General features: G+C 58.1%; 440 protein-coding genes, 4 tRNA genes, 1 other RNA gene and 3 pseudogenes (2 of these 448 running past the window's edge). 144 read left to right on the top strand and 304 right to left on the bottom strand.

Annotated elements, in window-relative coordinates:
• Positions 1-63: the 3' end of a sialidase gene (locus BCF11_RS14180; protein ID WP_098495299.1), read on the top strand. Its footprint begins 1,026 nt before the window's first position; only the last 63 of its 1,089 coding nucleotides appear in the window; the start codon falls outside the window, past its left edge; its stop codon occupies positions 61-63.
• A gap of 190 nt (positions 64-253) precedes the next feature.
• Positions 254-1,531, top strand: coding sequence for a dicarboxylate/amino acid:cation symporter (locus BCF11_RS14175; protein WP_098495298.1), 1,278 nt, complete (start codon positions 254-256; stop codon positions 1,529-1,531).
• A 92-nt stretch (positions 1,532-1,623) separates the two neighbouring features.
• Here BCF11_RS14175 and BCF11_RS14170 read toward each other — a convergent pair whose 3' ends face one another.
• On the bottom strand, positions 1,624-2,127 hold the full coding sequence (locus BCF11_RS14170) for a cupin domain-containing protein (protein ID WP_098495297.1): 504 nt from the start codon (positions 2,125-2,127) through the stop codon (positions 1,624-1,626).
• Positions 2,128-2,473: 346 nt separating this feature from the next.
• Here BCF11_RS14170 and BCF11_RS14165 point away from each other — a divergent pair, with 346 nt between their 5' ends.
• The 8 genes from BCF11_RS14165 (at position 2,474) to BCF11_RS14130 (ending at position 11,899) form a co-directional block, all read left to right on the top strand.
• Complete coding sequence (locus BCF11_RS14165) at positions 2,474-3,427, top strand: MurR/RpiR family transcriptional regulator (RefSeq protein WP_233212484.1); 954 nt, start codon at positions 2,474-2,476, stop codon at positions 3,425-3,427.
• A gap of 1 nt (position 3,428) precedes the next feature.
• Positions 3,429-4,412 (top strand): isoaspartyl peptidase/L-asparaginase family protein, encoded by a 984-nt coding sequence (locus BCF11_RS14160; protein WP_098495296.1) that lies wholly within the window; start codon positions 3,429-3,431, stop codon positions 4,410-4,412.
• Between the two features lie 29 nt (positions 4,413-4,441).
• Complete coding sequence (locus BCF11_RS14155; RefSeq protein ID WP_098497505.1) at positions 4,442-6,298, top strand: dipeptide ABC transporter ATP-binding protein; 1,857 nt, start codon at positions 4,442-4,444, stop codon at positions 6,296-6,298.
• Between the two features lie 71 nt (positions 6,299-6,369).
• Positions 6,370-7,935, top strand: coding sequence for a glutathione ABC transporter substrate-binding protein GsiB (gene gsiB, locus BCF11_RS14150; protein ID WP_098495295.1), 1,566 nt, complete (start codon positions 6,370-6,372; stop codon positions 7,933-7,935).
• A gap of 262 nt (positions 7,936-8,197) precedes the next feature.
• A complete protein-coding gene (gsiC, locus tag BCF11_RS14145; protein ID WP_098495294.1) occupies positions 8,198-9,118 on the top strand; it encodes a glutathione ABC transporter permease GsiC in 921 nt (306 codons plus the stop codon).
• 8 nt (positions 9,119-9,126) lie between these two features.
• A complete protein-coding gene (gsiD, locus tag BCF11_RS14140) occupies positions 9,127-10,032 on the top strand; it encodes a glutathione ABC transporter permease GsiD (RefSeq protein WP_098495293.1) in 906 nt (301 codons plus the stop codon).
• Positions 10,032-11,066, top strand: coding sequence for a P1 family peptidase (locus BCF11_RS14135; RefSeq protein WP_098495292.1), 1,035 nt, complete (start codon positions 10,032-10,034; stop codon positions 11,064-11,066). Before gsiD ends, BCF11_RS14135 begins: the two co-directional genes overlap by 1 nt.
• A 14-nt stretch (positions 11,067-11,080) precedes the next feature.
• Positions 11,081-11,899 carry a M55 family metallopeptidase gene (locus tag BCF11_RS14130; protein ID WP_098495291.1) on the top strand — a complete coding sequence of 273 codons (819 nt, stop codon included), beginning with the start codon at positions 11,081-11,083 and terminating at the stop codon, positions 11,897-11,899.
• Between the two features lie 451 nt (positions 11,900-12,350).
• On the opposite strand, the gene BCF11_RS14125 is transcribed toward BCF11_RS14130, so the two are convergent.
• Positions 12,351-13,580, bottom strand: a complete 1,230-nt coding sequence (locus BCF11_RS14125) for a nitrate/nitrite transporter (protein ID WP_098495290.1) — start codon at positions 13,578-13,580, stop codon at positions 12,351-12,353.
• Between the two features lie 134 nt (positions 13,581-13,714).
• Here BCF11_RS14125 and gcvA point away from each other — a divergent pair, with 134 nt between their 5' ends.
• Both gcvA and BCF11_RS14115 read left to right on the top strand, forming a co-directional pair.
• Positions 13,715-14,617, top strand: a complete 903-nt coding sequence (gcvA, locus tag BCF11_RS14120; RefSeq protein WP_098495289.1) for a transcriptional regulator GcvA — start codon at positions 13,715-13,717, stop codon at positions 14,615-14,617.
• A gap of 6 nt (positions 14,618-14,623) precedes the next feature.
• Positions 14,624-15,475 carry an MOSC domain-containing protein gene (locus BCF11_RS14115; protein WP_098495288.1) on the top strand — a complete coding sequence of 284 codons (852 nt, stop codon included), beginning with the start codon at positions 14,624-14,626 and terminating at the stop codon, positions 15,473-15,475.
• A 3-nt stretch (positions 15,476-15,478) separates the two neighbouring features.
• Here BCF11_RS14115 and BCF11_RS14110 read toward each other — a convergent pair whose 3' ends face one another.
• The 3 genes from BCF11_RS14110 to BCF11_RS14100 form a co-directional block, all read right to left on the bottom strand.
• Positions 15,479-17,053, bottom strand: a complete 1,575-nt coding sequence (locus BCF11_RS14110) for an aldehyde dehydrogenase (NADP(+)) (RefSeq protein WP_098495287.1) — start codon at positions 17,051-17,053, stop codon at positions 15,479-15,481.
• A gap of 22 nt (positions 17,054-17,075) precedes the next feature.
• On the bottom strand, positions 17,076-17,750 hold the full coding sequence (locus BCF11_RS14105) for a GntR family transcriptional regulator (protein ID WP_098495286.1): 675 nt from the start codon (positions 17,748-17,750) through the stop codon (positions 17,076-17,078).
• Between the two features lie 101 nt (positions 17,751-17,851).
• Positions 17,852-18,772, bottom strand: a complete 921-nt coding sequence (locus tag BCF11_RS14100; RefSeq protein WP_098495285.1) for a dihydrodipicolinate synthase family protein — start codon at positions 18,770-18,772, stop codon at positions 17,852-17,854.
• 261 nt (positions 18,773-19,033) lie between these two features.
• On the opposite strand from BCF11_RS14100, the gene BCF11_RS14095 reads away from it, so the two are divergent.
• Together BCF11_RS14095 and BCF11_RS14090 are read left to right on the top strand one after the other, a co-directional pair.
• A complete protein-coding gene (locus BCF11_RS14095) occupies positions 19,034-20,158 on the top strand; it encodes a branched-chain amino acid ABC transporter substrate-binding protein (RefSeq protein ID WP_098495284.1) in 1,125 nt (374 codons plus the stop codon).
• A 91-nt stretch (positions 20,159-20,249) separates the two neighbouring features.
• Positions 20,250-21,014, top strand: a complete 765-nt coding sequence (locus BCF11_RS14090; protein WP_098495283.1) for an AraC family transcriptional regulator — start codon at positions 20,250-20,252, stop codon at positions 21,012-21,014.
• A gap of 1 nt (position 21,015) precedes the next feature.
• Here BCF11_RS14090 and BCF11_RS14085 read toward each other — a convergent pair whose 3' ends face one another.
• The 7 genes from BCF11_RS14085 to rsmD all read right to left on the bottom strand — a co-directional run bounded on the left by BCF11_RS14085 (position 21,016) and on the right by rsmD (position 26,301).
• Positions 21,016-22,305 carry an FAD/NAD(P)-binding oxidoreductase gene (locus tag BCF11_RS14085; RefSeq protein WP_098495282.1) on the bottom strand — a complete coding sequence of 430 codons (1,290 nt, stop codon included), beginning with the start codon at positions 22,303-22,305 and terminating at the stop codon, positions 21,016-21,018.
• Positions 22,302-22,577: a 2Fe-2S iron-sulfur cluster-binding protein gene (locus BCF11_RS14080; RefSeq protein WP_233212483.1), complete on the bottom strand. Its 276-nt coding sequence runs from the start codon at positions 22,575-22,577 to the stop codon at positions 22,302-22,304. Before BCF11_RS14080 ends, BCF11_RS14085 begins: the two co-directional genes overlap by 4 nt.
• On the bottom strand, positions 22,570-23,691 hold the full coding sequence (locus tag BCF11_RS14075) for an FAD-binding oxidoreductase (protein WP_143751334.1): 1,122 nt from the start codon (positions 23,689-23,691) through the stop codon (positions 22,570-22,572). The genes BCF11_RS14080 and BCF11_RS14075 overlap by 8 nt, the downstream gene beginning before the upstream one ends.
• The gene (locus BCF11_RS14070) at positions 23,688-24,623 is read right to left on the bottom strand and encodes a 4-hydroxyproline epimerase (RefSeq protein WP_098497502.1); all 936 of its coding nucleotides are present in this window, start codon (positions 24,621-24,623) and stop codon (positions 23,688-23,690) included. Before BCF11_RS14070 ends, BCF11_RS14075 begins: the two co-directional genes overlap by 4 nt.
• 119 nt (positions 24,624-24,742) lie before the next feature.
• Positions 24,743-25,021, bottom strand: coding sequence for a YfhL family 4Fe-4S dicluster ferredoxin (locus tag BCF11_RS14065; protein ID WP_098495281.1), 279 nt, complete (start codon positions 25,019-25,021; stop codon positions 24,743-24,745).
• A gap of 97 nt (positions 25,022-25,118) precedes the next feature.
• Entirely contained in the window at positions 25,119-25,607 is a 489-nt protein-coding gene (gene coaD / locus BCF11_RS14060) for a pantetheine-phosphate adenylyltransferase (protein WP_038485166.1), read from the bottom strand.
• Between the two features lie 46 nt (positions 25,608-25,653).
• Entirely contained in the window at positions 25,654-26,301 is a 648-nt protein-coding gene (gene rsmD / locus BCF11_RS14055) for a 16S rRNA (guanine(966)-N(2))-methyltransferase RsmD (protein ID WP_098495280.1), read from the bottom strand.
• Between the two features lie 215 nt (positions 26,302-26,516).
• On the opposite strand from rsmD, the gene ftsY reads away from it, so the two are divergent.
• From ftsY to BCF11_RS13965, 18 genes are all read left to right on the top strand, one after another.
• Positions 26,517-27,683 carry a signal recognition particle-docking protein FtsY gene (gene ftsY, locus BCF11_RS14050; protein WP_098495279.1) on the top strand — a complete coding sequence of 389 codons (1,167 nt, stop codon included), beginning with the start codon at positions 26,517-26,519 and terminating at the stop codon, positions 27,681-27,683.
• 60 nt (positions 27,684-27,743) lie between these two features.
• Positions 27,744-28,436: a cell division ATP-binding protein FtsE gene (locus BCF11_RS14045; RefSeq protein ID WP_098495278.1), complete on the top strand. Its 693-nt coding sequence runs from the start codon at positions 27,744-27,746 to the stop codon at positions 28,434-28,436.
• Positions 28,433-29,359, top strand: a complete 927-nt coding sequence (ftsX, locus tag BCF11_RS14040; RefSeq protein ID WP_098495277.1) for a permease-like cell division protein FtsX — start codon at positions 28,433-28,435, stop codon at positions 29,357-29,359. The genes BCF11_RS14045 and ftsX overlap by 4 nt, the downstream gene beginning before the upstream one ends.
• 9 nt (positions 29,360-29,368) lie before the next feature.
• A complete protein-coding gene (locus BCF11_RS14035) occupies positions 29,369-30,205 on the top strand; it encodes an AraC family transcriptional regulator (RefSeq protein ID WP_098495276.1) in 837 nt (278 codons plus the stop codon).
• 92 nt (positions 30,206-30,297) lie between these two features.
• Positions 30,298-31,257 (top strand): DMT family transporter, encoded by a 960-nt coding sequence (locus tag BCF11_RS14030; protein ID WP_098495275.1) that lies wholly within the window; start codon positions 30,298-30,300, stop codon positions 31,255-31,257.
• A 66-nt stretch (positions 31,258-31,323) separates the two neighbouring features.
• A complete protein-coding gene (locus BCF11_RS14025; protein WP_233212482.1) occupies positions 31,324-31,872 on the top strand; it encodes a hypothetical protein in 549 nt (182 codons plus the stop codon).
• 112 nt (positions 31,873-31,984) lie between these two features.
• On the top strand, positions 31,985-32,329 hold the full coding sequence (locus BCF11_RS14020; RefSeq protein ID WP_098495274.1) for a DUF1840 domain-containing protein: 345 nt from the start codon (positions 31,985-31,987) through the stop codon (positions 32,327-32,329).
• Entirely contained in the window at positions 32,329-33,222 is an 894-nt protein-coding gene (locus BCF11_RS14015) for an alpha/beta hydrolase (RefSeq protein ID WP_098495273.1), read from the top strand. Before BCF11_RS14020 ends, BCF11_RS14015 begins: the two co-directional genes overlap by 1 nt.
• A 190-nt stretch (positions 33,223-33,412) precedes the next feature.
• Positions 33,413-34,051 carry a LysE family translocator gene (locus BCF11_RS14010; RefSeq protein ID WP_098495272.1) on the top strand — a complete coding sequence of 213 codons (639 nt, stop codon included), beginning with the start codon at positions 33,413-33,415 and terminating at the stop codon, positions 34,049-34,051.
• 90 nt (positions 34,052-34,141) lie between these two features.
• On the top strand, positions 34,142-35,449 hold the full coding sequence (gene rsmB, locus BCF11_RS14005; protein ID WP_098495271.1) for a 16S rRNA (cytosine(967)-C(5))-methyltransferase RsmB: 1,308 nt from the start codon (positions 34,142-34,144) through the stop codon (positions 35,447-35,449).
• 146 nt (positions 35,450-35,595) lie between these two features.
• The gene (locus BCF11_RS14000) at positions 35,596-36,126 is read left to right on the top strand and encodes a DUF4390 domain-containing protein (protein ID WP_230411534.1); all 531 of its coding nucleotides are present in this window, start codon (positions 35,596-35,598) and stop codon (positions 36,124-36,126) included.
• A 2-nt stretch (positions 36,127-36,128) separates the two neighbouring features.
• Positions 36,129-38,414: an ATP-binding protein gene (locus BCF11_RS13995; protein ID WP_098495269.1), complete on the top strand. Its 2,286-nt coding sequence runs from the start codon at positions 36,129-36,131 to the stop codon at positions 38,412-38,414.
• Between the two features lie 147 nt (positions 38,415-38,561).
• On the top strand, positions 38,562-39,284 hold the full coding sequence (locus BCF11_RS13990; protein WP_098495268.1) for a response regulator: 723 nt from the start codon (positions 38,562-38,564) through the stop codon (positions 39,282-39,284).
• Positions 39,281-39,655, top strand: coding sequence for a GTPase (locus tag BCF11_RS13985; RefSeq protein ID WP_098495267.1), 375 nt, complete (start codon positions 39,281-39,283; stop codon positions 39,653-39,655). Before BCF11_RS13990 ends, BCF11_RS13985 begins: the two co-directional genes overlap by 4 nt.
• Positions 39,656-39,914: 259 nt before the next feature.
• Positions 39,915-40,814: an RNA polymerase sigma factor RpoH gene (gene rpoH / locus BCF11_RS13980; RefSeq protein ID WP_098495266.1), complete on the top strand. Its 900-nt coding sequence runs from the start codon at positions 39,915-39,917 to the stop codon at positions 40,812-40,814.
• A 118-nt stretch (positions 40,815-40,932) separates the two neighbouring features.
• Entirely contained in the window at positions 40,933-42,081 is a 1,149-nt protein-coding gene (locus BCF11_RS13975) for a saccharopine dehydrogenase family protein (RefSeq protein ID WP_098495265.1), read from the top strand.
• Positions 42,078-42,629 (top strand): DUF4166 domain-containing protein, encoded by a 552-nt coding sequence (locus BCF11_RS13970; protein ID WP_098495264.1) that lies wholly within the window; start codon positions 42,078-42,080, stop codon positions 42,627-42,629. The genes BCF11_RS13975 and BCF11_RS13970 overlap by 4 nt, the downstream gene beginning before the upstream one ends.
• Complete coding sequence (locus BCF11_RS13965) at positions 42,626-43,042, top strand: thiol-disulfide oxidoreductase DCC family protein (protein ID WP_098495263.1); 417 nt, start codon at positions 42,626-42,628, stop codon at positions 43,040-43,042. Before BCF11_RS13970 ends, BCF11_RS13965 begins: the two co-directional genes overlap by 4 nt.
• 234 nt (positions 43,043-43,276) lie before the next feature.
• Here BCF11_RS13965 and BCF11_RS13960 read toward each other — a convergent pair whose 3' ends face one another.
• Genes BCF11_RS13960 through BCF11_RS13940 form a run of 5 tightly spaced genes read right to left on the bottom strand, consistent with a single transcriptional unit; the run spans position 43,277 to position 47,371 of the window.
• On the bottom strand, positions 43,277-43,909 hold the full coding sequence (locus BCF11_RS13960) for an SCO family protein (protein ID WP_098495262.1): 633 nt from the start codon (positions 43,907-43,909) through the stop codon (positions 43,277-43,279).
• A gap of 8 nt (positions 43,910-43,917) precedes the next feature.
• On the bottom strand, positions 43,918-44,802 hold the full coding sequence (cyoE, locus tag BCF11_RS13955; protein WP_098495261.1) for a heme o synthase: 885 nt from the start codon (positions 44,800-44,802) through the stop codon (positions 43,918-43,920).
• Positions 44,803-44,820: 18 nt separating this feature from the next.
• Positions 44,821-45,948: a heme A synthase gene (locus tag BCF11_RS13950; RefSeq protein ID WP_369827761.1), complete on the bottom strand. Its 1,128-nt coding sequence runs from the start codon at positions 45,946-45,948 to the stop codon at positions 44,821-44,823.
• A gap of 33 nt (positions 45,949-45,981) precedes the next feature.
• Positions 45,982-46,623: a cytochrome C oxidase subunit I gene (locus tag BCF11_RS13945; protein ID WP_233212481.1), complete on the bottom strand. Its 642-nt coding sequence runs from the start codon at positions 46,621-46,623 to the stop codon at positions 45,982-45,984.
• A complete protein-coding gene (locus BCF11_RS13940) occupies positions 46,577-47,371 on the bottom strand; it encodes an SURF1 family protein (protein ID WP_098495259.1) in 795 nt (264 codons plus the stop codon). The genes BCF11_RS13945 and BCF11_RS13940 overlap by 47 nt, the downstream gene beginning before the upstream one ends.
• 38 nt (positions 47,372-47,409) lie before the next feature.
• Between BCF11_RS13940 and BCF11_RS13935 the strand changes: the two genes are divergently transcribed.
• Positions 47,410-47,610: a twin transmembrane helix small protein gene (locus tag BCF11_RS13935; protein WP_061936749.1), complete on the top strand. Its 201-nt coding sequence runs from the start codon at positions 47,410-47,412 to the stop codon at positions 47,608-47,610.
• Between the two features lie 101 nt (positions 47,611-47,711).
• Here the strand turns inward: BCF11_RS13935 and BCF11_RS13930 are convergent, their stop codons facing one another.
• The 12 genes from BCF11_RS13930 to rnpB form a co-directional block, all read right to left on the bottom strand.
• On the bottom strand, positions 47,712-48,578 hold the full coding sequence (locus BCF11_RS13930) for a cytochrome c oxidase subunit 3 (protein ID WP_098495258.1): 867 nt from the start codon (positions 48,576-48,578) through the stop codon (positions 47,712-47,714).
• A 130-nt stretch (positions 48,579-48,708) separates the two neighbouring features.
• On the bottom strand, positions 48,709-48,924 hold the full coding sequence (locus BCF11_RS13925) for a DUF2970 domain-containing protein (RefSeq protein WP_098495257.1): 216 nt from the start codon (positions 48,922-48,924) through the stop codon (positions 48,709-48,711).
• A gap of 27 nt (positions 48,925-48,951) precedes the next feature.
• Entirely contained in the window at positions 48,952-49,527 is a 576-nt protein-coding gene (locus tag BCF11_RS13920) for a cytochrome c oxidase assembly protein (protein WP_098495256.1), read from the bottom strand.
• A 159-nt stretch (positions 49,528-49,686) separates the two neighbouring features.
• On the bottom strand, positions 49,687-51,288 hold the full coding sequence (gene ctaD, locus BCF11_RS13915; protein WP_098495255.1) for a cytochrome c oxidase subunit I: 1,602 nt from the start codon (positions 51,286-51,288) through the stop codon (positions 49,687-49,689).
• Positions 51,289-51,373: 85 nt separating this feature from the next.
• A complete protein-coding gene (gene coxB / locus BCF11_RS13910) occupies positions 51,374-52,546 on the bottom strand; it encodes a cytochrome c oxidase subunit II (protein WP_098495254.1) in 1,173 nt (390 codons plus the stop codon).
• 32 nt (positions 52,547-52,578) lie between these two features.
• Positions 52,579-53,037: a DUF2244 domain-containing protein gene (locus BCF11_RS13905; protein WP_098495253.1), complete on the bottom strand. Its 459-nt coding sequence runs from the start codon at positions 53,035-53,037 to the stop codon at positions 52,579-52,581.
• Positions 53,038-53,416: 379 nt separating this feature from the next.
• A complete protein-coding gene (locus BCF11_RS13900) occupies positions 53,417-53,866 on the bottom strand; it encodes a DsrE family protein (RefSeq protein WP_098495252.1) in 450 nt (149 codons plus the stop codon).
• A gap of 72 nt (positions 53,867-53,938) precedes the next feature.
• Complete coding sequence (locus BCF11_RS13895; protein WP_098495251.1) at positions 53,939-55,099, bottom strand: enoyl-CoA hydratase/isomerase family protein; 1,161 nt, start codon at positions 55,097-55,099, stop codon at positions 53,939-53,941.
• Positions 55,099-55,899 carry an enoyl-CoA hydratase gene (locus BCF11_RS13890; protein ID WP_098495250.1) on the bottom strand — a complete coding sequence of 267 codons (801 nt, stop codon included), beginning with the start codon at positions 55,897-55,899 and terminating at the stop codon, positions 55,099-55,101. The genes BCF11_RS13895 and BCF11_RS13890 overlap by 1 nt, the downstream gene beginning before the upstream one ends.
• Entirely contained in the window at positions 55,896-57,056 is a 1,161-nt protein-coding gene (locus BCF11_RS13885) for an acyl-CoA dehydrogenase family protein (protein WP_098495249.1), read from the bottom strand. The genes BCF11_RS13890 and BCF11_RS13885 overlap by 4 nt, the downstream gene beginning before the upstream one ends.
• 192 nt (positions 57,057-57,248) lie before the next feature.
• Complete coding sequence (locus tag BCF11_RS13880; RefSeq protein ID WP_098495248.1) at positions 57,249-57,803, bottom strand: fasciclin domain-containing protein; 555 nt, start codon at positions 57,801-57,803, stop codon at positions 57,249-57,251.
• Positions 57,804-57,951: 148 nt separating this feature from the next.
• Positions 57,952-58,277, bottom strand: an RNA gene (gene rnpB, locus BCF11_RS13875) — RNase P RNA component class A.
• 252 nt (positions 58,278-58,529) lie between these two features.
• On the opposite strand from rnpB, the gene BCF11_RS13870 reads away from it, so the two are divergent.
• The 6 genes from BCF11_RS13870 (at position 58,530) to BCF11_RS13845 (ending at position 63,082) form a co-directional block, all read left to right on the top strand.
• Entirely contained in the window at positions 58,530-59,798 is a 1,269-nt protein-coding gene (locus BCF11_RS13870; protein ID WP_098497499.1) for a D-amino acid dehydrogenase, read from the top strand.
• Positions 59,799-59,817: 19 nt separating this feature from the next.
• Positions 59,818-60,747, top strand: coding sequence for an ornithine cyclodeaminase family protein (locus BCF11_RS13865; RefSeq protein WP_098495247.1), 930 nt, complete (start codon positions 59,818-59,820; stop codon positions 60,745-60,747).
• Positions 60,748-60,881: 134 nt separating this feature from the next.
• On the top strand, positions 60,882-61,553 hold the full coding sequence (locus tag BCF11_RS13860) for a MarC family protein (RefSeq protein WP_098495246.1): 672 nt from the start codon (positions 60,882-60,884) through the stop codon (positions 61,551-61,553).
• 97 nt (positions 61,554-61,650) lie between these two features.
• On the top strand, positions 61,651-61,770 hold the full coding sequence (locus tag BCF11_RS13855) for an entericidin A/B family lipoprotein (protein WP_335340133.1): 120 nt from the start codon (positions 61,651-61,653) through the stop codon (positions 61,768-61,770).
• A gap of 190 nt (positions 61,771-61,960) precedes the next feature.
• Positions 61,961-62,677, top strand: a complete 717-nt coding sequence (locus BCF11_RS13850; protein ID WP_098495244.1) for a hypothetical protein — start codon at positions 61,961-61,963, stop codon at positions 62,675-62,677.
• 30 nt (positions 62,678-62,707) lie between these two features.
• Entirely contained in the window at positions 62,708-63,082 is a 375-nt protein-coding gene (locus tag BCF11_RS13845) for a VOC family protein (protein ID WP_098495243.1), read from the top strand.
• Positions 63,083-63,347: 265 nt separating this feature from the next.
• Here the strand turns inward: BCF11_RS13845 and BCF11_RS13840 are convergent, their stop codons facing one another.
• The 7 genes from BCF11_RS13840 to BCF11_RS13810 form a co-directional block, all read right to left on the bottom strand.
• Positions 63,348-64,112 (bottom strand): enoyl-CoA hydratase, encoded by a 765-nt coding sequence (locus BCF11_RS13840; protein WP_098495242.1) that lies wholly within the window; start codon positions 64,110-64,112, stop codon positions 63,348-63,350.
• A gap of 244 nt (positions 64,113-64,356) precedes the next feature.
• Positions 64,357-65,553, bottom strand: coding sequence for an acetyl-CoA C-acyltransferase (locus BCF11_RS13835; protein ID WP_098495241.1), 1,197 nt, complete (start codon positions 65,551-65,553; stop codon positions 64,357-64,359).
• An 80-nt stretch (positions 65,554-65,633) separates the two neighbouring features.
• Positions 65,634-68,021: a 3-hydroxyacyl-CoA dehydrogenase/enoyl-CoA hydratase family protein gene (locus tag BCF11_RS13830; protein WP_098495240.1), complete on the bottom strand. Its 2,388-nt coding sequence runs from the start codon at positions 68,019-68,021 to the stop codon at positions 65,634-65,636.
• A gap of 86 nt (positions 68,022-68,107) precedes the next feature.
• The gene (locus BCF11_RS13825) at positions 68,108-69,898 is read right to left on the bottom strand and encodes an acyl-CoA dehydrogenase C-terminal domain-containing protein (protein WP_098495239.1); all 1,791 of its coding nucleotides are present in this window, start codon (positions 69,896-69,898) and stop codon (positions 68,108-68,110) included.
• A gap of 22 nt (positions 69,899-69,920) precedes the next feature.
• Complete coding sequence (locus BCF11_RS13820; RefSeq protein ID WP_098497498.1) at positions 69,921-70,601, bottom strand: TetR/AcrR family transcriptional regulator; 681 nt, start codon at positions 70,599-70,601, stop codon at positions 69,921-69,923.
• Between the two features lie 561 nt (positions 70,602-71,162).
• Positions 71,163-71,549, bottom strand: a complete 387-nt coding sequence (locus BCF11_RS13815) for an RNA-binding S4 domain-containing protein (protein WP_098495238.1) — start codon at positions 71,547-71,549, stop codon at positions 71,163-71,165.
• Positions 71,550-71,576: 27 nt separating this feature from the next.
• Complete coding sequence (locus BCF11_RS13810; RefSeq protein WP_098495237.1) at positions 71,577-72,314, bottom strand: Nif3-like dinuclear metal center hexameric protein; 738 nt, start codon at positions 72,312-72,314, stop codon at positions 71,577-71,579.
• A gap of 59 nt (positions 72,315-72,373) precedes the next feature.
• On the opposite strand from BCF11_RS13810, the gene BCF11_RS13805 reads away from it, so the two are divergent.
• Positions 72,374-73,540 carry a Do family serine endopeptidase gene (locus tag BCF11_RS13805; protein ID WP_098495236.1) on the top strand — a complete coding sequence of 389 codons (1,167 nt, stop codon included), beginning with the start codon at positions 72,374-72,376 and terminating at the stop codon, positions 73,538-73,540.
• Positions 73,541-73,589: 49 nt separating this feature from the next.
• On the opposite strand, the gene BCF11_RS13800 is transcribed toward BCF11_RS13805, so the two are convergent.
• Complete coding sequence (locus BCF11_RS13800; protein WP_098495235.1) at positions 73,590-75,044, bottom strand: DHA2 family efflux MFS transporter permease subunit; 1,455 nt, start codon at positions 75,042-75,044, stop codon at positions 73,590-73,592.
• Between the two features lie 188 nt (positions 75,045-75,232).
• Here BCF11_RS13800 and BCF11_RS13795 point away from each other — a divergent pair, with 188 nt between their 5' ends.
• On the top strand, positions 75,233-75,919 hold the full coding sequence (locus BCF11_RS13795; protein ID WP_098495234.1) for a DUF2461 domain-containing protein: 687 nt from the start codon (positions 75,233-75,235) through the stop codon (positions 75,917-75,919).
• A gap of 46 nt (positions 75,920-75,965) precedes the next feature.
• Here BCF11_RS13795 and tatC read toward each other — a convergent pair whose 3' ends face one another.
• From tatC to BCF11_RS13660, 27 genes are all read right to left on the bottom strand, one after another.
• Positions 75,966-76,751 (bottom strand): twin-arginine translocase subunit TatC, encoded by a 786-nt coding sequence (gene tatC / locus BCF11_RS13790; RefSeq protein ID WP_098495233.1) that lies wholly within the window; start codon positions 76,749-76,751, stop codon positions 75,966-75,968.
• A gap of 72 nt (positions 76,752-76,823) precedes the next feature.
• The gene (gene tatB, locus BCF11_RS13785; RefSeq protein ID WP_098495232.1) at positions 76,824-77,318 is read right to left on the bottom strand and encodes a Sec-independent protein translocase protein TatB; all 495 of its coding nucleotides are present in this window, start codon (positions 77,316-77,318) and stop codon (positions 76,824-76,826) included.
• 64 nt (positions 77,319-77,382) lie between these two features.
• A complete protein-coding gene (tatA, locus tag BCF11_RS13780; RefSeq protein WP_098497497.1) occupies positions 77,383-77,592 on the bottom strand; it encodes a Sec-independent protein translocase subunit TatA in 210 nt (69 codons plus the stop codon).
• A gap of 102 nt (positions 77,593-77,694) precedes the next feature.
• Positions 77,695-78,066, bottom strand: coding sequence for a histidine triad nucleotide-binding protein (locus BCF11_RS13775; RefSeq protein WP_098495231.1), 372 nt, complete (start codon positions 78,064-78,066; stop codon positions 77,695-77,697).
• 67 nt (positions 78,067-78,133) lie between these two features.
• On the bottom strand, positions 78,134-78,511 hold the full coding sequence (locus BCF11_RS13770; RefSeq protein WP_098495230.1) for a phosphoribosyl-ATP diphosphatase: 378 nt from the start codon (positions 78,509-78,511) through the stop codon (positions 78,134-78,136).
• Between the two features lie 144 nt (positions 78,512-78,655).
• Positions 78,656-79,051, bottom strand: a complete 396-nt coding sequence (gene hisI / locus BCF11_RS13765; protein ID WP_038485021.1) for a phosphoribosyl-AMP cyclohydrolase — start codon at positions 79,049-79,051, stop codon at positions 78,656-78,658.
• Complete coding sequence (hisF, locus tag BCF11_RS13760) at positions 79,048-79,812, bottom strand: imidazole glycerol phosphate synthase subunit HisF (RefSeq protein ID WP_062111780.1); 765 nt, start codon at positions 79,810-79,812, stop codon at positions 79,048-79,050. Before hisF ends, hisI begins: the two co-directional genes overlap by 4 nt.
• Positions 79,809-80,633: a 1-(5-phosphoribosyl)-5-[(5-phosphoribosylamino)methylideneamino]imidazole-4-carboxamide isomerase gene (hisA, locus tag BCF11_RS13755; RefSeq protein WP_098495229.1), complete on the bottom strand. Its 825-nt coding sequence runs from the start codon at positions 80,631-80,633 to the stop codon at positions 79,809-79,811. The genes hisF and hisA overlap by 4 nt, the downstream gene beginning before the upstream one ends.
• A gap of 160 nt (positions 80,634-80,793) precedes the next feature.
• A complete protein-coding gene (hisH, locus tag BCF11_RS13750; protein ID WP_098495228.1) occupies positions 80,794-81,432 on the bottom strand; it encodes an imidazole glycerol phosphate synthase subunit HisH in 639 nt (212 codons plus the stop codon).
• 171 nt (positions 81,433-81,603) lie between these two features.
• Positions 81,604-82,200: an imidazoleglycerol-phosphate dehydratase HisB gene (hisB, locus tag BCF11_RS13745; protein WP_098495227.1), complete on the bottom strand. Its 597-nt coding sequence runs from the start codon at positions 82,198-82,200 to the stop codon at positions 81,604-81,606.
• A 293-nt stretch (positions 82,201-82,493) separates the two neighbouring features.
• Entirely contained in the window at positions 82,494-83,339 is an 846-nt protein-coding gene (locus tag BCF11_RS13740) for a site-specific DNA-methyltransferase (protein ID WP_098495226.1), read from the bottom strand.
• Positions 83,326-84,651: a histidinol dehydrogenase gene (gene hisD / locus BCF11_RS13735; RefSeq protein WP_098495225.1), complete on the bottom strand. Its 1,326-nt coding sequence runs from the start codon at positions 84,649-84,651 to the stop codon at positions 83,326-83,328. Before hisD ends, BCF11_RS13740 begins: the two co-directional genes overlap by 14 nt.
• A 42-nt stretch (positions 84,652-84,693) precedes the next feature.
• Positions 84,694-85,341, bottom strand: coding sequence for an ATP phosphoribosyltransferase (hisG, locus tag BCF11_RS13730; RefSeq protein WP_098495224.1), 648 nt, complete (start codon positions 85,339-85,341; stop codon positions 84,694-84,696).
• Complete coding sequence (gene murA / locus BCF11_RS13725) at positions 85,338-86,588, bottom strand: UDP-N-acetylglucosamine 1-carboxyvinyltransferase (protein WP_098495223.1); 1,251 nt, start codon at positions 86,586-86,588, stop codon at positions 85,338-85,340. Before murA ends, hisG begins: the two co-directional genes overlap by 4 nt.
• Positions 86,589-86,703: 115 nt before the next feature.
• Positions 86,704-86,940 (bottom strand): BolA family protein, encoded by a 237-nt coding sequence (locus tag BCF11_RS13720; RefSeq protein WP_098495222.1) that lies wholly within the window; start codon positions 86,938-86,940, stop codon positions 86,704-86,706.
• A 54-nt stretch (positions 86,941-86,994) separates the two neighbouring features.
• Positions 86,995-87,750, bottom strand: a complete 756-nt coding sequence (locus tag BCF11_RS13715; RefSeq protein WP_098497496.1) for an ABC transporter permease — start codon at positions 87,748-87,750, stop codon at positions 86,995-86,997.
• Positions 87,750-88,703, bottom strand: coding sequence for an ABC transporter ATP-binding protein (locus BCF11_RS13710; RefSeq protein WP_098495221.1), 954 nt, complete (start codon positions 88,701-88,703; stop codon positions 87,750-87,752). Before BCF11_RS13710 ends, BCF11_RS13715 begins: the two co-directional genes overlap by 1 nt.
• A 192-nt stretch (positions 88,704-88,895) precedes the next feature.
• Entirely contained in the window at positions 88,896-89,189 is a 294-nt protein-coding gene (locus tag BCF11_RS13705) for a lipid asymmetry maintenance protein MlaB (RefSeq protein WP_098495220.1), read from the bottom strand.
• A 32-nt stretch (positions 89,190-89,221) separates the two neighbouring features.
• Positions 89,222-89,848 carry a phospholipid-binding protein MlaC gene (locus tag BCF11_RS13700; RefSeq protein ID WP_098495219.1) on the bottom strand — a complete coding sequence of 209 codons (627 nt, stop codon included), beginning with the start codon at positions 89,846-89,848 and terminating at the stop codon, positions 89,222-89,224.
• 95 nt (positions 89,849-89,943) lie between these two features.
• Positions 89,944-90,684, bottom strand: a complete 741-nt coding sequence (locus BCF11_RS13695; protein ID WP_098495218.1) for a VacJ family lipoprotein — start codon at positions 90,682-90,684, stop codon at positions 89,944-89,946.
• Positions 90,681-91,154 carry an outer membrane lipid asymmetry maintenance protein MlaD gene (gene mlaD, locus BCF11_RS13690; protein ID WP_098497495.1) on the bottom strand — a complete coding sequence of 158 codons (474 nt, stop codon included), beginning with the start codon at positions 91,152-91,154 and terminating at the stop codon, positions 90,681-90,683. Before mlaD ends, BCF11_RS13695 begins: the two co-directional genes overlap by 4 nt.
• Positions 91,155-91,285: 131 nt before the next feature.
• Positions 91,286-92,083, bottom strand: a complete 798-nt coding sequence (gene mlaE, locus BCF11_RS13685; protein ID WP_098495217.1) for a lipid asymmetry maintenance ABC transporter permease subunit MlaE — start codon at positions 92,081-92,083, stop codon at positions 91,286-91,288.
• Positions 92,083-92,886 carry an ABC transporter ATP-binding protein gene (locus tag BCF11_RS13680; RefSeq protein WP_098497494.1) on the bottom strand — a complete coding sequence of 268 codons (804 nt, stop codon included), beginning with the start codon at positions 92,884-92,886 and terminating at the stop codon, positions 92,083-92,085. The genes mlaE and BCF11_RS13680 overlap by 1 nt, the downstream gene beginning before the upstream one ends.
• A 227-nt stretch (positions 92,887-93,113) precedes the next feature.
• Positions 93,114-94,577: a glutamate synthase subunit beta gene (locus BCF11_RS13675; RefSeq protein ID WP_098495216.1), complete on the bottom strand. Its 1,464-nt coding sequence runs from the start codon at positions 94,575-94,577 to the stop codon at positions 93,114-93,116.
• A 132-nt stretch (positions 94,578-94,709) separates the two neighbouring features.
• Positions 94,710-99,398 (bottom strand): glutamate synthase-related protein, encoded by a 4,689-nt coding sequence (locus tag BCF11_RS13670; protein ID WP_098495215.1) that lies wholly within the window; start codon positions 99,396-99,398, stop codon positions 94,710-94,712.
• A gap of 171 nt (positions 99,399-99,569) precedes the next feature.
• Positions 99,570-100,301: a transposase gene (locus BCF11_RS13665; RefSeq protein ID WP_098495214.1), complete on the bottom strand. Its 732-nt coding sequence runs from the start codon at positions 100,299-100,301 to the stop codon at positions 99,570-99,572.
• A 101-nt stretch (positions 100,302-100,402) separates the two neighbouring features.
• Positions 100,403-101,293 carry a LysR substrate-binding domain-containing protein gene (locus BCF11_RS13660; RefSeq protein ID WP_098495213.1) on the bottom strand — a complete coding sequence of 297 codons (891 nt, stop codon included), beginning with the start codon at positions 101,291-101,293 and terminating at the stop codon, positions 100,403-100,405.
• A 146-nt stretch (positions 101,294-101,439) separates the two neighbouring features.
• Between BCF11_RS13660 and BCF11_RS13655 the strand changes: the two genes are divergently transcribed.
• Together BCF11_RS13655 and BCF11_RS13650 are read left to right on the top strand one after the other, a co-directional pair.
• The gene (locus tag BCF11_RS13655; protein ID WP_098495212.1) at positions 101,440-102,531 is read left to right on the top strand and encodes a nitronate monooxygenase family protein; all 1,092 of its coding nucleotides are present in this window, start codon (positions 101,440-101,442) and stop codon (positions 102,529-102,531) included.
• A 51-nt stretch (positions 102,532-102,582) separates the two neighbouring features.
• Entirely contained in the window at positions 102,583-103,761 is a 1,179-nt protein-coding gene (locus tag BCF11_RS13650) for a YbfB/YjiJ family MFS transporter (protein WP_098497493.1), read from the top strand.
• A gap of 1 nt (position 103,762) precedes the next feature.
• On the opposite strand, the gene BCF11_RS13645 is transcribed toward BCF11_RS13650, so the two are convergent.
• The 6 genes from BCF11_RS13645 to BCF11_RS13620 all read right to left on the bottom strand — a co-directional run bounded on the left by BCF11_RS13645 (position 103,763) and on the right by BCF11_RS13620 (position 111,913).
• The gene (locus BCF11_RS13645) at positions 103,763-103,993 is read right to left on the bottom strand and encodes a hypothetical protein (protein ID WP_098495211.1); all 231 of its coding nucleotides are present in this window, start codon (positions 103,991-103,993) and stop codon (positions 103,763-103,765) included.
• Between the two features lie 6 nt (positions 103,994-103,999).
• Entirely contained in the window at positions 104,000-105,493 is a 1,494-nt protein-coding gene (locus tag BCF11_RS13640; RefSeq protein ID WP_098495210.1) for an AMP nucleosidase, read from the bottom strand.
• 130 nt (positions 105,494-105,623) lie between these two features.
• Positions 105,624-106,295 carry a glutathione S-transferase gene (locus BCF11_RS13635; RefSeq protein WP_098495209.1) on the bottom strand — a complete coding sequence of 224 codons (672 nt, stop codon included), beginning with the start codon at positions 106,293-106,295 and terminating at the stop codon, positions 105,624-105,626.
• 130 nt (positions 106,296-106,425) lie between these two features.
• On the bottom strand, positions 106,426-108,003 hold the full coding sequence (locus BCF11_RS13630) for a thioredoxin family protein (RefSeq protein ID WP_098495208.1): 1,578 nt from the start codon (positions 108,001-108,003) through the stop codon (positions 106,426-106,428).
• A gap of 85 nt (positions 108,004-108,088) precedes the next feature.
• Positions 108,089-110,839, bottom strand: coding sequence for a TonB-dependent receptor domain-containing protein (locus BCF11_RS13625; RefSeq protein WP_098495207.1), 2,751 nt, complete (start codon positions 110,837-110,839; stop codon positions 108,089-108,091).
• 186 nt (positions 110,840-111,025) lie between these two features.
• Complete coding sequence (locus BCF11_RS13620; protein ID WP_098495206.1) at positions 111,026-111,913, bottom strand: HTH-type transcriptional regulator ArgP; 888 nt, start codon at positions 111,911-111,913, stop codon at positions 111,026-111,028.
• A gap of 151 nt (positions 111,914-112,064) precedes the next feature.
• On the opposite strand from BCF11_RS13620, the gene BCF11_RS13615 reads away from it, so the two are divergent.
• Both BCF11_RS13615 and BCF11_RS13610 read left to right on the top strand, forming a co-directional pair.
• Complete coding sequence (locus tag BCF11_RS13615; RefSeq protein ID WP_098495205.1) at positions 112,065-114,437, top strand: penicillin-binding protein 1A; 2,373 nt, start codon at positions 112,065-112,067, stop codon at positions 114,435-114,437.
• A 9-nt stretch (positions 114,438-114,446) separates the two neighbouring features.
• The gene (locus BCF11_RS13610; RefSeq protein ID WP_199111133.1) at positions 114,447-115,064 is read left to right on the top strand and encodes a trimeric intracellular cation channel family protein; all 618 of its coding nucleotides are present in this window, start codon (positions 114,447-114,449) and stop codon (positions 115,062-115,064) included.
• 152 nt (positions 115,065-115,216) lie between these two features.
• Here BCF11_RS13610 and BCF11_RS13605 read toward each other — a convergent pair whose 3' ends face one another.
• The gene (locus BCF11_RS13605; RefSeq protein WP_098495203.1) at positions 115,217-115,492 is read right to left on the bottom strand and encodes a hypothetical protein; all 276 of its coding nucleotides are present in this window, start codon (positions 115,490-115,492) and stop codon (positions 115,217-115,219) included.
• 313 nt (positions 115,493-115,805) lie between these two features.
• Entirely contained in the window at positions 115,806-116,981 is a 1,176-nt protein-coding gene (chrA, locus tag BCF11_RS13600) for a chromate efflux transporter (protein ID WP_098495202.1), read from the bottom strand.
• A gap of 167 nt (positions 116,982-117,148) precedes the next feature.
• On the opposite strand from chrA, the gene BCF11_RS13595 reads away from it, so the two are divergent.
• Positions 117,149-117,853: a glutathione S-transferase N-terminal domain-containing protein gene (locus BCF11_RS13595; RefSeq protein WP_098495201.1), complete on the top strand. Its 705-nt coding sequence runs from the start codon at positions 117,149-117,151 to the stop codon at positions 117,851-117,853.
• 59 nt (positions 117,854-117,912) lie between these two features.
• On the opposite strand, the gene BCF11_RS13590 is transcribed toward BCF11_RS13595, so the two are convergent.
• The 17 genes from BCF11_RS13590 to BCF11_RS13505 form a co-directional block, all read right to left on the bottom strand.
• Positions 117,913-119,097, bottom strand: a complete 1,185-nt coding sequence (locus BCF11_RS13590) for an acetyl-CoA C-acyltransferase family protein (RefSeq protein WP_098495200.1) — start codon at positions 119,095-119,097, stop codon at positions 117,913-117,915.
• Between the two features lie 302 nt (positions 119,098-119,399).
• Entirely contained in the window at positions 119,400-119,792 is a 393-nt protein-coding gene (locus tag BCF11_RS13585; protein ID WP_098495199.1) for a hypothetical protein, read from the bottom strand.
• A gap of 2 nt (positions 119,793-119,794) precedes the next feature.
• Positions 119,795-120,892 carry a type III secretion system export apparatus subunit SctU gene (gene sctU, locus BCF11_RS13580; RefSeq protein WP_098495198.1) on the bottom strand — a complete coding sequence of 366 codons (1,098 nt, stop codon included), beginning with the start codon at positions 120,890-120,892 and terminating at the stop codon, positions 119,795-119,797.
• A gap of 9 nt (positions 120,893-120,901) precedes the next feature.
• On the bottom strand, positions 120,902-121,699 hold the full coding sequence (gene sctT / locus BCF11_RS13575; protein WP_098495197.1) for a type III secretion system export apparatus subunit SctT: 798 nt from the start codon (positions 121,697-121,699) through the stop codon (positions 120,902-120,904).
• A 25-nt stretch (positions 121,700-121,724) separates the two neighbouring features.
• Positions 121,725-121,988: a type III secretion system export apparatus subunit SctS gene (sctS, locus tag BCF11_RS13570; RefSeq protein ID WP_098495196.1), complete on the bottom strand. Its 264-nt coding sequence runs from the start codon at positions 121,986-121,988 to the stop codon at positions 121,725-121,727.
• A 95-nt stretch (positions 121,989-122,083) separates the two neighbouring features.
• Positions 122,084-122,740 (bottom strand): type III secretion system export apparatus subunit SctR, encoded by a 657-nt coding sequence (gene sctR, locus BCF11_RS13565; RefSeq protein ID WP_098495195.1) that lies wholly within the window; start codon positions 122,738-122,740, stop codon positions 122,084-122,086.
• Positions 122,737-123,888 carry a type III secretion system cytoplasmic ring protein SctQ gene (gene sctQ / locus BCF11_RS13560; protein ID WP_098495194.1) on the bottom strand — a complete coding sequence of 384 codons (1,152 nt, stop codon included), beginning with the start codon at positions 123,886-123,888 and terminating at the stop codon, positions 122,737-122,739. The genes sctR and sctQ overlap by 4 nt, the downstream gene beginning before the upstream one ends.
• A 47-nt stretch (positions 123,889-123,935) precedes the next feature.
• Complete coding sequence (locus BCF11_RS13555) at positions 123,936-124,283, bottom strand: hypothetical protein (RefSeq protein WP_098495193.1); 348 nt, start codon at positions 124,281-124,283, stop codon at positions 123,936-123,938.
• Positions 124,284-124,524: 241 nt separating this feature from the next.
• A complete protein-coding gene (locus tag BCF11_RS13545) occupies positions 124,525-125,028 on the bottom strand; it encodes a hypothetical protein (RefSeq protein ID WP_233212480.1) in 504 nt (167 codons plus the stop codon).
• Positions 125,025-126,374: a FliI/YscN family ATPase gene (locus BCF11_RS13540; RefSeq protein WP_098495190.1), complete on the bottom strand. Its 1,350-nt coding sequence runs from the start codon at positions 126,372-126,374 to the stop codon at positions 125,025-125,027. Before BCF11_RS13540 ends, BCF11_RS13545 begins: the two co-directional genes overlap by 4 nt.
• An 11-nt stretch (positions 126,375-126,385) precedes the next feature.
• The gene (locus BCF11_RS13535) at positions 126,386-127,429 is read right to left on the bottom strand and encodes an FHA domain-containing protein (RefSeq protein WP_098495189.1); all 1,044 of its coding nucleotides are present in this window, start codon (positions 127,427-127,429) and stop codon (positions 126,386-126,388) included.
• A gap of 171 nt (positions 127,430-127,600) precedes the next feature.
• Positions 127,601-128,068, bottom strand: coding sequence for a hypothetical protein (locus BCF11_RS13530; protein ID WP_098495188.1), 468 nt, complete (start codon positions 128,066-128,068; stop codon positions 127,601-127,603).
• Between the two features lie 30 nt (positions 128,069-128,098).
• Positions 128,099-130,189 (bottom strand): type III secretion system export apparatus subunit SctV, encoded by a 2,091-nt coding sequence (gene sctV / locus BCF11_RS13525; protein WP_098495187.1) that lies wholly within the window; start codon positions 130,187-130,189, stop codon positions 128,099-128,101.
• Positions 130,182-130,487 carry a hypothetical protein gene (locus BCF11_RS13520; protein WP_098495186.1) on the bottom strand — a complete coding sequence of 102 codons (306 nt, stop codon included), beginning with the start codon at positions 130,485-130,487 and terminating at the stop codon, positions 130,182-130,184. Before BCF11_RS13520 ends, sctV begins: the two co-directional genes overlap by 8 nt.
• Positions 130,484-130,927, bottom strand: coding sequence for a hypothetical protein (locus tag BCF11_RS13515; protein ID WP_098495185.1), 444 nt, complete (start codon positions 130,925-130,927; stop codon positions 130,484-130,486). Before BCF11_RS13515 ends, BCF11_RS13520 begins: the two co-directional genes overlap by 4 nt.
• Complete coding sequence (locus BCF11_RS13510; protein WP_143751333.1) at positions 130,921-131,241, bottom strand: hypothetical protein; 321 nt, start codon at positions 131,239-131,241, stop codon at positions 130,921-130,923. Before BCF11_RS13510 ends, BCF11_RS13515 begins: the two co-directional genes overlap by 7 nt.
• A gap of 11 nt (positions 131,242-131,252) precedes the next feature.
• Positions 131,253-132,488 carry a hypothetical protein gene (locus tag BCF11_RS13505; protein WP_143751332.1) on the bottom strand — a complete coding sequence of 412 codons (1,236 nt, stop codon included), beginning with the start codon at positions 132,486-132,488 and terminating at the stop codon, positions 131,253-131,255.
• A 191-nt stretch (positions 132,489-132,679) separates the two neighbouring features.
• Here BCF11_RS13505 and BCF11_RS13500 point away from each other — a divergent pair, with 191 nt between their 5' ends.
• The gene (locus tag BCF11_RS13500) at positions 132,680-133,183 is read left to right on the top strand and encodes an RNA polymerase sigma factor (protein ID WP_098495182.1); all 504 of its coding nucleotides are present in this window, start codon (positions 132,680-132,682) and stop codon (positions 133,181-133,183) included.
• A 73-nt stretch (positions 133,184-133,256) separates the two neighbouring features.
• Here BCF11_RS13500 and BCF11_RS13495 read toward each other — a convergent pair whose 3' ends face one another.
• Entirely contained in the window at positions 133,257-133,682 is a 426-nt protein-coding gene (locus BCF11_RS13495; protein ID WP_143751331.1) for a hypothetical protein, read from the bottom strand.
• A gap of 93 nt (positions 133,683-133,775) precedes the next feature.
• Entirely contained in the window at positions 133,776-133,985 is a 210-nt protein-coding gene (locus BCF11_RS13490) for a hypothetical protein (protein ID WP_098495180.1), read from the bottom strand.
• Positions 133,986-134,135: 150 nt separating this feature from the next.
• Between BCF11_RS13490 and BCF11_RS13485 the strand changes: the two genes are divergently transcribed.
• Both BCF11_RS13485 and BCF11_RS28000 read left to right on the top strand, forming a co-directional pair.
• A complete protein-coding gene (locus BCF11_RS13485) occupies positions 134,136-134,459 on the top strand; it encodes a hypothetical protein (RefSeq protein WP_143751330.1) in 324 nt (107 codons plus the stop codon).
• Positions 134,460-134,705: 246 nt separating this feature from the next.
• Positions 134,706-134,876, top strand: a complete 171-nt coding sequence (locus tag BCF11_RS28000; protein ID WP_158229198.1) for a hypothetical protein — start codon at positions 134,706-134,708, stop codon at positions 134,874-134,876.
• A 293-nt stretch (positions 134,877-135,169) separates the two neighbouring features.
• Here BCF11_RS28000 and sctC read toward each other — a convergent pair whose 3' ends face one another.
• The 9 genes from sctC to BCF11_RS13440 all read right to left on the bottom strand — a co-directional run bounded on the left by sctC (position 135,170) and on the right by BCF11_RS13440 (position 142,941).
• Positions 135,170-137,023 carry a type III secretion system outer membrane ring subunit SctC gene (sctC, locus tag BCF11_RS13480; protein ID WP_098495178.1) on the bottom strand — a complete coding sequence of 618 codons (1,854 nt, stop codon included), beginning with the start codon at positions 137,021-137,023 and terminating at the stop codon, positions 135,170-135,172.
• Entirely contained in the window at positions 137,020-137,436 is a 417-nt protein-coding gene (locus tag BCF11_RS13475) for a hypothetical protein (RefSeq protein ID WP_098495177.1), read from the bottom strand. Before BCF11_RS13475 ends, sctC begins: the two co-directional genes overlap by 4 nt.
• Before the next feature lie 4 nt (positions 137,437-137,440).
• Positions 137,441-137,668 carry a hypothetical protein gene (locus BCF11_RS13470; protein WP_098495176.1) on the bottom strand — a complete coding sequence of 76 codons (228 nt, stop codon included), beginning with the start codon at positions 137,666-137,668 and terminating at the stop codon, positions 137,441-137,443.
• A 138-nt stretch (positions 137,669-137,806) separates the two neighbouring features.
• The gene (locus BCF11_RS13465; RefSeq protein WP_098495175.1) at positions 137,807-138,400 is read right to left on the bottom strand and encodes a FliH/SctL family protein; all 594 of its coding nucleotides are present in this window, start codon (positions 138,398-138,400) and stop codon (positions 137,807-137,809) included.
• A gap of 7 nt (positions 138,401-138,407) precedes the next feature.
• On the bottom strand, positions 138,408-139,034 hold the full coding sequence (locus BCF11_RS13460) for a hypothetical protein (protein WP_098495174.1): 627 nt from the start codon (positions 139,032-139,034) through the stop codon (positions 138,408-138,410).
• A gap of 45 nt (positions 139,035-139,079) precedes the next feature.
• The gene (gene sctJ / locus BCF11_RS13455; protein ID WP_098495173.1) at positions 139,080-139,931 is read right to left on the bottom strand and encodes a type III secretion system inner membrane ring lipoprotein SctJ; all 852 of its coding nucleotides are present in this window, start codon (positions 139,929-139,931) and stop codon (positions 139,080-139,082) included.
• The gene (locus BCF11_RS13450; protein ID WP_098495172.1) at positions 139,931-140,338 is read right to left on the bottom strand and encodes an EscI/YscI/HrpB family type III secretion system inner rod protein; all 408 of its coding nucleotides are present in this window, start codon (positions 140,336-140,338) and stop codon (positions 139,931-139,933) included. The genes sctJ and BCF11_RS13450 overlap by 1 nt, the downstream gene beginning before the upstream one ends.
• A gap of 212 nt (positions 140,339-140,550) precedes the next feature.
• The gene (locus tag BCF11_RS13445) at positions 140,551-142,104 is read right to left on the bottom strand and encodes a sigma 54-interacting transcriptional regulator (protein ID WP_158229197.1); all 1,554 of its coding nucleotides are present in this window, start codon (positions 142,102-142,104) and stop codon (positions 140,551-140,553) included.
• A gap of 153 nt (positions 142,105-142,257) precedes the next feature.
• Entirely contained in the window at positions 142,258-142,941 is a 684-nt protein-coding gene (locus BCF11_RS13440) for a response regulator transcription factor (RefSeq protein ID WP_098495170.1), read from the bottom strand.
• 486 nt (positions 142,942-143,427) lie between these two features.
• Between BCF11_RS13440 and BCF11_RS13435 the strand changes: the two genes are divergently transcribed.
• From BCF11_RS13435 to BCF11_RS13425, 3 genes are all read left to right on the top strand, one after another.
• Positions 143,428-144,522, top strand: a complete 1,095-nt coding sequence (locus BCF11_RS13435) for a type IV pilus twitching motility protein PilT (protein ID WP_098495169.1) — start codon at positions 143,428-143,430, stop codon at positions 144,520-144,522.
• 38 nt (positions 144,523-144,560) lie between these two features.
• Positions 144,561-145,226 (top strand): tetratricopeptide repeat protein, encoded by a 666-nt coding sequence (locus BCF11_RS13430; RefSeq protein WP_098495168.1) that lies wholly within the window; start codon positions 144,561-144,563, stop codon positions 145,224-145,226.
• Positions 145,227-145,547: 321 nt separating this feature from the next.
• Complete coding sequence (locus tag BCF11_RS13425; protein ID WP_143751329.1) at positions 145,548-147,215, top strand: hypothetical protein; 1,668 nt, start codon at positions 145,548-145,550, stop codon at positions 147,213-147,215.
• A 303-nt stretch (positions 147,216-147,518) separates the two neighbouring features.
• On the opposite strand, the gene BCF11_RS13420 is transcribed toward BCF11_RS13425, so the two are convergent.
• The 10 genes from BCF11_RS13420 to BCF11_RS13375 are packed head-to-tail and all read right to left on the bottom strand — an operon-like array spanning position 147,519 to position 157,268.
• Positions 147,519-147,989, bottom strand: coding sequence for a lytic transglycosylase domain-containing protein (locus BCF11_RS13420; RefSeq protein ID WP_098495166.1), 471 nt, complete (start codon positions 147,987-147,989; stop codon positions 147,519-147,521).
• Positions 147,970-149,562 carry a shufflon system plasmid conjugative transfer pilus tip adhesin PilV gene (pilV, locus tag BCF11_RS13415; protein WP_158229196.1) on the bottom strand — a complete coding sequence of 531 codons (1,593 nt, stop codon included), beginning with the start codon at positions 149,560-149,562 and terminating at the stop codon, positions 147,970-147,972. The genes BCF11_RS13420 and pilV (BCF11_RS13415) overlap by 20 nt, the downstream gene beginning before the upstream one ends.
• A 19-nt stretch (positions 149,563-149,581) precedes the next feature.
• Positions 149,582-150,058 (bottom strand): type IV pilus biogenesis protein PilM, encoded by a 477-nt coding sequence (gene pilM / locus BCF11_RS13410; protein WP_098495164.1) that lies wholly within the window; start codon positions 150,056-150,058, stop codon positions 149,582-149,584.
• Between the two features lie 30 nt (positions 150,059-150,088).
• On the bottom strand, positions 150,089-150,631 hold the full coding sequence (locus BCF11_RS13405) for a type 4 pilus major pilin (RefSeq protein ID WP_098495163.1): 543 nt from the start codon (positions 150,629-150,631) through the stop codon (positions 150,089-150,091).
• Positions 150,632-150,653: 22 nt separating this feature from the next.
• The gene (locus BCF11_RS13400; RefSeq protein WP_098495162.1) at positions 150,654-151,730 is read right to left on the bottom strand and encodes a type II secretion system F family protein; all 1,077 of its coding nucleotides are present in this window, start codon (positions 151,728-151,730) and stop codon (positions 150,654-150,656) included.
• Positions 151,720-153,330 carry a GspE/PulE family protein gene (locus BCF11_RS13395; protein ID WP_098495161.1) on the bottom strand — a complete coding sequence of 537 codons (1,611 nt, stop codon included), beginning with the start codon at positions 153,328-153,330 and terminating at the stop codon, positions 151,720-151,722. The genes BCF11_RS13400 and BCF11_RS13395 overlap by 11 nt, the downstream gene beginning before the upstream one ends.
• Complete coding sequence (gene pilP, locus BCF11_RS13390; RefSeq protein WP_158229195.1) at positions 153,327-153,839, bottom strand: type IV pilus biogenesis protein PilP; 513 nt, start codon at positions 153,837-153,839, stop codon at positions 153,327-153,329. The genes BCF11_RS13395 and pilP overlap by 4 nt, the downstream gene beginning before the upstream one ends.
• A 1-nt stretch (position 153,840) precedes the next feature.
• Positions 153,841-155,121: a type 4b pilus protein PilO2 gene (gene pilO2, locus BCF11_RS13385; RefSeq protein WP_098495159.1), complete on the bottom strand. Its 1,281-nt coding sequence runs from the start codon at positions 155,119-155,121 to the stop codon at positions 153,841-153,843.
• 18 nt (positions 155,122-155,139) lie between these two features.
• Entirely contained in the window at positions 155,140-156,801 is a 1,662-nt protein-coding gene (locus BCF11_RS13380) for a PilN family type IVB pilus formation outer membrane protein (RefSeq protein WP_098497492.1), read from the bottom strand.
• Complete coding sequence (locus BCF11_RS13375) at positions 156,801-157,268, bottom strand: toxin co-regulated pilus biosynthesis Q family protein (RefSeq protein WP_233212478.1); 468 nt, start codon at positions 157,266-157,268, stop codon at positions 156,801-156,803. The genes BCF11_RS13380 and BCF11_RS13375 overlap by 1 nt, the downstream gene beginning before the upstream one ends.
• A 4-nt stretch (positions 157,269-157,272) precedes the next feature.
• Between BCF11_RS13375 and BCF11_RS28320 the strand changes: the two genes are divergently transcribed.
• On the top strand, positions 157,273-157,647 hold the full coding sequence (locus BCF11_RS28320; protein WP_233212477.1) for a hypothetical protein: 375 nt from the start codon (positions 157,273-157,275) through the stop codon (positions 157,645-157,647).
• Between the two features lie 539 nt (positions 157,648-158,186).
• Here BCF11_RS28320 and BCF11_RS13370 read toward each other — a convergent pair.
• From BCF11_RS13370 to BCF11_RS28645, 7 genes are all read right to left on the bottom strand, one after another.
• On the bottom strand, positions 158,187-159,671 hold the full coding sequence (locus BCF11_RS13370) for an NAD(P)/FAD-dependent oxidoreductase (protein ID WP_098497491.1): 1,485 nt from the start codon (positions 159,669-159,671) through the stop codon (positions 158,187-158,189).
• Position 159,672: 1 nt separating this feature from the next.
• The gene (locus BCF11_RS13365; RefSeq protein WP_233212476.1) at positions 159,673-161,112 is read right to left on the bottom strand and encodes a radical SAM protein; all 1,440 of its coding nucleotides are present in this window, start codon (positions 161,110-161,112) and stop codon (positions 159,673-159,675) included.
• Entirely contained in the window at positions 161,102-161,926 is an 825-nt protein-coding gene (locus tag BCF11_RS13360; RefSeq protein ID WP_098495157.1) for a hypothetical protein, read from the bottom strand. Before BCF11_RS13360 ends, BCF11_RS13365 begins: the two co-directional genes overlap by 11 nt.
• Positions 161,916-163,331 carry a hypothetical protein gene (locus BCF11_RS13355; protein WP_098495156.1) on the bottom strand — a complete coding sequence of 472 codons (1,416 nt, stop codon included), beginning with the start codon at positions 163,329-163,331 and terminating at the stop codon, positions 161,916-161,918. The genes BCF11_RS13360 and BCF11_RS13355 overlap by 11 nt, the downstream gene beginning before the upstream one ends.
• A 9-nt stretch (positions 163,332-163,340) precedes the next feature.
• The gene (locus BCF11_RS13350) at positions 163,341-164,873 is read right to left on the bottom strand and encodes a ferritin-like domain-containing protein (RefSeq protein WP_098495155.1); all 1,533 of its coding nucleotides are present in this window, start codon (positions 164,871-164,873) and stop codon (positions 163,341-163,343) included.
• Positions 164,874-165,396: 523 nt separating this feature from the next.
• Positions 165,397-166,371 (bottom strand): cytochrome P450, encoded by a 975-nt coding sequence (locus tag BCF11_RS13345; protein WP_199110859.1) that lies wholly within the window; start codon positions 166,369-166,371, stop codon positions 165,397-165,399.
• 171 nt (positions 166,372-166,542) lie between these two features.
• Positions 166,543-166,623 carry a tryptorubin family RiPP precursor gene (locus BCF11_RS28645; protein WP_369827853.1) on the bottom strand — a complete coding sequence of 27 codons (81 nt, stop codon included), beginning with the start codon at positions 166,621-166,623 and terminating at the stop codon, positions 166,543-166,545.
• Between the two features lie 434 nt (positions 166,624-167,057).
• On the opposite strand from BCF11_RS28645, the gene BCF11_RS13340 reads away from it, so the two are divergent.
• On the top strand, positions 167,058-167,966 hold the full coding sequence (locus BCF11_RS13340; protein ID WP_098495153.1) for a LysR substrate-binding domain-containing protein: 909 nt from the start codon (positions 167,058-167,060) through the stop codon (positions 167,964-167,966).
• A 103-nt stretch (positions 167,967-168,069) separates the two neighbouring features.
• Here the strand turns inward: BCF11_RS13340 and BCF11_RS13335 are convergent, their stop codons facing one another.
• From BCF11_RS13335 to BCF11_RS13285, 10 genes are all read right to left on the bottom strand, one after another.
• Positions 168,070-168,852, bottom strand: coding sequence for a DUF6671 family protein (locus tag BCF11_RS13335; RefSeq protein ID WP_143751328.1), 783 nt, complete (start codon positions 168,850-168,852; stop codon positions 168,070-168,072).
• Between the two features lie 41 nt (positions 168,853-168,893).
• Positions 168,894-169,436: a cysteine hydrolase gene (locus BCF11_RS13330; RefSeq protein ID WP_098495151.1), complete on the bottom strand. Its 543-nt coding sequence runs from the start codon at positions 169,434-169,436 to the stop codon at positions 168,894-168,896.
• The gene (locus BCF11_RS13325) at positions 169,433-170,635 is read right to left on the bottom strand and encodes a M20/M25/M40 family metallo-hydrolase (RefSeq protein ID WP_098495150.1); all 1,203 of its coding nucleotides are present in this window, start codon (positions 170,633-170,635) and stop codon (positions 169,433-169,435) included. Before BCF11_RS13325 ends, BCF11_RS13330 begins: the two co-directional genes overlap by 4 nt.
• Positions 170,632-171,267, bottom strand: coding sequence for a GNAT family N-acetyltransferase (locus BCF11_RS13320; RefSeq protein ID WP_098495149.1), 636 nt, complete (start codon positions 171,265-171,267; stop codon positions 170,632-170,634). The genes BCF11_RS13325 and BCF11_RS13320 overlap by 4 nt, the downstream gene beginning before the upstream one ends.
• Before the next feature lie 54 nt (positions 171,268-171,321).
• Positions 171,322-172,494 carry a hypothetical protein gene (locus tag BCF11_RS13315; RefSeq protein WP_233212475.1) on the bottom strand — a complete coding sequence of 391 codons (1,173 nt, stop codon included), beginning with the start codon at positions 172,492-172,494 and terminating at the stop codon, positions 171,322-171,324.
• 3 nt (positions 172,495-172,497) lie between these two features.
• On the bottom strand, positions 172,498-172,794 hold the full coding sequence (locus BCF11_RS13310) for a DUF2917 domain-containing protein (protein WP_158229194.1): 297 nt from the start codon (positions 172,792-172,794) through the stop codon (positions 172,498-172,500).
• A gap of 455 nt (positions 172,795-173,249) precedes the next feature.
• Positions 173,250-174,326: a low specificity L-threonine aldolase gene (locus BCF11_RS13300; RefSeq protein WP_098495146.1), complete on the bottom strand. Its 1,077-nt coding sequence runs from the start codon at positions 174,324-174,326 to the stop codon at positions 173,250-173,252.
• A gap of 266 nt (positions 174,327-174,592) precedes the next feature.
• Positions 174,593-175,402: an AraC family transcriptional regulator gene (locus BCF11_RS13295; RefSeq protein ID WP_098495145.1), complete on the bottom strand. Its 810-nt coding sequence runs from the start codon at positions 175,400-175,402 to the stop codon at positions 174,593-174,595.
• Between the two features lie 135 nt (positions 175,403-175,537).
• Positions 175,538-175,978 carry a DoxX family protein gene (locus BCF11_RS13290; protein ID WP_098495144.1) on the bottom strand — a complete coding sequence of 147 codons (441 nt, stop codon included), beginning with the start codon at positions 175,976-175,978 and terminating at the stop codon, positions 175,538-175,540.
• Between the two features lie 57 nt (positions 175,979-176,035).
• Positions 176,036-176,734 (bottom strand): pirin family protein, encoded by a 699-nt coding sequence (locus BCF11_RS13285; protein WP_098495143.1) that lies wholly within the window; start codon positions 176,732-176,734, stop codon positions 176,036-176,038.
• Positions 176,735-176,912: 178 nt separating this feature from the next.
• On the opposite strand from BCF11_RS13285, the gene BCF11_RS13280 reads away from it, so the two are divergent.
• The 6 genes from BCF11_RS13280 (at position 176,913) to BCF11_RS13255 (ending at position 182,274) form a co-directional block, all read left to right on the top strand.
• A complete protein-coding gene (locus BCF11_RS13280; RefSeq protein WP_098497488.1) occupies positions 176,913-177,854 on the top strand; it encodes a LysR substrate-binding domain-containing protein in 942 nt (313 codons plus the stop codon).
• Between the two features lie 80 nt (positions 177,855-177,934).
• A complete protein-coding gene (locus BCF11_RS13275) occupies positions 177,935-178,891 on the top strand; it encodes a LysR family transcriptional regulator (RefSeq protein ID WP_098495142.1) in 957 nt (318 codons plus the stop codon).
• Between the two features lie 124 nt (positions 178,892-179,015).
• Entirely contained in the window at positions 179,016-179,873 is an 858-nt protein-coding gene (locus tag BCF11_RS13270; protein ID WP_098497487.1) for an aldo/keto reductase, read from the top strand.
• A complete protein-coding gene (locus BCF11_RS13265; protein ID WP_369827758.1) occupies positions 179,836-180,945 on the top strand; it encodes a pirin family protein in 1,110 nt (369 codons plus the stop codon). The genes BCF11_RS13270 and BCF11_RS13265 overlap by 38 nt, the downstream gene beginning before the upstream one ends.
• Positions 180,946-181,032: 87 nt before the next feature.
• Positions 181,033-181,476 carry an Rrf2 family transcriptional regulator gene (locus BCF11_RS13260; protein ID WP_098495140.1) on the top strand — a complete coding sequence of 148 codons (444 nt, stop codon included), beginning with the start codon at positions 181,033-181,035 and terminating at the stop codon, positions 181,474-181,476.
• 153 nt (positions 181,477-181,629) lie between these two features.
• The gene (locus BCF11_RS13255; protein ID WP_098495139.1) at positions 181,630-182,274 is read left to right on the top strand and encodes an NADPH-dependent F420 reductase; all 645 of its coding nucleotides are present in this window, start codon (positions 181,630-181,632) and stop codon (positions 182,272-182,274) included.
• 136 nt (positions 182,275-182,410) lie between these two features.
• Here the strand turns inward: BCF11_RS13255 and BCF11_RS13250 are convergent, their stop codons facing one another.
• From BCF11_RS13250 to BCF11_RS13240, 3 genes are all read right to left on the bottom strand, one after another.
• Positions 182,411-183,781 (bottom strand): efflux transporter outer membrane subunit, encoded by a 1,371-nt coding sequence (locus BCF11_RS13250; protein ID WP_098495138.1) that lies wholly within the window; start codon positions 183,779-183,781, stop codon positions 182,411-182,413.
• Complete coding sequence (locus tag BCF11_RS13245) at positions 183,778-184,722, bottom strand: HlyD family secretion protein (RefSeq protein ID WP_233212474.1); 945 nt, start codon at positions 184,720-184,722, stop codon at positions 183,778-183,780. The genes BCF11_RS13250 and BCF11_RS13245 overlap by 4 nt, the downstream gene beginning before the upstream one ends.
• Before the next feature lie 143 nt (positions 184,723-184,865).
• Positions 184,866-186,509 carry an MFS transporter gene (locus tag BCF11_RS13240; protein ID WP_098495136.1) on the bottom strand — a complete coding sequence of 548 codons (1,644 nt, stop codon included), beginning with the start codon at positions 186,507-186,509 and terminating at the stop codon, positions 184,866-184,868.
• A 572-nt stretch (positions 186,510-187,081) separates the two neighbouring features.
• Between BCF11_RS13240 and BCF11_RS13235 the strand changes: the two genes are divergently transcribed.
• From BCF11_RS13235 to BCF11_RS13200, 8 genes are all read left to right on the top strand, one after another.
• A complete protein-coding gene (locus BCF11_RS13235; RefSeq protein WP_098495135.1) occupies positions 187,082-188,014 on the top strand; it encodes a 3-hydroxyacyl-CoA dehydrogenase NAD-binding domain-containing protein in 933 nt (310 codons plus the stop codon).
• Between the two features lie 66 nt (positions 188,015-188,080).
• Positions 188,081-188,863: an enoyl-CoA hydratase-related protein gene (locus BCF11_RS13230; RefSeq protein ID WP_098495134.1), complete on the top strand. Its 783-nt coding sequence runs from the start codon at positions 188,081-188,083 to the stop codon at positions 188,861-188,863.
• Positions 188,864-188,923: 60 nt separating this feature from the next.
• Positions 188,924-189,829 (top strand): 3-hydroxyacyl-CoA dehydrogenase, encoded by a 906-nt coding sequence (locus BCF11_RS13225; RefSeq protein WP_098495133.1) that lies wholly within the window; start codon positions 188,924-188,926, stop codon positions 189,827-189,829.
• A 537-nt stretch (positions 189,830-190,366) separates the two neighbouring features.
• Entirely contained in the window at positions 190,367-191,221 is an 855-nt protein-coding gene (locus BCF11_RS13220; RefSeq protein WP_098495132.1) for an AraC family transcriptional regulator, read from the top strand.
• A 75-nt stretch (positions 191,222-191,296) separates the two neighbouring features.
• Positions 191,297-191,809, top strand: coding sequence for a hypothetical protein (locus BCF11_RS13215; RefSeq protein ID WP_098495131.1), 513 nt, complete (start codon positions 191,297-191,299; stop codon positions 191,807-191,809).
• A gap of 163 nt (positions 191,810-191,972) precedes the next feature.
• Positions 191,973-193,202: a CaiB/BaiF CoA-transferase family protein gene (locus BCF11_RS13210; RefSeq protein WP_098495130.1), complete on the top strand. Its 1,230-nt coding sequence runs from the start codon at positions 191,973-191,975 to the stop codon at positions 193,200-193,202.
• A 50-nt stretch (positions 193,203-193,252) separates the two neighbouring features.
• Positions 193,253-194,464, top strand: a complete 1,212-nt coding sequence (locus BCF11_RS13205; protein WP_098495129.1) for an acyl-CoA dehydrogenase family protein — start codon at positions 193,253-193,255, stop codon at positions 194,462-194,464.
• 158 nt (positions 194,465-194,622) lie between these two features.
• Complete coding sequence (locus BCF11_RS13200; protein WP_098495128.1) at positions 194,623-195,657, top strand: AraC family transcriptional regulator; 1,035 nt, start codon at positions 194,623-194,625, stop codon at positions 195,655-195,657.
• A gap of 491 nt (positions 195,658-196,148) precedes the next feature.
• On the opposite strand, the gene BCF11_RS13195 is transcribed toward BCF11_RS13200, so the two are convergent.
• The gene (locus BCF11_RS13195; protein WP_098495127.1) at positions 196,149-197,072 is read right to left on the bottom strand and encodes a LysR family transcriptional regulator; all 924 of its coding nucleotides are present in this window, start codon (positions 197,070-197,072) and stop codon (positions 196,149-196,151) included.
• Between the two features lie 105 nt (positions 197,073-197,177).
• Here BCF11_RS13195 and BCF11_RS13190 point away from each other — a divergent pair, with 105 nt between their 5' ends.
• The 4 genes from BCF11_RS13190 (at position 197,178) to BCF11_RS13175 (ending at position 199,639) form a co-directional block, all read left to right on the top strand.
• Positions 197,178-197,933, top strand: a complete 756-nt coding sequence (locus BCF11_RS13190) for an SDR family oxidoreductase (protein ID WP_098495126.1) — start codon at positions 197,178-197,180, stop codon at positions 197,931-197,933.
• Between the two features lie 95 nt (positions 197,934-198,028).
• Entirely contained in the window at positions 198,029-198,466 is a 438-nt protein-coding gene (locus BCF11_RS13185) for a DoxX family protein (RefSeq protein ID WP_199110857.1), read from the top strand.
• Between the two features lie 58 nt (positions 198,467-198,524).
• Complete coding sequence (locus tag BCF11_RS13180; protein ID WP_098497485.1) at positions 198,525-199,157, top strand: glutathione S-transferase family protein; 633 nt, start codon at positions 198,525-198,527, stop codon at positions 199,155-199,157.
• Positions 199,158-199,273: 116 nt separating this feature from the next.
• Complete coding sequence (locus BCF11_RS13175; RefSeq protein WP_098495125.1) at positions 199,274-199,639, top strand: nuclear transport factor 2 family protein; 366 nt, start codon at positions 199,274-199,276, stop codon at positions 199,637-199,639.
• Positions 199,640-199,845: 206 nt separating this feature from the next.
• Here the strand turns inward: BCF11_RS13175 and ssb are convergent, their stop codons facing one another.
• Together ssb and BCF11_RS13165 are read right to left on the bottom strand one after the other, a co-directional pair.
• The gene (gene ssb, locus BCF11_RS13170; RefSeq protein ID WP_098495124.1) at positions 199,846-200,343 is read right to left on the bottom strand and encodes a single-stranded DNA-binding protein; all 498 of its coding nucleotides are present in this window, start codon (positions 200,341-200,343) and stop codon (positions 199,846-199,848) included.
• A gap of 55 nt (positions 200,344-200,398) precedes the next feature.
• Positions 200,399-201,595 (bottom strand): MFS transporter, encoded by a 1,197-nt coding sequence (locus BCF11_RS13165; protein WP_098497484.1) that lies wholly within the window; start codon positions 201,593-201,595, stop codon positions 200,399-200,401.
• Positions 201,596-202,231: 636 nt separating this feature from the next.
• On the opposite strand from BCF11_RS13165, the gene BCF11_RS13160 reads away from it, so the two are divergent.
• Positions 202,232-204,157 carry a protease pro-enzyme activation domain-containing protein gene (locus BCF11_RS13160; RefSeq protein WP_098495123.1) on the top strand — a complete coding sequence of 642 codons (1,926 nt, stop codon included), beginning with the start codon at positions 202,232-202,234 and terminating at the stop codon, positions 204,155-204,157.
• A 232-nt stretch (positions 204,158-204,389) separates the two neighbouring features.
• Here BCF11_RS13160 and BCF11_RS13155 read toward each other — a convergent pair whose 3' ends face one another.
• On the bottom strand, positions 204,390-205,034 hold the full coding sequence (locus tag BCF11_RS13155) for a CPBP family intramembrane glutamic endopeptidase (protein ID WP_098495122.1): 645 nt from the start codon (positions 205,032-205,034) through the stop codon (positions 204,390-204,392).
• 53 nt (positions 205,035-205,087) lie between these two features.
• Entirely contained in the window at positions 205,088-205,735 is a 648-nt protein-coding gene (locus BCF11_RS13150; RefSeq protein ID WP_098495121.1) for a TetR/AcrR family transcriptional regulator, read from the bottom strand.
• Between the two features lie 381 nt (positions 205,736-206,116).
• Here BCF11_RS13150 and uvrA point away from each other — a divergent pair, with 381 nt between their 5' ends.
• Genes uvrA through BCF11_RS13135 form a run of 3 tightly spaced genes read left to right on the top strand, consistent with a single transcriptional unit; the run spans position 206,117 to position 211,062 of the window.
• Positions 206,117-208,990, top strand: a complete 2,874-nt coding sequence (gene uvrA / locus BCF11_RS13145) for an excinuclease ABC subunit UvrA (RefSeq protein WP_098495120.1) — start codon at positions 206,117-206,119, stop codon at positions 208,988-208,990.
• 51 nt (positions 208,991-209,041) lie between these two features.
• Positions 209,042-209,821: a phytanoyl-CoA dioxygenase family protein gene (locus tag BCF11_RS13140; protein WP_098495119.1), complete on the top strand. Its 780-nt coding sequence runs from the start codon at positions 209,042-209,044 to the stop codon at positions 209,819-209,821.
• A gap of 23 nt (positions 209,822-209,844) precedes the next feature.
• Positions 209,845-211,062: an NAD(P)/FAD-dependent oxidoreductase gene (locus tag BCF11_RS13135; protein WP_098495118.1), complete on the top strand. Its 1,218-nt coding sequence runs from the start codon at positions 209,845-209,847 to the stop codon at positions 211,060-211,062.
• Between the two features lie 11 nt (positions 211,063-211,073).
• On the opposite strand, the gene BCF11_RS13130 is transcribed toward BCF11_RS13135, so the two are convergent.
• Both BCF11_RS13130 and BCF11_RS13125 read right to left on the bottom strand, forming a co-directional pair.
• Positions 211,074-212,216, bottom strand: a complete 1,143-nt coding sequence (locus tag BCF11_RS13130) for a PepSY domain-containing protein (protein ID WP_143751327.1) — start codon at positions 212,214-212,216, stop codon at positions 211,074-211,076.
• A 176-nt stretch (positions 212,217-212,392) separates the two neighbouring features.
• The gene (locus tag BCF11_RS13125; RefSeq protein WP_098495116.1) at positions 212,393-214,417 is read right to left on the bottom strand and encodes a cation:proton antiporter; all 2,025 of its coding nucleotides are present in this window, start codon (positions 214,415-214,417) and stop codon (positions 212,393-212,395) included.
• Positions 214,418-214,556: 139 nt separating this feature from the next.
• On the opposite strand from BCF11_RS13125, the gene BCF11_RS13120 reads away from it, so the two are divergent.
• The 7 genes from BCF11_RS13120 to hpf all read left to right on the top strand — a co-directional run bounded on the left by BCF11_RS13120 (position 214,557) and on the right by hpf (position 220,241).
• A complete protein-coding gene (locus BCF11_RS13120) occupies positions 214,557-215,588 on the top strand; it encodes an SIS domain-containing protein (protein WP_098497483.1) in 1,032 nt (343 codons plus the stop codon).
• The gene (locus BCF11_RS13115) at positions 215,588-216,190 is read left to right on the top strand and encodes an HAD family hydrolase (protein ID WP_098495115.1); all 603 of its coding nucleotides are present in this window, start codon (positions 215,588-215,590) and stop codon (positions 216,188-216,190) included. The genes BCF11_RS13120 and BCF11_RS13115 overlap by 1 nt, the downstream gene beginning before the upstream one ends.
• Complete coding sequence (gene lptC, locus BCF11_RS13110) at positions 216,187-216,792, top strand: LPS export ABC transporter periplasmic protein LptC (protein ID WP_098495114.1); 606 nt, start codon at positions 216,187-216,189, stop codon at positions 216,790-216,792. Before BCF11_RS13115 ends, lptC begins: the two co-directional genes overlap by 4 nt.
• A 55-nt stretch (positions 216,793-216,847) precedes the next feature.
• On the top strand, positions 216,848-217,390 hold the full coding sequence (gene lptA, locus BCF11_RS13105) for a lipopolysaccharide transport periplasmic protein LptA (protein WP_098495113.1): 543 nt from the start codon (positions 216,848-216,850) through the stop codon (positions 217,388-217,390).
• A complete protein-coding gene (lptB, locus tag BCF11_RS13100; protein ID WP_098495112.1) occupies positions 217,387-218,133 on the top strand; it encodes an LPS export ABC transporter ATP-binding protein in 747 nt (248 codons plus the stop codon). Before lptA ends, lptB begins: the two co-directional genes overlap by 4 nt.
• A 109-nt stretch (positions 218,134-218,242) precedes the next feature.
• On the top strand, positions 218,243-219,721 hold the full coding sequence (locus BCF11_RS13095) for an RNA polymerase factor sigma-54 (protein ID WP_098495111.1): 1,479 nt from the start codon (positions 218,243-218,245) through the stop codon (positions 219,719-219,721).
• Between the two features lie 169 nt (positions 219,722-219,890).
• Positions 219,891-220,241 carry a ribosome hibernation-promoting factor, HPF/YfiA family gene (gene hpf / locus BCF11_RS13090; protein WP_061936480.1) on the top strand — a complete coding sequence of 117 codons (351 nt, stop codon included), beginning with the start codon at positions 219,891-219,893 and terminating at the stop codon, positions 220,239-220,241.
• A 153-nt stretch (positions 220,242-220,394) separates the two neighbouring features.
• Here hpf and BCF11_RS13085 read toward each other — a convergent pair whose 3' ends face one another.
• The 8 genes from BCF11_RS13085 to BCF11_RS13050 form a co-directional block, all read right to left on the bottom strand.
• Positions 220,395-221,084: a DUF4197 domain-containing protein gene (locus BCF11_RS13085; protein ID WP_098495110.1), complete on the bottom strand. Its 690-nt coding sequence runs from the start codon at positions 221,082-221,084 to the stop codon at positions 220,395-220,397.
• Between the two features lie 92 nt (positions 221,085-221,176).
• The gene (locus BCF11_RS13080) at positions 221,177-222,322 is read right to left on the bottom strand and encodes a deoxyguanosinetriphosphate triphosphohydrolase (RefSeq protein ID WP_098495109.1); all 1,146 of its coding nucleotides are present in this window, start codon (positions 222,320-222,322) and stop codon (positions 221,177-221,179) included.
• Positions 222,319-224,067: a bifunctional shikimate kinase/3-dehydroquinate synthase AroKB gene (aroKB, locus tag BCF11_RS13075; protein WP_098495108.1), complete on the bottom strand. Its 1,749-nt coding sequence runs from the start codon at positions 224,065-224,067 to the stop codon at positions 222,319-222,321. The genes BCF11_RS13080 and aroKB overlap by 4 nt, the downstream gene beginning before the upstream one ends.
• 61 nt (positions 224,068-224,128) lie before the next feature.
• Positions 224,129-226,309, bottom strand: coding sequence for a type IV pilus secretin PilQ (locus tag BCF11_RS13070; RefSeq protein ID WP_233212472.1), 2,181 nt, complete (start codon positions 226,307-226,309; stop codon positions 224,129-224,131).
• A complete protein-coding gene (locus BCF11_RS13065) occupies positions 226,306-226,854 on the bottom strand; it encodes a pilus assembly protein PilP (RefSeq protein WP_098495106.1) in 549 nt (182 codons plus the stop codon). The genes BCF11_RS13070 and BCF11_RS13065 overlap by 4 nt, the downstream gene beginning before the upstream one ends.
• Positions 226,851-227,510, bottom strand: a complete 660-nt coding sequence (locus tag BCF11_RS13060) for a type 4a pilus biogenesis protein PilO (protein WP_098495105.1) — start codon at positions 227,508-227,510, stop codon at positions 226,851-226,853. Before BCF11_RS13060 ends, BCF11_RS13065 begins: the two co-directional genes overlap by 4 nt.
• A 10-nt stretch (positions 227,511-227,520) precedes the next feature.
• A complete protein-coding gene (locus BCF11_RS13055; RefSeq protein WP_098495104.1) occupies positions 227,521-228,171 on the bottom strand; it encodes a PilN domain-containing protein in 651 nt (216 codons plus the stop codon).
• On the bottom strand, positions 228,171-229,250 hold the full coding sequence (locus BCF11_RS13050) for a pilus assembly protein PilM (RefSeq protein WP_230411577.1): 1,080 nt from the start codon (positions 229,248-229,250) through the stop codon (positions 228,171-228,173). Before BCF11_RS13050 ends, BCF11_RS13055 begins: the two co-directional genes overlap by 1 nt.
• A gap of 443 nt (positions 229,251-229,693) precedes the next feature.
• Here BCF11_RS13050 and BCF11_RS13045 point away from each other — a divergent pair, with 443 nt between their 5' ends.
• Positions 229,694-232,063, top strand: a complete 2,370-nt coding sequence (locus BCF11_RS13045) for a penicillin-binding protein 1A (RefSeq protein ID WP_369827757.1) — start codon at positions 229,694-229,696, stop codon at positions 232,061-232,063.
• A gap of 41 nt (positions 232,064-232,104) precedes the next feature.
• Here the strand turns inward: BCF11_RS13045 and BCF11_RS13040 are convergent, their stop codons facing one another.
• The 6 genes from BCF11_RS13040 to cyaY form a co-directional block, all read right to left on the bottom strand.
• Entirely contained in the window at positions 232,105-233,241 is a 1,137-nt protein-coding gene (locus BCF11_RS13040; RefSeq protein ID WP_098495102.1) for a DUF2827 domain-containing protein, read from the bottom strand.
• Entirely contained in the window at positions 233,238-234,383 is a 1,146-nt protein-coding gene (locus tag BCF11_RS13035; protein ID WP_098495101.1) for a DUF2827 domain-containing protein, read from the bottom strand. Before BCF11_RS13035 ends, BCF11_RS13040 begins: the two co-directional genes overlap by 4 nt.
• Positions 234,384-234,604: 221 nt before the next feature.
• Positions 234,605-235,747, bottom strand: coding sequence for a DUF2827 domain-containing protein (locus tag BCF11_RS13030; protein ID WP_098495100.1), 1,143 nt, complete (start codon positions 235,745-235,747; stop codon positions 234,605-234,607).
• A gap of 57 nt (positions 235,748-235,804) precedes the next feature.
• Complete coding sequence (locus tag BCF11_RS13025; protein WP_233212471.1) at positions 235,805-236,344, bottom strand: hypothetical protein; 540 nt, start codon at positions 236,342-236,344, stop codon at positions 235,805-235,807.
• 107 nt (positions 236,345-236,451) lie between these two features.
• Positions 236,452-237,729: a hypothetical protein gene (locus BCF11_RS13020; RefSeq protein ID WP_098495098.1), complete on the bottom strand. Its 1,278-nt coding sequence runs from the start codon at positions 237,727-237,729 to the stop codon at positions 236,452-236,454.
• A 268-nt stretch (positions 237,730-237,997) separates the two neighbouring features.
• The gene (gene cyaY / locus BCF11_RS13015; RefSeq protein ID WP_098495097.1) at positions 237,998-238,324 is read right to left on the bottom strand and encodes an iron donor protein CyaY; all 327 of its coding nucleotides are present in this window, start codon (positions 238,322-238,324) and stop codon (positions 237,998-238,000) included.
• A gap of 74 nt (positions 238,325-238,398) precedes the next feature.
• Here cyaY and BCF11_RS28640 point away from each other — a divergent pair, with 74 nt between their 5' ends.
• The 3 genes from BCF11_RS28640 to BCF11_RS13000 are packed head-to-tail and all read left to right on the top strand — an operon-like array spanning position 238,399 to position 240,689.
• Complete coding sequence (locus BCF11_RS28640) at positions 238,399-238,599, top strand: lipoprotein (protein ID WP_098495096.1); 201 nt, start codon at positions 238,399-238,401, stop codon at positions 238,597-238,599.
• 9 nt (positions 238,600-238,608) lie between these two features.
• Positions 238,609-239,892: a diaminopimelate decarboxylase gene (lysA, locus tag BCF11_RS13005; RefSeq protein ID WP_098495095.1), complete on the top strand. Its 1,284-nt coding sequence runs from the start codon at positions 238,609-238,611 to the stop codon at positions 239,890-239,892.
• A gap of 2 nt (positions 239,893-239,894) precedes the next feature.
• Positions 239,895-240,689, top strand: coding sequence for a transporter (locus BCF11_RS13000; protein WP_233212677.1), 795 nt, complete (start codon positions 239,895-239,897; stop codon positions 240,687-240,689).
• On the opposite strand, the gene BCF11_RS12995 is transcribed toward BCF11_RS13000, so the two are convergent.
• The 6 genes from BCF11_RS12995 to BCF11_RS12970 form a co-directional block, all read right to left on the bottom strand.
• Positions 240,656-241,324 carry a sulfite oxidase heme-binding subunit YedZ gene (locus BCF11_RS12995; RefSeq protein WP_098495094.1) on the bottom strand — a complete coding sequence of 223 codons (669 nt, stop codon included), beginning with the start codon at positions 241,322-241,324 and terminating at the stop codon, positions 240,656-240,658. The genes BCF11_RS13000 and BCF11_RS12995 overlap by 34 nt on opposite strands.
• A 16-nt stretch (positions 241,325-241,340) precedes the next feature.
• Positions 241,341-242,321, bottom strand: coding sequence for a protein-methionine-sulfoxide reductase catalytic subunit MsrP (msrP, locus tag BCF11_RS12990; protein ID WP_098495093.1), 981 nt, complete (start codon positions 242,319-242,321; stop codon positions 241,341-241,343).
• Positions 242,322-242,397: 76 nt separating this feature from the next.
• Positions 242,398-243,069: an HAD family phosphatase gene (locus BCF11_RS12985; RefSeq protein WP_098495092.1), complete on the bottom strand. Its 672-nt coding sequence runs from the start codon at positions 243,067-243,069 to the stop codon at positions 242,398-242,400.
• Positions 243,070-243,073: 4 nt separating this feature from the next.
• Complete coding sequence (gene ccsB / locus BCF11_RS12980) at positions 243,074-244,219, bottom strand: c-type cytochrome biogenesis protein CcsB (protein WP_098497480.1); 1,146 nt, start codon at positions 244,217-244,219, stop codon at positions 243,074-243,076.
• A 101-nt stretch (positions 244,220-244,320) separates the two neighbouring features.
• Complete coding sequence (locus BCF11_RS12975; RefSeq protein WP_098495091.1) at positions 244,321-246,495, bottom strand: cytochrome c biogenesis protein ResB; 2,175 nt, start codon at positions 246,493-246,495, stop codon at positions 244,321-244,323.
• Positions 246,496-246,569: 74 nt separating this feature from the next.
• Positions 246,570-247,235: a cytochrome c gene (locus BCF11_RS12970; protein ID WP_098495090.1), complete on the bottom strand. Its 666-nt coding sequence runs from the start codon at positions 247,233-247,235 to the stop codon at positions 246,570-246,572.
• 201 nt (positions 247,236-247,436) lie between these two features.
• Between BCF11_RS12970 and yihA the strand changes: the two genes are divergently transcribed.
• The 4 genes from yihA to BCF11_RS12950 all read left to right on the top strand — a co-directional run bounded on the left by yihA (position 247,437) and on the right by BCF11_RS12950 (position 251,929).
• Complete coding sequence (gene yihA, locus BCF11_RS12965; RefSeq protein ID WP_098495089.1) at positions 247,437-248,159, top strand: ribosome biogenesis GTP-binding protein YihA/YsxC; 723 nt, start codon at positions 247,437-247,439, stop codon at positions 248,157-248,159.
• A gap of 238 nt (positions 248,160-248,397) precedes the next feature.
• A complete protein-coding gene (gene hemB / locus BCF11_RS12960; protein ID WP_098495088.1) occupies positions 248,398-249,411 on the top strand; it encodes a porphobilinogen synthase in 1,014 nt (337 codons plus the stop codon).
• Positions 249,412-249,492: 81 nt separating this feature from the next.
• Entirely contained in the window at positions 249,493-250,797 is a 1,305-nt protein-coding gene (locus tag BCF11_RS12955; RefSeq protein ID WP_233212469.1) for a sterol desaturase family protein, read from the top strand.
• Positions 250,775-251,929, top strand: coding sequence for a magnesium transporter CorA family protein (locus BCF11_RS12950; protein ID WP_098495086.1), 1,155 nt, complete (start codon positions 250,775-250,777; stop codon positions 251,927-251,929). Before BCF11_RS12955 ends, BCF11_RS12950 begins: the two co-directional genes overlap by 23 nt.
• Before the next feature lie 92 nt (positions 251,930-252,021).
• Here the strand turns inward: BCF11_RS12950 and BCF11_RS12945 are convergent, their stop codons facing one another.
• The 36 genes from BCF11_RS12945 to rpsL form a co-directional block, all read right to left on the bottom strand.
• Positions 252,022-252,663, bottom strand: coding sequence for a peroxiredoxin (locus BCF11_RS12945; RefSeq protein ID WP_098495085.1), 642 nt, complete (start codon positions 252,661-252,663; stop codon positions 252,022-252,024).
• 222 nt (positions 252,664-252,885) lie between these two features.
• A complete protein-coding gene (gene dsbD / locus BCF11_RS12940; RefSeq protein ID WP_098495084.1) occupies positions 252,886-254,739 on the bottom strand; it encodes a protein-disulfide reductase DsbD in 1,854 nt (617 codons plus the stop codon).
• Complete coding sequence (gene cutA / locus BCF11_RS12935; protein ID WP_098495083.1) at positions 254,732-255,064, bottom strand: divalent-cation tolerance protein CutA; 333 nt, start codon at positions 255,062-255,064, stop codon at positions 254,732-254,734. The genes dsbD and cutA overlap by 8 nt, the downstream gene beginning before the upstream one ends.
• Positions 255,065-255,194: 130 nt before the next feature.
• Positions 255,195-255,590, bottom strand: coding sequence for a 50S ribosomal protein L17 (gene rplQ / locus BCF11_RS12930; protein WP_038484690.1), 396 nt, complete (start codon positions 255,588-255,590; stop codon positions 255,195-255,197).
• Between the two features lie 159 nt (positions 255,591-255,749).
• Complete coding sequence (rpoA, locus tag BCF11_RS12925; RefSeq protein ID WP_061532025.1) at positions 255,750-256,727, bottom strand: DNA-directed RNA polymerase subunit alpha; 978 nt, start codon at positions 256,725-256,727, stop codon at positions 255,750-255,752.
• Between the two features lie 142 nt (positions 256,728-256,869).
• Positions 256,870-257,493: a 30S ribosomal protein S4 gene (gene rpsD, locus BCF11_RS12920; protein WP_061936397.1), complete on the bottom strand. Its 624-nt coding sequence runs from the start codon at positions 257,491-257,493 to the stop codon at positions 256,870-256,872.
• A 180-nt stretch (positions 257,494-257,673) separates the two neighbouring features.
• A complete protein-coding gene (rpsK, locus tag BCF11_RS12915) occupies positions 257,674-258,078 on the bottom strand; it encodes a 30S ribosomal protein S11 (RefSeq protein ID WP_014004417.1) in 405 nt (134 codons plus the stop codon).
• A gap of 63 nt (positions 258,079-258,141) precedes the next feature.
• Positions 258,142-258,507, bottom strand: a complete 366-nt coding sequence (gene rpsM, locus BCF11_RS12910; RefSeq protein WP_098495082.1) for a 30S ribosomal protein S13 — start codon at positions 258,505-258,507, stop codon at positions 258,142-258,144.
• Between the two features lie 27 nt (positions 258,508-258,534).
• A complete protein-coding gene (gene rpmJ / locus BCF11_RS12905) occupies positions 258,535-258,648 on the bottom strand; it encodes a 50S ribosomal protein L36 (protein WP_014004415.1) in 114 nt (37 codons plus the stop codon).
• Between the two features lie 25 nt (positions 258,649-258,673).
• A complete protein-coding gene (infA, locus tag BCF11_RS12900; protein WP_014004414.1) occupies positions 258,674-258,892 on the bottom strand; it encodes a translation initiation factor IF-1 in 219 nt (72 codons plus the stop codon).
• Positions 258,893-258,929: 37 nt separating this feature from the next.
• A complete protein-coding gene (secY, locus tag BCF11_RS12895; RefSeq protein WP_098495081.1) occupies positions 258,930-260,261 on the bottom strand; it encodes a preprotein translocase subunit SecY in 1,332 nt (443 codons plus the stop codon).
• 34 nt (positions 260,262-260,295) lie between these two features.
• Positions 260,296-260,727, bottom strand: a complete 432-nt coding sequence (gene rplO, locus BCF11_RS12890; protein WP_098495080.1) for a 50S ribosomal protein L15 — start codon at positions 260,725-260,727, stop codon at positions 260,296-260,298.
• 26 nt (positions 260,728-260,753) lie between these two features.
• A complete protein-coding gene (gene rpmD / locus BCF11_RS12885; RefSeq protein WP_062120265.1) occupies positions 260,754-260,933 on the bottom strand; it encodes a 50S ribosomal protein L30 in 180 nt (59 codons plus the stop codon).
• Between the two features lie 10 nt (positions 260,934-260,943).
• Positions 260,944-261,462 (bottom strand): 30S ribosomal protein S5, encoded by a 519-nt coding sequence (rpsE, locus tag BCF11_RS12880; protein WP_014004410.1) that lies wholly within the window; start codon positions 261,460-261,462, stop codon positions 260,944-260,946.
• 12 nt (positions 261,463-261,474) lie between these two features.
• The gene (rplR, locus tag BCF11_RS12875) at positions 261,475-261,837 is read right to left on the bottom strand and encodes a 50S ribosomal protein L18 (protein WP_041741098.1); all 363 of its coding nucleotides are present in this window, start codon (positions 261,835-261,837) and stop codon (positions 261,475-261,477) included.
• Between the two features lie 12 nt (positions 261,838-261,849).
• Positions 261,850-262,383 (bottom strand): 50S ribosomal protein L6, encoded by a 534-nt coding sequence (gene rplF, locus BCF11_RS12870; protein WP_061936388.1) that lies wholly within the window; start codon positions 262,381-262,383, stop codon positions 261,850-261,852.
• 10 nt (positions 262,384-262,393) lie between these two features.
• Positions 262,394-262,789, bottom strand: coding sequence for a 30S ribosomal protein S8 (gene rpsH / locus BCF11_RS12865; protein WP_061936385.1), 396 nt, complete (start codon positions 262,787-262,789; stop codon positions 262,394-262,396).
• A gap of 14 nt (positions 262,790-262,803) precedes the next feature.
• Positions 262,804-263,109 carry a 30S ribosomal protein S14 gene (gene rpsN / locus BCF11_RS12860; RefSeq protein WP_014004406.1) on the bottom strand — a complete coding sequence of 102 codons (306 nt, stop codon included), beginning with the start codon at positions 263,107-263,109 and terminating at the stop codon, positions 262,804-262,806.
• A 7-nt stretch (positions 263,110-263,116) separates the two neighbouring features.
• Positions 263,117-263,656 (bottom strand): 50S ribosomal protein L5, encoded by a 540-nt coding sequence (rplE, locus tag BCF11_RS12855; RefSeq protein ID WP_038484668.1) that lies wholly within the window; start codon positions 263,654-263,656, stop codon positions 263,117-263,119.
• A gap of 6 nt (positions 263,657-263,662) precedes the next feature.
• Positions 263,663-263,977, bottom strand: coding sequence for a 50S ribosomal protein L24 (gene rplX, locus BCF11_RS12850; RefSeq protein ID WP_014004404.1), 315 nt, complete (start codon positions 263,975-263,977; stop codon positions 263,663-263,665).
• 9 nt (positions 263,978-263,986) lie between these two features.
• Positions 263,987-264,355, bottom strand: coding sequence for a 50S ribosomal protein L14 (gene rplN / locus BCF11_RS12845; protein ID WP_014004403.1), 369 nt, complete (start codon positions 264,353-264,355; stop codon positions 263,987-263,989).
• Positions 264,356-264,591: 236 nt separating this feature from the next.
• On the bottom strand, positions 264,592-264,864 hold the full coding sequence (gene rpsQ / locus BCF11_RS12840) for a 30S ribosomal protein S17 (protein ID WP_014004402.1): 273 nt from the start codon (positions 264,862-264,864) through the stop codon (positions 264,592-264,594).
• Positions 264,864-265,055 (bottom strand): 50S ribosomal protein L29, encoded by a 192-nt coding sequence (gene rpmC, locus BCF11_RS12835; RefSeq protein WP_014004401.1) that lies wholly within the window; start codon positions 265,053-265,055, stop codon positions 264,864-264,866. The genes rpsQ and rpmC overlap by 1 nt, the downstream gene beginning before the upstream one ends.
• A 12-nt stretch (positions 265,056-265,067) precedes the next feature.
• The gene (rplP, locus tag BCF11_RS12830; protein ID WP_061936379.1) at positions 265,068-265,487 is read right to left on the bottom strand and encodes a 50S ribosomal protein L16; all 420 of its coding nucleotides are present in this window, start codon (positions 265,485-265,487) and stop codon (positions 265,068-265,070) included.
• Positions 265,488-265,489: 2 nt separating this feature from the next.
• Positions 265,490-266,347: a 30S ribosomal protein S3 gene (gene rpsC, locus BCF11_RS12825; RefSeq protein ID WP_098495079.1), complete on the bottom strand. Its 858-nt coding sequence runs from the start codon at positions 266,345-266,347 to the stop codon at positions 265,490-265,492.
• Positions 266,348-266,356: 9 nt separating this feature from the next.
• The gene (rplV, locus tag BCF11_RS12820; protein ID WP_172656933.1) at positions 266,357-266,689 is read right to left on the bottom strand and encodes a 50S ribosomal protein L22; all 333 of its coding nucleotides are present in this window, start codon (positions 266,687-266,689) and stop codon (positions 266,357-266,359) included.
• A gap of 6 nt (positions 266,690-266,695) precedes the next feature.
• Entirely contained in the window at positions 266,696-266,971 is a 276-nt protein-coding gene (gene rpsS, locus BCF11_RS12815) for a 30S ribosomal protein S19 (protein WP_014004397.1), read from the bottom strand.
• 10 nt (positions 266,972-266,981) lie between these two features.
• Complete coding sequence (gene rplB / locus BCF11_RS12810) at positions 266,982-267,809, bottom strand: 50S ribosomal protein L2 (protein ID WP_038484661.1); 828 nt, start codon at positions 267,807-267,809, stop codon at positions 266,982-266,984.
• Positions 267,809-268,123, bottom strand: a complete 315-nt coding sequence (gene rplW, locus BCF11_RS12805) for a 50S ribosomal protein L23 (RefSeq protein ID WP_061936375.1) — start codon at positions 268,121-268,123, stop codon at positions 267,809-267,811. Before rplW ends, rplB begins: the two co-directional genes overlap by 1 nt.
• Positions 268,120-268,740 carry a 50S ribosomal protein L4 gene (rplD, locus tag BCF11_RS12800; protein WP_062111678.1) on the bottom strand — a complete coding sequence of 207 codons (621 nt, stop codon included), beginning with the start codon at positions 268,738-268,740 and terminating at the stop codon, positions 268,120-268,122. Before rplD ends, rplW begins: the two co-directional genes overlap by 4 nt.
• A gap of 3 nt (positions 268,741-268,743) precedes the next feature.
• Positions 268,744-269,400 (bottom strand): 50S ribosomal protein L3, encoded by a 657-nt coding sequence (gene rplC / locus BCF11_RS12795; protein WP_061538668.1) that lies wholly within the window; start codon positions 269,398-269,400, stop codon positions 268,744-268,746.
• 307 nt (positions 269,401-269,707) lie between these two features.
• On the bottom strand, positions 269,708-270,025 hold the full coding sequence (rpsJ, locus tag BCF11_RS12790; RefSeq protein WP_038484649.1) for a 30S ribosomal protein S10: 318 nt from the start codon (positions 270,023-270,025) through the stop codon (positions 269,708-269,710).
• Between the two features lie 103 nt (positions 270,026-270,128).
• Positions 270,129-271,325: an elongation factor Tu gene (gene tuf, locus BCF11_RS12785; protein WP_098495078.1), complete on the bottom strand. Its 1,197-nt coding sequence runs from the start codon at positions 271,323-271,325 to the stop codon at positions 270,129-270,131.
• 94 nt (positions 271,326-271,419) lie between these two features.
• The gene (fusA, locus tag BCF11_RS12780) at positions 271,420-273,525 is read right to left on the bottom strand and encodes an elongation factor G (RefSeq protein WP_098495077.1); all 2,106 of its coding nucleotides are present in this window, start codon (positions 273,523-273,525) and stop codon (positions 271,420-271,422) included.
• Between the two features lie 124 nt (positions 273,526-273,649).
• Complete coding sequence (rpsG, locus tag BCF11_RS12775) at positions 273,650-274,120, bottom strand: 30S ribosomal protein S7 (protein WP_014004390.1); 471 nt, start codon at positions 274,118-274,120, stop codon at positions 273,650-273,652.
• A gap of 137 nt (positions 274,121-274,257) precedes the next feature.
• Entirely contained in the window at positions 274,258-274,641 is a 384-nt protein-coding gene (gene rpsL / locus BCF11_RS12770; RefSeq protein WP_014004389.1) for a 30S ribosomal protein S12, read from the bottom strand.
• 401 nt (positions 274,642-275,042) lie between these two features.
• Here rpsL and BCF11_RS12765 point away from each other — a divergent pair, with 401 nt between their 5' ends.
• Complete coding sequence (locus BCF11_RS12765) at positions 275,043-276,830, top strand: phosphoethanolamine transferase (protein ID WP_098497479.1); 1,788 nt, start codon at positions 275,043-275,045, stop codon at positions 276,828-276,830.
• Between the two features lie 105 nt (positions 276,831-276,935).
• Here the strand turns inward: BCF11_RS12765 and rpoC are convergent, their stop codons facing one another.
• The 14 genes from rpoC to BCF11_RS12695 form a co-directional block, all read right to left on the bottom strand.
• Entirely contained in the window at positions 276,936-281,174 is a 4,239-nt protein-coding gene (gene rpoC, locus BCF11_RS12760; RefSeq protein WP_098495076.1) for a DNA-directed RNA polymerase subunit beta', read from the bottom strand.
• A 104-nt stretch (positions 281,175-281,278) separates the two neighbouring features.
• Positions 281,279-285,385 (bottom strand): DNA-directed RNA polymerase subunit beta, encoded by a 4,107-nt coding sequence (rpoB, locus tag BCF11_RS12755; RefSeq protein WP_098495075.1) that lies wholly within the window; start codon positions 285,383-285,385, stop codon positions 281,279-281,281.
• A gap of 269 nt (positions 285,386-285,654) precedes the next feature.
• A complete protein-coding gene (gene rplL / locus BCF11_RS12750) occupies positions 285,655-286,029 on the bottom strand; it encodes a 50S ribosomal protein L7/L12 (protein ID WP_098495074.1) in 375 nt (124 codons plus the stop codon).
• A 73-nt stretch (positions 286,030-286,102) separates the two neighbouring features.
• A complete protein-coding gene (gene rplJ / locus BCF11_RS12745; protein WP_098495073.1) occupies positions 286,103-286,600 on the bottom strand; it encodes a 50S ribosomal protein L10 in 498 nt (165 codons plus the stop codon).
• A 385-nt stretch (positions 286,601-286,985) separates the two neighbouring features.
• Positions 286,986-287,681 (bottom strand): 50S ribosomal protein L1, encoded by a 696-nt coding sequence (gene rplA, locus BCF11_RS12740; RefSeq protein ID WP_098495072.1) that lies wholly within the window; start codon positions 287,679-287,681, stop codon positions 286,986-286,988.
• Complete coding sequence (gene rplK, locus BCF11_RS12735; protein ID WP_014004382.1) at positions 287,681-288,112, bottom strand: 50S ribosomal protein L11; 432 nt, start codon at positions 288,110-288,112, stop codon at positions 287,681-287,683. Before rplK ends, rplA begins: the two co-directional genes overlap by 1 nt.
• Positions 288,113-288,255: 143 nt before the next feature.
• Entirely contained in the window at positions 288,256-288,855 is a 600-nt protein-coding gene (nusG, locus tag BCF11_RS12730; RefSeq protein ID WP_061936347.1) for a transcription termination/antitermination protein NusG, read from the bottom strand.
• Positions 288,855-289,238, bottom strand: a complete 384-nt coding sequence (gene secE, locus BCF11_RS12725) for a preprotein translocase subunit SecE (RefSeq protein ID WP_098495071.1) — start codon at positions 289,236-289,238, stop codon at positions 288,855-288,857. The genes nusG and secE overlap by 1 nt, the downstream gene beginning before the upstream one ends.
• Before the next feature lie 36 nt (positions 289,239-289,274).
• Positions 289,275-289,350 (bottom strand) — tRNA-Trp (locus tag BCF11_RS12720).
• Between the two features lie 110 nt (positions 289,351-289,460).
• Positions 289,461-290,657, bottom strand: coding sequence for an elongation factor Tu (gene tuf / locus BCF11_RS12715; RefSeq protein WP_098495070.1), 1,197 nt, complete (start codon positions 290,655-290,657; stop codon positions 289,461-289,463).
• 151 nt (positions 290,658-290,808) lie between these two features.
• Positions 290,809-290,883 (bottom strand) — tRNA-Thr (locus BCF11_RS12710).
• 92 nt (positions 290,884-290,975) lie between these two features.
• A tRNA-Gly gene (locus BCF11_RS12705) sits at positions 290,976-291,049 on the bottom strand.
• Positions 291,050-291,128: 79 nt separating this feature from the next.
• Positions 291,129-291,214, bottom strand: a tRNA-Tyr gene (locus BCF11_RS12700).
• A 169-nt stretch (positions 291,215-291,383) separates the two neighbouring features.
• A complete protein-coding gene (locus BCF11_RS12695; RefSeq protein ID WP_098495069.1) occupies positions 291,384-292,484 on the bottom strand; it encodes a gamma-glutamyl-gamma-aminobutyrate hydrolase family protein in 1,101 nt (366 codons plus the stop codon).
• 223 nt (positions 292,485-292,707) lie between these two features.
• Between BCF11_RS12695 and BCF11_RS12690 the strand changes: the two genes are divergently transcribed.
• From BCF11_RS12690 to BCF11_RS12680, 3 genes are read left to right on the top strand one after another with little or no spacing between them, the layout of a single operon-like run.
• Positions 292,708-293,295 (top strand): NAD(P)H-dependent oxidoreductase, encoded by a 588-nt coding sequence (locus BCF11_RS12690; protein ID WP_098495068.1) that lies wholly within the window; start codon positions 292,708-292,710, stop codon positions 293,293-293,295.
• 16 nt (positions 293,296-293,311) lie between these two features.
• Positions 293,312-295,156 carry a glutathione-regulated potassium-efflux system protein KefC gene (kefC, locus tag BCF11_RS12685; RefSeq protein WP_098495067.1) on the top strand — a complete coding sequence of 615 codons (1,845 nt, stop codon included), beginning with the start codon at positions 293,312-293,314 and terminating at the stop codon, positions 295,154-295,156.
• Positions 295,157-295,513, top strand: coding sequence for an ArsC/Spx/MgsR family protein (locus BCF11_RS12680; RefSeq protein WP_098495066.1), 357 nt, complete (start codon positions 295,157-295,159; stop codon positions 295,511-295,513).
• Between the two features lie 114 nt (positions 295,514-295,627).
• On the opposite strand, the gene BCF11_RS12675 is transcribed toward BCF11_RS12680, so the two are convergent.
• Entirely contained in the window at positions 295,628-295,822 is a 195-nt protein-coding gene (locus tag BCF11_RS12675) for a DUF2905 domain-containing protein (protein ID WP_098495065.1), read from the bottom strand.
• 32 nt (positions 295,823-295,854) lie between these two features.
• Positions 295,855-297,051 carry a class I SAM-dependent methyltransferase gene (locus BCF11_RS12670; protein ID WP_098497478.1) on the bottom strand — a complete coding sequence of 399 codons (1,197 nt, stop codon included), beginning with the start codon at positions 297,049-297,051 and terminating at the stop codon, positions 295,855-295,857.
• 97 nt (positions 297,052-297,148) lie between these two features.
• Between BCF11_RS12670 and BCF11_RS12665 the strand changes: the two genes are divergently transcribed.
• The 5 genes from BCF11_RS12665 to BCF11_RS12645 all read left to right on the top strand — a co-directional run bounded on the left by BCF11_RS12665 (position 297,149) and on the right by BCF11_RS12645 (position 300,574).
• Positions 297,149-297,910, top strand: coding sequence for an SDR family NAD(P)-dependent oxidoreductase (locus BCF11_RS12665; RefSeq protein ID WP_098495064.1), 762 nt, complete (start codon positions 297,149-297,151; stop codon positions 297,908-297,910).
• A gap of 7 nt (positions 297,911-297,917) precedes the next feature.
• Positions 297,918-298,316, top strand: coding sequence for a dihydroneopterin aldolase (locus tag BCF11_RS12660; RefSeq protein ID WP_098495063.1), 399 nt, complete (start codon positions 297,918-297,920; stop codon positions 298,314-298,316).
• Positions 298,317-298,375: 59 nt separating this feature from the next.
• Positions 298,376-299,389, top strand: a complete 1,014-nt coding sequence (gene ttcA, locus BCF11_RS12655) for a tRNA 2-thiocytidine(32) synthetase TtcA (RefSeq protein WP_233212468.1) — start codon at positions 298,376-298,378, stop codon at positions 299,387-299,389.
• Between the two features lie 105 nt (positions 299,390-299,494).
• Positions 299,495-299,827, top strand: coding sequence for a YegP family protein (locus tag BCF11_RS12650; protein ID WP_098495061.1), 333 nt, complete (start codon positions 299,495-299,497; stop codon positions 299,825-299,827).
• Positions 299,828-299,983: 156 nt separating this feature from the next.
• A complete protein-coding gene (locus BCF11_RS12645; RefSeq protein WP_098495060.1) occupies positions 299,984-300,574 on the top strand; it encodes a YXWGXW repeat-containing protein in 591 nt (196 codons plus the stop codon).
• A gap of 59 nt (positions 300,575-300,633) precedes the next feature.
• Here the strand turns inward: BCF11_RS12645 and BCF11_RS12640 are convergent, their stop codons facing one another.
• On the bottom strand, positions 300,634-301,662 hold the full coding sequence (locus BCF11_RS12640; protein ID WP_098495059.1) for a porin: 1,029 nt from the start codon (positions 301,660-301,662) through the stop codon (positions 300,634-300,636).
• Positions 301,659-303,440, bottom strand: a complete 1,782-nt coding sequence (locus BCF11_RS12635; protein WP_098495058.1) for a M14 family metallopeptidase — start codon at positions 303,438-303,440, stop codon at positions 301,659-301,661. Before BCF11_RS12635 ends, BCF11_RS12640 begins: the two co-directional genes overlap by 4 nt.
• A gap of 206 nt (positions 303,441-303,646) precedes the next feature.
• Between BCF11_RS12635 and glmU the strand changes: the two genes are divergently transcribed.
• Positions 303,647-305,005, top strand: coding sequence for a bifunctional UDP-N-acetylglucosamine diphosphorylase/glucosamine-1-phosphate N-acetyltransferase GlmU (gene glmU, locus BCF11_RS12630; RefSeq protein ID WP_098495057.1), 1,359 nt, complete (start codon positions 303,647-303,649; stop codon positions 305,003-305,005).
• 98 nt (positions 305,006-305,103) lie between these two features.
• On the opposite strand, the gene BCF11_RS12625 is transcribed toward glmU, so the two are convergent.
• Complete coding sequence (locus BCF11_RS12625; protein WP_098495056.1) at positions 305,104-305,568, bottom strand: Lrp/AsnC family transcriptional regulator; 465 nt, start codon at positions 305,566-305,568, stop codon at positions 305,104-305,106.
• A gap of 171 nt (positions 305,569-305,739) precedes the next feature.
• Here BCF11_RS12625 and glmS point away from each other — a divergent pair, with 171 nt between their 5' ends.
• Complete coding sequence (gene glmS, locus BCF11_RS12620; RefSeq protein WP_098495055.1) at positions 305,740-307,557, top strand: glutamine--fructose-6-phosphate transaminase (isomerizing); 1,818 nt, start codon at positions 305,740-305,742, stop codon at positions 307,555-307,557.
• Positions 307,558-309,192: 1,635 nt separating this feature from the next.
• On the opposite strand, the gene BCF11_RS12615 is transcribed toward glmS, so the two are convergent.
• The 4 genes from BCF11_RS12615 to BCF11_RS12595 form a co-directional block, all read right to left on the bottom strand.
• A complete protein-coding gene (locus BCF11_RS12615; RefSeq protein ID WP_098495054.1) occupies positions 309,193-309,912 on the bottom strand; it encodes a DUF6088 family protein in 720 nt (239 codons plus the stop codon).
• A 173-nt stretch (positions 309,913-310,085) separates the two neighbouring features.
• On the bottom strand, positions 310,086-310,328 hold the full coding sequence (locus BCF11_RS12610) for a hypothetical protein (RefSeq protein WP_098495053.1): 243 nt from the start codon (positions 310,326-310,328) through the stop codon (positions 310,086-310,088).
• 768 nt (positions 310,329-311,096) lie between these two features.
• Positions 311,097-311,324: a hypothetical protein gene (locus tag BCF11_RS27585; protein ID WP_143751325.1), complete on the bottom strand. Its 228-nt coding sequence runs from the start codon at positions 311,322-311,324 to the stop codon at positions 311,097-311,099.
• Between the two features lie 104 nt (positions 311,325-311,428).
• Positions 311,429-313,057 carry an anti-phage dCTP deaminase gene (locus BCF11_RS12595; protein ID WP_098495050.1) on the bottom strand — a complete coding sequence of 543 codons (1,629 nt, stop codon included), beginning with the start codon at positions 313,055-313,057 and terminating at the stop codon, positions 311,429-311,431.
• A gap of 352 nt (positions 313,058-313,409) precedes the next feature.
• On the opposite strand from BCF11_RS12595, the gene BCF11_RS12590 reads away from it, so the two are divergent.
• From BCF11_RS12590 to BCF11_RS12560, 7 genes are all read left to right on the top strand, one after another.
• Positions 313,410-314,195 carry a sigma-70 family RNA polymerase sigma factor gene (locus BCF11_RS12590; RefSeq protein WP_199110854.1) on the top strand — a complete coding sequence of 262 codons (786 nt, stop codon included), beginning with the start codon at positions 313,410-313,412 and terminating at the stop codon, positions 314,193-314,195.
• Positions 314,192-314,773, top strand: coding sequence for a hypothetical protein (locus BCF11_RS12585; protein ID WP_098495048.1), 582 nt, complete (start codon positions 314,192-314,194; stop codon positions 314,771-314,773). The genes BCF11_RS12590 and BCF11_RS12585 overlap by 4 nt, the downstream gene beginning before the upstream one ends.
• 1 nt (position 314,774) lies before the next feature.
• The gene (locus tag BCF11_RS12580; RefSeq protein WP_098495047.1) at positions 314,775-318,179 is read left to right on the top strand and encodes an ATP-dependent helicase; all 3,405 of its coding nucleotides are present in this window, start codon (positions 314,775-314,777) and stop codon (positions 318,177-318,179) included.
• Between the two features lie 86 nt (positions 318,180-318,265).
• Positions 318,266-319,021, top strand: coding sequence for a multiubiquitin domain-containing protein (locus BCF11_RS12575; RefSeq protein WP_098495046.1), 756 nt, complete (start codon positions 318,266-318,268; stop codon positions 319,019-319,021).
• The gene (locus BCF11_RS12570; protein ID WP_098495045.1) at positions 318,996-320,171 is read left to right on the top strand and encodes a ThiF family adenylyltransferase; all 1,176 of its coding nucleotides are present in this window, start codon (positions 318,996-318,998) and stop codon (positions 320,169-320,171) included. The genes BCF11_RS12575 and BCF11_RS12570 overlap by 26 nt, the downstream gene beginning before the upstream one ends.
• Positions 320,168-320,629, top strand: coding sequence for a DUF6527 family protein (locus BCF11_RS12565; protein WP_199110853.1), 462 nt, complete (start codon positions 320,168-320,170; stop codon positions 320,627-320,629). The genes BCF11_RS12570 and BCF11_RS12565 overlap by 4 nt, the downstream gene beginning before the upstream one ends.
• 98 nt (positions 320,630-320,727) lie before the next feature.
• A complete protein-coding gene (locus tag BCF11_RS12560; RefSeq protein ID WP_098495044.1) occupies positions 320,728-321,585 on the top strand; it encodes a DUF6216 family protein in 858 nt (285 codons plus the stop codon).
• A 513-nt stretch (positions 321,586-322,098) separates the two neighbouring features.
• Here BCF11_RS12560 and BCF11_RS12555 read toward each other — a convergent pair.
• From BCF11_RS12555 to BCF11_RS12490, 14 genes and pseudogenes are all read right to left on the bottom strand, one after another.
• Positions 322,099-322,392: a hypothetical protein gene (locus BCF11_RS12555; protein WP_199111230.1), complete on the bottom strand. Its 294-nt coding sequence runs from the start codon at positions 322,390-322,392 to the stop codon at positions 322,099-322,101.
• Positions 322,392-323,741, bottom strand: a complete 1,350-nt coding sequence (locus tag BCF11_RS12550; protein WP_098495043.1) for a DUF637 domain-containing protein — start codon at positions 323,739-323,741, stop codon at positions 322,392-322,394. The genes BCF11_RS12555 and BCF11_RS12550 overlap by 1 nt, the downstream gene beginning before the upstream one ends.
• A gap of 149 nt (positions 323,742-323,890) precedes the next feature.
• A pseudogene (locus BCF11_RS12545) lies at positions 323,891-324,103 on the bottom strand (transposase domain-containing protein); the annotation flags it as partial.
• Positions 324,104-324,191: 88 nt separating this feature from the next.
• Complete coding sequence (locus tag BCF11_RS12540; RefSeq protein WP_098495042.1) at positions 324,192-324,926, bottom strand: tetratricopeptide repeat protein; 735 nt, start codon at positions 324,924-324,926, stop codon at positions 324,192-324,194.
• A complete protein-coding gene (locus BCF11_RS12535) occupies positions 324,926-325,585 on the bottom strand; it encodes a hypothetical protein (RefSeq protein ID WP_098495041.1) in 660 nt (219 codons plus the stop codon). The genes BCF11_RS12540 and BCF11_RS12535 overlap by 1 nt, the downstream gene beginning before the upstream one ends.
• Before the next feature lie 437 nt (positions 325,586-326,022).
• The gene (locus BCF11_RS12525; RefSeq protein WP_098493072.1) at positions 326,023-327,006 is read right to left on the bottom strand and encodes an IS5 family transposase; all 984 of its coding nucleotides are present in this window, start codon (positions 327,004-327,006) and stop codon (positions 326,023-326,025) included.
• Positions 327,007-327,200: 194 nt separating this feature from the next.
• Positions 327,201-327,377 (bottom strand): hypothetical protein, encoded by a 177-nt coding sequence (locus tag BCF11_RS27995; RefSeq protein WP_158229193.1) that lies wholly within the window; start codon positions 327,375-327,377, stop codon positions 327,201-327,203.
• Positions 327,378-327,445: 68 nt separating this feature from the next.
• Positions 327,446-328,255 carry an Imm49 family immunity protein gene (locus tag BCF11_RS12520; protein ID WP_098495040.1) on the bottom strand — a complete coding sequence of 270 codons (810 nt, stop codon included), beginning with the start codon at positions 328,253-328,255 and terminating at the stop codon, positions 327,446-327,448.
• A gap of 10 nt (positions 328,256-328,265) precedes the next feature.
• Positions 328,266-337,541 carry a hypothetical protein gene (locus BCF11_RS12515; RefSeq protein ID WP_158229192.1) on the bottom strand — a complete coding sequence of 3,092 codons (9,276 nt, stop codon included), beginning with the start codon at positions 337,539-337,541 and terminating at the stop codon, positions 328,266-328,268.
• A 217-nt stretch (positions 337,542-337,758) separates the two neighbouring features.
• Positions 337,759-338,454 (bottom strand): hypothetical protein, encoded by a 696-nt coding sequence (locus tag BCF11_RS12510; RefSeq protein ID WP_143751323.1) that lies wholly within the window; start codon positions 338,452-338,454, stop codon positions 337,759-337,761.
• Between the two features lie 536 nt (positions 338,455-338,990).
• Positions 338,991-339,209 (bottom strand): hypothetical protein, encoded by a 219-nt coding sequence (locus BCF11_RS12505; protein WP_098495037.1) that lies wholly within the window; start codon positions 339,207-339,209, stop codon positions 338,991-338,993.
• Between the two features lie 15 nt (positions 339,210-339,224).
• Positions 339,225-340,115: a peptidyl-prolyl cis-trans isomerase gene (locus BCF11_RS12500; protein WP_098495036.1), complete on the bottom strand. Its 891-nt coding sequence runs from the start codon at positions 340,113-340,115 to the stop codon at positions 339,225-339,227.
• Positions 340,116-340,147: 32 nt separating this feature from the next.
• Positions 340,148-341,935: a ShlB/FhaC/HecB family hemolysin secretion/activation protein gene (locus tag BCF11_RS12495; protein ID WP_233212467.1), complete on the bottom strand. Its 1,788-nt coding sequence runs from the start codon at positions 341,933-341,935 to the stop codon at positions 340,148-340,150.
• A 6-nt stretch (positions 341,936-341,941) separates the two neighbouring features.
• Entirely contained in the window at positions 341,942-344,884 is a 2,943-nt protein-coding gene (locus tag BCF11_RS12490; RefSeq protein ID WP_098495035.1) for a filamentous hemagglutinin N-terminal domain-containing protein, read from the bottom strand.
• A 212-nt stretch (positions 344,885-345,096) separates the two neighbouring features.
• Between BCF11_RS12490 and BCF11_RS12485 the strand changes: the two genes are divergently transcribed.
• From BCF11_RS12485 to BCF11_RS12475, 3 genes and pseudogenes are all read left to right on the top strand, one after another.
• A complete protein-coding gene (locus BCF11_RS12485) occupies positions 345,097-345,792 on the top strand; it encodes a DUF746 domain-containing protein (RefSeq protein ID WP_098495034.1) in 696 nt (231 codons plus the stop codon).
• Between the two features lie 90 nt (positions 345,793-345,882).
• Positions 345,883-346,200, top strand: a complete 318-nt coding sequence (locus BCF11_RS12480) for a hypothetical protein (protein WP_098495033.1) — start codon at positions 345,883-345,885, stop codon at positions 346,198-346,200.
• A 34-nt stretch (positions 346,201-346,234) separates the two neighbouring features.
• Positions 346,235-346,417 (top strand): annotated as a pseudogene (locus BCF11_RS12475) (IS110 family transposase); the annotation flags it as partial.
• A gap of 51 nt (positions 346,418-346,468) precedes the next feature.
• On the opposite strand, the gene BCF11_RS28635 reads toward BCF11_RS12475, so the two are convergent.
• From BCF11_RS28635 to BCF11_RS27580, 8 genes are all read right to left on the bottom strand, one after another.
• Positions 346,469-346,774, bottom strand: coding sequence for a helix-turn-helix transcriptional regulator (locus BCF11_RS28635; protein ID WP_098495032.1), 306 nt, complete (start codon positions 346,772-346,774; stop codon positions 346,469-346,471).
• 240 nt (positions 346,775-347,014) lie between these two features.
• A complete protein-coding gene (locus BCF11_RS12465; RefSeq protein WP_092416784.1) occupies positions 347,015-347,269 on the bottom strand; it encodes an AbrB/MazE/SpoVT family DNA-binding domain-containing protein in 255 nt (84 codons plus the stop codon).
• A 315-nt stretch (positions 347,270-347,584) separates the two neighbouring features.
• Positions 347,585-349,282 (bottom strand): TniQ family protein, encoded by a 1,698-nt coding sequence (locus tag BCF11_RS12460; protein ID WP_098495031.1) that lies wholly within the window; start codon positions 349,280-349,282, stop codon positions 347,585-347,587.
• A 14-nt stretch (positions 349,283-349,296) separates the two neighbouring features.
• Positions 349,297-351,120 (bottom strand): TnsD family Tn7-like transposition protein, encoded by a 1,824-nt coding sequence (locus BCF11_RS12455; RefSeq protein WP_098495030.1) that lies wholly within the window; start codon positions 351,118-351,120, stop codon positions 349,297-349,299.
• A gap of 11 nt (positions 351,121-351,131) precedes the next feature.
• A complete protein-coding gene (locus BCF11_RS12450; protein WP_098495029.1) occupies positions 351,132-352,553 on the bottom strand; it encodes an ATP-binding protein in 1,422 nt (473 codons plus the stop codon).
• On the bottom strand, positions 352,553-354,718 hold the full coding sequence (locus BCF11_RS12445) for a DDE-type integrase/transposase/recombinase (RefSeq protein ID WP_158229191.1): 2,166 nt from the start codon (positions 354,716-354,718) through the stop codon (positions 352,553-352,555). Before BCF11_RS12445 ends, BCF11_RS12450 begins: the two co-directional genes overlap by 1 nt.
• Positions 354,719-354,725: 7 nt before the next feature.
• A complete protein-coding gene (locus BCF11_RS12440) occupies positions 354,726-355,523 on the bottom strand; it encodes a TnsA endonuclease N-terminal domain-containing protein (protein ID WP_098495027.1) in 798 nt (265 codons plus the stop codon).
• A gap of 646 nt (positions 355,524-356,169) precedes the next feature.
• Positions 356,170-356,946, bottom strand: a complete 777-nt coding sequence (locus BCF11_RS27580) for a hypothetical protein (RefSeq protein ID WP_143751322.1) — start codon at positions 356,944-356,946, stop codon at positions 356,170-356,172.
• A gap of 262 nt (positions 356,947-357,208) precedes the next feature.
• On the opposite strand from BCF11_RS27580, the gene BCF11_RS12435 reads away from it, so the two are divergent.
• A protein-coding gene (locus BCF11_RS12435) for an IS3 family transposase (RefSeq protein ID WP_098495026.1) occupies positions 357,209-358,296 on the top strand; the annotation gives its coding sequence in 2 pieces (ribosomal slippage) (positions 357,209-357,461 and positions 357,461-358,296; 1,089 coding nt in all).
• 245 nt (positions 358,297-358,541) lie between these two features.
• On the opposite strand, the gene BCF11_RS12430 is transcribed toward BCF11_RS12435, so the two are convergent.
• From BCF11_RS12430 to BCF11_RS12390, 8 genes are all read right to left on the bottom strand, one after another.
• A complete protein-coding gene (locus BCF11_RS12430) occupies positions 358,542-358,928 on the bottom strand; it encodes a hypothetical protein (protein ID WP_199110851.1) in 387 nt (128 codons plus the stop codon).
• Between the two features lie 32 nt (positions 358,929-358,960).
• Positions 358,961-359,311 (bottom strand): hypothetical protein, encoded by a 351-nt coding sequence (locus tag BCF11_RS12425; protein ID WP_098495025.1) that lies wholly within the window; start codon positions 359,309-359,311, stop codon positions 358,961-358,963.
• Positions 359,312-359,382: 71 nt separating this feature from the next.
• Positions 359,383-359,898 (bottom strand): DUF2199 domain-containing protein, encoded by a 516-nt coding sequence (locus tag BCF11_RS12420; RefSeq protein ID WP_098495024.1) that lies wholly within the window; start codon positions 359,896-359,898, stop codon positions 359,383-359,385.
• 671 nt (positions 359,899-360,569) lie between these two features.
• Positions 360,570-361,124, bottom strand: a complete 555-nt coding sequence (locus BCF11_RS12410; protein WP_233212466.1) for a DUF2199 domain-containing protein — start codon at positions 361,122-361,124, stop codon at positions 360,570-360,572.
• A 259-nt stretch (positions 361,125-361,383) separates the two neighbouring features.
• The gene (locus tag BCF11_RS12405) at positions 361,384-362,103 is read right to left on the bottom strand and encodes a DUF2711 family protein (RefSeq protein ID WP_098495022.1); all 720 of its coding nucleotides are present in this window, start codon (positions 362,101-362,103) and stop codon (positions 361,384-361,386) included.
• Between the two features lie 130 nt (positions 362,104-362,233).
• Positions 362,234-362,536, bottom strand: coding sequence for a DUF6678 family protein (locus tag BCF11_RS28630; RefSeq protein WP_369827852.1), 303 nt, complete (start codon positions 362,534-362,536; stop codon positions 362,234-362,236).
• Between the two features lie 106 nt (positions 362,537-362,642).
• Positions 362,643-362,906 carry a hypothetical protein gene (locus BCF11_RS27575; protein ID WP_143751321.1) on the bottom strand — a complete coding sequence of 88 codons (264 nt, stop codon included), beginning with the start codon at positions 362,904-362,906 and terminating at the stop codon, positions 362,643-362,645.
• Positions 362,907-363,964: 1,058 nt separating this feature from the next.
• Positions 363,965-364,393, bottom strand: coding sequence for a hypothetical protein (locus tag BCF11_RS12390; protein ID WP_098495019.1), 429 nt, complete (start codon positions 364,391-364,393; stop codon positions 363,965-363,967).
• 885 nt (positions 364,394-365,278) lie between these two features.
• On the opposite strand from BCF11_RS12390, the gene BCF11_RS12380 reads away from it, so the two are divergent.
• Complete coding sequence (locus tag BCF11_RS12380; RefSeq protein WP_098495017.1) at positions 365,279-365,608, top strand: low molecular weight protein tyrosine phosphatase family protein; 330 nt, start codon at positions 365,279-365,281, stop codon at positions 365,606-365,608.
• Between the two features lie 245 nt (positions 365,609-365,853).
• Here BCF11_RS12380 and BCF11_RS12375 read toward each other — a convergent pair whose 3' ends face one another.
• The 5 genes from BCF11_RS12375 to BCF11_RS12360 all read right to left on the bottom strand — a co-directional run bounded on the left by BCF11_RS12375 (position 365,854) and on the right by BCF11_RS12360 (position 368,750).
• The gene (locus BCF11_RS12375; protein WP_098495016.1) at positions 365,854-366,288 is read right to left on the bottom strand and encodes a hypothetical protein; all 435 of its coding nucleotides are present in this window, start codon (positions 366,286-366,288) and stop codon (positions 365,854-365,856) included.
• A gap of 193 nt (positions 366,289-366,481) precedes the next feature.
• Positions 366,482-367,165 (bottom strand): hypothetical protein, encoded by a 684-nt coding sequence (locus BCF11_RS12370; protein WP_098495015.1) that lies wholly within the window; start codon positions 367,163-367,165, stop codon positions 366,482-366,484.
• An 80-nt stretch (positions 367,166-367,245) separates the two neighbouring features.
• Entirely contained in the window at positions 367,246-367,473 is a 228-nt protein-coding gene (locus tag BCF11_RS27570) for a hypothetical protein (protein WP_143751320.1), read from the bottom strand.
• A 112-nt stretch (positions 367,474-367,585) separates the two neighbouring features.
• Positions 367,586-368,074, bottom strand: coding sequence for a YcxB family protein (locus tag BCF11_RS12365; protein ID WP_098495014.1), 489 nt, complete (start codon positions 368,072-368,074; stop codon positions 367,586-367,588).
• Positions 368,075-368,501: 427 nt separating this feature from the next.
• Complete coding sequence (locus BCF11_RS12360) at positions 368,502-368,750, bottom strand: hypothetical protein (protein ID WP_098495013.1); 249 nt, start codon at positions 368,748-368,750, stop codon at positions 368,502-368,504.
• Positions 368,751-368,819: 69 nt separating this feature from the next.
• Here BCF11_RS12360 and BCF11_RS27565 point away from each other — a divergent pair, with 69 nt between their 5' ends.
• The 4 genes from BCF11_RS27565 to BCF11_RS12340 all read left to right on the top strand — a co-directional run bounded on the left by BCF11_RS27565 (position 368,820) and on the right by BCF11_RS12340 (position 371,221).
• Positions 368,820-369,020: a hypothetical protein gene (locus BCF11_RS27565; protein ID WP_143751319.1), complete on the top strand. Its 201-nt coding sequence runs from the start codon at positions 368,820-368,822 to the stop codon at positions 369,018-369,020.
• 236 nt (positions 369,021-369,256) lie between these two features.
• Positions 369,257-369,631: a helix-turn-helix domain-containing protein gene (locus BCF11_RS12350; protein WP_098495011.1), complete on the top strand. Its 375-nt coding sequence runs from the start codon at positions 369,257-369,259 to the stop codon at positions 369,629-369,631.
• On the top strand, positions 369,618-370,898 hold the full coding sequence (locus BCF11_RS12345) for a type II toxin-antitoxin system HipA family toxin (RefSeq protein ID WP_098495010.1): 1,281 nt from the start codon (positions 369,618-369,620) through the stop codon (positions 370,896-370,898). Before BCF11_RS12350 ends, BCF11_RS12345 begins: the two co-directional genes overlap by 14 nt.
• A gap of 38 nt (positions 370,899-370,936) precedes the next feature.
• Complete coding sequence (locus BCF11_RS12340) at positions 370,937-371,221, top strand: hypothetical protein (RefSeq protein WP_098495009.1); 285 nt, start codon at positions 370,937-370,939, stop codon at positions 371,219-371,221.
• A gap of 172 nt (positions 371,222-371,393) precedes the next feature.
• Here the strand turns inward: BCF11_RS12340 and BCF11_RS12335 are convergent, their stop codons facing one another.
• The 4 genes from BCF11_RS12335 to BCF11_RS12320 form a co-directional block, all read right to left on the bottom strand.
• On the bottom strand, positions 371,394-372,020 hold the full coding sequence (locus BCF11_RS12335; protein WP_199110849.1) for a flavin reductase family protein: 627 nt from the start codon (positions 372,018-372,020) through the stop codon (positions 371,394-371,396).
• A gap of 329 nt (positions 372,021-372,349) precedes the next feature.
• On the bottom strand, positions 372,350-373,141 hold the full coding sequence (locus BCF11_RS12330; RefSeq protein ID WP_158229190.1) for an SDR family oxidoreductase: 792 nt from the start codon (positions 373,139-373,141) through the stop codon (positions 372,350-372,352).
• Positions 373,142-373,181: 40 nt separating this feature from the next.
• Positions 373,182-373,400 (bottom strand): hypothetical protein, encoded by a 219-nt coding sequence (locus tag BCF11_RS12325; RefSeq protein WP_143751318.1) that lies wholly within the window; start codon positions 373,398-373,400, stop codon positions 373,182-373,184.
• Positions 373,401-373,415: 15 nt separating this feature from the next.
• Positions 373,416-373,802 (bottom strand): VOC family protein, encoded by a 387-nt coding sequence (locus BCF11_RS12320; RefSeq protein WP_098495005.1) that lies wholly within the window; start codon positions 373,800-373,802, stop codon positions 373,416-373,418.
• 110 nt (positions 373,803-373,912) lie between these two features.
• On the opposite strand from BCF11_RS12320, the gene BCF11_RS12315 reads away from it, so the two are divergent.
• From BCF11_RS12315 to BCF11_RS12300, 4 genes are all read left to right on the top strand, one after another.
• Positions 373,913-374,842, top strand: a complete 930-nt coding sequence (locus BCF11_RS12315; RefSeq protein WP_098495004.1) for a LysR family transcriptional regulator — start codon at positions 373,913-373,915, stop codon at positions 374,840-374,842.
• 293 nt (positions 374,843-375,135) lie between these two features.
• A complete protein-coding gene (locus BCF11_RS12310; protein ID WP_098495003.1) occupies positions 375,136-375,711 on the top strand; it encodes a TetR/AcrR family transcriptional regulator in 576 nt (191 codons plus the stop codon).
• A 342-nt stretch (positions 375,712-376,053) separates the two neighbouring features.
• The gene (locus BCF11_RS12305) at positions 376,054-376,806 is read left to right on the top strand and encodes an SDR family oxidoreductase (protein WP_098495002.1); all 753 of its coding nucleotides are present in this window, start codon (positions 376,054-376,056) and stop codon (positions 376,804-376,806) included.
• Positions 376,807-376,996: 190 nt separating this feature from the next.
• Complete coding sequence (locus BCF11_RS12300; RefSeq protein WP_098495001.1) at positions 376,997-377,404, top strand: nuclear transport factor 2 family protein; 408 nt, start codon at positions 376,997-376,999, stop codon at positions 377,402-377,404.
• Between the two features lie 191 nt (positions 377,405-377,595).
• Here BCF11_RS12300 and BCF11_RS12295 read toward each other — a convergent pair whose 3' ends face one another.
• Positions 377,596-378,954 (bottom strand): amidase, encoded by a 1,359-nt coding sequence (locus BCF11_RS12295; protein ID WP_233212676.1) that lies wholly within the window; start codon positions 378,952-378,954, stop codon positions 377,596-377,598.
• A 439-nt stretch (positions 378,955-379,393) separates the two neighbouring features.
• Positions 379,394-380,293 carry a LysR family transcriptional regulator gene (locus tag BCF11_RS12290; RefSeq protein ID WP_098494999.1) on the bottom strand — a complete coding sequence of 300 codons (900 nt, stop codon included), beginning with the start codon at positions 380,291-380,293 and terminating at the stop codon, positions 379,394-379,396.
• 121 nt (positions 380,294-380,414) lie between these two features.
• Between BCF11_RS12290 and BCF11_RS12285 the strand changes: the two genes are divergently transcribed.
• The 6 genes from BCF11_RS12285 to BCF11_RS12260 all read left to right on the top strand — a co-directional run bounded on the left by BCF11_RS12285 (position 380,415) and on the right by BCF11_RS12260 (position 384,343).
• Entirely contained in the window at positions 380,415-381,197 is a 783-nt protein-coding gene (locus BCF11_RS12285; RefSeq protein WP_098494998.1) for an SDR family NAD(P)-dependent oxidoreductase, read from the top strand.
• A gap of 54 nt (positions 381,198-381,251) precedes the next feature.
• Positions 381,252-381,659: a nuclear transport factor 2 family protein gene (locus tag BCF11_RS12280; RefSeq protein WP_098494997.1), complete on the top strand. Its 408-nt coding sequence runs from the start codon at positions 381,252-381,254 to the stop codon at positions 381,657-381,659.
• 86 nt (positions 381,660-381,745) lie between these two features.
• Entirely contained in the window at positions 381,746-382,099 is a 354-nt protein-coding gene (locus BCF11_RS12275; RefSeq protein ID WP_098494996.1) for a nuclear transport factor 2 family protein, read from the top strand.
• 479 nt (positions 382,100-382,578) lie between these two features.
• Positions 382,579-383,121, top strand: coding sequence for a cytochrome b (locus BCF11_RS12270; protein ID WP_098494995.1), 543 nt, complete (start codon positions 382,579-382,581; stop codon positions 383,119-383,121).
• 28 nt (positions 383,122-383,149) lie between these two features.
• Positions 383,150-383,722 carry a YceI family protein gene (locus tag BCF11_RS12265; RefSeq protein ID WP_199110847.1) on the top strand — a complete coding sequence of 191 codons (573 nt, stop codon included), beginning with the start codon at positions 383,150-383,152 and terminating at the stop codon, positions 383,720-383,722.
• A gap of 42 nt (positions 383,723-383,764) precedes the next feature.
• Positions 383,765-384,343 (top strand): YceI family protein, encoded by a 579-nt coding sequence (locus tag BCF11_RS12260; RefSeq protein ID WP_098494993.1) that lies wholly within the window; start codon positions 383,765-383,767, stop codon positions 384,341-384,343.
• Positions 384,344-384,546: 203 nt separating this feature from the next.
• Here the strand turns inward: BCF11_RS12260 and BCF11_RS12255 are convergent, their stop codons facing one another.
• Positions 384,547-385,032 carry a helix-turn-helix domain-containing protein gene (locus BCF11_RS12255; RefSeq protein WP_098497473.1) on the bottom strand — a complete coding sequence of 162 codons (486 nt, stop codon included), beginning with the start codon at positions 385,030-385,032 and terminating at the stop codon, positions 384,547-384,549.
• A 132-nt stretch (positions 385,033-385,164) separates the two neighbouring features.
• On the opposite strand from BCF11_RS12255, the gene BCF11_RS27990 reads away from it, so the two are divergent.
• On the top strand, positions 385,165-385,473 hold the full coding sequence (locus BCF11_RS27990) for an AraC family transcriptional regulator ligand-binding domain-containing protein (RefSeq protein ID WP_158229189.1): 309 nt from the start codon (positions 385,165-385,167) through the stop codon (positions 385,471-385,473).
• Positions 385,383-385,718 (top strand): helix-turn-helix domain-containing protein, encoded by a 336-nt coding sequence (locus tag BCF11_RS28625; protein ID WP_369827851.1) that lies wholly within the window; start codon positions 385,383-385,385, stop codon positions 385,716-385,718. The genes BCF11_RS27990 and BCF11_RS28625 overlap by 91 nt, the downstream gene beginning before the upstream one ends.
• A 58-nt stretch (positions 385,719-385,776) precedes the next feature.
• On the opposite strand, the gene BCF11_RS12245 is transcribed toward BCF11_RS28625, so the two are convergent.
• The 17 genes and pseudogenes from BCF11_RS12245 to BCF11_RS12170 form a co-directional block, all read right to left on the bottom strand.
• Positions 385,777-386,559 (bottom strand): alpha/beta fold hydrolase, encoded by a 783-nt coding sequence (locus tag BCF11_RS12245; protein ID WP_158229187.1) that lies wholly within the window; start codon positions 386,557-386,559, stop codon positions 385,777-385,779.
• On the bottom strand, positions 386,483-386,947 hold the full coding sequence (locus BCF11_RS27980; RefSeq protein ID WP_158229186.1) for a hypothetical protein: 465 nt from the start codon (positions 386,945-386,947) through the stop codon (positions 386,483-386,485). The genes BCF11_RS12245 and BCF11_RS27980 overlap by 77 nt, the downstream gene beginning before the upstream one ends.
• 149 nt (positions 386,948-387,096) lie before the next feature.
• The gene (locus BCF11_RS12240) at positions 387,097-387,282 is read right to left on the bottom strand and encodes a rubredoxin (RefSeq protein WP_098494990.1); all 186 of its coding nucleotides are present in this window, start codon (positions 387,280-387,282) and stop codon (positions 387,097-387,099) included.
• Positions 387,275-388,219, bottom strand: a complete 945-nt coding sequence (locus BCF11_RS12235) for an alpha/beta fold hydrolase (RefSeq protein ID WP_098494989.1) — start codon at positions 388,217-388,219, stop codon at positions 387,275-387,277. Before BCF11_RS12235 ends, BCF11_RS12240 begins: the two co-directional genes overlap by 8 nt.
• A 43-nt stretch (positions 388,220-388,262) precedes the next feature.
• Positions 388,263-389,363, bottom strand: a complete 1,101-nt coding sequence (locus BCF11_RS12230; RefSeq protein WP_098494988.1) for a fatty acid desaturase — start codon at positions 389,361-389,363, stop codon at positions 388,263-388,265.
• Positions 389,364-389,377: 14 nt separating this feature from the next.
• Positions 389,378-389,710, bottom strand: a complete 333-nt coding sequence (locus BCF11_RS12225) for an acyl carrier protein (protein WP_098494987.1) — start codon at positions 389,708-389,710, stop codon at positions 389,378-389,380.
• A gap of 54 nt (positions 389,711-389,764) precedes the next feature.
• A complete protein-coding gene (locus tag BCF11_RS12220; RefSeq protein ID WP_098494986.1) occupies positions 389,765-390,739 on the bottom strand; it encodes an acyl-CoA desaturase in 975 nt (324 codons plus the stop codon).
• A gap of 15 nt (positions 390,740-390,754) precedes the next feature.
• The gene (locus tag BCF11_RS12215) at positions 390,755-391,702 is read right to left on the bottom strand and encodes an acyl-CoA desaturase (RefSeq protein WP_098494985.1); all 948 of its coding nucleotides are present in this window, start codon (positions 391,700-391,702) and stop codon (positions 390,755-390,757) included.
• 3 nt (positions 391,703-391,705) lie between these two features.
• Positions 391,706-393,565: a fatty acyl-AMP ligase gene (locus tag BCF11_RS12210; protein WP_098494984.1), complete on the bottom strand. Its 1,860-nt coding sequence runs from the start codon at positions 393,563-393,565 to the stop codon at positions 391,706-391,708.
• Positions 393,566-393,717: 152 nt separating this feature from the next.
• Positions 393,718-395,142 (bottom strand): MFS transporter, encoded by a 1,425-nt coding sequence (locus BCF11_RS12205; RefSeq protein WP_233212465.1) that lies wholly within the window; start codon positions 395,140-395,142, stop codon positions 393,718-393,720.
• Between the two features lie 4 nt (positions 395,143-395,146).
• Complete coding sequence (locus BCF11_RS12200; RefSeq protein ID WP_098497472.1) at positions 395,147-395,971, bottom strand: hypothetical protein; 825 nt, start codon at positions 395,969-395,971, stop codon at positions 395,147-395,149.
• Between the two features lie 47 nt (positions 395,972-396,018).
• Positions 396,019-397,023 (bottom strand): aromatic ring-hydroxylating dioxygenase subunit alpha, encoded by a 1,005-nt coding sequence (locus BCF11_RS12195; protein WP_098494982.1) that lies wholly within the window; start codon positions 397,021-397,023, stop codon positions 396,019-396,021.
• A gap of 90 nt (positions 397,024-397,113) precedes the next feature.
• The gene (locus BCF11_RS12190) at positions 397,114-398,196 is read right to left on the bottom strand and encodes a fatty acid desaturase (protein WP_098494981.1); all 1,083 of its coding nucleotides are present in this window, start codon (positions 398,194-398,196) and stop codon (positions 397,114-397,116) included.
• Between the two features lie 151 nt (positions 398,197-398,347).
• Positions 398,348-399,733, bottom strand: a complete 1,386-nt coding sequence (locus BCF11_RS12185; RefSeq protein ID WP_098494980.1) for an NAD(P)/FAD-dependent oxidoreductase — start codon at positions 399,731-399,733, stop codon at positions 398,348-398,350.
• A gap of 86 nt (positions 399,734-399,819) precedes the next feature.
• On the bottom strand, positions 399,820-399,942 hold the full coding sequence (locus BCF11_RS12180) for a transposase (protein ID WP_199110844.1): 123 nt from the start codon (positions 399,940-399,942) through the stop codon (positions 399,820-399,822).
• Between the two features lie 11 nt (positions 399,943-399,953).
• Positions 399,954-401,231 (bottom strand): beta-ketoacyl-ACP synthase II, encoded by a 1,278-nt coding sequence (fabF, locus tag BCF11_RS12175; protein WP_199110842.1) that lies wholly within the window; start codon positions 401,229-401,231, stop codon positions 399,954-399,956.
• A gap of 724 nt (positions 401,232-401,955) precedes the next feature.
• Positions 401,956-402,405, bottom strand: a pseudogene (locus tag BCF11_RS12170) (transposase); the annotation flags it as partial.
• Between the two features lie 507 nt (positions 402,406-402,912).
• On the opposite strand from BCF11_RS12170, the gene BCF11_RS12165 reads away from it, so the two are divergent.
• Positions 402,913-403,392: a hypothetical protein gene (locus tag BCF11_RS12165; protein WP_233212464.1), complete on the top strand. Its 480-nt coding sequence runs from the start codon at positions 402,913-402,915 to the stop codon at positions 403,390-403,392.
• A 328-nt stretch (positions 403,393-403,720) separates the two neighbouring features.
• Positions 403,721-404,401, top strand: a complete 681-nt coding sequence (locus tag BCF11_RS12160) for a hypothetical protein (protein WP_098494978.1) — start codon at positions 403,721-403,723, stop codon at positions 404,399-404,401.
• A gap of 171 nt (positions 404,402-404,572) precedes the next feature.
• Here the strand turns inward: BCF11_RS12160 and BCF11_RS12155 are convergent, their stop codons facing one another.
• From BCF11_RS12155 to BCF11_RS12115, 9 genes are all read right to left on the bottom strand, one after another.
• On the bottom strand, positions 404,573-405,394 hold the full coding sequence (locus tag BCF11_RS12155; protein ID WP_098494977.1) for an OmpA family protein: 822 nt from the start codon (positions 405,392-405,394) through the stop codon (positions 404,573-404,575).
• Between the two features lie 96 nt (positions 405,395-405,490).
• On the bottom strand, positions 405,491-412,663 hold the full coding sequence (locus BCF11_RS12150) for an ESPR-type extended signal peptide-containing protein (protein WP_098494976.1): 7,173 nt from the start codon (positions 412,661-412,663) through the stop codon (positions 405,491-405,493).
• 729 nt (positions 412,664-413,392) lie between these two features.
• The gene (locus tag BCF11_RS12145) at positions 413,393-415,849 is read right to left on the bottom strand and encodes an AAA family ATPase (protein WP_098494975.1); all 2,457 of its coding nucleotides are present in this window, start codon (positions 415,847-415,849) and stop codon (positions 413,393-413,395) included.
• 488 nt (positions 415,850-416,337) lie between these two features.
• Positions 416,338-416,874 (bottom strand): DUF2058 domain-containing protein, encoded by a 537-nt coding sequence (locus tag BCF11_RS12140; RefSeq protein WP_098494974.1) that lies wholly within the window; start codon positions 416,872-416,874, stop codon positions 416,338-416,340.
• Between the two features lie 210 nt (positions 416,875-417,084).
• Positions 417,085-420,363, bottom strand: coding sequence for an autotransporter outer membrane beta-barrel domain-containing protein (locus BCF11_RS12135; protein ID WP_233212463.1), 3,279 nt, complete (start codon positions 420,361-420,363; stop codon positions 417,085-417,087).
• Positions 420,364-420,527: 164 nt separating this feature from the next.
• Positions 420,528-422,687: an autotransporter-associated beta strand repeat-containing protein gene (locus BCF11_RS12130; protein WP_098494973.1), complete on the bottom strand. Its 2,160-nt coding sequence runs from the start codon at positions 422,685-422,687 to the stop codon at positions 420,528-420,530.
• A gap of 255 nt (positions 422,688-422,942) precedes the next feature.
• Complete coding sequence (locus tag BCF11_RS12125) at positions 422,943-423,209, bottom strand: hypothetical protein (protein WP_098494972.1); 267 nt, start codon at positions 423,207-423,209, stop codon at positions 422,943-422,945.
• Positions 423,210-423,343: 134 nt separating this feature from the next.
• Complete coding sequence (locus BCF11_RS12120) at positions 423,344-425,218, bottom strand: glycoside hydrolase family 28 protein (RefSeq protein ID WP_143751317.1); 1,875 nt, start codon at positions 425,216-425,218, stop codon at positions 423,344-423,346.
• A gap of 58 nt (positions 425,219-425,276) precedes the next feature.
• Positions 425,277-425,723, bottom strand: a complete 447-nt coding sequence (locus tag BCF11_RS12115; protein WP_098494970.1) for a hypothetical protein — start codon at positions 425,721-425,723, stop codon at positions 425,277-425,279.
• An 8-nt stretch (positions 425,724-425,731) separates the two neighbouring features.
• Here BCF11_RS12115 and BCF11_RS27975 point away from each other — a divergent pair, with 8 nt between their 5' ends.
• The 5 genes from BCF11_RS27975 (at position 425,732) to BCF11_RS12090 (ending at position 428,389) form a co-directional block, all read left to right on the top strand.
• The gene (locus tag BCF11_RS27975) at positions 425,732-425,938 is read left to right on the top strand and encodes a hypothetical protein (RefSeq protein WP_098494969.1); all 207 of its coding nucleotides are present in this window, start codon (positions 425,732-425,734) and stop codon (positions 425,936-425,938) included.
• A gap of 369 nt (positions 425,939-426,307) precedes the next feature.
• Positions 426,308-427,003: a hypothetical protein gene (locus BCF11_RS12105; protein WP_098494968.1), complete on the top strand. Its 696-nt coding sequence runs from the start codon at positions 426,308-426,310 to the stop codon at positions 427,001-427,003.
• On the top strand, positions 426,958-427,527 hold the full coding sequence (locus BCF11_RS12100; RefSeq protein ID WP_098494967.1) for an ATP/GTP-binding protein: 570 nt from the start codon (positions 426,958-426,960) through the stop codon (positions 427,525-427,527). The genes BCF11_RS12105 and BCF11_RS12100 overlap by 46 nt, the downstream gene beginning before the upstream one ends.
• Positions 427,528-427,539: 12 nt before the next feature.
• Positions 427,540-427,941: a roadblock/LC7 domain-containing protein gene (locus BCF11_RS12095; RefSeq protein WP_143751315.1), complete on the top strand. Its 402-nt coding sequence runs from the start codon at positions 427,540-427,542 to the stop codon at positions 427,939-427,941.
• A gap of 88 nt (positions 427,942-428,029) precedes the next feature.
• A complete protein-coding gene (locus BCF11_RS12090; protein ID WP_098494965.1) occupies positions 428,030-428,389 on the top strand; it encodes a hypothetical protein in 360 nt (119 codons plus the stop codon).
• Between the two features lie 91 nt (positions 428,390-428,480).
• Here the strand turns inward: BCF11_RS12090 and BCF11_RS12085 are convergent, their stop codons facing one another.
• The 8 genes from BCF11_RS12085 to BCF11_RS12050 all read right to left on the bottom strand — a co-directional run bounded on the left by BCF11_RS12085 (position 428,481) and on the right by BCF11_RS12050 (position 437,461).
• Positions 428,481-429,392 (bottom strand): amino acid ABC transporter substrate-binding protein, encoded by a 912-nt coding sequence (locus BCF11_RS12085; RefSeq protein WP_098494964.1) that lies wholly within the window; start codon positions 429,390-429,392, stop codon positions 428,481-428,483.
• Between the two features lie 280 nt (positions 429,393-429,672).
• The gene (locus BCF11_RS12080; protein WP_143751314.1) at positions 429,673-430,257 is read right to left on the bottom strand and encodes a hypothetical protein; all 585 of its coding nucleotides are present in this window, start codon (positions 430,255-430,257) and stop codon (positions 429,673-429,675) included.
• 69 nt (positions 430,258-430,326) lie between these two features.
• Complete coding sequence (locus BCF11_RS12075) at positions 430,327-434,139, bottom strand: pilus assembly protein (protein ID WP_158229185.1); 3,813 nt, start codon at positions 434,137-434,139, stop codon at positions 430,327-430,329.
• A 69-nt stretch (positions 434,140-434,208) separates the two neighbouring features.
• Positions 434,209-434,838 (bottom strand): hypothetical protein, encoded by a 630-nt coding sequence (locus tag BCF11_RS12070; RefSeq protein ID WP_098494961.1) that lies wholly within the window; start codon positions 434,836-434,838, stop codon positions 434,209-434,211.
• Positions 434,839-434,850: 12 nt separating this feature from the next.
• Positions 434,851-436,035 (bottom strand): PilW family protein, encoded by a 1,185-nt coding sequence (locus BCF11_RS12065; protein ID WP_098494960.1) that lies wholly within the window; start codon positions 436,033-436,035, stop codon positions 434,851-434,853.
• Complete coding sequence (gene pilV, locus BCF11_RS12060; protein ID WP_098494959.1) at positions 436,032-436,463, bottom strand: type IV pilus modification protein PilV; 432 nt, start codon at positions 436,461-436,463, stop codon at positions 436,032-436,034. Before pilV (BCF11_RS12060) ends, BCF11_RS12065 begins: the two co-directional genes overlap by 4 nt.
• The gene (locus BCF11_RS12055; protein ID WP_233212675.1) at positions 436,464-437,036 is read right to left on the bottom strand and encodes a GspH/FimT family pseudopilin; all 573 of its coding nucleotides are present in this window, start codon (positions 437,034-437,036) and stop codon (positions 436,464-436,466) included.
• Entirely contained in the window at positions 437,036-437,461 is a 426-nt protein-coding gene (locus BCF11_RS12050; protein ID WP_098494957.1) for a type IV pilin protein, read from the bottom strand. Before BCF11_RS12050 ends, BCF11_RS12055 begins: the two co-directional genes overlap by 1 nt.
• A 346-nt stretch (positions 437,462-437,807) precedes the next feature.
• Here BCF11_RS12050 and BCF11_RS12045 point away from each other — a divergent pair, with 346 nt between their 5' ends.
• Complete coding sequence (locus tag BCF11_RS12045) at positions 437,808-438,440, top strand: response regulator transcription factor (protein ID WP_098494956.1); 633 nt, start codon at positions 437,808-437,810, stop codon at positions 438,438-438,440.
• Positions 438,441-438,455: 15 nt separating this feature from the next.
• Here the strand turns inward: BCF11_RS12045 and BCF11_RS12040 are convergent, their stop codons facing one another.
• The 3 genes from BCF11_RS12040 to BCF11_RS12030 all read right to left on the bottom strand — a co-directional run bounded on the left by BCF11_RS12040 (position 438,456) and on the right by BCF11_RS12030 (position 445,518).
• Positions 438,456-441,458 carry a two-component regulator propeller domain-containing protein gene (locus BCF11_RS12040; RefSeq protein ID WP_233212462.1) on the bottom strand — a complete coding sequence of 1,001 codons (3,003 nt, stop codon included), beginning with the start codon at positions 441,456-441,458 and terminating at the stop codon, positions 438,456-438,458.
• 391 nt (positions 441,459-441,849) lie between these two features.
• A complete protein-coding gene (locus BCF11_RS12035) occupies positions 441,850-442,128 on the bottom strand; it encodes a hypothetical protein (protein WP_098494954.1) in 279 nt (92 codons plus the stop codon).
• Between the two features lie 12 nt (positions 442,129-442,140).
• A complete protein-coding gene (locus BCF11_RS12030) occupies positions 442,141-445,518 on the bottom strand; it encodes a helix-turn-helix domain-containing protein (RefSeq protein WP_098494953.1) in 3,378 nt (1,125 codons plus the stop codon).
• A gap of 429 nt (positions 445,519-445,947) precedes the next feature.
• Between BCF11_RS12030 and BCF11_RS12025 the strand changes: the two genes are divergently transcribed.
• On the top strand, positions 445,948-446,346 hold the full coding sequence (locus BCF11_RS12025) for an aegerolysin family protein (protein WP_098494952.1): 399 nt from the start codon (positions 445,948-445,950) through the stop codon (positions 446,344-446,346).
• A gap of 146 nt (positions 446,347-446,492) precedes the next feature.
• Complete coding sequence (locus BCF11_RS12020; RefSeq protein ID WP_233212461.1) at positions 446,493-447,338, top strand: hypothetical protein; 846 nt, start codon at positions 446,493-446,495, stop codon at positions 447,336-447,338.
• A 33-nt stretch (positions 447,339-447,371) separates the two neighbouring features.
• Here BCF11_RS12020 and BCF11_RS12015 read toward each other — a convergent pair whose 3' ends face one another.
• Both BCF11_RS12015 and BCF11_RS12010 read right to left on the bottom strand, forming a co-directional pair.
• Positions 447,372-447,761 carry a DoxX family protein gene (locus BCF11_RS12015; RefSeq protein ID WP_098497469.1) on the bottom strand — a complete coding sequence of 130 codons (390 nt, stop codon included), beginning with the start codon at positions 447,759-447,761 and terminating at the stop codon, positions 447,372-447,374.
• Between the two features lie 156 nt (positions 447,762-447,917).
• Positions 447,918-448,217 carry a DUF4148 domain-containing protein gene (locus BCF11_RS12010; RefSeq protein ID WP_098494951.1) on the bottom strand — a complete coding sequence of 100 codons (300 nt, stop codon included), beginning with the start codon at positions 448,215-448,217 and terminating at the stop codon, positions 447,918-447,920.
• A gap of 175 nt (positions 448,218-448,392) precedes the next feature.
• Between BCF11_RS12010 and BCF11_RS12005 the strand changes: the two genes are divergently transcribed.
• The gene (locus tag BCF11_RS12005; RefSeq protein ID WP_098494950.1) at positions 448,393-449,325 is read left to right on the top strand and encodes a LysR substrate-binding domain-containing protein; all 933 of its coding nucleotides are present in this window, start codon (positions 448,393-448,395) and stop codon (positions 449,323-449,325) included.
• 96 nt (positions 449,326-449,421) lie between these two features.
• On the opposite strand, the gene map is transcribed toward BCF11_RS12005, so the two are convergent.
• Both map and BCF11_RS11995 read right to left on the bottom strand, forming a co-directional pair.
• Positions 449,422-450,216, bottom strand: a complete 795-nt coding sequence (gene map, locus BCF11_RS12000) for a type I methionyl aminopeptidase (RefSeq protein ID WP_098494949.1) — start codon at positions 450,214-450,216, stop codon at positions 449,422-449,424.
• Positions 450,213-450,476, bottom strand: coding sequence for a ParD-like family protein (locus tag BCF11_RS11995; protein WP_098494948.1), 264 nt, complete (start codon positions 450,474-450,476; stop codon positions 450,213-450,215). Before BCF11_RS11995 ends, map begins: the two co-directional genes overlap by 4 nt.
• Before the next feature lie 249 nt (positions 450,477-450,725).
• On the opposite strand from BCF11_RS11995, the gene BCF11_RS11990 reads away from it, so the two are divergent.
• A complete protein-coding gene (locus BCF11_RS11990; protein ID WP_098494947.1) occupies positions 450,726-453,266 on the top strand; it encodes a prolyl oligopeptidase family serine peptidase in 2,541 nt (846 codons plus the stop codon).
• 151 nt (positions 453,267-453,417) lie between these two features.
• Here the strand turns inward: BCF11_RS11990 and BCF11_RS11985 are convergent, their stop codons facing one another.
• The 3 genes from BCF11_RS11985 to BCF11_RS11975 form a co-directional block, all read right to left on the bottom strand.
• Complete coding sequence (locus BCF11_RS11985) at positions 453,418-454,674, bottom strand: MFS transporter (RefSeq protein WP_098494946.1); 1,257 nt, start codon at positions 454,672-454,674, stop codon at positions 453,418-453,420.
• 256 nt (positions 454,675-454,930) lie between these two features.
• Positions 454,931-455,629, bottom strand: coding sequence for a dienelactone hydrolase family protein (locus BCF11_RS11980; RefSeq protein WP_098494945.1), 699 nt, complete (start codon positions 455,627-455,629; stop codon positions 454,931-454,933).
• 163 nt (positions 455,630-455,792) lie between these two features.
• Positions 455,793-456,746: an alpha/beta hydrolase gene (locus BCF11_RS11975; RefSeq protein WP_098494944.1), complete on the bottom strand. Its 954-nt coding sequence runs from the start codon at positions 456,744-456,746 to the stop codon at positions 455,793-455,795.
• Positions 456,747-457,124: 378 nt separating this feature from the next.
• Between BCF11_RS11975 and BCF11_RS11970 the strand changes: the two genes are divergently transcribed.
• Positions 457,125-458,102 carry a zinc-binding dehydrogenase gene (locus BCF11_RS11970; protein ID WP_098494943.1) on the top strand — a complete coding sequence of 326 codons (978 nt, stop codon included), beginning with the start codon at positions 457,125-457,127 and terminating at the stop codon, positions 458,100-458,102.
• A gap of 165 nt (positions 458,103-458,267) precedes the next feature.
• Here BCF11_RS11970 and BCF11_RS11965 read toward each other — a convergent pair whose 3' ends face one another.
• Together BCF11_RS11965 and BCF11_RS27560 are read right to left on the bottom strand one after the other, a co-directional pair.
• Positions 458,268-459,200: a LysR family transcriptional regulator gene (locus BCF11_RS11965; protein WP_098494942.1), complete on the bottom strand. Its 933-nt coding sequence runs from the start codon at positions 459,198-459,200 to the stop codon at positions 458,268-458,270.
• A gap of 544 nt (positions 459,201-459,744) precedes the next feature.
• On the bottom strand, positions 459,745-459,972 hold the full coding sequence (locus BCF11_RS27560) for a hypothetical protein (RefSeq protein WP_143751313.1): 228 nt from the start codon (positions 459,970-459,972) through the stop codon (positions 459,745-459,747).
• A gap of 68 nt (positions 459,973-460,040) precedes the next feature.
• On the opposite strand from BCF11_RS27560, the gene BCF11_RS11960 reads away from it, so the two are divergent.
• Positions 460,041-461,373, top strand: the 5' portion of a protein-coding gene (locus tag BCF11_RS11960) for a TonB-dependent receptor (RefSeq protein ID WP_233212460.1). The gene runs 1,283 nt beyond the window's last position; the window shows 1,333 of its 2,616 coding nt (coding positions 1-1,333); its start codon is at positions 460,041-460,043; its stop codon lies off the right edge, out of view.

The raw sequence follows: 461,373 nt of genomic DNA, 5'->3' as shown, positions 1-461,373 counted from the left end.
GGCGACAGCTGGCGCACCATTGCCAGCAGCATGCCGCCGGTGTACGCCGTGTGCTTCGGATGACTAGATCGCCCATCATGCAATTTAGATGTCAATAGAACAATTCTGCATATAGATAGTGCGAAAAAATATTGGACGCAGCCTAGGCAAGCCCGGATACTCCGGCTCACCCGGTTTACGCGCCTATCCAAGGCCTGCCATACTCTCGCCATTCGCGTTGCGGCAAGACGCTCCCTTATATCCCGATTACTCTATGAATATTTTCTCTCTCTGGTTCCGCATTCCCTTTTGGCAGCGCGTGCTGGGCGGCTTCGTGCTTGGCGCGCTGGCCGGCTGGCTGGTAGGGGCGCCGGCCGAAACCTGGTTCGGCCCGCTCGGCAAACTGTACGTCACGCTGATCAAGATGATCGCCGTGCCGCTGGTGTTCTTTGCTGTCACCAACAGCATCTCCAGCCTGCATGGCATGAAGAGCGTGGCGGCACTGGGCGGCAAGACCTTCCTCTGGTTCGCCGTCACCGCCGTGCTGGCGGTCGGCGTCGGCCTGGCTGTCGCCAGCTTCACCAATCCCGGCCAGAACCTGGGCCAGCTGGCCATCGCCGCCGATTACACGGTGCGCGAGGTGCCGACGCCGATCCAGGTGCTGCTGGACGTGGTGCCGTCGAATCCATTCAAGGCGCTGTCCGAAGGCAAGATCCTGCAGGTGATCTTCTTCGCCGCCTTGCTCGGCATGACGCTGGTCAAGCTGGGTGACAAGGTCAAACAGGTACGCGAACTGATGGGCGAAGCCAGCAGCGCCATGATTCAGATCACCCGCTTCGTGCTGGAAATGACGCCGCTCGGCACCTTCGGCCTGATCGCCGCGTTGGTCGGCTCCTACGGCTTCGAACGCCTGCTGCCGCTGGGGAATTTCGTGTTCACCCTGTACCTGGCTTGCGCGCTGCATATCGTGGTGGTGTACGGCGGCCTGCTGCTGACGCACCGCCTGAATCCGATCCGCTTTTTCCGCGGCGCTTTCCCGGCCATGCAAGTGGCGTTCACCAGCTCCTCCAGCTTTGCTTCCATGCCGATCGCCTTGCGCAGCGTGGTGCATAACCTCGGCGTCAAGCAGGAATATGCGGCGTTCGCGGTGCCGCTGGGCGCCAGCATCAAGATGGACGGCTGCGGCGCCATCTATCCGGCGATCGCTTCGATTTTCGTGGCCCAGTATTTCGGCCTGCATCTCGACATGTCGCAGTATTTCATCATCATGCTGGCTTCCGTACTCGGCTCCTTCGGCACCGCCGGCGTGCCCGGCACGGCGATCGTGATGGTGACGCTGGTGCTGAGTTCGGCCGGCCTGCCACTGGAAGGCATCGGCTACCTGGTGGCGATCGACCGCATCCTCGACATGATGCGCACCATGACCAATGTCACCGGACAGATGCTGGTGCCGGTGCTGGTGGCCAAGGAAGAAGGCTTGCTGGACCTGGAAATCTACAATGCGGCCAACAGCGATGTCGGCCTGGACCAGAACAGCAACGCGGCTGCCTGATCCGGTAGGGTGGGCACCCCGTGCCCACGCGGATGCGCACTCCACGTATTGCGGTTACGCGTGGGCACGGTGTGCCCTCCCTACGAGTTTCTTTAAGGCTCGCCATCCCAATAGTCCAGGTCGTTTTTAGCGCGCTGGATCACATCGAAGACCCGTTCGCCGCCGGCGGACGCGGTCGCCAGGAACTTGCCGGAATCGGGATATTCGCATACCTCGGGCTGTTCCCTGGTGCTCACCGAGAGATACTTCAAAGGCTGGTCCGAGGTATTCACTATCTGGTGCGGATACTCCGGGCCGGGTGGAATGAAGATGATGTCGCCGCTGACCAGCGGCAGCATTTCTCCCGCTACCCTGAGCGAACCGCTACCTTCAAGGATGATGAACATTTCCTCTTGCGCGTAATGGAAGTGATACGGGCAGGAGATTTTTCCAGGGGCGACAGTATCTATGCTGGCGCCCAGCTTCTGCGCCGCCGTGCCGGTCGCCAGGCGCGCGCAGAGCGAATCGTATAAAGGCTCGCGCAGGTCGTGCACGGTAGGGACGGTATTGAAGTTGCGGATCAGGCGCTGACGCAAGCTCTCTACGTTTTCACTCATTCTCTTCTCCGAAATAATGTGCGCTTAATGTGTGCTACAAGGCGCGTGGCAAGAAGAATACACGCAAGCAAGCATCTCTGCGCTGTCATCGCCATGCCGCCTGCCAGCTGTCAACATTGCCTCTTTTCTTCTACCATTTCAAGGCGCACCATTGCAGACAGGCGCGAGGCAAAAATGGTGCAAAGCCGCATTCCTGCAACACCCGCGAGCTGTCTCTGCACCACATGCGCACAGATTCGATGCCACAAAATACACATCTTGAAAAAGAAAATAAATTTCCTTTACTTGCACTGAAAATGAAAATATATTTACACAAATTATAAAAATCATTTACCGGGGATGGCCCATGCAACACGCCGCAGTCACAGCATGGCAACGCGAAAGCGCGGTTGCCGCACGTATAGGCAAGGCCTATCCGGAGCTCTCGAAAGCGCATCGCAAGGCGGCTGACTACGTCCTTGCAAACGTGTTTCGCGCCGCCACCATGACCATCGACGAACTGGCCGACGTGGTCGGCATCTCGCTGGCGACCGCCAACCGTTTCGCCCATGCGCTCTCGTTCGACGGCTACCCCGCGTTCCGCGCTGCGCTGGTGCTGGACTTTGCTTCTTCGCTGGCGCCGGTGGAAAAACTGCGCGACCAGGTGCAGCGTGCCGCCAGCAGCGCCGAAATCATCGCCGCCGCGCTCAGCGGCGACATGCAAAACCTGGAAGCCACCCGCCGCGCCCTCGCGCCTCAGCAATGCGACCAGGCGGTCAGCATGATCCTGAATGCCGAACGGATTTTCATACTGGGCTTCGGCGCCAGCGCTTTCCTGGCCGGCATCATGGCGCACGCGCTGGAACCGTATTGCCGCACGGTGCAGTCGGTGGCCGGCCCCGGCGGCCCTTCGCAAGCCAGCCGCCAGTTCTTCAAGCTGGACCAGCGCGACCTGGTGATCGCCCTGGCTTATCCGCGCTATGTCACCGATACCGTGACGCTGACCGCGCGCGCCAAGGAGCGCGCCGCGCAAGTGCTGGCATTTACCGACAGCCCGACCTCGCCGCTGGTGCCGCTGGCGGACGTCACCTTGTATGCACAAACCGAAAGGCAGCTGTCGCCGACCTCGGACGCCGCCGCGCTGTCCTTGATCCAGGCAGTGTGCGACGCCGTCGCGCATCGCGCCAACCGTTCGGTGCATGCCGCTTCGAAAATGACCGAGGCCGTGCTGCCCTGGCTCTATCACGCCGACGGCATCAGCGCGCCCAAGAGCAAAAATAGCAAAACCGCCATCATCAAATCTGCAGCGAAAGCGAAATAACGTGTCTACTTCTTCAAACAGCAAAGCCGTCATCGCCATCCACGGCGGCGCCGGCACCATCTTGCGCAGCGCCATGAACAGCGGACAGGAACAGGCTTATAACGACGCGCTGACAGAAATCCTGAGCGCCGGCCAGAGCATCCTGGCGGCCGGCGGCAGTGCTCTGGACGCCGTCGCCAAGGCCGTCAGCATGCTGGAAGACTGCCCGCTGTTCAACGCCGGCAAGGGTGCGGTCTATACCCATGCCGGCACGCACGAACTGGACGCCGCGATCATGGACGGCGCCACGCTCGGCGCCGGTGCGGTCGCCAATGTCGCCCACGTGCGCAACCCGATACTGGCGGCACGCGCCGTGATGGAAAACAGCGAACACATCCTGCTGGTAGGCGCCGGCGCGGAAGAATTCGTTACCCAGCATGGCGCCGAACTGGTCGAACCCGCATACTTTCATACCGAGGCGCGCCACGCCCAATGGCTGCGCGCGCGCAAGCAGGAAGGCATGCTGCTGCTGGATCACGATGCCGCCAGCCAGGCCGCAGCGGCAGAAATCGCCCCGATCGACCCGGACAACAAGTTCGGCACGGTCGGCGCGGTAGCCCTCGACCTGCATGGCAACCTGGCTGCCGCGACTTCCACCGGCGGCATCACCAACAAGCGCGTCGGTCGCGTCGGCGACTCACCGCTGATCGGCGCCGGCTGCTACGCCAACAACCGCACCGCCGCGATTTCGGCGACCGGCACCGGCGAAGCGTTCATGCGCACGGTAGCGGCCTACGATATTTCGGCTCGCATGGAGTATGCCGGACAGTCGCTGCAGGACGCTGCCCAGCACGTCGTGATGGAGCTGTTGCCGCGTTACCACGGCCGCGGCGGCCTGATCGCCATCGACGCCGAGGGCAATGTGGCGCTGCCCTTCAATACCGAAGGCATGTACCGCGGCTACGCCAAGGTCGGTGCGCCTGTGGTCACCGCCATTTACAAATGAAGCCAGCCACGGAAAGCGATCATATGAACATGCAAACAGGCCGCCGGGTGCTGACGGTAGAGCAGATGAGCGTCGGCTTCACCACCTCCGAACGCAAGGTGGAAGCGGTGCGCAATCTGTCCTTCCATATCGATGCCGGCGAGACGCTGGCTATCGTCGGCGAATCGGGTTCCGGTAAATCGGTGTCGTCGCAAGCCATCATGCGCCTGATCGACTACGGCGGCGGCCGCATTAGCGGCGCGCGCATGGATTTCCAGCGCCGCGACGGCAGCATCATCGACCTCGCCACGGCCGGCCAGAACACCATGCGCCATATCCGCGGTTCGGAAATCGCCATGATCTTCCAGGAGCCGATGACTTCGCTCAACCCGGTCTTCACGGTCGGCGAGCAGATCGCCGAATCGATCCGCCTGCACCAGGGCAAGAGCATGGCCGAGGCGCGCGCCGAAGCCTTGCGCATGCTGGAAATCGTCCGCATTCCGGAAGCGCGCCGCCTGCTGGACCGCCATCCGCACCAGCTGTCCGGTGGCATGCGCCAGCGCGTGATGATCGCCATGGCGCTGTCCTGCAAGCCGTCGCTGCTGATCGCCGACGAACCGACCACCGCCCTGGATGTGACAATACAGGCGCAGATCCTGCAACTGATACGCGCGCTGCAGGATGAAATGCAGATGGCGGTGATCTTCATCACCCACGACATGGGCGTGGTGGCGGAAATCGCCGACCGCGTGGTGGTCATGTGCCGCGGCGAGAAGGTCGAAGAAAACAATGTGCACGCGATCTTCGAAGCCCCGCAGCATCCCTACACCCAGGCGCTGCTGGCGGCAGTGCCGCGGCTGGGCGCCATGCACGGCACCGACCAGCCGGAACGGATCGCCATTGCCGGCGCCGTGATCACGCCGGAAATGGCGGCCGAAGCAAGCATCATCCGCAGCATTCCGGGTTCAGATCCGCTACAACAACCCCTGCTGAAAGTGCGCAAGCTGACCACCCGCTTCGACGTCAAGAGCGGCGTCTTCAGCCGCGTCAAGCAACGCGTGCATGCGGTCGAGCAAATCAGTTTCGATCTCTATCCGGGCGAAACGCTGGCGCTGGTGGGCGAATCCGGCTGTGGCAAATCGACCACCGGCCGTTCGCTGCTGCGGCTGGTCGACATCACCAGCGGCAGCGTCGAGTTCGGCGGGCGCGACCTGGCCAAACTGCCGCGCTCGGAACTGCGCTCGCTGCGGCGCGAGATCCAGTTCATTTTCCAGGACCCGTTCGCCTCGCTCGATCCGCGCCTGACGGTCGGCTATTCCATCATGGAACCGCTGCTGGTACATGGAATGGCTGAAGGCGCACAGGAAAAAGTCGCCGCCCTGCTGGAACGGGTCGGCCTGCTGCCGGAACATGCGCAACGCTACCCACACGAATTCTCCGGCGGCCAGCGCCAGCGCATCTGCATCGCGCGCGCACTGGCATTGAATCCGAAAATCGTGATCGCCGACGAATCGGTATCGGCGCTGGACGTGTCGATCCAGGCGCAGATCGTCAACCTGATGCTGGACCTGCAGCGCGAGCTGGGCATTTCCTTCATCTTCATTTCGCACGACATGGCGGTGGTGGAACGCATCAGCCACCGGGTAGCGGTGATGTACCTGGGGCAGATTGTCGAGATCGGTCCGCGCCGCGCCATCTTTGAAAACCCGCAGCATCCGTATACCAAGAAGCTGATGGCGGCGGTGCCGGTAGCCGATCCCAAGCAGCGCCACCGGCTGCGCGAGATGCTGCCGGAAGAGATCCCCAGCCCGATCCGCAATGTCGGCGACCTGCCGATCGTGGAGCCGCTGAAACAGGTCGGGCCAGGGCATTTTGTAGCGACGCACCGGATTTCCAGCGCTTTCTGAACGGTTTTTTTGTTTTTCCGCTTTATCTGTTTGTTTGTCTTCAATGACTTTTTGAACCAGGGGAGTAATACATGCGCACTACTCGACACTTCGGCAATCACTTCGGCAAGATCGTCGCCAGCACCGCAATTGCACTGACCGCCCAATTCGCCGCCGGCCACGCTTTCGCCGCCAAGGACGTCACGCTGGCGGTCGCTTCGACCTTCACCACGCTCGATCCTTACGACAGCAACGACACCTTGTCGCAGGCCGCGATCAAGTCCTTCTACCAGGGCTTGTTCGGCTTCGACAAGGACTTGAAACTGGTCAATGTGCTGGCGGATGGCTATGAAGTCAGCAAGGATGGCCTGGTGTACACCATCCGCCTGCGCAAGGGCGTCAAGTTCCAGGATGGCACCGACTTCAAGGCAGATGCTGTCAAGGTCAACCTGGAACGCGTCATCAATCCGGACAACAAGCTCAAGCGTTTCAACCTGTTCAACCGCATTTCCAAGATCGACGTGGTCAACGACTACGAAGTCAAGATCACCCTGAAAGAGCCGTTCTCGCCATTCATCAATACGCTGGCGCACTCTTCCGCTGCGATGATTTCGCCGGCCGCGCTGAAACAGTACGGCAACAAGGACATCGGCTTTCATCCGGTCGGCACCGGCCCGTTCAAGTTTGTCGAATGGAAGCAGACCGACTACATGAAGGTCGTCAAGTTCGATGGCTACTGGAAAAAGGGCTATCCTAAGGTCGACAGCATCACCTGGAAGCCGGTAGTCGACAACAATACCCGCAGCGCAGTGATGCAAACCGGCGAAGCCCAGTTCGCCTTCCCGCTGCCTTACGAGCAAGCCGAACTGCTGAAAAGCAAGCCGAACCTGGACCTGATCTCATCGCCATCCATCATCCAGCGCTACCTCTCCATGAATATGTTGCAGAAGCCTTTCGATAATCCAAAGGTGCGGCAAGCGATCAACTACGCGATCAACAAGGAAGCGCTGGTCAAAGTCGCCTTCAGCGGCTACGCCATGCCACAGGATGGCGTGCTGCCGCAGGGCGTCGACTATGCCCTGAAAACCGGACCATGGCCTTACGATCCGAAGAAGGCCAAGCAGTTGCTGACGGAAGCCGGCTATCCGAACGGCTTTGAAACCGAATTGTGGTCGGCCTATAACAATACCACCGCACAGAAAGTCATCCAGTTCGTGCAGCAGCAGTTGGCGCAGGTCGGCATCAAGGCCAAGGTGACGGCGCTGGAAGCCGGACAACGCGTTGAGAAGGTGGAAAGCGCGCCGGTTCCTGCCAATGCACCTGTACGCATCTACTACACCGGCTGGTCGTCCTCGACCGGTGAAGCCGACTGGGGCCTGCGTCCCCTGCTGGCGTCGGAATCGTTCCCGCCCAAGCTGTTCAATACCGCTTACTACAAGAGCGACAAGGTTGACGCCGATATCGCCAAGGCCCTGACCACTACCGATCGCACGGAAAAGACCACGCTCTACAAGGATGCGCAGACGGAAATCTGGAAAGATGCACCTTGGGCTTTCCTTGTCACAGAAAAGCTGCTGTATGCACGCAACAAGAACTTGAAGGGCGTGTATGTGATGCCGGACGGTTCGTTTAATTTCGATGAAATCGAATTGAAATAATCATCCGTCAGTACGTCATCCCCGCGAACGCGGGGATCCACTTTACTGCATAGCAGTGCAACTATTGATACTTTCTTAAAACACGACAAATCCCCCGTAAGGTGGACACTCCGTGCCCACGTGGACGTGACGGGGCGCGCAGCCCGGAACACGCATATCCGGAACATGAATGCCTGCGGCACTGCGTGGGCACGGAGTGCCCACCCTACAAGTCCACAAATAGAGTTTATCGTCGCAGTTTGACTACTTACCCGAGTACCCCATGTTTCCTTACGTACTAAAACGCCTGATGGGCCTGATACCAACCCTGCTGATTGTCGCGGTGATGGTGTTCTTATTCGTCCATTTGCTGCCGGGCGATCCGGCCCGGCTGGTGGCTGGTCCCGAGGCCGATTCGCAAACGGTGGAACTGATCCGCAAGGACCTGGGCCTGGACCGGTCGCTGCCCGAGCAGTTCATCAATTATTTCAGCAAGGCCCTGCGCGGTGATTTCGGCATCTCCCTGCGCAGCAAGCGCCCAGTCAGCACCGAAATTGCCGAACGCTTCTGGCCCACTTTCTGGCTCACCGTCACCAGCATGGTGTGGGCGGTGCTGTTTGGCCTGATCATCGGCATCGTTTCCGCCGTCTGGCGCAACAAATGGCCGGACCGGCTCGGCATGACGCTGGCGGTGTCGGGCATTTCCTTTCCTTCGTTTGCGCTGGGCATGCTGCTGATGGAACTGTTCTCCGTCAAGCTGGGCTGGCTGCCGACCATCGGCGCCGACAGCTGGCGCCACTACATCCTGCCGTCGCTGGCGCTGGGCGCCGCTGTGGCCGCCGTCATGGCGCGCTTTACCCGTTCCTCCTTCGTTGAAATCCTGCATGAGGATTTTGTCCGCACCGCGCGTGCCAAGGGTCTGTCGGAAACCGTCGTGGTACTCAAGCACTGCCTGCGCAACTCGCTGATTCCGGTGGTGACCATGATGGGCTTGCAGTTCGGCTTCCTGCTGGGCGGCTCCATCCTGGTGGAAAAGGTGTTCAACTGGCCAGGCATGGGCCGCTTGCTGATCGACGCCGTCGAAATGCGCGACTACCCGGTCATCCAGGCCGAAATCCTGCTGTTCTCGCTGGAATTCATCTTCATCAACCTGGTGGTTGACGTGCTGTACGCCGTCATCAACCCTAGCATCCGTTACAAGTGAGGCCGCCCGTGTCGACGCCATCCAATCCCGTTGCAGCAATTGCTGCCGCACCACTGCCGAGCAGCATCCGCACTCCCTGGAGCGAGTTCTGGCGCAAGTTCAAGAAGCAGCACCTGGCGGTCGCCGCCGGCTGCTTCGTGCTGTTCCTGATCGTGGTGGCGATCGCCGCGCCCTGGATAGTCCCTTACGACGCCGAGAATTATTTCGACTATGACGCCTTGAACGCCGGGCCGTCGCTGGCGCACTGGTTCGGCGTCGACTCGCTGGGCCGCGACATTTTCAGCCGCATCCTGATGGGCACGCGGATTTCGCTGACCGCTGGCTTCCTCTCGGTGGCGGTGGGCGCCGTGGTCGGCACCCTGGCCGGCCTGGTCGCCGGTTATTATGAAGGCTGGGCCGACCGCATCATCATGCGCATCTGCGATGTGCTGTTCGCCTTCCCCGGCATCTTGCTGGCGATCGGCATCGTGGCGATCCTCGGCAGCGGCATGAGCAACGTGATCTTCGCCGTGGCGATTTTCAGCATCCCGACTTTCGCCCGCCTGGTGCGCGGTAACACGCTGGCGCTGAAGCACCTGACCTTCATCGAAGCGGTGCGCAGCATAGGCGCCAACGACTTCACCATCATCCTGCGCCATATTTTCCCAGGCACGATATCCGGCGTGGTGGTGTATTTCACCATGCGTATCGGCACTTCCATCATCACCGCCGCCGGCCTGTCCTTCCTCGGCATGGGGGCACAACCGCCTATGCCTGAATGGGGCGCCATGCTGAATGAAGCAAGGTCCGACATGATGACGGCGCCGCATATCGCGATATTCCCCAGCCTGGCGATTTTCCTGACGGTGCTGGCTTTCAACCTCCTTGGCGACGGCTTGCGCGATGCCCTGGATCCCAAGATCGACCGCCGCTGATGCTAGCCCTTCCTCACATCGGCAGATTGCCGTCTGGCCCGTTCAACGCCATCAGCGATGTCGCCGGCGTCACGGTCGGTCACGCTACCCTGGCGCAGGGCGCCATCCAGACCGGCGTGACGGTAATCAAGCCGCATGGCGGCGATGTCTTCCGCGACAAGCTACCGGCCGCCGCCACAGTATTCAACGGCTTCGGTAAAAGCATCGGCCTGCTGCAGGTGCAGGAACTGGGCGTGCTTGAGACGCCGATCGCGCTCACCAACACGCTCTCGGTCGGTACCGTGGCAACGGCCCAGATCCGCTGCGCCATCGGCAGCAATCCCGAGATCGGCCGCAGCGATCCCACCATCAACCCGCTGGTGTTCGAATGCAACGACGGTTATCTGAACGACATCCAGGCGATGGTAGTCACACAAGAACATTACCAGCAGGCGCTGGCCGCCGCCGCTGCCGAATTTGCGCAAGGGGCGGTCGGCGCCGGCCGCGGCATGTCCAGCTTCGATCTCAAAGGCGGCATCGGTTCTGCCTCGCGCTACGCCAAGATCGGCGGCAGCCAATATTGCGTCGGCGCGCTGGTACTGTCCAACTTCGGCAAGCTGCCGGCCTTGACCCTGGCCGGCCGGCACCTTGGCGCGCAACTGCTGGCGCTGCGCACGGCCAGCGGGGAAACGCCGGAAATGGGTTCCATCATCATGATCATCGCCACCGATGCGCCGCTGGACGCGCGCCAGCTGGGGCGGCTGGCGACCCGCTGCGGCATCGGCCTGGGCCGTACCGGCTCAATCTACGGCCATGGCAGCGGCGACCTGGCGCTGGCGTTTTCCACCGCCCAGACCGTGCCTTGCCGCCCGCACGACGCCATCCGCCAGAGTGCATGCCTGCACGACAGCTTGCTCGATCCGCTGTTTGAAGCGGTAGCCGACAGCACCGAGCAAGCCATCGTCAACGCCCTGTTTGCCGCGCAAACCGTCAACGGCCGCGACGGCCATCAGCGGCTCTCCCTATCCGACCTGGCAGCCAGGCTACCAACCTAGACTCTGAAAAGACAATGAAGATACTGATTTCCGTTGATATCGAAGGCGTTGCAGGCGTTTTCAACATAGAACAAACCCGCGCCGGCAATCCCGAATACGAACGCGCGCGGCGCCTGATGACAGCCGAAGCCAACGCCGTGATCGAAGGCGCGCTGGCCGGCGGCGCCAGCGAGATCGTGGTAAACGATTCGCACGGCGGCTTCCGTAATCTGCTGCCCGACCTGCTGCATCCGGCAGCCAGCCAGATCCTCGGCAAACCGCGCCTGCTGAGCATGATGAGCGGCGTCGATAGCGGCGTTGATGGCGTGATGATGGTCGGCTACCACGGCCGCGCCCAAAGCCGCGGTATCCTGGCGCACACCATCAACGGCTTTTCCTTTGCCCGCATCTGGCTCAACGACCAGGAACTGGGTGAAGCCGGCATCTACGGCGCACTGGCAGGCGAGTTCGGCGTACCGGTGATTTTCGGCAGCGGCGACAATGTCTTCGTGGCCGAGAACCAGCCACTGTTCCCGCAAGCCACCCTGGTCAGCGTCAAGACCGCGGACGGCGCCAGCAGCGGCACTTCGCTCTCACCGCAGAGCGCCCTGGCGCTGCTGGGTGAAGGCGCCAAGGCCGCCGTCAGCAAGCTCGCCGACTGCCGCCCCTTTGTCCTGCAGCCGGCCATCACCTGCAGGTTGCAAACCACCAATCCGGCGCTAGCCGACCTGTTCTGCCTGCTGCCGATCGTGGAGAGAGTCGACGGCGTCACCCTTACGTTTTCGGCGCCGTCCGTCCAGTATGCGGTGCGGGTACTGAACAGCATGTCGGCCATGTCCTTCATGCTGCGCTGACTTTTGAAGTTGCGGTTGCTTTTGACGTTGCCGTTGCCGTTGCTTTTGACGTGCCCCGCATTGAGACGTTGCCAAATCCGGCGCGTGTCGGCCGGGAATTGTGGGGGACATGTTTGAGCCGAAGGCGAGTTTTGTCCCCCACCCGGCTGACACGCGCCGGATTTGGGGACCCGACCGAAGGGAGGGCAACGGCTTTGCGGTCGCCTTTTCTTTGCTTACTTTCTTTTGGCCGGGCCGCGCAGGCAAGCAAAAGAAAGTAAGTAGCTGCCGGGCTACCCCCGGCAAGCATCCACGGAGTAGCTACCGTGTTATCAACCCACAGACCGTTCTTAGCATGCCACCGCACTCACTCCGTAGAACGTCAAATGGGGTCAGAGTAATTTTCGCAAAGAACCGCGAAAAAAAACTCTGACCCCATTTGGCTGCGACGGTGGATTAACGACCAGCGGTGCTAGGCCGGTTGGTTGGCAGCGCGTACAGCTACAGTTCGCAACGGGCGGCAAAACCAGATGCCTGCGGCCAACTGCACCGCTAAGGCAATCATCCATGACGCCCGATGCGCCGCCACCGCATAACCCCCGTCATCATGCGGCCAGGCATTCAGCAACAAGCCGAATCCATACTGCACCACAAACGCCCCCGCAAAAATCGCCAAGGTCAAACCAGTACTGACCCGGCCTGCAAGATGCGCAGGAAACTCCCGCACCAAAGCCGCATAAGACAACACCCCGGACGTCCCGAACACCCCATACATCCCCCACAACAGCCAGCCAGACACCCGCACATCAAGCAAAATCAGCAACTGCGCCAGCATGAACAAAAACATCCCCGCCCCCGCAGTGACATGCAAAGAAATCCGCCGCCGCTGCAAACGCCGCGCCAGCCAGCCCGAGCCCACCGCCCCCAACACCATCGCCAACCCCACCAGCGCCACGATATTCGCCCCCGCAGCAGCAGCCAAGCCGCCCACATCCCGCAGATAAGGCCCCGCCCACAAACCCTGCACCCCAAGAAACACCCCCTGGCTAGCCATCACAAACGGCGCGGTACGCCAGAACACAGCACTACGAAAAATCCCGCCGATATCACGCAACTGCGCCCCCAGCGTACTTTTAGGATGCTGCTCATCCTTCTCCGGCACCAGCGTGAACAAGCCCAGCACGATCAGCAAGATCAATCCAGCCACCACCACAAACAGCACGCGCCAGGTAGTCATCCCAAGCGCCCAGGCAATCGGAGTGCCGGTAGCCACCGCTCCCAAGCCGCCAATCGCATAAATGGCGCCGTTCATCAAGGGCAGGTGATCATGCGGAAACCAGGCCACGATCGCCTTCAGGCCGGCCATCAGGCAAGCAGATGTACCAATCCCCAGCAACAGCCGACCAAGCAGCAGGCTGCCGAAGCCATGCGCGTTGGCCGACACCAGAGCGCCGGTGACAGCCACCAGCAGCAGGCAGGCCAGCACCCGGCGCGGGCCGAAGCGGTCCAGCAACAGCCCTAAAGGCAGCTGGCAGGCGGCGAAAGCAAAGAAATACAGGCTGGTCAGCAAACCCAGCTGCGCCGGCGACAAGCCGAGCTCGCTGCTGAGCAGCGGCGCCAGCGGCAAATTGATGCCGCGCGCCAGGTAAGAGATGAAATAGCCTGAAGAAAATATCAGGAACACGCGGGTTGCAAGTTTCATGGCAGCTCACTAATCAGATCGGAATATGCCGATACTAGTGAGCAAGCCGTGCGAATGCCAACGAAGTGTTTTATCCTTATATGTGAATAGAATTAACCGATCAACCGAAAACCGCCGACCAGCTCCCCGCCGCCATGTTTGAACGCCTGCCGCCCACCCAGACCCTGCGCGCCTTTGAAGCCGCCGCCCGGCTCGGCAACTACACCCGCGCTGGCGAGGAGCTGAATCTGACCCATAGCGCCATCAGCCACCAGATCCGCGCGCTGGAGCAGCGCACCGGGCGCAAGCTGTTCCAGCGCGACGGCCGCCAGATGGCGCTGACCGACAGCGGCCGCCTGCTGGCGGGGGAAATACGGCAGGCGCTGCTGATGCTGGATCGCGCCCTGCACATAGGCCGGGTCGCGCCCCAGCGCGCGGCGCAATCCTTGCGCGTCAGCGTACCGCCGTCGTTTGCTAGCGCCTGGCTGGTGCCGCGCCTGACGGGATTCCACCAGCAGCACCCGCATATCAACATCAGCCTGCGCAGCAGCCACGAGCTGAGCGAACTGGATTTCAGCGATGCCGACGTCGCCATCTGGTACGGCCGCGCCGGCCACAAGAATCATCGCTACGAGCGCCTGCTCAAGGAGGTGATTTTCCCGGTCTGCAGCCCAGCCTTCGCCGCTAGCTATCCAGACCTCAGGCCGCAGGACCTGCCGCGCCATCCCTTGCTGCGCTTTGCCCACCACGGCGGCTGGGAACCGTGGTTTGCGGCGGCAGGTATCGAGCAGGGCGAACCGCAAAGCGGGCCAGTCTACGACGATCCCATGCATCTGCTGGACGCCGCCGCGGCCGACCAGGGCATCGCCCTGGCGCGCGGCTGCCTGGTGCACAACCATCTCGCCAGCGGCCGCCTGGTGCGCCTGTTCGACATCACGGCGCCGGCGCGCGGCTGTTATTTCTCGGTCTCGCCCTTCGATACCACAAAGACAACTACAATTACGGATTTCCAGGACTGGCTGAGCGCCATCCTGGCGGAATCAAGCATAAAGGAATAACAAGCGATGCCGACCATTACCACGCTGACGCTATACCCGATCAAATCCTGCGCCGGCATCGCCCTGCAGGCGGCGACGATTACCGCCGCCGGCCTTTGCCATCAACAAGTGCACGACCGCGAATGGATGGTGGTCGACAGCACCGGACAATTCCTGTCGCAACGCAGCCATCCACGCATGGCGCTGATCGCGCCAGCCTTGCAGGCAGGCGTCATGATCCTGCAAGCGCCAGGCATGGCGCCGCTGAAAATCCCGACCACGCCGCTGGCAGCCGGACTGGCGCCAGTTGTCACAGTCACCATCTGGGACGATCAGCTTAACGCCCACGATTGCGGCGACGAGGCCAGCCGCTGGTTCTCCGAAGTGCTCGGCCAGCCTTGCCGGCTGGCGCGCTTCGATCCCGCCGTCAAACGACTGGCCAGCAAGAAATGGACTGACGACGCGGATATTCCGACCCGCTTCCCCGACGGCTTTCCGATGCTCGTGATTTCACAAGGTTCGCTGGATGACTTGAACCAGAAGCTGCAGGCCCAGGGCCGCACCGCGGTGCCGATGAACCGCTATCGTCCGAACATCGTGATCGACGGCGTGGAGGCGTTTGAAGAAGATTTTGCCGCGACTATCGAGGCCGGCCCGGTGCGCTTGCAGCCCGTCAAGCCTTGCACACGCTGTCCGATGCCCTCGGTCGACCAGGCCACCGGTGAATTCGGCCCTGATCCCATGGATATCCTGCTGACCTATCGCGGCAATCCGCGCGTCGACGGCGCACCTACCTTTGGCGTCAATGCCATCGTGCAGGCCGGCGCCGGTGAAACACTGCACGTCGGCCAGGAAATCACGCTTGAGCTGGATTTCTGAGCCTTATTTTTCCAGCTGACCGTCACGCCGCTGCCAGATACCCAGCGGATTGGCATCCTGCAGCGCGGCTGGCAACAAGTCTTGCGCCAGGTTCTGGTAGGACACCGGACGCAGGAAGCGGTAGATCGCGGCGCTGCCGACCGAGGTGCTGCGGCTGTCCGAGGTCGCCGGGAACGGGCCGCCATGCACCATCGCGTGCGACACCTCAACTCCGGTGGGAAAACCATTGGCCAGGATGCGGCCAACTTTGCGCTCCAGCACGGGCAACAGACGGCGCGCCAGAGCCTTGTCGTCTTCATCCATCTGCAGGGTAGCGGTCAACTGTCCTTCCAGATGCTCGCTCACTTGCAGCAATTCGTTTTCATCTGCACAAGCCACCAGCAAGGAGACCGGCCCGAATACTTCCGCACTCAACACCGGATTGGAGAGGAAGGCCGTCGCGCTGGTCGCGAACAAGGCCGGAGCTGCCTGGCAGCCTTCCGCAGCTGCACCCTGCCCCAATTGCCGGACATCGGCTTGCGCCGCCAGTGTCGCTACGCCGCGCTCGTAGGTTTCGTGAATTCCAGTGGTCAACATGGCCGCCGCACTACGCCACGCCAGTTCCTCGCCAGCCAGTTGCGCAAAGCGCTCAAAGTCGGCGCCGGCCAGGCCCAACACCAGTCCAGGATTGGTGCAGAACTGCCCCGCCCCCAGCGTCACCGAATCGGCGAAACCTTTGGCGATGGCTTCGCCGCGTGCCGCCAGCGCTGCCGGCAGCAGATAAACCGGATTGATACTGCTCATTTCGGCATACACCGGGATCGGCTGCGGCCGCGCCGCCGCCACTTGCATCAGGGCCAAGCCGCCTTGGCGCGAGCCGGTAAAACCGACTGCCTGTATGTGCCGATTCTGTACCAGTGCGGTTCCCAAAGCATTGCCGCTGCCAGTCAACAGCGAAAACACGCCCTCCGGCAAACCGCAAGCGGCAACCGCCTGCTGCACGGCGCGCCCGACCAGTTCCGAGGTACCCGGATGCGCCGGATGCGCCTTGACCACCACCGGACAGCCAGCCGCCAGCGCGGCGGCGGCATCGCCGCCCGCCACTGAAAACGCCAAGGGGAAATTGCTGGCGCCGAACACCGCCACCGGACCGATGGCAATATTGCGCAAACGCAGATCGACGCGCGGCAGCGGCGAGCGTTCCAGCAAGGCCGGATCGATGCGGGCATCGTTCCACGAGCCTTCGCGCTGCACTGCGGCAAACAACCGCAACTGTCCCACCGTACGGCCGCGTTCGCCTTCCAGGCGGGCGCGCGGCAAGCCGCTTTCCGCCATGGCGCGCAGGATCAGTTCATCGCCGATGTCGAGGATCTGCTGGGCGATCGTTTCCAGAAATCCGGCGCGCGCTTCCTGGCCGGTTTCGCGATAGGCATCGAAAGCGGCTTGCGCCAGCGCGCAAGCGCGCTCGATATCCTGCGGCTCGGCGCTATGGAAATCGGGCCCTATCTGTTTGCCCTGCACTGTATCGAAGGCTCGGAATACAGCACCCTGGCTATTGCTCCGGCTGCTGCCGATGATGGATTGTCCGCTGATGGGCATATTTCCTCTTGCGTGATATTTCTTAGTTGTCTATGACTTTGCGCGCAAACAGTTCCAGGTAGTCGATCAGGGCGCTGGCGCCTTTGACCGCTTCCTGCGGATCGCCGTCAGCCACCGAAGCGGCCATCTGCATATGGCATTTGGCGCCTTCCACGATATCGCCCTCGTGCTGGAAGGCATACCAGAAGCGCCGGCACTTGATGATCAGCGGCGTCACCGCCGCCACTGCCGATGGATTGCGGCAAGCCGCGTGCACCACGTGATCGAGCTCCTGGTCGGCTTGCATGTATGCGCCCAGATCGTCCTTCTTGGCCGCCGCCACCATGCGCTTGGCGCAAGCCAGCAAATCCTTGCGCTGCTGCGGCGTCGCCTTGCGCGCGGCGCTTTGCGCGATCAACTGGTCCAGCACGCGCCTGGTTTCGATCAGGGTCAGATGCTCGGCCGCTTCGATGTCGCTGACGATCAGGCCGCGCCGCGGCATCTGCTCGATCAGGCCGTTCGAAGTCATGCGCAGCAAGGCTTCGCGCAAGGGCGTGCGGCCATGTCCCGTCATTTCCACCAGGTCGGCTTCGACGATGGGGGCGCCGGGAGCGATCTGCAAGGTGACGATCAGGTTTTCCAGCGTGTCGTAGGCGATGTCCGCCGCCCGTAATTTGGGCGGCGGCAGGCTGCGTTCGTTTTTTTTACTGCTGACCATGGTGTTTTAGCTATCCCTATTCTGCTTACCCCGTACTGCTTCCCTGCACGGGCAAGATCAAATGATAGCAGTCCGGCCGCCGCCTGCAGCAGATTGCAGGCTCATCGGTCAAGCTTGAACTGGCTCAGATCGGGACGGGTATCGATGGCATGCTGGATGACAGCGGCGACGCGCGCGCGCTCTTCTCCCGCCAGCGGCTGACGCGGGCGGCGCACGTTTTCATTGCCGACGCCAGCCATGGCTTCGATCAGCTTGAGGTTTTGCACCAGCTTGGTCGACACGTCCAGATGCAGCAGCGGCGTCATCCATTGATACAGCTTGAGCGCTTCTTCATAGCGCTTGGCTTTCATCAGCGTGTACAGCGCCACGGTTTCTTTCGGGAAGGCCACCACCACGCCGGCCAGCAAGCCATCGGCGCCGATGGCCAGCGCTTCGAACGCCAGGTCGTCCACGCCCATGAACAATTGATAGCGGTCGCCCAGCGCATTGCGCAAGTCAGTGATGCGGCGGATGTTGTCAGTCGATTCCTTGATCGCCACCAGCCATTTGCAATCCGCCAGTTCGACGAAATCCTGCGGCGTCAGGTCGACCCGGTAGGCCACCGGATTGTTGTACACCATCACCGGCAGCTGCGCGGCGTTGGCGATGGTGCGCAGGTTGTCCTTGGCTTCGCGGGCGTCGGCCACGTACAGCACCGACGGCATCACCATCAGGCCTTGCACGCCCAGCTTGGCGGCTTGCTCGGCGAAATGCACCGCATCCCGGGTGCGCAGCTCGGAGACATTGGCCAGCACCGGCACGCGGCCGGCGGCCACCGACAAGGCGATTTTCGTGACTTCCAGCTTCTCATCCAGCGACAGCGTGCTGGCTTCTCCCAGCGATCCGCAGGTGACCAGGCCATGTACGCCGCTGTCGATCTGGAAAGCGTAATGCTTTTCCATCTCGGCGTGATCGAGGTCTTCATTTTCCTTGAATTTGGTGGTGACGGCGGGGAATACGCCTTCCCATTTTGCTGACGACATGTGCGGCTCCTTGATGAAAAAGAAACTGGCTGGTGCGGCGGCCAGTGTTGGAAAAGATCGATGAAAGCGATACTAATATCTTGCAAATATATTTGCAATATATTTAAATGAAGCACCCGCACACGAAAAAGGGAGTAAAAACACGACTCGCAAAAGCCGGCGCCGGCAGCATCCGCCAGGGCCGCCAATACTGTGCAGAACTCTGCATGGATCTTGCACAGATCAGTACAAATCCAAGAAAACTATTCAGGAGCGAAGAAAATGAGCTTTACCGTCAAAGCAATTTGCCTGGCCTGCAGTGTTGTATTGAGCGCCGCGTCTACGGCGCAGGAAGTCGTAAAAATCGGTCTGACGAGTCCGCTGACCGGACCGCAGGCGCCGGCAGGCAAAGATAATGAAAGCGGCGCCAAAATGGCGATCGAACAACTCAACAAGAACAAGTTCACGGTCGCCGGCAAAGTGCTGAGTTTCCAGCTGCTGACAGAGGACGACCAGGGTGATCCGAAAGCCGGCGTTGCGGTGGCGCAGAAACTGGTGGACAGCAAGGTCAAGGCGGTGCTCGGTCCCTACAACTCGGGCGTGGCGATCCCGGCCTCCAAGGTGTATAACGACGCCGGCGTGGTGATGGCGACCGTCGGCACCAATCCGCGCATCACGCAACAAGGCTACGAGCATGTGTTCCGGCTCGATCCCAACGACAGCCAGCTGGGTGGCAACATGGCGGTCTATGCGGCCAGGCAGCTGAAATTGAAAAAAGTGGCGGTCATCGATGACCGCACCGCTTACGGCCAGGGTGTCGCCGATGCCTTCCTGAAGGCGGCCAAGGCCAGTCAGATCGAGATCGTCAGCCGTGAATTCACCAACGACAAGGCGAGCGAATTCAGCGCCATCCTGACCTCAATCAAAGGCAAGCAGGTCGACGCCATCTTCTACGGCGGCTACTTCGCCCAGGCTGCCGCCATGAAGCGCCAGATGAAGCAGCTCGGCCTCGATGTGGTGCTGATGGGCGGCGACGCCATCTGCAATGCGGAAACCGGCAAGCTCGGCGGCGATGCCGTCAACGACAAGGTCTATTGCGTGCAAGGCGGCACCGTACTGGGCGACAAGGCAGGCGAGAAGGTCTTCCTGAGCGACTTCCAGAAAACCTACGGCAAGGCGCCGCTGACTTATGCGCCCTATTTCTACGACGGCATGCTGATGATTGCCGAAGCCATGAAAAAAGCCGGCTCCACCGAGCCTGCCAGATTCGGCCCGGTGCTGGCGGCCATGAAGTATTCAGGGGTGGTCGGCGAGTATGAGTTCGACGCCAGCCACGACTTGAAGAATGCGCCGGTCACCATCTATCAGTTCAAGGGCGGCGAACCGGTCGCGGTTCCCGCGCATTGATAGTTTTACACAGCGGCCGGCGCTGGAACACCGGCGCCGGCCCCAAGAGCAAGAGTATGATGCCAACAACTTCCACTGCCGCGCCGCTAGCATGAGCCACTCCGCCGCCCTGTCCGAAACAAGCGCCGACCGCAGCCTGCTGGCGGCAGCGCTGGGCAATGTATTTTTCGCCGAAGCGCTGTTCGACACCTTGCCGGATGTCGTGTTTTTCGTGAAGGGGATGCAAGCCGAATACCTGGTGGTCAATCACACACTGGTGGCGCGCTGCGGCCTGGCCGACAAAGCGGCTTTGCTGGGGCGCACGGCGAGCGATATCTTTCCGTCGGAATTTGCGGCCAGCTACAAAGCACAAGACCAGCGCGTGCTCAGCACCGGCATCGACATCCACGACCAGCTGGAACTGCATCTCTATCCGAACCGCGCGCCGGGCTGGTGCGTCACGCATAAGATCGTGCTGCGCGACCGCGCTGGCGGCATCGCCGGCATGGCCGGCATTTCACGCGACCTGGCGATGCCGGACAAGAATCATCCGGTGTATAAGCGCGTCGCCGCGGCTGCGCATTTCATCCATGACCACTACGACCAGCCCCTGCAGATCGCCGAACTGGCCAGGCTCGCCGCGCTGTCGGTGGCGCAGCTGGAGCGCTATTTCCAAAGGATTTTTTCCCTGAATCCACGGCAGATGATTATCAAGACCCGCCTGGATGCGGCGTCGGCGATGCTGGCCGGACAGCACAGCATCACCGAGATCGCCGCCGCCTGCGGCTATCACGACCACAGCGCATTCACGCGCCAGTTCAAGGCCACGGTCGGAGTTACGCCGCGCGCCTACCGGCAGTTGCTGCACGCGGGATAAGCTATTCCGAGCAGGGATTTTCTGCAGCGGCAGCGTTCGCTAAAGCGATCAGGCTGGAAACGCGCGCCGGTGATATCGGCAAGCGCACCGAATCCGGCTGCCAGCCAAACAGGAAGTCGGTGGCGCCGCCGCAGACCCGGCCCTGGCATGGCCCCATGCCGCAGCGCGTATGCAGTTTCGCACTGCGCCAGCTGGCGTGCTCTTGCAAAGCGCCATAAGCCACATCTTCGCAACGGCACACCAGGGTTTCCGGCGCGCACAGACGGCGCAATTCAGGGCGCAAGGAAAATGCGCTCTCCAGGCGCCTGGAGAAAGCTTGTTGAATGCGCCGCTGCGCCAGCCAGCCGCGTTCGGCGGCGCCTGAACCGGCGGCATGGAGGCCGGCGATATGCCCCTCGGCCAGCGCCAGATCGACGCCGCCGACGCCACTGCCCTCGCCGGCGCAGTACACGTCTTGCATGCTGGTGCGTTGCTGCGCATCTACCCGTACCGCGCCGTCCGCGATGCTGCAGCCGAGCGCCTGCGCCAGCTCGGTATTGGGCAACAGGCCGTAGCCGCAAGCCAGATAGTCGCACTCCACGCTCAGGATCTTCCCGGCCACCATCATCTGCACCGCGCGCAACTGTCCCTCGCCCTGCGCTTGCAACACATAGCTGTCAGCGTGATACGGCACGCCGGTCAGCTGGCTGCGCAATTGCCAGGCCTGGCGTAATTTGGCGGGCGTGCGCGTGAGTTGCAACGCAAACCCGGCCAGCTTGCGCCAGCTGCTTTGTTCCAGTATGTGCAGCACCTGTGCACCGTGCTGCTGCAGAGTCGCCGCCACCGCCAGCAGCAAGGGTCCGGATCCGGCCACCACGATGCGTTTGCCAAGCACCGGATAAGCGCCTTTGACCAATGCCTGCAAGCCGCCGGCGCCGGTCACGCCAGGCAACGTCCAGCCGGTAAACGGCAGCAACCGTTCACGCGCACCGGTTGCCAGTATCAGCTTGCGGTAACCTAGCTTGAAAGTCTGCTGCGGGCTTTCCAGCAGCAATTGCATCGCTCCTGCCTGAGCAAGCACGCGGCTCTGCATGTACCACTGCACATTCGCCATCTGCTGCAATTGATCCCATAATTCTTTAGCTTGCGGCTGCGCGCTGTGCTGCGGGCCGCCGCGCCAGATCTGACCGCCGGCACGCGGGTTGTCGTCGACCAGCGCCACGGCGGCGCCGCTTTGCGCTGCACTCCTGGCGGCAGCCAGTCCGGCCGGCCCGGCGCCGACGATCACGATGTCCAACTTCGCGTGCGTCATGCGGCAGCCTGCGCAGTTTCTATCCGCATGCCGGCGACGCACTCAGTCTGGCAAGCCAAACGATGCGCGCGCCCGTCTATGCTGACCCGGCATTCCTGGCAGATGCCCATGCCGCACAGCGGCGCCCGCGGCATGCCGCTGACCGAACGCCGCGTGATGCCTGGCGCAGCGGCCACAGCCAGCGCCGCCGCTACGCTGCAACCGGCCGCCACCGTCACGCTGCTGCCGTTGATGTTTACTTCGATGCGATTTTCAGCCATTAATTCAGCCATTTGACATTCCAAGTTGCCCAAAACGCGCCGGCAGATAAGGCGCCAGCGGAATCTGCGCCTGTTTGCCGACAATCTGCGCAGCCAGCAGTTGGGCGCTGGCCAGCGAGGTGGTAATCCCCAGTCCTTCATGGCCGGTGGCTAGCCAGACATCCGGCCGCGACGGATGCGGTCCGATCAGCGGCAAGCCGTCGCTGCTGGCGGCGCGCAATCCGGTCCAGCAACGCAAGGCATGCAAGTCGGCTAGCGCTGGAACAAAGCTGGTTGCGTGGGCCAGCATGCGCGCCAGGATCTTCGGCTCGATCGCCTTATCGGCGCCATCGAATTGACGAGAGGAGCCGATCAGCAATTGTCCGGTCGGACGCGGCTGCAGATTGAAGGCGACCGAATCGCCACTGGCTGCGTGCGCGCTTTTGATATAGCCGAGTTCGACCAGCTGATGGCGGATCAGGCCCGGATAGCGGTCGGTGATGACGATATGGCCTTTCTTCGGCCGGATCGGCAGTTCCGGCAACAGCTGCACCGATGCACTGCCGTTCGCCACCAGCACTCTGTCAGCATGCAGCTCGCTGCCGTCGGCCAGCAGCACGCCGTGGCTGGTAATCGCCTGCACCTGTCCTGCGCGTACTTGCGCGCCGCGGCCCTGCGCTCGCGCCAACAGCAATGCGGCGCTTTTCGGCGGATAGACGATCGCATCGCCGCCGACGCGCAAGCCGCCGCTCAATCCAGGCCGCAGCTGCGGCTCATGCGCATACAGGGCGGCCGCATCCAGCATCTCGCAGGCAATGCCGTGCGCCTGCAAGGTGGCTTGCTTGTCGCCCGCCGCCGCCATTTCTTCATCGTCGGCGGCGATCCATATCGTGCCGCAGCCGCTGTATTCATGCGCCGCGGGATCGGCGCCGGCGAGCTGCCGCCACAAAGCGAGCGAGTACGAAGTCAGCGCCAGTTCTGCCGGATTGTCGTCCATGACTACCAGGTGCCCCATGCCGGCTGCGGTGGCGCCGCTGCCGGTCGCTTCACGTTCCACCACCATCACCGCCAAGCCCTCAGCCGCCAGCGCGTCGGCGCAGGCGGCGCCGATGATGCCGGCGCCGACGATCAAGATATCGATGCTCAAATGATGCCCCAGGCGAAGGGATCGTCCGGCTGCAAGATAAAGCTGCTCTCGGCATTGACATAGGCGGTGCCGCGGATAGCGGGCAGGATCTGTTCGCCGTGGCGCCGGTAGGAAGCTTCGAAGACGCTGCCTATGATGCTTTCCTGGCGCCAGACAACGCCCTCGGCCAGCTTGCCGTCGGCCGCCAGGCAAGCCAGCTTGGCGCTGGTGCCGGTGCCGCAGGGCGAACGGTCGTAGGCGTTGCCGGGACACAGCACGAAATTGCGGCTGTGGTTGCCGGTCTGCCGCGCCGGGCCGAACAACTCGATGTGATCGATCTGGGCGCCGGCGGCGCCGGTGATGCCGGCCAGTTCGAGAGCTGCACGCACTGCCTGGGCAAAAGTGCTGAGGGCGGCGATGTTCTCTTGCTGCACATCCAGCCCGTGCTCACCGACCAGGAAAAACCAGTTGCCGCCCCAGGCGATATCGCCTACCACGCGGCCATAACCGGGAACCTGCAAAGCGACGTCCTTGCGCAAGCGATAGGCGGGGATATTGTGTACGGTCACGCTGGCGTCGGCATGCAGCTCGGTCTCGACCACGCCGACCGGCGTTTCGATCCGATAACGGCCTGGGCCTATACGGCCCAGGTAGGCCAGCGATGCCACCAGCCCGATGGTGCCGTGCCCGCACATGCCGAGATAGCCGACATTATTGAAAAAGATGACGCCGGCGGCGCAGGCCGGGTCTTGCGGCTGGCACAGCAGCGCGCCGACCAGCACATCGGAACCGCGCGGCTCGCACACGGTGGCGATACGCAGGCGGTCGTGCTGCGCGCCCAGCAGCTGCAGCCGTTCGGACAAAGGCCCGTTGCCAAGATCGGGGCCGCCAGCCAGCACCAGGCGGGTGGGTTCACCGCCGGTGTGGGAATCGAGAATCGAGATTTTTTCCATACCGACAGCGTAGTCGGCGCGGGCGGCGCTGTCTTGCTGCTACGCCTTGGAATAGATGACGAAATCGGCATAGTGCCGATTTGGTGCTTGCTGCGCGCGGCAGCAGGTTTAATGACGGATTAAGGTTGTTTGGCGGCGACCGGAGTGGCCAGCTCAGCCTGCAAACGCTCGTACTTGGCTTGCAGCTGTTCTTTGGATTCGTGCCAGGCCGGGTCCAGCGGGATGCAGCTGACCGGACAAACCTGCTGGCATTGCGGCTCATTGAAATGGCCGACGCACTCGGTGCACTTGTGCGGGTCGATTTCGTAAATCAGCGGCCCCATATAGATCGCACCGTTCGGGCACTCGGGCTCACAAACGTCGCAATTGATACAGTCATCGGTGATCAATAAAGCCATTGCACTACTCTTTTAAATCAAAATACGGCGGGACCGGAAGCAAAACGGGCAATCCCGTCCTGCTTTGGCCATTTTATTCTCTTTAAGCCTGGGTCGCTCAGGGTTGCTGGGCGTCGAGCTTTTCCTTTAGCCATTTTTCAACGGAAGGAAAGACAAACTTGGAGACATCGCCGCCAAGAGTGGCGATTTCGCGCACGATGGTGCCGGAAATGAACTGGTACTGATCGGACGGCGTCAGGAACAGGGTTTCGACGTCCGGCAGCAGGTAGCGGTTCATGCCGGCCATCTGGAACTCGAACTCGAAGTCGGAAACCGCGCGCAAGCCGCGCACGATCACATTGGCGTCGTGCTGACGGACGAAATCCTTGAGCAGGCCGGAAAAGCTTTCCACCTGCACATTGGGATAGTGGCCAAGCACTTCGTTGGCAATCGACAAACGCTCTTCCAGAGAGAAAAACGGCTTTTTGTTCTTGCTGTCGGCGACGCCGACCACCAGCTTGTCGAACAGCCCGGACGCGCGCCGTACCAAATCTTCATGACCACGCGTGAGCGGATCGAACGTTCCCGGATAAACTGCTGTGACCATCTTGTTCCCCCTCCCAATCAGATCGCGCATTATGCCTGAATTTGCCTCAGGCCGAAGTGACTTGCCTTTTTAGCAAGTGATAGAACACTATACCAGCCTTATCGGCCCGCAGCAGCTGCCAGCCGCTTAGCCAGTCCGGCAAGGCATCCTCCGCCAGCGCAAACTCCGCTTCCAGGTATAGCAAACCATGTTCGGCCAGCAAACTCTGGCACAGCGGCAGCACCTTTTCCAGCCAGCCCTGCTGGTAGGGCGGATCCAGGAAAATCAGGTCGTAGCGCCCGGCCTCGGTGCTAGCCTTACCTAGCCAGGTGGCCGCATCGCTGCGCAGGATTCGCACCTGGCCGGCGTCCAGCTTGGCCTTGGTCGCCTCCAGCTGGCGCGCTGCCGGGGTGTTGTGCTCGATCATGGTCACTTCCAGCACGCCGCGGCTGGCGGCCTCGAAACCGAGGGCGCCGGTGCCGGCGAACAGGTCCAGGCAGCGCACCGTAGTCCAGTTGCCGTCCAACAAATGATTCAGCCAGTTGAACAGGGTCTCGCGCACCCGGTCCGGCGTCGGCCGCAAGCCTTCGCATTCCAGCACCGCCAGCGGCGTACGCTTCCAGGCGCCGCCTATGATCCTGACCTGGCGCGCCAAAGGCGGCTTGATGGCGTGTACCGGCGTTTTCGGTGGTTTTTTGCTGCTTGGTTTTTTCATTAAGTTTAATAAAGATGGGGAAAATTGCCCGGATTTCGTCGCTTCGGCCTCGATTTTGGCGCCTACGGCAGTCAAATTAGAGGCCGGCGGGCAAGACTATCCGTAAATCGATAGCCGGTGCTCTGATAGAATGCCGGTGATTGTACCTCTTGTGCGGCAGGCTCCGACAGCCCGCCGCCGCACCCTTTTTCACCGCCCGACAGACCAGGCCTCAGATGTTTAGTTTCTTCAAGAAAAAACCAAAACCCGAAGTTGCGCCTTTGCCGGCAGCAGAATTACCGCAGCTAGAAGCAGTAGAAATCGCTCCAGCCGGCGTGACGCCAGCTGCGGTGGACGATGTTGCGCCGGTGACAACGCCGACAGTTGTTACACCGGCCGTTGCTCCGGTTATTGTTCCATCTGTTGCGCCAAACGCGCCGCCGCCAGTCGTCGCAATCGCCGAAGCAGAAAGCGAAATTGTCTCAGCGCCGGTGGCAGCGGAGCAAAAACGCTCCTGGCTGTCGCGCCTGAAAAGCGGGCTGTCCAAGACCTCCTCCAACCTGAGCACCCTGTTCGTCGGCGCCAAGATCGACGACGACTTGTACGAGGAACTGGAATCGGCCCTGCTGGTGTCGGATGCTGGCGTCGACGCCACCCATTTCCTGCTCAACGCCCTGAAAAAGAAGGTCAAGGAAGAAAAACTGACGGAAGCGGCCCAGGTCAAGGAGGCGTTGCGCAGCTTGCTGATCGATTTGCTGTCGCCCTTGCAAAAACCGCTGGTGCTGGACCAGCATCAGCCGCTGGTGATGATGATCGCCGGCGTCAACGGCGCCGGCAAGACCACCACCATCGGCAAGCTCGCCAAGCACCTGCAAGCCCACAAGCAATCGGTGTTGCTGGCGGCTGGCGATACTTTCCGCGCCGCCGCGCGCGAACAATTGACGATCTGGGGCGAGCGCAATAACGTCACCGTGATCGCCCAGGAATCCGGCGATCCGGCGGCGGTGGCTTTCGACGCCGTGCATTCGGCGCAGGCGCGCGGCACCAATGTCGTCATGGTGGATACTGCCGGCCGCCTGCCGACCCAGTTGCACCTGATGGACGAACTGAAAAAAATCAAACGCGTCATCGGCAAAGGCATGGCCACCGCGCCGCATGAAATCCTGCTGGTCATCGACGGCAACACCGGCCAGAACGCACTGGCGCAAGTCAAGGCCTTCGACGATGCGCTGGGTCTGACCGGGCTGGTGATCACCAAGCTGGACGGCACCGCCAAGGGCGGCGTGCTGGCGGCCATCGCCACCACCCGCGCCATCCCGGTGTACTTCATCGGCGTCGGCGAACAGATAGAAGACTTGCAACCGTTTAACGCCGCTGATTTTGTGGATGCATTGCTTAGTTAAAAACGTTGTTCCGGGTTTCCATTCAAGCTGTATTGCCATCGCTACTAGCCAACATTTGCAATGATTGAATTCAACCAGGTATCCAAGAAATATGCGCGCGACGTGTTCGCGCTGCGCGATATCACGCTGACGGTCAACAAGGGCGATCTGATTTTCCTGGCCGGCCCGTCCGGCGCCGGCAAAACCACCTTGCTCAACCTGATTGCGGCAATCGAACGTCCCAGCAGCGGCGCCCTGACGGTCAGCGGCGCCAATGTCGGCAAGCTGAAGTCGTCCGGCCTGCCCTACCTGCGGCGCAACCTCGGGCTGATCCTGCAACAGCAGAAGCTGCTGCAGGACCGCAGCGTGCTGGCCAATGTCATGCTGCCCTTGCTGGTCACCGGCGCCACCCGGACCGAAGCCGAGAAGCGCGCGCAAGCCGCGCTGGACCGGGTCGGCCTGCTGGACAAAGCGGCCACCGATCCGCTCGCCCTCTCGGGCGGCGAACAGCAGCGGGTATCGATCGCACGCGCCATCGTCAACCGGCCGCAGATCATCCTGGCCGACGAACCGACCGCCAATCTCGACCGCGACAACGCCAACAAGGTGCTGGATGCGCTCAAATCCTTCCATGCGGTCGGCGTCACCTGCCTGATTTCCACCCATGACGAGCAGTTCCTCAACAGCGCCAACCGCGTGGTGTTCCTGGACCAGGGCCAGATTGTCGATCACTGGCAGAATTCCGCCGTGCGCAACACCGGAGGTGCGGCATGAAGAGCTGGCTGCGACAACATCTGTTCGCCATCAGCGACGCCTTCATCCATATGTTCAAGGCGCCCGGCGGCTTTGCCCTCAATGTGCTGGTGGTGGCGATTGCGCTGGCCTTGCCGTTCGGCGGCTTGACCCTGATCGAAAACATCCGGCCAGTATCGGAACAGCTGGCGGTGGAGCCGGAAATCAGCATCTTCATGACGCTGGATGCGGCGCGCGACAAGACCACGGCGCTGGCCAAACCCATAGCCGCTGTCCTGCAGCAACACCACAGCGCGGCCAAGGTGCTGTTCATTCCGCGCGAAGACGCCTTGATCAGCCTGAAAAACAAGACCGGCATGGACGATGCCCTGACCACTCTCGGCCAGAATCCTCTGCCGGACGCGTATGTGCTGAAGCTGGCCGGTTTCCACGATGCCCCCGACGCTGCCCGCATCGATGTCATCGCGGCCGACCTCAAGGCGCTGCCCGGCGTCGATACCGTGCAGGTCGATTCGGAATGGGTCAAGCGGCTGGCCGCCTTGCTCGGTATCCTGCGCCTGGTGCTGCTGTTCCTGGCGGCGACGCTGGCGGTAGTGGTGGTGGCGGTGGTGTTCAATACCGTGCGCCTGCAGGTGCTGACGCAGCGCGAGGAAATCGCCGTGGCCAAGCTGGTCGGCGCTACCGACAGCTTCATCCACCGGCCCTTCTATTACACCGGCGCCCTGCTCGGCCTGTGCGCCGGCGGCCTGGCGCTGGCCGCGGTGGCGCTCGGTCTGCAGCCCTTGAACCAGGCGATCTCTGAATTTGCCCGGCTGTATGCTTCCGAATTCCGCCTGCTGCCGCTGAACTGGCTGGCCAGCGCAGTGCTGCTGGCGATCAGCGCCAGCCTCGGCCTGGTTGGCGCGCTACTGTCGGTACGGCGCCATCTGGCGCGGCTGGCCTGAGAAACCACCGTGTTCCATCATCCGTCCGAATTCGTCACCTTCAAGACCAGCCCGCATCTGCCGGGCGTGGAATTGTATTCGGCGCGGCTGGTGGATCACGAATTCGCTCCGCATGTGCACGACGCCTATTCGCTGGGCGCGATCGAAAGCGGGGTCGAGCGCTTCAGCTACAAGGGTGGGCAGCACCTGGCCCCGGCCGGCACACTGGTGCTGCTCAACCCGGACGAATTGCATGACGGCCACGCTGAAGTCGCGGCCGGCTGGACTTACCAGATGCTGTATATCGAGCCGCGTGTCTTGCACGAAATGACCGGCAGCGAAGCCTACTTCAGCGGCGCCACGGAACACGATCCGGCACTGGCCGACAGCTTCCGCCAGCTCTTCAGGCGCATGTGGCAGGCGCCTGACGACATCGCCTTCGTTTCCCATTTCACCCAGCTGATCGATGCCGTAACCCAGCGCTACGGCAAGAATCTGCGCCCCGCCGCCACCATCACGGCCCACCATCCGCGGCGCATGCTGGCCATGCGGCGCGTGCTTGACTGCATCGAAGCCAATCTGGACCAGACCCTGCACATCGATACCCTGGCGGCGGAAGCCGGCATGTCGGTATTTCACTTCGTGCGCACCTTCGCCGCCGAATTCCACGCCACCCCGCACCAATACCTGCAGGCGCGCCGCGCCGCCCGCGCCAAGAGCCTGCTGGCCCAGCGCAGCACGCCCAGCCATGCCGCCGCCGCGGTCGGCCTGACCGACCAGAGTCACCTGACGCGCTGGTTCAAGCGTGCCTACGGCGTCACGCCGGCGCAGTATCAACAGCAAATTGGTACAAGACCGCTGGCTTGAATCTAGGCATGATGAGTGCAGTCGCTACTCACCCTTGATCTCCCTATGGCCTCAGCTCGTTTTACCGTTACCACCCGCTTGCGCCGTTCGCCATGCTGACCGGGCTCTTATGCGCGCTCGGCGCCGGCCTGATGTGGGGACTGGTCTTCATTGCACCGCTGCTGCTGCCGGACTACCCGGGGCTGATGCTGTCGTTCGGCCGCTATGTGGCATTCGGCCTGATTGCGCTGGTGCCGGCCATGCTGCATCGCAAGCGCATCGCCGCCTTGAGCAAGGCTGACTGGCGCGCCGCCCTGAAACTTTCACTGGTCGGCAACCTGCTGTATTACGCCGCCCTGGCGACGGCGATCCAGCTGGCCGACGCGCCGCTGCCGACCATGCTGATCGGCACCCTGCCAGTGGTGATTTCGGTATTTTCCAACTGGGCGCCGGGCCATGCGGCCGAAAGCGTGGCCTGGCGCCGGCTGGCGCCTTCGCTGGTGATCATCTTCATCGGCATCCTGTGCGTGAACGCCGCCGAACTGACGCATATGCAGCAGGCCGGCAGCAGCAACACGCGCTCGATGAGCGACTATCTGCTGGGCTGCCTGATTGCGCTCGGCGCCGTCGCCGCCTGGACCTGGTACCCGATCGTCAATGCCCGCTACCTGCGCGCCAATCCACACATCAGCCCGTCCACCTGGGCCACCGCCCAAGGCCTGGCGGTGTTGCCGCTGGCCTTGACCGGGCTGTTCGCCTACGGCGCTTACCAGAAGCTGAGCGGCGGCGCATACGCTTTCCCGTTCGGCCCGCGGCCGCTGCAGTTTGTCGGCCTGATGCTGATTATCGGCCTGTCCGCTTCCTGGATCGGCACCTTGCTCTGGAACAAGGCCAGCCAGCACCTGCCGACGGCGCTGCTGGCGCAGCTGATCGTCTTCGAAACCTTGTCGGCCCTGCTGTACGCCTTCATTTTCCGTGGCGCGGTGCCTGGCGCGCAGGTAATGGCGGGGATCGTCTTGTTGTGCATAGGCATCGTTTTTGGTGTGCGCACTTTCCAGCATCAGATACCATAGAGGCCGTTTCCCTCTTTGCAGCTTGCTGCATGATCTCGTGAAAAATTCGCTCGTGAAAACTCGCCCGTGAAAACTGCCTCTCATCCAGTCGTCCGCGCATTGCTGCTGTCCGCCGGCGCAATGATCTTGCTTTCAGCCTGTTCGCCCAAGTTCAACTGGCGCGAAGTGCGCAGCAAGGATGCGCCTTACAGCGTATTGCTGCCGACCAAACCCTCGACCTTTGCGCGCCCGGTCGACCTCGACGGCACCGTACTCACCATGACCATGACTGCCTCCAAGGTCGACGACACGGTGTTCGCGGTGGGTAGCGCCAGCGTACCCGATGCCGCCAAGGCGCAGGCCGCCCTGATTGCAATGAAAACCGCGCTGGTGAAAAATATCAATGGCACGGTCCGTTCGGAGAAATCGACCGCGGCCGCCAGCAGCGCGCAAGGGCTGTCGTCCAGCATCGACATCGAAGCAGTCGGCAAGACCCCCGCCGGCAAGGAAGAAATACTGTTCGGGCACTTTGTCAGCAAGGACAAGGAAATCTACCAGGTCATCGTGATGGGTCCGGAAAAACAGGTTTCCCGGGAAAATGTTGATACTTTCATCAGTTCTTTCAAACATGATTAGTATTGCAGCCACTTGCCGGCTCTGTAACCGGCAGTGACAAACCTGGCGTCCACCGGGACAAACAACTATTCTGTACAATGTCTTTTTTATCAAAAACATTTTTTGAGGTTTTATGTTAGTTACGTTCAAATCCAAGGCATCGTCCGACGTCATCATGTTCGAACACGACGCCAAGCGCATCCTCGATCTGCTGCATAAAGATGTAAAGATCGGCGTGATCACGGCTGCGGAAGGCGCGGCAGCGATTGCCAAGCTGGAAGCGGAAACCTCGGAAAGCCGTGCCCATCCTGCATCCGACAGCGTGCAGCATGACATCGCAGCCCATCATAACGACCAGGGCGACGACAGCGGCCATGAGCCGGTGCAGACGGTGAACTTCGCCAACAAGATCTACCCGCTGCTGGAAATGCTGCGCGAAGCCCACAAGCACAACAACGACATCATCTGGGGCGTCTGATGCCGCTGGAGCAGCAGCTTACGACCGACGACGGCACTTCGCTGTTCGTTACCGACTGGCCGCTGGCTCCCGGCGAGCCGGTCGCCGGCAGTATCCTGCTGATGCACGGGCTGGGCGAGCATTCCGGACGCTACGCCCATGTCATACGTTTTTTCAATCGCTGCGGCTTGCTGGTGCGCAGCTACGATCATCGCGGCCATGGCCGTTCCGGCGGCCGCAAAGGCGATGTCGCGGACGACAGCACCCTGTTGCGCGACGCCAAGCTGGTGCTGAACGAATTCAGCCGGCAGCAAGGGCTGATCCATCCCGAGTTGGAAAACACCACCCCTATATTATTCGGCCACAGCATGGGCGGCCTGTTCGCGGCACGCTTTGCGGTGGCGCAGATGGCTTCCCTGCGCGGCCTGATCCTGTCTTCGCCAGCGCTGGCGCTGCGCATGAGCGGCTTCCAGCATGGCCTGCTCAAGCTGATGTCGGCGATTGCCCCCGGCCTGGCGGCGCCCAACGGCCTGGACGTCAACCATCTGTCGCACGACCTCACGGTGGCCAGAGCCTATCGCCTCGATCCGCTGGTGCACAACAAGATCAGCCCGCGCCTGCTGAACAGCATGCTGCATGCCGGCGCCTTCGCTATTAGCCAGGCGTCGACGCTGGCGCTGCCGACCCTGATGGTGATCGGCGGCGACGACCGCATCATCGATCCGGCAGGCAGCCGCCGTTTTTTCGCCGCCCTGCGCCCCGAGATCGGCACCATGCGCGACTACGAAGGCATGTATCACGAGATTTTCAACGAAATCGGCGCCGAGCGCGTATTTGCCGATGTGCGCCGCTGGCTGGACGCGCAGCACATGCTGCAGCCGCTGCCTGTCGCCAGCGCAGCATTGGCAAGTTAATATTTTCCAGCAAGAAAATTATTACAATAGCATTGAGCTGCCGGCGGCTCCCTCCGGTAAGGCAAGCCACGGCTGCTGTCAAGCCATCCGGTAATTTCAGCATTTTTCCTGCCACAATCGCGACCTAACCGTAGGTTCACGAGCATATCCCCGCTACAATCGCATTGTTACCATCCTGTCTAGCGCCGCCATGATTTCGTTCGGCATTACCGATTTTGGCCTGTTCCTGATGGCCGTCCTGTTACTGAACGCCACTCCCGGCCCGGATACCGCCTATATAGTCGGCCGCAGCGTGGCGCAAGGACGCCGCGCTGGCTTGCTTTCGGCGCTGGGCATCACGGCTGGCTGCTGCATCCACGCCACCTTGTCGGCTTTCGGCCTGACCGCGCTGCTGGCGGCTTCGGCCACTGCTTTCATGGCGGTCAAGCTGGCAGGCGGCGCTTATCTGGTGTATCTCGGCCTGAAGATGCTGTTCAGCAAAAAGCAAGCTGCCAGCGCCAGCCAGTTGCAGCCGGACCTGCGCTCGCACAAGACGATTTTCGTGCAAGCCTTGATCACCAATGTGCTCAATCCCAAGGTGATCTTGTTTTTCCTGTCATTTTTCCCGCAATTCGTGCAGCACGATTCGCCGCACAAGATCGCCGCCTTTTTATTGCTGGGCGCGGTGTTTTCCGTGGTGACACTATGCTGGAACAGCGGCACCGCCATGCTGGCCGGGACACTCAGCCGGCATGCCAGCAGCAATCCCCACGTCAAGCATTGGCTGGAGCGCAGCGTCGGCGCCGCCTTTGTCGCGCTGGGAATGAAACTGGCGCTGACCCGAAACTAAGCCAACCAAGCCCTTTGATCTTGCCAGACCGATCTTTTGAAAACCATAACCGTAGCCCAGCCTAGCCCTTAATTACTTCATTACCCACTTGTGACCTATTCAACTCTCAAAAAAGATTCTCTCGCGTTTAGCCTGCTGGGCGCGGCCCAGGCCATTGCACTGGTGCGTGACGGTGCTGCACTGCCGCAGGCGCTGACCCAGGTATTTGCGCAATCGGCGGCGCCGGCGCCGACCCGCGGCGCCATCCAGGACATCGCCTACCGCACCATGCGCGGCATCGGCCGCGCGGAAACCTTGCTGGGCAACCTGGCCAGCCGGCCGCCGGAACCGACCCTGCTGCACTGCCTGCTGTGCGCCGCCCTGTGCCTGCTGGCCGATGTCGACGATCCTGCCTACGAAAATTTCACCGTGGTTAACCAGGCCGTCACCGCAGTTGCCTCCGACCCGCAGATGGCGCATGCCAAGGGCATGGCGAATGCCGTGCTGCGCCGCTTCCTGCGCGAGCGCGAAGCCTTGGTGGCGATCGCCGTCAAGACCCCGTTCGGCTTGTGGAATTACCCGGTATGGTGGATAGACCGCATGAAAGCCGCCTATCCCGATCAATGGCAAGCCATCCTGACAGCCGGCAACACGGCGCCGCCGCTGACCTTGCGCGTCAACCGCCGCAAGACCACGGTAGCGGCCTATCTGGAAACCCTGGCCAGCCACGATATCGGCGCGCGCCAGATCGGCGCCGACGCCATCCGCCTGGACGTCGCCATGCCGGTGACGCAGATTCCCGGCTTTGAAGACGGCCTGGCCTCAGTGCAGGACGCGGCGGCGCAACTGGCGGCGCCGTTGCTGGATGTGCAAGACGGCATGCGGGTGCTGGACGCTTGCGCCGCTCCCGGCGGAAAAACCTGTCACATCCTGGAAACCGCCGAGGTCGACCTGACTGCGCTGGACAACAACCCCAAGCGCTTGCAACGCATCACCCAAAACCTGCAGCGCTTGCAATTGCAAGCCACGCTGCAACTGGGCGACGCCAGCCTCGGCAGCGACGGCAAGGACTGGTGGGACGGCAAGCTGTTCGACCGCATCCTGGCCGACGTGCCCTGCACCGCTTCTGGCATCGTGCGGCGCCATCCGGATATCCGCTGGCTGCGGCGCAAGACCGATACCGAGCAGCTGGCAACACTTTCGGCAAAGATTCTGGACAATCTGTGGCAGATGCTACGGCCGGATGGTAAATTGCTGCTGGTAACATGTTCCGTCTGGCCGCAGGAATCCGAGGCCCAGGCCGCGGCGTTCGCCCAGCGTAACAATGCCCGCAGGCTGCCGGCGCCAGGCCAGCTGTTGCCGCGCGCCGACCATGAACAGGACCATGACGGGTTGTTTTATGCCTTGTTCCAAAAATGATGAAATAGAAATGCTGCCTGACAGCCGCAACCAGCGCGGCTCAGCGGCCCCTTGTTAATGCACTATTTTTTAGCGGATTTGCTCCGTAACAGATACCAGTGACACGACCATTGCCTCAATTCATAAAATACTGGCTGCTGGCCCTGATGCTAGCTCTGTCTTTTAGCCACGCCTCCAGCTTTGCATCTGAAGGCGTTGAATTGAGCCAGGCCCATATCGAAGCGGACGACAACGGCTACCGGCTGTCGGCGACTTTTTCCTTCGACCTCAACCGCGGCCTGGAAGATGTGATCAATCGCGGCGTCGCCCTGTATTTCACGACCGATGTCGAACTGACCCGGCCGCGCTGGTACTGGTTCGACGAAAAGGCGATCACGGCCACCCAGACCATCCGCCTGCAGTACAACGTCATCACGCGCCGCTATAACGTCGCCACCAACGGCAGCCTGCAGCAAAGCTTCAATACCCTCGATGACGCCCTGTCCCTGATCCGCCGCCCCAGCCGCTGGCTGATCGCCGACAAAACCGCGCTCAAGAGCGGCGAGGTGTACCGGGTCGCGGTGCGCATGGGGCTGGACCTGGGACTCTTGTCCAAGCCGTTCCAGGTCAATGCGCTGAACAATAGCGACTGGCGTTTTTCTTCCGACTGGAAGAGTTTCAACTACAAGGCAGAATAGCCGTGTCGCGCGCGCTACGTTATTTGCTGGTGGTTGGCGGCGCCATCGTCAGCATCCTGCTGTTCCTGCTGTCCTCCGCTTCTTCCAATTCCGATTTCTTCGACAAGCACTACTCCTGGCTGCTGGGCTTGAACGCCCTGATGGCAGTGGCGCTGTTCGTGCTGGTTTGCCTGCTGCTGGGCCGCCTCTACAGCCGCTACAAGCGCGGCAAGTTCGGCTCCCGCCTGACCGCCAAGCTGGTCTTCATGTTCGCCCTGATCGGTATCTTGCCAGGCGTGGTGATCTATCTGGTGTCGGTGCAGTTTGTCTCGCGCTCGATCGAATCCTGGTTTGACGTGCACGTGGAGTCGGCATTGCAGTCGGGCCTGAACCTTAGCCATGCCGCGCTGGAGTCGTCGCTCAGCGATCTCAGTTCCAGGGCCCGCATCCTGGCGGCGGACTGGTCGGAGCTGTCGAATTCGGCGCAAGCTACCCAGCTGGGCCGCCTCAACGAGAAAAACCTGGAAGCCTCGATCGTCACCGCCAATGGCCAGGTGATTGCTTCGGTCGGCGGCCATCTGGGAACCCTGAGGCCGACTCAACCGACGCCCTCCATGCTGCAGCAGGCCCGCCTGCCGCACGGCTATGCCGCTACCGAGAGCGCTCAGGACAATCCCGACGGCGCCGCCGCGGATGGCGGCGACAACGACCTGCGCCAGCACGTGGTAGTGGCAATCCCGCCGCCGCTGCGCAGCTCATCCTTGCAGGACGACACCCATTTCCTGCAGATGATCCAGCCGGTGCCGGCCTATCTGGCGACCAACGCCGAGGCGCTCGGCTCGGCCTACAGCGAATACCAGGAGCGTTCGCTTGGCCGTTCCGGCCTGCGCAAGATCTATCTGGTGACCCTGACCCTGACCCTGCTGCTGGCGGTGTTCGGCGCCATCGCCAGCGCCTTCCTGATCGCCACCGACCTGGCCAAGCCCTTGCTGCTGCTGGCGGAAGGCACCAAGGCGGTGGCCGAGGGCAATCTGTCGCCGCGGCCGATCGTCGCCACCTCGGACGAGCTGGGCACCCTGACCCAATCGTTCAACCTGATGACGCGCCAGCTGTTCGATGCCCGCGCCGCGGTCGAGAAAAACCGCAGCGAGCTGGAAAACGCCAAGGCCTACCTGGAATCGGTGCTGGCCAACATGTCGGCCGGCGTGATGGTGCTGGACGGCGATTTCCGCCTGGTCACCAGCAACCAGTCGGTGGCGCGCATCCTGCAATACGATTTTTCCCCGCACATCGGCCAGCCGCTCAACATCATCGACGGCCTGGCGCACTTTGCGGAAGTCATCACCAATGCTTTTTCCGAACAGAACGCGCAATTCGCCACCGGCAAGATCGGCCCCGAGCTGCTGCACTGGCAACAGCAGATCGAGATTCCGCGGCGGGTCGACAGCGGCGAGAACAACGACAGCGACGACATCACCCTGCTGGCGCGCGGCTCGCGCCTACCGGTCGAAAACCGCACCGGCTATGTGGTGGTGTTCGACGATATCTCCGACGTCATCTCCGGCCAGCGCTCGATCGCCTGGGGCGAAGTAGCGCGCCGCCTGGCGCATGAAATCAAGAATCCGCTGACGCCGATCCAGCTGTCGGCGGAACGGCTGCAGATGAAGCTGGAAGACAAGCTGATGACCCACGACGCCGCGATCCTGAAGAAAAGCACCGATACGATTGTCAACCAGGTGGCGGCAATGAAGCGCATGGTGGACGATTTCCGCGACTACGCCAAGACCCCGCCGGCAGTCTTGGACGAGCTCGACCTGAACGTGCTGGTGGCGGAAATCCTGCACCTGTATCTGGCGGGCGACGAACGCGACATGATCCACGCCTCGCTGGCGCCGGACCTGCCGCTGATCATGGGCGACGCCACCCAGCTGCGGCAAGTGATACACAACCTGCTGCAGAACGCCCAGGACGCCGTCATGGACCGCAGCGGCGACCCGCTGCCGCCGCGCATCGACCTGGTCACCGAGCGCGTCAGCTATCAAAGTTCGGACGGCCTGTCACGCACCGCGGTGCGGCTCTCGATCACCGATAACGGCGCCGGATTCTCGCCTAAAATACTGGCCAGAGCGTTTGAACCCTACGTCACATCAAAGCCGCGCGGCACCGGCCTGGGCCTGCCGATGGTGAAAAAAATCATCGATGAACACGGCGGCCGCATCGATCTGCAGAATCGAAGCGACACAAAGGGCGCAAAAATCCTGATTTTGCTGTTAAAGTTAGCCTCAAGTCATGATTCAGCCATAATTTGATATGGAACACCTGCAAATTGGCAGTTGAGTGATATAGCATGTATCCGGACGCGGAAATAAAACAACGAGACATCAACAATTTAACTGGGCTATCTGAACGGTCCATACAGTGGGATTTGATGCAACAGGAAATGGGAAGGCAACCGCATGGCTAACATCCTAGTCGTTGACGACGAAATGGGAATTCGGGAATTGCTCTCGGAAATTTTAGGTGACGAGGGGCATGTAGTAACCGCCGCGGAAAATGCACAACAGGCTCGCGAGTTTCGTCAGGGCGGCGTGCCCGATCTGGTGCTGCTCGACATCTGGATGCCGGACACCGACGGCGTGACGCTGCTCAAGGAATGGCAGCGCGACGGCTTGCTGACCATGCCGGTCATCATGATGTCCGGCCACGCCACCATCGACACCGCGGTAGAAGCGACGCGCATCGGCGCCCTGAATTTCCTGGAAAAGCCGATTGCCTTGCAAAAACTGTTGAAAGCGGTCCAGCAGGGGTTGTCGCAGGGACCGAAGACCGCCCGCGCGCCAACCCTCTATCCGCAACCGGTCGCCGCCACCAACGAATTGGGCGACGTGGTCGCCGCTGCGGGCGCCTTTAACAATCCGATCGCGTCCGACAGCGGACACGCCGCAGCCATGCCATCGGTGGCGGCAGCCTCGGAAAGCCTGTTCTCGACATCGTTCGGCCTGCCTTTGCGTGAAGCACGCGATGCTTTCGAGCGCGCCTATTTCGAATACCATCTGATCCGCGAAAGCGGCAGCATGACCAGAGTGGCCGAAAAAACCGGACTGGAGCGCACCCATCTGTACCGGAAACTGAAGCAACTCGGCGTCGATCCGGGAAAGCTGTCGAAAAAGGGCGGATGACACTCACGACGCTAGTCAGCGGCAGAGCGGCGAGCGCGCGCGAAGCCGCAATCTGGTCTGCACTGCAGCAAGAATTGGCGCAGCAGGGCGTTTATCAGAGTACCGCACTGATTCTGGAAGGCCTGGCCGACGGCAAGCTGGCCACGGCCGACCTGCCGCCAGAACTGGAAGTCAAACGCATCGCCCCGGGCTGTTTTTGCTGCATTGGCAACCTGACGCTGCGGGTCACTTTGAACCGCCTGCTGCGCAAAGCGCCAGCGCGATTGTTCATCAGCATTGCCGACGACACCCACCTGGAGCAAATCCGCGCTTTCCTCAGCCAGCCGCCGTACGACGCTTATCTCTCCCTGACCCAGGACCTGACGGTCTGAGCCACTGTCGTCCGGCAGCGGGAATTGCCCTGCGGCTATGCAGCATTTTCCTGCCGCCGGCACGCAACTTTCCTCGGCTTTTCCCCTCTAAGTTGTTGCGTATGACAATCATAAGAATAATTCCAATAGCAGCACGCTATGTACATTCACTAACAAATCCTATTAGCACTCTGAATTAGAGAGTGCTAATATATTCCCGTCATACGTCTGATCGTTGATCAACCGGCAGCCTGAGCTGGCCGGACAGCAAGGAGAAAGAATGAAGAATCCATCAGTCAGCACCGCATTAATGCCTACCGAGAGCAACGCCCTGGCGCTCGGCTTTTCCGGCACGCTGGGGAATATCGACGCTTATATCTCGGCCGTGAACCGCCTGCCGATGTTGACACACGATGAAGAAATTTCTCTTGCGCAACAATTGCGCGACAAAAACGACCTTGGCGCCGCTCAAAAGCTGGTGCTGTCGCATTTGCGCCTGGTGGTCTCGATCGCCCGCGGCTACCTCGGTTATGGCTTGCCGCACGCTGACCTGATCCAGGAAGGCAACATTGGCCTGATGAAAGCCGTCAAGCGCTTCGACCCGGACCAGGGTGTACGGCTGGTGTCGTACGCCATGCACTGGATCAAGGCGGAAATGCATGAATACATCCTGAAAAACTGGCGCCTGGTGAAAGTAGCCACCACCAAGGCGCAGCGCAAGCTGTTTTTCAATCTGCGCAGCCACAAGGAGGGCCTGGACGCGATGACGCCGTCGCAGGTCGACGCCCTGGCCAAGACCCTCAACGTCAAGCGCGAAGAAGTGATCGAGATGGAAACGCGCCTGACCGGCCGCGACATCGCACTGGATGCGCCAACCGATGACGACGATGACAAATTTGCACCGATTGCCTATCTGTCGTCGGAATCGCAGGAACCGACCAAGGTGCTGGAAGCGCAGCGCTATGACCGCCTGCAATCGGAAGGCCTCGAATCTGCCCTGGGCAAGCTGGATGAACGCTCGCGTCGCATCGTCGAAGCCCGCTGGCTGGCCAACGACGACGGTTCCGGCGCCACCTTGCATGAGCTGGCCGACGAATTCGGCGTCTCGGCGGAGCGCATACGGCAAATCGAAGCGGTTGCCTTGAAGAAAATGAAGGGCTCGCTGGCGGCATTTGCCTGATCATCGACTTTTTCCTATGAAGCCCCCTGCAGCCTTACGGTCCAGGGGGCTTTGTTTTTCCTCTCGGTGTTACACTATTGCCTATACGTAAACATGGCCGAAAGCAGTAGAACGCCCAATGAACAGCAACAATACAGACACGGCGATTTATAAAGTGCTGTTGATAGGCGGCTACGGCTTCTTCGGAAAGAAACTTGCGGAACGGCTGGCCCTGGACCCTCTCCTGCACGTCATGCTCGCCGGGCGCGACCTTAGCGCCGCCCAGGCCCTGGCGGACTCGCTCAATCAACTTACGCCACCCGCGCGCTTTTCCGCACTCCGTATCGACGTACAGGATGCGCAGCTTGCTGCGTGCATCGAAGCCAGCGGCGCCAATGCCGTAATACATACCAGCGGCCCGTTTCAAGGCCAGGGCTACGATGTTGCGCGCGCCTGCATCGCTGCCGGAGCGCATTATGTGGACCTGGCCGACGGCCGCGATTTCGTCTCCGGCATCACGGCGCTGGACGCCTCAGCCAGGCAGGCGGATGTGCTGGTGACCAGCGGCGCCAGTTCGGTGCCGGCTTTGTCGAGCGCGGTTGTCGACCAGTTGGCAGCGGATTTCCGTGAGCTGCACGACATCGCCATCGGCATCAGTCCCGGCAACCGCACCGAGCGCGGCCTGGCGACAGTACGCGCCATTCTCGGCTATTGCGGCGCATCGTTCCTGCAATGGAGCGATGGACGATGGCAGCCTGTAGTCGGCTGGCAGGGATTACGCCGCCAGCGCTACCAGCAACCTGTCGGCAACCGCTGGCTGGCTAACTGCGACGTTCCCGACCTACAGCTCTTCCCGGCTCGCTATCCCGGCGTCCGCAACATTTCCTTTGGCGCCGGCCTGGAGCTTCCTGTGCTGCATTTCGGGGTCTGGCTGATGGCTGGCATGCGTCGCCTCGGATTGGTGCATAACTGGTCGCGCTACGCGGCTATGCTGAAACGGCTTAGCGACCTTTTCATCCGCTTCGGTTCCGATGCCGGCGCCATGCATGTCGAGGTGACAGGGGTTGGCGCCGACGGCACACAGCAGCATCGGCGCTGGACACTGATTGCGGCCGAGGGCGACGGCCCCTACGTGCCTACTTTGGCGAGCGCCGCGCTAGTGGGCAAGCTGGCGCGCCGGCTCATTGACCGGCGCGGCGCCTGCCCCTGCATTGGCATGCTCACACTCCAGGACTTCAGCGCAGCAATGCAAGGACTGGCAATTACCACCGAGACAACTGCAACATGAACTCAAGCGACTCTCTCTACCGCCAGGTCATGGCGGACAATTTCAACGCGCTGGCGCCGGAACTGCAGCAATTCCATAGCCTGGCCGGCAGGGTCGCGCTGCCAGGAAGATGTACCATCAAAGGACCGCATACCCTGCTCGGCCGCTGCTTCGGCCTGCTGTTCTCGCTGCCCAAAGCGACCAGCGAAACCGCCTTCCTGTTTGAACTGGAGGCCGACAGCCGGCAGGAAACCTGGCGCCGCCATTTTCCCGGCCGGACCATGGCCTCGCGCATGCAGGTCAGTGCCGGCACGCTGGTGGAACGCCTGGGCCCGGTGGACTTGCACTTTACGATCAGCGTCGCCGAGGGACGCTTGAGCATGACGCTGCAGCGCATCACCTGCTGCGGCATTGCCTGCCCAAAATTCCTGATTCCCGCCGTGCTGGCGGAGGAAACCGGCGCCGGCGGCAGGCTGCATTTCAACGTCGCCGCGAGACTGCCGCTGGTAGGCGTGCTGGCGCAATATCACGGCTACCTGGATCTGGCGCAGGCGAGGATCGCGGCATGATTATCGTATTCGACGCCAACTGCCTGCTGTGTTCAGCCTGGGTGCAATTCCTGCTGAAACACGACCGCCGCCGGGTGTTTCGTTTTGCTTCGATGCAATCCGAAGCCGGCGCCGCCTTGCTGGCCCAAGCCGGCTTGAACATCACCAGACTCGAGACATTATTGCTGGTCGACGGCGCGCGCAGCTATCAGCATACGGCGGCGATTTTCAGGGTGCTGGATCAGTTGGGATTCCCTTGGAAGCTGGCCTGGATCATGTGGCCGCTGCCATCATTCATACGGGACGCCGTCTATCGCTGGTTCGCCCGCAACCGCTATCGCCTGTTTGGCCGCAGCGACGCTTGTTTCCTGCCGGCCGCCGCAGACCGCCTGCGCTTCATCGAAGACAAGGCAGATACGCTTAGGGCCCGTTAGGAAATAAGTTGGGCATTTGGACGGTTGTAGCTGGATGCGATGCACGGCGCCCGAGAGTGCGAGCACTGCAAGCGGCGGGCAACGCAGCAGCGCGCCAGCTACAGCCAGCACAAATGTTCAACTTATTTCCTAACGGGGCCTTAGCCCTTGAACGCAGCCGGAATGCAAAAAGGCAGGACCGCCGCAAAGTGGTCCTGCCTTTTTAATACCCGCCAGCGGCCAGGCCGCCGCGGATCATTTCAGCAATAATTTCAAATCATGCGCAATCGGCTCCGGCCCCTGGCCATGGCGTATGAACAGACGGATGTGGCCTTCCGGATCGAACACATAGCTGCCGGCGGTGTGGTCCATGCTATAGCTGCCCGGGGTCTTGCCAGGTACTTTCTGATAGAACACGCGGAATTCCTTGCCCACCTTTTCGGTCGCGGCCGCATCGCCATAGAGGCCGACAAAGCTCGGATCGAAGGCCGGCACATACTTCGACAGCAACTCTTGCGTATCGCGCTCCGGGTCGACCGTGACAAACAATACCTGCACTTTGTTCGCCAGCGGGCCCATTTGCTTCAGCACATTGGCCATTTCCACCATGGTGGTCGGACAGACGTCGGGACATTGGGTGTAGCCGAAGAACACCACCACGGCCTTGCCCTTGTAGTCGGCCAGCGTGCGCGGCTTGCCGGTATGGTCGGTGAGGGCGAAATCGCGGGCGTAACCGAGACCAGTGACATCGGTATTGTTGAACGCGGTCTTGGCCGGCGACAAGGTCATTTCCTGGCTGCTGCCGGCCGATTTATCGCCGCAGGCCGCCAGCGACAAGACCATCAGCAAGCCGGCCAGCAGCGAGACGGCGGAGGTAACACGTTTCATATTTGCCTTCAGAATTTGAGGTAGTGATCGACCAGCAGAGCGGCGAACAATAGCGACAGGTAGATGATCGAATAGGCGAAAGTCTTGCGTGCGATCAGATCGGTGTAGTGCCGGTAGATCTGCCATGCGTACCACAAGAAAACCAGCCCGAGCAGCGCTGCGCTGGCCAGATAGATCAAGCCGCTCATGCCGACCGCGAACGGCAACATGGTGGTGGCGACCAGTGCGATCGTATACAGCCAGATCTGCAGCTGGGTGAATTTCATGCCATGCGTGATGGGCAGCATCGGCAGGCCGGATTTGGCGTAGTCGTCGCGGCGGTACATCGCCAGCGCCCAGAAATGCGGCGGGGTCCAGACAAAGATGATCAGCACCAGGATCCAGGCCTGCATCGGCACGTCGTTGGCGATCGCGGCCCAGCCCAAGGCCGGCGGCATGGCGCCGGCGAGGCCGCCGATGACGATATTCTGCGGCGTCGCCGGTTTCAGGATGATGGTGTAGATGATGGCGTAACCGACAAACGTGGCGAAAGTCAGCCACATGGTCAGCGGATTGACGAAGTTGTACAGCACCCACATGCCGCTGCCGCCGATGACGCCGGAAAACACCAGGGTCTGGTTGACTGTGATCTCGCCGCGGGCCATCGGGCGCCGCGCGGTGCGCGCCATGCGTGAATCGATCTCGCGCTCGACCAGGCAGTTGACGGCAAAGGCAGCGCCGGCCAGCAGCCAGATGCCGATGGTGGCCGCCACCAGGCGTTGCCAGTCAGGCAAGCCGGGAGTCGCCAGGAACATGCCGATCACTGCGCAAAACACCGCCAGCTGCGTCACCCGCGGCTTGGTCAGCGCCCAATACTGGGCAATTCGATTAGGATGTATGGTCAATGCGGTCATGGATGCTGGTTAAGACTGTCAAACAATTGCTGAATGGTTAGCTGCCGCCGAAACGGCATGCCGGCCGGGGGCGAGTCTAGCCTTATAGTTTAACATGACCAACAGCACCAGCAGCGCCGCCGCCCCACCGTTGTGCACGACGGCTATCGCCAGCGGCCAGTTAAAGTAAATGGTAGACAAGCCGGTCAACAATTGCAATCCAATAACAATCAGCAGCCAGCGCCCGGTATTTCGCAAGCCGGCGGTGCGCAGCGCTTTCCAGGCCAGCCAGACGATACTGGCGATCACCACGAAGGCAAAGCTGCGATGGGTCCAGTGGATCGCCGTCAGCGCCTGGAAGCTCAGAAAATCGCCGTCGGCGGTCATGCCAAGATGGCGCCATAGCGTAAACCCGTTCTCGAAATCCATCTGCGGTACCAGCGCTCCATGGCACAGCGGGAAGTCGGTACACGCCAGGGCAGCGTAGTTAGTACTCACCCAGCCGCCGAGAGCAATCTGGATCACCAGCAGGATAAGCGCAATCGCGGCCGGCCGGGCCAGGCCGGCGCCGCTGGCCGCCACCGGCGCATGGTCGTTCTGGCGCGCGCCCATCCAGGCCATCATCGCCAGCAAGGTCAGGCCGAGCAAGAGATGGGTAGTGACAATCACCGGCTGCAGTTTCTGGGTCACGGTCCAGGCGCCGAAAGCCCCTTGCAGGCAGACGCAGAAAAACAGCAGGGTTGGAAACCAGGGCGAAAACTTGGCCAGCCTTTGCGCCGGCTGCAGGCGCGACTTCAGCCAGCGCAGCCAGCTGATCGCCATCAGGGCGATGATCAGCACGCCGACGCCCATGGCGAAATAGCGGTGGATCATTTCGATCCAGGCTTTCTTCACCGTCACCGGACCGAACGGCATGGCTTCCTGCGCGGCGCTGATATGCGCATGCGCCAGCAGCGGGTTGGAATGGCCGTAGCAGCCGGGCCAGTCAGGGCAGCCGAGGCCGGAATCGGTGAGCCGGGTAAAGGCGCCGAACATGATCAGGTCGAAGGTCAGGAACAGCGTGACCCACACCAGCTTGCGGTATTTATTGGCGTCGCTGGAAACCCAGACAACGCAGAACGCCAGCACGGCGACCAGCACTCCCATGCTGCCGAGCTGAACTAACATTGGTGCTGTCATTGAAAACCCGTCATGGCAAACTCATCCTATCGCCGAAGCGCGCAGCAGCTTGGACAGATCTTTCTTCACCTTGTTCGGATCGGCATCCTTGGGGAAGCGCATCATCAGGTGGCCGAGCGGATCGATCAGGTAGATATGGTCGGCGGCGCTGGTGCCCTCCTCGGCCGGCAGCCAGGCTTTCAACAGCTCCGGCTTGACCCGCAGCAATTTGGTACCGTCATATTCGCGCATCACCATGGTTTCCAGGGGCTGCGCGTCGGTAATCAGCCAGACCCGTTCGATGCGTTCCATTTCCTTACCCTGCATCAGGCGCAGCTGGCGCATTTCAAACAGCTTGTCCTGGCAGGCTTTGAGGCAAGCGCTGCCAGCGACCTGCACCATCAGCCATTTGCCTTTGTAGGATGCCAGCGATTCCGCTGTGCCGTCGAGCGCGGTGCTGCCCAGTTCGGGAATCGGATATGCACTCGGATCGATCAGCGTGCCGTAATTGGTGCGGCTTTGCGGCTTGATCACGTAGTAGGTGAAATAGGAGGCGAGCATAGGCGCCGCGCATACCGCTATCACCGCAAACAGTTTCCAGCGGCCGCTCTGGCGCTGCTTGTCCGGCGCCGGCGGATTAGCCGGACTGCTGAGCGGCTGGCTTGTTGGTATTTTCTGATCCACGTCTAAATCCTGTCACAACAAAAAAAATGAATGCCATCACCGCCAGCGCATACCACTGGAAGGCGTAGCCGCGGTGCTTTTCTATTCCTAGCGACGGCCTTGGCCAGGTCCGCTGCAAATGATCGCCAACGTCGCTGGTCTGCTCCAGCACGAATGGCTGCAGCTTGAATTTGCTGGCCGCGGCGAATTCGCCGATAGCCAGGTTCTGCACAATCGCCTTGGGTTGCAGCGAGCCGGCCTCGCCCAGTTGCATCACATGGCCGAAATCGCGCCTGACCAGCCCTTCTATCTCGATCGTACCGGCCGGCGTCGGGTAGGACGGCAGCTTGCTGCGGTCGGACGGGTCGCGCGGCAGCCAGCCGCGCGCCACTAACACGTAATTATCCAACCCCGTGTCCACCCCCGTGCCCGCGTCAGCCAGCTTGAACGGCATCAGCACATAGAAGCCGGCCACGCCGTTCAGCGGACGGTTGTCGAGATAGACAGGCCAGGCGCTAATAAATTCACCGCGCAGCGCCAGACGGCGGTATTCGAGCTGATCGAGGTCGGCCGGGCTGGCGCCGAACTGGAGTACCGGATCAGCCTGCCGTTGCAACAGCTTGCTTTCAATCAGCTGCTTCTGGTCGCCACGCCGCGTTTGCCATTGCGCCAGGGCGATGCCGAGCACTACCAGGATGACAGTCGCGATAAAGGGTATCAGGCGGAAACGGAACCTGGGCCTGGAGTCGGGTTTAGAGCCGAATAGCATTACAATATTGCCTTAGTCAACATTTCCCCTGGCACAAAATGAAAATCGTCGTCGCCATTGCCTTCATCCTGATCATCGGCAGCCTCGCCTCCGCATTGATATTCCTGATGCGCGACAAGGGCAAAAGCAATCGCACGGTACAAGCCCTGACCTGGCGCGTCGGCCTGTCGGTCTGCCTGTTCCTCATGATACTGCTCTTGTACAAGCTGGGTTATATCCAGCCGACCGGCCTGCACTAGGCAACATGCCAAGCCCGTCGTAAAAAAGGCCGCACCGAGGTGTGGCCTTTTTTTATGCGTTGCGGGCCGGCGCTGTACTACGCGCTGGCCTGGCGCCGGCTTTACAGCCAGTACACCACTACATACAAGCCGAGCCAGACGACGTCGACAAAGTGCCAGTACCAGGCCGCGCCTTCAAACGCGAAGTGGTGATCCGGAGTGAAATGGCCCTTCAGCACACGGTACAGCACGACCGACAGCATGATCGCGCCAATGGTGACGTGGAAGCCGTGGAAGCCGGTCAGCAGGAAGAAGGTCGAACCGTAGACGCCGGAAGTCAGCTTCAGGTTGAAATCGGTATATGCCTCGATATATTCGGCAGCCTGGAAACCCATGAAGGTAGCGCCCAGCACGATGGTAGCGAACAGCCAGGCCGCGGTCTTGGCGCGATGGCCGGCGCGCAGCGCATGGTGGGAAATCGTCAGCGTCACGCCGGAAGTCAGCAGCAGGAAGGTGTTGATGGTCGGGATCGGAAACGGACCCATGGTGGTGAACGGCTCGATCGTGCCGGCCGGGCCGGCATTGCCCCAGTGCGCGGCGAAATCAGGCCACAGCACCTTGTTGTCCAGGTCGCCCAGCCATGGCATCGAAATGCTGCGGGCATAGAACAGGGCGCCGAAGAACGCGGCGAAAAACATGACTTCCGAGAAAATGAACCAGCTCATGCTCCAGCGGTACGAGGTATCGATGCGCGCACTGTACATGCCGCCTTCGGATTCGCGGATGGAATCACCGAACCATTTGTAGAGCACGACCAGGAACGACAGCAGGCCGAGGCCGCACAGCTCTGGCCCCCAGACAACGCCGTTGACCCATGCCGCGGCGCCGGCCATGGTCGCCAGCAACGCTGTGCCGCCCAGCACCGGCCATTTGGACGGACCAGGGACGAAATAGTAAGGTGCACTGCCTTGTCGAGAACTCATTGCCATCTCCAGATACAAATTTAATTAGTTATTTCAATATTTGCGGGACAAGGTGCAAAAAGGGCCGGCCCGCGCCCGCATTGCACTGTCCTCAACCGATTAAAGATCTTGTGCTGCACTTACCTGTTCTTACTTGTTACTTGGCGACCACCAACTTGACGATCGTGATCAGTATTCCAATAAAAATCAACACCCCGAGGATGGCGGCGATGACGACATGCACCGGATTCAGCTGCGCCGCATCGCTTTCATAGTCTTTCCTCTTGCGCACGCCAAAGAACGACCAGAATATCGCTTTCATGGCAGCGCCAAACGAGGCCTTACGGCGACTTGCTTCTTTCAGATCCGACATTCGACACCCTTGCCTGGCCCCACTGGTTTAACCCGCCGGCTTGTCCGGCTGGCCCGCAATTTCAAAAAACGTGTACGACAGCGTAATCAGCTTCACATCCTTAGGTATAGCAGGATCTATGTAAAACACCACCGGCATTTCCTTGGCCTCATTCGGACCCAAGGTCTGCTGGGTGAAACAGAAACATTCGACTTTCTTGAAGAAAGCCGCCGCCTGCATCGGCGCATAGCTCGGAATCGCCTGGGCGTCCATCTTGCGCGGCTGCTTGTTCACCACTTCGTACACCACCGTGGTCATCTCGCCCGGATGCACCTGCACGCTGTTGACGGTCGGCCGGAAGCGCCATGGGCCTTGCGTATTAGCATCGAATTCAACAGTAATGGTGCGGCTCTTGTCGACCTGGGTGTTGGTCGGCGCTGCCACCGTGCCATCCTTGGGCGTCAGGTAATTGACGCCGGTGATTTCACAAATTTTTTTGTACACCGGCACCAGGCCGTAGCCGAAGCCGAACATCATGACGGCAATCACCAGCAGCTTGCCCAGCATCTGCCAGTTCAGTTTCCGCGACTCTTCCTTGACGCCGTTGTCTTCCGGATCGCTCATCTACTTGAACCACAACATCTTGACGAAGATCGCAACGAAGAAACTCAGGGCAAGCAAGCCCACCAGCAAGCCGGTGCGCAGGTTATTCGGTTTTTTCTGCTGATTCATGTTGGATACCCATGCAGAGCCGGCGGGTGGCATGCGCCCCCGCCGTTTCCATTATTTAAAGACTGGCGGCGTTTCGAAGGTGTGGAAAGGTGCAGGGCTAGGAACAGTCCATTCCAGGCCCTCGGCGCCTTCCCATGGCTTGTCGGCAGCCTTCTTGCCGCCCTTGATCGATGGAATGATCACGAAGAACAGGAAGTAGACCTGGCTCAGGCCGAAGCCCAGCGCGCCGATCGAGGCCAGCATGTTGAAGTCGGTGAACTGCGCCGGGTAGTCAGCATAACGGCGCGGCATGCCGGCCAGGCCCAGGAAGTGCATCGGGAAGAAAGTGACGTTGAACCAGACCAGCGAATTCCAGAAATGGATCTTGCCGCGGGTTTCGTTGTACATGAAACCGGTCCACTTCGGACCCCAGTAGTAGTAGCCTGCGAACAGCGCGAACAGCGAGCCGGCCACCAGCACGTAGTGGAAGTGCGCCACCACATAGTAGGTATCCTGCATCTGGATGTCGATCGGCGTCACCGCCAAGATCAGGCCGGTAAAGCCGCCCATGGTGAACACGAAGATGAAGCCGATGGCGAACAGCATCGGCGTTTCGAAGGTCATCGAACCGCGCCACATGGTAGCGATCCAGTTGAAGATCTTGACGCCGGTAGGCACCGCGATCAGCATCGTCGCATACATGAAGAACAGCTGCGCAGTGACCGGCATGCCGGTGGTGAACATGTGGTGCGCCCAGACGATGAACGAGAGGATCGCGATCGATGCGGTTGCGTACACCATCGAGGCATAGCCGAACAGCTGCTTGCGGGCGAAGGCCGGGATGATCTGCGAAACGATGCCGAAGGCCGGCAGAATCATGATGTACACCTCGGGGTGGCCGAAGAACCAGAAAATGTGCTGGTACATCACCGGATCGCCGCCGCCGGCTGCATTAAAGAACGAAGTACCGAAATGACGGTCGGTCAGGGTCATGGTGATGGCGCCGGCCAGCACAGGCATCACGGCGATCAGCAGGTAGGCGGTGATCAGCCAGGTCCAGCAGAACATCGGCATCTTCATCAGCGTCATGCCAGGCGCGCGCATGTTGAGGATGGTAGTGATGATGTTGATCGAACCCATGATCGACGAAGCGCCCATGATGTGGATCGCGAAAATTGCCATGTCCATGCCGGGGCCCATCTGGGTCGACAGCGGAGCGTACAGGGTCCAGCCGGCCGCGGTGGCGCCGCCAGGCACCAGGAACGAGGTCGCCAGCAGCAGCGCTGCAGGCGGCATCAGCCAGAACGAGAAGTTGTTCATCCGCGCAAACGCCATGTCGGAAGCGCCGATCTGCAGCGGGATCATCCAGTTGGCGAAGCCGACGAAGGCCGGCATGATGGCGCCGAACACCATGATCAGGCCGTGCATGGTGGTCAGCTGGTTGAAGAACTCCGGCTTGAAGAATTGCAGGCCAGGCTGGAACAGCTCGGCGCGGATCAGCAGCGCCAGCACGCCGCCCGACAGCAGCATGGTGAACGAGAACCACAGGTACAGGGTGCCGATGTCCTTGTGGTTGGTGGCGAACAGCCAGCGGCGCCAGCCATGCGGATGGTCGTGCGCGTGGTCATGATCGTGAGAATGATCGTGTGGGTGATCGACTGCGGTAGTGCTCATCTCAATCTCCTGGATTTCAGTGGAGGACAGAGTAATTCGTCGCAAGCTTCGCTTGCCGACTCATAAACTCTGTCCCCCAAAAGTTTTATTTACGCGCAGCCAGCACTTCTGCCGGTTGGACAATATTTTCTTGTGCCTTGTTGGACCAGTTGTTGCGGGTATAGGTGATCACCGCGGCAATTTCTGTATCCGACAACACGGCTTTCCAGGCCGGCATCTGCATGGCGCCGTCGACCTTGCCGTTCAACACGACATTGATCTGGCCCGCGCGCGGGCCGTTCACGACCGGGTCGCCGTCGAGCGGCGGGAAGGCGCCAGGGACACCCTTGCCGCTAGCCTGGTGGCAGGCAGCGCAATTCGCGGTGTAAACCTTTTCGCCGCGCTGTTTCAACTCGTCGATAGTCCAGGTCTTGCTCGGATCGTCTGCCTGCGCAGCCATTTCCTTTTTCTTGCCGTCGACCCAGGCCTTGTAGTCAGCGTCGCTCAGGACGTTGACGACGATAGGCATGAAGGCGTGATCCTTGCCGCACAGTTCAACGCACTGGCCGCGGTAGACGCCGACCTTCTCGGCCTTGAACCAGGTGTCGCGCACGAAGCCGGGAATCGCATCCTGCTTGACGCCGAAAGCCTGCACGGTCCAGGAATGGATGACGTCGTTGGCGGTGGTGATGATGCGGACCTTCTTGTTGACCGGCACCACCATCGGATTGTCGACTTCGATCAGGTAGTTATCGTTCTTGACCTTGGTCGAGTCGACCACTTGTTCGTGGGGAGTGGAGAGGTTGGAGAGGAAGGAAATGCCGGCGCCTTCGCCGTTGAGGTAGTCATAGCCCCATTTCCATTGCATGCCGGTGACCTTGATGGTGATGTCGGCGTTGGAAGTGTCCTTCATCGCCACCACCGTCTTGGTGGCCGGCAGCGCCATGCCGATGACGATCAGGAAAGGAATCACGGTCCAGGCGATTTCGACGCCAGTGCTTTCATGGAAACTGGCCGACTTGGCGCCCAGCGATTTGCGGTGTTTCAGGATGGAATAGAACATCACCCCGAAAACGGCAAGGAAAATCACCAGGCAGATGATCAGCATCAAATTGTGCAGATCGTAGATTTGCTGTGCAATTTCGGTTACTGGCGGTTGAAAGTTCATCCCAAGTACTTTGGGACCACCCGGGCTATCGACCACCGCCCATGAAGGCATTGCTGCCGCCAGGAGCGACGCACCGAGCGTCAACGATGTAAGGCGCTTCGCATATTCCATGATTTCCTCAAAAGCCCAAAATTATAATTTTATCAAGCACCAGGCAATGATCTGCGCTGTATCTCCTGCTTCAGCTCTCGCACAAACTCACGCCGCTTCCATTCCGTCAAAAACTGACCTACTTCTACTCGGGTGCCTAGTGCTTCCAGGCCGATGAGGCCCTTCTTTGTCTCCTGCACTGCAATCCGGATGGAACGCAAATCCAGTTTAAATTGTCGAATTTCCTGCGCCTGTATCAGTTCTACAAGCAGATAGTCGTCGTCCAGCATCGCGATATGCTCGCGGTCCGTAGCGTGCCGCGCGTAAATCAGAAATGCGACAGCCACCGCCGACATTTCCAGCACCGCGAACAGCAATACGAACCAGGCGCCGCGCAAAGTAAAAGCTATCGCCACGGCCATCGAGGTCGCACAGAGGATCATGTAGAAAAAACCAAGCTGGCGCGGCGCAATAGCGCAGTTACGCCTCAAGTCCCATTCTCGCTTAATCATGATGCACCATCGACATCAAGCATGTTGCCTGTACGCACAAGCTAAAACCTTTGAAGTATAAGGGCTAATCGAACTTGTTATCAAGGAGAATCAAATCCTCGGAACCAGCCCCGCAAATGCCCCCAAAACCCCGCTTTCAAGCCGCCCGGCCAGCCCCAGGCTCACTCCCGTCCAGCCCCGCAATAACCGGTTTCAGATAGTCGCTATATGCGAAAACCAGTATATCTGCCAGCACCGGAGCAGGATTCATGAGGCAAATTGACAACATTATTCCTTATACCTCAGCTCCTCGCCGGATTCGAAAAAACAATTAGGGTCAGAGTCGATTTACTGCCGGCCAGCGGCGTACAAATCGATTCCATCAAGAAAGGGAGCGGCCTCAAGGCCGCAAGTAGGCGTAACCCTGCGATTGCAGGTCTGCCAGCATCACCACAGCGCCCTTGTCGGCCACGCCGAAACCTGGCAGCAGGTCTTTCAGCTCGACTTTCTGCGCTTTCATGGTGTTGATGCAGGCGTTCATTTCCAGGCCGGTTTTTGCCAGCTCGGCAACTTGCGCAATGAAATCCGGGCTGGCTTGGGCGGCATGGAAGCTCCTGAGCGCGGCGCCGTGTATCACCAGCACGATTTTTACCTTGTCCGGGCCACCCATGCCCTCAAAATGGCTCTGGATATTGCCGAGCACGAAGGCGACCCTGCCCTGCTCGCTCAAGTGATAGACGACCTTGGCTTTATCCACCGCGGTGGCATGCGCCGGCCTGGCGCTCGCCGCCAGCACGGAAGCCGCGCCTATTGATGAAAACATGGTCCACAGGATGCTGCGTCTTTGCATCTTCACTCCCGGTCGGAAAAATGAAACAAGATAGGGCGGCCTGGTCCAAGGCCGCCGCTCAGGCAATCAACCTTAACCCAAATCCGCCAGCGGGTGATCGTTCTCTGGCCACGGATCGTCGAAAAAGCCGTTGCCCCATTCCTTGCTGACGTCCGCCAGGATGGCCGGCTGCCATTTCGGCTGGCGGTCCTTGTCGATGATCAGGGCCCGTATGCCTTCGGCAAAATCAGCGCGGGCGGCGCAATGCAGCGACACCACATATTCCAGCCTGAACACTTCGGCCAGCGACATGTGCAGCGCGCGCCGTTGCAGCGCATGCGACAGCCAGGCCGAAGCCGGACTGCCGGCAACCAGGGTGGCGATGCCTTTTTGCAGCCAGGCGTCGTCGGTTTGCAAGCCGACGATGTTTTGCACGACTTCGTCCAGCGTCGGCGCACTGCACAGCTGGTGTATCAATTCAAAATGCTGGCGCAACGGCGCCGGCGCGGCGGCAAATGCCGGTTGCGCCTGCTGCTCCGCGGCCAGCAATACCCGCGTCAGCAGCACATCGTCCCGCTTGCCGTCCCACGGCTGGCTCAACAGGCTTGCCAGCAGTGCCTGCTTCTGGCTGTGTTCGATCTGATAGTCCGCCAGGCGGGCGAAGATGGCGTCGGCCGCGCCGAAGGAGGCGCCGGTCAAAGCCAGGAACAAGCCGAGCTGGCCCGGCATGCGGTTCAGGAACCAGGTGCCGCCGACATCCGGGTACAGGCCGATGGTGATCTCCGGCATGGCCAAGCGCGATTTCTCGGTCACCACGCGGTGGCTGGCGCCGGCCATCAGGCCTATACCGCCGCCCATCACGATGCCATGGGCCCATGCCAGCATCGGCTTGGGATAAGTATGGATCAGGTAGTCGAGGCGGTATTCGCGCTCGAAGAAATCACAAGCGTAGCTGTTGCTCTTGATATCAACACTCTGGCCGGACGCGTGCTGGTCCAGCATGGTGCGGTACAAACCCTGCAGATCGCCGCCGGCGCAGAAAGCCTTTTCACCAGCCGCCTGCAGCAGCACCATGGCGATCTGCGGATCGCCGGCCCAGGCGCGCAATTGCGCATCCAGCAGATCGACCATTTCCAGCGAGATCGAATTCAGGGTCTTTTCAACATTCAGGGTAGCGACGCCGATGCGCTTGCCGTTGGCAGCGACCAGTTCTTCAAACAAAGCCGGCGCTGCGCTTTTCACTGCATCTTCCATTATTCATTACTCCAGACTGGCGGACGTTTTTGCAGGAAGGCGTTGACGCCTTCCTTCTGATCCTTGGTATCGAACAGATCGAGGAACAGCTCGCGCTCCACCGGCAGCAAAGTGGCCAGCGGATCGGCGCGCGCGCCCTGGATCAATTTCTTGCAAGCGCTGACGCTCGACGGACTTTGCCGGGCGACCTGCTCTGCCAGCGCCAGTGCGCGCTGCCGGGCTTCGCCTTTTTTAACCAGCTCTTCCACCAGGCCGATGCGCAATGCGGTTTCGGCATTGACGCGCTCGCCGCACAAGATCATACGCTTGGCCCAGCCTTCGCCCACCAGCCATGGCAGGTTCTGGGTGCCGCCGGCGCAGGGCAGCAAGCCGACCGCTGCTTCCGGCAAAGCCATTTGCGCATGCTCCTCGGCGATGCGCAGATCGCAGGCCAGCGCACATTCCAGGCCGCCGCCCATGGCGTAGCCGTTGATAGCGGCAATCGAAACGCCGCGGAACGCCGACAAGGTTTCGAATGCCTCACCGAAGCGGCGCGCCATTTCGCGCGCCATGACCTTGTCGCCATCGGCAAACAGTTTCAGGTCGGCGCCGGCGCAAAAGAATTTCTCGCCTTCGCCGGTAAGCACCAGACTGTAGATATTGTTGTCGCCATTCAGCGCCTGCACCAACCGCGTCAGGTCGCGCAAGGCATCGCCGGTCCAGGTGTTGGCCGGCGGGTTGGCCATCGTCACCACGGCCGTGTGGCCGATGATTTCCAGGCGCAGGTTGGTGTAGTTATCTTCAGTGTAGGAGCTGCTCATCGGATGTCCTCGTTGGATGCATTGCCCAGCAACTGGCGGGCGATAATCACGCGCATGATTTCGTTGGTGCCTTCCAGGATCTGGTGCACGCGGACGTCGCGGAAATGGCGCTCCAGCGGGTACTCGCGGATATAGCCGTAGCCGCCATGAATCTGCAGCGCTTCATTGCAGATCTGGAAACCGATGTCGGTGGCAAAGCGTTTCGCCATCGCGCAATAGGTGGTGGCGTTGGGATCCTTGGCGTCCAGCTTGCAGGCGGCCAGGCGCACCATCTGGCGCGCCGCGACCAGCTCGGTCTGCATGTCGGCCAGCTTGAATTGCAGCGCCTGGAAATCCGACAGCGGCCGGTTGAACTGGCGGCGCTCGCTCATGTAAGCATGCGCCGCGTCGAGCGCGGCCTGGGCGGTGCCGACCGAACAGGTGGCGATATTGATGCGGCCGCCATCCAGGCCGCGCATCGCCAGCCGGAAACCTTCGCCTTCCTGTCCCAGCAGGTGGTCGGCGGGAATCCGCACATTGTCGAAACTGATGGTACGGGTCGGCTGGCTGTTCCAGCCCATTTTTTCTTCCTTGCGGCCGTAGCTGATGCCTGGCACATCGGCCGGCACCACGAAGGCTGACACGCCATGCGCACCGCCGGCGCCGGTGCGCGCCATCAGCACCAGCACATCGGTGGAACCCGCGCCGGAGATAAAGGCCTTGGAACCGTTGATCATGTAATGGCCATCGGTCAGCACCGCGCTGGTTTTCAGGGAGGCGGCATCGGAGCCCGAGCCTGGCTCAGTCAGGCAGTAGGACCCGAGTTTCTGGCCAACCGCCAGCTTGCCGCACCAGGTCTCCTTTACCGCCGGGGTCGCCCAGTTGGCGATCATCCAGCTCACCATATTATGAATCGTCAGGTAGGCCGTAGTCGAGGTGCAGCCGCGCGCCAGTTCCTCGAACACGATGGTGGCGTCGAGCCGCGACAAGCCCAGGCCGCCAACTTCTTCCGGCGTGTACAAACCGCAAAAGCCCAGCTCGCCGGCCTTGGCGATGACGTCGACCGGGAAAATCGCCTCGGCGTCCCATTTGGCTGCGTGCGGCGCCAGTTCTCCTGCGGCGAAATCACGCGCGGTTTGCTGGAATGCGCGTTGATCTTCTGATAATTCAAAGTCCATGGTGGTCTCTCTCCAAAGCGAATAAGGGGCGGTGATTGCTGCTGACGGCAATTTATATCCCAGCAGAATAACAATAATTGACGTTAACGTAAACGTCACCCAACCCGTTCAGATAAAAAAAGGGCGACGGGGAGGATGCCGTCGCCCAACTCGCTGCCACTGAAACGCTTGAAACCGGCAGATCTGCCCTGCTTATTTAGGCAGCAACACGGTATCGATGACGTTGATGACGCCGTTCGACTGGTTCACGTCATAGGTGGTGATATTGGCAACGTGGCCACCGTCGTCCATGACGTAGATGTTGTGCGGACCGTTCTGTTCGAAAGTCAGCTTGCCGCCGCTGGCGGTCGCCAGTTCAGCCTTGCCGCCGCCCTTCTTGATTTCGCTTTCCAGCTTGGCGTAACCGTAGCGGCCCGGCACCACGTGGTAAGTCAGGATCTTGGTCAGGGTGGCCTTGTTTTCAGGCTTGACCAGGGTGTCAACCGTGCCGGCCGGAAGCTTGGCGAAGGCGGCATTGGTTGGTGCGAAGACGGTGAACGGGCCTTTTCCCTTGAGCGTATCGACCAGGCCGGCGGCTTTTACCGCGGCCACCAAAGTGGTGTGATCAGCCGAATTGACGGCGTTATCGACGATGTCCTTGCTGGGGTACATGCTTTGCCCGCCCACCATTACGGTGTCTTCTGCATGAGCCGCGCTGGCAGCAATCAAAGCGGCGGACAAAGTCAAAGCATAAGTAAGTTTGCGCATGATGATTCCTTCGAATGAGAGTCAGATTTCGGAGCCTGCACAGTCATATACGCAACTGTCCCGAAACTGGATTCGCCGGATTCAAAAAATCATGCAAGATGTGGGATAACCACAAGATGATGCTGCACTTGCTGCAGCTATCGAAAGAAAATGAAGTAAGCCGATAGGCCGGATTCTGTTACGACGCTCAAGCTTGCGCCCTCGCGTTATGACAGCCATTCCTCTAGGCGCTGAATTGCTCCAGCGCTCCAGCTCTCTACCCGCACGCTCCGCGAGCAACATCAACGCGTGCCTATTTGAGATTGCTCCGAGTGGAGGTTACCGCGTTTCACCGTAACTTAATACGCTCGTCTCTGTGGCCCTATTCCTCGCCTCGCGGCGGACGGCCGTTAACCGTCACCCTGCTCTATGGAGTCCGGACCTTCCTCCCGCCGGCGCCTTGCAGCGCCAGCCAGCGGCTGTCTGGCTTACTTCAGGCGGCATTCTACCGCAATGCGCAGCCAGGCTCGCCGATACTATGCTGATATTTCGCTATTATTTGATTATGGGCAGCGATTTACCGCGCCCGGCTCGGTCCGGCGATGCCAAATTGGCATGAGACAGACGCCCTGCGCCTACGTATAGTATCCAGGAATTATTGCAGTGCAAAACCGCAAGCGCAAACGGATCGACGGCGCAGCGGCTTGCCGCGACGTCATTCAATACTTGCGCAACAGGATAGAACAAATGCATATCTGCGTACTTGGCGCCGGCATCATCGGCGTGACCTCCGCCTACCGTTTGCTGGAAGCCGGCCATCAGGTGACCCTGGTCGATGCGGCGGCGCAGCCCGGCAGCCAGACCAGCCTGGGCAACGGCGCGCAGCTGAGCTACTCGTACGTGGCGCCGCTGGCCGATCCCTCGGTGTGGACGCACTGGCCGGAATATCTGTTCAGCGCCGATTCGCCGCTGACCCTGCGGCCGAAAATGGATACGGCGCAGTGGCGCTGGCTGCTCAAATTCCTCCGCGCCTGCAACAGCAAGCGCGTGCGCCAGACCACCATAGCCCTGCTGCACCTGTCTTCCTTCAGCCGCGATCAATTGCGGCAACTGACCACGGTCGTCCCGCTCGACTTCCAGCATCGCACCGCCGGCAAGCTGGTGCTCTACAGCGACGCCAAGGGCCTGGAAGGCGCGCGCCGGCAAATCGACTTCCAGGCGCAGCATGGTTGCGAACAAGAGATCATCGACGCCGTCCGTTGCCTGCAGATCGAGCCGGCGCTGGCCGACGCCAAACGCGACTGGGCCGGCGGCGTGTATACCCCGAGCGAAGAAGCCGGCGATTGCGCCAGGTTCTGCCAACAGCTGGTGGCGGCGATGGCGCAGCAGCCAGGCTTCCGCTTTGCCCACTCGCAACGCATCGGCAAACTGGAAATGCGTGCTGGCGCACTGACCGCGGTGCATGCCGGCGCTGAAAAAATCGAGGCCGAAGCCTTCGTGCTGGCGCTCGGCGCCGACAGCGCCGGCTTTGCGCGCCAGGCAGGATTTTCACTGCCGCTGTATCCGCTCAAGGGTTACAGCATCACCATTCCCTTGAACGACGCCAGCCACCAGGCTGCGGCGCCGCAAGTGTCGATCACCGACCTTTCCAAGAAAATCGTCTACGCGCGGCTCGGCAACCGCCTGCGCGTCGCCGGACGGGTGGAACTGGTCGGCATGGATCGCAGCATACCGGCCGCCGCCATCGACGAACTGAAGCGCGGCGTCGGCGAACTGTTTCCCGGCTGCGCCGATCTGTCGGATAGCGCGAACCTGTCGCCATGGGCCGGATTCCGGCCGGCGACGCCGAGCGGCGTGCCTATCGTCGGCGCCTCGCCGCTGAAAAACCTGTACCTGAACGTCGGCCACGGCAGCCTAGGCTGGACCCTGGCGCACGGCAGCGCGAGCCTGCTAGCGCAGCTGATCGCCGGCGAGGCTACCGCCATCGACGCCAACCCCTTTGCATTCAAACCCTAACCCGCGGCCGAGGACAAACATGAAACTCATCACCAACCAGCAAGTCGCCGAACTGATCAACACCGGCGATGCAATAGACGCCATGCGCCAGGCTTTCAAGGGCATAGGCCAAGGCGCCCAGCAAGCACGCATGCGCACCAGCGCCGCCGGCAGCAACGGCCCTATCATGATGTCCAGCATGGGCGCCCTGCTGCCCGCCGCCGGCATCGCTGGCTACAAGGTCTACACCACCATCAATGGCAAATTCCATTTCGTCACCGTGCTGTTCTCCACCGAAGACGGCCGGCCATTGGCTGCGATTGAATCCGACACCATGACCGGCTTGCGCACCGCAGCCGCCACCGCCGTCGCCGCCGACTACCTAGCCAACAAGGATACCGCCACGCTATCCGTGATCGGCACCGGCGTCCAGGGCCACTCGCATGTGCCGGCCTTGCTGGCGGTGCGCAAGTTCAAGGAAATCCTGATCGCCGGCCGCAGTGGCCAGCAGCAGTTTGCCGAGCAGATCACGCAACAGACCGGCGTGCCGGCGCGCGCCGTCAGCATCGACGAGGCAGCGCAAGCGGGCGACGTGGTGGTGACCGTCACGCGTTCCGCCGAACCGCTGTTTGCCGGAGATTTGCTGAAGCCCGGCGCTTTCGTCGCCGCCGTCGGCGCCAGCAAAGGCAACCTGCGCGAACTCGACGACCGCGCGATTGTCCGCGCCAATGCGCTGGTGGTGGAATGGAAGCCGCAAGCACAGCAGGAAGCCGGCGACCTGCTGCTATGCCAGCCCGGCACTTTCGCTTGGGAGAATGTGTGGGAACTGGGACAGATTGTCGACGGCAGCAGCGGCTACCAGCGCCAACCCGACGACCTGGTGATCTACAAGGCGATCGGCGTCGGCGTCGAAGACATTGCCCTGTCCGGCCTGGTCTACCGGCGCGCATGCGAGCGCTTCGGCTGGTAACAGGGCTTATCCTTGCCCGCTTGGCGGCATCACTTGCCGCCGCCAGGCCGGCGGTCTAGAATCGGGCTCTCACTGTCGGCGGCGCTGCAAATCGCCGCCGGCAGTCAATGCACGATTACCGACGACCAGCACACATGGAATTCCACTTACTCAGCTTCATGAAGACGGTGCTCTTTGTGCTGGCGGCGCTGCTGCCGATCATGAACCCGCCCGGCGGCGCCCCGATTTTCCACTCGCTGACCATCACCGCCTCCGACGCCACCCGCAATTCACTGGCGCGCCGGGTCGCCATCAATTCCTTCCTGCTGCTGGTAGGCGGCATGTTCATCGGCACCCACGTGCTAGCCTTCTTCGGCTTGTCGCTGCCGGTAGTCAAGGTTGCCGGCGGCCTGCTGGTGGTGGCCACCTCCTGGAAAATGCTGAACTCCGACGAAATGCCGAAAGGCGAAGCGGTGCCGGAGTCGCTCTGGACCGAGGAGCTGGCGTCAAAGAAAGCGTTCTATCCGCTGGCTTTTCCGCTAACTGTGGGACCGGGTTCGATCTCAGTCGCCATCACCCTGGGCGCCGGCGTTCGCGTGCCCAACGTGCCGCTGCCGCTATCGCTGGTGGCCGCCGTAGTCGGCCTGGCGCTGGCGGCGCTGACGGTCTATCTGAGCAACCGCTTTGCCGGAGTATTGATCCGCCTGCTGGGCGATACCGGCACCACCGTGATGCAGCGTATGACCTCGTTCATCCTGCTGTGCATCGGCGTGCAAATCCTGTGGGATGGCGTCAGCGGTCTCTTGATGTTATGGCAAGCGCATTGATTTAAGCGTGGACAAAGCGAGTGCTGATGATAAGATTATTGCCTCACCAACCCACACGGAGAACACAATGCTCAAGAAAATCATGGTCATTGCAGCAATGTTTGGCATGTTTGGCGCAATATCCGCTTGCAACACGGTAGCAGGCGTGGGTAAGGATGTGCAAACCGGCGGTGAAAAGGTGCAGGATGCTGCGCAGGATGTGCAGAAGAAAATGTAATTCCGGGAGAATAGGCATGGGGCGGGCAGTGTTATCGGTCGCTCCTTGCCGGCCCCCATTTCCGTAATATCTGGTTATTAAGAATCGCTTCGCAAATCGGACTCGGACAAAAATTTCACCTCGCATTTGGCTACGCCAATCAGCGTCAGACATACACATCCAATTTTAGAGTCGTTCCAATCCCCCAGAAATGACGATCATCGAACTGCCTTTTCGAGCAACAACTGAGCAGGCTTGCCACTGGCTTGCACAGCAGACTGGCGAGCCATGGACATTGGCGCGCATGATAGAAAACGGCTTGACGCCCTACGTTTGGCTGGACTATGACGCCGACTATCCGGCGCTCTTCGGCGACGCCAACGGCGGTTATGCGGCGCCGATCTTTTTCGAAGGCGACACCAGACGGCTCGCGGCCGGGAGCGAAGATGTGCTCATCACGATCACCAAAGACGTCTATAAGATCGTGGCACAACTCAAGCCGCCAGGATTTCGCAGGGCCTTGCATGAGTTGCGTTTCCTGAAGAAGGATCTGGAGCGCATGCCAGGCAAGCTAAAGCGCGAGGCCGAAGCCAAGTCCAAACCAGTCAAGATCGAAGCGGCAATGGAGTCACAGACTGGCATCAACAAAGAGCAAGTGCTGATGGCATTTTCCAGCCTGGTGAAAATTGATTTGGCGCAGGCCCTTAGCGATGGCGGCGGCATATTCGGCGATGAAGGTGCAAGGGTTAAAGGCAACGCTAAAAGAGCAAAAAACAAGGTCGTGTGGAACCCGGTCACTTTGGCGCTGGGATTAAACGATGTGTATCGGGTGCCAATACCGCACCTGAAAAGAGCATTTAATGCGCATGATTTTTTGTACACATGGGCTACGGAATGGAATCATTCTCTGGCGCTGCTGGGGAAATAAGGCGCCGATCCACACACTTCAGGAGAACTTATGTTTGACCACGTCAAATTCGGAGTCAGCGACTATGCAGCGAGCAAAGCGTTCTTCCTCAAGGCACTCGAACCGCTCGGCGTAGCTGTTGTTTCGGAGGGGCCGCCGACGTACGGTGTCGAGCTTAGCCCAAAGGGTAAGGCTTCATTGTGCCTGCACCAAACCGAGGAAAGGCCGGCGCATCTTCACCTGGCGTTCACGGCCGAGAATCGCCAGCAAGTCGAAGCTTTCTATCGCGCGGCTCTGGAGGCAGGTGGCAAAGACAATGGTGCGCCTGGTCTGCGCCCGCACTACCACGCGAACTACTATGCAGCATTTGTCATTGGTCCGGACGGGCACAACATCGAAGTGGTTTGCCAAGAACCCGAGGCCTAACCCTTCCATCGAGGGGCGTTCAGGATTTGAATTGACACTTGATGTCGGGGCAAGTTTGAGATGCTACACTTTAAGCCTCAGTCCAACGGGCGCCACAGAAATCGGCGCCACGCCGCGTTCCGACATGCGGACACTGCGTACCTCGCTCCACGTAATACAAGCCACTTCAGGTGCAAAATCGGCCTGTATAAATGCACGCATTCCGAGCGCCCATAAAAAACCCGACTTGTCGTCGGGCTCTTTATGCTTACGATGAAGCTGCTACTCAGCAAAATTTGCTGAAATCAGGCTTGCGCCGCTCAAAAAATGCCGTAAATGCTTCCGCCGCTTCAGGTGCCTTCAGCATGGCGCCAAAATGTTCGACCTCCTGCGCCATCCGTGCTTCCACCTCAGCAGTCTGACCACCCTTCATCAACCGCTTGGTGATGCGGATAGACGCTGCCGGCAAGGCTACCAGCTTGGCCGCCTGCGCCTGCGCAAACGCCAGCAGTTCTTCCGCCGGCAAGACCTTGTTGACCAGGCCCATGGATGCAGCTTCTTCTGCCGTGAAGGCTTCGCCCAGCAGCAGCTTTTCCGCCGCGCGCTGATAGCCGGCGATCTGCGGCAGGATCAGGCTGGAGGCCGCTTCAGGGCACAAACCCAGTTGCGTGAACGGCATCGAGAAACGGGCGTTGTCGGCTGCGTACACCAGGTCGCAATGCATCAGCAGGGTGGTGCCGATGCCGACCGCGGCGCCGGCCACTGCCGCTACCATCGGCTTGCTGGCGTGGCTGATCTGCCACAGGAACTGGAACACCGGGCTGTCGGTGCCGGTCGGCCGGTTCTTCATGAAATCTTCGAGGTCGTTGCCGGCGCTGAAGATCTGCGGCTTGCCGACGAACAGGATGGCGCGTACTACGTTATCGGTCTCGGCGTCTTTCAAGGCGTCGACCATGGTCTGGTACATGGCGGCGGTGATCGCATTCTTCTTTTCGAGACGGTTGAATTCAATCGTCAGAATGCCGTTTTCCTTGCTGGTCAAAATATCCATCTGGTACTCCATTTATCACTACAACACGTTCGATAGAATAGGTCGTAAAACCACGGTCTTCCAGTTCGCCACAGGCGCGAGAACAAGGCGCATGGCGCGCAGACAGTACGCTAGTACGGCAAGCGCCATGCAACGCGGTTATCGCGCCTGTGGCGGACTGGAAGACAAAAAAGCCGTGCGAAGGATGGCTGCACGGCTTTTTTGTTTTTTACGATTGCTTATGACAATCTGCTAATTCAAACGATTACATGCGTTCGAAGATACCAGCAGCGCCCATGCCGGCACCAACGCACATGGTGACCATGCCGTACTTCTGGTTGCGGCGGCGGATGCCGTGGATCGCAGTGGCGGCGCGGATGGCGCCGGTTGCGCCCAGCGGGTGGCCCAACGCAATTGCGCCGCCCAGCGGGTTGACCTTGGATGGATCCAGGCCGAGGTCCTGGATCACTGCCAGCGCTTGCGCTGCGAATGCTTCATTCAATTCGATCCAATCCAGCTGATCCTGAGTGAGACCGGCGGCGCGCAGTGCTGCCGGGATCGCTTCCTTAGGACCGATGCCCATGATTTCCGGCGGTACGCCGCGTACTGCGAACGAGACGAAGCGGGCCAGCGGGGTCAGGTTGAATTCCTTTAGGATTTTTTCGCTGACCAGGATCAGGGCGCCGGCGCCATCCGACATTTGCGAGCTGTTGCCTGCTGTGACAGTGCCTTTGGCAGCAAACACTGCCTTCAGCTTGCCCAGCGTTTCCATGCTCGACTCGGCGCGTGCGCCTTCGTCGCGGTCGACGGTGCGGTTCTTCAGATCGATCTCGCCGGTCGCCAGGTTCGGAAAGCGCTCGATGATGTCGAAGGAAGTGGTTTCATCCTTGAACTCGCCAGCCTGCTGGCCGGCGATGGCGCGGCGGTGCGATTCCACCGAAAACGCGTCTTGCGCTTCGCGCGAAACTTTCCATTGCTGGGCGACTTTTTCCGCAGTCAGACCCATGCCGTAGGCCATGCCGACGTTTTCATCCGAGAACGCGTTCATATTGACCGATGGATGGAAACCCATCATCGGCACCATCGACATCGATTCGGCGCCGCCGGCGATCATGACATCAGCCTCGCCGACGCGGATGCGGTCGGCAGCCATGGCGATCGCGGTGATGCCGGATGCGCAGTAGCGGTTGACGGTGACGCCGCCGATGGTGTTCGGCAGGCCGGCCAGCAGCACGGCGTTACGCGCCATGTTCAAGCCTTGTGCGCCTTCCGGGAAAGAACAGCCGATGATGGCGTCCTGCACCAGCTTAGGATCCAGCCCTGGCACTTGCGCCATGGCGGATTGCATGACGCGCACCAGCAGGTCGTCCGGGCGGGTGTTCTTGAACATGCCGCGCGGCGCCTTGCCGATTGGCGTACGGGTAGCGGAAACGATATACGCTTCTTGAAGTTGTTTGCTCATTTTGATCTCCTGATCAGTTGGGGACAGAGTAATTCGCCACGCTGCGGTGGCTCTTAAACTCTGTCCCGCAAATAGTTAACTTAGTTGCGCACTGGCTTACCGGTCTGCATCATGCCCATGATCCGCTCTTGCGTCTTAGGGTTGTTCAGCAGTTCGACGAACGCTTTGCGCTCCAGGTCCAGCAACCATTGTTCATTCACGATGCTGCCTTCGTTGACTTCGCCGCCGCAAACGATGTTGGCAATCATGTGGCCCAGTTTGTAGTCATGTGCCGAGATGAAGCCGCCGTCACGCATGTTGACCAGCTGCGCCAGGATGGTGGCGATGCCGTCGCGGCCTACGACTGCGATCTGCGCCTTCAGCGGTGGACGGTAGCCAGCGTCGAACATGGCGCGTGCTTCAACCTTGGCCACATGCAGCAGCTCGTAAGCGTTGAACACGATCACATCGGTGGCTTTCAGATAACCCATGCTTTGCGCTTGCAAGGCCGACTTCGAGACATTGGCTGTCGCTGCATTCATGAAGGACGTCTTCAGGAATTGCAGGATGTCGTTGCCCTTGGCGTCGTTGGCTGCGCGTACTGCCGCTTCCTTCAGGCCGCCGCCGGCAGGGATCAGGCCAACGCCGACTTCGACCAGGCCGATGTACGATTCGATCGATGCGACGCGCTTGGCTGTGTGCAGCGCCAATTCGCAACCACCGCCCAGCGCCAGGCCGGCCACTGCAGCAACCACCGGTACGCTGGCGTACTTGAGACCCATGAAGGCTTGCTGCAATTCGGCGACCATCGGCTCGATCGCCTTGGCGCCGCCCGACATGAACAAAGGCAGCATCGATTGCAGGTCGGCGCCGGCAGAGAATGCGCCGCCTTCGGCTGCATCCGCGTGCCACAGCACCAGGCCCTTGTAGTTCTTTTCTGCTTCAGCGACGGCTTTGTTCAGGCCAGCGATAACGCCAGGTCCGATCACGTGCATCTTGGTCTTGAAGGACAGGACCAGGACGTCGTCGTTCTGGTGCCATGCGCGTACCGAGTCGTCTTCGAAGACGGTAGTGCCGGCAGTCTTGCCGTCGGCCACGCCTTCACCCAGCAACGGTGCGCGGAATACCTGGCGCTCGTAGACTGGCAAAGTGGAACGGGCAACATTGGCTTTCTTCGCTGGCGAGTAGGAACCGTCGGCAGCGTGCACGCCGGTGCGGCCGTCGAATACCCAGGCTGGCAGCGGTGCATTGCACAGCGCCTTGCCGGCGTCGATGTCTTCCTTGACCCAGCCGGCGATCTGCTTCCAGTCGGCCGATTGCCAGATTTCGAAAGGACCTACGCTCCAGCCGAAGCCCCAGCGCATGGCGAAATCGATGTCGCGCGCGTTGTCGGCGATCGACTCCATGTGGACCGCGATGTAGTGGAAGCCGTCACGGAAGATGGACCACAGGAATTGCGCTTGCGGGTTGGTCGATTCGCGCAGGGTTTTCATGCGCTTGACCGGATCCTTGTCTTTCAGGATGCGCGCCACCAGCTCGTCGGCCTTGCCGCCGCCGGTAACATACTCGCCCTTGGCGGCGTCGATGCGCAGGATGTCCTTGCCGACCTTCTTGTAGAAGCCGGCGCCGGTCTTCTGGCCCAGCGCGCCCTGCTCGACCAGTTTGGCCAGCAGCGGCGGCGTCGCGTATACGCCGTAGAAAGGATCGTCCTTCAGGGTGTCCTGCATGGTCTTGATTACATGGCCCATGGTGTCCAGGCCAACCACGTCGGCGGTACGGAAGGTACCCGACTTGGCGCGGCCCAGCTTGGCGCCGGTCAGATCATCGACGACATCGACCGACAGGCCGAATTTTTCAGCCTGGTGAGCTGTCGACAAGATGCCGAACACGCCCACGCGGTTGGCGATGAAGTTAGGGGTATCTTTAGCGCGGACCACGCCCTTGCCCAGCGTAGTCGCCAGGAAGCCTTCCAGCTGATCGAGGATCTCTGGCTTGGTGGTGGCGGTCGGGATCAGTTCCACCAGGTGCATATAGCGTGGCGGGTTGAAGAAGTGGACGCCGCAGAAGCGTGCCTTCAGTTCGGCGTCGAAACCTTCCGACAATGCGGTGATCGACAGGCCGGAGGTGTTGGAGGCAAAAATCGCGTTCGGCGCAATGTGCGGCGCGACCTTCTTGTACAGGTCATGCTTCCAGTCCATGCGTTCAGCGATGGCTTCGATGATCAGGTCGCAGCCGGCCAGCACGTCCAGGTTGTCTTCGTAGTTGGCGACTTCGATCAGCGATGCGTCATCCTTGTTGCCGAGCGGCGCAGGGCTGAGTTTCTTCAGGTTTTCGATGGCGCGCAGGACGATGCCGTTTTTCGGGCCTTCCTTGGCGGGCAGATCGAACAGCACCACCGGCACCTTGGCGTTCAGGCAGTGGGCGGCGATTTGCGCGCCCATCACGCCGGCGCCGAGGACGGCGACTTTTTTAACGATGAAATTCGACACTTGTTTCTCCTTGGTCAGTCTGTTGGGAGTGCAGGCCCGCGCTGTTCGCGCCAGGCCCGCCCTACTGCTTATTTAGAACAAATCCATTAGAACAAATCCGCGTCCAGCGCCATCAGGCTGCCCGAACCGGAACGTGCCTGACGAATCAGCATTGCGGTTTCCGGCAGCAGGCGGGCGAAGTAGAAACGTGCGGTCGCCAGCTTGGAAACGTAGAACTTGTCGCCTGAATCTTGCTTGGCCAAAGCGATCTTTGCCATTTGCGCAAAGAAGTAGGCGTACACCAGGTGGCCAACTACGCGCAGGTAAGGTACTGCTGCTGCGCCGGCTTCGTCCGGATTCTGGAAAGCCTTCATGCCGATTTCCATGGTCAGCTTGCTGACCTTGTCGCCGAGGTCGGCCAACGGCGTGATGAATTCCGACAGCGCTTCGTCGGCGCCGTTCTCTTCGATGAAAGCCTGCACCTTGGCGCCGAATTTCTTCAGCTTGGCGCCGTTGTCCATCAACACCTTGCGGCCCAGCAGATCGAGCGACTGGATGGTGTTGGTGCCTTCATAGATCATGTTGATGCGGGCATCGCGCACATACTGCTCCATGCCCCACTCGGCGATGAAACCGTGGCCGCCGTACACCTGCATGCATTCCGATGTCGCAACCCAGGCATTGTCGGTGATGAAGGCCTTGATCACTGGCGTCAGCAGGGCGACCTCATCGGCGCAGTCCTTGCGCACTTGCTCGTCCGGGTGGTTCAGTTCCTTGTCCAGCTGCAGCGCGACGTAAGAACAGAAAGCGCGTGCGCCTTCAGCATACGCTTTTGCGGTCAACAGCATGCGGCGCACGTCTGGATGGACGATGATAGGATCGGCTGGCCGGTCTGGCGCCTTGATGCCGGACAGGCTACGCATCTGGATGCGGTCCTTGGCGTACACCAGTGCGTTCTGGTAAGCCACTTCAGTCAGACCCAGGCCTTGCATGCCGACGCCGAGGCGGGCTGCGTTCATGAACACGAACATCGCGTTCAAGCCCTTGTGCGGGCCGCCGATGATCCAGCCGGTAGCGCCGTCCAGATTCATCTGGCAGGTCGAGTTGCCATGGATGCCCATTTTTTCTTCGATCGCGCCGCAGGTGATCGGATTGCGCGCACCCAGCGAGCCGTCTGCGTTCGGCAGGAACTTCGGCACCAGGAACAGGGAAATGCCCTTGGACCCTTCCGGTGCGCCTGGCAGGCGCGCCAGCACCAGATGCAGGATGTTGGCCGACATGTCGTGCTCGCCGGCGGAGATGAAAATCTTGCTGCCGGTGATGCTGTAGGAACCGTCGGCTTGCGGCTCGGCTTTCGAGCGCAGCATGCCGAGGTCGGTACCGCAATGCGATTCGGTCAGGCACATGGTGCCGGTCCATTCGCCGGACACCAGCTTAGGCAGGTACAGCGCTTGCTGCTCCGGCGTGCCGTGTGCGTGCAGGCACTCGTAGGCGCCGTGCGACAAGCCCGGGTACATGGTCCAGGCCTGGTTGGCCGAGTTCATCATTTCGTAGAACGAATTGTTGATCACCAGTGGCAGGCCTTGGCCGCCGAATTCAGGATCGCAGGCCAGCGATGGCCAGCCGGCTTCCACATACTGCTTGTAGGCTTCCTTGAAACCCTTTGGCGCAGTGACGGTGTGGGTAGCCTTGTCGTGGTGGCAGCCTTCACGGTCGCCGGAATGGTTCAGCGGGAACAATACCTGGGAGGTAAATTTACCGCCCTCTTCCAGCACTTGATTGATGATGTCGGCATCAATCTCGGCATGCTTCGGCAATTGTTTCAGTTCATCTTCTACATGCAGCAACTCGTGCATGACGAATTGCATATCCCGCAGTGGCGCGACGTATTGACCCATGGTGCTCTCCTGATGATTGACTTTATTGGATTGGTCTGGCTGCCGATTTGGCAGCGATTTTTTGATTCGTTTTTTGATTCTGCGATACCGCCTTGCCGACAGTTGCCGACGGCTGCGCGTTGCGGTAGCTGTCGATCAGGCGGTCAAAGCCTTTTTGCGCGCGCTCCACGCTGCCGGCCTTCTTGAGAAAACGGGCGTCATGGTGCAGGCCCAGGATCAGCCCGTACATTTCATACACTAGCTGGTCGGCGTCGGTATCGGCCCGCAGATGGCCGGCCTCGACCGCCTGCAAGGCGCAACGGTGCAAAGCCAGCTGCCAGGTGCGCACCATGGTCACCAGCTGTTCGCGGATTTCACCAGGCCGGTCGTCATACTCGACCGCGCCGCTGATATAGATGCAGCCCGAGGCGATTTCAATCGTCACCTGGCGGATCCAGCGCGCAAACATGCACTCCAGGCGCGGCAAGCCACGTGCTTCCTTGATGCTGGGATAGAACACTTCTTGTTCGAACTGGCGGTGGTACAGCTTGACCACTTCGATCTGCAGGTCTTCACGCGAGCCGAAATGGGCGAACACGCCAGACTTGCTCATGTTCATTTTTTCAGCCAGCAAACCGATGGTCAGGCCTTCGAGACCGTCGCGGCTGGCCAGCGTGATGGCGACATCCAGGATCGCTGCGCGCGTCATTTCGCCTTTACGCATGAATTTTGGCGGCGTGTCGGTATGTGCCACGATAGTCCTGTCTCTGCCTGGTTGGCTCTGGTTAGCTTTGGTTATGAGCGGCGCCTGCTCACTTTGGCATGATGGTTTTACTCATGCCGGCAAGAATGCGAACGCTCGTACTATTATGCACCAGAATCGAAATGTCAAACAGCGACTTAGAGGGGCAGTTCTACCGAGAGCTCCTTCGAATTTGATCGGGAGTTCATTTGCGCTGCTTGAGTCCGACGCCTGGCGTGTGCCGCAACGCCGCCAGCGCGGGGGAAACGCTCCGGGCGGTTCCACGCTACCGGGAAAACTGCACGAAAGCGATGTCAGATCGCCATTGGAAAATGGCCTCAGGATTGTAATGCCGTTCAGTTAGGGCAGAACGACATGGCGTAGGGTGGGCACTCCGTGCCCACGCAGTGCCGTGGAGATTTACGTCCCTGGGCATTCGTACCCGAGCTGCGCGCCCCGGCCCGTCCGCGTGGGCACGGAGTGCCCACCCTACGAGTTCCGCAAATAAAAATGCCGTTCAGTCTTAACTGAACGGCATTAGCCTCAGGATTGTGCTTTATCCAACAAGCGGCGGTCGCGCTTGGTGGGCCGGCCCTTGATCGCCAGGGTAGGTTCCTTGAAGAATTTCCGGTCCTCAGCGACAACGCTGCGCTTGGCGATACTTTGGGCGGTTTCCCGGTACAAGGTTTGCGCGATTGCGGCGGAACCGCGGACGTCGGCCAGCAGCAACACCTCGACTTCCCAGATGCTGGCGCCATTGTCGATCGCCAGTATCTCGCCGATCTTGAGGTTGCGCGCCGGCTTGACGCGCTCATCGTCCAGCTTCACCTTGCCGTTATCGACCGCATCGCTGGCCAGGGTACGGGTCTTGAAAAACCGCGCCGCCCACAGCCATTTGTCGATCCTGACGATTTCTACTGTTTTGCTCATGCTGTCTTGCCTATGTCCTGCTTGCGTTCAAACCGGATTGTCGATATCGATGAACTGATGCTGCAGGCCGAAGCGTTCCGCCAGGTGCCGCCCCAGCGCCTGGACGCCGTAGCGCTCGGTGGCGTGGTGCCCGGCCGCCAGGTAGGCCACGCCGCTTTCGCGCGCCAGGTGCACAGTCGGCTCGGAAATCTCGCCGCTGATGTAGACGCTGGCGCCGGCCGCGATGGCGTCGCCCAGCATGCCTTGCGCGCCGCCGGTGCACCAGGCCACGCTGGCCAGCGGTTGCGCCGGGTCGCCGATCAGCAGCGGCGCACGCTGCAGGCGGCGCTCGATGACGGCGGCGAGGTCGCCCACGGTCTGCATCTGCGGAGCGGCGGCATGGCCCAGCCAGCCCAGCTGATCGTCGCCGAAGCGGCCGTCCGGCACAAGCTCCAGCTGCTGCGCCAGCTGCACGTTGTTGCCGAATTGCGGATGGGAATCCAGCGGCAGGTGATAGGCGAACAGGTTGATATCATGCGTTAACAACAACTTCAGCCGTTTATGCTTGCTGCCGATGACGCGCGCATCTTCGCCGCGCCAGAAATAACCATGGTGCACCAGGATTGCATCGGCGCCGGCCTCCACTGCCGCTTCCAGCAAAGCCTGGCTGGCGGTGACGCCGCTCACCAGGCGCCTAATTTCCGCGCGTCCTTCCACCTGCAAGCCATTTGGGCAATAATCACGGAACTGTATAATGTTTAATGCTTCGGCAAGATACTTCGCCATTTCGGTGCGGCTTAACGATTTCTGATTCACGATTTTTGACCCTCTTCTAAGACTCCACTATGCGACGTTTCTGGCTGTTATTTGCACAAACCGTGACCGTCGGTTTAGCGATCCTGTTCATTGTAACGACCTTGAAGCCGGATTGGCTAACCGGGTCGCTGACCAGCTCGCGCCTGCATATCGCCGCCTCCAAGGTGCCGCTGCAGGAAGCGGCGCCGGGCACGCTGGCGCCGAGCTCGTACCGCCAGGCTTCGCAGCGGGCGATGCCGTCGGTGGTGAATATCTTCACCAGCAAGGAAGCCAAGGCAACCAGTCCGGAAGTGCTGGAAGACCCGCTGCTGCGCAAATTCTTCGGCGACCGCGGCGACGATTCGGAGGACAAGCAATCCAGCCTGGGTTCCGGCGTCATCGTCAGTGCGCAAGGCTATATCCTGACCAATAACCACGTGGTCGAATCGGCCGATGAAATCGAAGTGGCGCTGGCCGACGGCCGCACCACTACCGCCAAGGTAGTCGGCACCGATCCGGAAACCGACCTGGCGGTGATCAAGATTGAGCTGCCGAACCTGCCGGCAATCACGCTGGGCCGGGCAGACGAAGCCAGTGTCGGCGACGTCGTGCTGGCGATCGGCAATCCGTTCGGCGTCGGCCAGACCGTCACCATGGGGATTATTTCAGCACTCGGCCGCAGTCATCTCGGCATCAACCAGTTTGAAAATTTCATCCAGACCGACGCCGCCATCAATCCCGGCAATTCGGGCGGCGCCTTGATCGACACCAACGGCAACCTGCTGGGCATTAACACTGCTATCTATTCGCGCACCGGCGGCTCGCTCGGGATCGGTTTTGCGGTGCCGATGACGACCGCCAAGACCGTGATGGAATCGATCATCAACACCGGCCACATGGTGCGCGGCTATATCGGCGTCGAACCGCAGGACATCACACCGGAACTGGCGGAAAGCTTCGGCCTGACGCGCAAGACCGGCGCCATCATTGCCGGCGTCATCAAGAGCGGCCCGGCCGACAAGGCCGGCCTGAAGCCGGGCGACATCCTGGTGGCGATCGAAGGCAAGCCGATCACCGACAGCACCGACATGACCAACCTGATCGCCCAGCTGCAACCCGGCAGCAAGGCCAAGCTGACCGTGCTGCGCAAGACCCAGGAAAGCACGGTGGAAGCCATCATCGGCAAGCGGCCGCCGATGAAGCGCGAAGCCGAGTAATCGAATCAATCGAATCACACTGGCCCGGGCCAAACGCCCAGGCCAGCTTTCATTCCATGGTCTCAAGCTCGTCCTGAGCGACTTTCTCCGCCACCGGCTGCGGCGCTGCCCGCAGCAATACGGCGCCCAGCACCGCCGCCGCTCCGGCAAATATCGCCCCGCCCAGAAACGCCAGCTGATAGCCGCCATTGAGCGCCGCCTGCGCTGCCACGCCGGCCTTCAGCAAGCCGTCGCTGCGCGCGTCCGCCAAACTGGCCAGCAGCGCCAGGCCAAGCGCCCCACCCATCATGAAAGATGTATTGACGACGCCGGAAGCCAGCCCGGATTCGCTGGTCGCCACTTCGCTCATCGCCGCCAGCAGCATCGGATTAAACGCTACCCCAGCGCCCAGTCCAAGCAGCAGCATGCCCGGCAGCACATCCAGCAGGAAACTGCCATCCACCGGCGCCCGCGCAAAGAGGGCCAGGCCGACAGCCGCCACCAGCAGGCCGGTGGCCAACGGCAGGCGAATGCCGAAATGCATGACCAGCTTGGCGGACAGGCCGAGCGAAAAAACCGCCATGATCAGGTTGGCCGGCAAGAACGCCAGGCCGACCTGCAGCGGCCGGTAACCCAGCACCCGCTGCAGGTACAGTGCGGAAATAAAAAACCAGGCGAACATCGCTGCCGCCCACATCACGCCGACGATATTCGCGACCACCACGCTGCGCAGGCGGAACAGGGCCAGCGGCACCAGCGGCGCCTTGACCCGCGCTTCGATGGCGAGGAACAGGATCAGCAGCGCGACCGCCGCCAGCAGCATGACGATGGTCTGGGTCGAATCCCAGCCGGCCTGGTTGCCGTTGACGATCGCATACACGGCGAGCATCAACGCAACGGTGATGCTGGCAGCGCCGGCCACATCCAGCTTGTGATGGCTGGCGGCGCCGCTGCCGCGCGGCAGCAGGCCGGCGCACAGTGCATAGACGGCGATCCCGATAGGAAGGTTGACCAGGAAAATCCAGTGCCAGCTGAGGGCGCTGGTCAACAGCCCGCCCAGCAGCACGCCGATGCTGCCGCCGCCGGCGCAGACAAAGCCGTACACGCCCATGGCCCTGGCGCGCTCGCCCGGCTCGGTGAACAGGTTCATGATCAGCGACAGCGAGACCGCCGACACCACGGCGCCGCCCAGGCCCTGCACCGCCCGCGCGCACACCAGCAGCACTTGCGAGTTGGCCAGTCCGCAGGCCAGCGAGGCCAGCGTGAACAAGGTGATCCCGAGCAGGAACATGCGTCGCTGGCCGTACAGGTCGCCCAGCCGTCCGCCCAGCAGCAGAAAGCCGCCGAAGGTCAGCATGTAGGCGTTCACTACCCACACCAGCGAGGTTTCGGAAAATTTGAGATCGGCGGCGATCGAGGGCAAGGCGACGTTGACGATCGTGGTGTCAAGCACGATCATCAGCACGCCAAGACAGAGCACTATCAGGGCCGACCAGCGCTTGCGCTCGTCAATACCATGCGTCATGAGAGAGTCTCCTGTGAAGCGCGCCAAGCTAGGGCCTGTTGACCTAATGGCGCGCGATTTTTTGAAAATACTAGCACGGCCATCGAATATCGGATCTGGTGCGATAATTACCGATTCGCCATGTCCGTACCCGCGACCACGCCACCCAATAGGCTTTCATAAAAATAATCGCATAAAGGAAAACTGCAATGCATGTCCGCGACCTGACCCAATATCTTGCCGAACTTTCTGAAAACAACAACCGGGCCTGGTTCGTCATGAACAAGCCGCGCTACGATATCCTGCGCGCGGAATTCCTGGAGCTGGTGACGCGCCTGATCGCCGAGGTCAGCAAATTCGACCCCTCGATTGCCGGCTGCAATCCGAAGAAGGCGCTGTTCCGCATCAACCGCGACATGCGTTTTTCGCATGACAAGAGTCCGTACAAGACCTACTTCTCGGCGTCCATCATCGCCAGCGGCTTGAAGAAACCGAGCCAGGGCGGCGGTCCGTCCTACTATTTTCACATAGATGCCAGCGGCACGCTGCTGGTGGCCGGCGGCGAGTACATGCCGCCCGCCGATCGCTTGCGGGCGATCCGCAACCAGGTGGTGGCGGATGCCGGCGGTTTTGGCAAGCTGCTGAAGAACAAGAAGCTGATGGCGACTTACGGCACCCTGCAATCCGAGGGTAAACTGATCCGCCCACCCAAGGGCTTCGATGCCGATGCGCCGCACATTGAATATCTCAAGCTGAAGAATTTCATCGTCTGGAAGGAACAGCCGATCAAGAAGATGCTGTCAGACGCGTTGGAGAAGGAGCTGCTGAACGGCTTCAAGGATGCCTATCCGCTGGTCAGCTGGCTGCGGCAAATCAAGACGCCGATTGCCGATTAAGCTGGTGCACGAGAGCGGCGATGAGCCGCTCCGCTTATTTGTTATGTCAGACGGTCTCTTCCGAATCGACCGGCGCCTGCGTCGCCTTGACGAACAAAGGCGCCACCAGCAAGCCAATCTCGTACAACAGACACAGCGGCACGGCCAGCAGCATCTGGCTCATGATATCCGGCGGCGTCACGATGGCAGCCACCACGAAAGCACCCACGATCACGTAGGGCCGGATAGCTTTCAGCTTTTCCAGCGACACCAGGCCCATGCGCACCAGCACGATCACCACGATCGGCACCTCAAAGGTCACGCCGAAGGCGATGAACATGGTCATCACGAAATCGAAGTAGTTGTCGATGTCCGGCGTCACCGAAATCGAGGCCGGGGCCACCTTGTTGATGAAATGGAAAATCACCCCGAACACCAGGTAATAACAGAAGGCCACGCCGGTGATGAACAGGATCGAAGACGACACCACCAGCGGCGCGATCAGTTTCTTTTCGTGGGCGTACAAACCCGGCGCGATGAAGGCCCACAGCTGGTACAGCACCCAAGGCAGGGCAATGACGAAGGCGACCAGCAAGGTCACCTTGACCGGAATCAGGAATGGCGTGATGACGCCGGTGGCAATCATCTTGCTGCCGTGCGGTAGCGCGTTCAGCATAGGCGCCGCCAGGAAGTCGTAGATGTTCGCCGACCACGGCATCAGGCACAGGAAGATCACGATGATCGCGATCGATGCCTTCATGATGCGATTGCGCAATTCCACCAGGTGTGAAATGAACGTCTCTTCGACGCCGCTGGTTTTGTCGAAACCGCTGGGTTTCTGTTCTTCAGTCATGGGGACGGGTAATGTGCGAACAAGCTATTGTGCTGGGCGTCGACCGTAAGTGCATAAGGTAGACGCTTGCAATCATGAAAAAAATGAGCCGGAAGACTTGCCCTGGCTGGCCGGACGATATTTCGCCACGCGGGCGGCGCCGGACAGCACGCGCGATTTCTGGCCGCTTTGCTGCTTGTACCAGGCCGGGACGGCGCTGCTGCGCGCCAGCTTTTTCTTGCGAAAACTCTTGGCCTTGATCGCCAGCTGTTCCACCTTGTAGGTTTCCGGCGTCATGCTGGCGCTATCGTCCCAGGCGGCATGGACGTATTTGTTGGCGTCGGACATGCTGCTGGCAATGCTCTGTTCGATATCGCTGGCGGCTTCCTGCACGTCCTGCTGCATCTTGCGCAGCTCTTCCAGCTCGATTTCGCGGCTGACTTCCGATTTCACTTCGTTGATATAGCGCTGCGCGCGGCCGAACAGCGAGCCGGCCATGCGGGCGACGGTCGGCAGCTTTTCAGGGCCGACCACGACCAGAGCGACAACGCCGATCAGAGCAAGTTTAGTGAGGCCAATATCAATCATGGGGAGGAGCGGCAAGCATCAGGCCGGGCCGGCAGCATGGATTTGCGCTGGCGGCGGCCATGACTCAGTTGCCGGACTTGTCCTTTTCTTTGGCTGCCACATCAATCGTTTGTTTGTCAGCGGCGGCTTTTTCTTCCTCGCCCTTGACGCCATCCTTGAAGCCCTTGACGGCCTTGCCGAGGTCGGAGCCCATGTTGCCGATTTTTTTGGTGCCAAATACCAACATCACGATAACCAGCACGATCAACCAGTGCCAAATACTGAACGAACCCATTTTTTTCTCCTTGCCGGACATCCTGTGCCCGGACTTGCTAAGTCAAAGTAACCGTCTATTCCTTACAAACCCGGTAGCATTTTTCGCCAACGCCAACCTGGCTTAGCGCTGCCCGCGCCACGGCTTAGGTCCGCCGATGACGTGCATATGCAAATGGTACACCTCTTGGCCGCCCTCCGGTCCGGTGTTGAACAGGGTCTTGAAACCGCCGCTGGCATGGCCTTGCTCATCGAGCTGGTAGCCACAACCTTGCTCTTTTGCGAGACGCGGCGCCAGGAGCGCCATTTTACCCAGCAAAGCGGCGTGCTGCTCACCGCAATCGGCAAGCGTCGCGATATGTTGCTTCGGCACAATAAGAAAATGGATGGGCGCCGCCGGATTGATGTCGTTGAAGGCGACCAGGTCATCGTCTTCATAGATCAGCTTGGACGGGATCTGCTTGGCCGCGATTTTGCAAAAAATACAATTTTCCAAATTATCTCCAGATATCAAACAGCCGAAAGGAATCAGGATGCTATAACAAAGCGGCCTTGCGCGGGCCTCAATTCTTACCTGTATCGGATTCCTGCTGTTCGTGCTCGCTCAGCTTGCGGCTGGCTTTTTCGTCGATCCCGGATAAACCCTCGCGCCGCGCCAGTTCCTGCAGCACATCTTGCGGCGTCAGGTTGAATTGCGCCAGCATGATCATCGAATGGAACCACAGGTCGGCGCATTCATACAGGACATGCGAAACGTCGCCGTCGACGCGCGCATCCTTGGCGGCCATCACGGTTTCCGTGGCTTCCTCGCCGATCTTCTTCAGGATCGCATCGTCGCCCTTGGCGAACAAGCGCGCCACATAGGACGTGGCCGGATCGCCGCCGTTGGCTGGCTTGCGCGACTCGATGACGGCGGCCAGGCGCTGTAAGGTATCACTCATGGTTGCTTCAAATCCGCTCTGTTGACGATATGCCTTCATTCCCGCGCATGCCGGAATCCAACTTGATGACCGTAAAATGGGTCCCCGTGTTCGCGGGGACGACGCTAGCCATCGCCAGGTTAAATGCTTGCACGGGATCCGCCATTATTTATAAATCTCGTCCGGTTCTTTCAACACCGGCTCGACCGCTTCCCAGCTCTTGCTGTCGCTTTCATACTTCTGGAAGAAGCAGGAATGGCGGCCGGTATGGCAAGCGATGTCGCCGGCCTGGGTCACTTTCAGCAACACCACGTCTTCGTCGCAATCGAGACGGATTTCATGCACTTTCTGCACGTGGCCGGACTCTTCGCCCTTGTGCCAGAGTTTCTTGCGCGAGCGGCTCCAGTAGACTGCCTCGCCCAACGCCACCGTCTTCGCCAGGGCGTCACGGTTCATCCAGGCGAACATCAGGACATCGTTCGAACCCAGCTCCTGGGCAATCACCGGCACCAGGCCGTGTTCATCCCATCTGACCTTGTTTAACCAACTCACGCTGCTCATGCTAGCCTCATAGGGATCTGCTGTGCCGCCATGAACTGCTTGGCTTCCTGCACAGTGTGTTGACCATAGTGGAAAATGCTCGCCGCCAGCACCGCATCGGCGCGGCCGATCTTGATGCCGTCAGCCAGGTCCTGCAAGCCGCCGACGCCGCCGGAGGCAATCACCGGTATCGTCACGGCATTCGACACGCTGCTGGTCAAGGCCAGGTCGAAACCAACCTTGGTGCCGTCGCGGTCCATGCTGGTCAGCAGGATTTCGCCGGCTCCCAGCTGTTCCATCTTTTGCGCCCATTCGATCGCATCCAGGCCGGTCGCCTTGCGGCCGCCGTGGGTGAATACTTCCCACTTGCCCGGCGCGACCTGCTTGGCGTCGATGGCGACCACGATGCATTGCGAACCGTACTTGGCGGCGGCGTCCGCCACCAGCTGCGGATTGGTCACCGCGGAAGTATTGATGCCGACCTTGTCGGCGCCGGCGTTCAGCAGACGGCGCACATCTTCCACCACGCGCACGCCGCCGCCTACCGTCAGCGGAATGAATACCTGCGACGCCACCGCTTCGATGATCGGCAGGATCAGGTCGCGGTTGTCTGACGACGCGGTGATGTCGAGGAAGGTCAGTTCATCAGCGCCCTGCTCGTCGTAGCGGCGGGCGATCTCGACCGGATCGCCGGCGTCGCGCAGCTCCAGGAAATTGACGCCCTTGACGACGCGGCCATTGGTCACGTCGAGGCAGGGGATGATGCGTTTGGCAAGAGTCATGACTTGTCAGCTGCGGGCTGCTCCGATAAATCTTCGTCTTCGAGGCCGTCGCTCAAGACATCGCTCAGCTCGTCGGCGCGCTCCTGCGCCGAACGCAGGTCGAGCGTGCCTTCGTAGATCGAACGGCCGCAGATCACCGCCTCGATGCCTTCGTCCTGCACCGCGCACAATGCTTCCACATCGTGGACGTTGTGGACGCCGCCGGAGGCGATCACCGGAATCGTCATGCTTTGCGCCAGCTTGACGGTGGCTTCGATGTTGACGCCGCCCATCATGCCGTCGCGGCCGATGTCGGTGTAGACGATGGAAGCGCAGCCGTAGTCTTCGAACTTCTTGGCGAGATCGATCACTTCGTGGCCGGACAGCTTGCTCCAGCCGTCGGTGGCGACCTTGCCGTCCTTGGCGTCCAGGCCGACGATGATCTGGCCCGGAAACGCGCTGCAGGCATCATGCAGGAAACCGGGATTCTTGACCGCGGCGGTGCCGATGATGATGTAGCTGAGGCCGTCGTCGAGGTAGCGTTCGATGGTGTCGAGGTCGCGGATGCCGCCGCCCAGCTGCACCGGGATTTCTTCGACGCCGTTGAGCAGGGCGAATTCACGCACCGCCTTGATGATGGCCTTGACCGCCGGTTCGTTCTTCGGCTTGCCGGCAAAAGCGCCATTCAAGTCCACCAGGTGCAGGCGGCGGGCGCCTTGCATCAGCCAATGGCGGGCCATCTCGCCCGGATCTTCGGAAAATACAGTGGCTTGGTCCATATCGCCTTGTTTCAGGCGTACGCAGTGACCGTCTTTGAGGTCGATGGCAGGTATCAGCAGCATGGCTACGTTAATTGGTTAAGTTCAGTTAAAAATCTGGTTTGAGTCATTGTGGACGGAGCCGCACTATCTAGTCAGTTGGGGACAGAGTCGCACGGATAGTGTAATTCGCCACGCTTCGGTGGCTCTTAAACCCTACCCGGGCAGCTCTGTCCCACAATCATTAAATTTGCCATTCCACAAAGTTCTTGTACAACTGCAAACCGGCGGCGGCGCTCTTCTCCGGATGGAACTGTGTAGCGAAAATATTATCACGGCCGACGGCGCAGCTGAATGCGGCGCCATAAACGGTCTCGCCGAAGGTATGTTCGGCCAGCGCCGGCGCAGCGTAGTAACTATGCACGAAATAAAAATAGTCGTCGTCGGCAATGCCGTTCCAGAGCGGATGAGACTGCGACTGGCGCACCCGGTTCCAGCCCATCTGCGGCACTTTGAAACGCGAGCCGTCATCTTGCAGCTGGCCGTCGAGCTGGAAGCGCACCACCTTCCCCGGCAACAGGCCGAGGCCGTTGGTAGGGCCTTCCTCGCTGCTGTCGAACAGCATCTGTTCGCCCACGCAGACGCCCAGCAAAGGCTTGTTGCGTGAAGCTTCCAGCACGGCCTCCTGCACGCCCGACTCGCGCAGACAGCGCATGCAGTCCGGCATCGCGCCCTGGCCCGGCAACACTAGCCGGTCGGCAGCCTGGATATCGGCGATGACGCCGGAGATACGGACATCGGCTTCCGGCGCCACTTGGCGCAGGGCCTGCGCCACCGAGCGCAGGTTGCCCATGCCATAGTCAACCACAACGATTTTGTTCATGATAAAAATTCAAGTCTTGAGAAACAAACCTGGTGCGCATCCGCGTTGCGAGATCTGCCGGTATAAGGTCAAAGTCAGAGCCAAGACCGGCGCAACGATTTGCCAGAACGACCGCACAGGACGAAAGCGCTGCTTTAGTGATTACATTAGTCGTCGAACAACTACTGATCGCTACAGACTACCCTTGGTCGAAGGAATCGTCCCGGCGGAACGCGCGTCCAGTTCGGTGGCCATACGCAGTGCGCGGCCAAACGCCTTGAAGACGGTTTCGCATTGATGGTGGGCATTCTCGCCGCGCAGGTTGTCGATATGCAAAGACACCAGGGCGTGGTTGACGAAGCCCTGGAAAAATTCGTGGGTCAGGTCGACGTCGAAGCCGCCTATCATGGCGCGCTTGAACGGTACGTGGAATTCGAGTCCGGGACGGCCGGAAAAATCGATGACAACGCGCGACAAGGCTTCATCCAGCGGCACGTAGGCATGGCCGTAGCGGCGGATGCCCTTCTTGTCGCCGATCGCCTTGGCGAATGCTTGCCCCAAGGTAATGCCGACGTCTTCCACCGTGTGGTGGGCGTCGATATGCAAGTCGCCGTTGGCTTCGATATCCAGGTCGATCAGGCCATGCCGTGCAATCTGGTCCAGCATATGGTCCAGGAAGGGCACGCCGGTATTCAGTTTTTGCTGGCCGCTGCCATCCAGATTGATGGAGACGCGGATTTGCGTCTCGTTGGTGTTGCGGGTGATCGATGCTGTTCGAGGCGTAGACATGTTGAGCTTGAGACCAATTTACGATGTGGTGACGCACACGGCGCCATGGAGGTAATGCTAAATAGTACAGCTTCTCCGTTATTGAAGCTTGCTTGGCGCGCCTTTTGAGTCGCGCCATCATTTTACCGGCTTTTTCCGGCTTTCCTGCTAAGAGACGTCTTGATAGTCTTTATCAGCGTTGCTTTTCGCCGAATCTCAGGCCAGCGCCCGCTCATCAGGTTTCTTGCCGGTAGGGTGGGCCAGTCTTTCTGCCCACGCGTTACCTGGAATCAACGTGGGCACTCGTACCCACCCTACGCCAGCGCTTTCTTATCTGGCTTCTTGCTATCCAATTGCGCCAGGCGCCGTTCGATCAAGGCGCAGTACTCGGGATTAAGCTCGAAACCAACGAAATTGCGGCCGCAGCGGCGCGCCGCCACCGCCGTGGTGCCGCTGCCCATGAAGGGATCCAGCACCACCCCGCCCGGCGGGCAGGATGCCTTGACCATGCGCTCGACGATTTCCAGCGGCTTCTGGGTCGGATGATCGGCACGTTCGCGATGTTCGCGATGCAGGCGCGAAACGCTCCAGACATCTTTCGGGTTGTAGCCCAGTTCCAGCCATTTGGCGCCGACAAAGATCGAGCGCGAACGGGCTTTCTTGGTTTCGGCGTCGTAGGGAATACGGATGGCGTCGAGGTCGAAGTGATAGTCCTTGGCGCGGGCAAAGAAACCTATCGTGTCGTGCACCGAAGAAAAACGCCGCGTGCCGCCGCCCATCGACGGCACCCGCCGGTCCCAGACGATTTCATTGATCATGGTCATGCGCTGCTTCAGCATGACAAATATTTCCGGCGAAAAACGCCAGGTCAGGAAGATGTACAGGCTGCCGTTCGGCTTTAGCTTCGGCAATGCGGCGTCTATCCATTCTTCGGTCCAGCGCAGGTAGGCGGCGGTATCGAGCTTGTCGGAATCGTTGCCGTAATCCTTGCCCAGGCCATACGGCGGATCGGCCAGCAGCAAGTCGACCGAACCGTCGGGAATGCGCTGCAGGCCTTGCATCGCATCTTCGCCGAAGACGCGGTTGAGCCAGTCGCCGCCGGCAGCCGTCACGCTGGACACACTGAGCGCGCCGCAGCGAGCCTCATCATTGCTTGCCATCTTCCAGGCGATATTCCGCCGAGCGCGCATGCGCCTGCAAACCTTCGCCGTAAGCCAGTTCCGCAGCCACCTTGCCCAGGGTCTGGGCGCCGGCTTCGCTGATGTTGATCATGCTGGAACGCTTCTGGAAATCGTAGACCCCCAGCGGCGACGAAAAGCGCGCGGTGCGCGAGGTCGGCAGCACGTGGTTCGGACCGGCGCAATAGTCGCCCAGGGCTTCCGAAGAAAAGCGGCCCAGGAACATGGCGCCGGCATGGCGGATGCGGTCGGCCCAGTGCTGCGGATTCTCGGTCGAGATTTCCAGATGTTCGGCGGCGATATGGTTGGCGATTTCGCAGGCTTGCTCAAGGTCGCGCACCTTGATCAGGGCGCCGCGGTCAGTCAGCGAAGTGCGGATCACCTCATGCCGCGGCATCAGCGCCAGCTGGCGATTGATGCTGGCTTCCACCGCGGCGATATAGTCAGCGTCGGGGCACAGCAGGATCGACTGCGCCAGCTCGTCATGCTCAGCCTGCGAAAACAGGTCCATCGCTACCCAGTCGGGATCGGTAGTACCGTCGCAGATCACCAGGATTTCCGACGGCCCGGCGATCATGTCGATGCCGACCGTACCGAACACGCGGCGCTTGGCGGCCGCCACATAGGCGTTGCCGGGACCGACGATCTTGTCGACTTGCGGGATGGAGCCTGTGCCGTAGGCCAGCGCCGCCACCGCTTGCGCGCCGCCGATGGTGAATACGCGGTCGACGCCAGCGATGGCCGCGGCGGCCAGCACCAGCGGATTCTTGACGCCGTCCGGGGTCGGCACCACCATGATGATTTCCTGCACGCCGGCGACCTTGGCCGGGATCGCGTTCATCAGCACAGAAGAAGGATAAGCGGCCTTGCCGCCGGGGACGTAGATGCCGACGCGGTCCAGCGGCGTCACTTTCTGCCCGAGCACGGTGCCGTCGGCTTCGGTATAGCTGAAGCCGTCCGAACCGCATTCCACCTTTTGCCGCTGGTGATAGGCGCGCACGCGGTCGGCGGCGGTCTGCAAGGCGCTGCGGCGCTGCGGCGACAACTGCGCCAAGGCATCCTGCAATTCCTGCTGGCCGATTTCCAGCACGCCGACGCTGCTGGCGCTGAGGCGGTCGAAACGGTTGGTGTATTCCAGCACGGCGGCGTCGCCGCGCGCCTTGACGTCGGCCAGAATGCGCGCCGCAGCCTGGTCGATGGCTTCATCTTCGCCGGCTTCGAAGGCCAGCACGGCGTTCAGTTGCGCCTGGAAATCCGGCTGTGCCGCATCGAGTTTTCTGATTGCTATGCTCATGTTGCTGCTTCCAGTTTGCCGCTTATGGGCTTTAATTGGGCATTATTTGATTGACGCCCGTTCGAATGCATCCAGGATAGGCTGCAGCCGCTCGCGCTTCAGTTTCAGAGCGGCCTGGTTGACCACCAGGCGCGATGAAATGTCCATGATGTGTTCGACTTCCACCAGGTTGTTGGCACGCAGGGTGCCGCCGGTGCTGACCAGGTCGACGATGGCATCGGCCAGCCCGACCAGCGGCGCCAGCTCCATCGAGCCATACAGCTTGATCAGATCGACGTGCATGCCCTTGGCGGCAAAATGCTCGCGCGCGGTCAGCAGGTATTTGGTGGCCACGCGCAAACGGGCGCCCTGGCGGATCGCGCTGGCGTAGTCGAAACCGGCCGAGACCGCGACCGACATGCGGCACTTGGCGATTTCCAGGTCGATCGGCTGGTACAAGCCTTCGCCGCCATGTTCCAGCAGCACATCCTTGCCGGCCACGCCGAAATCGGCGGCGCCGTATTGCACATAGGTCGGCACGTCGGAAGCGCGCACGATGATCACATTGACCAGCGGATCGGTGGTCGGCAGGATCAGCTTGCGCGAGGCTTCCGGATCTTCAGTGACCTCGATGCCGGCCGCCTTCAGCAATGGCAGAGTCTCTTCAAAGATGCGGCCCTTGGACAGGGCCAGGGTCAGCTTCTGGCTCATTTGATTCTTTCGATATTGGCGCCGACGGCAGACAGCTTGCGCTCCATCTGGTCGTAGCCGCGATCGAGGTGATACACGCGCTCGATCATGGTTTCGCCCTGCGCCACCAGGCCGGAGATCACCAGCGAAGCCGAAGCACGCAGGTCGGTCGCCATCACCGGCGCGCCGACCAGATGATCGACGCCCTTGATGATGGCGGTATTGCCCTGCACATCGATGGCGGCGCCGAGGCGGTTCATTTCCTGCACGTGCATGAAACGGTTTTCAAAAATGGTTTCAGTGACATGGCTGGTGCCGTCGGCGATGCTGTTCAGGGACATGAACTGGGCTTGCATATCGGTCGGAAAACCAGGGTATTCGGTGGTGCGGAAGCTGACTGCCTTCGGCCGTGCCGCCATCTGCACGCGGATCCAGTCTTCGCCGGAAGTCAGGATCACGCCGGCTTCGCGCAGCTTGTCGAGCACCGCGTCGAGGATGTGGCTGCGGGTGTTTTTCAGCATGACGTCGCCGCCGGTGGCCGCCACTGCGCACAGGAAGGTGCCGGTTTCGATACGGTCGGCGATCACCGAATGCTCGGCGCCGTGCAGCTTGTCGACGCCCTGGATCACCAGGCGGTCGGTGCCGATGCCGTCGATCTTCGCGCCCATCGCCACCAGCAGGTTGGCCAGGTCGCTGACTTCCGGTTCGCGCGCAGCGTTTTCCAGCACGGTTTCGCCATCCGCCAAAGTCGCGGCCATCAGCAGGTTTTCGGTGCCGGTGACGGTAATCATGTCGGTCACCACGCGGGTGCCCTTCAGTTTTTTGGCTTTGGCGTGGATGTAGCCGGCTTCGATCGAAATCTCGGCGCCCATTGCCTGCAAGCCCTTGATGTGCTGGTCGACCGGACGCGAACCGATGCCGCAGCCGCCCGGCAACGACACCCGTGCTTCGCCGAAGCGCGCCAGCAGCGGGCCCAGCACCAGGATCGATGCGCGCATGGTTTTCACCATTTCGTAGGGTGCTTCCAGCTTGCTGATGGCGTCGCCCTGCAAGGTCACGAAATGACCGTCCTGCGTTGCTTTCAGGCCCATCTGGCGCAGCAGTTTGAGGATGGTCGAGACATCGTGCAGGTTCGGCACGTTGCTGAGCTGCAGCTGGTCGGAAGTCAGCAGACCGGCGCACAAGATAGGCAGCGCCGCATTTTTTGCGCCGGAAATAGTGATTTCACCGGAAAGGCGGTTGCCGCCTTGTATCAATAATTTATCCATTATTACTTCTCTCTCTGCTACACGTTATGCCTGGCCATCCGGACCAGAAATGTTCATCGGGCTGCGCCGGCGATGACAAGCCGGCGCACAATTAGTCGGTCAATTAAGCGGTAAATTATGTGGCAAACTCTTCGGGCGTCAGGGTCTTCATCGACAGCGCATGGATCTCTTCGCGCATGCGGTCGCCCAGCGTCGCGTAGACGATCTGGTGGCGCTGTATCGGACGCTTGCCGGCAAACGCTGCCGACACGATCACCGCCTTGAAATGCTGGCCGTCGCCCTCGACTTCGAGGTGCGAGCACTCAAGGCCGGCGGCGATGTAACTTTTAACGAGATCGGGTGTAGGGAACATGATATTTTCTTACCGGTTAACTGTACGAACTGAATGTAATTGTAATGATCTGGTTTAGTGGCGCAGCTTGTAGCCGCGTCTCAGCATCTGCACCGCCAGGGTCGACAGCAGCGCCAGAGCGATGCAGATGATCGCCAGGCTGATCAGCGGATTGACGTCGGACTGGCCGAAGAAGCCGTAGCGGAAGCCGTCGATCATGTAGAAGAACGGATTCAGGTGCGACACGGCTTGCCAGAACGGCGGCAACGACTTGATCGAATAAAACACGCCGGCCAGGAAGGTCAGCGGCATGATCAGGAAGTTCTGAAACACCGCCAGCTGATCGAACTTGTCGGCCCAGATGCCGGCGATCAAACCCATGGTGCCGAGCAACGCCGCGCCAAGGAAGGCGAAAATCACGATCCACCACGGCGCCACGAAGGACAGATTGCCGAACCATGCAGTGATCACGAACACGCCGAAACCAACCGCCAGGCCACGCACCACGGCCGCCAGCACATAGCCGCCATACAGCTCCCAATGCGACAGTGGCGGCAACAGGACAAACACCAGATTGCCGGTCATTTTCGACTGTGTCAACGATGACGAGGTATTGGCGAAGGCATTTTGCAACACGCTCATCATCACCAGGCCGGGGATCAGGAAAGCAGTGTACTGCACGCCCGGATAGACTTCGACATGGTCTTTCAGCGTGTGGCCGAAAATCAGCAGGTACAGCATGGCGGTCAGGATAGGCGCGCCTATGGTCTGCGTCGCGACTTTCCAGAAGCGCAGCACTTCCTTGTAAAACAGCGTTTGAAAACCGACCATCATTTGCCACCGCCTGCACTGTATTCGTCAGCGTAGACATTGAAGCCGTTGGCGCTGACCTTGCTATCCATGATCTGCAGGAACACGTCTTCCAGATCGGCTTGTTGCAGCTGCATGTCTTCAATCACCGCGCCGGACTGCCGCAAAGAGGCCAGGATCGGTTCGACGTCGGCATAGTGGTTGACGCGCAGGGCGAACTTGCCGCCGTCCGCATGCAGCACCAGATGCTGCAAGGGCGCCGGCAGGCTGCCGCCAGACAGTTGCACGATCAGTTGCGAACCGGCGATGCGCTTGATCAGCGCCGAGGTGGTGTCGAGCGCGACCACCTGCCCCAGCTTGAGCATGGCGATGCGGTTGCACTGTTCCTGCGCTTCTTCCAGGTAATGCGTGGTCAGGACCACGGTATGGCCTTCGCGGTTCAGGCGCGAAATGAAGCGCCACAAGGTCTGGCGCAGTTCGACGTCGACGCCGGCGGTCGGCTCATCCAGTACGATCACGGGCGGCTTGTGCACCAGCGCCTGCGCCACCAGCACGCGCCGCTTCATGCCGCCGGAGAGGGCGCGCATATTGGTGTCGGCCTTGTTGGTGAGATCAAGGTTTTCCATCACCTCGTCGATCCATTTGTCATTGTTCTTCAAGCCATAGTAGCCGGATTGCATGCGCAGGGTTTCCCGCACCGTGAAGAACGGATCGAACACCAGCTCCTGCGGCACCACGCCGAGATTGCGGCGCGCGGCGCGGTAGTCGCTGACGACATCGTGGCCGTGGATGGTGACATTGCCGGAATCGGGACGATTCAAGCCGGCAATGATGGAAATCAAGGTAGTCTTGCCGGCGCCGTTGGGGCCTAGCAAGCCAAAGAACTCGCCTTCTTCGATGGTCAGTGAAACGCCGCCCAGAGCCTGCAAGGACTGGTAACGCTTCTTGACGTTGGTAATCTGAATCGCCGCCATGGATGCCTGGATACTCTTTGTGGGTGCCGCCGCGTCGCTGCCGCTCGCGTGCCTGGAAACAATGCATCCAGCCGCTCTGGCGCTCTGCCTAATGGCGTAACCCTTGATTATATTGGATTTTTGCTGCTGAGGCCGGGCAACGACTACAAACCCGGCGGACTAAGGCCCCGTTAGGGAAGAGAAAGGATGAGGTCAGTGATGTCGTGTACTGGCAGCAACAACTACTGCCCCCGGCGCCAGCAATTCGGTGACGCCGTACAGGTCGATCAGGCTTTCCAGGTTGGCTGGCAAGCTGGAAAAATGCAGGGTAAGGCCTTGATTCAATGCCGCGACTTGCCAGGCCAGCAAGGTTGCGACGGCGGCCGAGTCGACCGCCACCACTTCGCTCAGGTCGATCTCGGTCTCGCCACCGGCGATCGCGCGCAAGCCCTCTTCCAGAGTGACTTTGGCGTTACCGACAGTAAGCGAGTGAGATGGCCTGAACATGGTAATCAATCAATAAAATCTATAACTTAGAATTACTTGCCCTGAGCAGCACGGGATTTGTTCTTGTCCGACAACACCTTGATCAAGCCGTCGATGCCGGATTTGCCGATTTCCGAGGCAAATGTACCCTTATATGACTCAACGAGCCAGGCGCCCAATACGTTGACATCATAAATCTTCCAGCTGGTGCCGGATTTTTCCATGCGGTAATTCAGCTGGATAGGCTCGCCGCGTGGCTGGATCACCTGCGAACGGACTTCGACGTCGCTATCGGCCGGATCGTTGCGCATAGGCTTGAAATCGATCTTCTGGTCGCGCACCTGGCGCAGGGCGCCAGAATAGGTATAGATCAGCAGGCTGCGGAACTGCGTGATCAGCTGCTTCTTCTGGTCGTCGGTAGCATCGCGCCAGTAACGGCCGGCTGCCAGCGAAGTCATGCGCTCGAAGTCGACGTAAGGAATGATCTTTTCTTCGACCAGCGCCAGGATGTGTTTTTGATCACCGCCCTGGATGCTTTTGTCCGCCTTGGCGGAATCGATCACGTCCTGGCTGATGCGTTTGACCAGGGCGTCAGGGGCTTCTTGTGCTTGCGCCGCTGCGGTGAACAACAGGCTGCCGACAGTCAGCGACAGCGCCAGGTATTTTTTCAGAATTTTCATATTTTCAACAATCTTGGTGGTTGTAGACGCCTCAAACAGCTGTCAGGTGGGGACTAAGACGCTGAATTCAAGCGCCGGTTCCAGCTGTCGGCAAATCACTCGTCCGATGACTTGGTTTTGGCTGGCTTATCGCCCTTGTCACCGCCCTTGTCGCCATTATCGTCGTCGTTGCCGCGAATCTGGCTTTGGCGACGTTGCGTGTAGGCATCACGCACAAATTCATATTTATCCAATGCAGCATCTTCCAGCAGATCGCCGGCATCCAGCAGATTGGCGCGCTTGTCGATCAGGCGCACCACTGAGCCGGTGTTACGCCAGCGCACCGGGTACTTGTAGGACCAGATGTCGCCATACATATCCACCGGCAAGGCGGCGGTATCGCGAATGTTCGATGGACCGAACAAAGGCAGCACCAGGTAAGGACCGGAGCCTACGCCCCATTTGCCCAGGGTCTGGCCGAAATCCTTGTTGTGTTTCTGCAAACCAGCCTCCGAGCCGATATCCAGCAAACCGCCGAGGCCAAGGGTGGAGTTGACCGCCACCCGCATCACATCCGACGTACCATCAGCAACGTTTCCCTGCAGGAAACCGTTGACCGAGCTCCAGACATCGCCCAGGTTGCCGAAGAAATTGTTGACGCCGGTCTGGACGAAACTTGGCAGCCAGTTGCGGTAAGCGGTGGCGACCGGCTTCAGGGCGACTTTATCGAGTGTGTCGTTGAAGCTGAACATGGCGCGGTTAAAGCCTTCCAGCGGGTCTTGCGGATTGCTGGTGGTGGCGCAGCCGCTCAATGCGGCGATCAGGGCCAGCGAGCCGAAGCGAGTCATTGTTTTCATTGTTCAGAGTCCTTTACATCCGCTGCTTTGCTATACAAGAACTGACTGATCAGGTTCTCCAGCACAATCGCGGATTGCGTTAATTTAATACGATCGCCGGCAGCCAGGTTCTTGGTGTCGCCACCCGCCTCGATGCCGATATATTGTTCGCCCAGCAAACCCGCGGTCAGGATCTTGGCCGAACTGTCTTGGGGAAACAGATAGCGCTGATCCATGTTCAGGGTCACTACGGCCTGGAAATTCTTGTCGTCGAAATTGATAGCCGCCACCCGCCCGACCACCACGCCGGCGCTTCTTACGGAAGCACGCACTTTCAAACCGCCGATGTTGTCGAACCTGGTAACTACCGGGTAAGTCTTGTTGAAAGTCGAGGTGCTGAGGTTACCGGCTTTCAGCGCCAGAAACGCCAAAGCCAAGACGCCGACCAGGACAAATATACCAACCCATACGTCTACTGTTTTTTGTTGCATGATCATCACCTTAAAAATACCACTTGAGGCGAATAATCCCTCAAGAAAATAGTAACGAGAAGTAAAGCGCCCTGCTGCCCGCCGCAGCAAATGTGACTGCGGCCGAAACCGGCAATCCGGCCGCAAAAAAACTAATTAAACATCAATGCCGTCAGCAGGAAATCCAGTCCCAGCACTGCCAGCGAGGCAATCACGACGGTGCGCGTGGTTGCCCGGGAAACACCTTCCGGCGTCGGCTTGGCTTCGTATCCCTGCCAGACCGCAACGAAAGTTACGGCAATGCCGAACACTACGCTTTTCACCACACCATTCGCCACATCCAGCCAGACGTCGACGCCGCCCTGCATCTGCGACCAGAACGCGCCTTCGTCGACGCCGATCAGCTTGACGCCAACCAGGTAGCCGCCATAGATGCCGAGGGCGCTGAACAGCGCCGCCAGCATCGGCATCGCCACCACGCCAGCCCAGAAACGCGGCGCCACTACCCGTTGCATCGGGTCGACAGCCATCATTTCCATGGCTGACAACTGCTCGCCGGCTTTCATCAGGCCGATTTCAGCGGTCAGCGAAGTGCCGGCGCGGCCGGCAAACAGCAGCGCGGTCACCACCGGTCCCAGCTCACGCACCAGCGATAAGGCCACCAGCAAGCCCAGCGCCTGCTCGGAGCCATATTTATTCAGAGTGTAATACCCTTGCAGGCCCAGCACGAAACCGACGAACAAACCGGAAACGCCGATGATCACCAGCGAATAATTGCCGATGAAATGAATCTGGTCGGTAATCAGCCGCGGCCTGCGCCACAAGCCGAGCGAAGCGCGCAGGATCGCCAGGAACATGCGGGTGGCGACACCCAGTCCGGTAATCGATTCGCGCACCGTGCGACCGATTGCCGCAAAGGAATTGCTTACAAATTTAACGATAGAGCTCATCAACCACGCCCCTTCATGCCCAGATCCTCGGCCAGCGACTTGCCTGGATAGTGGAACGGCACCGGCCCGTCGGGTTCGGCATTGACGAATTGCTTCACATACGGATGTTCCGATGCCTGCATCTCTGCCGGTGTGCCCTGTGCCACTATCTGTCCTTGCGAAAGGAAATACACGTAGTCGGCGATGCCGAACGATTCGTGGACGTCGTGCGACACCAGGATGCTGGTGGAACCGAGCGCATCGTTGAGCTTGCGGATCAGGTTGGCGGTGACGCCCATCGAAATCGGGTCTAGGCCGGCGAAAGGTTCATCGTACATGATCAGCGACGGATCCAGCGCAATCGCGCGCGCCAGCGCCACCCGGCGCGCCATGCCGCCGGAAATCTCGGACGGCTTGAGCTGGGCGGCATTGCGCAAACCGACCGCGTTCAGCTTCAGCAGCACCAGCTTGCTCAGCAGGTCCTCCGGCAGATCGGTGTGTTCGCGCAGCGGGAAGGCGACATTTTCAAATGCGGTCAGGTCGGTAAACAAGGCGCCGCTCTGGAACAGCATGCCCATCTTGCGCCGCAGCGCATACAGCCCCGCGGTCGACAAGGTGTGCACGGTTTCGCCGTCGACCTTGACGCTGCCCGCCTGCGGGCTCAACTGCCCGCCGATCAGGCGCAGGATCGTGGTTTTGCCGGAGCCAGAACCGCCCATGACGGCAATCACCTTGCCGCGTGCGAAGTCCATGTTGAGACCCGATAAAATCGACCTCTCACCATAGCCAAACTGCAGATCACGAATTTCGACGATATTTGCCACACTGCTCACCGAATAAATCAAAGGGGGTATTGTAGTGCAAATGCGACAATCGTTCAGGGCCTGGCAATAGTAGTCAGAGCGACATGTGCCTCTATTACAACAGTTTGACTATTGCCTGAATGCATGAACAAAATGCTGCACATAGAAAAAAGAGTATGTCGGTGTTGCCCCGGACATACTCTTCTTTTGCTTCCAACCGCAGAGATTAAGCTGCAGCGCATCAAAAATCAGCGCGGCAAGACCGACGCGCCCATCAGGAACTCATCCACTGCGCGCGCGCATTGGCGGCCTTCGCGGATCGCCCACACCACCAGCGACTGGCCGCGGCGCATGTCGCCGGCAGCGAACACCTTGTCGACCGAGGTCTTGTAGCAGGCGTCGCCTTCGGTAGTCGCCTTGGCGTTGCCACGCGCATCCTTGTCGACGCCGAACGCTTCCAGCACCTGTGCCACCGGCGAGACAAAGCCCATCGCCAGGAACACCAGGTCGGCCTTCATCTCGAATTCCGAGTTCGGCACTTCCTGCATCTTGCCGTCTTTCCACTCGACACGGGCGGCGATCAGTTTCTCAACCTTGCCGTTCTTGCCTTCCAGGCGCTTGGTCGCCACTGCCCAGTCGCGCTCGCAGCCTTCATCGTGCGAGGACGAGGTGCGCAGCTTGGTCGGCCAGTAGGGCCAGACTAGCGGTTTGTTTTCCTGTTCCGGCGGTTGCGGCATCAATTCGAACTGCTGGATCGATACGGCGCCCTGGCGGTTGGAGGTGCCGACGCAATCGGAACCGGTATCGCCGCCGCCGATCACCACCACGTGCTTGCCGCCGGCCAGGATCTGGTCCTTGACCTTGTCGCCGGCATTGATCTTGTTTTGCTGCGGCAAGAAATCCATAGCAAAATGCACGCCCTTCAGTTCGCGGCCGGGCACCGGCAGATCGCGCGGCTGCTCGGCGCCGCCGGCAATCACCACCGCATCGAATTCGGCATTGATCTCTTCCGGCGAGACGGTCTTCTTGGCCCAGTTGTTAACATTGGCGGGGAAATCCTTGCCCACCAGAACGCTGGTGCGGAACGTCACGCCTTCCGCTTCCATCTGTTCAACCCGGCGATCGATGTGCGATTTCTCCATCTTGAAATCGGGAATGCCGTAACGCAGCAGGCCGCCGATCCGGTCGCTCTTTTCAAATACCGTGACGTCGTGGCCGATGCGCGCCAGCTGCTGCGCCGCCGCCAGACCGGCAGGACCGGAACCGACCACCGCTACCTTCTTGCCGGTCTTCACCAGCGCCGGCTGCGGCACGATCCAGCCGTTTTCCCAGCCCTTGTCGACGATGAAATGCTCGATCGACTTGATGCCGACCGGGTCGCTGTTGATGCCCAGGGTGCAGGCGCTTTCGCATGGCGCCGGGCAGATGCGGCCGGTGAATTCCGGGAAGTTGTTGGTCGAATGCAGCGTTTCCAGCGCTTCGCTGTAGGCGCCGCGATACACCAGGTCATTCCAATCCGGGATGATATTGTTGACCGGGCAGCCGTTGTTGCAGAATGGAATACCGCAATCCATGCAACGTGCACCCTGCGTCTTGGCCTCGCTGTCGCTCAGGCTGAGGATGAATTCCTTGTAGTGTTTCTTGCGTGCCTGCGGCGCTTCATAGGTTTCGCCGACCCGCTGAAATTCCATAAATCCTGTTACTTTTCCCATTTTCTTCCGCTTTCTGGCTGCAGGATGCGTCGCGGCAAAATCGGCCGCGGCGTTCCTTATCTTTACTTGGCTATATTCAGCTTTAACTGCGTAGCTTTAGCTGCGTGCGCATAATCGTGTGATTACCAGCGATTACGCGGCTACTTTCTCTTTGGCTGGCGCTGCGCTCACGACTGCATTCAACTCGCCCAGCGCCCGCTTGTACTCAGTCGGGAACACCTTGACGAATTTGCTGCGCGAAGCTACCCAGTTATCCAGCAAGTTGCGCGCGCGCGTACTGCCGGTGTACTTGAAGTGGCGTTCGATCAGGCCCTTCAGGATCGCTTCGTCGGCCTGTACTTCACCGCCGCGCGTGGTGCTGTGCCAGATTGCCTTGGCTATCGTCGCTTCCTGTTCGCCCTGGCTCAATACCGGCTCCAGCGTCACCATCGACATATTGCATTGCGCCGCGAAAGTGCCGTCCGGATCGTAGACATAGGCCAGGCCGCCCGACATGCCAGCGCCGAAGTTACGGCCGGTTTCGCCCAGCACCACTACCGTGCCGCCAGTCATGTATTCGCAACCGTGATCGCCCGTGCCTTCGACCACCGCGATGGCGCCCGAGTTACGCACCGCGAAGCGCTCGCCGGCGACGCCGTTGAGGAAAGCCTCGCCGGCGATCGCACCGTACAACACCGTGTTGCCGGCGATGATGTTGTCGACCGCACGGCCGCGGAACTCGGTGTTCGGACGGACGATGATGCGGCCGCCCGACAAGCCCTTGCCGACATAGTCATTGCCCTCGCCAACCAGATCCAGCGTCACGCCATGCGCCAGGAACGCGCCTGCCGACTGGCCTGCGGTGCCTTGCAGCTGGATGTGGATGGTGTCGTCGGGCAAGCCCTCGTGACCGTATTTCTTTGCCACCTCGCCAGACAGCATGGCGCCGACGGTACGGTTCAGATTCTTGATCGGCGAGATGAACGATACCCGCTCACCCTTGTCCAGCGCGGCTTTCGCTTGCGCGATCAGCTTGTGGTCAAGCGCCTTGGCGAGGCCGTGGTCTTGCTCTTCGGTGTGGTAATACACGCCGCCTTCGGGCAACGCCGGCTGGTAGAAAATGCGGCTGAAATCCAGGCCTTGCGCTTTCCAGTGGGTCAGTGCGCGCGATTTGTCGAGCAGGTCGGCGCGGCCGATCAGTTCGTTGAAATCGCGCAGGCCGAGTTGCGCCATGATCTGGCGTACTTCTTCGGCGATGAAGAAGAAGAAGTTGACCACGTGTTCCGGCTTGCCGGAGAACTTGGCGCGCAGCACCGGGTCTTGCGTAGCAACGCCGACCGGGCAGGTGTTCAGATGGCACTTGCGCATCATGATGCAGCCTTCCACCACCAACGGCGCGGTGGCGAAACCGAACTCATCCGCACCCAGCAAGGCGCCGATGACGACGTCGCGGCCGGTCTTCATCTGGCCGTCGGCCTGCACCCGGATACGGTTGCGCAAGCCGTTCAGCACCAGCGTCTGCTGGGTTTCGGCCAGGCCCAGTTCCCAAGGCGTGCCGGCATGCTTGATCGAGGACAGCGGCGAAGCGCCGGTGCCGCCGTCATGGCCGGCGATCACCACGTGGTCGGACTTGGCCTTGGCCACGCCTGCAGCCACGGTGCCGACGCCCACTTCCGACACCAGCTTGACCGAGATCGAAGCGCGCGGATTGACGTTCTTCAGGTCATGGATCAGCTGCGCCAGGTCTTCGATCGAATAGATGTCATGATGCGGCGGCGGCGAAATCAAGCCGACACCCGGCACCGAGAAACGCAGCTTGGCGATGTACTCGGATACCTTATGACCCGGCAGCTGGCCGCCCTCGCCCGGCTTCGCGCCTTGCGCCATCTTGATCTGGATCTGGTCGGCCGAAATCAGGTACTCGGCAGTAACGCCGAAACGTCCGGACGCCACTTGCTTGATCTTGGAACGCAGCGAGTCGCCGGCCTGCAGCGGAATATCGACTTCGATGCGGTCCTTGCCGATCACCGACGCCAGCGTCTCGCCTTGCTTGATCGGGATGCCCTTGAGTTCCTGGCGATAGCGGTTCTCGTCCTCGCCGCCTTCGCCGGTATTCGACTTGCCGCCGATGCGGTTCATCGCTACTGCCAGCGTGGCATGCGCTTCGGTCGAGATGGAACCGAGCGACATCGCGCCGGTGGCGAAACGCTTGACTATTTCCTTGGCTGATTCGACTTCATCCAATGGGATCGCCTTGCTCGGATCGATCTTGAATTCAAACAAGCCGCGCAGGGTCATGTGACGCTTGGACTGATCGTTGATCAGCTGAGCGTATTCTTTATAGCTGTTGAAGTTGTTGGCGCGGGTCGAATGCTGCAGCTTGGCGATCGCATCCGGCGTCCACATGTGTTCTTCGCCGCGGATACGGAAGGCATATTCGCCGCCGGCGTCGAGCGCGTTGGCCAGCACCGGATCGTCGCTGAAGGCAGCGCGATGCAGGCGCAAGGCTTCTTCCGCCACTTCAAACACACCGATGCCTTCGACGTTCGAGGCGGTGCCCTTGAAGTATTTCTGGGTCATCGCCTTGTTGAGGCCGATCGCTTCGAAAATCTGGGCGCCGCAGTACGACATGTAAGTCGAAATACCCATCTTCGACATGACTTTCAGCAAGCCCTTGCCGACTGCCTTCTGGAAGTTGTAGATCGCCTTTTCCGGCGACAGCGCGCCCGGCAAGCCGTGCGCCAGCTCAGTCAGGGTATCCATCGCCAGGTAGGGATGGATAGCTTCCGCGCCATAGCCGGCCAACAGTGCAAAGTGATGCGTCTCGCGCGCCGAACCGGTTTCGACCACCAGGCCGGTCGAGGTGCGCAGGCCCTTGCTCACCAGATGCTGGTGAATCGCGGATGTCGCCAGCAATGCTGGGATCGCCACCTGCTCGGCGTCGACCTTACGGTCCGAGACGATCAGGATGTTGTGGCCGGACTTGACCGCATCGACCGCTTTGGCGCACAGGGACGCCAGGCGCGCTTCGATGCCTTCCTTGCCCCAGGCTACCGGATAGCAGATGTTGAGCTCGTGCGATTTAAATTTACCCCCAGTGTGGGCGCTGATGTTGCGCAGCTTGGCGATATCGTCGTAGTTGAGGATAGGCTGCGACACTTCCAGCCGCATCGGCGGGTTGATGTTGTTAGTATCAAGCATGTTCGGCTTCGGTCCGATGAAGGACACCAACGACATCACCATCGCTTCGCGGATCGGATCGATAGGCGGGTTGGTGACTTGCGCGAACAATTGCTTGAAGTAGTGGTACAGGGTCTTGTTCTTGTTGGACATGACCGCCAGCGGCGAGTCGTTGCCCATCGAACCGATCGCTTCTTCTGCACCGGCGGCCATCGGCGACATCAGGAACTTGATGTCTTCCTGAGTGTAGCCGAACAGCTGCTGGCGATCCAGCAGCGGGATGGTGGAACCGGACTCGGAAGGCTCCGACTTCAGTTCGTCCAGCTTGACCCGCACCGATTCGATCCATTGCTTGTACGGCTTGGCGTTGGCGAAGGTGTCCTTCAATTCCTTGTCGTCGATGATGCGGCCGGCGTCGAGGTCGATCAGGAACATCTTGCCCGGCTGCAAACGCCATTTCTGGATGATTTTGGATTCCGGGATCGGCAGCACGCCGGATTCGGATGCCATCACCACGAAATCGTCGTCGGTGACGATGTAGCGCGCCGGACGTAAGCCGTTACGGTCCAGGGTGCCGCCGATATGGCGGCCGTCGGTGAAAGCCATCGCCGCCGGACCATCCCATGGTTCCATCATGGCAGCGTGGTATTCATAGAAGGCGCGGCGGTTGTCGTCCATGGTGGTGTGGTTTTCCCACGCTTCCGGGATCATCATCATCATCGCCTGGGCAATCGGATAGCCGGACATCAGCAACAGTTCGAGCGCGTTGTCGAAGCAGGCGGTGTCGGACTGGCCTTCATAGATCAGCGGGAACAGCTTCTTCAGGTCGTCGCCCAGCACGTGCGACTTCATCACGCCTTCGCGCGCGCGCATCCAGTTGAAATTACCCTTGACGGTGTTGATTTCGCCGTTGTGCGCCAGCAGGCGGTAGGGGTGGGCCAGCGGCCATTCCGGGAAAGTATTGGTGGAGAAGCGTTGGTGCACCAGCGCCAGCGCCGACAGGCAGCGCGTATCCTGCAGGTCCTTGTAATAGACGCCGACCTGGTCGGCCAGCAGCAAGCCCTTGTAGACCACGGTGCGGGCCGACATCGACGGCACGAAGAATTCCTTGCCGTGCAACAGGTTCAAGGCCTGGATCGCGTGGCCGGAGGATTTACGGATCACATATAACTTACGTTCAAGTGCATCGGTCACCATGATGTCCGGGCCGCGGCCGATAAAGATCTGGCGGATCACCGGTTCCTTGTCGCGCACGGTCGGCGACATCGGCATCTCGATATCCACCGGCACATCGCGCCAACCCAGCACGACCTGGCCCTCAGCCAGCACCGCACGTTCGATTTCCTGTTCGCAGGCGATGCGCGAAGCATTCTCTTTCGGCAGGAACACCATGCCGACGCCGAATTCGCCTGGCGGCGGCAAGGTCACGCCCAGCTTCGCCATCTCTTCGCGATAGAACTGGTCTGGCACCTGGATCAGGATCCCGGCGCCGTCGCCCATCAGCTTATCCGCCCCGACCGCACCCCGGTGATCGAGATTCTTCAGGATCAGCAAACCCTGCTCAATGACCGAGTGGCTCTTGTTACCTTTGATGTGTGCAATAAAACCGACGCCACAGGCATCGTGCTCATTAGCCGGATCGTATAAACCTTGCGCTTGCATAACGTTGCTCCACCACTTTGAGAGTAAGGACATTAAGAATAGTGCAGACGGTTGCAGACTTCAATCACAATAAATGGGGTCAGAGTCAAATTAATGTCATCAATTTTTGCACCAAAATTAAATAGGGACAGAGTCAATTTAGTGCATTTGATAGTTTCTTGCTCATTTCTGTTATTTTTTTGTTTCCGGAACCGCCGACTCCTCGGCTAACTCAGGCCGTGCCTTGAACGGCCTCCCGCGCCGGGCCGGACGCACCCTTACGGCCCCCTGCTTTTCCAGCTTGGCCTTGAAGATTTCCGATCCCAGCGGCCAACCCTTGTTGGTGGCATCCATCAATTGCTTGGCCTGCTCGGATGTGAGCGCTTGCTCAGCCATTTCTTTATACGCAGCCTCGCGGTCGAAGGGCGTATTACCCAAGGCCCAATACAGCGCATGGTCCGTCACCAACGGATCCGGCTTGATCCCAACATGGTGCAAATAACTCGACCAGGGATACTCGCCGGGCGTCGAAGTAATGCCGGCGCGCACCGGATTCTGGTCGATGTAGCAGCTGCACAACATGAAATACCGCTCCGAGTCGATCACGGTAGCCCTGTAGCGCCCTTGCCACAGCGTGCCCACCCGCGCATATTTCTGGTTGAAATAAGGCACGTAATACCGCCCTACCCACTGCATCATCCGTGCCAAGCCCTCCACATCGCTAGGCGTCGCCAGCAGGTGGATATGGTTAGTCATCAGCACGTAACCGTGGATGGCCACCTTGAACTGCCTGGCCGCATCGCGCAAACGACCAAGAAAATTCACATAATCTTCGGTTTCGCGAAAAATTGCCTGCCGATCAACACCCCGTTGTATCAGGTGATGCGGCTGGTTGGGAATGACGAGACGAGGTAAGCGAGCCATGGCAAAAGAGAGCAGATTGAGATGCCCTCATTTTATCCATTAATTCGACTCTGACCCCATTGGTGATTTCTTAATTTGACTCTGACCCTAATTGTTTTCATTTAATTGGGGTCAGAGTTGAATTTTTTGACTTCAGATTGGAGGATCTGGCTGAGGGCGTCGAAGGCGGGGGAGCTGTAGTCGTGGCGGCGGATCAGGTAGGTTGGGACCTGGCCGATGGGGCCTATGGGGTAGATGGCTAGGCTTTCGCTGCAGTTGTGAAGCTCGAGCACGGAGCGCGGGGCCAGGGCGATGCCGGCGCCGGCGGCGACGCAGGCTAGCATGGCGTGGTAGGAGCCGAGTTCGAGGATGCGGTCGGGGCGGCGGCCGGGGATGCTGCCTGAGGCTAGCCAGTTTTCGGCGTGGCGGCGGTAGGCGCAGCCGTTTTCGAAGGCGACCAGGGTGCGGGTCTGCAGGTCGTCCGGGCCGCTGATTGGCGGGTGGTTGCGCGGGGCTAGCAGTACCAGTTCTTCAGCGTACAGGGGCAAGATGGTCAGCAGCGGGTCATCCAATGGGCCTGCTACCAGCGCCGCATCAAGGGTGAATGCACGCACGCGGTCGATCAGCACCTGGGTCGGGCCGGTGCTCAGTTCCAGCTGGACGGCCGGCCATTGCTGGTGGAAGCGCGCTAGCGGTATTGGTAAACGGCTGGCGGCGGTGCTTTCCATGGAGCCTATGCGCAAGCGCCCTTGCGGCACGGCCGGCTGCACCGCTTCGCGTGCTTCAACGGCCAGGTTCAACAGACGCTCGGCATAGCCCAGCAGGGTTTCGCCGGCTGGCGTCAGCACCAGACGCTTGTTGTTGCGGGAAAACAGGCTGACGCCCAACGATTGCTCCAGCTGGCGGATGCGGGTGGTGACATTCGATTGCACCCGGTGCAACTGTTCGGCTGCCCTTGTAATGCCGCCCTCGCGCACTACTGTGCGGAAAATTTCCAGAGACAGGAGATCCATAGATCATCTCATTTAAAGATGGATAATATTTTAATTATTCATTTTTCAGGATGACTATGTCAAGGTAGGATGAATCCACCAGCTGCGACGCAACATTTCCCTTGAATACATCCGCGCCATGGCAGCCTTTCCTGAGGAGCTTCAACATGTCCAGCATCAACCTGCATTCCGACGCGCAGCGTGCATCGTTTGCCACCCAACTCGACATCCGCTATCCGATCGTGCAAGGCCCCATGAACGGCGGCTCGCCGATTGAACTGGTCACGCAAGTCTGCAACGCCGGCGGCCTGGGTTCTTTCGCGGCCGCCCTGCTGTCGCCAGCGGCGATCATCGAAGCCGTCCAGAAAATCCGCACGCAGACGGCACGGCCATTCAATGTCAACCTATTCATCCTGGAAACCAGCCAGCCGGCCGAGGCAGAAATCGCGCTGGCGGAAGAACTGCTGCTGCCGTTCCGGGATGCGCTTGGCCTCGGCCCGGCAACCAGGCCGCAGAAATTCAGCGAGAATTTCAATGAGCAGCTGGCAGCCCTGCTGGAAGCCGCGCCGCCGGTGGTCAGCTTCACCTTCGGCATTCTTCCCGCAGATACGGTGGCGCAGTTCAAGGCCAAAGACTGCAAAGTGATCGGCACCGCCACCACGGTGGCCGAAGCCGTCGCCTGGGAACAGGCCGGCGCCGATTTCGTCTGCCTGCAGGGCGCGGAAGCCGGCGGCCACCGCGCGACTTTCCTCGGCGATATCGAACAATCCAGCGTCGGCTTGATGACTCTGATCCCGCAAGCAGCGGCGGCGGTAAAACTGCCGCTCATCGCCGCCGGCGGCATCATGGACGGCCGCGGCATCGCCGCCGCCTTGCTGCTCGGCGCCCAGGCGGCCCAGCTCGGCACCGCCTTCCTGGCTTGCCCGGAATCCGGCATCGCGCCGGCCTGGCGTGCCCAACTGGCGCTCGCGCGCGACGACAGCACGCGCCTGATCCGCAGCTTTTCCGGACGCCATGCGCGCGGCATCGTCAATTCGTATGTGGAACAGATGGCGCTCCATGAAAGCGCTCTGCCGGCGTATCCTGTACAAAATGCGCTGACCGCTGAAATCCGCCAGGCGGCCGCCAAGCTCAACCGTCCTGAATTCATGTCTCTCTGGGCCGGCCAAGGCGTGGCCATGGCGCGGCCGATGCCGGCGGCGCAGCTGGTCGCCACGCTAGCGGCCGAACTGCAGGCGCCGCACGCCATCAATTACTAGCGCGGGTTGAACTTGAAGCAAGCGCAAATCACTGCAACGGCAGATATCGCGATGAACATTGAACACAATCAGGAAGCCTGGCGCGTGGCCCTGGCCGGCGCATTGGCGCTGGCGGTGGCAATGGGCATAGGTCGCTTCGCCTTCACACCGCTGCTGCCGATGATGCTGCACGACGGCGTCATCGATCTGACCGCAGGCGGCTGGCTGGCGACTGCGAATTACCTGGGTTATTTTATCGGCGCCCTGCTGTGCATGGCATTGCGCGGCAGCGCCACCCGCTTCATACGGATCGGCCTGGTCGCCACGGTATTGCTCACCGTGGGTATGGGGCTGTTGCAATCGCCTGGTCTGTGGCTAGTACTGCGTACTCTGGCAGGCATCGCCAGCGCCTGCACCTTTGTGTTCGCCTCCGGCTGGTGTCTGCAACGGTTGGCGCAACTGCACGCACCCGCGCTAGGCGGCATCATCTATTGCGGACCGGGCCTTGGCATCCTGCTGACAGGACTGGCAACCAGCGCGATGGTGTCGCATCATTGGAAGGCATCCTACGGCTGGCTCAGCTACGCGCTGCTGGCCTTGTTGCTGACGGCAATAGTCTGGCGCACCTTCGCTGGATCCGCGTCCACCTTGAACGCGGATCCAGCGGCCTCCCATGCACTCCCTCCGGCGCAAATCGTGCGGCAGACACGCGGCCTGACTGTTGCCTACGCGCTGGCGGGATTCGGCTACATCATCACGGCGACTTTCCTGCCCGTGATCGCGCGCCAGGCATTGCCGGGCTCCAGCTGGCCGGATCTGTTCTGGCCCTTGTTCGGCATCTGCGTTTCGCTGGGCGCCTGGCTGGCGACGCGCTTGCCGGTTCATTGGGATAATCGACTATTGCTGGCCGCCTGCTATCTGCTGCAGGCATGCGGCATCCTGGTCGGCGTGGCGTCGCCCAGCGTGTTCGGCTTTGCGCTGGGCAGCATCTTGCTGGGCTTGCCGTTTACCGCGATTACCTTGTTTGCAATGCGCGATGCGCGCCGCCTGCGCGGCGACCAGGCGCGCAGTCTGATGGGCTTGCTGACCGCCACCTACGGCATCGGCCAGATCGTCGGACCACCGCTGGCGACGCGCCTGGTCCGGGGCAGCGGCAGTTTCACTTCGTCGCTGTGCGTGGCCGCCTTCGCGCTAGTGGCAGGCGCCTGCCTGCTGGGCCAGATGTACCGGGAAAGCCAGCAGCGCGCCTGAGCTATTCGGCGGCGAATTCGGCCGCGGCCTTGGCGGTCCACAACGCTTTGTTATAGGAAGGGAATGGCGCATCGTAGCTGTCGATGACGCCATCCTCGCCGACAAAATGCGTCCACCAGCCGGCGGCATCCTGCACCAGTGCGATATCGCCGCTGCGACAGTGTTCCAGTATCGCTTCACCCTCCGCCAGGGTAATGATGTTGACGCGGCGGTGCTTGATGACGGCAACCATGGACGCCTAGCGGAACGCCGGTTCGCTGAAGCTGCGCAGCTTGCGGCTGTGCAGTTGCTCGACACCCTGGTTGCGCAGCAATTCCAGCGCCTTGATGCCGATCTTCAAATGCTGGTTGACGCGCTGCTCGTAAAAGCGGTTGGCCATGCCAGGCAATTTGATTTCACCGTGCAGCGGCTTGTCCGAGACGCATAGCAAGGTGCCGTAAGGAACCCGGAAACGGAAACCGTTGGCGGCCACCGTTGCGCTTTCCATATCCAGCGCAATCGCGCGGCTCTGGTTAAAGCGCAGCAGGGGCTTGCGATGGTCGCGCAGCTCCCAGTTGCGGTCGTCGATCGATGCCACCGTGCCGGTGCGCATGATGCGCTTCAGTTCATAGCCTTCCAGCTGAGTGATGGTGGCCACCGCATCCTGCAAGGCCAGCTGCACCTCGGCCAACGCCGGCACCGGCACCCACAGCGGCAGGTCGTCGTCCAGCACATGGTCGTCGCGCACGTAGGCATGCGCCAGCACGTAATCGCCCATGCGCTGCGAAGTCGACAAACCGGCGCAGTGGCCGAGCATGATCCAGCCGTGCGGACGCAGGACCGCCACATGGTCGGTGATGGTCTTGGCGTTCGACGGCCCTACCCCGATATTGATCAGCGTAATGCCGGAGCCATCCGCGCGCTGCAGGTGGTAGGCCGGCATCTGCGGCTGGCGCGCCGGCGCCACGCCGGTCAGCGAGCGGTCGGACGGCAGATCGTCCAGGTTAGCATTCCAGGTGGTGAGGTCGCCCGGCTCGACAAAGGCCGTGTACTGCTGGCGGTAGGCACGCTGCTCGGGATCGCTGGTGGCTTGCATCAGCTCGCGTCCCATGCGGATGAATTCGTCGATATAGAAGGCGTAGTTGGTGAACAGCACATAGCGCTGGAAACGGTCGGGCGAAGTGGCGGTGTAGTGCTTCAGCCGGTGCAGCGAATAGTCGACGCGCGGCGCCGTGAACAGCGCCAGCGGATGCGGATCGCCAGGCAGTTCTTCAAAAGTGCCGTTGACGATGCGGTCATCCATGGTCGCCAGGTTGGGCAGGTCGAACACATCCGGCAGCGTGCGCAGATGATCAGGATCGAGCGTGCCCTCGACGTGGATGCCTTCGGGGAAGGCGAAGTGCACCGGGATCGGCATCTCGCTGACGCCGATTTCCAGCGGTACATCGTGATTGTCGCGCAGCAGCTTGAACTGGCTGACCAGGTAATTGGTGTAAAGCGCAGGCCGGGTCAGCGTGGTTTCATAGACGCCGGGGCCGGAGACGAAACCGAAGGAATGGCGGGTATCGGCGCGGGTGTTGAATTCGGTGGTGACGCGCACAAAGGGATAGCAGGCGCGCACCCGTTCCGGCATCACCTCGCCATTGGCAAAGCGTTTGAAAGCCTGGCGCAGCAGGGCGGTATTATGTTCGTAGATTTCGCGCACGCGCTCGACGGCGGCGTGGGGATCGGTGAATTGCTCAGTGGGGAACATTGACTCTCCGTTGCAGTAGCTTGGCGTTCAGGCCCAGATATTCTTATCCGGGCCGTACAACCCAATTCTACTGTGATTGGAGAGGAAATGCGCAGAGAGAATGCGCGCACAAGGTGCGCAGCAGCCTGCCCTATTTCAGCAGATCGTACTTGCCGCCTCTGGCGATCGCGCGCTGATACGCCGGCCGCGCATGAATCCGCTGCAGGAAATCCAGCAGGCGCGGCCGGCTGGCGTCCAGGCCGCCGCGCGACTGCGATGCTTCCAGCGGGAAGCTCATCTGGATATCGGCGGCGCTGAATTCTTCGCCGGCAAACCAGGTCGACTTGCCCAGCTCGCCTTCCAGGAAATCCAGATGCGATTTCAGTTGCGGATCGATGTAGCTGCGTTGCACGCCGTTGGCAATCATGCGCGCCAGCGGCCGCAGCAAGGCTGGCATCGGCGGCTTGCCGAGGCGGCCGAAAATCAGTTTCATCAGCAAAGGCGGCATGGCCGAGCCTTCGGCGTAATGCAGCCAGTAGGTGTAGCGCAGACGGTCCTTGCTGTCGGCGGCAGGAATCAGACGGCCGTAGCTGTATTTCTGCATCAGGTATTCGATGATCGCGCCCGACTCGGCAATCGTATTGTCGCCATCGGTAATCACCGGCGACTTGCCGAGCGGATGGACCGCCCGCAGTTCGGCCGGCGCCAGCATGGTTTTCGGATCGCGCTGGTAGGGCTTGATTTCATAGGCCAGCCCCAGCTCTTCGAGCAGCCACAGCACGCGCTGCGAACGGGAGTTGTTGAGATGGTGAACAAGAATCATGGTCGGCAAGTCCGGTCAGGTGAATGGGATCGCTGCGGCGTATATCGGTAAATAATTGCCGCTAGCGTACCCCATTTGCCGGGAAATATCCCGTCTTTGCAGATTTCCCGGCAACCGCGTTCGCCAGCCGCTAGACCCGCGTCGGACTCAGCAAACCCTGGCAGGTGGCGCGCTGGGCATCCGCCGTCGGCAGCTTGGCGCAGACGCCATCGAGCTGGCCGCGCAAGCGCCCCACAGCTGCCTGATGGCGGCCGCCGTTATTCCAGGCCGTGAGCTTTTGCCCGAGACGTTCCAGCACCGAACGATTGCGTTCATAAAACGCATTCTGGGTGCCGCCGAGTTCCTGGAACACACCATGCGCCACCTTCTCGATGCGCGCTTCGTCTTGCGGCGCCAGTTCCAGCAGACCGGACAGATAAGCTACGCCCCATTGCAGGCGGGTGGCCGGACCCTGGGCCGTCTGATAGGCTTGCTCATACCAATTGATGGCGCCAGCTTTGTCGCCGCGTTTCTTGGCGTTCGAGGCCAGGCTGAGCATGAAATAGTAAGGCGCATGCGAGCGCTTCAGCTCGGCCTTCAGCAAGCTGTCCGAATCGTCCAGCAAGCCGGCATCGCTCAAGGCATGCGCCGCGGTATTGATCACGGATTGGCGCTCGAAGACGTCGGTAGTGGCGCGGTCGGCTTGCGCTACTTTTTGCTTCACCTCTTTCAGCAGCGACGGCGGCAAGGCGCCGTCAGGATTGTCTATGCGCGCCAGCGATACCTGCGCGGCCAGCGCCGACAGCCGGTCGGTTTTGGACAAACTTGCATCGACCGACAGGCGCTGCATGGCCAGGTTAGCCGCCGCCAGGAGCTTGCTGCGCGCCGCCGATTTCGGGTCGCTCGACAGTTGCACCAGCTCGGCCGGATAGTTGGTCAGGATATCCATGTTCTCGCGGGAGCTGCGCGCATCCGCCAGCGTCTTGTTCAACTGCGCCGCCGCTACCGACTTGTCGACTGCCCCCGCCGCGTCCGGTTTCGCCGCTGCCACCAGCGCACTCAGCGCCAGGCGATTGGCGATATCGCCGGCCGGGCTGGCCGCCGCCAGCCGCCTCAGGGTCGCCGGCAAGTCCTTGCCGTTGACCAGCTGCTGTTCATCGGTGTCCCATGAATAATAAGCCAGCAAACGCCACTCGTCTGCGCTCAGCTTGCCGCCGGCTAGCGCCGCCTGCAAGATTTGACGCACAGGGCGGTTGGCGCTGATGCCTAGCGTCAGCGTCTGCAGATAACGGTCAGCATCGACCTCGCCCGGCAGGCGCGTGATTTCGCTGCCGTCCGGCTTGAACAGGATCATGGTCGGATAGCCGCGCACCTTGAAGCGTTCGCCCAGTTTTTGCGCGCCGGCGCTGTCGCCGTCGATATGCACCGGCACAAAGAAGCGCGAGCGCTCGATAAAGCCCTGGCGGTTAAATATGGTTGCCTTGACCTGATTGCAAGGCGGACACCAGGTCGCGCCCCAGTACAGGAATAAAGGCTTGTTATTGGCCTTGGCGAAGGCGAAAGCGGCGTCGACATCGCCTTCATACCAGTTGATGCCTGCGGCTGCGGCAGTAGTAGCAGAGGCCGCTGGCTTTTGGCCGGCGGCGGGCAGCGCGGACGCTGGCCCGGCTGCGCATATCAGGATAGCCAAGGTGGCGATAGTGGCAGCAGTAGCAGATTGGATTTTCATCGTGTACTTGTCTCAATGATTAAAACCGCAAAAAGGGGCCAGCTTGCGCCTCCCCCTTCTGCCCTCGGATATACAGCGGCCGCTTCTATGAACCAAAATGGTAGTTAAATTCCAGCCATCCCATACGGCCGTAGGGATTGTAGTTACCGGTAGGATAATACGGCCAGCCGGCAGTATTGTCTTGCTTCACCGAATTGAAGACATTGTTGACGATCAGCGCAAGCGAGGCCCGCGGGTTGATCTGGTAGCTGGCGCTCAGGTTGACCAGCGCGAACGGCGAGATGCGGCGGGTCTGGTCGGCGCTCGGCAGGCTGCCGTAGCGCGTGACTTGCACTGTGCTGGTCCATGGACCGCGCAGCCAGGTGACGCTGGCGTTGACCTTGGAACCCCAGTCCGGATTGGTCAGCGAGTTCAGCAGATCCTGGTCGGGATCGCTGGCAAACTGACGGTAGTGATGGCTCAGCACCTTGGTGTAGTTCGCCTTCAGCAGGAAATCGCCGGCGCCGCCGCCCTTGATGCGCCACTTGCCGCTGAAATCCAGGCCGCTGGTGCGTTCCTGCGCCGCATTGATCGGATTGACCAGGATGTTCTGGATCGCATTCGGCTGGTAGATCGCCGTCGGCGGATTACGCACCACCCGCGTCAGCGCATCGACGCAGGTAGGCGAAGTGATATCCAGCTGGCCGGCGCGGCAATTGGCTTCGTTGCGCAGGATGATGTCGGAATCGAGATTGGTCACCAGGTTATCGATCTGGATGCGCCAGAAATCGGCCGAGACATCGAAGTTGGAACTTGGCGACCACACCACGCCATAGCTCCAGGATTTGCCGTTTTCCGGCTTCAGGTCCTTGCTGCCGCTCTGGATGTAGTTGGCGCCGGGCGAATAATTATTGTAATCGCAACCTGCCAGCGGCTGCCCCGCCAGTGCGCAGCGGTAGTAATCGGTGGTGGACGAGTAGTAGCCGCGCGTAGTCGACGAATAGATGTAGTTCATATCCGGCGCGCGGAAGCTGGTAGCGTAGTTGCCGCGGAATAGCAGGGTTTTGGCGGGACGGAACTCCAGTCCGGTGTTATAGGTGAACTTGCCGTCGCTGCGGCCGGCAAAATCGTATTCGTCGTAACGTCCGGCGACCGTGGCCACCAGTTGCTTGAGCAGCGGGATATTCAGTTCCGTACCCAACGCATAGCGCTTGCGCGAGCCGCTGGCGCCGGCGGCGTTCGACTGGTTATAGAAGGCGCCCTGGTTGATTTGCGGATCCGGCGTATTGCTGAAGCCCTGGCTGCCGAATTCCGTGACGGCGGCCAGGCGCACTGGTCCGGCCGGCAGATTGAACAGCTCGCCGTTGGCGCTCAGGCTCAAGGTCTGGGTCCAGGATTTATTGCGGCTGATGGATTCGCCGGCAATCGAGTTGAACTCGTCGGGCGTCAGCGGCTGGCTAAGCCGTTTGGGATCGGGCGCGTAGATGGCGACACCGTCGCTATCGTAGCCCAGGCGCGGACCTAGGAAAAAACTGTCCACTTTACTCAGCAGCACCGGCGCGGTCTGGCGGCTGGTGTAAGCGGAAATATTATAGGCCGCCTCGTAGTTCCAGCTGCTGGTGGCAGGAATATCGCCGCGCACCCCGACAGTCCAGTTGCCGGCGACGTCGTTCCACTTGCGGTTGTAACGCGTCGCGCTGCCGATCTCTTCCGGCGAAATGCGGCGCGACCAGCTCTCGTTGGCGCCGCTGTTCTGGTTATAGAAATAGCCGTTGCCGCCGCCTTCCGAAGTCCAGTTAGGGCCGCGCGTATTGTTCTGGGTGGCGTTAAATCCCAGCATCAGGTCGCTGAAAACCTCGGTCTTGGGCGTCAACTGATAAGTCAGGCTGCCGAACAGGTTCTCGCTTTCATTCTGCGTCATGGTGGTCCAGAACGCCGGCTGCGCCTTGCCGCTGCCGCAATACGGGCCTTTTTTCGACTGCACTAGCACCACGCTGTCATAGAACAGATTGCCTAGCTGGGCGCAGTGATTGGCGCCCGGATCGACATACTTTCCGGTATCGACATTCTGGCGCGACAGTATGCGTGTCGGCGCCGTGCCGTCGGAAGAAGTCGACGACATGAAATCGCGCTGCCGGCTCCAGATCGGCTGGGTGCGGCTTAGTTCTACGCCAAAGACGCCGCTCAGGTTGCCGTTGCTGCCGCCGCCGGTGAACTGGATGCGCTGGTTGGAACCGCCACCGTGCTGGGTGCCGCCGGCCTTGACGTTGAGATCGAAGCCGCTGGCCTGCTTTTTCAGGATGACGTTGACCACGCCGGCAATCGCATCGGAACCATATACCGCTGAGGCGCCGCCGTTCAGGATTTCGATGCGGTCGACCAGCGCCGAGGGAATATTCGCCAGGTTGACGAAGTTGACCGCGCCGTCATACGCCACCGGATAATCGGCGATGCGCCGGCCGTTGACCAGGATCAGGGTGTGGTTCGGACCAAGGCCGCGCAGGCTGATGGTGTTCGCCGCCGGAGTGAAGGTATTGCCGAAATCGGCGCCCTGCGTCATGCCGGTATTTTGCGTCTGCGCACTGAGGGCATCGAACACATTGCGATAACCCTGCTTCTCGATATCTTCACCGGTGATTACGGTGACGCTGGTCGGACCCTCTTTGCTGGCGCGCGGGATGCGCGAGCCGGTCACCAATACTTGCTTGCCGTCGTTGCCGGCGGAAGCGGCGGCGTCATCCGCCGCCGGACTTGGCTGCGCTGTTTGTGCGTGAGCGGACTGATAGACGTACGGAACTCCATAAGCGATCAATAGCGACAGTGCGGAGCGCACCGGCCAGGTTTTGAATCTGTGCATGCGTATCTATTCCTTCCCATGTTTTCTTTTGTAAAGAACTGTTGCGTTCTTTAATGGGAAGAGAGAATATAGTATCCACAAGGAAAGAAAAACTGATGTATTTACATATCCTTATGCGTTATGGAAACGGCGGAAGCTGCAGTCATCCCGCTGGGCCGAAGGCATTTTTCAGTACAATCAAAACGCTCATTTCAGGATTTTCCGCGCCGCAGAAATAATCTGCCGCGACAGGTTTTCCATGCGCGGCGACTGTACCTTCCAGGTGTGCCAGTACAGCGCCAGTTCCAGCGGCCGGGTCGGCGCCAGATGGATCATTTCATCCTTCTTGCCGGCAGCCTTGAGCAGCAGTTCCGGCACCATGCCGTAACCCAGGCCGTAGCGGATGGCGTTGAAATGCGAGGCGGCGCCCGGCACGTAATGGCAAGGATAGGCGCCAGCCGGCAGCCCCAGTTTGCTGAGCAAGAACGACGACTGCAGGGTGTCCTTGTGGGTGTAGGCCACCACCGGCGCCTTGCGTGCAGCCTTGCGCGTCAGGCCGTCGGCGAACCAGTGGTCGCGAAAGCCTTCTGACGCCACCAGCCAGTAACGCATCACACCCAATAGCTCGGCCGAACAGCCGCGCATAGGTTTCGGCTCGGTACTGATGCAGCCGATCGCCAGCCCGGTCTCCAGCAGCGAATACGTGTGGTCCTGGTCTTCCACTGTCAGGTCCAGCAGCACGCGCTCGCGTATCAGCACCTCCGACAATGCCGGGAAAAACCAGGTGCCGATGGAATCGGCGTTAAGCGCCAGCACCAGGGTCAGCGGCGCATCCTGCTGCACCGCCAGCTCCGCCGCCAGGTCGGTTTCCAGCAGTTCCGCCCGCTTCAGATATTGCATCAGGCGCTGTCCCATGCGGGTTGCGCGCGCCGGCCGGCTGCGCACGATCAGCGCATTGCCGAGCTGGCTTTCGAGCGCCCGCACGCGCTGGGAAATGGCCGGCGAGGTCAGGTGCAGGCGCACGGCAGCCTGCTCGAAACTGCCGCTCTCGATCACTGCACGAAACGCCTCGGTGTGTTTGGGATTGATCTTCATGCGCGCCATCCTTGGATAAGAAATATTTATGACTACTTAATAATACTTAATTTTTCTAAGTATATAGCTTGCCGCCATCACAATAGCCGCTCTCAAAGTCATTCACACCGCGTCCGCCTTCGATTCGTGCGCCATTTCAACAGGAGCGACCATGCGGCCAGCAGCCGAGCAAGCAACATCGCGATTTCCCCGTCGTCTCAAATTCATTCTCGGTTTCAGCATCGGCCTGATACTGGCCATCGGCGTCGCCAGTGGCTACTGGCTGCGCCAGGCCTGGCAGCAGCTGCCTTCGGTCGACCACCTGGCCCAATACAATCCGGCGCTGCCGTTGCGGATCTATTCCAGCGAAGGCATTCTGCTGGCGGAATACGGCGAAGAGCGCCGCGAATTTCTCCCTATTGAAAAAATTCCGCTGGTAATGCGCCAGGCCCTGCTGGCCATCGAGGATGCGCGCTTCTATGAGCACGGCGCAGTCGATTTCACCGGCCTGCTGCGCGCAACACTGGCCAACCTGACCAGCGGCCAGCACGGACAGGGCGCCAGCACCATTACCATGCAGGTGGCGCGCGGCTTCTTCCTGACGCGCGAAAAGACGCTGCAGCGCAAGCTGATGGAAATCCTGCTGTCCTATAAGCTGGAGCAACAGTACAGCAAGGACAAGCTGCTGGAGCTATACATGAACCAGATCTATCTCGGCGAGCGTTCGTATGGTTTCGCCGCTGCGTCCAATATCTATTTCGACAAGCCGCTGGAGCAGGTCAGCGTGGCCGAAGCGGCGATGCTGGCGGGTTTACCGAAAGCGCCGTCGGCCTATAACCCGGTCGCCAATCCGCAGCGCGCGGAGACGCGCCAGCACTATATCCTGCAGCGCATGCTGGAACTCGGCTATCTCAAGCCGGACGCATTCCAGCAGGCCATGGAAGAAAAACTGGCGCTCAACCCCAGCCGCAATCCCTCGGTGCGGGAAGCCGCCTACGCGGTGGAAGAGGCAAGGCAGATGGTGATCCAGCTGTATCAGGAGCGCGCCTACACCATGGGACTGGATGTCACCACCACCATCCAGATGGAGCCGCAGTTGGCAGCCGACAAACAACTGCGTTCGGGCCTGCTGGATGCGCAGGGACGCAGAGGCTATCGCGGTCCCGAAGCGCAGCTGGCCGCAATCGCCAGCGCTGACGTGGTTCGCACAATACATAAACTGCTGCTGCCATATCCGGACAGCAGCGAAATCCGCGCGGCGCTGGTCACCGCGGTCTCGCCGAAGCAGATCAAGGCCGTCTTGCGCAATGGCGAGGCGCTGCAGATCGGCGCCATCGATCCGCGCATAGCCGGCGGCTGGGCCAAATTGCCGGTCAGCGGCAAGCGCAGCATCGTGCCGGGCTCGGTCATCCGCACCTATCGCGACAGTTCCGAGCGCTGGCTGCTGAGCCAGACCCCGGAAATGGAAGGCGCGCTGATTTCGGTCGACGCCAGGAACGGCGATATCCTGGCGCTGGCCGGCGGCTTCGACTTTTTCCGCAATCCTTTCGATCACGCCTTGCAGGCGTTCCGCCAACCCGGCTCCAGCTTCAAGCCCTTTGTCTATTCCGCCGCCCTGGAAAAGGGATATTTCCCGGGCACCATGGTCGATGATACGCAGCGCGTCCTGCTGCCGCAGGAAACCGGCGCCCGTGCCTGGCGGCCGCGCAACTTCGGTAACAACTACGAAGGCTTCATCACCGTCAGGCGCGGCCTGATGCGTTCCAAAAACCTAGTGGCAGTAAGCCTGATGCAAGCTTCCGGCGCCGGCTACGTGCAAGAGTTTGCGACGCAGTTCGGCTTCCTGGCCGAACGCAATCCGGTCTCGCTGCCGCTGGCGCTCGGCGCCGGCGCCGTGACGCCGCTACAGCTGGCGCAATCCTATGCGGTATTCGCCAACGGCGGCTATTCGCAGGCGCCGCGGCTGATCAAGGAAATCCGCAACCGCAACGGCCAGGTGCTGTTTGCCGACAGCGCACGCAGGAATCCGGGCAAGAAAGTCGTCTCAGCGCGCAACGCCTACATCATGGACAGCATGCTGCAAGACGTCGTGAAAGCAGGCACCGGCCACGGCGCCAAGGTGCTGGCGCGCAGCGATACCGCCGGCAAGACCGGCACCTCGAACAATGCCTATGACGCCTGGTTCGCCGGTTATTCGTCGGGCGTGGTGTCGGTGGTGTGGCTGGGCTATGATCAGCCTAAATCGCTGGGCAACACCACCGGCGGCGTAGCGGCCTTGCCGATCTGGAGCCGCTACATGCAGGTAGCGCTGAAGGACCGCAACGAACAGGTGCGGGAAGAGCCGGCAGGGCTCAGCGTCTACGACGGCGACTATGTCTATTCGGAGTACCTGAAGGGCAGGTGCGTGGCAGACAGCAATCCCTTCATCCACAGCAAGTTCAAATGCCAGGCCGACGGCAGCACCGGCCCGGCGCTTGAAAAAGAAGCCTTGAACGCGGCACAGGAACGCGAGCAGATCCTGAAACTATTTTCTTCCGGAGACTAAGCCATGCTTCTGCATACCATCTATCTGATTGCGATCGTGGCCGAAGCCATGTCCGGCGCCATCATGGGCATGCGGCGCGACATGGACCTGTTCGGCATCTGCGTGGTCGGCACCATCACCGCGCTTGGCGGCGGCACCATCCGCGACGTCTTGCTGGGCAACTATCCGCTGGGCTGGATCGCCCATCCGCAATACCTGCTGTTCACCGTCGGCGCCGCCCTCGTCACCGCCCTGGTGGCGCGCTTCCTGCACCATCTGCGCAGCGTGTTCCTGGTGGTCGACGGCCTCGGCCTGGTGGCGTTCAGCGTGATCGGCTGCGACATCGCCCGCGCCAACGGCATGGCGCCGGGCATCGTGATCCTGGCCGGCATGATCACCGGTGTCTTCGGCGGCCTGCTGCGCGACGTCTTGTGCAACGAGATTCCGCTGGTGCTGCAGCGCGAGCTGTACGCCACCATTGCGCTCTTCACCGGCGCCTTGTATGTCGGCCTGCTGTGGCTCAAGGTCGATCCGGCGGTTGCGCCGCTGGCCGCCATCGGCAGCGGCTTCCTGTGCCGCCTGCTGGCCATGCGCTTCCACTGGAAGCTGCCGAGTTTCAACGGTAGCGGCATCCGCGGATTTGAATAAGCCGCCTATGCCGGCAGCGTCGGATCCAGGTGCATTCCCCCCATTGCTGAATGCTCACGCCGGTTGGCCGCGGACAAGCAAAACCCCCGGGAGCCATGGCTAGCCGGGGGTGATGCCGATGTCTTGATTGAATCCTTACAGACTGGAGTCCATCAAGGCTTGATTCTGATGATTTCGCTGATGTGGGCTTTGCCGTTCAGTGGCTTGAACACGTGAACCAGTGCTGGAAAGCGCGGAGCGTTCGGCACGACAACTTCCCCGGTGCACAGGAAGCAGTAATTCGTGCCGGCGACGATTTGCGTGGCGAAAGCCGAGGGCACGTAGTTCACCCCGACAAAGCCATCCAGCGCTTCTTTCAGCACAGCTCTTGCAACGCCCGTGATTTCATAGTCAAAGGAGCTCCAGCCACCCAGAATTTCTATTGTCATGATGTTCACCCTTATGATGACCGCATGTTCGGATACCCGTCACAGTCGCGGCCTTCCAGCGACGGGCTACAAAAAATCCAGAAACCATGCTGCGCCGCAGCGGCGCCCATCCTGAGAATCCAGCAGCCCGAAAATATTTCCACGGGGAAATTAGAAGGCCATCCTAGTCGCATGCCTGGAGAAAAAATACTGTTGAAAGTGACAGGTGCAACCGGCGGACCGGGCTGGCAATGCGGAAGGCAGAAAAGCCCTCCGGATTAGCGTGCGCTCACACCCGTTGAGGCAGGCCGCAAGCTTGTCGCTGCGGCAAACCTCAAATAACGGCTGCAGCAAGCGCCGTCAGCACAACCACCAGCCAAGACGGCCATTTCCAGACCAGCAGCAGGAAAAACGCTAGCGCCGCAAGGCAGAAATCGGCCGGCTTCAGGATAGCGCCGGTCCAAACCGGGTTGTAGAACGCCGCCAGCAGCAGCCCGACCACCGCCGCATTGATGCCGGTCAAAGCCCTTCTGGCGCCCGCATGCTGTCGCAGCGCTTCCAGGAACGGCAGCGCGCCGCAGACCAGCAGGAACGAGGGAAGAAAAATCGCCGCGACAGCAAGCAGCCCGCCCAGCCAGCCGTTCGGCGTCCGCGACGATACGCTGCCGAGATAGGCGGCAAAAGTAAACAAAGGCCCGGGCACTGCCTGCGCCGCGCCGTATCCCGCCATGAACAGCTGGTTCGAGACCCAGCCTCTGGGCACCACTTCCGCCTGCAGCAGCGGCAGCACAACGTGGCCGCCGCCGAACACCAGCGCACCTACCCGGAAGAACACATCGAAAAGTTCAGCGACGTAGCGTCCGGAAGTCTCTGCCAGCAAAGGCAGCGCAACGAGCAGCGCCAGGCAGAGCATGATGGCCGCGACGCCGGCGCGGCGGCTGATGTTCGAGGCAGGCAGTTTTTCCAAAGAGAGCGGAGCCGCCTTCAGAAACAGCAGGCCGGCCACGCCTCCCGCGAGGATGACGCCGATCTGGCCGAAGGCATTAGGCAAGGCCACAGCGATGCACGCCGCAAGCAGTGCGACAGCAGCCCGTTTCGCATCCGGCGTCAGGCTCCGCGCCATGCCCCACAGCGCCTGCGCCACTACCGCCACGGCGACCACCTTCAAGCCATGCAGCCAGCCGCCGGCCAAGGCGGCGTCCCTATGCGCGACAAAGAGACCGAACAGGATGAGCGCCAGCGCCGACGGCGCAGTGAATCCCAGCCACGCGGCGAATCCTCCCGCATAGCCGGCCCGGGTCAAGCCCAGAGCAATGCCGACCTGGCTGCTGGCGGGCCCGGGCAGCAGCTGGCACAGCGCCACCAGGTCGGCATAGGCCGACTCGGCTAGCCACTGGCGCCGCTCCACGAACTCGGTCCGGAAATAGCCGAGATGCGCGACCGGTCCGCCAAACGATGTCAGGCCCAGCCGCAGAAAGATGAGGAATACCGTTAAGGGAGAATCGCGCATTTTCGGGGGATTGAGATTTTTCTGTTCGCCTGCATCTTAGCGCAAGACGCCGGCAAAACGCTGCCGCCCAAAGCCTGTAGTCGAGAAGCCTGCTAATCTTCCAGTCTGACATTTCGGCGCCGCCGTATTTTCAAACAGTTCACACCAGTTAATAACAAGGAATTTTCATGAGCGATCTTTCAACTTTCCCTATTACCAGGAAATGGCCTGCTCGCCATCCCGAACGCATCCAGCTGTATTCCCTGCCGACACCCAACGGCGTCAAGATCTCGATCATGCTGGAAGAAACCGGCCTGCCTTACGAGCCGCATCTGGTCAGCTTCGACAGCAACGACCAGACCTCGCCGGAATTCCTGTCGCTCAATCCAAACAACAAGATCCCGGCCATCCTCGATCCCGACGGTCCCGGCGGCAAGCCGCTGCCGCTGTTTGAATCGGGCGCGATCCTGCTGTACCTGGCGGACAAGAGCGGCAAGTTCATACCGGCGGATCTCGCCGGCCGCTACGAAACGATACAGTGGCTGATGTTCCAGATGGGCGGCATCGGACCGATGTTCGGCCAGCTTGGATTTTTCAACAAGTTCGCCGGCAAGGATTATGAAGACAAGCGTCCGCGCGACCGCTACGTGGCGGAATCGAAGCGTCTGCTGGCAGTGCTCAACCAGCGCCTGGCAGAACGCAGCTGGATCATGGGCGATGCTTACACCATCGCCGACATCGCCACCTTTCCGTGGGTACGCAACCTGATCGGCTTTTACGAAGCCGGCGACCTGGTTGGCATTGCGGATTTTCCGCACGTCACGCGGGCACTCAACGCCTTCATCGCCCGCCCGGCGGTCATAGCCGGCCTGACGATTCCGAAACGCTCCTGAACCACCGATGACGGACTACCGCCGGAACTGTCGGGCGACAGTGCCGGCGGCAGCTAGCGTCAGAGACGCTCGATGATCAAGGCTATGCCCTGGCCGCCGCCGATGCACATGGTGATCAGGCCATAGCGCTTGCCGGTGCGGATCAGCTCATACAGGCATTTGACGGCAATGATGGTGCCGCTCGCGCCCAGCGGATGGCCGAGGGCGATGGCGCCGCCGTTGACGTTGGTCAGCGCCGGATCCAGCCCCAATCCTTTGCACACGCCCAGCGACTGCGCCGCGAACGCCTCATTCGATTCAATCACCGCCATGTCAGCCAGGCTGAGACCGGCGCGTTTCAGCGCCAGCTGAACTGCCGGAATCGGACCGGTGCCCATGATCGTAGGATCGACCCCCGCCACACCGTAGGAAACCACGCGCGCCAGCGGCTTCAGGCCGGCTTGCGCGGCAGCGTCGGCCGCCATCAAGACGCAGGCAGCCGCGCCGTCGTTGATGCCGGAAGCATTGCCGGCGGTGACTGTGCCGCCCTCTTTCTTGAACGCCGGCTTGAGCTTGGCCAGCGATTCCATGGTGGCGTCGGCCTTCGGATATTCGTCGGTGTCGAACAGCGCGACGCCCTTGCGCGTCTTGATTTCCACCGGCACGATCTGCGACTTGAAATGGCCGGCGGCAATCGCCGCGGTAGCACGCTTCTGGCTTTCCAGCGCGAACGCATCCTGCTCTTCGCGCGAGATGCTGTATTTCTCCGCCACGTTTTCAGCGGTGATGCCCATATGGCCGCCGCCGAAAGGATCGGACAAGGCGCCCACCATCATGTCGATCATCTTGATGTCGCCCATGCGCGCGCCGAAGCGTGCAGCCTGGGTCGCATACAGCGAGCGGCTCATGCTTTCCACGCCGCCGCCGACCGCGACCTCGGTCTCGCCCAGCTGGATGGCGTTAGCAGCGCTGATGATGGCTTGCAAACCCGAGCCGCACAGGCGGTTCAGCGTCAGCGCAGTGGATTCCTTGCCCATGCCGGCATTCAGGCCGACTACGCGCGATACATACATGTCGCGCGCCTCGGTATGGATTACGTTGCCGAAAATGATCTGGCCGGCCTGCTTAGGATCGACGCCGGCGCGCGCAAACGCTTCCTTGACCGCCACCGCACCCAGTTCGCCCGGTGCAATATCCTTCAATGCGCCGCCGAATGCCCCGATCGCCGTACGGGCTGCGCCGACGATAACGACTTCTTTTGTCATGCTTATCTCCTTGCTTTAGTAATCTGATGACAAGACCTGCTTGCCGCCTTGCCGGAACGCATCTTACGCTTAGCGACAAATGCATTCCAGGTACCTTCAGCACTACTTTAGCAGGCATCTGCTTCCCAGTCCCGTTCGCTGCCGAAAATCCTGGCGCCGGATGGGCGAGGATGTGTAATCGCACTCAAACCGTCGGTCTGGAAAATTGCCACAGCTTCAGATAACGTCAGTCCGATATCCGACAGGATTCCTGAATGATTTTCACATGAAGCTGACCGCGCACCGGCACGCCGCACATATGCTTACAGCTGATCGCGGCCGTCCAAACAATACGGAGCACGGCAATGCGACGGGCGGCAAAGACCGCACATGCCGCCAGCGCCGCTGTTTTCGCTGCGAGCCGCAGCTTCCGGAGCCGCGAATTCACGGGTTTTCGCCCGCTCCCTGCGCAGCATCGGCCCGCGCAGCTGAATCAAGCCCACTGCCGGGCTCATTGCCAGGTACAGCGCGCGGTCGGTAATGCCAGCCAGCGTCTCGGACTCGCCGACAAAGTCATCATCTTGCAGGCCGGAACCGGTGCTGTCGCCAGGCTGCTCTGAGAACGGAGCCTGCACGTTATCCGCGCCTGGCTCGAGCGTGCGGCTGGTCTCTTCAATCCGCGATGCTGCCTTCAGCTGTTGCGTCAGATCGCCCATGGTCAGCCGTTTTCCGGCATTTCGCCATGACGCTCCAGCTCTGGCTCGCGTCCGGGCTGGTCTGAATGACGTAATTCTTCCACCACCGCGTAGACATGCGCCACCGCCTGGTAGCTTGCCTTCGGAATCGCCATATCCTGGCGGCCGGTTGCATACAGGCTGCGCGCCAGCCAGACGTGCCGGATCACCGGTATGCCACGCTCCCGGGCATAAGCAATCATCGCCTGCGCCGTTTCATCACGCCCCTTGGCCAGCACTAGCGGCACCGGCGCCAGATTGACGTCATATAGCAAGGCGACCGCAAAATGAGTGGGATTGACAACAACGGCATTGGCCTCGCCGGTCTTCGCAACCGGTCCGGAACTGGCCAGTTCGCGCGCCAGGTGCTGGCGCATGCCCTTGACCATCGGATCGCCCTCCGACTCCCGGTATTCGCGCTTAATGTCGTCCAGGCTCATGTTTAGCGACTTGGTGTGAAAATGCTTTTGCAGTCCGAAATCGACCAGGGCAAAGCATAGGCAGACACCGGTAATCGTCCGGAATATCGAATGCAGGATGGCGATGAAGCCGAAGTAGATGTCCTTCGGCAGGCCGCCTGACAGACGCACAATGGTTGGCAACGCATCATGGATCGCGCTATAAATCACCAATCCGATAATGGCAGTCTTGAGCAGCATCATGCCGATCTCTCCCAGCTTTTTCTTGGAGAAAAGCTGTTTGACGCCGTTCGCCGGATTGAGCCGGTCAAAATTCAGCTTCATCGATTCGGTCGCGATCAAGACCCCGAATTGCCCCCAGTAAGACGCGACGCCGACGATCGAGCAAGTGAGCAAGAGCGTCAGAAACACGGTAATCAGCAAGGTTTCGCCGGCGCCGCTCATTTCCAGCAAGGCGGAAGAAAAAGGCTGGTCGAAGCGGGAAAAGGCGAGGTTCATCATCGCTTGCACAGATTCTCGCCAAAATCCCTCGGCGCCGAACGCCAGTTCGCCTATCGCCGTCAGCGTGGCAAGCTTGGCCAGATCCTTGCTGACCGGCACCTGGCCTGATTTGCGCGCATCCTCAAGTTTCTTGTCGGTAGGTTCTTCGTTCTTTTCACTCATGGCCGCCGCTCACGGTTTGGATGTGGCCTGGAACAGCTGCGCCGGCACGTCCAGCATGTGCGCGAAATCATCGCTGATGTAGTGCGACAACGTCGCCCAGTACACCAGCAGGATGAACAGGCCGGTCAGGCTCTTGATGGGGGCGGAGGCAAACGATACTTGCAGGCCCGAAGCAAATACGCCGACGATGGCAAAGCCGAAATCGATCAGCAGCAATGGAATGATCACCGGGCCGCCGTACACGGCGATATGCCAGAAAAAATCGCCGAAGCGTTGCATCATCACTTCCATATGTCCGCTCTCGAAGGGCGGCATCAGGCTGAACGCCGGCCACAGGCCGTAACTCTCGATCAGCATGCGCACCATCATGACCAGCAGCCCCGACTGTATCAGCACCAGCACAGTCGCCTGCAGCAGCAGGGCGCCGACGGCGCTGGCGTCCTGGTCGATGGAGGCGTTGGAAGCCTGGATCTGGATAGGTGAGCGCTGCGTATCCAGGATCGAGCCTATCGATTGCGCGACCCAGATCGGTATCGACAGCAGCACGCCCAGCAGCACGCCGATCGCAGCTTCCTTGAAAGCCAGCGCAGCGGCCAGCATGTAGCCGGGCTGCATCTCCTGGACGAAATGATAGGTCGGCAGCAGAGCCGGCAGGGCGATGGCGATAGCCACCGCATTGCGGACGATCCCGACCAGGGTGCGCGAACCCAAGGCCGGCAGGATCGACAGGCAAAGATAGGCGCGCGGCGTGATCAATGCCAGCGAAACCAGCAGGGTCTGGGCGTCGACCAGAAGTGTGTTGCTCATGCTGTTCCATTCATCAGTGGCAGGGCTAGCGGCCGACCGTCGACACCAGCGACAGGGCCAGATCTGTCAGCTGCATCAGTTCGCTGCCGAACCAGCGCCCCATCATTGCCAGCGTCACGGCGACCGATACTAGTTTCACGATGTATGGCAAGGTCTGGTCCTGGATCTGGGTGATCGCCTGGATCACCGAGACGAGACAGCCGCAGACGGTCGCCACGATCAGCGGCGGAGCCGACATGACGATGACCAGCCACAGACCCTGCTGGAAAAAATTGAGCGTATCGACCATTTATTTTGCCTTGTTAGCAATTGCTTGTCTCTTCCCTCAACAGCAGCTGCAATGAGCTTGCGGCCACCATCAGCGAAGGAATCAGGAAATACGCGTCATAAATATGACATCGCAAGCGCATTCAGCAATTTCGCCCAGCCGTTGATCAGCACGAACAGCAAAAGCTTGAGCGGAATGGAAATCGTTTGTGGACTGACTTGCTGCATGCCCAGCGCCATCAGCAAGTTTCCTATCAGCAGATCGATCACGACGAAAGGAATATAGATCAGGAAACCTATCTCGTAACCCGTCTGCAATTCGGAAACGACGAAGGCCGGAATCAGCACCAGGGCATCGTCGGATTTTGCCTCCTTGGCGACATCCTTCGGCCATAATTTCCTGGCAGAGTCGAGGAAGACCTCGCGCTGTTCAGGCTTGCTGAAACGCAGCATGAAATCCCGCAGAGGCTCGAATGCATTCCTGGCTTGATCCAGCATCGGCACGGCGCGCACATCGGCGCTGCGGCTATCGACAGTCAGCACGCGCTTGCCGATTTCCTGCACCGTAGGCGCCATGATGAACACGCTCATGGCCAGCGAAATGCCATAGATCGCCAGCGTCGGCGGCACTTGCTGGACGCCGATGGCATTGCGCAGCACCAGCAGCACCAGGGAAATCTTCAGGAACGAAGTGGTGGTCACCACGATCAGCGGCACCAGCGACAGCAAGCCAAGCAGAATCGCAAATGAAACTACATCATACTGGCTGCTCATTGCGGAGCCGTCCATTGCGTGATGCGGATCCCCAGCTGGCCGCCGGCATCGACCAGCTCGCCCTTGCCGAGCGCCCTGCCGCAAGCCACGATGGCCACGGTTGACGGGCTGCCGCCTTCAAGCTGCAAGACACAGCCGGCTGCCAGATTGCGCAGTTCGCCCAAGCTGAGGCATAGCTGCCCCAAACGGAATTCGAGCATCAGCGGCAGCTGTTCCAAGGTTTCCAGGATTGCTCCTGTTGCATTGCTGGCGGCCCCGATTGCGCTGCCGTCCTGCGCCACGGCGTCGTCATCGCTCGCTGCGGAAAAGCTGCTTTCTGCCAGCTCGCACGCGGCGTCCGGCAACACGCCATGCGCTGCGCCGGCCGCATATTCAATCTCGCTTTGATCCAATTTTTTCTCCAGTTTGATAATTTCCAGGGAGCCTGGCGGCCGATACTGAACCTGGATCGAAAGTCCGCCCAGGTCGACCGTTCCCACCCCTTGGCAATCGAAGCGGGGGCTGTCGGGAATGATCACGTCGCCTGCCTGCAAGCGCTGCAATGCCGCCAGGTCGAGGCCATGCCTGGCCAGCAAGACCTGGAACGGAAAATTCAGGCCGGCCCAAGGCGCGCTGCGGCCGGGGTTTGCATGCCAGTCGTGGCGCGACAGCAGCGCCAGCATGACGGAAGCATCTGCTTGTATTTCGGTGACGACGGCATGCTGCTGATCGCTTACCGTCAGGCACAGAGAAACCGGATCAGGCCAATGCGGCGCGGCGCCGAACTGCAGGTCGGTGGCGCCTGTGAAAGGGGTCTGCTGCAGACGGCCAAGCACGGCAGCTCTGAGCCAGTCGCCGGTTTCAGTGGCGGCAAAGGTTGCGCCAACGTCGATCCCGCACAATGCCCGCAACAGGCGCTGTCCTTGCGTTACGGCGATCACGCCGTAAGACGCAGTGATCAGCAAAGCATCTTCCGCGGACGTTGCAGCGATTGTGTTCATGGACAGGGCCAGCGTCAGTTCGCCTTCTGGCGACGCCAGCCTGGTCTGGCAACCGCCTCCGATCTTGCGCAACAACGTTACACGCTGTCGCGACATGAACGGCAAATCGCCGACGGCAAGCACGGCGGCTTCTTGAAATGAAGAGAATTGAGCACTGCAATCTGGCATGACGAACTCTCGGCAACGAAATTGATCCGTACTGCCAGCGAGACTAGCTACAGTACGGCGAGACTGACGTCTCTTCCTATATGTCGCGCCAAACGCCGTTCCAGTTCCGTCCGTTTGCCTTTTAATCGTTCGCCAAGCTGCCGGCTCGATGGCGTCAGCAAGATCGCAGTTGCCTTATCCGACTGATTGACCGCCACGCCCAACGTTTCACCGTCTGGCAATATCACTTCGAAAATGCCGTCGAGGCCAGCCAGCGGCGCCAGCTCGCCGGTCAAGTGATCGAGCTCCATGCCGGCCTGGCCGGCTGCCGCCAGTTCGTCCAGCTGCGCCAGGCTGTCGCCGGATTTCTCTTGCGACTGCCGGCGCACAGCGAGAAAACCCGGATAAGCGTTCATTCCGCCTTCAGCCGCGGCGTCGCCGCTCTCTGTTGCCGTCCTGCCTTCTGCCGGCCTCCTGGTTCGTCGCGCAGCACCACCATCTGCAACGCCCTGCCGCTCTCCGCGTGCGGCAGGGCCTGGAGCGCTGCCGCCTTTCCGCACCGGACGAGGCACATAGGGCGGGGCTGCCGAGGCTGGCTTCGGGCTTTCGGGACGGCGTACAAAAGTACTTCCTGTTATGCGATTTGCACCTGACATGTTATTCCTCCACCGGCTTTCCGGACGCGCGCAGTTCATCGCGCAAGATAGTTAATTTCTCCTGCTGCCTGCGGGCATCTGCCAGCACCTGATGGGCCGCGAAGAATGCGCGGCCATCATCCTTGCAGGACGTTGCCAGCTGGCAGGCGGCTAATCTTTGCAAGCTCGCGCTCTGCTTCATACGGTCATACGCCGCCTTGCTCTGACGGAATTTGCCGCTGGTGATGGCCATTTGAAAGAAACTGCTGCGTGCCTGCCGCCAGTATTGCTGCGCCTCCTGCAAAGCTGCGCGCCAGCCGCGCTTGGCTTGATGCAGCCTGGCGCGGGAATCGCGCCAGGTTTGCCGCGCATCCAGGCGCTCGCGTTCCAGCCGGTCCAGCCGCTGGCGGCGCACGCCCATCAATTTGTCGAGGCGCTTGTCTTCCGGTCTTTTCTCTGCAACGTCGATCGGCTCGCGCCTGGCGCGCAACCTGCCAAGGCTATCGCGGCTCGCTCCCATGCTCATTGGGCAAGTGCCGCAAGCCGGCTTTGCGTCTCACCGATGGCCGACATGTCGCGTGTATCCTGGCGTAAAAACGCCAACTGTTCGGGATGCATCTTGACGGCCATGTCGGCCAACGGATCGCGTCCCTGTTTATATTCGCCAAGGCGGATCAGCAACTCCATTTCCTGGTACTGGGCCAGCAGCTGGCGAAAATGCGAGGCAGCTTTGCGCTGTTCGCCAGGAGCGACGTTGCTCATCACGCGGCTGATGCTGGCCAGTACATCTATCGCAGGATAGTGCCCTTGTTCCGCCAGTTTGCGTGACAAGACCACATGTCCGTCCAGCAGCGAGCGCGCCTCGTCGCCGATCGGATCCGAATTGGATTCGCCGTCCACCAGCACGGTATACATCGCAGTGATCGAGCCTGAAGCGACGTTGCCGGCGCGTTCGATCAGGCGCGGCAGCATGGTATAAACCGACGGCGTGAAGCCGCCGCGCGCCGGCGGCTCGCCCGCCGCCAGGCCTATTTCGCGCTGGGCGCGGGCGAAGCGTGTGAGCGAATCCACCAGCAGCAGTACGTTCTGTCCCCTGGCGCGAAAACCTTCCGCAATCGCCGTCGCGGTAAACGCGGCGCGCGAGCGCTCCATCGAGGTGCGGTCAGAGGTAGCGCAAACGATGATGGTTTTCTTTACCAGCTCGGCGTCGAGCTCATGTTCCAGGAATTCGTTCAGCTCACGGCCGCGTTCGCCGATCAGGCCGAACACAATGGCATCGGCCTGGCAGCCGCGGGCAATCGCCGCCATCAGCGTGGTCTTGCCGCAGCCGGGGCCGGCAAATACGCCGATCCGCTGGCCGCGTCCCATTGTCAGCAAACCGTCGATGGCGCGCACGCCGGTAGGCAGCAGCGTCGCAATCCGCGGCCGTTCGCTGGCCTGCGGCGCATCGCGAATCACCGGCACGGTGGCGCGCCAGGTGGACACCAGGTCGACTGCGGCTGGAGCGCGGAACTGCATGCGGCCGAAGCCGTCCAGCACTGCGCCGAACAGATGGTCGCCGACCTCGATCGTATGACTGCGCCGCAGCGGCTCAATCACGGTCCGATTGGAAATCCCTTCCAGCGGGCTCAGCGAAGACAATATCGCGGCGCGGTCGGTAAAGCCGACCACTTCGGCAAAAGTCAGCTTGTCAGGCGTCAGGGGATTGATCAGCTGGCACAGTTCGCCGATCTCTACCGGTGGCATGTGGGCTTCAATCAAGGTGCCTAGTACTTGTGACACCTTGCCACGGCTGCTGAAGCCAGGGCTGGCCGGCAACCGCTGCAACCAGCGTCCGGCGTCGGCGCTGACCTGGCTCAAGGCCTCGACCATCGCTGCAGCGCTCACCAGTTCACCTCTATCTTGCGCTTGCCGGCGAACACCAGATGAGTGTCCTGCACCGATACCAACCGGATGCCGCGCACCTGGTCGCCGATATACAAACGTTCGCCATCCTGCGTAACGACGCTGGCGTTGTTGCCGGATATGACCTGGCGTATCTTGAATGGCAGCATGTTTTCAGCGCCCACTACCTTAGCGTTGACCGGGAAGCCGATCTTGTACTCTTTGATAAAACCCATCAGGACGCGCTCGAAACGCGCCGTTTCGTCATCGTCCAGATTGGCGCGCAGCTCCCATGACTGGTCGTTCAAGACCAGATCGAAGCGACTCAGCAGATCGGCCTTTTGCAGGCGTCGCCGCAGCGCTTGTTGCAGTTCCGCCTGGGACATGGTTTTGGCGAGGTCGGCGGCAATCGCGGAGGGATCCTCTGCAACCGGATTCCTTGCCGCACCGGTGCTGGTTTTTCCCAGCATGACCGCAACGTCAGTCTTACGCGGAATGGCGCTTGCAGGCGGTTTGGCATTGATGGCGTAGGCGGCCGCTGCGCCTATCACTGTAATCACTGCAACGGATGTATACAGCATGCCTTTGATGCCGCCGCGCCTGCCCTGGGCGCCGTCGGACGCAACGGCTTCCGACGTCGCCGGAACGAGGTTTTCAGCTTCAGGAAATTTCTCTGCGGTCGGCAACGGATCGCCGGTTGCAACCTCAAGTGCAGCAGCTTCGCTGGCAGCCGGCGCGCGCGCCCATGGCGCGCCTTCGGCTTCGATACCGATCCAGACATGGCCGATGCAAGCGCATCCGCCGACGCCCAAGTCAATCGCCCTTTGCACCTGACCGCTGTCAACATCGCTTAGCTGGCCGGATTCCGCAGTCAGAAGCCAACCGCTTTCGGTACGCGTGAGGGTGGCGTGCCGTTCTTCGATGCCGGGATCCACCAGCACGACGTCGGCCATATCACTCGCACCTATGAGCAACGGAGTGTCATCCAAAGGCAGGGTAGCGCCCCGGTGCAGGCCGTTCAGGATTCGCAGTTCATACATCATGCAATGGTTCTCTCGGGTTGGATTGGTTGGACCATGCTCATGAGTGGCAAGCAATTGCGCCCGGGTTCCAAATGCGTTCAATGAAGCTCAGAGATCCGCTGCAAGCGGGTCGCGACGCGCGCTTGCATGACGCTGCGTCATTCCTTTATCCGGCTGCGCAAAGAGATTTTTTCAGAGTCCGTGAGCAGACATTTTCTGTGTCTGGCTTATTCTGCTGTACCGCCGGGTTGCCAGCCTCGTCAAGGCCTGCAGGTCCATTTCATAAATCTGGAACTCGCCCACGGTGTCAATTATTTCCCAGTTGTTTCTTTGCATGAAGCGGCGGCATTTCACATTATCGACATGCACGGGAGCATAGGCGGGACAGCGTTGTGCAAAAATCCACTCGAGTGTCTGCCGCCACAGGAATGTCCAGGTTCCATGGTATTCCGGCAGCACGGAAAAATGGGCGTACTTTGGGCACAGCATGGCTCCGCCTATGCAACGTCCGTCCAGTTCAAAGCCGATCGCCTGATATCCGGACGTCTCGGCGAGGTATATCTGTTTGGTCACCAGCTCTCGGAACATCTGGTTGTACGATGAGCGCTCGGCTTCATACATCACCTCCAGGTCCAGTTTATCGACGATGCGCAAAGCCATGTTTTTCCAATCCCTAAAATGCATATCCAGTCATAGCTCGATCATGCCGACCGGCTGTATCCGCGAATGCTGCGTCAGCTCCGAGAACGCAAACACCGATACCGAGAAAAATTCCTCCTCAATCAGCTTGCGCACCGATCGGCGGATGTCCGCCGCGGTCACCAGCACCGGCAACGCCGCGGCGGTGCCGCCGGTACCCACCAGTTCGCCCAGGCGATCGAGCAGGGCTTGCTGGATTTCGGGAGAAATATCCAGGTAGCTGCCCTGGCTGGTCTGGCGGATCCCGTTACGCAACTGGTCTTCCAGCTCGGGCGCCAGCAGCAGTACCTCGATCAGGCCGTCGCGCGCCGCTTCGTGGCATAGTTGGCGCTTGAGCGCCAGGCGTACATAGTCGGCCAGCACATCGGGATCGCGCTCCTTGGCGGCCCATTCGAGAATGGTTTCGAGGATCAGGCGGGCATTGCGAATCGATACCCGTTCGCGCGCCAGGCGCTGTATCACTTCGGCCAGCCGCGGCAGCGGCACCGAACGGCCCAGTTCCTTGCCCAGTTCGGGATAGCGCCGTTCGGCCCAACGCGTAAAGCGCTGCACTTCGTGCACGCCGACGAACATCTGGCAGTTGCGCATCATTTCGACTTCGACGTCGGCGGCAAAGACTGCTTCCCACATTTCATAGATGACGCCGGCTTCGCGCAATTTACCTGGATCCGCGGCCTGGACCCAGGTGCGGCGCCGCCGGGTGCCGGTCAATGTATCTTCCAGCGCAGTGAAGCCCAGCTCTTCGAGCCGCGCCACGGATTCGACCGCCGATGCCCAACCGCTGCGGATTTCGACATCGATCAACGGCACCTCCGACATCAGGAAGTGAATCCTGCCGTCAGGTATCGTGCTATTGAATTCAAAGTCAATCACCTGGAGATCGGGAATGCCGCGCTTTTCCAGTATGCAGTTGCGCATGACGCGCACCGCGATGGTGATCGCTTCGGCGGCCGGCGTTTCCTTCAGCACCAGGGGCATGCGAACGATGAATGGCTTGGTGGCGGCAAACGTAGTCAGGTCGACGATGCGCGCATTTTCGCTTTCACTGGCATTGACACGCCGCTGCTGCTCCAGCAAAGCCTTTGGCTTGAGCAGACCGACCGCGCCGGCAGTCGCCAATGTCGCCGCCAGTATCAAAAATACCAGGGTAGGCATGCCAGGAATAAAGCCAAACAGCAGCATGATCACGCTAGCCGTGGCGAGCGCTTTCGGCTCGCTGAACAGTTCCGCGACGATATCCTGGCCGATGTTGCTCGGCTGTTCTCCGTTTTTTCGGTTGTCGTCGGCCACTCGGGTGGTGATCATGCCGGCGGTAAGGGAAATCAGCAATGCCGGAATCTGTGCTATCAGGGCATCGCCGATCGTCAGCACCGAATACAGATGCATGGCGTCGACTGCGGCCAGGTTATTTTGCAGCACGCCGATGGAAATGCCGCCGATCAGATTGACTGCAACAATGAAAATACCTGCAATCGCGTCGCCCTTGACGAATTTCATCGCACCGTCCATCGCACCGTGGAGCTGGCTTTCCTTGGACAATTCCGAACGTTTGTGCTTGGCTTCCTCCGCGGTCAGCAGGCCGGCCCGCAGATCGCTGTCGATCGACATCTGTTTGCCGGGCATGGCGTCCAGCGTAAAGCGTGCCGCCACTTCGGATACCCGTTCGGAGCCTTTGGTGATGACGATGAACTGCACCACCGTCAAAATCAGGAACACCACCAGGCCGACCACAAGGTTGCCGCCGACGACAAAATTGCCGAAGGTCTCGACGATATGGCCGGCGTTGGCCTCCAGCAGGATCTGGCGCGTGGTGGACACTTCCAGCGCCAGCCGGAACAAGGTAGTCAGCAGCAGCACCGCCGGGAAGGTGGAAAACGCAGTTGGTCCTGGCATGTACATCGACACCACCACCATCAGGCCGGCGACGCAAAGATTGAGCGCGATCAGGATATCCAGCAGCCAGACCGGCATCGGCAGCACCAGCATCAGGACGATGGCGATCACCAGCGCGGCGGCAAACAATTCAGCGCGTTTCGCCACTTTCTCGGCGAACGCATTCAGCTGGAGAACGATTTCATGCATTGCCGGCTCCCTTCAGACAAATTTCATCCCCGGCGCGCCGATATACCAGGTCGCTCCATTCCTTGCAGTCGCCGCGGTTCAACACCTGCAGGACCCGGGGTTCCAGCGGCTGCTGCATTTCCACCGAGGCGTAGGCTGCCATCAAACTCAAACGCAGCTCGTCAGGCCATACGGCCAGGCAGCCATGCGCCAGCCTGCAGGCAGCCTCGAACTGCCTGGTATTGAGGCAACCCCAGACCAGACCGATCGCCAGTTTCAATTCATCCGACAGTACTTCACTGTTTTTCATTGCTTTCATGCGGTTTCTCCAGGGATCGCATTAGCTTCCATCTCAGCATCTGTCATGCGCATTTGCTGGAACCTCAGGCGTAGCTGGACAGCATGTTCGACTACCGAGACTGCCGCCAGGCAGCCATGCCGCTGCTGTTCTTCCAATCCAAGAGAGTGCTCGATCAGGCAACGCTGCAAGCCGCGCATTTTTGGTACAGGATCTCCCATCCAGGCAGGACTGGCGACTGTCAGCAGGGTTCCCAGGAAATCGGTGAGTGCACTGATAGCGCTGTCCATCGCACTGGACGGCTGTTGCAGCGAGGCTGCCGCCTCGCCCGGATACAGCTCGCCGCTGGAAATCGCCTCCAGCGGCAACGGCTGTTCGAGGCTGCGGATTTCCCCTACATCGTTGTGTGAGCCGAGCGCTCCGGGGCGCAGCGGGCGGACAGTCTGTAAATTGTTCAGCATAGGAGCTCCAGGGCAATACGAAGATCGTCCGCGCTCAGAGCGCAATGGTCGTCAGACGGACCGGTAATCCGTCGCAGCAAATACCAGCTGCCGTCCTTCAACATCGCCGGCAGCCAGGCGCCATAGCGTGAAAAATTGTGTGCACGCCGCTCCAACACGGTTTCGGTCTTGACCTCATGCGCGCGACCGCCGCCATAGCCAATCCCGACCAGCACACCGTCTGCCAGCGGATAGGCCAGCAACGTGATGTCATCCTCGATACACTGACTGGCAACCGCGCGTTCGCGTTGCGCAGCGTTGACAAGATTCAGCAAGATGTTTTCCATCATTTATCCCGGTCGCTGTTCTTAAACGTGACCTGGCTTTGCAGCTGCCGCTGCAGGCTGTCCGCGGCATCATGCGATGCCACCAGACCGGACGTTGCGTCAGCGGCGCGCCGCGTCAACCCATCCAGCAGTACCGCACGATGCGTCGGCTTTTCTTGCGGCCATAGGCTGGCGGGCAGCAAGGCGACCGCGTCGCCCAGATGCTTGTAGGTAAAAACCTGCTGCAGCGCCGTTTGCATGCCGGCGCCGGCGACAATGTTGCCGACGAAGGCATCGATGTCGGCATTTTCCTTGTCGGCGACGCCCAGCAGAGCCACGCCAGTCGCCGCATCGCTGCCATGCGGCATGACGCCGGCCTGATGGAGCTTGACGCGCAAGCCGCGGCCAATCGCAAAGCCGGACTGCACTGCATTGAAACTTGCAGCATCCGACATCGACAACCACATGCGCGGCCCGAGATCGCCACCCTGGGCGCGCAAATTGGCGGCCATGGTCGAACGCAAGCCGGCCAGGGCTTGCATGAAATTGCCATGCCCAAACTTCTCCAGCAGGACTTTGGCCAGGCTCGCCGCAGTCAGCGTTGCTTCCTGCTTGCCTTTGACGCCATACATCGCGCGCAGCTGCTGCAAGGCGCCAGGATCGTGCGCTCTGCCATTTTCCGCTGCGCGGCTGTCCATCAGGTGCAATGCCGTCTGGAATTCTGCGGCATGACCCAGCCCTACCTCGATGGCGTCGCCATGCTGCTCCAGCAGTCTATCCATGGCCCGTTCCAGCACCTCTTGATCCTTGCCGTCGCTGATGCCGATCGCGTGGCGCAGCAAACTATGCCGCTCCAGCACGTCGAACTGCGACAACAGATAGGTATCCATGGCGGCTTCTCCGCCGCGCTGCAACTGCTCCAGCGCCTCCAGGGAGGCGGCATGCAAATGCGGATCGTGCTCGCCGTCTTTTTTCCCGCTTTGCTGCAAGCCGTTGCTGCGTCCGCGCCTGGCAGCATTGGCTAGCCGCATGCGGGGGGGAACATGCTGGCGCGGATGCGGATGCGGAGGGACGCCCTCGAGCGCCTCGAACCCCAGCGTATCCATCAGCTTCATGGTGGATTGGATAGAAGACTGCGCCCGGTTGTCGGCGGCTGTGGCGGCGAGTTTCGCTGCTTTGGTATTTATCGAGAAATCGGTCATGTCTACTATGTGGCGGCGGATGGCGTCGCAGTTCCATTCGAGCCAGTCTGGCATGCAAAACCGCGTTTGGAAATTGTTTGAATTTTTCTCAAACGGAATCGTCGACTTTTCGAATTTCTATAAAAACCTGCGATCTCGATAAAAATAAATCGTTTGAATTCAATGACTTGAATATTCCAGATAAATGGCACGACGGTTGCAAATATCCAGGAACGCTGTTTTGGCGTTTTTCCAGGAGAACCTTCATGAGTCATACCGCAATCGACCTCGACCTGCTGTTCCGCGAACACCATCATCACCTGTTCAAGTTTGTCCAGCGTTACGTCCGCAACAGCGAGGACGCCGAGGATGTCGTGCAAAACACTTTTGTGGAAGCCAGCCGCTGCGCCGACCGCTTCAACGGCATGTCCAAGCCGTCCACCTGGCTGTTCGGCATTGCCCTCAACCTGGCGCGCAATCAGGTGCGGCGCAACTGCGCCAGCCTGTGCGACGCCATGGACGACGAGGCCATTGAGGAAATCGCCGATCTGCGCGCCGATCCGCTCAGCCTGCTTGAAAATCGCCAGATCGTCGGCAAGGTGCAAGCAATGCTGGAACAGCTGCCGGCGAAAATCCGCAGCACTTTTGAAGCAGTCCTGGAAGGAAATTGCACTTATGAGGAAGCGGCGCAGGAACTGCAGATCCCGATAGGCACCGTGCGCTCGCGGGTTTCGCGGGTAAGATCCAGCATCCGCACGGTGCTGGGCTGAAGCAACGGCGCATGCAGCCAAGTTGGTTGCATGCGCGCTTGGTGTACTGTGCCAGGCACAGGGCGACAGGCAGTCAGCTCTCGATGATCAGAGCAGCCACGGCTTGCCCGCTGACCCGGCTCAGCCAGCTTGCGGCCTCGGCCGAGGTATCCATGATCGCATCCATCACGCTGCGCTCGTCCGGCAAGTCAAGAACCGGAATCTGGCGGATCACGACATAGTGGCCGCTATCGGCATGCCATAGCAATTCACTGTATGCGGTCAGCGCCGTATCCGAGAAAAAATTCCAGCAATGCGACATGTCGAAAAAAGAAAACTCTTCCTGGCGCGGCAGATGCGCTGTGATCGACAGGCTGGGTCCAGGCGCTTCCAGCAGCAACGAGGTGACAGTCGCAACATCGCCGAACTGGAGCTCGATGAGCGGCGCGCCGGCCTGTCCGCCGAACTCCGCCATCTCCGCCAGGAAACGCTGCATTCTTACTACGCATTCGTCTGTCAAGCTGCCGTCCTCTTGCAATGATGATGGCGATGCGCAGGCATCCTTCTTGCCGCGACACCGCCATGGTGGTCTGGGATTGCTTGCCGTGTTCGCTCAGGAACCCAGCTGATTGGCCGTTTCCGCCAGTTTCGACATGCCCTTGATCTTCGCCATCTCGTTGTTTTGCGCCATGCGCCACAAGGCGTCGTCGGTAGCCTGGTTGGAGATTTTTTGCGACTGCTGCTGCGCGTTCTGGGCATTGCGCAACTGCTCCAAATCATTCGCCTGGCTGGCATTGCTGTACTGCTGCAGATTGACTGTCATGGTTTTCCTTGGTTGAAGTGATGCACTGGTCAAGATAGACGGATATTTCATACCGGCCGCGGCATATCGCGGTTGTTCATATGTCACCTGGACGACCATACAGTTCCAGCTTTTATGCGGCAGCATTCAACGGAAAAAAATGTAAGAAAAATGGAACATCTTCCGCTGCCAATCCACTTATGGAAGACTGCGCTATCGACACAACATGCGATGGTCAATTTACTTAATCATTTTTTTAACTTCGAGGAGAAATATATGGGTAACAAAATTGGACGTGGCATCGCAGCTGGTTCGAGCGAAATTACTACCGGTATCGCTGCAGATCAAACCGGAGATGCAGATGCAACTGAGGCGCAATCCGGTGCAATGGCAAAACAAGGTCGTACTCAAGCCTTGCTGTCGATCGCAACCAAACAGGCGGATGCCCAGACTGCACGTAATGCCAAGCAGTCCGAAGCAATGGGGCAGATCTAAAGCGATGTAATGCGGTGGGAAGACGGCAGCACTGCTGCCGCCTTTTCACCTCTGTGAAAAAGGAGTTTGACGATCAGCGTCAAACTCCTTTTTTATTGCCCTTGCATTGCCACCGCATCAAGCTGGAAATGCGCAAAAAATGGAACAATTGGCCTCAGTTATCCACTTATATAAAGCCAAGCCATTGATGCAAAGGGCGACGCTCAATCATCTAAACGATTCATTTTTCATTATCAGGAGAAATACATGGGTGCATTAATGAAATTCGGCGCGAGTTTGCTTTCGAGTGTGGTTCCCGGCGTCGCAGCGCTTAAAACAGAGCCGCAGCCGCAGTCGCAATCATACGAGGAATCGAAATCACAGTTGTTAGCGGACAAAAAGCCCGGGAATGACGCCAGCGACATCATCGGCCGCTGACAGTCACAACCGCAAGAGAGGAGTGAAGGCGCTCTGTTCATCAGCTTTCTGAAGAAGCAAGGGGAAGGACGACGATCGTTCTTCCCCTTTTCCCGTTAACTGAAAAAAGCCTGCATCAATGCTTGCGTTTCGTAGGGTTGGCAGGAAATCTTACCCACCAGATGTTGCGGATTTTCGTGCTCAGAACCATCCGCGTGGGCACAGCCCCGCCTACAAAGGAAGCTAATCTTGCGCGTAAAAAAACGGAACATGCTCGCACATGCTCCGCTTCCCCTTCCGAAATAAAACCTATCTCAACGTCCGCACGATTGCCCGCAGTTCAAACCGGAAGACAGCTGCAGCCGCATACCGCCATCCTTGCCATACACCGGCGCCAGCTTCGCCTTAGCTGCCTCTCCCCCTTCGCTGCTGGCGCTCACCAGCCGCCTGGCCTGTTCAGCGGCTGCCGACCTGGCCGCCGCCGGCAGTCCGGCCGACCCGATCAGGCGCGGCGTGATCAGGAACAGGCGCTCGCGATTGCTGGACGAATTCGAATTGTTACTAAACAAGGCGCCCAGCACCGGTATGTCGCCAAGAAAGGGGATTTTCTTGTTGTCCAGGCTCTTCGAATCTGAATGGTAGCCGCCTATCATCAAGGTCTGCTGCTGGTCGATGATGGCCTGGGTGGTCACGGTGGTACGTGTCGCGTTGGGCCTGGCCGACGACTGCGACAGCGATCCGTCTTCGATATCCACGTCCAGCCGCACTCGCACCCGGTCGCCTTCGCGCACGATGCGCGGCAAGACCTTGAGCATGGTGCCGGCGGTGATATCGGCCAGGTCGGCGACCCGCTCGCCGGTCAGCGGGATATAGACGGTCTGGCTGAGGTCCAGCACTGCCGCGACGTTTTCCAGCGTCATCACGGTCGGCTTGGCCAGTACATGCGCCTCGCCGGCGCCTTCCATGGCGTTCAGGCGGGCATAGAAATTCGCCGCGTTCCGTATCAACAGCGTCGAACCGGCAATCGGCGTCTCAACGCCCTTGGAGTCGCCGGCGCTGCCGTTGATGGTGGCGCTTACCGCGCCCAGAGAGAAGCCCCATTCCGCCCCCATCGCCGCCAGCTTGCTACGGTCGATGTCGACGATCACGGCTTCGATCTCTACCTGCTGCGGCTCGATGTCCAGCTCTGCGATCAGGTTTTTGTACATCTCGCGCTTGCTGCCCGTATCGTAGATGATGATGGCGTTGAGCGAGGGATCGGCGTCGATGCGCGGCGCGGAATTCCTCGGTCGGTTACGAGCTTTGCCGTCCTCGTCCTGCTCATCGTCTTCATCCCGTGCCGGCCGCCTGCCGGCCTTGTTCATGCCACTGCCGTTGCGCTGGACCTCGCCTTGTTCACCGCCGTTGCTGGAAGCCACTTCGGTAGCAGCGCCGGCGCCCATCTTGGCCTGATAAGAGCGATTCTTTCCGTGCAGGTCGAATTTCTCGCTTTCGCGGCCGACGCGCTGGTTGTCGTTGGTCAGCAGGCCGGACAGGATGGTCTTAATCCCCGGCACGGTCTGCTGCTGGCCGCGGGTGCTGATCACGCGATCGGTGGCGCTGGCATATTTCAAGCGGAACACCATGACCTGCTTTCCTTGCACCGGCGCTTTTTTTCCCTCAGGCAGCAGGACGCCGCGCACCAGGTTGACGTATTCGCGCGGACCGCTGACCACCACCACGCCTTCATCGGGGATTTCACCCCAGCCGAAGCGGCTGTCCAGCAGACCGAGCCCGAGCAGCGCTGCCTTGGCGTCCGGCACAGCGTCTTCACCCACTTCCAGCCGCAGCGAGGTATTGTCGTCGCCCGGCACGATGCTGAGCTTGTCGTTGTAGACAAACCAGCGGAACCGGTTGGCGAGCGCCAGGCGCTCCAGGAACTCAGAACCGTTAGCTCCCTGCAAGCGTCCTTTCAGCACGACGTCGCCAGGCGCGCTCAGCGCGACATGCACGCCGTAGGCCAGGCCGAATTCATTGAGCACCTGGCGCAAAGTCATGCCGCTGGCGTTGATGGCGAAACCCGACTCCTTCCAGCTCGCCGGCACCGCAGCACTGGCGCCGTCGCTCCAGCACAGCAGCAAGGCCAGCAGCGGCCACATCAGCAGTCGCTTGGTATTTAGTAAAATCATGATCGGCTTCCAGTTAGTTGCATGCGGACACGACGCTCATCCGGATTAATGCCGACTGCTGCCGGCGCAGCGTTTTGCGAAACGCCGGCGGCGCGCCAGCCTGCCAGCTGATCCAGCAGCTGCTCCAGCGGATCGGCTGCGTCCTGCCAGGCAGATACGCCAGGCAGCCATTGCATCAGCATCAGCTTGTTTTCATTGCGTTGATAGGCCAGCCCGGCGCCGTACAGGCGGGCATTTGAAAAACCCGCCTGCAGGGCGTTGCGCACCTGGAGAGGGGTCGGCGCCGGCAGCAGCAGCGCGCCCAGCTCGGCGCCATCGCCATGCAGTTTTAGGTAGATAGATTCGCCATCGATATCCAGCACCTGGCCCAGAGGAAGCTGCGCTAGCCACGCTTGCAATTGTTCGTCGCTCATGGCGTCAATGGTTATCGCTGAGAACAGTACGCAGAGGCTTTTCCTTGAGCTTGAGCTGCGCCTCCATCGCCTGCTGGGTCACGGTGCGCTGCTCAATCATCTTCAGGAATTCCGCGCCGTCAACCTGCGCGCCGTTGGCCTGGTCTTGCATATAGCCATCTAGCTGCTGGTTGCAGCTATCCAGCTTGCTGCTCAGGTGACGCAGTACCGGTACCGTTTCAATACTCGACATGATGCTCCTCTCAGGATAGTAGATAAAGCGAACGCTGACGCGGTCGACCTATGGATGAGTGGCGCTGCATGCGAGACGGTTCGCTTTGGCAGGAAGGATTCCGTAGAATTTCTATGCCCGGCGCTTCGATCAACCCTATCAGCCAGGCGGCATGGCGGCGGCGTGGCTCAGCGCCGTCGACAGTGCGCTGACAGCAGCATCGAAGCTGCAGCACCATTCCCCGCTATCTGCTTCCAGCCGGCAGCAGCCGCGGGACAGACGGGGATCCGGTTTGACATCCCAGGCGGTCGCGGGCAGTAGCGCAAGATCTTCCGGATGCACACGCAGAACGGGCGCAACCAGCTTGGGCGGCGCTTCGGCCAGGACGCGCTGCAGGGCGGCGGCGATGCGTTCGGCCGGCGGCATCTCCGCCACCAGGCGTCCGAACAGGCCGGCGGCAAGCTCGAGCACGGTATCCTGGACGCCATCCAGCATTGCAGCGTGTCTTTGTTCCAACGCTTGCAATAGGTCCTGTACTTCCCGCAAGGATTGCTGCTCGCGCTGCTGCACCGCAGCCTGTGCGTCCAGCACTGCTTGTTCACGCAGGAGCTGCGCCTGTGCACGTGCCTCATTCAGCAACACCGCGGCGGCCACGCTGGCATCTTTCGTCAGTGCCAACGAGGCGGCGCTCAGCACGCCGCCGTCCGCGCGCAGCGTGCTAGCGATATCAATCACTTCAACACAAAATTGCATGGGAATCTCACTGAATGGGAAGTGGGTGGCCGAGCATTGCCGCCGTCAAGCTCGCTTCGGCGCGCAACCGGCAGATGCGCCAGCATTTTTGCGCGCGCGCCGACAGCGCCGGCTGCGCCAGTTCTTGCCCAGGCCTATCTTGCAGGATGCGGTCGACTGTTTCAGCCGCAACCGGCTCCAGCAAGCTACGCAAACGCGGCCACATGCCCGGAAAGCCTTGCGTCAGGTGTGCCGCCAGTTGATAAAGGCCGCGCGTCGGCAGCGGCACGCCGGCCAACGCCACACCCGGATATTGTTGCAAAGGCTGGATTGCAGCCGTCGAAATACACCATTTTCGATCGGGAAATGGCAATGCAGACAACTCGTCCTGATCGTGGTTGCGTGCTGCAATCAATCCGGAAAAAAGTTGCGCGGTCAATGCCAGCTGGCCGCCGTCTGTGCTGGCCGCAATGCTCCAACCGGGTTCGCACAGCGCCGGAAAGTCTGGAGCAACGCCAGCCTGGCAGCACCATAGCCGATAGCCATCGCGCTGTCCCAGCGCGCCGGTCGCTGCGGGCAACAGCGCGATTCCCTTGCCGTACGCGCCATAAGACCATGGCGAAAACCACCAATCAAGGAATGCTGGCGTGAACATTGGCACCCCTTCCGTTCATTTTTTGACAAGCCGCCAAGGCGGGGCTCATGGATGCACCAAGAAGGCCAGCTTGGGCATGCGCGCCACGATCCAGTTCGCGATCTTGCGCTTGCGCAGCAGCAGCAAAGCCAGCACTAGCAAGAGACTAAGCAACGCCAGGCTCGCCAGACCGGCAATCAGATTTCGCAAGGCTGGTGCAGAATCAGCGACAACCTGGAACGGGCCAACCATCTGCCATTCGACGCCGGCAGCGGCGGGTTCGGCAGGAATCAGCACGACCGACACCTTGGCGCGCCCGTCCTCGCCGGACAGTCCTGGAATGCTGGAAGCCACCAGATTGCGTATGCGCGGCAACAGCATGTCTTCATCGAATGGCTCGCGGTGCTTGATGAAAACCGCGGCCGAGGACGGCTGTATCGGTTCGCCCGGGGCTACCCGTTCCGGCAGGACCACATGCACCCGCGCCGTGACCACATTGTCGAACTGCTGCAAGGTATATTCCAGCTCCTGCGACAAGCCGTGGATATAGCGAATCCGCTCTTCCAACGGGGTTGAGATCATGCCTTCCTTCTTGAATACATCGCCTAGCTGGGCGAGGCTTCGCTTCGGCAAGCCGGCAGCCTGCATCGCCGCGGTAGCGCGCGAGATGTCGCCATCCTTGATCATCACCGTGACGCCAGCCTTGCCGCTCAGTTTCTGGGCATCCATGCCCTGGCGATTCAGCAGCATGACGATTTCGTTGGCGTCGGCGTCATTCAGGCCGCTCTGCAAGCTCACTTTCTCGCTGCAGGCGCACATGCCGAGCATCAGCAGCAAGGCCAGAAATCGCGCACCGCTACGCCGCACCGTGCCAGCGCTGATCTTTATGCGCTGCAGAAGATAAGTGGTGATGGCCATCACTGCAGGCGCGTCAGCTGGTCGAGCGATGAAGTCGCCTTGGATACCGTTTTCGATACGAACTGGACCCGCATCTGGTAATCGCTCAATGCCAGCATCGCCTTCATCAGCGAAGCGGAATCGCCGACCCGGGTGGCTTGATCCAGCATTTGCGACACGTGTGCCTGGTCGGCCTTCAAATCGCCTGCCAGTTCACCGGCGCGCCCCATGATCTTGTCGCCCAGCGATACCCGGCTGTTGCTGTGTATCGCCGAGTTGAGCACGGCATTCGGTTTGGCATGCTGCGCCAGCGCCGCAGCGAACTGGGCCGCATCGGCACTGTCGGACGGCGGCAACTCCAGCTGCACATTGCTTTGCTTGTTGGTGCTGCTCAATACATTCGCTGAACTATTGACTGGCAAGTTCATACCCTCTCCTTGGAAGTGTTATACGACGTTCTATTGGAGCCCGTCGTGCTCACGACCTGGCTTGGATCGCCATGACGAAGGCTCCGGGTGGCCGCTTCACGTGGCATATCGATGAGTGGGGATTGGCTGTCAGCAGTTCCATCGGCGGCAATCTATGCCTGTCGCCCTGCCGCGTTGCGTCGGCGCAGGACGGGGTGGGATTTCAGGCGCAACTATCCTGCGGCAAGCTGCTTGCAGCTGTCGCTATCGGCCGGCCGCACAGGAGCCATGATTTTCTTCTTCCTGGGGCCGCCATCAGACTCTTTCACTACAAGCGAGGCACCGTCCTTCTCCGTAGCTGTACCCGACTGAATACCCAGGATTTTCAATTTGTAGTACAGCACATGCGGTTCGATATGCAATTCTTTCGAGGCACGCGCGACATTGCTATCGCAACGCAACATGGTCGATTCCAGCAAGCTCCGTTCATACTGCAGCAATACTTCCTTCAAAGAGCGCCTGTCAAGCGCATCTCCGGTATCGGGCAGAGGCTGGAACCCCAATGCGAAGCGTTGCGCCGCCGCGCGCAATTCACGGATATTGCCGTCCCAGCGGTGAGCCAGTATCTGCGCCTCCAAAGCTGTGCGCGAGCTGGCGGCAAGGCGCGTGTTGAAACGCCTGGCGGCTTCAGCAGCGCAACGCCAGAACAAAGACAGCAGGCGCGCCGGCTGCGAACGCAGCACCGGCAGCTGCAGTTCCACCACGCTCAAGCGGTAGTGTAAATCCGCCCTGAACTTCCCTTGTTCCACCAGCTTCGCCAGCGACACTTTAGTCGAGACGATGACCCTGAAATTGCACGCCCTGAACACCGTCGATCCGACCCGCTCCACTCCGCGGTCCTGCAGCGCCCTCAATAGCTTGGCCTGCAGTGTCAGCGGCATGCTGTCGATTTCATCCAGGTACAAGACGCCGTCGCGCGCCGCTTCAATCCGCCCGGCGCGGGATTTTGTAGCGCCGGTGAAGGCGCCTACTTCGACACCGAACAATTCGGCTTCCGCCAGGGCCTCCGGAATCGCCGCACAGTTGATCGCCATGAACGGCCCCTGGCTGCCGGATTGCTGGTGGATATAGCGCGCCAGCCAGTCTTTGCCGGTGCCGGTTTCACCAAGCAGTACGATGTCGACGTCGGTGGCGGCTATTTTTCGCGCCAACGCATAGACCTCATGATCGATATCGGCAATATGCTGCTCCCCTTTTGCGTCGGCAGCAGGCAACTCGCTTTGCGGAATAAATACATGGTCGGCAAAGCCAGGTTCACAGAATTTCGCCAACAGTTCGCGGAAACGCAAGTCACTCTTCGGCGTGTTGACAGCCAGGCAGATCGACGCAGTCTCAACGCAAGCGCCATAATCGGCGCCATCCACCAGCCGGATCAGGCTGTCCTGGGTATCAAGCGCACGTTCATGGCATTGCCGCGCCACATCCAGGAAGCAGCTGTTCTCCAGGCCAAGCAGCACTGTCAGGCTCGGTTCCTGAATGATGGCGGCGGCGACGTTTTCCGGATCCAGCTCGCGCAGGCTGACAAACAGCGTGGTAGCGATACGCCTGATGCGCGCCAGCAGAACCGGCGTATCGATGCAGATCGCAAACGTGCGGCGGCGCGGTTTTCCCGGTTCTAAAAATCGACGCGGATGGCTCAGCGCGCCGTCGCTCAAATCGCCCGCCGGACGGACCCGTTCAGCATGCTGCGGCTGCGGCGCACCGGAAATTAAATTCACATTGCTCATTCTCGTGTCCTTGATCAATCGCCTGGTATGCATGGTAAGCTAGCAAGGCGCCGATTTTGCGTTTCAAGAGCAATTTTGAGAATGTCGCGATTTGCCGATGCGGCTATCGTCGAACGATGAGGCCAGAGTCGCGGACGTTGAACCCAGCGGAGTTCATTCCCGCAGTTCCAGTCGATAGCCCTGGGTGTACGCGGTACGGATCATGACGCCGCGTTCACTGCCAAGATTGAGTTTCTTACGTAGTTTATAGATGTGCTGTTCAATGGTGCGGCCGGCAATTTCACTGTCCACGCCCCAGATTGCGGTGCTGATTGCTTCGCGTGAAATATATTTTCCAGGCGTCGAGAAAAACAGCCAGGCCATGGTGAACTCGCGCGGCGTCAGCTCCACTGCCACGCCCTTGTCATGCAGGCTGCTGGCGCCGCGGTCCAGCGCAAAATCGAGTAACTCAATGGTGCTGCGAACATTTTTCCGGTTACTGCGCCTGAGCAGCGCATGGATGCGCGCCACCAGCACAATCGCCTCGAACGGCTTTTCGACGAAGTCGTCCGCTCCTGCATCCAGCGAAAATGCCAGCTGTTCGGCGCTGACGGCGGGGGACAGAAAAATCACCGGCGTCTGTTCATCCGCGCGGCAATTGAGCCATGACAGCAGACTCTCGCGATCCGGCTGCCCGCCGCTGAGGTCGACCAGGATCAAATCGAAAGCATTGCGGCGCAACGCGCGCAGCAGCAGGATTTCCGATAAAAATCGTTCGCAATCGAAACCGGCTTTCGCCAGGATTGCCTGCAGGTGGATGAAGCCCTGTTCATCGCGTACACAACATGCAATCCTCACAAGACGCTCCTCTTTACGGCGCAGAAAACTATGCTTGGCGAGATGCCTTTCTGCGGCCAGCCGGCGGCGCTCGCGATCCGCTTTCGAGAGTCAACTGCGGCCATCGCTCCAGGTTGATATTGAATTTTCCAGGTAGAGAATATTGACGTGCGCGGCATACATTTACTCAGAAGAGAAAGACGGCATGACTCACTCCGGCGCGACCGCTTTCCGGATGAGGACAGAGACAAAACAGCAATACTTTACAGCAACAAATTGTAAAACTTCAAGCTAAATTCGCAATCATTCATCGACAATTGTGATTTGCGCGAGCGCGTAATATTTGTTGAGACACGGTGCGGCAATCTATCTTTACAATCCGGTTCATGGACATCATATTTTTGCCGGCCGACAGGTAAAAAACAGGTATTTCTTATGGCGCTTGCTACATGCAGGTAGCTGTTGACAGTGCTATTCTTGACGCTATTTTTTTACTTGAGAGTATTCATGAACAACGATTCTTTCCTATCCCGCGATTTGATTTATGAAATTCTCGATCTGGTAAACAGTGGGAAGACTTTCACCGATATTCATATCGAACAAGACGCACCCATGATGATCAAGACGCCGCGCGGCTGGCAAGAGATCAACAGCGAACCGGTGGTGATCGAAGACATGCGCCCGGTGCTCAAGGCGATCGATGAAGATTGGGAAGACAAGGTGCTGGAAGGTGCGCTGGACCGCCCTTTTGTGCTGACCCAGTGCCGGTTGCGCTGCAATGTCTATCGCATGAACGCAGCCGAAAAAATCGCGATTTCGATCCGCCGCCTGCCGCTGCATCCGATCCCGCTGGATCAGACCGGTTTGCCGCAGTACGTCAGGACCATGCTGGAAGCCAGCAAGGGCATCATCCTGGTCACCGGCCCCACCGGCTCCGGCAAGACGACAACGATCGCTTCCATGCTGGACTACGTCAACACCCATCGCAGCTGCCACATCATCACCATCGAGCAGCCGATCGAATATGAGCTGGAACGCAAGCTGTCTATCGTGTCGCAAAAGGAAGTGCCGACTGATACTCCCAGTTTTTCATCCGGCCTGCGCGAAGCGCTGCGGCAAAAGCCAGACGTCCTGATGGTCGGCGAGATCCGCGATTTTGAAACCGCCGACACGGTGCTGCACGCCGGCGAATCCGGCCATCTGGTGCTGGCCACCATGCATACCAACAGCGCTCTCAGCGCAATCACCAAGCTGCTGGCCTTCTTCGCGCCGGAACAGCGCGAACAGCGCGCCGCGGCGCTAGCCAATTCGCTGATCGGCGTGATTTGCCAGAGCCTGATTCCGGCCGAAGGCGGCGAAACCTTCGTGCTGGCCAGCGAAATGATCTTCAACAACAACCAGCAGATTGCAGCGCTGATTGTCGATCCAGGCAAGCTTCATTTGATCACCGACTTCATCAAGCGGCGCGAAGACAATATGTCGCGCAGCCTGAACGACGATCTGTTGCAGCTAGTCAGCAAGAAAGCGATTTCGGCCAAGGATGCGATGCGCGCCGCGCATAACCGCATGGAGCTGCACGAAATGATCAACAGCAAGCGCTAGTCCGTCGCCATGCTTATCCGTTTCCGAAAGGTGCAACCATGAGATCCTACACCGCATCAGCACGCAGTGCATTCGCGTCGATCTGCCTGACTGTTTTATGCGCCGCGCCTGCCTGCGCGGATGACATGACTGCGGTCGATGCACTGTTCCGTGGCCAGCGCTATGCGGAAGCCTTGAGCGGAGCGGACAACTACCTCGCCCAGCACCCGCGCGCGGCCCGGATGATGTTCATGAAGGGGCTGATCCTGGCGGCGCAGGAACGGACGGCGGACGCCATTGCCGCATTTGCGGAGATGACCCGTGATTTTCCCTCTTTGCCGGAACCCTACAACAACCTGGCCGCGCTGTATGCCGGCCGCGGCGACTACCAGGATGCCCGCGACGCGCTTGAGAATGCACTACGCAACAATCCGGCCTACGAAGTCGCCCATGAAAACCTGGGCGACGTTTACCTAAAACTGGCAGGCCAGGCCTATGACCGCGCCCTGCAGTTGAATGCGGGAAGTGCCAATGCGCGGGCCAGGACGACAATGCTGCATGCCGCAATGACGATCCAGGAAAATCACGGCGTCAACCTTGACAAGCCACCGGCTGCCGCAATTGCCCGATCCCCGCAGCAAGCAATCTCGGCGCCGCTGGATAGCGCCGCCCGCAGCGAAATCGTGCTGCGCCAGCAAGCACGCCTGATCACCGCCACGCAATGACGGCAGGCTCCAGGCAACGACCGTAACCTATCGATACGCCAGATAGTTTCGTCAGCCATTCTCGCATTTCCGCAACGTTCGCTTGCGCCCACGGCCGCGCAAGGCGCATGCCGGCGCCGTTTTTTCCGCATGACAACAGGCGATGCAACTAATTACCCGCAACTCCCACTCATGATATGTATCGCCCGTAGCTGCGGCCACCCGGCGCACCAGGAATACATCGATGCATGTAGCGAATGATGCTTTGCACACATGCAGAAAGGTAATGGCAATATCATGATATCGAGCGCCAACGGATCTCAGATCCGTCAACAGAGCCCCATGGCAGGCAACACCCCCACTGCTTCCAGCAACACTACAAGCGATGTCGATGCTCATAAAGAAAAACAGGACTGCATCATCGAATCTGTAAACAGAGACATCACGCGTGTCATGGTGTCGGAGGCACACGTGCGTGGAAAATTGCTGGCAACGCAGATAGGGGGAAATTCCACATCGGCAGTCCAGGCTCGCCAGCAGCGCAATATAGAAAGCGGGGTAGGTGCGCTATACCCGCATCCACGGGATAAAGCCGCATGGGATAAGCTGCCGGAGGACGCTCCAATCCATACTTTCCTGCCTGGTTATGCAACAGGAGATCGTTATACCGCAACCTTGAGCATGCTGATTGAACCGCGCTTGAAGCTGACCATAGCTTTCCAGGAAGGTGACGAAACTCAGGAAAAGCATGCCAGGGAAGCTTTGGAATCGGTGAAAAAATCTCTGGCCGCAAACGGGGTCAGCGCCCCCGGTAGCAGGGTCTCTCTGGTCAGTTTCAAAGGCGAATCGAAAACGGATAATTTGAAAAGTGCGCGCGAAAGCCTGAATGATCCGGCCGCGCGGCAGAAATTTCAGAAAGTCGAAGGCGACGCTTCGCCTTTGACTTCAGGCGCCCAAAACGAGCATATGTTCCATATCTCGATTTCAACGGCAGTAATGGCAAAACACTGGGGCGACGACTTCTCGAAAGGCAATGTTCTGACAGAAAAAAGCGCAGAAATGCGCGCAAAAGTCGCTAACATGATCGCGCCGGAAACCAGAAGCGCCATCGATAAGATCGTCGATAGCTACATCAAAGACAACAATATAAAAGATAATTCGGTGGCGCTATGGGTGGCCAACAGGCCCAATGCAAATGCACGCGAAGCCGAAGCCATTTCAAATCCCATCATGTTTGAGCAGATTCGCGACGCCTTGAAAAGCGCGGGTAAAAGCAGCGGAAAGAGCGACGAAAAGGGCAAAAAAGGCATAGATTGCTTTTATATTGCCGATGGTTTCAAGAATGAAGTGGCCGGAAAAAAAACGGAAAATCGGCATCCATATCAGACCAAGGAGACACCGGATATCGGAAAATTCTGGGCCGATCATGGGCAATTGAAGGAAAGAGAACATCAATGGTATTTTGTTGATACCCTGCTGCAAAAGGTAAAAAGTCCGGCATTGATCGGCATTCGCAGCGGCGCCCTGGAGCCACTGGCCTTGTTTGGGCATAACGTGATTTACCTGGAACACGAGGATATGTTTACCCCGGAACGTCATGGATCGTGGCAGGGCCGCATTCCCTATAATCGCCTGGTCACCCAGCAAAGAACCGGATATCACGATGCCGAACATGAAATCGTTCGGAACCAGAAGGTGCAAGAGCTAATTTTAGACAATGGGCACAAAAAATTGGATGCATTGGCAACCGCAAAAGCAGAAGCATTGACAACCGGAAAAACAGTAGAGGAATTCATTAAGGAAATATTTACAGAAGATAGATCATCGCTCGACGGCGACAGCATGCAGAACAAGATCGCGGCTATCAACGACAAGATCAGCGATGGCGTGATGCTGCCGGACGAACTGGCCTTGCTGTCGGCGATGGTGGAAAAAAAGGCTCCGGCTTTTAAGATCGCCGCGACTGCGAGCAGTACAAAAAACATTGCGGCGAAAACACTCCCCGATTGATCACAGATCGCAATGCCGCAACAGTGGGCCGGAAGAGAATATCCGGCCCAATCTATGCACTGGATAGGAAAATCTTCATGTTCGACTAAATTGCGTGCAGATACCTTTCTTGCCACAACCGGAACCATGGGCAGCACACTGCCAGCCAGCGCCGCTGTAAGCTTGCGCCTGGATGCTGCATCGACCAACGGTTACGCGTCCCTTGAAACATGCGGATCGGTAAAGGAATTCATCAGTCAACAAGAAAGAATATCAAACCGAGTTAAATGATTTCCTCAAAAAAACCTGAGAAATTTTGTGCCATTATTTTTCCGTGCTCAACTGATGCGCCCGATCCGCCAGAATCTCCGGCGCGATATTGCGATAGACCCGCAGTGCGTATCGCAAGCCCAAGGCCGGATTACCCGAGTTGTAAGCCCCCACCGCATCCCAGGAATTGCCCAGCCGGCGCATGTTTTGCGCCAATATCCAGGCCCCGACCTGGATACTGACGCAGGGATCGTACAGCCGTTTCTCATCGACCCCGTATTGGCGCAAGGTTGGCAGCCAGCGGCTGTTGATCTGCATCAGCCCGACATCGTAAGACCCATCCCGGTTGCGATTGAGCGCCTGCGGATTAAGACTGGATTCGGTCTTTGCTATCGCGTACAGTAAATCGGCGTTGACGCCGTATCTGGCAGCGGCTTCGCGCCAGCAAGCCGCCGCCGGCAATGCCGGCAACAGCAAGCTCAGCAAGGCCACTGCCGCCATCGGCCTAAATGCTGTTGAAAACATAGGCTGTCAATTGCGTGTAGTTGCCGCTGCTGCCTCTGGATTTCATGCTGATATGCAGATACTTCGCGTTTTCCGGGATTTTCTGCAAGGCCATGTAATTGCCGGCCATGACACGGATATTCTGCCTTTTCGGCACACAGTCGTCGGTGGGGTAGGTGTCGCTCTTACAATAATGCTGGCCGTAGTCCGGCGCCGGCGCAAAGCCGGTCACATTATTGCTGAGGCTGACACAGCCGCCGGCGTAACCCAGGGACACGCCATCGGCATCCAGGTACTCGATGAAGGTGGACGCCTCGTTGACGTCGTAGGACTTGCAGCGGTTGGCGCCGCTGATGAACAGGGGACGGCTGCCGCCCAGCGTGGTGAGGTCGAAAGCCTGCTCATAATTGCCGTCGGACGGCGCTTGCTTGAAGCTGAAGCTCCAGATTGCCGGCGTAACGATCTTGCTTTCCGCAAATTTGCGCCAGATGCCTGACTGGCAGGAGATTCCCATGCCGCTGGCATCGATCGCCATGACGCCGTTCTGTTCGCAGCGCGTACCGGCATTGACCACCTGCGTCATTTGCACGGTTTGCGCTTTCATGTTGCCCGGCACGTTGAGGTTGCCGTCTTGGTCCACCGCCAGCGGACACCAGGCGCCGTTGTCCCACATGAACGCGAGGTGCAATGCGGTCACCATGCGCACGTCGCCGAGCTGGTTGCCGGCGGTGGCGGGCGGCAGGTCGGCAAAGGTGGCTACCGGCTCCTTCCATGAGCCGGCGCCGTGCCGCCGCCAGATACCGCTCTGGCAGCTCAGCACCACACCGCCGGCGTCGACCGCGATGCGGCCGTTGCTGCTGGCGTCGGCGCTGGAACAGAGTGCATCGGAACTGTCTTCCCTTACCACTTTTCGCATGCCGAGCGCAGTGGTCATCTGGTTCAGTTCAGGATGATTGACCACCGTATTGCGATACACGAAGTCGGTCGAGAGCTGGCCGGGGCCGTCGTAGAAAATCGCGGTCGCCAAGTGTCCCCTGGCAGCTATAGCGCCGGAGCAATTTTTACTCAGATATGTGCTGAGCGCCGGCGCCCTGGAGGCACCCAGGCTCCAGGACCCGAATGCGCCGCGGGCCTGGGCCGGCGTGTCGCTGGTGATATAGCCGCCCCCCTGGCCTGTGTTACTGGCTATATAGGCGATCTCCTTATCGGGGATGGCCGTACCGCCTTCTGTCACCAGCAAGGCATCCAGGCGATTCGGCTGCGACTGTAAAACCAGCAGGCAAGGCGTCTGGCCGTAGGCGTTGCTGGCATTGAAACTGGCCGGCAAGAGTCCGAGCGTGACCAGCGCCGATACCGGGACCGCCTGCGGGCTGTTTGCGGTGGCGCCGCCGGCGCCGGCCAAGGCAGCATAGTTCTGGCTGATATATTTCAGCGCGGCGGCACTCACCTGGGCCTGATGCAAGGCTGCCTGCTGGCCCTTGCTGTCATCCAGAGAGCGATCAATCATCGCGCTCAGGCCGATCACCATCAGGACGCCGATGGCTAGCGCGCCCATCAGTTCGATTAAGGTAAATCCTTGCTGCGGCTTTGGCATGCTGGTTCTCATTACGTTGTCATTGGTTGCGCCTGGCGAGCCAGACCGGACCGCCATCCGGCAGCGCCACTCCGGCCGGCAACGGAATCCCGGTATCGCCTGCCGCCGGCGTATGCAGCGTGCCGCTCTTGAGATCGGCAACGCCGGCCAGCAGAGAATTTTGCGACAGGCGTGCAATATCGGGAACGATGTCAAGCGGCGGCAGGTTCGGGGCATAGATCACGATCGTGCCGTCGGCGCTCAGATAATTTTTCCATGACGGATAGCTGACATACCAAGACGGCAAATAGCTGGATAAGGCGGCTTCCGGCACTGCATCGCCGGCAAACGCGGGATTGCGGGACAAATAGGCAATCACGGTCTGTCGGTAGGTGGCCATGCTGGCGGCCAGATCCAGCGTTTTCTGGATCGGTGGCTGCGGGCTCTTCAGCTGGTCTTCCAGGAAAAAATAGCCGGTCAGGCTCATCATCGCCACCAGTATCCATGTCATCCACATCACGTCTCCCTTGAGCTGCGCCGTCCGCTGTTAAAGCGCGGTCCAGACAATCTCATTGGCTGCCGTGGTGCAGGCAGCGGTCGCCGCGGTCGGCGTTACCGGGAATTGAGCAATTGCATCGCCGCCGTTGACCGCCACATTCACCCAGCCGGTATTGCCGCTCACCAGATTGATGCAAACATCCTGCGGCACGCCAGCGTACGAAATGGTGAAATTGGCGCCGGCGCCGGTGACCGCCACCGCACCGTTCCAGGTATTGGTAACGTTGGCGCCGCTCACCGCCAGCGTGCTCGGGAAAACCTTGGCAGTCGCCAGCTGTTCATTCAGCGAGCCGTCGCCATAGGCTGCCGACTGCCCCATGTACAATTTTTTCACGCCGGTGCGTATCGAAATGACTTCTTCCGACGAGCGATTGGTCTGGGCGCTGCTGAACGCGCTCATCAGCAGCGATACCGCGCCCAGGATCACAATCGCCGCGATCCCCAGATAGGCAATACCTTCCAGTAGGGAGGCGCCGCGTTGGCGGCGAATGGTGTAAGGTTTTTTCGATTTCATGAAGCGTGTATTTTGCATATTGTTCCCCTTGGTTAAAAACTCAATGAACCGCCCGGGCCATGGCGGCAATTTCCTGCTGAATGCCAAAGAATCCGGTCACCAGCCACCCGATGACGATTGCCAGCAGCACAATCGCCACACCGTTCAACACTTTCATTTGCCTGGTGATGATTTCAACGCCCTCTTCCATCCATTCGTCGGCCATGATCTTGAGCGCTTCGCCGAAACCTTTGTAGCCGGCATAGACGCACAGATCGTCGACCACCTCGTCTGAAGGAAAGCCGTAACCTGCGCGCCTGAGTGCTTCGCCGCAGTTCAGTCCCGACTTGACGCCGAGCAAAGCGCCGTCCAGCCGTTCGCGCAACCATGGCTGGGCAGCATTGGCCAGCCGGCTCAGAGAGCGCTCAACAGTAACGCCGGCAAATTGCAGGGCAGAGAACGCCATCAGGAAGCTGCTGCCGACCATCAGCCGGTATACCGAATAGGGAGCGAAGCGATCCAGGAGCACCCGCAGATTGCCGCACCAGCGCGGCATCGACGCCACTATGGCGGACATAAGCAGCACCAGCGCAATCACCAGGTATGGCATCCATTGCTGCACCAGCTGCGACATCAGGTAAAGCGAGCGCGCTGCGCCATGCCAGGTGGCGGGGTCAACCATGCGGGCGAACTGCGGAATCACACGGGTGCCGAAAATATAGATATAAGCCACGATCAAGACGAAGATGGCAATCGGATAGGCCACGCCGCCGATAATCACCGCCTTGATTTTCTTACCTGATTGCACCACATCGATCACTGCCACCAACGTACCTTCCAGGCGGCCGGCCTGCTCGCCAGCCATGATGATCATCTGCTCAGTGCCAGGGATCCACCACAGCAGAGCTTCGGACAACATACGGCCGTTCTGCACCATCCGCCGGCAGTCGTCCAGCACAATCGCGAGCGGCTCGTTAGGCTTCTTGCCGCCATGCGAGGCGCGCGCCTGCAACTCTTCCAGTATCTTCAGCAGCGGTAGCCCATTGGCCAGCATCTTGGCGATCTTGCGATACAGGCGCAGCCTGGCGTTGCCGCCAAACTGCAACCTGGCCCAGCGCCGGTTGATGTCAAGCTGCATCGGCAGTCCCGTTCAGGTGGTGCTGGGTGCGCAAATGGCCAACCGTCTTTTCCGCCATGCGCGGATCGACCATGCCTGCCGCCACTTTCTCTATCGCGTGCTGGAGTATGGTCTTGCCGCCTAGTTCGCGCAGCCAGTATTCATATGCACGGATTTTTTCGCCGGCACGGATGTATTCATAGAAGCGTGGATCCGGCAGAATCACCTCCGCGACCACGGTACGGCCGGTGGTGCCCTGCGAGCGGCAATGTTCACAACCCGGACCGGCAATGCAGACCGCAGGCAGCGCCGCACCGACGGTGCGGCGGACGCGCGCCAGGATGGCGCCGCTCACTTCATGTTCGTGCTCGACCAGCTTCTTCTTGCAGTGCTGGCACAGCAGCTTGACCAGGCGCTGGCTGACCAGGCCGGTGACCACGCTATGGTCGGCCACCAGGCTCAGCGGCAAGCCGAGATCAACCAGGCGGTCGACGATCGCCAGCGCACTGTTGGCATGGACCGTGGTCCATACCTGGTGCCCGGTCATGGCGGCGCGCAAGCCATTCTGCGCCGAAGCGCGGTCGCGAATCTCGCCGATCATCATGGTGTCGGGATCGAGCCGCATGGCGTTGGCGATTGCTGCCGAAAACAGACGCGAACGCTCTTCTTCTGTGCTGGCGTTAGTCACCGAAGTCTGGACTGCGCCGGCTATCGGGTACTCGATCGGGTCTTCGATAGTAAGCACATGGATCCGGCCGTCCGATTCGGCGATTTCACCAGCCAGCACATGCTGCAGAGTGGTCGACTTGCCCGATCCGGTAGGGCCGCTGATGATGTTCAAGCCGATCGGCTGTTCCTTCAGTACCTGCACCTGCCCGGCCTGCACCGCGTCAAAGCCGAGATGGCGCACGTCGCTATTCTCGCCGGCGTCGTTATATAGCAGACGCAAGATCATCACGCTGCCCTCATTGGTCGGCGCGGTAGCGATGCGTACCCCGTACAGCATGTCCGGCAGCTTGTCGCGGTCGCCGATGCTGGCATCCTGGCGCTCGGTCGGCTTGTACGAGTTGTCTGAAACCGCCGTCATGGCGCCGTACATGGTTGCCAGCAGCCGCTCGCCGTATTCGCGGGTCTGGGCGCCGACCTTGACCAGGTCGTTATGGATGCGGAAATAGAACTCGGTGCTGTGCTTGCGCACCCGGATATGGATGTCCGAGGCGCGGTCCAGACAGGCCTTGGTCAACAAGCCCTTGGCTGTCACCTGCATCATGGAGTGCTCCTGCCTCCGGCCGCCGTCATCCGGCGCATCGACCTGATATGCCTCATGTATGGTCGCGATAGGCGTGAAGACGGCACTGTATGCGTGCTTCATGCGCTCCAGTCGGGCGCGATACGACAGCACATGTGGATTGAGGCCATGGCCTTCAGCAATCAGCAGGCGGTCGTCGGACAACAGGCAGAGAAATTTTCTTTCTTCCTGGCCGCAGGCGTAAATACCCTTCTTGCTGAGGATATTGATAGCAGAGAAATCGATGTACGCAGCCTGCGACGACAAGCTGTGGCCGCCAGCTGCCATGCTGGCGCCGGCCTGGCGTTGTTTCTGCACGCTAGACAAGTTCATCGCGCCGCTCCCTTGGCCGGGGTCATGGGAGCCAGCGGCGGCAGCGCTACCATGGCGGTCGGATAGGCTGGATAGGCGGTGGCGCCGGCCGGCGCCTGAGGCGCCGCCGGGGCCAGCCTGACACGCCGCCGGCCCTGGGTTTCGGCAATGACTTCGTTAGACCGGATCGATACGATCCTCATGCCGTTGGCAAGCGTCTCGCCGGCTTTGACGTCAATGCTGCTGCCATTTTCCAGGAGCAGCGAAGCAACCAGATTACGCCCTATCCCTTCCACGCCTTTGACAGTCGGATCGGTCAAGGTAGCGGAGCGGCTGGCGCGGCCGCTGGCCAGCTGCTTACTGGCGATCTCCGCCTCGCGATCGGCAATCTGCGCCTTCACCTGGATCTGTTTTTCCTGCGCCTTCAAAATCAGCGTTTCGGCTTCAATCCGCGACAGGCTGTCGGCAATGGAGTCGGCCTGCACCGCGCCAGGGAGTACAAGACAGGAAATGACAAGAAACCGTTTCATCTTATTTGACATACATGACCCCTTCAAACGTCCATGTGCTCGCGCGATATGAAATTTTTTGAATCCGGATTCCCGGTTTTTCGAGAATCGCGGCCACCTCCAGTGGCGGCATGCCGCTTGTACTTGCTTTCAATGAATACGTCTGCCAGTCCGGCAGCGGCACGTCTTTTTCCGCGATGCCTGGCATAGGCTTGGGTGGCGGCACCAGCGCTATTTTCAACGGCATGCCAAGCAGCTGAAAGCGGCTCTGCAATGGCCGCAGCGCCTGCTCGGCATCCAGCAATTTCTCGTCGCCGCCGGCCGGCAGCGCCAACGATTCCGCATAGCCGGCCTTGTCGCCATTGATCTCTAGCGCTGCCTGCGGCAGCTTGGCCAGCAAGTAACCGGCGGTCGAGCTGCCGCGCGACCATTTGTAGCTGACCTTTTGCGCGCTGCAAACGAATTCGTCGAGGGTCCAGCCGCCCGGCGCAATCCAGGTCAGCTTGTCGACGCATGCCTTGGCCATGGCCTGCGGCAGCGGCGCCGCCGGCCATGGATGCGGCATCTGCCCCGGAACCGCTTTGCCCAGCATTTTTCGGCGCGCGGCCTCAAGCGCGCGGTCACGTTCTTCCTGTTCCTTCTTTTGCTTGTAGGTGTTCCAGGAAAGCGCACCGGCAGCCGTAAGCAAAATCAGGATCCCGGCAATCACGATCAGATGCAACGGCGACAAACGGGGCCGGACTTGACGCAGCGCCCACCATCTCCTGGTACGGATCCGACCTTTCTTTTCATCTTCCAGCAGCGTCTCGATCGAGCATTTGGAAAAATGATGAAAGCCAAGCGCCTCCAATTCTGCATCGCCGATGACGATATTCCAGCCGCCCAGCGCATAATCGCCCAGCAGCCTGTCGATGACTTCTTCACGGCTGCCGGCAAAATCCCCATTCGGCAAAAAATTGGAATCGCGCACCGCGAAGTAGGCCCACATATCGTCGGGCAGCCTGAACGCGGCGAGCCAGTTATTTGCCGGTTGCCTGCCTTCGTCGTAATAGCCGCCATCGGCCGCGATCCTGTTCGAGATCGCCGCGGCCAGCGAATACATGCCGCGCCGCGCGCCGTCACGGGTATGCGCATAGCCGGCCTGCGCATTGCCATGCTCGTTGCGCAGCACCAGCAGGTCGGAGTCGATCTTGCCGCCCAGTTCGGCAGCTTCGCGCAGCAGATCGCGGGGCCGCGACAGCGATTGCCAGAAAAGGCCGCAAATGAATTTGCGCGTGCTGATCTGTGTAATATGGATGGGCATGATGCGGGCCGTATCCTGTCAGGCGCCGTCGGTGGCGACCGGCGTCACTAGAATGACGATCACCTCCTTGTTGCCCTGCGCCCGGAAGCCGCCGCCGAACAGATAGTTATTCGCCTTGCCGACGCCCTGGCGGTTAAGATCGTCTTCGTTCTGTTCAAAGCCGCTGATGACCAGTGTTTCATTCGACTTCATCGATACGCGCTGCAGGAAGTTACGGGTATCGACCTCCGGCGTTTCGATCGTGTTATTGCCGCTGGCGACTTTGCGCAGCTGGCGCAAGGTCGAAATATCGACAGAAAACTGCAACATCACCGTGCCGTTGCTCAAGACGTGCGGCAGGATCGTCATGTTGAAACCGGCAGTCACGGTTCCCGGCGTCAGCGAAGCGGTGGATCCGACGTTCGGCGTGAGCGTGATTTCCGACTGTTTCAGGTACGAGGTTTGAGTCGCGACCTGTACTGGCACTGGCTGGTTGTTCAAGGTCACTACCGAAGCTGTGGTCTGGCGCCGTACCTTGCCTTGACTCGACAAGGCGTTGATCATGAGCGAGCTGCCTGCGAACTTGCTGGTAGCCGTGCTTAGTATGCCCGCGGAGAAAGAAGTGCTGCCAATATCGCTGCCTGCCGAAAAGGTATTGGTGATGCCGTATTTCTTGAACAGGTCGCCGTACACCAGTTTCCAGTCGATGCCGTAGTTGTCAATCTCGCTGGAGGTCACCGACAACACAGTAACGTTGAGCATCACCTGCTGCGACAAGGATTTGTTTTCGCTTTCAATGAAATCAGCGATGCGCGCCATGGCGTCCGGCGTGTCGACCACGGTGATGATGCCGGTCGCCGGCGACGACACCACTTTTCCATGCGTCGACAGCATCGCTGCCACCGATTTCTCTATGCTCGGATAAACCGACAGCAGCGATTTCACCGCGGTATTCTGGGTATTGCTGGAGCTGGCGCTGCCGCCGTTCGATGCGGCACTGCCGCCACCGGCGCTGCCACCGCCGTCGCCCGTCACCGAACCGCTGTTGACCGACGCGGTCAATGCCGATTCGCCTGGAATCGCACGGATCTGGAAGCTGCGGGTTTCGGTATAGAAAAACTGAATCGTGCCGTCCACGTATTTCCAGTACACGCCATATCGCGCGGCAATTGCATCGAGCAGGCTCTTGAAGCTGCCGCCACTAAAGGAAATATGTACAGCAGCCTGGGCGTCGGTATTGGCGGTTCCGCCAATCACAGGCATCGCGCTTGACGGAAACGCCGGCGCACCGGCGTCTCCATTGGCGCCACCCATTGCCTGCGGCCGGTTCGCATGGGCTTTGCCGGACGCCACCTGCAAGGCTTCCGGCAGGACTTTGGTCGGCAAGCCAGAACGCAGCGTGATGCGCTCGGCCACTTCGCTCAAGGAAGAAACCGTCCGATCGAACACTGCCGGTTCATAGAACAGCGGCGGCAGCGTGGAGCGCTCCAGCTTGACGGTTTTGCTGCCCAGCCAGATACCCGCCTCATGGACGACATTGCTGCGTTCACTGGCAAGCGCTTCGCTATGACCGACTTCCTTTGCCAGGCGACCTGCCCGTTCCCCGCTTTCGATGCCGCGGTCAACGATGTGCTCCTGCAATCCGGTACAGCCGGCCAGCAGCAGGATTGCTGCGGTCGTCACGCATAGTTTTATCCGCATCATCCCCGCCCTTTGGCAATTACTCGAAGAACCTTGTTTCCTGCGTAGAAGATCATCTTGACCGGCGCATTAGCCGCGCCAAGGCTGAGGCCTACCGCGCTGACCGCATCTTCAAAAGTGCCATTGATGACAGCATGGGTTTCCACCGCATAATCGGCAGGCAGTTCCCAGCTCAGCTGCCAGCCGGCGCTGTGGGACCAGCGCGCGAAGGTGGCATTCAATGTGCGATCGGAGATTTTGACTTCCCATTGCTGGGCCGTGGGCGCCGCCGCAACCGGCGTTGCCGGCGGTATGATGTTTTTTTCCGCAACCACGGTAATTGTCGCCGCGATGTCAGCGCTGCGCTGCTCGCTGGCAGAAAGCCGCGGCGCCGCGGGAGTGCTTGCAAAGGGTTCCGCGTCCGTCAACCGCTGATGCATGATTGCAGGCTGTTCCGCAGGGGCGACCGTCGACGGAAAGGCGGACACCGTATTGTCTGCTGGCGTTGCGGCAAGGGGATCCGCCATTGCCGGCGACATCGCCAGCGAGGGCGCGGCATGGCCATCGATACAGCCCGCCCAGAAGCCTAGCAGCAGTACGGAAAAAACGATTCGCAAGCGCGATCCCGCCATTCTCAAATTCATGGTTTATCCCCTCTTTTCAAGCATGTGTTCCGCACAGGCCAGACAGCATGAATGGCTCCGCCGCGACAAGACAGCAGCCACCATTGCAGCAAGCGGCAAGAAAATGCATTTCTTTATATTTACGGACCAGATGAATTCACCGGCTTTTATTTCTGCAAGGCAATGCGTCTTCCAGCAAGCAAGCGAACGCACGAAAAAATCACATTGCAATCAGCGGCGTTAAATTTCCCTGTCTGTATCCATATATGTTTTCAACGCCCACAAAGTTAACCGATATCGCAATTTTTATTTATCAACTTTTGTCAAAACAGACAGTTCCGTCTAGCTTATTGAAACGCATCGTAGATGCAAGACCTCATCTGCTCTCTTCGAACTCCTCGTGTTCCGAACGGCTGCACGCGAACTTGCGGAAACCGAATCCCATGCACGGAAGCGGTTCATGAGGATCGGATCCACGTTAAGGGAGATCCCCCGTGATGTGTTTAGCTTCAGGAGGTAAACAATGTCGCAGCCCTTGCCGCAATTTTCTCGTTCTATGGATTGTGGTAGCCGCATCGTCAAACCACATCAGGATTGGAACTTGGCGCCGACTTTGCGAAACATCGTAAGTACGACACGACGGAGCAAAGCGATGACTAGGCTGAGCATGAAGCCATTCCATCCGGCTTCATGATTCCATTTCTAAAAATCGTGCTAATTAGTGGCATTGATACCGCCGGGCTTTGAGACGGCCGGAGAGCGGATACACCCTCTCCGCCACAATCAATCGCTCACAATTTCCACTAGTCCACGCTGCCACAGCCAGGTCAGCAAACGCCGGGCTTTTTGAAGGGGCATGGATTGACCCAGTATGTCGAGCATTGAAGATAGCGTGGTTTTTTGCGATAAAATCCCTAGGCGCGGCAGTATCGCTTCGTTTTCCCAAAACGCCAGCGGGCGTTCCAGGTGCGGATGCCGCATGGCAGGCAGCAATTCGACTTTGTCGCCCGTTACGCAGGGAAGCGAAACTATCTGCACCAGGTGATGGAAGCGAATCATCTGACTGGTTTGCATATCCAGGCCGGCTTGAATTACCGGTTCGCGGTAATTGGCTAGCTGTTCAATTTCCCGTTGCAGCGCCTCGATCATGAGCGAGGCTTCGTGATTGCCGGGCACCGCTGCTATCTTTGGCGTTGAGCGCTCCTGCCAGAATGGCTGCTGGCTGCACCAGGCCTGCTTATAATATGCCGCCGTCCAGAAATGATGGCGGGCATGGGTTTCAATCAAGCGCTGCCGGTAAAAATCATGCGCCAGGGTTCGTTGCGCCGCATTACCAGCCTGCAGCAAGGTGTGAATCGCTATCGCTGCCTGCAATGAAAACCGCATCGCCTTTTCTACTCCGGACGATGATATCGGGTCTAAGGCAAATGCCGCGTCGCCAAGTTTTAGACGGCCGTCCTGCCAGCTGTCGATCGCCACATACGGCGTCGCCACACACATTTGCAAGGGACTGCAAAGTGGCTGCTGGGCCACGCTGGCGAACAAGCTGCTTGCGCTGCAATTATGGCGCAGCCACGATTCGGGCCGGCTGGAACTGAGCTGGCGGGAAGTAACTGGATCGGATAGCAGCATGATGCGATAACGCCGGTCCGGCAGGCGGGTGCCCCACAGCCAGCCTTGCTCCAGCGCTTCCACCTGAGTGACATGCGCTAATTCGGACGGGATGTCGCTTTCCGCAATTTCTGCCCACATGGCGGATAAACGCGGCGCACACAGCAATTGCCGGGGTTGGCTGCTTTGACGTCCATGGGCATCCAGAATCATCCGGGCATGCACTTGATGCACGGCGCCTGGCGTTGAAAAAACCAGTCGCCAGTCTCCTGCGCTGCCGGCAACGCTATCGAGACTGGCTGGCTGGTGCACTTCTACACCACGTGCAATCGCCAGTTGCAGCAAGGCCGCATCGAGGGCCGAACGATCGACTACCGCGGCGTCGGCGTGGACTACCGTTTCGGCAGTCCTGCTGCGCCAGCTCAGGCGGGTTGGCAAACGGGTCAGGTGGGGCACTTTCTCCAGGGCCTGGTTGGCGTCCAGAAAGTCGATAATGTTTTTTACGCCGGGGGTCAGGGCTTCGCCAATCTGGGGCCGTGGCCAGGCAGCGCTGCGTTCGATCAGCACAACGCGATAGCCGAGTTGCTGCAAACGCAGCGCCGCACACAAGCCGGCCGGGCCCGCGCCGATGATGAACATATCAGCCTGATGCTGCATGTCACCCCGTGTGTGCGCTGTCGGAGCCGGCAAACCAGGCTGGCGCGAGCTGGCCGAGGCGGCCGTGTGCACCGATGGTGTAATGCAGCCAGCCGCGGATGTAGTCGCAGGCGCTGCGGCCGCGCGCCAGTACTTCATGATGGCAGCCGCCGCCGCACATATAGCGCGCCCAGCAGGAATTGCAGGGCTGTTGCTGGTGTACGTGGCGTTGTTCCAGCCATACGGTCTGGCGGCCGGCGTCGACGCCTGTGGCAAGATCGCCCATCTTGCCAGCCTCATCGCCGACAAAGCGATGGCAGGCCGAAAGTTCGCCTTCAGCAGAAACGCCGAAATAACCGGCGCCGGCGCCGCAGGGGTAAGGACGATGCGTGCCGCGCTGAATTTCACGCAGGGCATTTTGCATATTCATGAAGGGGTAGCGCCGCCCCAGCATGACATTCTGTTCAAACGCCAGGCCGCAGGCGATCATCCCCTGCAACATGTCTTCCATATCCTCCGGTGCCATTTCCGCCTGTCCGTTGGAGGCTCGCAACAGTGGCGAAAAGCCGACGCTATGGAAGCCCATATCGATGAATAAATCCAGCGTGCGCGGCAGGTTCAGATTGAATGGCGTGACGGTCACCCTCGCCGATACTTGCATCCGGCGTTGCTGCTCCAGCAGCGGCGCCACACGTTCGATGATCTGATCAAAAGAGCCTTTGCCGCCTTTAAAGGGCCGCAAGCGGTTGTGCTGCTCGGCCGGGCCATCCAGGCTGACGGTAACGGCAAAACCGTGTTCCTCGAAAAAATCGGCATCGTCCGTTTGCAATAGACTGCCATTGGTCGTGATCGAAAACCGGCAATCGACTGAGCGTTGCCCGGCCTGTTCTTGTGCATAGCGGGTGACTGCACGCAGCGCCGGACGATTGGCCAGCGGCTCGCCGCCCATGAAAGCCAGGCTAACCTTGGATCCGGGCGCGGCCTTGGCCAGCAACAGGTCGACGGCTTGCTTGGCCGTCTCCAATTCCATGTTTTTGGCTTTGCCGCCAAACTCGCCCTGCTGTGCGTAACAATAGGTACATCCAAGATTGCACTTCTGTGCAATCGCCAGCGACAAGGCATGCACCGGCGGCGCAGCCAGCGGCGTATCGTCGATCAGCGGCGCCGATTGCAAGCCGCTGCTGGCGATCAAGCCTTGCACGACGGAGTCGTCCATGCCATCCAGCGCTGCCCGAAATTCGGCTGCCAGTGCGGGCGGCAAATGGAATAAACGACTGCCGTTCACCACCAGCAGCTGTGCGCCTTGCGCATCTTCGATCAGATGGGCGTCGCGTTGCCGTGGCCGTGAAGCCTCGGCGATACGTGCTGCCAGCGCGGGGGCCATGCCGGCTGCCGACGCGGCAGCGGCCGATGCTGCGGGAGTCCGGCTGCAAGCGTGCGGCGCCGCCTGATCAAGCTTCATCAGCATCTTTCCCGCGGATGACGAACTGCAGATCCTCTTGCCAGGATTTGAATAAGTCATCGTAAGACCACAGACGGGTATCGACCCGATTATCTGGAATGTAAGTGCCGGTGCGTTTCTTTGCAAACCACATATCGCCTTTGGAAAGACCGTCCTGGCCCGGCTCCACGTTCACATAGTCCGGACGTGACGCGGCCCAGTAATAGCAGGCGCATTCGCGATAGTCGTTTTGCCAGGGCGCACACAAACCTTGGGTCAACTCCCCCGGTTGCAGCATGTCGCTGTTGATGGTGGCGGTTTCGTCTTCAAAGAAACGGCGCATGGTCAGACTAACCTTCAGCGTTTCGGTTTCCGACGTTAGCAGCACTTCATCGGTGGCGCCGGCATAGGCGGTAAATTCACACTCAACCACCTGCCCCTGCAAGTGCATGATGCGGGCGAAGGAATTCGACCATTCCATGAACGAGACCGCATTCGGATTGGCGGAACTGGCCAAGGTGCCGGAGGAACCATTCGGCATTACCGGTCCGCTGGTAGCGACCATGGTGCCGACATCCAGGCCGGCAAAGCGCAGCAAGCGGCGTGTCGCCAGATGCTGGAATTGCGGATCGGCTTCGACGACGTAGTTGTTGTTTTCAACCAGAACGATGCCTTCGAAAGCACGCCGCCATAAATTCCGGAAATCGAATTCGAGCCCTGGGAAGCAGTTGGAGATGGCGCTGCGTGGCAGCACCGAGGCCGGATTCCCTGCGCCGCGATGATGGATTTGCGCCGTCAGGTTGCTGGCGCGGATCGTCAAGTTTTTACCGGACATTTTTGTCTCCGTCTGGATTGGTTTGGCCAAACATCGCATTGCGCGCGGCCTTGATCACCATGTTGATGTGACGCCGGGTCAGGGTCAGGCTGCGGCCATCGGCGCCGCGCATCAGGGCCGGCATCTTGCGCAATCCTTCCGACGACAGGTCGCCGATTTCCTCAGGCTGGCGCAATACCTTGGCGAACCATGGCGCGCCACCGGCGCTCAAGGTGCTGAATACCCGCTCATGCAAGGCGCGCAAGGCGAGGTTGTCGACGATGGATGGAGCTGCAATCGGTTCGTAATAGCGTTCGAAATCGGCGCTGTTTTGCCGCACCATGGTGCTCGCCACGTTCAGTTGCCCATTGAATGGGTTGCCGTTCATCACGGCCGAATTCATCAGTCGCACCGTTTCCAGGGCCCGTAATACGATTTCCGTTGCGGCGTCGAGCGACACGCTTTCTTCCGCCACTTCCGGGCCGTACAGGATTTGCTCCATTTCGTCCGACACGACCCGGATCGGCAGCGTGTCCGGCGCGAACGCCGGCGGCCCGGCGCCGATATAGCCGTGCGCCCATAACTGGCTGCCATCCTTGCGCGTCAAGCCGATGCGCGCGACGCCGTCGCATTCATCGTCAAGGTAGCCCCAGCTGACCTGGTTGCCGTCTTTATCGGCGTAGCCGGCGTAGATGCCGGCCGGGTTGGTAAGCGTCGGGCCGGTGCTTTCGGTGTAGTTCAGCCAGTCGCCGTTTTTTTCGTCGTACAGCACCAGGTCTTCGTGATCGATCACCGGATCATCGTGCAACTCCAGGTCCTGGTACGATTCGCGCCGTTTCATCCGGGTGCCATACACAATGCCGGCAGCCGGCGTATAGCGCAGCCGGATTTCCGGGAATAGCGCGCTCGGTTTGATGAACTGGATGTAGCCAAGCGGCAGTTTTTTGCGTGGGTGAAAATTGGGACAATGGCCTTCCATCGCATGGCGCTGATGGTCTTTCAGGGTATGCAGGCTGGCGTGGATCTTGTCGTTTTTATTATTGGTGCGGCGGTAGATCTTGATGTTGCCCAGATCGATATCCCAATGCAGCGCGCTCAGGTCCAGGTTTTCCGCTTGCAGCAAGGCCAGCGTCAATGGCTGCAGTTCTTCCGGCAGCTCGCTGGTGCGCGCATAGACTTCCAGGAAAGGTGCGACCGGCCGGATTTTCTTGTTTTCATCCTTGAAGCGGATGGTGTCCGGTACATAACTGCGCAGGATTTCGCCGCTCGCCGGATCGACGTCAAAGCTCGGGCGCGGCACGATCCGGCGGTAGTCAAACGGCTGATCGGGATTGACTTCCAGGTCAAACGCTTCCAGCGGTGTTGCTGCAGCTCCCAAGCGTCCGATGGCGATGGGCGGCAGGATGCGGAGTTCTAAGATCGGCATGGCGGGCTCCTAAAGTAAGGCGGGATCGATGCTGCCGGACAAAATGCGCTTCGCAATCGCGATCATGCTTTTATCCGCTTCGCGCAAACTGTGCAGGTAGGCATGCCGGGCCGGGCTGCTGGTCGCCAGCAGGGCCGCAATCAAGCCCTCGGAAGCGGTGAGCAGGTCGAGATGACCGATCCAGCGGTCGGCTTCACCGAACGGGCTGTTCAGTGTGTAGGGCATCTGGAATGGCGGACCGGCGAATCCTGCATTGGGATCCGTCGCAGAAACCGGGGATTGCATCAGGACTTCCGAGATGGCGCGCAGGTTATACATTTCCCCGAACGTAGCATTCACAATTGTGCCGCGTGGCGTGATCAATCCCGCTGCATTCAAGCCGCCGTACAGCGTGAAGCTGTGGATCAGATAGGTCAGCAGCATGCGATAGCGCACATTGTGCAGCGTCGCCCACAGTGCCGATTCCGGATCGGTGATTGCCGTAGCCGGCGTGCCCCCTTGCTCCGGCTCTTCGTCGGTATCGAGCGACACATAGGGATTGATCGCAACCGGGCGCGATGCACTCCATGTCCCGTGGCTGGCCTGGAGCGCCGCGCCGATGTCAGGGTAGGAGTGCGCCCATGCATCCGCCAGGAAATCATCCGGGCGCGCATTGTTCCACTGCTCAAGGCTGCAGGGTTGATTGTTCTGCGCCGCGCGCATTTCAACGTACACGCGCAAAAACCGCACAAAATGCGACGGTTCCGATCCATGCGGGGCTTCCCCTTGCTTGGCGATTGCCTTCAAGGCGTTCACCGCATCGTCGCGGCAAGTCACAGGGACCACCAGCACGTCCGGCGTCTTGCCTACGCTCCTGCCTTCGCTGTTGCCGCGGTTGCCGCCCTGGTAGCCCCGCCCCCATTCGGCGAAATTAGCCTGGCATGAAAAAGTGTCGGGCTGGAATACATAGTCGGGCAGATACAGCGGGTCTTCCACCAGCGGAATCAGCGTGTCGAATAATTCCGCGACCTGGTGCGGATTCGAAGTCTGGGTGGCGACCCGCGCCCTGATTTCATCGCCCAGGGCGCCGCCATTCCAGCCCACTGCCGCTTCCGTGTACACATACTTGGCAAGCGAATCCAGGGTCAGCGGCTGCAGCATGAACGGGAACGGGTAAAACGGCACATCCCACGGGTAATCTTCGCGCTCGAAGTGCAGCGGCGCGCCAATCAGCCGCAGCACATTTTGCACAGAGATCAAATGCCCCATCTCTTCCTTGGCAATGCCAAGAATCACCTCTTGCCAGTTGCGTACCGTATCGCGAAACACCGGCGGCACCTGAGGTCCGCCCAGGGAATAGGCCGCGTACAGGTACTGCACCATCAGGCAGTGTTCGATTTCCGCATCGATTGAAAGCAGGTAGGCGACATAGTCGCGCGGCGAGAATTCAAGATTGAGCAAGAATTCGCTGGCACCGTCTTGCGCGGTTAACGCACGTGACGCGGTACGGGGCAACGCTGTCGCTGCGCTGCCAAGATGACGCCGTATTTGTGAAGCTCGCATTGTTTCTCCTCGCATCAACTTCGTTAAGAAAGGTAAGGCTTGTGAAGACAAAGGAATACACGTTACTGCCTGGAGTTCCGGCAATCTTGAGACGGCGGCACGATCCGCTAATGTAATGGCGGTGGCGGTAGCGTGCCAAGATGTTTATCCGACATCCAGGCTGGTACTGAGACATCAAGGTAAGGCAGAGTTCAGGTGGGAAGACGGGGCGAGATATTTATCTTTTTTCCAACGTTCAATATGCATATCTGCTGCTCCGCAAACATGAAGTCCGCAGCAAGATTGTTCCTCAATTCATATTTGAACAACTGTCAAAATTGATAGGATTTACGCAAAGTGACAGGAACAGTCCCTCGGCAGCACAGATGGCTCGAGGTAAGCGGCGCCGCAGCGCGAAACAGATCGCTGTCGATCTATGCGCGCCCGGCTTTGCGGGATCGTACCAGCCGGGTGCTGCCTGGGAGCGGCAGCGGCGGCTGGATCAAGCGGATATGGTCAACTTCGCAAGCAAAGGAACTTCACCTTATTGCCGGACGACTTTGACCTGGAAGACGCCAAGCAGGCCGGCAAGCGGTACTTCAGCCGTAATTTGCCGCGGGCTGACGGCAAGGCCGTCGTTGCGCAGGATATCGAGAAGCCTCTCGGCCAGGGGCATCACCATATGCTGTCCCCAGCAGCGTTCGGAGGTGTGGCCGAAAGGAAGGTAGCCGGGCTGCTCGCTGGGGTTGATGCTCTCCCAGCGCTCGGGACGGAACTCATCGGCGTCGTCCCAGATTGCCGGGTCGCGGTGACTGAGAAGCGGCAAGATCAGGACATCGTCGTCGGGACCGATCCGGGAATCGAGGGCGGCGTACTCGGGGGACGCGTTCCTCAAGATGTTCCAGGACGGCGGCAGCAGCCGCAGGGCCTCATACAGGATGTTGCGGTTCGAGGTGTCTTTGTCGAATGGCAATCCGAGCCAGAGTGCGTTGGCGACCAGCGTGGAGATGGTGAAACAGACCGGGGCGGCTGTGCGGCGATACATTCCCATGGCATAGCGGCGGTCGTTATAAGTCGAGGCGCTGGCGGTCAGTTTCGCGATGGCGGATGCTTCCGGTTGGAGCCGGACGGATGGCGCCGCTCCAGCGGCGATGAGCGCCCAGGTCAGCTTGGGCGTCAGTTCCAGTATGCGGTCCATGAGGATGCGCAACCGGTACGGGTCGCCACCGAGAACAAGATCGCGCAAGTAAACGTGCCCGACGTGCGGCCAGTCGCCCGCAAGATCGACCGTTTCGGATACAGGCTTCTTCAATGCTGCCCTCACATCGCTGCCGATCGCTTGCATCAATTTCAGAGCGTCGGCGCGGGGAATGGAGCGTCCGTGGAGGGGCTTGAATGTCGGCCGCTCGAATTCGGTGGCCGGCCTGGCGCTGAGGATCTGGTGGGTCAATGCGGTCCCGGCGACACCGACGGTGTTCGCATCCAGCCGGAACACTTCCTCGCCGCGATGATCGTGCAAAAGAGCCTGGAGCCTAGGTGTAAAAACAGTAGTTCGAATGTGCTTGCCAGTACTTGGCATCGATGCTCTCCATGAAGTGGAGGCCCGCGTCCGGCGGGCCGATCAGGGCTTCACCGAACGCGGTTGGAAGCTCCAACCGCATCCCTGTAAATCAGGTGATGGCTTGCAGGTTCAATACCAGATGTACCAGGCGTATGCCTTCAGGCTTTTTTGGCGAGTAAGCATATTTTTAAGAGTGAAAAGAATTTTCATAAGTAGCACCTTCCTTTAGTTGTGGACTGCCTTTCGGGCAGCATGGAATGCTCAAGTAGTGCGGGTTTTACCATCGACGGCATGAGGGACATGTTGCAATCCGGATCACTTCCGCCGATTGGATGCTATCCCACAATCACGCCAAATGGATAGTGCAGGCGCTTCAATTATCCATGATTTGTAACAAAAAACAGACAGGTCTGTTCTTTTTAAAAATGTTGCCACATATCATATGTTAAATTGTCGCACCTACAAGTAGGAGTAATCGTCTTTTTAGTGAAAATTACTACGTAATATGCGATCAAGAATCGTTGCTAAACGATGTATTAGGGATCAACGCAATTTAAAATTCCGCTCAAATGGCAGCTGCTCGATTTGCCAATCATTTTTCTTACTAACCGCAGCAATTTGCACCAAAAGGACGATTACCCCATATGACGCGACGGCTTCCCCCCCTGGATTTGTTGGTCGGTTTTGAAGCTGCGGCAAGGCAGCTGAGTTTTTCCAAGGCAGGCGATGAGATTTTTCTCACCCAATCGGCCATTAGCCGACAGGTCAAGAAGCTGGAAGAATCTTTGGGCCTGGTGCTGTTTGAGCGACGCCATCGGGCATTAGAGTTGACCGAGCAGGGACGAGTGCTGTTTGAAGCAGTGAATGAGTCGCTGAATCATCTGTCGGGAACGGTAGCCAGCCTGCGCAAAGAGTTCACCCAGCGCGGCGTCAAGGTATCCACCACGACTTCATTTGCAGCGCTTTGGCTGGTGCCGAGGCTGGCTCGTTTCCGTGCCCAATGCCCCGAAGTCGCACTGCATATCGACGCGGACAATCGCCTGGTCGACCTCAAGCAAGGCGTGGTGGATATCGCGATTCGCTACTGTTCCCCGGACATGATTTCAGCTGACAGCGATATTTGTCTTGCCAAGGAAGAGGTGTTTCCAGTATGCAGCCCGGCGCTGTTGCAGCGCAGCGGGCGTAAGTTGACTTGCGTGGACGATTTGCAGCATCACACTTTATTGCATCTAGGCGATCCGCAAAACGCCTGGCCATGGCTGCAATGGCCTTACTGGTTCGAGCAGCTGGGCGCCGACCTGCAGTTGAACGATATCGGTTTTCGCTTCAGCCACCTGGATCAGCTGATCCAGGCGGCCACCATGGGCCATGGCGTCGCTCTGGGGAACTCGCCGCTGGTCGACTCGCTGTTAGCGGAAGGACTGTTGGTCGCACCATTAAAAGAACGGCTGGTGAGTCCGCGCTCCTTCTATCTGTGCCATGGGCCGCGGCGCGATCCCTCGGTGCAGGCATTTGTCAATTGGCTTCAGCTCGCCATGTCGCGGCCAGAGTAAATGAAGCAAGATGACCATGTCCCTGGGACGCGCTCATCTTGCTGTCATTGACAGCCTGCAATCGCAACCATTTGCAGGCGGCTTGAAAGCGGGATCCGTCTCTTCAGGCAGCCCATTGCAGCGGCTGGCCATAACCTTGGCGGCGCAGGCGTTGCACTAAACGCTCACCCACGCGAGCGACTGCAGCCATGCGTGTAGGATTCATATGCGCGCGCAGGTCGCTTTCCAGATGCACCCAGCCGTCGCTGGAGTGGGCAGCGCACACTCGCATCGCTTCAATCAGAGAAGGGGCGTCAGCCAATCCCTTGAATACCCACTCGGGCTGTACCACGCCTTGCCCCGGGTCTTCCGGAACAACCATCGCGCGCACGTCGGGCCACCCCATTGCCGACAACAGGGCTTGCACTTGGGGAGAAGAAAAATCTGCCGGAACCCGGTCTTTGACAAAGCGCGTGGGCAGATCGGTCATGTACTCCACGAACTCTTGCCCGCTCTCCAAGTCGACAAAGGCGAGTATCTCGGCGTTGCGGGCGGCGGGAAACAGGGTCTGGCATGGCCGGTACGAGCCCTCGCTGGAGATCGCGCGTGGCACGCCAGTAGCTATACAAGCGCGGCGCGCTTTCTCCAAAGCCGCCTCAAACGCCGTGCCTGGGCGCCGCACGTCGCCGGAGAAAGTCCCCAGCAGGTCGGTGTCATACTCAAGCGGCAGCAACACCTGGAATCCCAAGTCTGCCAATGGCGGAGCCAGCACCGCTTCTTTGCCGTGCATGGTGGCAATCAGGATAGGCGGGCCATCAGCCGGACCCGCAACACGTTGCGTGAGCTGCAAAGTACCGGTTGCGCTTGCTTGGCAAGGCATCAAAGCTGGAGAGTGAACGGTTTGCATGAAAACCTCTTTCTGGTAATAGGGTAACGTTGTAAAGACGGTCAGATCTTTGCAGTAAATGAATTCAGCGTGGTTTCTTCCTCGGTGTTCGTGCGGCGGGAAAACGGTCCCAGAATGGCGACGGCATGATCATGCATCGAGGCCTCTGAGTGCTCGCCAACTGCCAGGGCGGCGCAAGCATCTTCCACCAACGCGAAACGGTAGCCCCGATGGTAGCCGTCCACAATAGTGGACAGGCAGCACATCGTGGTGCCGTAACCAATGACGACAAACTCATGATCCGGGTGATCCGCCGCGAACTTGACAAAGGCAGGAGAGGAAAACGATGAGTAGTTGTTCTTGACCGCCAGCACCTCGTTGGCCTCTGGTACAAAACTGTCGATGAAGTCGGAGACGTCAGACTCTCGGTTGAATATTTCGCCGTCTTGCAGATGCTGCACATGCACGATGGGCCAGTCCTGCGTACGGGCGAAGCGCAGCATCGCATAAGCGTTCTTCAGTGATGGACCGATGCCATGGATCTGGAACTTACGGCCTGGCGAGATGTATTCGCGTTGGATATCGATAACGACTAATGCTTTCATGATGTGCCTTTTTGTGAGTAAGAAAGTTGGGTGATCAACAAGGTGAGGAGCGACAGGCGCTCCTGATAAGAACTCAGTAGCATGAACTCTTGGTCTGAATGCATGCCGCCGCCATAAGGGCCCACGCCAACCAGTAATTGCATGCCTGTTTCAGCCAGATTATTACCGTCGCTGCCATAGCCGACGGCACGAGCACGCACGGTTTGTCCGAGTGAGCGGGCACTGATCTGGATACGCTCAAGCAGTTCGGCGGTGCTGGCGGTCGGCAGCAGAGGCATTTCCGCCAGCTGCGTCATCTCTGTATGCGCGCCTTGCTGCAAAAGCGGGTTGTAGACATCGCTAACCGCACTGATGTGATGGATAGCATGGGAAACGTCCTGCCAGTCGGCCAGCGAACGAAAGCGGATGTCAAATGTGACGCTAGCGTCCTCGCACACCACGTTAGGTTTGCTGCCGCCCGCAATCAGACCGGGATTGATCGTCAGGCCTTTGCCGGACTGCGCTAACGCGCTCACCTTCTTGACTTTGATTGCCAGATCCAGGCAGGCATCTATCCCTTTTTCCGGTTCCAGGCCGGCATGCGCGGCCTTGCCGGTGGTCGTCAGTTTGATCCAGCGAACACCAGATTGGCTGCTTACGACAGAGCCATCTTCCAGGCCAGGTTCGAACACCAAGCCGAATGGCAGTCCTTGAGCCAGATTGCGTATCACGGCTTTGGAGTTGGGCGAGCCGATCTCTTCATCGTCATTGAGCACCACCCGTACCTGGTCCAGCCCGCCTTGTTTCTTGAGCTGCTCCAATACGTTGAGCAAAAGCACTACACCACCCTTCATGTCTATGACGCCAGGGCCGACCAGACGATTGCCTTGGTCTTCCAGCTTCTGGAAGCCCCCCGTGACAGGGAATACCGTATCGAGATGTCCCACCAGCATTACCTTAGGCTTCGCCCCTGGCATTTCAAAGCTCAGTACTTCACGTCCATCTTGCGCCAGGCGGTGCCTGGTGAGCACCAGGCCAAGCGATTCGAATTGCGGAATCAGCAATTGGCGGACCTGCGCCAACCCTGCAAGGTTGCGGGTTTCGGTGTTGATGTTCACCAGGCGTTCAAGCAGCTCGCGGTAGTGCGGCTCCATGCCTTCGGCAGCCGCGGCGGCGCCCAGAGCCAGGCTCAGCGCAGCAGCTGCAAGGCAGCGCTTCATGCTCGCACTCCCTCGCTCAAGCCATGCTGCAAGCGGTCGCAGGAAATGCCGTACTCCAATGGCCCGGCTTGGTCCAGGTTGTTCTCGGGCCGGTTGAGAAACATCGGCCAATGGCCAATCTGTTCCGAAGGCTGAGGTTGCTTTTCACTTTCTTCCAGAACCATCTCGATATAATCGTGATCGGAAAAGGCGAAATCACCACCCACCGGACGAAAACCATAGCCTTCGTAGAAAAATTGCAAGCGAGCCTGCGCATGCAAGTAAAAGCAGGAGAAGCCCTTTTGCCGGCATATGCTCAAGATAAAATGCAGCAAGCGATGGGCATAACCACGGCCACGGTACTCACTGCGTATCGCCAAGCGTTCGATTTTTGCAAGCTTATTGAAATATCGGATGCGGGCCGTCAATACCGGCTCGCCATCCTGGTCCAGTCCAACGATCTGGGTGGATGTGTGATCATTCAGGTCAAATTCTTCACTGAACGGACACTGCTGCTCATGCATATAAACGATGGCCCTTACCAGCATGGCCTTGAGGCGCTCATCTTCATTTTCCACAATCTTGATCGTCAACTCTTCTGAATTCGGATATACCGTTATGGCGCGGGGTGCTGGAAGATGATGAATGCTCATGATTCAATTTCCTTAATGTGAGAGTTGTGTTTGCCTGCAGCTGCTTGCATCGATTTATCGTAATGCTTCCATCATTTGTTCGACTTTTCGGGTGGTCAAACCGGTTGCGCCATTCCTGATAGCAGTGGCCGACACCTTGTCTCGGCGGACCACTGGATAGGGGTAGATCCAGCCGGATTCGTCATATATGCCTCGCACCCACATGCCGCCAAGGTCGCTGCCATGAATGCCGTGCACAGCTTGTCCCTTGTTCAATCGCTTGACGTGCGCCAGCACAGCGTAAAAACCACCTTTGTCATACGCCTCCGGCAAGGACAGTACTTCGACCACATCGGACAGGCCGGCATCAGCCACCGCCGCCTGCATCATGGCCAGACGGGTTTCATACTCATAAAACTTGCGTCCTGTCGGAAAATAGTTGACATGGACATCAGCACGTTCGGTGGTTTCATACACACGCATGCCGCGTTCGTATTGGGAGATGCGAATCTCGCCGCGTTGCAGTGCCTGGGCATGAAGCTTGGGTACGGTTGTGCAGTGCAGATACACCTTCTTCAAACCGCGGGCCTTGATGGCATCGCGAATCAATGCCAGATGCGTGCTATGGGTAGGGTTGAAGGTACCGAAGAACACGCCGACGCCGCCGCGTCGAAACACCATCGAGCGCCAATCCGACAGCAATCCCACTGCAAAAAAGAGCAGGCCAAAGCCAATGCCGAACGTAATGAAAGCTGTCTTGGCCCATGGCCAACCGACTGTAGCCACGGCAGTCACGACAATATTGGTTGACAGGGCGATGAGCACATTGCGGTTCTTGTCCCCTATCTCTCGATTGGCCATGGCCAAAGCCAGGTACTGCATGCCTTGCGAGGCGCAAGTTGTTACTAAAGCGATGCCAAGCACGCCACCCAATGCATCCAGGCTGCTGTCAGGGAATACGCCGGCCAAGACCAGGGCCAGGAAAATCCCGATATTGAACAACAACTGCGGCAGAAACCTTACCAGACGTCCCAGGCTTAACCGTGCGCTGCGAAGATTGACAAGCTCCTCCAGCTTGTTGCTCAACTTGGAGTAATACGGAATGAATACGCCGACAAAGGCACAAAGAGCGATCAATCCTGTTTTTCCGAAAGCATGATGTGCCAATCCATAGCTGCCATACATCAGAATCCCGACCGCCAAGCCGAGCTGCGCCGATGGACTAGTCAAATATGCGGAAACCTTCATCTCTCAGGCTCCTTCAAGCGAAATGCCCGACTGGGCTTTATCATCATTTTCAGCATGCGCCGGCACGGGCTTTACGTATCTCATCGACATCACCGTATGGCTCATTGCCTCAGCCACCAGGAAACCGTTTTCCTTGGGCGTGCATGCACTACCAGCTTCAATGAAAATGTCATCGCTTTGGTTGGTCTGGGTTATCCACAAACGGCCGCTATCAACTTGAATGACGCAATCTTTTGGTTTTGTCATTGTGATCACTTCGCCTTTCTTCATAGGAAATCGGGTAACTTGACTTGTTTTCATGTCGCACTCCAATCTGGTTGGCCAGTTGTTGTCTGGTATGAAGCGATTCTGGGTGATGGGAATGTTGGTGACAAACGATCGTTTGGCACGCTTTGCATGCATGGAAGGCATGCGAGTTGCCGAGATCGGGTGGGGGAACGGCCGGAATCATGGTTTTCTCGCCAGCTCGGGAAGGGGCTCAGGGTCGTGCTACTGACCGGCGGAAGGTATCTGCAGCTGGCGCCGGATCTCCGGCCGCAGTCGTTGCAGAGAGAAAGAAAAACCATGCATGAGCGACAAGCCAGCCGTTGCCTCAGGCCGAAGAGAGTTGCGGCGCAGTTTGTCAGAATGGAGGAGGAGGCGCTCGCCAGAAACATGCATCAATGTGCGCATTAAAGTGTAAACAATAAAAAAACGCAGCCTTTTCAGGGGCTGCGTTGGTTTTGTTTGCGATTATGTTGGATCGCAGAGTGGCATTAGCTCAACGGCGTTGTCGGCTGGACGTTTGCAGCACTTACAGTCCAGCTATTGATGGCTTCGACCAAGCGGTCAACCTGCGCCTCTTCTGTCGCCCAAGAAGTCACCAGCCTAATGACTGAGCTTAGTTCATCCCGCTTTTCCCACACATAGAATGCGAAGAATTTGTTGAGCGACTCGATCAACGCGTTCGGCAAGATGGGGAAAATCTGGTTGGTCTCGGTATTAGCCGCCAGCTGGTATCCCGCTTTTACTATTCCGGCCGCCAATTTTTCAGCCATTGCAGTGGAGTGCCGGGCCAAATTGAAAAACAAATTTTCCGGTCCGAATAGCTCATGAAATTGAAGAGCAAGAATCCTTCCTTTGGCCAACAAGCCGCCACGCTGCTTGATATGGAAAGCAAAGTCTTTAGCCAGCGATGGATTGCTTATCACGATTGCCTCCCCGAGGAGCGCGCCGACCTTGGTGCCGCCAATCCAGAATGCATCTGTCAACAGTCCGATGTCAGCCAAGGTCAAGTCGTTTTGGCGCCCGGCAAGGGCGGCGCCAAGGCGCGCACCATCCAGAAATAGAATCAGATCTCGTTCCCTGCACAAGATTGAGATCGCTTGAAGTTCCGCCTTGGAGTAAATGGTGCCGATCTCCGTCGCATTCGACACGTATACCAAGCGGGGCTTGGCCATATGAGGAAAATGCGCATTCGCTTCCAATGCAGCGCGTATGCTATCGGGTGTGAGCTTGCCGTTAACCGGTGGGACGGTGATTATCTTATGCCCAATTGCCTCGATAGCGCCGGTTTCACGCACCACTATGTGCCCGGACGCCGCCGCGATAACTGCCTCATGCGGACGAAGAAAACTTCCGATCATGACGATGTTGGCCAAGGTCCCGCTTGCAACAAAAAATATCGAGCAGTCCGGGTTGACAAGGTGACTTCGAATTCTTGCCTTCGCCTTGTGCGAATATGCATCCTCCCCATAGGGAGCCTGCTGGACCGCGTTGGTTGCCGTGAGCGCTTGCAAAATCTGTGGATGTGCGCCCTCGCTGTAGTCGTCAAGAAAACTGTAGTTGCTCATAAGTCGGTTACCGGTAGGTTATTCGTATTGCGAAGCGCGCTGGCGCCGCTCCCTCTTCAACGCCGGTGAATCGCTAGTCAGGCAGTCCTCGGCCGAGGACGGAAACACCGCGCAGTTGTATAGCTTATTCATCGAGGCAGCGTGGCGCTTGTAAAAAATTGAATTTTCTGTGGCGCTACTCCCCTTTGGCTTGCACGGAGCAATGCACTCCTCCACGGGGAGTAGGACGGATGGGTGTCCAGGATGGCGAGTGGACGATTCCAAAGTCAGTATTGGGAAGGCGCCACCCCAAAGGCCTGCCGAAAGGCCCGGTTAAAATGGCTCTGATCGTAGAATCCGACCTCTTGGGCCACTTGTGTGAGGCATCTATCTGGTTGACTTAGCAGGGCACACGCGCGTTCGAGCCGCATGCGAAGAAGCCAGGCGTGCGGTGTCATGCCCACGGTCCGCTTGAAAAATTTCAGGAACTGAAAGCGGTCGAGAGCAATGACCTTTGCCAGCTCGTCCAGTGTTACTTTCTGGGCCAATTGCGCCTCGCAATAATCTCGGATACGGCGCAACTGAAAAACCGACAAGGTGCCGCTGGTTGAAGAGGGAGATAGAATGCGTGCGCGTCCGAACAAATTTTCGAAGAGGGTCAGCAAGCAGGACTCATGTTGCAGCGGCGAATCGTCTTGCTCGGAACCGAACCACTCATGCATATGCGCCAAATGCCTGGCTAAGGCTGGATCTTCGAGCAGCAGCGCTGCAAGCGCGGGAAACCTGTCATTTCCCGCAAAATCAGCAGCCAGCCTGCTTAGCAGCGCGGGCGAAAGGCGGAAAGTCTTGAGTGTGTACGACTGGTTCGTTGCGACTGCGCCATCATGTACCTCCCCAGGTGGCATCAACTGGATAGTGCCAGGAGTCAAAATCAACGATGCGCCGCGAAACTCTTGACGTTGCACACCTTCTGTCACGAGGCCAACGTGATAGTCGAGATGGTAGTGAGGCGCGAAACTGAACTCTGAGAAGTGCGCTTCGCTTAGTACGAGGCCGGGGATTTCAGCGCTCCTGTTGTACTTGACTTGGTCTTTCATCTCATGGTCTGAATAGGGTGTCGCGCAGGCCGGTTTCCATCGGAGTCATGTTTCGCTATGCCAGCCTAGTTTAGGCCGCATTAGCCCCGCGAACAAGTGTTCCCCCGCATGACCATGCGAATGTCAGTTTCTGCCTCAGGAAGATGCGCGGTTGTCAGGCTTGGCGCCCACCGGCGCCAAGGCTTGCCTGCTCGCCGCGCTGTCGAGACTGACCGGGCCGGCGCCGAAGTAGGCGATGTTGAGCAAGCCACCCACCAGCATGATGTTCTTGAGGAAGTGGATCATCTGGTTCTGATCCGCAAAGTTGTGGTGGAAGAAAATCGCTGTCGCCAGCGTGAACAAGGCCATCAAGGGAGCAACCAGGCGCGTGCGGTAGCCCAGCAGGAGCAAGGCGCCGCCGCCGGCTTCCATCAGCACCGCGATGGCAAAGCCTAATCCGGCCAGCGGCAAGCCAACGCTGGCGATGTAGCCGACGGTAGCCTCGTAGGAAGTCAGTTTTCCGAGGCCGCTCATGATGAAGGGCGCGCTGATGAGAATACGGCCGATCAAAGGCAAGTATTTGTTAGGTGTGGACATGATGTGCTCCTTAAAGAGAATGAAAAATAAGAAATAAAAAATGGAAAGATGGAAAAATCAAGCTGCGTCAACAAGAACAACTTCGGCATCGTCGATTGCTGCGACGACAATCTTTGAAACATCCTTGGCCGCGATGCCGTCGCGTGCATCGAGACGCAATCCGTTGACCGAAACCGCGCCGCGCGCGACCACCAGGTAGCCGTAGCGGGAAGCGCCGATTTCATAGCCGATGGACTGGCCGCGTGTGAGCGTCGCGCCAAGCACGCGTGCATCCGCTTCGATAGCAATAGCTTCCTGGTCGCCGGGCAGGCCGCTCGCCAGCACTACCCAGCGATTGGCCCGTTCGGCCTTGGGAAAAGGCTTGGTCGACCAGCGCGGCGCAATGCCGAGGCGACGTGGACGTAGCCAGATCTGGAAAAGCTTCAGCGGCCCGCTGCCAGGATTGGTTTCCGAGTGGCGGATGCCGCTGCCTGCGGAAAATGCCTGGACATTGCCCGCGGCAATCTGGCCGCGTCCGCCGGTCGTGTCTGTGTGTTCGAGCAGACCCTCCCTGACATAGGTCACGATTTCCATGTCGCGGTGGCCATGCATGGGAAATCCTGCGCCGGGCGCCACTTCGTCGTCGTTCAAGACGACCAGGCTTCCCAACGGCTCGTGAGCCGCATTGTCGTGCCCGTGTAGCGCGAAATGGTGTTTGGCCTTCAGCCAGGTCAAGTCGCTGCCCGCGAGGGAATCTAAATTTCGAATCTGCAACATGTTGCTCTCCAAGAGTCGTCAAGTACGTGAGCTCTTATTGCTCAGTGCCATTGCACCTTGCCTTGCGAGTTGATGAGGCCATCATAGTCCAGCAACAAACCCAGATTAATGGGTTGAAATAGAATGGATCTTTGTCGAAAATAGAAAAATAAATGAAAACCAAGCAATGGAGGCGGGCGTGACACCGATCAATGACCTGAATAATCTTGTCTTTTTCGCCAAGGTCGTCGATGCCGGCAGCTATTCCGCTGCAGCCGAGGCGCTCGGCATGCAGACCTCCAAGCTGAGCCGGCGCGTCAGCACGCTGGAAGCGGAGCTGGGGGTGCGCTTGCTCAACCGCACCACGCGTAGGCTCTCCCTGACCGAGATCGGCAAGACCTTTTATGGCCATTGCGTGGCCTTGATTGCGGAAGCGCAGTCGGCAAAAGACGCCGTGCATCAAACGCTATCCTCGCCGCAGGGATTGATACGCATGAGCTGCCCGGTCGGCCTTCTCCAGGGCGGCCTGGCCGACATCCTGGCCAGGTTCCTGGCGGCCGAGCCGCAGGTACGCATCGCGCTCGACGCCACCAATCGCCGCGTCGATGTCGTCGACGAAGGAATCGACATCGCCATTCGTGTCAGGGTGCCGCCGCTGGAAGATTCGGAGCTCGCCATGCGCGCCTTCGGCCCGTCGAAAATGATTCTGGTCGCCAGCCCCAAACTCGTGCTCCGGCATGGCGCGCCTGCGCAACTGGCGGACTTGGCAAAAATGCCCATCGTCGCCATGGGCTATGCCGGCGACAAGGTCACCTGGCGTGCTCAAGACAAGGATGGCAATTCCGAAGAACTCGTGCATACGCCTCGCCTGCACACGGACGACCTGCTCACGCTACGCACCGCCGCATTGCAAGGCATAGGCGTCGCCTATATGCCCGCGCTAGCCGTGGTGAAAGAAATGGAAGCCGGCACGCTGACCAGGCTACTGCCGCGGTTAAGCGCACGCTCGGGCATCATCCACGCCGTATTTCCGTCACGGCGCGGGATGATTCCAGCTGTCAGGGCCTTGCTCGATTTCCTTGCCGCCGAGCTGGCAGACGATTCCTGGCATCCCTTGGCGCAGGAGAGCAAGGAAAAGTAGGCAGGCGGAGCGCGATTGTCCATCTGGCGGAAACCGGATATGATCGATTTCTCCATCGACTGCGACGATATTCATTCCCCATGCTTGACGGTGTATCGCTTGATCAATTGCGGACCTTTATTACTGCCGTCGATGAGGGCAGCTTCTCCGCTGCCTCGCGCAAACTGTATAGAGCGCAGTCGGTCGTCAGCCAAACCATAAGCAATTTTGAAGAACAGATTGGCGTCGAGCTGTTTGACAGGTCCGGCCGCTATCCAAAACTTACGCCCGCCGGCGTTGTCCTGCTCGCCGATGCGCGCAGTATCGTTACCGGCGTCGATCTCCTGAAGGCCCGCGCGAAAGGCATAGCGACCGGATTAGAACCGGAGCTGTCCGTCGTCGTGGATGTCATGTATCCGATTGACGCGGTGACGCAAGTCGCAAAGGAGTTCAGGCAGCATTATCCAGGCGTTGCGCTGCGCGTCTATGTTGAAGCTTTGGGAGGGGCAATGCAGCCCGTTCTGGATCAGCGCTGTAGCGTTGGGATCGTCGGCTCGCTGCCTCATATTCCGCCGAAGATGGCCTATGAGCGGCTGGCCGGCATTACATTTCTCATGGTCTGCGCCAGCGATCATCCCTTGGCCTCCCACAAGGGGAAGATTCCTAAAGATGTCTTGGCAAGACACACACAAATTGTTTTGACGGACCGCTCGGATTTGTCGAAGGGTCGTGAGTTTGGCGTGATGTCGCCTTTGACCTGGCGGCTCGGCGATCTCTTCGCCAAGCATCATTTCCTCTTGAACGGCCTGGGATGGGGCGGCATGCCGCTGCATATCGTACGCGGCGATATCGAAAACGGCCGCTTGTCCGTATTGCGGATCGAAGATGTGCCTCCGGAGGGATTGATTTTGCCAATGTCGGCCATCTGGCAAACATCATCGCCGCCTGGCCCTGCCGGGCGCTGGTTCATCGAGCGCTTGAAGCAAATGCCTTCCCCGGCAAGCACAATTCCCGCAGGCAAAGCACCGGGCAAAAGCCCTTCCAGGTCGAAGCGCTAGCCATCCGCTTCGCATCCATCGCGGCTGCCGATGGACAGTATCGAAAAATTCTGTCTGGCGCCTGCCCCCTTCACGAGAGATCATTCCATGATGAATTGGAATGAAAAAAATCGAGGAGGGATCAATGTCCACCACTTCACTATATTCGCCTATCGCGTCCGCAGCCCTTGCCATTGGCGGGGCGCATCTTCCGCGTCTCGGGTTCGGCACCTATGGCATGTCAGGCCCGCGCCTTGAGGAGATCCTGGTAGCCGCGCTGCGCCATGGTTTCCGGCATATCGATACGGCCCAGATGTACCAAAATGAAGCCGACGTCGGCGCCGCGATCCGCGCATCCGGCATTCCTCGTCACGACATCTTCGTGACGACCAAGGTGTGGGTCGATAACTATCCCGCAGAACGATTTTCCGCATCGGTTGATCAGAGCCTACTCAATCTCCAATCCGATCATATCGATCTCCTTCTGGTGCATTGGCCGCGCGGAAGCGTTTCAATTGCTGAGCAGATCGAAGGCCTGAACCGGTCTGTCGATGCGGGAAAGGTTCGGCATATCGGCGTCAGCAACTTCAACGCCGACATGATGCAATCCGCGATCAAACTTTCGCGGCACCCGATCGTAACGAACCAGGTGGAGTACCACCCTTTCCTGGACCAGAGCGTGCTGCTCAAGGCGGTCGATGTCAACAAGACTAGCCTGATGGCCTATTGCGGCATGGCGCTCGGACGCGTCTTCGAAAGTCCCGTCCTGAAGGAAATAGCCGCTCGCAATGAGCGAACAATTGCGCAAATCGTCTTAAGATGGTTGATCCAGCAGCCGCACATCGTCGCTCTTTCGCGCACCGAGAAAATCGAGCGCATCGTCGACAACGTCCGCGTCTTCGATTTCGAACTTTCCCAAGAGGATATGCAGACGATAGCGACGCTTCGCAGTCCAGGAAGCAGGATTGTCAGTCCTCCCCACCTCGCTCCGGCTTGGGACTAACGAGGATCGTAATCGCTCACGATCCATCTATTCAGAAGATGGATTACATCTAAATATTTCGTCTGTTCAGATGGATTGCCCGGATATATTCTTTCATCAACGCTTCACCTTCAATTCGACACGCGGGTGCATCAAGATGATGCTTGCCGATCTGGTGAGAGGCGCGGCAAATCCGATCATGAAACTTATGGCATGGAGAGAAAAAATGACCATTTACACACAGCCCACGCGATCCGAGCGTGAGGGGCAACAACAGCGCAAGGTGGCATTGCGCACGCGCGGACATGCGCACGGGGCCATTACCCGCTTGGCCAGTCCGGGCGATATCGGCGAACTGATCAAGCCGTTCATATTTCTTGACCATTTCGAAGCCGATGCTGCAAACGCGCCCAAGTTTGGATTCCACCCCCATTCCGGCATCGCGACACTGACGCTGATCCTGTCCGGCCAGGCCTTCTACAAGGAAACCACCGGGCGCGAAGGCATTATCGATACGGGAGGCGTCGAATGGATGCGCGCAAGCAGCGGCGTCTGGCATACCGGAGGGCTACACGGCAAGGAGCGCGGCAAAGGATTTCAGCTTTGGGTGGCGATGCCGCCAGAACTCGAATTGGCCGAACCTCACAGCCAGTATCTCGACGCTTCCGCCTTTGAGACAGTTGGGCCCGCCCGAATCATCATGGGCGAATACGAAGGGCATAAAAGCATTGTTGCTGCGCCAGCGGGTATGACCTACCTCGATGTGCGACTGAAGGCCGGTGAGCGCTGGAGCTTTATTCCTCCCAAAGGCCACGATGTGGCATGGGTCGCCGTTCATGAAGGCGGCGTGTCGGCAGCTGAACACATATCCTCGGGCGAGCTCGTTGTTTTTGAAGAATCCGAAGGCGAAATCCATTTTGAAGCAACGTCCGACACGGGCTTCGTTCTCGGCTCTGCCATTAAGCACCCTTACGATCTGGTCACCGGTTACTACTCCGTTCACACCAATGCTGCAGCACTTGCGCAAGGCGAACGCAATATCGCAAAGATTGGCAGCCGCTTGCACAGCCAGGGCGTCCTCAAACAGGCATGATAAGAGCGCGTTGAACGAACCCCTGACATCGGGAAGTGAACGAATAAGCAAAAGTGTATATTACGTTTTTATTTACGGATTCCCTATATGCCAACCAGCACCCGATTCGCCGTTGCCGTCCACACGCTCGCTGCACTTGCGGTGAGCGGCGGCAAGCCGTTGCGTTCAGAAGACTTGGCCACTTCGGTGAATACCGGGCCTGTGGTCATCCGAGGCTTGCTGTCGCGGCTCGCCGACGCCGGTTTGACGAAGTCGCAGTTGGGCGCCGGCGGCGGCGCTTTGCTCGCGAAGCCTGCCGACAGGATTCGTCTTCTCGATGTTTACCGGGCGGTCGAGGATACGGAACTCTTTGCCATGCATCGAACACCGCCCAGTGCCGTTTGTCCGGTTGGCAGCAATATCCAGGAGGCCATGCGCCCGGTGCTGGAACGGGCGCGAAAGGCGCTCGAAACTGAGCTCTCCAAGGTCACGATCGCTGATATCGCCGTCGAAGTGTCGCGACTTGGGAAGTTTGCACTACCAGATAGATGATAGGTTTTTTTTTGCTTTAAATGTAATAGTGTCATTGACACATATTCTTTTATAGAAAATTGGACGTTGTATCACAAGCAATTCGCCGCCTCAATCCTGGGGTGGCAATGGCCACGGCGGCCTAAGCCGGATCAAATCACATTGGAGTAAATCATGAACATTGGCATTATTGGCGCAGGCGCGCTCGGATCCAACATTGCACGGGCGTTCGCCAACGCGGGCATACCCGCCGTCATTTCAAACAGCCGGGGCCCAGAATCCCTCGCTGGATTGATCAAAGAGCTCGGCCCTACGATCAAGGCCGGCACGACGGAGGAAGCGGCCAAGGCGGACATCGTCATCGTCGCCGTTCGCTGGGTGGATGTAAAGCGTGTCCTTGGCGAACTGCCTGCCTGGAACGGACGCATCGTCGTCGACGGCACCAATGCCGTCGAATGGATAGCCCCCGATTCCCCGGACGCCAAGGATCCGACCAATCCTCTGGCGGCATATGGCATCAAAGCGGTCGATCTCGGAGGACGTCACTCGAGCAGCCTGGTCCGTGAGATCGTTCGCGGCGCGCGTTTCGTCAAGGCATTCAATCACGTCGATGCGAGTGTTCTCGCCGAGTCGGAAACGGCAGGCGGACAGCGCGTGCTTTTCTATTCGGGCGACGACGCGGATGCCAAAACTACCGTCCGCTCGCTGTTGGAGAAGGCCGGCTTCTTTGGCGTTGATCTCGGCGCGCTGGATATCGGCGGCCCGCTGGCATCGTTGCCGTTCGGTCCTCTGGGTGGGGCCAGTTTCATCAAAATTTGAGGCGAAGAATCGTCACGACGTACTTCAATGGCGTAGCCGTGTCCATAGCACAGGCTTGCCATTGGGAACGTGCGGTCTCCAATCGAGCGGCCGGAGCGGCAATTGCTTTGTGCATCAAGCTATCCAGGCGATTCATTCATCCTTGATTCTGCCACCCGCCGCCCAGCGCCTGGAACAGATTTACCGCGGCAATCAAGCGGTCGGCACGCACCTGGATCAGGGTCAGTTCTGTTGATAGCAAACTCCTTTGCGCATCGAGCTGCTCAAGATAGGGCGAATAACCGGCGCGATAGCGGCTGGTTGCCAGCGTCAGCGCACGCGCCAAGGCTTGACGCTGGTCTGCGATCGCCTGCTCCTGGTCTGCGTTGCGCCGGATTGCATTAAGCGATTCGTCAACTTCCTTGAAAGCAGTCAGCGCAGTCTTTCGATAAAGGTAGGCGGCTTCATCGCGCCTGGCTGCCGCCGTATCTGCTTGCGCGCGCAAACGGCCGCTGTCAAAAATAGGGGCCAGGACACTGCCGCCGAGCGCAAAGATAGCGATCGGACTAGTAAGAAGAGTGGAGGCGACATAGCCCCCTGACGCCGTAAGCTGTATGTTCGGCATGAAGGCAGCACGCGCCGCGTCAAGCGAATGGTCGGCGGCGACCAGCTGCTGCTCGGCTGTTGCGATGTCCGGGCGACGCCGCAACAGCGCCGACGGCAGGCCGGATGCGGCGGACGGCGCTGTCAGCGCAGCCAAATCCGAGCCACGCTCGATCCCGTGCGGATTGTCCCCCAGCAGCAAGCTGAGGCCATCCTCCTGCCGCCTGATCGCCAGTTCGGCTGCCGGGATAAGTTGCTCGGTCGCGCTATATTCAGCTTCTGCCTGGCGCAGATCCAACATGGATGAATAACCCGCCTCGGCGCGCCGCCGCGCCAACTTCAACGAAGCCGAGCGCGCCGCCAAGGTATCGTGCAATACAGCGAGCCGGGCATCGAGCGCACGCAATGTGATGTAGCCGCTCGCGGCCGAAGCCGCTACCGCGAGTCGGACATTATCGTGCGCCGCCGTACTGGCCAGCAATGAAGCACGCGCCGCCGAACTCGCACTGGCAAGGCGGCCGAACAGATCAAGATCGTAAGACACAGAGAGCTCGGCCTGTCCGGCGGTTTGGGTCTGCGGCTTGCCGAAGGGGCTGACATCACGCTGTCTGCCGCCGCCTGCGCTGCCGGCAAGATTGGGCAAGCGCTGCGCCTCGCTCAAGCGAAACTGCGCGCGCGCGGCTTCCACTCGCGCAGCAGACATGGCCACATCAAGATTGTTGGCAAGCGCTGTTTCGACAATCTTTGTCAACACAGGGTCGCCGAAGCCCTGCCACCAACCGGACGCGAGTTCGCTGCCGGGAGCGGAGTCGTCCCGCCACGCTGCCGGCGGCGCGACAGCTGCCGCGAGCGGCGGCGCTGGCTTCGGCCCGGCACACGCGGCGAGCGCCACGACCAGCAAAAGGGTAATCGTCCGTGTCGTCATTTGTGCCCGCGCGTCTCGACCCGCGCCTCCACAGACATGCCCGGCCGCAATCTCTGCGCCAGCGGCTGGCCGGGATCGATCACGATGCGCACGCCTATTCGTTGCGGAACCTTGACAAAATTGCCAGTAGCGTTGTCCGGCTTGAGCACCGCGAACTCCGATCCCGCCGCCGGCGAGATCGTTTGCACCCTTCCCTCAAGTTCCGCTCCGCCGAGCGCGTCGACGCTGATGCTTGCCTTCTGGCCAGGCGCCATGTGTGCAGTCTGGGCTTCCTTGTAGTTGGCGATAACCCAGTGCTCTGCCGGCACCAGCGACAGCAGTTGCGTACCGTTAGTCACATACTGGCCGAGGCGCACGCCGACCTCGCCGATCTGCCCGGACTCAGGCGCGCGGATCACGGCATTGTCCAGATCGATCTCGGCGAGTTTGAGCTGTGCTTGCGCCGCTTCCGCCTGCGCCTCCAGCCCGCCTTTACCGACATCCACCGTGCGGATATCCTGCCGGGCGATCTCGCCGGCCGCGTCGGCCTGGCGAACCTGCGCTTCTGCCTGGGCGAGCGCTGCAAGCGTCTGGTCGCGCTCGCGAATGGAAACGGAACCGTCGCGCACCAAATCGTCAATGCGCGCCATATCCGCCTTCGCTCGCAAAAGCTGCGCGCGAGCATTGGCGAGACCGGCGGTCTGCGCCAGCAGTCCGGCGCTGCGCGAGGCACGAGCCTGCTCGCTATTGGCAAGAGCAGCCCGCTGGGCAGCCAGATTGGCGCGCGCCTGCTCCACCCGTGCACGATATATACGCTCGTCGATGCGCACTAGCACCTGGCCTGCACGCACCTGTTCATAATCCTTGACCGCCACCTCGACAACATAGCCGCTCACCTGCGGCGCAATCGCAGCGGTGCGCCCACGGACATATGCGTTCTGCGTGCTCTCAAGTGAGCTCACAAATGGCGGCAAATTCCAGACGTAAAGAATCACCATGACAACAGCGACCGCCAACACGATAATCAAGATCGTGGCAAACGCCCGCTTGGGGGCGGGGCGCCAGCCTGGCTTGTGCGCGGGAGGGGACTCTGGAGTTGTGGCACTCATGTTGGAATTTCCGGCGTGGTTTTCCGTCGACTGCGGACGGCATGAAAAATGACCAGATAAGCGATGTAGAGCGCAGTCAGCAGCGCCAACAGCGCGACCAGCCGGAACACGTCGTTATAGGCCAGGATGTTGGCCTCCCCGGTCATCGCTTGAACCAGAAAAGCGCCGCCCTGCGCGGTTCGCAGCGTCGGATCGGCGACAACCTTGGCGATGGCCGCGCCACCGCTGAAAATGCGTGCGGCGACTTGCGGGTCAGCTGCCAGCAGGTGTTCCGACAGAGCTTGCACATGCGCCCGCGCCGCAATCACCTGATAGCTCCCGAGCAGCGCAGATCCGCCCAGGCCGCCGATATTCTGGGTAATGCTGAACAGCACGACGAAGCTCACCAGATGGTCCGCGCCACGGCGGAACATGCGGATGAACCCGTACAGCAAGGCCGGGCCGATGAAGAGCGTGGTGCCGAAGGCAATCAGCGCCTGGCTCAAATACAGCTGCGGCGGGCGAGTCAAGTTGGTGGCGTTGCTGTCCATCCAGGCGCCAAGCGCAATCACCAGTGCCGCTGCAATCACCTGGTAAGGCAGGCGCTTTTCCGACAAGGTGGCCGCCGCCGCAATCGTCCCTAGCACCATGGCTGCCGCGACGATTGCAAACAGCGTGCGCAGTTGATCGTTGGTAAGCCCACCCGAAGTCAACAGGCCGACTGCGCCGTAAGTCTGCTCGGCGAGCGCCAGCCGCACCAACAGCGCGACGATGGCGAAGCGCACTATATCGATACTGCCCAGCCAGCCGAGCTGCAGCAAGGGTTGTTTGCGATGCCGCTCGATCAGGAGGGCAATGGCGAACAGCGGCACCGCTGCCGCCAGCGCCCAGCCGAGCCAGGGCGTATCCGTCCACCACAGCAAGCGGCCCTGCCCCAGCACGCCGCAGACAAGCATGATCGCTGGCACCAGCAGCGCGATGGTAACCAGATCGAGCGGCTGAAAGGCCTTGCTGCGCTCGCTCGGAGGCAGAGGTAGCGCGGAAATTGCAGCCAGCACACCCAAAGCAAGCGCCATTTCGATCAAATGCAAGACGCGCCAGTTATCGAGCGCCAGCATCTCGACCGGGATCAAGCGCGCAAGCGGCGTGCCCAGTTGCGGAATGCTAATCCCGATGACCAGGCCAAGAGGCCGCAGCTTCGCCGGAAAAGCCTGGAGCAGATTGTAGATGGTGAGTGTGGTGAGCGCCGCAGCCGTCATGCCGCAAACCGCACGGATGAGCACTGCGGAAGCGAACCCGGGAAAGAGGAATTGCCACAAGCCGGCCAGCGCATAGGCGATCAGGAGCCCCTTGGTTACCGCCGGAATGCCGAACTGGGTGCGCGCCTTGACCAAGGTCAGGTTGGCGCTTGCGTTCATCGCCACATAGATCGCAGGCAACCAGCTGGCCTGCGCGACATACACCCCCATCGCACCAGACAGGTTGGCGACGTTGACGTTAACCAGGGCATTGCCAAGTGTTGAAGAAACACCCACCAGCAAGGCTATGGCAACGTAGCCGAGCCGGCGCCAGCCTGGATGCGTCGGCGCGTAAGGAGAGCCGGGGAAAGTCGGCTGCTCTTCCGGCGCGAAGCGATAAGCGGGCTCGGGCGCGTCGCTCATGCCCGCTCCATCGCAACGAACATGGGACAGATCGCCACATTGCCAGCGACGAATGTCTCTCCACTGTATGAAAACTTGCGCATCATTTAACTGTCTCCCCCGACCAGCCACCGCAAATCGCCCAGCCCCGAGTTGGCGTTGATGAAGGCTATTACGATTCCGCGATCCTGTCTATCGCCACCGACGGCGTTTTTCAGCAGTAATTTATATTTAGGCATGGGCGAAACACGGCTTTCAGCGGTAAAGAGATGACAAGGAAACCGGAACTTGCCGGGGTGCACGGCAGCCTGCGTATGGTCGCCGGGCCGGGCGTGCCTGTCTTTTGATCTTGTGCGGCCATAGCGCAATCATGCGGCCGCTCCGCATGGCGCTGCCGGAGGCTTACCAAAAAAACACCGGCGCCGTCGTCGCACTAGCGGCACCATTTCCGCACCAGCTGTTTCAGCACTTTCGCGATAAGTGCGCACGTATCCGAAAGACGTGTGCGGATGTCCCTCCTACCATCTTCCTCAAGCCGTCGCCGGAGCTTCGTCAGGCGCCTCCACTCCGCCCACCACATTGAGGAATGCACAATGGTTAAGACTATCCAACGGGTTGCCATCATCGGCAGCGGCACCATCGGCGCCAGCTGGGCCGCGCTGTTTCTGGCCCGCGGCCTGCACGTGACGGCCACCGACATCGCGCCAGATGCCGAAGCCAAACTGCGCCAGTACATCGACCAGGCCTGGCCGGCGCTGAAACGGATTGGCATGGTCGACGGCGCCGACCAGAACAAACTGCGCTTCACGGCCGACCTCGCCGACGCCGTCTCCGGCGCCGATCTGGTGCAAGAAAACGGTCCCGAGCGGCTCGACTTCAAGATCGCACTGTACGAGCAGCTTGATAGCCTGCTGCCGGCCGACACGCTGATCGTCTCCAGTTCGTCCGGCCTGACCATGTCGGCGATCCAGACCGGCTGCAAGCTGCATCCCGAGCGCTGCGTGATCGGCCACCCGTTCAATCCGCCGCACCTGATTCCGCTGGTCGAGATCGTCGGCGGCAAGCTGACGTCGGAAGCCACCATTGAGCGCGTGACGGCCTTCTACGACGGCCTTGGCAAGCGCACCGTCCGGCTGCACAAGGAAATGCCGGGCCACGTCGCCAACCGTCTGGCGGCGGCGCTATTTCGCGAAATCGTTTACCTCGTTTCCGAGGGCGTGCTCAGCGTGGCGGACGCCGACACCGCCGTCTGCTGGGGTCCAGGCCTGCGTTGGGGCGTGATGGGCCCGTCGCTGCTCTATCACCTCGGCGGCGGTGAAGGAGGCATTGAGCATTTCTTCGATCAATTCTCGGGCCCCATGCAAGCCTGGTGGAAAGTTCTGGGCAACCCGGTGATTACGCCGGAAATCAGAAAGCAAATGATCGACGGCGTAAAGGCGGAAGCGGACGGACGCTCACTCGACGAGCTGGCCGGGCAGCGCGACGAAGCACTGCTGAGCCTGTTGGCCGCGCGCGCCAACGAATAAAACCAGACCGCCTCCGTCCAGGCCGGCCCGCCGGCCCGGCACACCAATTATCAGGAGCCTTGTTCCATGCCGCACTATGACAACCTGCTCTACCGCACGGCCGGCAGCATCGCCTATATCTCGCTGAACCGCCCCACCGTGCTCAACGCACTCAACCAAGCCACCTTGGCCGAGATGCTAGCCGCCTTCGACGAGGCCGCCGCCGACGCCTCCGTGCAAGGCGTGATCCTGAGCGGCGAAGGCAAGGCCTTCGCGGCCGGCGCCGACATCGGTGAGCTGGCCGCGATCGGCGCCGTCGATGCCCAGCGCTTCACGCGCCAGGGGCAGCACGTGTTCGATCGCATCGAACGCCTCGGCAAGCCGGTAATTGCCGCCGTCAACGGCTACGCCTTCGGTGGCGGCTGCGAGCTGGCGATGGCTTGCACGCTGCGCATAGCGTCGGAGCGGGCCGCGTTCGGTCAGCCCGAAGTCAGGCTAGGCGTGCTACCCGGTTTCGGCGGCACACAGCGTCTGCCGCGCCTGGTCGGCGTCGGCCGCGCTCTGCAGATAATCCTGAGCGCCGCCACCATCGATGCCCAGGAAGCCTGCCGCATCGGCCTGGTCAACGAAGTCGTCGGGGCCGACGACCTGATTGCGCGCGCCGAAGTCATCCTGCAGCAAATCGGCGCCAATGCCCCACTGGCCGTGCGCCTGGCCACCGAGGCGGTGCTGCGCGGCATGGACACGGCGCTGAGCGACGGCCTGGCGTTCGAAAGCGCGCTATTCGCAGTCTGCGCCGCCTCCGACGACAAGCGCGAAGGCACGGCGGCCTTCCTCGCCAAGCGCGCGCCGCAGTTCAGCGGCCGCTGACAGCGCACCGCATCCTGAAGCGGCGGCACACCCACTCTCCCACTGAAAACGAGGATAACCATGAGTCATCTCCCTCCCGCCGGCGACGGCCTGCTGTATGTGCTCGACCTGAGCGGTGGCCGCATCCTGTCAGTCAGGCCCGACGGCAGCGACTGCAAGACCTTGCTGCGGAACTGCCGCCTTCCGGACGGCATCGCCATCGACACGGCCGCCGGCCACATCTACTGGACCGACATGGGCGTGCCCAACATGAACGACGGCGCCATCGAACGCATCGACCTCGACGGCGGCAACCGCTGCACCGTCATCCCACCCGGCATTACGTTCACGCCCAAGCAACTGCACCTGGACCAGCGCAACCGCAAGCTCTACTGGTGCGACCGAGAAGGGATGCGCGTCATGCGCGCCAATCTCGACGGCAGCGCCATCGAGACGCTGGTCCAGACCGGCGAGGGCGCGGCCGACCGTACCGACCAGGAGCGCTGGTGCGTCGGCATCACAGTGGACGCCGAGCGCGGCCACATCTACTGGTCGCAGAAAGGCCCGGACGACGGCGACCGCGGCCGCATCTTCCGCGCCAGCATCGACCTGCCGTCTGGCGAGCGGCCGACTGCCCGTAGCGACATCGAACTGCTATACGACGGCCTGCCGGAGCCGATCGACCTCGAGCTGGACCTGCGCCGCCAGCTGCTGTACTGGACCGACCGCGGCAGCCCGCCGCGCGGCAACACCGTCAACTGCGCGCCGATGGACGCCCCGGCGCACGGGTCGCGACCGGCACCGAAAATCCTGTTCACCCATCTGATGGAAGGGATAGGGATCGCGCTCGACCTCGACGGCGACCGCATGTTCATGACCGACCTCGGCGGCTCGGTCTACTCGGCCCGGCTCGACGGCTCGGATCGCAAGACGCTGCTGTACGCGCAGGGTAACCTGAGCGGGATCGCCTACGCGGAGGCGCGCTGAAGGTGCAGGGCACGCGCCGACGCAAGAGAATGCAAAGTTCGGAAAAAATCAACCTACCCCACTGCCAACGTCGCACATGACGGCGAAGTTGGCAGCGCTCGTCTTGACTGGCCCGGACTGAAGCCCGTTCCACGTCGCGTTTTATTCATCCAACACGCCGAGGCCTCGGCCCGGCATCGTCCGGCACGCGTTCAAGCGCTGGGCCAAGCAATCGCCACAGGCCTTCCGCCACGGCCTCAAATAAGTATAGCGCTGTGTGTTTGCGAGGTACTCCAGCGTCGCCCTCGTCACTGTCCTCTTTTGTCGCGCTAATTGTCCGAAACGGCACTCCCGGTCCGATGCGGCCAGTGCGAGAATCAGAACAACATCGATTGAATTACCCCCGGCAGGTCATCTCACCTCATAGGGATACACCATGCGTCAGTGTCTACCAACTCTACTGCTCACCGCCTGGCCGTGCCGTGTGGTTAGCGCTATCAGGCGGCCGGCGGCGGTGGCCCTGGCGGCCATTGCGGCCAACGGCGCCGGGGGCCTGCCATGATGCCGTGCGTGGCCGAACGCGCTTGCGCACAGCAAGAGATCCTCGAAGCACGCTGCAACGACATGCGCATCCGCAGCGGCAAGGGCTTGCGCGCCAGCGCGCGCGAGCGAATCCAGGACGACCACGAGATCACCGCACCCGGCATGCACGCGTCGGCCATTCTTACCTACCGCGATGCTCACGACGAGCTGCAGCAGATCAAGGTGTCGGACCGCCACGTCTGCATCGTCCCGGCCGGCCATGCCCTCAGCGCCGCATGGACTTCCGACGCCCAGATAACCAGCATAGCCGTCAAGCCGACCTTCTTGGCCGCGCTGGCTCAGGCCAACGGCTATCACGGCTACCAGATGGCGCCACAGTACGCCTCGGTCGACCCCTTCATGTGGCACATGGTGCGCTCGATCGAGCAGCAGATGCAGAGCCGGCGCGAGCTGGAGAAATCCTACATCGAGTCGGTTGCCATCGTCATTGGCCAGCACCTGCTGTGCACCTACACCGACACGCCGGCGCCGTCCGTGATCCTGGGTGGACTGCCGCGCTACAAAATCCGCCGCGCCGTCGACTATATCCGGGCCCACTATCAGGAAGACATCGGCTTCAAGGACATCGCCGACCAGCTCGATATGAGCCCTTATCACTTCGCTCGCATGTTCAAGCACTCGATGCAGGAATCGCCGCACCAATGCATCATGCGCTGCCGCATCGAATCGGCCAAAAGGATGCTGATCGAAAGCGACAAGAGCATTGCCGACATCGCCTTCGAAGTCGGCTACAAGAGCCAGAGCTATTTCACAACCCGCTTCGCGCTGCTGGCGGGCATGACGCCGGCTGCCTTCCGCGGCGCCCGCTAAGCGCCCGCTGCAGCTCCTGCTCCTGCTCAATCCATTCGTCCGCGCCCACCCCAATCAACATAATGAGATCGCAACATGGATATACCTTGGCCGCAACTCATAGGCGCGATGGCCGGTGGCCTGATAGGCGGTTTCGCCGGTTTCCTGACCAACAGCATCCAGCAACGCCTGCAATCGCGCCTGATCCGCAGTAACGTCGCCTGCGCGCTGCGCAGCGAAATCATTGCGCTCAGCACGCGCATCAGCGATGAATACCTGAACACTCTGCAGAACGAACTGCAGGTGCTGACCGAGCAGCGGCGCTACCCTAGCCACCGCTTCTCAGGACAGAGAGATTACGCCCAGGTGTATCGCTCGCTGGGCCAGCAGATCGGTTTCTTGCCCAATGAATTGGTGTGCGATCTGGTGTCCTGGTATATAAGCCTGACGGTGTATCAAGACAGTGCCCACGAATTACACGACCTGGCCACGCGCAAGGATCCGGAGCTGCTCAACTATGCGATCGAAGTGGCGAAACTGCAGCATGCTGACTTTTCCGGTCTGGTTCGCCAGTCCGGTCCGCTGATCAAGGGCCTGAACGCCTTTTAGCGCGCCCGCGCGCTCTGGCGCCGCATGATTGCGACATGCGCGCAGGAGAGCAAAAGACAGGCTGCTCGGCATGGGGGAGCATATGCCATCACGGTTGCTGCCGCGGCAGCCTCGTCGGGCAACTCCGCCCCCTACTTGATCGCCGAACCAGAAGAGGAAATCCATGACCGCCACGCCGCCAGCCAGTTTGTTTACCGGCCTCAAGGTCCTCGACCTGGCCAGCTTTATTGCCGGGCCAGCCGCCACCACCATCCTGTCCGACTTCGGCGCGGACGTGATCAAGGTCGAGCCGCCCGGTCTGGGCGATCCCTACCGCTATTTCTACATGACGCCGCCCAACCCCGCCTGCGAGAGCAACTACGCGTGGCAGCTCACCAACCGCAACAAACGCAGCATCGCGCTCGATCTGAAGTCGCCGGCCGCGCGTCGCGTGCTGCGCCGGCTGGTGAAGTGGGCCGATGTGCTGGTGACGAACTTTCCGCCCAAGGTGCGCAAGTCGCTCGGCCTGACATACGAGGAGCTGGCTCCGCTCAACGATCGCCTGATCTATGCCGACATCACCGGTTACGGCCTGGACGGTCCGGAAGCGGACAAGCCGGGCTTTGACGTCACCGCTTACTGGGCGCGCACCGGGCTGATGGACGTGACCCACGACGCTGACAGTCCGCCGACACTGCCCATCCCCGGCATCGGTGACCACGCGACGGCCGTGACGCTGTACTCGGCCATCGTCACCGGGCTATACCGGCGCACGCTGACCGGCAAGGGCGGTCATGTAACGACGTCGCTGATCGCCGAAGGCGCATGGGCGGCGGCGACCTGGATCGAGGGCGCGCTGCACGGCGCCAAGTTCGTCGAGCAACACGACCGCAAGCGCCCGGCTAACGCCTTGCTCAACCCCTACCGCAGCTCTGACAACCGCTGGCTGTTGCTGGTGGCAGCGCAGGAAAAGGACTGGCCGGGTTTCGTGCAGGCGCTGAGCCTGCCGCAGCTGTCGGACGATCCGCGCTTTGCCACCAAGCAGCTGCGGGTGCAGCACGCCGCCGACCTGGTGGCGCTGCTCGATCCGGTCTTCGCCAGTCAGCCGCTGGCGCACTGGCGCACTGTGCTCGATCAGGGTCGCGTCATTTTCGGGGTGGTTCAAACCTTCGACGAAATCGTGCGCGATCCGCAGATGATCGCCAACGACATCCTGGTGCCGCTGGAAGGACCATACGGCGAGGCCTCGCACACCGTCAACAGTCCGATGCGGCTGGCGGACGTGCCGAAGGTGACGCCACGCCTGGCGCCGGAACTGGGTCAGCACAGCATCGAAGTCTTGCAGGAGCTAGCCTTCAGCGCGGCCGAAATCGCCGAGCTGAAATCGTCCGGCGCCGTCGCGGCCAAGTCTTGACGACCTCGCCGCAACCCGCCCTTTACCATTCTTTTGATACGGATCCCGCCATGTCATCGAACGACCAAGCCCAGCGCTCACCCAAATCCCTGCCGCCGGCCAACGGCGACTTTTACTCCGTCAGCCAGACCCTGAACGACGACGACAACGCCATCCGCCTGAAGGTCCGCGCCTTCATGGAACGAGAGGTAGAGCCGATCATCAACGACTACTGGGCCAGGGATGCATTCCCGTTCGAGCTGCTGCCGAAAATGCAAAAGCTGGGCATCGGCGGCCTGCCTTACCAGGGTTACGGCTGTCCCGGCAAAAGCATGATGCTTATGGGCTTCGTCATGATGGAGATGGCGCGCGTCGACGCCTCCATCTCGACCTTCTTCGGCGTGCACACGGGACTGGCGATGGGATCGATCTTCCTGTGCGGATCGGAAGAACAAAAAACCAAATGGCTGCCGCCGATGGCCGCGCTCGAAAAGATCGGCTCGTTTGGACTGACCGAACCGGAAACCGGCTCGGGCACCGCCGGTGGGCTGCAAACGACGGCCAAGCGCGATGGCGACAGCTGGATCCTGAACGGCCAGAAAAAATGGATAGGCAACGCGACCTGGGGCCAGTTGACCATTATCTGGGCCCGCGATGTCGATGACGGTCAGGTCAAGGGTTTCATCGTAGAAAACGACACGGCCGGATTTACGGTGGAAAAGATCGTCACCAAGATGGCGCTGCGCGTGGTGCAGAACGGATTGATCACGCTGCGCGATTGCCGCGTCCCGGACGCCCAGCACCTGCAAGGTGCAAACTCGTTCAAGGATACCGCCAGCGTGCTGCGCATGAGTCGCGCGGCCGTGGCCTGGGAGTCGGTGGGCTGCGCCACCGGGGCCTACGAGCACGCACTGCGCTACGCCCAGAAGCGCGAGCAGTTCGGCAAGCCTATCGCGTCGTTCCAGCTGATCCAGGATTTATTGTTCCGCATGCTGGGCAACATCACGTCGACGCAGGCGCTGTGCCTGCGCCTGTCGCAGCTGCAGGAGCAAGGCATCATGAAGGACGAGCACGCGTCGCTGGCCAAAGGCATCTGCACGGTGCGCATGCGCGAGACGGTCGGCTGGGCGCGCGAATTGCTGGGCGCCAATGGCATCTTGCTCGAACATCATATCGGCCGTTTCGTCGCCGACGCCGAGGCGTTGTATTCCTACGAGGGTACGCGCGAGATGAACAGCCTGATCGTAGGCAAGGCCGTCACCGGCTTCAGCGCCTTCGTCTGACCCGGCGCGGAACCGTTGCCGGCGGATCTCTTTGCCCCATCTGCCTGCAAGCGCCGGGAGCGTATATGATAGCCGTCAACAGTCATGATTGAGCTATCCAGGAAGCGCGGACAGCGGTTCCGCATTCTACGGCCGGCACCGAAGACAGGAGAACAGGCGTGGCGGAAGTCAAATACATCGGCTCGACAGAGCGCATCTATCCGGTCTATAAGCTGATTCCGCTGACGGCGCATCTGGCCGCCAACGACATCACGGTCGAGCAGGCACTGGCCGGCTCCGGCATTACGACAGCCGACTTGAACAATCCTTATTCCTTCATTTCGCGGCAACAGGTCACCACTGTGTTCGATAATTTCCTGCGCCTGACGCCAAGCCGGACCAGCCCGCTGGAACTGGGCGCATCCTTCCACCTCACCGACTACGGCTTTTACGGCTACGCCCTGCTCAGCAGCGCCACCGTGCGCGACGCTGTCAATTTCGGGCTCACCTACCGGGAGCTGGCCACGCCCATCGTTGACCTCGAACTCGACGAAGCGGGCGACGATGCCGTCTGGATCATCCGCGCCCTGCCTGACTTTACGCTGCACGAAGCGATGGAACGCTTCGTGCAGGAATACCAGAGCGGCATCCTGCTGTCGCTGCACAAAAGCGTATCGGGCAACGCCTTCCGGCTGAGCTCGGCCAGTTTCGCGTTCAGCGCGCCGGCCGGGGCCGCCCATTATCACAGCGTGTTGAACTGTCCTATCGAGTTCGATGCTGCAAGCACCGAGCTACGCTTCGACAAGGCCTGGTTGGAGCAGCGTCCGCTGGGCTCCCACGCCGTCACATTTCAGCTGGTGCAGGACACCTGCCACGACATGCTGGATCGCATCGACGGCGGGCGCGGCGTCGTCGGCAAGATTTACCGGCATTTGCTGAGCCAGTCGGGTCAATTCGCTTCGCTGGAAGAAATGGCGGTCCGGCTCGGCCTGCATTCGCGCACGCTGCGGCGCAAGATCATCAGCGAAGGATCGACGTATCAGAAAATCGTCGATGAGGTGAAGTTCAAGCTGGCATCGACCTATCTGACGCGCACCGAGATGACCCATGAATCGATTTCGGAGCGGCTTGGCTTCAGCGACGCCTCAAGCTTCCGCCGCGCCTTCAAGCGCTGGGCGCAGGTGTCGCCCAATGAATTCAGGAAGCGGCCGTAGCGCGACATCTGATCAAGCCAGCAAGCATTCATGCACGCAATCCAGTATCTACGCATCATGGCTCCGGTATTGGATTCCGCTGTGCTCTTTACCGTGTCGCCCTAGCCATGTTCGAAAGGACGGATCGCAAAGAGGACGTACAGCTGTTTCATGGGGAGTCGACACAGTCGCACCAACTCATCTATCTCCCCCGAAGCCAAGTACGTTCCCCCTCGCGCAGCCCCTGGTTAAGGCCGATATGCCGCAGTTCCAAAAAGATATACAAGACCATCACGGCTCTTAAGGCCGCTTCGATGGAATTGCTGGCTTGATTCTCGAAGCGAAGTTTGCTTACCGCGTAAACGGTGGGATCGAACAGCGGTTCGCCAACAGCGCGGTCTACCAACACAGGAAGACGCTCAACGCAATATCGAAAACAATGGCGCTGGCTCGTCGGGGCGGCACTTCCTCACTGGCCGTCCAGGTTTGACCTACGGGGGGCTCGCCTGTCTTCACTTCGAATCAGCACGCCATTCCGCATCGGTAAGTTTCGAGATGAAAAAATCCGCAAGCGCCCTGACTTTTGCCGTTCGAGCCTTGTTGGAGGGAGTAACAAAATACAAGCCACCTTCCGGCAATCGCCAATCGGTCATGATGGCCTCGAGCTGATTCTCTCTCAGGAACGGTGCAGCTGCAAACTCAGGCAGTTCGGTGACGGCAATCCCGGCAAGAACCACAGGCACTAGGGCTTCCAAGCTTGTTCCTCGCAACATCCCGGTCGGGGTGATCGCACATTCCTCGCCAGTTTTTATGTTGGTGAAGCGCCAGACATCTTGCTTGCCCCTGGTCGTGTACGAAAGGCATTGGTGCGCACCGAGGTCGCGGGGATGCTGGGGATAACCGTAACGAGACAGATAAGCTGGAGCAGCGACGACAAATCGGCGAACGGGCGCAATCAATCGTGCTACCAGCGACGAATCCTCCATGATCGCGATGCGCAGAGCCGCGTCAAATCCTTCGCCAATCAAATCGGCACGGGAGTCTCCGAGATGCAGCTCGACAGAAATATCTGGATAGAGCTTGAAAAACTCGGGTAGCAGCGGTGCGACCCAGCGCGATCCGAACGATAGGGGAGCCGCCAGCTTGACAAGGCCTCTGGGCCGACTCGATGCCTCCCGTGCAAATTCTTCCGCCTCCGCCGCGACAGCGAACATTTTTTCCGCTCGTTCTGCCAGCGAATGGCCGTAGTCGGTCAGCGAAAGACGCCGCGAAGTGCGATTGAAAAGTCGGCCCCCCAAGCGTTCCTCAAGGCGTGTAACAGCCCGGGACACCGTGGCAACCGAAACTCCCATTGCAGCCGCAGCCGCGGCGAAGGAGCCTTCCTCGGCGACTTTGGCAAACATAGCAAGACCTTCAAAATCCGGTAGTTTTGACATCTACAAATTTGCAACGATAGTTTTCAATTGTTGCTATTTTAAAAAACTCCATGATGCCATAAATTGGTCATGTAGCACCACACCACCCCAATCAAGGAGAAATTCATGTCACGCAAGCTGGAAGGAAAAATTGCCGTTGTCACCGGCGGCACCTCAGGAATCGGTTTGGCCACGGCCAAGCGTTTCGCAACGGAAGGCGCACAGGTTTTCATTACCGGCCGCCGCAAAACAGAACTCGACAAGGCAGTTGCAGCGATCGGGTTGAAGGCCACTGGCATCCAAGCGGATTCCGGCAATTTGAACGATCTCAATCACCTCTACGAGAGCATCAAGGGTCAAGCCGGTCACATCGACGTGCTATTCGTCAACGCCGGCGGCGGCTCCATGCTGCCCCTGGGTTCGATTACCGAAGAACAATACGACGACACGTTCAACCGCAACGTGAAGGGTGTGCTGTTCACTGTTCAGAAGGCACTGCCGCTGCTGGTCGATGGCGCATCGGTGATTCTCACCAGCTCCAACGTCAGCATCAAGGGCACGCCGGCATTCAGCGTCTACAGCGCCTCGAAGGCGGCGGTGCGCAATTTGGCCCGCAGCTGGACCCTCGACCTCAAGTCGCGCGGCATTCGCGTCAACGTCATCAGCCCCGGCCCGATCAAGACGCCCGGCCTGGTCGACCTTGCCGGTCCTGACGCAGCACAACAACAAGGTTTGCTCGACTACATGGCGACGACAGTTCCGCTCGGACGCGTAGGCGACCCCGAAGAAGTGGCAAGCGTCGCAGCCTTTCTTGCCTCGTCCGAATCGAGCTACATCGCCGGTACGGAGATCTTCGTCGACGGCGGGCAAGCACAGGTTTAACAAGGCCCCGGGTGGCCGGCCTCTAGTTGGAGCAGGCCACCTGACACATCATTTTTTGAACATCACCGCAAAAATTTAACCTCAAAGGAAAAATCATGAACACTCAAGTTAACGCAAAGGCAGAAGGCTTTGCTCTGTCCAATCCCAGTGCCCTCAACGGTATCGTTCCGGCTATCGGACGCCTGATGATCAGCACCATCTTCATTCTGTCAGGGCTGTCGAAGATTGCAGCCCCGGCGATGACCATCGGCTACATACAATCGGTCGGCTTGCCTCTCCCGGCGATCGCGTTAGGCGTTGCCGCGTTCATCGAAATCGTCGGTGGCATCACGTTACTGCTCGGCTACAAAACTCGCATCGTCGCCGGCGTCATGTTCTTGTTCACGCTTGCGACCGCCGTGTTCTTCCACAACCATCTCGCCGACCAGAACCAATTCATCCACTTCTTCAAGAATATCGCGATGGCCGGTGGCTTGTTGCACGTGATTGCCCTTGGCGGTGGCCGCATCAGCCTGGATGGCCGTCGGTCGTGAAGCATTTGCAATCGGCGCGCCATACCTGCCATTGCCCACCCAACTTAAGGAGATTGCCATGATTGAAGTTTTTGCATTCGCGACGCCAAATAGCGTCAAAGTCCCCATCGCGCTGGAAGAAATGGGACTCGACTATCGACTGGTTCCGGTCAACCTGCGCCAAGGCGAGCAGAAAACCGATGCGTTCAAGGAGATGAATCTCAACGCAAAGGTCCCCGTACTGGTGGACCGCATCCCCATGTCCGGGGACGACAAGGTGGTACTCAGCGAGTCCGCCGCGATCCTCGTCTACCTCGCGGAGAAGAGCGGGCAACTTTTGCCAACCGAAGGAGCCCGCCGCGGAAAGGTGTTCGAACAGCTTTTCTTTCACGCTTCCGGCTTGAGCCCGGCTTTCCTGCAGGCCTTCCTGGTCTCCATCCAGTCGGCACCCAAAGCTGAAGCCAAGGAACGAGCCCTTGCGGAAGTCGACCGGGTGCTCGGTGTGCTTGATCGCGTACTGGAACATCACAAGTACGTTGCCGGCAACGAATACACCATCGCGGACATCGCCCATTTCGGTTGGATTTGGCGCCATCAGGCAATCGGCGCCTCGCTCGAAAAATTTCCGAGCGTGAAGCGTTGGTATGGCCACGTGTCGACTCGCTCAGCCGTGGTCGCCGCAATTGCCAAGACCCTGGCGCTTGCCCAGTAACACGGTGGCGTGATTCACATCGTCCAGACATACCTGTGTCAGGACATGAGCAGAAACGAAATTTTCACACTTTGCGACCAGAAGTGGTCCACAACTTAATTTGAAGGAGAAGTATCATGACAGACCGTATCAGCGAACTGCTGTTTCGCAACCTCCAAGAAGTCTTCGGCGAAGGCGATGCAACGCGCCGTCGCGCAGCGATCGAAGAGCTTTACACCGAAGACTGCATGGTCTACACCCCGATGGGCGCCATTGCCGGGCAGGACGCGCTCGACAAGTTCTCTGGCGACCTGCGCGCGACGCATCCGCATTTCGTCTACACACCGCACAGCAAACCGCAAATTCTCGGCAACGCCGCGCGCATCGCCTGGGGTTCCGGCCCGCGCGGCGAAGCCCCGGACTACACGGGCTGGGATGTCGTCATCGTTCGCGATGAAAAAATCGCTGCGCTCTACGTCTTTCTCGATACCGCTCCCACGTAATTTTCTGCGGACGGTACACGCATTGATCATTAATGAGCAGGGTAGCCATTACACAACAATAACTACCAAGGCATTACTTTACAAAACCAGTGTGGTTCCTGCCAGGTAAAATTTCGGGCAATAAAAAAACCGGAAAATCCGCATGTAAGGTATTGATTACATGCAAACTTTCCGGCTTTTGTTTACAACTGAATTAATGGTTCCGGTTAGAACGGAATATCGTCATCCATATCCGAGAAATTCGGCGCCGGACGCGAAGCAGGCGCCGGACGGGAAGCTGCCGCTGCCGGTGCGCTGCCGGTGTTCTGGCGTGCCGGCGGCGCGCTGCTGTAGCCGCCGTCATCCATAGGCGCACTGCCGCCCTGGCCTTGGCGGCTGCCGAGCATCTGCATGGTGTCGGCGATGATTTCAGTGGTGTAGCGCTCGGCGCCGTCCTTGTCTTGCCATTTGCGGGTCTGCAGGCGGCCTTCGACATAGATCTGCGAACCCTTCTTCAGGTACTGGCCGGCGATTTCCGCCAGCTTGCGGTAGAAGGTGATGCGGTGCCACTCGGTTAATTCTTTTTTCTCGCCGCTGTTCTTGTCTTTCCAGCTTTCCGTGGTGGCAACGGCAATGTTGGTGACTGCTTCGCCGTTTGGCATGTAGCGCGTTTCCGGGTCGCGGCCGAGATTGCCGACGATGATGACTTTATTGACCGATGCCATGATTCTCTCCTGATTACGAATATCTTGATAAATGCGTTGAACAATGCCTTGAAATCTATGCTGCCGCTGAAACGGCCGCCTGGCTGCGGCGTGGCAAATTTTTCATGCTGGATGCGATTATAAGCCAGCACAGGGTCGCTACCCCTCCTAAAATGAACACCGAAGGCGCTCCTGCATGCTGTTTAAGCAATCCGCCTATGGCGCCGCCGGCGAACAGGCCCAGCGCCTGCATGGTGTTATAGACGCCGAGGGCGGCGCCTTTGGCGGCCGGCGGCGCGATGCGCGACACCAGCGACGGCTGGCTGGCCTCCAGCACGTTGAAGGCGATGAAAAAGCCCAACAGCAGCACAACCAGCCACTGCCAGCGAATAGTTTCCATCGAGAATGTCGCCAGCAAGCCGAGTTGCACTATGAACAACAAGGCCACCGCCGCCACCATCACTTGTTTCATCTTGCCCTGCTTCTCGCCGGCAAACACCGGCGGCAGCATCAGGACAAAAGACGCCAGCACCACCGGCAGATAGATTTTCCAGTGCGAAGCGACCGGCAGGTCGGCGTATTTGACCAGCGCCGCCGGCATCACCACGAACATCGCCATCTGCGTCATGTGCAGCGCGAATACGCCATAGTTGAGGCGCATCAGTTCGCCGTTGCGCAGGATTTCCGACCAGGCCACACGCTTAGCCTTGACCAGCGGCACGCTCGGCACCAGCCACAGCACCACGACTATGGCCGCCAATGACAGCACGCCGGTCATGGCGAAGATGCCGCCCATGCCTATCCATTCATACAGCAGCGGCGAAATGATCAGCGACAAGGCGAAAGTCAGGCCGATCGAACCGCCCACCATGGCCATGGCCTTAGTGCGGTGCTCTTCACGGGTGGAATCGGCGATGAAGGCGGTCACCGCAGCCGAGATCGCACCGGCGCCCTGTATCGCGCGGCCGATGATGACCCAGTAGATATCGCCGGCGGCGGCGGCAATGAAAGATCCCAGCGCAAACAAGATCAGGCCGATGACGATGATTTTCTTACGGCCGTATTTATCCGAGGCGACGCCGAACGGGATTTGTCCGAACGACTGCGCCAGGCCGTAGATCCCCATCGCCAGGCCGACCAGCGCAGCGCTGTCGCCGCCGGGCAGAGTCTTGGCGTGCACCGAAAAGACCGGCAGGATCAGGAACAGGCCGAGCATGCGCAAGGCAAAGATCGAGGCCAGCGAGGCGCTCGCCTTGACTTCGGCGCGGCTCATGCCGCTGCTGACGTCGCTGTCGGGAAGGGAGGACGGATTATTCATGTTGAGCAATTACCAGAGGACGGCGCTGAGGCGGCGCCAGGACGAAGATCCAAACCCAATATAGTAGCAGGGAATGGAATGGCCACGATCCGCCGGGATTGCCGGATCGCTGATTGCGCCATGCAGCTTGATGTTTTGCTACGGACCTTGGGGCGGCAAAACACGGCCTCCGCCGGCAATAAAACCGGCGCTAACATTTGCTTACAAATATTAGACAGATCGGTTCAAATATTTCCCAAAAGCATGACCCCTTTTTCCATCTCGATTGGCATAACAAGTAAGACTCCATAAGAGCCGCGACGGTGTTGTTCATCCTCAAGAGGGAAATCCCATGATTTTCACGCAACGATGCATCTCCATATTCTTGCCATCGCCATCAGCGCGCGGCCAGCGTCGCCCTGCGGCAGCACCTCCCCCTTTCCGGCACAGGCAGCGTTGACGCTGCCGCCGACCCCTTAACGGACTGACGTCCGTTATCTCCTGCATCGCCGCCGGCGATGCAGACTCCAGCGCCGGATCAACCTGTGCAAGGCGGATTGCCTTGCAGGGCTGCGGCATCACTTATCGGTTCTACTCAAGAGGAATAAGCGTATGAAATCGGAAACAGCAGCGGAAACAGCAGCGAAAAAAACAGCAGCAAGCTTTGCGATTCCCCGTGCTTCGGCATTGTCATTAGCGCTGTCACTGGCGTTTGCATCCTTGTCCGGCCTTGCCCACGCCGCCGCCGACGATACCTGGGTCGCCACCAAGACCAAGGCGTTCCTGCCGCAAGTACAGGCGAAACAGAAAAGCACGGCAGTCGACGCCGGCATGCAGACACCGGCAGAAGCCGCGGTACAAATGGCGCAAGGCGAACCGGTGCGTGTCACCCTGAGCCTAAACCTGCGCAACGAAGCCAAGCTCGATCAATTCCTGAAGGACCTGCATACGCCAGGCAGCGCGGCTCACCGCAAGTTCCTGACGCCGGCCCAGTTCAAAGCTGAATATGCGCCTACGGAAAAAGATGCGGCGACAGTAGTGGCGCACTTGCGCAAGGCCGGCTTTGTGAATATCAAAGTCTCGCCGAATCGCCAGCTGGTGTCAGCCTCAGGCACCGCAGCTACCGTGCAAGCCGGTTTCCATACTTCGCTGAAACGCTTCCAGCAAGAGGGCCGCCCGGTGTTCGCCAATACCGACGCCGCCCAAGTGCCGGCAGCCCTGGGCCATATCGTCGGCTCGGTGCTCGGCCTGCAGAACGTCGAGCTGGCCCATACCAACTTTGTCAGGCAGTCGCAGACACAAGCCGGCGCTGCAATGCAAGCCAAGGCCCGCACCAACGCCACGCCAGTGGCGACTTCGCACAGCCCGGCGGAATTCCCTGGCATCTATAACGCAGGCAGCACGCCGACCGCCTCGAACACCACCGTCGCCATCATTTCCGAAGGCGACCTGACGCAGACTATCTCTGACCTGAACACCTTCACCGACAGCAATAATTTTGCCGCCATCAACACCAACGTGGTGCAAACCGGCGCCGACGGCAGCGACTACAGCGACACCTCCGGCATGGTCGAGTGGAACCTGGACAGCCAGACCATTGCCGGCACTACCGGCGGCGCGGTGCAACAGCTGATTTTCTACGCGTCGCCAGACATGCAGTTCAGCAGCATCACCGCTTCCTACAACCAGGCTGTGTCCGACAACCTGGCCAAGGTCATCAACGTCTCGCTGGGTGCTTGCGAAGCAGCAGCCAACAGCGACGGCACCCAAGCAGCCGACGACAACATTTTCAAGCAGGCAGTTGCGCAAGGCCAGACCTTCTCCGTATCGACCGGCGATGCCGGCGCCTATAACTGCCAGGTCAGTTCGATTTCCGGTTCGCCTGGCGTGCCGAAAAACAAATCGACCTATGACGTCAGCGAACCGGCCAGCTCGCCTTACGTGATTGCCGTCGGCGGCACCACCCTGTACACCAACGCCGGCTCCTACAGCAGCGAAACCGTGTGGAATGAAGGCTTGCGGACGATCGGCCAGTACGACGCTGCCGGCGATGTCGACAACACCAAGCGCATCTGGGCCACCGGCGGCGGCTACAGCAAATTCGAAGCGGCACCGAGCTACCAGTCCGGCGTGATTGCAGCAGGCAAGACTACCCGCGGCTTGCCGGACATCGCCTTCGACGCCGCCAGCGCCAGCGGCGCCAACCTGGTCATCAACGGCAGCACCACCGACCAGAACGGCTACCTCAACACGGTTGGCGGCACCAGCCTGGCGGCGCCGATCTTCACCGGCGTGTGGGCGCGCCTGCAATCGGCCAATTCCAACGGCCTGGGCTTCCCTGCCGCCAGCTTCTACAAGTACTTCCCGCTGGCAGCCAACGCCTCGCTGTTGCATGACGTGACTTCCGGCACCAACGGCTACAGCAGCTCCTACGGCTACAAGGCTGGCAAGGGCTGGGATGCAGTGACCGGCTTCGGCAGCCTGAACATCGGCAACCTGAATGCCTTCGTTGCCAACACCGCGGATTTCGCGCGTTGATCGTCCGTCGTTTTAGCTAGTGTGTTGTACAGCGCCGCCGCAGCTCCGTATGAGCCGTGGCGGCTCTGGCATCCGCAGCCATGTCCTACGCGTCGGGTTTTTGCAAAGATTGAAATCAGGATGGTCTCGACGGCTGGATGCAAGCGCCAGGGTAGCGAGAAGGTCTTGATATTAGGGCGTGCGCGTGCGCAATCTGGCAGAAACAGGCAACACGGGGCAGCACGATTTGACTTCAAAGAAACGCAGCAGCGTCGACCATAAAATGTGCAATGACATTCAAGCAAAGGTTTCTTTTCCACAGATACAAGAGGGTGAATGCAATACCGCCGAACCCCGCAACAAGAATATGCGACCAACCCCATGGGCCAACGTGGGCCAAAGTAAAAACGATGCAAGTAATAATTGCTGCCGCCATCTTGCTTTTCGTAAGCTCCTGAATGCGTTCAATTGCGTATCCGCGAAATAGCATTTCCTCGGAAGCCGCCGCCCTGACAACAGAAATTACCCTCCACCAGAATGGAGTATTGCTTATTTGCGACACGTTCTCCCCATTAAGCTGCAGCCCGAGCGCAGGCAAGCCAATATTAATGATAGCTATCAGCCCAGCCAGCGTAACAATCCCAAAAACAACGGCGGTCGGTAAATCTGTCCATTTTGGCGCGCGCAATCCAATCGAAGCGAGCGGCCTCTTCTCGACAAAGTGTACATATGCCAAAACCAGAAAAACAATTCCCCACCAGATCAACTCGTGAAAAATCAAATGGGTCACGCTTTGAAATTCGTCCACCCATTTTGCATAAGGCAGGCTTGCGGCAATCAGCACCAGCAATACTCCTGCCATGGATACGGCTGCGCGCCGTGATTCTAAAATGCTCATCGCCAGTTCCCCTGTATTTGGCAACTATGTTGGTCTATTTCATGGAATCTTGATTAGCTCACCTTGCGCTTTGTCGATGACTTCGCAGCCGACTTGGCGGACTTCCTTGCAGACTGGGCAGTCTTCTTTTCCACGGGGTTTTCTTTGATATGCCCCCATTCATGGCGAAGCATTTCAATGAAGTGGTCCAGGGCTTTTGTGGTGCGATCGACGTCTTCCGTGCTCAACAACTCGATGACAAGACCTTCAAATACGGCTCCACATAATGTGGCGACTGCCTTCGATCGCATCTCGACTGGCAAATAGCCCTGAATAATTTCCAGCCAGCTAAAGCTTGTGTGATCAAGGAATCGCTGATAGACCTCGCGATTCTGGATCGCGATGAAATGCATCTCGTATAGCAATCTTAAATACGGAAAATTCGATTTTTTTATCGCCCAGTTCCAAAACAGCTTCATTGGAGAAATTTGCTTGGCAGCAGCGTCTTCGAGCGAAATGCTGGTGAGCGAATTGCGTAACCTTGCCTGGACCGCAATCATCACTTCCATGAGCAAATCTTCCTTGGACTTGAAATGAAAAATAATGAGCCTTGCGCTGGTCCCAATGGCCGCCGACAACGGGCGTAGCGTGAGATCGGCTACGCCATGTTGAGCGAGATAGTCGATTGTGGCATTGAGTAATTCGTCTTTTCGGGAATTCATGAAACGAACGTTACATGAAACAATCGTTTCAGTCAAACTTCGGTTGGACTGAGGTCAGTCCAAAACGTTACGGATACGCGGTAAAGAACATTCGAGCAAAGGCTCTCGCGGACGCGAATAAAAAGGGATATGGCTAGCAAGAGCTGAGCGTAGCAGCCGCGCAAGCATTAGCCGGACAGCACAGGCCGAACAAACTTAAAAATCCCGACCCTGATATAGTGTCAGGTTGATCCGTTTGATATGGTATCGCCGCACAGGGCTGACGCCGGGCTATTCGCCCCGCCAGCGAGACGAGCAAGCCTTTCAGGCGTGGGAATTGCAATTCCAACAAGCCAACACGGCCTTAATTTAAACTTACGCTGCTTACGCTGAAAGCTGTAGATGGATAAAAATCGGGACGAGATCCGCATTCGGGGCGCACGTACGCACAACCTCAAGAACATCAATCTGGATTTACCACGCAACAAACTGATCGTGATCACCGGCTTGTCAGGCTCCGGCAAATCGTCGCTGGCGTTCGACACGCTGTACGCTGAAGGCCAGCGGCGCTATGTCGAATCGCTGTCGTCCTATGCGCGTCAGTTCCTGCAGCTGATGGAAAAGCCGGATGTCGACCTGATCGAAGGCTTGTCGCCGGCGATTTCCATCGAGCAGAAAGCCACCTCGCATAATCCGCGCTCCACCGTCGGCACCGTGACCGAGATCCACGATTACCTGCGCTTGCTGTATGCGCGCGTCGGCACGCCGTATTGCCCGGACCATCCGGAAAAGCCGCTGGCGGCGCAATCGGTGTCGCAGATGGTGGATGCGGTGCTGGCCATGCCGGAAGATACCAAGCTGATGATCCTGGCGCCGGTGGTGGCTAATCGCAAGGGCGAGCATGTCGATCTGTTTGAACAGATGCAGGCGCAGGGCTTTGTGCGTTTCCGCATCCAGAGCGGCACCGGCACCGCCAAGATTTATGAAGTCGATGACCTGCCCAAGCTGAAGAAGACCGAAAAGCACACCATCGACGTCGTGATCGACCGCCTGAAAGTCAAGGCTGACGTCAAGCAGCGCCTGGCGGAAAGTTTCGAGACCGCGCTGCGGCTGGCGGAAGGCCGCGCGATCGCGCTGGAAATGGATAGCGGCCTCGAGCATGTGTACTCCAACAAGTTCGCCTGCCCGATCTGCGGCTATTCGCTGCAGGAACTGGAACCGCGCCTGTTCTCCTTCAACAATCCAATGGGCGCTTGCCCGGAATGCGACGGCCTCGGCCATATCGAATTTTTCGACCCCAAGCGCATCGTCGCCTTCCCTAACCTGTCGCTGGCCAGCGGTGCGGTCAAGGGCTGGGACCGCCGCAACCAGTTCTATTTCCAGATGCTGACCAGCATCGCCGCGCACTACGATTTCGATATCGACCTGCCGTTTGAAAAGCTGCCGGAAAAAGCCCAGCAGGCGGTACTGTACGGCTCAGGCAAGGAAACCATTCCGTTCAGCTATGTCAACGAACGCGGCCGCACGGTGATCAAGGAACACACCTTTGAAGGCGTGGTCAACAACCTGCAGCGCCGTTATCGCGAGACCGATTCGATGGCGGTCAAGGAAGAGCTGGCCAAGTTCATCAATGAAAAAGAATGCCCTTCCTGCCATGGCGCGCGGCTGCGCGTCGAAGCGCGCTTCGTCAAGGTCGGCAACGGCAAGCAGGAACGCGCCATTTATGAAATCGCGGCGACGCCGCTGCGCGAAACCTTGTCCTTCTTTGAAAAGCTGAAGCTGACCGGGGCCAAGAAGGAAATCGCCGATCGCATCATCAAGGAAATCGTCTCGCGCCTGACCTTCCTCAACAATGTCGGCCTTGACTACCTGTCGCTGGAACGCAGCGCCGATACCTTGTCCGGCGGCGAAGCCCAACGGATCAGGCTGGCGTCGCAAATCGGTTCCGGCCTGACCGGCGTCATGTATGTGCTGGACGAACCGTCGATCGGCTTGCACCAGCGCGACAATGACCGCCTGATTGAAACCTTGCGCCATCTGCGCGACATCGGCAACAGCGTGCTGGTGGTCGAGCATGACGAAGATGCGATCCGCACCGCCGACTATGTGGTCGACATGGGCCTGGGCGCCGGTGTGCATGGCGGCGAAGTGATTGCCGAAGGCACGCTGGAACAGATCCTTAAAAGCAAGAAATCGCTGACCGCCAAGTACCTGAACGGCACCTTGAAAATCGCCGTGCCGGAAAAACGCACACCGGCCGATCCGGATCGTCAGTTCATCATCACCGGCGCCACCGGCAACAACCTGAAGAACGTCACGATGAATCTGCCGGTCGGCCTGCTGACCTGCGTCACCGGCGTTTCCGGTTCGGGCAAGTCAACCTTGGTCAACGACACCCTGTACCACGCTGCCGCGCGCCATCTGTATGGCTCGCAGGCGGAACCGGCGGCGCATGAATCTATCGGCGGGCTGGAACATTTTGACAAGGTGATCTCGGTCGACCAGGCCCCTATCGGCCGTACGCCGCGCTCCAATCCAGCCACCTATACCGGTTTGTTCACGCCGATCCGCGACCTGTTCTCGACCGTGCCGATGGCCAAGGAACGCGGCTACAACGCCGGCCGTTTCTCGTTCAACGTCAAGGGCGGCCGCTGCGAAGCCTGCCAGGGCGACGGCGTGATCAAGGTCGAAATGCACTTCCTGCCGGATGTCTATGTGCCGTGCGATGTCTGCCATGGCAAGCGCTACAACCGCGAGACGCTCGAAGTGCATTACAAAGGCAAGAGCATCACCGAAGTGCTAGGCATGACGGTGGAAGAAGCCTATGAATTCTTCAAGCCGGTGCCGGTGATTGCGCGCAAGCTGCATACACTGCTGGATGTCGGCCTCGGTTACATCCGCCTCGGCCAGAGCGCCACCACGCTGTCCGGCGGCGAGGCGCAGCGCGTCAAGCTGTCGCTGGAATTGTCTAAGCGCGATACCGGCCGCACCCTGTATATCCTGGACGAGCCGACTACCGGCTTGCACTTCCACGACATCGATCTACTATTAAAGGTGATCCACCGCCTGCGCAACCAAGGCAATACCGTGGTCATCATCGAGCACAACCTGGATGTCATCAAGACCGCGGACTGGCTGATCGACCTCGGCCCTGAAGGCGGCGCCGGCGGCGGCCGCATTATCGCTACCGGCACGCCGGAGCAGGTGGCGGCGAATCCGGCCAGCGTCACCGGCAAGTATCTGGGACCATTGCTGGAAAAACCAAAGAAAAAATAAACAGGCACGTCCCCGGCCAGCGCGGCCGGGGCCTGCGATAACGAGATAACGATGTCCACCAACACCACCCCGGCGCTGACTGCAGCGCAGATAGCCGCTTTCGAAAAAGATGGTTTCTTGATTTTGCCGCGCCTGGTCCCGATCGCCGATTGCGAACTGATGGCGGCCACCACCAACGCCCACCTGGCGCAAGCCGTGACGCCGCTGGAATACGAATCTGAGGTCGGCTATGCCGGCGCGCCGAAGACGCTCGACAGCGTCGGCGGCCGCACCGCGCGCCGTCTGCGCAACGCCTACCAGCGCGACGGCAGCTATCGTGCCTGGGCCAGCAATCCGCAGCTGGTGGCGATGCTGGAGCTGCTGCTGGGCGAAGCGGTCTGCCTGACCTTGTCGCACCACAATTGCGTGATGACCAAGCATCCCCACTTCGGCACCGCGACCGGCTGGCATCGCGATATCCGCTACTGGTCGTTCCCGCGCAACGAGTTGATTTCGGTGTGGCTGGCGCTGGATAGCGAGAACGCGAACAATGGCGGCCTGCGTTTCATTCCGGGCTCCCACCGACTCGACATCAAACCCGAGCAGATGGATGAGCTGGATTTCCTGCGCCCGGAAATGGTCGCGAACCAGGCCCTGTTCACACAGGGAAAATCGGTCGAACTGCAGCAGGGCGACGTGGTGTTTTTCCATAGCGGCCTGTTCCATGCCGCCGGCCGCAACAATACCGAAACCGTCAAGGAATCGGTTGTGTTTGCCTACCATGGAAAAAGCAATCCCCCGGTCCCCGGCAGCCGCTCCGCCGCCTCGGAAGACATTCTGCTTAGCAGCTAATCACCACCTCGGGATATCCCAGCATGCAGCGTATAGCCATCATAGGCGGCGGCACCGCGGGCGCCGCCAGCGCGCTGTTCCTGGCGCGCGCCGGCCACCATGTCACGCTGTTCGAGCGCGTGGCGCAACCGAGCGCGGTCGGCGCCGGCATCTTGCTTCAGCCTACCGGCATGCACGTATTGGATGCACTTGGATTACTCGATCCGATTCTGGCGCACGGCGCCCGCAACGACCGCCTGTTCGGCACCACGGCCGGCGGCCGCACCGTGCTGGATGTGCGCTATCGCCACCATGACACACAGTCGTTCGGCCTCGGCCTGCATCGCGGCGCCTTGTTTTCGGTATTGTGGGAAGCGCTGACGACGGTTGCCATCAAGGTTTGCAGCGGCATCAACATCTCCCGCATAGAGCAGCGCGGCGGCCAGGCCCTGCTGTTTTCACGCGATGCGGCGCCCGGCAGCGTCGAAGCCGCGGCGGGCGAGTTCGACTGCGCCGTGATTGCCGACGGCACCCGCTCGGACTTGCGGGCGGCGCTGGCGATTCCGCAAAAAGTGACGCCCTATCCCTGGGGCGCATTGTGGGCGCTGGTGCCGGACGACGGCCTGACCCAGGGTGGCTTGCGCCAGTGGTTCCGCCATGCGCAGCAGATGCTGGGATTGATGCCGACCGGATTCGCCTACCAGGAAATGACGCAGCCTATCCTCAGCATGTTCTGGAGCTTGCGCGCGGATCGCTTGCCGCACTGGCAGGAGCAAGGCCTGGCGGCATGGAAGAAAACCGTGCTGGCGCTGGCGCCGGTAGCCTCGGTCCTGGAACATATACAAAGGCCGGAACAGCTCACCTTCGCGCGCTACGCCGATGTGCAGATGCGTCACTGGCACGACGGCCGGGTGGTCTGCATCGGCGATTGCGCCCATGCCACCAGTCCGCAACTGGGGCAAGGCGCCAACCTGGCGCTGGTCGATGCCATGACGCTGGCGCATTGTTTTGCCGAGAGCTCAGCGGTGGAGCCGGCGCTGGCGCTGTATTCGCAACGGCGACGCCCCCATCTGCGCTACTACCAGGGCGCCAGCAAGCTGCTGACGCCGTTCTTCCAGTCCGACTCGCGCATCGCCAGCACCTTGCGCGATATCGCTCTCGGTCCGGTCTGCCGCCTGCCGATTGCGCGCCAGCAGATGGCGCTGACGCTCAGCGGCAGCAAGACCGGCTGGCTATATGGCAGGTTGCGCCAGAGCAGATAGCTCGCAGGCGATCAGGCCTGGTGCAGATGACGGGCCCGCACAATCGTTTCCGACTTGCGTTTTTTCAGCCAGATGGCGATGCCGGTAATCGTAAACAACAGCGGCAGCAAGCCCAGGAAAGCGACCAACATCTTGCCCGGCAAACCCAGCAGCTGGCCAGTGTGCAAACCGTACTGGACGCCGATGAAAGCGTCGCCGGCCGAGCCTTTGAGGGGGTCGAGCGAACGCAGCACCTGGCCGTCGACAGCGTCGACAAAGACCCGCACGCTGCCGCTGTCCTGGATATCGTCGTGCCTGAGCATGCGGATCTGATACAGGCTGTGCTTATCGTCGCGCGCAATTCGCACCGGAACCGCCAGCGGCATGCTGGCCTGGGCCGAGGCCAGCGCCTGCTGCCAGCTGATCTTCGGTTTGCCTTCATGCGCCGAGGACTGCGGCGGTTTGGTCAGGGGCGAGAGGCTGGCGACTAGCGGCCGCGCCACATCCGGCAGATTCATCACGGCGCCGGTAAACGCGGTTACCACCAGCAGTACGCCGACCACCAGGCCGACCGAGCGGTGCAAGTCATACATCAGGCGGAAAGCTCCGGCGCCGCGTTTGACCGTGAGCGCCTTGCGCCAGCCGCTGCGATGCTTGGGCCAGGCCAGCGCGAAGCCGATCAGCAGCGTCGCCAGCCACAGCAGGCCGAGGCTGCCGGAAATGATGGCGCCGGGCTTGTCCAGCAGCAGGTAGCGATGCAGACGGAACAAGAAGGGCATCAGGTTTTGCGGCGCCAGGCTGACTGCCTTGGTATTGCGCTCGCCAACCACTGCGCCGGTGACCGGATCGATGAACACGGTGTCGACTGCCAGCGCCTCATCCTCATGGCGCGCGCGCAGCCTTGCCTGCAGCGGCGCGTCGGCATCCGCCTCCATTGAGAAGAAAGCTAAGCGGGCCTGCGGATAATCGTGCGCGACCTTGGCCGCCAGCGCATCGATAGGCTGGTGCGGGCCGCTTGAGGCAAGGTGGTAGAACTGCGGATTGAGCCAGGCGTCGATTTCATCGTTGAACGCCAGCGCGGCGCCGGTCAAGCCCGCCATGACGATGAACAGGGACAGCAGCAAGCCGCTGTAGCGGTGCAATTTGACCAACCAGTGACGTAGCGCCTTTTTCACAATCCCACACCTGCTCTTAAAAGATGGGTATTGTAAAGGTCGATTGAATGAGAATGGGTATTATTTAAGTTTTTTTACAAAGGCGATCCGCAGGCCGCCATCTTCGTTGTCTCGCAGGAAATATCCGCTCCTAATCTCAACGCTTAATCTCAGCCCTCACAGCCGCACGGATTATTTCAAAGATCTTCATCGCTGTGCTGGCTGGCGCTGCTCCACGCTTGCAGCAAACGCCCCTCGGCGCGCGAGATCGCCTCGGCGGCGCCGCGCAAGACCACAATGTCTCCTACCTGCAACACAGCCTCCGGCGTGATGGCGATGCCGCTGCGGCCGCGCCGCAAAGCGGTGATTTCAGCCCCCATTTCCGGCAGCCCCAGCCAGGCCAGGCTGCGGCCGATGGCCCTGGCGCCCTCCGGCAGCGCCACCGTATGCAGGCGCACCTGCAAATGATCCGCCGCGTCAGGGGCGTCATCGACGCCATGGAAGAATCCGCGCAGGGCGGCGTAGCGCTCATCACGCGAGGCCTGCACCCGGTGCACCACGCGCCGCAGCGGCACGCCCAGCATGACCAGCGCGTGCGAAGCCAGCATCAGGCTGCCTTCCATGGCTTCCGGCACCACTTCGGTGGCGCCGGCGGCGCGCAGCTTGTCGAGATCGGTGTCGTCATAGCTACGGACGATCACCGGCAGGCTCGGCGCCAGTTCGCTGACGTGATGCAATACTTTCAAGGCTGACGGCGTGCTAGCGTAAGTGATGACCAGGGCGGCGGCGCGGTGCACCCCGGCCGCCACCAGGCTTTCGCGGCGCGAAGCATCGCCGTAGGAAACGTGGGCGCCGGCGGCGCGCGCATCGCGCACCCGGTCCGGGTCGAGATCGAGGGCGTGATAGCCGATGCCTTCTTCTTCCAGCAGCTTGGCCAAGCTTTGGCCGCTGCGGCCGAAACCGGCGATGATCACGTGTTTCTTGGTTGACATGGTGCGGGTGGCGATCTGCGTCAGCGCCAGCGACTGCATCATCCATTCATTGGCCGACAGCTTCATCACGATGGCGTCGGACTTGGCCAGGATGAAAGGCGCGGCCAGCATCGACAGCACCATCGACGCCAGGATCAGTTGCACCAGCAAGGGATCGACCAGTTGCAGGCCGCCGGCCTGGTTCAGCAGCACGAAGCCGAACTCGCCGGCCTGCGCCAGCGCCAGCCCGGTGCGCAGGGCCACCCCGGTAGAGGAGCGGAAAATCTTGGCGAGGCCGGCGATCAGGGCGAACTTGAGGAATACCGGACCGATCAGCAGCAGCAACACCAGCCACCAGTGCTCGAACACCAGGCGCAGGTTGAGCAGCATGCCGATGGTGATGAAGAACAGGCCCAGCAGCACATCGCGGAACGACTTGATGTCCTCTTCCACCTGGTGCTTGTATTCGGTTTCCGAGATCAGCATGCCGGCGATGAAGGCGCCCAGCGCCAGCGACAGCCCGGCGCGTTCGGTAATCCAGGCGGCGGCCAGGGTGATCAGCAGCAGGTTCAGCATGAACAGTTCCTGCGAACGGCGCCGCACCACGATCTGGAACCAGCGCCGCATCAGCTTCTGGCCGAAAAACAGCAGCAGGGCCAGCACCAGCAGCGCCTTGGCGCTGGCCCAGGCCAGCGTGGCCAGCAGGTTGCCGCTGTGCTCGGCCAGCGCCGGCACCACGATCAGCAAGGGCACCAGCGCCAGGTCCTGGAACAGCAGGATGCCGATGATGCGGCGCCCATGCTCGCTCTCCAGCTCCATTCTTTCCGTCAGCAGCTTGGAGACGATGGCGGTGGACGACATGGTCAGCGCTCCGCCCAGGGCGAACGCCGCCTGCCAGCTGATATTGGTGTATTGCGGCAGGATCAGCGCCATCATCCAGCTGAACAGCATGGTGGCGCCGATGGTCAGCAGCACCTGCGCCATGCCGAGGCCGAACACGATATGGCGCATCGCCGTCAGTTTCGGCAAGGAAAATTCGAGGCCGATCGAAAACATCAGGAACACCACGCCGAATTCCGCCAGTGCATGGGTGGTGGCGTTGTCTTCGGCAAAACCGAGCGCGTGCGGGCCGATCAGGATCCCCACCACCAGATAGCCCAGCATGGGCGGCAGGTGGAAACTACGGAACGCCACCACGCCTAATACCGCCGAGCCCAGCAGCAAAATTGTCAGTTCAAGTCCTGAAAGCATGCGCGCCTAAAAATTAGATTAACTCAATACCAACATTATGTTGCAGCAACGCCAAATGCGGATAGGCTGAACACAGATTAATTGAAGCGGATCTAGACTGGCAAGTTTTTTGCTTTGGGATTTCGTTTATACTTTCGGGATGACTCTACCCGATGCCCCAAATTCGCCCAAAACCTTGTCCGCAGCCTTCGATGCCGGACGTGCGCTGGAACTTGCCCGCAGCACCCTGCAAATCGAAGCCGATGCCATCAATGCATTGAAAAACCGGATTTCCGATTCCCCTGATGATCCTTTCGCCAAGGCGATCGCCTTGCTGCTCGGCTGCAGCGGCCGGGTGGTGGTCTCCGGCATAGGAAAATCCGGCCATATCGCGCGCAAGATCGCCGCCACGCTGTCTTCCACCGGCACGCCTGCCCTGTTCATCCATCCGGCCGAAGCGGCCCATGGCGACCTTGGCATGGTGACTGAGCACGATGCCTTCATCGCCATTTCCAATTCCGGCGAAACCGCCGAGCTGATGGCGATCGTACCTATCATCAAACGCATGGGCGCCACCCTGATCGCCATGACCGGCAAACCGGAGTCGGCGCTGGCGCAACTCGCCAATGTGCACCTGGACGTCGCCGTGGCCCAGGAAGCCTGTCCCTTGAACCTGGCGCCGACCGCCAGCACCACCGCCACCCTGGCCATGGGCGACGCCCTGGCGGTGGCGCTGCTGGACGCACGCGGCTTCCGCGAAGAAGATTTTGCCCGCTCGCATCCGGGCGGCGCGCTGGGACGGCGCCTGCTGACCCACGTGCGCGACGTCATGCGCAGCGGCGAGGCGATTCCGGCGGTGACGGCGGATATCTCGCTGTCGGTGGCGCTGCTGGAAATCACGCGCAAGGGCATCGCCATGACGGCGGTGGTGGATGACAACTTCCATGTCGTCGGTGTGTTTACCGACGGCGACCTGCGGCGCCTGATCGAACAGGTGCAGGATTTCACCAAGCTGAAGATCGCCGACGTGATGCATGCCAATCCGCACACCATAGGCCCTGAGCAGCTGGCAGTCGATGCTGTGCAGATGATGGAAGAATTCCGCATCAACCAGCTGCTGGTGACCGACGCCAGCGGTGAACTGGTCGGCGCACTGCATATCCATGACCTGACCCGCGCCAAGGTGATCTGATGACGGCCACCACGACGCGCAGCGGCGCCGACGTCACTGCCGATACCCTGAGTGCCGATGCGAGAGCGCGCGCCGCGCGGGTGCGCCTGATGATTTTCGATGTCGACGGCATCCTGACCGACGGCGGCCTGCTGTACGGCGCCGACGGCGAACAGCTGAAGCGCTTCAATGCGCTGGACGGCCACGGCATCAAGCAGTTGCAGCAAAGCGGCGTCGCCACCGCTATCATCAGCGCACGGCAGTCGGCCATCGTCAGCCGCCGCGCCGGCGACCTCGGCATCGCCCATGTGCAGCAAGGCGTGCACGACAAATACGCGGCATTCATCAAGCTGCTGGAACAGCTGCAGCTGAGCGCCGCCGATTGCGGCTTCATCGGCGACGATGTGATCGACCTGCCTATCCTGTCGCAGACCGGTTTTGCGGTCAGCGTGCCGAACGGCCATCGCGACGTCCGTTCACGTGTGCATTACGTGACGCAAGCCAGCGGCGGCCATGGCGCGGCGCGCGAAATCTGCGACCTGATCATGCAAGTGCAGAATACTTACGACGCTACGCTGGCGACCTATCTGCGCAGCAACCAGACGGGCGAAACCCAGGCATGAAAAATCTCCGCACCACTTACCGCTTTCGCTTCATGCTGCTGCTGGTATTGTTCATCGTGCTGGCCTTGGGCAGCTTCTGGCTGCTGCAGGTCATGCACAAGAATACCGAAGACCTGCTGCCGAAGCCGGCGCGCACCCAGCCGGATTACTATGTCGAGCATTTCAACTATGTGCAGATGGCGCCCAACGGCCAGCCGCGCTACAACATCTCGGGCGACCTGCTGACCCACAATCCGGTCAACGATTCCTTCGATGTGCAAAAGCCGGTGATCCACAGCCTGGACAAGGAAAAGCCGCCGATGAACCTGGTCGCCAACCGCGCCATGATTGAAGACAACAACAGCAAGGTGCATCTGTACGAGAATGTCAACGCCGACCGGCCAAAGACGCCGCTGGCCGACAACTTCCACCTGAAATCCGAATATCTGCTGCTGCTGCCCGACGACGACATCATGGAATCCGACAAGCCGGTGGAAATCACCCTGGGGCTGTCGACCTTGAACGGCACCGGCATGCATTTCAATAACTCCACACGCGAACTGAAGCTGTTCAGCAAGGTGAGCGGCGTCTTGCGCAGCGCGCCGCGTGCGGCGGCAAAATAAGCGGATCAGCAAGACAATTTATGCGCAGGCCTCTATCCATTACCCAGGATTTTTCATGAAACGAATATTTTTTCTCTCTCTGCTGCTGCTTGGCGCCATCGGCGTCGCTCACGCAGAAAAAGCCGATTCCGAGAAGCCGACCCTGATCGACTCCGACACCCTCACCTATGACGACGTCAAGCAGGTCAACGTCGCTACCGGCAATGTGGTCCTGACCCGCGGCACGCTGATCATGAAGGCCGACCGCGTGGTGGTGACCACCGATCCGTCCGGCTACCAGTTCGCCACCTTGTATGCGGCGCCGGGCAAGCTGGCCACTTTCAAGCAAAAGCGCGACGGCGGCCCGGACCTGTGGATCGACGGCCACGCCGAACGCATCGAATACGACGGCAAGACCGAAATCACCAAGCTGTTTTCCAAGGCCCAGATGCGCCGCCTGCAAGGCGACAAACCGACCGACGAAGTCAACGGCGAGTTCATTTCCTACGACAGCCGCACTGAATTCTATTCCGTCAACAACACCGTCAACGGCGTCAGCCAGCCTGGCGCCGGCCGCATCCGCGCCGTCATCCAGCCACGGCCAAAGGCGGCGCCATGAGCGCCCCTAGCACGCTGATCGCCAAGGGCCTGCAAAAAAGCTACGGCGCGCGCCAGGTGGTGCATGACGTCTCGCTCGAAGTGCGCTGCGGCGAAGTGGTCGGCTTGCTGGGTCCGAACGGCGCCGGCAAGACCACCTCGTTCTACATGATCGTCGGCCTGGTGCCTTCGGACGGCGGCGAAATCGACCTAGACGGCGTCGACATTTCGCGCCTGCCTATCCATCGCCGCGCGGTGCTGGGCCTGTCCTACCTGCCGCAGGAAGCATCGGTATTCCGCAAGCTGACGGTGGAAGACAATATCCGCGCCGTGCTGGAACTGCAACGTCCCAACGGCAAGGCGCTCGGCAAGGCCGAGATCGATGAGCAGCTGCACAAGCTGCTGCACGAGCTGCAGATTGAAAAGCTGCGCGAGAGCCAGGCCCTGTCGCTCTCGGGCGGCGAACGGCGGCGCGTCGAGATCGCCCGCGCGCTCGCCACCAATCCGCGCTTCGTGCTGCTGGATGAGCCGTTCGCCGGGATCGATCCGATTGCCGTGATCGAGATCCAGCGCATCGTCCGCTTCCTCAAGGAACGCGGCATCGGCGTCCTGATCACCGATCACAATGTGCGCGAAACGCTGGGCATCTGCGACCGCGCCTACATCATCAACCAGGGCAGCGTGCTGGCCAGCGGCAGTCCGGACGACATCATCGCCGACGAGTCGGTGCGGCGGGTCTATCTGGGTGAGCATTTCCGCATGTAGTTTCACGGTGTGAGAACGATGTAAATGCAGGCAGATTAATTCGCCTTGCCAGCGCGGTACTTAAACTCCGTACAACAAATAACAGAAGTGAATTGTCCGCACGGAAGCCATGAAACAATCACTCCAGCTACGCACCTCTCAACATCTTGCGCTGACTCCTCAGCTGCAGCAGTCGATCCGTCTGCTGCAGCTTTCCACGCTTGAGTTGCATCAGGAACTGGAACAGATCCTGTCGGACAACCCGATGCTGGAGCGGGTCGACGATCCGCTTGATAATTCGGTGCGGCTGCTGGCGGACGGCGCCATCAGCGGCACTGCGTCGACCATGGAAGCGCCGGCCGGCGACAGCGAAGTGAGCAGCTCGCCGACCGAGAGCGAAGCCAGCGCCGAAGCGCCGGCGGCTGAAAGCAGCACTGACAATGCCGACAGCGAATGGAGTTTCGACGACATCTCGCGCAGCGCGAAAACCTCGGACGATGAAGATGCGCGGCCGCAGCTGGAGGCGCATGAAACGACGCTGCGCGAACATCTGTTGCAGCAGATGCGCGAAGCCATGCACGACTTGCGCGACCGCGCGCTGGTCGAGCTGATGATCGATGCGCTGGACGATAACGGCTATCTGGAAGAGTCGCTGGAAGAAATCCTGGAGCGTCTGCCGGCCGAGCTGGAGATCGCCGTCGAAGAATTGTCGATGGCGCTGAAGATGGTGCAGAGCTTCGATCCGGCAGGAGTCGGCGCGCGCAACGCGCCGGAATGCCTGGCCTTGCAGATCAAGCGTTTTGTCAAAGTGCCATTCGTCACGCGCCGCCTGGCCTTGGCGATTGTGCAAGATCACCTGGCGCTGTTTGCGCAGCGCGATTTCAATAAAATCAAGAAAGCCCTGGATTGCGACGACGAGGACCTGCGCGAAGCGCAAGCCGTCATCAAGCAGTGCAATCCCCACCCCGGCGCACCGTTCGCCGCCAACGCCTCCGACTATGTGGTGCCGGACGTGATCGTCAGGCGCAGCAAACAAGGCTGGCAGGTGATGCTGAACAATGACGTCATGCCAAGACTCAGGGTAAATGTCTTATATGCCAACATCCTGAAGCAGAGCAAGGGCGATGGCGCACTCACTTCGCAGCTGCAGGAAGCCAAGTGGCTGATCAAGAATATGCGGCAGCGCTTCGACACCATTTTGCGCGTCGCACAAGCGATCGTCGAACGCCAGCGGAACTTTTTTTCCCATGGCGCGGTCGCCATGCGGCCGCTTGTGTTGCGCGAAATAGCTGATACACTGGGTCTACACGAGAGTACTATTTCACGTGTAACCACTCAGAAATACATGCTCACTCCCCACGGGATGTTTGAACTGAAGTATTTCTTCGGCAGCCATGTTGCTACTGAGGCAGGTGGAGAGGCTTCCTCAACAGCAATCAGGGCACTCATTAAGCAACTCATAGGAGCGGAAGATTCAAGAAACCCTTTCTCTGACAGCAAGATTGCCGACATGCTTGCGGAACAAGGTATGGTGGTAGCCCGCCGCACCGTCGCAAAATATCGCGAAGCACTAAAAATTCCGTCTGTTAATCTGCGCAAGGCCTTGTAGTTTTTTCTGGTTTGATTGTTAAGCTTACCCTTGCTATGTTCGGACATTACGGCTGTTTGTTATTTAGCGACTCTTGCCAGAACAGTCCCAGTCTCTTGTAGATTGTTCGCCTAAAGATTCAACGCAGTCTGTTCAGAACCGCCAGCAATATTCTTGATAGGAGCGCTGTATGAACTTCACCATCAGTGGGCATCACCTCGAGGTAACCCCTGCCATTCGCGAATATGTACAAAGCAAACTAGAGCGTATCAAACGCCACTTCGACCAGGTCATCGATATCAGCGTGATCCTGAGCGTCGACAAAATCACTGAAAAAGAAAAGCGCCAGAAAGCGGACATCACGCTGCGCGTAAAGGGAAAAGATCTGCATGCCGAAAGCATTGCCCACGATCTTTATGCCGCCATTGATACCCTGGTCGACAAGCTCGATCGGCAGGTCATCAAGTACAAGGACAAGATGCAGGATCACCAGCACGATGCGATCAAGCACCTGCCGGAAGAACTCCCCGCCACGACCTGAACGGCCGCCAATCCGGGCGCTGCAGCTGACTAGCTGGCGCCGATAGAATGAACAAGGGCGCAGTTAATGCGCCCTTTGTTATTTCCAGCCCGCTTATTTGCAAACTCATTTGCAAATTTATCTGTAAATCATATTATCGTTTTTGCACGACGTTCATTTGAGGGCGCCGAACACCTTGCCGATGATGGCGCTGCCGGCGCCAACCGGATCCTGGCGTATCGCCTTCTCTTCTTCACCGATGATGGTGTACAAGCCGTCCAGTGCACGTTGCGTGACATAACCTTCCACCGTCGACTGCTGCGCCGGCACCATGCCGGTCTTGCCGACCTGCCCCATGACCGCGTTATATTGCGCCGACAAGCCGTTGCGGTCGGTCACGCCTTTGACGATAGGCAGGAATTTCTGGCCCAGCTGCGCCGATGTCTTTTGCTTGAAGAAATCGGTCACCGAGGTGTCGCCGCCGGTCAGGATATTCTTGGCATCGGTCACCGACATCGATTTGACCGCATTCAGCAGCAAAGGCTTGGCCAGCGGCACCGCCTGTTCCGCGGCGTGGTTCATCGACACCACCAGGTCATCCAGCTTCTGGCCCTGGCCAGTCATGCGCAAGATCGGCATGGCTTTATCCAGCACGCTGGGCAAGCCGATCTTGACCTTGTCGTTATTCAGGAAACCATTCTCGACGCCCAGCTTGGACACCGCCACATCCGCGCCTTTTTGCAGGGCGGCTTTGAGGCCGCTGCTGGCATCCTGGTTGCTGAGGTCGCCCAACGACAGGGCCAGCGCCGCCGACGCTGTCAGCGCCAGGCTCAATGTGATTGCTGTTTGATATAGAGGCCGCATGATGGTCCTTGAAAAAATTAAATGGATAAGCCAAAGTCTAACCCAATTTGTTGCAAACAAATCAAGAAAGAAAAATACCTGCCGGGCAGAGTCTACAGATGTCCTTCATCCACCAGGAACAGGCGCCGGTGCTCGCGGATCGCATAACGGTCGGTCATGCCGGCGATATAGTCGGCAATCGCGCGCGCCTGCTGCTGTTCCGATTCCCGCTGAGCAAGCTGATAGTCGGGCGGCAACAAGGATGGCTCGGCGCTGAAGCAGGCATACAGTTCAGCGACGATGCGGCGTGCCTTGGCCGTCATGCGGTTGACCAGGTAGTGGCGATACAGGTTTTCGCGCAGGAAGCGTTTCAGCAAGGCGGCTTGCTGAGCCATGCCGTCGGAGAAGGCAATCAGCGGCGGCGCATTGCGGACATCGTCGACCGTCTGCAGCCCGGCATCCAGGATGCGCTGCTGCGAAGTCTGGATCAGGTCGGTAATCAAGGCATTGATCATGCGCCGGATGGTCTCATTGATCGCCCTGCGCCCGCCCAGGCCCGGGAACAACTGCTCGACCTGGCGGCTGTGCTGCGCATAGAAATCGATCTGGTTCATCTGCTCCAGGGTCAGCAGGCCGGAACGCAAGCCGTCGTCGATATCGTGATTGTTGTAGGCGATCTCGTCGGCCAGGTTGGCGACCTGCGCTTCCAGCGTCGGCTGCTTGCGCTGGATGAAGCGCTGGCCGATATCGCCCAGTTTCCTGGCATTGGCCAGCGAACAATGCTTGAGGATCCCCTCGCGCGTCTCGAACATCAGGTTCAAGCCGTCAAACGCGCCGTAGCGCTGCTCCAGCTTGTCGACCACCCGCAGGCTCTGCAGATTGTGTTCGAAGCCGCCATGGACCTCCATGCAGTCATTCAAGGCATCCTGGCCGGCGTGGCCGAACGGCGTATGGCCGAGATCGTGGGCCAGCGAGATGGCTTCCACCAGATCTTCGTTCAATTGCAGGTTGCGCGCGATCGAGCGGGCGATTTGCGCGACTTCGATGCTGTGCGTCAGGCGCGTGCGGAACAGGTCGCCCTCGTGGTTGACGAACACCTGGGTCTTGTATTCCAGCCGGCGGAAGGCAGTGCAATGGATGATGCGGTCGCGGTCGCGCTGGAATTCAGTACGCGAGCCGGGCGACTCCTCTTCAAACAAACGTCCTCGCGATTGCGCAGAATGTGCGGCATAGGGAGCGAGAGACGTTTCGTGGTTCATTGCGGCAGGTCTCCGGAGGCAAGTTGCTGAAGCGTCGCCAGCAGCGCCTCTTGCGGTGCGGTGGCGATCAGGTGGCCGCCCAGCGGTTTCATCAGGATGAACTTGATCTGGCCATCTTCGTTTTTCTTATCGATCTGCATCAGCTCCAGCCAGCGCTGGGCGCCGAGGTTGGGCGCCTCGGTCGGCAGGCCGGCGGCGCGCACCAGCGCGCACACGCGTTCCTTGTCGATGGCCGTGATGTGGCCGAGCCGATGCGACAAGTCAGCCGCCATCACCATGCCGCAACCGACCGCTTCGCCGTGCAGCCACTTGCCGTAGCCGAGGCCGGACTCGATCGCGTGGCCGAAGGTATGGCCGAAATTCAAGATGGCGCGCAAACCGCCTTCGCGCTCATCCTGGCGCACGACGTCGGCTTTCAGCTCGCAGGAACGGCGGATCGCGTAGGCCAGCGCAGCGTTATCGCGCGCCATCAGCTTATCGATATTGTTTTCGATCCATTTGAAAAATTCAGCGTCGATCACGGCGCCGTATTTAATGACCTCAGCGAGACCGGCGGACAGCTCGCGCTCTGGCAAAGTATACAGGGTCATGGTGTCGGCGATCACCGCCTGCGGCTGGTAAAAGGCGCCGATCATGTTCTTGCCGAGCGGATGGTTGATGCCGGTCTTGCCGCCAACGGAGGAATCGACCTGCGCCAGCAAGGTGGTCGGAATCTGCACGAAGGGTACGCCGCGCATGTAGGCGGAGGCCGCAAAACCGGTCAGGTCGCCGATCACGCCGCCGCCGAGGGCTATCAGGGTGGTCTTGCGGTCGCATTTGGCGGCCAGCAGGCGATCGAAGATCTGCATCAGGCTGGCCCAGTTCTTTTCTTCCTCGCCGTCCGGCAGCACGATTTCCAGCACGCTCTTGCCGGCGTCGCGCAGAGTCTGGCTGACGCGTTCGAGATACAGCGGCGCGACGACTGTGTTGGTCACGACCACCACCTGCTTGCCGGCAATCAGGCGGGCGATACGCTCGCGGTCAGCCAGCAGGGATGGTCCGATTTCAATCGGATAGCTGCGCTCGCCCAGTTCTACCTGGAGCGTGATGGCCGGCGCGGGGGCCGAAGGTGTGGACTGCTGGTTCATAAAAAGACTTGGTGATTGAAAAGACAGATTGCTATTTTGGCCGGGCTTGCCGTCGCCTGCTTGCGGCGCCTGCCCGGACTCTTGCACAAGGTCGCCGGCCTGCACATCGAGCTGGCTCAAAATGCTGTGTACCAGGAATTGTACGTTAGGTCGGCCGGTATCGATGACTATGTCGGCAACTTCACGATAATACGGTTCGCGCTGACGCGACAGCTCTTCCAGCCGGCGGCGCGGATCGGCGGTTTGCAACAGGGGACGGTTCTTGTCGCGGCTGGTGCGCTGAAGGATGTTGTGGATGCTGGCACGCAGGTAGATCACGGTGCCGCGGGTTTTCAGGTATTCGCGATTTTCGGCACGCATGATGGCGCCGCCGCCGGTCGCCAGCACGATGCCGCTGCGGGCGCTCAGGTCACGGATTACCTCAGTCTCGCGCTGACGGAAGCTCTCTTCCCCTTCGATTTCGAAAATCAAGGGAATCGAGACGCCGGTGCGCGCCTCGATTTCGTGGTCGGAATCAATGAAAAGCTTGTTGAGTTTTCTTGCCAGGGCGCGGCCAACCGTAGTCTTACCCGCGCCCATCAGGCCTACCAGAAAGATATTGCCTGTGTACCTTACCATTTCACTGCTCGACCTTTTGCTCATGTACGGACACCGGCATCAAGCCGGTGTCCCTGTGCAATCAGTGCGCAGCGATGCGGTCGATGACAACTTTCGGTGTCAGGAAAATCAATAGTTCAGTTCGTTTGTTAACAACTGCGGATTGTTTGAAAAGATAACCCAGAACCGGAATATCTCCAAGTAGTGGTATTTTGGTAACATTGTTTGATATCTGCTGCGTATAGATACCACCAATGACCACAGTGCCGCCATTTTCAACCTGAACCTGAGTCTGGACATGTTTGGTATTGATGGAAACGCCGCCTGGCACCACATCGCCCACGCTATCATTGGTAACGTCAACGGTCAGGATGACATTGCCGTCCGGCGTGATTTGCGGAGTTACTTCCAGTTTCAGGTTGGCCTTCTTGAACTCAACCGAAGTGGCGCCGCTGCTGGTAGCATTTTGGTAAGGAATTTCGGTCCCTTGCTCAATCAAGGCTTTTTGCTGGTCGGCAGTAACTACACGCGGGCTGGAAATGATCTTGCCCTGGCCATCGGCTTCCAGTGCCGACAATTCAAGACTGATAAATTTCGATGCGGCCGAGTTGAACAAGGTCAGTGCGATAGAACCGGCCGTACCTGTCTGAGGGCTCGCTGGCAAATTCACTGAATTTCCGCCGGTGCCTGGAATGGCGCCATTAGTGGCAGTAGTAGGAGTGAGCTGCTGGCCACCCGAACTGACATTACGGCTGTTGAAACCAAAACCAAGCTTGGCGCCCAGGTTGCGGCTAAAGCCATCATTAGCTTCAACCATGCGTGCTTCGATCAAAACCTGCCTCGATGCGATATCCACTTTCTGCACCAGATTACGGATGTTCTGCAATATGGTCGGCGTATCAGTCACGAACAACTGGTTGGTGCGCGGATCGATCACGGCGCTGCCGCGCGACGACAAAATGCTGTTTTTCTTACCACCGCCGGCACCTCCGCCGGCATCATCGATGCCAAAGATCTTCTTGAAGGCATCGGCTTTTTGATAGTTCAACTGGAACGATTCGGTGCGCAACGGCTCCAGCTCGGCAATCTGCGAACGCTGTTCGAGTTCCAGCTTCTCTTTCGTCAACAGCTCATCCTTAGGCGCGATCCAGATAACCGAACCGTTCTTGCGCATATCCAGACCCTTGGCCTGCATCACGATATCCAAAGCCTGGTCCCAAGGAACATCCTTCAAGCGCAAAGTCAGATTACCGCCGACCGTATCGCTGGTAATGATATTCAAACCGGTAAAATCGGCAATCACTTGCAGTACCGAACGTACTTCAACGTTCTGGAAATTCAGGGACAGCTTGTCGCCGCGATAGCCTTGCGTTCCCTGCGCCAGCTTGTTCGGGTCTTCCTTGAGCGGCTTGATTTCGATTACCAGCTGGCTATCGCTTTGATAGGCGCTTTGCTCCCACAGCCCTTTCGGTTCGATGATCATGCGCACATTTTCACCCTGGGTCACGGTGCTGATGGTCTTCACCGGTGTGCCGAAATCGCCCACATCCAGCTTGCGGCGCAGGACATCGGGCAAGCTGGTCTTGAGGAAATCAACCACAATCGTCTGACCCTGCTGACGGACATCGACGCCGACCTGCGCGTTCGGCAAGTCGATCACAACCCGGCCTTCACCGGCAGTGCCGCGGCGGAAATCGATATCGCGCAGCGCAGGTTTGCCATTCAACAAAGGCGCGGCAGCGGCAGGCGCCGCAGCGTTTACCGTCCTGGCCGCTGGCTGCACCGGCATGCCGGCGGCATTCACCGGAGACGCCAGGCTGCCGGAGCCGTCGATCGTGACGACCAGCGCATTGCCGTCCATCGCCGTCGCATAGGACAAGGATCGCTTCAGATTGAATACCAGGCGCGAGCGGTCGTCAGCCTGCGCCAGCAGTACGTTGCGGACATCGCCCAGGCTGATGTCTTGCGATGTTTTTCCGGTGGCGTTGCCGACACCGATAAAGTCGAACGCAATCCGCGCCGGGCTGAGGATGGAAAACGCCGTCGGCTGGCTGCTCAGCGGCCGCTTGAAGCTGATCTTGACGATCACGTTGGCGCCTTGCTGATTGGCGCTGATCGAGGTGATGGCGTTGTCTTCGGCCGCCGTCGCTGCAGCGCTGAATCCGACCATGCAGATCAATGCCCCCAGCAGCAGTGCTTTCTGTCGAATCCTGCTCAGCCGACTCACGCCCAGGCTAACTAATTTTTTTCCTGCTGCAATCATTTTGTGCTCTCCTGCAACGCTAACTTGGCTTCGCGCTCGACCCATTCGCCGGACGCATCTTGTACGATTTCTTTCAGATTTACTTCAGATTCGGTGATGCTGGTGACCATGCCGAAATTCTGCCCGATGTAGTTACCCACCTTGGCTTGAAACACGGTTTTGTCGACCTGCAGCAAGACATAGCTCAACCCTACCTTCTGCAAGGTCCCAACCATCTTGATGGTATCCAGAGGATAGTTTTCCAGCGTTTCACGGCGGCGGTCCATATTCGGCTTCAGGCCGTTTGACTTGCCCTGCAGCTTGGCCAGCGCCACCAGCAGCTTGTTAGGATTGTAGGGATCGATACTGCTTGCGCCGCCATACACGAAGGGAATGAATTTCTTAGGTTCAGTCAGCTTCGGAATCCCCACCTTGGTGTGACTCTTGACGTCGGCCATCCAGTCCTTCAATTCCTGCACGCCGCTGTCGCCGCAACCTGACAAAGTTGAGATGAATACGACAAAAAATGTCACCCGGGTCAGACGCCCAATGCGAAAAAACGTCATTTTTGACCTTTCTGTTTAGCTGAATCGGTGGCCTTGCGCTGCTCCGCCACCTCGTCCTTATCCAGATAACGGAAGGTCTTGGCAATCGCATCCAGGCTCAACGTACCGTCCTTGCCGGTCACCAGATTCATGTTATTCAAGGTCACGATGCGCGGCAGATTGGCGATATCGCTGGCGAATGAACCGACGTCGTGATAGCTGCCGGTTACCTTGATGTTGATCGGCAGTTCAGCGTAATAATCTTTCACCACCACCTGGCCAGGCTTGAACAGCTCGAACTGCAAACCGCGTCCCAGGCCAGCCTGGTTGATATCGGACAGCAGCGCATCCATCTCCGCCTTGCTAGGCAGTTGCTTCTCCAAGGTCGCAACATAGTCGGCGACTTGCAGCTTTTGTTTCTGCAAGGCTTCCAGGTTGATGGCTTGCTGGATCTTCGACTTGTATTGCTCTTTCAGCTGGACTTCCTGTTGCTCGCCGGCGTTGAGTGCATCCTGCTGATCGCTCCAGTAAAAAAACCAGCCGGCCACCAGCACAAGCAGAAATATGCCCACACCCGACAAAATACGCGGCACGATCGGCCATTGGCCAGGATGGCGGCCATTCAGTCCGCGAAACTGCGCACTTAGCGAGGCGCTCAAATTATTCATATCCGTCATTGCGCGTCTCTCATTTCAAGGCTGCGGCTGGGGCACCGGTGCCGGCCACAGCTGCAACAGCATTTTTCGGGGTCGCTGCGCCATCTTTCGCATCCTTGTCAGACGGCCGTTTGATCCCGACGTTGACGGTAAAAGCGAAGACATGCTTGCTGTCGCGTCCAGTCCCGCCTATATTCGTCGCGCGAATCTCGACCAGATCAGGACGCTCCAGCCAGGCCGAGTTATTGCTCAAATTACGCAACAGCTCTGACACCCGTTCGTTCGACTGCGCATAGCCGTTCAGTGCCACCCGCTGGCCTTCCTGCTTGAGGGAGTTCAGATAGACCCCTTCCGGCACCTGCTTGACCAGCTCGTCCATCAGATAAACCGGCTGATTGCGGTCACTCTGCAAGTCTTCAACGGCTTGCTGGCGTGCCTTCAAGGCATCGATTTCCTGCTTGAGCGTGGCGACTTCCTTGATTTCGCCGTCAAGCCGGGTGTTTTCGGCAGTGATGAAGCGGTTGCGTTCGGTCTGGTTAGCGATCTCGTTGGCGAAAAAAGCGCCGACCAGCAGCACCGTAATCAAGCCGATCATGGCGGACAGCGCCAGCAAGGCGAAATAAGCGTTCTTGCGCTGCTTACGCTTGGCTTCGCGGTGCGGTAATAGATTAATTTTGATCATCAGCCAAATCTCCGCATGGCTAGGCCGCAAGCAACCAGATAGGACGGCGCATCCATGCGCAATTGTTTTTCACGTACGTTAGGCCCCAGCTGCATGCCGGTAAACGGGCTCACCACCGAGGTGGAAATCTTGGCGCGCCCAGCCACCACCTCAACCAGTCCGGGGATAGTGGCGCAACCGCCAGCCAGGAACAGCTGGTCGAGCCTGGTATACGGCGTCGAGGTAAAGAAGAACTGGATCGCACGCGTGACTTCCAGCGCCGCGCTTTCCAGGAAGGGATTGAGGACTTCCTGCTCGTAACCCTCAGGCAGGTCGCCATTGCGTTTCTTGGTATCGGCTTCCTCGTACGACAGGCCGTAAGCGCGCACGATGTCCTGGGTCAGCTGATTGCCGCCAAACGGCTGTTCACGCTCGTAGATCAACTGGCCATCCAGCAGCGCCGAGACATGCGTGGTCTGGGTGCCGATCTGGAACAGGCCGACGATCTGGCCCTGTCCGGCTTTCGGCAGCTGACCGATGATGCGGTTGATGGCCGCGCGCGCCGCATACGATTCGATATCCATCACGGTCGGCTTGAGGCCCGCGGCTTCCGCCACCGCTACCCGATCCTCGACTTTTTCCTTGCGGGTCGCCGCCAGCAGGACTTCAACATCGTCCGGCGAATGCTGGGCCGGACCGATCACGTCGAAATCGAGACTGACTTCGTCCAGTGCAAACGGAATATATTGGCTGGCCTCGGATTCGACCTGCATCTCCAGCTCTTCTTCCAGCATGCCGCTGGCTAGAATGATTTTCTTGGTGATGACAGATGCCGGCGGCATGCCCAGGGCGACCAGCTTGGTGCTGGAGCCGCTTTTTTTCCACAGCCGGCGGATGACTTCCGTGACTTGCTCGATATTTTCAATATTGCCATCCACCACCGCTCCCCGCGGCAATGGTTCAGAGGCGTAGCGGTCAAGACGCAGCTGATCCTTGCCGGTTTCCGACAATTCGACCAGCCTGACGCCTGACGTGCTGATATCGATCCCCACCAGCGGCGGGTTCTTTTTACCGATCAGCGATCCTAGATCTAATGCCAAGAGCATTTCTCCCGAGTATGTATTATTTGGGGAACATTCTGCCTGCAAGGCGGTCGCATTAGCGGAATACCGTCTCGAAGTTAGGAAAAACCTGTAAAACAGGGCTTACAGCAATGTTAAATTTTATAAGGTGAAATCGTAGCAACAAGAGGGCACTGCTGTAAAGAAATTTTCCTGACGGCAATTGTTTAACTGTTACGGAATATTGCTTCACAGCGACTCCATTCATACTATTTTGGTTTTATCCGACAATTTTTGTCTGAATTTCGCAACGTAATTTGCGCTCAAGCAAGAACGCATGATGCAGAGCAAGTTTTGAGCCATGGGCCTGTTGTCACTCTCGCCAGCAGGTAAATGAACTCGGCACGACTTGACATTCCCTTATCAAACGCATGCGCTGTGCCGCTATAATGCGTGGCATCATCTTTCATAAAACGCATCGCATGACGCCTCCAGATACAGCCAGCGACACCCCTCAAAATCCTCCTGCGCGCCGCCGCATGCCGCTCGTGCTGCGCCTGGTGCTTGGCGTTTTCGGGCTGATTGCCGGCCTGGTCGCGATCGGCTGCCTGACTCTTTTCCTGATGCTGGCGATGGCCTATCCGAATCTGCCGGAACTGGATTCGCTGACTGACTACAAACCCAAGATTCCATTGCGTATTTTTTCAGCGGACGGCGTGCTGATCGGCGAATTCGGAGAAGAACGGCGCAGCCTGGTGCGCATCAACGAAATTCCGGACGTCATGAAGAAAGCCGTGCTGGCGATCGAAGACGACCGCTTCTACCAGCATGGCGGCGTCGATTACCAAGGTATCCTGCGCGCCAGCTTCTCCAACCTGACCGGCGGCGGCGGCGGCGCCAGCACCATCACCCAACAGGTCGCCCGCAACTTTTTCCTGACCAGCAACGAGCCGACCTTCTTCCAGAAGGCCTCGCGCAAATTCCTGTATGAAATCCCGCTGGCCTGGAAAATCGAACGCAACCTGAGCAAGGACCAGATCCTCGAGGTGTACATGAACCAGATTTATCTGGGGCAGCGTGCCTACGGCTTCGCCTCGGCTGCGCAAATCTATTTCGGCAAGCGGCTGCAGGACATCACCACCGCCGAAGCGGCGATGCTGGCCGGCTTGCCCAAGGCGCCATCGGCCAACAATCCGGTGGTCAATCCGAAACGGGCCACGGTGCGCCAGCAATACATCCTGCTGCGCATGTTGCAGCTCGGCTACATCACGGAAGCGCAATACGAACAGGCCAAGAACGAAACGCTGCATATCAAGACCGGCGCCAGCGAATTCGGCATCCATGCCGAATTCGTGTCGGAAATGGCGCGCCAGCTGGTATATGAGCAGTTCAAGGAAAATACGTACACGCGCGGCCTCAACGTCTTCACCACCATCACCAAGGCCGACCAGGATGCCGCCTATATCGCCCTGCGGCGCGGCGTCATGGATTACGAGAAGCGCCGCGGCTATCGCGGCCCCGAGGGTTTCATGGAGATCCCCGACACCACCAAGGAAGCCGCCGAAGATGCCATCGAAGTGGAACTGGCCGACCATCCGGACAGCGATGAAATCGTCGCCGCAGTGGTGCTGGAAGCCACGCCCAAGCTGGTGCGCGCGGTGCTCTCATCCGGCCAGGAAATCAGCATCAGCGGCGCCGGCCTCAGCATCGCCACCAACCTGCTGAGCGACAAAGGGCCGCCGCAGCGCAGGGTCAAGCGCGGCGCCATCATCCGCGTCATGCTGGAAGGGAAAAACTGGAGCATCACCCAGATGCCAGCGGTGGAATCTGCCTTCATCGCCGCCGACACCAAGGATGGCGCCATCCGCGCCCTGATCGGCGGCTTCGATTTCAACCGCAACAAATTCAATCACGTGACCCAGGCCTGGCGTCAGCCGGGATCCTCGTTCAAGCCCTTCATCTATTCAGCCTCGCTGGAAAAAGGCCTGTCGCCGGCCACAGTCATCAACGACGCGCCGCTGACCTATGGCGGCGGCCAGACCGGCGGCCAGATCTGGCAACCCAAGAACTACGGCAACAAGTATGAAGGGCCGATGAGCATGCGCAAGGCCCTGACCAAGTCGAAAAACGTGGTCTCGGTACGTATTCTTGACAAGATCGGTGCCAAGTATGGGCAGGAGTATGTGACGCGTTTTGGCTTTGATGCTGACAAAAATCCGCCATACCTGACCCTTGCCCTGGGCGCCGGCGCGGTCACGCCGCTGCAAATGGTGGGCGGCTACGCCGTTTTTGCCAACGGCGGCTATAAGATCAGCCCTTACATCATCAGCAAGATTACCGACGCCAACGGCAATGTGTTGTCACAAGTGCATCCCGACACCGCCGGCAACGAGGCCAATCGCATCATCGATCCGCGCAATGCCTACCTGATGGACAGCATGATGCGCGACGTCGTCCGTTACGGCACCGCAGCCAAGGCGATGTCGCTCAACCGCACCGACCTGGCTGGCAAGACCGGCACCACCAACGACTCGCTGGATGCCTGGTTTGCCGGCTACCAGCCGTCGCTGGTAGCGGTCGGCTGGATGGGTTACGACCAGCCGCGCAGCCTGGGCGACAAGGAAACCGGCGGCGGCCTGGCGCTGCCGATCTGGATCAGTTTCATGCAGCAAGCCCTGAAAGGCGTACCGATGGAAGACCGCGTGGTGCCGGATGGCCTGATCCATTCCGGCGGCGAATATTATTACGCGGAATACCCGCCGGGGGTCGCCACCCAAAACCTGGGCGGCGGCACCACTGCGCCGACGGAAGAAGAAAAAGCCAGGGACGAGGTCAAGAACGAATTGTTCTGACAGAAAATGTCAGGCGGGCGCGATTGCCCGCCCTGGCAGCTTTAATTTGAATACAGGTCCAGCAAGCGCCGGGTATAAATCTCTATATTCTCCGGCAGGCTGACATCCAGCGCACGCAGCAAGGTCTGCGCATTGCGCCGGTAGTCCTCCAGCTGCGCATCATGCGTGGCAAACGCCCGCAATACCGCCTGCCCGCCCTCGTAGGAATCGAATTCCGGATAGTAGTAGCCGTAATCCTTGATGAATTCCGAGTTGTGGATCAATGGATAGCCGCCGTACAAGGCTTCGTAGTACAGATAATTCTGGCCGTTTTCCCAATGGTGGGAAATGATGCAGTCGCCATAGTTAGCCATGAACTCATACACTGCAAAGCGACCCTCGAACGAAGCCAAGCCATGGTTGACCACATCCAGCGAACGGGCGAAATGCGAAAACTTGAGGTGCTCTTTCAAGTGCAAGGTATTGCAGACCCGCAGATATTCAAGGAAAGCCGGCTGCGCACGGTACGCTTCTTCGCAGGCCAGCATCGGCAGCAGCGAAGTTTTCACCATACAGACATTCGGCTCGAAACTGCAGACCCGCCAGCGCGGCTTGCCCGGCTGGTAGCCATAGCTGAGATGCGCCGGCAAGGTGGCGATGCCTTTGGCAAAAAACAGCGGTGTCCACAAATGCGGCACGATATGCACCGGCGCACGCGCCGTCAGGCCGAAGTAATCCTTGCAGCTGCGTTCGTACTCCGGCAGGGTCCACACGGCGTCGTAGGGCTTGTCGCTGCACAGGCCGCCGTGCGGCTTGTTGAACATGGCGCGCTCGATATCGATCACGTAGTCGTTGCCGACCCGCATCCAGGCATAGCGGCCACCGCGCTCGCGGAACTGGCGCACCCACTCTTCGCTCAGCTGGGCGCTCATCTCAACCACCACATCCAGCGTATTCATGGCCTCTTCCAGGCCGATCATCCTTATCCCCAGGTCGCCCAGCATCATGGCGTCGCTGACTTGTTCGGTGGAACCATCCAGCACCAGCACCGCCTGCTCGACCGCCGGCGACTGATTGAACAGCTGCACCAGGAAGGCGCAGTTCTGGAAAATGCCGTTTTCCCATATCGATTGCTGCCCCGAACGCACATACAGGGTGACGCCTACGCGTAGTTTACGTTGCGGAAGAGGATCGCTCATAGCTTGCCCTCCACGCTGAATTGAAGTCTTTTCACAAATGCATCCACGTTATCAGGGTGTGCAGGATCGAGCTTGCGCAGGTAGGCTGCACCGGCCTTCTTATAGTCGTCCCAGAATTCCGGCTCCTGGCGCCAGGCGTCGAGCAAGGCCTGGCCGCCGATGCTGGCTTCGAAATGCGGATAGTAGATGCCGATGCCGTCGGCTGCCAGATACTCCGAATTGTGGATCAGCGGATAGCCGCCGTACAAGGCGTCGTAGTAGAGATAATTCAAGCCGCATTCCCATTGGTGCGACACCACCGCATTCATCTTGTGCTGCGCCATGCATTCGACAAAGGCCACGCGCGGTTCGTAAGAAGCCTTGTGGTCGCGGGTCAGGTCGAGATTGACGGCGAAGCGGTTGAAAGTAGGATGCTCTTTCATCTGCACCGTATTCATCACCATCATCATGCTCACCGAACGCTGGTCCAGGCGGTAGGCCTGTTCGCACACCAGCATCGGGATAAAGCCGCTTTTGACGACGGAAATATTCGGCTCGAAAATCGCGGTGCGCCAGCCCGGCCGGTCGGCGCCGCTAGCGGGCTGATAGCCGAACTGATGGCCATCCTTTTCAAGCGCGTCGATCTGCTTCTGGATGAACAGCGGCGACCAGATGTGCGGCACCGCAATCACCGGCACCCGCGACACCGTGCGCAGCAGCGGTCCGCTGGCTTTCATGTGGTGCGGCAGGGTCCAGATTTCATGCCACGGCGTACCATTGAAAATCTGACCGCTGGGACCGTCGAACATCGGTGCCTCGGCATTGTCGGCATAAGTATGGCCGACGAAAAACGTGATGATCTTGACGCCCAAGGCACGCACATGGTGCAGCCATGGCAGCGGCAGCTGGGCGCCCATTTCGATGACCACGTCCAGCTCGTGGGTGACATCAGCTGGCTTCACCAGCGGAGCGTTAAGACCTTCCAGCCCCATATCCGCCGGCATCTGGTCAAGGTCGCCGCCGTTCAGCAGGAACACCTTGCCGACCTGCGGACTCTGCTGCAGCAGCATCACCAGGAACGCCAGGTTCTGGTTGAGGCCATTCGACCAGATCTGCGCTCCCTGGACGACGAAGACGGAAACGCCTACATTGATTTTTTTCATGGGTTATCGATACTTTCTTCAATCACGACACATCCCCCCGTAGGGTGGGCACTCCGTGCCCACGCGGACCGAGTGAACGGCACCCGCCACGCGAATGTCCGGGACACAAATGTCTGCGGCACCGCGTGGGCACGGAGTACCCACCCTACCACATCGACTTTAAGAAGACGGCTTGTCCTGTTTCATGCAATTCTGAATAGGAAAAATGAGAAACCATCCGGTCATGCCATCGGTTGTTGCAGCAAAGCCACCAGCAAACGCTCATACTCGGCCGTCACCTGCGGGCAGCCCGGCAGATAGCGGCTCAGCACTTGCCGCTGGCGCGCCAGATACTCCTGCCAGCCTTGATCGTGTGTCGTCAGAACCTCCAGCAGCTGGCGGCAGCCGCTTTGCACGCTGTTGCCTTCATAGTAGTAGCCGAGATCGCTGCACATGTAAGCGTTATGCACCAGCGGATAACCTTGCCAGCAGACGTCGAAGTAAAAATAATTCAGGGCATTCTCGATCTGGTGGGAAATCACCACATCGGTCATCTCGCTAAGGAATTGCGGGGTATCGTACCGCCCGAGGAACACCGCCTTGTGCTGGCGCACGATATCCAGCTGGTTCATCACCGCGATGAATTCCTTGCTTTCCCGCGCCAGCCGCTCGGCATTGGTCACCTGCAGGACCTCGATGTCTTGCGGCCGCTGCCGATAGGCTTCCTCCGCGATGAAGGCCGGATACATGCAGAATTTCACGATATCGTTATTCGGCTCCATCACGGTTAAGCGCTTGGCGCCGGCGGCGCGCGGGCGGTATTCACCATGGTTTTCAAATCCCTGGCTGCGCTGATCGACGAAGATCGGATCCCATACGAACGGCACCACCTGCGCCGGCCGGCGGCGCAAAGTTTCGAAGTAGGACTGGCTGTTGGTGGCGACCTGCGGCACCATCCAGATGGCGTCGTAGCGCTGGTTGACGAACAAGTCGTATCCCCATAGCGGCCGGTTGAACAGGATCGATTGCATCACGTGCACGTATTCGAAACCGCAACAGTAAGATATCAGGCGGCATCCTTGCGTCTTCAGGTAAACGGTCTGGTCGGCGCTGACCTGGCCGCCGAGTTCAATCAGCACATCCAGATTATCCTTGGCCTGCTCGAAGGCCACCGTCGGCCAGCGCGCCTGATCCCAAGGCAAGGCCGCAGTGATGGCGACCGCCGTGGTGTTCACCAGGTGCACCGAGGCCACGCTGGGACAATGCTTCAATGCTTCGGCCAGGTACACGGCATTCTGCTTGATGCCATTGTTCCACAGGGATTCGTTTTCCTGGTGCAAGCCGATGGTGATGCCGATCCGCACAGTGCGAGGTGAAGAGTTCATAGCGCTGATTCAAATAAAAAATTCATATTGGGTAAGCAAGGGCGTCACGCAGGGGCATCACTTATGTGCCGGCACCGACATTTTTGTCTGCTCGGTCCAGTTGTACTGTACATAGCGCCGAATGATCAGGCAGCCCGGCGGCGAATCCACCAGCGATACCGAGCCGCCCGGTTCGGTAGGCGACACATACACCGTAAAGGTCGGCAGCAATGGTGTAGCGCTGTATCCTTTCAGCTCGGTCTCGGCAATGCTCTTGCATGAGTAGGGAGCAATCGAAATGCGTTCGGCGGAGACCGAACAGGCGCCCCCATCCTGCGGTACCGCCGTGATCGACACTGCTGCCGAAGCACCAGCATATTCGATGCCGGTAAGCGAAAAGAACGGCCCCTTGTCAGGATGGGCGCGGTCCCAGTCGACCAGCACATCATGGGCGCCGGTGCCGCTGATGGCTAATGCCGACAGGCGGTTGATCGCCGGCTGGCACTGTTTGACGCCGACGCTGCGGGCGGCTTCCGCCAGCAGGTTTTTCGGTCCGGCGGCAGCGGCCTTGTTGCCCGGCAGGTCGGCGCGCATTTGTCCATGCGCGGCTGGCGTCATCCACAGAACTGTGCAAAGCAATGCCAGCCAGGGCTGCCAGCATGCGCTGCTTAAACTCGTTGAATTACTTAATCTGCTTGTTGCAAGAATATCTGGTGCATGCGTCATCAGCTAAATCCGTTTGTAATGAGTCGGGCGCCGAGTCCGGCATCCGAAGTGGCAGGCGTGGCGGTTTCCGGCTCGACAGCGGGCTTGGCCTCAGGAACGGCCGGAACCGCAGGGTCGCTGGCGGGATCGGCAACCGGGGTTGGCGGTGCGGCGGCAGGTTCCATGGCCGGCGGCTCTGACGCCGGTGCAGTTGCAGCAGGCATTGCTGCAGGCCCAACGTCAGCGGCGCCGGGGGCAGACACCGGTTCAGCGACAACGGGCGCGGTGGCTGCCGGCTCAGGCAACACCTGCGGCATGGCCGGCTGTTCTGGCGCGGGCGCAGTTGCCGCCGGCACTGCCGCAGGCTCGACGTCAGGGGCGCCTGGCGGAGGCACCGGTTCCGTGACCGGGGCCGCAGGAGTTGCCGGCGCCGGCGATACCGGCGGCATGAGCGGCTCCATCGCAGGCGACACCGGCACCGGTGTCACAGCAGCTGGCTCGACCGTTGGAGTTGGGGTTGCCGGCATCGGCTGCGCGGGCGCCGCGGCCGGTTCTACGGCCGGGGCGGCCGTCGCAGCTGGCGTCGTCGGCGGCGGCGGTGTTGCAGGAGTACCGGCCTTGGCAGCCGCGGCGGCTTGCTCGCGCGTCGTCATGGCTACCACGGCCTTCTCGCACTCCTCTTCGCTGTCGCACGGAATGATGAAGGTTTTCCCTTCCCACCAGCCTCGCAGCACGTAGGCGCCGTTTTCTGCTCTCCTGCCTTTGCCGTCGCGCAGCATCTCCTGGTATTGCGGGTGCGCCGGCGGAAACGTCATGATCCCGTAGCCAAACTGACGGCCGCGATGCCATTCGCCGTTATAGATCGAGCCGTCGGCGAAGCTGGCCTTGCCTTCGCCCTCCGGCAGGGACTCAATGAACATGCCGTCAAAACGGTTGCCCGGTTCTTCAACGCCGGTAGTGTGGCCGCGCAGCTTTCCCCGCACCATGGTGCCGGTCAGTTCCGCCACCTGCTTAGTGTTGTTCAGCCAGCGCACGGTTCCCGGACCTTGCGCCAGATCGTTTTCGCAGGGCCCGCTCCAGCGCACCGTGATCTCGCCGCCAATCGGCTCCGGGCTCCATACCTTGCATCCATTGCTGGTGTCCGCCGCCCAGTGCCTGGGCGCTTCAGGCTGGGCGGCATTTACCCGCTCGCCCTGGCTGGCAGCCCCAACTACGGCGGGCGGAGTGGCTGCCTGTGCCGGTCCGATCACGGCCAGCAATACGCCCGTCAAAAAGACGGAGGCGGCCCCTTGCTTCATGAAAGATGGAGATCGATGCGCGCCCGTTCCGCCGCAGGCAGAGCTACCATCGCTTTGTTGTTGCGAACCCAGGGTTATTCTCGTGTTCATTGGTGGCTATCGATAGTTGAGCAGCGTTAAACAACTCTCCTTGACCCAGTTCTTCCAGACTCTAGGCAAGCCATGGCACAGCCGGCAAACGAGCGTAACAAAACAACATGGTATTGTCCGTATCTTACGACAAATGCACCCTGAGAAATCCCTTGCCCGGCCCGGGGCAAGAAAAAATTTACAGCACTATCGGTACGCCTCCCTGGGAGCTGATCATGGTCGACAATGCGGCAAAAAACTCCGAACCGTCGCGCGTATTGAGCCAGACGCCGCCTTTTTGCCTGTAATGGAAACCGCCGGATTTGGCGGCTATCCACAATTCCTGCATCGGCGCCTGGCTGTTGACGATAATCTTGCTGCCATTATCGATAAATTCGATCTCCAGCACATTGCCGCTGCGCTTACACTCTACATCCAGGTCAGTATCGTCAGCGGCCCGCTCCAGCGCCATTTCGATCTTGCCTAAAGCCGACTCCGCCGCCGCCAGGAATTCTGATTCTGTCATGCTACACTCCAATCCGTTTCGTTAAACTGTGATTCTAATCCGTGAAGCCCATTTTTGATTTGTCGCGTACTACCATGATGGCGCTGATCGCCATCCCGCTCACCCTGACGGCATGCGGCCAAAAAGGCCCGCTATTCATGCCGGCGGCGCTGCCGCCGCCGATCGTCAGAACGGCGCCGGCGCAGCCGAGTGTTGCTCCAAAGACAACTCCTGCGCCCGTCAATCCGGTTCCGCAGGAAACGCCTGATACGCCAGCCACGCCTGTTACCAAATAAGCAGCCTCCATGTCGTATTTTTCATACAAAAATGACATCCTGCACGCTGAAAACGTCGCCCTGAACGCTATTGCCCAGCAATTTGGCAGCCCGACCTATGTCTACTCCAAGGCTGCGCTGACGGCGAATTTCTCCGCCTACGCGGATGCATGCAAGCAGCATAGCCCGGCGCCGGACAGCAGCCTGATCTGCTATTCAGTGAAATCCAACTCCAACCTGGCGGTGCTGCAGCTGCTAAACCGCCTCGGTTCCGGTTTCGATATCGTCTCGGGTGGCGAATTATTGCGCGTAATCGCGGCTGGCGGAGATCCTCGCAAAGTAATTTTCTCCGGCGTCGGCAAGTCGCGCGAGGAAATGCGCCTGGCGCTATCGCATGACATCCTGTGTTTCAACGTCGAGTCGATCCCGGAACTGCACCGCCTGAATGAAGTGGCGGCGGCCATGGGCAAGCGCGCCGCCATTTCGCTGCGCGTCAATCCCAACGTCGACGCCAAGACCCATCCCTACATTTCCACCGGCCTCAAGGAAAACAAGTTCGGCGTGGCTTACGAGGACGCGCTGGCCTGCTACCGTACTGCCGCCGCCCTGCCGCATATCGAGGTGGCCGGCATCGACTGCCATATCGGCTCGCAGCTGCTGGACGATGCGCCATTGCTGGAAGCGCTCGACAAGCTGATCGAACTGGTCGACCAACTGGCCAGCGAAGGCATCCACCTGCATCACCTGGATATCGGCGGCGGCATCGGCATCACTTACGACGATGAACAACCGGTCGCCGTCGGCGATTACCTGGGCCGCCTGTTTGCCCGCATCGCTGCCTGGCGCCAGGACAAATACCAGGGCGCGACTATCAAGGTGCTGTTTGAACCAGGCCGCTCGATTGTCGGCAACGCCGGCATCCTGCTGACCGAGATCCAGTACCTGAAGCATTCCGAGGCCAAGAATTTCGCCATCGTCGACGCCGCCATGAACGACCTGATGCGGCCAGCCATGTACGAAGCCTGGCACGGCGTGCAGACCGTGGCCCGGCGCAGCAGCGCGGAGCAGGTGTATGACGTGGTCGGGCCGGTATGCGAATCCGGCGACTGGCTGGCGCGCTCGCGGCCGCTGGCGATTGAAGCCGGCGACCTGCTGGCGCTGATGTCGGCCGGCGCTTACGGCATGACCATGTCCTCCAACTACAACACGCGCGGCCGTGCGGCGGAAGTGATGGTCGACGGCGAGCAAGTGCATCTGATACGGCAGCGCGAAAATCCGGCCGATCTGTTTGCGCTGGAATCATTGCTGGCTTGAACGTGCGCCCTGCCAACGACAGGACGGCGATGCGCAGGCTGGCGCTTGCCGCCATCTCGTCCTGCTTCCTGCTGCCGCCGGCCCACGCCAACCATCCGCTGCTGACCGATGACACCAACACCCAGGACAAGGGCCACCAGCAGCTTGAACTGAACACCGACTGGCTGCGCCAGAACGACGTGCATACGCATGTCGCCAACTTTACCTACAGCTATGGCTTGCTGAAAAACCTCGACATCTATGTCAATCCGCCGGCAACGCTGTCGCAGCCGTCGGGCATCAATGACGTGGCAGTGGGGATGAAGTGGCGGCTGCTGGAGCGCGATGACTTCAGCTTCGGGGTAAAGCCTGAGATAACGTTTCCCAGCGGCGATCCCAACCGTGGCCTGGGGCGCGGCGCCACCAGCATGTCGCTGATACTGATCAGCAGCTATCAAAGCGGCGACTGGGCTTTCAGCGGCAACCTGGCCGCGTATTACAACCGCTTTCGCCTGGCCAGCGATCAGCAAGCCAACCGCACCGTGCAGTGGCGTTTGTCAGGCTATGCCTTATATGAACTGAATCCCAAGTGGAGCCTAGTGCTGGATGGCGGCATCCTCAGCAATACCGAGCGCGCCAGCGACACCAACGGCGACCAGCATGCCAGCAGCAACCCCGGTTATCTATTGACCGGCGCCGTGTATTCGCCGACGCCGAATCTCGACCTCGATCTGGGACTGAAATTCGGCATCGGCTGCGGCCCTTGCGCGGCCCAGACCCATCGTCAGGTTGGCGTCGGCGTTACCTGGCGCTTCTGAACCGCCACAGGCGATTTGGCGGCGCCGGCGCTGCGGCTGCGCCAGGCAAAATACACACGCACCAGCAGCAGCGCGGCGACGATAGTGCCGAACAGGATCGGCTTTTCAAAATTGTGCTTGCCTGCACGCATCCACCAGAAATGCAAGATCCCCAGCATCGCAATCGCATACAGGCTGCGATGCAGCCACTGCCAGCGCTTGCCGCCGAGGCGGCGGATCATGCCGTTGGTGCTAGTCAGCGCCAGCGGCAGCAGCAGCACGAAGGCGATGAAGCCGACCGTGATGAACGGCCGCTTGACGACATCCTTGAGCATCTCGCCAAGGTCGAAGAAATGATCGAACCAGAGGAAGGTCGTGAAGTGCAGGCTAGCGTAGAAAAAGGCAAACAAACCCAGCATGCGGCGCAGTTTGATCAACCAGTTCCAGCCGGTGAAGCGCCGCAGCGGCGTCACCGCCAGCGTGATGCAAAGAAAATAGAGCGTCCAGTCGCCGCTGCTGCGGGTGATGAATTCGATCGGATTGGCGCCCAGCCCGCCGGTGAAACCAGACACCAGCAAGCGCAGCGCGGGCAGCAAAGCCAGCGCGAACAGCAAGGCCTTGATGAATTTGAATTGCTTGGGAGCGGGATTGAACATAAGCAGCGGCCCGTCCTTAAAAGTACTTCTTCAGGTCCATGCCCGAATATAGCGAAGCGACCTCGTTATAGCCGTTGAACATCAGCGTCTTGCGCTTCTTCGCGAAGAAACCGTCTTCGCCGATGCGGCGCTCGGAGGCTTGCGACCAGCGCGGATGATCGACGTCCGGATTCACGTTTGAATAAAAGCCATACTCGCGCGCCGCGGCGATATTCCATGCGGTCCTCGGCTGGTCTTTGAGGAAGCGGATCTTGACGATAGACTTGGCCGATTTGAAACCGTATTTCCACGGCAGCACCATGCGCACTGGCGCCCCGCTCTGGTTCGGCAAGACCTGGCCGTACATGCCGAAGGTCAGCAGGGCCAGCGGATGCATGGCTTCATCCATGCGCAAGCCTTCCACATAGGGCCACTCCAGCACCGGCGCACGCAGACCCGGCATCTGGCGGTTATCGGCCAGCGTCGTGAATTCGACATATCTGGCGTTGGCGGTCGGCTCGACTTTCTTGATCAGCGCCGCCAGGGAATAACCGATCCAGGGGATCACCATCGACCAGCCTTCGACACAGCGCAGCCGGTAGATGCGCTCTTCCAGCGGCGCCAGCTTCAGCAGGCTGTCGATATCCAGCGTCAACGGCTTCTTGACCTCACCCTCGATCGCGATCGTCCAGGGCCGTGTTTTCAGGCTGCCGGCGTTTTCGGCCGGATCGGATTTATCGGTGCCGAATTCGTAAAAATTATTATAGGTGGTGGCGTCTTTATAGGACGTTGCCTTGTCCATGACGACATACGCCTGGTTAGGCTTGGCCGCCAGCCTCTGGCCGTCGCCGCTTTGCGCCCAGGCTTCGCCGCCGCTCAATTGCAACAGCGAGCCGGCACCGGCGGCGCCTACGGCCATCTGCTTGATAAAGCTGCGGCGCGATTCGAATATTTCCCGCGGCGTGATTTCGGAAGCAAACGGCAGGTCGATTCCATTGGGGCGGCGATATAGCGGCATGTGATGCTCCTGCAAGGTAAAGATTAAGCTTAGTCAGATAAGCTGACGATTCCTTACAGACGCGCAGGAAAACCGCTTATCCCGAAATTTGGATATGGTCGTGCAGTTCCGCCAGCCGGGAAATGATGGTTGCCTGGCGTGGAAGCTGTGCTTCCACCTGCTCCGGCTGCAAGGCAAATACCTGCATGCCGGCAGCAACCCCGGCTTGCACGCCCGGCAGGCTATCTTCGACTACGGCACAGCGGGAAGGTTCGACGCCCATGGTCCTGGCGGCATGCAGGAACAGGTCCGGCGCCGGTTTCCAGGAACCGACTTCGTAGGCGCTGAAGATGCGGCCTTCGAAGTAAGGCCAGAGACCGGTGACGCTGAGCGACACCTTGATCTGGTGCAAAGGACCGTTGGAGGCCATGCAGAACGGGACTTTCAGCGATTGCACCAATTCCAGCGCGCCATCGATAGGCAGCAGGCGCCGGTGCAGCACCGGAGCGATGCGATCGCGCAAGACCTTGGTGAAATCGGCCGGCAGGGAGCGACCGAACATCTGTTCCAGTTCGGCCACGCAATCGGCCATGCGGCCACCCTTGAAGCGCGCCAGCGCGACCTCGGCCGACAGCTGCATGCCAAGCTCGGCCAGATAGTCCACCATCACATCGGTTGCCACCGTTTCACTATCGACCAGGGTGCCGTCGCAATCGAAAATCACCAGCTCTACCGGCGCATTGCTTGAATCTGCTGCTGGCTTCGTCATCCGTTCACAGTTCTCCGTAAGAATGCAGGCCGGACAGGAACATGTTCACGCCGAGGAAAGCAAAAGTGGTCACCAGCAAACCGATCAGCGCCCACCAGGCCGCAATGTGGCCGCGCAAACCCTTCATCAGGCGCATGTGCAGCCAGGCCGCGTAATTCAGCCAGACAATCAGCGCCCAGGTTTCTTTCGGATCCCAGGACCAGTAGCCGCCCCATGCTTCCGCCGCCCACAGGGCGCCGAGGATGGTGGCGATGGTGAAGAAGGTGAAGCCGACCGCGATCGCCTTGTACATGACATCGTCCAGCACTTCCAGCGCCGGCAGGCGGTCGACCAGGTAGCCATGCGATTTCAGCAAGTAGGCCACCGCCACCATCGCCGACAGCGCGAAAGTGCCGTAGCCGATGAAGTTGGCCGGCACATGGATTTTCATCCACCAGCTTTGCAGCGCCGGCACCAGCGGCTGGATCTCCGCGGCGTCGCGCGACACCATGTACCACAGCAGGAAACCGACCGCGGCCGAGATCACCAGCAGGACAAAGGCGCCCAGCTGGCGGGTGCGGTAATGCTGTTCGTAGTAGAGGTAGAACAGAGCGGTGATCAGGCTGAACAGGACGAACACTTCGTACAGGTTGGAAATCGGGATGTGGCCGATATCGGCGCCGATCAGGTAGGACTCGTACCAGCGCACCAGCATGCCGGTAAAGCCCATCACCACCGCCGCCCAGCACAGCTTGGAGCCGATCGAGGCGCCAAAATCCGAACGCGTGATCAAACCGCCCCAGAAGAACAGGGTCGACAGGAAAAACAAGGTGCTCATCCACAGGATCGCCGACTGGCTGGAAAGCATGTATTTGAGGAAGAATTTCTGGTTGGCCATGTCGAGCACGCCGCCGTACATGGCGATGGCCGACAGCGACAGCACCGCCAGCAGGGCCATCAGCCAGCGCACCGATTTCCAGTGCCAGCCGAGCCAGGCGAAAGTCGGGCCGGCCAGCACCAGCACGCCTTTCTCGTAGTAATCCATATGGCTGCCGTAGCGGTTCAGGGCGAACAGCGAGGCGGCCACCAGTGCGATGGCGAACAGCCAGTCAATCACGGATAGCCGCTTGAAAAAGCTGCCAGGCGGGGAATACGTTTGCGTCAGTTCCATCATCTTCTCCATATCGTTCAGCTCTTGCGCGGAAAATCCCAAAATCGCAGCGGAACGTCCATCTTTTTATTTGCGGTGCAGCGCCAGCATCGGTAAGACTCCTAGGCCTTCGGCTGCGCTTCTGCCTGCATCAATTGTGTTTTCAACACTTCAAATTCTTTTTCAAAATCCAGCGTCTTGCGCTGTGAACTCATTGCCATCAGCGCGTGCGAGCCGTCGGCCGCATCCCTGTCGGGACGGACCCATACCCACAGCCTGCGCTCACGCACGTACAGCATCGAGAACACGCCCAGCACCAGCAGCAGGCAGCCCAGGTAGACTACCTTCTTGCCTGGCGAGCGGGTGACCTGGAATACCGATGCCTTGATTTCGTCAAAGCCGGTCATCTGCAGATACACAGGTGCATTATAGAAGCTTGCATCCGACAGTGCATTGGTGCTCAGCTGCAGGAAGCGCGCATGCTTGTCATTGGCTGACAATTCCTTCAATCCATCTTTCTCGCGTGCAACCTGCCACAGATCCCACATGCTGCCGTTGAGGATCTTCATGAAGATATCCGCGGCCTTTTCCTGCTCCTGCTGCGGCACCTGCTCCAGGAACCTGGAAATCGCCATGTAGCCAGCTTCTTTGCCGTCGCCGGCGAACAAGGACAAGCCGCGCAATGCCGATTGCTCCAGCTGCACGCGCAGGGTGGCGATGCCTTCCCGGCTCTCCGGAATCGCGCGCTGCGCATAGCGATGGGCGGCAGCCGCGCGCAGCTCCGGACTCATCAGGGCGGCGCGCAAGCGCATCCACTCCTGCAAGCTGTCTTCGTCATCGGCCGGCATCCGCAGGTAGCGGAACGGTTCGTCCGGCGCGTCGCGCACGCCGGCCAGGAAGACATAGGCATCGTCGACCTTGATCGACTGCATGTAGTTGCTGAATTCACGCGCCTGGCCAGTCTTGTCGCGCAGCTTGTATTGCACGCTCGGGCCGACATTCCGCAAATCCTTCTTGAGGGCGCTTTTTGCCGCATTGCCAAGATGGCTGCTCAGATCGTCGCTCAAGCGCTGGTTGAGGCTCTTGGACTTGGTCACGGCACGCAGATCGTCTCCCGACTGAGCCATATTCTCCACGTTAAACGGGCGGAAACCAGACCATTCAATCGTATAGTCGTTATTACCGTGGCTGGCTAACGCAGGATTGGCCAGGGCCGTGCTGCCGTTGACCTCGCCGCTGACCGGGAAAGTGGTCGCGGCAGCACCCGTCATCGGATAAGCAGTCAACCTGAGCTTGCTGCCGCCGTCTTCGAAGCTGGACTGGTACACCGCGATGCCCTTGTAGATCAGGGGCTGGTTGACCCTGATGGTGGCCGGGAAAGTATGGCCGTCGGCATTATCCTTGATCACCACTTCGCTGGCGAACAGCTTGGGCATGCCGGTACTGTAGAAATCGATGATGAACTTCTTCAGCTGGATGGTGAACGGCAGGTCCTGGATCATCACGCCATCCTTTTGCGGGATGATGGCGGTGCTGCTGGCAGAACCTTCCGGTATCAGGGTATTGCCGCGGAAAGTCGGGTTGCCCAGTCCGAGCCGGTGTTCCGCCGGGATTTCCGCGATGACGCCGTTACCGTTGAACGGTGTCTTGCCGTAGATCCATTGCTGCGCGCGGATCGGCAGGTCCGAATCCAGTAAACCGCCTATGCAGATGATCACGATGGCGCTGTGAGCAAAGATATAACCCCATTTGTTGGCCGCGCCTTGCTTGGCGGTGATCAACGTGGCGTTGTCCTTGGCCACCAGCTTGGTCTTGTAGCCCTTGGCGGCGATGCGCGCCACCAGTTGCTGGGCCAGCACCGCTGGCGCGGTCGTCGAAGTCCATTCCGCCTTGTGATGAAAATTGCGCAGTGATTGCTCACGCACGTTTTCACGCCAGCTACGCATGTCTTTCAGCATCTTCGGCGCATTGCGGGCGATACACAGCGAGGTCGAGATCACCAGGAAGGTCATGATCAGCAGGAACCACCAGGACGAATACACCGCGTACAAACCTAGCTTGCCGAACACTTCGAACCAGAAGGGGCCAAACTGGTTGACGTAGTTCGGCATCGGCTCGTTTTGCTTGAGCACTGTGCCGATCACCGAAGCCACCGCAATAATTGTCAGCAAGCTGATGGCAAAGCGCATCGATGACAATAATTCAACTGCGTCCGCCAGCCAGCGGCGGCTGGTCTTCAGCTGTATCCCGGCGGTGCTGATGTCGTTACTTGCGTTTTCGTTGTTGCTTGTGCTCATAGCCTGTTTGTCTTTTTGAAAAGAAAAAGGGGTGGCCTAGGCCACCCCTGAATGCATTTTTTATTATTATTTTGTTACTTCAGGCCGGCGATATAATCGGCTACCGCTTTGATTTCATCGTCAGACATGCGCTTGGCGATGGTCGTCATCATCGGCCCGTTCTTGCGCGCGCCGGTGCGGAAATTGGTCAGCTCGGTCACGGTATAATCCTGGTGCTGGCCGCCGATGCGCGGGAACTGGGCCGGAATGCCGGCGCCGTTCGGGCTGTGGCAGCCTGCGCAGGCCGGCACGCTCTTTTCAGCGATGCCGCCGCGATAGATTTTTTTGCCCAGAGCCAGCGTATCCTTGTCCTTGGCAGCGCCCGGCTTGGCCGGTTGCGCATTCAGGTAAGCGGCGATGTTTTTCATTTCATCGTCGGTCAGCAGCTTGGCCAGCGGCGACATGATCGGATTATTGCGGTCGGCGCCCTGGAAATTGGTCAGTTGCTTATGAATGTATGCATCGTGCTGGCCACCCAGTTTCGGGTTGGCGCTGATGGTCGATGCGCCGGCGGCGCCGTGGCAAGAGATACAGGCGGTGATGTTACGGGCCGGGTCGCCATTCGTATAGAGTGCTTCGCCCTTGGCTGGATCGGCTTTGGCAGGCGCCGCTTTTGGTTCGTCCGCTGCATGGGCGGCGGTAGAAAGCGCGACAACTGCAATGAAGAAAGCTTTCACTACTGGAAAAAACGCACGGTTCATTCAAACACCCTGACTTGATTTTAGAATTCTGCCCTGATGGGTACCATACTGGGGCGACCCCAGCCATATCAATCGATTGCCCGACTCCCAAAAGCCATTAATTGCACACACACGCCAAGCGAAACAGCAGTACATAACCCCTTATTGTACAATAGCTTTCCGGCATTTTTGCCTCCCCTTACCGCATTTTCTGCTCATTCCATGTCCCTACTTTGGCAAGCCCGCTTCTTTACCACGGTCAATCATCTTCGTGACTTGCCAACCTTGCAAGTACCCGAGATCGCTTTCGCCGGCCGTTCCAACGCCGGCAAGTCGACCGCCATCAACCTTTTGTGCAACCAGAAGAAGCTGGCTTTTGCGTCCAAGACTCCCGGCCGCACCCAGCACATCAATTATTTTTCCATAGGCGGCGCCCACGTCGGCCAGCACCGCAAGGATGAAACCAAGATCGACGAGATCCGCGCCCTGCTGGTCGACTTGCCCGGTTACGGCTATGCCGAGGTGTCCGGTTCCGCCAAGCTGCACTGGCAACAATTGCTGGGCGACTACGTGCGCCGCCGCGAGCAGCTGGCCGCGCTGGTGCTGATCGTCGACTCGCGCCGCCCCTTCACCGAACTCGACGTCCAGATGGTTGAATGGTTTGCACCTACCGGCAAGCCCATCCATTGCATCTTGAGCAAGTCGGATAAACTTAACCGCAACGACGCCACCAACGCCTTGCGACAGGCGCGCACCTTCCTGGCAAGCTATGTTAACGAGAACAATGAGCAGCTGCCGTTCACCGTGCAATTGTTTTCGGCGCTGAACCGCAATGGCCTGGAAGAAGCGAACGACAAGATCGTGGAACTGGCCGGCCTGAATAATCTGACCGCAGGCGGAAATGATTCTGATGATGCGGCGGGGGAAGAAGACAGCTCTGTTTAGTCTGTGTGCTAAACATAAAAAAGCCCTGGAGAAAGGGGAATATCTCCAGGGCACAATGCCTTATCACCAAAAGCGATACGGCCCCGCTCAGGGAGGGAAGCGGGAGGCGAATGATGCACCTATTGCTAGGAGCCGGTAGAGACTGAAAAAGTTCACGAATTTTTTTATTTTCGACGAAAATATTAGCGATGCCTGTATGCAAGGTCGCTCCCATCCACCCGATATCTCAAAAACCGCTATGCCACATTCACATAAAACCGCCCAGTTCCCCGCCATCCGCATGCGCCGCATGCGTAAAGATGCGTTTTCGCGCGCCATGATGCGGGAAAACGTCATCACCACCGCGGACCTGATTTATCCGGTCTTCATTCTGGACGGCAAAAATCAGCGCGAGAAAATCAATTCAATGCCGGGTGTTGAACGGCTGTCAATTGACTTGCTGTTAAATGTGGCGGAAGAGTGCGTAGCACTGGGCATACCGGTCATGGCTTTGTTCCCGGTGATCAATCCGTCCCTGAAAACACCGGACGGCATCGAAGCCACCAATCCGCAAGGGCTGATCCCGCGCGCGGTGCGCGAGCTGAAACAGCGCTTTCCTGAACTCGGCATCCTCACCGACGTCGCGCTCGATCCCTACACCAGCCACGGCCAGGACGGCGTGCTGAATGCGGACGGCTATGTCTTGAACGACGAAACCTGCGCGATCCTGGTCAAGCAGGCGCTGACCCAGGCCGAGGCCGGCGTCGACATCGTGGCGCCGTCCGACATGATGGATGGCCGCATCGGCGCGGTGCGCAATGCGCTGGAAGCACATCATCATATCTACACCCGCATCATGGCTTATTCGGCCAAGTATGCATCGGCCTTCTACGGCCCGTTCCGGGATGCCGTCGGTTCTTCCGCCACGCTGGGCAAGAGCAACAAGAATACTTACCAGATGGATCCGGCCAACAGCAACGAAGCCTTGCATGAAGTCGCGCTGGACCTGGCGGAAGGCGCCGACATGGTGATGGTCAAGCCTGGCATGCCTTACCTGGATATCGTGCGCCGCGTGAAAGATGAATTCAAGGTGCCGACCTTTGCCTACCAGGTCAGCGGCGAGTACGCGATGATCAAGGCCGCCGCGCAGAACGGCTGGCTGGATCACGACAAAACCATGATGGAAGCCATGCTGGCGTTCAAGCGCGCCGGCGCGGATGGCGTGCTGACTTACTTCGCACTGGATATTGCGCGCCACCTGAAAAAAGGCTGAGCGCAAGCGCATGTAATCGTCAGGCTGTTCGGTTGACGATTACATGCGCATTATTAGCGGCGCACACCGGCAGCGCTCGCCATGCCTTCAAATAATAAGCAGCGCCGACAGGGCGACGAGGAGAGCGGCATGCAAGAGAAGGTGATCACGCTGGCGACGCCAGTGTTCTTTCTATTGATCTTCATCGAGCTGCTTGTGGGCCTGTGGCGGGGACGTAACACCTATCGCCTCAACGACGCCATCAACAGCATCAGCCTCGGCGTCCTCAGCCAGGTTTCCGGCGTCTTCATGCAGGTGCTGCGGGTTGGCATCTACGCCTGGCTGGCGAGCCATATCGCATTGTTCAAGCTGCCAACCGGCAGCATCTGGGTCTGGCTCTCCGGCTTGCTGCTGTACGACCTCTGCTACTACTGGCTGCACCGCTGCGGCCATGAAGTCAACGTCTTGTGGGCCGCGCACGTGGTGCATCATCAGAGCGAGGACTACAATCTTTCCACCGCATTGCGCCAGACCAGCAGCGGACCGATCCTGGGCTGGATTTTCTATGTGCCGATGGCGCTACTGGGCTATCCAGTGGAAGTATTTGCGGCGCTGGCGCTGATCGATCTGCTGTACCAGTTCTGGGTCCATACGCAGCAGATCGGCAAGCTGGGCTGGCTGGACCGGGTGTTTGTGACACCTTCGAATCACCGCGTGCATCATGGCGTCAACGACATCTATCTGGACAAGAATTACGGCGGCATCCTGATCCTGTGGGACCGCCTGTTCGGCAGCTTCATTGAAGAACGCGCGCAGGAGCCGGTGGTGTATGGGACACGCAGTCCGCTGCGCAGCTGGAATCCGTTGTGGGCCAACGTTGAAGTGTATAAGACGTTGTGGCTGGATGCCTGGCGCACGCAGCACTGGCGCGACAAGCTGCGCGTCTGGCTCGCCGCGCCGGGCTGGCGTCCCGCCGATGTCGCTGCAAACTGGCCGAGTGTGTCCTTCGATATCGCCCGGCCGCTGTATCATCCGCAACTAAGTCGCGCCGCGCAGGTCTATTGTCTGCTGCAGTTCGCCATCCTGCTGCTGGTCACCACCCATTTCCTGGCGGCGCAGGTAGCCATGCCATGGCTTGCCGGACTGGGTTATGCCGCCTGGCTGACCGCGGGACTGTGGGTAGTCGGCGGCCTGATGGAGATGCGGCCGCGCTACATCGCGCTGGAAGCGATACGCCTGGGCGCTACCAGCCTCGGCGTGTGGCTTGCCAGGGCATGGTTCGGCGCGGTATCCCTGACACCGCTTATGCTGGGCGCCATTATCCTGCTATCGCTAGCTTCGATGATTGCGCTCTGGCCCATATTTAAACGCTCATCGATAATGCATGGACATCTTTCTCATCAGTGACAACCAGGTCAGCCAAAGCCAGGAAATCCCGGACGCCGTGCCGCTCAAGGGTTTTCTCTGGATCGACGCCACCCACGAAGAAGTAGCCGCCGACCCCGAAGCCTGGCGCGGCGCCATCGAGCGCGCCACCGGTGTGCAGATCTACGATCCGCACATGACCGACACCCTCAATCCGAATCATCCTTCGTATTTCGATTCGACCCAGGATTACGGCATGGTGGTGTTCCGCAAGCTGATGCTGAACGGCGCGGCAGGCAACGGCAATTCCCAGGCGCCGGCAGGCAGCGAGGACAAGTCCGCCGCAGCACCGGCAGCAGCAGCCGACGAAGGCGGCAAACGCAAGATTCCGGCGGCCCTGAGCAAGCTGGCTACCCAGCCGGTCACCTTCCTGATCATGGATCACGCCCTGGTCACCGTCCACGAACGCTACAGCCGCACCATCGACGCCACGCGCACGCGCCTGCTGGATCTGTGCAACAAGACGGAAAAGACGCCGCATGCGATACGCCTGCCCGCCTCGCCGGAAGACTTGCTGCTGCGCCTGATCAACGCCATGGTGGACCAGTACCTAGACCTGCGCCAGCCCCTGACCACGCAGCTGGACCGCTGGCAGCGCGCCCTGCTGGATCCGCGCCGGCCGTTCAAGGACTGGATGGCGCTGCTGGATGCGCGGATTGAGTTGCGCAAGCTGGAAAACCTGTGCGAAGAACAGCACGACGCCATGCAGGAGCTGCGCGATTACTTCGTCGACATCGACGACGGCATCGAAATCAGCCGCGCCAAGGACTTGCTGCTGGTACGCATCAACGACGTCATGGAACACATTACGCGGGTCTTGAACCACGCGCGCCGGCTGGAATCGTCGATCGAATCGGCGGTGCAAATCCACTTTTCCGCGGTCGCCCACCGCACCAATGAAATCATGCGCACGCTGACCGTCATCACTGCATTGTTCATGCCGCTGACCTTGATCACCGGAATCTTCGGCATGAACTTCGAAGTGATGCCCTTGCTGAAAAACGCGGTCGGATTCTGGCTGACGATGGGCAGCATGGCCTTGATCGTGGTGGCCATGCTGGTGTTCTTCCAGCGCCGGCGCTACCTGGAAAGCCAGGCGCTGGACCGCCGCTGAACACTCATCAGCCGAGCGCTGAATGAAAAACCCCGCCTGAACATGGGCGGGGCTTTTTTTCCATCTCGCCGTTCATACCGGCGACCACAAAATCAATCGCGATTAGGTTGCGGCGTCAGGCGTAGATAAGGACGGATCGCCTTGAAGCCCTTGGGGAATTTCTGTTTGAGAACCTCGGGATCCTGCAACGATGGAATGATCACCACATCCTCGCCATCTTTCCAGTTGCCCGGCGTGGCCACCGAATAATTGTCGGTCAGCTGCAAGGAATCGATGACACGCAGGATTTCATCGAAGTTGCGGCCGGTGCTGGCGGGATAGGTGATGGTCAGGCGCACTTTCTTGGCCGGATCGATCACGAACAATGAACGCACGGTAGCGGTTGCGCTGGCATTCGGATGGATCAGGTCGTACAGTTCCGAGACCTTGCGGTCGGCGTCCGCAATGATCGGAAAACCCACCACGGTGTTTTGCGTTTCGTTGATATCCTTGATCCATTCCTGATGCTTGTCGGCAGGGTCGACAGACAGCGCGATCACTTTGACGCCACGCTCTTCAAACTGGGATTTCAGTTTGGAAGTCAGGCCGAGTTCGGTGGTGCAGACCGGCGTGAAGTCGGCCGGATGTGAAAACAGCACCACCCACGAAGCGCCGGCCCAATCATAGAAATTGATCTTGCCGAGCGAAGAATCTTGTTCAAAATCCGGGGCGACGTCGCCAAGGTGTAAAGTCATTTCAGTCTCCTTTTGATTGCGCAGGGTTAGCAGCTTGCGTAGAACTAAAACTATAGCGTTGCAGCCGCCATAGCCTAAAGAATTTTATCGACTATCTACATAACCAGCGGTTTGAAGCATTCGGGATCGCGCATGCCGATAGGTATCGGCTCACCCATTCTACTCCTTCAACGCGCCGGTATTTTTACGTGCGGCTATAAGCACTGCACGCCGGCATGGCGATCATTTTTTTGTATCCAGAACCGCCAGGGATTGCAGGAACTTATCGGCATTCTGATAGCCGATCACGCGGCCATGCGGTGCTTCCTGCCCCTGGCCGTCAAAGAAGATGATGCCGGGCGGCCCGAACAGATTGAAGCGCTTCAGCATTGCCTTGTCATTCTCGTTATTGGCGGTGACATCGATTTGCAGCAGAACCATCTCGCCGAAGCGCGCTTGCACGCGCGGATCGGTAAACGTGAGTTTTTCCATTTCCTTGCAGGATACGCACCAGTCGGCGTAGAAATCCAGCAGCGCAGCCTTGCCGTTGGTCTGGGTCAACGCCGCATCCAGCTCCGCCACCGACTTGACCTTGATGAACTGGGTATGGGCGCTTTCCTGTTTGCCGCTCAGGTGCGCCAGCGGCGCCAATACGTCGCGCCCACCGGTCATGCCGCCGACCAACTGGACCACGCCTGCCACCATGAATACCACACCGGAGGCCTTGGCGAACCAAGCAGTAGACGATTTATCCCACAGCAGATAGGCGCCGTAGCCGATACCCAAAGCCGCCCAGCACAGAATCTGCGCCAGCGCGGGAATCACCGGCGACACCATCCACACCGCCACTGCCAACATCAGCACGCCAAAGAAACGTTTGACCGATTCCATCCAGGCGCCGGCGCGCGGCAACAGCGAACCGGCCGAGAGGCCCACCAGCATCAGCGGCAAGCTCATGCCGACCGCCATCGCAAACAATGCGCTGCCACCGACCGTGACATCGCGCGTCTGGCTGATATACACCAGCGCTCCGGCCAGCGGCGCCGCCACGCAAGGTCCAACGATCAATGCCGAAATCGCGCCCATCACAAACACACCGAGCGTCTTGCCGGCGGACTGCTGATCGGAGGCCTTGCTCAGCTTGGTCTGGAACGCTGCCGGCAGCTGCAGCTGATAGAAACCGAACATCGAGAATGACATCAGCACCATCAGCAGGGCAAATGCCGACAATACCCAAGGATTCTGCAAGGTGGCGGCCAAGCCTTCGCCGGCCAGCCCGGCAGCCACGCCCAGTGCCGTATAGACCACCGCCATGCCGAGCGAATAATCGAGGGAGAGCAGGAAACCGCGTTTGCGGCTGACTTGCGTGCCTTCGCCGACGATGATCGAAGACAGGATAGGCACCATCGGCAGCACGCACGGGGTAAACGCCAGGCCCAGGCCTAGCAGCAGGAACAAGGGCATGATCACCAGCAGCTTGCCGCCTTTCAGCGAGGATTCGATGCGGCCACTTTCCGAGTCAGGCGCAGCCGATTGCGGAGCACCGGCCGCCGCCTGAGTAGCGTTGACAGCCGGGCTGGCATTGCTGGCCGCCGGCGCTTGCGGCGTATCCATCGCCGCGTTGGCGCCTTTGGCGATGCCGATGGCGCTCAGCAAGCCACCGCCACTGTTGCCGCCGGTGGTCGACAGGCTGACGCGGGAATCCATGGGAGGATAGCAAAGGCCCTTGTCAGCGCAGCCCTGGCCGGTGGAAATCAGCGTGAAGCTGCCGCTGGCCTCGACCGGCAGCCGGATGGTGACGGTGTGGTGATAGGTTTCAACATTCTTGTTGAAAGTCTGGTCGAACTTGACGGTGCCGGCCGGGATCTGCGGCTCGCCCAAGGTGGCGCCTTCGGCCTTGAAGTGGAAGCGCTCGCGGTACATATAGTAACCGTCCGCGATGGCATAGGTCACCTCGGCGGTCTTGGCATCGGCCATGCGGGCGGAAAACTTGAACGCCACTTCCGGCGCCAGGTAATCGTCTTCCTCGGCATGCGCCAGGGTAAAGGCGAACAGCATGGCAAACAGCACTGACAATTGCTTGAGAGACTTAAACATTCACGTCCTTTTCGGTTTCTGCGGTAATCCAGTCCAGATAGGCCGGCAAACCGGCCACAATCGGTAAGGCAATAATTTCCGGCACGGCATACGGATGCACAGCCTTGATCGCGCTTTCCAGCTCCGCGTAGCGATGCACCGCGGTCTTGATCAGCAGGGTCGTTTCGACCGCTTGTTCGACCTGGCCTTGCCAGCGATACACGGATTGCACCGCCGGCAGGATATTGACACAGGCCGCCAGCTTGCGTTCCACCAACTGCTGCGCCAAGGATTGCGCGCTGGCAAGATCGGGCAAGCTGGTGAGTATAAGCAAGGCTTCTGACATAGTCGAACTCTTTGATCTATCCTTACAGCGCGCACCATGCACGCCACTTGATTGCGCAACAAGCGCGCAGAATGCAAAAAAGCCAGGCTAGGCCTGGCTTTTGATTTTAACGCAGCTTGGATACTTAAGCTTAGTCAGCTGTCGGTACTTCAGCGTCGTCGCTGATTTCCGGACGGTCCATCAGTTCGATGTAAGCCATAGGAGCGTTATCGCCAACGCGGAAACCCATTTTCAGGATGCGCAGGTAGCCGCCGTTACGGTTAGCGTAGCGTGGGCCCAGTTCAGCGAACAGCTTCAGGACCATTTCACGGTCGCGCAGGCGAGCGAATGCCAGGCGCTTGTTTGCCAGGGTGTCGGTCTTGCCCAGTGTCAGGATCGGTTCGATCACGCGACGCAGTTCTTTTGCCTTAGGCAATGTGGTCTTGATTGCTTCGTGACGCAGCAGCGAAACAGTCATGTTGCGCAACATGGCCAGACGGTGGGAAGAAGTACGATTTAATTTACGAAGGCCGTGACGGTGACGCATGGTAATTCCTTTCAGTTTTTGAGTTTACATCCAGCTCTTCGATCGACTTCGGCATTGCCTGGTCGCGGGCCGGTTGAAATTAATACAACAATGGATACAACGGGCTTAAAACTAACCCAAGGGCGAGATTCTATCTCACCCCCGGGCTAACAACAAATATTACTTTTCCAGGCCTGCAGGCGGCCAGTTTTCCAGCTTCATGCCCAGTGTCAAACCACGGGATGCCAGAACTTCCTTGATTTCGTTCAAGGACTTGCGGCCCAGGTTTGGCGTCTTCAGCAGTTCATTTTCGCTACGCTGGATCAGATCGCCAATGTAGTAAATGTTTTCTGCTTTCAGGCAGTTGGCCGAACGTACTGTCAGTTCCAGGTCGTCGACCGGGCGCAACAGGATAGGATCGACTTGCGGTGCGCGGGATGGTGCTTCAGCAGCAGCTTCAGTGCCTTCCAGTGCAGCGAACACGTTCAGCTGGTCAACCAGCACGCGCGCCGATTGGCGAATCGCTTCTTCCGGAGTGATCACGCCGTTGGTTTCAATGTTGATGACCAGCTTGTCCAGGTCGGTACGCTGTTCCACACGCGCCGATTCAACAGCGTAGGAAACACGGCGTACCGGCGAGAACGATGCGTCCAGGATGATGCGACCGATGGTCTTGTTGGCATCTTCAGTCAGGCGACGGACGTTGCCTGGCACATAGCCACGGCCTTTTTCAACCTTGATCTGCATGTCGAGTGCGCCACCAGCAGTCAGGTGGGCAATCACGTGCTCTGGATTGACCAGTTCAACGTCATGCGGCAGATCGATGTCGGAAGCCAAAACAGCGCCTTCGCCATCTTTTTTCAATGTCAGTGTTACTTCGTCGCGGTTATGCAGCTTGAACACGACGCCTTTCAGGTTCAACAGGATATCGACTACGTCTTCCTGCACGCCGTCGAGTGACGAGTATTCATGAACCACACCGGCGATGGTCACTTCAGTCGGCGCATAGCCAACCATCGATGACAGCAGGACGCGGCGCAGTGCGTTGCCCAGCGTGTGGCCGTAGCCACGTTCAAACGGTTCCATCACGACTTTAGCGTGGCCGGCACCCAGTGCTTCTACTTCGATAATACGTGGCTTCAACAAGCTGTTTTGCATGAAATGTCCTCTTCAATACCCTCGGCTCGTTACACCGATAAGGCTGATGGCATTAAGGGCGCCGCCGACAATCACTAGGATAGTCAGAGGCACCCTGATGAAACGGCCGCGCCTGGGACCAGGCGCGGCCGAAAAACTAAAATTAACGCGAATACAGTTCGACGATCAGCGATTCGTTGACGTCGTTAGCGATTTCGTTACGGTCTGGCAGGGACTTGAAAGTACCTTCCATCTTCTTCGCATCAACCGAAACCCACGATGGCATGCCGCCTTGTTCGGCCAGTTGCAGCGCTTCAACGATACGCACTTGCTTCTTGGCTTTTTCACGAACAGCGATCACGTCGCCGGTCTTGACTTGGTACGAAGCGATGTTAACAACGTTGCCGTTGACGGTGAACGCTTTGTGCGAAACCAATTGACGGCTCTCAGCGCGGGTCGAACCGAAACCCATGCGATAAACGACGTTGTCCAGACGTGCTTCCAGCAAACGCAGCAGTGTTTCGCCGGTGTTGCCCTTGCGACGGTCCGCTTCTGCGAAATACCGACGGAACTGACGTTCCAGAATGCCGTACATACGCTTAACTTTTTGCTTTTCGCGCAATTGGTTACCGTAGTCGGAGGTACGTGCACCAGATGTGCGGCCATGTTGACCTGGCTTGGAATCCAGTTTGCACTTGGAATCCAGCGAGCGGCGTGCGCTCTTCAGGAACAGGTCCGTACCTTCACGGCGGGAAAGTTTTGCTTTAGGTCCGATATAACGTGCCACGATGCTTCCTTTTAAAAATATGACGCCGGGGCATTACTGCCTTTTGCGGCCGATAACCGGCCTGGCGCTAGTCTGATTTACCTTCAACCAGACAGTGGGCTTAAGAACAAAACCCGCCAAGGTCATTGGCGGGTCACTTGCATACGCTATTGCCAGGCAATAACGAAAATCTGTAAAGATTTAGATACGACGACGCTTTGGAGGGCGGCAACCGTTATGCGGTACTGGAGTAACGTCTTGAATCTGGGTGATCTTGATACCCAGGTTGTTCAAGGCGCGAACAGCGGATTCGCGACCAGGACCTGGGCCCTTGATACGTACTTCCAGGTTCTTTACGCCACATTCCACAGCCACTTTACCAGCGGCTTCGGCTGCAACCTGCGCTGCAAATGGAGTCGACTTGCGGGAGCCTTTAAAGCCAGCGCCACCAGATGTCGCCCACGACAACGCATTACCTTGACGATCGGTAATCGTGATGATGGTGTTGTTGAAAGACGCGTGGATATGCGCGATACCTTCAGCAACGTTCTTTTTAACTTTTTTACGCACACGTGCTGCTGCGGCGTTATTTGGGGACTTTGCCATAATAATTTCCTTGAATCCGACTACCTAAGAACAATCAGTTGCCACGGAAGCGTGGCATCTTAATTATTTCTTCAGCGATTGAGCGGCTTTGCGCGGGCCCTTGCGGGTACGAGCATTGGTACGAGTACGTTGGCCACGGCAAGGCAAGCCTTTGCGATGACGCATACCACGATAGCAACCCAGATCCATCAAACGCTTGATGTTCATCGACAGTTCACGACGCAGGTCACCTTCGACGACGAATTTTGCAATTTCGTCGCGCAGCTTTTCCAGCTCGTTATCGTCGAGATCTTTGATCTTCTTCGTAGTCAAAATACCCGTGCTTTCGCAAATTACTTTTGCGCGTGGGCGGCCAACACCGTAGATGGCTGTCAAGCCGATAACGGTGTGCTGATGATTGGGGATGTTTACCCCTGCAATACGTGCCATTCGTTATTCCTCGATCAATAACGTTAATTAACCTTGGCGCTGTTTATGGCGCGGCTCTGTACAAATGACGCGAACCACGCCTTTGCGCTTAATGATCTTACAGTTGCGGCAGATGCGCTTGACTGATGCGAGCACTTTCATTTTCGTCTTCTTTCTATACTAAAAGTTACTTGGTACGGAACACAATCCGTGCCCGGCTTAAATCATAAGGTGTCAATTCTACCGTCACCTTATCTCCTGGGAGGATGCGAATATAGTTCATGCGCATCTTGCCAGAAATATGACCGAGGACGATATGTCCGTTTTCCAACTTGACTCTAAATGTTGCATTGGGGAGATTCTCAAGAATCTCGCCTTGCATCTGGATAACGTCGTCTTTTGCCATTCGGTCTACTGGTTCCTTTGGTCGTTCGTTGCAACACTTAGCGTGTCGAAACGCCGCCCTTGAAATTTGCCTTACGAAGCAGCGAATCATATTGCTGCGACATCACGTAATTCTGTACTTGCGCCATGAAATCCATGGTGACCACTACGATAATCAACAGCGATGTACCACCAAAATAAAACGGTACTTTCCAGCGGGCGATCAGAAATTCCGGAACCAAACAAACAACCGTAATATAAACCGCGCCAACCAGTGTCAAACGCATCAGGATCTTGTCGATATAACGTGCTGTCTGCTCGCCTGGACGAATCCCTGGTACAAACGCTCCGCTCTTCTTCAGGTTGTCAGCTGTTTCTTTGCTGTTAAACACCAACGCTGTATAGAAAAAGCAGAAGAACACAATCGCTATCGCATACAGCAGAGCATGAATCGGCTCGCCTGGCGCCAAGGAACCCGCCATATCCTTGAGGAAGTTGACTACCGGATTGGTGGAATCACCGGAAGTAAACCAACTCGTGATTGTCGCAGGAAACAAGATGATCGAGGAAGCGAAGATTGGAGGAATTACACCAGCCATGTTCAACTTCAGCGGCAAATGACTGCTTTGACCGCCATAAATCTTGTTGCCTACCTGGCGTTTCGCATAATTCACCAGAATCTTGCGTTGACCACGTTCAATAAATACCACCAGATATGTCACGCCGGCTGCGATCAAACAAATCAGAATCGCCGACAGGGCACTCATGGAACCGGTACTTACCTGACCGAACAAACCACCGATCGCATTTGGCAAGCCAGCTGCAATACCTGCAAAGATGATGATCGAGATGCCGTTACCGAGACCACGCTCAGTAATCTGCTCACCCAACCACATCAAAAACATCGTTCCTGTTACCAGCGTCACAACTGTGGTGAAGCGGAAAGCCAGGCCGGCGTCAAGCACCAGGCCAGGTTGGGATTCCAGCGCTACCGCAATCCCCAATGCCTGAAACGTCGCCAGCAACAGCGTACCGTAACGGGTGTACTGGGTAATCTTGCGACGACCGGACTCGCCCTCCTTCTTCAACGCTTCCAGCTGAGGCGACACAATCGACATCAATTGCATCACGATCGATGCCGAGATATACGGCATGATACCCAGCGCGAACACGGTGAACCGCGACAACGCACCACCAGAGAACATGTTGAACATGCCCAGAATGCCGCCCTGGTGCTGCTTGAACAATTGCGCCAACTGCGATGGATCAATTCCCGGTACAGGAATGTGAGCACCAATACGATATACAACCAGTGCAGCAAGCAAGAACCACAGACGGCCCCATGGGAAGCCGCTCGCAGCACTCTTTGCAAGTTGGGGTGAAGTCGCCACTTATTGCTCCATTGCTACGAGTTAGAACGACAAATTAAGCAACCGATCCGCCGGCCGCTTCAATCGCAGCTTTTGCACCCTTGGTAGCGATCAAGCCCTTGAGCGTAAATTTCTTGGTAACTTCGCCCGACAGGATGACGCGTACCACGCGTGCCAGCTCGCCGATCACGCCAGCTTGCTTCAACACCAGGATATCTACTTCTGTTACCGGCAGGTTTTCCAGGTCCGACAAGCGAACTTCTGCTTTGTACGGCGTTGCCATCGACTTGAAGCCGCGTTTTGGCAAACGACGTTGCAAAGGCATCTGACCACCTTCGAAACCTACTTTGTGGAAACCGCCCGAACGCGATTTTTGACCCTTGTGACCGCGGCCGGCTGTTTTACCGATACCCGAGCCGATACCACGACCAACGCGACGCTTGTAATGCTTGGCGCCATCTGCAGGTTGAATAGTATTCAATTCCATAATTTGCTCCGTTCGCAAGCCTAAGCTTACGACACCACTTTCACAAGATAGGACACTTTATTGATCATGCCGCGAACCGATGGGGTGTCTTGCAATTCGGAAACCGAATTTACGCGACGCAGTCCCAAACCGCGCACTGTTGCGCGATGTGTTTCACGTGTGCCGATCAAACCCTTGACCAATTGTACTTTTACAGTCTTTGTCATGTTGATCACCTTAGCCGAGAATTTCTTCAACGGACTTGCCACGCTTGGCGGCGATTTCCGATGGAGTGTTCATTTTTGACAAGCCGTTCAAAGTAGCACGAACCATGTTGTACGGATTGGTGGAACCTGTGGACTTGGCCACAACGTTCGTCACGCCCAGTACTTCAAAAATCGCGCGCATTGGACCGCCGGCAATAACACCAGTACCGTCTTTAGCTGGCAGCATCAGAACCGATGACGCGCCGTGCTTGCCGGAAATAGCGTGTTGCAGAGTACCGTTCTTGAGCGTTACCTTGATCATCTTGCGACGGGCTTCTTCCATAGCCTTCTGCACAGCAACCGGCACTTCTTTCGATTTGCCCTTGCCCATGCCGATACGGCCATCGCCATCACCAACAACAGCCAATGCTGCGAAACCCATGATACGACCACCCTTGACCACTTTGGTCACACGGTTGACCGCGATCATTTTTTCGCGCATGCCATCATCCGGCTTATCGCTTTGCATTTTTGATTGCATTTTTGCCATGACGATTCTTCCTTAGAACTTCAGACCGGCTTCACGGGCGGCATCTGCCAGCACCTTGACGCGGCCGTGGTAACGGAAACCGGAGCGATCAAACGCAACTTCGGTAACTCCAGCTTTCAGTGCCTTCTCGGCAACGCGCTTGCCAACCAGAGATGCAGCTGCTGTATTGCCGCCTGCACCGGACTTGCCGGCCAGTTCTGCACGTACTTCAGCTTCCAGTGTGGAGGCCGAAGCCAGCACTTTAGCGTCAGGGCCGATGATGCTGGCGTAAATGTGCAAGTTGGTACGATGCACTGCCAGGCGGTTCACCTTTAACTCTGCGATCTTGGCACGCGTTTGGCGTGAACGGCGCAGACGTGATTGTTTCTTATCCATCGTCAACCCCTATTACTTCTTCTTGGTTTCTTTAAGGATTACCACTTCGTCCGAGTAACGAACGCCCTTGCCCTTATAAGGCTCAGGTTCGCGGTAAGCACGAACTTCAGCAGCAACCTGGCCAACACGTTGCTTGTCGATACCCTTGATCAGGATTTCGGTTTGCGTCGGTGTTGCCACTGTGACGCCTTCTGGCATCTGGTGAACAACAGGATGCGAAAAACCGAGCGACAGGTTCAACTTGTCACCTTGAGCTTGCGCACGAAAACCCACGCCAACCAGATTCAGCTTCTTTTCGAAGCCCTTGGTTACGCCGTTGACCATGTTGTTGACCAGAGCACGCAAGGTGCCGGACATCGCATTGGCTTCGCGGCTGTCGTCAGCGGCCGCGAAATTCAGCGTGCCGTTGTTGTTTTCGATTTTTACCAGGCCATTCAAAGCCTGGGAAAGCGAGCCCAATGGGCCCTTGACTGTGATCTGCGCTGCTGTAATGGTCGCTTCCGCGCCAGTCGGCAGTGCAATCGGCATTTTACCTACACGTGACATATTGCACTCCTTAGGCGACGTAGCAAATAACTTCGCCACCGACACCGGTTGCGCGCGCTTTGCGGTCCGTCATGACACCAGAAGGTGTCGAAATAATTGCCACACCTAAGCCGTTCATCACGTTAGGGATGTCATCTTTGCCTTTATAGACCCGCAGCCCTGGACGGGATACACGGTCAAGACGTTCGATAACAGGACGGCCGGCGTAATACTTCAAACCGATTTTGAGTTCCGCTTTGCCGCCTTCTTCTGCGACAGCGAAATCTTCAATGTAACCCTCGTCCTTGAGGACGTTGGCAATCGCAATCTTGACCTTCGACGATGGCATTGCCACGGTTGTCTTGTGAACTACTTGCGCATTGCGGATACGGGTCAGCATATCGGCGATAGGATCGCTCATACTCATTGCATATTCTCCTATTACCAGCTTGCTTTAGTCATACCCGGAATTTCGCCACGCATGGCGATTTCACGGAGCTTAATACGGCCCAGACCGAACTTGCGGAAAGTGCCACGTGGACGACCAGTCAGGGAGCAACGATTACGTTGACGGGTCGGAGCCGAGTTACGTGGCAGCGCTTGCAATTTCAAGCGAGCTTCGTAGCGCTCTTCTTCCGACTTCGATTGGTCATCAATGATTGCCTTTAACTCGGCACGCTTACCGGCGTATTTCTTTACCAGGTCAGCGCGCTTTTGTTCACGGTTAATCAGTGCCAGTTTTGCCATGGCAACCTCAGTTTCTGAACGGAAATTTAAATGCGGCGAGAAGCGATTTTGCTTCGTCGTCGGTCTTTGCAGTCGTCGTGATACTGATATTCATACCACGCAACACATCAATCTTGTCGTACTCAATTTCGGGGAAAATGATCTGCTCTTTCACACCGATATTGTAGTTACCACGACCGTCAAATGCACGACCGGAGACGCCACGGAAGTCACGAACGCGCGGCAGCGCGACAGTGATCAGGCGGTCCAGAAACTCGTACATATGAGCGCCACGCAGTGTAACCATGCAACCGATTGGGTAGCCTTCACGGATCTTGAAACCCGCGATAGCCTTCCGTGCCTTGGTCACGACTGGCTTCTGACCTGCAATCTTGGTCAAATCGCCAACAGCGTGTTCAATGATTTTCTTGTCCGCAATCGCTTCCGACAGACCCATGTTCAGGGTGATCTTCAGGATGCGCGGCACTTCCATTACGGACTTGTAAGCGTATTTCGCTGTCAGGTCGGTAACGACTTTATCTTTATAGAATTCTTGGAGACGGGCCATGATCTCTTAAACCTTAACAACTTCGCCGCTGGACTTGAAAACGCGGACTTTCTTGCCGTCCACATCTTTAAAACCAACGCGATCTGCCTTGCCAGTTGCAGCGTTGAACAACGCAACATTTGACACGTGAATTGGCATCAGCTTGTCAATGATGCCACCAGTTACACCAGTCATCGGGTTTGGCTTGGTCGCTTTTTTAGCAACGTTGACACCCTCTACGACGACGTGATTAGCATCAACGCGTTGCTTTACAACACCGCGCTTGCCCTTGTCTTTACCAGTCAGGACGATTACTTCGTCGCTTTTCCGAATCTTATCCATCTCGACTCCTTACAGCACTTCAGGCGCGAGTGACACAATCTTCATGAAGCGCTCAGTGCGCAGTTCACGAGTGACTGGTCCAAAAATACGCGTACCAATTGGCTCAAGCTTCGCGTTCAGCAGCACTGCTGCATTGCCATCGAACTTGACCAACGAACCATCTTGACGGCGAACGCCTTTAGCGGTCCGCACGACAACGGCGTTATAGATCTCGCCTTTCTTGACGCGACCACGTGGCGCTGCCACTTTGACGGTAACCTTGATCACATCACCAATGCTGGCATAGCGACGCTTGGAACCACCCAGAACTTTGATACACATGACTTCGCGTGCACCAGTGTTGTCGGCTACTTCGAGCCGGCTTTCCGTTTGAATCATAATATTTTCTTTCCCAACTTAACTCGCTGCCGCACGATGCGGATTTACGGTCAGTCTTGGTCCTGTCAGGGCAACTCTGCTGAGCGCACTGCTTAGGTGGACGACTTCCAAAACTTCTTGCTAGAACAAAAATTTACTGCGGGGTGGTGCTATTTTTTCAGTATCGCTCTTGTTGGAAGCCAACAGGAGCGAAGCCAAGCATTATCACATCAAAATGCTTGGCTCGCAACCATTACTTACAGGACCTGTGCCACTTGTACCACACGTGTCACGCTCCAAGCTTTAGTCTTGGAGATTGGACGTCCTTCTTGGATCTCGACAACGTCGCCTTCCTTGGCCTGGTTGGTTTCGTCATGTGCATGGTACTTGTTAGTACGCACGATGATTTTGCCATACAGAGGATGTTTGACGTGGCGTTCGATCAGGACGGTAACAGTCTTGTCCATTTTATCGGACACTACTTTACCAACCAGCGTGCGCTTGAGCGCTTGTTTCACTTGATCGTTCATTACAGGGCGCCCTTCGAATTGATCACGGTCTTGACCCGTGCTATATCGCGACGAACTTTCTTCAATTGCGACGTATTGCTCAATTGCTGAGTTGCGATTTGCATGCGGAGGCTAAACTGTGCCTTCAGCAATTCGTTCAGCTCTTTCGTCAAGGCCGCTTGATCTTTGTCGCGGAGTTCAGATGCTTTCATGTTTAACTCCAATTATTGGCCAATTTGACGCACGACGAACGTGGTCAACAATGGCAATTTAGCTGCAGCCAAACGGAATGCCTCACGCGCCAGAGTTTCATCGACGCCATCCATCTCGTACAGCATTTTACCTGGCTGAATTTCAGCCACGTAGTACTCGGGATTACCTTTACCGTTACCCATACGGACTTCGGCAGGCTTTTGCGAAATTGGCTTATCCGGGAAAATGCGGATCCAGATACGACCACCCCGTTTGATATGACGGGTCATTGCGCGACGAGCTGCTTCAATCTGACGCGCGGTGATACGACCGCGGCCAACCGCTTTCAAGCCAAATTCGCCGAACGACACGGCAGTGCCGCGCGAATGCGAAATGCCTTTGTTGCGGCCTTTTTGCTCTTTACGATATTTTCTGCGTGCTGGTTGCAGCATGATTATTCTCCTGCTTTCTCGGCCGGCACAGCAACTGCAGCAACCGCAGTTACAACACCATCAGCAGCGCCATCCGGCTTCTTGGCACGGGCCGGACGCGCAGCTGGCGCACCTGGACCTGCCGTTGTAGTTTTAGCACGTGGGCGACCGGCTGGCTTGCCATCATCGCGACGTGGACCACGGCGTTTCTTGTCATCGTCGTTAGGTACGTCGATTACCGGCGCATCGCCGTTAGCCAGACGATCACCCTTGTAAACCCAGACTTTGATGCCGATAATGCCGTATGTGGTTTCAGCTTCGCCGAAACCGTAGTCGATGTCAGCACGCAGTGTGTGAAGTGGCACGCGACCTTCGCGGTACCATTCGGTACGTGCGATTTCGATACCATTCAGACGACCGGACGACATGATCTTGATCCCTTGCGCGCCCAGACGCATTGCGTTCTGCATCGCACGTTTCATCGCGCGGCGGAACATGATGCGTTTTTCGAGCTGTTGCGCGATCGAGTCAGCGATCAGTTGTGCGTCGATTTCAGGCTTACGAATTTCTTCGATATTAACGTGAACCGGCACACCCATCAGCTTAGTCAGCGCGGACTTCAGTACTTCGATGTCCTCGCCTTTTTTACCAATAACAACACCAGGACGCGAGCTGTAAATCGTGATGCGTGCGTTCTTTGCAGGACGCTCGATAACAACGCGGCCGACCGATGCGTTCTTCAGTTTTTTCTTGAGGAAAGCGCGAACTTTCAGATCTTCGCCGAGCATTTGGGCAAAATTGCTATTGCCTGCATACCAGCGGGATCCCCAGTTACGTGTAACCGCAAGGCGAAAACCGGTTGGATGAATCTTCTGTCCCATCGTGACTCCTTAGTTTCCGACAGTCACGTAAATGTGACAGGATTGCTTCGAGATACGATCGCCACGGCCTTTTGCACGCGCTGTGAAGCGCTTCAGGACCGAACCTTTTTCCACGTAAATCGTCGTAACTTTCAGCTCGTCGATGTCAGCACCGTCATTGTGTTCTGCGTTCGCAATTGCGGACTCCAGAACACGCTTGATGATGGCTGCACCTTTCTTAGGGCTGAAAGTCAGGATGTTTAGCGCGTGATCAATTTTTTTGCCGCGAATCAGGTCGGCGACCAGACGGCCCTTTTGGGCCGACAGGCGCACGCCGCGGAGGGTAGCTTTAGTTTCCATCATCGGACCTTATTTCTTAGCCTTCTTATCAGCAGCATGACCCTTGAACGTACGGGTCAGCGCGAATTCGCCGAGCTTGTGACCAACCATGTTCTCGGACACATATACCGGGACGTGTTGTTTGCCGTTATGCACAGCAATCGTCAGACCGATAAAATCCGGCATGATGGTCGAGCGACGGGACCAAGTCTTGATTGGCTTTTTGTCTTTGACTGCTTGCGCAGTTTCAACTTTTTTCACCAGGTGGGCGTCGCAGAACGGCCCTTTTTTCAATGAACGTGTCATGTGTTACCCCTTATTTCTTGCCACGGCGCGAGACGATCATGGAAGTAGTACGCTTGTTGCTGCGTGTCTTCTTACCCTTAGTCTGTTGACCCCATGGCGAAACTGGATGACGACCAGCTGCGGTCTTACCTTCACCACCACCGTGAGGATGGTCGACCGGGTTCATGACCACACCGCGAACGGTAGGACGAACACCACGCCAACGCATCGCACCCGCTTTACCGATCTTGCGCAGGCTGTGTTCGGCATTGCCGACTTCACCTACGGTAGCGCGGCATTCGATGTGCACGCGGCGAACTTCACCGGAGCGCAAACGAATCTGAGCGTAAGTACCTTCACGAGCCATCAGCACAACGCCGGCGCCGGCGGTACGGGCCATCTGGGCACCCTTACCTGGCAGCATTTCGACGCAATGCAGAATCGTACCAACCGGAATGTTGCGGATTGGCAGGCAGTTGCCGGATTTGATCGGCGCTTCCGAGCCGCTCATTACCTGGTCGCCTACAGCCATGCCTTTAGTGGCGATGATGTAGTGACGTTCGCCGTCGGCGTAGCACAACAGAGCGATATTCGCAGTGCGGTTTGGATCGTATTCGATACGTTCCACTTTCGCAGGAATGCCATCCTTGGTGCGCTTGAAGTCGATCAGGCGGTAATGTTGCTTATGACCACCGCCGATGTGGCGAGTAGTGATATGACCGTTGTTGTTACGACCAGCTGTTTTTGACTTCTTCTCAACCAGGGCAGCAAATGGACGGCCTTTGTACAGGTCGGGATTAACGACCTTGACCATGCCACGGCGGCCCGGCGAGGTTGGTTTAACTTTAACGAGTGCCATTATTTAGCCTCCTCGGTGAAGTTGATCTCTTGACCCGGCTTCAAGCATACGAATGCGCGGCGGGTGTGGTTGCGGCGACCCATGGTCTTGCCGCTACGCTTTTGCTTACCCTGGCGATTGGCAACTTGCACCGACTCAACCTGAACTTTGAAGAGCAGCTCGACAGCAGCCTTGACTTCCAGCTTGGTAGCGTCTGGTGCGATACGGAAAACGACTTGCTCGTTCTTCTCCGCAACCATCGTTGCCTTCTCGGAAATCACCGGCGCCAGCAACACTTTCATCAAGCGTTCTTCGCTATGTTTAATTGCGTTCATGCCAGCATCTCCTCAATCTTCGCCAAAGCCAGCTTGGTGATCAGGATCTTCTTGTAGAACACAAGCGATACTGGATCAGCGTGACGTGGCTCACATGCCAGGAAACCAGGCAGGTTACGCGACGCCAACAACAGGTTTTCTTCCAGATTGTCGGTAATCACCAACACGGAATCCAGACCCATGGTCTTCAGCTTTTGTGACAGCAACTTGGTCTTTGGCGCTTCGACCGAGAAATTCTCGACGACCGACAGACGACCTTCGCGTGCCAACTGCGACAGAATCGAGCAGAGACCTGCGCGATACATCTTCTTGTTTACTTTGTGCGAGAAGTTCTCGTCCGGCGAGTTCGGGAAAATCCGACCACCGCCGCGCCACAGTGGCGAGGACGACATACCAGCACGAGCGCGGCCAGTACCCTTTTGGCGCCATGGCTTCTTAGTCGTGTGATGAACTTCTTCACGGTCTTTTTGCTTACGGTTACCGCTACGAGCGTTAGCCTGGTAAGCAACTACGACCTGGTGAATCAGAGCTTCGTTGTAGTCGCGGCCGAAAATAGTATCCGGAGCAGCAACGTTCGAAGCAGCTTGACCTTGGTCATTCAGGAGCTTGAGTTCCATGAATTAGGCTCCCTTCTTAGCTTTGATTTTGATCGCAGGGCTGACCACAACTTGGCCGTTCTTTGCACCTGGAACCGCGCCCTTGACCAGCAGCAGTTGGCGCTCAGCGTCAACACGTGCGATTTCGAGGTTTTGCGTGGTTACAGTAACGTCACCCATGTGACCGGTCATGCGCTTACCAGGGAAAACGCGACCTGGATCCTGCGCCATACCGATGGAGCCTGGAACATTATGCGAACGGGAGTTACCGTGGCTGGCACGACCGGATGCAAAGTTGTGACGCTTGATAGTACCGGCGTAACCTTTACCGATCGAGACACCTTGAACGTCAACCTTTTGACCGACTTCGAACAAGCTGGCGGCGATAACTTCGCCGGCCTTCAGTTCGGAAGCCTTGGCTGAATCAATGCGGAATTCTCTGAGGATGGTACCAGCCTCGACGCCAGCTTTGGCGTAGTGACCAGCGGCGGCTTTAGTCACGCGTGAAGCGCGACGCGAACCGAATGCAACTTGAACAGCGGTATAACCGTCTGTTTCAGGCGTTTTGATTTGGGTCACGCGGTTGTTCGACACGTCCAACACGGTTACTGGGATTGAATCCCCATCTTCCGTGAAGATGCGCATCATACCAACCTTGCGACCAACAAGGCCTAAGCTCATTGTTTTTCTCCATTCCCGCCTACGATTGGGCGGGGCTGATGTTTGTACAACTAAAATAAGCACGACTGCATAGGCGAAATCCGCCGGCAATCGCACCGAAGCCGATCAGTATAACCGCGTAAATTTTTATTTGCAAGACCATCTTTGTCGTGGTATGTCAAACATTCAGCGGTTAAGGCTGATTTACAACACCTACAAATAGTTGGGGACAGAGCTGCGCGGGGAGTGTCATTCGCCGCCCTTTGGTGGCTCTTAAACCCTACCCGGGCAGCTCTGTCCCGCAATTATGCAGCTTGTTGCGAATTTATTACTGCAGCTTGATTTCCACGTCCACGCCAGCTGGCAGGTCCAGCTTCATCAACGCATCGACAGTCTTGTCGGTTGGGTCAACGATGTCCATCAGGCGCTGATGGGTACGGATTTCAAACTGGTCGCGCGAAGTCTTGTTGACGTGCGGCGAACGCAATACGTCAAAACGCTGGATACGTGTCGGCAGTGGTACTGGGCCCTTGACAACGGCGCCGGTGCGCTTGGCTGTATCAACGATTTCCTGAGCCGACTGGTCGATCAGTTTGTAGTCGAACGCCTTCAGGCGGATGCGGATTTTTTGGTTAGGAGCTGACATGATTTTCCTTAAAAGAACGAACCGTGGATGACAGCCACCCACGGTATATGAGTACATAGACAAGCCGCCAGAGCGGCCTGCCTATTGCCTTGCAACTTTGCTATTACGCGTCAGGCAGGATCTTGGCAACAACGCCTGCACCAACAGTACGGCCACCTTCGCGGATCGCGAAACGCAGACCTTCTTCCATCGCGATCGGGTTGATCAGCATGACTGTGATCGACACGTTATCGCCTGGCATGACCATTTCTTTGTCTTTCGGCAACTCGATCGAACCAGTCACGTCCGTAGTACGGAAGTAGAACTGTGGACGATAGTTGTTGAAGAAAGGTGTATGACGGCCGCCTTCGTCTTTCGACAGAACATAGATCTCGCCAGTGAAATGCTTGTGTGGCTTGATCGAGTTCGGCTTGGCCAATACTTGGCCCCGCTCTACGTCTTCACGCTTGGTGCCGCGCAGCAGCACGCCAACGTTGTCGCCTGCTTGACCTTGGTCCAGCAGCTTGCGGAACATTTCAACACCAGTACATGTAGTGTCTTGTGTGTCACGGATACCGATGATTTGCAGGGCTTCGCCAACCTTGACGATACCGCGCTCAACACGACCGGTCACAACAGTACCGCGGCCGGAGATCGAGAACACGTCTTCCACTGGCAGCAGGAAAGCGCCGTCAACAGCACGTTCCGGTGTCGGGATGTAAGTGTCCAGCGCTTCAGCCAGAGCCATGATTGCTTGCTCACCCAATGGGCCAGTGTCGCCTTCCAGAGCCAGCTTCGCCGAACCCTTGATGATTGGCAGGTCGTCGCCTGGGAATTCGTACTTGGTCAACAGCTCGCGCACTTCCATTTCGACCAGCTCGAGCAACTCTTCGTCGTCGACCATGTCGGCTTTGTTCAGGAACACGATGATGTATGGCACGCCAACTTGACGCGACAGCAGGATGTGTTCGCGAGTCTGTGGCATTGGGCCGTCAGCTGCCGAGCAAACCAGGATCGCGCCGTCCATCTGGGCAGCACCGGTGATCATGTTTTTAACATAGTCAGCATGGCCTGGGCAGTCAACGTGAGCGTAGTGACGGTTGGCAGTTTCGTATTCAACGTGAGCAGTGTTGATCGTGATGCCGCGCGCTTTTTCTTCTGGCGCTGCGTCAATCTGATCGTACGCTTTGGCTTCGCCGCCAAACTTCTTCGACAATACTGTCGCGATCGCTGCTGTCAGCGTGGTCTTGCCGTGGTCGACGTGGCCGATAGTGCCGACGTTGACGTGCGGCTTGGTCCGCTCGAATTTACCTTTTGCCATTTTATTCTTCCTTCAAAAAGAACGATGTCGTTAAACAATGAGTGAAACATTTCAGCCCTTGCCCGCTCGTGGCGGACAAGGGCTACTTGCCTGATTACTTGGCTTTGGACGTTACGATTGCATCGATAACGTTCTTCGGCGCTTCGGAGTAGTGCTTGAATTCCATCGAGTAGGTTGCACGGCCTTGTGTAGCCGAACGCAACGAAGTCGAGTAACCGAACATTTCCGACAGAGGCACTTCGGCCTTGATGATCTTGCCGCCACCGCCGGCGATTTCATCCATGCCTTGCACCATGCCGCGACGCGACGACAGATCGCCCATCACGGTACCAGCGTAGTCTTCCGGAGTTTCGACTTCAACAGCCATCATTGGCTCCAGAATAACCGGGCTGGCTTTACGGCAGCCGTCCTTGAACGCCATCGAAGCGGCCATGCGGAACGCATTTTCGTTCGAGTCAACGTCATGGTAGGAACCGAAGAACAGGGTTACCTTGACATCAACCACTGGGTAGCCGGCCAACACGCCGGTATTCAGTGTTTCGCGCACACCCTTTTCAACTGCAGGGATGTATTCGCGTGGAACGGTACCGCCCTTGATCGCGTCAACGAATTCAAAGCCCTTGCCTGGTTCTTGCGGTTCAATCTTCAGAACCACGTGACCGTATTGACCACGACCACCGGATTGCTTGACGAACTTGCCTTCGATTTCTTCGCAAGTCTTGCGGATCGTTTCACGATACGCAACCTGTGGCTTACCAACGGTCGCTTCGACGTTGAATTCACGCTTCATACGATCTACGATAATGTCCAGATGCAACTCGCCCATACCGGCGATGATGGTCTGACCCGATTCTTCATCTGTGCGGACACGGAAAGAAGGATCTTCTGCAGCCAGGCGGTTCAGCGCCAGGCCCATTTTTTCCTGGTCAGCCTTGGTCTTAGGCTCGACAGCCTGCGAAATCACCGGCTCAGGGAATATCATGCGCTCCAGGATCACGAATGCTGCCGGATCGCACAAAGTGTCGCCGGTTGTCGTGTCTTTCAGACCAACCACAGCGGCGATGTCGCCTGCCAGCACTTCCTTGATTTCTTCGCGCTGGTTAGCATGCATCTGCACGATACGGCCGATACGCTCTTTCTTCGCCTTGACCGAGTTCAGGACTGTATCGCCCGAATTCAAAGTACCCGAGTAGCAACGCACGAAGCACAGCTGACCAACGAACGGGTCAGTTGCGATCTTGAACGCCAACGCCGAGAACTTCTCGCTGTCTTCAGCTTTACGCACGATAGGCTCGTCGTCTTCATCCAGACCTGGGACTGGAGGAATGTCGGATGGCGATGGCAGGTACTCAACCACGCCGTCCAGCATCGCTTGCACGCCCTTGTTCTTGAACGCAGTGCCGCACATCATCGGCACGATTTCGCTGGCCAGGGTGCGCTGACGGATCGCAGCCTTGATTTCGGCTTCTGTCAGGTCGCCTTCTTCCAGGTACTTGTTCATCAGCTCTTCCGATGCTTCAGCAGCGGCTTCGACCATGTTTTCGCGCCACTTGGCGGCTTCGGCAGCCAGCTCAGCAGGGATTTCACGGTAGTCGAAAGTCATGCCTTGGGTATCGTCGTGCCAGTAGATCGCCTTCATCTTGACCAGGTCGATCACGCCTTCGAACTTGTCTTCAGCGCCGATAGGTACTTGCATAGGAACCGGGTTAGCCTTCAGGCGAGCGCGCATCTGCTCGAAAACCTTGAAGAAGTTCGCGCCGGTACGGTCCATCTTGTTGACGAACGCCAGACGTGGAACCTTGTACTTGTTAGCTTGACGCCACACTGTTTCCGACTGTGGCTGCACGCCGCCGACTGCACAGTAAACCATGCAGGCGCCGTCCAGAACACGCATCGAGCGCTCAACTTCAATCGTGAAGTCAACGTGGCCCGGTGTGTCGATGATGTTGATGTGGTGAGGCTGGAAGTTACCCGCCATGCCCTTCCAGAAACAGGTGGTCGCAGCGGAAGTGATCGTGATGCCACGCTCTTGTTCCTGCTCCATCCAGTCCATGGTGGCCGCGCCATCATGCACTTCACCGATTTTGTGATTCACACCGGTATAAAACAGAACGCGTTCTGTAGTCGTGGTTTTACCTGCATCGATGTGAGCGGAGATACCGATATTGCGATAGCGCTCAATGGGGGTCTTGCGAGCCATGATTTAATCCTAAGTCTTTTAATGCACGAAACCGAGCGCCATTTTTGATAAAAATATGCGCTCGGCTCGAACAAATTTCAGATGCGGACAGCGGCTCGAATCAGGGAGCCGGCTGCCCAGTCTATTAGAAGCGGAAGTGCGAGAACGCCTTGTTCGCTTCTGCCATACGGTGAACTTCGTCACGCTTTTTCATTGCGCCGCCGCGGCCTTCTGCGGCTTCCAGCAATTCGCCGCCCAGGCGTTGCGGCATCGATTTTTCGCTGCGCTTGTTAGCTGCTTCACGCAACCAACGCATCGACAAAGCCATACGACGGACAGGACGAACTTCAACTGGCACCTGGTAATTTGCACCACCAACGCGACGCGACTTAACTTCAACCAATGGTTTGGCGTTGCTGATAGCAAGGGCAAACACTTCCAGCGGATCTTTGCCGGATTTGGCTTGAATGTGCTCGAAGGCACCGTAAATGATGTTTTCTGCGACCGATTTCTTACCGGACAACATCAAGACGTTGACGAACTTCGCAACATCAACATTACCGAATTTCGGATCCGGCAGAATCTCCCGCTTGGGAACTTCACGACGACGTGGCATTTCGATTCCTTTCAATCTTCAGTTGAGCGACAGATCTTTTGTATCTGCACACTCGCGGACAGCCATCATAGCCACCCACTTACTCGGCCCATTGGGGACCGACACTTATTCGTTCGGCTTGCGCCTGGCGAAAACTATTATTTCTTTGCAGCCTTAGCACGCTTTGCACCGTACTTCGAACGTGCTTGCTTACGATCCTTGACGCCCTGGGTATCCAGTGCACCGCGAACCATGTGGTAACGCACACCCGGCAAGTCTTTTACACGGCCGCCGCGCAACAGCACGACACTATGTTCTTGCAGGTTATGGCCTTCACCGCCGATGTACGAAATGACTTCGAAACCGTTGGTCAGGCGAACTTTGGCAACTTTACGCAAAGCCGAGTTAGGCTTCTTTGGAGTTGTCGTATAAACGCGGGTGCAAACGCCGCGTTTTTGCGGGCTGTTTTCCAGCGCTGGTGATTTGCTCTTTACGACCGCAGAAACGCGCGGCTGGCGAATCAATTGATTGATGGTTGGCATCGTTATATATCCAACAAAATTACGACGTTAATAACAACAATCCCGAAATCGGTTGTCCGGGATTGGACAGATACTTGCACAAGGAATCATGCGAATCGCACAACACCTGCGCACAATTCGATTCAGCAGTAGAGGAGGAACGCGCTATAAGAAAGCGGAAGCAGACCAAAGAACGTTCGGCCCATAGAGCCTACAATCGAGAACCCGCGAGTATATCCCTATGATGCCTGGCAGTCAACCGCTGTCTGTGATGACCACCCCGTAAACGCAACAGTCCGGCAAGCGGGATTGTTGCCATATCGGCCATTCCGCCAACGCGACGCCTGCCTATATCTCATATGGCGCGATTCCCGGCGCCAGCTTTACGGGATAATGGGATTCAACTATCCTCCCCCACCATGATGCCTGCCTTGTTTCGCCGCAAAAACCTGTTCGTGCTGGTTACCTACCTGGCCTTGTCCCTAGTTCCCTTCGTACCCTTGCTGTTCGGGCAGGCGGTAGATCATCCAGCCCGCATCATTGCCACCGAAATGGCGCTGTGGCTGGTGATCTGGTCGATTTTCAAGCGCCCCGCCTGGTTTCACTGGCTGTTGATCCCCGCCTTTCTTGCGCTGCCGACCGAGCTCTACCTACGCAAATTCTACGGCCAGGGCATCTCTACCCATCATCTCGGCATCATTGCCGAAACCAGTCCAGGCGAAGCGCTGGAGTTCCTGGGCGACAAGATCTGGTGGCTGGCGCTGATTCTTGCGCTGGTCGTGCTGTGGTGGGCGCTCAGCTGGCTGGCGGCCGCCCGCACCCGCGACCTGGATCTGGAAGGACCCTCGCGCTGGTTCGGTTGGTTAGTACTTGCTGTCGGCCTATGCGTCTGGTTATATGGACAGGAGATCGGGGTTCAGCCAGCGCCCGGCAGTGCCACAGGTAGCAGCCTGGCGGCCAGCCCGGGCCTGCACTTCGGCAAGCTGCCGACCTGGGCGGCGACGCCGCTGGAAGCGGAACCGGTCAGCCGCACCTGGCCCTTCGGTCTGGCAGTGCGCGGCTACGATTTCTGGAAAGAACGGGAATACCTGGACGACCTCGAACACAAGAACAGCCAGTTCCATTTCGGCGCGCATCAGGCCAGCCATCAGGACACGCCGCAAATCGTGGTCATGGTGATCGGCGAATCGTCGCGCTACGACCGCTGGAGCCTGAACGGCTATCAGCGCGACACCAATCCCCTGCTCGGCAAGGAAAGCAACCTGGTCAGTTTCTCGGATGTGATTACCTCGGTCTCGGCTACCCGGCTGTCGGTGCCGGTTATGGTCTCGCGCAAGCCGGCCACCGAGAGCCTGAAGGCCGGCTTTGCCGAAAAATCGTTCATCACCGGCTATAAGGAAGCCGGCTTCAAGACCTACTGGATCTCGAACCAGATGTCCTACGGCAAGTTCGATACCCCGGTCTCGGTCTTCGCCAACGAGGCGGATGTGGTGCAATTCCTGAATCTAGGCGGCTTTACCGATGCCTCGAATCTGGATGCGATCCTGTTGCCGCAACTGCAAAAAGCCATGGCCGATCCGGCGCCGAAAAAGCTGATCGTGCTGCACACGCTCGGCAACCACTGGAATTACAGCCATCGCTATCCCCAGGAATTCGACAAATGGCAGCCCTCCCTGTTCGGCGTCGAGCATCCGGCCTATACCAACCTGGCGAACAAGCCGGCGCTAAGCAATAGCTACGACAACTCGATCCGCTATGTCGACTGGTTCCTGGCCCAGGTCATCGGCCAGCTGCGGGATTCCAGGCAATTGAGCGCGATGATGTATTTTTCAGACCACGGCCAGACCTTGTACGACGGCAGCTGCAAGATTGCCTTCCACGGCCACAACACCCAGTTCGAATTCCATATCCCGGCGCTGATGTGGTATTCCGACATCTATAAGCAATCCTATCCCGACAAGGTCGATCAGCTGCAGCGCCACAAGCGTGCGCGCATGACGACTGAAAACGTCTTCCATTCGCTGCTCGACCTGGCCGACATCCGCTATCCGGACGAGCATCTGGATTGGAGCTTCCTGAGCAGCAAGCTGCGCCCACACAAGCGCTACGTCGACAGCTACGGCTGGACCGATTACGACAATTCCACTTTCAAGGGCGATTGCCGGGAAGTGATCGACAACGGCAAGCCCATGCGCCAGCAAAAGGATTGATGGCGTCGCCGGCCAGCGTTACGGCGGACTGATCTTGCAGACATAAAAAAACGGCAGTGGATTTTCATCCACTGCCGTTTTGTCTTGCAGCTACGCTGCAGCGTATTACGCTTCGCCGCTCTCTTGCGCACCCAGCTCTTCAGCTGCGCGTGCTTCCGCAGCCGCCAGGCGTGCTGCCTGCTCGGATTGCAACAGCGCTGTGCGCTCTTCCGCTTCCCAGCTGTCTTTTTCCTTGCGTGCACGGTGGAACGCGAGACCGGTGCCGGCTGGAATCAGACGGCCGACGATGACGTTTTCCTTCAAACCGCGCAGCGTGTCTTTCTTGCCCATGATCGCGGCTTCGGTCAACACGCGGGTGGTTTCCTGGAACGATGCGGCCGAGATGAACGAATCGGTCGACAGCGATGCCTTGGTAATACCCAGCAATACGTTTTCGTAAGTTGCAGGAATCTTGCCCGCTGCAATCACGCGATCGTTTTCGTCTAGCAGTTCCGAACGCTCGACCTGCTCGCCAGTGATGTAAGACGCATCGCCGGCATCAACGATCTGAACGCGACGCAACATCTGGCGCACGATCACTTCGATGTGCTTGTCGTTGATCTTCACGCCTTGCAAGCGGTACACGTCCTGAACTTCGTCAACGATGTAGCGCGCCAGTGCTTCGATACCCAACAGCCGCAGGATGTCTTGCGGATCGGCTGGGCCGTCGACAATCATTTCACCCTTGTTCACGACTTGGCCGTCATGCACCAGCACTTGCTTGTCCTTGGTAATCAGGAACTCGTGCTTGTTGCCGTCCATGTCTGTGATTTCCAGACGCTGCTTACCCTTGGTTTCCTTACCGAAGGCCACAGTACCTGTGACTTCAGCCAGCATACCTGCATCCTTAGGCGAACGTGCTTCGAACAGCTCGGCAACGCGTGGCAGACCACCGGTAATATCGCGAGTCTTTTGCGATTCAGTCGGGATACGCGCCAGCACTTCACCAACGTGCACTTGCTGACCGTCTTTCACGGTAATCAGCGCGCCAACCTGGAAGCCGATCGTCACAGCGTGTTCAGTACCGGCGATCTTGACTTCTTCGCCTTGTTCGTTCAACAGCTTGACCTGTGGACGAACAGTCTTGGTGACCGAACCACGACGCTTCGCATCGATAACCACCAGAGTCGAGAGACCGGTAACTTCATCGATCTGACGGGCCACGGTCGAACCTTCTTCGACGTTCTCGAAGCGGACAGTACCGGTGTACTCGGTAATGATCGGACGGGTCAGCGGATCCCATGTCGCCAGTGCCGTACCGGCCTTGATGGTCAAGCCATCCTTGACGATCAGGGTAGCACCGTAAGGTACTTTATGACGCTCACGCTCACGGCCGTGGTCGTCAGTGATCAGGACTTCGCCGGAACGGGAAATCACGATCAGCTCGCCCTTGCCGTTAGTCACGTAACGCATGGTCGCCGTGAAGCGGACCGTACCGTTGGACTTGGCTTCGACACTGGACGCCACTGCCGAACGCGATGCCGCACCACCGATGTGGAAGGTACGCATGGTCAGCTGGGTACCAGGTTCACCGATCGACTGCGCAGCAACCACACCGACTGCTTCACCGTTGTTGACCAGCGAGCCGCGGCCCAGGTCGCGACCGTAACATTGCGCGCACAGGCCGTAGCGTGTGTCGCAAGTCAGCGGCGTGCGGACCTTGACTTCATCGATGCCGAGGCGTTCGATTTCTTCAACTGCATCTTCGTCCAGCAAAGTACCGGATTCGTACAAGGTGCCCTGGGTTTCCGGATTGACGATATCGTTGGCAGCAACACGGCCGAGGATACGGTCGCGCAGCGCTTCGATCACTTCACCGCCTTCAACCATCGCCTTCATCGAGGCGCCGTTGGAAGTGCCGCAATCATCTTCGATCACGACCAGATCCTGGGTCACGTCAACCAGACGACGTGTCAGGTAACCCGAGTTCGCTGTCTTCAGCGCGGTATCGGCCAGACCTTTACGTGCACCGTGGGTCGAAATAAAGTACTGCAAAACGTTCAGACCTTCGCGGAAGTTCGCGGTGATCGGCGTTTCGATAATCGAACCATCCGGTTTCGCCATCAGGCCACGCATACCGGCCAGCTGACGAATCTGTGCCGCGGAACCGCGCGCACCGGAGTCGGCCATCATGTAAATCGCGTTGAACGATTCCTGAGTGCCCTTGGTGCCGTCGCGGCGGACCACGTCTTCTACCTTCAGTTGCTCCATCATGGCCTTGCCGACGTCGTCGCCGGCCTTGCCCCAGATGTCCACAACCTTGTTGTAGCGTTCGCCGGCAGTCACCAGACCGGACGAGTACTGCTGTTCGATCTGCTTCACTTCTTGTTCCGCGGTCGCGATGATGGTCGCCTTTTGTGGCGGCACCAGCATGTCGTCCACGCAGATCGAGATGCCGGCACGGGTCGCCAGGCGGAAACCGGACTGCATCAGCTGGTCAGCAAACACCACCGTCGCGCGCAGGCCGCACTTACGGAACGAAGTGTTGATCAGCTTCGAGATTTCCTTCTTCTTCAACGCGCGGTTCAGCACGGTGAATGGCAGGCCCTTAGGCAGGATTTCCGACAGGATCGCACGGCCGACAGTCGTTTCGTAACGCTTGATGGTCTTGACGAATTCGCCTGTAACCGCATCCTTCGGATACTCGGTGATACGCACGGTAACGCGGGTCGTCAGCTCGACTTCCTTGTTGTCGTAGGCACGGATGGCTTCCGACACGTCAGGGAACATCATGCCTTCGCCCTTGCCGTTGATTTGCTCACGGGTGGCGTAGTACAGACCCAGCACGATATCCTGCGACGGCACGATCGACGGTTCGCCGTTCGATGGGAACAGGATGTTGTTGGAAGCCAGCATCAAAGTGCGCGCTTCCATCTGTGCTTCGATCGACAGTGGTACGTGTACCGCCATTTGGTCGCCGTCAAAGTCGGCGTTGAATGCGGCGCAGACCAGCGGGTGCAATTGGATTGCCTTGCCTTCGATCAGGACCGGCTCGAACGCCTGGATACCCAGACGGTGCAATGTAGGCGCGCGGTTCAACATGACCGGATGTTCGCGGATCACGTCTTCCAGGATGTCCCACACCACGGAAGTCTGGTTTTCAACTTCCTTCTTGGCCGCCTTGATGGTGCTGGCGATGCCCATCACTTCCAGCTTGTGGAAAATGAATGGCTTGAACAGTTCCAGTGCCATCAGTTTCGGCAAGCCGCACTGATGCAGTTTCAGCTGTGGACCCACCACGATCACCGAACGGCCGGAATAGTCGACGCGCTTACCCAGCAAGTTCTGACGGAAACGACCGCCCTTACCCTTGATCATTTCTGCCAGGGATTTCAGCGGACGCTTGTTGGCGCCAGTCATTGCCTTACCGCGACGGCCATTGTCCAGCAGCGAGTCAACCGCTTCCTGCAACATCCGCTTTTCGTTGCGGGTGATGATTTCCGGAGCGCGCAATTCCATCAGGCGCTTCAGACGGTTGTTACGGTTGATGACGCGGCGATACAGGTCGTTCAGGTCGGAGGTAGCGAAACGGCCACCATCCAGCGGCACCAGCGGACGCAACTCAGGCGGCAGCACCGGCAACACTTCCATGATCATCCAGTCAGGCTTGATGCCCGAACGCTGGAACGCTTCCAGCACTTTCAAGCGCTTGGCGTATTTCTTGATCTTGGCTTCGGACTTCGACTCTTTCAATTCCTGACGCAGAGTTTCCGCATCGCGGTCGATATCGATCGCGCGCAGCAGCTCACGGATGCCTTCGGCGCCCATGAATGCGGTGAAATCGTCGCCGTATTCTTCGTACTTGGCGGCGTAGTCGTCTTCCGACATGATCTGGCAACGCTTCAGCGGCGTCATGCCTGGATCGGTGATGACGTAGGCTTCAAAATACAATACGCGTTCGATATCCCGCAGGGTCATGTCGAGGACCATGCCCAGACGCGACGGCAGCGATTTCAGGAACCAGATGTGCGCAGTCGGCGATGCCAGTTCAATGTGGCCCATGCGCTCACGGCGCACCTTGGCCAGCGTGACTTCAACGCCGCACTTTTCGCAGATCACACCGCGATGCTTCAGACGCTTGTACTTGCCGCACAGGCATTCGTAGTCTTTGATCGGGCCAAAAATCTTGGCGCAGAACAGACCGTCGCGCTCTGGCTTGAAGGTACGGTAGTTGATGGTTTCAGGCTTTTTTACTTCGCCATAAGACCATGAACGGATTTTTTCGGGCGACGCTAGACCAATCTTGATCGAGTCGAACTGTTCATTTTGCTGAACTTGCTTGAATAAATCGAGCAGTGCTTTCATGTATCACTCCAGTTGGCGTGAAGAAACTAAGATTCTTTACTATTGCTGCGTAGGGCGGGCAACGCTGCCCACCCTACTGCTCTGTACTGCACCAGTACGACGGATTACTCGCGGTCGAGATCCATATCGATACCCAGCGAGCGGATTTCTTTCAACAGAACGTTGAAGGATTCCGGCATGCCTGCATCGATCACATGGTCACCCTTGACCAGGTTTTCATACACCTTGGTACGACCGTTCACGTCATCCGACTTCACTGTCAGCATTTCCTGCAGCACGTACGACGCACCGTAAGCTTCCAATGCCCAAACTTCCATCTCACCGAAACGCTGGCCGCCGAACTGTGCTTTACCGCCCAGTGGCTGCTGTGTAACCAGCGAGTAAGGACCGGTAGAACGTGCATGCATCTTGTCGTCGACCAGATGATGCAGTTTCAGGTAATGCATGTAGCCGACAGTGACGTTGCGCTCGAAAGCTTCACCGGTACGGCCGTCATACATCGTTACCTGGTTCTTCGAAGGCGTCATGCCCAGCTGCTTGGCGATGGCGTCCGGATAAGCCAGATCCAGCATGCGGCGGATTTCATCTTCGTGCGCACCGTCAAACACCGGCGTTGCGAACGGCACACCCAGCTTCAGATTGTCCGCCAGATGCAGGATTTCCTCGTCGCTCAGGCTGTCCAGATCTTCTGTCTTGCCCGATTCGTTGTAGATCGTGTTGAGGAACTTGCGCAGTTCAGCAATCTTGGTTTGCGCCTTCAGCATTTCGCCGATACGCAGACCCAGACCCTTGGCAGCCCAGCCCAGATGCACTTCCAGAACCTGACCGATGTTCATACGCGATGGCACGCCCAGCGGGTTCAGCACGATGTCTGCTGGTGTACCGTCGGCCATGTGCGGCATGTCTTCGATCGGCAGGATGCGCGAAACCACACCCTTGTTACCGTGACGGCCGGCCATCTTGTCGCCTGGTTGCAGACGGCGTTTAACAGCCAGGTAAACCTTGACCATCTTTTGTACGCCAGGCTGCAGCTCATCGCCCTGGGTCAGCTTCTTGCGCTTTTCCTCAAACGCCAGGTCGAACTGATGACGCTTCTCGGCGATCGATTCCTTGATCGCTTCCAGCGCTACCGCTGCATCGTCATCCGCCGGGCGGATATCGAACCAGTGGTATTTGTCCAGGTCTGCCAGGTATTCCTTGGTCAGCTTGGCGCCCTTGGCCAGTTTCTTCGGACCGCCGTTGACAACCTTGCCGATCAACATGCGTTCCAGACGTTCGAAAGCATCGCCTTCAACAATCCGCAACTGGTCGTTCAGGTCCAGGCGATAGCGTTGCAGTTCGTCGTCGATAATCTGTTGTGCACGTTTGTCGCGCTGGATGCCTTCGCGAGTGAACACTTGTACATCGATCACTGTACCGACCATGCCAGAAGGCACGCGCAGCGACGTATCTTTAACGTCAGAAGCCTTTTCACCGAAGATCGCGCGCAGCAGCTTTTCTTCTGGCGTCAGCTGGGTTTCACCCTTAGGTGTCACCTTACCGACCAGCGTATCGCCGGCTTCGACTTCAGCACCGATGTAGACGATGCCGGACTCATCCAGACGCGCCAGCTGGTTTTCGGCCAGGTTGGAGATGTCGCGGGTGATTTCTTCAGCGCCCAGCTTGGTGTCGCGTGCAACTACCGACAACTCTTCGATATGGATCGAAGTGTAGCGGTCGTCAGCCACGACTTTTTCGGAGATCAAAATCGAATCTTCGAAGTTGTAGCCGTTCCATGGCATAAACGCCACCAGCATGTTCTGGCCCAGAGCCAGCTCGCCCAGATCGGTCGATGCGCCGTCGGCGATCACGTCGTGCTTGGCGACGCGGTCGCCAACTTGCACGATTGGCCGTTGGTTGATGTTGGTGTTCTGGTTCGAACGTGTGTACTTGATCAGGTTGTAGATGTCGACACCGACTTCGCCGGCAGTCGCTTCTTCGTCATTCACACGAATAACGACACGACCCGCATCGACGTAATCAACGATACCGCCACGCAGTGCCTGCACGGTTGTACCGGAGTCAACTGCCACGGTGCGTTCGATACCGGTACCGACCAATGCCTTCTCTGGACGCAGGCAAGGAACTGCCTGGCGCTGCATGTTGGCACCCATCAATGCGCGGTTCGCATCATCGTGTTCGAGGAACGGGATCAGCGATGCTGCAACCGAAACCACCTGGCCTGGCGCCACGTCCATGTACTGGACGCGTTCTGGCGATACCAAGATGGTTTCGCCGGCTTCACGTGCGGAAACCAGTTCATCCGACAGCTTCAGGGACTTGTCGATGGTCGCATTCGCCTGGGCGATGATGTAGCGGCCTTCTTCAATTGCCGACAGATAGTCGATCTGCTCGGTAACCTTGCTGTCTTCAACCTTGCGGTACGGAGTCTCGAGGAAACCGTATTCGTTCAGGCGAGCATACAAAGCCAGCGAATTGATCAGACCAATGTTCGGGCCTTCCGGTGTTTCGATCGGGCAGACACGGCCATAGTGGGTTGGATGCACGTCGCGCACTTCAAAGCCAGCGCGCTCACGGGTCAAACCGCCCGGTCCAAGTGCCGATACACGGCGCTTGTGGGTGATTTCCGACAACGGGTTAGTCTGGTCCATAAACTGCGACAACTGCGACGAACCGAAGAATTCACGGATAGCGGCCGAAATCGGCTTGGAATTGATCAGGTCATGCGGCATCAGGTTGTCCGCTTCGGCTTGGCCGAGGCGTTCCTTGACAGCACGTTCAACACGCACCAGGCCAGCGCGGAACTGGTTCTCAGCCAGTTCGCCGACGCAACGCACACGACGGTTACCCAAGTGATCGATATCGTCCACTTCGCCGCGGCCGTTACGCAATTCAACCAGGATCTTGATCACCGCCAGCACGTCGTCGTTCGACAGCGTCATGGCGCCAGTCAGTTCATCGCGGCCGATGCGGCGGTTGAACTTCATGCGGCCGACAGCCGACAGATCGTAACGATCAGCGTTGTAGAACAGACCGTTGAACAGCGCTTCAACCGAATCTTCGGTTGGCGGTTCGCCTGGACGCATCATGCGATAGATCGCGACGCGGGCAGCCATCTGGTCGTTGGTGTCGTCGCTGCGCAGAGTCTGCGAGATGTAGCTACCTTGGTCCAGGTCGTTGGTGTACAGAGTCTGGATGTCGCTGATGTCAGCTTCACGCAGCTTGGCCAGCAATTCTTCGGTCAGCTCGTCGTTGGCGTTGGCCACTACTTCGCCAGTGTCGCCGTCAACGATGTTACGCGCCAGGACGCGGCCCAGCAGGTAGTCTTCCGGCACCGAGATATGCTTGATGCCAGCGGCTTCGACGTCACGCACGTGCTTGGAATTGATACGCTTGTCTTTCGCGACCAGGACCTTGCCAGCTTTGTCGGTGATGTCGAAACGCGCAACTTCGCCACGCAGGCGTTCTGCTACGAATTCCATCTCCGCGCCTTCGTTACGCAACGCGAAGTTGTCGAATACGAAGAAGTTGGCCAGGATCTGCTCGACCGACATGCCGATCGCTTTCAGCAGGATCGTGACAGGCATCTTGCGGCGGCGGTCGACGCGGAAGAACAGGATGTCTTTCGGGTCGAACTCGAAGTCCAGCCATGAACCGCGGTAAGGAATGATACGGGCCGAGAACAGCAGTTTGCCGGACGAGTGCGTCTTGCCGCGGTCATGTTCAAAGAACACGCCTGGCGAACGATGCAGCTGCGACACGATAACGCGCTCGGTGCCGTTGATGACGAACGAACCGGTAGTCGTCATGAGCGGCAATTCGCCCATGTAGACTTCCTGTTCTTTCATTTCCTTGACGACCGGCTTGGTCGGTGATTCCTTGTCCAGGATCACCAGACGCACCTTGGCGCGCAATGGCGACGCGAAGGTCAGGCCACGCTGTTGGCATTCCTTGACGTCGAACGGCGGATCGCCGAGCACGTACGACAGAAATTCGAGACGCGCAAAACCATTGTGCGAAACGATAGGGAAAATTGAGGTGAAAGCCGACTGCAGGCCCTCATTCTTACGTTGAGACGGTACTTTGTCTTGTTGCAGAAAGCCAAGATACGACTCGAGCTGGGTCGCCAGCAGGAACGGAACGTGGTGAACGTTAGCGCGTTTCGCAAAAGATTTACGAATACGCTTCTTCTCAGTAAATGAGTAGTGCATTGAACACTCCGTGAGTGACAGGAAGGATAGAGAATTCAGGATTCGCTGGATATTTTGGTGAAACTAGACAAAACTAATGTACTAGCTACACTGTCTTAACCAACAATTCCTCAAGTCTCAGCCCTTCGAGCTTGATGGCAACGGACGCTTAATAAAACAACAAGCGCTAAACAAAATCAAAAACGACAAAGGAGCCAAAGCCGAACCCTCCTTTTCGAGAGTTCTGCACTTTGACTCCAGCGCAATAAATGCGCTCTAAAAAGCTGAAATTACTTAACTTCAGCTTCTGCGCCGGCTTCAACCAATTTCTTGGCTGCTGCTTCAGCGTCGGCTTTCGAAACGCCTTCTTTAACTGGCTTCGGTGCACCGTCAACCAGGTCTTTAGCTTCTTTCAAGCCCAGACCGGTGATTTCGCGAACTGCCTTAATTACGCCAACCTTGTTCGCGCCGAAAGACTTCAGAATAACGGTGAACTCAGTTTGCTCTTCAACTGCAGCAGCTGCGCCGCCGCCTGCGCCGCCAGCAACTGCAACAGCAGCTGCGGAAACGCCAAACTTCTCTTCAAATGCCTTTACCAGGTCATTCAATTCCAAAACGGTCAGGGCGCCAACTGCGTCCAGGATTGCGTCTTTGTCAAGTGCCATGTGAAACTCCTAATTTTTTACAGTAATAACATCTGATTGGTTTTAACGCTAAGAAAGCGCCGTGAAACTGCAATTAAGCAGCTTCGGCTTCTTTCTTTGCTGCCAGAGCAGCCAAACCACGCACAAATCCAGAAATCGGTGCCTGCATCATGCCCACAACTTGGGCCAGCAGAACTTCGCGACTTGGAATGTTTGCCAACGCTTGTACACCCGCCTTATCCAGCGACTTACCAGCGAAATTACCTGCCTTGACGACCAGTTTGTCGTTGGTTTTTGCAAAGTCGTTGATGACTTTTGCAGCAGCAACGGCATCCTCGGAGATCGAATAGATCAACGGGCCGGTCATTTGCGAAGCGAGGTCGGCAAACGCGGTACCTTCAACGGCGCGACGTGCCAGTGTATTTTTCAATACACGCAAGTACACACCCTGGGTACGCGCATTAGCGCGCAGTTGGGTCAAGTGACCAACCTGGATGCCACGATATTCGGCCACGACGATAGTCTGTGCATTTGCAACTTTTGCAGAGACTTCGGCGACTACGGCCTTTTTGTCATTCAGATTGAGACTCAAGATCAACCTCCAAAAATGATGCTCGGACATTACACAACCGCAAATGGCTGCTTACCTCACATCGGTTCGAACACGGCGTCCGAAGTTAGGAGTTCAGAACTTGCGCATGATCACTCGGAGTGAATCAGGACGCAGCGATGAGACTACAAAACTTGTTCGGGTACACCATCTGCGTTGGGTTGCTTGCGCGATTTAACTTTGTGCCGCAGCTTATAAACTCCTGCGACACGCCGCCCAACGGTCTTTGATTGCCTGGATCTGCATCGTTACCGCCAATACAGGTCCAGCCCAAAGATTCGCCTGCAGACTTTCGCCTGCAGGACTTAACTCTTAATCAGTTGAGGACAGAGTACCGCTACGCTTAACTCTGTCCCGCAATACTTTATTAAGCAGCCAGAGTCGATTGATCGACACGGACGCCAGCGCCCATGGTCGAAGACATCGAGATCTTGCGCAGGTATACACCCTTGCTGGTGGCTGGCTTTGCTTTGCTCAATGCGTCGATCAGTGCCAACAAGTTGGACTTCAGTTCTGCATCGCTAAACGATTTACGGCCGATGGTTGCGTGAACGATACCGGCTTTGTCGGTACGGTATTGCACTTGACCGGCTTTTGCGTTCTTGACGGCAGTAGCGACGTCAGGAGTAACAGTACCAACCTTCGGATTAGGCATCAAACCGCGTGGGCCCAGGATCTGGCCCAGGGTACCAACGATACGCATGGTATCTGGCGATGCGATCACGATATCGAAAGGCATGTTGCCGGCTTTGATCTGCTCAGCCAGGTCTTCCATGCCAACGATGTCGGCGCCGGCAGCTTTAGCTTGTTCGGCTTTTTCGCCGGAAGCAAATACTGCAACGCGAACGGTCTTGCCGGTGCCAGCTGGCAGCACGACAGAACCGCGAACCACTTGGTCCGATTTCTTTGCATCAACGCCCAGCTGGACGGACACATCGATCGATTCGTTGAATTTTGCAGTTGCGCATTCCTTGATCAACGCCACAGCGTTGTCGAATGGATATGCCTTGGTGCGATCAACTTTAGCTTTGATCGCTTTTGCGCGTTTAGTTAACTTAGCCATTACAGACCCTCCACCGTGATGCCCATCGAACGAGCAGAACCAGCGATAGTACGAACGCCGGCTTCCAGATCAGCACCAGTCAAATCGGGCTTCTTCAAGGTAGCGATTTCTTCTGCTTGCTTACGGGTGATCGAACCAACCTTAGTGGTATGCGGCGTAGCCGAACCCTTGGTGATGCCAGCAGCCTTCTTGATCAGGATCGTTGCTGGAGGAGTCTTCATCACGAATGTGAAGGACTTGTCAGCGAACGCGGTGATCACGACTGGAATTGGCAGGCCCGGCTCAACACCTTGGGTCTGGGCATTGAATGCCTTACAGAATTCCATGATGTTCAGACCGCGCTGACCCAGTGCTGGACCAATCGGTGGGGATGGGTTTGCTTTACCAGCTGGAACTTGCAGCTTGATAAAACCAATGATTTTCTTTGCCATGATGGCTCCTACGTTAAGTGAGTATTAGCGCCTTTTTGATACTCCCCGATGAATGGGAAGATTTAATAGGGCTCCTCTTACTGCATCGGATTCCTCGGGCTTTCGCCCGTGACGCTCCGAACGGCGTTGATTCTTGAATTTACTTAGACTTTTTCGACCTTGTCGAATTCCAGTTCAACCGGCGTAGCGCGGCCGAAGATGGTGACGGTCACGCGTACGCGCGATTTCTCGTAATTCACTTCTTCGACGTTGCCGTTGAAGTCGGTGAAAGCACCTTCCTTGATACGCACCAGCTCGCCGACTTCATACAGAACCTTAGGCCGTGGCTTCTCGATGCCGTCTTGCATCTGCTGCATGATCTTGTCGACTTCATGCTGCGGAATCGGGGTAGGCTTGTTTGACTTGCCGCCGATGAAACCGGTCACCTTGTTGGTGTTCTTTACCAGATGCCAGGTTTCGTCCGTCATTTCCATCTCGACCAGGACATAGCCCGGGAAGAAACGACGTTCGGTAACGGCTTTCTGGCCATTCTTGACTTCGATTACTTCTTCAGTCGGCACCAGGATCTGGCCGAACTGTTCTTGCATTCCAGCGCGGTCAATGCGCTCGGTAAGCGCGCGTTGCACGCTCTTTTCCATACCGGAATAAGCATGCACCACATACCAGCGCTTTTTGCCCGCTGGCGCCGAAGGCGTTACAGCAGGCGGCGTTGCTTGCGCATCGTTTTGTGTGCTATCGCTCATTATTGTTTCCAACCCAATATCACGTCGTACAACAAGACCTCGAGGATCTTATCGATGCCCCACAGGAAAATCGCCATCACCAGCACAAATGCGAAAACGATGGCAGTGATCTGCATCGCTTCCTTGCGGGTCGGCCAGACCACCTTTTTTGTCTCACGCACGGCTTCTTTGGCGAAACCAAGGAACTCACGGCCTTGGGTCGAAGTCCATGCCAGCGCAACTGCCGCCACCAAACCGGCAACCAGTGCACCAGCGCGCACCAGACCAGACTGGCCCGACAAAAAATAAAAGCCGACAACGCCGGCGACGACAGCCAAAACTGCCAGTATTACTTTGAGCTTGCTGCCGGATTCGCCGACAGTTTGCACAGGGTGGTTAGACATACGCGGTTTACTTTCAGTACCCTACACCTGAATCGGTGGCAGGGGCGGAGGGCATCGAACCCCCAACCTCCGGTTTTGGAGACCGGCGCTCTGCCAATTGAGCTACACCCCTACGCTTAAAACTCTTTCCTGATCGGCCGCTTGGCAACTTCTTGCTTACCGATCAGACATCAACGCCGCGAGACGGGTTTTCCCGGGTCGCGGCGATTACTGCTATTTCAATTACGCGTCAGGCAGGATCTTGGCAACAACGCCTGCACCAACAGTACGGCCACCTTCGCGGATCGCGAAACGCAGACCTTCTTCCATCGCGATCGGGTTGATCAGCATGACTGTGATCGACACGTTATCGCCTGGCATGACCATTTCTTTGTCTTTCGGCAACTCGATCGAACCAGTCACGTCCGTAGTACGGAAGTAGAACTGTGGACGATAGTTGTTGAAGAAAGGTGTATGACGGCCGCCTTCGTCTTTCGACAGAACATAGATCTCGCCAGTGAAATGCTTGTGTGGCTTGATCGAGTTCGGCTTGGCCAATACTTGGCCCCGCTCTACGTCTTCACGCTTGGTGCCGCGCAGCAGCACGCCAACGTTGTCGCCTGCTTGACCTTGGTCCAGCAGCTTACGGAACATTTCAACACCAGTACATGTAGTGTCTTGTGTGTCACGGATACCGATGATTTGCAGGGCTTCGCCAACCTTGACGATACCGCGCTCAACACGACCGGTCACAACAGTACCGCGGCCGGAGATCGAGAACACGTCTTCCACTGGCAGCAGGAAAGCGCCATCAACAGCACGTTCCGGTGTCGGGATGTAAGTGTCCAGTGCTTCAGCCAGAGCGACGATCGATTGCTCGCCCAATGGGCCAGTGTCGCCTTCCAGAGCCAGCTTCGCCGAACCCTTGATGATTGGCAGGTCGTCGCCTGGGAATTCGTACTTGCTCAACAGCTCGCGCACTTCCATTTCGACCAGCTCGAGCAACTCTTCGTCGTCGACCATGTCGCACTTGTTCAGGTACACGATGATGTATGGCACGCCAACTTGACGCGCCAACAGGATGTGTTCGCGCGTCTGCGGCATTGGGCCGTCAGCTGCCGAGCAAACCAGGATCGCGCCGTCCATCTGGGCAGCACCGGTGATCATGTTTTTAACATAGTCAGCATGGCCTGGGCAGTCAACGTGAGCGTAGTGACGGTTGGCAGTTTCGTATTCAACGTGAGCAGTGTTGATCGTGATGCCGCGCGCTTTTTCTTCTGGCGCTGCGTCAATCTGATCGTACGCTTTGGCTTCGCCGCCAAACTTCTTCGACAATACTGTCGCGATCGCTGCTGTCAGCGTGGTCTTGCCGTGGTCGACGTGGCCGATAGTGCCGACGTTGACGTGCGGCTTGGTCCGCTCAAACTTGCCTTTTGCCATCTTAGACTCCTAAAGATTTGATGAGAATGTTCAGGCCAGCGCCCGACCGTCTTACAGATTGAAAACTCGAATTGAAAACCCGAATCAATAGTGACATCCAACTTTGACGGCGCCAGTGCCGGCGCCGCAAATAAAACCGAGATACTAAATCTGGTGCCCTTGACGTGGATCGAACACGTGGCCTCTCCCTTACCAAGGGAGTGCTCTACCACTGAGCTACAAGGGCTATGCTGTATGCGTGCTTCCTGTTAACAACACGCCCAACTTAATGTTCTTGCTTTTTTCTTACTGCTTTTGCTGTTTTTTTGCAAATTCTACTGGAGCGGGTGAAGGGAATCGAACCCTCGTCATAAGCTTGGAAGGCTTCAGCTCTACCATTGAGCTACACCCGCGAGATCATTTCAATTCAGCTCACTTCACTTCTACCGCCGCACTATCTTTTACAGCTGCTGCTTGTACTTCTTCCCAAAATGGTGGAGAGGGCTGGATTCGAACCAGCGTACTCGTAAGAGGGCAGATTTACAGTCTGCTGCCATTAACCACTCGGCCACCTCTCCGCAGGGAACCCCAGATTATAGTAAAGCACCCTCTGAGTGTCAACTGTGGAAATCGATTTCTTCTAAATATTTCTTAGTTTTTTCGATTTCCCCGTCGCATTACCGTCGGGCCCAGCCGGAATCGGGAAAAAGCGTAAAAACACTTCACCGGCCAAGGCGCGAGATAATATCAGAAACGCGTCTCGCGTGCAGCTCTTAAAAATCCATCGAGGATTGGCGTGCAATCCAGCAACTGCGGACCGCCGGCCCGATGGAATTCCGGATGCCATTGCAAACCCATGACAAAAGCTGCCTTGCGGTAACGAATTGCTTCGACGATATTGTCGCTGCCGGAAATCGCTTCCACCGTCAGGTCGCGCCCCAGGTCGCGCACCGCCTGGTGATGGATGGAATTGACCACCCATTCGCTCTGCTCGCTGCCGTGGGTATTGAACAAGGTTGCCAGAGAGGAATCCGGCGGAAACTGGATCGCATGGTGCAGCCGGTCGTATTCATCGTTCACATGCTTGATCGAGGTCGGCACATCGGTGGCAATGTCCTGATACAGGGTGCCGCCGAAGGCCACATTGATCAATTGACAACCACGGCAAATCCCCAGCACCGGCTTGCCGGCTTCGATGAATTCATGCAGCAGCTCCAGTTCGTACATGTCGCGCACGCGGTCGCCGCCCCATTCCGGCCGGGTGGCCGCCTGGGCGTAGCTTTGCGGCGAGACGTCGGCGCCACCCTGCAGCACCAGGCCGTCCAGGTGCTTGGCGTAGTCACGCAAGCGGATCGAACTGGGATGGACCAGGCCGTTGGTGTTGACGGTAGGAATCATGAACACCAGCACATTGCGCGACATGACCCATTGCGCGATCGACTCTTCCAGGTATTGCAGGGTGCGCCCGCGCAAACCCTTGGCGCCTTCTTCCGGATGGAAGATGCGCGCCGAGATGCCGATCTTCAGGGTCCGCTGCATCATGCGGCGGCCGGCCTTGTCCGACAGCGCGCGGAAACGCGCCGCGATCAGCTTCCAGGTTTGCGGCCAGGGAGGAGAGTCGTCACCGCCCGGACCGGCGGCCCTGAACGCGGCGGCAGGGTGGGAATGGGCTGCAGCCGGTTCTGGCTGAGCTGCGGCGGGTTGCGGCTGCGGCGACTCCTTGGCGGCCGCCGCAACGGGCTCAGCCTGGGCCGCTTGAGGCGTTGCGGGCGGCAGGGGTTCGAAGGTCCCCTCTGGAACGGAATTGGCTGGATCGCTGGGCGGATCGCTCGGTTTGGTGTCGGACATATTTATCAGGAATTGTCAGAAGTAAAAATGTTTGCGAAAGTACTGCTAGCATGTGGCTGCGAATAAAACAGCGCAGCACTTTGTCAGGCCGATCAAAAAACTATTTGCCAAAGTATAGGCTCGATTAGCCTGTGAGCATGGTTTTCACGATCGGTTCAGCCAGAATTAGCCGTTTGCCGAATATTTCCCTTTTTGATTTGCTTAAATACCCAGCCTTGCCGACATGTCCAAACCACCGCAAATCCTGATCCTGTATGCGCATCCGACGCCCCACCATTCACGCGTCAACCGCCGCCTGGCGCAGGCCGCCGCCAAGATGCCGAACGTCAAGGTACACGACCTCTACGAGCTCTATCCCGATTTCCATATCCCGGTGCGGCGCGAGCAGGCGCTGCTGCAGGAAGCCGACCTGGTCGTGTTCCAGCATCCGGTGCAGTGGTACAGCATGCCGGCGCTGCTGAAACAATGGGTCGATTCGGTCTTTGCGCCCGGCTGGGCTTACGGCCCCGGAGGCGACGCCTTGCGCGGCAAGGATTTCTGGCTGGTCGCCACCCTGGGCGGCTCGGAGCGCTCCTATCAGCCAGAGGGACACAACCAACGGCCGTTCTCCGCCTTCCTGCCACCTTTCCAGCAGACCGCCGAGCTGTGCGGCATGCGCTGGCTGCCGCCGCATCTGCTGTTCGGGGCCCACCAGGTCAACCAGCAAACTCTGGCGGCCTACATAGATACCTACAAGAAGCGCCTGTCGCACTATCCCAACTGGCCCGAACTGCTGGCAGCCAGCACAACTGAGCCATTAACCAGCATCTAAGCGGTACCTGAACCTTATGGAACAAAGTCTCTTATTCAATGCCTTGATCTACCTGGCCGCGGCGGTCGCCGCGGTACCGGTCGCCAAGCGCCTCGGCCTGGGTGCGGTGCTGGGCTACCTGTTGGCCGGCATGGCGATCGGCCCCTGGGGTCTGCGCCTGATCGACAATGTCGAAGACATCCTGCACTTCTCCGAGTTCGGCGTGGTGCTGCTGTTGTTCATGATCGGCCTGGAACTCGAACCGAAACGTCTGTGGTCGCTGCGCCGTTCGATCTTCGGTTGGGGCGCCGCGCAGGTGATAACGGTGTCGCTGGCGCTGTTCGGCGCCGCGGTAGCGGTCGGCGTCGACTGGAAAACCGCGCTGATCGCCGGGCTCGGCATGTCGCTCTCTTCCACCGCGATTGCGCTCGCCACCATCAACGAGCGCAAGCTGACCGGCACACCGGCCGGCCGCGCCGGCTTTGCCATCCTGCTGTTCCAGGACATCGCAGCGATCCCCATGATCGCCATCGTGCCCCTGCTCGGCGTCGCCGCCGCCCATGGCAGCGGCGAAGGCTGGATCGGCGGCCTGAAAGTGCTGGCGGTGATCGCTACCCTGATCGTCGGCGGCCGCTATCTGGTGCGGCCGCTGATGCGCATGATTGCCCGCACCGGACTGCGCGAAATCTTTACCGCCTTCGCCTTGTTGCTGGTGATAGCCATCGGCCTGCTGATGGAATCGGTCGGCATGTCGATGGCGCTGGGCAGCTTCCTGGCCGGCGTCCTGTTGGCCGATTCCGAATACCGCCATGCGCTGGAAACCGATCTGGAGCCGTTCAAGGGCTTGCTGCTAGGACTCTTCTTCATCGCCGTCGGCATGTCGGTCGACTTCGGCCTGCTGCTGAGCCATCCCTGGCTGATCCTGGGCCTGGTGGCCGGCTTCCTGGCGATCAAGCTAGCGGTGCTGTATTTGCTCAGCAAAGTGTTCCAGATCGCCCGCGCCCAGCAATTCCTGTTTGCCGCACTGCTGTCGCAAGGCGGCGAATTCGCCTTCGTGGTGTTCGGCGCAGCCGCCACCGCCCGCGTCTTTTCCGAGGAAACCTCCTCCATCCTGGTGGTGGTGGTAGCTTTGTCGATGGTGACCACGCCGCTGTTTCTGGTGCTGTACGACAAAGTCATCGCCCCCTATTTCCTGAAGGCGCAAAAACGGCCGGACGACGACATCGACGACAATGAAAACCCGGTCATCATCGCCGGCTTCGGCCGCTTCGGCCAGATCATCGGCCGCCTGCTGCACGCCAACAAGATCGGCCTGACTGTGCTCGATCACGACCCGGACCAGATCGAATTGCTGCGCAAATTCGGCTTCAAGGTGTTCTACGGCGACGCCACCCGCATCGACCTGATGCATGCCGCCGGCATCGCCAAGGCGCGCCTGCTGGTGGTGGCGCTGGACGATATCGAAGGCAGCCTGAAGCTGGTGGCGGCGGTGCGCCATGAATTTCCCGACCTGCAGATCATCGCCCGCGCCCGCAACGTCACCCATTATTTCGACCTGATGGACCTGGGCGTCACCGTGATCGAGCGCGAAACCTTCGAATCGGCGCTGCTGCTGGGCCGCGAAGCCCTGCGCAGGCTCGGCTTCGGCGCCTACCGGGCGCGCCAGGCGGCGATGAAATTCCGCGCCCACAACCTGCAAACCCTGCACGATATGTATCCGCACCAGAAAGACCAGCAGCAGATCGTCTCGATCGCCAAGCAGGCGCGCGAAGAACTGGAAGAAATGTTTGCGCACGACCGCATCTTGCGCGAGGATATGCCCGCCAGCGGCTGGGACGATGAAGTCGTACCGCTGGATGAGACTACACAGGAATCTAAATAAATGATCACGATCTATCACAATCCGCGCTGCTCGAAATCGCGTGAGGCCTTGGCCATGGCTGAGCAATTCAGCAATGAACACAAACTCAAGCTGGATATCGTCGACTACCAGAAGACGCCGCTGACGCTGGCGCAGCTGAAGGATCTGCACTGGATCCTGGGCGGCCCGGTTGGCGCCATGCTGCGCGACAGTGAGCCGGAATATGCGGCGCTCGGCCTGGCGCAGGCCGACGATGTCGCCTTGCTGGCGGCACTGGCGGCGCATCCGAAACTGCTGCAGCGGCCTATCGTGGTTTACCTGAAGCGCGCGGTGATTGCACGGCCGCCGCAGTTGCTCGACCAGCTATTCGAGATTTAAACGTAGGGTGGGCACACCGTGCCCACGCGGAAATTCCCGCTATGTTCCTGACGGCTTCTGTGCGAAGAGACGTGCCCATACTCCGGGGTCACGCGTGGGCACGGTGTGCCCACCCTACAATATCCGAACCAGCAGGAAGATCACGGTCGACAGCAGGATGGTCGAGGCGAACGGCAGCGAGAAGTTCTTGCCGAACAGGGTGAAGCGCACATCGCCGGGCAGACGGCCGAGGCCGAGTTTTTCCAGCCAGGGCAACGCGCTGGAAAACACAATCACGGCAACGAAAATCACCAGCATCCAGCGAATCATGCGGCGCTTTCAAGGAACAGAGTCATATGGGGCTACAGGCGGTGACTGCGGTCATGGCGGCTGAAACGCTCGGGCAATTCAGCTCCGGTGCCTACCGCCAGCACCTTGAACAGCTCGCCCATTTCAGCCGGCGACACCAGTTTTTGCAAGGCGTTGGCCTGCGGCAGATACTGTAAAGCATTCTCGGGCGGCGTGCGCAACAGCAACTGGCCGATGCCCGCCTCCAGCAAAAAGGAAGCCTGGCTGGTGTAACCCAGCAGATCCAGGCCGGAATCCAGCGCGGCCCTTGCCATGGCGGTGAAATCGACGTGCGCGGTGACATCCTGCAAACCCGGCAGGTAGAAAGGGTCAGGATGGGCATGATGGCGGTAGTGGCACATCAGGGTGCCCTGGTCGCGCTGCTGCAGATAATATTCCGCCGCCGGGAAACCGTAATCGAAGAAAATGGCGACCCCGCCCTTGCCCGCTTTCAGCATCGCCGCCAGCGAATGCATGAAGCCGATGGCGACCGGATGCACTTCGGTCAGATGGCCGGGCACCAGCGTATCGGCATCGGGAATCTGCTCTATCAGCGCCGGATCGGCAGGCCGGTCGATGTAGACAAATTGCTCACCTTCGCCGGCGAGGCCGTGATTAAGAGCAACCCCGCGCTGCTGCCAGCCCTGGCCTTGCTCGCCCAGCACCACCAGCTCGACCGGCATCGCATCCAGCACCTCGTTGCCGAGCACCACGCCGGAAAATGCCTCAGGCAGGCGGTCCAGCCACTGCACTTGCGGAAATTCCCGCAGCTTGTGCTGCTGGCGGGCGCGCAGTTCGGCCGACAGTTCGACGATGTAATAGGCTTGCAGCGGCTGCGCCGCGTCGCCGTGGGCGGCCAGTTCGGTCAGTTCGGTCAGGATATCGAAGGCCAGCTGGCCGCTGCCGGCGCCGAATTCGAGGATCTGCGGCTGCAACGCCGGGGAAGCAGCGCGCAACTCTGTTGTCAATTGCGCCAAAGTTGCGCCAAAAAGCGGCGTAATCTCGGGCGCGGTTGTAAAATCACCGTCTTTGCCCAATTTTGCTGCGCCGCCGCTGTAATAACCGAGGTCCGGCGCGTACAGCAGCAGTTCCATATAACGTGCGAACGAAATCCAGCCCTGCTGCAGGCGGATTTCAGTGGCGATCAGATTGTGTAACAGGCGCGATGCGCGCTGTGCTTCGACCGAAGCTTCAGGTAATTGCAGTTGCATGGCGCTATTGTAGGAGATAACGCGCGCGCTCAGCGCAAAACCAGTCCGGTTCCACCAAAAGTAGTCCATTAGCAATCCATTAAGTCAGTTTGTCATTATGCCAACCAGAAACGCTCCAGACCATGCCGTAGCCCTGATCACCGACGCCGCCAGCGCGGTCGGCCGCGCCATTGCGCTGGCGCTGGCGCGGCAGGGCTGGCAGCTGGCGCTACATCATCAGGAAGAGCAGGCGCCGGCGACGCTGACGGCGCTGCTGCAGGAGTGCCAGGCGCTGGGCGTCAAAGCGGTGGCCGTGCGCTGCTGCCTGGATGATGAAAAAGACATCGCCGCCTTGCTGCCGGCAGTCGCCGTGGCGCTGGGCGCGGTCCGTTGCCTGGTCAATAACGCCAGCCACATCGAGCACGATAGCGCAGCGGCATTTTCGCCGGCCGGCCTGGCGCGCCACATGCAAATCAACCTGGCGGCGCCGCTGCAGCTGGCACAGGAACTGCACGCGGCCACGCTCAAAAACCCGGGTACGCAGGCGGTGGTGATTAATCTGCTGGACCAGAAGCTGTTCAATCCGCAGCCGGATTTTTTATCCTATACTTTGTCCAAAGCCGCGCTGCACAGCGCCACCACCTTGCTGGCGCAAGCCTTTGCGCCGCAGGTACGGGTGGCCGGCATCGCGCCGGCGCTGCCGGCGGCCGACTCTGCTATTGACCCTGCCGCTTTGGAAGATATCGCGGCGACAGTCTGTTTTGTCGCCGCTTCCTCCGCCATTACCGGCAGCACGCTGCTGGTCGATGGCGGCCGACATTTGCATCCTCACCCACGGGACAAGAGCGGCGCCCCAGGCCCGCTGTTCCAACCTCACTGAAAAAGCCATGCTCTCCGCACTCATCCATCCCGACCTTAGCGATTGCCGTCGCCTGTTCCTGCGCGACTACGAAGTGCAGATCAATATCGGCGTCTACGAATCTGAAAAACAAGGCACGCAGCGCGCGCTGATCAACGTCGACCTGTTCGTGCCGCTGGCTTTGTCGACGCCGACCAAAGACCATGTGGATGACGTGCTGGACTACAATTTCATGCGCAATACCGTGGCCAAGCGCATGGCGCAGGGCCATATCCATCTGCAGGAAACCCTGTGCGACGACCTGGCCAACGCACTGCTGCTGCATCCGCGCGTGCGCGCAGTGCGGGTATCCTCGGAAAAGCCGGACGCCTATCCCGACTGCCGTTCGGTCGGCGTCGAAGTATTTCGCATCAAGCCGAAAGCCTGAGCCGCACCACAGCGCAACCAAGAATCGCCATGAATCATTTATTGAAGCAGGAAGTCCTTATGCAAGACCAATCATCCGCAGCAAGCCAGCCGTCCTTGCCGGCGCACGACGCCGCCGGCGCCCCCAGCCACAAGAGCGCTGAAAAGATCGCCCACGAAAACAACAAGCTGCACAAGCGCCTGTGCCGCCAGGTCGGCCAGGCGATCGGCGATTTCAACATGATCGAAGATGGCGACAAGGTGATGGTCTGCCTCTCCGGCGGCAAGGATAGCTACGCCCTGCTGGATATCCTGATGACCCTGCGCGAACGGGCACCGATCAATTTCGAGATCGTCGCCGTCAACCTCGACCAGAAGCAACCGAACTTCCCCGACCATATCCTGCCGGCCTACCTCGACAAGCTGGGGGTCGCCTACCACATCGAAAACCAGGATACCTACAGCATCGTCAAGCGACTGATCCCGGAAGGCAAGACCACTTGCTCGCTGTGCTCGCGCCTGCGGCGCGGCATCCTGTACCGCGTCGCCAGCGAGCTGGGCGCGACCAAGGTCGCCCTCGGCCATCACCGCGACGACATCATGGAAACCTTCTTTCTCAACATGTTCTTCGGCGGCAAACTGAAGAGCATGCCGGCCAAGCTGCAGTCGGACGACGGCAAGCAGATCGTGATCCGGCCGCTGGCCTACGTTAAGGAAGCCGACCTGATCCGCTACGCCGAGGTCAAGCAGTTTCCGATCATTCCCTGCGACCTGTGCGGCAGCCAGGAAAACCTGCAGCGCAAGCAGATCAAGGGCATGCTGCGCGAGTGGGAAAAGAAATTCCCTGGCCGGGTCGACAATGTTTTTGCTTCCTTGTCGACGGTGGCGCCGTCGCACCTGATGGACCGCAATCTGTTCGGCTTCACCGGCCTGAAAGCCAGCGGCATCGCCGACCCCAACGGCGATATCGCGTTCGACGACGATCCTTGTTCGACGCCCACCGGCGCGACCGTCTCCAGCATCATTCCGCTGCAGGCAAGCGTGCAGTCCGATGCACAGTTGGACGCGCAGTTAGATACGCAGTTAGATAATTAAGCAACAGTATTGCATTCACCGCCAGAGCTATATAATCAAAGCGGACGAGCGGCGCAGACAGCTATTTCGTCGCCGCTTCGTCTGCAACCCATCAGGAGAAGCTCAATGGCAGGGTCCTATGTACTCAAGAAGTCTGTGGATGGACAGTTTTACTTCCTGCTCTACTCTGACAACGGCGAAGTGGTGCTCAACAGCGAGATGTATGTCGCCAAGGCATCCGCCGAAAACGGCATCGCCTCGGTACAGATCAACAGCGCCCAGGACGATCGCTACAGCCGCAACCAGGCTTCCAACGGCAGGTTCTATTTCAACCTGAAGGCCGCCAATCACCAGGTCATCGGCAGCAGCCAGATGTACAGCACCACCAGCGCGCGCGACGCCGGTATCCACGCCGTCAAAAAAAACGGCCCCAACACCAATATCAAAGACGAAGCCTGAAGCCGTAGTCGGCGGCAGCAGAAACGCTCCGGAACGCCTTGCCGGGCCAGCTTGGCCGGCTTGCGCACGGGTGAATTGCAAGCATTTGTAATGCCTGTATTCATTCCGCACGGCAAAACGTTCTAATACGCGGGATCTTTATTTTGGGAGACAAAAATGAACCGCCGTCGTTTTCAACGTTATCTGGTATTGTCCGCCGTCGCAGCCGCTACGGTGTCGCTGGCCGGCTGCGTGGTCGAGCCGCCGCGCACCCGCGTCGAATACCGCGAAGTCAAGGTCGTACAGGCGCCGCCGGCGCCGCTGGTGGAAGTGGTGCCGCCGGCGCCCTACCCCGATTCCTACTGGATCGGCGGCCACTGGAAGTGGGAAGGCAATCGCTACGTCTGGAACAACGGCCATTGGGAGCAGTCGCGCCCGAACATGGTTTTCCAGCACGCGTACTGGAGCAATGACGGCGGTCAATGGAATTTCCATCCGGGCCGCTGGGTGCAGATCAACAATACCTACAATACCGCTCCGGTCGTGATCAACATCGCGCCGCCGCCGCCACGGGTGGAAATCATGACGCCGGCGCCTAGCCCGGAGCACGTCTGGATCGGCGGCTACTGGCGCTGGGACAACGGCCGCCACGACTGGGTCAACGGCCACTGGGAAGCGCGCCGCGACGGTTATTTCTGGGCGCCCGGTCACTGGGTCCGCAACGGCAACGGCTGGGCCTTCTCGGGCGGTTTCTGGCAACATTATTAACGCCGCCGGTGACCTGATACAGCCGTTGGCTCCCTGGAGCCAACGGCTTTCCTGTCAGATCAAAACCGGTGCTGGATGCCGCTGCTGATCGTATTGGACAGATTCCCTGCCTTGCTGGCGTTCAGCTCCTCACGGTCATACGAGGCGTACAGCTTGGTGCGCTTGCTCGCGTGATAAATGTAGCCGGCCTGGAGGTTCGAACCCTTGCCCCGGATATCGCTTTGCGTATCGCGCTTCATGTAATTCGCCACCACCTGGTGCCGTCCTGCCCCGAAAGGCAGCGCAAACCCGAGCAGCCAGTAATCCACCGCCGCGCGTGAAGTGGCCGTGGCATTGTAACGATCCCTGCCATACAAGGCCGATACCTTGGCCGCACCAAAATCGTAAGAGCCTACCAGTTGCCATTTCTGCCCGAACTCGTTCTCTAGCGGCGCCCCGCTGCGCCGGTTGCGGCCATGGCCAATGCCGGCGGACAGCGTCTTCGATTCATAGTTGAGGCCAACATCGGTCGCCTTGACATCGCCTTCCTGCGCCACCTTGGCCGCGCCATCGCTCGGATCGGGCTGGTGGTAGCGCGCCCGCACACTGAAGCCGCTGAACACCGGGCTCATGTAGCCGACCGCATTGCTGGTGCGGTTGCGCGCGTTCAGCCAGCGCGTGCCGATCGCCGTGGCGCCGGCGTCATGCATCACAAAGGTAACGTTCCTGGTGACTTGCGAATACAGCGGCGAGCCGCTTTCCTGCGCCGAATCCAGGCGCCCCAGCGCCAGCACCCCGAAGCCGCCGCGCAAGCCGACATAGGCATTCCGAAAAAGCGGATCGACCGCCTGGCCGGTATCGGCGCTGAAACCGGCTTCCAGGCCGAACAGGGCGGTCATGCCGCCGCCCAGGACTTCACGGCCGCTGACGCCGAAACGCGATGCGTTGTCCACCATCTTCATCGTATTGCCGCCATTGCCGTTGACGCTATCCATGCTCAGGTCGACGCGGCCGTAGACGTGCACCCGCTCGTCCGTTTCCGCAAAAGCAGCGCCCGCCGGACTGGCGGCAGCGCCTGCCAGCAGCCCATACAAAAATATTTTTTTCATTGCTTCGCTCCAGGATCGTTCTCTGCGTAGGACTGTCTCTGCGCCGTTGTGTCTGGCAGCAAACCCTGCTGGGCAGCTAGTGCTTCGACCGCCAGCTGCGGCCGCTTCGCTAAGCGGTACAGTGGCAGGTAGGCCGGTTTGCCGTTCTCGGCAGCGGGCACCTGCAGCAAGCGGTTCGACACATAGCTGCTCTGCGATTCCGGCTCCAGCGCGGCGGCGGCCAGATTAGCCAGCGGCTGGTCAAGCGGTACGTAGTACCAGCCGCCTGCTATCGTCAATCGCACAGGCTCCAGCTCGGTAGTAACACGCATCACGTCGCTGGCAGCGCCGGCCGATCCGGTCACATCCTGTTTGCGCCCTGCGGACTGCGAGGTGAGGCGATAGGCTTGCGCACCCTGTTCCGGCGCCAGCTGCAATTCCGCGGCCACCATGTATACGCTCACGCCGAGCGCTTGCAGACGTTCGGCTGCGCGCTGTTCCGAAGCCGGCAGGAGATAGGCATAAGGGCGCGGACGCTGCAGTCTGGGCTGAATCGCCAGGGCAGACATCCAGTCGACTTCGATGGCTATTGGCTGGCCGCTCTGCGCATCCAGCATCGCCAGCGTGTGGCGGCCGGGCGTCGCCACGCCAATCACATTCAGTACGCCCTGTCCCGCTTCGGCGGCCACCTGCTGGCGTAGCTGCCGGTTCAGGGCCAGCACCTGCGACGCCTGGCTGGCCGTGGTCTGCACTATCGATTCAATTGCGGTCAGATGGGTAAACACGCGCCGTTTGAAATGCGCCTTGCCGATGCCGACGCCGCGGGTTTCCAGCAGAAAGGAGATGGCATTGCGCAGGCCGGCGATGTTGCGGCCGGTATCCGGGCCGACGCCACCCATCACCACCGTCTTGTCTGCCATGCTCACGCTGGTGGTGTAATACCAGGAATGGCTCAATTTATGGTGGTCGAACGCCTGCAGCAGCGGCTGGCGAAACAGCGTTTCCGCTGCCGCCGCCTGCGCCGGCGGCAGATTCGCCACAGTGGCGGACTGGATCAGACCATCAAATTTTTGCAGCGCGCCGAATTTTTCCACCCAGCGGCCACCGACGCTGAACTCATGGCTGTCCAGCACTACTTCCGGTTGATAGCCATTGAACACCTGCGCCAGCGCCTGCCCTTCCGGCGTCGCCAGTGTCAGGTGGTCGCGGTTGACGTCTTGCCCATCCGCCAGGCCGCGCAGGAAGGCAGCACTGCCGTCGGGATTGGCGCGCGGCACGATCAGGATATTCACTTGCGCGAGAATATCGCCCAGCGCGCCATTGGCAAGCATGCCGGCAAAGGCCAGCGCCGCTTCGCCGCCGGCCGGCTCGTTGCCATGCTGCGAACCGATCAGCAGTACCGTCGGCTTGCCGTTTTTCATCAGCTCGGCGCCGCTGGCCGTGGACGGTTCGACAAACACCAGCAACGGAATCGCCCGTCCCTGCTGTGACAAGCCGAGCTGGCGCACGCGCATCGCCGGCGTTTGCGCGGCCAATTTTTGAATAAAGGCCAGCATTTCCTCCTGCGATGTGAAATCGTTTTTGCCGGCAGCAAACGCCGGTGACTCTATGGCAACGTCCGGATCCGGATACAGGCTGGCGATGGCGTCAATCTCAACCAGCGCCTTGGCTGGATCATATTGGGCGCCGGCAGGAGGCGATAGAACAGCTGTCGCGAGTAACAGCGCCACGACACCAGCCGATACTGCTGGACGGGCGAGGCGCGCGCAGGGAAATAGCGAGGGGAAAACGATGGGCATGCAGGTCTCCTATTGTCGATGATTGAATTATTTTTATTAAAAAACCAACAACATAATATCAAATAATTAACTATACGTCGTCAAAATGCAGGCGCATGCTAAAATTTTCCCTTGCGGTTTTACCCAGAACCGCAGCGCGGCAAAGCACTAGCCGGCATGGTGTTTTTGCCTAAGCCCTCTCTCTTCCTTATTCGCAAAGTGTCTCTATGAACGTCGTCATCCTCGCCGCAGGCATGGGCAAACGCATGCAGTCGGCGCTGCCGAAAGTCTTACATCCATTAGCTGGGAAATCGTTATTAGCGCACGTGGTCGATACGGCGCGCAGCCTGTCGCCAACCCGCCTGTGCATCATCTACGGCCATGGCGGCGATGCCGTATTGAAACAGTTCAATGGCGCCGACCTGTCGTTTGCCAAGCAGGAGCCGCAACTCGGCACCGGCCACGCAGTGGCCCAGGCCGTGCCGAAACTGGACGACAATGTGCCGACCCTGGTGCTGTACGGCGACGTGCCGCTTACCTCCAGCGCCACCTTGCAACGCCTGGTCGACGCCGCCGGCGCTGACCGGCTGGCGATCCTGACGGTGCAGCTGGCAGATCCGACCGGCTACGGCCGCATCGTGCGCGAAGACGGCAAGATCACCCGCATCGTCGAACAGAAAGACGCCAGCGCCGCCGAACGCGCCATCACCGAATGCAATACCGGCATCATGGTGGCGCCGACCAGACAGCTCAAAGAGTGGCTGGCCAACCTCTCCAACAACAATGCCCAAGGCGAATATTATTTAACGGACATCGTCGCCAGCGCCGTAGCCGCCGGCACGCCGGTGGTGTCGGCACAGCCCGACGCGGTATGGGAAACCCTGGGCGTCAACAGCAAGGTGCAACTGGCGGAACTGGAACGCGTACACCAGCGCAGCATTGCCGAACGCCTGCTGGAACAAGGCGTCACTCTGCTCGACCCGGCGCGGCTGGATGTGCGCGGCACGCTCAGCTGCGGCCGCGATGTCAGCATTGACGTAGGCTGCATCTTCGAAGGCGACGTCCGCATTGAAGACGGCGCCGTGATCGGCGCCCATTGCGTCATCAAGAATGCCCGCATCGGCCGCGACGCCAACATCAAGCCGTTCTGCCATATCGAAGACGCCGTGGTCGGCGCCGCTTCGCAGATCGGCCCGTATGCGCGCCTGCGTCCGGGCACGGAACTGGGCGAGGACGTCCACATCGGCAACTTCGTCGAAGTCAAGAACAGCCAGGTCGCCGCCCACAGCAAGGCCAATCACCTGGCTTATGTCGGCGACGCCACAGTGGGCTCGCGCGTCAACATCGGCGCCGGCACCATCACTTGCAACTACGACGGCGCCAACAAATTCCGCACCATCATCGAAGACGACGCCTTCATCGGCAGCGACAGCCAGCTAGTGGCGCCGGTGCGCGTCGGCAAGGGCGCCACGCTCGGCGCCGGCACCACGCTGACCAAGGATGCGCCGGAAGGCAAGCTGACCGTCTCGCGTGCGCGCCAGATCACCATCGACGGCTGGCAGCGGCCGGTGAAGATCAAGAAGTAAATGAACTGGTAGGGTGGGCACCTGTGCCCACGCGGACCGTCGGCTATGCCAGAATCGCCTACCGCGTGGGCAGAAGATCTGCCCACACCCTACAATCTTTATACCGCTAGGCGCGTATCGAACTTGCTGCGGTAAATCGAAAAATACGTGCGCACATTGCGCACATTCTTTTGCGCGGCAAACAACTGATGCGCCAGCGCATGGTAGGCCGCCATGTCCGCCACCTGCACCACCAGCACGAAATCCGGCCCGGGCGAAACGCGATAGCATTGCAGCAGCATCGGCTCGGCCGCCACCAAGGCCTCAAATTCCACCAGCCGCTCATCGGCCTGATTGTCGAGCGTGACTTCGACGATCGCGGTTAGCCCGGCGCCGACCTTGTCCGGCGCCACGATCGCCACCTGCCGCAAGATGATGCCAGCATCGGTCAGGCGCTTGACGCGTCGCAGGCAAGTCGGCGCCGAAGCGTGCACCTGCTGCGCCAGCTGGTGATTGGTTTGCGCGGCATCGGCCTGCAAGGCGTTCAAAATCCGCTTGTCCAGCTCGTCGAGGGTAATTTCCATATCGCAATATGCAATTTATTAGATATATATGAATATATATGAAATATTATTTCATCGCATTTATACGATGAAATAATTCACGAAATTATCAATCATATAGATACTTTATTTCATAACAGCTCGCCTAAGATACCCATATTCTTGAATTCCACCTTCAATGAGGAAAAGACCATGTGCGGTATCGTCGCAGCAGTTGCTCAAATTAATGTCACCCCCATCCTGCTGGAAGGGCTGAAACGGCTCGAGTACCGCGGTTACGATTCCTGCGGCGTCGCCTTGCATATCGACGGCAAGCTTCAGCGCTCGCGCAGCACATCGCGCGTGGCCGACCTCGAAAGCCAGATGGAAAAGGCCCATCTGTCGGGCTTCACCGGCATCGCCCACACCCGCTGGGCCACCCATGGTGCGCCGGCCACCCACAATGCCCACCCGCATTTTTCGCGCGACCGCATCGCCCTGGTCCACAACGGCATCATCGAAAACCACGACGAACTGCGCGCCGACCTGCAAGCCGCCGGTTACCAATTTGAAAGCCAGACCGACACCGAAGTGATCGCCCACCTGGTCGACCACATGTACAGCGGCGACCTGTTCGCCACCGTGCAGCAAGCAGTAAAACGCCTGACGGGCGCCTATGCGATTGCCGTGTTCTGCGTCGACGAACCGCACCGCGTGGTCGCCGCGCGCCAGGGTTCGCCGCTGATCGTCGGCGTCGGCCAGGGCCAGAACTTCGTCGCCTCGGACGCCATGGCGCTGGCCGGCACCACCGACCAGATCATCTACCTGGAAGAAGGCGACGTGGTCGACCTGCAATTGCAGCGCGTCTGGATCGTCGACGCCGCCGGCAAAGCGGTCGAGCGCGAAGTGAAAACCGTGCACGCCTACAGCAGCGCGGTCGAGCTCGGCCCCTACCAGCACTACATGCAAAAGGAAATCTTCGAACAACCGCGCGCGATCGCCGACACCCTGGAAGGCGTCACCGGCATCATGCCGGAACTATTCGGCGACGGCGCCTTCAATGTCTTCAAGCAGATCGATTCGGTCCTGATCCTGGCCTGCGGCACCAGCTACTACGCCGGTCTGACGGCAAAATACTGGATCGAATCGGTCGCCAAGATCCCGGTCAACGTCGAGATCGCCAGCGAATACCGCTACCGCGACAGCGTGCCGAATCCCAACTCGCTGGTAGTCACCATCACGCAAAGCGGTGAAACCGCCGACACCCTGGCCGCGCTCAAGCACGCGCGTTCACTCGGCATGCTGCACACGCTGACCATCTGCAACGTCGCCACCAGCGCCATGGTGCGCGAATGCGCGCTGGCCTACATCACCCGCGCCGGCGTCGAAGTCGGCGTCGCCTCGACCAAAGCCTTCACCACCCAACTGGCCGCACTGTTCCTGCTGACCCTGGCGCTGGCGCAAAGCAAAGGCCGCCTCAGCGACGAAGAAGAAGCCGCCCACCTGAAAGCCATGCGCCACCTGCCCGCCGCCCTGCAAAGCGTGCTGGCGCTAGAACCGCATATCGTAGCCTGGGCCGAAGCCTTCGCGCGCAAGGAAAACGCCCTGTTCCTGGGCCGCGGCATCCACTACCCGATCGCCCTGGAAGGTGCGCTGAAGCTCAAGGAAATCACCTACATCCACGCCGAAGCCTACGCCGCCGGCGAACTCAAGCACGGCCCGCTGGCGCTGGTGACGGAAGAAATGCCAGTGGTTACGGTAGCGCCTAACGATGCGCTGATCGAAAAGCTGAAATCGAACATGCAGGAAGTGCGCGCGCGCGGCGGCCAGCTTTATGTTTTTGCCGATGCCGATTCGCACATCAAGTCGAGTGAAGGCGTGCATGTGATCCGGTTGCCGGAGAACTACGGTTTGCTATCGCCGATCCTGCATGTGGTGCCGTTGCAGCTGCTGTCGTATCACACGGCGCTGGCGCGCGGAACTGATGTGGATAAGCCGCGGAATTTGGCTAAGTCGGTGACTGTCGAATAGGGTAACCGATACATTATGGAATGTCCTAAGGTGACCATTAATATGGATATTCTATATGTAAAAAATCCCATTAAATTACTATATTCGTTAAATATGGATATTTGCGACTAATATTCTTACAATTAAAATCGAAGTCTGTCGATATTCCTTACTGTCGACGAATAAAAAAGTCTGACACGAAATAAAAATGTTTGACACAAGATAAAAAAGATTGACACAAGAATGGAGCACCCACTAGTCGGCTGTTACACCTGACGCGGTCAGCAAGCTAGAAGAAAAGGCCCTGCAAAGCAGGGCCTTTTCTTTAATAACTGGGGGAACGAGCCAATTGAACTGATCAGTCAGACTGCAGTATCCGCTCGGGTCGAACCCCACATAGAAGGTGTACCACCAAATTTTGAACAACCACCTGCTAGCCGATTCGTTACCCTATTCTCTAAGGTATCCTCTGTCAACTCTCTCGAAAACCTCGCCATCTAGCATTAGGACTTCGGAGCCAGATGTCACCTTCGGAATGTCCTGGTCGATAAGCGAAAACTGTGTTATCCCCAAGAACCAGCAATATCTGATCTCTCTTAACGAGCGAGACGGGCTAGAATTTTTTGAAGAACAATACGGAGCTCTGCACAGACGAAATTTTGATCACAAGACTGGTCGCGCATTCGTCGGATCACGTTCTGCGAACGTTTCTTCTATCGGCGACCTCGTTTGCGGGCAGTGGCGCTTGGTATAAGCGTTTCGTCGTGATCCGTCCAAGATCATTTTGATTGGCAGTAACGCGGAGCTGGAACGTATGGCCTTTGAGTCAGGACATGAAGTGCAGATACTTCCACCTGGTTCCCCACCCCGGAAGGCGCTGCTCCAGTACGGCCCTATGCCAGTTGAAGAGGAAAAATTCATCCGCCCTTATTGAATTTGATATCTACCAATATATAACTAAGTATAGATATGTATAAAAAGAAATTGATATACTTTGAACCCCTCGGGCTGGGCCAAGGTTTTCGCAGCATGCCGACGTATCGAAACGGTTAGTTTTCGACTTTATTTGTTGGAAAAATGCCGACTTCTTGAGCTTGCACCAATGTGTTTTCGACTTTGGACAATTTGTAGCTGGATCCGCAAGGTCTGGTGTCGAACTTCATTTAACTCGAAACTAGACATTCTTTTAATTCAAAGAGTTATATGTTCACTGCTCGGCTAACTTTGCATCAAATAATCATCTAAGTCTGAATTCACGGGGATTTTGTTCATTTAACTCTGAGTTTTTCATAGTGGCTCGATTTTCCTAAATTTTTGAGGCGGCGCGCGATAAATTGGTCTGAAAAGATGAGATAAATGGGGTCGTAAGAATTTACACATACGGTAAATTAATTACAGATTATCGATTGAAGCGCAGACAAAATGCCAGACCTTGGTATTTTTTTTCGCCTGAACTAAACGCACCACTCCAAAGTGTTAAAGAATGTCGCTTGTGTGACAATGGTTTCTTGTGGCGCAATACACGACACTCAATACACTAGGCATGGGCTTTATGGTTACACTTCAAACCTGAGCTGTTAATACATTCCGTAAGCTTCGATCCGAGTCTGGGGCGCCGCTTGCAGTGAGCGGTGACGACTGCATGGATTGCTGGACTCAATGAGCCTCAACATGTTTGGCCGTTCGGCGTCGCACAGAAGATGGCTTTTCAGTACTGGGAAATGGATGTGTTGCGGTCGATGCAGCCCGTGGGTCACATCCGGGGAGTTCACGGACCAAACTTTGCATCCACGCCGGCAACACGTTAAAGCCATTGAGTAAATCCTGGCGGATGGCGGCACCGTGTATAGGATCGGCCAGTGCCTTGGTCAGCTTGTTCAGGATAAGAGAACGCTCCGAATCCAATGTGTCTTTTAACCAGTGCAGCGCCTGTACAACGCGCATGGCCGGACGTCCAGCCCAGTAGAGTCGGCTGGGTGCTGTCTGCTTGAATTCGATGTTGAGTTTGTCTAGTTGAATTGCGCGGCGGCGGGTGTCGGTATGGACGGTGACGCGAACCGGCACCGCATCGGTCAGGCCAAGGTCATTGGCAGCGGTCATGCCGTCGACCAGCAGCCGTAATTGATCCCTGCGGGCAATCGCTTCCACCACCGCACGATAGTCCGGAGTCGTGGGACGCTTGGTCAGGCTGTTCAGCGTGGGCCTGTCATAGAGGCCCCTGTCGATGCGCCGCAACACTCCCGCCCGCACCATGCGCTGCAGAGTCTTGTCGATGGCATCGCGGCTGCCAAACTGTGCAAAGTCCGTCGGTACCCAAACTTGTCCGGAACCAGTCGCTTCGATCAGGGCAGAGATATTGGATTTGAGTTCTGACATTTTCTCTCTTGTCCGATATTTATATATCTTTTTCGGACCCTGAGCAAGAGATTGTCCGAAAAATGTAGTTTTATTTCGGACATTTTTAGTGCCAACTCAGACTTATCCTCCAATGCTCCCGTCTCTGTTATGGTGGCAGACATTGGCCATCAGCCCGGCTGCGCTCCCGTAGGTCATGCGTCATACCTGGTGCTCCTAAAAATCGTCTGAGCGTTGGCCACGCCGTCGCTGTCGCTGTCGTGATGCAGCTCGATCTCGTCCTGGTCCTGCCGGCAAAGCGTCATGTAACAAATACGCTGGACGTCGGACACAGTCACCGTGCGGCCGAGAACGGCGTCGATCGCCAGGCGCTCGACGGTCGTGCTGATTTCTGTTGCGCCCGTGATACGGCGATACAGGACGGTGCCGTCGGTCAATCCAATGCGAATGTCTCGCCGCCCAGGCTTGCCGGTGGCGAACCGGGTATAGCCGACATACTAAATGTCCATCGTGGAGTCGTTGGCCGAGACGACGGTTGTTAAGGTCAGATCGTCGGCGAAGGTGGGTAGCCAGAGTTCCTTCTGGCGGCCACGTAGGGCGTGCAGCAGGCTGCGGAAGCAGCATGCTCCCGCCGCCCTGCAGCAGCCAGCGACGGCCCTGGGCAGTGAATGCCTGAAAAGAGAAATCCCAAATATTCCGAATATAGTGGTGCTGGGGGAAGGCCAGTTCGACGCAAGCCCCACATAATTGTGGCCTGCGCAATCGCAGGAGAAATGGTCTTCGTATGAGTTGGCCATAGGGATAGCACGTCAAAGCCTCGCTCTCTCGCCTAAAGGTTGCGCTAGCTCGAGCAAGACTAGACGATGATGCCGCGAAGATCCACGCTATTGCAGCAGCGTGATGAACTGATAGATGGTCGATACGACGCACCTGAAAAATCGTGGCGAGCCACTGAATACTCCTGAGGTGATTTGCCTCCGACATTCGGAGTGTATAGCCCATACCGTGAGTATGGTCTTCTCGGAAAATGCGCATTACATCGACTCGGCAGACTATGAATCTGTCCAGTCCCGATCGATGCGACGCGCCGGGCCGCTGAGTGTCAATGCCGCGTTAAAGATGTACTGGATGGTGGCGGCCGGTTCAATAGAATTGGGGTAACTCTGTAGACAAACAAACACCGCCTGGAAGAAAACGGACAAGTTCTACCAAGACAGTTTTTTTGCGAAGGAAATCGTCTGGGAAATAATGATTTCTCGTTCGACGGCTTCTCTTTGAGAAGTATCAACGGAGCGGGATTGAGCAGAGCCGGAAGAGTATACAAGGGTTAAGCCCATTGGACGAGCAGCCCAGGTCACATTTTTGCTAGTGACAGAGACGCTATCAAAATTTAGGCAGAGCTGCCTTGCTTGCTCTTTCGGATCTATTTTCATGAGCATTAACCATGTTGAGAATAGCAGTTTCAGATTAAGTTAGCTAAATACTGCCGTCAAGATCGATTCAACAATAAAGCGGCTTTTTTCTTCGCTGCAACTCCTTACTCAGGATTCTCTATTGCTTTCAATGCTGGTACTGCATTTTTTAGTTTTTGAACAACTTTTGCTTCAAATTCTCTGTAATTGTCCAGGTATTCTGAGACAGCTTTGGGTGCATCTTTGGGCATAATCTTGATGACGTTTCCAGTTATCTCATCTTTCCGTTTTGTCATCTGGAAAAAATGAAGATATTGCTTAGGAGCTACGCCTTCAAAGTGAACAAACTTCACTAGTGATCTGACCGGCCGAGCACTATACCCGGCTTTTTCTACATCGTCATCCTCTGTTTCAAACTCAATGGCATCCGCATGAAGCTTCTTAGCCAGGCTTTTTTCGTAGGGTTCGATGTAATAAACCTTGTCGATTCCGGCGGCCACAATGTGGCGCGCGCAGCTATGGCAAGGAAACGTCGTGGTGAAAAGATGAGCACCAACGATGCCTGGCGTTCCTGTACGCGCGAGCGAAATGATTGCATCCATTTCCGCGTGTACAGCTCGAGAGAACTCCGTGAGATCGCCAATATGAGATGCCTTAAACACTGCCGTAAGTACATCGTCGAGGCGTGACTTTGGAATCAACGGGACGTCCTCATCTTGCTTTTGCTTTAATTCTTCCAGCGCCCGGCGAATGTCTGCTTTGTGCGAGAGCTTTTCCTGGTCGTTAAAGCAAATTTGTTCTTCGCGATGAACGCATCGCCGGTCATTTGTGCCGTCTTCAGCCGAGTACAGACCTCCGGTAGCTTTGGGAACGTCGTTGCATCCTGTTGATACGATCTTTCCTGATACATCTGAAATCGCAGCGCCGACTTGTCGAGAAAGGCAGGCCGACTTCAGTCCTGCGGAGTAGGCGGCATACATTCCATACTCCTGGGTAGTTGGGGTAATTCCATTTTCGCCGTGCAGCAGACCGATGAAGCGCCGCAGCTTGCGTTGGAGTGAACTGGTCGTACCTGCGTCGGTGCTTATGAAAAAATCGGCCAATTTCAACGCCTTATCTAGCTGCTGTCCGTTGTCGTCCTCTTGCCGCCGGTCACGCTCCATCAACTCAGAAATTGCAGAAGCTGCACGATCTATATTCAGCAGGCGGGATCTCCGCTTCTCAGCAACGCTGATGACGCCGATCAAATGGAAAAGCTTGCGATACACGATCCTGAGCATCGATACTTCATCCGGATGTTTGATTTGGTCGATTAAATAAGCCGTTCTAATTGGAATGTAATCCTGGGGCTCCACGCCTAACCCCTTTTGATGACCGCGCTGAACAACGATTTCCTCAATCGCATGTTCTGCAAGATAGCTACTACTGATTTTGCGCAGTTCGTTGCCACCATCTTGAAGTCGCATAATGCGCCTAACATTTGATGAGTATTCATTGTAAACATTGGCATCGAGTTTTACTGTTTCCTTGCCCAATGCAGTCTCAATGATTTGGCTAAGCTTGATGACATGCACTTCGTATCCCACCGATTCCAGTGCAAGCTTTGCCTCAGCAACGACCTGACCAGTGCCGCATCCAATTGGACCAGCGAATGCCAACACAAGCTCTTGAGATTGACGTGCATCTAGAGTTTCGCGAATGGATTTTTCGCCGGTTGTAGATATTTCAGCTCTGATCTGCTGTAGGTCCGCCATTTTTTTTGCTGGAACTTTGCCCACAGTCACCCGCCCTTCATAGTTGCCATCTATAAATATTGCAGTTTGTATATGGTCTGTTTCCCAACAATAGTCCCACTTATGATTAACTGCAAGAAATTATTGCTAATCGGAGAGCGCAGCACTGGTTGAGCAGACATTATTATTAAGAGTTGTGATTAAGGCAAAAATTAGTATCCCTTATAGGGAATAACTTTTAGTTGCCTGTAATGCATTTTTACGGAATAAAGATGCAAAAGTGGCAATCTATTGTGATAGACTAATTTTTGACAATTAGCAACAAATTCGGTCGCGTTTATCGGCATTCAATATTTCGAGAGGGGGGGCTGTTTTGATTGTTCCATTGCGCAAACGGAAAAAAGAAGGGGATCTGTACAAGCGATTTCCGGATATCGAGAAGAGGTTGGGCGAACTGGACCTGCTTTCGAAGGAGGATCTCGTGGACCGGTGTAAGCTTCCTAAAGGACACTCTCTACATGTCCCCAGCGAGTGTGTTTTGTACTTCGTGCGACGGAGCTCGGCTGCAAAGGATGATGTGCTGTTTGGGCAACTCTTCAAGGTCATCGCCGAGCGGATTCGTCGCGCATTACCTAGGGCTGAAAATCCAGATGGCGTGACCGTATCCTTCACCCGGAGTCAAATTTATGAACAAGTCTATGACAAGATAGTCACGCTACTGATTGAGGAGCGTGCTGGATACGTTGAGCGCCTGGATTTCTTTGAGATTAGCTTCAATGGGGGCCTCGCCAAGCTAAAGCTCGACGCCCAAGACAAGGCTTGGAAGGAAGAAAATCGCAACACGGAGCTCGAAGCCGACGAGGACAGCGGAGAAATTGCTGCGGAAGTGGAAACGGCCGCGGGCTCTTACGATCCCTTCGCTCCAGATGTTCTTGACGATTATATTTACCGGTCTCGCTTAGCCGCAGCGATGGATGAACTATCACCATTGCAAAGAAGGATTATCGAAATGTGGAGTAAAGGCATCCAGATCGACTCCAAGGATCCCGATGCGGTTACCATCGCCAAATCTCTTCGTAAGTCGGAAAAGACCATTCGAACCCATCGCGACCTAGCGCTTGATCGGTTGCGAAAACTACTCACAGGAGGAGGTAAATGATGGCTACTCATCTCCCAAAATTCACGTGCGATCAAGTCCTTGAATCGTTCGCGATGGAACGTGATGTTGACGGCAAGGCACTCCAGCGCTATTTGCAAGAGTATCCTGAATATGCGTCACAGCTTGTGGACCTTTCCCAGGAGATCTTCCGATTTGACATGCAAGACGAAAGTCCTCTGTCCGTAGAAGATCAGATGAGAATCGATTCAGCTTGGTCTCGCATTCAAAGTGCTCCGAGCAAGGCCACAATTGATCCCCTTGCTGATTTGACTGTGTCCAAGTTGCGTGAGATTGCCCAAGCGCTGGAAATACCGCGGCAAGTACTTACCGCGTTCCGTGAAAGAACCGTAATTGTCGCTTCCGTCCCAAACCGGTTTTTGACCCGACTTGCTGACTTAGTAGGCAGCAATTTTCAGGCATTGCATGACACTCTTGCTCAAGCGCCGCAGTTACATGTCCGGAGTTACAAGGCTGACGACAAGCCTCTCAAGGCCGCGCAAGTGACGTTCGAGCAACTTTTGCGCGGCACGGATCTTTCGGATGAGCAAATTGAACGGCTATTAGCGGACGACGCCTGACATGGATGGGGTTGAGATTGGTCGCCAAAAGGCTGCAGCTCTCCATGCACAGGTAGTAGCCGCGGGACAAGATCCGTGGAAGCCGCTGGCGTTCGTACTGGCTGAGGCGAAGTGCCAGGATCTGGATGTCGAATCCTGCAATAAAGGGGCCGTAGGACTCAACGGTGGCCGGGCGACGTTTATCCGTGATGAGAGCCTCATTCTGTATGAACGTGGCGGCACAGACTTCGAAAGCGCGTTTCTCATTGCTCACGAGATTGGTCACATCGTACTCGGTGATGACGTAGATGACGCCAACGACTCTACCCCCTACAACATTGATCCCGTTCGTGCCGCAGAGGCATCTCCCGTGGGAATGGATCGCGTAGTGGACTATGGAAGACGGCAGCGGCGAGAAGTCCAGATGGACCTTTTCGCCCGCGAGTTCTTGTTACCAAGACAGATAGCAAGAGGATTGCATCTCGACGACGGAATGACAGCATCGGATATCGCCAGTAAATTGGGAGCTCCATTCGAGGTAGTAGCTCAACAATTATTGGATGCGCTATTACTACCGCCGATACTCGCCACCACTGATATGCAACAGAAAAAGCTTGAATTGAACGAGTTGCAGGTGATAGCGGCAAATCATAGGGGCGTAGCGTATTTGCTGGAAGCGGGACCAGGTACCGGAAAAACACAAACCTTGATCTCCCGTATTGAAGGTCTATTGGCCGACGGAGTCGATCCGCGGCGCATCTTGGTCCTCACGTTTTCGAACAAGGCTGCGGGTGAAATTGCGGAGAGGGTGGCCCGCGTCGACAGCGTGGCCGCCGCAGCCATGTGGACCGGAACGTTTCACGCTTTCGGCTTGGACCTCCTTCGTCGCTTTCACAGCGAACTAGAGCTCCCTGCTGACCCTCGCATGCTCGATCGCACAGAAGCAGTCGAATTGCTGGAAAACGAATTTCCCAGATTAAGCCTAGAACACTACCGAAACATCTACGATCCCACCAATATTATCGCGGACATTCTTTCTGCCATCTCTCGCGCTAAGGATGAAGTGGTGGATGCCAAGAGATATCAAGACCTAGCTAATGCGATGCTGATGACCGCATCCAACGAAGATGAGACGGTGGCGGCCCAGAAGGCCATGGAGATTGCTAAGGTCTATCAAGGATACGAGCACCTTAAACGCCAAGCTCAAGCTGTCGATTTTGGCGACCTAGTCTGTCTACCTGTGCAATTGCTTGAGGGAAATGATGCAGTACGTGCGAGCCTTCGTGAGACCTACGATCATGTGCTGGTTGACGAATATCAAGATGTCAACCGAAGTAGTGTACGGCTGCTGTCAGCATTGTGCGGCGACGGAAAAAACCTGTGGGTGGTGGGGGATGCGAAGCAATCGATCTATCGTTTTCGCGGGGCTTCTTCTTTTAACATGGAGCGATTCGGAGTCAGTGACTTTCCGGGCGGCAAGCGGAGTCGCTTGAAGAAAAACTATCGTTCGGTGGCCGAAGTTGTGACGGCGTTCTCAAATTTTGCAGTTGGCATGGTGGTCGGTGACGCTACGAGCGGGTTGGAATCCGTGAGAGGTAACAGCGGTAACACTCCTAAACTGGGTCTAGTAAATCAAGGCGATGAACAGGTGGTCGCTATTGCGGACGCTGTGGCTGAAATGCGAGCGGCAGGCTACAGTTATAGAGACCAGGCAGTGCTTTGCACCGGCAACGAGAAACTTTCCGAGTTTGGACAGATGCTTGAACGGCTCAACGTGCCAGTGCTGTTTTTGGGAAGTTTGTTTGAGCGCCCTGAAGTGAAGGATATATTGGCCCTGGTGTCGCTACTGGTAGATCGTCGCGCCATGGGACTGCTGCGGACAGCTTGCTTGCCAGAATTTGAGATGTCGCTAGATGATGTCGCAACTGTAATGACCCAACTGAGCGAGCGCGACATTGAAGAGGTGAGTTGGTGGTCAACGGCAGATACGATCAATGGATTGTCGGTGGCGGGACAGGCAAGTCTGATCAAGCTAAAAGGTGTGTTGGTAGGATTTAACAACGATGCAGCACCATGGACCGTGATGGCCACTGTATTGTTGGATCGAACCCGCATGCTGGCAACGTTATCGCAATCTTCAGCAACGGCAGATCGGGCGCGAGGAATTGCAATTTGGCAATTACTGAATTTTGTAAGGGTGCAGCCCTTTGGTAAGGGGTTGCCAATTTCACGATTGCTGGATCGTATCCGCCGTTTGGTGAAGCTGGGCGATGATCGAGACCTACGGCAGTTACCGGCCGCAGCGCAAAGTATCGACGCGGTGCGGCTAATGACGATCCATGGAGCCAAAGGCCTCGAGTTCTCGGTTGTTCATCTACCGGGCATGAATGTCAGTACGTTACCAAGTGCGGCACGGTCGCCAGCATGTTTTCCCCCATCTGGCATGGTTGAAGGCGCAGATGGCGATGCCAAGGAACTACATCGGTGCGAGCATGAGAAGGAACAGGAATGTCTTTTCTACGTCGCGATCTCGCGAGCAAAGGACCAGCTTCTCATGTACGCAGCCACCCGCAACTCCATAGGATCCCGCCGGGCAACGTCTAAATTCGTGGATCGACTTGGGACGGCGGTAACGCGCTGCAGCGTCACACCATCGCAGCCGGTACCGGCGGCTCCGGAAGACACTGCGATCAAGCTAATAGTGGACGGTGGTCTCAGTTTTGCTGCATACGAGATTTCGCTATATCAATCTTGCGAACGGCGTTTCTTCTACACTTACGTTCTCAAAATCGGGGGAAGACGCACGCCGACCCCGTTTATGCTGATGCACGACGCCGTGCGTACTGTGTACCAAGCCATGGTCAAGGGAGGCGCTACCACGTCCGAGTCCCAAGACGAGTATCTGAACCAGGCTTTCATTGTATCTGGGTTGGCGGAACACGGGTACGTTGGCGACTACCTCACGCTAGCTAAGCATATGGTCAGCTATTTCTCGTCGATCCGAGAAAGTCACACGGCGGAACCGCCGGTCGGCTTAAGCCTGACGTTCGGGGAGGAACGGATCGTAATTCTCCCGGACGACGTTTTGGTGGCCCCCGATGGACGTCGCACATTTCGACGGGTGCATACTGGTCACAAGAGGAAAGACGATTTGACAGAACTTGGCGCAGCGACGTTCTTGTTGGCCGTGCAGCAAACCTTTTCTGATGCCCAAGTGGAGTTTGTGTACCTGTCGGACGGTGCTGTTCACCCGGTGATCTTTGATTCCAAAAAACTGAAAAATGGGACCGATACACTGAAGACTTCCCTTTCAAATATCCGTGCCGGCATGTTTCCAGCAAAGCCATCCAACCGAGTATGCCCCGCCTGCCCAGCTTTTTTCATCTGTGGCGCTATACCTCCAGGGGACCTGCACAAAAAATTCTAAGATTTTTTTACCGGTTTGCTCGTGTCACACCGATGAGAGGGTAGAGCTGGACATTCCGTCCGGTCAAACCTTGAAAGTGTTGCCAAATGGAAGCTGAAAAGAAAGTCGATATCGACAACGTGGGCGAGGCTATTCGCCAGGGCCGTAGTCTACATCCGGCTCACGCCTACCGCATCCTGTTTGCTCAGGAAAACCTTAACTTCCGTGCGATCGAGATCAGCGACCCTGTGCCGCTGGGGCGCCAAATCCTGGCCGCTGCTGGCCTGAATGCCCACGGCGATTTCAGCCTGTTTGCCATCCTGGAGACGGGCGATTTCGAGGACGTGCGCCTTGATGAACAATTCGATCTGCGCAGTAAGGGTGCAGAGCGTTTTGTAGCCTTCCAATCCGATCGCGATTTCAGGCTCACCGTCAATGACGCCCAGGTCAGTTGGGGAAAGCCGGCAATCCCTGGCGTTGTGCTATACACGCTTGCGAAACCTGGCGAACACGAAGCGGTTTTCATGGTCGTTCGCGGCAAGGAAGATCGTCTGATCGATCCCGTCGAAGCTGTGGACCTCACGCCCCCTGGAGTAGAGCACTTCGTGAGCGCACCTAAGCGCAAGCCAAAAATCGATATTGTCGTCAACGGACGCGAAGTCGAAGTCAAGGATAGCCATCAGACTTTCGAGCAGTTTGTAGCAATCGCCTATCCAGGTGAGGCACCGGCGCCAAATATCAAATATTCAATCACCTATCGCGGTGTAGCCTCCAAGCCCCATAGCGGGGAACTGGCTGCGGGTGGTTTTATTGAAGTCAAAAATGGGAGCGTCATCAATGTCGGCCGCACTATTCAATCTTAATTTGGACCTCAAGCGTCTGCGCGAAGAAGGTTATTTCGTGCAGATCGTCGACGGATGTCTGGTAATGCGTGAGGTACCGTACGTCAACGCACAGCGAGAGATTAAGATGGGCACGCTCATTTCTAGTCTCTGCCTGTCGGGGAATGTTACGCAAAAACCGGAGCCGCACACCGTGGAATTCGCCGGCGAGTTTCCATGCAATGCCGACGGAACTGCCATTCAGGGCATTTCCGCTGGAGCGGCGCCGGCGGCCTTAGGAAGAGGGTTAACCGCTCAGTATCTATTTTCAAGTAAACCGGGACCACAGGGCTACAGCGACTATTACCAGAAGATGTCGACGTATGCGACGATCATCTCAGGTCCAGCAGCTGTGCTCAAACCTGGCACGACCCCGCGTGTGTTCAGACAACCGGACTCGGAGGATGACAGCGTGTTTAATTACGTGGAAACTGCATCGGGTCGGGTGGGCATCGGGGAATTGACCGCACGTTTGGAAAGCGAACATGTAGCTATTATCGGAATTGGTGGTACCGGTTCGTATGTGCTGGACCAAGTGGCGAAGACACCTGTTCGTGAAATTCGCCTAATCGATGATGACGATTTTCTGCAACATAACGCATTTCGCGCGCCTGGTGCACCATCGATCGAGATCCTTCGTGGCGCGCCAAAAAAGGTTGATTACTTTGCCGGCATCTATACGAAGATGCATCGCAACATCGTGACGCATCCTGTGCAGATAAACGCAGCTAATCTCCACCTGCTAGACGGTATCACTTTCGCCTTTCTATGTATGGATGCAGGTGAGTCGAAGCGACTGACGGTGCAGAAATTGGAGGCAATGGGCGCATCTTTCGTGGATGTCGGCATGGGTCTGGAACTGGTAGACGGTTCGCTGGGAGGTATCCTAAGGGTGACCGCCAGCACGCCGGGCAAGCGTGACCATATTAAGGAACGCATTTCGTTTGAGGGCGGTGGTGCCGAAAACGTATATGCGTCCAACATCCAGGTCGCCGATTTGAACATGCTCAATGCAGCCTTAGCTGTCATCAAGTGGAAGAAGCTGCGCAGCTTTTACCGTGATTTGGAAAAGGAACATCATTGTTCCTATACGACCGATGGCAATATGTTGTTGAATGGGGATTTGACATGATGCAGCATACCCAACTTGAACCTCGCTTCGTTAAGTCCGTTCCCAAGGATTTGGAGCCCGGGGTGCTCTATGTATCGATGGAGTACGGTACTGCGATCCACAGTTGCTGCTGTGGTTGTGGTCACGAGGTTGTTACGCCGCTGACGCCGACCGACTGGTCCCTGAAGTTCAACGGCGAAGCGATTTCGCTCTGGCCTTCAATCGGCAACTGGAATCTACCCTGCCGGTCACACTACGTCATCGAAGGCAACCAAGTGATTGGGGCTGGTCCCTGGGACAAAGATAGGATCGAAGCGGAGCAAAAACGAGACAAAGTGGCGAAGACGCAGTTTTATGCGAAAAAAGCAGAGCCGATCCAGCCTGTACAGACCAAAATTCCAAAACCTGCGACAACGGTGATTCCAACACCCGATAGGCAAGAAGGTATCTGGGTGAAATTGCGGCAGTGGTTAAGCTAGGTCATCCTCCGCAGTTGCGGTCGGATGATCCACCAATTTTGCTACACCTTCCCTTTCGCTTAACTGCGACGGGATATTAATCTTAAAAGGAATAGAAAATGGAATTTTCCGGCATATTCGGTGCACTACCTGATTTCATTAAATCCCTTGGCTTGTCTGGGACCGTAATAGTTTCAAGCTTATTATTCGCAGCGTTGTTGGTTGCGGCATGTGTTCGGGCAGGATCTAGCCATTTTCTATTTCTACGATTGTGGTCAATCCTCAACGGCAAGAGTCCGATTAAAGATGGAGTATTGACCGATTTTTTTGAAAAAAAAACAGCACTCATGCAATTCAGACTTTTTACCGGCTATCGATTGCGTTCGTTGCCAGTCATGCACGGCGTCATAGAGTTTTCACGGAAGAACGGTATCGATATAGGCGAGATGAAGGCATGTGGAAGCTACTTCGATCCAGAAGCATTACAACTTCAAGAAAAATTGCCTGCTCGATGGGCAGTGGCCGGGAATTTTTCCCTACTAGGACTCTTTTTATTTCTGACAATCATTGGAACAATTCTTACTGTGTCCAATAGACCTTTATTGCAATTTAAGGAAGGGGATCACCGATGGTTCTTCTACAGTAAAAATGTATCTGTGACGACACTTCGAAACTCTACTCACTTCGACGCAGATGACTGCAAGAGCCGCGCGGACGAAATATTGAATCGAACTGGATGGTCAAAAAAAGATGTACAAATAGCCTGCGATTTTCTTCAGCACCCCATTCGAGACAAAGATTTTGATAATGCCGTAGCTGATCAGCGTTGGGCAGCAGGGCTTACAATCTTGTACGGACTGTTTTTGTCAGCGTTCTTTTGGGCTTCCTCCAGAGCAGGATACGCTGCACGGAAGTTATATCGAGTTCTCAAGAAAAAAAATCCCACAAGTGAGGGGCCATTGCCCACTAAATCGTAGCACAACCTATGCCTACTCCTTGCCTGTTGATTTGCACGCGGAATTGATCCGTTCTTGCTTTCGGCGTTGACCCCGCAGTAATCATGGAACCCATGGGCTCTACCTGCATTCTGAACGGCTTCGCTGGATCACAGGCAAGTGCAAAAGTGGGGCGAACGAGGTGCAAATCAACAGCCCATCCCCATATGCCCATACTAACTCGGTAGAGGCTTGAACTGACACCCCCATTTTGTTAGCCAAGTTTTGAGCAAAACCTGCATCGCAGGTCTAAGGAATATTCAAATGAAATCAATCACTTAGCCAGAAAACATTTCCGCAGACTGACAATTTTATCGGGCTTTACGGCCTTTATCTAAGCCATTCGTCTAATGAATGCGGAAACGATTTTCCTGCGGTAGCAAAGAATTAGCATCGTGAAAGCGGTCCCAGAAATGGCCACCGAATTCCTTCGGTTCAAGCGATAGCAGCCATCACCGAAATCAAAGAGACACCAATCTCTGGGGATATTCCGACCTAGCTTTTAGGATTTTCGCACTGTCGCAAAAAATCATCTATCTCACGTTCCTGCTCGGCGCTGAGCGGCTCATCAGCGAATAACTCGCTTAGCTCCTTGTTACCAACTTGCGGCAACAATTTGACAAGCCTCTCGTACACATGGAACTCGATTACTCCCCATTCAAGCAATCCGGCAAGATAACCTCTCCAAATTAGCACAACCGTGTCTTTCTCCCGGTGCCAACTCAGCTGCCTCGTAATACGGTTACACAATTCTTCCTCTGTTGGATAACCATTGACCATTGCTGTCATCACAATTTCCTTGGAATAAATACGGTTCCCTGAGAAGTAATTACAGTCACACCTTGAATTAGCGAGCCAGATGTATTGTCATTACCAAATGCTCGAATGATCCCACGCTGGGCAATATCTGGTGTCATTCCTGCTTGACCTCGCGCATCGACGATAATATTGCCGGATTGCCCGCGTGCATCCATGATTGTACTAGACAGAGATTTTGAGAGTCCGTCCGATGTCTGGTTAGCCACGTTGGACATAGTCTTTAACTCATACTTCGTCCCGTCAATGAGGAAATCAGCTGAGCGACCTGCATTGGTCGCCGGAATTATTTCAACAGTTTTTCCACCTGCGACCATTTCATTTACAAAGCCTTGTTCTGCGGATGTTAGACCATTTGTTGACCCGATGAGTTTTCTAGTGGAACCTGCCTCAATATTTGCCGCACTGGCGGTAGCTTTCTCACCTGTCAGTCCCAATTCTTTCACAATCAAATCCTTAGCTGCTATCTCAGCAGCTTCGGTCCCCACAATCTTCATGCCTCCCACCGCCAGAGCTTTCAAGGTAACAGCCAATCCCGCTTTGGCCAACACAGGCCCAAGCTGCAGCAAATCATCTGGCGAAATCGTGGGCATTTCCAGGCCCTGTGCTTTTGCCTGTGCAATCCCCCATGCCTTGGCCAGTACCGCGCAATCTGCACTACCTGTCGCATCACAACCAAAGGCGCTTTGCTGGTTTTGTATCCAATTCGCCAAGTTTTGGCAATCCGTCCCCTGGCAATGAGTTAGGCCATCAACCAAGATTTGATTACTGCTCTTATCATGCTCTTCGTAGATGCGAGCTCTAGCACAGGCATCAGGATTGGCCGGTGAGTAATCTGCCTTGGCCTTTTCGTAAGCGTTTCGATCTTTGGGAGATAAATAATTATTGAGAGCTTCATTGGCCGCAGCATTCGCTGCCACAGCGGCATTTTGTCCCAGGGCTGCCGCCACCGCACCACCTGCCAGCGTCGACAACGCAGCAACCACTGCAGCATTAGTCTTGTCTGCGCGGTCGGCATCGGTCTCTATACCGAGGGCGCTACCGATCGTTGGTGCTACCAATGCTGAAGTGGCTCCGCCTATTGCCCCTGCGGCGCAAGCATTACCTCCCAAACTGGCTGCGGCACATCCCAACAAGGCGTGACCCAGCACATTAGCCGGACTGTAGGGGTCCGAATTCAGACCAATCCCATTTGCCGCCGCTGCCGATGCATCGGCAATTAAGCCATTTTTAAATGCATTCCCAAAACTTCCCCCATACACTGCCGAATTAATCCCTGCACTAATGCCGCTACGCACCACGCTCGTGGCAACGTAATCCACTGGATGATTGTAAGCGCTAAATTAAGCACACCGTATTGAGAATTATTGGCAAACGCCAGGGGCATTGCGGCGATCAGTTACGATCGGCAATGTCCAGAAGTTGTTCCAGTAATTGTGCGGCCGGTTCCCGCCGGCGCGCTGTCAGATTGTCATTTAGTGTTCGCCATGCTCTGCTGTTTGGCGAAGTTGAATGGCAGCAGGTCGCTGATGTCGGCGTCCGGCGCACGTTGTGGCAACTCGGTCAGGACGTGATGCAGATAAGCATACGGCTCGACATTGCATGCGCGACACGTCAGCACCAGGCTGTAGATGGTCGCACTGGCCTTCGCGCCAGCGACCGAGTCACAGAAGAGCCAGGCGCGTCAGTCGCAACACGCTACGGCCGTTGTCTGGGTCTTAGCGTAAGATTTTTTCCGTTTTCTGAGAGACCCCAACCAAGGAACTACCACATCATTCCGGATACCTCTTAAAAAGGGTGGCAAACGGTTCTTGCTTCAGCGCTTCCTGTGTTTGAGTACGAATGGCATTGCTCGATGTATCGACAAGCTTCTGTCCCTTTCTCAAATCTGCACGAGCATGATCAGCGTCGTTCATACCGTTGTATGCAAGCGCACGATAGAAGTAAGCCCACGAATAGTCAGGCTGATAAGTCAGTCCTTCCGTAAACGCTTCGGTCGCCTCTGGCCATTTTTCGAGTGCGACGAGCGTGAGCCCTAGGTGGTAATAACTAGGCATTCCCGGTGCTGTTCCCTTGCCACTCATGCCCAAGTGATCGTCGAACATCTTTCGCAAAAGCGCCAACGCGCGTTCCGGCTGCCCGCTTTTACGATAAAGGGCAGCAAGCCCAATGTCATCCCAAGCCGTGCGCGCGGGCCTAAGCCGAAGGGCGTCCTCAAAATCTGTCGTTGCCTTTACGTAGTCCTTGGTTTGCGCATAAGCTATGCTGCGCATTTGCAGAAGCGCAGCACGAGTGCCAGCAGGTGAGTTCTGGCTCGTTGCGTCGCACTCCGACAACACCTCGATCGCCAGCACCGGATTCGCGTACTGAGTTCCGTCCTTGCCAAGTGAGAGGTTCTTGATCTTGGCGCAGGCCTGAACTTCCCTGATCGGCGTGTTCTGTGAGGTGGTACACGCCGAGAGCAGCGTAGCGCATACGGCAACTACTGCTAATCGAGACTGCATCATTACGGATACTCCTTTGGCAGTAAATCAGGACGCAACTTGTGCAACAAGGGCGCCGTTACCGAGCCCTGTAGCGAACAGTAGAGGGTACTCGTGCCTAGCGTATCTTCCTCAATTACAAGAACGCGTTCCACCGTTCCTTTCTTCGCGGCAGCGCCAGATTCGCCGCCGGCATGCCAAAGATCCATCGGGTCGCCGATTGATCGTTTCTCCGATCGAGCCCACACAGGACCTGCTGAAACCAGTTTCCTCGCCTCAGGGAGCAGTGCATTTATCTTCTTGGCTACGGCCCCAGGATCGCCTTCGATCTTGAATCCCCAGTAAAGTAACCCACCGATGCCGATGTCGTACGCAATCTCGTTGTGCCAAGCCAACAGGCGAAGACCAGCGACTGTTACAGGGGCCTTGAATACTTGCTCATTGCCTTTTTCCGACAAGGTATCGGGAACCGAGATGGTGGCGACGTCGCCACGATTTTCGACCTGAACGTCGGAACCTAGCAGGTCAGGGTTCTTCTTCAACATCTGAAACAATTCGGCATCGCACTGGGCAAACAGGCGAAGTGCCTCTTCAGACTTGTTCGTCACTACTTTGTCTTGCGCGAAAGAGATCGTCGCATTCAGGATCAGCGCTACGAGCAATACGGAAACACGTTTAGACATCAGTTATATCTTTCTAAAAGGAGGAGACGGACAAGCCCTTCGATCCAAATTATTTAATCAATGGGCTTGCTATTCAAGACGGTATCTGACCCTGGCTTCGTTCATTGCTCTTCAGCAGTTTTTGATGCAAGCTTCCTACACTTGGTAGTCTTCATGTATATACCATCCACTGATGTCTTACGCTATTTTTCAAGTATCAATCTGTCCTCCCAAACATCTTCATATTTTTCAGTAACTAGAAATCTCCAACCGGATGGTAAACCAAGATAAGGAATGATTAGGGGCGCCCACTAGGGAAGCACTGATCAATTCATAATTTCTGCCGCGCGGTCGAATTTTTGGCGACGATTTTTGTCGTCACGGGAATTGCGGCCGAAAGCTGCTCGAAAATTGCATTTTGGGGCGAAATTGCCCCTGTATTTCACGCCTTTCGGCGTTCAGGACGCACTTCGGGTTTCAGTGATCGTAAATCGCCTGCCGGCCAGCACCAAATTTGCAAAGCCGAACAACGTGAACAACTGGGCGGTGTTCTTCGCCAAGCCACGGTAACGGGTCTTCTGATGACGGAACAGGTTCTTGATGACATGAAATGGATGCTCGACTTTGGCGCGTACGCTCGCCTTGAGATGCTCAAGTTTTTCAGTCATGCGACCCAGCTTGTTCTTCGGCAGGGCTTTGCGTTTGGCGCGCTTCATCGCCACGTGCCACGTCACGGCTTTGCCAATATTCTCAATGCGCTTTTCCACACCCTGATAGCCCGCATCGCCGAACGCCGCCACTTCATCGCCGTGCAGCAGCGCGTGCGCCTGCGTGACATCGGAGACATTGCCAGCAGTGCCCACAACGGTATGGACCAAGCCGGAAGCAGCGTCCACGCCGATATGCGCCTTCATGCCGAAATGCCAGTCATTACCCTTCTTCGATTGGTGCATTTCCGGATCGCGCTCACCGTCCTTATTCTTGGTCGATGGTGGTGCAGCGATCAAGGTTGCATCGACGATGGTCCCTTCGCGCATCATCAAGCCCTTGGCAGCGAGGTGCGCATTGATCGCCTCGAAAATCTTTTGTGTCAGGCCTTTCGCCTCAAGCAGGTGACGGAACTTGAGCAGCGTCGTCGCATCCGGCGCCGACTCGCGGCTCAAGTCAATGCCGACAAAAGCCCGAATGGCCTGGCTGTCGTAGATCGCATCTTCAATACCTTCGTCAGACAGGCCAAAGCACTGCTGGGCTACGTACATTCGCAACATACGCGCCAATCCAATCGGCGGACGCCCGGCGCCGGCGACCTTCGGGTAGTGTGGCTCGATCAGCTTATGCAGCTTGCCCCACGGCGTCGCCACATCAATCGCCGCAAGGAAGCGGTCACGCCGCGTCAGTTTCTTTTTGGCAGCGTACTCAAGGTCAGAAAAACTCTTTTGCATGATCGATTCCAGCGCCGGTGAAAGTGCCAATATTGTCTCAGGTATGAGCATGCTCGGAAACGGTCGCGATGGAATAAATCAGTGCTTCCCTAGGTGGAATGTGTTGCGTGCAGTGGCACAAAAAATTGGGCGCTTCCGGCCAGATTAATACTCACGCGGGAACCGGATAGTTTTTCATAAAAATGAACGGATCCTCATACGTAGTAAGTGGGCCATTCATCGTTTTTGCGATAAAAAAATTTTTCCTGATCTAGGCTTGTATACAGCCAATGATTCACATAAATTTTTGTCGTTGATCCATCAAAAATATGCGCACCATACTGGCATTCGGTTGCATAAATTTGACTCCAACAGTTTTCAATGATTTTCATTACGTGCCTCTTACTTTTTCACAAACACAACTGACCGCATTGGTGCTGTAAGAGTTGTCCTTACTATCTTACGATTTCAAAAAATCATAATGCTTGTCGTATTGTGCAAGAGGCTCCATTGGTAACCACTCCATAGGAACATAAGGCGAATCCACTTTGACTTGATAGCCATGCAACCAGGCGATCTTCGAATAAATGACTGCAGGCGTAGAAATTAAATCTTCAGTAAATCCACTCTCGTCATTAGTACGCCCTCTCATTGCCTTAGGAGAAGCAATTTGTGCAAGTACCTCCTCCATCTCTGCAATATTCCCACGCCCCAAAGCTAGATAAAAATGATGATCAATCAGGTATTTTTGCAAAACGCTACTGCCGGGCGGGTCATTGATTACTTTTTCGCAGCGGGCGATTAATTGTTGCCAATCACCGCGCAAAGCCACATTGGCTTGGTATGCCCAAAAATCTAGAGTTTTATGATTTTCCACACGCTTCATGTCGTATGCCAAATCATAGTTCGCAAACCAATTGATCAAAACTTCATTGTTAGATAGAAGTGGTTTCAACAACTGAGGGAAACCTCGCCCCCAATCTGGATCAGACTCTTGCATCTTGTAATAAAGTTGATCTAGTTTGGAAGCAACATAGCACCATTGTTTCAATGCCGGTAAATCATGATATTGAAACCATGCAAACATGGCACTTGCTTGAGCATGTGCCGACAAAGACATTGCACATGCGCGAGGATTTCCGCTACCCTGCAAAATATGTTGCACTGGGTTCTGAATGTTATCAGACATAACATCTACATGAGATTTGACATGGGCAAGCCGTTTCTTTGCCTTTTCAGCATATATTTTTGTATCGATAATATTTTTCATAAAATTGTGTCTATTTAATCCGGACAATTGTAACTTGACCAGTAGCACGATCAACACCCGCAACACCTTTAACTAACGTGTTATTTTTTAATGCCGCGTCCACCGCTTTGTAGGCAGGAGATGTGGGATCAAGTTTAAAAAGAACATTTTGCACCCACTGGTCCGACATCTGCATTGTATTCCCAGCGGCATCTGGCGAGAGCTTCAATGTGCCATTCGCTATCTGCTTCGAATCTAACAAAATAGTGACGGTCCCATCAGAATTCTGGAACACATGATCAAATCCATTATTGCTACCGCCGCCATACTTTCCTCCATCCAACGAATTTAGCCCTTGGCGCTGTCCCACAGAATCCACTAAATTCTCTGTAATAACTCCGCTTGCATCACCTTTTGTCACCACCTGATTCGCCAAGCTCTGTTCGGCAGGAGTCAGGTCGATAATGGAATAACTACTGGCACCCAACTTGGTGGCACTAATCCCACCTGAAGGAGCAGGAGACAGAGGCGTTAAATCAGCAATTGCGGCTATTCCTGAATTAGTTGCAGCGTTTGCTCCTGCGGCAGCCCCGCCGCCGCTTGTAGAGGCATTGCCGGGTGAACTGGTAGTGGAGGGCAAAGAGTTTCCAGTGGGAATCGCATTGCCATTGGCATCTGTATAAGTACTAGTACCAAATCCAGGACTGCCCTTTTGCGCATAAGCACCACTTGCACCAGCGTTTGTCGCGGCACTAACCTCTCCGTCAGTGGTAGCACCAATTTTTACTAAAGTTCCGCCTTCCCCTGCTCCAACTAAACCTTCGGTCAAAGCTCCGGTCACAATTGCTGCGACGGTGGATCCGATTGCTTTCGGATCACCCTGCACCACTCCTATAGCAGTATTCGACAGATTCGTTACAGCCGCATTTCCAGTACCAATTACTCCATTTTTTGCCAATGATTGATTCAGATCGCTTTGCGGTGGAAGGCTACCCGGGCCGCCCAACGCGTACGCGCCGTCGTAGGTCATGAGTGCTATTTGCTTGGCGCCACCGTAAAGCGATGACACAAAAGCTGACGCAGCTGTTCCCATCCACGACGCAGCATTTTTCGCGCCCGTTACTGCAGACTGAATATGCAAAAGTGAAGCCAGGTCGTTGTTCAGTGTTTCGTTCTCAGCGAACTGAGCGGCCGTTGTTGAGTTTTGTCCGGCAAGTGCTGCGACGCCACCACCAGCCAACATAGACAAAGCCGTCAGGGCAGCCGTCTGTCCAGGGCTAAGCGCAGTGGCATTCGGGTCCATTGCCGCTAAAAGATACGGTGTGATCGCTGCGCTGGTGGCTCCGCCAATCGCACCACTGGCACATCCGGTCCCTCCCGCCGCCGATGCTGCACATCCCAAAAGACCGTGCGCAAGTACGTAGCCAGGAGTGCCCGGTGAGATCAAAGAACCATCTGCAGCCGCTTCATTCCCAATCGCATACGCGCCCGCTGCAGCTCCGGCCTGCACCAAGTTATTTTTCAGTGCATTCCCAAAGCTACCACCATCAATGAGGGTCTGTACCCCGGCACTAATCGTACTATCAGCCAAGACTGCTCCGACGCGTGTTCCTAATGTCGCCGCCGTCGAATCACCAGCTTGGGTGACTGTATTGCCTGTCAAACCGTTCCCTACGCTTTGCGCACCAGCCAGGTTAGCAAGGCTGTTCGGATCGTTGGCTTCGCTGGCAATACCCAAACTGCCGTTATCGTAGGTAACCCCCTGCGTTAGTCCCGCCGTCAGGCCGCCAACCGCACCGGCCTTGAAGGTTTGCCCTATGTCGAGATTGCCTGTCGTAGCCAGTTGGGTAAATGCGCTGCTGGACATGGCCCCTACTGCACCGGCAATCGCTGCATTCGCAAAGCCACCAACTGCAAAGGCTGAGCTTGCCATCATGCCGCCCGCTGCCGATGCTTCAACAAAGGTCGCGCCATCAGCAATTGCCGAAAGCATTGTGGTTGCGGCGGCTTCCTCCATCGCACCTATCGCTGCCGCTGCTGCTCCAGCGGTAACGATGCTTAACGCCACCGCTGCCACAATCATCACAATCTGCGTAGTTGAGTCGGCCTTCTTGGTCTGTACCCATTCCTGCTGAACATTATTTTGGGCAGTGCTCTGCGTGAAATTACTGCCGAGTTGCTGTTGCAGATTGTCCAGCAACGCCTGGCTGCCGGCTTGGCTCACGGTGCCATCAGCATTGAGCTGCTGGAATTGACCGCTGATGCTGTTGACCCGATCAACGTTCAGCTGATAATTCGCCGCCGACAAGAAGCCGCCCGGCTGAACTTCAGTGCCGGTCAGTTTTGTGTAACCCTGCTCATTGGTACGAATCGTCTGGACGCCTATATCGGCGGATCGCGCCTCGTTGTCCAACTCACCCGCATTAATGATCAACTGCTGGGCGCTGATATAACCAGTGTTAGTTACCGTACCGTTCGGATTTTGTGCGGTCCCCGTGCCGGTGGCCGTCAACGTCACCTGATTACCCTGGATAACACCGCCGGCCAGTGCCCCTGGCGTGGCTTGCGGCAGATAGACCTGCGGCATCAATGCATTGATGGTGCCGCATTGGAAGGTTCCTGTTGCCTTGCAATTCGGATCCGGCACAGCCTGTTCGACGTACCACAGCATCGGCGCGGTCAGCGCATTGATCTGCTGCTGCGACAATGCCTGACCCAGCTGGATATTGTTTTCTGTCGCGTAGTTGATCGCATTGCTGTACAACACCGCCTTTTGCTGATCAGCCAGGCTCACCTGATTCTTGCTGTCCCACTGTACACCGCTCACAAAACTGGCATTGCCGGTCTGGGCCAATGCAGCCTGTTGCAGCTGCTGACTTTCGGTAAAGGGATCGAAGTAGAACGGCACATTGCCATTCGGCTGCAATGCCGAGGGCAGATTGTTCAGTAACACCTGCGGCGTCAATCCACCCAGCACACTGCTGGCCGGATTGGTGATCACGTATTTCGGATCGTTGGCGCTGCTCTGTGTCGGCAGTCCGCTCTGCCCTGTCGGCGTGCCAGCTGTAAAGTGGAAATTGCCGTTACCCACAGTCGAGGTCGGCGCAGTCGCGAAGCCTTGGCTTCCAATAGCACCTGTTGCCGTGCTGCCGCTACCGTTGCTGCCATTGGCGGTTGTGGTCGGCACCGGCCCCTGCGGTCCCACATTCGGATTAGCGTTCACCTGACCTGTAGCGCCACCAGCACCCGCAGCCTGGTTAGCACCATTCTGGGCATTGGTCGCTGCTGTCGGTACACCGATCGGTCCCAATGGAATGATGTTTTTCGGGGTAGAGCCCGCCGGCGTCATGATTTGCGGATTGGTATAACCGTTAGTGATGTTGCTGCCGGTCAGGTTGACCTGGTAGCCAGTGATGGTACCGGTATTCTGCAGTGAGGCGTACTGACCGCCCTGGCCGTTGACGTTCAGGCTTCCGGCTGCCTGGATAATGCTGTTCGATTGATTCGGCGTATTGTTGTTGACCGGATCATTCTCGCGCACATGGTCGCAAGAACCCAGACTGCAATGATTCTCGACGTGGCTGTGGTAGCTAGTCACCGCCAGCACATCGGCATTGTTGTTCAGGGCGTTGGTGACCGTGATATTGGCATTTTGTCCTGCATTGATCAGGCTGCCGTTATTATTCAGCGTCGCGCTGTTGATAGTGACATTGCGCGCGCCGTTAATGACACCCGCCTGTGTCGTTTCGGCTTGTTCCGTCACGCCGAAGAAATCCTGGTTCAGATCGGCGACAGTCTGCCCGGCAAACGTGGTCTGGCGCGATTGCAGACCCACGGTGCCGCCACTACGCCCGTTATTCAGCGTCGCTGCATTGATGCTGACGTCGCCGTTGGTGGCCTGAATTGTGCCCGACTGGTTGCTGACCGTGCCTGGGCTAGTGATGCTGACATTACCCAAGGCTGCCATGTTGGCATTGTTATTGGTAACGTTGCCCGCGGTGATCGCCAGGTTACGCCCCGCGACAATCGTCGCCGGGTCCTGCGTGATCACGATACTCTGGGACAGCGGATTGAAATTATCACTGGTCGAGAACGGCCCGGTCGGATTGGCCACCACCAGGCTGCCTTGCGTGATCACGTTGTAACCGGTCTCGCCCTGGTTGGTCAGGCTGGCCACATTAAACGTGACATCCCGGCCGGCGACGATATTGCCGGCATTGACCAGGTTGCCGCCGCTGATGCTCAGATCCTGATTCGCCACAATCTGGCCGCGCACGCCCAGTGCCGTGGTGGTGCCGCCGGTGCTAGGCGCCACAACGCTGGCAGTCGGTGTCGGCGTCAGTGTCGGCGGCAAGACATTCGAGGTGCAACCGCCCTGCGCTTCACCTGGGCAAGGCGGACTGGCATCGCCGACAACACTCGTGCCCAGCGCATTCAACTGCGTCATGAAACTGTTGAGTTCGCCCTGATTGACTGAGGTGGCGGTCTTGGAGGTGATGATGGTGTCGGAACGACCGTTATCCAGACTCTGTACATTCAACACCACATTATTGCCGCTGATAGTGCTGCCGCGATTGAGCAGGCTATTGGCGGTAATGCTGGTCTGGTTGCCGGCGGTGATGACGCCCTGCTGGCCATTGGTCTGGCTTTGCACCGTATTTTGCACAGTCGGCAAGGCAAATATCTGCGTTGGCGCACCGCTGTAGATGTAATTAGGGTTGTCGCCGGCAAAGTACCAAGTACCGTTTGGTCCCTCCAGAATGGCCTCAGTCGCCTTGATCGTCCCCGTCGTCAAGTTGGGGCTCAAGTCCCCCAGAGTGACGTTTTGCTGTACGTAAGTATCGGGTTGGCAATTGTCGCCGCTGCAGCCGCCAGAAACCAGGACCGGCTTCGTACCGACCACAGTCGACAGCAACAGGGACGGGTCGCTGATGGTGGTGGTCGTATTTTGCAGATCCACAGGCGCTGCGCGATTGTTGTTCACGGAAGCCGCAGTGATATTGACGTTGTGGGCTGCTGTAATACTACTACCGACATTGGTCAGCACTCCCGACAGCGTCGCATTCACGTCGCGGTTCGCTGTCGTGGTGCCGCCAGTATTGTCATAGCTCGCGCCTGACAAATTGACGTCGCGTACCGCTTCAACCTTGCCAGCATTAGTGACCGTGCCGCCCAGGTTGACGTCACGGTCGGCGTGAATCACCCCGCCGGCCTGATTGGTGACGACGCCGTTCAAGGTGACGTCGTTGCCTGCAATAACACTGCCGCTATTGGTAAAGGAAGCGCCGCTGATGGAGATGTCGCCGGATTTCTGGATCGTCCCGGTATTCGTAAACGCATTGGTCGCCTGCAGATTCAGGCCTGATCCTGGCAGATTCCAGTTGCCGTTCACATTGATCGTGTTCGCAATCAGGGTCAGCGTGCCGTTCAGATCGACTTTACCGAAGCTCGCCGCCGTCGGATCGATGTTTTGATTTGGCAACTTCAGGGTAACGTTATTCGACGCGAGGATCTGGCCGCCAGTGTTATCGAAGCTACCTGCTCCGCCATTGACGGTCAGGCTGACATTGCCGGAGCCCGGCGGCGCAGTAGATACGGCGCTGGTGTCGCCGGCAAACAGCAACCCGCCTTGATTGGCGGCGAAAGTGTTGGTCACCAGGTTCAGGTTGTCGCGCGCCAGCAATGCGCCATTGTTGTTAACGATGCTATTGGTCGCGTTGACGTTGGTGTTCACGCCATAGACCGTGCCTGCGTTGGTCAGGTCGGTGGCATTGATCGTGGTCGTGCCCAGGGATTGCAAGGCCGCGCCAGCACTGTTATTGGCTTGCTTGGTTGCGATATTGACATCGCCAGCCGCTAACCAGTTGCCGTTATTGGTGACACTGTTGGCGCCGTTCAAGGCCGCACTGCCCTTGACGACACCGACATTATCCGTAGTCACACTGTTGCTAGCCGTCGCGGTCAAATTGCCGCCGATGGCGTTCACTGGATGCGGGTTCGCCGCGGTGATGCTGGTCGCGCTCGCCGCGCCGCCCAGCGTGATATCTGTGGCCGTCAGATTGGCGTCATGGCCCACGGTCAGCAGGCCACCTGTCAGGTTGAGGCTGTTTTGCGCGGTGGCTTGCAACTTGCCGCCGACATTCAAGTCGCCGCCGGCCGCGATGTTCGATCCGCTCAGGGTGCTATCGCCGAGACTAGTGGTCACACCGTTCAACGCCAGCGTCTGGCCGGCAGTCGCCGTCAAATTATTGCTGGCGCCGACCGTGCCTTGCGTCGTCAGGTTGCGGCCAGCGTTGAGGCTGACATTTTGCAAACTGTTGACGGCGCCGGCGGCTACCAGATCAGTGCCTGCATTGGCTTGCAGATTGCCGCCCGTCGTCGTCGCGCCGTTCAGGGCGACGTTGCCCTGGGTCGCTGTCAACGCCGCATTACCCAACACCGTGGTTGCGCCCATGCTCAGGTTGTTGCCGGCGGTCGCGTTCAGATTACCACCAACGCCGACCGTGCCGGCCAGCGCAATATCCTTGGCGGCTGTCAATTGGGCACCGTTCGTGAACTGGGTATTGCCAGCGCCAGCAATGTTGCCGCCGGCAGTCAATGTACCAGCACCGTGACCGGCCAGATTACCGGCCAGATTCACATTGCCGTTTGTCGCCGTGATCGTCGTATCTTTGCCTACTTGCGTATTGCCGCCCAAGGTGACGTTATTCGCTGCAGTGGCTTGCAGGCTGTCTTGCGCATTGACGTCGCCGGCGACGGTCAAATTGCCGTGCTGGCTTTGCAGAACGGCTGCGTTTTGGGCATAGACCTGGCCGCCGAGCGTGACGTCTCCTGCCGCGGTCGCGTTCAATCCGGACAAGGCCAGCACGCTGCCGGTCGTGCTCAACGTGCCGTTTTGCGCCGTCAGGTTCGTGTCGCCCAGAGCGATCACCGTACCGCCGACACCCAGATTACGGGTCGCGTTCAAGGTCGTCGCGCCGTTCGACAGCGTACCGCCAGTGACAGCGATGTCGCGTCCGGCATTGACTTGCAGCTTACCCGTAGTCTGGGTCTGACCACCCAAGGTCGCGTCGTTGCTGGCTGCAATCGTCAAATTGCCGCCGCTGGCGTTGCCGACGGTGGTCGGACCGGACAAGCTGACGTTGGCTCCTTGCAAATTGGCGCTGCCGCCCGTATTGCCGCCAGCGGTCACCGCTGCCAACGAGACATTCTGGCCGGCAGTCGCCGTTAAACTACCGCCTGTTTGCAGCAGGCCGCCAATCGCGATCGCCTGCCCTGCTGTCAACGTTGTATCAGTCAGCGCTGTCAATTTACCGGTGCCGGTGATGTTTTGTCCTGCCTGTACTTGCGCCGTACCACCGGAAGTCAGGTCGCCGTTGAGCGCAACACTGCCGTTCGTTGCTGTGATGTTGGCATTGCCGCCGGACTGCGTACTGCCGCCCAAAGTGACGTTGTTCCCTGCAGTCGCATTGACCTGCTGTTGCGCCGCCAGCGTGCCGCCAACGTTGATGCTGCCGTTCTGGCTTTGCAGCTGGGCGCTTTGCGCCGCATAGACCTGGCCGCCCAGATTGGCGTCCGTATTGGATAGAACGTTGACGTTGCCACTGGAACTGACCACGTTGCCAGTCGTCGTGACGCTGCCTTGTTTGCCTTGCAAGCTCAAATCGCCCACCGCGCCGGCCGTGCCGTTGATGGTCAGATTGCGTGTGGCTGCTAATGCCAGTGTCGTGGCGCTGGTGATGCTGCCATCGATCGTGATGTCGCGTGCGGCATTCAGTGTTGTCACGTTCGGCGCAGTCACGCTGCCGCCCAGAATAATATCGCCGGTGCCATCATGACCCAGCGCGGTCAGGTTGAGCGCATTGCCAGCCTGGAGCTTGCCGCCCAGGTTGATCGAGTTACCCGCCGTGGCCGTGATGCTGTTGTCCGCTACCGCTCCGCCGAAGCCTGTGATATTGCCGCCGGCCTGCAGATTGACGTTCTGATGGGACTGCAGGCTGCCATTGGTCTGTACATTGCCGTTCGCGGCAATCGTGACGCCCTGCTCGCCCAGGCTATCGCCATTGGCCGTGACATTACCAGTCGACGTAATGTCGACGGTAGTCTTACCGTAGGTGGTGCCGACCCGGACATCGCCATTCGCATCAATTGACGTTGCCCCGATGCTAGAGGTCAGCGTACCGTCGTTGCGCACCCCCAGTCCTTGGCTGGTGCTAATAATTTTGATCTGGCCCGCCGTCATCGCGCCGAAGGCACTGGCGTCGATTTGCAGGGCGTTTTGTGCGGCAGTATTGCTCGCGGCCGTATTGGCGCCGTTGCTGCTCACCTGGTAATCGCTGCCGGCCCTACCCTGTCCCGCCTGGGACTGGGCGACAACCTGCTGGCCGCTAATGAGATTGATTTGCTGGCCAGCATACAGTGGCGCATTGACGCCAATGCTGCCGGCGATCAGATCAATCGCCCCCACAGTCCCCTCGATACCGGCGCCCGGCTTGCCGTCGGCACCAGGCAGACCTTCGATCTGGATATGGCCACCCTGTACGTTGTAGGCCAGCGCCGAGGCATTGTCGAACGATGTAGCCGTGCCACCGGGTCCGCTCAAGAACTGCGGCGTACCTGTGGTCAAGGTAAAATGCGGCGCGTTCGTCACGCCGCAACTTGTACAATTGACACCATTTGGATTTATTACGATCACCGACGCGGGGGCGCCAAACACCTCAATCGTGCCATTAATATTGCTGGGACTTCCCTGGCTGGTGACCTGGTTGATAATCTGGGTAGCGGTCCGACCGCTGAGCAAGGGATTGGCTGAAACATTCCCGCCCAACAAACTCCCGCCTGATGTCAAACTATTATTTAAAATCAAGCCAACGACGTCGACGTTGAAAGCAGAATATTGATTTAAAGAAATGCCTTGTGCATTCGGCTGGGTGATATTGACAACCGGAACCGCACCGCTAGGCCCCGTACTGCTGGTGATTTGCGGCTGAAACCGGATCGGCGCGTTGGGATCCGTGATCGGGCCGGCCATGGCGCTGCGTGGACCAAATTGTACCGACGGTAGAGCGGCTTCCGCATTGGCCAAGAGCACGCGGGTAATGCCAGGAATCTGCCGCTCCAGCTGTGCTTGCAGCGGCGCCCAATTACCGCTTTGCTGTGCCTGCTGCAGACCTTGCTTCAACTGGCCGGCAAAAAATTGCCAGTCGACCGCCGAGTTTCTGGCTTGCTGCGTCTCTTCGCTGACAGCTAATTGTGCCGCCGACTGCGTGGCGTTATGCCAGCTCACCTGCAGCGGCGCCAGCCACAATGTCATTGCGACCGTCGCGGCAACTGCACGCTGCCATAACCGTACTTGCGGCGCTCCGTCTTGCGACAAGCCGATGCCGCCCTGCTCCATCGATCCGGATCGATCAACTGGCGGCTCAAGGCGTAATGCGGTGGACAGACGCGATTGATCCAGACGAGACAGCAATTGACGGAGCGAGCGATTCATAGATTTTCCTGACTTATTATTTTTTGCCGAGTTACTGTGCTTGCGCCACCGGTGTTGCCGGCAGCATCAACAAGGCTTTTTTCTTCAGCTCATTGCTACAATCTTTGGCATATCCCTGCAATACCTCTTTGACCCAGGCGCCCTGATCCGCCACCATGGCGTCGAAGGATTGCTTTTGCTCGTCCTTTTCCGGCATACGTTTGCAGAAACCTTCGGCGATGACCGTCTTGCGCCTGGTATCAATCAAACGCATCCGCGCCGTGTAAAGAATCCGATAACTGTCCCAGTTCACCGGGTAGTACATATAGCTCCAGTTAATGGTTTTGACGTCCATCACCAGATCGCTTGCCCCATACTGTTTGACAATTGCGCCGATGTCGTCATCCGACAGCGTGCCATCGGTGGCGACAACGGTTTTAGTTTGATATTTATTACCAAGCGCATCCGCCAGCTGCCTACCGATATTTTCAGCAGGATCAGCAATGCTGTTGTCCTTCACAAAACTATTACCGGCGTTGATCATGGCGATAGCACCAAACATGCCAAATGCGGCCTTGGTCGGCGTTATTGCCGAAAAATCAGGAGTTGCGTAACGACTCACCGCAACGGTCTTGCCACTGATAGTATTCATTTCGCTCGACACCAACGGCTGCTCGCGCAGCGTGGTGCAAGCTCCCAAAAGGCTGGACAACGCCATCCCTAATGCTATTTTTGTTATTGCTTTCATGCTTACTCACTCCCTGAGTTATTTTTTTTGATGCGACGTCACTGAGGCCGTCATGAGCAACAAAGACGACTGGCAGTCAACATCGCCTGTACAGCTCTGGCTTTTCCCGAATGAGAAGTCGCTAGTTTTGAATTTTATGCTTCCGAGCTACGTCGCTTAGCGAGGTGCAGCACCACTGATAGATTTCAAGTACCAGCAAGCGCACAAGCGGGATGCACGACAACGTCACCAAGACGAAATAGATTTTCAATTGCTGCTCCTGCAGGCGAATGTGCGCTCTGCATAAATTTGCGACACTGCTGATGCTTGTCGTCGTGCGGTCCGACTGATCTGCCCGCGCGCGTAAAACACAGCCACGATTTTGCGCATTGTTTCTATGTAAACAATTTCTCAAAATCGATTCTACAAAAACAAGTGCCCCGCAAAGAAAGAAGTTCCGTGATAACCCGGGGGAATTTTCAATCGTTTGCAATCCGTTGCGCCCGGACCACTGCCCGCGATTGTCACTATTTGTTAAGTAGTGACAGATTGGCGATTTACTTTGCCTTTACCTGGTGCGACGCAACGGGAGGCAAAATGGCGTACAGAAAACCGTAGGTGAACAGCACCGACAACACGATCGCCACGACGGCGATGCGAATGGCCCCGCGCGGCCGCGCTGAGCCGCTGCTCAGCTCTTCTTGCGCGGCCCGCCGATAGGCGTCATCGGAAAATCCGTTCACACCACGCAGCCCGGTTGGATCGTCTTTTTTCATGGCGACAATCCTGCGTTACTGCTTGATCTTGGCCTGCTTCACCAGGTTGCTGACAACGGCAATCGTCGCCTTTTCCAGCGCGGCCGCTTCCTGCTGCTGGCGCAATACCGCTTTTACGTCGTCATATTTGGGGACCACTGTCGGACGTACTTGCTCCAGCTTGAGAATGAAATAGGCGTTGTTCCAATTCACCGGTGTCAACGTCACACCGCCGGCCGGCAAAGCGGTCAATGCCTGCGCAATCGGCAACGGCAGATTCTGTGTATGCCCTTCCTGCGCCGGCGTCTTAAAACTGATCCAGTCTAGGTCGCCGCCACGTACCTTGTTCTGCGCCAGGCTGACCTGCTGCGCCAGTTGCGCGAAATCGGCGCCTGCCTTCAACTTGGTCAACACATCGGCCGCAGTAGCAGCGTCGCCTACCTGGATCAAACGCGACTTGTATTCCTTGTCGCCCAGGCTAGCCACGATATTGTTGAACTGGGCCCGTACCTGCTCTTCAGTGACGGGCGCTGGCTTGATGACATCGCGTAAGTACAACTGGGTGATGGTCGCGTCCTTGGCCTCTTGCATGGCTTGTTTCACTTCCGGTCGGTTGTCGTAGGCGTGTGTTTTTTCTGCGTCCTGACGGAACAGCTCGCGCGATACCAGCTGATTTTTTAGGGCAGCACGCAGATTCGGGCTGTCAGGCAATCCGGATTGCTGGATGGCGCGCTGCAACTGCGCATCGGTAATAGCGACATTGTTGACCTTGGCGATCACGCCAGGACCCAGATTACTGGCCGGTGCTGGGGCGCTCACAGGCACAGCTGCCGTTTGTGCGTACGCACCTGGTGCGACGACGGCGGCAGCGAGACTGCACGCCACCAGCAAGGGTTGGAGTTGACGATAAGTGGATGCATAAGACATGACATTTCCTTTATGTGATCAATAACAAAATTTCAATATGCCCAATTCAAACTCGCCAGCAATAAGGTGCTTTTGGGCGGCGAGTTGTCCGGTTGTACTAAGGGGCGCGCCAGCAACACTTCCCCGCTAAAACGCTGCTTGCCGACGGTGGCTTGCATGCGCGCACCGAATCCGGCGCCGACCAGCTGCTGCCAGGTGCCTTGCGCGATCAGTTCCGTGCGGCCCATATCCAGAAAAACATACGGCTCAAAATGAATGCCGGCGAATTCAGGTGCATTGGCCCAGGCCACGTCATTACGCAAGGTCAGGCCGCGATCGCCACTGGCGCCGCTGTTGTCCTGGAAACCACGTACCGAGGACATGCCGCCCGCAAAGATTTGTTCGGAACCGAACAGCGCTTGTTTGCTCCACTGCGCATTCAATTGGGCACGCCAGTTCCACGCCGTGGCGCCGATTTTGCCAATGGGTAGCGACAAGGTTGCCGTGGTATCGAGCTTGGTGAACTGGCTGTGGGCGTCGCCACTCGCGATACCTGGGGCATCCGAGCTGGCGTCCAGTGCATGCAAGCCCCGCGACAGCCCGACATCGAGCGTCCAGCTGGCCTGCTGCTCATTGAAGGCAAAGCGGTGCAAGGTATTGGCGGCGATGCGCAAGACGGTGAGTCTCTGCGGATCCAGATCAAGGTCATTCACATTGCGCGCGACCTTACGCCGTGACAAGGTGACGTCGAATGCGTTTTTGATGGCCTGGCTGCGCGACAAGACATAGTTCCAGCCGAAAGTATGGCTAGTCGTGTTCCCATACAGGAGCGCCGTATTGCCGACCAGATTCTGGTATTCGGAAATCGCCCCGGTATAGCTGAAGGTGCTGTAACCGATCGGCAGTGTGATAGAACCGACCAAGGCATTCGTATCCAGACTGCCGCTGTAGCTGATCGAGAACAGTTCTTGCAGGCCAAGCAGGTTATCGACCTCGGCGCTCAAGTTGGTGCGCACCAGGCCGGTTTGGTTACTGCCGTAGTTATCGACGCCGACGTTGTACCAGAAACGGTCGCCCGGCGGATTGTTCAGTGCGACGATCGAGCTGCCAGGCGTGGTGCCCGGCTGGATTTGCATTTCCGCCTTGTTGCGGCGCAGGCGATTGATTTGATCGACGCCCTGCTCCAGATTAGTCAAATTGAGCGTGTCGCCAACGGCAGTAGGCATGGCCAGCAATACGCCGCGGTCGGTCAGCCAACCGCCGCCCTGCAGCGGACTGGGTCCGACATAGCCTTGCTCTGTCGATAATGGCTGACCATTCAGGGTGATTTTTTCGATCTTGCCGGGAATGACGGTGATGATCAGCTTGCCGTCCTTGAGATTTTGCTCTCCCAGGTAGGCGCGCGTCGTAATCATGCCGCGCGCGACAAACGCTTCCGTCAAGCGGCGCAACAGCAAATTGATGCGATTGCTGCCCAGGTGCTTGCCGATGAAGGGCCGGGTGATGTCTTCCACTTGCCACGGCGGCAGCACGGTATTGCCGACCAGGTCGATATGATCAATCTTGAAAGTTGGCTCGGTATCCGGCAGCGATTCGATATCGACGCCGGCGGGCAGCGTCTGCGGTGGCGGTTGCTCGACCGTGATCTGTGGCGGCGGTTGGTTGATGGCGCGTTCACGCTCGCGGTCCTTCTGCTCCTGCAGCAAACGCTGTCCCGGATCCTGCTCAACGCGCGGCGTCTGCTGCGCCCAGGCGTGTTGCATAGTGGTCGAACCGGCCAACAATAAGACCGTCGCCAGCGTGATGGGCCGCATTTGCGGATAAAAACGGGTTCGCATCATCTGCCCTTAATGCCACAACCAGCTGATCAAGCCGAGATGACGATTAATCGTGACTGGATCGTTTTGCGGATTTTTTAAAGTCAGCACACCGCCTGTCGCCGTAACGCCGCCGGCGCCGCTGAAGGATCCGCCATCGATGACTTCCTGGCCGTCAATGATGATTTTGCCGACATTGGCCATCCAGCTACCGCCGACATCCATCGCATACAGCTGCGCCCAGGTGTCGCCGAACCAGGATTTGAAGCCGCGCGACTGTTCATAGGCGCGGTAGCCGAGTACGCCCTGCGCCAGCACCGTCGGGGCGGTCACCGTCAGGTTTCCGGCCGCTGCGGTGACGGTGCCACCGATATTGCTGGCCGAGGTGCCTGCAGTAATATTGATATTGTTGCCGGCGCTGATGTTGCCGCCCACGCTTTGCACGGTGCTACTGGCGCTGCTGTGGCAAACAATCAGGCAGCTGCGCTGGAAGTTAGCTTGCCCAGAAAACAGCGCGACATTCTGGAACGACTGGGCTGCGTTGATCGTAATATCGCTGTTGTTGTTGGCCAGGATCACGCCGCCCAGATTCAAGACGTTGCGCCCGCTAATCGTGGTCCCCGCATAGGAAACCAAATAAGAGAGCTGATCGGGGCGATCCAGTTGACCGTAGTCGACAGAAAAACTATTGGTGCTTTTAGTGAAAAGCAGCCAGCGCGTACCCTGGCTCTGGCTGGTCTGCGGCTGTTCATTATTGCTGCCGGCCTGTTTGTCGACGATGTTGCTAACGTCACCAAGTGCAGCGATGTGCAACGCATTGTTCGTCAGGATACGGCCGTAGTGGTTCTCGATATTGCCATTGGCTTGCAGGTTGACGTCATCATTGACGCCGAATATGGCAGCCAGCGTGTTGGCGTCCGGCGATTGATTCAGGATATTGCCGCTGGCGACCAAGGTCACCGCAGCGCTATTGCCGGCAGTGCGTGCATTGCCTTGAATCAGGCTACCCGTGTTGGTAATGTCACCCGTGCTATTAATGCTCACGCTGCCGCCAACAGCTGGGGCGTCTTTGGCAGGGGCAACGCCGGTCGCCACCATAGACGACTGCAGCGCGCCATCATTTTGCATCGAAAAACCAGCGCTATGCGTGGTAATGCCTGTCGCGGCCTGCACAGCAGAACCAGTGATCCCGATGGGGCCAGTCGTCGCGTTGATCGTTACCGCTCCTCCTGCGGACAGCACCTTCGCGCTGGACTGAGCGTTGTTTTGTAATGTAAAACCAACACTGTTGGCGGTGATATCGCTTGCCGCCAACAAATCCGAGCCGATGATGCCAATCGGCCCAGTAGCGTTGACCGTTACCGCTCCCTTGGTCGCATCCACAATCGAGCCGGACGTACCGTCATTTTGCAAAGTAAAGCTCGTGCTATTGGTGGTGATACCGGTCGCTGCCAGCAGGTCCGAACCGGTGACGCTGATCGGGCCTGTGGCCTTGACCGTCACCGCGCCTCCAGTCGACTGCAACATAGCCTGTTGCACGTTACTGCCATCTGGACTGTGCAATGCCGCTAGCGTCAGGCTAGATACATTCACGATACTTCCCGCCGTGCCATTGACCTGCGCACCCGACATTTGCAATACGCCGGGCGAGGTAATGGTCACAGTGCCAGTGCTTGAGTTCACAACCGTTGGTGCTGCTGTCTGCTCATTCCAGCCTGACGCCAGGTTGATGCTATCGGCGCCCAATAATACATTTTGCTGCGCATTCATGGTGCTGGCATTGACTTGCAGCGCGTGCCCCTGAGCGAACACGCCAATGCCACCGACTGCGGTCAAATTGCTGTTGGCAATCGTTGTATCCGTGGTGCTTGGATTGCCAGAGACGCCCAGCAGGATGTCGCCGCCGGCGGTGACAGTGGCGTTTGCCAATTGCACCGAGGAGCTTGAATGCGCGTCGACGTTGCCGCCGGCAGTCAGCGATGGATTGCCATTGACGCCGCCAGCCGCACTCAGTCCGGGCGCGGCGACGATCAGGTTTCGGGCTGCGGAAATGGTGCCGCCTGCGATCTGCACATCGCCAGTCGCCGAAATCGAAAAATCCCCCACGTTGGCCAACATCGCGCCGGCATGGTGGACGCCGGCGCCCTGGTCGGTGACGATCAGTTCGATCCGGCCAGCGGTCAGGCTGCCCAATGGCGTGATGTCGATGGCGGTGACCGCGCTTTTGGTGTGCGGGGAAGTGGTGGTAATCCAGGGGGTGATATTGTCGGTGGGCGAGACGCTACTATCGATCTCTGCATGGCTGTCGCCCACAACGGCGCGGATGCCTGCGGCACTGCCGCTGAACGAATTCACCACTGGCCCACCCACCACCAGGCTCTTGGCGATCAACTCCAGGTTGAGCATGGCACCGCTTAAACCTTCTGGGCCGATGACGATCTGTCCCTGATTCGTGTTGAGGATGATATTGCGCTGGGTCAGACCCGGCGCCGGGATGAAATTGTTGAACGATACCTGCCCCGTGGTGAGAGCCACGTTGCCGGTATTGACGAACGATCCGCCATTCACTGTAATTCCATTCGGATTTGCTAAAATGACATTAGCCCGTGGCCCAAGCACCGTAATATCGCCCTGGATCAGACTGGGATTGGTGCTGGTGACCTGGTTGACGATGTTACGGGCATTGACGCCGACGTTGTTCAAACTGGCGCCAGCCTGGCTGACGTTGAACTGGCTGTAAGAATTTTGCGACACGCCGGAGACGGCGGGGGCAATATTGACCGTTTGCCGACCGTTGGCGGCCGTACTGATGGTGGTGGCCGTGCCTCCATCGCTGACAATGCCGGCCGCCCACCCCGAACCCGATGTGCCCAGCAATACGCCGATCAATAGCGCAAGCGGCTTGCGGCGTGCAGGCGCCAATGTTGACACGATGTCGCGACGACCTGTAACGATGACTGCGCGCTTCCCCATGAATTGCCTTCTTGGTATGCTTTGATTTGGGGGATACTATATTTCAGCGCAGCAGTTTTAATATCGCATACATCGTAAAAATATTGAAAATTTGCAATGATTTACAATTTTGTCAGCGATACGCCACACGCTACATATCAATCAGATGATTTTTAGCCATCGGATGATAATGTGCTCCCAATAGCCGCATTCCGGCGCCCTGAACCCGAGCCATGAGCGATTTACCCAAGCGTGTTTTTTCTGCCGATGTCCCTCAGTTCAAGCAAAACGGTGGTGTTTTGCCGGATACCGAAGATACTGAACTCACGGCATTTCTGGACGACGCCCTGCAAGAGATCTACTCCAAGAGTGAAGTACCCCCACCCTGCCCTTTTTGCAAGTCAACGAACACGGGACTGGCCAGTCGGCCGCACGCCCGGCTGCCTCTGCCGTCGTTTCTTTGTAGAACGTGTCGTTTGCGTCAATTCAATCGTGTAACGGGAACACCGCTGATGCGGCTGCGTGCGGCCAAGCTCCCTGCTTTCATCCATCTGTTATCACAGCAGATGTCCTATGCGGAAGCGATGCGGCGCCTGGGCGTGGACTATACGGCGGTAGAGAACTGGACCAAGAAGTTCAGGACCTGGTTGCTGCAGCTCGATCCGTCCGGCAAGTGGGAAGCGCGGGTACGGCTGGGAATTAAAGTCAGGCCGCACATCCAGTGTCCATACTGTGGTTTGGAAGGAGAAAAGCATTTCAGCGCTTTTTTGGTTGGTCAACGGGCGATTAGATGCCCCGACTGCAACAGGCGTTTTGGTTTGAAGAATGCAGAGACGATGATACAAAAGCCGGCGGAATTGAAAATTTTCTACGAACCGAGCAGTGACAGCAAGATAGTACCGCCGTGTGGGCGTCGGCCTCGCTCCTAGTTGTTTTAATGACGCAGGGCTGGTTTGGCTTATCGCCTACCTGCTATGCCACGCAAGTCCTTTTTTACCTGCTAATGACGAAGGCAATTGATGCGTACTCCCACTACTCCAGATGCACCGACCGGCATTAATCTCGATGAACAAGAGACGTATGACCCCAATCACCTGCTTGATTCCTTGATTGAACAATTGAAATTGAAAAATGATGCGGCGCTCGCTCGCGCACTCGGAATCGCACCGCCGGTCCTTTCCAAAATTCGCCATCGGCGTCTGCCGGTTGGGGCTTCGCTGCTGATCCGCATGCATGAAGTAAGCGCTTTGACGATCGCCGAACTACGCGCGCTGATGGGGGATCGCCGTGCACAATTCCGTGTCAGCTACAAACGGGAAAAATCGAAGCGCGGCTAACGCCGCGGCACGTCACAAGCTGGGCGTTCAATATGCGCAGTATGGTGCCAAAGTGATGCGTGCAGAGCTGCTCAGTACCGTGCGCAGGCTCGAGCCACGAATCATTGCCATGGAAGCTTGCAGCTCGGCTCACTACTGGGACCGGCGTTTCAAGGAAATGGGTATCGAAGTGAGGTTGATCAGTCCGCAATATGTCAGTCCCTTCGTCAAGACCAATACCGCAACCATTGCAATCAAAACTACAATCCAAACACCAGATCCTTGTTTATTACGAATCACCAGTAAGCGTTGTACGTCGTAGCCTATTGGACAGAACTCTACTCAAGGCTGAGCTTTGCAGTTCTCCATCGGTCGATACCATATTTGCTACTTCTTTTCTGACCAGGACGACGTCTAAACCAAGTTGGTCGCAAAGGGTAATCAACGTGTTCAGTTCCACGTTAGCGGTGCCGGCTTCCAACCCCGAAAGCGTATTCCGATGAACGCCACTGGCTTTGGCCAATTTCGTCTTGGGTTTCTTCTGATGTACTCGCTCTGCGCGCAGGCTCTGACCGATTTGAAAGAGGGTTGTCATGTCTTTTAATGAATGCTTATTTAAACAGGCATATATCAAATATGCACAGTATGGGCAGCGTTACGTGTTTGCGCTGCTGCTAGGTTGGCCCAAGCTGCCGGAAATTGTTGCTCCACCCGCATGCTGCGAAAACAACGACCCAATGCGGGATTGCAGAGGTTCGATATGGGTCAGTTAAAATCAGCCGCGGGTCAAATTCGAGTCAGCGCCAACATTCGGGTATCCAAATTTTGCTCACTATCAAAATACCTCGGCACCGACGCGACCAGAGGGCATCGCCTCTCCGCCGTGTTTTGCAGGATCATAAGCTGCCAGCCTTTGCTCTAGCGTGAGTTTTGGAGAACCTTTCCGGTGAACCACCACGCCGAAATCGTCAGTGGACATTTCCACGGGCTGTCCAGCCACAAAGTGAACTTTTCGTGCCAGAGCTGCGGGAATACGTACTGCCAAGCTATTACCCCATTGCTGAACGGTTAAAGTTGCTACCTTACTCATAATAACTCCTTCAATATAGATACAAGCATATGCGAAAACTCAATGTATCAACACGTTTATACGCGCACCGACGTCGACGTTGTCCGCTTGCAGCGCCAATCGCTCTCGTATAACACGGCTAACAATCCCCGCTATACTAATGATCGAATTTAATTTGCGAGGGCTGAAATCGTGAAGGGTCGACGCTTTAAAACACAAGCCGATGATGATCGTTATATCAAGCAAGGATGGCCAAGCTTGAGACGGAAAAGGCCGCTCTACACGGCAGCTTTTTCACATCTATAGATTGAACTCCTAAAGCGTGAACGGCAAAACTCACTCATGTGCCGGTAGAGAGGTAACGTAGGAACGAAAAAGCTCGACGAGTTCCTTCGACCAGCCTCTGTACGGGAGTCGCGCCATGACAGCAGAAATCCTCACCGGCCTCCCTTTGCGTTTCTTATGTTCATCCCAGATAATCCACCTAAGCTGGCGCTCCTTCAAAGTTCTCCGTGCCTCCGCAACCTGCTCGCTTAGTGCAGGAGAATTGAGTATTGCCAACATTGCCTGAGTTCCGCTCAACCCAACGACCCTGCCAAGTTGGTTGTATGAGATATGCCGAGGCTTGCTATCGTTCTGAGCCAACAAGACCTTGAGTGCCTCTCCAAGACGATCCTGTCTCTGCCGCAAAACTTTCTGGGCCATACCAGAACGTTTCTTCTGGATAGTCCTTGGCGCCAGAATAGCGCGCACCTTTTCGTAAGTATCCATATCGCGAGCCATCATCCTACGCATCACTGCGCAACGAAGTACAAGAGTAGGATCGTCTGCTTTCAATCTAGTTTCAATCTCATGACGATCCTCTGCAAGGCTTGGGAGCGGTTTAAGCTTCCTGCCTAACTTAGCTTGCAACCAATCCAGATCCCAAATTCGCAAATAACAATACGACCGCATGCTCGCCGGATTTTCAATCCCCTGCAGCATTCGCTGCTGGAAATACGCCCTGGCGGTCGCAATTTCAGACGTTACAGACTTAGTCTCCCGCCTGATAGGCTTGTCCGACGTGGATTTCATCGCTCGATATCTACTGATTGCTTCCTCAATCGATAGCCCGAGAATAGCAAACATCATAGGAATCCTCACTGCGGCTCCCGCTCCATCGCTCCTATGGACAAGTTCGCGCAACGCACCTGGTGGCCGCATAACGAATGCGCCTGTTTCAGAAGACAATGCGCTAAAGGCTTCACGAAGAACGGGCATATAGCGTTTGCTACACAATGGATCGTGTCTCCTCGCCAACGCTAACATGGCCTGCTGGAGTTCTCCCCACGACAATTCCACCGACTCTATTGCAAGAGCCTCTTCTCCGATGCGCCCAAGGCGCTCATAGATCTCAGGGATCTCCTGTTTGCCGTGGACCTCAATACGCCTGTCCGTCCCACATTCACATATCCTGGTTAACATTCCCCAGCCATTGCGCCTCATTGAACGTGTCGAAGCGCCGCAACTTGCACAGGAGCTACGTAATGCGATCGAATGCTTGAAGCAGTAAAACGACGTCACTAGCTGATGATGCGTACGCCAATGTGGTTGTCTTCTCTCATCAATATCTTCTGCAATACACGATGAACAATGCCATCTTTCTTCATGGCTTGATGTCAGACGCCCCAGCCCTCTCAGCGACCGCATGGGCGTATCTTGAGCAATGCTCGTTGCTGGCATGCGCAAATCAGTGGTCCCAGGTACAACTCCTTGAGATGCTCCGCGAAAAACCGACCAGAATTTCAGAGTGCTATGTTTCTTGATCGCCTCTTCATAGCTTACTCCCAGCCCGTCAAACAGCATTTCAATGCGCGGATTGAAATTCAATAAATCGAATTGAATCTGATAGAAGACATATCCCATCCCACTGCGATGCGTCAGATTAAGCCAAGCCCCTGATCCATTACACGCCTCAACGCGCGCCAACCAGGATCCCAAAACTTCATCCGAATACGGTGCAGGTACAAACGGAAGCAAACGCGGACCACTCATTATTTAGCTATTCCTTAGATCATTCTTATATCGCCGCCAATTAAGGTTTTCCTCATCCGGATTCCAGATTTTCTATTGACCATCCATTCCGGAGGTTCAGTTATCCCCTCTTGAACCAACCCACGCTGCGCAGATTTCCATCGACGTGCACGGAACGATGCGTCGCTTTCGGCATAATAGTCCAGTGCCTTTTTCACCTGAGGAAATTTTGCATAGTTTCGTCGAATCATCGTTTCATGACTTGTTGATCGAAGCAGAAATGTAGCAGATACCCGCTTCCTTCGGGATCCTCGTTCCACGCCGGCTACATCACGGATCAACGATGCGAAATAGGTGTCGCGAACGGACCAATCCACCCGAGCATTTGTCAGAGCCTTAGGCTTAGAACGGATAGGGCAATGTTCTATCAACCACTTCCGGTCATGACGATAGAGCCACGAATAGACGCTTGGAAGCTGCTGCCGAAGGGATGTAGTGCCGGCTAAGGGATGCGACTTCATTAAATCAAGCCATTCTTCTCTACGTCGTTGTTCAGCACGGCGATCTGGCTGAATGCGTTCGTTATTTGCTGCCAACGCACGATAAACTGTTGAAAGAGATAAGTTCACTTCTTCTGAGATTCCAGCTGCACGGCAGCCATCTCTTGCCAATTTAACTATCTCGTTTTCTTGTTCGCTCATAAGTATTTTTGGCCTAAGTCCGACTGCCAGCTTCAATGCTCTTCGTTTCGTTACGATGCCATTTACCGATCTTCCTGTTTGTCGAGCTACCTCCCGGCAGGATAGTGATTGATCATGAAGCAATCGCTCCAGATCACCGTCATTCCTGGACGCCAGCTTGGGAGACATCGAATAAACCCTTCTAAGTGATTTATCCTCTATGCTACGGTTTTCTGTGGCGGTAAAAAAGCTTCCCAAATCACCGTATAGATATCCTGCCAATAAGATATGGCAAATAGGGTGCATGTTTCGCTTCGGCCTTTGGCAAAGATCTCGCAACCAGCGGAGGGGTTGGCTCGGTGAAGAAAGCAACCGCTCCTGACAATACATTCCAGAAAACCAGTCGTAGTGGTCGCCGACTAATTGCACCAATGCTTCCCAATGGATCTTGTTTCTGGTGCCCAGACCTAATCTGGCTATGCCGGCGTAATATCGCCCGGTTCGCTCTTCATCCGATAGAGGCTCCGCACTGCAATGTAGAGCCTGCTCCGATAACGAGGCAAAACGCTCTGCGCATAAGCCGAAAACAGCGCTGGCATTTTTCGCCTCTCCCGAATGCGATACAAGCAGGGTGTACCTGTTTTCCTGACCGCTCTGCACTACATGAAATTGGAGGCTACAGCCATGCGCGGGACATGTTGAAACGCCCGGCAACTGATGAACTCGAAACCAGGTTTTGCAGCCAAACTCCTCCTCGCATGCGGCATCGCATTTAATGCAGCTTTTAAGCAGTACTGTCGCCCCAAATCCATTTGCCAAGAGACCGACGCCTGCCTTTAAGCCGTTGCCATTAACTGAGCACATGCTATTCAAAAGCAGCCCTCGTCGTTGCTTGGACATAAATCGGCTGAAGTATGGATAAAGCGTCGCCTGGCATGCGACATCCGGGGTCCCAAGGAAGGGCCCCCATTCCTTGGTCTGCCGGCAGAAGTACCTCAACCCACATGGCAAATCTCCACTTAGGGTAGACGTATGTGATCCAAAAAGGGCTTTTAGCGTTGAGCGAGGATTAGGCAGCCCATTTAAAACATGTAAGCGCGAAATCCAAGCATAGAGGAGTTCTCCCGGAATGAAATTCGGGACATAGGGAAATACGCACGCATGTGTACGCCTAGCCATAGCCTGTACAGCTAAAAGGGGATCTCCATCGGCAGCGTCACCTTGGCTTCTTCCTTTTCCTTTTTGGGGATGACGGGCTTGGCTGGTTTTTTCCTTTGGGGCTTCCCCTCTTCAACGGGCTCTTGCTTCTCCAGCTCCGGAAATTCCTCTTCCTTCGCTGTTGGCTGATCCGTCCCACCTTTCCAAGCAATCAAGGATCGTAACGGTTCAGCGCCCGAAAGCAAGTCGTCAAACACAGCAAGCGCTGCAGGATCACCAGAGAGAAGTGCGGCTATGGCTGGCTGAAGACTTGCCATATCGTATCGCGCGACGCGCTCAAAAGCTGCGCGATCAACCGTTTCGCGTCCACCAATCTCGTTTCGTTGAGCCAACATAAATGCCAACGCGGTGAATGCTGGATTTCCTCCGCTCGCTTCAAACCATGCCCGCTTGATATCGCCTGACAATTTCAATGGTTTCGCCACAAACTGATAGTCCCAATATGTCTCGCAGAAGCTATTGAATTCAATATCGCCGTACTTCATTTGAACGAAGTGTGAATCCCCCCCAGATCCAAGCTTCCGAAGATTGCGCACGTTCTGACTAACTACCGTCTCAAGCGCCGGCGTGCCTGCTATAACCAACGTAACTCCAGCGCGTTCAATGATTTCACTAAAGAGGTTCAGAACGAAGACGGCATTCCCGCCTTTCGCGGCTTTGAGATTTTGCAGCTCGTCCACAAAAATTACGCCGATTGATGCCACCGTCGCGACATGTGCCATAAGCAGAGACATCCGTGCAATGCCGCTGACTGATCGTGCCTGCCGATAGAAATTCGTGTTCCCGAGAATACCGTCCACCACATCAAAGAACTGCAGACACAAACTCTTTAGGGTGGCATCATGAGCCATGCGGAGATTCACCCATGGAATCTGGCGGCAAACAAGCGGCTTTCCTTTGTATTCGCGGTGTTCAATGACAATCTGATACGGTAGCGAGAATGCAGTTGCGAAAGTTGTTTTTCCACTCCCACTAATTCCTATCAGCGTCTGTCCCTTAGCGGTGCTTACCCAATTGTTTGGAATGGCGAACTCCCCGTCTCCCGACGCAATCGCCAAACGGCGTTGCATATCCACAGGATTGAGTGGATTTCGAGCGACATATGCCTCCCGAATGTTCAGAGTCAAATTCATGCCGGCACGCTGATATTCCGCAAATGGATATACAAGAGTGCGAATGCGTCCTAGCTCCGCTGCGCGGATGATCTCTCCCTTTTTTAGCTCACTCTTGGTGGGAGTGAGGGGATAGTTTTGCAAGCGCGACAAAATGGCATTCTTGCTTTCCTCCATGGGAGGCAACGCCTCAATGAATGGGTTGCCATCAAAGTCACTTACCCCTGTCGGGCGGTACGTTGCAGGAATACTGATGTATAACGTATCTGTCCTGGCTCTCATTACTTCCTCCTTCTCATTCGCTCAATAGTCTCGCGACGCTCACGCTCCTCAAGCTCTTCTCCTTGCGATCTCGCATCGACTCTAGATGCCCTACCGACCGTTGGCATACCGACTGCGACTTTAGTTGGGCGCCCCAATATGGCATCCTTGACTCTCTCGCTCTCGGCTTCTCTCCGAACTTTCTTATGCTCTGTTGCGGTTGTAGACTCGACCACGCGACTCCCCTTCCCTCCTCGATCTCTGGCCAATCGCAATTGCCCATCGACAAATGAATCATTCCTAGTCTTAGCAATCAAGAGCCTGTGTTTGTCGTGGAGCTGATCCTCTTCCTCTAGAGTGATTTCTTGCAGTTCTTGAAGCCCGGCTTTGTTGACCTTCCACTGTGGCCAGTCCTGGCCTCCCATCGGAACAAAAATCTCCACAGGATATGAGCGGTCAACCTTAATATCGATTGCAGAACGACTAGATGTCGAGTGCCGAGCTTGGCGTTCAGCTGCAGCATTGGCAGGATAGTATTTCCGGTTTCTGAACATGACGGCACCATTGGCAATGGTGGCCTTGTCATTCCCCATCAGAAGTCGCAGATAGTCAGCATCTTCTAATGGCGGACACTCGAGACCAGTAATGTTTTCCAATCCCCAAAGATAGGCATCTCTGGGGGTAGGTCTGACCTGTGTGCGCCGCAATATCGTCTTCGCCTCAAGATGTCGGTGAGAACTATTGTTGTGTTCGTCGACGATATCAATGAGAGTCCAATATAGCTCTCGTAGAGAATAAGCAGCAGCACCTTTGGCAACACGAAATTTGCGTCGACTTTTAGGATCCAAAGGCCGATCCTGGAACCCACCTTTGAGACGCCGATCCGCCATCCTGTCTTTAAGCTTTCGAATGGTTCTCTCGATAATTCCTTTACCGTCTGGGCAAAGAGGCGGAAGAGTTTCAGGTTCGATATGCAGTCCATCGACCGCCGCCTCGAGCATTGCGCGCGAGATCATCTCAGATCCCCGATCCTGAACCATATGAGAACATATCCGGCCCTGAGGCCACCTATCTTCATCTACATTGATGCCGAGATTTCGGAAACGCCGATTACGTGGAGTAAACGCGATCAAGAGTGCGATTCGTATCTCTTCCCATGACGCCGGCCGCAACGTCACGTAAATACTTACGATAAAGCGGCTCCACCGATCTAAGATCAGATAGATCACAGGTGTGCCCAAGACAACATCCGGATTCTCACTATCGACAAGGTGAATGCGGCCGCCGGTTGCATCTATTTCGTAATATTCTCCGGGCCCCACCGCTAAGGTAGCTCCCTTCTGCTGCCTATGACTTTGACCCGCGTTTTCTGCCATCTCCGCCGTAAAGCTCGCGTACTGGCCGGTGTAATCCCGGAACTGCTTAATGGTTACAGGCAGCGGACACTGCTTGTCGAGATACTTCTTGTATAAGTCTGGATTTCTTTTGCTGAAGTGCTGCGCCAAGTACTCGCTATGTGCAACCGTCTTTTTTACTTTCCCCTTTTTCGCCAGGTCCTCATAGCAACTCACCATATCGTCAATGTCATCTCTTGTTACCGAGAATTCATTTCGCCCCAGTATCTCAGCCTCTACAGGCTGGCGCCCTCTTCGCCGACTCGTGATACCTCTTGATATAGTTGAATCAGTGTTAACACCCTCCCACTCTATGGGACGCCCAACTTTCAGCGGCTGCAGCGCTGCCTTTAACCTACCGAAATAGTAGAAACGAAGCAGCATGCGACGTAGCGAGACAGGGCTAATATCGAGCTCAACAGCTCGGCGTTGAATGTGGACCGTGAACATGGAGCGCCCCAACGCGCGCTCATCCTCAAAAATCTCCACCAAAGGCTTGATGGCCTCGTAAGCCCCATCGCATTCTTCGGAGCTCAGCAAAAATTCTGGCGGCAACCGCAAACGCCCAATTTGCCACTCTGACGTCTTTAGCCACCGCAGCAATTTCCCGAGGCTCATTTCATAGGGGCGCTTAGCATACCGCGCCATATCTGGCGTCGACACAGGAATAACGTATATGCACTTAGGAAAAATATGCGTTATCCGCACCATCTCTGATGCAGCTTCCAAGCCCATCCTGATAACCAAGCCTATCTGAACTTTCTCTTGGGCAGGGCTAGGCGTAAAGGTCATATTGTTCTCAGCGTTTTCCATCGAGTGTGACCGGTAGATGCATTGTGAGCTTTGAGTTCAATTTAACAGGGATGAGCCCGGACCACGCGCAATAGCGAAAGTCATTTTGCGCCAGGGAATAACCTCGCTTCATTCGTGAAGCACAAGCCTGAATCAATTCCTTAAGGGGAACATTAGGCTCATAGAGCTTCAGGAACATTTGGCTGAAGTCATTTGCAATGCGCTCATCGGCAGAATAACGATGCGAGAACCAGCCACGCATGAATACCAATGTCGACTGAAGATCGTCAGAAAACCCGGAAACGTCGACAAGCTTCCAGTCGAGAGCATTTCTCTCGCTCCATTGATATTCCACATTAAGCTTCGCACGAGTCTTTTCGTCTGCCGCATCTCCCGGTGTTTTGATACTTCGAGCTTGGTAGACCAGGCGCCCTTCTTTCTGTCTCGTGACCAGAAAGTCGAGGGTAAATGGCTCCGGATAGCGACCGGCAGCAGGGTGCTTAACGCCCAGCTCGGCACAAAGAGACTGCGTCTCACTGAGAGCCAGAATGGGAAACTGCTCTCGTATATCGACAACATCGGGTTGTCGGTCCAAATAGTGGAAATAGATTCTCTCCAGCTTGGAGAGCAAGTGATAGGTACGACCCGTGGTAATCCCCTTCGGATTACCCGAACTACCGTCAGATGGCACATCACGAACCCTCAACCAAGGACGGTAGTTTGAGCCAGTGCCCAGACCAAACCCTCTCTTGAGTCGAGAATGCCAATACGTCGGATATGTAGATAGATCAGTGGACCATTCCATGCTCCATTCTAACACTATTAATTAGGATATTCTCCCAATTAATAGTGACTCAACGAATGTTGATAATGACTAATAAAGTCTGTCACGCGATAATAAAGTCTGTCACGAGGGGCTACAAATCCGTGACAGACCAAAATGATCAAAATTGTCCGTAAATTGGGAGGACAGATATTAGTGGAATGGATAACTGCTATTCCTTACAATTAAAGTCGAAAACAAGACATTAAAGTCGAAAACATCGATACGCGCTTTTTGGCGACGGCCATATCTGTAAGGTGGTGACTGGGTTCAATACGACGTTATGCCGTGAAGAGACACGCGCCATTCATGGCAAAGCATGCTACCTGTCAGCAGTAGCTGGTCAAGCAATACCGGCGAAGGTCTGCGCCAGACTGCTTGCGATCATGGGGCTTCGATGGAACGTCGAACAGCTCTATAAAAATACTTTCTTCCTCTGCATTGGAACGAATAGTGGCTTAGACGAGTAGACAGGTCCGGGCCAGACACTTCTTAACGAACGGCTGGTTTGCATAAACCTGGCAGGCGGCTCACGACCCAAATCGGTCATAGCGTTTTCAAGAAAGCGGACAGTCAATACACCGGTTTAGGTGTATATTTGCGAAGCAGGCGCGCCGCCTACAACAGATTATTGGACGACCTTTCCTACATCAATTAGCGCAAATTCACCGGAAAAAGTGCGTATCAGAATGCGATTCCCTATTGCTGCCGTGGCGATAGGGTGACCCGCCAATGACGCGACTGTCTTGCCGGTCCCGAGATCTACATTGTCAAATGAGGGGCGTTCTTCGGACGAATCCATTGTTGCATAACGCCCTCCTGCGAATAGCTTTACCCAAGCGTGGATACTAGTGAACCCTTCATGTAGGCCTCCACTTTCTTTAGGCTTTGGCAGGTGTTTTCGTATTGTCCAGCGCTCTGTACCGTCAAGGCTAAAGGCGCGGACCAATGCAACATCATCTTCAAAATAGATAAATACGCCATCGCATGACAAGATTACTAGGTCATGCGCATCAGAGTAAAAGATCTTGTCTATATCAGTTTCAGTACTTTGAAAAAACCCATTTCTAAGAAGTGGTTTAACAAATGGCTTTGCTGACCAATTCAAAAGCGATCGAATTTCAACTCCTTTACTAGAGCTGTCCTGCCCCAAAACAACATCACTCGCTGGACCAGCTCGCGGTAGTAAAACTCCTCCCGTATAAACGTTCAGTCTTTTGGGGGTTTCTGACGATGCATTAACAACGCTATATGTACTGCCCATGTTCCTGACGATGTATGCGGACCAATCTTTTGTATGATCAATGACATCGCAATCCCCATCGGGGGTAAAATCTGAAAATCCGGCGCAACGAAGGTCAGATGGAATAATTCCCCGTTTAGCCGCCGCAGAAAATAGAGTCACTTTTCCCAAATTAGTCGTCTTCGATTGCTTTGCTTCCCACGCTCTCGCGGTGCCGTCAGCACATTGCAGAACGAGCGCGAGGCCATTGTCCGCAATGAATGCTCGATTTCCAAACTCCGGATTTCGGGGATCCGGCGCAGAGCAATCAGGAAACGTCTGAACGACTACGGCACCGCGCTGATCGCTAATAGGGTAATCCCCCCACAAAAAAGTATCAGTTAAAAGTAGAATTTTCTTAAATGCGATTTTGAGGAAGTTTTACATGAAGACATCACGCTTTACCGAAAGTCAGATCATCAACATCTTGAAGCAGGCCGAGGCCGGCACGCCAGTGCCGGAGCTTTGCCGTGAGCACGGGATGAGTTCGGCCTCGTTCTACAAGTGGCGTAGCAAATACGGCGGCATGGACGCGTCGATGATGACGCGGATGAAGGAGTTGGAAGACGAGAACCGTCGGCTCAAGAAGATGTACGCCGAAGAGAAGCTGAAGGCCGAGATCATTTCGGAGGCGATGCAAAAAAAGTGGTGAAGCCATCTCACCGACGTGAGATGGCACAGGCGGCAGTCCGAGCGCATGGCATCAGCGTAAGCAGCGCATGCGCGACTTTCGCGATCAGCCAGACCTGTTATCGCTACAAGGCAAAGCTATCGGAAGATAACGAGCGTGTCGCGGACTGGTTAATCCGGTTGACCGCGAACCAACGCAACTGGGGCTTTGGCCTTTGCTTCCTGTATTTGCGCAATGTCAAAGGATTCGGCTGGAACCACAAGCGCGTCTATCGGATATATCGAGAGCTGGAGTTGAATTTGCGAATCAAACCAAAAAAGCGGCTTACCAGGGAAAAGCCCGAACCGTTGTCGGTGCCAACGTCGATCAACGACGTCTGGTCCATGGATTTCATGCACGATCAGCTGTCGGACGGGCGCAGTATCCGCCTGTTCAACGTGATTGATGACTTTAATCGGGAAGGCTTAGGCATCGACGTCGACTTCTCCCTGCCGGCAACTCGCGTCGTTCGGTCGCTTGACCAAATTATCGAATGGCGGGGAAAGCCGACGACGATTCGCTGTGACAACGGACACGAATACATCAGTTCGACACTGGCCACGTGGGCAGAAAAGCGCGGCATCCAGATCAGTTTTATTCAACCAGGACAGCCGCAACAAAATGCTTATATCGAGCGTTACAACAGAACAGTTCGCTATGACTGGCTCGCCCACTATCTGTTTGAATCAATCAGCGAGGTCCAGGAATTTGCCACAAAATGGCTCTGGACCTACAATCACGAACGCCCGAACATGGCACTCGGCGGCATCACCCCGAAGCAGAAATTGGCCCTTACGGCTTAGCTTCTACTTTTAGCTTTGCTCAAAAATGGGGGGATTACCATTGACTTCGGGACCTTGTTACCAACGAAGAGTTTTTTCAGGATGTTCATGCCGCGAGTGCCTCGTTAAGTTCATCGAGCAGTCAGGGTAGTTGCTCGCCAACAATATTCCGATATCGTGCCACGAAATGATTGGCAAAACAATATTAAATTGGAGGCTAGCGCGAAGGACCGGTGTTGGCCGATTTCGGTCCAATACTTACATGCTCATTTTGATGGATCGTAGGCTAGCTTTTGGAGATCCCAATGCATATTGTGGTCATCTACGGATACTGACCAATCACACGTGTTTAATAGCTGACGTAATTCGGAAAGGCATTCACACCAATGCTGAACTCCAATCCATGTTGCATCAGCGCTGTTGTCTGGAAGTTTCGTCGAGCCCGAGAAAACCATGGCTTTTTTAAATAAGCTGGGCCGCTGAGTGTTGGTCAGAAAATGAAAGGATTCCCAATTCAGTCCGACTCCTGTTGCAACTAAATTTTCTATTTTGGCATTGACCGAATACTTGGTAGCTATTTCTTCTATCGCTTTTATTTCCGACAGCGATAGCTCCTTCTTACGCTGTGCACTGTAGTAGATCGAAATCGACATGTTTTTCTTCTAGAAAATTTAAACTATCGGATTTATTGCTCTGACTGCTGCTTCTGGCCAGTTTCGGTGCTTTGGTTGAGAACTCTTGCTCTCTCATAGCAGACACTACAAATCAACGAAATGCCAGCTTTGGCTTCGGTTTCGTCATTCCATTCACCGACAGCATTGAGCATAGCTTCACACTCACTACACCAAGAATCTGGGTGCAACTCACCTGGTCCAACCTCCGCAGACCAAAAGCCACGCGGCTTGCTGTCCTGCAGCGTTTGAAGAATGTGCTGGCAGACATAGGTGGCGGCTTGTTTGCCATGGGTGCAGCACTCTACGTAATGTTGATCGCTCATGGTGCCTTCCACATTGTTATCGATGTCGTTTTTTTTCATAATGAATCGCCATCAGTTTGGCCGACACTTTTGACCGTCCGCAATTGGCCGGCAACTGCCGCCCAACGCAATTACAGGGCAAGCGATTTTGTGTACTCCGCTACCTGGTGTTCCGTCACGCCAAATTGTTGGTCCGCAAATAAGGTCGACTCAGCGTCAGAACTCATGAAATTGGGGCGCGTAGTCGGCCCTGTTAGTTGAATGTGTCCTTTTAATTCGAGTGACCCAACCCTAGTTGGAATTTCGTTGGCTAGTTTGCCTTTAAATGGTGGCTCGTGAAGTTGGCTGTCGCTGTCCCAAAGCTCGTTAATTCTATTAAAGACCTCTTTGGATACCTCTATCCACGCACCGATATTATAGGGGATGGACCGAGCTGCAATTTTTATCGGCAATACGCCTCGCACAAAAAAACGATGCGAATCGTCGTCTTCCCCCCATATTGCGCAGAGGTCTTCGGCCTCTTTACAGGACTGTTCTCTGTCAATCGCCGAAAGTGCTGCAATTGCATCCGGACGCTTGAAGGTGAGTTCGATTTCATCGAGCGAATGCAGTTCGCCACAAACTGAACAGGCTACAAGTTCCGGCATGTAAATCCCTTCGGGTAGCAAATCTCTTAAACGTGGTATATCGAGTGAAACGACCGCTCCTGGCTGTTCGCAGACATTTCCGATTGGCTACTTACAACCTTTTGCGGACGTTCAAAATACTGTTTCATCGAAGTCAGTAAGGGACTATCGGACAACTTCGGAATCATCGACTCTAAAGGAGCTACAGTCATCTGCATCCTCAATTAGAACACTCTGATTATTGGCGAAAATAAAAATAACTTTGCTACCTTTCGGGGTTAGCAGCATTTCATACGACAACAGTCGCTGACCAAGAATTCCGAACATTTCACCAACATTCGTGTGAGGATATGCCCAGGTTTTCTCTGCAACCTCCCATGGTTTTGGCTCTCCATCAAACACTCGCCAAAAAACTAGCTGGAACTCAAAGTAAAGACGGTACCAAATGCCATCAAATCTCAAGTAAGTAACGTTCGCAGATGCCACAGACTCACCGGAACATATGAATTGCTCGCAGATGAGTCCTTCACATATTTTTCCTGCTAGCTTGGGTGGAATACCGTTAATTTCTAGGGTAGGTTCAGCGGGATGTATCATTGTGCGATGAAATTTCCAGAGAATTGAATATTAATATTGGCGTTTCTGCTGTTATAACGTAATGCCGCCTCTGAATCACTGGCTAGCCTACGCCGCTATTTCCCCATCGGATGCATCATCACAGAATAAAGTTCAGCAACCCGTTCCACCGTGATTCCGTTCCGCTGCTCCACTGCAAGTGGGTGGTCAGTTGGCTCAAGTTCAATATACGGACGGATACCATCGTCTCGTAAATGAACCATCGTTTTGAGATTCATTGTGTCTGGATAGGGCTTCAGCCACGCGTCAAGCCAGCCAAAGAATGGTCCAACCTGGGAGCGCTTATCCTGCTCAAAATATTTGAGCCATTCAATAAAATTGGCGTCACTAAGTGAGACCCACACGCCCCAACTGAACGGTTCTGCTTCTCCCTTGACTGGGATTTCAATGCATCCACGAACGAATACGTGCTGTTTATCTATAACACAATCGTCGCTACCCAAATCGCACCGGGTCGCACGCTCGCCTTCAGGAATTTCGTAGTAACTAAGTGGAGCATGGGCGCCAAAGCTCGGCATACCCTCGTGCATTTCGCCGCATGAATTGCATTTGAATTTAAATGGCATCTTGAACGACGAAGTGGGTAAGTTTGCAATTATTAATCCTGCCATGGAAAATTTGGCAAAGCAACTTTAATTCAAGCTCGCATTCGGAGGACGGTTTGTGACCGATAGCGGTGCTTAGAGGTGTGGTCGCGTAAAATCTAGTTGGCATCCGACGATGGTGAGGTGTCGGGGGTCTAGGTTTCTCTCGGACAGACCGTCGGAAATGACCGGCAGCACACGCCCCTAAGGAGACCGTCGTCGCTCCACAACGCGGACGTTCAACGATTGACACGGTAGCCCGTAAAGCCTCCAAAGCGGAATTACTCTATGCAACATCCATTTTTGGCGGCTGTACGCTCCAATAGACTTCGGTATCGGATTCGCAAAAAAAACCTTCTAGGTTAACACGCTGAACTAGGCGAGCCAGAACTTCGTACGAACCACACAAAAAGGAGAAGTGGCTATCCCAATGAGTTGTCCAAAGCAGCGATTTGTCTGTGGTAAAAACGTTGCAGTGACCCGCTGTGGCGTTCAAGTCTTTTGTTTTTAGGTCATCAATCCAATACAATTTTCTTTCAGTCCCCATTTCATCGCCTACCCAAACCCATTGATGCCCCAAATCTTGGAAGCATTGAAGAATCAAATCATGCAATAAGTCGGAGAAATGCCCTTCGTCTGGCTGCACGATGCTGTGCGAATCATAAAGAACGCTTAGGCATTCAGCGTATTCCACGTTTGCCAGCTTCTCGTTCAAGCCACCAATTTGGGTACGTAGACCGACATCGATTGCCGCTAAAGACTGCAGACCAGTGATGGACATGATGTTAGACCAACGGACAGCGTCGCAGGCAATTGAAATGGATGTTCTATCGGGATAAGTCTCAGGTTTAAAAAGCTCTTTGGATATAGAAACCGGTCGAATAAATGGATGCAGCAGAACAAACACGGAATCAAACAAGCCCTTGTAATAGTTAAGGATGTTGCCTTCCATTGGACAAGTGGCGAAATGGTCTGCCTCCGGTAGAATCCGTTTTATCACTGCCATGTACCTTTTCTTAAAAGAATATTCTTGTCAGCGACCGGCTGATGCTTATTTCCAATTGTTTGAGTCCACCTTCTCGCTACGTCTTAGTGGCCAATTTCATCGGCCACTCGTGGCCGAATGCCGTCACGGACTATAGATATCCGACATGCGTGCCAAGGGGTACGTAGCCGAAGATTTTAAATCCTGTCCCTGTCGTGACGCCAGGCACATGAACTGAGCGGAGCACCCGCAGAACAGCCTCACGCTGGGCCGCGGACGTTACGGAAATCTCAACCCACTCATCCTCTTCATGGCGTCCATAGAAGTGGTGGAACCACTCCCCATCCCACGCACTGAGGTATCCGCTGTGCAAATTGCGCACGCGAAACTGCGGTGACAGCGCGCCGAGCCCGCACATACGGAGTCGGAGTTCCTCCCACTTCGTGTTGTTCATGACAGGAGACATATAGGGCGCCTAGTTGATGGCGGACACGAACGTCCGCAGTTGGCCGGTTTTGTCCCGCCACTGAGTTTGGAATCTATTCTTGTAAAAGCACGATTCAGCTAATTCTTGCACCCTTGGTCCGGAAAATTTTTCCGGCGAATGAGTACAGAAAAATAACCCAAATTAGAGCGATGAAAATTGGCACCCAAAAAAATAGAAATTCCAGTTGTTCCTCTGCTTCCCAAGCCTCAGATGAAAGCACCGGACGCGCGGTAATATAAATTGCAGTAACAATCAATTTCGGACAATGTGCAAGCCACCAACTACCGTGAATGCTCCATAGGTACGCGAGTCCCCATGAAACAGAAAACACGAACATGCTTTTTCCGAAAAACTTCAGATGACGATTCATAGATGAACTATTGGTCCACAAGGCCATAGAAGATTATTCATCGCATGCTGCCATGAAAAAGTTGACATGGCAACATTAAATTGGTGGTGTGTGTCTATGACCGATTATTGCCGTTCACGGCTCCTTAACACGAACGCTAAATGACCGAATCGAGCGGCCCGTTTAAGGGCCCCAGTAAGCGAAGCGAAAGATGACGCCCTTTGGAATGTCAAATGAAATCGCTCCACCACATTCTATCGAGTGGTGCCCAGGTTGCACTTGCCCAAGCTGGCCAGTCTTATATGGCCAGACAAAACCGTCCACTTTGAGTGGCCCGCAATGACCACCATTATCATCAACTACAGCCAAGTATGTCTTGCCGTCAGATGACTTCATAACCGTCCCTCTTAACGGGTGGTCGTTACAACCGCAGAGCACTGATGTGAGGACCAGCATTGCGGCTAACCATTTCCAAGCTGCTGTGCGACTACTCATTGTGTTCACTTTTTGATGACGGCATTCGACGTATATAGCAATGGGTGAATTGCCACGACAGCATTGAATTCAAATGAGACTGAAGGACTCCAATTGGCCGGACTCGGTCATTCGCGAAAGAGCGAATTCGACCCACTGCGGGCGGTCAAGGATTGCACTGACATGTAGTTGGTCCCCCACCTTTGGATGATTGAGTTCGCGTAAAAATCGAAACTAGCTGACCAGACTGGTTTTTCGTCGCACAATATTTTTTACACGATTGTTCTGGCGTGGGAATATCGAACAAATAAAGAAAATATGAAAGCGCAAGGGTCAACACTATTGGCACGCTAAATCCGATTGCAACAATCGCCGGTACGGGAATCGCGTATTTGTTTTTCATGTCATTCTTCGTATTTTTTTACCGGCCTGATTGCAGGCATCATATTGAATTTAATGGGTACGTGAGTGCCCTGTCGCCTGACCTCGCCATTGGCGAACGTCGTCTGCCGACCCAATCCGGTAGTTCGTTCTGCGGGAAGGTAGGCGGCTAACACTGCAAACAAAATGGTCTACAAATTAAAACATGCGTCAATTCCCCAGAACTCGATTTGAATGCCAAGAAAGATAAATGCCGCACCCACGAACACAAAGAATATGGCAGCGACTACCGAGCGGCCCGCAAGGCCATACGTGCCGAACATAAACGGAAGTGCTGTGCCTGTAAACAATGCGAAAAGAAATGGCACGAGGGCATAACTCTCTAACTGCAGCGCACGCACAGGGTCTCCGTATGAACCGCCTTTAGCGTCTCCCGCGCATCCAGCGGAGTACAACAGCCATAGGTAAGCTGAAAATCCAGCTATCACCACGACAAACGAGGCTGCCATGCTGAAGTTTCGCGTTGTTGGAGTCATTATTTTTTGTTCCTGACGATTGGTGTTCAGAACTTGGATGAATGGGGGCATACGTTCATCAAAAACGCGGCGACCTGTAGTCATACAGTTGCTGGTCATTTGTGCGGTTGCGATGGCCCATGTGCGTGGGTGAAACCGCAGCGTGGACACGACTGGACGTCGAGTAACCAAACTAGCCATCCGCCAAAAGCTTTCTTGGATAACGAGTGCCACAGAAGGCTCAAACCGCAATCCGGACAACGAATGGCCAGTGAGCCGGCAATCAGCGTGATTAAACCAAGTGCTATCGCGCCGAGTTGAACAGTTGACGCTTCGATGCCTAAGTACACACCGATTCGCGCTCCTGCGAACTGCGAAGTCAGAACGAATGTGGCTGAAAGTGCGCACAACCAGAGCTTCCAGCGCTGCGTTGCTACGAGTGGCACAAGGTTGGGTGAGCTCATGATGTCTTAATGGGAAATTGGGTGTGTTGCGGTTTGAATCTACGCCAGGCGTTTGGAAGGCAGCTCCTGCTCCTACCCTCTCCCACAAGTTTAGCAGAGACTTCTCAAGGTTCGTTATTGGCAGAGTGTTGTCATGGACTATAATATTCGAGATGCGTGCCAAGAGTTACGTAGCCGAAGATTTTGAATCCTGCCACTGTCGTGACGTCAGGTACATGAACTGAGCGGAGCACCCGCAGAACCATGATTAACAAACACATCAATCCTGTCGGATGGGCTGCGCTAATGTATGAGCTAGATGACGCCCGTGAGCATATTGGCACGCTCATTGCAGAGATGAATACTGACGCTACGTACGACGAAGCGAACTTTCGAATTGACCTCGGTCACATATACTCCCATCTAAATCGTGCATGGCATCGACGTAATATTCCTGAAGATTTCCCCGAAACTGGATGGACGGCGGGAAGCCAGTTTCCGACGGACCTAGACCCGACGTAGTGCCAATTAACGCCGGATAAAATCTATGAAACGAGCGCTCTTTATTTGCAGCCAAAATCGGCTAAGAAGCCCGACGGCGGAACAAATTTTTTCTACGTGGCCTGGGGTCGAAAGCGATTCAGCTGGTTTGGGTAGCGACGCAACTGTTCCTCTATCGACAGAACAGATTGAATGGGCAACGATAATTTTCGTTATGGAGAAAGCGCATCGCAACAAGCTATCGACCAAATTTAGGGCCCATCTCAGTGGAAAGCGCGTTATTTGCTTAGATATTCCAGATGACTATGAGTACATGCAACCAGAGCTAATAAAGCTGCTTACTGCGAAGGCTGGTCGATTTCTAATGCCAACGTAAGCGGATTCCCCTATGACGACAACCAGCGTAGAACCAATCTAAACGTCATTTCTTTCGACCCCGCCATAATAGAACTGTGCCGCCCAGAGAAATAACGGTAAATATAACGAATAACGTCCCCCATAGCTCGACGTTACTGCGTGCGCGAACACCAGTAAAGAGCATCGCTCCTTGAAGAACTCCAGCAACACAGTAAAGTGCAGTTAACAGTGAAGCGAAAGATGTTAGCCAGAGTATGCCTGACTTCATTTTTTCTCCTCCCATGCAGCTCCGAGCATGGCATTGAGTGTGGCGGCAACATCGGTTTCAAACGCACCGGCCTTCCCTGCATCGTAGGCCTCTCTCCATGTGTCATAGCCTTCCTTGAAATTCGGCACAGACGATGACCTGCGTAAAAGCTTCGTGACGCTTCGCTGTATAGCAGCGCTCCGAAACGGTAAATGCGGTATGTCCGTGACGATATTTCCCTTTAGTGGATTACGCATTCGGATTCCGTCTATTCTGACGTGAATCACTTGCCCAAGGTCTTTATACTGCTCAATCTTGAGCACCGTAAGCGTTGAATCGCTCTCGTCGGGACGCGTCGTGTATGCCCATACCTGGCCTTCCTGTAGGTTGGAAGCATTCGCGAAAGCAAAAGAAAACGCTGTTAGGAGTAAGAACGTAATAAGGTGGCGCATGGAAGAACCTAGCCGTCGTTAAAACTTAGATGTTGCATACTGCCATGCAGTAATTAGTAGAGCAACATCAAATTGATGGCGTCCGCGAATGTCCGTAGTTGGCCGAAAACTGATGGTCTGCTATTGCCTGTGGATTCATTCGGTTCGCATCAAAGCGGCCCCTCACGGTTCGTGGCCATCTCCAAATCATGAGTTAATCTGGTGTTGAGATATACTTGATTTGGACGACGCGTCCGTAGTAGAAATAGCTGGCGCTTTTGGAACTTGTCGCGACAGAGCGCGGATAGGAAATCTGCAACGTTTCTGCATCAAGCCAGTCGAGCGTGACTTTGTCAAATTCGCAATCCGCGACAAACACTCCGCCTCCGCCTCGAGACTGTCCGACCACCAACTCAACCATTACCTGCATTTGCGGAGTAGTGAGAGCCGAGCTTGGCGTTATTTCAAAAGCCGTGGCTAGCCCGCGTCCGTCAGGGGACGGAACTTTGATGGAGGGAACCGCGACGATTTTCCGTCGACGCGGTCGGCGTAAAGGTGGCAGCGGTGAAAGCAGTTTATCCTTTAGGGCCGAAAGAACTGCGCCGCGGCGTATAGCGGAGGCACCATTCCATTTATTGAGGTCGCGCCCACTGTCAATCACATCAACGGCGCGAGTCTGAACTTCTTGCCCAAGGCAGCCGAACTTCCACTGGGTTGCGGCAAGCGCCAGCCAAAACGTCGGCCCATCATCAACATCCTTGATTGCGGCAGACCAAGACTCCATTAGTGACTGGGTTGCGTCGGCAGCGCTAACGCCACGGGCCAATAGCTCGGTGAATTCGTCGCGTACATCGGACGCCACGTCGTCTGCAAAAAGAGAAGTGCTGGAGGTACCCATATCTGTATTAGTTGTTCATTAAATTGAACGCCCGGTTCTGACCGGCATCACCCACCTTCGCCTGATGCCCGCCCAGGCGATTAGTTGCAAACGCTAGCCAGCTCTGATTGTAGAACTTCAACATCAAACCCCGACTCAAGCTCGACAACAAATCTCGGTTCTGGAGTGAGCTCAAGTAGGCTAACTAACGAACCAAATTTTTCACTATGAGCTCCGCTGACCACCTTCACGTAATCATTATGTTCAAACATTACACCGGCAATTGGCGTGCGGCTCAAGAAAGCTTCGGCCAGTTTTTCTCTCTGCATTTTTTCCCTTAGAAACAATCAAACTGTTGGGAATGTCACCAGTGGCGGCTTCTGACCGATAACCGACTGTCGCAAACTCCAGTAAGCTGCCACGTAATAACAAGATGCCTGCTTAAACTGGATTGCCAACATGTTGGGTCAACCGATTAATCAACAAAGATACGTTGAAGCCGTCAGATACGACGGATTTTGGCAAGATGTGATACAGCCTAGGCATCGGATAGATGAGAATGTAGTCGTCATTCTGACGCCACTTCAACACGTGGTTCCACATGAGTTTGCCATCTGCATTCGGAGAAATAAAACGGACGCCATCTTGGAGTAGTTCAACGGTGAACTCCTCATGAATAGCTCTGTATTTTCTATAGTGCCGGCGAGCCAATATGGGTGCAACGATATACCGCCCAAACACCGCAACAATCAGCCCCCCTGCAAGTCCACCGATTGCGCCAGCTTTGACAACTAGCGGACCAAACACAGCAAGCGCTACAAGAACCAGTACAAACGTTGAATAACTGAAAATTTTCCGTGGGGTTAGCTTGGCAAACAACTTCATCGTGTTCACATAGTCTTCTTCTGAAATTCGATACTTAGCTTTCATGCTCTCCCAATCGCATACCTGTTTAGATACAGATATAAATACTAAGTGAACCGGCACAGATATGCCTCGATATTGAATAAATTAATCCTAGCGGAAAAATCTTGCCACATATTGGCATTTGGCAACTAATAAAGCAACATCGTATTGGTGAAATGCTTCAGAGTCGGCTTTTAGCCGTTAGTGAGCCTTCCTGAGTTGCAGATTACAAAGCATTGCGGACAGCTTCCAGGTCCGCTCTAAGTAGAGTTGCAGCGTCTCCAGCAATTAGTAGGCCGTACTCGACAAGTTGATAAGTCAGATACTTACGAAATCCGATTCCGACAGACTTTATTGTTCGCTTTCAGCTATTGTTGCGCTCAAATAAAGTTTGATCGCAACAAATAAAGTTCGATCGCCAGGAAAGTCCTACACGGTGACGGATAGGTGATCACTTGACACTTTTGAGCAGCCATTGCGCAAGTGACTGCAGATCGGCATCGGAAATCTGGCTTTGTGGCGGCATGGCCATTAGGCCCCGCTTTCCCGAGCCACCGGCCTTTACCAACTTAAGAGACGAGGAGTTGCGTAAACGCTGTTCAACATTTACGTTGAGCGAATATTTAACAAAGTAAGATGGAATGGAAATCAATTCTATTTTGATGAATATGATTTTCCTCTGTGGGCTCAGATCCTTCATTCGTCTGCATTCATTACAACTCGACATACGAAAGGGCGCACAATTACGTGGCACGATGAGGCACACCATATGTGGAAGATGCTCAGAGGTGATTGCGGACTAGACGTGAAATTTTCTTTCGACCCATTGATTGGTCCGAACAAAGATTTAGGGCCATGGAGCGAAAAAGAACAGCAGGATTTTGAACAAAAAATTCGATTCCAAAACTGGGGCCGCGAAAATATGCTTTTGCCCGAAAAGACTCATTTTCCGCCGCCTGAAATTTGGTAAGCGATCAATGACGTGCGTGATTTTCGTCAGGTCGAAACCGCTTGATGCCCGCGCCATCGTCCGGGCTTTCATTTGGACGCTCTTCCGCCCTAGTGAATCCGCGCCACAAGAATTGTCCGATTAAACATACAAAAATATATATTTTACCCGTTTAATCGGACATGTTTATTTGATGGCGCGGCAGTAAACGTCCGATTAAATTGACAAATACAGATAGATTGTCTAAAGTATCGGACATGAAAACCAAGACTCCGCGCCCTTTTCCCTCTGTCGACCGACAGCTCAAGGCCTTTGGACAGCGCCTGCGGGAGGCTCGCCTGCGCCGGGATATCTCAACGGTGCTTTTTTGCGAACGGATGAATGTCTCACGCGACACCTTGAACCGTCTGGAAAAAGGCGATGCCTCCATCGCCATTGGTACGTACCTCCGCGCTCTTCGCCTTCTGGGTATGGACAAAGATTTCGAGTCAGTGGCCAACAACGACGAACTTGGCCGCAAGCTGCAGGATGCGAAGCTTCTGGTTCGGACTCCGCGTGGGCGAGCGGATAAGATCCAGCGCATCGGGGATGATGCAATAACCCAGGGAAAGCCCTTTGATGAACAAAGCTAAAGCACAACTGGATCGAGAAACCTATAGCGTATTCCTAGAGGCGGAGGAACTGGGCATCCAGGAACAGGTGGGGGTGCTTCATCGCAATCTGCGCAAGGAAGACTTGCCGGCCTCGTTCCAATACGTTCAGAGCTGGGAAGCGCACCCAGGTAAGTTCATGCTCGATCCGAGACTGGACCTTCACTCGGGGGAACAGTACCCTGATGCGGGCGCGCCAGGCTTTGGCATTTTCATGGATTCGGCGCCAGACCGGTGGGGGCGAATGCTCATGGAGCGACGCGAGGCGGCCGAAGCCGACCGTGAAGACCGAGAAATGAAGGTGCTACGCGAAGTCGATTTCCTGCTGGGGGTCCATGACATCACCCGCATGGGGGCATTGCGCTTTCGCAAGGTCGACGGTGGCAACTTTCTCGACGACCGCGAAAATGCCGCACCACCTGCTACCAGCCTGGGCGAACTGGCCGAAATAAGCCGTAAGCTGGAGGAGCCCGGCGTTGAGAAACTGCCGGAATACGAGCGTTGGTTGTCCATGCTCATCGCTCCAGGTACTTCCCTTGGTGGCGCGCGGCCAAAGGCGAACTTCACCGACCTGTCGGGCACGCTCTGGTTCGCGAAGTTTCCCTCCAAGGAAGACCGCCATGACGTCGGCGGCTGGGAATTTCTCGTCCACCAGATGGCGCGTGACGCTGGTATCTGGGTGCCGGCATCGCGGCTGGAAAAATTCGGGGACGGGTACCGCACGTTCTGTGTGGAGCGCTTCGACCGCATTGGTGAGAGCCGCCGTATGTTTGTATCGGCCATGACCCTGCTCGAACGCCAAGACGGTCAAGCCGGGGCCAGCTACGTCGACCTGGTACAACTCATCTCCGATCAAGGTGCCCGGAACCACATCAATTCCGATCTCGAGCAGCTCTATCGCCGCGTTGTCTTTAACGTTCTGGTGGGGAATCGAGACGACCACTTGCGCAATCACGGGTGTGTACGCGACAAAACCGGCTGGCGCCTGGCTCCTGCTTTCGACATGAATCCAAACCTTTACAAGCATGAACATGCCTTGACCTTGGACGGTAACGTGGCCGCCCCGAGCATAAAAGCTGTGCGTGACACCGCGGAAGATTTCTATCGCCTCACCCGTGTTCAGGCAGACGCCATCGAGAAACAGGTGACAGACGTGGTCAAGGAGTGGCAGGACCGGGCTGCCCAACTGAACATGCCCCGTTTCGAGGTTCAGCAAATGACCAAGGTCTTTCTTTCTGGTTTACCCTAGGCACAAGACCATTTGACCAAAAATTGAAGGAGTAGTGCATGTCTCTAGCCAACCTGGCCGGCGTCAGCAACGACAACGCGGGGGCACCAGCTTCGAACGCTGGAGACAGATTCCATGAATTATGGGCACTGCGCCAGGCCCTCTCGTTACTCGACCCAGATTCGACGTATCAAGCAATGACCGTTGAAGGCGTACCGCTCATGGACACAAATCCGGCGGCAGGAAGTTGGGATGCGGTTGATGTCTGTCTTATGGCTGGAGGCGACCGGCGACCGGCGACAACACGCAAGACTCTCTCCCAATTTGGAACATTTTTCACGTAAAACATTTTTTTCCTTTCGTCTTTGAGGAAATCCCTCGACTACTAAGAGGACGGGAAACAAGGTTTCGATTCGCGAAAAAATTATTTCTTTTGTCGGCAATAATTTAACGAAACACTGGTCTTGAAATTATATGCGCCCCAGCATCGACTTCCCACCGACTCACCGAGATTCATCAGGGATATGGCGGGCGCCGCATGTGGAATAAGTTTTCCGCGGTCACTTCGAAATAATCTGACGGTCCACCGCCGCGCAGGATCGGGCGAGCGTCCGCCGTACCGTAGTTGCCATTTTTCAACAGCGCCTGATCGATGTGCACGCCAACTACCTCGCCCAATACCAACCAGGTCTCGACAGTAGCGCCGGCAGCGGTGGTCAGCTGTAGTATCTGACTGCAGCGGCATTCAAACGCAACCGGACTTTCTGCCACGCGCGGCACCTTGACGATTCGACCCGGCGTAGGAGTGAGGCCGGCCAGCCCAAACTCGTCAACTTCGGACGGCGCCGATACGCTACTGCAGTTCATTGCCTCGGCGAGTGGGCGGGTCGCCAGGTTCCACACAAACTCACCGGTTCTCTCTATATTGTTCAGACTATCCTTACGACCGACGCTGGCAAAGCCGACGATGGGCGGGGTGTAATTGAATGCGTTGAAAAAACTGTAGGGGGCCAGGTTCAGCACGCCATTAGGCGCACGCGAGGCGATCCAACCGATCGGACGCGGGCCGACGATGGCATTGAAGGGATCATGCGCCAATCCATGCCCCTTGGACGGCTCGTAAAAATGCTTGTCTTCTGTCATGCTCAATCCCCTTTTTCATTAAATTTGTAGCGCGAGGTTACCTGGCCAAGATCAATATCTAATCGGTTTTGATATCCAACTCATGCAGATATTATCCAACTCACGCAAATGGTTTAGCTGCGCCGGACAATCCTGAAAACATAGTGATTATGTCCCACTAATGCTGACTCAAAAGTACAGCTGGAATCTTGGGATATTCCAAACAAAAATATTGATCGAAATTTCTCATCATTTTTTCAATAGTATCGACGGCAGAAGCAGTCACTTCGGCGCGCAAATCTGGGGCGGCGGCGCGGAAGCCGTATAAGGTCTGAGCTTGCGGATGGCAATTAGTGAAGCCCCATATTCCTGGATGCCATTCCCGCGATTTTGGTGACCAGCGAGCGCGGCAGAAATCTGGGCAGTAAGGTGCCCACTCGCACGCTCAGGCGGGTCGGATAGGCGACGCTTCTTCCTTGATCGAACGCCGCGAGCGACTTTTGCACCACTGACTCTGAACTGTCCATGTCCTTCGCCGACAGCTTGGTTGTGATTCCTGCGAAAAAATTGGTGGCTGTCGGGCCCGGGCACACGGCCATCACATGCACACCGTCAGCGGCCAGTTCATAGTTCAGCGCTTCGCTGAAATGGAGCACGAAGGCCTTGGTCGCCGCGTAGGTGGCCATCGCAGGGAGCGGCTGAAAACTAGCGTTGGAGGCAAGATTGATGATGCCGCCCTTGCCACGGATTTTCATGCCATTTCCCAATAGATAGCTGAGGGAGACGAGCGTCTGTACATTCACCTGGATGCTGCCTTGCTCCTGCTTCAGTTCGTGCGACAGGAAATTGCCGCTCAATCCCAGGCCTGCGTTATTGACCAGCAGATCCACCTGGATGCCACGCCGCTCAAGTTCGACGGCAATCCAATTTGCGGATTCTGGATCAGCGAGGTCGGCATTGAGTGCGGTGCACTGAACTCCGTATTGGGCAGACAAGCGTTGTGCCAGGCTTTCCAAAGCATCTAGTGAACGTGCAACCAGTACAAGGTTCATGCTGCGCGCGGCAAGATGCTCTGCGAAGACTTCGCCAATTCCTTTTGATGCTCCGGTAATCAAGGCCGTTGATCCACGATAGTTAAACATTTTCATTTCCTCTTTAAAATTTAGCGCCCGCAGGGCGCCGTTAGTGCAGCCGATGTGCAGCCGATGGCGTTTCCATGCGCGCCGCTAACCATGTGGCTGCCAGCGCCACTGCCGTCACTGTTGCCGAGGCCCATGGCAATAGATCAAGCGCATAACCGTATTTGACGGTCAGGCGACCGAGCCATACTCCGCCCGCATTGCCGAGATTGGAGGCGCCGATGGCCAATGCTCTGAATGCCTGCGTCAAGGGAATAGGCATGATTTTCTCCGCCAGTCAGATACGTGGGGCGGGCAAGGCCGTCACAAATTCGACGACAACACCTGGCTCCAACTCGACAAACAATTGAAGTTCGCGCGCCGAGGGTACTTCCGTAAGCTGATACGAAACGCCGTGCACCCTTAGCCGTTCGAGCAGCGCTTCCCATTCGGCAGGATTTTCCATGCGGAACGCCGCGTGATCGATACGTGGCGAGGTGCGCCCGATCTGCTCCCGAACGCAGGAGCTGACCAGATGAATCACTGCGCGCCCCCGTGCATACAGCCAGTAGCCACGAATACTAAATGGCGGACGCTTACCTTCTGTCAATCCAGCGACATTGCGAAAGAAATTGCGAGCTGCTTCCAGATTGGTGGTAACGATGGTTGCGTGGTCAAGTTTCATGGGCGACTGCTTTCGGTCAAATTAAGCTGATGGGCAGATTATCTGCGTAGAGTGCTCATCCGATAATTGGCGTAGCATTTGAATTATTTTCAAATTATTTTGAATAATTTATGGACAACTTAGGGGACATTCGCCTGTTCGTGGAGGCTGCGAGCCTGGGGGGATTGTCGGCCGCGGGACGCAAACTCGGCCTCACGCCTGCCGCTGCAAGCGCGCGACTAGCCAAACTCGAAGAGACCCTAAGGACGCGCCTGTTTGAACGCACCACGCGACAGTTGCGCCTTACCGACGAAGGCCGTCTTTATCTGGAGCATTGCCGTGTGGCGCTGCAAGCGCTTGACGATGCGCATGCGGCGCTACAAACCGGCCGAAACATCGTGCGTGGCAAGGTGCGGATTTCAGCCACATCGGATTTTGGCCGCAATCTGCTGATCGAATGGCTCGACGAATTCAGCGCGCAATATCCGGAAGTAAGTGTCGCGTTGATATTGTCGGATGGACTCTCGAATATGCTGCAGGAAGACGTCGATCTTGCAATTCGCTTCGGTGTGCTTCCAGACAGCTCCCTGGTCGCACGGCGTCTCGCTTCCAATCGACGGATGCTCTGTGCATCGCCCGAATATGTCGCTCGGCACGGCATGCCTAAAGAGCCACGCGACCTGGAGAATTTTCGCTGCATTGTTCACGGAACGGTACCGGGAGCGATCAACGAATGGCGCTTCACGCGTGGTGGAGAGGTGCAGACCTACACCGTTCCGTCCGATACTGCCCGCGAAACGAATGACGGCGCGGTCGCCCGTGAATGGGCGCTGCGGGGTTATGGCGTGATAGTGAAATCGATATGGGATATCGCGGCGGACCTACATGCCGGGCGGCTGACGATTCTGATTCCAGAATGGCGTTGCCCGGATGCGCCGATGCACGCACTTTATCACCGCAACCGCTATCTGACGCCACGTTTGCGCACACTGCTCGATTTCCTGGTCAGGCGTTTTGCACAGGCGGCAGATGAGCTGCAACCTCTCTTGAACTTGCCGTAGGGTGGCACATCGTGCCCACGCGTGAACTTACTCCACGCACATGCCAGATTGGGGGCGCCGCGGGGGCCTGACTCATAAACATGGACATGAAGTCAATAGTGCCTGCCACGCCTGCCGGTACGCCGACCAAGGCCACCTGTCCACCAAGCGCTACCGCCTTGATCGATTGACTCAAGGTATCTGGCCCACCAACTTCGACGACCCTGATCTCAAACTAATTGCCTAGTTGCATCCGAAAAAAAATGTGACGAACCCGGCTTGACAAATAAGATGACTGGTCATATTGTACCTCCATGCCAAAACCAAACGTACACGACAAGATCTTCGATGCAGCATTGAAACTTCTTCCCGAGAAGGGTTTCAATGGTTGCAGCGTGCAAGATATTGCTGCTACCGCCGGCGTGCCGAAGGGTTCGTTTTACAACCACTTCGAGAGCAAGGAAGCGCTCGGTGCGGAGATTGTTGATTATTATGGAACACGCGGCAACTTGCGGGATGTATTAACAGACCAGTCAATCGCACCGATGGAACGGTTAAGAAGCTATTTTGTGGGGCTCAATGAAATGATCGTTAGCCTCGATTTTGAACAAGGTTGCCTTCTTGGAAACTTCAGTGCAGAACTGTCAGATCAAAGCCCTGTCATCAGAAGCCAGTTAGCTGGGGTCTATGGAAAGTGGACCAAACTTATTGAGGGGGCTATCGCTGCCGGCCAAGCCGACCTCTCAATAGGGAGTGAACTGAACGCACGGTCACTCGCCGGATTTTTACTCAACGCGTGGGAGGGAGCCACCTTGAGGGCACGAGTTGAACGGAGTCGTGATGCATTTGACGTGTTCATGGATGTGGCGTTTCGTAAAATTTTGATCTGAGTGGCCGTCGCAACCAGGCTGATGGTTTTTTTTCTGACATTTTTAAGATGACCGGTCATATTAAAGCAGATTTATATGACTGCCAAAAAACCCGCCGTATTGACGAATGCGCCACTTTACTGGTTGGCGCACGACCTGCCGGAATGCACTCAAGGCCGAGCTGGCCTGAGAGTGAAGCTTAAACACAACTGATGGCTCCAGCAGATCAAAGGAGGCAACAACATGACTAATTCGTGAAGTGGCAAGAAGACCGGCTGGGAACGTCCCGGTCGTTTAACAAACGGGCAAGAGCACGCCCTGCAGCAAATTGTAGTTAAACAAACCAAACAAGAGGAACAGAAAATGAAACTGAGTGGAAATACGATCTTTATTACTGGTGGTGGTTCAGGAATCGGGCGCGGCTTAGCTGAGGCTTTGCACAAACTGGGAAACCAGGTAATTATCTCCGGCCGGCGTAAGGGCCATCTGGATGAGGTAACCAAGGCGAATCCCGGTATGCAGTCGGTGGAACTCAATGTCGAGGATCCTGCCAGCATTGCAACGGTCGCAAGGAAACTGATTGCAGAGCACCCAAAGCTCAATGTGCTGATCAACAATGCCGGCATCATGCAGGTCGACGATGCCGCAAGCACAATCGATGAAAGCCTCCTGGTGTCGACCATTACGACCAATCTGCTGGGCCCGATCCGGATGACTTCGGCGCTGATCGAGCACTTGAAGAAACAGGATGCGGCTACTGTCATCAATGTATCGTCGGTATTGGGATTCGTGCCGCTGGCGATGACGGCGGTGTATTCCTCCACCAAGGCGGCCATACACTCGTACACCCAATCGCTGCGCTACAAGTTGAAAGACAGTTCGGTGAAGGTGCTGGAGTTAGCCCCACCCTGGGTGCAGACGGATCTGCTAAATAGCAATGACGAACCTCGGGCGATGCCTCTGGCACAGTTCATCGACGAAACAATCAAGGTCCTTGGAACGGATGCGGAGGAGGTGTTGGTGGAGGGAGCAAAGATGCTACGCAATAACCCGGGACCTGGCGAGGCTGCGCTCGTGACGCAGTTCAACGACATGATGGCACAACCGCCACATTGATCGTGGATGGTTCGGGCGGGCGACGATAGCGCGTTGTAGCGATATCCCTTCGAGGCGGATTCTATCCGCGCGCCATCGCCGTCCCGATATGCCCGCAGATCAAGGCCGCGCTGTGATCCGCGAAGCTTTGTCGATAAGCAGTGCAGGTATCTCTACGGCAGAAAGCATAACCGTGAATCTGGAGAACAAAATGAATGAAACGATTGAATTGAAAAATAAAGCACTGGTCCTTGAGGCCTTCGATACCTTGTTCAACAAACGTGATTACGTGGCGTGTGAGCGCTATTGGTCACCCAACTACGTCCAGCACAGCGCTCATATAGAGCCCGGTCGCGACGGTCTGTTCAATCTCATCAAAAGCGCTCCGTCAACGCTGAAGTACGAACCGGGCTTGATAATGGCCGATGGCGATTTCGTGATCATCCACGGGCGATTTTCTGGCCATGGCCGGCCGAAGAACTGGATCGCGGCAGACATTCTGCGTATCGTCGATGGCATTCTGGTCGAGCATTGGGATGTTATTCAAGACGAAGCTTCGCGTGAGGAGTCAAAGAGCGGCCTTCCCATGTTCGGCAACAAATTTCCTGAAGAACTCTGAATTATCAGACCGGGCTGTCATCGCACAAACGAAGCAACAATTGAAATCGCGAACAATAATATCTGCCGGAGTATCCGTCGCTTCCTGGAGCCGGGACCAATCATTCTCGTCAACTCGGCTTGCGACGGAAGGTCGAACATAATGATGATGAGCGCCCGACCCGACCAAACGGTCTTGCCGGGCAATCACCGTTAGCTTCGGGGCGGCGAAACAATCGCCTCCACCGAGCGTCCCACCGATAAAATGTGGTGATCGGTATTTTGAATACCTGCAATCATGAGTCCGACCGGTGCGTCGCCCGCCTGGTGGCACGGTACCGAGAGCGCGCAGCCGTCGAACAAGTTGACCACCGATGGATTACGCAGCATGCGTCCGTTAATGCGATAGTAGCTCTCGTCGTCCTTGATCACATCGGCGATGGCTGGCGCAATGTCAGGTGTTGTCGGCATCAGCATCGCATCATAACCAGCCGCGGCTTGATTTATCGAGCGGATGAATTCGCGCCGCAGCGCCAGAAGTTGAACATAGTCTGGCGCGCTGATGGCTTCGCCGGTTTTGATACGAGCAAGTACTCGCGGATCGTATTTATCTGCGCCGTCTTTAATATATTTGCGGTGCCAGGCATACGCCTCCGACGCCGTGATCATGCCGCGTGGATTGATGTTCGGTGCCTGCGCAAATTCGATCATCGGTAACTCGACAATGGTCGCTCCAGCCGCTGACAGCCGTGACAAGGCGAGCTCAAATGCGCGCGCGACAGGTTCGGACAAATCATTCTGAAAGTAAGTCTTTGGCACGGCGAATCGCAGTCCGCGCAATGCAGGCGCGTGAGATGCTCGCACAGCCTCGGCTGTGAGTACTGCATCGAGCAACGCACAGTCGGCAACACTCCAGGCGATCGGACCTACCGAATCCAAGGTAGTCGATAGCGGCATCACGCCTTCGCGCGGTACGCGGCTTTGAGTCGGCTTGAACCCGACCAGGCCGTTGAGCGCGGCAGGAATGCGCAGCGAGCCGCCGGTATCGGTGCCGATAGCGCCGGCAGCCATGCCGTCAGCCACCGATATACCGCCGCCCGATGTCGAACCTCCGGGAATGCGGCCGGTAGCACGATCATAGACATTCTTCGGAGTACCGTAGTGCGGATTGATACCCAGCCCTGTGTAGGCGAATTCAACCGTATTGGTACGCCCGATTATGACTGCGCCTGCCTTACGCAATCTGGCCACTACGGTTGAATCGACCAGCGCGGGGGGCTGGCCGACCAGAACCGTGGAACCTCCCAGGGTAGTTTGTCCGGCTTCGTCGAGCAGATCTTTGATCGAAACAGGTATGCCGGCAATCGGGGAGGCAACCATGCCACGACGACGCTGCGCATCGATCTCGGTCGCAACTGCACGAGCCTTTTCGGCGTAGACGGTCATGAAGGCGCGTGAGCCCTCGCCATTCGGATCGCTGATGGCGGCAAGCGCTTCTTCAACTAATTGGCGGCTGCTCAAGGAGCCGGCAGCGAGCCGGCGAGACATTTCCGTCATTGAAATGTGCCCCATGGCAGTGCTGGCAGTGGTTCGCGCAAAAGCCCCTGGTGCTATTGCGCCAACTCCCGCAAGGGCTGCGTACTTGCCAGTTTTCTGCAGGAAATTACGTCGCTGAATATCCATTTGTCTCCCCCTTTAAATTTATTGGACGAGGCTTTCGCGGCCCCCGCTCTTTGTTCACAAGCAAACGCCATGCCATTCGCACATAAATTGATAAGCTCATGAAAACATGATTTTTTATCGTTTCACAAAGCAATACAAGAAACAAAATGGATGTAAATCCGCACGGACGGGGAAGAAAATTCTGGGAAACGTGACTAATCGACTGCGGATTTGGCTGCCGCATCGTCGCCCGATAAAAATACTAGGCGTTTACCAACGCACGCAGGCGGCCGCACTTGTCAATCGGGTCGACTTTCCCACTTGTCGCATGATGTGCGTCTGCCATGACTCACGCAGACGCGAACAATGCCGCTGCCCAATCTGCAAACACCCGCATCTTGGTGCTATATCTCCGGCTAGGCGGATACACGATATAGACCTCAAGCGGGTGCGGCCGCCATTGCACGAGAATGGGTACCAGCCTCTTTTGCTCGATGAACGGGCGCACCATGAAGTCTAATGTGTGGACGATCCCCAAACCAGCCAGCGCCGTTGCAAGATGGGCATTGCTCTCGCTGACAAGAATGTCATTGCGTACATGATCCAGCGTGGTCGTCTCCTCGCCTCGGCAAAACGTAAGGGGCTGCGTGATGCCCGTGCTTGCCGAAAAGTAGCCGACGACAGGCATGTTGTTATCCACGATTTCCTGCGGACGCTTCGGCGTGCCATGCTTCGCGAGATAAGCGGGGCTCGCACATGTGGTCCACGCGAGTTTCCCGATCGGATGGGTCACGAGGTCCAGATCATTGGCGCTACTGCGGATTGCACAGTCTATGTTTTCCGCGACAAGATCTACGGTCCTGTCGGTGACGCTGAGTTGCACCTGTATATCGGGATAGCGCGCAAGAAAAGCTGGCAATGCGGGGATGAGGATGCCGCTTGCGGTCGACCCTCCGGTATCGACCCTCAGCACGCCACGCGGATTCGCCTGCTCGCGGCCAAGCGTGGCCTCGACATCATCGAGCTCGCTGAGCAGTTGCCGCGTGCGCTCATAGTAAGCAGCGCCATCGGTCGTCACGCTGACCCGCCGCGTATTTCGCTCCAGCAGTTTTACACCAAGATGCGTTTCCAGCGATTTGACCCATTTGCTCGCCGTGGCGTTGGGCATATTGAGAGAAAGGGCCGCGCGTCCAAAGCCGCCTGTCTCAACAACGCGGACAAAGACGCGGATTGCCTGCAAATGATCCATCAGCTGATCTCCAATTATCTACACAGGTGAATAGATAAACCACAATACACCTATTTATCTGCATGCGTGTTTAAACTAAGCTGAGGTCATTCGCCCACACAGGCAGATCAGGAGCACTGAAATGACAACCTCTCTCTATGACAATGTCCATTCGACCAAGCATGCGGGCAAGGTGGCGCTCGTCACTGGCGGCAGCAGCGGAATCGGCCTTGCCACCGCCAAGCGCCTCGCTCGCGAAGGCGCCACGGTGTTCATCACCGGGCGACGCCAGGAGGAGCTGAACGCCGCGGTGTCGGAAATCGGCCACGGCGCCAGCGCGATTCGCGGCGACATTTCGTCGGCCGCAGACCTCAAAAAGATCGTCGATACTGTCTCTGCGCGGCACCATAGGATAGACATTCTCTTTGCCAATGCGGGCGGCGGAGAATTCGCCCGCCTCGGAGATATCACCGAAGCGCAGTTCGACAAGTACTTCGACATCAACGTAAAAGGCACTTTGCTTACCGTGCAGAACGCACTGCCAATCATGCGGGCAGGTAGCGCCATCGTGATAACAGGATCGATTGCAGCGGTGCAAGGGACACCGGCGTTCGGCGTCTATGCCGCCACCAAGGCTGCGCTGCGCTCCTTCGCACGCACCTGGGCGTCGGATCTGAAAGGGCGGGACATCCGCGTGAACGTGGTCGCGCCTGGCGTCATCGTCACACCCGCCTATAAGACTGAACTCAAGTTAAGCGAAGAGCAGATTGCAGCGTACTGCGAGGAAGTCGCCGCCACCACGCCGCTCGGCCGGGTGGGTAATACCGATGAGATCGCAAAGGCGGTTTCCTTTCTCGCGTCCGACGATGCCAGCTATATCACTGGGACAGAATTGTTCGTCGATGGCGGGCTCGTGCAAGTCTGATTCTTCAACGCCGCATCCATGCAAGCATAGCTGCGGCACTATCTGGAAAACACCATGAATTCGCAAAAAAACCTCCACCTCGCCCAGCAGTTTCTTGAAAAAATGGGCTCAGGCGCCAGCGCCGAAGAGATTGCCGCGTTGTGCACGCCCGATCTCGACTGGAATATCCCGGGCGACACCGGCGTGCTGCCCTGGATCGGCCACAAGACTGGACGCAAGGCACTATCGGATTTCGTCCGCGACACGCAAACCATGGTCGAGCGCGTCAGCTTCGATATCAAGGACATCCTCGCGAACGACGATCGGGCGATCATTCTCGGCCACTTGCAGACACGGATCAGCGCCACAGGAAAACTGATCGTTACAGCATTCGCGATTGCCCTGACGTTCTCCGGCGCGCAGATTGCAAGCTTCCTGATGCTGGAAGACAGCTTCGCCGTATCGATGGCCGCTCGACACTGACCGGTAGCGCCCGTTTCGATCCGCAGGACCACGATGCCGGCGAACTATCGTCCGGCACGGTCTTCAATTATTCAAAGGAATCCGCGATGTCTTTTTCGGTGAATGAACTGCTGCAGCGAAACCTGCTCGCCATCTTCGGCGAGCGAGATTCTGCGGCGCGAATGAGGGAACTGGAAACTATCTGGCTGCCTGAAGGCACCTTCGTCGATCCGGACGGCCGATATGTCGGCCTCGAAGCCATCAACCGCAGGATCGACGAGTTGCAGGCAAGATTCCCTGCTTTCGACTTTATCGAGCGCGGCGCCGCCGAGGCCATGCATGGGGTCGGACGTCTCGCATGGGGCTATGGGCCTGAAGACAATCGGACTGCCGTGACTGGCGTCGACGTAGCGGTCACACGCGACGGCAGACTTCTCGAGCTATATGCATTTATAGACTGAACGCCTGCGATCAGCATGCAGACGTATTTCGACCTTCACGGTTCTGGCGCTCAGGATCCGATACGGATCATTTGTTTGGCGAACCGCACCCGCAAAGGGTCGGCAGACCATGCTGTCCGTTTTGATTAAAAATTTCAAAATCAAAGTTATCTCGACAGACTTTGCTGTCAATCTCTTAATCTTTCAATTTTTCTTTTCCATATTGGGACTAACCATGGGTGTAGCCGCTCGCACCCCTCCATCACAATCAAGCTAGCGATTTGCATCATTGGCCTGACACGATTCGGCTTGCCCGATGAGCAGGATGAGGCACGGCGGTCATCGGCCTTCTACCATCTGCTACGCCGATGGATCATATCTAAATATTCTGTCTATTCAGATGGAATCCCCGCATATATATTCTTTCATCGACGGTTCACCTTCAATTCGACGCGCTTTTCAAAATCGTGCGGGGTGATCAATAGCCGGGAGTATAGAAAATGAAAAGCGTCTCATACACATCAACTGCGAAAGCGCTGCACTGGATCATGGCAATCGCCATCATCGGATTGTTCTGCTTTGGTCTTTACATGAGCAATCTTCCGCTATCGCCTGAAAAGCTAAGGTATTACTCCTGGCATAAATGGGCTGGCGTATCGGTATTTATTCTGGCGCTCATACGTTTGTCCTGGCGCACATTTAATCGTCCACCTGGTTTGCCAACGCATATGGGGCGAAATGAGCGGCTCGCCGCGCATTCAGGGCATGGCCTGCTTTACTTTTTGATGTTTGCAATTCCGCTTTCGGGCTGGCTTATGAGTTCCGCAAAAGGATTCCAAACAGTGATGCTCGGCGTATTGCCGATCCCCGATCTTCTGACCAAGAACAGGGAGCTTGGAAATTTACTGCAAACGGTGCATTGGAGCTTGAACATGATGTTAGCGGCAATTGTCCTTGGACATGCATTAGCGGCGCTGAAACATCACGTAAAAAACAAGGATGACGTTCTCACCCGCATGCTGCCTTACGGCGACAAAACGTGATCTCGATCGACATAGAAGGAGAACAAAATTGAACATCAAATATGCACTCAACGCATTCCTGGCCGCCGGCGTATTAGTCCTGCCGGCATTCGGCCACGCTGACGAATTCAAGGCTGTGCAAACCGATAAAACCACGCTTACGTTTGGCTATAAGCAGATGGGGGTGAACATGGACGGCCGCGTCAAGCACTTTACGGCGCAGGTGGACTTTGATCCGGCGAAATTGAATAGCGCAAAGGCGCAAATTGATATCGACATCGCCAGCATCGACGTCGGTTCGGATGAAGGAAACGGCGAAGTCACCGGCAAGCTATGGTTCAACGCCAAAGCATATCCGAGGGCGAGCTTTGTAGCGAGCAGCGTCAAGGCACTTGGCGGTAACCGCTATGAGGTGACCGGGCCTCTGAGCATCAAGGGACGTACCAGCATCGTTACGGCGCCCGTCATCTTTACACAGCAGGGCAAGATCGGAACCTTCGACGGAGCGTTCGTCATCAAACGCGCCGATTTTTCCATTGGCGAAGGTGCATGGGCGGCTTTTGACACTGTCGCAAACGATATTCAAATCAAGTTTCACATCGTGGCCACGTCCAGCACGTAGTCTTTTTTTTATCACCATCCATTTAAACAAGAAATCTTAATCATGAAAACATTGACCAGATTTGCAATTGCCGCTGCGTTTATCGCCACCCTGAGCGGTTCGGCTTTCGCCACTCCTGAGACGTTCGTTATCGACGGCACCCACACCTTTCCGCGATTTTCGTACAACCACTTCGGCTATACAAAGCAGCTCAGCCGCTTTAACAAGACCACGGGCAAAATCGTACTCGACAAGGACGCCAAGACCGGTTCGGTCGATGTCACCATCGACATGAAGTCGGTTGACACGGGTTTTGACGTATTCAACGGCATTATTCAGGGCGAAGATTTCTTTGACACCGAGAAATACCCGACGGCCAGATTCAAATCGACGAAAGTGCGCTTTGACGGCGACAAGCCGATCGCCGTGGATGGTGATTTGACGATCAAGGGAGTAAGCAAACCGGTCACTTTGGCGATTGATACCTTTCAATTGATGGCCCACCCGATGCTGAAGAAAGATGCGATTGGGGTGAACGCCAGCACCACAGTCAAGCGCACCGTTTTCAATGCCGGCAAGTATGCGCCTTACGTTGGGGACGATGTCGCGATTGACATTGCCGTTGAAGCGGTCAAAGAATAAGGCAGGGGTCGTCATTCACGTCCGTCAATGCCATTTCGGTTGCGGTTATGCGAACTGATATGCCACTTTGGAGATAATTCTCATGAACTGCTACACCTGGATTCCAGCATCCTCGGGCAAGGCTCCGTCAGTCGTGAACTGTCAGCGGGGGTAGTCGCGACCTTCCGGGCCCGCCATCCCGACCTCGCCATCGCTTCAGCTTTTCACTTGCCCGGCTGGCGGGCGACGCGTAGCCGGACAACTTGGTCGGCGGCCGGGCCGGCGCCGAACACGTGCTGTGCGCCGATCGGCTTGCCGCTGGCGCCGTCGTACAGCACCGGCTCGACCCTGGCGCCGGTATCGGCGTCGAGCAGCATCACGCTTTCGCCTTCCGGCGCGAAATGCTTGTTGCCCCAGGCCAGCAGCACCAGCAACACCGGACGGAAATCGCGGCCGCGCTGGGTCAGCAGGTATTCATGGCGCGGCGGTTTTTCGCAGTAAAGATGCCGTTCCAGCAAGCCTTCTTCCACCAGCGCGTTCAGGCGCCGGGTCAGCATGTTGGGGGCGATCTCCAGACTTTTCTGGAATTCGTCGAAGCGGGTCAGGCCATAGAAGGCGTCGCGCAGAATCAGGATGCTCCACCATTCGCCGACCCGTTCCAGGCTGCGGGCAATGGGGCATTGCATGTTGCCGAAACTCTTGCGTTGCATGATGGCTTTCCTCTCCGTGTACTTAATACTTTCAATGTGATCGCAACTACGGCCGAGATCCGGGCCGAATCCCGGGGCCCGGATGGCTGCTTATCGGTCCAGCGACGCCAGGTAAATGCCGCTGGTCAGGCCTTGCTTGACGGCGTCCGCATCGAAATAGCTGAACACCTTGGTAACGCCAGTTATCCAACGGGAAAGCTGCGTGCCTTGTGGAAAGTCGCCGCCTTGCGCTCGAATAACCCGGCGATCGGGCTGTCGGTTCCCGAGGTGACCACGCCCGCCATCTTCGACGTGGCCGGCTACGCCATGATGTCCAGCGAAAACCTGTACGCCAGCCTGGCGCCGCTTATCTGCTACCTGCGCCTGGTTACCGACGACACCGCCATCGAGCTCGCCGAAGAAGCGAGCGTCTCGGCCGGCTGGCGGACGGCGCGCCGTTAAGGGCCGACATCGCCAGCGCGCTATGCATCAGCGAACGCACCTTTCAATGGCCCAGTTTCCAGGCGCTGGTGGAGCATGCGCGGTACAGCCTGGCGCAACAGTACCTGGGACAGCATCAGCTGCTGGTCTCAGAGATGATTTTCCTGCTTGGTTTCACCGGCCAGAGTGCACTGTTCCTGGCCTGCAAGCGCTGGCTCAACATGTCGCCCAAGCAGTACCGCGACCATCCTCTGCTGTCGAGGTGATGGGCCGTATTGCCCCCGCCGCATAGTCATGTTCCGGCGGTTCTCAGGTAGCCCTGGTTCAGGTAGTCAGGAAAGCGCGCGCGGCATCGATCACTTCGGGCGCCTTCAGAATCCGGCGATGGCCCAGGCCGTCGAAGCGGAGCAGCTTGGCGCCTTGCCAGGCGTCGGCGATTTCCACACCAAGCGATACCGGCACCACGCGGTCGTCGTTCGAATGCAGGATCAGCAGCGGTTGTTTGAGGCTTGCGGCGGCTCGCGGCGTATTAACATCGGCGACATCGACGCCCTGCTCCTGCAGCAGGGCGATCATTGCCGCCACCTGGCGCCGGTCCAGGCCAGCCTGGACGCCGAAGCCGACGGCGTAATCGAAGTAGCGCGCCGGCGGCGCGATCAGCACCAGGCGCTCGACCTGCAGGCCGTGCCGCACCGCTTCCACAGTAAGAGCACAGCCGACCGAGTGCGCGATTGCAGCATACACCGGACCGATCAAGTCCTGGAGTTTCAGCAGCGCGGCGGCGCAAGCCGGGATCGACGAGGTCGTTCCTTCGGACTCGCCATGCGCCGGCAGATCGACCAGCACCACGCGGTAGCCGGCCTCAAGCAGCGGCGGAATGAACGGCGCCATGTCGCTGGAGCGGCCTTCCCAGCCGTGGACCAGCAATACTGTCGGCCCCCGGCCGGCCTGCCAGGACACCAGCTTGCCGCTCGGGCCATAGGTCTCTACCCGGCTCGCGCCCTCGAAACCGGCCGTGACCGGGGTCCGCTCATCGGTTCGCGGCGTGAGGAACGCCTTGGCGACGGATTCGGGGGTAGGCGCTAACTGTTCGGTGGGGGTGCTCACGATGACGTTCTCCTGTTGGTATTGTGGTTTGCGGTCTGGTCCTGCTGCATGCAACCGGCGCCATGACGCCGATTTCACAAGAGTGGGCAATAGTGCCTGCGTTTCCTTTTTGCAGCGGCACGTCGGGGATCTGGCGCGCGGCAATCGAGGCTTGGTCCGCCGCCAGGTGGATGAACACGGCGTCGTTGTCACGGTTTTCCTGCCCCTGCTGGCAGATATAGACGGCTGCCGCGATGGTAGTGCGCAGCTCCTCGGCGATCGCGTCCGGCAGTTGCTGGTTGTCGATGCCGAAATCGCGGTAGTGGCCGGCCCAGAGATGGCAGGTGGCGTCGGTTGCCAGGGGAAAGATGCCCAGCGCCGCGACGTACCTTGCATTATGAATAAACATAGTGTCTTCCATTTCTAGTCGCATCGATGGCAAGCTGCAAGCTGACTGGCGCCGGTCAGAAATCATACCGCCGCCGGATTTCAACACCCTGTCAAAGCTGATAGGTTCCCATGAGCTTGTGGCAACGCTGATGGCGCAACTGCGGCAGCTTAAAATTCCACCATGGTGAAATCCTCTTTCTTTACGCCGCACTCAGGGCAGGTCCAGGTGTCCGGGATATCGTCCCAGCGGGTGCCCGGCGCCAGGCCTTCGCTGGGGGCGCCATTCTTTTCCGAATAGATCCAGCCGCACACCAGGCACATCAGTGTCTTGAATTCAGTTTCTGTTTCAGTCATTGCTAGGTTCCAGGCTAGTTGGGGTCAGATGGGATTCGCTGATGAAGCGAGTGATCAGTTCCTTGACCGGGGCGGCCGACAGTATCCGGCTGTGCCCGAGGCCGGAGGTTTGTTCCAGGCGCACGTTTTTCAGGCTACGCATCAGCCTTTGGGCCTCGGTCAGGGGCACCACCGGATCATGTTCGTCGTGGACCACAAGTACCGGCACATCCATGGCCGCGCCCAGCACGCTGATATCCCAGTGGCTGACCGGGACGCCGTTCTGCACGTGCAGGCGGTCGTAGATCTTGCCGATCACGGCCGGCGGCAGCTGCTGGCGCTGGTTGGTCGACCAGCGCTCCAGCACGGTGGAAAGCGATATCGGGGCGGCGATCAGCACCATGCGCTTGACGGCTTCTGCGTGCCTTGGGCTGGCGTGGGCGATGGCGGCCACCGAGGCAATTGAACCGAGCGAGTGGCCGACAACGATCTGCACATTGTCGAGTGACTTGATGGCCGCGCCGACCGCTTTGACAAAGCGCGTCATCGTGGTCTTGTTGCCAGCCGATTCGCCATGCGCAGGCGCATCGAACGAGGCTACCTGGAAACCGAGCGCCAGCAGCGGCTTGACGAAGCCGATCATGCTGCTGCTGTCGGAACCCCAGCCGTGCACCAAGAGCACGGTAGGACCCTGGTTTTTCCAGAGATAGCCGTGGCGCACGTCTTCATTGCCGGCGATCTCGAAGGTTTGCGCTCCAAGCGGCATCCTGAACAAGGTGCGACCGCCTTTTGAGCGCGAGCGGCCGAAGGCGTCGGCCGCAATCCGGCCGGCCAGCCTGGGCGCCAGCAGGCCGCCCAGCTGGTAACCTGCCTTTGCCAGGCTGGCGCCGATGCTGAGGGCCGGCGCCGCCGCCGGCTGTTGCGACAGCGGCGGCGATGGTGAAGTGATGTCAGTCATATCGTCAGGTCCTGCGGTTGGTCCGGCACGGGTTGATGATGGATCAGGTATTGGGGACCGAGGTGGCGCCGCCGTTGACCACGGCGCGCTGCTCCGCCGAATCCTTGTAATAGCCCGAATCGAGATCGTAGAAATGGCAGTTCTTTACGACCCACAGCAGGTCGCCGAAGCTGAAGTTCTTTTCCCTGATCATGCCCGGATAAGCCTGCTTCAATGCCGTCTGCGCTTTTTGCAGGTTATAGAACGGCACCACCGGCGCCACGTGGTGGGCGGTATGGATAGAGATGTTGTGGGTCAGGAACAGCAGCCATTTCGGATAGCGGTAGTCGGTGGTGACCAGCATGCGGCTAGCGTTCGGCGTCCAGTGTTCCGAGGTCAGGAACGGGATGTCGGCCGCGGTGTGGTGCATCAGCGTGGTCACGCTGAACCAGGTGTGGATTGCAATCCACGGCGCAAAAAACAGCAAGAAGAAACCTGCTATGCCGGTAAAGTAGATGAGCGCGGAGAAATACACAATCGAAGCCAGCACCACGAACGCGATCGAGCGTTTGACATCGCTGCGCATGTCCTTCTTGGGGAAAAATCCCGGACGAAAGCCCGACACGATCCAGTAATTGATGGTGCCGGCCCAGAACAGCCAGGTCCTGGTGCCCATATAAACAAAGCGCTGGCCGAACGACATACGCTTGTACATGTCGCGCGGAATCGGCCGCCAGTCGGTATCGAGTTCCAGGTTGTTGGTATGGAAGTGATGCAGGTTATGCACGTGCTTCCATGAATAGAACGGATACAGCAGCGGCAGCAGCGACAGGTGGCCGATGGCTATGTTGAGCTTCTTGTTGCGCGAGAACGAATTGTGTCCGCAGTCGTGCGCGATGCAATGCAGGCCCCATCCGCCCAGCCCGGCGACGATGTACAGGGGAATATAGAATCCCCAGTGCGGCGCATAGGCGACGCCGACAATGGCGCCGATATACAGCGCATAGCTGATGAAAAAGCCGGCCAGGCCGCGCCAGGCTTGCGGTTCGAAATACGATTTAGGAATCGCTTCGGCCAGACGGGCGCCTTCCAGCGTCTTGCTCTTGTCCAGGAACGCCTCGAATTCGGGCCCCGGCGATGAAGGGTAACTATTTGCGGACGGCATTGATTTCTCCCAGATTATGCGATGGCGTTGAGCCCGAGTTCCGTGGCCAGGTGAGCGCTCAGCTCGTCGATGCTTGGGTGTTCGAACAGCAGCGCCGGCGACAGGCGCTGCTCGACCAGTTTTTCCAGGTCGCCGGAAACCCGCACCGCGACAATCGAATCGAGGCCGTACAGCTCGAACTTCTTGGCGGTGTCGATCGCGCTGGGATCGACTTTTACCTGCTTGGCCAAGCGCTTGACCAGCCACTGGCGGATCACTTCTTCGCTTAACGGCTCATTGCTTTCAACTTCCTCTCCGCCTTTGCGGAAGAAGCCGAACAGGCCGCCCGACTTGTTTTCTTGAGACATGATTTCTCCTGGGGTGAATGTGAATCAAATGTGTGTGTTTGAATTTTGCAGCGATCAGCGGGCGCGCATCCGCATCTTTGCTATCGTTTTTTCGTCAGGCGAGCGCAGGTTCCAGACCACGCCGATTTTTCCCAGCCCGGCCAGCAGCCAGCCGCTCAGGTCCGGCTCCCACCATTTCACGCCGTGGCGGTACGATCCCGGGAATGCATGGTGGTTGTTCTGCAAGCCTTCGCCGAAGGTGAGGATGGCGACGGTCCAGTTGTTGGCGCTGTTGTCGTCGGTCTTGAACGGTTTGCCGCCGATCATGTGGCACACCGAGCCGACGCACCAGGCAGCCTGGTTGGCCAGGAAAATCCGCGCCAGTCCGCCGAACAGGAAACCGCTGAAGGCCGCATCCCAGCTGCCGCCAATCGCGCCGCCGATGACCGCCGGAAGCGCCAGGCCGAGCACGATCCAGAGGCCGTAGGTACGGTGGTAGAAGAACAGCTTGCGGTTGGCGAGGATATCCGGCGCAAAGAAATTCCAGCCCGACACATCCTTGGCCAGCATCCACGGCATATGCGCATACCAGATCCCGCGCAGGCGGCCGAGCAGCCCCGAGCCGTGCAGGTTGGGCGAATGCGGATCGCCGTGCTGGTCGCTGTAGGTGTGGTGACGGCGATGGGTGGTGACCCAGAACATGATCGGCCCCTGGGCCGCCATCGAGCCGCTGATCAGCAGCAGTCCCTCGAAAAAGGGCGAGGTGCTGAAGGTCTTGTGGGCCAGGTAGCGATGGAAGCCCATCGTGATGCCACCCATGTGGAGGAAATAAAAGACGCCGAACAGCACCACGTCGATGGTCGACATGCGCCCTTCCAGCGCGCGCTGCAGCGCCACCGCGAATCCGGCCAGCGGCACCAGCATGACCACCAGCGCGGTGACCTGCTTGATGGTGGCGCCGGCGCCGGTCAGCGGCGCGACGCCCGGCCTCAGTGCAGGACCGGCGGCGCTCGCCGGCTTGGGAGGTAAGACATTGGTTTGCGTAGTCATGGCATTTTCCCGATGTTAATCGTTATTGAAAAGTTTCTGGTCTAGCGGATCTGTGCTCTGGCGTTGCCGGATATCCCATGCCAGGCCGACCAGGCCCAGCAAGCGGATCACCCAGGCCGTGGTATCGATTTGCCAGAAATGAAAATCGTTGTGCGCCAGCGCCGGATTGGCGTGATGGTTGTTGTGCCAGCCGCCACCGGCGGACACCAGCGCCAGCCAGCCGATGTTGCCGCTGGTGTCCCTGGTCTGGTTGGGTCGTTTTCCGAAGGTATGGCCGATCGAATTGACCGCCCAGGTCACCTGGTCCAGCAGGAAGATCCGGGCCAGGCCGCCCCACAGCAGGCCGCCGACCGCACCTTCGATGCCGCTCAGCGCGGCGCCGATCGCGGTCGGTATCGCCAGGCCGAGGAATACCCAGATCAGGTAGTGCTGGTTGACGAACAGCACCAGCTTGCTGCCGAACAGGTCTGGCACGTAGGTGCTCCAGTTGCTGCGCTTGACGGTAAACAGCCAGCCCACATGGCCATGCCACAAGGCCTTGATGCGTCCGCGCAGGCCAGGCGACAGCACCCGCGGCGAATGCGGGTCGCCGTCCTGGTCGGTGAAGACGTGGTGCATGCGGTGCGTCGCCGCCCAGAACAGGATGGGGCCTTGCGCCGCCATGCAGCCGAGGATGCCGATGACAGCAGTCACCACCGGTCCGGCCTTGAAAGCACGATGCGAAAAGAAGCGGTGCAATCCGCCTTCGACGCCGAACGAAGTCAGGAAATACATGACGCCGAGCAGCACCATGTCTTGCTGCTTGACGCCGAACTGGATCGAATACCAGAGCGCGGCGATAAAACCGATGGCAGGCGTCAGCACCGTCAGGTAAGCCAGCCTGCGCGCCTTGGTGTCGCCATCCCTGAGCACTTGTACTTTCTCGCCAGGCGCTGGCGCCGCCGGAGTTTTGGTATTGGTCACTGCTTACCCCTGTTGGAAAAGTGTGGTGCTGTCGGTTTCGACTATCGCTGCTGTCGCCGATGGCATTGGACGAGCCTTGGCGTACGCCAGCGCGCCGCCATTGAAGGCGTCGCGGCAAGCGCTGCGGCGCACTTTGCCGCTGGTGGTCAATGGAATCGTCGACACCGGCGCCAGGTGCACGGTGTGCGGCGCCACGCCGTGGCTGCGGGTGATGGCGGCGGCAATCGCGTCTTCGACGTTTTCCAGGTCTTCGCCGTTCAACTTGGCTGAGCGCAGGATCTCGGCCACCACCACCAGCTGTTCCGTATCGTCCCGCGTCACCGAGAACGCCGCGACGCCGTTGGTGCGGATCGCCGGGTGGCTGGCCTGGGCCGCGGCTTCGATGTCTTGCGGATAGAGATTGCGGCCGGCGAAAATGATGACGTCCTTGATGCGGCCGGTGATATACAGTTCGTCGTCGAGCATGAAACCGAGGTCGCCGGTGCGCAAGTAGGGGCCGTCCTGCGAATCGCCTGCAATGAAGGCACGGAATATTTCGGTGCTGGCTTCGGGCTGGTTGAGATAGGCTTGCGCCACGCTGGCGCCCTTGAACCACAGCTCGCCGACCGAGCCGGCCGGCAACTGCTTCCGGGTGTCGGGATCGACGATGGCCATCACATGTCCGCTGGCTACCGTGCCGCAGCTGATTACCGCCGTGGCAGGTGCATCTGCGGTGGCCGGCCTAGCCTGGCCGCAGGCCAGAGATTCATGGTCCAGCAGCAGCGTCTTCGGTGTCGCGTCGCGATCCGATTTTCCGGAAATGAACAGGGTCGCTTCGGCCAGGCCGTAGCACGGGACAAACGCCGCGCTGGAGAATCCGGCCGCTCTGAATTTTTCCGAAAAACGGTCAAGCGTGGCTTGCCGCACCGGCTCGGCGCCGCAAAACAGCATCTTCAGCCTGCTCAGGTCGAGTTCGGCGATTTCTTCATCGGTAATGGTATCGACGCAAAGGTCGAGCGCGAAATTGGGCGCCACCGAGGTGGTGACCCGGTGCGTCGACAAGCCTTTCAGCCAGCGCAGCGGACGCTGCACGAAATGAGCGGGCGTCATGACCACCAACGTGAATCCGCTGTACACCGACAACAGCAGCGCCCCCATCAAGCCCATGTCATGGTAGGGCGGCAGCCAGGTGAAGCCGATATGTTTTTCTGCCGATCCCAGCCTGATGTCGAGCACGCGGCTGTTGCTGATCAGGTTGGCGGCGGAAAGCACCACACCCTTGGGATTGCCGGTGGAGCCGGATGTGTATTGCAGCAGCGCCGGGAATTGTCCGCCGTTGCGCCCTTCGTCGTCTGCATGCGCGGGTATTGGCTGCACATCTCGTGCTTCGAAAAAATCGCTGCCGACAAACAGCCATTCAGGAAAATTTCCTTCGGCGGAGAGCGTAGCGTTGAGGCGGTCGACCGACGCCTGCAAGCTGCCTTCAGCGATCACCAGCTGCGCATTGCAATCGTTGCAGATGCTGGCGAAGCGTGAGATGGCGCGGGTTCCGACCGGCGGAAACGACGGCACCGCCGTGGCGCCCGCCTTGAAAATGGCGAACAGCGCCGTGACATAGTTCAGGCCAGGTTCCAGCACCAGCAGCACCCGGGCTCCAGGCGTCAACTGCTGTTTGAGCTGGCGGGCCAGGCGAGCGGCGCGCAAGTCGAGCTGACGATAGGTCAAGTCAACGATGTCGTCTTCACCGTTTTTCAGGAAACGCAGAGCGACCTCGTCCGGCGTTGCCGCGGCGCGCCGGCGCAGGATCGCGTCCATGTCGATATCCTGCGCGGCGTGTTCCGGAACCAAGATTACCGCTTCGCTCATGCTCAAGCTGGATGTCATTCGATACTCCGTTATTTGATTACCGGGAAAACGCCACGCTGCCGAGGGCAGACCGGCGTTGCGCTCGTTTGGCTAATTGCTGATCTCTACAGAAATATCAATACTTCTCAAAACGCTATTCAACGATAAGCGCCAAGCGACGGCGCATCAGATCAATGCGCCGCCACAGGCGCAGGCGCTCGTGATCGCGTGTCGACCGGTGCGCACAGGATTGCGGTGGCCAAACCGAACGCGATCTGCAGGTAACAGAGGGTGTGAAATGCGGCGAGGTTCAGCATCGCATGGCCGGTTATGGCGACCGTGAGCGCCACCCCGAGCACCGATCCCATCTGGCGTACCGCCTGGTTGACGGCGGAGCCCACGCCGAACCGCGCCGGTGCCAGATGCGCGACGGCCGCCGCCGACAGCGAAGGCATGACCATGCCTACACCCAGTCCGGTGAGTAGGGCCCCCGGCAGCCACGCGTGCACATAGTCGGGATTGACCCCGGGCACCAGCGCGAACCAGATGCTCCCCGCCGTGAAGATCAGGCTCCCGCTCACCAGCAGCAGCTTGTGCCCGGCGCGCGCCGCGAACCGTCCGCATACGATCGCCGTGGGAACGACGAGCAACGGTCCAGGGCTGCCGGCCAGCCCTGCGCGCGTCAGCGAGTACGACCAGACACCTGTAGTGAACAGGAACGTCTGGAAAAACATCATGGCGAAGCCGATCGCGAAGCACAGCGACGCAAGATTGATGTAGCAGTATGTCCGGTCCTGGAACAGCGAGAGATCGATGGCCGGGGCGCGCACCGTGCGCGCCCAGGCGACGAACGCCATCAGCGTCGCCAGCCCACCGGCGATCGACAGGGTCACCATCGGGGAGGTCCAGCCGACCGCCTCGGACTGTACCAGGCCGAAGGTGATCGCGCCCACGCCGAGGATCAGCAGGGCGACGCCCATGACGTCGATCGGCGCGCCGCGCTCAGGATCGCGCGATTCGTCGAGCATGCGCCATCCACGCCATAGCATGATGATTCCAAGCGGCAGGTTGAGAAAGAAGGCCCACGGCCAGCCGAAGTGATCGACCAGGAAAGAGCCGAGGCTCGGCCCCAGCGCACCTGCAAGCCCGCTGACTGCACCCCACGAGCTCACGGCGATCGCGCGTTTGCTGGGGGGGAACGCCGCCAGCAAGATCGACAGCGATGCCGGCAGCAGTAGCGCCGCGCCCGCTCCCTGCGCGGCGCGCATCGCGATCAGAGTCGCGACATGGCCGGCCAGACCGCAGCCGAGGGATCCGCCCAGGAATATGGCAAGTCCGAGCAAGAACATGCGCTTGCGTCCGCGCAGGTCGGCCAAGCGGCCGGCCGGCACAAGCAACGCGGCAAAGACCAGCGTGTACGCGTTCAGGACCCACGACAGGTCCGCCGAGCCGGCCTCGGGAAACGCCCGTTGCAACGCGGGAAACGCCGCATAGAGCACGGTGACGTCGATCGAGACGAGGAAGACCGCCACACTCGCGATCCAAAAAACCGGCCACGGCGAAATCGAGCTCGGCTGCGCCTGTGCCTGCACAGCCGGGGCGAGGGGAGCGTTCATATACTTATACTTCCTCATCAAGCTGGAGCGGGGTCGTCCCGTCATCCGACTCGAAGTACGACGCATCGAGAAACGAGAGCGTTCGCGCTTGCATGCGCGCTTGAAACAGTGCGACGACGGGCCAAGGGCGCATCGCCATTGCCATGACCTTCACATGCTGCGCATCCTCCCAGTGGATGACGTTCGCCACTTCCAGCGGCAGCCCGGCGACCTGCCCCGTCCAGATGCTCAGCGTCGTGGAGCCCGACGTCAGGCGCGGCCCGCTCGCGCGCCCGCCGTAGACGACGATCGAATGGCCGCACAGTCGTTCGACGTCGGCAACGCCACGAACCGGCTTGCAGGCCACGGGGCTGGTAAAGAGCACATCGGCGGCGAGGCCGAACTGCAATTTGGCGTCCAGCACTTCGTCGGCAGGTATGGGCGGCAACGCGGTATCGATCCCCGGGGGGAGCAACCATGCGTCGGCGTCGATGAGGTCCCGGCACGCGTCGTGCAGCGCCTGCCGAACCGGCACGGGGAACGAGGCGAGGAAGATGTCGACCTGTACGTGCTTGTCGAAGCGCCGCGCCACCGTCACCCCACGAATGCGGCGGCCCTGGAAGTGCCCATGCCACTCGCGCCCGCCAATATCGGCGCCGCTCCATGTGTGATCCGGCTCGACCTCGGAAAAGATGCTCTCGGCGGCAGCCGCGAGCTCTTCCACGCGGCCGCGGCCGAAGACTTCTCCGAACGCCATGGGGTGCCGCAAACTGACTTCGTCCTGCGCCGACGTCTCGAGTTCGCGCAGCAACTCATCGATATAGAGACCGGCGCGTTTTTGATGGTTCATCGTCATTTCCTTCTCTGCGAATGATGGGCTCGCCGTCGTGTCGTGCGTCATACGCCCGTCCGAATGGAGGCGTTTGCTCCCATTCGCTCCAATATCCGGCGCGCGGCGAACGCCGGCCGATCGAGGTGGATGTCGATCATCGGCGCCGTGGGGCTCCAGTTCGCCTGAAGGCTCTCAGCGACGTCTTTGTCCTCCATGACAGTTGAGAACACTTCTTTCGCTGTGAACTCAGTAAACATCTGGTTGTCAACGTCGAAATCGCGATGCATGCCCACGAAGACGTGGCTCGTGACATCGGTGGCGGGAGTGAAGATCGTCGTCGTATAGACGTGAAATACCTTGCCGCTGGAATCGTCGCACGCGTGAGCTCTCGTCTCGACCCGCGTGTTGCCGACGGGCCAGTAGAGGACCTCCTGGAAGCGGTCGATGTAGTCGAGTTTCAGGATCCGGCTGTACAGCGGAGGCGTCTTCTCGCGGCGCATATAGCGGCGCACGCGGACTTCGTCGTCGTTGATCACGATTTCAGGCGGAGTCTCGACGATGTCGAGTGAGCCCAGTGTCTTCGCGTGAACGAAGGCAGCGTGCGAGATGTCGAGGATGTTGTCGATCCCGAACACGTAGTTGCAGGCGATGGTGCAGTAGCTCATCGTCCCCGCGAGCTCGGGCGCCGAACAGACCCAATGGTTCGGGATCGCCCCCTCGTCTGCCTTCTCCGGGTCGCCGGGCCACAGCCAGACAAAGCCGTACTTCTCGACGGCGGGGAACGAACGGACGCGCGCGCCCTTCGGGATCGTGCTTTGGCTGGGGATACTGACGCACTCCCCCGAGCAGTCGTAGCGGAGACCATGGTACCAGCACTGAAGCTCGTCTCCGATCAGGCGTCCCCGGGACAACGGAACCTGTCGATGGGCGCAGCGGTCCTCAAGCGCGACAACCTGGTTCGTTGAGGTGCGGTACATGACGATCTTCTCGTTCAGGATAGTCCGGGCAAAAGGCTCCCTTTTGACTTCTCCGGAAAGGGCTGCTGCGTACCACGTATTTTGGATAAACATGATCTTTCCTTACTTCGCCGCGTACACGGCATTTTGGTTCTGGGACAGCCGACGCGAGGTCGGGGTGGTATGTGTGTTCAAAATGGTGCTCTATTCGCGCGCAACTGCGGCCATCGCGTCGCCGGCCCGGGTACCCGCCAAATCCGCTTCGCGATCGAAACGGCCGTCGGCAATCCGCTCGAGGAAATCGTCGCTCGCGGACGGCAGATTGACGCAGGGGTACTGGAAGCGCGCCGTCGTATAGCGCAGCGCGCCAAAAAACGACCGCTCAACCTGTGCGCCCGTCGCTTCCAGCAGTCCCTGCGACGCCAGGTACCGGTGCAGCGCGGGCAGCCGGTAACACGGGACGGCCGGATACAGGTGGTGCTCGAGATGGAAGTTACTCCCGAAGAAAAGAGCCGTGTAGATGGGCGATGTGTAGCTGCGGCTGTCGTGGTAACGACCCGGTACGGTGCCCGTGTGCTCAATGTACGCACGCAGGGCGCTGAACACGTACAGCCCGAAATACGGAGCCAGCATCACCGTGAAGCCGAGCCACAACGAGCGATGCCAGATGAGCGCGTACACCGTTACAGCGCATAGCCCCAGGGCGATGTTGATCCGGGTGATCCAGCGCATTTCGCGCTGGGAGAACGGCAGCTTGGTGTCCTCCGGCCAAGGTAGGCCCAGCCCCATGCGCACGGCGTTCTTCATGTAAATCCGGACGGTCCCGGAGCGCGCGCGAAAGAAGCGCGACCAGAAGTTCCTGTACTGCGAGTAAATCTGAACATCGGGATCGATGTTCTGGCCGGTATAGCGGTGGTGCTTCCAGTGGGTCATGCTGAAGCCCACGATGAAGAAGAACGGCACCAGCGAAGAACAGAGCACCGCCAGCGCGGCGCTCAGGTATTTGTTCCGGTGCAGGTTCGTGTGCATTCCCTCGTGTCCGACAAAGGTCAAGAGGTGCATTCCATGACCACCGATGATCCCCAAGACGAGTGCCCAAGCTATCCGCACCGGCGTCGACGCCGGGATATCGACGATGGCGAAGGCCACCATGGCCGGAACCAGGAAGAATGCCAGGGCGTGCACGAGGTAGAGTGCCGTGGCGAAGGAACTGATCCGATGAAATTTTTCTGGAAGCCTGAGGCGCGCAAACGCGACGCCAGCCTCCAACGGTGCTTCGATGGTCATAGCCTGTCTCCTTGGTTGACTGAACGTAGGGCCCGTGAGTGCCGGCTGGGCAGCACCAGGATTGGAAATTGCGTGGCCAACGCTACGCGCGCGCCCGCCGCAACGACCTCCGCGATTGTCCGGCACGACTCGACGTCGACGTTCTTTGTGCTCATACCGCTTCCCTTACGCCAAGGGCGCGATCGCCGCCGGACGCGAGCGACTTGGATTGCTCGAACCCGGACGCCCGGGCCGGGGTGGCGTTGGCCTGTTCGGCCAGGTGCTGGCGCAACGCTATCTCGGCCCGGATCTCCTTGCCTCGCTGGGACATGGCCTCCAAGGGTTCGATCACCCCCAGCTCGCCGCGTTGAACGGCCTGGGACGCCCAGCTCACGACGTCGGGAAGGTCGAATATGGCAAACGGCGAGCGCTCGCGATTCAGGGCGGCGAACAGGCGTGCCTGCAGCACCGGGTCTGCCGCCAGCTTGCCGTACAGGATACGGCTGAGCGGGTTGTTGTGGGTGAGCGCGCCGCGGCTGCGGGAGTATTCAAAGAGGTCGATCGAGGTCGCGTCTCGCTGGCGCCAGTAGCGCACCAGCGCCTGGTCCCCGCCCTCGACGATCGCCCGCCCCAGCGCCCCGGCGTCGCGCAGAGCGTCGGTGATCCCGAAGCCGGGGGACGGATCCATGAACAGGCCTGAGTCGCCGACCAGGGCCCAACCCGGCCCCGTCGCTTGACGGAAGAAGAAGCGCAGGTTCAATGCGCCCAGGACCTTGCTCGCAGGCGGTCCAACGGTCAGCGGCGCCGTGTAATGATTGCGCTGGAGCGTCTCCTGCAGCTTCTGTAGCGTTCGCCCCTTCCACTCCGGTAGCTGGGTCTTCGGGAATGCCACCCCGACGAGCAAGAGATCGTGGTTTGTTGGAAAGATGATGACGATGTCGTCGCCGAAATTGCAGTTCATCGCCCCGCCCAGGTAACGCGGATCGTCGTCGAACCAGGCTGGTCTCGGCCAATACGCCCAATACATCGCGCGGGGGCAGTCGTACCCATGGTACTCCTCGGCGCCTACGAGTTGCGCCGTGGTCGAGTGGGGACCATCCGCGCCGACCACGATCCGCGCCCGGATCTCTTCGCGTGTCCCGGCGTGTTCGACTACGGCTCCGGTGACCCGCTCGCCGTCGCGCAGCAGCGCGACCAGTTTCGTACGAGTACGGACCTCAGCCCCGGCGGCCCGCGCTTCGTCTAGCAAGAGCGCATCGAGATCTATACGACGCGGGCAGGAGCAGCTCCCGCCAACCGGATAAACAATCCGACCGACTTCGTCATCGGCGCCGAACATCATGCTAGGCACTGGCGGTGCGAACCGGCGCACCTTATCGCCGAGGCCCAACTCGTCCAGCAACGCCATGCCGTGGGGCGAAATGAAATGGGTGGACAGCGGCTGGTCGCATGGCAGATTGTTCGCGTCGATAGCGAGGACGCGCTTGCCTGCGCGCGCCAGATGAATCGCGAGCGTGGAGCCGGCGCAGCGGGCACCAACGATTAGAGTGTCTAACACGGAGAGATTCCTTTTAGAGAATGACTAGAACTCGGATTACGCATGACACGGCCTCGCCATCCCGTGCATCATGAGACGGATAGACACTATGAGGATCGCCACTGACATCCCGTGCAGGCAATGTAGATGGGCGCATCGACCACCGCCCGCACATCAGTTGCCCGCGGCCGGCCTGTCGTTTTCGTCTTCGGCATGAACGGCGCGATCAACGCGCACTCTTCTACCGTCCATCTGGGAACCGTTGAAACAGCACCGAGGCGTTGACTCCGCCGAACCCGAACCCGTTGGACAGCGCTATCTCAATTGGGACGCGCCGCGCCGCCGGCCCTATCAGATCGAGGCCAGTCGCCGAGTCGTCGGGATTCTCCAGATTGAGCGTTCCAGGAAGCACTCCATCTCTGAGAGCAAGAACGGAAAACGCAGCCTCGAGGGCGCCTGCCGCCCCCAGCAAATGCCCCGTCGCAGACTTGGTAGAGGAAATAGCCGGCCCCGTTTTTGTTCCGAAAACAGTCTTAAAGGCCGCAATTTCTCCGGCATCGCCAACCGGCGTCGAGGTAGCATGGGCGTTGACGTAACCGACACGATCTGGGGTTACTCCCCCCATCGCCAAGGCCAGCTTCATCGCCCGCATGGCGCCATTTCCATCGTCGGGGCCGGCCGTCATGTGATAGGCATCTGCGGTGGTTCCATAGCCAATAATTTCGGCGATCGGGCTGGCGCCGCGTGCCAGAGCATGGTCCAGTGCTTCCACCACCAACATTGCCGCGCCTTCACCCATCACAAACCCGTCACGGTCGCGGTCAAATGGGCGCGAGGCGCGAGTCGGCTCATCGTTGAAGCCCGTCGATAAAGCCCGCGCCGCCGAGAACCCGCCAATGCTGACTTTGTCGAAAGCCGCTTCGGCGCCGCCTGCCAATACAATATCCGCTTCTCCTGACCGGATTAGGCGCATCGCATCACCGATCGCCTGTACGCTAGCCGCGCAGGCGGTCACAGGGCAGCCGAGCGCCCCCCGGAACCCATGCTTGATCGATATCTGGCCAGCCGCCAGATTCGATAGGAAGTACGGAATGGTGAAAGGCGACAGCCGCCGCACACCACGCGTTTCGCCTATCCTTACCGCATTGGCCAGCCCGGGAAATCCGCCGATGCCGGACGCAATGATGGTCGCAGTGCGCTCGCGTTGATGGTCGTTTTGCGGAGCCCATCCGGCATCTGCCAGCGCCTCGTCAGCGGCGACCATCGCCATCTGGATGAACCGATCCATCTTCTTCAACTCTCTGCTCGGAATCGAGATTTCAGGATCGAAACCGCCCTCGGGATCGGTTGTCCTATCTTGCACGGTCCCGCCTACCTTAGCAGGAAGATCGCCGACAATTTCGTCCCCCAACAGGCGAAGTCCCGAACGCCCGTCAATTAGGCGCTGCCATGCCAGTTCCGTGCCACAACCCAGTGGGGAAACAATGCCGATCCCCGTCACAACCACTCGGCGCATCATTCTATATCCCTCTCTCGGACCAGGACCCGCTGAACGGCATCGTTCAAGTTTTTCATCTTTCGACCCACCTCTTTAGTTCCCGCTTCCCCCAGCTTCAGAAGAAATTGAAAATCGTTCTCGTCAAATTCCGCAGTCATTTCCGCCATCCATATTCATCTGGGTAATCACTCGCGACGGTGACGTCGCGACCACGAACCACATCCGGCAATACATCCGAAAATTCTGTCGCATTAAGGCTTTTTATAAAAAATCTGTCACTTAAATTCAATAACCTATGAAGTCAAAAAAAAATGCCTAATGCGGCAGAATTCAAATTTTCCCTAAAAATAGACAGACTAGTCTGTTCTTAAATATTAGCAGCAAAATCAAATGCATGTATTGTCATGGCGAAAAATATATAAGGAATCCATTCTTCTTGAGTGCTTGCATTTCGATGAAAACCAAAAGAATACATACAGGTCTGTATACTTAAGCGAGTGGATATTATCTTGGCTTAAGTCGCATGTAAATGTCATTTTTAACAGGTTGTTGTTCAGCACCGACGTCTGTCAATGGCTTGACTGGAGGAATAAGTTAGGGAAGCGCTGAACAATTGGTGATTTTAGTTTTCGCGCTGGCTTTCAAATCATCATTCTGATCGGCAGTCGGCATCTTGCGATGGAAGTGACTGGAATTGCTTGTTTCGAGTGAATCTCCCCCTATTTTTCATTTCTCCCGATACTCAGGGCGCACGTCGGGTTTCAGAGATCGCAAAACACCTGCCGGCGAGCAGCAAATTGGCAAATCCAAACAACGGGAATGGCTGTGCGATATTTTTGGCCGAGCCGCGGTAGCGCGTCTTACTATGCTTAAACCGATTCTTGACGACATGAAATGGATGCTCCACTTTCGCCCTTACGCTGGCCTTGAGAATTTCCAACTTCTCGCGCATACGCCCCAACTTGTTTTTAGGCAGGGCACGGCGCATGGGCTTGCATCATGTCAGCGACGTTGCCAGCGCGCCGGTCACGGTGTGTACAAGACCCGACACAGCATCAACGCCGATGTGTGCCTTCATGCCAAAGTGCCACTCATTGCCGTTCTTAGACTGATGCATTTCCGGATCACGTGCATTGTCACGATTATTCGTTGATGGCGGCGTAGCAAACGCCGACGCGCAAAGAGTAAGAGACTCCATGGAAGATCAGGTCAAGCTTCTGCATGCCGGACGCTGACTGGCTGAGTAGCCCGCAGGCTGATCCTGGTCGATATCGACAAACGATGTCCAGCACAGCAATGGCATGATTGAAAACTCGCGGCAGGCTGCGGGCAACACGGATGCCGCGGCGACACTAGCGCATGCCAACTAGATGATGGTCATCACAGCCATATTTACGATAGCGGGGATCGGCGCTTTCCAGGGTCGTCCGCGGGGCCTGAGCGTGCAGAAACCACTTCTTTACACTGCATTAATTAACAGGCAGCGCAAATCATCACCAATAGGCAATAGAATAATATTGCCGCAAGTCATCATTGCGTAATAAATAACTGTTATTTTTGGCAAGCTGCCAGGGCGACATTCTGGCTCGCATGTCGACGGCGCTGCCCGGAGAAAATCTGTGCCGCGTCACGGTGAAAGCAACAGTCATCCCCTGTTTTATTAACCGCTGGACCTTATAGAAACATGAAGGAGAAAAGCTCAATGAAAAAATTCCTGGTTTCCCTTTGCCTGCTGACTCAGGCAATGTACGCCATGGCCGATGGCCAATCGGATTGCGACGCCGCCGCAGGCAGCTATCTGACGGGCACCGTCAACGCCAAACCGACATTTGCGGATGGCAAAGCACTCAAGGGCGTCAAGCTCTCGCATACGCATATCCGCGTAAAAGCGGACCAGGACGGCAGGACTTATGACGTTGCCATGGACAACGTCTACGCTGCGGATTACCACAAGAATTCGACTTCGATACCAAAGTCGCTGGCGGCGTTCAATATCGGCGACCAGGTGGAAATGTGCGGCCAGCTGTATACCAGCGGTTATGGCATCCACTGGGTCCACGACAACTGCAACGTCACGCCGGACCAGGCGCATCCAAACGGATTCGTCAAGAAAGTGCTGGACGATGGCAGCGAAGGCGACAATCTGGAAGCCAGCGAGGCTTATTGCTATTTGTGGAATTAAGCGCCACTTGCTTGATACCTGATGTTTGATACCTGATGCCGGTTGCGCCATGCCGGCATCAGGCCCATAACGAACTGCCTCTCCACGTTTTCCCGATGCCGTGAGCCCGACTATCCGTTATTCGCTACTGCTTGCAGTGGCCGGCGCATGCCTTGGAATATATCTGTCGACGACAGGGAATTCCGGGGAAAAGCTGAGCGCAAAAGCCGCAAGCCCAGATCAGGTTTCCAGTCCATCTCCCCGCAGCGGCGAATTGATATCGCCGTTCGCCACTGGAACGGTAAACCAGGGAAATGACCTCGCCGCACTCCCCCCTCCTTCCGCCGCCGTGTATGCGCGAAACGGCCGCCAGGTCGACCTGGGCGGGCTTACGGCGCAAGAGTACATTTCAAAATGGAACAGCCTGGCAAGGGCCGGCGACAAAGATGCAGCCTACAATGTTTACCAGGCGGCAGCGGTTTGCGCCAGTAACGACGAGCCCGCTCCCGCATACAACAGCGCCACCGAGCTCAAGCAGTTTCTGGATCAACGAAAAAAATTGCTGGCATTGTGCAAAGGCGTCAATTCGGCGCAACTGCAGGAGCGTCTCTCCTTCCTGGCCTTGGCCGCGCGCGCCGGGAAAGTAGAGGCGCAAATCGATTACTTCATGGAAGGGCCTTACGGTCGCGATACCGATCTGGCAAAAAGCGCGGACGACCCCGTCGTACAGCAGTGGAAAACCGAAGCCGTCACGGAACTGAAATCCGCCGCCGGACAGGGAGAGCCATTCGCCCTGGCACTGCTGGCGCAAGTGTACGGCGCCGGAGAACTGCTGCCACGCGATGCAAAACTGTCCCTTGCCTACAAGGTAGCCGAGGCAGATGCGAGAAATAGTGCTTTGTCGGAAGAACAGCTAAGGCGCAATGCCGGCGCGCAAATGTCTGACGCGGATTTTGCCAGCGCCCTGCAAACAGGCAGGCAAATCGCATCCGCTTGTTGCAAGAAAAGTCGCCTCACACCGCAAGAGTAGATGGACTCTTGATCTGGCGCAGCTTCTCGCCAGTCCACCTGAACCGCCACGGCATCGCCTTGACGGTTCCGCGTCACCTGCCTCATCAAAAAACTAAAAAATCATTGTCAGGTTCCAGTCTTTTCTTGGCGATTGATCGCCAGGATTCAGATCAGATCGCGCCGACGATACTCATCGCTCCCCGACAATCTCGATCTCCATGCGTCGATTGGGTTGCAGGCACCCCACCAGCTGTGGCGTCAATTTCTGCCCCGGACATTGAACGACGGGCTTGGCTTTGCCGGCGCCATATGCCCGAACCAGATGAGCATCCAAACCTTTTTGTATTAAATAATCGCGAATCGTATCGGCCCTTGCTTGCGACAGTACGAGATTTGCCTCTTCAGAACCAATCCGGTCTGTGTACCCTGTCACAACGACAGATGACAACGTGATTGCGTCCTGCTTGAGATGGTCTGCCAGATCGTCAAGTTTGCCGCGTCCTGTCGAATCCAGGTTGCTGAGGTCCGATTTACCAAATGCAAAAAGTCCGTCTGCACCGAATTCCATGCGGCGCTTCAAGGGTTTTTCTGCTACCGGCACTATGGGCGTGTCTTTGACTTGAGGCGGATTGACGTACCCTTCGCATTCCGGGTTCTTCCAATGGGTAGACGTAGCGCGGTTATTCGAGTCGAACTTCACCTTGAATTGACAGGTAACGTACTCGTTGCCCTTACCTGTATAGAAATTGAACACATAGTCCCACTCGCGTACATTGAAGATTCCTTCGCTGAAATGAGGATTACCGAGCTCCAGGCGGACCTGGTCTTTATGCAAGCCCGGCGTTATCCGCTTTACGTGGTCTGGGCCGACAAAATCACCTGTTTTCAAGTAAGAGCTGTCGAGCGCTGGAAAATTCACTTCGCTGGTGTCGCCGGCAGTCGCGGAAAAAGCCAAGCAATAAAGCATGCTTATGCATAAAGCCCGACAGAGGATGCTGGAAGAATGTCGCATAAATTTGTCCTGAAAAAAATGTAAATCGGAAGATTTTCACTCTGCTTCGACAGTCACAGAGGTTTGCTGAAACAACCATCCTTGACTGTCTTGCCTTCAATTGATAATTCCGGACACGGCAACCCGTGCAGCCACGCCGCCTGCGGTTGTACCCGAGACACCGCCGCTGAGACTCCAGCGACCGTTCTCCGCAGTGCGGCGCAGCGACACGCCAATCGCATTCTGGTTTTGGTAATACCCATAGCCCGCGGCGTAAGTGATCTTGCCTGCCACATATGGAGCGCTTTCCATCGACATGGCCGCTGCGGTGCCTGCATAAGCCTTCTTGGCAACGTCGTTGATATTGTTCTGCAACTGCATCACCAAGCCGTTTGCGTATTGGTTAGCCTGCTGTACCGCGCCGTTCAGACCTGTATTGAGCTGGGAAACGTTGACTGCATCCGTAGCGGCCGTACCAGCTTCGACGTTATGTATCGCCACGGGACTGCTCGCGCCGTTACCCATCGTGACGCTGCTGTAGTTGCTTGAACCGTCAGCGTTGGTGTCGTAATGCACCCCTCCCGACTGTACGGCCTGCAATTGGCGCACATTGACAGCATCCGTCGCCTGCGTTCCACCCGCAACATTGGTGATCTGACGTTCGTTGCCTGCGCTGCCGACCGAGACCGCGCCTTGCGTCGATGACACCACCGTATTGGAGAACGATTCCTTGGCACCATTCAAGCCTGCGCGATCCGCCGTCGAAGCGGCGCCGATCGCTACACCGTTGCTGGCAGTCACGCTGGTGCCGGCGCCGATGGCGACTGAATTTGCGCCAGAAGCGACCGTGTTCTTGCCCAAAGCAATGGCATCGGCTCCGGTTGCACCGTCATTGTTGACGTTGCCGCCGCCGCTCGAATTGACGCTGTAATATTTTGGCTGAGCAGCGGCCACTACAGTAGTCAGGTTGCTGATAGCGCTGTTGGTGGCAAAGAGCTGGCTGCCATTCACGGCATCGGTGCTGGTCGAAGTCAGCTGTCCGGCGGCGACATTCTGGATCTGCCGCTCATTTCCTGCGGTCCCGACACTCACCGTACCCACAGGCGCACTGCCGGCAAAGGCATATGCGGTGCCGCGGATAGTGGCGCCGGCGGTTGCCACGGCTGCGGTGGTCGCTGAGGTGCTGCCGATTGCCACGCTATTGCCGGTGCTGGCTGCCGCCCCTTGACCTAACGCCGTACTGTTGGCAGCCGTCGCCTGGGCGCCTTGGCCGAGCGCGGTCGTGTTGGCCTGGTTGGCCACGGTTCCTTGACCTGCCGCGGTCGAGTTTTGGCCGGTTGCTACTGCGTTGGTGCCCATGCCCAGCGAGTTGCTTCCTGCCGCGCCGATAGAACCGGTAAATGTCTTTCCTTCGCTGGAAGCAATCGGAAACTGGTCCGCGTTGACAATGGTCGTCAGGTTATTGATTGCAGTGCCCAGGCCGTTTGCCACTGAATAGAGCTGGGAGCCGTTGACAGCATCGGTTGAAGTTGCCGTGATCCGGCCCGCAGCCACGTTGGTGATTTGACGTTCCGTTCCGGTTGCCCCCACCGATACGGTGGAAACCGGTGCAGCGCCGGCAAAACCGCCATAGGTCGTGCCATTAATGGTGCTGCTGGAGGTAGGATTCGCAGCCGCTGCCGCACTGCTGTTGCCCAGCACCACAGAACCGTCCAGCCCCGTGGGCACCGTCACATTGCTGCCGAACACAAAGGAGTTGTTGGAAGCGATGTTATTGTTATTGCCCACGGAGAAGCTGCCGGTCCCGGTAATGGTGGTCGGATCGCCGATCGCTACGCTGCTGGCGCCGCTGACGACATTGCCGGTGCCTATGCTGATGCTGTTGGCGCCCGATGCCTGCGCGCCATTGCCGACGGCAATCGATGATCCGCCCGAAGCTGCAGCTAAATTGCCGATGGCGACATCGCTCGCCGCCGCGGCCGAGGATCCGACGCCAGCCGCCAGGGCATCCACTCCGGTGGCGCCGTTGTTATTGTAGTTGCCGCCTTGGGTGCCGCCGTCGTTGACGCTGTAGTAATGTGTTTTACCCGCGGCAATCGCCAGGTTGGTTGCGTTCAGCTGGCTGCCGTTGACCGCATCGGTGCTGGTGGTGCTCAACTGTCCAGCTGCCACATTGGTGATCGTCCGCTCGTTGCCGGCACTGCCAACGCTCACCGTACTGGCCGGTGTAGTGCCGGCAAAAGCGTAAATGGTGCCGTTGATGGTGGCGCCGGTGGTGGCTACCGCCGCGACCGTCGTGCTGCCAGCCCCCAGGGCCACCGCACCGGCGTTGGCAGCTGTTGCACCGTGACCCAACGCCATTGCATCGATGGCAGTGGCATTCGCGGTTGGCCCCGCTGCCACGCTGTCGGTACCGGTAGCAGTGCTATCGGCCAGCGTCGAGTTGGCATGGAAATACTTGATGCCGCCGCCATTGTTGATATTGGTGATCGCCGTGGTATTGGCCGTCACTTGCTGGTTGGTCGCGAACAGCTGCGAACCGTTCACCGCATCCGTGCTTGCGCCACTTAACTGACCAGCAGCCAGGTTAGTGATTTGACGCTCGTTGCCAGCGCTACCTACCGATACCACGCCCGCAGGCGCGCCACCGGCGAAGGTATAAGCCGTACCGCCGATTGTCGCGCCGGTAGCTGGCACTGCTGCGGCTGCCACCGTGCTCCCCTGACCCAAGGCGACATTGCTGCCGGTGATGCCAGCTGCAATGCTGGCGCCCTGGCCTAATACCGTCGCATTGGCGTTGCCGTTATCGGTGGCCTGGTTGCCCAGCACCGTCGATGCCGCGCCGGTTGCCGTCGCTCCGAAGCCGCCGGCGCTGGCGTTGGCGCCGCTCGATACCGGCTGCACCGCCGTTACGCTGTTGTCCGAGACGAACGGACCAGCCTTGCCGTTGGTGATGTTGTTGACCGTGTTGCCTAGGCTGTTGACAGCGCTATCGGTGGCGAATAGTTGCGAACCATTCACTGCATCAGTAGATGTTCCGCTGACCCGGCCGGCAGCTACATTGGTGATTGTCCGCTCATTGCCTGCACTACCAATGCTCACTGTGCTAGTCGGTGCGGTGCCGGCGTAGTTGTACGCAGTGCCGTTAATGGTCGCCCCTGTAGTTGCAACTGCAGCAGCCGTCGTGCTGCCCGCACCGAGGGCCACTGCGCCTGCATTGGTAGCTGCCGAGCCATGACCCAATGCCATCGCATCAGTCGCACTGGCATTCGCAGTCGGGCCAACGGCAACGCTGTCCGTACCGGTAGCGGCGCTATCGGCCAACGTCGAATCGGCATGAAAATACTTGATGCCGCCACCGTTGTTGATATTGGTGATCGCGGTGGTATTGGCCGTCACCTGCGTATTGGTTGCAAACAGCTGACTGCCGTTCACCGCATCGGTGCTTGCGCCGCTCAGTTGACCGGCCGCCACGTTGGTGACCTGACGCTCGTTGCCGGCGCTGCCCACCGATACCACGCCTGCCGGCACGCCACCGGCGAAGGTATAAGCTGTGCCGCCAATGGTCGCGCCGGTAGTTGGCACTGCTGCGGCTGCCACCGTACTGCCCTGCCCCAACGCCACGTTGCTACCCGTGGTGCCAGCTGCAATGCTGGCGCCTTGGCCTAATACCGTCGCATTGGCGTTGCCGTTATCGGTGGCCTGGTTGCCCAGCACCGTCGATGCCGCGCCGGTTGCCGTCGCTCCAAAGCCGCCGGCGCTGGCGTTGGCTCCGCTCGATACCGGCTGCACCGCCGTCACGCTGTTGTCCGAGACGAACGGGCCAGCCTTGCCGTTGGTGATGTTCGCTACATTCTGGTTGGTGCCGAACAGTTGCGAACCGTTCACTGCATCCGTGCTGGTCGCGTTCAACACCGCCGGCGCCAGGTTGGTGATGGTTACCGGCGCACCTGCGCCGGCGCCGCCGGTCGCACCCAGGGTGATCTTGCTGCCGCCCACCGCATCGTACTTGACCGCGATATTGGCCGTGTTGTCGACATTGGTATTCAGCGCCGTCAGCGCTCCAGCGACCGTTGTCTGCGCCGTCGGCCCGGTTACTGCGCCGGTAGCGCTAACACTATTGATCGGCTGGCTGAAGCCGGCGACATTGCCGGTCGCCGGATTATAGGCAGCGCCGCCGCCCAGGATACTCGCCGTCGTCGTACCCAGGTTATTGATGCCGGTGACGACTGTATTCAACTGCGAACCGTTGATGGCATCGGTGCTGCTCGCTGAAATCACCCCTGCAGCTACGTTCTGGATTTGGCGCTCTGCGCCCGCTGCGCCGACCGACACCACGCCATTGGCTGCATTGGCAATGCCCGCCGCCGTACCGCCAAACTGGGCGGTGACGCCCGTGTGCGGCGCCGCAGTAGTCGAACCCGCTCCGAGCGCCACATCATTGGCGTTACCGGCTGTTGAATTGGCGCCAATCGCCACGCCGTTGCCCAGCGCCGCATTCGCCGTATCTCCAAGTGCGATGCCGCCGGCGGCAGCAGCGGTCGATGCGTTGCCCAAGGCGATAGAACCTTGTCCAGTTGCGCTGTTGGAATTGCCGAGGGCAATCGCTCCTTGTCCATTCGAGGTATTGTTGGCGCCGACCGTCACTGCACCGGTCCCGGTCGCACTGTTGGGATCGCCGATCGCCACCGCGCCGTTGCCATTGGCAATCTGTCCCTCGCCCAGCGCCACCGCGCCGGTGCCGCCGGTTACCTGCGAGTTGTGGCCGCCGGCGATGGAGCCGGCGCCCGCTGCGGCGGCCACCACCGACGTGTCGCCAAAGGCCACGGTAGATGCGGCATTCGCCCGTGCCGAAGGTCCGAATGCAGCGGCGCGCGCAGCCGCAGCGAGCGCGCCTGGGCCAAAGGCCGCGGAGGTGGCGCCAGTCGCGCTCGAGAACACGCCCACTGCCACGCTATTGACTCCGCTGGCGGTGCTGTTGACGCCAACCGCGGTCGAGCCGCTCACGCCGGAACTCACCGCGCCCGCGCCGAGCGCAATTGCCTGACTGCCCGAAGCCGTCGCGCCATCGCCGATTGCGAGGGCCTGTGTCGCGCTCGCCTGGGCTTGAAAGCCCATCGCAATGGATCGATTTCCAGAAGCGCTCGCCGCGACACCTGCCGCCACGGAGTTGTTGCCGGTGGCGCCATTGTTGATATAGTTCGCCTGCTGCGTGCCGGCATCGTTCACACTGTAGTAGTGAAGAGGCGTGCTGGCCGCAATAGCCTGGACGGCCTGGTTGGTGGCGTATAGCTGGCTGCCGTTTATGGCGTCGGTCGAGGCGCCAGAGATGCGCCCGGCAGCGACATTGGTGACGGTGCGCTCGCTTCCGACTGCGCCCACGCTTACGGTGCTGGCTGGGTTGGTGCCGGCAAAGTTGTAGACCGTACCGCCCAGCGTCACGCTGCTGGTGCCGACCGCCACCGCCGTTGTCGAACCTGAACCCAGCGCGACGTCCTTGGCGTTGTTCGCCGTGGCGGCATCGCCCAAGGCAACGCCGCCGGCAGCAAGGGCCGATGTGGCATTGCCCAATGCCACCGATCCCTGTCCAATCGCGCTGTTGCTGTTGCCGATTGCTACGGCGCCATTGGCCGCAACAGTCCCGGCCGCATTGCCTGCCGCGGTGTTATTCGCTCCCATCGTGACGGCGCCCGTACCAAAGGACACATTCGGATCGCCGATTGCCACTGCGCCATTGCCATTGGCGACCTGCCCTTCGCCCAACGCTACCGCGCCGGTGCCGCTGGTTACCTGCGAATTGTGGCCGCCGGCGATGGAACCCGTCCCGGCCGCAGCGGCGACAGTGTTGCTGTCACCGAACGCTACCGTGGATGCCGCCAGCGCCTTGGACGCATTGCCCGCCGCGATGGCATTCGCACCACTACTAGTTGCATTGAGACCAATGGCCACCGCGTCAGTAGCGCTCGCGGTAGTTCCATATCCCAGCGCGACGGCTTGGGCGGCCGATGCATTGGCCGTAGCGCCCATCGCGACCGCATTGGTCGCGGTTGCGTTCGCCAGCAGACCGACGGCAATGGCGCTACCTTGCGTTGCCGCGGATTGAGAGCCTATGGCAATGGTGTTGGTGCTGGACGACGCAGCGCCCCCGGTCGCATTGCCACCGATAGCGATGGAAGCTGTCCCCGAGGCGTGGGTCGAGAAACCGATGGCAATCGACTGGTCGCCGTTAGCGACGTTGTTCTGGCCTGCCGCGACGCTGGCGACGCCCGAAGCCTGGGCATTAGCACCCACCGCCGTCGCCGCCACGCCCGAAGCAGCCGAGTTGCTACCCAAGGCCGTACCGTACTGCGCAGTGGCCGAAGTCTGCCTGCCCACTGCGGTCGACTGGCTACCTGAAGAAGCGGACGACGTGCCGATGGCGATCGCATCCGTATTGCTCGCATTCGCCTGTAATCCCATGCCGATGCCTTCGGCGCCAGCAACGCTCACATCCGTACCGATCGCGACGGCCGATGCTCCGGATGCACCTACGCCAACGGTACGCGCGCCCAGGTAGATTGCGTTGAGAGCGGTCGCATAGGCTTGCCAGCCGACTGCCGTCCCGTGGGTTCCTCCGCTCACGGTCGAGCCCGAGCCGAGAGCAACGGCATTGTTGGAGTTAACGACATTGGCCACATAACCCATGGCGATGCTGTTGACCGAATTCGCGTCCACCGAACTGCTGTTGGCAAAAGCAACGCTATTGGTGCTGGCACTGATCGAAAGAGATCCCATGGCAAGAGCATTGGCACCGGAAGCCGTGACATCGGTGCCAATGCCGATCGCGCCGCCAGCTGTCGCACCGGTACCGCCAGCGCTACGTGCTCCCAGGTAAATGGTATTGATAGCGCTGGTGTATGCTTGGAAGCCTAAGGCTATACCGTTCTGTCCGTTGGAAAGAGAGTTGTAGCCTACAGCCAATGCGCCCAGCACGTTGGCGTGCGCAAGCGATCCTAGCGCGGTGGCTCCAGTACCGCTGGCCGCGGACTGAAAACCCATGCATGAGGCGGTGCTGTTATAGATGTTGTACGGCGCCGCGGTGCAATCCACCGCCTGTGCCTGCACCGGCGAAGACCATCCGATCCAGCCTGACGCGATCAACACGGTGAACACCGCCGAGCTCAGGCTGCGCGATGATCGACGGCGCCGGCCTTGTCCCGGCGTGCCGCCGCGGCGGCACGCGGCGATCTCCGAAGCAACCACGAACTGGTTCAGCGCGGGACTCCAGACCTTGCTGTGAATCTTGTTCATAACTTCTCCTTTGCGTAGGGAATACGGGGAAACAGCAACAGACTCGACATGCAGGCGCGCAAAGGCCCTGAGCGCAGAGCCGGAATAATGCGTATTTTTTATAAAAACTTCAGTGCATCCCTGCGGCAAACCAGCGGGGACTCCTGGAAAAAACGGGTAATCCGTATCTGAGAAATAGGCGCCGGCCAGCTATCGCTGTGTGGATGAGGTAACCGGCTTCGACCGACGCGAGGCTGATTCATCCATCGCTTGGTGGAGGGGAAATCCTGTCGCCAGACCGGTAATTCAACGCGAAAAAAAGCGTTCTTTTGAAGCTGCCATTAAAAAAAAACATTGATCGTTCTCCCCGCTTATCTCGATTTCGATACGTCAATTGGGCTGCAAGAATTTCGCTGATGACGGTGTTTTACGCCGCCGGCGATTAGCCTCCGGTGCTTTTGGATGTCGGGTTTAGTGTCTCCACCCATCGTCCATACAGCGTCCATAAATCGATAAAAATTCGTGAATTGAGATAGCGTTTTAATACTATTAACAATAGTTAACAATTGATGACGTAACGTCGATCGTGCCTGGTACAAGCAAAGGTTCTGTGTGAGCCGGAGATCAAATCTGGATGAGAGCCATGAGGGAAGAGTTTGATGGCCGCGCCGCTTTTTTCATCGACGGCAACGCGGTTGTTTCTTACCGCTGTTGTCGACTTTCACTGGGAGTGAAAGCCGGATTGAAGCGTTATTGCGGATGGGCGCTCACGGCCTGGTTTGGCCGGGCAATCTTTGCAAGTATCTGTTGCCGTTCTTCAAACGTTAACATGCCATACGCTACCTCTCGTACAAGCCTGTAACGAAACTGGAAATGCCCCGCTTCCGGCTTCTTCTCAATCAAGCCTGAAGCGACCAGCGTCTGGATCAATTGCTGGCATTTGCGGATGCTGACCGATTCGATTTCGGCCAAGACATGCAGCCCGAACTGGAAACCTATGCACGAAGCATGGCACAGCACATGGCGTATCTCTCCAAGCATGTCTATCCTCTCCGTCAAGAGGTTGCGCAACGACTTTGGACATGTGAAGTGAACTTCAGGATTGGGATCCTGAAGCAGCTTTTCAAGGAACAATGGAATGCCGTCGGCCATTTTAAGCAGGTGCGATTGCCATGTCGGCGAGGCTTCGAGAAATTGGGAAAACTGCAGCGCCAAGCTGGTCGCCTCAGCCATGTCAAGCGGTTGTATATCCATCAAAATGGCGGGGCCTAGGGCTGGCCCTGATATTTTGGGATGCTTCCGGCACGTCACTATCAAAAATATGCCCAGGGACATTTCCCTCTCCCTGAGCCAGGCGATGAAATCGAGCGAAACTTTATCTGCCCATTGAATATCTTCAAACACAAGTACGGTAAGAGACCCTTTGTGATTTTTTTTCAGGCTGCCGGCAAGCGACGAAAACAGTTTTTCTCGTTCAAAGATCGGGTATCCGCGAATATTTTTTTCATGCGCGTACAGGAGATTTGATAGCAGGCTCAATTCGCTTTCATCTATAGAGACGGTTTCAGGAGGTACACTGGCTGACGCCGATCCGGTACTCGCACCAGATCCAGCGTTTCCCGAGATTCCCCCAAGCGAGCGGACCAATGCAAGGATGGGATGTAATGGCGACAGCAAGTTTTCTATGTGAAAACAAGCGCGATGCGCATTTTCGAACTGTGTACTTTTTGTACCAAGGAATTCCTGTATCAATCGAGATTTTCCAACTCCTGCTTCGCCGCTCAGCTGCACACATATCCCGCCGTCGACGCTGGCCTTTGTCCACGCCAGGTCCAGCGCCTTGAGTTCATCCAAGCGTCCCACGAAAGTACAGCGATGCGATCGCGCGACATTGCGCATTTCGTTGCAAGGCTCTCGCAGCGCATGCACCTCGACTGCCTTATGTGGAGCGCCATCAAGGGACTTCATGTCAAACAGCGATGCAATTCCATGCCGAGTCTCTTCTGATGCAATCAGCGCTCCCATCGGCGCTGACTCCGCCAGGTTGCGCGCAATCGTAGTGCATTCCCCCAGTATGTCCGGCAAGGTATATCCCGGGCCTGTCATCATGATGTCGGCATGCACCGCGCTTCGGATCCCGACATGGCGGAACTCGTCCGCAATGCATTGACGGATGGATAGTCCGGCAGCGAGGGACCATTCCGTTATGAATTCGTGTGAAACCGGATAGCCAAAATAGGCGATGACGATAGAATTCGATTGCTGCCGGAAGGTGCCGCAATATTTCGACAGCAATCCGCGCAGCCGCACGATGGCTGCCGCGCTCATGCGGAGCCATGCCTCCCGATCACAGTGGACAAGAGGGAGCAGCTCAATATAAAGAGTAGAAACCAATCGATACTCGCGTCTTGTTTCGGGTACGGAAAATTTTCCCAAAACAGGATTTGATCTTGCTGCCTGAGTTGCTGGCAGCGATTGATACGCCGATTTCTCGAAGAGCATGGCGATCTCTTGGGGAGGAGCAGTCCCGAGGTGCTGCTGGGTCATGCTGCAGTACGCATCGTATATACTGCGAGCCGCAACCTGATTGCCCATCTCAAGGTACATATGCATGAGGCGGGAGTGCGCCAGTTCGTTCAAGAAATCTACCGAGATGAGCTGTCGGCACCGCCGTTCCATGACATCGAATTCGCCTGCATTTGCATGCAGAACAATGGCATGCTCAAGCAGTGAAACATTTTTTTGTTCGCACCGCGCCCGCCTAAGCTGCAACCAGTTGGCAAGCCTCTCGCCGGCAGGAAAAATCCCGTCCAGCAACGGTCCTCTGTAAAGCTCAAGTTGCTGATCGGTTAATTTTATACAGTCTATCTTTTCCCAATTCTCGAACTCGTCTGCATCGATCCAAAAGCGCTCTTCTGAAAGGTGGACGATGCTGCGATCCGCATAGAGCAGTGATTTTTCCAACTTGGCCTGCACAAACGCCTGTTGCAAATTGAACAGCGCCCGGCGCAGGTTGGCCTTGCCATCATGCTCATCCAGTTCTGGCCATAACAAATCAACAAGCGATTCACGCGTATGAGCTCTTGGTTCCAGCGCGAGATATGTCAGTAAAAGGGTGAGCTTTGTATACGCGAGCTTTATTTTTTGGCCGGTCTCAGCGTTGAAAAATTCGAATGTACCTAGCAAATTCAAACGCGCGCTGAACATATGTATATTTTCCAAACAGGCGTTACAACGTCCGCAGGGACCGTAGTCGCTTTCAAGCCCAGGTGTCTGACGACAGCGGATCACCTCCCGCTTGAACAGGTGTGTAACAGGTGAGAACTATGCCTGTCGAGTTGCTGGCTTGACGACTTGGCCACAACTTTTTTTGGCAACGTTCAAATTGCCAAAAAACAGCAAATACTGTGCCAATAGACAACAACCCCGAATTGATGTTAGCGCTAACAATTTTTGTCAGTTTCTTTGCTGTTCGACTAAATTTTGTCCATTACTCGGATCTGTCGCCGGTCCGTTCGTCCGGTTGCATTAAAACTTGACCCGCTCGCGAGCGCCGACTTGACATGCCGTCCCTCATGATCGGGAATCCATGCGGGTTGGCGTTTTTTGTTTTGGAGAACGCAAAAGTCGGCCCGTCGGACCCATACTGTTTGTTGTACAAATACCTGCCGCCCCGAACCAGACAAGCGCTGGAGCTACCACATCAAGTCGTCCGGAATCTGGAAGGCTGCATACGGATCGTCCGCATCGATCTCGGTGCTAGCCTTGTTCACCCGCACGACCAGCGAGGCATCGCGCTCCGCGATCTTGTCGGCGATGATCCTGGGCACCAGGTCTCTGCTTGCGCCCTGGCAGATGATCACCAGGCGCCCGGCGATCAAATGCGCATGGACCGCGGCCGAGACATACAGCCGTTCGATCTTGTTGTCGTGAGTGAAATTGTAGGCGATGTCGCCCCCTCCCGTGCTTTGGCGATTTTTCTGCACCATCTGGACAATTTGCGCCGCGATCGCTTTTTGGGTGGCGGCCGCATCGCGCTGGGCATTCAGTTCGCGGGCGCGGTCGGCGTTCTTGCGTTGCGTTTCGAGCGCCGCCAGGCGCGTTTCATCGACGCTGGCCGTACCGCTCCGGCGCTCCGCCTTTTTCTGCTTGTTCTTGTCCTGGTTGACCAGTTTGACTTTAGTCTTGTCAACCAGGCCAGCTTTCAAAAATTGCTCTTGCAAAGAGGCCATATGCGCTGCTCCGTAAATAGGGACACCCGGTTAGGGGCCGCCGGCCCAGGCAATGGTGCCGACCGGCGGAAAAACGCTAGCATAGCAAATATCGACCCGCAGCCCATGATCGCGGCCTTGTTGGCGTTCTTACACACGCAGAGCGAAGGCTGGCGTCATGTTCATGGCAATCTAAACAGAGATGGACAAATCCGCTGCTTTTGCCGCCCGCTACCAACTCCAGCGCACGCCTGCATCAGCCATCAATATGCGCTGTTGCGCTCCACCGAAATTGGCCGTGTAGGTGGCTGTGACAAACGTACTGGCCGATTTGCTGACGGTTGCGACCAGACCGGCGTTCAGCTGGCCCGCTGTCCGATTCGTAGCGCTGGAAATCATTGTCGCGCGGTCAAAAGCGACAGTGTCATGCGAACCGGAACTGCGCAGCAGGTTCAGCCGCAGATACGGCCGCCAGGCTGCTGCAGCTGTTTCAAAGCGGCTTTGCAGCCGCACGCCGATGCGAGCCTGGAAGGTATTGGTCTTGTTAAAGCCCACTGTCGAGACACCATCATTCAAGTCATTGAACGACAGACTTTGCCAGATCACTTGCGCCTGTGGTTCGATGGTCACATTGGCTCCGAGTCGGATTGGCAGGCCTCCTTCGATAGAGCCGATGAGCGCGCTGCCGCGTGTGGCGGCGCCCACGCCATCGTGTGAACGCGGGTTCGCTGACATTGAACTTCCCATCAAGACCGCATCCGTGTACCAGCCGCTCGGGCCGACGCGAGTCCAATAGCCGCCAAGACTATATGCGTCGATGGAAAGATTGCCGGCATCAAGGTTCTGCACGGCCATGGCAAAACCGTTGACGTTGCCGGCGGCATGCGCAAAACCGGCAAACAGGCCGTAATGATTGCGTCGGCCATCAGCGCCGGTATCGGCATAGAGGTCGTGGCCGACCTGCATTCCCGTCGTCGATCCATCGAAGCGGGACGAGACAGCGCCATCCTGGCCTTGCCTGGCATGGCTGCCCCAGACACGTCCCCAAGCTGCCGGCAGTTCGCCGCTCCCGGTCAACAGCGATTGTTCCCCTTGCCTGTCATGGAAGGTAGCGAGCTGCTGGATATTCAGCTGCCGCGCGACGCTGGCAACTTCCACATAGATAGGTACTTCGGGACGATACAGTGGAATTGTTCCGGAGCCGGTCGATGGCGTTGGGCCTGTCGCAGCAATCGGTGGCGTGGCTGGGGGTGTGGCTGGAGGCGTACTTAAGGTTGTGGTTGGCGGCGCGACCACGGGTGGTGTCGGCGTTTGCGCCACGGTGTTACGCAGATACCAGTTTTCAGAAGTGCCGCTGGTCACGCCGCCTTTGGCAAGATAGTAGGAATATGCGCCGGCCTTGAGCGGTCCGGCCAGCGCGAACGCGTTTGCCGTGGTCGTCGCGCCATTGACGGCCTGCACCACTTCAATACCATCGGCGACTGTGGCTGCGCCGGGACCACCGACATTCGTGATGCGCAAGCTGGACGATCCGCTGGCGGCGCCGCCGCTGATCACCAAGCGGTCCGAGGCCGCGCCGTCACCTGCGAGGTAGGCGTTCAGGGCGATGCTGCCGTTCTGGCCGACATAGTTGCCGACTACATTGAGCCGGTTGCCAATGCCTTGGCCGCCGATTTGCACCTGGCCGGCGTTCACCAGTGTGCCATTGATCGTAAAGGCGCCGTTGCCCGAACTGGCAAACGGTGACAAGGCATTGGCGGCCGCGATGGCGCCGTTGTTGGTCACCGTTCCCGCGACGCTGCCATAGCCGCCGAGCGTGGCGCCGGCCGAGATGGCCGTGTTGCCGCCGCCGGACAATGCCGCATTCGCGTGGGAGGCGTCGCCCACCGCCAGTATTCCGGCGGCGATGATCGTGCCACCGGAATATGAATTGCCGGCATTCAGCAGCGTCATGCCGGCGCCTGCCTGCGTAACAGTGCCGCGGCCGGAAATCGCGCCGGCGAAAACCACGTTGTCTGAACGCTTGAAGACAAGTACGCCATCGTTTGCGACATCGCCCACGATGCTGCCGCTGGCGCCGCCGTTGCCAAGCTGCAGCGTGCCAGCCGAGATTCTAGTGCCGCCGGTATATGCATTGCTGCCTGCGAGCGTCAGGGTTCCTGCTCCTGCTTTGTTGAAGCTGCCGGAACCAGTCATGCCTTGCGTCAGCGTGGATACGAAACCCTGCGTGTCGATTGTGCCGCCCGCGGCATTTATCGTTACCGCACGCGAACTGGCGAGATCAAAACTCTGCAGAAGCTGAAGCGTACCGCCGTTGAATGTCAGTCCACCGGTGTTTGCACCAAGCGCGTTGTCGGCGCCGACAGCAACGGCGCCGCCGGTGAGCGTGGTGCCGCCGGAATACGTATTGCCGCCAGAAGCTGCCGGCGCCAGCGTTAATGTGCCCGCCTGGGTCTTTTCGACCGCGCCGGCGCCGGAAATGATGCCGGCATAGGTCCCGTTGTCTGGTTGCACAAAGCGCACCAGACCGGCATCCGCGACCGCAAGCGGCAGATTTTGCGCCCGTGCTTCGAGCGTGCCGGCCGCATCGACGCTCATCTTTCCGGCATATGCGCTGTTGTTGGCGCTCAATGCCAGCGTGCCTTGCTGAACTTCGACAACCCCAACTCCGGTAATGGGTGTGGTCAGCGTCCAGGTTCCCGTATCGTTTTTGATGAGCGACGAAAAATGCGTAATGCTGCCGGGCAGGGACGCACTGCCGGTTCCACTCAGGAACAGCGTGTTATTGCCCCCGCCGCCATCGAAACTACCGGTAATGACCGACCCGGTATAGAGCCGCAATATGTCATTGCCGCCGGAGAAAGCAAGGTTGCCGACGATCCTTCCTTTATTGCTAAAGTCTATCGCGCCGTTGCCGGATGCGCCGATGACATTGCCTGGCGCCTGGATGACGCCTGTTTCATTGTTGATGACCGTATTGAGCCCGCTTGCATTCTGAAACCAGATGGCGGCGGCATGATCTGCCTTGATCGTGCCATTGTTGACGATGAGATTGCCGCTGCCTTGCGGATTGATTGCTTCGGCGCTGGCTTCGGTGCCGGTCGCCAGGACCTGGCCGCCCTGATCGACAGTCAAGGTGCTGTTGCTGCGAAACTCGATCGTATTGGCGCCGCTCTTATATAGTCCATTACTCCTGATCCCGTTGGCGCTTACCGCGCCGCCGTTCTGCACCCGTATGTTTGCATTGTCGCGCAGGCTGATGGCGTTGGCGTCGCCGACTGCGATCCGGCTGCCTGCGCCGACTGTCACCATTCTGCCATCTTCCGTCGCCAGATTGCCTCCGCCAATCGTCGTTGTCCAGGGATTCGCCGCGCTGGCGTCGCAGATTGTTGCACGGCTGGCAGTGCTGCAAGCTGCATAGGCGGCGACGGGGATTACGCTCGCGGCGGGCATCAGCAAAAGGAAAGATACAGCGGAGAGCGCAAAGCGACGGCGGACAGGATGAGACATAGTTATTTGAACTTATAAAATCTGCGTGTTCGCAGGAATAGTGAGCGGAAGGAGGCGAGCTATCAGGAATCCTTGATTCTTATGCGGGATTGGCACACCGCATGCCCGGAAATTCCCTATGCCGCAATCGGCGCCAGGCACGCCAGCCGGCGGCCCGCATCTGTTCATGGCGCCGTGACGTAGTAACTCGTAGCGTCCTGGCCGCCTGTCAAGGCAAGACCGGTACCGCCGACATTGCCGCTGATGCTGGTAAAGGCGCCGCTCACGCCGCCGGCAGCTTGCACCACCACGAACCTGCTGCCATGCGCCGGGGCCGCCGCGAAATTGAGCGTCAGCCCGCCGGACAGAAGCGCCCGTCCGCCAACCTTGAGCTGATCGGGGACACTACCGATCGATAATGCGAGATTGCCGATCGCGGTCTGCGTGTAGTTGCCGCCGACATTGAGCGCATGCTGGCTGCCGGCGGTCGCCAGGGTAGCGCCGTTGATGACGCTGCCGCTACCCAGCGCGGTGGCGCTGGCCACGTTTAGCGTACCGGCGCTGACCGTGGTCCCGCCGCTGTAGCTGTTAGCGCCTGACAGGGTGGTGCTTGCGGCGCCGGCTTGTTTGATCACCCCGCTGCCGCCAATGTTGGATAGGGTGATGGCAGTCGATGTGTTGGCGATAATCAGCGTGCCGTTGTCGACGATGGCATCGCTGAGGCTGCCGTTGGCCGATTCGGCGGTAAGCAGGCTGCTGTCTCCCGTGTAGGTGGCCAGCATGGTCTGGCGCAAGATGGCGCCGTACGGCGCGGCCGCAGTCGGCGCTCCTACCGTCGCCTGCACCGCGCTGACCGGTGCGCCGTTGCCGATCTGGAGCGTGGCGCCGGCGCCGATGGTAGTGATGCCGTTGTAGTTCTGCGGCATGGTCAGTACCGCGTAGTTACCGGCGGTGGCGGCTATGGTGAGATTGCCGGTTCCGCTCGAACCGTCGGCGTCCGGACCGCCGCCACCGCCTGTAATGCCGACGTTGCAGCTGTACTTGCCGTTGTAATCGAACACCAGGGTCGATCCCCTGTGCAGATTGATATAGGCATTTTTTACAGCGGAGTTGGAGGCAGCCGGGGATGGCGCCGAAGGCAGGAAGAACTGATTGGTCGTGCCGTCGCCCCACTGGGTCGTGCCGCCCTCGATATTGATGCCGCGGAAACTGGAATTAGTGCCTCCGGTAAGGCTGCCAGAGACATTTTGCACCAGCATGGTATTCAGGCTGGGATCGCTCAAGGCTGGTTTGAGCTGGTCGCCGCTGTTGCTGTAACTGTAGATGCCCGTAAACATCACCAAACCGGAGTTGGTGTTGATATCGTCGCCGTAATGGCTTTCCCAAATGGTTTTCGGATACTTCAGCAGATGTGCCGTGGTATCGCCGAACAAGCTCTCCGGGGCCGCGGTGATGAACGACTCGTTGCTGAAAATGGTCGCATTCGGCATCGAAAAGATGACGTGGTCGACACCGAAATAGCCACCGTAAAGCTGAGAGTACACGCCGCTGAACGGATTGTCGCCGACGAAGCGGACGGTGCCGCCGGTGGCGCCGATGGGTGGACGGCGGATGACGCCGCTGCCGCTCAGGATGCCCATGTTAAGCGTCGGGCCGGATTCCAGCACCAGGGTGCCGTCGATCTGGAAATTGTCCAGATTGATCGTGGTGCCGGCAGTGTTTGGAATGTAGCTGCCGATGCTGCCGCCTGTGGATGATGGCGTCCCCAGTTGCAATGTGGCGCCGGCATTGACTATCACTGCCGGCGGATTGGGATTGTGGATGACCCAATAATGCACGTGGTTGGGGTCGGTGGGGCTCTTGGTTTGCGTGGCCGTCTCGGTTTGCCGCGAGGCTGGCAGTGTGAAGCTGCTGTCAGCGGTGAGAACCAGTGTGCCCGAACCGCCGGGGGCGCGGACCGTGAGCGTGCCGGTTCCGGAAATGATGCCGCCGTATGTAGTCGTTCCGGCAGGGATATCGACGACGGAATCGCCATTGAGGACGACGTTCTGGTTTGCCAGGATAGGGGCGCTGATATCGATCGGCGTCACCGTCGTCGCCGGTGTGGTGGTTGGCGTGGCGGCCGGAACGGTGGTGGGAGTATTGGTATTGGTATTGGTATTGGTGGCGGTGCTGCCGGTAGAAGTCGTTGAAGTATCGCCATTTCCCGTGCCGATCGCGGCGGGTGTCGCTGGACTAGCGGTGTTCGCAGCACTGTTGCTGGCGCCGTCGCCGCCCCCGCAGGCGGTCAGCGTCGAGATCAAGGCAGCGACTAAGACCGACGGAATATGGTTTTTTATTTTCATGATTCATGGCAGAAAGGGGAGCGACTTCTGGACTAGAGCACGGATCGTGCCTGACAAAAATTGACAGGTGCCCCAGGCAGGAAAACAAGAGCTGCTGAGATTCATATTTCTGCACATCGGTTCAGGAACTCTCGTTCTTGCCAGGGCCGGCCAACAACTGATCCGGCAACTGGCTTCCGCAAGCCCATTTTGGCGCGGCAACGGTTTCTTCAGACGCTTCAGTAGCTGATGGATGGCAGCGGTTTGAAATGACGCCTATGAATCGCACATTCGGGATACGCCATCTGATTTCAGAAAAATCTTCAGCTCAGCGATCGATAAATCGCTGGCCTCATGAAGACTGATCAGCATGGCTGCGCCGATTTCTGTCCGGCCATGGCGAATCTTGCTGATGACCGGCGGCGTCACCGCAAGACATCGTGAAAGCGCCGCATCGCTTTTGAGATCGAGCCTGGCCATTACCGCGTCCAGCAGCTTGTTTGCATTTTCAGTATATTTTTCGAAGTCGTCAGTATTTTTCATCAAGCTATTTCAATGGTCGAAATAAATTTGTCCAAATCTCGGGTGCATGCCATCTCGTCTTTGGAGTAGCCGCAGTCTTGTGCGCGCAGCTTAAAATTCGCACCAACACTCTTCTCCCTTGCATGCACATCACGTTAAAAAGGCGACGCCGACGAGGGAAATGGAACAAAGGCCAGGCTGCAATCGATCGGCGACAGCTGGTTTTTCTGCACGGCCGTTACCGTCACGTTGTTCGACGCAGAAGGCGAAATCGCGAAGTTGACCGGACCGGGTCCGACAGTAAACTGCGTGTTCGAGGGTGGCGTCGGACCACCGTTGTGCCGCGTAGTCGACAGTGTCGGCGCAGAATCGAAGATGACGTTGTCCAGGGTAATCTTCAATACATTGATAATGCCGTTGAAATCATAGCCATTGAAGGTAAGAACGCCGCCGCCATATTTTGCGCTGCCGGTATTGTGAAAGCCGCTGACCGTGATATCGTGGAAATTCGGCGTCAAAGTATGGTTGCCGGGACTGTAATAGGGGTCGAATATCATCGGCTCCTTGACGTTGCGCATGCAAATCTGCTGGTAGCGGACGTTCTTCACCTCGCCGCCACGGCCGTCATCCGACTTGATCCTGATGCCCACGCCGTTCGGCGAGTCGTGGCCGTCGATAGCCATATCCCGGATTTCAATGCCGTCGACCCCGGCATCCGTCTCGCTGCCGATCGACATGCCATGACCGTAATAGAGGTGGTTATGGACGATGCGATGAGTAGCGGCCGGCGACGCCTGGCTGCCATGCGCCTTGATTGCGATGTTGTCATCGCCGCCGCTGAGATAAGAGTATGCAATCAAGACATTGCTTGCCTGAGCCGGATCGATGCCATCGGTGTTCTTGGTGGTTTCTGGCGTAAAACAGGTGCTGGGCGAGGTCGCCGGCGTAGTCGGATCCGGGCTGGTCCCGGCCGCACAGGCATAACCCGGATTGCTGTAAGCCAGGGTCGGCGTCAACAGCTTCACTCCCCAGGCGGTAAAGCCGTTTACATCGCTGGGAACCACGTGGAAAGCCGGCGCGTTCTGCAACGCGATGCGATACAGCGTAAAGTTGCTGCCGCCAAAAAGCTGGATCAGGCGCGGATTATTCTGATTCTTTCCGGTCGATTTATTCAGCATGGCGACATCCCACCATGTCATTTTCCCGGTATTGGCGCCGGATGTCAGGATGCTGCCGCCGCGGCCGTCGATGACACCGTCGCCGACCACACCGCTGTTTTGGGTATTGCGGGCGGTGATCAGCGCATTGCAGGAATTGCCGCTGCCTGCCGCGTCGCCGCAATTGCCGTCTCCCTTGTCGAAATCCGCCGGGCTGCGCGATGCGAATAATGTCACTCCTTGATCCAGCCAGAGGGTGACGCCGCTCGCCAGGGTCAGCGGGCCGGAAAGAAAGGCATTCTGTCCGTCGCTGCCGGCCGTCAGCTTGATTGCCTGCCCGGCCGGGCAATTGGAGATGGCGTTCTGAATTCTGACCGTATCCGGATTGGAACTGTTGCGGCTGGCGTCCACAGAAGCAGGCAATAGACCGGACGTCTGTTTAAGACCCGCAATTAATGTAGCGCATAAGGCTTTGGGCAGTTGCGGCTCAGGCGGAAGCGCTGCGTCCACCACTGAGGTATTGCCGCCCGGTCCGGTCGGGGTAGTGCTTGTACCGGTCGGAGTAGTGCTTGTGCCGGTCGGAGTAGTACTCGTGCCGGTCGGAGTAGTGCTCGTACCGGTTGGGGTGGTGCTTGTGCCGGTCGGAGTAGTGCTCGTACCGGTTGGGGTGGTGCTTGTGCCGGTCGGAGTAGTACTCGTGCCGGTCGGAGTAGTACTCGTGCCGGCCGGGGAGGTACTTGTACTGGTTGTTGGAGTCGCACTTGCACCAGCCGTGCTGCTGCCTGAATTGGCGTTCTCCCCGCCGGCATCACCGCCGCCACCGCATGCGCTCAGGGTCATGCCGGTGAAAATCGTCACGCAAAATAACTTCATGAAACCATGCATCGTGTTTTCCAAAAAAAGATCAAGATATCCGAAGAAATAGCCTTTTCTATCCGCTAAAAGGGTTCCTATATTTGTACCGGCGGTCCCCATCAAAAAGACATGATTTCCTTCTTTGATCGATCTCGCGACTTTCCGTACCAAGCAGATACTTGCAAAGCCATTCGTAGTGTCCTTGGATTTCGCCAAGCAACTGACTGGCTTTCTCTCGTATAGAATTTTCCATGTCGCCATGGTTTTCCAGCGCGTCGAAAATGTCGTCGGCAAGCCTGTCGTAAAACTGCAATTGATGCTGATTGCCGCAAATGCTTTCCCACTCTTCACGAAAAATCGCATCGAAAGTCAGACTCTCTATAAATCGTGCAGCGCTGGTGGTTTCGTCCAGATTGAAAGAACGCAGTATTTGCGCCAGCAATAAGGGATCATCATCCGAAGTTTTCCTTGCCATGTCATTTTCTCCGTCGATCCAGACAAATTTCTTGCCGATGATATTCACTGCCGCCGATGCGTTTGCCGACGCAGGCGACCTGCGAAGAACGTCGTTCAACCCCGGCTGCCTTTCCGCGCATTGGCAATGCGCGCATCCGCTTCAGAGCAGGAATTTTCCCGATCCGCTATTCATTTGATATCGTTATCAACAATTTCTTCCTAGCATCAATGATGGGCAACGCAAAAGGAAATTCCAATCAGGCAATCCTGAATTTCGGGTAAGCATTTCCTCCAATCCCGGAATATTCATCTAATAGCCGCTTTTCGAAACCGACAGCAATCGCTGCAATAGCCTGTCCGGATCAAGCGCCAATGCGGTCAGGTTTCATGACCGCTATAGGGAATTCCTGACAAGGCATTTCGCAAATCCCGCGCAAATATCAAGATCCCCTGATATCCCTTCCACTGCGTATTGCTTACCCTTGCCGCTAGTTGGCCGTGCGAAGGAAATGCCTTGCACGGGACCAGTCATGCAGCAAATCGAGGGGATAGCGATCTGGCGCATTTTTTAGGGGAAGTTCATGCGATATCCGCTGTTAGAAAACATTCTTGTGCACGCTCCAATTCCCGGCAATCAATCCGATTCCCATAATGCGTAAGGCCACCTTCATTTCTATCAACCATCTCGCTGAAAAAGAGTTTCTGCGCTATGAACTCCTCATGCAGATAGCAAATGAAAGGACCGTATTCCGCTGGATTCCATCCGACCTCAGATTTGCATCGGTAGCATTACTGGATCCTTCCGTCTTCGATCCGCGCGAAATGCTGCCGGCCAACTGCATCTGTATCTGGATCTCGGACGGTCTCGATCATCCACCAGGCAGAGGCAACATGAGCTTGCCGTTAAATTTCCGCCTGCAGGATCTGATCAACGTACTCGACCGGGCGGCCTTGCGGATACTGGACTTGAAGACTGAGCAAATCGGTTCGCACGATGTATCCGATTTCGTCTCCCAAAGAATTTATCGCATCTCCAGATGGATCAATCTGGAGCACGATTTTTCACCCATCCGCTTTCAAAAAATCCTGGCAGTAATGACCAAGCAATCCGTCAGCTGGCATTGGCTACTTACATACGGCGGCTTGACAGAACGTGATGCATATATGTTTCTTGACGAATTGAAAAAGAAAGAAGTGCTGGTCGAAGGAGGAAAAATGCCGATCGAGCCGGAACCCGCACAGCCGGCATATCTTGATCAAAAGGAGGGTGGTGTCGGCATGTTTGTCAAAAAAATCAATCAATGGCTGGGCAGGAGCCGTGCGCAAGAATTGGAGAGAACCCAATAGTGTGCATACTTCGAATAGTTCTCCTGGGGCCGATGGGCATAGGCAAAACGACCGCGATCCGTTCTCTGTGCGGAGATCTGATGGTCGATTGCGATGTTCCTAACATGGATCCCTCCTCTGTAGCCAAAGCGAATACAACTGTCGGCGCCGATTTTGGCGTAGTCGATCTGGACGGCGGCGAACAACTGCATATCTACGGCAGCCCGGGGCAGGACCGCTTCGATTTCATGCGCGGCTGGCTGCTCTCCATGGCGATTGGCGTGATTGTCATGGTCGACGCCAACGAAGCGAATGCGGTCCGCACGGTGAAACAATATCTTCAAACCGTTTTTTCCGTTTCCGAAGACATGCCATGCATGTTGCTGCTGGCGCGCCCTATCAGCGCCGAGGCAAGCAACCGGTTTGCGTCGCAACTGACCGCGACACTGGGCATCGCCGTCCCGATGATCGCCGTAGACGTACGTGAAAGATCACAAATGCTTGATGCACTGGATATCTTCTCATCGCTGCTGGTTCCAATATGAGTTTACAAAAAAATGAAAGCTAATCTCGCTTCTGCATCAGCTGCAGCCCATCATGTATTCAGCCGGATTGACTTGTCCCAAAACAGCATATCCACGATGGTCATGACCACCCTGGATGGGCAGGAAATCGCTATCTATGACCCGGGACAAAAATTCAGTGCGGCCCGCCTGTCGGCGATGACCAGTTCCCTGATTGCCATAGCGCGCTCGCTAGGTAAAGAGGTGGACTTCGATGGCTGCGATCGTTTGATGCTTGAAACCCCGAAAGGAAAAATCATTTTCCGTCCGGTCGGCCATAAATATCCCTATTTGCTCTGCATCGTAGTCAACCAGGACGCCATCCTTGGACACACCATATGGACGGTCGACAAAATTGTCAGCAATTTCATCCAGCAGTTAATCCTGAACCACTGACGCAGTTTCATGCATCACCGGCGCTGGTCGGCCGGCGGTGATGCTTCTGTTCCGTTCAACGCCACTACCTATAAAGCCAAGGGAAAATATGAGTAACATGAAAGTTATTGTTGACGCACTACTGAATATCGATGGCACGCTGGCGGCAGCAATTGTCGATAGCAACAGTGGGATGATCCTGGGCTCAGGCGGCAGCGGCGTCGATCTAGAGTTGGCGGCAGCCGGCAACACCGAGGTAGTGCGCGCCAAATTGAAAACCATGAAAAGCCTCGGTCTGAATGACAGTATCGAAGATATCCTGATCACTCTCGGCAAGCAGTATCACATACTGCGGCCGATAGACAAGCACGAGGGACTGTTCATCTATGCTGTCCTCGACAAGAGTAAATCGAATCTGGCGCTGGCCCGGCGCAAAGTACAGGATGCGGAACAAGCGCTGGTAATGTAAACGTCCCTGGCCGGCCTATCTGCCGTCGAAATCCAGGCGACCGTAATGCGCTGCAATGCCGGGACGTTGTGAAACCGTCCTGGCAGGCCGATTAATCTCCGATTTTATCTGTAGGAAAAAGGATGGAATCCCGCAGCAAATATCCCATCGGCATGTTCACGCTCTTCCCTGGCGACGGAACGGGATGCATGAACCATTTGTCGTATATCTTGCGAAAATTGCCGTCATTCTGCAAATTCGCCATCTCCCGGTCAACCGATGTCTTGAGTTCCGCATCGTCTTTAGTCAGCATGATCGCGTAGGGTTCCACCGAGAGCGCGTCACCGACAATCGCGAATTCTTCGGGGCGCTTCATGCTTGCGCGGAAACCGTACAAGATAACGTCGTCCATCACGAATGCCGCGGCCTGCCCTTTTTCAAGCATGCTGAACGATTCGGAGTGATCCGTTCCTTCTACCAGCTTCAAGGCCAACGCCCTTACCTTGTTCCTGTCGTTCAGTAACTTGACGGTAGTCGTCCCTTTGGTAGTCACGACTTCTCTTCCGCGCAGATCAATCCAGTTCTTGATGCCGGAATCCGTACGGACAGCCATTCGCACTCCGGCAAAAAAATGGGGGACGGTAAACGCCACCTGCTTGCGGCGTTCGGCATTGTTGGTGGTGGTGCCGCACTCAAGATCGGCCTGGCCGCTGGTGATGGCAGCAATGCGGCTGGAAGGCGTGACAGCCAGATAGTTTACTTTCAATTGCGGTAGCTTCAGTTCCTGCCGTATTCCCTCGATGATTTTCAAACAGAGATCGACCGTGAAGCCGACTGGCTTCTTTTCCGCATCAAGATACGAGAACGGCGCCGTGGTTTCCCGATAGGCAATGGTGATGGCCTGGGTATCCCTGATTTTCGCCAGGGTGGGGCCGGCAACTGCTGGCGAGGGGAGCAGCCATGAACTCAACAACATCGCTCCAAGAATCGAATATCCTGGCCGAAGAAAAACATCCGTGTACATTGAACCACCTTGTCATATGAAGAGGATGATGCGAAATATCCGAAAGAACGCATTGGCAGCCATCGTGCCGAACTCAGGATAATGAGAGTCTGGATCAGGAGATATCAGGAGATCCTGATCTTGATGTAAGGATAGAAAACTTCTGGCCTGGCATAGAACGGGCGTCGACCATCCGTATATATAAAACTGCATCGCCTATATTCATGTTCTGCACCCATGATGCGGCGGCACACATCGTCACCTCGCACAGCTGTGCTTCTCCCGAACCGCCCTCTTGCACCTAGTCCGCTGCTGCAGTTTTATTCAGTTCCGGGCCAATACGAAACTCCAGGTCTTGATATGAATTCACATCGGTTCCCGCAAGTCTGGCCGGCATGAAAGCGGTGCCGCGCAACATCCTCTCTATGCGCTCCAGCGCCGGTTGATCGTCGGCCAGCGCCTGCAATTGTTCAACACCTGCCACCATGCCGCTGGCGTCGATATACAGGCGCACGCGGATCGGCAATCCTGAAACCACAGCACCCGTCAGCAAATCCGGATCTGGCGCACTGTATGGCAAAGCGCCCTTGTCAACTTCCTGCGGTCCGTAAAATATCGGCGTCGTTGGCGAGAGTGCAGTTTTTGCGATCGCATTGCGTTCCTGAAGCGGCTTGGAGGACTGCCTTTTCTCAAACGCCGTACTCGCTGCAATTGACTGCGGCACATCTTCTGCGATGGGAGGCGCTACCGCAATGAACTGGACATCGATGCGCGTTTCCTGAGCCGCGGCGACCGGCGCCGACGGCAATCCGGCGGCGTTGCTACGATGCCACCACAGCGTCGCTATTGCCATGTGACACACAAGGGATGCCGCGACGCCGAACAAGCGAGGTATATCACTCACGCCACGTGATTCTGCCGCACGCACTCTAGCTATCCCGGAAGGACACTGCCATCAGTTCGTAATTGGAATCTGGCGCCAGTTCAGGCGATTGAACGGATCGTTCAAGGGACTGCCGGGATCACTCATATTGCTCTTGCCGTCGGTATTGGTGGTCACCACCTTGATCCGTCCATTGACATTCCCAAAATAGATGCCATTGTTCATGCCCGCTGTAGTCACGGCTGCCAGATTGGCAAGCTGAGACTTTCCGGTACCGTAACTCACGGCATAAACATCATTGCTGCCCGAGGGAGTGCAGACGTCGCCATCCGGCAGATTGGCGGCAAATGCCACTATGCCGCCGTTTGCCGCGGCTTGCGATGTCACGCGCTGCGCAATATTGTTGGCGCTTAGCGCCAGGTCGATATACCAGCCGGAAGGTTTTCCCGGAGTGGCGCCTATGCCGATGGTGACGTCCGTATTGTTGTTCAGGTTGGCGCGGGTGATCGGATACTTGCCGACGGCGGCCGGCAAGGTCGCGCTGGTATCGAAGCGGGTACCGGTGCCATCGTTGATGGCATAGAAAGTCTGGATCTGGCTGCTCTTGATATCGCTGTCCGCCAGCAACTTGCCGGTGCCGATCAGCACGTAGCGTTTCAATGAATTCTTGTCGACCTCAATCAGCGGCCGGGTGGTGACCGGCTGTACTGCCGCGGCGCTGGACGGATCGGTCAGCAAAGCGATCTGGGTCGGCGCATCGTAACCGCTGCCGGTGATTTTGCTTAAATCCAGGCGCCATACATTGCCCAGCAGATCACCTGCATACACGGCGTCGGCCGTGTAATCGGTATAGTCGCCGACATAGGCGGAGGCCTGAGCCAGGCCGGCCGGCGCGCTGGCGCTGCCGGCGCCAGTCGAAATCGGCGGCTCCAGCAGTTTGCCGTTGCTTGGGTTGACGATGTAAAAATAACCTTTGCCGTCGGCATTGTTGTAGCCCGACGTAAGGATGACTACCCAGCCATACCTGGCTGTTTTCACGACAATCGGCGGACCGTAGCTATAACCCATGGTGGCGTCGGTAAATTCCCACAACACAGCGCTGGCGAGATTGGCTTCATTGCTCAGCGAACCTGGATTGGTGACATCAAGCGCATAGTAGCCCTTGCCGCCCTTGCCCAGGCCGCCAACCAGTAGGGAACGCCAGTCGGCTGAGGTATTTGCATTGCCGGCCTTGCCAAAATCGACATCAGTCACTACCGGTGTCGCATCGACAAAAAAATGATGGATGTAATTGGCGCTGGCCAGCGAAGCCAGGCCGTTCACCGCAGGCGTGGCGCTCGGTCCCTGATACAGGAAGCTGGGCACATAGGCAAACAGCTCCTGGCCGCCGGTTAATGCGCCGTCAAAAGCATGCAGCATGCCGTCATTGGCGCCCACGTACAGCACCGTGCCGCGGGTTTTGTGGGTGCTGACGAAGCTGCTGTAACCTGGGTTGTTGGCATCCGCATAGGTTGCCGCCGGCGCGCCCACCGGATCCGCCTTGGAGGTAACAATATCGCCCAGCAGATACGCGCGTTGACGGAATGGACTACCTTCCTTGCTGCGGTCGCCACGTAGGAAATTGACGACGTCGGCAGCAGTCGCGCCAAGCACGGCCAGGGCTGCGGCATTGCTTGCATTGCCGATATTGGCAGCACGGAACGGCACCCCTTTGCCGCCGTCGCTGGTGGCGATGAAGCGTTGCGTGTCCCAGCCCGCGACCAGGCCGCTGCCGTTGCCGGTGGCAGCCGCTTGCGTTTCCAGCAGCGCGCGAGCATCCCATGCGGGAGTGGTGGCGACCACTTGCCCGCTCGTCGCGTCGAACTGCAGCGCACTGGCAATCACCTCGCCCGACCAGTTGGCCGCGAAATACTGTGTGCTGTAGCTGACTGTTCCATCGGTGATGCTCACCGGCGACGCTACTGCCAGCGACGAAGAATACTGCGCTGCCGAATTAATGCTTTTAAAGGCATCCGTCAGCGAAGACACCATCAGGCCAGCCTTGCCTGCATCATAATAATTATCCGGCCGTAAATCGCCGTTGCGGTCTGTATCGCCGGCTTTGTTCCAGCTCGATTGTGTCGGCGCGGTGGTATTTCCATAGGTGCTGTAGCCAGAAGGAACGGTGAAGCCGCCGTATTTGGCGGCAAGCCAGTATTGATTGTTTTTTCTCTCTACGCCACGTTCCATCACATCCAGCCAGTATGTTGCAGCAGTAGTAGTGAAGTTTCTCTTCTTGCTGCCGAAATCGTTGGGCCGCAGATCGCCTGTATGGGCCGCATAAGCGAGACCGGCGATAAAATAACTGTTCTTGTCGCAACACCAGGTCGGATGCATCTCTCCAAGATTGCCCAGGCCTTCCAGTGCGCCGACCTGGTTGGTCGCCAGCCGGACATCGATCGCAGAGCTTTTGACTCCTGACACCGGCACGTCGGCCGCTACGCTGGTTGGCATAGCCGGTTCCGTGCTGGCATCGGCGATTGTGCTACCGGGAAGATTGGCATCGGCATGGGTATTTTCATCGCCGATGCCGATAATGAAATTCTTTTGGCAAGCGTATTGGACCGGATCGTCCCAGCCGGTAATCACCGGGAAACCGTCAGCCATGGCGGTATTCAAACCACTGGCGTATTCCGGAACATTGCCCACGTTCCTGAGATAGCGAATCGCCGCGTAATACAATTCGCTGACCGGATCCGCACTCTTGTAGATCTTGCTGGCAAAGCCGAATTTATTCAAATAATTGATGACGCCGCTATTGGCGATGGTGCTGCCGGTGACTTTTCCGGTGGCGGCGGCGTCAGTGCTGTCGGGATTATCCACAAAGATGCCGGTAGCAGGATCCCATTCCTTTTGCAGGTTATCGAGGCTGGTCGATCCCGGCACCGGCGTCCTGGGACCGACGGATTTCATCCTGGCGCGCATTACACCGCCATCACGCAAGAGGCTCGAATCGTTCAGATAAGAGAACGCTGCGAAGCGTAATTTATCGGCATTGTTTTGAATCAAACCGGTCGGCTTGTAAATATCGCTGCCGTATTGGGTGCAGTTGGTCTCCAGCGAGACCGCGTTCGGATCACAGACCTTCACCAGCACCGGTATATCGAAGGTAGCGCCGTCAGTCGTGCTCGACGCCGGGATGTTCTTTCCGCCGGACGTATATGCAGTGGCGGCGAAAGTCCCGAAAGTCCCGGGAGTGTCGTCGACGCTGATGGTGGTGTTGTCATTGCTGTTCGACACCCGCATCGAAGTGCCGAAGCCATACACGCGCACATAGATGTTTTTCCAGTTTTTGCCGCTGAATGGCGTGGCGCCGCTTATCGTCGCAGCGTCCTTGGCAATTGCCTGGACCGGGAAGTTCTTTACCCCTCCCTGACTAGCCGGCATATAGTTTTTTTGCAATATCGTGGCAGTCTTGGTGTCTATTGCACGATAACCGCCGGTCAACGCCCAACGGAAGGGATCGATGGTTGACGTAGTCGCCCAATTCAGGAAATTGCCGCTCCATTGCCCGGAACAGACGTGGCTCGCGGCTGCGCTGCTCGCCGCAAAATAGCCATTGGCATTGTCGTAGTCATAGCATTTGTCAGGGTCAAAATAACCGATGAACGTTGAAGCCGATGCATACGCGCCGGTATGCGCACGGCTGGTCGCTGTGGGATATTCAACCGATAGGGTCAGCAGCACATTGGAGGGCACAATAATACTGCTAAACATAGGCGTATCGTTAAGCGCGGTTTGTGCTTGCGCCGCACACGGTGCGCCGGCGCTGCCCAGCATCAGTACAGCCAGCAGCAGGCGGTTCAGCCAATGCGGCGCCTGCAGCGTCTTGGGGATTCGATTCATGTACTGATGCTCCTGTTTGTGCGAATGCATGCCGAGCGGGTGAACATGCACCCGGCAACCGTCTGCGCTTTAGTGAGTGAACGTAATCTGGGTAAACGTCTGGGTATTGCGCGGGCCGAGCGCCATGATCGTGAGCCGGTATACCGGACCCAGGCCAGCGCTCACCTTGGTGGAGCCGCCGGTTCCTCCCTTGTCGTCGACAAACGAGCCCATGGTGCAAGTCGCTTTGTCGGGCACCGTGCCCGATATGCACATGCGGTCAATCACATAGCGCAGCCTGATGCCTGTGGCGGTGTCGGTGATGTCGTCTTTTTTTGCCGACGCGGTCAATACATCGGGGATGCCCGGCAGTTTGGTCGAGGGTAGAACGTGAGCCCAATAATTTTGCGCCGCCTGGTCGTTGTACAAAACCGTTTCCGACACCAGCGCGCCGCTGACAAACTGGCTCCTGACCTGCGCCACGGCACGCTCAGCCTGATTTGCCAGATCGCGTTTAAAGGCTAGGTTGCCGGCGGTCAGCAAAGAGGTGTCAGTCGAACTGATCAGCGCGACGCTGGCTAGCATCAGTATCAGCAGAGAAATCAGGGCCATGATCAATACCGACCCGCGCTGTTTTATGTGCCGGTGCGATTTCAGGCTGGCCATGCGCATATCGTGCGAATCGCCGCATCGCCGATGGGAAAATGAATATAGGGTCATGGCATGCCCTCCTTAGTTGCTCAGTGCAAGCGCATTGCGCAAGGGAATGGTGGCGTCCAGCACGCGATAGCGGAATTTTTGTTCCGCGGCGCTCAAGGTCCTGGCATAGGAAAACGCCGTGCCGTCGAACATGGCCGGCAAGGTCGCTGATGAAACCGTGTTCTTGTCCTCCACCGCGGAACGGGTGATCATGCCGATGCGGATTGCCTTGATGGAAGCAATCAGCTTGCCGGCATTGACGCTGCCGTCCAGCAGCGCGCTGGCAGCGTAGCCGCCCGTGGGCGCGGTCCACGCAAGCGTGCCATTGTTGGCTTTGTCGACGCCGTAAATCGCGTGCATCTCGACCACGCCGTCAGCGATCAAGTCGGTGCCGGCGGCGCTTCCACTCAACAAATCGAAGCCGACCAAGGTATTGTTCGATCCCACGCCATAAAGCTGGAACGACGGATTGAAACCAAGATTGAGAACGACCGAGTTGGAAGAATAACTGGCCAGAGTCTTGTCGGCGCCAGCGGTATAAAATTTCCCACCCAGTGGCAAAACACCGGTACTCGGAGGCCCCGCGTAGGCGTTGTCAACCGATTCGACCAGGCATGCCGGCAGTGATCCGGTGCTGTCGCCGGAACGCTCTGCCATCAGCAGCTGCTGCCCTCCTCCCGCAGCAAACGACAGCGTATTCAACAGGTGCAGCTGCGCACTCGGGCTGGTGGTTGGGACACTGGTCGACTCGATCGGCATTTCGCCGTAGCCGGCGGAGCCGGACATCACGATCAGATTATCGGAAAGCTTACCGTTGGGATCTTGCGAGATGATCACCGGCGCCATGCGGAAGGCGCCGCCGATATTCGCCTTCAGGCTGGAAAACGGACTCGGCAGCGTAGCCGGCGGGATCACTGCCTTGCCACTATTGCTGGCATTGATCACGCAGCCGAAGGTCAAGGTGTACTGTTGGGAAAATCCGGTGCCGGCGCTCCTGATCGCCTGGTCCAGCTGATACAGCGCGAAAGCGCCATTCTGGTTCATGTCGTTAGCGCCGGTGGTATTTCTTTTACGCGCTTCGCTGACCGACATCACGCTGAAAATCGCCAGCGACACCACCAGGCCGATAACCAGCGTCACCATCAGTTCTATCAGGCTCAGCCCGCGTTGAAAGTGCGGACTGAGCGGCGGCAAGGCGCATTTGAATGATTTTTTCATTGCACCACTACCTCGGTGTTATAGCTATGGCTGGTCGTCGCGGCGGCGGTTTTGGCGGCTGCGGTCCAGGTAATGCTGATCTTGACCAAAGCTGGGTTGCCGGGATCCAGCGTCGCCACTCCTTTCCCGCCCTGGAACGCCGTCTGCACCTTGCTTTGCCAGTTGGCATAGTCTTTCGCATTGCCGCCGTCGGCCGCGCATAGCAGGTCGCAACTGCCATTGACCAGTTTGCTTTTGCTCCACAGCATGGCAACCAGGTTGTCGGTAAGCAGCGCTGCCTGGCTGCGGTCTTCGGCGCTGATGGAGTTATTGATGGTTGCGGCCTGCAGGCCGACCAGACCCAGGATGCCGAACGAAAAAATCAGGATCGCAATCAGGACCTCGATCAGCGTGAAGCCGCCTTGCTGCTGCAGGGATTGGTTCATCATTTAGCAACCTGTCGGAGTTGTGCTGGACAAAGTAATCTGGGGGTCGCACATGCGGATCTGGCCGCTTTGCGTGACGATGACTCTGAGGTTGCGGCCACTGCTGCTCGCGCCCTTGACCTCAAACTTATAGGGAGCGGCGCCGCTGTTGTTCAGGCGTCCAAGGCTGGTGAAAGTCAGGGTATCGACGTCGCCGGCAATAACGACATTGGCATTCGCGCCAGACAGCGAGGAGCCCTGAATGAAAAGATTGTAATTTGCATCGCTGGAATCGGTGGCCAGCTGAAACGTGTCGTTCTGCTGCACGTACCAGTTGTTGCCGCTCTTGGAGGTTGCCGCATCCTTTATCGGCGTCACCGCGGTCAGCCGGAAATCGACCAGCCGGCTGCGTCGCACCGCCTCGGTCTTTGCCAGCCGGATACCGTTTTGCAACGCCTCGGCGGTGGATCTGATCCTGGTATTCTGGATCCAGCTGGAAAACGAAGGTATGGCGGCCGCCATCATGATTGCTGCCAAGGTAATCGTGATCATCAGCTCGATCAGGCTAAACCCCCGCTCTTCCAGGGAGGGCGGCATCACGCGCATGACTGGCCTTTTTTGACGATCCAGGCTTGGGGGCATGCACCGCCCCATCCCGGTTTCGTTGCCGTGGTGGCTTTTATCAGCCCTGCGGCAGGCGTGTACGTGTAGGTATAGGTAAAAAGAGCCACTGCCCCCTGGCCGGCGGCTGTGATTGAATAACTCGTGGCGTCGCCGGTACAGTTAAATTGGAAATTCTTTGTGGCGCCTGGACAAGGGGCGCTTTTTTGCGGGTCGTAGGTCCGGTTATCCTGATAAAACTGCTCCAGCTGCGCCTGGCCGGAAGCCATGCCGTTGGTGGCATCCACCAGATAGCCCCGCAATACATAATCGGTATAGCTTGGATAGGCAATGGCCGACAGGATCGCGATGATGGCGATCGTGATCATCAGTTCGATTAAGGTAAAACCTTTGCTGGCCATGCCGACCTTCTCTTCAGATGTAATTTTTACGAACAAGTCAAACAGGCGTAAGGGTAGCAATTCTTTCACAGAGGAAATATCGTCATATCCTGAACTTGGTGTAAGGATTTCCTTGCCCCTCCCCCCGACACAAACCGGGCGTTACCGCCCGAGGTCTCATGGCACCGCACAAAAGCCTGGGTAAATACGGGGAGTAGAATCAGCAGCGGGAACAACATGCAGAAAAGGCAGCCGATGCCTGCCGCAGGTGCGCGATAATGGCAGAGAAAGCGGCTATTCCGCAAATGCCAGATCAGGACGCAAAGATCCGGACCGGCATTTCTGTCAACGATGAATTGAGGGATTCATGATACGAATACTGATCGCCGACGATCACGCGATCATGCGTGAAGGACTGAAACAATTGTTTGCTCTGGGCACAGAGGTGGCGGTGGTTGGAGAAGCTGTCAACGGCGGGCAAGTGCTCGATGCCTTGCATGCGGGCGGCATCGACCTGGTGCTGCTCGACATGACCATGCCAGGCGTCAGCGGAGTCAATCTGATCCAGCGCATCCGTGCGCATGAATCTTATCCGCCGGTCCTGGTGCTCAGCATGCACAATGAATTGCCGATTGCACGCCGGGCCCTGGCGGCCGGCGCTTCCGGCTACCTGACCAAAGATAACAAACCGGAAACACTGATGCTCGCTATCCGCAAAGTGGTCGCGGGAGGACGTTTCATCGATCCTGAACTGGCGGAACAGATGGTGTTCGAAACGAGCAGCCCGGATCAGCGTCCGCCCCATGAACTTCTGTCCGATCGGGAGTTCCACATCCTGCGTTTGCTGGTGCGCGGCAAAAGCGTCAACCAGGTTGCCGAAGAACTGTCGATCAGCAACAAGACCGTCAGCACCCACAAGGCGCGGCTGATGCAAAAAATGAAATTCCAGAATAATGCCGAGCTGGTGCGCTACGCGGTTACCTACAATCTGATCGAGTAGTAGCCGCTCCTGCCGTCATCGTTCCAGCGTCGCATCCGCGATCGGGATCGACACCCTGATCGTGGTGCCGACGCCGGGTACGCTAAAAATGAAGGCCTCGCCCCCGAGCATGGCTGTGCGCTCGCGGATACCGATCAGGCCGAATGATTTCTTTTTGCACTGGCTGGTATCGAACCCCCTGCCATTGTCGCGCACCTCCAGCACATAGTGCTTTTCCTTTTTCTTGAGGCTGATTTCCACCCGGCTCGCCAGCGCGTGGCGGCTGATATTGGTCAGCGATTCTTGCGCGATACGGAAAATGGTAGTTGCCCGCTTGTCATCCAGGACGATGTTGTCTTCGCACACATCCAGGCTGCATGGGATGCCTGCATTCCCGGTAAACTCCTCCGCCAGCCATTCCAGCGCCGATACGATCCCCATATCCAAAGCCGACGGACGCAGCGACGAGACGACATTGCGCACTACCTTGATGGTGCTGTCGACCAGTGCCACCATGCGCTCCATTTTTCCTTGCAGCGACGGATTCTTGCCGCCAAATTCCATCCCTACCACTGAAACGCCCATGCGCAATGCCGACAGATATTGCCCGAGTTCGTCATGAATTTCGCGCGTCAGATGCTTGCGTTCTTCTTCCCGCGACATTTCGAGCTCAAACGCGCGCTCACGCGCCAGTTGCTCCTGCAGGTGCTGGCGGGCGACCAACCTGCGCACGCGGTAGCGATGGATTAAAAACAGCAGCAGCATCAGCAGCGCGCCGCAGGCAGAATAGAAAATCTTTGTTCCCCACCATGGAGGCAGTATCTCGATCTCGACGTCCACTTGCGGAGAAACAGCATGCATGGCGGGATTCTCGGCGACGACCTGAAAGTGATAATGGCCAGGAGGCAAAGCCGCATAGCGCAGCTCCGGGACGCCGGTCTTGGACCAGTCAGGCTCCAGGCCCTGCATCCGGTAACGAAAAACGAGGGTCTCGCGATTCTGGTATGACAGTGCGGCCAGTTTGAAAGTGAGCGGGCCGGAGCTCCACGGCAGACGGACAGGCTGGTCGCGGGCAGGAACTTCGCCGTCGCGGGCGATGCTTTCCACCAGCATATCCAGCTGCAGCGGCGCGAACAGCGACTCCGGCCGCAGGATATGGGAAGCGCCGCCGCTGGTCGCCACCCACATCGAGCCGTCGCTGTCTTCATAAAAGGTGTTCAGGTCAGTGTCGTTCCAGACTAGCCCGCTTTCATGGTTGAAAAAGCGCCATTGCTGGCGATTCCATACGCCGACTCCGGCATCCGTCGATACCCATAACCAGCCACGCCTGTCTTCGAGCACCGCCGTCACCGACTGATCCTGCAGCAAGGAAGGTGTAATGTCGTTTATCTCCAGCGCCTCGCCCTGTTCGTTGGCGCGCCAGACATTCCCTGTTTCGCCGCCCAGCCACAATGTTCCGCCACGGGTGCAAGCGATAGCGCTAGGCTGGAAAAGCTGCGCGGACGGCTTGGGCCGTGATTTGCGCCAATGCGCGCCGTCAAAACGCAGCAATCCCTTATCGGTGACAAACCACAGCACTCCGGTCCGGCCCTGGCATCCCTGGAATGCGTTGATGTCCTCCATGAAAGGCAACTCAGTGACCGCTACCTTTACCGGAACCGGATTCGATTCAGGTTGCCTGATGCTGTAAATGCCGACATCGGTAGCAATCCAGAGTTGTCCCGACTGATCGAAAAAAAGGCTATTGATCGAGGGTAGCCGAGCGACCTTCACGTCCGCTCCGGCGCCGCGCCCGCGGCGCACCAGCAGACCCGACAGCGAGCCTGCCCAGATGTTGCCCCTGGCATCTTCAGCCATGCTGGACCACTGGTGGGATGTACCGCCATAGGTTCCCGGGGAAACGGAAAAATATCCATCCTTCTGCAATATCGCGGAGCCAGAACGAGTGCCTACGTGCAGCAGATTTTCCCGGTCGCGCAAGAAAGACAGCACGACGTCGTTGGGCAAGCCTTGCCTGGTGGTCCAGTTCTCCCAATTCGGATAGCCTATCCAATGCACCAGCCCATGTCCCAGCGATCCGAGCCAGACACCGCCGTCGCGGTCAACCAGGAGAGAGTTGATTCCTCCGCCCGCTATCAGTCCGCTGGATTCGCCAAAGGATTCCCAGCGTTTACCGTTCCATCGGATGACTCCCTGGTCCTGCCGGCCGAAAATCCGGCCCTCATTGTCCTCCACCAGGAATGGCAAGCCTCTCGCTTTTTTCTGTTCGCTTTGGTCTGGCGAACGGTCCTGGAAAACATGGCCACCGGGCGGCAGCATATGTATATGCCGCTCACCGCTCACCCAGAGCCGCTTTTGCCGATCGAGCAGAAGGGAGCGCCAGTTTTCAGCGGGTAAACCGCTTTCCTTCCCCAGGACAGTCAGTTTTCCCTGATCGTAATGACACAGCGCGCGCGCGCACCCCATCCACAATTCTCCGTGTTGGCCGACTTGGATGCTGAAAAGGCTGGCCATCTCGGGATGGCGCGATAGTTGCTCTGCTTCGAAAAATTCCAGCACCTGCCAGGAATGGCCATGATCCTCAGACTGCACCAGCCACAATCGGTCCCTGCTTATAAGCAGCAGACGATCCGGTGCAAGGGTTGCGAAGGTCTGTCCTTGATGGAGGGTGAACTGGATATTTTCAGACTGTATCAACAAGAAACGCTGTCCTTGCCACAGGTACAAACCTTCGCTCGTACCGACCCATAAGCGGCCGCTGCCGTCGACATGCAATGCGGTTATATACAGAGCGGTCGCGCTATCGCTTAGCTCAAAGCGCTGGAACCGTGCCCCGTCGTAGCGGAACAAGCCGTTTTGTGTACCGATCCAGATATAGCCGCCAGGCTCCTGCGCCAAGGCGGTAATCGCCATATTCCCTAAGCCATCGGTTTGGTTGTAATAGCGTAAGGGCAGTTGCTGGCACGACGCCCGCAATGGGCAGCATATGAGCCATAACAGCACAAGCAATTGACAGGTCCAGCGCAAGGTCATCGCCATTCCGGCTCCCATCGCTTTCCCCCCCCGAATGAACAAGAATGTTCCGGCGAGTTGTTCTGTACTGCTTGATGCTGGCATGTCTCGATAACCTCAATTCCTGTTCGCACCCCGAAAGCAGCGGGCTTCTTGCAGAAAGATCCGGTTTTCAAGATCAGGACTTGAAAATTTCTGCGCTGCAAGTTCCATGCAAAGTATCGAGAAATCCAAGCAATCTCTATGCCCAGGCTGTCGTTGCCATCGGCGCTGTTTCTTCCGCGACATGCTGGCTGAAGGCTTTGCCCACGGAGATAAGGATGCGCCGATATTGTCTCCATTGAAAGATCGTGACTCTTCTCGCATCAAATTCTCATTCGCGCAAAATTGATGCTTCGTCCTCGCCGCTCACAAAATATCATGGGGATTGCAGCTGCGATGCCGCTCGTTTCAGCACAAACGACTGGGTGATCAGCGTAATGACGAGCGCCAGCAGTTTCCGGCCGTTGAGCCCGCCGAAACCCGATGCGGCGGATATGACGGTGAGAACGCCAAGTCCGAGCGAGCCGCCGAACTGGTGCTCGGCAGCAGCCCGCCGATCCTGAGGGCGGCGCTGGCCGGATTCGGCCGGACCTTTGCTTTGCTGGTCGACGCACTGCGCTACCGCGCCAGACCTACGGCGCGGGCCCGGCAGCATAAACCGGCGCGATTAGCGCTGCCCCAATTTGCGCGCCAGCCTGGGCATCGTTGCCGCAAACCCCAGCTCTTCCGATGCCCGGAAAATATTTTGCAGGGCGCTCACCTGCGCATGACTGCGCTCCTGCAGGCAGCTCACCGCGCTGCCGATCAATCGCACATGATGGTCGACCCAGATGCAGGACTCGGCTTGCACCAGGACTGCCATTTGCTGCGCGTACCGGCTGGCCTGGCCGTAGCCGCCAGTCATCAGGCTGGTTTCAGCGGCGGCGACATAGAAACGGAACGCGTTGTGAGCAAGGCAGCCGTGCGCTAGCTGCGCCTCGCCCTTTTGCAAGGCATTCTGGCGCATGCCAGGATCTTCAGTAATCAGCGCCAGGCTGCCCCATATCCAGGGACCGATATAACGCTGCAATTGCAGGCGCTCAACCAGTTCGGCGGCTTCCAGGATGCGGGCTTGCGCCTGCGCCTGGTCGTCGCGCCAGAAGGCGACGCGCGCCAGGCCCTCCAGCAGGATTGCTTCAAAGCGGCTGGCGCCGATGCTGCGGGCAATCTCGAGCGCGGTCGACAATTCTTCCCTGGCGCTCTCGTCCGCGGCGGTCGCCACCAGCACCCAGGCGGCAGTCAGCCGTGAAAAAATCTCTGCGCGGCGATTCCCTACGGTGCGGCAGTGCCGCACCGAATCCATGGCATCCTGCAACGCCAATGCCGGCCGCCCCAGATAGATGAGAGTCGAACCGCGCGCACTGCGGCTGGGCGCGACAACATCCATCAAATCATTTCTTTCGCACAGCCGCACGCAGCGGTCGAACACATCGTGCGCTGTTTGCATCCGTCCTTCAGCGTAATAGGAATCGCCAATGCCGCTCAGTGCGTTAGCCTGGCTTTCCAGGTTTTCGCTGATGCGCGAAAAATGCAGGGCTTCCTGATGATGGTCGCGGCAGCGCATATAGTCGCCGCGCGGGAAAAAGATATTGCCCTGCAGGTGGAACAAGCGCGCCAGCGCATCATCGGCTTGCGCATTCCTGGCCAACGGCAGCGTCGCCTGCAGCAAGCGTTCTTCTTCATCCAGGCTATCGAGCGTATTCAACACCGGGGCCAGCCCCAATGCCGCTTCTATTTTTTCATCAGGATGTTCAGCGAGCTGCATGGCGCGCTGGAAGTATTGCCGCGACGACGTGGTTTTGCCGATACCGGCAGCGGCACGGGCGCGCAGCAGGGCCAGCTCAAAACTGACTGCCGCCTTATCGGCAAAGGAATCGCACAACTGCGCCAGTTCCATGGCGTCGTCGTACTGGTAGCTGCGCAGCTTGCCTCGCGTGGCGTTCAACAGCGCTTCGAAGGCAGCTGGGTCCTGCGCGCGCACCAGGTGCCTGGCATACAAGGTGGGATCGGACTGGCGCAGCGGACCCGCCACGCGTCGATGATAACTGTTGCGCAGAGAGAGCGGAATGGCATCGTAGATACAGTGCATCACCAGGTCATGCACGAACATATAGCAGCCGGGTTCGATTTCCTTGATCAGGTTCTGGCAAGCCGTACGCGCGGGCTGATAATCCGCCTGCTCGAGCGCCACCCGCAATGCGGACAATTCAAAACGATTGCCGATCACCGACGCCATCGACAGGGCGCGCCGATGTTCCGGCTCGAGCCTGTCGAGGCGTGCCTGTATCAAATGCTTCAGGCTCTCGGGTACGGTGCCTGCAGGATTGGACAGCAGCTGCGTCAGGTACAGTGGATTGCCTTGCGCCTTTTCTACGCAATGCGCGCGGTAGCCGGGATCGACGTCGGTGAATTGTTCCGCCAGCAAGGCGGCTTCACGCGCACGCATAGGGGCGATATCGAGTAAACTCAAAGGATTGGAGAAACGCGGCCGCAATGCGCTCTCCAGCGGATCGCCTTCATTGCGAGAGGTCAGCAGCCAGAGGATGGGTGCTTCATCCGTCAGCGACAGCAAACTGCCCAGGGCAGCGAACAGGTGAGCGTCGCCCCAATGCAAATCTTCCAGGCAAATCAGCAAAGGCTGTTGCAGCGCCAGGCGCACCAGCAGCAACTGCATCGCACGCAGGGAGCCCTGCATCCGCGCTTCATTGCTCATGGCGGCATACACGGCCGTATCCTGCCTGGCGGGCGCGGCGCCTGCCAGCACCTGCAGGAAAATATTCGCTTCCGCCGGCAGCTTCCAGCGTTCCAGCGCCGCATGCAAGACCGCATCCTGCGCGACGCCGGTCACCGAGCCGGACAAGCCAAGCAGGCTGCGCACCAGTTGCCGCAGCGGGGCATATGAACTTTCCATGCCGAAGTCCTGCACTTCGCCCTGGTGACAGGAAAACTGGCTTTGCCGGGCGATCTCGGAAAACTCCGTCACCAGACGCGTCTTGCCGACTCCCGCCATGCCGCGAACATACACAACGTGTCCATTCTGGCATTCTTGCGTAGCTTCGACCACGCCCTTGAACTGCAGGATTTCTATGGTGCGCCCCGTCAAGCCGTTTTCCAAGGCGCCGTCCTGCGGACGCGCGCGCAGGCACTTGCGGTAAGACGCAAATTCATCCCCGGCTGGCGCAAAATCGAAACGCGCTGCCAATTGCACCACCAAGCTGCGCGCGACATAAATCGGCGCCCTTCCGTCGCCGGCATCGGCCTGGTCCTTGAACGCCTTGCCGTATTGCGCAGGCACTGCCGCGTCGCCGGGCCAGCGTACCAGCCGCAGCCAGATGGCGTGGCCGGCACGGACAAAATCGCCGCGCAGGGCAAAGGCGCAAAGCAGGCAGCGTTCGCTGTCGCTGCGATAGGCATGCGGAAAACCGAAATGCACCACCACCGGGTTTTCCGAGCTGGCGTCGGCGGCAACGATCACGCCGCCGAACTGCCGGATCAGTTGCATCAGCTCATCGCCTGCAGCCGACGATTCGCCGCTCTGCGCAAACACTTCCGGACGTGCTTCAAAACGCAGCTCCAGCACATAACGGATGACGTCGTCAGAATATTCCAGCGGCAGGCCCGGCACCGGGTTCCGCCTCAAGGCGGCGGCATGTTGCGTTTCCGCTTCCTCTTCCGTTGCCGCCGTATTTCCCGTGTAAGCGATCGGCAGCGGCGCCGCGGCCAGTCCTGTTGCACCGGCCTGGCCAGCCAGCGTACCCAGGTCGACTCCCAATATGGTCGCGAGATGGCGCGCCGTCCGATAGAGCACCGGCTTTCCTGTTTCCGCACGCTTGATGGAGGCAATCGAGACACACAGTTGTTTGGTAAAACACAACTCCGCCAACGCTTCCTGGCTGATGCCGCGCTCTTTGCGCATCCCTTTCAGCAGGCCGGCATTGAGCACGATGCGTCCGTCGGAAACCGCGGACGCCGCGCCCGGCGCCGCCAGCAGCGATGCGTAGCTCATGGCTGCACAGTCGTCTTGGGAATCTGCAGCGAACTATCCGGCATAGCGGCCTTTCTTGTGACAAGAGTACAAGTGAAAATCGGGCCGCCCGGGCCGCGCGGCAAAGGATTCCTGATACCGAACTGATACCGAACTGATCCCGCAATGCACTTTCGCAGACCCCGGTGCGCTTCCATACTTGATTCACCAGGACGCAAACAAGGTGCTCTTCCTCGCCAGGCAACCCGGCTCTCGGCACACGGCATCGAAGTGAATTATACGTTCAACCAGATGGCGCCCGGATGTCCTGCTTGCAAAAGCGTCTCGAACAAAGGCAGCGTCCGACTGCCGCAACACGCTCAGGGTAAACCAGTGGAGTCCAGAAACCACTTTAAATAACGGGGGCAATTTCCAAAGAGCCTGATCAATAGCTGTCACACGGAGAATCATATGAACACTACTGTCGCCGCATCCGAACTGTCTGCCGATGAAATCCAAGTTGCCTATGAACGCCTTCAGGTTCAGGGCACCGTTAGCAATTTCACACAACATCCGATGATCATCAAAAGCTCCAACCTGTCCTGGGGTAAATGGATGCAATCGCCGGTCGATGTTCCTAGCTTCAGCAACAGCCGCTTTGCATCGCAAGGACGGGACAGCTCGCCATCGGGCACGGAAGGCACTGCAACTTGGCAGATCGGCAATGCCGTCATCACGATCAATTTCGGCTGCCCGCTCAGAGGCAGCAACAGCCAGAGCATCAGCTGCTCGCCAGCGGGCGCTTTTAAAGTTTCGTGCGAAGGAACGGGCGGCGATGTGAATGCTTGCTCGTTCCAGATTAAATCATAGTTTGCGTGCCTGTTTTTTAGCAGGCCGTTTTTAGCCATCCCCGCAAATGCAGATTTGCGGGGATGGCGCCGCAAGACAGCGGCATGCTGATGTAATATCGACACCTTGGGTTTATTCGCTATTGCGCATAACGCTGGAGCAAACTTGTGGCCCCGAACATATTCGATCCGATAGTCTTCATCCTGGACGGCAGCCCATTCCCGCTCCCTGACGCCAAAACCCATTCTTATCTGTATAACGATAGAGGCCATCCCGAACATCTGCGCGATCCGAAAGGGACTTTGATCGAGATGGCTACGGAAAATCCGGATCTGGAGCGCGGAACCGGATACAGCAACATCACGCACCGGGAAATAGTCGATCCCGATGGGTCCTACGCCCTCACCTTGTTTGACTTCAAGGTAAAGGAAGTCCATTACCAAGGCTTGCGGGCGACGCCTGAGACTGCACGCGCCTTTGGCATGACCTTGCTGAGAAACGGCGAATCCGTCCGCTTTGCATACGAAGGCCTGGTCTGCTCAAAATACACCTACGGCAAGTGGGCCGGGCACCAGTCCCCCTACCTGGGAGCCGCGCGGCGGCGCGAACTGCTGACCTACAATCCGACAGACCTGGAGTTCCACAATTTCCCCCATGTCTTTTTTTCCCAGGACAGCCATCCGCTGGTCATCAGCGTCGCGCGCTGGCGTCCCTACGTGAATGAAATTTCATTGGCTGATCTTTGGCTTGCCCCGGGCGACGCCATCGTGCTGCCGCCCAAGGTCTTTCCATCTCCGCCCCGCGCCGGCGCTTCCTATGCCGAAGCAAAAAGAAAAATCGTCGACCTGCACGGCAACAGAAACTCCGCGTTGGCGTGCTGGTCTGACCCCGCCAAACCGACGCTGCTGACTGAAACCATCCTGGCCAACGCCGCCTTGATGTCGTCGGCCGCGGCCGCCCCGCATTACCATGAAGAAGTGACGCCTACCAGGCATACCACGCCTGCGGCATAGGGGCTGCGGCTGTCGCCAGGCTGGCGACAACTCTTATTTTTTTCCTGGAGAGCCTTCGTCCGTTGCAGCCAGCATCAGCAAAGCACCGATAATCGAAATATTCTTCAGGAAATGGTTAAGCTGATTCTGCATGCCGGCAGGATCCGCTTGCCAGAACCGGTGCGCGGTCAGCGTGGCAATCGCTGTGAACACGGCCACCGCCACAGCCACCGGACGGACACGCCAGCCGCTCAGGATCGCCAGGCCGCCGCCGGCCTCAATCAGAATCGCGGCCAGCACGGCAAGCGTGGCGAACGGCACACCGATGCGATCCATGTAGCCGACCACGTCGGAAAAGCCGACAATCTTGAGCACGCCGGAAATGACGAACAGCGAAGCGAGGAGGATACGGCCGGTGCGATACAGTGCAGGGGAAGTTTGCATGATTTCCGATATTTCAATGAAGCGTGATGTGAATTTAATCTGGCTTTTGCGCCGGCGCCGAACCGGCTGAGCCAGAAGGGAAAACATGCTTCAATACGGCGGCGTGGCCAGGCGCAGCGCCACCGTCCTTGATTGACATGATTTGCTGCTGCCGGCTCAATGACCAAGGTTGTCGCGCAGCTCGTCCAGCTCGCGATTCGCAACGGGCGTATCGGACTTCAATTCGGCTTTGACTTCGGCGCGCGTCGTGGTCGATGCGACCGGCCGCAGCACCGGGTAGGCGGAAGCAGCGTAGTTCAGGCTGCCATCGTCGCGCGCCTGTTTCAATTCAGCGATGACTTCTGCACGCGTCTTGCTCGAGACAAAAGGCAGTTCTGGCGGATAGCTAGCTTCGGCAAGAGCGGAGCCTGCGGCAGCGATAAGCATCGCGCCGGCAACTAATTTTGAGATGTTCATTTTGCGCTTTCAGTAAAAGTATGAGCCGGGATGGCGTCGGCGTCGGCATTCTGTGGAAGCTGTTTTCCAGCATGTCTTGCCGTGCGATTGATACTATGCCCAAAGAAAACGGAGATAAATTAGCTAAAATGCGATCTTCCGTTCTGTACATGGAACGATAAAGACGGAACTTTTGATGAGCAAACTGACTATCGATCTGAATGACCTGTATTTCTTTGTTCAGGTTGTCGACCATGGCGGCTTCACGGCGGCGGCAGACGCTCTGGTCATTCCGAAATCCAGATTGAGCCGGCGTATTGCAGAACTGGAGAAATTGCTTGGCGTCCGCTTGCTGCACCGAACCTCGCGCCGGATCGCGCTGACCGATGTCGGCGCCGAGTTTTACCAGCGTTGTGTCGCGATGATCGCCGAAGCCCAGGCTGCCGAAGATGTGGTTCAGCGCACTTTGGTCGAGCCGGTGGGAGTAATACGCGTCAGTGCGCCGGATGGCATGGTCGATCTGGTCCTGAGCGATCTGTTGCCGCGCTTCATGGCCAAATTTCCCAAAGTCCAGGTCATGACGCAGATTACCAATCGCAACGTCGACCTGGTCGAAGAAAGAATCGATGTCGCCTTGCGCATCAATGCGCAGGCGCTGGAGAATTCCAGCCTGATCCAGGCCAACCTGTGCGAAACCCCGTGGGGACTCTATGCGAGTCCGTCTTTTATAAAGCATGCCGGGCAGCCGCAATCGCCGGCCGATCTGGCTGCGCTGGATGCGCTCGTATTTGGCATGGAGGATGAAGCGCCAGCCTGGCGTCTACAGAACCGGGCCGGCGAACAGCTGGCAATTAAATTGAAGGCGCGCATGAGAAGCGACAACATCCGGCTGCTTAAAAAAGCGGCGCTTGCGCATATGGGAGTGATCGCTTTGCCTTGCCACATCTGCTCGGAAGAGCGGGGGCAGGGGACGCTGCAGCGGGTACTGCCCGATTGGCGTCCGCCGGCTGGTCATGTGCGCCTGGTATTTCCGACGCGGCGTGGCGTCGTGCCTGCCGTGCGGGCGTATATAGAATTTCTGAAAACGGAACTGCCGGCCAGGATTTCCCTGTTGTCGGAAAGCGAGTGACGACCCGCGAATTAGCTCTTTTCTCGATGATGGGCGCTCAGTTGGATACCAGCCTTTCCACGTTCAGTTCCCATCACCGCCTGGCGTAGCAGCCGCTCAGGCAATCAGTTCATAAGACCCGGCGCCATCCGGCCACGGTGTCAGCACTTCAAAGCCGTCGGCCGTCACCGCCACCATGTGCTCCCATTGCGCGGACAAGGAATGATCCCGCGTGACCACCGTCCAGCCGTCTTCCAGCTCCCTGGTTTCGCGCTTGCCGGCATTCAGCATCGGCTCGATGGTGAACACCATGCCGGACTTGAGGCGCATCCCTTCCCCCGGATTTCCATAGTGCAGCACCTGCGGATCGTCGTGGTAAACCTGGCCGATGCCGTGGCCGCAATATTCGCGCACGACGCTGAAGCGCTCCCGTTGCGCCACGCTCTGGATCGCATGGCCGACGTCGCCCAGCGTTGCGCCGGGGCGCACTTGCAGGATGCCGGCCCGCATCGCCTCGTAGGTGGTGTCGACCAGCCGGCGCGCCAGCGCGCTAGGCTCGCCGACGTAGTACATGCGACTGGTGTCGCCGAACCAGCCATCCGCGATAACTGCCACGTCAATGTTGACGATGTCCCCGTCCTTCAAGATCTCCTGTGCCGAAGGGATGCCGTGGCAGATCACATCGTTGACGGAAATGCACACCGTCTTCGGGAAGCCATGGTAGCCGACGTTGGCCGGTATCACCTTTTGCACATGGACGATGTAGTCATGGCACAGGCGGTCCAGCGCCTCGGTGGTGACGCCGGGCTTTACATGTTCCGTTATCATCCGCAGCACGTCGGCAGCCAGGGCGCCGGCGATACGTGCCTTGGCGATGTCGGCCGCCGACTTGATCATGTCAGGGCGGCTCATCGCAAGGCCTTTCGTGCCGGCTTCGGCGCCGCGGCCGGAGGCTGGAGCTCTTGCGTGAAGAACGCCAAGCTCTGGTCGCCTGCCTGCTTGGCGCGCATCAGCAGCTGGCAGATATCACCATGGCAAAGCTCTGGATGCAGTTCGGACAGCATGCCGATGCGCATCCAGTGTTCGGCCTGGGCGTTGATGGAACGGCTCAGCGCATCGCTCGCGCTGCGCAGGTTGTCGTGCATTAGATCGGAGATTTTGACGATGCCCATGGTTACCCTTCAATTATACGTTTCATATACGAATCGTATATTATCACATCGCCCGCTGGCGTCAAATCCGCAACGGATTACCAGCCATTAAGTCTGCGAACGCTTGGCATTGCCTGCCGCCGTTTCATGGCATTGCTAAATAATTCGCTGAAAATGGCCCCTTTTTCAGTCTCAAATGGCAATATCAGTAGAGTCACATACCAAACTGACATAACTCCTATTGCATCCGCAACAAAACTGAGGACACCAATGGCAATAAAATCCCCCTTGACCTGTCTGTGGGTCACGCTGCTGGCGACCGGCGTCGCGTCGGCCGCGCTAGCTGCGCCGGCCGCGCCGGCAACGGCGGCCAGTTCCGCCTCCGGCTACAACCAGCCTCCCAAGAACATCCTCGATGTCATGCGCGCGCCATCGCCGCCAGTGCCAGTGCTGAGCCCGACGCATGAACGCATGCTGCTGGTGTCCTGGCAAGACTATCCGTCGATTTCCCGGGTGGCGGCGCCTTTCCTGCGCCTGGCCGGGGTACGCGTCGAACCCAAGAACCATAGCAAGCACGATACCCCGGGCGGCTACGGCATCACGCCCTGCGCCAGCAGCTTTGAGCTGGTGCATATCCCGGACGGCGCACAGACGCGTATCGCACTGCCGGCGGACGCCTGCCCTGGCAGGCCGCTATGGAGCGCCGACGGCAAGCGTTTCGCTTTCGAAAACATCACCGCCGATTCGGTTGATCTGTGGATTGGCGACGCCAGCACCGGCGCGGTCAAGCGCGTGCCGGGCGCGCACCTGAATCCGATGCTGGAAGACGAGCTGCAATGGATGCCCGACCAGAAAACGCTGCTGGTCAAGCTGGTTCCCGCGCGCATGGGTCCACCGCCGCCGGAACCGCTGATCCCTGCCGGCCCCAGCATCCAGGAATCGGGCGGCGGCACAGGACAGAGCAGCACCTACGAAAACCGCGATACGCTGAGCAACCAGCACGACGAAGATCTGTTCGACTACTACGCCGCCGCGCAGCTGGCGCTGGTTGACGCCGGCAGCCTGGCCGTCACGCCAATCGGCGCCGCCGGCCGCTACGAATCGGTGACAGCCGCGCCGGATGGCCGGCATGTGCTGGTCAGCGCGATTCGCAAACCGTATTCCTACGTCACCACCTTCGACCGTTTTCCACATGAAGTGGAAGTCTGGGATCTCGCCAAGCGCCCGAACCTAGCGGTACATCGCATCGCCTCGCTGCCGCTGGCGGACCGGGTCCCGATCGGCGGCGTTGCGCTCGGACCGCGCGACTTTTCCTGGCGCGCGACCGAACCGGCGACGCTGGTCTGGGCCGAAGCGCTCGACGGCGGCGACTGGAAGACCAAGGTGCCGGCACGCGACAAGCTGATGCTGTCCAAGGCGCCGTTCGATGCAGCGCCGCTGGAAATCACTCGTACCGAGCAGCGCTATGTCGGCATCTCCTGGACCGAGCAGGCAGATCTTGCATTGTTGACCGAATACGATCGCAACCGCCACTGGCGGCGCAGTTTCCTGGTCAATGTCGACGATGCCCAGCAGAAGCCGCGTTTGCTATGGGATTTGTCGACCGATGAAAAATATGCCAATCCGGGCAGCCCGGTCAAACGCCAGCTGCCCAACGGCGCCACGGTGCTACGCCAGGACGGCGATGCAATCTTCCTCAGCGGCGTCGGCGCTTCGCCGGACGGCGACCGTCCCTTCCTCGACAAGCTCGACCTGAAGACGCTGAAATCGGAACGCCTGTTCCGCAGCGACAAGAGCTCCTACGAGCAGTTCCTGGGCTTCGCCGGAGCGGGTGCGCAAAACTTCCTGAGCTGGCGTCAGTCGGTGATGGATCCGCCCAATGCGTTTATCCGCAATATCGGTGCGCCGCTTGATGCCGCCGCTGGAGAAGCCGTCTTTGCTTCGAGCAGCGCCGCCATCACCCATATTCCGGATCCGACGCCGGTGGTGCGCCAGATCAAGAAGCGGCTGGTGAAATACAAGCGCGCCGACGGCCTGGATTTGTCGTTCACCTTGTACACCCCGCCCGGCTACCAGGAAGGCCAGCGCGTGCCGACCATCCTGTATGCCTATCCGCTCGACTACGCCGATGCTGCCAAGGCAGGCCAGACCACCGGCTCGCAGGAAACCTTCACGCGCCTGCGCCAGTACCGTTTGCTGCTGCTGGCTGGCTACGCCATCATAGACAACGCCGCCTTCCCTATCGTCGGCGATCCGAAGAAAGCCTATGACACCTATATGGAGCAACTGGTGGCCGATGCCAAGGGCGCGGTTGACGAAGCGGTGCGGCTGGGAGTCGCCGATCCGGAACGCATCGGCGTCACCGGCCACAGCCACGGCGCGCTGATGACCGCCAACCTGCTGGCCCATTCGGACATGTTCCGGGCCGGCGTCGCCACCAGCGGTTCCTACAACAAGACGCTGACGCCGTTCGGCTTCCAGAACGAGCAGCGTTCGGTATGGGAAACGCAGGATGTGTATCTGAAGGTTTCGCCATTCTTCTACGCCGACAAGATGAAGACGCCTATTCTGATCGTGCATGGCGCGGACGATGCCAATCCCGGCACCACGCCGCTGCAGGCCAGCAAGCTGTATGAGGCGATCCGCGGCAATGGAGGCACCACGCGCCTAGTGATGCTGCCGCATGAACCGCACTGGTATGCAGCGATGGAATCGAACGAGCAACTGGTGTATGAAATGCTGCGCTGGTTCGACACTTATGTGAAGAATGCGCCGCCGCGCACACCGGCGGTAGCCGCCGCGACGCCTTAGCAATACCGGCGGCGCCGGGACGGGGAACAGGAAGTCTTGTACAGCCGGCTCTCCCACTCTGTCGTCAGAATTTTGCGTCACGAACGCCAACCGATGCCGGTTGGCGCTTTTTTTACGCCTGCCGATATCCCCGGCTAAACCGATGCACGGCTCAGAGAGCCGTTGCCGGCAGCGGTGCCGCTGCGTTGCCGAGACTGCGCTGCAGGCGCCAGAGCAACAGCAAGGCCGCCAGCGACGTGCCGACCAGCACGTAGCCCAGCACATCGAAGTGCTGCAGCTTGCCGTCCGCCCCGAGGGTGACGATGTGGCCGGCGACCACCGAAGCGATGCCGCCCGACAGCTGCTGGATGGAGGCGCTGATGGCGCTGAACGAGCCGCGCTGGGTCGCGCTCGGCACCGACGACACCAGCGCCTGGTAAGGAATCATGCGCGAGAAGATGCCGACGAACAGAATCGCATTGACGGCAATCAGGCCCGCCAGGGAGGTCGGCCCGAGATGGGTATAGATCAGCACCATGATGATCGACAGCGCGGTACCCAGCATGAACACCCTGAATTTGCCGAAGGCATCCGCGGCCTTGCCGATCAGGGGACCGATAAAGATGGTGCATAAACCTGTGACCAGATAGACCGTGGGCAGGTCGTGCAGGTTGATGCCAAGGTTGTTGACGGCATAAGCGCTGCCGAAGGGCATCAGCATGAAGCCGCCGGTGGTCAGCAGCGAGGTGGTGGCGAAGGCCATCAGGTAGCGCCGCTCGGTCAGCGTATGGAACAGATGCATCCACGGGCTGTGTTCCTGTGGCAGCCCGAGGTGATCCGCGACAGGCTGCATGCGCCAGGCCACGAACAGGCCACCGAACACGCCAAGGCCAGCCATCGCCAGGAACGGCACATGCCAGTTCCAGCGGTTCGACAGATACAGGCCGATCGGAATGCCCAGCACCTGGCTGGCGGCGAAGGCAGTCTGGATCAGCCCCATCACGCGCCCGCGCATCTGCGGCGGGAACAGGTCGGTCGAGATAGCCAGCACGATGGAGCCGATGACGCCGCCGAACAGACCGGTGACTATGCGCGCCAGCAGCAACATCTCAAAGCTTTGCGCCAGCCCGCACCACAAGGTGCCGACGATGAAACCGGTATAAAAGAACAACAGGATCTTCTTGCGGTCGAAGCGGTCGGCGAAGCCTGCCGTCAGCAGTCCCGAGATGCCGGCGCTGAAGGCATAGGCGGAAACCACCAGGCCGAACTGTTTCGGCTCGATCGCCAGCGCTGGCATGATCATGGCGCCCAGCGGCGACATCAGCATGAAATCGAGGATGACGGCGAATTGCAGGAAGGCCAGCATGCCGACGACAAATTTCTGGTAGCGGGAGAACTGCGTAGACGGGGTAGAGGATGTTGGGTTCATGGCATGGAAGACGTTTCAGAACAGCATATATTGTGGCGGCAAGAAAATAATTTTTTGCAGCTTCGGCGTGGCGCCAGCTACACGCCTCGAGCCAAGCGACCCCGGCCTCGTCGGCCACGTCTGGGCGCCCCCAGCTAGGCGTCCCCGGCTAGGCGCCCCCGTCATTCCCGCGAACGCGGGAATCCATGCTCATGACCCCGGCCAGTAACCTGAGTCCCCGCGTTCGCGGGGACGACAGTGCAAGTGCACGGAATAGTTACAGATGATCGCTGAGGAAAGTCAAGGAATTACCATGCGCTTCCGCCGCCGCCCGCTGGTTGTAGCTGGAGCGGTGCGAGCAGTTGAAGCCGTGTTCCGCGCCCGGGTAGACGTGTACTTCGACATCGTCATTGTCTTCGAAACGCTCGGCGATGGTCTGCACCGCCTCCGGCGGAATGTGGCTGTCGGCGCCGCCGAAATGCATCAGCAGCGGCACTGTGATCTCGTCGGCGCGTTGCAGCTGGTTCTGGATGCCACCGCCGTAATAGGCGATCGCAGCATCGACCAGGCCGTCGGCCGCGGTGTTATACGCCAGCCGGCCGCCGAAGCAATAGCCGATCACGGCGAGCTTGCCTTCCAGACCGGGCTGCGCCTTGAGGGCGGCAACGGTCAATGCGATGTCCGCCTGCGCCTTGGCGACGTCTGTAGCGTTCATCAGTTCGACCGCGCGTTTCCAGCCGGCGTCGTCATAAGTCAATTCGATGCGCTTGTCGCTGCGCCAGAACAGGTCCGGCACCAGCACCATGTAGCCGTCGGCGGCGTATTGTTCGGCAACCGAGCGGATGTGTTCGTTGACGCCGAAGATTTCCTGCAGCAGCACGATGCCAGGGCCCTTGCCGGTGTGCGGGATGGCCAGGTAGGCGCCGAAAGTGCCGTCGGCGGCTTCGATGTCTATCCATTTGGTGGTAACGCTCATGGTGATTCCTATCTGGATGAAGAATGAATGTCGGGGTGTTGTGGGGAGATGTAACTTGCGGCAGCTGAAATCATCGGCCTCCAGGCAAACGTCAGCACTGGAGCAAGTCTATGCCCGAATAGCATGCTACCAGAAGCCGGCGATTGCAGCCGGGGGCCTGCTCCTAGACTGATCCCATCCAGCCGTTATGCCTGATCCAGGTCTCAAACAAGGCTGGCCAGGCATGCACCAGGCTCCCCTCCGGCCCCAGGCCCCAGCCATGTCCGCCTTCCTGGAAAACGTGCATTTCCGCCGGAATCCGCGCGGCCTTGAGCGCGTTGAACATCAGCAGGCTGTTCTGGATCGGCGAGATCGGGTCGTCGGCGGCCTGCGCCAGGAATGTGGCAGGCATCCCGGCGCCGACATGCCGCTCTACCGAAAATGCCTCGCTCTCGACCAGGTCCGGATGCTTGCCGATGATTTCACGGCGCGAATGCGTATTGTCATAGGGCGGCATGAAGCTCAGCACCGGATAGACCAGGCCGGCGAAGTCGGGGCGCGCGGAAAACTGGTCAGCCATGTCGGTTGCCGCATAACGCGGCGCGTCCGGTTCGGCGGCGGTGGTTCCGGCCAGATGGCCGCCGGCGGAAAATCCCAGGATGCCGATGCGCTTGGCGTCCAGACCGTACTGCGCCGCCGAGGCCCGGATCAGGCGCATGGCCCGCTGCCCGTCCTGGAACGGCGCGAGGTTGCTCCAGCCTTCGCCAGGCAAGCGATAGATCAGCTCGAATACGGTGATGCCCAATGCTTGCAGCCAGCGCGCCGCCGGAATGCTTTCCGTGCCGCGCTCGATATGCGCATAGCCGCCGCCGGCGATCACCAGCATGGCGCTGCCGTTGGGGCGCTGTGGACGATATGCCGCCATGCGCGGGCGCGAAATATTGGTTAGCGACCCTTTGGCATTGGTCCGCTCCGATCCTTGCGGGCCGCTGCCGCCTGGCGGCTTGTCGCCGGGCCACAGAGGAATCTCCGTATCTTCGGCAGACAGAGCGGCCGCGTACAGCTGCGGTGGGCCGACCAGCGCCGATACGCCAAGCATGCCGATTCCCATCAGGGTGCGTCGTTTTTCGTTATCCATTGCGAAACTCTCGATGCGGTTTTAAGAAGTGCCAGCCCAGGCATTGGCAGAAGCCGGACGGGATAGTTATGCCGTCATTGACAACAAGAGAAAGATGGCCTTGCCAGGCATCTTACTACCCAGTGCCCTGTTCAGGACGAACGCATGCAGCATCGTGCAGCCGCGGATTGCCGAATTCGCCACACGGATCATGCCGGCAGGGCCGCCTGCCGGATCGCGCGCCCCGCCGCCAGTTTGCTGAACTAAGCGGCAAGTCGCAAGGACTGGAGGGGCGGGAAATCTACATTGTGTGTTGAAACTTTGTTGTTTCAAATAGGCCGCTGCCTGCGCAGAATCACAAACGCAAGATTCCCTATAAATGAATTTCAAGGTATCCATATGAAAGCGATAGTAATCAACCAATACGGCGGCAGCGACCAGCTAGTGATCAAGGATATCCCTGTGCCACAGCCTGAGGCTGGCAGAGTCCTGATCAAGGTCAAGGCGTTTGGCATCAACCGCGCGGAAACCTACATGCGCCGCGGACTGTTCGGCGACGTCGCCGCGGTCACCGGCATCGAATGCGTCGGGCAAGTGGAAGACGACCCGTCCGGCAAGCTCAAGAAAGGCCAGACCGTAGCCGCGATCATGGGCGGCATGGGGCGCAAGAGCAACGGCAGCTACGCTGAATTCACCAGCGTTCCAGCCGCAAACGTGTTCGTCGTGCATACCAATATTCCATGGGAAGATTTCGCCGCCCTGCCAGAGTCTTACGCTACGGCCTGGGCGGTTTTGCACGATAACCTGAAACTCAAGAAAGGCGACACCGTCTTCATCCGCGGCGGCTCCTCTGCCCTGGGCCAGGCTGCCATCAACATTGCCGCCAATACAGAGGAAGTTCAAGTGCTGGCTTCAACCCGCAACAAAGATTGCGTCGCGCTATTGAAAGAACTTGGCGCCAAGCACGTCGTACTCGAAGACGGCAATGCCAGCGAGCAGATCCGGCAACTGTATCCCGACGGCATCGACAGCGTCATGGATATCGTCGGCAATTCGACCATGCTGGATTCTCTCAAGTGCGCAAAAAAAGGCGGTCATGTCTGTAACGCAGGATTTCTTGGCGGCGGCGATCCAATCCTGTTTAACCCGCTAGCCGACATGCCGTCCTCGGTGAATTTCAGCTTTTTTGCCAGCTTTAACTTTGGCACCAAAGACCATCCGCTATCGGCAATCCCGATGCAGTCCATCGTCGACCGGGCCACCGACAGGATCTATAAAGCATTGCCTCAGAAAACCTTTCCTTTCAACGAGATTTCGAATGCACACGATCTGATGGAATCGAATTCCGTGCACGGGAAAATTGTTGTTCTGCTTTAACCCGGCCAAGTAGTTTCTTTTTCATGGCGTCTGCGTGGTGATCTGCCAATGAACATCGTTCAGATGTCGATTGAATAAACGGCATTTTCAAGCAAATACAGCGTCTTCGGTGGATACGCCAACCGGGGCATCATCATGAAATGATGGTCGCCGGTGCCGGACCGGCTATATCGCCAGGTTCATCAATGCCATTTCACGCGTTTCGAGATCCAGTTTTCCAGCCTGTTCGGAAAAGTAGTCCCACAAACGGTTCGCAACCGGGCCGTGTGAACCGTCGCGTAAGCGCGCCGCGACCAGCTTCACGCTGTTGCCAGGGAAGTGCTTGCCAGCGATTGACAGCAGGCGTCCGTCGCGCAGTTCTTCCGCAATCATGAAGTGCGGCATGTGTCCCCACGCCATGCCTTGCAGTATGACCTCTTTTTTCACGAATTGATCTCCTACAGTACAACGCGGCGAGCCGTCGATCAAAAAATAATTCTGCTGCGGAGAATGACGCGCTGTGTCGCGGATAATGCATTGCACCCGGTCGCGCATTTGCCGCTGTGTTACATCACCGGAGACGGGAAGGTCGATGAAGCCCGGGGCGACGACCGGCACCAGACGCACTTTTGACAGTTCGATGAATTCGATACGCGCATCGCTTTGGTCGATGTGATGGACGATGAGATCGGCGCTACCGTCGAACAGGCGTTCCCACGGGCCGGAAATCGCCTCGCAGTGCAAATGCAAGCGTGTCTTGCAACCGTCGAAAAAATTTCGCAAGAAGCCGACGATCTCCGGGAGCGGACACAGATCACCGATCACGATCCCCAATTCGGCTTCTTCACCGGCCGCCAAATTGGCAGCGAACCCATCCAATCCTTCGACTTCGCGCAATAGCTGTTGTGCTCGATGATGGAATGCCTGTCCCGCTTCGGTCAGAGTGACGCGGTAGCCGCTGCGGTCGAACAGGCAGATGCCCAGTTGTTCTTCCAAAACTTTGACAGCGATGCAAATCGTCGGATGAGTTCTATGCAATTTTTCCGCCGCCGCCTGAAATCCGCCTTCCTCGACGACCGCATCAAAACAGCGCAATTGATGGATGGTGACGCCCTTCACTTGGAAATTCCTGCATTGACGGATACGAAAATTCGGCGTTCCCTGCCCTGCCGGCTGGAAACTGGCTGCGTGTTAAGCAAGATTGGAGCGATGATCGGAAGCATGTTGGCCCGCTTTCAGTTAGGGAGTTGATTAGATTGCGACTGACCACCAGCGAGATCGACTCATCCCGCCTGTATTGCTTTGACTGTCGTACGTTGTTGTATTCGCTGAATCTCTCCCGCTCCCGAAATGGCGCGGCACGATTCTGGAAGAAAGATACGCATTAAAGATAACGCTGCCGGCATGTAAAAATGCCCGTGGCAGACATCGCCGTCTTCCTCTGCTTCAAGGCAGCGCGGCGCCAGTACATCCACGGAGTGCGGCAGCAAACATCCTAGTTCACTATACAGGCGCCAGGCTATGACCCACTGAATACCGGATATTCGAAACGCCAACACGTAAAAAACAATTGAGAAAATTAATCTGCCGGAATGATAGGCGCCGAGTGTGACACCTCAATGACCTTGTATTTTCGATATAGCCAGATCTGTCTAGGGTAATCTCAAACCGCCTGATCATGTAGCAGGTGCGCCGTGCGTAAAAACTTTTCCATCTTCTGCCATCCCGGATATCGTCCTGCCGGCTTCGTCAAAACTTCTTCGGCAAATTCTCGCGTTCCTCGGCGCATGCCTTGCAGCGTAGCGCATATTCTCATTTGAAAATATTCGTTACTTTTTGAAACGTAACGATACATATTGTCGCCTTGTTCAAATTCCGTTGCGCCGCTCATGCGGCTGCCGACGGCGTCCCGGCATGCCGGGATTTTTTTTCACCTGACTTACTACTCAATACGCTGCCATGAAACTCACACGACTCGCTGCCATGATCAGCGCCCTACTCTCAAGCCAGGCGGCCTTTGCGCAGGCTGCAGATGAAATCCCTGCCCAGCAAAAATCCGGCGCTACAGCCATCGACCAGGTGATTGTCACCGGTTCCAACATCCGCGGCGCCGCCGCTGCCGGCGCCACCTCCGTGCAAGTGATCACCGCCAAGCAGATCCAGGCCAGCGGCAAGACCAATTTGCCGGACGTACTGCGTTCGATTTCGGCCAACAGCGGCAACAGCTTCAACGAGCAATACACAGGCAGCTTTTCCGCCGGCACCGCAGGCGTTTCGCTGCGCGGGCTGGGACAGAAAAACACGCTGATCCTGCTGGATGGCAAACGCCTGGCGAATTATGCGACCGCGCAGGATCTGCAAGACACTTTTGTCGATATCAATTCCCTACCCCTGGCCGCAGTGGAGCGCATCGAAGTGCTGAAGGACGGCGCTTCCGCTGTCTACGGTTCCGATGCGGTGGCCGGCGTGGTCAACATCATCCTCAAGAAAAACTATCAAGGCATAGAGACCGGCGGCAGCCTGGGGAAATCCGGCAGCGGTACCGGACAAAACGAGCGCACCTACAATATCATCGCGGGCAAAGGCGATCTGGATAAGGACGGCTATAACGTGTACTTCTCGCTGGACGGCCAGCAGCGCCAGGAGCTGCGCGCCAGCGATGTGAGCTATCTGAGCAGCGCCGATTTCCGCGGCCAGCCGGGCGGGCGCTTGAACTGGACGCCGACCAACTACTATAACAACGACCCGCGGCAAGGATTCGCCAACACCGTCGGGCCGGTGCAAAGAGTGCCATGGGGCGCCATCACGCCGGGCAAGCAAGGCGATGTGTGGGCCTACAATCCGGCCCAATACGACACGCTGATGCCGGCCATCGAACGCTATCACGCCCTGCTGCACGGCACCCTGCAGATCAACGACCGCCTGCAAGCCTACAGCGAACTGCTGTACAGCCGCAGCTCGGCCAGCTTCGTGTTTGGCGGACCGCTGGGCATCAGCAGCAACCTGCGGGCGTGGAACAACGCCAGCCAGACACTGGTGCCGGTGGACACCACGCTGCCGGCGGCGAATCCGGCCAATCCTTATGGCAAACCGACGCCGGTGACCACCAATTTATGGGATGTCGGGGCGCGCAGCAAGACCGATGTCAGCCAGTTCAGCCGCGCCATGATCGGTTTCAAGGGCAGTCTTGACGACAAGTGGGACTGGGACGTATCGGCCCTGCATTCGGAAAGCCGCTTGCAGGAAACCGTGGGCAACTTCGGCAACCGCTACGCCTTCCAGCAGCTGCTGG

The sequence above is a fragment of the Collimonas sp. PA-H2 genome (genome assembly GCF_002564105.1).
Classification (GTDB): domain Bacteria; phylum Pseudomonadota; class Gammaproteobacteria; order Burkholderiales; family Burkholderiaceae_D; genus Collimonas.
Note: the sequence above shows the minus strand (reverse complement) of the source record. Positions and strands in the feature narration are given on the sequence as shown.

Coding starts and splice junctions, on each gene's coding strand:
- BCF11_RS14175 (WP_098495298.1), top strand. CDS start 254: ATGAATATTTTCTCTCTCTGGTTCCGCATTCCCTTTTGGCAGCGCGTG.
- BCF11_RS14170 (WP_098495297.1), bottom strand. CDS start 2,127: ATGAGTGAAAACGTAGAGAGCTTGCGTCAGCGCCTGATCCGCAACTTC.
- BCF11_RS14165 (WP_233212484.1), top strand. CDS start 2,474: ATGCAACACGCCGCAGTCACAGCATGGCAACGCGAAAGCGCGGTTGCC.
- BCF11_RS14155 (WP_098497505.1), top strand. CDS start 4,442: ATGCAAACAGGCCGCCGGGTGCTGACGGTAGAGCAGATGAGCGTCGGC.
- gsiB (WP_098495295.1), top strand. CDS start 6,370: ATGCGCACTACTCGACACTTCGGCAATCACTTCGGCAAGATCGTCGCC.
- gsiC (WP_098495294.1), top strand. CDS start 8,198: ATGTTTCCTTACGTACTAAAACGCCTGATGGGCCTGATACCAACCCTG.
- BCF11_RS14135 (WP_098495292.1), top strand. CDS start 10,032: ATGCTAGCCCTTCCTCACATCGGCAGATTGCCGTCTGGCCCGTTCAAC.
- BCF11_RS14130 (WP_098495291.1), top strand. CDS start 11,081: ATGAAGATACTGATTTCCGTTGATATCGAAGGCGTTGCAGGCGTTTTC.
- BCF11_RS14125 (WP_098495290.1), bottom strand. CDS start 13,580: ATGAAACTTGCAACCCGCGTGTTCCTGATATTTTCTTCAGGCTATTTC.
- gcvA (WP_098495289.1), top strand. CDS start 13,715: ATGTTTGAACGCCTGCCGCCCACCCAGACCCTGCGCGCCTTTGAAGCC.
- BCF11_RS14115 (WP_098495288.1), top strand. CDS start 14,624: ATGCCGACCATTACCACGCTGACGCTATACCCGATCAAATCCTGCGCC.
- BCF11_RS14110 (WP_098495287.1), bottom strand. CDS start 17,053: ATGCCCATCAGCGGACAATCCATCATCGGCAGCAGCCGGAGCAATAGC.
- BCF11_RS14105 (WP_098495286.1), bottom strand. CDS start 17,750: ATGGTCAGCAGTAAAAAAAACGAACGCAGCCTGCCGCCGCCCAAATTA.
- BCF11_RS14100 (WP_098495285.1), bottom strand. CDS start 18,772: ATGTCGTCAGCAAAATGGGAAGGCGTATTCCCCGCCGTCACCACCAAA.
- BCF11_RS14095 (WP_098495284.1), top strand. CDS start 19,034: ATGAGCTTTACCGTCAAAGCAATTTGCCTGGCCTGCAGTGTTGTATTG.
- BCF11_RS14090 (WP_098495283.1), top strand. CDS start 20,250: ATGAGCCACTCCGCCGCCCTGTCCGAAACAAGCGCCGACCGCAGCCTG.
- BCF11_RS14085 (WP_098495282.1), bottom strand. CDS start 22,305: ATGACGCACGCGAAGTTGGACATCGTGATCGTCGGCGCCGGGCCGGCC.
- BCF11_RS14080 (WP_233212483.1), bottom strand. CDS start 22,577: ATGGCTGAATTAATGGCTGAAAATCGCATCGAAGTAAACATCAACGGC.
- BCF11_RS14070 (WP_098497502.1), bottom strand. CDS start 24,623: ATGGAAAAAATCTCGATTCTCGATTCCCACACCGGCGGTGAACCCACC.
- BCF11_RS14065 (WP_098495281.1), bottom strand. CDS start 25,021: ATGGCTTTATTGATCACCGATGACTGTATCAATTGCGACGTTTGTGAG.
- coaD (WP_038485166.1), bottom strand. CDS start 25,607: ATGGTCACAGCAGTTTATCCGGGAACGTTCGATCCGCTCACGCGTGGT.
- rsmD (WP_098495280.1), bottom strand. CDS start 26,301: ATGAAAAAACCAAGCAGCAAAAAACCACCGAAAACGCCGGTACACGCC.
- ftsY (WP_098495279.1), top strand. CDS start 26,517: ATGTTTAGTTTCTTCAAGAAAAAACCAAAACCCGAAGTTGCGCCTTTG.
- BCF11_RS14045 (WP_098495278.1), top strand. CDS start 27,744: ATGATTGAATTCAACCAGGTATCCAAGAAATATGCGCGCGACGTGTTC.
- ftsX (WP_098495277.1), top strand. CDS start 28,433: ATGAAGAGCTGGCTGCGACAACATCTGTTCGCCATCAGCGACGCCTTC.
- BCF11_RS14030 (WP_098495275.1), top strand. CDS start 30,298: ATGCTGACCGGGCTCTTATGCGCGCTCGGCGCCGGCCTGATGTGGGGA.
- BCF11_RS14020 (WP_098495274.1), top strand. CDS start 31,985: ATGTTAGTTACGTTCAAATCCAAGGCATCGTCCGACGTCATCATGTTC.
- BCF11_RS14015 (WP_098495273.1), top strand. CDS start 32,329: ATGCCGCTGGAGCAGCAGCTTACGACCGACGACGGCACTTCGCTGTTC.
- BCF11_RS14010 (WP_098495272.1), top strand. CDS start 33,413: ATGATTTCGTTCGGCATTACCGATTTTGGCCTGTTCCTGATGGCCGTC.
- BCF11_RS14000 (WP_230411534.1), top strand. CDS start 35,596: ATGCTAGCTCTGTCTTTTAGCCACGCCTCCAGCTTTGCATCTGAAGGC.
- BCF11_RS13990 (WP_098495268.1), top strand. CDS start 38,562: ATGGCTAACATCCTAGTCGTTGACGACGAAATGGGAATTCGGGAATTG.
- BCF11_RS13985 (WP_098495267.1), top strand. CDS start 39,281: ATGACACTCACGACGCTAGTCAGCGGCAGAGCGGCGAGCGCGCGCGAA.
- rpoH (WP_098495266.1), top strand. CDS start 39,915: ATGAAGAATCCATCAGTCAGCACCGCATTAATGCCTACCGAGAGCAAC.
- BCF11_RS13975 (WP_098495265.1), top strand. CDS start 40,933: ATGAACAGCAACAATACAGACACGGCGATTTATAAAGTGCTGTTGATA.
- BCF11_RS13970 (WP_098495264.1), top strand. CDS start 42,078: ATGAACTCAAGCGACTCTCTCTACCGCCAGGTCATGGCGGACAATTTC.
- BCF11_RS13965 (WP_098495263.1), top strand. CDS start 42,626: ATGATTATCGTATTCGACGCCAACTGCCTGCTGTGTTCAGCCTGGGTG.
- BCF11_RS13960 (WP_098495262.1), bottom strand. CDS start 43,909: ATGAAACGTGTTACCTCCGCCGTCTCGCTGCTGGCCGGCTTGCTGATG.
- cyoE (WP_098495261.1), bottom strand. CDS start 44,802: ATGACCGCATTGACCATACATCCTAATCGAATTGCCCAGTATTGGGCG.
- BCF11_RS13950 (WP_369827761.1), bottom strand. CDS start 45,948: ATGTTAGTTCAGCTCGGCAGCATGGGAGTGCTGGTCGCCGTGCTGGCG.
- BCF11_RS13940 (WP_098495259.1), bottom strand. CDS start 47,371: ATGCTATTCGGCTCTAAACCCGACTCCAGGCCCAGGTTCCGTTTCCGC.
- BCF11_RS13935 (WP_061936749.1), top strand. CDS start 47,410: ATGAAAATCGTCGTCGCCATTGCCTTCATCCTGATCATCGGCAGCCTC.
- BCF11_RS13930 (WP_098495258.1), bottom strand. CDS start 48,578: ATGGCAATGAGTTCTCGACAAGGCAGTGCACCTTACTATTTCGTCCCT.
- BCF11_RS13925 (WP_098495257.1), bottom strand. CDS start 48,924: ATGTCGGATCTGAAAGAAGCAAGTCGCCGTAAGGCCTCGTTTGGCGCT.
- BCF11_RS13920 (WP_098495256.1), bottom strand. CDS start 49,527: ATGAGCGATCCGGAAGACAACGGCGTCAAGGAAGAGTCGCGGAAACTG.
- ctaD (WP_098495255.1), bottom strand. CDS start 51,288: ATGAGCACTACCGCAGTCGATCACCCACACGATCATTCTCACGATCAT.
- coxB (WP_098495254.1), bottom strand. CDS start 52,546: ATGGAATATGCGAAGCGCCTTACATCGTTGACGCTCGGTGCGTCGCTC.
- BCF11_RS13905 (WP_098495253.1), bottom strand. CDS start 53,037: ATGATTAAGCGAGAATGGGACTTGAGGCGTAACTGCGCTATTGCGCCG.
- BCF11_RS13900 (WP_098495252.1), bottom strand. CDS start 53,866: ATGCAAAGACGCAGCATCCTGTGGACCATGTTTTCATCAATAGGCGCG.
- BCF11_RS13895 (WP_098495251.1), bottom strand. CDS start 55,099: ATGGAAGATGCAGTGAAAAGCGCAGCGCCGGCTTTGTTTGAAGAACTG.
- BCF11_RS13890 (WP_098495250.1), bottom strand. CDS start 55,899: ATGAGCAGCTCCTACACTGAAGATAACTACACCAACCTGCGCCTGGAA.
- BCF11_RS13885 (WP_098495249.1), bottom strand. CDS start 57,056: ATGGACTTTGAATTATCAGAAGATCAACGCGCATTCCAGCAAACCGCG.
- BCF11_RS13880 (WP_098495248.1), bottom strand. CDS start 57,803: ATGCGCAAACTTACTTATGCTTTGACTTTGTCCGCCGCTTTGATTGCT.
- BCF11_RS13870 (WP_098497499.1), top strand. CDS start 58,530: ATGCATATCTGCGTACTTGGCGCCGGCATCATCGGCGTGACCTCCGCC.
- BCF11_RS13865 (WP_098495247.1), top strand. CDS start 59,818: ATGAAACTCATCACCAACCAGCAAGTCGCCGAACTGATCAACACCGGC.
- BCF11_RS13860 (WP_098495246.1), top strand. CDS start 60,882: ATGGAATTCCACTTACTCAGCTTCATGAAGACGGTGCTCTTTGTGCTG.
- BCF11_RS13855 (WP_335340133.1), top strand. CDS start 61,651: ATGTTTGGCATGTTTGGCGCAATATCCGCTTGCAACACGGTAGCAGGC.
- BCF11_RS13850 (WP_098495244.1), top strand. CDS start 61,961: ATGACGATCATCGAACTGCCTTTTCGAGCAACAACTGAGCAGGCTTGC.
- BCF11_RS13845 (WP_098495243.1), top strand. CDS start 62,708: ATGTTTGACCACGTCAAATTCGGAGTCAGCGACTATGCAGCGAGCAAA.
- BCF11_RS13840 (WP_098495242.1), bottom strand. CDS start 64,112: ATGGATATTTTGACCAGCAAGGAAAACGGCATTCTGACGATTGAATTC.
- BCF11_RS13835 (WP_098495241.1), bottom strand. CDS start 65,553: ATGAGCAAACAACTTCAAGAAGCGTATATCGTTTCCGCTACCCGTACG.
- BCF11_RS13825 (WP_098495239.1), bottom strand. CDS start 69,898: ATGGGTCAATACGTCGCGCCACTGCGGGATATGCAATTCGTCATGCAC.
- BCF11_RS13820 (WP_098497498.1), bottom strand. CDS start 70,601: ATGCGTAAAGGCGAAATGACGCGCGCAGCGATCCTGGATGTCGCCATC.
- BCF11_RS13815 (WP_098495238.1), bottom strand. CDS start 71,549: ATGAGCAAAACAGTAGAAATCGTCAGGATCGACAAATGGCTGTGGGCG.
- BCF11_RS13810 (WP_098495237.1), bottom strand. CDS start 72,314: ATGGCGAAGTATCTTGCCGAAGCATTAAACATTATACAGTTCCGTGAT.
- BCF11_RS13805 (WP_098495236.1), top strand. CDS start 72,374: ATGCGACGTTTCTGGCTGTTATTTGCACAAACCGTGACCGTCGGTTTA.
- BCF11_RS13800 (WP_098495235.1), bottom strand. CDS start 75,044: ATGACGCATGGTATTGACGAGCGCAAGCGCTGGTCGGCCCTGATAGTG.
- BCF11_RS13795 (WP_098495234.1), top strand. CDS start 75,233: ATGCATGTCCGCGACCTGACCCAATATCTTGCCGAACTTTCTGAAAAC.
- tatC (WP_098495233.1), bottom strand. CDS start 76,751: ATGACTGAAGAACAGAAACCCAGCGGTTTCGACAAAACCAGCGGCGTC.
- tatB (WP_098495232.1), bottom strand. CDS start 77,318: ATGATTGATATTGGCCTCACTAAACTTGCTCTGATCGGCGTTGTCGCT.
- tatA (WP_098497497.1), bottom strand. CDS start 77,592: ATGGGTTCGTTCAGTATTTGGCACTGGTTGATCGTGCTGGTTATCGTG.
- BCF11_RS13770 (WP_098495230.1), bottom strand. CDS start 78,511: ATGAGTGATACCTTACAGCGCCTGGCCGCCGTCATCGAGTCGCGCAAG.
- hisI (WP_038485021.1), bottom strand. CDS start 79,051: ATGAGCAGCGTGAGTTGGTTAAACAAGGTCAGATGGGATGAACACGGC.
- hisF (WP_062111780.1), bottom strand. CDS start 79,812: ATGACTCTTGCCAAACGCATCATCCCCTGCCTCGACGTGACCAATGGC.
- hisA (WP_098495229.1), bottom strand. CDS start 80,633: ATGCTGCTGATACCTGCCATCGACCTCAAAGACGGTCACTGCGTACGC.
- hisH (WP_098495228.1), bottom strand. CDS start 81,432: ATGAACAAAATCGTTGTGGTTGACTATGGCATGGGCAACCTGCGCTCG.
- hisB (WP_098495227.1), bottom strand. CDS start 82,200: ATGTCTACGCCTCGAACAGCATCGATCACCCGCAACACCAACGAGACG.
- BCF11_RS13740 (WP_098495226.1), bottom strand. CDS start 83,339: ATGGCAAGCAATGATGAGGCTCGCTGCGGCGCGCTCAGTGTGTCCAGC.
- hisD (WP_098495225.1), bottom strand. CDS start 84,651: ATGAGCATAGCAATCAGAAAACTCGATGCGGCACAGCCGGATTTCCAG.
- hisG (WP_098495224.1), bottom strand. CDS start 85,341: ATGAGCCAGAAGCTGACCCTGGCCCTGTCCAAGGGCCGCATCTTTGAA.
- murA (WP_098495223.1), bottom strand. CDS start 86,588: ATGGATAAATTATTGATACAAGGCGGCAACCGCCTTTCCGGTGAAATC.
- BCF11_RS13720 (WP_098495222.1), bottom strand. CDS start 86,940: ATGTTCCCTACACCCGATCTCGTTAAAAGTTACATCGCCGCCGGCCTT.
- BCF11_RS13715 (WP_098497496.1), bottom strand. CDS start 87,750: ATGGTCGGTTTTCAAACGCTGTTTTACAAGGAAGTGCTGCGCTTCTGG.
- BCF11_RS13710 (WP_098495221.1), bottom strand. CDS start 88,703: ATGGCGGCGATTCAGATTACCAACGTCAAGAAGCGTTACCAGTCCTTG.
- BCF11_RS13705 (WP_098495220.1), bottom strand. CDS start 89,189: ATGTTCAGGCCATCTCACTCGCTTACTGTCGGTAACGCCAAAGTCACT.
- BCF11_RS13700 (WP_098495219.1), bottom strand. CDS start 89,848: ATGAAAATTCTGAAAAAATACCTGGCGCTGTCGCTGACTGTCGGCAGC.
- BCF11_RS13695 (WP_098495218.1), bottom strand. CDS start 90,684: ATGAAAACAATGACTCGCTTCGGCTCGCTGGCCCTGATCGCCGCATTG.
- mlaD (WP_098497495.1), bottom strand. CDS start 91,154: ATGCAACAAAAAACAGTAGACGTATGGGTTGGTATATTTGTCCTGGTC.
- mlaE (WP_098495217.1), bottom strand. CDS start 92,083: ATGAGCTCTATCGTTAAATTTGTAAGCAATTCCTTTGCGGCAATCGGT.
- BCF11_RS13675 (WP_098495216.1), bottom strand. CDS start 94,577: ATGGGAAAAGTAACAGGATTTATGGAATTTCAGCGGGTCGGCGAAACC.
- BCF11_RS13670 (WP_098495215.1), bottom strand. CDS start 99,398: ATGCAAGCGCAAGGTTTATACGATCCGGCTAATGAGCACGATGCCTGT.
- BCF11_RS13665 (WP_098495214.1), bottom strand. CDS start 100,301: ATGGCTCGCTTACCTCGTCTCGTCATTCCCAACCAGCCGCATCACCTG.
- BCF11_RS13660 (WP_098495213.1), bottom strand. CDS start 101,293: ATGGATCTCCTGTCTCTGGAAATTTTCCGCACAGTAGTGCGCGAGGGC.
- BCF11_RS13655 (WP_098495212.1), top strand. CDS start 101,440: ATGTCCAGCATCAACCTGCATTCCGACGCGCAGCGTGCATCGTTTGCC.
- BCF11_RS13650 (WP_098497493.1), top strand. CDS start 102,583: ATGAACATTGAACACAATCAGGAAGCCTGGCGCGTGGCCCTGGCCGGC.
- BCF11_RS13645 (WP_098495211.1), bottom strand. CDS start 103,993: ATGGTTGCCGTCATCAAGCACCGCCGCGTCAACATCATTACCCTGGCG.
- BCF11_RS13640 (WP_098495210.1), bottom strand. CDS start 105,493: ATGTTCCCCACTGAGCAATTCACCGATCCCCACGCCGCCGTCGAGCGC.
- BCF11_RS13635 (WP_098495209.1), bottom strand. CDS start 106,295: ATGATTCTTGTTCACCATCTCAACAACTCCCGTTCGCAGCGCGTGCTG.
- BCF11_RS13630 (WP_098495208.1), bottom strand. CDS start 108,003: ATGAAAATCCAATCTGCTACTGCTGCCACTATCGCCACCTTGGCTATC.
- BCF11_RS13625 (WP_098495207.1), bottom strand. CDS start 110,839: ATGCACAGATTCAAAACCTGGCCGGTGCGCTCCGCACTGTCGCTATTG.
- BCF11_RS13620 (WP_098495206.1), bottom strand. CDS start 111,913: ATGAAGATCAATCCCAAACACACCGAGGCGTTTCGTGCAGTGATCGAG.
- BCF11_RS13615 (WP_098495205.1), top strand. CDS start 112,065: ATGCGGCCAGCAGCCGAGCAAGCAACATCGCGATTTCCCCGTCGTCTC.
- BCF11_RS13605 (WP_098495203.1), bottom strand. CDS start 115,492: ATGACAATAGAAATTCTGGGTGGCTGGAGCTCCTTTGACTATGAAATC.
- chrA (WP_098495202.1), bottom strand. CDS start 116,981: ATGCGCGATTCTCCCTTAACGGTATTCCTCATCTTTCTGCGGCTGGGC.
- BCF11_RS13595 (WP_098495201.1), top strand. CDS start 117,149: ATGAGCGATCTTTCAACTTTCCCTATTACCAGGAAATGGCCTGCTCGC.
- BCF11_RS13590 (WP_098495200.1), bottom strand. CDS start 119,097: ATGACAAAAGAAGTCGTTATCGTCGGCGCAGCCCGTACGGCGATCGGG.
- BCF11_RS13585 (WP_098495199.1), bottom strand. CDS start 119,792: ATGGGCGATCTGACGCAACAGCTGAAGGCAGCATCGCGGATTGAAGAG.
- sctU (WP_098495198.1), bottom strand. CDS start 120,892: ATGAGTGAAAAGAACGAAGAACCTACCGACAAGAAACTTGAGGATGCG.
- sctT (WP_098495197.1), bottom strand. CDS start 121,699: ATGAGCAACACACTTCTGGTCGACGCCCAGACCCTGCTGGTTTCGCTG.
- sctS (WP_098495196.1), bottom strand. CDS start 121,988: ATGGTCGATACGCTCAATTTTTTCCAGCAGGGTCTGTGGCTGGTCATC.
- sctR (WP_098495195.1), bottom strand. CDS start 122,740: ATGAGCAGCCAGTATGATGTAGTTTCATTTGCGATTCTGCTTGGCTTG.
- sctQ (WP_098495194.1), bottom strand. CDS start 123,888: ATGCCAGATTGCAGTGCTCAATTCTCTTCATTTCAAGAAGCCGCCGTG.
- BCF11_RS13555 (WP_098495193.1), bottom strand. CDS start 124,283: ATGAACGCTTATCCGGGTTTTCTCGCTGTGCGCCGGCAGTCGCAAGAG.
- BCF11_RS13545 (WP_233212480.1), bottom strand. CDS start 125,028: ATGAGCATGGGAGCGAGCCGCGATAGCCTTGGCAGGTTGCGCGCCAGG.
- BCF11_RS13540 (WP_098495190.1), bottom strand. CDS start 126,374: ATGGTCGAGGCCTTGAGCCAGGTCAGCGCCGACGCCGGACGCTGGTTG.
- BCF11_RS13535 (WP_098495189.1), bottom strand. CDS start 127,429: ATGATGTATGAACTGCGAATCCTGAACGGCCTGCACCGGGGCGCTACC.
- BCF11_RS13530 (WP_098495188.1), bottom strand. CDS start 128,068: ATGGCTTTGCGCATCGTCGATAAACTGGACCTGGAGGTGATGTATGAA.
- sctV (WP_098495187.1), bottom strand. CDS start 130,189: ATGCATGAAATCGTTCTCCAGCTGAATGCGTTCGCCGAGAAAGTGGCG.
- BCF11_RS13520 (WP_098495186.1), bottom strand. CDS start 130,487: ATGAAAGCAATGAAAAACAGTGAAGTACTGTCGGATGAATTGAAACTG.
- BCF11_RS13515 (WP_098495185.1), bottom strand. CDS start 130,927: ATGCTGAACAATTTACAGACTGTCCGCCCGCTGCGCCCCGGAGCGCTC.
- BCF11_RS13505 (WP_143751332.1), bottom strand. CDS start 132,488: ATGCCAGACTGGCTCGAATGGAACTGCGACGCCATCCGCCGCCACATA.
- BCF11_RS13500 (WP_098495182.1), top strand. CDS start 132,680: ATGAGTCATACCGCAATCGACCTCGACCTGCTGTTCCGCGAACACCAT.
- BCF11_RS13490 (WP_098495180.1), bottom strand. CDS start 133,985: ATGACAGTCAATCTGCAGCAGTACAGCAATGCCAGCCAGGCGAATGAT.
- BCF11_RS13485 (WP_143751330.1), top strand. CDS start 134,136: ATGGAACATCTTCCGCTGCCAATCCACTTATGGAAGACTGCGCTATCG.
- BCF11_RS28000 (WP_158229198.1), top strand. CDS start 134,706: ATGGGTGCATTAATGAAATTCGGCGCGAGTTTGCTTTCGAGTGTGGTT.
- sctC (WP_098495178.1), bottom strand. CDS start 137,023: ATGATTTTACTAAATACCAAGCGACTGCTGATGTGGCCGCTGCTGGCC.
- BCF11_RS13475 (WP_098495177.1), bottom strand. CDS start 137,436: ATGAGCGACGAACAATTGCAAGCGTGGCTAGCGCAGCTTCCTCTGGGC.
- BCF11_RS13470 (WP_098495176.1), bottom strand. CDS start 137,668: ATGTCGAGTATTGAAACGGTACCGGTACTGCGTCACCTGAGCAGCAAG.
- BCF11_RS13465 (WP_098495175.1), bottom strand. CDS start 138,400: ATGCAATTTTGTGTTGAAGTGATTGATATCGCTAGCACGCTGCGCGCG.
- BCF11_RS13460 (WP_098495174.1), bottom strand. CDS start 139,034: ATGTTCACGCCAGCATTCCTTGATTGGTGGTTTTCGCCATGGTCTTAT.
- sctJ (WP_098495173.1), bottom strand. CDS start 139,931: ATGGCCATCACCACTTATCTTCTGCAGCGCATAAAGATCAGCGCTGGC.
- BCF11_RS13450 (WP_098495172.1), bottom strand. CDS start 140,338: ATGAACTTGCCAGTCAATAGTTCAGCGAATGTATTGAGCAGCACCAAC.
- BCF11_RS13445 (WP_158229197.1), bottom strand. CDS start 142,104: ATGAGCAATGTGAATTTAATTTCCGGTGCGCCGCAGCCGCAGCATGCT.
- BCF11_RS13435 (WP_098495169.1), top strand. CDS start 143,428: ATGAACAACGATTCTTTCCTATCCCGCGATTTGATTTATGAAATTCTC.
- BCF11_RS13430 (WP_098495168.1), top strand. CDS start 144,561: ATGAGATCCTACACCGCATCAGCACGCAGTGCATTCGCGTCGATCTGC.
- BCF11_RS13425 (WP_143751329.1), top strand. CDS start 145,548: ATGGCAGGCAACACCCCCACTGCTTCCAGCAACACTACAAGCGATGTC.
- BCF11_RS13420 (WP_098495166.1), bottom strand. CDS start 147,989: ATGTTTTCAACAGCATTTAGGCCGATGGCGGCAGTGGCCTTGCTGAGC.
- pilV (WP_158229196.1), bottom strand. CDS start 149,562: ATGCCAAAGCCGCAGCAAGGATTTACCTTAATCGAACTGATGGGCGCG.
- pilM (WP_098495164.1), bottom strand. CDS start 150,058: ATGTGGATGACATGGATACTGGTGGCGATGATGAGCCTGACCGGCTAT.
- BCF11_RS13405 (WP_098495163.1), bottom strand. CDS start 150,631: ATGCAAAATACACGCTTCATGAAATCGAAAAAACCTTACACCATTCGC.
- BCF11_RS13400 (WP_098495162.1), bottom strand. CDS start 151,730: ATGCAGCTTGACATCAACCGGCGCTGGGCCAGGTTGCAGTTTGGCGGC.
- BCF11_RS13395 (WP_098495161.1), bottom strand. CDS start 153,330: ATGAACTTGTCTAGCGTGCAGAAACAACGCCAGGCCGGCGCCAGCATG.
- pilP (WP_158229195.1), bottom strand. CDS start 153,839: ATGAAACGGTTTCTTGTCATTTCCTGTCTTGTACTCCCTGGCGCGGTG.
- pilO2 (WP_098495159.1), bottom strand. CDS start 155,121: ATGCCCATCCATATTACACAGATCAGCACGCGCAAATTCATTTGCGGC.
- BCF11_RS13380 (WP_098497492.1), bottom strand. CDS start 156,801: ATGCGGATAAAACTATGCGTGACGACCGCAGCAATCCTGCTGCTGGCC.
- BCF11_RS13370 (WP_098497491.1), bottom strand. CDS start 159,671: ATGCAGCATCAGGCTGATATGTTCATCATCGGCGCGGGCCCGGCCGGC.
- BCF11_RS13365 (WP_233212476.1), bottom strand. CDS start 161,112: ATGAAGCTTGATCAGGCGGCGCCGCACGCTTGCAGCCGGACTCCCGCA.
- BCF11_RS13360 (WP_098495157.1), bottom strand. CDS start 161,926: ATGTCCGGTAAAAACTTGACGATCCGCGCCAGCAACCTGACGGCGCAA.
- BCF11_RS13355 (WP_098495156.1), bottom strand. CDS start 163,331: ATGCCGATCTTAGAACTCCGCATCCTGCCGCCCATCGCCATCGGACGC.
- BCF11_RS13350 (WP_098495155.1), bottom strand. CDS start 164,873: ATGCGAGCTTCACAAATACGGCGTCATCTTGGCAGCGCAGCGACAGCG.
- BCF11_RS28645 (WP_369827853.1), bottom strand. CDS start 166,623: ATGAAAATTCTTTTCACTCTTAAAAATATGCTTACTCGCCAAAAAAGC.
- BCF11_RS13340 (WP_098495153.1), top strand. CDS start 167,058: ATGACGCGACGGCTTCCCCCCCTGGATTTGTTGGTCGGTTTTGAAGCT.
- BCF11_RS13335 (WP_143751328.1), bottom strand. CDS start 168,852: ATGCAAACCGTTCACTCTCCAGCTTTGATGCCTTGCCAAGCAAGCGCA.
- BCF11_RS13330 (WP_098495151.1), bottom strand. CDS start 169,436: ATGAAAGCATTAGTCGTTATCGATATCCAACGCGAATACATCTCGCCA.
- BCF11_RS13325 (WP_098495150.1), bottom strand. CDS start 170,635: ATGAAGCGCTGCCTTGCAGCTGCTGCGCTGAGCCTGGCTCTGGGCGCC.
- BCF11_RS13320 (WP_098495149.1), bottom strand. CDS start 171,267: ATGAGCATTCATCATCTTCCAGCACCCCGCGCCATAACGGTATATCCG.
- BCF11_RS13315 (WP_233212475.1), bottom strand. CDS start 172,494: ATGAAGGTTTCCGCATATTTGACTAGTCCATCGGCGCAGCTCGGCTTG.
- BCF11_RS13310 (WP_158229194.1), bottom strand. CDS start 172,794: ATGAAAACAAGTCAAGTTACCCGATTTCCTATGAAGAAAGGCGAAGTG.
- BCF11_RS13300 (WP_098495146.1), bottom strand. CDS start 174,326: ATGAGCAACTACAGTTTTCTTGACGACTACAGCGAGGGCGCACATCCA.
- BCF11_RS13295 (WP_098495145.1), bottom strand. CDS start 175,402: ATGAAAGACCAAGTCAAGTACAACAGGAGCGCTGAAATCCCCGGCCTC.
- BCF11_RS13290 (WP_098495144.1), bottom strand. CDS start 175,978: ATGTCCACACCTAACAAATACTTGCCTTTGATCGGCCGTATTCTCATC.
- BCF11_RS13285 (WP_098495143.1), bottom strand. CDS start 176,734: ATGTTGCAGATTCGAAATTTAGATTCCCTCGCGGGCAGCGACTTGACC.
- BCF11_RS13275 (WP_098495142.1), top strand. CDS start 177,935: ATGCTTGACGGTGTATCGCTTGATCAATTGCGGACCTTTATTACTGCC.
- BCF11_RS13270 (WP_098497487.1), top strand. CDS start 179,016: ATGTCCACCACTTCACTATATTCGCCTATCGCGTCCGCAGCCCTTGCC.
- BCF11_RS13260 (WP_098495140.1), top strand. CDS start 181,033: ATGCCAACCAGCACCCGATTCGCCGTTGCCGTCCACACGCTCGCTGCA.
- BCF11_RS13255 (WP_098495139.1), top strand. CDS start 181,630: ATGAACATTGGCATTATTGGCGCAGGCGCGCTCGGATCCAACATTGCA.
- BCF11_RS13250 (WP_098495138.1), bottom strand. CDS start 183,781: ATGACGACACGGACGATTACCCTTTTGCTGGTCGTGGCGCTCGCCGCG.
- BCF11_RS13240 (WP_098495136.1), bottom strand. CDS start 186,509: ATGAGCGACGCGCCCGAGCCCGCTTATCGCTTCGCGCCGGAAGAGCAG.
- BCF11_RS13235 (WP_098495135.1), top strand. CDS start 187,082: ATGGTTAAGACTATCCAACGGGTTGCCATCATCGGCAGCGGCACCATC.
- BCF11_RS13230 (WP_098495134.1), top strand. CDS start 188,081: ATGCCGCACTATGACAACCTGCTCTACCGCACGGCCGGCAGCATCGCC.
- BCF11_RS13225 (WP_098495133.1), top strand. CDS start 188,924: ATGAGTCATCTCCCTCCCGCCGGCGACGGCCTGCTGTATGTGCTCGAC.
- BCF11_RS13220 (WP_098495132.1), top strand. CDS start 190,367: ATGATGCCGTGCGTGGCCGAACGCGCTTGCGCACAGCAAGAGATCCTC.
- BCF11_RS13215 (WP_098495131.1), top strand. CDS start 191,297: ATGGATATACCTTGGCCGCAACTCATAGGCGCGATGGCCGGTGGCCTG.
- BCF11_RS13210 (WP_098495130.1), top strand. CDS start 191,973: ATGACCGCCACGCCGCCAGCCAGTTTGTTTACCGGCCTCAAGGTCCTC.
- BCF11_RS13205 (WP_098495129.1), top strand. CDS start 193,253: ATGTCATCGAACGACCAAGCCCAGCGCTCACCCAAATCCCTGCCGCCG.
- BCF11_RS13195 (WP_098495127.1), bottom strand. CDS start 197,072: ATGTCAAAACTACCGGATTTTGAAGGTCTTGCTATGTTTGCCAAAGTC.
- BCF11_RS13190 (WP_098495126.1), top strand. CDS start 197,178: ATGTCACGCAAGCTGGAAGGAAAAATTGCCGTTGTCACCGGCGGCACC.
- BCF11_RS13185 (WP_199110857.1), top strand. CDS start 198,029: ATGAACACTCAAGTTAACGCAAAGGCAGAAGGCTTTGCTCTGTCCAAT.
- BCF11_RS13180 (WP_098497485.1), top strand. CDS start 198,525: ATGATTGAAGTTTTTGCATTCGCGACGCCAAATAGCGTCAAAGTCCCC.
- BCF11_RS13175 (WP_098495125.1), top strand. CDS start 199,274: ATGACAGACCGTATCAGCGAACTGCTGTTTCGCAACCTCCAAGAAGTC.
- ssb (WP_098495124.1), bottom strand. CDS start 200,343: ATGGCATCGGTCAATAAAGTCATCATCGTCGGCAATCTCGGCCGCGAC.
- BCF11_RS13165 (WP_098497484.1), bottom strand. CDS start 201,595: ATGAGCCGCGCCGAAGTCAAGGCGAGCGCCTCGCTGGCCTCGATCTTT.
- BCF11_RS13160 (WP_098495123.1), top strand. CDS start 202,232: ATGAAATCGGAAACAGCAGCGGAAACAGCAGCGAAAAAAACAGCAGCA.
- BCF11_RS13155 (WP_098495122.1), bottom strand. CDS start 205,034: ATGAGCATTTTAGAATCACGGCGCGCAGCCGTATCCATGGCAGGAGTA.
- BCF11_RS13150 (WP_098495121.1), bottom strand. CDS start 205,735: ATGAATTCCCGAAAAGACGAATTACTCAATGCCACAATCGACTATCTC.
- uvrA (WP_098495120.1), top strand. CDS start 206,117: ATGGATAAAAATCGGGACGAGATCCGCATTCGGGGCGCACGTACGCAC.
- BCF11_RS13140 (WP_098495119.1), top strand. CDS start 209,042: ATGTCCACCAACACCACCCCGGCGCTGACTGCAGCGCAGATAGCCGCT.
- BCF11_RS13135 (WP_098495118.1), top strand. CDS start 209,845: ATGCAGCGTATAGCCATCATAGGCGGCGGCACCGCGGGCGCCGCCAGC.
- BCF11_RS13125 (WP_098495116.1), bottom strand. CDS start 214,417: ATGCTTTCAGGACTTGAACTGACAATTTTGCTGCTGGGCTCGGCGGTA.
- BCF11_RS13120 (WP_098497483.1), top strand. CDS start 214,557: ATGACTCTACCCGATGCCCCAAATTCGCCCAAAACCTTGTCCGCAGCC.
- BCF11_RS13115 (WP_098495115.1), top strand. CDS start 215,588: ATGACGGCCACCACGACGCGCAGCGGCGCCGACGTCACTGCCGATACC.
- lptC (WP_098495114.1), top strand. CDS start 216,187: ATGAAAAATCTCCGCACCACTTACCGCTTTCGCTTCATGCTGCTGCTG.
- lptA (WP_098495113.1), top strand. CDS start 216,848: ATGAAACGAATATTTTTTCTCTCTCTGCTGCTGCTTGGCGCCATCGGC.
- lptB (WP_098495112.1), top strand. CDS start 217,387: ATGAGCGCCCCTAGCACGCTGATCGCCAAGGGCCTGCAAAAAAGCTAC.
- BCF11_RS13095 (WP_098495111.1), top strand. CDS start 218,243: ATGAAACAATCACTCCAGCTACGCACCTCTCAACATCTTGCGCTGACT.
- hpf (WP_061936480.1), top strand. CDS start 219,891: ATGAACTTCACCATCAGTGGGCATCACCTCGAGGTAACCCCTGCCATT.
- BCF11_RS13085 (WP_098495110.1), bottom strand. CDS start 221,084: ATGCGGCCTCTATATCAAACAGCAATCACATTGAGCCTGGCGCTGACA.
- BCF11_RS13080 (WP_098495109.1), bottom strand. CDS start 222,322: ATGAACCACGAAACGTCTCTCGCTCCCTATGCCGCACATTCTGCGCAA.
- aroKB (WP_098495108.1), bottom strand. CDS start 224,067: ATGGTAAGGTACACAGGCAATATCTTTCTGGTAGGCCTGATGGGCGCG.
- BCF11_RS13070 (WP_233212472.1), bottom strand. CDS start 226,309: ATGATTGCAGCAGGAAAAAAATTAGTTAGCCTGGGCGTGAGTCGGCTG.
- BCF11_RS13065 (WP_098495106.1), bottom strand. CDS start 226,854: ATGACGTTTTTTCGCATTGGGCGTCTGACCCGGGTGACATTTTTTGTC.
- BCF11_RS13060 (WP_098495105.1), bottom strand. CDS start 227,510: ATGACGGATATGAATAATTTGAGCGCCTCGCTAAGTGCGCAGTTTCGC.
- BCF11_RS13055 (WP_098495104.1), bottom strand. CDS start 228,171: ATGATCAAAATTAATCTATTACCGCACCGCGAAGCCAAGCGTAAGCAG.
- BCF11_RS13045 (WP_369827757.1), top strand. CDS start 229,694: ATGACGCCTCCAGATACAGCCAGCGACACCCCTCAAAATCCTCCTGCG.
- BCF11_RS13040 (WP_098495102.1), bottom strand. CDS start 233,241: ATGAGCGATCCTCTTCCGCAACGTAAACTACGCGTAGGCGTCACCCTG.
- BCF11_RS13035 (WP_098495101.1), bottom strand. CDS start 234,383: ATGAAAAAAATCAATGTAGGCGTTTCCGTCTTCGTCGTCCAGGGAGCG.
- BCF11_RS13030 (WP_098495100.1), bottom strand. CDS start 235,747: ATGAACTCTTCACCTCGCACTGTGCGGATCGGCATCACCATCGGCTTG.
- BCF11_RS13025 (WP_233212471.1), bottom strand. CDS start 236,344: ATGACGCCAGCCGCGCATGGACAAATGCGCGCCGACCTGCCGGGCAAC.
- BCF11_RS13020 (WP_098495098.1), bottom strand. CDS start 237,729: ATGAAGCAAGGGGCCGCCTCCGTCTTTTTGACGGGCGTATTGCTGGCC.
- cyaY (WP_098495097.1), bottom strand. CDS start 238,324: ATGACAGAATCAGAATTCCTGGCGGCGGCGGAGTCGGCTTTAGGCAAG.
- BCF11_RS28640 (WP_098495096.1), top strand. CDS start 238,399: ATGATGGCGCTGATCGCCATCCCGCTCACCCTGACGGCATGCGGCCAA.
- lysA (WP_098495095.1), top strand. CDS start 238,609: ATGTCGTATTTTTCATACAAAAATGACATCCTGCACGCTGAAAACGTC.
- BCF11_RS12995 (WP_098495094.1), bottom strand. CDS start 241,324: ATGTTCAATCCCGCTCCCAAGCAATTCAAATTCATCAAGGCCTTGCTG.
- msrP (WP_098495093.1), bottom strand. CDS start 242,321: ATGCCGCTATATCGCCGCCCCAATGGAATCGACCTGCCGTTTGCTTCC.
- BCF11_RS12985 (WP_098495092.1), bottom strand. CDS start 243,069: ATGACGAAGCCAGCAGCAGATTCAAGCAATGCGCCGGTAGAGCTGGTG.
- ccsB (WP_098497480.1), bottom strand. CDS start 244,219: ATGGAACTGACGCAAACGTATTCCCCGCCTGGCAGCTTTTTCAAGCGG.
- BCF11_RS12975 (WP_098495091.1), bottom strand. CDS start 246,495: ATGAGCACAAGCAACAACGAAAACGCAAGTAACGACATCAGCACCGCC.
- BCF11_RS12970 (WP_098495090.1), bottom strand. CDS start 247,235: ATGAACCGTGCGTTTTTTCCAGTAGTGAAAGCTTTCTTCATTGCAGTT.
- yihA (WP_098495089.1), top strand. CDS start 247,437: ATGTCCCTACTTTGGCAAGCCCGCTTCTTTACCACGGTCAATCATCTT.
- hemB (WP_098495088.1), top strand. CDS start 248,398: ATGCCACATTCACATAAAACCGCCCAGTTCCCCGCCATCCGCATGCGC.
- BCF11_RS12955 (WP_233212469.1), top strand. CDS start 249,493: ATGCCTTCAAATAATAAGCAGCGCCGACAGGGCGACGAGGAGAGCGGC.
- BCF11_RS12950 (WP_098495086.1), top strand. CDS start 250,775: ATGGACATCTTTCTCATCAGTGACAACCAGGTCAGCCAAAGCCAGGAA.
- BCF11_RS12945 (WP_098495085.1), bottom strand. CDS start 252,663: ATGACTTTACACCTTGGCGACGTCGCCCCGGATTTTGAACAAGATTCT.
- dsbD (WP_098495084.1), bottom strand. CDS start 254,739: ATGTTTAAGTCTCTCAAGCAATTGTCAGTGCTGTTTGCCATGCTGTTC.
- cutA (WP_098495083.1), bottom strand. CDS start 255,064: ATGTCAGAAGCCTTGCTTATACTCACCAGCTTGCCCGATCTTGCCAGC.
- rplQ (WP_038484690.1), bottom strand. CDS start 255,590: ATGCGTCACCGTCACGGCCTTCGTAAATTAAATCGTACTTCTTCCCAC.
- rpoA (WP_061532025.1), bottom strand. CDS start 256,727: ATGCAAAACAGCTTGTTGAAGCCACGTATTATCGAAGTAGAAGCACTG.
- rpsK (WP_014004417.1), bottom strand. CDS start 258,078: ATGGCAAAGTCCCCAAATAACGCCGCAGCAGCACGTGTGCGTAAAAAA.
- rpsM (WP_098495082.1), bottom strand. CDS start 258,507: ATGGCACGTATTGCAGGGGTAAACATCCCCAATCATCAGCACACCGTT.
- rpmJ (WP_014004415.1), bottom strand. CDS start 258,648: ATGAAAGTGCTCGCATCAGTCAAGCGCATCTGCCGCAACTGTAAGATC.
- infA (WP_014004414.1), bottom strand. CDS start 258,892: ATGGCAAAAGACGACGTTATCCAGATGCAAGGCGAGATTCTTGAGAAT.
- rplO (WP_098495080.1), bottom strand. CDS start 260,727: ATGGAATTGAATACTATTCAACCTGCAGATGGCGCCAAGCATTACAAG.
- rpmD (WP_062120265.1), bottom strand. CDS start 260,933: ATGACAAAGACTGTAAAAGTACAATTGGTCAAGGGTTTGATCGGCACA.
- rpsE (WP_014004410.1), bottom strand. CDS start 261,462: ATGGCAAAAATGCAATCAAAAATGCAAAGCGATAAGCCGGATGATGGC.
- rplR (WP_041741098.1), bottom strand. CDS start 261,837: ATGGATAAGAAACAATCACGTCTGCGCCGTTCACGCCAAACGCGTGCC.
- rplF (WP_061936388.1), bottom strand. CDS start 262,383: ATGTCACGTGTAGGTAAAATGCCGATTGCACTGCCGACTGGCGCGGAA.
- rpsH (WP_061936385.1), bottom strand. CDS start 262,789: ATGAGTATGAGCGATCCTATCGCCGATATGCTGACCCGTATCCGCAAT.
- rpsN (WP_014004406.1), bottom strand. CDS start 263,109: ATGGCAAAACTGGCACTGATTAACCGTGAACAAAAGCGCGCTGACCTG.
- rplE (WP_038484668.1), bottom strand. CDS start 263,656: ATGGCCCGTCTCCAAGAATTCTATAAAGATAAAGTCGTTACCGACCTG.
- rplX (WP_014004404.1), bottom strand. CDS start 263,977: ATGGATAAGATTCGGAAAAGCGACGAAGTAATCGTCCTGACTGGTAAA.
- rplN (WP_014004403.1), bottom strand. CDS start 264,355: ATGATTCAAACGGAAAGCCGGCTCGAAGTAGCCGACAACACTGGTGCA.
- rpsQ (WP_014004402.1), bottom strand. CDS start 264,864: ATGAACGATCAAGTGAAACAAGCGCTCAAGCGCACGCTGGTTGGTAAA.
- rpmC (WP_014004401.1), bottom strand. CDS start 265,055: ATGAAAGCATCTGAACTCCGCGACAAAGATCAAGCGGCCTTGACGAAA.
- rplP (WP_061936379.1), bottom strand. CDS start 265,487: ATGCTGCAACCAGCACGCAGAAAATATCGTAAAGAGCAAAAAGGCCGC.
- rpsC (WP_098495079.1), bottom strand. CDS start 266,347: ATGGGACAGAAGATTCATCCAACCGGTTTTCGCCTTGCGGTTACACGT.
- rplV (WP_172656933.1), bottom strand. CDS start 266,689: ATGATGGAAACTAAAGCTACCCTCCGCGGCGTGCGCCTGTCGGCCCAA.
- rpsS (WP_014004397.1), bottom strand. CDS start 266,971: ATGACACGTTCATTGAAAAAAGGGCCGTTCTGCGACGCCCACCTGGTG.
- rplB (WP_038484661.1), bottom strand. CDS start 267,809: ATGGCACTCGTTAAAGTTAAACCAACCTCGCCGGGCCGCCGTGGCATG.
- rplW (WP_061936375.1), bottom strand. CDS start 268,123: ATGAACGCAATTAAACATAGCGAAGAACGCTTGATGAAAGTGTTGCTG.
- rplD (WP_062111678.1), bottom strand. CDS start 268,740: ATGGAACTCAAGCTCCTGAATGACCAAGGTCAAGCTGCTTCGAACGTT.
- rplC (WP_061538668.1), bottom strand. CDS start 269,400: ATGAGCTTAGGCCTTGTTGGTCGCAAGGTTGGTATGATGCGCATCTTC.
- rpsJ (WP_038484649.1), bottom strand. CDS start 270,025: ATGTCAGCTCCTAACCAAAAAATCCGCATCCGCCTGAAGGCGTTCGAC.
- tuf (WP_098495078.1), bottom strand. CDS start 271,325: ATGGCAAAAGGTAAATTCGAGCGGACCAAGCCGCACGTCAACGTCGGC.
- fusA (WP_098495077.1), bottom strand. CDS start 273,525: ATGGCTCGCAAGACCCCCATTGAGCGCTATCGCAATATCGGTATCTCC.
- rpsG (WP_014004390.1), bottom strand. CDS start 274,120: ATGCCACGTCGTCGTGAAGTTCCCAAGCGGGAGATTCTGCCGGATCCG.
- rpsL (WP_014004389.1), bottom strand. CDS start 274,641: ATGCCAACCATCAATCAATTGATTCGCCAGCCGCGCGTTTCTGCGGTC.
- BCF11_RS12765 (WP_098497479.1), top strand. CDS start 275,043: ATGCCTGCCTTGTTTCGCCGCAAAAACCTGTTCGTGCTGGTTACCTAC.
- rpoC (WP_098495076.1), bottom strand. CDS start 281,174: ATGAAAGCACTGCTCGATTTATTCAAGCAAGTTCAGCAAAATGAACAG.
- rpoB (WP_098495075.1), bottom strand. CDS start 285,385: ATGCACTACTCATTTACTGAGAAGAAGCGTATTCGTAAATCTTTTGCG.
- rplL (WP_098495074.1), bottom strand. CDS start 286,029: ATGGCACTTGACAAAGACGCAATCCTGGACGCAGTTGGCGCCCTGACC.
- rplA (WP_098495072.1), bottom strand. CDS start 287,681: ATGGCTAAGTTAACTAAACGCGCAAAAGCGATCAAAGCTAAAGTTGAT.
- rplK (WP_014004382.1), bottom strand. CDS start 288,112: ATGGCAAAGAAAATCATTGGTTTTATCAAGCTGCAAGTTCCAGCTGGT.
- nusG (WP_061936347.1), bottom strand. CDS start 288,855: ATGAGCGATAGCACACAAAACGATGCGCAAGCAACGCCGCCTGCTGTA.
- secE (WP_098495071.1), bottom strand. CDS start 289,238: ATGTCTAACCACCCTGTGCAAACTGTCGGCGAATCCGGCAGCAAGCTC.
- tuf (WP_098495070.1), bottom strand. CDS start 290,657: ATGGCAAAAGGCAAGTTTGAGCGGACCAAGCCGCACGTCAACGTCGGC.
- BCF11_RS12695 (WP_098495069.1), bottom strand. CDS start 292,484: ATGTCCGACACCAAACCGAGCGATCCGCCCAGCGATCCAGCCAATTCC.
- BCF11_RS12690 (WP_098495068.1), top strand. CDS start 292,708: ATGTCCAAACCACCGCAAATCCTGATCCTGTATGCGCATCCGACGCCC.
- kefC (WP_098495067.1), top strand. CDS start 293,312: ATGGAACAAAGTCTCTTATTCAATGCCTTGATCTACCTGGCCGCGGCG.
- BCF11_RS12680 (WP_098495066.1), top strand. CDS start 295,157: ATGATCACGATCTATCACAATCCGCGCTGCTCGAAATCGCGTGAGGCC.
- BCF11_RS12675 (WP_098495065.1), bottom strand. CDS start 295,822: ATGATTCGCTGGATGCTGGTGATTTTCGTTGCCGTGATTGTGTTTTCC.
- BCF11_RS12670 (WP_098497478.1), bottom strand. CDS start 297,051: ATGCAACTGCAATTACCTGAAGCTTCGGTCGAAGCACAGCGCGCATCG.
- BCF11_RS12665 (WP_098495064.1), top strand. CDS start 297,149: ATGCCAACCAGAAACGCTCCAGACCATGCCGTAGCCCTGATCACCGAC.
- BCF11_RS12660 (WP_098495063.1), top strand. CDS start 297,918: ATGCTCTCCGCACTCATCCATCCCGACCTTAGCGATTGCCGTCGCCTG.
- ttcA (WP_233212468.1), top strand. CDS start 298,376: ATGCAAGACCAATCATCCGCAGCAAGCCAGCCGTCCTTGCCGGCGCAC.
- BCF11_RS12650 (WP_098495061.1), top strand. CDS start 299,495: ATGGCAGGGTCCTATGTACTCAAGAAGTCTGTGGATGGACAGTTTTAC.
- BCF11_RS12645 (WP_098495060.1), top strand. CDS start 299,984: ATGAACCGCCGTCGTTTTCAACGTTATCTGGTATTGTCCGCCGTCGCA.
- BCF11_RS12640 (WP_098495059.1), bottom strand. CDS start 301,662: ATGAAAAAAATATTTTTGTATGGGCTGCTGGCAGGCGCTGCCGCCAGT.
- BCF11_RS12635 (WP_098495058.1), bottom strand. CDS start 303,440: ATGCCCATCGTTTTCCCCTCGCTATTTCCCTGCGCGCGCCTCGCCCGT.
- glmU (WP_098495057.1), top strand. CDS start 303,647: ATGAACGTCGTCATCCTCGCCGCAGGCATGGGCAAACGCATGCAGTCG.
- BCF11_RS12625 (WP_098495056.1), bottom strand. CDS start 305,568: ATGGAAATTACCCTCGACGAGCTGGACAAGCGGATTTTGAACGCCTTG.
- glmS (WP_098495055.1), top strand. CDS start 305,740: ATGTGCGGTATCGTCGCAGCAGTTGCTCAAATTAATGTCACCCCCATC.
- BCF11_RS12615 (WP_098495054.1), bottom strand. CDS start 309,912: ATGTCAGAACTCAAATCCAATATCTCTGCCCTGATCGAAGCGACTGGT.
- BCF11_RS27585 (WP_143751325.1), bottom strand. CDS start 311,324: ATGAAAATAGATCCGAAAGAGCAAGCAAGGCAGCTCTGCCTAAATTTT.
- BCF11_RS12595 (WP_098495050.1), bottom strand. CDS start 313,057: ATGGCGGACCTACAGCAGATCAGAGCTGAAATATCTACAACCGGCGAA.
- BCF11_RS12585 (WP_098495048.1), top strand. CDS start 314,192: ATGATGGCTACTCATCTCCCAAAATTCACGTGCGATCAAGTCCTTGAA.
- BCF11_RS12580 (WP_098495047.1), top strand. CDS start 314,775: ATGGATGGGGTTGAGATTGGTCGCCAAAAGGCTGCAGCTCTCCATGCA.
- BCF11_RS12575 (WP_098495046.1), top strand. CDS start 318,266: ATGGAAGCTGAAAAGAAAGTCGATATCGACAACGTGGGCGAGGCTATT.
- BCF11_RS12570 (WP_098495045.1), top strand. CDS start 318,996: ATGTCGGCCGCACTATTCAATCTTAATTTGGACCTCAAGCGTCTGCGC.
- BCF11_RS12565 (WP_199110853.1), top strand. CDS start 320,168: ATGATGCAGCATACCCAACTTGAACCTCGCTTCGTTAAGTCCGTTCCC.
- BCF11_RS12560 (WP_098495044.1), top strand. CDS start 320,728: ATGGAATTTTCCGGCATATTCGGTGCACTACCTGATTTCATTAAATCC.
- BCF11_RS12555 (WP_199111230.1), bottom strand. CDS start 322,392: ATGACAGCAATGGTCAATGGTTATCCAACAGAGGAAGAATTGTGTAAC.
- BCF11_RS12540 (WP_098495042.1), bottom strand. CDS start 324,926: ATGATGCAGTCTCGATTAGCAGTAGTTGCCGTATGCGCTACGCTGCTC.
- BCF11_RS12535 (WP_098495041.1), bottom strand. CDS start 325,585: ATGTCTAAACGTGTTTCCGTATTGCTCGTAGCGCTGATCCTGAATGCG.
- BCF11_RS12525 (WP_098493072.1), bottom strand. CDS start 327,006: ATGCAAAAGAGTTTTTCTGACCTTGAGTACGCTGCCAAAAAGAAACTG.
- BCF11_RS27995 (WP_158229193.1), bottom strand. CDS start 327,377: ATGAAAATCATTGAAAACTGTTGGAGTCAAATTTATGCAACCGAATGC.
- BCF11_RS12520 (WP_098495040.1), bottom strand. CDS start 328,255: ATGAAAAATATTATCGATACAAAAATATATGCTGAAAAGGCAAAGAAA.
- BCF11_RS12510 (WP_143751323.1), bottom strand. CDS start 338,454: ATGAAAGCAATAACAAAAATAGCATTAGGGATGGCGTTGTCCAGCCTT.
- BCF11_RS12505 (WP_098495037.1), bottom strand. CDS start 339,209: ATGAAAAAAGACGATCCAACCGGGCTGCGTGGTGTGAACGGATTTTCC.
- BCF11_RS12500 (WP_098495036.1), bottom strand. CDS start 340,115: ATGTCTTATGCATCCACTTATCGTCAACTCCAACCCTTGCTGGTGGCG.
- BCF11_RS12495 (WP_233212467.1), bottom strand. CDS start 341,935: ATGATGCGAACCCGTTTTTATCCGCAAATGCGGCCCATCACGCTGGCG.
- BCF11_RS12490 (WP_098495035.1), bottom strand. CDS start 344,884: ATGGGGAAGCGCGCAGTCATCGTTACAGGTCGTCGCGACATCGTGTCA.
- BCF11_RS12485 (WP_098495034.1), top strand. CDS start 345,097: ATGAGCGATTTACCCAAGCGTGTTTTTTCTGCCGATGTCCCTCAGTTC.
- BCF11_RS12480 (WP_098495033.1), top strand. CDS start 345,883: ATGCGTACTCCCACTACTCCAGATGCACCGACCGGCATTAATCTCGAT.
- BCF11_RS28635 (WP_098495032.1), bottom strand. CDS start 346,774: ATGACAACCCTCTTTCAAATCGGTCAGAGCCTGCGCGCAGAGCGAGTA.
- BCF11_RS12465 (WP_092416784.1), bottom strand. CDS start 347,269: ATGAGTAAGGTAGCAACTTTAACCGTTCAGCAATGGGGTAATAGCTTG.
- BCF11_RS12460 (WP_098495031.1), bottom strand. CDS start 349,282: ATGAGTGGTCCGCGTTTGCTTCCGTTTGTACCTGCACCGTATTCGGAT.
- BCF11_RS12455 (WP_098495030.1), bottom strand. CDS start 351,120: ATGGCTAGGCGTACACATGCGTGCGTATTTCCCTATGTCCCGAATTTC.
- BCF11_RS12450 (WP_098495029.1), bottom strand. CDS start 352,553: ATGAGAGCCAGGACAGATACGTTATACATCAGTATTCCTGCAACGTAC.
- BCF11_RS12445 (WP_158229191.1), bottom strand. CDS start 354,718: ATGACCTTTACGCCTAGCCCTGCCCAAGAGAAAGTTCAGATAGGCTTG.
- BCF11_RS12440 (WP_098495027.1), bottom strand. CDS start 355,523: ATGGAATGGTCCACTGATCTATCTACATATCCGACGTATTGGCATTCT.
- BCF11_RS12430 (WP_199110851.1), bottom strand. CDS start 358,928: ATGTCGATTTCGATCTACTACAGTGCACAGCGTAAGAAGGAGCTATCG.
- BCF11_RS12425 (WP_098495025.1), bottom strand. CDS start 359,311: ATGAAAAAAAACGACATCGATAACAATGTGGAAGGCACCATGAGCGAT.
- BCF11_RS12420 (WP_098495024.1), bottom strand. CDS start 359,898: ATGCCGGAACTTGTAGCCTGTTCAGTTTGTGGCGAACTGCATTCGCTC.
- BCF11_RS12410 (WP_233212466.1), bottom strand. CDS start 361,124: ATGGCAGGATTAATAATTGCAAACTTACCCACTTCGTCGTTCAAGATG.
- BCF11_RS12405 (WP_098495022.1), bottom strand. CDS start 362,103: ATGGCAGTGATAAAACGGATTCTACCGGAGGCAGACCATTTCGCCACT.
- BCF11_RS28630 (WP_369827852.1), bottom strand. CDS start 362,536: ATGAACAACACGAAGTGGGAGGAACTCCGACTCCGTATGTGCGGGCTC.
- BCF11_RS27575 (WP_143751321.1), bottom strand. CDS start 362,906: ATGTTCGTGTTTTCTGTTTCATGGGGACTCGCGTACCTATGGAGCATT.
- BCF11_RS12390 (WP_098495019.1), bottom strand. CDS start 364,393: ATGACTACAGGTCGCCGCGTTTTTGATGAACGTATGCCCCCATTCATC.
- BCF11_RS12380 (WP_098495017.1), top strand. CDS start 365,279: ATGAAACGAGCGCTCTTTATTTGCAGCCAAAATCGGCTAAGAAGCCCG.
- BCF11_RS12375 (WP_098495016.1), bottom strand. CDS start 366,288: ATGCGCCACCTTATTACGTTCTTACTCCTAACAGCGTTTTCTTTTGCT.
- BCF11_RS12370 (WP_098495015.1), bottom strand. CDS start 367,165: ATGGGTACCTCCAGCACTTCTCTTTTTGCAGACGACGTGGCGTCCGAT.
- BCF11_RS27570 (WP_143751320.1), bottom strand. CDS start 367,473: ATGCAGAGAGAAAAACTGGCCGAAGCTTTCTTGAGCCGCACGCCAATT.
- BCF11_RS12365 (WP_098495014.1), bottom strand. CDS start 368,074: ATGAAAGCTAAGTATCGAATTTCAGAAGAAGACTATGTGAACACGATG.
- BCF11_RS12360 (WP_098495013.1), bottom strand. CDS start 368,750: ATGAAGGATCTGAGCCCACAGAGGAAAATCATATTCATCAAAATAGAA.
- BCF11_RS27565 (WP_143751319.1), top strand. CDS start 368,820: ATGTGGAAGATGCTCAGAGGTGATTGCGGACTAGACGTGAAATTTTCT.
- BCF11_RS12350 (WP_098495011.1), top strand. CDS start 369,257: ATGAAAACCAAGACTCCGCGCCCTTTTCCCTCTGTCGACCGACAGCTC.
- BCF11_RS12345 (WP_098495010.1), top strand. CDS start 369,618: ATGAACAAAGCTAAAGCACAACTGGATCGAGAAACCTATAGCGTATTC.
- BCF11_RS12340 (WP_098495009.1), top strand. CDS start 370,937: ATGTCTCTAGCCAACCTGGCCGGCGTCAGCAACGACAACGCGGGGGCA.
- BCF11_RS12335 (WP_199110849.1), bottom strand. CDS start 372,020: ATGACAGAAGACAAGCATTTTTACGAGCCGTCCAAGGGGCATGGATTG.
- BCF11_RS12330 (WP_158229190.1), bottom strand. CDS start 373,141: ATGTTTAACTATCGTGGATCAACGGCCTTGATTACCGGAGCATCAAAA.
- BCF11_RS12325 (WP_143751318.1), bottom strand. CDS start 373,400: ATGCCTATTCCCTTGACGCAGGCATTCAGAGCATTGGCCATCGGCGCC.
- BCF11_RS12320 (WP_098495005.1), bottom strand. CDS start 373,802: ATGAAACTTGACCACGCAACCATCGTTACCACCAATCTGGAAGCAGCT.
- BCF11_RS12315 (WP_098495004.1), top strand. CDS start 373,913: ATGGACAACTTAGGGGACATTCGCCTGTTCGTGGAGGCTGCGAGCCTG.
- BCF11_RS12310 (WP_098495003.1), top strand. CDS start 375,136: ATGCCAAAACCAAACGTACACGACAAGATCTTCGATGCAGCATTGAAA.
- BCF11_RS12305 (WP_098495002.1), top strand. CDS start 376,054: ATGAAACTGAGTGGAAATACGATCTTTATTACTGGTGGTGGTTCAGGA.
- BCF11_RS12300 (WP_098495001.1), top strand. CDS start 376,997: ATGAATGAAACGATTGAATTGAAAAATAAAGCACTGGTCCTTGAGGCC.
- BCF11_RS12295 (WP_233212676.1), bottom strand. CDS start 378,954: ATGGGGCACATTTCAATGACGGAAATGTCTCGCCGGCTCGCTGCCGGC.
- BCF11_RS12290 (WP_098494999.1), bottom strand. CDS start 380,293: ATGGATCATTTGCAGGCAATCCGCGTCTTTGTCCGCGTTGTTGAGACA.
- BCF11_RS12285 (WP_098494998.1), top strand. CDS start 380,415: ATGACAACCTCTCTCTATGACAATGTCCATTCGACCAAGCATGCGGGC.
- BCF11_RS12280 (WP_098494997.1), top strand. CDS start 381,252: ATGAATTCGCAAAAAAACCTCCACCTCGCCCAGCAGTTTCTTGAAAAA.
- BCF11_RS12275 (WP_098494996.1), top strand. CDS start 381,746: ATGTCTTTTTCGGTGAATGAACTGCTGCAGCGAAACCTGCTCGCCATC.
- BCF11_RS12270 (WP_098494995.1), top strand. CDS start 382,579: ATGAAAAGCGTCTCATACACATCAACTGCGAAAGCGCTGCACTGGATC.
- BCF11_RS12260 (WP_098494993.1), top strand. CDS start 383,765: ATGAAAACATTGACCAGATTTGCAATTGCCGCTGCGTTTATCGCCACC.
- BCF11_RS12255 (WP_098497473.1), bottom strand. CDS start 385,032: ATGCAACGCAAGAGTTTCGGCAACATGCAATGCCCCATTGCCCGCAGC.
- BCF11_RS27980 (WP_158229186.1), bottom strand. CDS start 386,947: ATGTTTATTCATAATGCAAGGTACGTCGCGGCGCTGGGCATCTTTCCC.
- BCF11_RS12240 (WP_098494990.1), bottom strand. CDS start 387,282: ATGACTGAAACAGAAACTGAATTCAAGACACTGATGTGCCTGGTGTGC.
- BCF11_RS12235 (WP_098494989.1), bottom strand. CDS start 388,219: ATGACTGACATCACTTCACCATCGCCGCCGCTGTCGCAACAGCCGGCG.
- BCF11_RS12230 (WP_098494988.1), bottom strand. CDS start 389,363: ATGCCGTCCGCAAATAGTTACCCTTCATCGCCGGGGCCCGAATTCGAG.
- BCF11_RS12225 (WP_098494987.1), bottom strand. CDS start 389,710: ATGTCTCAAGAAAACAAGTCGGGCGGCCTGTTCGGCTTCTTCCGCAAA.
- BCF11_RS12220 (WP_098494986.1), bottom strand. CDS start 390,739: ATGACTACGCAAACCAATGTCTTACCTCCCAAGCCGGCGAGCGCCGCC.
- BCF11_RS12210 (WP_098494984.1), bottom strand. CDS start 393,565: ATGACATCCAGCTTGAGCATGAGCGAAGCGGTAATCTTGGTTCCGGAA.
- BCF11_RS12205 (WP_233212465.1), bottom strand. CDS start 395,142: ATGAACGCTCCCCTCGCCCCGGCTGTGCAGGCACAGGCGCAGCCGAGC.
- BCF11_RS12200 (WP_098497472.1), bottom strand. CDS start 395,971: ATGAACCATCAAAAACGCGCCGGTCTCTATATCGATGAGTTGCTGCGC.
- BCF11_RS12195 (WP_098494982.1), bottom strand. CDS start 397,023: ATGTTTATCCAAAATACGTGGTACGCAGCAGCCCTTTCCGGAGAAGTC.
- BCF11_RS12190 (WP_098494981.1), bottom strand. CDS start 398,196: ATGACCATCGAAGCACCGTTGGAGGCTGGCGTCGCGTTTGCGCGCCTC.
- fabF (WP_199110842.1), bottom strand. CDS start 401,231: ATGATGCGCCGAGTGGTTGTGACGGGGATCGGCATTGTTTCCCCACTG.
- BCF11_RS12165 (WP_233212464.1), top strand. CDS start 402,913: ATGAAAAAATTCCTGGTTTCCCTTTGCCTGCTGACTCAGGCAATGTAC.
- BCF11_RS12155 (WP_098494977.1), bottom strand. CDS start 405,394: ATGCGACATTCTTCCAGCATCCTCTGTCGGGCTTTATGCATAAGCATG.
- BCF11_RS12150 (WP_098494976.1), bottom strand. CDS start 412,663: ATGAACAAGATTCACAGCAAGGTCTGGAGTCCCGCGCTGAACCAGTTC.
- BCF11_RS12145 (WP_098494975.1), bottom strand. CDS start 415,849: ATGTTCAGCGCGCGTTTGAATTTGCTAGGTACATTCGAATTTTTCAAC.
- BCF11_RS12140 (WP_098494974.1), bottom strand. CDS start 416,874: ATGGCCTCTTTGCAAGAGCAATTTTTGAAAGCTGGCCTGGTTGACAAG.
- BCF11_RS12135 (WP_233212463.1), bottom strand. CDS start 420,363: ATGTCTCATCCTGTCCGCCGTCGCTTTGCGCTCTCCGCTGTATCTTTC.
- BCF11_RS12130 (WP_098494973.1), bottom strand. CDS start 422,687: ATGAAAATAAAAAACCATATTCCGTCGGTCTTAGTCGCTGCCTTGATC.
- BCF11_RS12125 (WP_098494972.1), bottom strand. CDS start 423,209: ATGAAAAATACTGACGACTTCGAAAAATATACTGAAAATGCAAACAAG.
- BCF11_RS12120 (WP_143751317.1), bottom strand. CDS start 425,218: ATGAAGTTATTTTGCGTGACGATTTTCACCGGCATGACCCTGAGCGCA.
- BCF11_RS27975 (WP_098494969.1), top strand. CDS start 425,732: ATGCGTTTGCCGACGCAGGCGACCTGCGAAGAACGTCGTTCAACCCCG.
- BCF11_RS12105 (WP_098494968.1), top strand. CDS start 426,308: ATGCGTAAGGCCACCTTCATTTCTATCAACCATCTCGCTGAAAAAGAG.
- BCF11_RS12100 (WP_098494967.1), top strand. CDS start 426,958: ATGGCTGGGCAGGAGCCGTGCGCAAGAATTGGAGAGAACCCAATAGTG.
- BCF11_RS12095 (WP_143751315.1), top strand. CDS start 427,540: ATGAAAGCTAATCTCGCTTCTGCATCAGCTGCAGCCCATCATGTATTC.
- BCF11_RS12090 (WP_098494965.1), top strand. CDS start 428,030: ATGAGTAACATGAAAGTTATTGTTGACGCACTACTGAATATCGATGGC.
- BCF11_RS12085 (WP_098494964.1), bottom strand. CDS start 429,392: ATGTACACGGATGTTTTTCTTCGGCCAGGATATTCGATTCTTGGAGCG.
- BCF11_RS12075 (WP_158229185.1), bottom strand. CDS start 434,139: ATGAATCGAATCCCCAAGACGCTGCAGGCGCCGCATTGGCTGAACCGC.
- BCF11_RS12070 (WP_098494961.1), bottom strand. CDS start 434,838: ATGACCCTATATTCATTTTCCCATCGGCGATGCGGCGATTCGCACGAT.
- BCF11_RS12065 (WP_098494960.1), bottom strand. CDS start 436,035: ATGAAAAAATCATTCAAATGCGCCTTGCCGCCGCTCAGTCCGCACTTT.
- pilV (WP_098494959.1), bottom strand. CDS start 436,463: ATGATGAACCAATCCCTGCAGCAGCAAGGCGGCTTCACGCTGATCGAG.
- BCF11_RS12055 (WP_233212675.1), bottom strand. CDS start 437,036: ATGCCGCCCTCCCTGGAAGAGCGGGGGTTTAGCCTGATCGAGCTGATG.
- BCF11_RS12050 (WP_098494957.1), bottom strand. CDS start 437,461: ATGGCCAGCAAAGGTTTTACCTTAATCGAACTGATGATCACGATCGCC.
- BCF11_RS12045 (WP_098494956.1), top strand. CDS start 437,808: ATGATACGAATACTGATCGCCGACGATCACGCGATCATGCGTGAAGGA.
- BCF11_RS12040 (WP_233212462.1), bottom strand. CDS start 441,458: ATGGCGATGACCTTGCGCTGGACCTGTCAATTGCTTGTGCTGTTATGG.
- BCF11_RS12035 (WP_098494954.1), bottom strand. CDS start 442,128: ATGCTGCCGGGCCCGCGCCGTAGGTCTGGCGCGGTAGCGCAGTGCGTC.
- BCF11_RS12030 (WP_098494953.1), bottom strand. CDS start 445,518: ATGAGCTACGCATCGCTGCTGGCGGCGCCGGGCGCGGCGTCCGCGGTT.
- BCF11_RS12025 (WP_098494952.1), top strand. CDS start 445,948: ATGAACACTACTGTCGCCGCATCCGAACTGTCTGCCGATGAAATCCAA.
- BCF11_RS12015 (WP_098497469.1), bottom strand. CDS start 447,761: ATGCAAACTTCCCCTGCACTGTATCGCACCGGCCGTATCCTCCTCGCT.
- BCF11_RS12010 (WP_098494951.1), bottom strand. CDS start 448,217: ATGAACATCTCAAAATTAGTTGCCGGCGCGATGCTTATCGCTGCCGCA.
- BCF11_RS12005 (WP_098494950.1), top strand. CDS start 448,393: ATGAGCAAACTGACTATCGATCTGAATGACCTGTATTTCTTTGTTCAG.
- map (WP_098494949.1), bottom strand. CDS start 450,216: ATGAGCCGCCCTGACATGATCAAGTCGGCGGCCGACATCGCCAAGGCA.
- BCF11_RS11995 (WP_098494948.1), bottom strand. CDS start 450,476: ATGGGCATCGTCAAAATCTCCGATCTAATGCACGACAACCTGCGCAGC.
- BCF11_RS11990 (WP_098494947.1), top strand. CDS start 450,726: ATGGCAATAAAATCCCCCTTGACCTGTCTGTGGGTCACGCTGCTGGCG.
- BCF11_RS11985 (WP_098494946.1), bottom strand. CDS start 454,674: ATGAACCCAACATCCTCTACCCCGTCTACGCAGTTCTCCCGCTACCAG.
- BCF11_RS11980 (WP_098494945.1), bottom strand. CDS start 455,629: ATGAGCGTTACCACCAAATGGATAGACATCGAAGCCGCCGACGGCACT.
- BCF11_RS11975 (WP_098494944.1), bottom strand. CDS start 456,746: ATGGATAACGAAAAACGACGCACCCTGATGGGAATCGGCATGCTTGGC.
- BCF11_RS11970 (WP_098494943.1), top strand. CDS start 457,125: ATGAAAGCGATAGTAATCAACCAATACGGCGGCAGCGACCAGCTAGTG.
- BCF11_RS27560 (WP_143751313.1), bottom strand. CDS start 459,972: ATGAGCGGCGCAACGGAATTTGAACAAGGCGACAATATGTATCGTTAC.